At 67.8% G+C, this 452959-nt stretch carries 414 protein-coding genes, 9 tRNA genes and 9 pseudogenes (2 of these 432 only partly in view); 269 read left to right on the top strand and 163 right to left on the bottom strand.

Features of this window, described 5'->3' with window-relative positions; all coding sequences use genetic code 11:
• The 4 genes from ubiG to folE2 all read left to right on the top strand — a co-directional run.
• Window positions 1–538: the 3' portion of a bifunctional 2-polyprenyl-6-hydroxyphenol methylase/3-demethylubiquinol 3-O-methyltransferase UbiG gene (gene ubiG / locus H9L17_RS02360; protein WP_187570779.1), read on the top strand. It extends 188 nt beyond the left edge of the window; only the last 538 of its 726 coding nucleotides appear in the window; its start codon lies beyond the left edge, outside the window; it ends in the stop codon at window positions 536–538.
• The gene (gph, locus tag H9L17_RS02355; protein ID WP_187570778.1) at window positions 535–1203 is read left to right on the top strand and encodes a phosphoglycolate phosphatase; all 669 of its coding nucleotides are present in this window, start codon (window positions 535–537) and stop codon (window positions 1201–1203) included. Before ubiG ends, gph begins: the two co-directional genes overlap by 4 nt.
• 143 nt (window positions 1204–1346) lie before the next feature.
• Window positions 1347–2015 (top strand): isoprenoid biosynthesis enzyme family protein, encoded by a 669-nt coding sequence (locus H9L17_RS02350; RefSeq protein WP_187570777.1) that lies wholly within the window; start codon window positions 1347–1349, stop codon window positions 2013–2015.
• A 101-nt stretch (window positions 2016–2116) separates the two neighbouring features.
• A complete protein-coding gene (gene folE2 / locus H9L17_RS02345; RefSeq protein WP_187570776.1) occupies window positions 2117–3040 on the top strand; it encodes a GTP cyclohydrolase FolE2 in 924 nt (307 codons plus the stop codon).
• A 1-nt stretch (window position 3041) separates the two neighbouring features.
• On the opposite strand, the gene H9L17_RS02340 is transcribed toward folE2, so the two are convergent.
• Genes H9L17_RS02340 through yidD form a run of 3 tightly spaced genes read right to left on the bottom strand, consistent with a single transcriptional unit; the run spans window position 3042 to window position 5181 of the window.
• Complete coding sequence (locus H9L17_RS02340; protein WP_187570775.1) at window positions 3042–3608, bottom strand: hypothetical protein; 567 nt, start codon at window positions 3606–3608, stop codon at window positions 3042–3044.
• Window positions 3608–4954 carry a dihydroorotase gene (locus H9L17_RS02335; protein ID WP_187570774.1) on the bottom strand — a complete coding sequence of 449 codons (1347 nt, stop codon included), beginning with the start codon at window positions 4952–4954 and terminating at the stop codon, window positions 3608–3610. The genes H9L17_RS02340 and H9L17_RS02335 overlap by 1 nt, the downstream gene beginning before the upstream one ends.
• Complete coding sequence (gene yidD / locus H9L17_RS02330; RefSeq protein ID WP_187570773.1) at window positions 4951–5181, bottom strand: membrane protein insertion efficiency factor YidD; 231 nt, start codon at window positions 5179–5181, stop codon at window positions 4951–4953. Before yidD ends, H9L17_RS02335 begins: the two co-directional genes overlap by 4 nt.
• A gap of 122 nt (window positions 5182–5303) precedes the next feature.
• On the opposite strand from yidD, the gene dksA reads away from it, so the two are divergent.
• Complete coding sequence (gene dksA / locus H9L17_RS02325; protein ID WP_187570772.1) at window positions 5304–6326, top strand: RNA polymerase-binding protein DksA; 1023 nt, start codon at window positions 5304–5306, stop codon at window positions 6324–6326.
• Window positions 6327–6461: 135 nt separating this feature from the next.
• On the opposite strand, the gene H9L17_RS02320 is transcribed toward dksA, so the two are convergent.
• Window positions 6462–8615 carry a M3 family metallopeptidase gene (locus H9L17_RS02320; protein WP_425507436.1) on the bottom strand — a complete coding sequence of 718 codons (2154 nt, stop codon included), beginning with the start codon at window positions 8613–8615 and terminating at the stop codon, window positions 6462–6464.
• Between the two features lie 170 nt (window positions 8616–8785).
• On the opposite strand from H9L17_RS02320, the gene H9L17_RS02315 reads away from it, so the two are divergent.
• Both H9L17_RS02315 and H9L17_RS02310 read left to right on the top strand, forming a co-directional pair.
• Window positions 8786–9271 carry a glutathione peroxidase gene (locus H9L17_RS02315; RefSeq protein WP_187570770.1) on the top strand — a complete coding sequence of 162 codons (486 nt, stop codon included), beginning with the start codon at window positions 8786–8788 and terminating at the stop codon, window positions 9269–9271.
• Complete coding sequence (locus H9L17_RS02310) at window positions 9268–9672, top strand: hypothetical protein (RefSeq protein ID WP_187570769.1); 405 nt, start codon at window positions 9268–9270, stop codon at window positions 9670–9672. Before H9L17_RS02315 ends, H9L17_RS02310 begins: the two co-directional genes overlap by 4 nt.
• A 92-nt stretch (window positions 9673–9764) precedes the next feature.
• On the opposite strand, the gene H9L17_RS02305 is transcribed toward H9L17_RS02310, so the two are convergent.
• Complete coding sequence (locus tag H9L17_RS02305; protein ID WP_187570768.1) at window positions 9765–10574, bottom strand: ferredoxin--NADP reductase; 810 nt, start codon at window positions 10572–10574, stop codon at window positions 9765–9767.
• A 109-nt stretch (window positions 10575–10683) separates the two neighbouring features.
• Here H9L17_RS02305 and H9L17_RS02300 point away from each other — a divergent pair, with 109 nt between their 5' ends.
• A complete protein-coding gene (locus H9L17_RS02300) occupies window positions 10684–11226 on the top strand; it encodes a DUF488 domain-containing protein (RefSeq protein ID WP_187570767.1) in 543 nt (180 codons plus the stop codon).
• A 19-nt stretch (window positions 11227–11245) separates the two neighbouring features.
• Here the strand turns inward: H9L17_RS02300 and H9L17_RS02295 are convergent, their stop codons facing one another.
• Together H9L17_RS02295 and H9L17_RS02290 are read right to left on the bottom strand one after the other, a co-directional pair.
• A complete protein-coding gene (locus tag H9L17_RS02295) occupies window positions 11246–12415 on the bottom strand; it encodes a PQQ-dependent sugar dehydrogenase (RefSeq protein WP_187570766.1) in 1170 nt (389 codons plus the stop codon).
• Between the two features lie 115 nt (window positions 12416–12530).
• Window positions 12531–14384, bottom strand: coding sequence for an ABC transporter ATP-binding protein (locus tag H9L17_RS02290; protein WP_187570765.1), 1854 nt, complete (start codon window positions 14382–14384; stop codon window positions 12531–12533).
• Window positions 14385–14454: 70 nt separating this feature from the next.
• On the opposite strand from H9L17_RS02290, the gene H9L17_RS02285 reads away from it, so the two are divergent.
• The gene (locus tag H9L17_RS02285; protein WP_187570764.1) at window positions 14455–15975 is read left to right on the top strand and encodes a fumarate hydratase; all 1521 of its coding nucleotides are present in this window, start codon (window positions 14455–14457) and stop codon (window positions 15973–15975) included.
• The gene (locus H9L17_RS02280; RefSeq protein ID WP_187570763.1) at window positions 15972–16367 is read left to right on the top strand and encodes a hypothetical protein; all 396 of its coding nucleotides are present in this window, start codon (window positions 15972–15974) and stop codon (window positions 16365–16367) included. The genes H9L17_RS02285 and H9L17_RS02280 overlap by 4 nt, the downstream gene beginning before the upstream one ends.
• 29 nt (window positions 16368–16396) lie before the next feature.
• Here the strand turns inward: H9L17_RS02280 and phaR are convergent, their stop codons facing one another.
• Window positions 16397–16891 carry a polyhydroxyalkanoate synthesis repressor PhaR gene (gene phaR, locus H9L17_RS02275; protein ID WP_187570762.1) on the bottom strand — a complete coding sequence of 165 codons (495 nt, stop codon included), beginning with the start codon at window positions 16889–16891 and terminating at the stop codon, window positions 16397–16399.
• 218 nt (window positions 16892–17109) lie between these two features.
• Between phaR and H9L17_RS02270 the strand changes: the two genes are divergently transcribed.
• Window positions 17110–17916: a tRNA threonylcarbamoyladenosine dehydratase gene (locus H9L17_RS02270; RefSeq protein WP_187570761.1), complete on the top strand. Its 807-nt coding sequence runs from the start codon at window positions 17110–17112 to the stop codon at window positions 17914–17916.
• A 144-nt stretch (window positions 17917–18060) separates the two neighbouring features.
• Here the strand turns inward: H9L17_RS02270 and H9L17_RS02265 are convergent, their stop codons facing one another.
• On the bottom strand, window positions 18061–18819 hold the full coding sequence (locus H9L17_RS02265) for a TatD family hydrolase (RefSeq protein ID WP_187571821.1): 759 nt from the start codon (window positions 18817–18819) through the stop codon (window positions 18061–18063).
• Window positions 18820–18826: 7 nt separating this feature from the next.
• Window positions 18827–19051, bottom strand: coding sequence for a DUF6116 family protein (locus H9L17_RS02260; protein ID WP_187570760.1), 225 nt, complete (start codon window positions 19049–19051; stop codon window positions 18827–18829).
• 155 nt (window positions 19052–19206) lie between these two features.
• On the opposite strand from H9L17_RS02260, the gene H9L17_RS02255 reads away from it, so the two are divergent.
• From H9L17_RS02255 to H9L17_RS02235, 5 genes are all read left to right on the top strand, one after another.
• Window positions 19207–20022 (top strand): glycine zipper 2TM domain-containing protein, encoded by an 816-nt coding sequence (locus H9L17_RS02255; RefSeq protein ID WP_187570759.1) that lies wholly within the window; start codon window positions 19207–19209, stop codon window positions 20020–20022.
• Window positions 20023–20235: 213 nt separating this feature from the next.
• Window positions 20236–21399 carry an acyl-CoA dehydrogenase family protein gene (locus H9L17_RS02250; protein WP_187570758.1) on the top strand — a complete coding sequence of 388 codons (1164 nt, stop codon included), beginning with the start codon at window positions 20236–20238 and terminating at the stop codon, window positions 21397–21399.
• Window positions 21400–21544: 145 nt separating this feature from the next.
• Window positions 21545–22099: a GNAT family N-acetyltransferase gene (locus H9L17_RS02245; RefSeq protein WP_223158074.1), complete on the top strand. Its 555-nt coding sequence runs from the start codon at window positions 21545–21547 to the stop codon at window positions 22097–22099.
• The gene (locus H9L17_RS02240) at window positions 22096–22737 is read left to right on the top strand and encodes a glutathione S-transferase family protein (protein WP_187570756.1); all 642 of its coding nucleotides are present in this window, start codon (window positions 22096–22098) and stop codon (window positions 22735–22737) included. Before H9L17_RS02245 ends, H9L17_RS02240 begins: the two co-directional genes overlap by 4 nt.
• Window positions 22738–22850: 113 nt before the next feature.
• Window positions 22851–25118, top strand: a complete 2268-nt coding sequence (locus H9L17_RS02235) for a thiamine pyrophosphate-dependent enzyme (RefSeq protein ID WP_187570755.1) — start codon at window positions 22851–22853, stop codon at window positions 25116–25118.
• Window positions 25119–25173: 55 nt separating this feature from the next.
• Here the strand turns inward: H9L17_RS02235 and H9L17_RS02230 are convergent, their stop codons facing one another.
• The 4 genes from H9L17_RS02230 to ygfZ all read right to left on the bottom strand — a co-directional run bounded on the left by H9L17_RS02230 (window position 25174) and on the right by ygfZ (window position 32822).
• Window positions 25174–26832 (bottom strand): acetolactate synthase large subunit, encoded by a 1659-nt coding sequence (locus tag H9L17_RS02230; protein WP_187570754.1) that lies wholly within the window; start codon window positions 26830–26832, stop codon window positions 25174–25176.
• Window positions 26833–26842: 10 nt separating this feature from the next.
• Window positions 26843–28450 carry an FAD-dependent oxidoreductase gene (locus tag H9L17_RS02225; protein ID WP_187570753.1) on the bottom strand — a complete coding sequence of 536 codons (1608 nt, stop codon included), beginning with the start codon at window positions 28448–28450 and terminating at the stop codon, window positions 26843–26845.
• Between the two features lie 72 nt (window positions 28451–28522).
• Window positions 28523–31855, bottom strand: a complete 3333-nt coding sequence (locus H9L17_RS02220; protein ID WP_187570752.1) for an EAL domain-containing protein — start codon at window positions 31853–31855, stop codon at window positions 28523–28525.
• Window positions 31856–31967: 112 nt separating this feature from the next.
• The gene (gene ygfZ, locus H9L17_RS02215; protein ID WP_187570751.1) at window positions 31968–32822 is read right to left on the bottom strand and encodes a CAF17-like 4Fe-4S cluster assembly/insertion protein YgfZ; all 855 of its coding nucleotides are present in this window, start codon (window positions 32820–32822) and stop codon (window positions 31968–31970) included.
• A gap of 108 nt (window positions 32823–32930) precedes the next feature.
• Here ygfZ and H9L17_RS16260 point away from each other — a divergent pair, with 108 nt between their 5' ends.
• The 25 genes from H9L17_RS16260 to cysN all read left to right on the top strand — a co-directional run bounded on the left by H9L17_RS16260 (window position 32931) and on the right by cysN (window position 55062).
• Window positions 32931–33041, top strand: coding sequence for a DUF1674 domain-containing protein (locus H9L17_RS16260; RefSeq protein WP_246455143.1), 111 nt, complete (start codon window positions 32931–32933; stop codon window positions 33039–33041).
• Window positions 33042–33089: 48 nt separating this feature from the next.
• Window positions 33090–33500, top strand: a complete 411-nt coding sequence (gene sdhC / locus H9L17_RS02205; RefSeq protein ID WP_187570750.1) for a succinate dehydrogenase, cytochrome b556 subunit — start codon at window positions 33090–33092, stop codon at window positions 33498–33500.
• Window positions 33497–33880, top strand: a complete 384-nt coding sequence (gene sdhD / locus H9L17_RS02200; RefSeq protein WP_187570749.1) for a succinate dehydrogenase, hydrophobic membrane anchor protein — start codon at window positions 33497–33499, stop codon at window positions 33878–33880. Before sdhC ends, sdhD begins: the two co-directional genes overlap by 4 nt.
• Before the next feature lie 6 nt (window positions 33881–33886).
• Window positions 33887–35674 (top strand): succinate dehydrogenase flavoprotein subunit, encoded by a 1788-nt coding sequence (sdhA, locus tag H9L17_RS02195; protein WP_187570748.1) that lies wholly within the window; start codon window positions 33887–33889, stop codon window positions 35672–35674.
• Window positions 35675–35691: 17 nt separating this feature from the next.
• Window positions 35692–36474, top strand: coding sequence for a succinate dehydrogenase iron-sulfur subunit (locus tag H9L17_RS02190; RefSeq protein WP_187570747.1), 783 nt, complete (start codon window positions 35692–35694; stop codon window positions 36472–36474).
• A 156-nt stretch (window positions 36475–36630) separates the two neighbouring features.
• The gene (locus tag H9L17_RS02185) at window positions 36631–36879 is read left to right on the top strand and encodes an FAD assembly factor SdhE (protein ID WP_223158099.1); all 249 of its coding nucleotides are present in this window, start codon (window positions 36631–36633) and stop codon (window positions 36877–36879) included.
• Window positions 36830–37282 (top strand): hypothetical protein, encoded by a 453-nt coding sequence (locus tag H9L17_RS02180; RefSeq protein WP_187570745.1) that lies wholly within the window; start codon window positions 36830–36832, stop codon window positions 37280–37282. Before H9L17_RS02185 ends, H9L17_RS02180 begins: the two co-directional genes overlap by 50 nt.
• A 23-nt stretch (window positions 37283–37305) precedes the next feature.
• Window positions 37306–38550 carry a lipoprotein-releasing ABC transporter permease subunit gene (locus H9L17_RS02175; RefSeq protein WP_187570744.1) on the top strand — a complete coding sequence of 415 codons (1245 nt, stop codon included), beginning with the start codon at window positions 37306–37308 and terminating at the stop codon, window positions 38548–38550.
• Window positions 38543–39235: a lipoprotein-releasing ABC transporter ATP-binding protein LolD gene (gene lolD / locus H9L17_RS02170; RefSeq protein ID WP_187570743.1), complete on the top strand. Its 693-nt coding sequence runs from the start codon at window positions 38543–38545 to the stop codon at window positions 39233–39235. The genes H9L17_RS02175 and lolD overlap by 8 nt, the downstream gene beginning before the upstream one ends.
• Window positions 39236–39238: 3 nt before the next feature.
• Window positions 39239–39427: a hypothetical protein gene (locus H9L17_RS02165; protein ID WP_187570742.1), complete on the top strand. Its 189-nt coding sequence runs from the start codon at window positions 39239–39241 to the stop codon at window positions 39425–39427.
• 203 nt (window positions 39428–39630) lie between these two features.
• Window positions 39631–42054 (top strand): DNA internalization-related competence protein ComEC/Rec2, encoded by a 2424-nt coding sequence (locus H9L17_RS02160; protein WP_246455142.1) that lies wholly within the window; start codon window positions 39631–39633, stop codon window positions 42052–42054.
• A gap of 18 nt (window positions 42055–42072) precedes the next feature.
• Window positions 42073–42702, top strand: coding sequence for a MotA/TolQ/ExbB proton channel family protein (locus tag H9L17_RS02155; RefSeq protein ID WP_187570741.1), 630 nt, complete (start codon window positions 42073–42075; stop codon window positions 42700–42702).
• Between the two features lie 12 nt (window positions 42703–42714).
• The gene (locus tag H9L17_RS02150) at window positions 42715–43152 is read left to right on the top strand and encodes an ExbD/TolR family protein (protein ID WP_187570740.1); all 438 of its coding nucleotides are present in this window, start codon (window positions 42715–42717) and stop codon (window positions 43150–43152) included.
• Window positions 43149–44903, top strand: coding sequence for a lipid A export permease/ATP-binding protein MsbA (gene msbA, locus H9L17_RS02145; RefSeq protein ID WP_187570739.1), 1755 nt, complete (start codon window positions 43149–43151; stop codon window positions 44901–44903). Before H9L17_RS02150 ends, msbA begins: the two co-directional genes overlap by 4 nt.
• Entirely contained in the window at window positions 44900–45919 is a 1020-nt protein-coding gene (gene lpxK / locus H9L17_RS02140) for a tetraacyldisaccharide 4'-kinase (protein ID WP_187570738.1), read from the top strand. The genes msbA and lpxK overlap by 4 nt, the downstream gene beginning before the upstream one ends.
• A gap of 319 nt (window positions 45920–46238) precedes the next feature.
• Entirely contained in the window at window positions 46239–47024 is a 786-nt protein-coding gene (kdsB, locus tag H9L17_RS02135; RefSeq protein WP_187570737.1) for a 3-deoxy-manno-octulosonate cytidylyltransferase, read from the top strand.
• The gene (locus tag H9L17_RS02130) at window positions 47017–47496 is read left to right on the top strand and encodes a low molecular weight protein-tyrosine-phosphatase (RefSeq protein WP_187570736.1); all 480 of its coding nucleotides are present in this window, start codon (window positions 47017–47019) and stop codon (window positions 47494–47496) included. The genes kdsB and H9L17_RS02130 overlap by 8 nt, the downstream gene beginning before the upstream one ends.
• A 4-nt stretch (window positions 47497–47500) precedes the next feature.
• The gene (uvrC, locus tag H9L17_RS02125; RefSeq protein WP_187570735.1) at window positions 47501–49369 is read left to right on the top strand and encodes an excinuclease ABC subunit UvrC; all 1869 of its coding nucleotides are present in this window, start codon (window positions 47501–47503) and stop codon (window positions 49367–49369) included.
• A gap of 9 nt (window positions 49370–49378) precedes the next feature.
• Complete coding sequence (gene pgsA / locus H9L17_RS02120) at window positions 49379–49951, top strand: CDP-diacylglycerol--glycerol-3-phosphate 3-phosphatidyltransferase (RefSeq protein WP_187570734.1); 573 nt, start codon at window positions 49379–49381, stop codon at window positions 49949–49951.
• Between the two features lie 47 nt (window positions 49952–49998).
• Window positions 49999–50074, top strand: a tRNA-Gly gene (locus tag H9L17_RS02115).
• Window positions 50075–50200: 126 nt separating this feature from the next.
• Window positions 50201–50274 (top strand) — tRNA-Cys (locus H9L17_RS02110).
• Window positions 50275–50492: 218 nt separating this feature from the next.
• Window positions 50493–50579, top strand: a tRNA-Leu gene (locus H9L17_RS02105).
• A 14-nt stretch (window positions 50580–50593) separates the two neighbouring features.
• The gene (locus H9L17_RS02100; RefSeq protein ID WP_187570733.1) at window positions 50594–52219 is read left to right on the top strand and encodes an FMN-binding glutamate synthase family protein; all 1626 of its coding nucleotides are present in this window, start codon (window positions 50594–50596) and stop codon (window positions 52217–52219) included.
• Between the two features lie 36 nt (window positions 52220–52255).
• The gene (gene cysD / locus H9L17_RS02095) at window positions 52256–53161 is read left to right on the top strand and encodes a sulfate adenylyltransferase subunit CysD (protein ID WP_187570732.1); all 906 of its coding nucleotides are present in this window, start codon (window positions 52256–52258) and stop codon (window positions 53159–53161) included.
• Window positions 53161–55062 carry a sulfate adenylyltransferase subunit CysN gene (gene cysN, locus H9L17_RS02090; protein WP_187570731.1) on the top strand — a complete coding sequence of 634 codons (1902 nt, stop codon included), beginning with the start codon at window positions 53161–53163 and terminating at the stop codon, window positions 55060–55062. Before cysD ends, cysN begins: the two co-directional genes overlap by 1 nt.
• Before the next feature lie 57 nt (window positions 55063–55119).
• Here the strand turns inward: cysN and H9L17_RS02085 are convergent.
• Window positions 55120–55194, bottom strand: a tRNA-Val gene (locus H9L17_RS02085).
• Window positions 55195–55369: 175 nt separating this feature from the next.
• Here H9L17_RS02085 and H9L17_RS02080 point away from each other — a divergent pair.
• From H9L17_RS02080 to H9L17_RS01995, 18 genes are all read left to right on the top strand, one after another.
• On the top strand, window positions 55370–56086 hold the full coding sequence (locus H9L17_RS02080; RefSeq protein WP_187570730.1) for a polysaccharide biosynthesis/export family protein: 717 nt from the start codon (window positions 55370–55372) through the stop codon (window positions 56084–56086).
• 21 nt (window positions 56087–56107) lie between these two features.
• Window positions 56108–58408, top strand: coding sequence for a GumC family protein (locus H9L17_RS02075; protein WP_187570729.1), 2301 nt, complete (start codon window positions 56108–56110; stop codon window positions 58406–58408).
• Between the two features lie 3 nt (window positions 58409–58411).
• Window positions 58412–59734 carry a J domain-containing protein gene (locus H9L17_RS02070; protein ID WP_187570728.1) on the top strand — a complete coding sequence of 441 codons (1323 nt, stop codon included), beginning with the start codon at window positions 58412–58414 and terminating at the stop codon, window positions 59732–59734.
• Entirely contained in the window at window positions 59731–60951 is a 1221-nt protein-coding gene (locus tag H9L17_RS02065) for a tetratricopeptide repeat protein (protein ID WP_187570727.1), read from the top strand. Before H9L17_RS02070 ends, H9L17_RS02065 begins: the two co-directional genes overlap by 4 nt.
• 106 nt (window positions 60952–61057) lie before the next feature.
• A complete protein-coding gene (locus tag H9L17_RS02060) occupies window positions 61058–61474 on the top strand; it encodes a hypothetical protein (protein ID WP_187570726.1) in 417 nt (138 codons plus the stop codon).
• Between the two features lie 109 nt (window positions 61475–61583).
• Window positions 61584–62933 (top strand): O-antigen ligase family protein, encoded by a 1350-nt coding sequence (locus H9L17_RS02055; RefSeq protein WP_187570725.1) that lies wholly within the window; start codon window positions 61584–61586, stop codon window positions 62931–62933.
• A gap of 90 nt (window positions 62934–63023) precedes the next feature.
• Window positions 63024–63419 carry a MarR family EPS-associated transcriptional regulator gene (locus H9L17_RS02050; RefSeq protein ID WP_187570724.1) on the top strand — a complete coding sequence of 132 codons (396 nt, stop codon included), beginning with the start codon at window positions 63024–63026 and terminating at the stop codon, window positions 63417–63419.
• Window positions 63416–64693 (top strand): Vi polysaccharide biosynthesis UDP-N-acetylglucosamine C-6 dehydrogenase TviB, encoded by a 1278-nt coding sequence (gene tviB / locus H9L17_RS02045; protein ID WP_187570723.1) that lies wholly within the window; start codon window positions 63416–63418, stop codon window positions 64691–64693. The genes H9L17_RS02050 and tviB overlap by 4 nt, the downstream gene beginning before the upstream one ends.
• A 67-nt stretch (window positions 64694–64760) precedes the next feature.
• A complete protein-coding gene (wecB, locus tag H9L17_RS02040; RefSeq protein ID WP_343044053.1) occupies window positions 64761–65843 on the top strand; it encodes a non-hydrolyzing UDP-N-acetylglucosamine 2-epimerase in 1083 nt (360 codons plus the stop codon).
• Window positions 65844–65846: 3 nt separating this feature from the next.
• Complete coding sequence (locus tag H9L17_RS02035; RefSeq protein ID WP_187570722.1) at window positions 65847–67094, top strand: lipopolysaccharide biosynthesis protein; 1248 nt, start codon at window positions 65847–65849, stop codon at window positions 67092–67094.
• A complete protein-coding gene (locus H9L17_RS02030; RefSeq protein WP_187570721.1) occupies window positions 67091–68245 on the top strand; it encodes an O-antigen polymerase in 1155 nt (384 codons plus the stop codon). The genes H9L17_RS02035 and H9L17_RS02030 overlap by 4 nt, the downstream gene beginning before the upstream one ends.
• Window positions 68185–69483: a glycosyltransferase gene (locus H9L17_RS02025; RefSeq protein ID WP_187570720.1), complete on the top strand. Its 1299-nt coding sequence runs from the start codon at window positions 68185–68187 to the stop codon at window positions 69481–69483. The genes H9L17_RS02030 and H9L17_RS02025 overlap by 61 nt, the downstream gene beginning before the upstream one ends.
• Window positions 69480–70562: a glycosyltransferase family 4 protein gene (locus H9L17_RS02020; RefSeq protein ID WP_187570719.1), complete on the top strand. Its 1083-nt coding sequence runs from the start codon at window positions 69480–69482 to the stop codon at window positions 70560–70562. Before H9L17_RS02025 ends, H9L17_RS02020 begins: the two co-directional genes overlap by 4 nt.
• Entirely contained in the window at window positions 70562–70888 is a 327-nt protein-coding gene (locus tag H9L17_RS02015; RefSeq protein ID WP_187570718.1) for a hypothetical protein, read from the top strand. The genes H9L17_RS02020 and H9L17_RS02015 overlap by 1 nt, the downstream gene beginning before the upstream one ends.
• The gene (locus H9L17_RS02010; protein WP_187570717.1) at window positions 70885–71319 is read left to right on the top strand and encodes a hypothetical protein; all 435 of its coding nucleotides are present in this window, start codon (window positions 70885–70887) and stop codon (window positions 71317–71319) included. The genes H9L17_RS02015 and H9L17_RS02010 overlap by 4 nt, the downstream gene beginning before the upstream one ends.
• 5 nt (window positions 71320–71324) lie before the next feature.
• The gene (locus H9L17_RS02005; protein ID WP_187570716.1) at window positions 71325–72455 is read left to right on the top strand and encodes a glycosyltransferase family 4 protein; all 1131 of its coding nucleotides are present in this window, start codon (window positions 71325–71327) and stop codon (window positions 72453–72455) included.
• A 36-nt stretch (window positions 72456–72491) separates the two neighbouring features.
• Entirely contained in the window at window positions 72492–73502 is a 1011-nt protein-coding gene (locus tag H9L17_RS02000; protein WP_187570715.1) for an NAD-dependent epimerase, read from the top strand.
• A 137-nt stretch (window positions 73503–73639) separates the two neighbouring features.
• A complete protein-coding gene (locus H9L17_RS01995) occupies window positions 73640–74755 on the top strand; it encodes an MraY family glycosyltransferase (protein WP_187570714.1) in 1116 nt (371 codons plus the stop codon).
• 27 nt (window positions 74756–74782) lie between these two features.
• On the opposite strand, the gene H9L17_RS01990 is transcribed toward H9L17_RS01995, so the two are convergent.
• Window positions 74783–76027, bottom strand: a complete 1245-nt coding sequence (locus H9L17_RS01990; protein WP_425507377.1) for a TIGR03862 family flavoprotein — start codon at window positions 76025–76027, stop codon at window positions 74783–74785.
• Window positions 76028–76106: 79 nt separating this feature from the next.
• Between H9L17_RS01990 and H9L17_RS01985 the strand changes: the two genes are divergently transcribed.
• Complete coding sequence (locus H9L17_RS01985; protein WP_187570712.1) at window positions 76107–76871, top strand: sulfurtransferase; 765 nt, start codon at window positions 76107–76109, stop codon at window positions 76869–76871.
• A complete protein-coding gene (locus H9L17_RS01980; protein WP_187570711.1) occupies window positions 76868–77020 on the top strand; it encodes a hypothetical protein in 153 nt (50 codons plus the stop codon). Before H9L17_RS01985 ends, H9L17_RS01980 begins: the two co-directional genes overlap by 4 nt.
• Before the next feature lie 7 nt (window positions 77021–77027).
• Here H9L17_RS01980 and H9L17_RS01975 read toward each other — a convergent pair whose 3' ends face one another.
• The 3 genes from H9L17_RS01975 to H9L17_RS01965 all read right to left on the bottom strand — a co-directional run bounded on the left by H9L17_RS01975 (window position 77028) and on the right by H9L17_RS01965 (window position 80992).
• Complete coding sequence (locus tag H9L17_RS01975) at window positions 77028–78167, bottom strand: BaiN/RdsA family NAD(P)/FAD-dependent oxidoreductase (RefSeq protein ID WP_246455248.1); 1140 nt, start codon at window positions 78165–78167, stop codon at window positions 77028–77030.
• Between the two features lie 47 nt (window positions 78168–78214).
• Entirely contained in the window at window positions 78215–78970 is a 756-nt protein-coding gene (locus tag H9L17_RS01970; RefSeq protein ID WP_187570709.1) for a type 1 glutamine amidotransferase, read from the bottom strand.
• Window positions 78971–79171: 201 nt separating this feature from the next.
• A complete protein-coding gene (locus H9L17_RS01965; RefSeq protein WP_187570708.1) occupies window positions 79172–80992 on the bottom strand; it encodes a DEAD/DEAH box helicase in 1821 nt (606 codons plus the stop codon).
• 305 nt (window positions 80993–81297) lie between these two features.
• Between H9L17_RS01965 and H9L17_RS01960 the strand changes: the two genes are divergently transcribed.
• The 22 genes from H9L17_RS01960 to pnp all read left to right on the top strand — a co-directional run bounded on the left by H9L17_RS01960 (window position 81298) and on the right by pnp (window position 105332).
• A complete protein-coding gene (locus H9L17_RS01960; RefSeq protein WP_187570707.1) occupies window positions 81298–81654 on the top strand; it encodes an NADH-quinone oxidoreductase subunit A in 357 nt (118 codons plus the stop codon).
• Window positions 81651–82241, top strand: coding sequence for a NuoB/complex I 20 kDa subunit family protein (locus H9L17_RS01955; protein ID WP_187570706.1), 591 nt, complete (start codon window positions 81651–81653; stop codon window positions 82239–82241). The genes H9L17_RS01960 and H9L17_RS01955 overlap by 4 nt, the downstream gene beginning before the upstream one ends.
• A complete protein-coding gene (locus H9L17_RS01950) occupies window positions 82238–83002 on the top strand; it encodes an NADH-quinone oxidoreductase subunit C (RefSeq protein WP_187570705.1) in 765 nt (254 codons plus the stop codon). The genes H9L17_RS01955 and H9L17_RS01950 overlap by 4 nt, the downstream gene beginning before the upstream one ends.
• On the top strand, window positions 82999–84309 hold the full coding sequence (locus tag H9L17_RS01945; protein ID WP_187570704.1) for an NADH-quinone oxidoreductase subunit D: 1311 nt from the start codon (window positions 82999–83001) through the stop codon (window positions 84307–84309). Before H9L17_RS01950 ends, H9L17_RS01945 begins: the two co-directional genes overlap by 4 nt.
• Window positions 84306–84833, top strand: coding sequence for an NADH-quinone oxidoreductase subunit NuoE (gene nuoE / locus H9L17_RS01940; protein WP_187570703.1), 528 nt, complete (start codon window positions 84306–84308; stop codon window positions 84831–84833). Before H9L17_RS01945 ends, nuoE begins: the two co-directional genes overlap by 4 nt.
• Window positions 84833–86200 (top strand): NADH-quinone oxidoreductase subunit NuoF, encoded by a 1368-nt coding sequence (gene nuoF / locus H9L17_RS01935; RefSeq protein ID WP_187570702.1) that lies wholly within the window; start codon window positions 84833–84835, stop codon window positions 86198–86200. The genes nuoE and nuoF overlap by 1 nt, the downstream gene beginning before the upstream one ends.
• Window positions 86197–88431 (top strand): NADH-quinone oxidoreductase subunit NuoG, encoded by a 2235-nt coding sequence (nuoG, locus tag H9L17_RS01930; protein ID WP_187570701.1) that lies wholly within the window; start codon window positions 86197–86199, stop codon window positions 88429–88431. Before nuoF ends, nuoG begins: the two co-directional genes overlap by 4 nt.
• 17 nt (window positions 88432–88448) lie before the next feature.
• Complete coding sequence (nuoH, locus tag H9L17_RS01925) at window positions 88449–89561, top strand: NADH-quinone oxidoreductase subunit NuoH (RefSeq protein WP_425507435.1); 1113 nt, start codon at window positions 88449–88451, stop codon at window positions 89559–89561.
• Window positions 89558–90049 carry an NADH-quinone oxidoreductase subunit NuoI gene (nuoI, locus tag H9L17_RS01920; RefSeq protein WP_187570700.1) on the top strand — a complete coding sequence of 164 codons (492 nt, stop codon included), beginning with the start codon at window positions 89558–89560 and terminating at the stop codon, window positions 90047–90049. Before nuoH ends, nuoI begins: the two co-directional genes overlap by 4 nt.
• 13 nt (window positions 90050–90062) lie before the next feature.
• Window positions 90063–90704: an NADH-quinone oxidoreductase subunit J gene (locus tag H9L17_RS01915; protein WP_187570699.1), complete on the top strand. Its 642-nt coding sequence runs from the start codon at window positions 90063–90065 to the stop codon at window positions 90702–90704.
• Complete coding sequence (gene nuoK / locus H9L17_RS01910) at window positions 90701–91024, top strand: NADH-quinone oxidoreductase subunit NuoK (RefSeq protein ID WP_187570698.1); 324 nt, start codon at window positions 90701–90703, stop codon at window positions 91022–91024. Before H9L17_RS01915 ends, nuoK begins: the two co-directional genes overlap by 4 nt.
• Window positions 91025–91028: 4 nt before the next feature.
• On the top strand, window positions 91029–93119 hold the full coding sequence (gene nuoL, locus H9L17_RS01905; protein WP_187570697.1) for an NADH-quinone oxidoreductase subunit L: 2091 nt from the start codon (window positions 91029–91031) through the stop codon (window positions 93117–93119).
• 34 nt (window positions 93120–93153) lie between these two features.
• On the top strand, window positions 93154–94665 hold the full coding sequence (locus H9L17_RS01900) for an NADH-quinone oxidoreductase subunit M (RefSeq protein ID WP_187570696.1): 1512 nt from the start codon (window positions 93154–93156) through the stop codon (window positions 94663–94665).
• 4 nt (window positions 94666–94669) lie between these two features.
• Window positions 94670–96133, top strand: coding sequence for an NADH-quinone oxidoreductase subunit NuoN (gene nuoN / locus H9L17_RS01895; protein ID WP_187570695.1), 1464 nt, complete (start codon window positions 94670–94672; stop codon window positions 96131–96133).
• 71 nt (window positions 96134–96204) lie between these two features.
• Window positions 96205–96281: transfer RNA gene (locus tag H9L17_RS01890), tRNA-Met, on the top strand.
• 150 nt (window positions 96282–96431) lie between these two features.
• Window positions 96432–97049, top strand: a complete 618-nt coding sequence (gene rimP, locus H9L17_RS01885; RefSeq protein WP_187570694.1) for a ribosome maturation factor RimP — start codon at window positions 96432–96434, stop codon at window positions 97047–97049.
• Window positions 97050–97055: 6 nt separating this feature from the next.
• Window positions 97056–98543 (top strand): transcription termination factor NusA, encoded by a 1488-nt coding sequence (gene nusA / locus H9L17_RS01880; protein WP_187570693.1) that lies wholly within the window; start codon window positions 97056–97058, stop codon window positions 98541–98543.
• A 116-nt stretch (window positions 98544–98659) separates the two neighbouring features.
• The gene (gene infB / locus H9L17_RS01875) at window positions 98660–101269 is read left to right on the top strand and encodes a translation initiation factor IF-2 (protein ID WP_187570692.1); all 2610 of its coding nucleotides are present in this window, start codon (window positions 98660–98662) and stop codon (window positions 101267–101269) included.
• A gap of 15 nt (window positions 101270–101284) precedes the next feature.
• Entirely contained in the window at window positions 101285–101647 is a 363-nt protein-coding gene (rbfA, locus tag H9L17_RS01870; protein ID WP_187570691.1) for a 30S ribosome-binding factor RbfA, read from the top strand.
• Window positions 101631–102623: a tRNA pseudouridine(55) synthase TruB gene (gene truB, locus H9L17_RS01865; protein WP_187570690.1), complete on the top strand. Its 993-nt coding sequence runs from the start codon at window positions 101631–101633 to the stop codon at window positions 102621–102623. Before rbfA ends, truB begins: the two co-directional genes overlap by 17 nt.
• A gap of 155 nt (window positions 102624–102778) precedes the next feature.
• Complete coding sequence (gene rpsO, locus H9L17_RS01860; protein WP_187570689.1) at window positions 102779–103039, top strand: 30S ribosomal protein S15; 261 nt, start codon at window positions 102779–102781, stop codon at window positions 103037–103039.
• A 187-nt stretch (window positions 103040–103226) separates the two neighbouring features.
• Window positions 103227–105332: a polyribonucleotide nucleotidyltransferase gene (pnp, locus tag H9L17_RS01855; RefSeq protein ID WP_187570688.1), complete on the top strand. Its 2106-nt coding sequence runs from the start codon at window positions 103227–103229 to the stop codon at window positions 105330–105332.
• A gap of 368 nt (window positions 105333–105700) precedes the next feature.
• Here pnp and H9L17_RS01850 read toward each other — a convergent pair whose 3' ends face one another.
• From H9L17_RS01850 to H9L17_RS01775, 16 genes are all read right to left on the bottom strand, one after another.
• The gene (locus H9L17_RS01850) at window positions 105701–107278 is read right to left on the bottom strand and encodes a PepSY-associated TM helix domain-containing protein (protein ID WP_187570687.1); all 1578 of its coding nucleotides are present in this window, start codon (window positions 107276–107278) and stop codon (window positions 105701–105703) included.
• 11 nt (window positions 107279–107289) lie between these two features.
• Window positions 107290–107592 (bottom strand): hypothetical protein, encoded by a 303-nt coding sequence (locus H9L17_RS01845; RefSeq protein ID WP_187570686.1) that lies wholly within the window; start codon window positions 107590–107592, stop codon window positions 107290–107292.
• A complete protein-coding gene (locus H9L17_RS01840) occupies window positions 107589–107876 on the bottom strand; it encodes a hypothetical protein (RefSeq protein WP_187570685.1) in 288 nt (95 codons plus the stop codon). Before H9L17_RS01840 ends, H9L17_RS01845 begins: the two co-directional genes overlap by 4 nt.
• Before the next feature lie 79 nt (window positions 107877–107955).
• A complete protein-coding gene (locus tag H9L17_RS01835) occupies window positions 107956–110094 on the bottom strand; it encodes a TonB-dependent siderophore receptor (protein WP_187570684.1) in 2139 nt (712 codons plus the stop codon).
• A 1-nt stretch (window position 110095) separates the two neighbouring features.
• Window positions 110096–112618 carry an enterochelin esterase gene (gene fes / locus H9L17_RS01830; protein ID WP_187570683.1) on the bottom strand — a complete coding sequence of 841 codons (2523 nt, stop codon included), beginning with the start codon at window positions 112616–112618 and terminating at the stop codon, window positions 110096–110098.
• On the bottom strand, window positions 112615–114843 hold the full coding sequence (locus H9L17_RS01825) for a TonB-dependent siderophore receptor (RefSeq protein WP_187570682.1): 2229 nt from the start codon (window positions 114841–114843) through the stop codon (window positions 112615–112617). Before H9L17_RS01825 ends, fes begins: the two co-directional genes overlap by 4 nt.
• Before the next feature lie 267 nt (window positions 114844–115110).
• A complete protein-coding gene (locus H9L17_RS01820) occupies window positions 115111–115656 on the bottom strand; it encodes a 3-hydroxyanthranilate 3,4-dioxygenase (RefSeq protein WP_187570681.1) in 546 nt (181 codons plus the stop codon).
• 1 nt (window position 115657) lies between these two features.
• On the bottom strand, window positions 115658–116278 hold the full coding sequence (locus H9L17_RS01815; RefSeq protein ID WP_187570680.1) for a hypothetical protein: 621 nt from the start codon (window positions 116276–116278) through the stop codon (window positions 115658–115660).
• Window positions 116275–116706 carry a RidA family protein gene (locus H9L17_RS01810; protein WP_187570679.1) on the bottom strand — a complete coding sequence of 144 codons (432 nt, stop codon included), beginning with the start codon at window positions 116704–116706 and terminating at the stop codon, window positions 116275–116277. The genes H9L17_RS01815 and H9L17_RS01810 overlap by 4 nt, the downstream gene beginning before the upstream one ends.
• The gene (can, locus tag H9L17_RS01805; RefSeq protein WP_187570678.1) at window positions 116703–117368 is read right to left on the bottom strand and encodes a carbonate dehydratase; all 666 of its coding nucleotides are present in this window, start codon (window positions 117366–117368) and stop codon (window positions 116703–116705) included. The genes H9L17_RS01810 and can overlap by 4 nt, the downstream gene beginning before the upstream one ends.
• Window positions 117365–118660 carry a hypothetical protein gene (locus H9L17_RS01800; protein ID WP_187570677.1) on the bottom strand — a complete coding sequence of 432 codons (1296 nt, stop codon included), beginning with the start codon at window positions 118658–118660 and terminating at the stop codon, window positions 117365–117367. Before H9L17_RS01800 ends, can begins: the two co-directional genes overlap by 4 nt.
• Window positions 118660–120084 (bottom strand): aldehyde dehydrogenase, encoded by a 1425-nt coding sequence (locus tag H9L17_RS01795; RefSeq protein ID WP_187570676.1) that lies wholly within the window; start codon window positions 120082–120084, stop codon window positions 118660–118662. Before H9L17_RS01795 ends, H9L17_RS01800 begins: the two co-directional genes overlap by 1 nt.
• An 18-nt stretch (window positions 120085–120102) precedes the next feature.
• Window positions 120103–120918: an endonuclease VIII gene (nei, locus tag H9L17_RS01790; protein ID WP_187570675.1), complete on the bottom strand. Its 816-nt coding sequence runs from the start codon at window positions 120916–120918 to the stop codon at window positions 120103–120105.
• A 2-nt stretch (window positions 120919–120920) separates the two neighbouring features.
• Window positions 120921–121706 (bottom strand): SDR family oxidoreductase, encoded by a 786-nt coding sequence (locus tag H9L17_RS01785; RefSeq protein WP_187570674.1) that lies wholly within the window; start codon window positions 121704–121706, stop codon window positions 120921–120923.
• 37 nt (window positions 121707–121743) lie between these two features.
• Window positions 121744–122295, bottom strand: a complete 552-nt coding sequence (locus H9L17_RS01780; RefSeq protein ID WP_187570673.1) for a phosphatase PAP2 family protein — start codon at window positions 122293–122295, stop codon at window positions 121744–121746.
• A complete protein-coding gene (locus H9L17_RS01775; protein ID WP_187570672.1) occupies window positions 122273–123421 on the bottom strand; it encodes a glycosyltransferase family 4 protein in 1149 nt (382 codons plus the stop codon). The genes H9L17_RS01780 and H9L17_RS01775 overlap by 23 nt, the downstream gene beginning before the upstream one ends.
• Before the next feature lie 145 nt (window positions 123422–123566).
• On the opposite strand from H9L17_RS01775, the gene H9L17_RS01770 reads away from it, so the two are divergent.
• Window positions 123567–124961, top strand: coding sequence for an FAD/NAD(P)-binding protein (locus H9L17_RS01770; protein WP_187570671.1), 1395 nt, complete (start codon window positions 123567–123569; stop codon window positions 124959–124961).
• Between the two features lie 33 nt (window positions 124962–124994).
• On the opposite strand, the gene H9L17_RS01765 is transcribed toward H9L17_RS01770, so the two are convergent.
• Window positions 124995–125597, bottom strand: coding sequence for a cysteine dioxygenase family protein (locus H9L17_RS01765; protein WP_187570670.1), 603 nt, complete (start codon window positions 125595–125597; stop codon window positions 124995–124997).
• 118 nt (window positions 125598–125715) lie between these two features.
• On the opposite strand from H9L17_RS01765, the gene metX reads away from it, so the two are divergent.
• The gene (metX, locus tag H9L17_RS01760) at window positions 125716–126867 is read left to right on the top strand and encodes a homoserine O-acetyltransferase MetX (protein ID WP_187570669.1); all 1152 of its coding nucleotides are present in this window, start codon (window positions 125716–125718) and stop codon (window positions 126865–126867) included.
• Window positions 126868–126897: 30 nt separating this feature from the next.
• Window positions 126898–126984 (top strand) — tRNA-Leu (locus H9L17_RS01755).
• A 69-nt stretch (window positions 126985–127053) separates the two neighbouring features.
• Here H9L17_RS01755 and H9L17_RS01750 read toward each other — a convergent pair.
• From H9L17_RS01750 to H9L17_RS16250, 11 genes and pseudogenes are all read right to left on the bottom strand, one after another.
• The gene (locus tag H9L17_RS01750; protein WP_187570668.1) at window positions 127054–128058 is read right to left on the bottom strand and encodes a tetratricopeptide repeat protein; all 1005 of its coding nucleotides are present in this window, start codon (window positions 128056–128058) and stop codon (window positions 127054–127056) included.
• Window positions 128058–128498: a cytochrome c-type biogenesis protein gene (locus H9L17_RS01745; protein WP_425507434.1), complete on the bottom strand. Its 441-nt coding sequence runs from the start codon at window positions 128496–128498 to the stop codon at window positions 128058–128060. The genes H9L17_RS01750 and H9L17_RS01745 overlap by 1 nt, the downstream gene beginning before the upstream one ends.
• A gap of 194 nt (window positions 128499–128692) precedes the next feature.
• Window positions 128693–129238, bottom strand: a complete 546-nt coding sequence (locus tag H9L17_RS01740) for a DsbE family thiol:disulfide interchange protein (RefSeq protein ID WP_187570666.1) — start codon at window positions 129236–129238, stop codon at window positions 128693–128695.
• A complete protein-coding gene (locus tag H9L17_RS01735) occupies window positions 129235–131154 on the bottom strand; it encodes a heme lyase CcmF/NrfE family subunit (RefSeq protein ID WP_187570665.1) in 1920 nt (639 codons plus the stop codon). Before H9L17_RS01735 ends, H9L17_RS01740 begins: the two co-directional genes overlap by 4 nt.
• A 135-nt stretch (window positions 131155–131289) precedes the next feature.
• Window positions 131290–131769 (bottom strand): cytochrome c maturation protein CcmE, encoded by a 480-nt coding sequence (gene ccmE / locus H9L17_RS01730; protein WP_187570664.1) that lies wholly within the window; start codon window positions 131767–131769, stop codon window positions 131290–131292.
• Between the two features lie 10 nt (window positions 131770–131779).
• A complete protein-coding gene (locus H9L17_RS01725; RefSeq protein ID WP_187570663.1) occupies window positions 131780–131956 on the bottom strand; it encodes a heme exporter protein CcmD in 177 nt (58 codons plus the stop codon).
• Window positions 131953–132732, bottom strand: coding sequence for a heme ABC transporter permease (locus H9L17_RS01720; RefSeq protein WP_187570662.1), 780 nt, complete (start codon window positions 132730–132732; stop codon window positions 131953–131955). Before H9L17_RS01720 ends, H9L17_RS01725 begins: the two co-directional genes overlap by 4 nt.
• Window positions 132733–132856: 124 nt before the next feature.
• Window positions 132857–133432, bottom strand: a complete 576-nt coding sequence (gene azu / locus H9L17_RS01715; RefSeq protein ID WP_187570661.1) for an azurin — start codon at window positions 133430–133432, stop codon at window positions 132857–132859.
• Window positions 133433–133525: 93 nt separating this feature from the next.
• A complete protein-coding gene (gene ccmB, locus H9L17_RS01710; protein ID WP_187570660.1) occupies window positions 133526–134197 on the bottom strand; it encodes a heme exporter protein CcmB in 672 nt (223 codons plus the stop codon).
• The gene (locus H9L17_RS16255; RefSeq protein ID WP_425507374.1) at window positions 134194–134544 is read right to left on the bottom strand and encodes an ATP-binding cassette domain-containing protein; all 351 of its coding nucleotides are present in this window, start codon (window positions 134542–134544) and stop codon (window positions 134194–134196) included. The genes ccmB and H9L17_RS16255 overlap by 4 nt, the downstream gene beginning before the upstream one ends.
• Before the next feature lie 86 nt (window positions 134545–134630).
• Window positions 134631–134732, bottom strand: a pseudogene (locus tag H9L17_RS16250) (ATP-binding cassette domain-containing protein); the annotation flags it as partial.
• Window positions 134733–134931: 199 nt separating this feature from the next.
• Between H9L17_RS16250 and H9L17_RS01700 the strand changes: the two are divergent.
• The 8 genes from H9L17_RS01700 to H9L17_RS01665 all read left to right on the top strand — a co-directional run bounded on the left by H9L17_RS01700 (window position 134932) and on the right by H9L17_RS01665 (window position 142839).
• Window positions 134932–136080, top strand: a complete 1149-nt coding sequence (locus H9L17_RS01700; protein WP_187571817.1) for a pyridoxal phosphate-dependent aminotransferase — start codon at window positions 134932–134934, stop codon at window positions 136078–136080.
• Window positions 136081–136102: 22 nt separating this feature from the next.
• The gene (gene msrA / locus H9L17_RS01695; protein WP_187570659.1) at window positions 136103–137440 is read left to right on the top strand and encodes a peptide-methionine (S)-S-oxide reductase MsrA; all 1338 of its coding nucleotides are present in this window, start codon (window positions 136103–136105) and stop codon (window positions 137438–137440) included.
• A 22-nt stretch (window positions 137441–137462) separates the two neighbouring features.
• Entirely contained in the window at window positions 137463–138278 is an 816-nt protein-coding gene (locus H9L17_RS01690) for an amidohydrolase (RefSeq protein ID WP_187570658.1), read from the top strand.
• 8 nt (window positions 138279–138286) lie between these two features.
• Entirely contained in the window at window positions 138287–138619 is a 333-nt protein-coding gene (gene lplB / locus H9L17_RS01685; protein WP_246455141.1) for a lipoate-protein ligase small subunit, read from the top strand.
• Complete coding sequence (locus tag H9L17_RS01680) at window positions 138616–139392, top strand: lipoate--protein ligase family protein (protein ID WP_187570657.1); 777 nt, start codon at window positions 138616–138618, stop codon at window positions 139390–139392. The genes lplB and H9L17_RS01680 overlap by 4 nt, the downstream gene beginning before the upstream one ends.
• Window positions 139393–139483: 91 nt before the next feature.
• On the top strand, window positions 139484–139984 hold the full coding sequence (gene tpx / locus H9L17_RS01675) for a thiol peroxidase (RefSeq protein WP_187570656.1): 501 nt from the start codon (window positions 139484–139486) through the stop codon (window positions 139982–139984).
• A gap of 98 nt (window positions 139985–140082) precedes the next feature.
• Window positions 140083–140493, top strand: coding sequence for a DUF2946 family protein (locus H9L17_RS01670; RefSeq protein ID WP_187570655.1), 411 nt, complete (start codon window positions 140083–140085; stop codon window positions 140491–140493).
• Between the two features lie 48 nt (window positions 140494–140541).
• Window positions 140542–142839, top strand: coding sequence for a TonB-dependent receptor (locus tag H9L17_RS01665; RefSeq protein WP_223158072.1), 2298 nt, complete (start codon window positions 140542–140544; stop codon window positions 142837–142839).
• A gap of 6 nt (window positions 142840–142845) precedes the next feature.
• Here the strand turns inward: H9L17_RS01665 and H9L17_RS01660 are convergent, their stop codons facing one another.
• The 4 genes from H9L17_RS01660 to H9L17_RS01645 all read right to left on the bottom strand — a co-directional run bounded on the left by H9L17_RS01660 (window position 142846) and on the right by H9L17_RS01645 (window position 145264).
• Window positions 142846–143397, bottom strand: coding sequence for an NADPH-dependent FMN reductase (locus H9L17_RS01660; protein ID WP_187570654.1), 552 nt, complete (start codon window positions 143395–143397; stop codon window positions 142846–142848).
• 26 nt (window positions 143398–143423) lie between these two features.
• On the bottom strand, window positions 143424–143828 hold the full coding sequence (locus H9L17_RS01655; protein ID WP_187570653.1) for an OsmC family protein: 405 nt from the start codon (window positions 143826–143828) through the stop codon (window positions 143424–143426).
• Window positions 143829–143854: 26 nt separating this feature from the next.
• Entirely contained in the window at window positions 143855–144736 is an 882-nt protein-coding gene (locus tag H9L17_RS01650; RefSeq protein ID WP_246455140.1) for a pirin family protein, read from the bottom strand.
• Window positions 144737–144877: 141 nt separating this feature from the next.
• Window positions 144878–145264 (bottom strand): hypothetical protein, encoded by a 387-nt coding sequence (locus tag H9L17_RS01645; protein ID WP_187570652.1) that lies wholly within the window; start codon window positions 145262–145264, stop codon window positions 144878–144880.
• A 73-nt stretch (window positions 145265–145337) separates the two neighbouring features.
• On the opposite strand from H9L17_RS01645, the gene H9L17_RS01640 reads away from it, so the two are divergent.
• Window positions 145338–146177 carry a TraB/GumN family protein gene (locus tag H9L17_RS01640; RefSeq protein ID WP_187570651.1) on the top strand — a complete coding sequence of 280 codons (840 nt, stop codon included), beginning with the start codon at window positions 145338–145340 and terminating at the stop codon, window positions 146175–146177.
• A 103-nt stretch (window positions 146178–146280) separates the two neighbouring features.
• On the opposite strand, the gene H9L17_RS01635 is transcribed toward H9L17_RS01640, so the two are convergent.
• The 3 genes and pseudogenes from H9L17_RS01635 to H9L17_RS01625 form a co-directional block, all read right to left on the bottom strand.
• Window positions 146281–147864: a pseudouridine synthase gene (locus tag H9L17_RS01635; RefSeq protein WP_187570650.1), complete on the bottom strand. Its 1584-nt coding sequence runs from the start codon at window positions 147862–147864 to the stop codon at window positions 146281–146283.
• Window positions 147857–148690 (bottom strand): annotated as a pseudogene (scpB, locus tag H9L17_RS01630) (SMC-Scp complex subunit ScpB); the annotation flags it as partial. The pseudogene scpB and the gene H9L17_RS01635, both read right to left, overlap by 8 nt.
• Before the next feature lie 94 nt (window positions 148691–148784).
• Window positions 148785–149732: a segregation and condensation protein A gene (locus H9L17_RS01625; RefSeq protein WP_187570649.1), complete on the bottom strand. Its 948-nt coding sequence runs from the start codon at window positions 149730–149732 to the stop codon at window positions 148785–148787.
• Between the two features lie 291 nt (window positions 149733–150023).
• On the opposite strand from H9L17_RS01625, the gene H9L17_RS01620 reads away from it, so the two are divergent.
• From H9L17_RS01620 to pbpC, 12 genes are all read left to right on the top strand, one after another.
• Entirely contained in the window at window positions 150024–150323 is a 300-nt protein-coding gene (locus H9L17_RS01620) for a YciI family protein (RefSeq protein WP_187570648.1), read from the top strand.
• A gap of 32 nt (window positions 150324–150355) precedes the next feature.
• Window positions 150356–150631 carry a BolA family protein gene (locus tag H9L17_RS01615; RefSeq protein ID WP_187571812.1) on the top strand — a complete coding sequence of 92 codons (276 nt, stop codon included), beginning with the start codon at window positions 150356–150358 and terminating at the stop codon, window positions 150629–150631.
• Window positions 150632–150761: 130 nt separating this feature from the next.
• Window positions 150762–154265 carry a chromosome segregation protein SMC gene (gene smc / locus H9L17_RS01610; protein ID WP_187570647.1) on the top strand — a complete coding sequence of 1168 codons (3504 nt, stop codon included), beginning with the start codon at window positions 150762–150764 and terminating at the stop codon, window positions 154263–154265.
• 22 nt (window positions 154266–154287) lie between these two features.
• The gene (zipA, locus tag H9L17_RS01605) at window positions 154288–155004 is read left to right on the top strand and encodes a cell division protein ZipA (protein WP_187570646.1); all 717 of its coding nucleotides are present in this window, start codon (window positions 154288–154290) and stop codon (window positions 155002–155004) included.
• A gap of 46 nt (window positions 155005–155050) precedes the next feature.
• Complete coding sequence (gene ligA, locus H9L17_RS01600; RefSeq protein WP_187570645.1) at window positions 155051–157387, top strand: NAD-dependent DNA ligase LigA; 2337 nt, start codon at window positions 155051–155053, stop codon at window positions 157385–157387.
• Between the two features lie 196 nt (window positions 157388–157583).
• Window positions 157584–158555 (top strand): EF-P lysine aminoacylase EpmA, encoded by a 972-nt coding sequence (gene epmA / locus H9L17_RS01595; RefSeq protein WP_187570644.1) that lies wholly within the window; start codon window positions 157584–157586, stop codon window positions 158553–158555.
• Between the two features lie 132 nt (window positions 158556–158687).
• Window positions 158688–159395, top strand: a complete 708-nt coding sequence (locus H9L17_RS01590; RefSeq protein WP_187570643.1) for a DUF3011 domain-containing protein — start codon at window positions 158688–158690, stop codon at window positions 159393–159395.
• A gap of 92 nt (window positions 159396–159487) precedes the next feature.
• On the top strand, window positions 159488–160549 hold the full coding sequence (gene mtnA / locus H9L17_RS01585; protein WP_187570642.1) for an S-methyl-5-thioribose-1-phosphate isomerase: 1062 nt from the start codon (window positions 159488–159490) through the stop codon (window positions 160547–160549).
• 314 nt (window positions 160550–160863) lie between these two features.
• A complete protein-coding gene (gene gyrA / locus H9L17_RS01580; RefSeq protein ID WP_187570641.1) occupies window positions 160864–163434 on the top strand; it encodes a DNA gyrase subunit A in 2571 nt (856 codons plus the stop codon).
• 82 nt (window positions 163435–163516) lie between these two features.
• A complete protein-coding gene (locus H9L17_RS01575; protein ID WP_187570640.1) occupies window positions 163517–164623 on the top strand; it encodes an HDOD domain-containing protein in 1107 nt (368 codons plus the stop codon).
• A gap of 81 nt (window positions 164624–164704) precedes the next feature.
• Window positions 164705–169648, top strand: a complete 4944-nt coding sequence (locus tag H9L17_RS01570) for an alpha-2-macroglobulin family protein (RefSeq protein WP_187570639.1) — start codon at window positions 164705–164707, stop codon at window positions 169646–169648.
• Between the two features lie 67 nt (window positions 169649–169715).
• The gene (gene pbpC / locus H9L17_RS01565; RefSeq protein ID WP_187570638.1) at window positions 169716–172133 is read left to right on the top strand and encodes a penicillin-binding protein 1C; all 2418 of its coding nucleotides are present in this window, start codon (window positions 169716–169718) and stop codon (window positions 172131–172133) included.
• Window positions 172134–172244: 111 nt separating this feature from the next.
• On the opposite strand, the gene H9L17_RS01560 is transcribed toward pbpC, so the two are convergent.
• On the bottom strand, window positions 172245–172727 hold the full coding sequence (locus H9L17_RS01560) for a peroxiredoxin (protein WP_187570637.1): 483 nt from the start codon (window positions 172725–172727) through the stop codon (window positions 172245–172247).
• Between the two features lie 101 nt (window positions 172728–172828).
• Between H9L17_RS01560 and H9L17_RS01555 the strand changes: the two genes are divergently transcribed.
• Window positions 172829–173740, top strand: coding sequence for a DnaJ C-terminal domain-containing protein (locus H9L17_RS01555; protein WP_187570636.1), 912 nt, complete (start codon window positions 172829–172831; stop codon window positions 173738–173740).
• A gap of 195 nt (window positions 173741–173935) precedes the next feature.
• On the opposite strand, the gene pilH is transcribed toward H9L17_RS01555, so the two are convergent.
• The 10 genes from pilH to purB form a co-directional block, all read right to left on the bottom strand.
• On the bottom strand, window positions 173936–174316 hold the full coding sequence (pilH, locus tag H9L17_RS01550; protein WP_187570635.1) for a twitching motility response regulator PilH: 381 nt from the start codon (window positions 174314–174316) through the stop codon (window positions 173936–173938).
• A gap of 57 nt (window positions 174317–174373) precedes the next feature.
• Entirely contained in the window at window positions 174374–175393 is a 1020-nt protein-coding gene (locus H9L17_RS01545; protein ID WP_187570634.1) for a YhdH/YhfP family quinone oxidoreductase, read from the bottom strand.
• The gene (locus tag H9L17_RS01540) at window positions 175390–176001 is read right to left on the bottom strand and encodes an LOG family protein (RefSeq protein WP_187570633.1); all 612 of its coding nucleotides are present in this window, start codon (window positions 175999–176001) and stop codon (window positions 175390–175392) included. Before H9L17_RS01540 ends, H9L17_RS01545 begins: the two co-directional genes overlap by 4 nt.
• 196 nt (window positions 176002–176197) lie before the next feature.
• Window positions 176198–177628 carry a dihydrolipoyl dehydrogenase gene (gene lpdA / locus H9L17_RS01535; protein ID WP_187570632.1) on the bottom strand — a complete coding sequence of 477 codons (1431 nt, stop codon included), beginning with the start codon at window positions 177626–177628 and terminating at the stop codon, window positions 176198–176200.
• Between the two features lie 93 nt (window positions 177629–177721).
• Entirely contained in the window at window positions 177722–178921 is a 1200-nt protein-coding gene (sucB, locus tag H9L17_RS01530; protein ID WP_187570631.1) for a dihydrolipoyllysine-residue succinyltransferase, read from the bottom strand.
• 33 nt (window positions 178922–178954) lie between these two features.
• Complete coding sequence (locus H9L17_RS01525; RefSeq protein WP_187570630.1) at window positions 178955–181792, bottom strand: 2-oxoglutarate dehydrogenase E1 component; 2838 nt, start codon at window positions 181790–181792, stop codon at window positions 178955–178957.
• A gap of 164 nt (window positions 181793–181956) precedes the next feature.
• Window positions 181957–182457 carry a DUF7931 domain-containing protein gene (locus H9L17_RS01520; protein WP_187570629.1) on the bottom strand — a complete coding sequence of 167 codons (501 nt, stop codon included), beginning with the start codon at window positions 182455–182457 and terminating at the stop codon, window positions 181957–181959.
• On the bottom strand, window positions 182454–183641 hold the full coding sequence (locus tag H9L17_RS01515) for a cupin domain-containing protein (RefSeq protein ID WP_187570628.1): 1188 nt from the start codon (window positions 183639–183641) through the stop codon (window positions 182454–182456). Before H9L17_RS01515 ends, H9L17_RS01520 begins: the two co-directional genes overlap by 4 nt.
• On the bottom strand, window positions 183638–184525 hold the full coding sequence (bla, locus tag H9L17_RS01510) for a subclass B3 metallo-beta-lactamase (protein ID WP_187570627.1): 888 nt from the start codon (window positions 184523–184525) through the stop codon (window positions 183638–183640). The genes H9L17_RS01515 and bla overlap by 4 nt, the downstream gene beginning before the upstream one ends.
• Window positions 184526–184528: 3 nt before the next feature.
• On the bottom strand, window positions 184529–185893 hold the full coding sequence (purB, locus tag H9L17_RS01505; protein WP_187571811.1) for an adenylosuccinate lyase: 1365 nt from the start codon (window positions 185891–185893) through the stop codon (window positions 184529–184531).
• Window positions 185894–186064: 171 nt separating this feature from the next.
• Between purB and H9L17_RS01500 the strand changes: the two genes are divergently transcribed.
• A complete protein-coding gene (locus tag H9L17_RS01500) occupies window positions 186065–187456 on the top strand; it encodes a class II fumarate hydratase (protein WP_187570626.1) in 1392 nt (463 codons plus the stop codon).
• Window positions 187457–187561: 105 nt separating this feature from the next.
• Here the strand turns inward: H9L17_RS01500 and H9L17_RS01495 are convergent, their stop codons facing one another.
• Entirely contained in the window at window positions 187562–188206 is a 645-nt protein-coding gene (locus H9L17_RS01495; RefSeq protein WP_187570625.1) for an energy transducer TonB, read from the bottom strand.
• An 89-nt stretch (window positions 188207–188295) separates the two neighbouring features.
• On the opposite strand from H9L17_RS01495, the gene serS reads away from it, so the two are divergent.
• The gene (serS, locus tag H9L17_RS01490) at window positions 188296–189576 is read left to right on the top strand and encodes a serine--tRNA ligase (RefSeq protein WP_187570624.1); all 1281 of its coding nucleotides are present in this window, start codon (window positions 188296–188298) and stop codon (window positions 189574–189576) included.
• 90 nt (window positions 189577–189666) lie between these two features.
• On the opposite strand, the gene H9L17_RS01485 is transcribed toward serS, so the two are convergent.
• Window positions 189667–190251 (bottom strand): FMN-dependent NADH-azoreductase, encoded by a 585-nt coding sequence (locus tag H9L17_RS01485; RefSeq protein ID WP_187570623.1) that lies wholly within the window; start codon window positions 190249–190251, stop codon window positions 189667–189669.
• Between the two features lie 116 nt (window positions 190252–190367).
• Between H9L17_RS01485 and H9L17_RS01480 the strand changes: the two genes are divergently transcribed.
• The gene (locus tag H9L17_RS01480) at window positions 190368–191339 is read left to right on the top strand and encodes a LysR family transcriptional regulator (RefSeq protein WP_187570622.1); all 972 of its coding nucleotides are present in this window, start codon (window positions 190368–190370) and stop codon (window positions 191337–191339) included.
• Here the strand turns inward: H9L17_RS01480 and H9L17_RS01475 are convergent.
• Both H9L17_RS01475 and H9L17_RS01470 read right to left on the bottom strand, forming a co-directional pair.
• Window positions 191340–191429, bottom strand: a tRNA-Ser gene (locus tag H9L17_RS01475).
• Between the two features lie 180 nt (window positions 191430–191609).
• Entirely contained in the window at window positions 191610–191882 is a 273-nt protein-coding gene (locus tag H9L17_RS01470) for a metal/formaldehyde-sensitive transcriptional repressor (protein ID WP_187570621.1), read from the bottom strand.
• A 50-nt stretch (window positions 191883–191932) separates the two neighbouring features.
• Here H9L17_RS01470 and dmeF point away from each other — a divergent pair, with 50 nt between their 5' ends.
• Window positions 191933–192901, top strand: a complete 969-nt coding sequence (dmeF, locus tag H9L17_RS01465; RefSeq protein ID WP_187570620.1) for a CDF family Co(II)/Ni(II) efflux transporter DmeF — start codon at window positions 191933–191935, stop codon at window positions 192899–192901.
• 49 nt (window positions 192902–192950) lie between these two features.
• On the opposite strand, the gene H9L17_RS01460 is transcribed toward dmeF, so the two are convergent.
• A complete protein-coding gene (locus H9L17_RS01460) occupies window positions 192951–193130 on the bottom strand; it encodes a helix-turn-helix domain-containing protein (protein WP_187570619.1) in 180 nt (59 codons plus the stop codon).
• A gap of 157 nt (window positions 193131–193287) precedes the next feature.
• Between H9L17_RS01460 and H9L17_RS01455 the strand changes: the two genes are divergently transcribed.
• The 3 genes from H9L17_RS01455 (at window position 193288) to H9L17_RS01445 (ending at window position 194492) form a co-directional block, all read left to right on the top strand.
• Complete coding sequence (locus H9L17_RS01455) at window positions 193288–193506, top strand: hypothetical protein (protein ID WP_187570618.1); 219 nt, start codon at window positions 193288–193290, stop codon at window positions 193504–193506.
• Window positions 193507–193818: 312 nt separating this feature from the next.
• A complete protein-coding gene (locus H9L17_RS01450; RefSeq protein ID WP_187571810.1) occupies window positions 193819–193923 on the top strand; it encodes an excalibur calcium-binding domain-containing protein in 105 nt (34 codons plus the stop codon).
• An 80-nt stretch (window positions 193924–194003) separates the two neighbouring features.
• A complete protein-coding gene (locus H9L17_RS01445; RefSeq protein ID WP_187570617.1) occupies window positions 194004–194492 on the top strand; it encodes an NUDIX hydrolase in 489 nt (162 codons plus the stop codon).
• Between the two features lie 16 nt (window positions 194493–194508).
• On the opposite strand, the gene H9L17_RS01440 is transcribed toward H9L17_RS01445, so the two are convergent.
• On the bottom strand, window positions 194509–195405 hold the full coding sequence (locus H9L17_RS01440) for a LysR family transcriptional regulator (protein ID WP_187570616.1): 897 nt from the start codon (window positions 195403–195405) through the stop codon (window positions 194509–194511).
• Between the two features lie 142 nt (window positions 195406–195547).
• Between H9L17_RS01440 and H9L17_RS01435 the strand changes: the two genes are divergently transcribed.
• The gene (locus tag H9L17_RS01435) at window positions 195548–195958 is read left to right on the top strand and encodes a (R)-mandelonitrile lyase (protein WP_187570615.1); all 411 of its coding nucleotides are present in this window, start codon (window positions 195548–195550) and stop codon (window positions 195956–195958) included.
• Window positions 195959–196014: 56 nt separating this feature from the next.
• Window positions 196015–197061, top strand: coding sequence for an NAD(P)-dependent alcohol dehydrogenase (locus tag H9L17_RS01430; protein ID WP_187570614.1), 1047 nt, complete (start codon window positions 196015–196017; stop codon window positions 197059–197061).
• Window positions 197062–197341: 280 nt separating this feature from the next.
• On the opposite strand, the gene H9L17_RS01425 is transcribed toward H9L17_RS01430, so the two are convergent.
• Together H9L17_RS01425 and H9L17_RS01420 are read right to left on the bottom strand one after the other, a co-directional pair.
• Window positions 197342–198007: a response regulator transcription factor gene (locus H9L17_RS01425; protein WP_187570613.1), complete on the bottom strand. Its 666-nt coding sequence runs from the start codon at window positions 198005–198007 to the stop codon at window positions 197342–197344.
• A 143-nt stretch (window positions 198008–198150) separates the two neighbouring features.
• Window positions 198151–198975, bottom strand: a complete 825-nt coding sequence (locus tag H9L17_RS01420) for a 3-hydroxybutyrate dehydrogenase (protein WP_187570612.1) — start codon at window positions 198973–198975, stop codon at window positions 198151–198153.
• Between the two features lie 108 nt (window positions 198976–199083).
• Between H9L17_RS01420 and H9L17_RS01415 the strand changes: the two genes are divergently transcribed.
• The 5 genes from H9L17_RS01415 (at window position 199084) to H9L17_RS01395 (ending at window position 204226) form a co-directional block, all read left to right on the top strand.
• The gene (locus tag H9L17_RS01415) at window positions 199084–200871 is read left to right on the top strand and encodes a 3-hydroxybutyrate oligomer hydrolase family protein (RefSeq protein ID WP_187570611.1); all 1788 of its coding nucleotides are present in this window, start codon (window positions 199084–199086) and stop codon (window positions 200869–200871) included.
• 44 nt (window positions 200872–200915) lie between these two features.
• Complete coding sequence (locus H9L17_RS01410; protein ID WP_246455139.1) at window positions 200916–201533, top strand: CDP-alcohol phosphatidyltransferase family protein; 618 nt, start codon at window positions 200916–200918, stop codon at window positions 201531–201533.
• A gap of 160 nt (window positions 201534–201693) precedes the next feature.
• Window positions 201694–202707, top strand: coding sequence for a poly(R)-hydroxyalkanoic acid synthase subunit PhaE (locus tag H9L17_RS01405; RefSeq protein WP_246455245.1), 1014 nt, complete (start codon window positions 201694–201696; stop codon window positions 202705–202707).
• Entirely contained in the window at window positions 202704–203774 is a 1071-nt protein-coding gene (locus H9L17_RS01400; RefSeq protein ID WP_187570609.1) for a class III poly(R)-hydroxyalkanoic acid synthase subunit PhaC, read from the top strand. The genes H9L17_RS01405 and H9L17_RS01400 overlap by 4 nt, the downstream gene beginning before the upstream one ends.
• On the top strand, window positions 203750–204226 hold the full coding sequence (locus H9L17_RS01395) for a hypothetical protein (RefSeq protein ID WP_246455138.1): 477 nt from the start codon (window positions 203750–203752) through the stop codon (window positions 204224–204226). Before H9L17_RS01400 ends, H9L17_RS01395 begins: the two co-directional genes overlap by 25 nt.
• Before the next feature lie 339 nt (window positions 204227–204565).
• Here H9L17_RS01395 and H9L17_RS01390 read toward each other — a convergent pair whose 3' ends face one another.
• The 3 genes from H9L17_RS01390 to H9L17_RS01380 form a co-directional block, all read right to left on the bottom strand.
• Window positions 204566–204826 (bottom strand): DUF6522 family protein, encoded by a 261-nt coding sequence (locus tag H9L17_RS01390; RefSeq protein ID WP_187570608.1) that lies wholly within the window; start codon window positions 204824–204826, stop codon window positions 204566–204568.
• 121 nt (window positions 204827–204947) lie between these two features.
• Complete coding sequence (locus H9L17_RS01385; RefSeq protein ID WP_187570607.1) at window positions 204948–205382, bottom strand: c-type cytochrome; 435 nt, start codon at window positions 205380–205382, stop codon at window positions 204948–204950.
• Window positions 205383–205390: 8 nt separating this feature from the next.
• Window positions 205391–205774, bottom strand: a complete 384-nt coding sequence (locus H9L17_RS01380; RefSeq protein WP_187571807.1) for a c-type cytochrome — start codon at window positions 205772–205774, stop codon at window positions 205391–205393.
• 241 nt (window positions 205775–206015) lie between these two features.
• On the opposite strand from H9L17_RS01380, the gene H9L17_RS01375 reads away from it, so the two are divergent.
• From H9L17_RS01375 to H9L17_RS01350, 6 genes are all read left to right on the top strand, one after another.
• Entirely contained in the window at window positions 206016–207161 is a 1146-nt protein-coding gene (locus H9L17_RS01375) for an efflux RND transporter periplasmic adaptor subunit (RefSeq protein ID WP_187570606.1), read from the top strand.
• Window positions 207158–210655 carry an efflux RND transporter permease subunit gene (locus tag H9L17_RS01370; RefSeq protein WP_187570605.1) on the top strand — a complete coding sequence of 1166 codons (3498 nt, stop codon included), beginning with the start codon at window positions 207158–207160 and terminating at the stop codon, window positions 210653–210655. The genes H9L17_RS01375 and H9L17_RS01370 overlap by 4 nt, the downstream gene beginning before the upstream one ends.
• A gap of 4 nt (window positions 210656–210659) precedes the next feature.
• A complete protein-coding gene (locus H9L17_RS01365) occupies window positions 210660–213731 on the top strand; it encodes an efflux RND transporter permease subunit (RefSeq protein ID WP_187570604.1) in 3072 nt (1023 codons plus the stop codon).
• Complete coding sequence (locus H9L17_RS01360; protein ID WP_246455136.1) at window positions 213728–214417, top strand: DUF4386 domain-containing protein; 690 nt, start codon at window positions 213728–213730, stop codon at window positions 214415–214417. The genes H9L17_RS01365 and H9L17_RS01360 overlap by 4 nt, the downstream gene beginning before the upstream one ends.
• A gap of 14 nt (window positions 214418–214431) precedes the next feature.
• Window positions 214432–214866, top strand: a complete 435-nt coding sequence (locus tag H9L17_RS01355) for a DUF6326 family protein (protein WP_187570603.1) — start codon at window positions 214432–214434, stop codon at window positions 214864–214866.
• Between the two features lie 122 nt (window positions 214867–214988).
• Entirely contained in the window at window positions 214989–217694 is a 2706-nt protein-coding gene (locus H9L17_RS01350; protein ID WP_187570602.1) for a bifunctional acetate--CoA ligase family protein/GNAT family N-acetyltransferase, read from the top strand.
• 7 nt (window positions 217695–217701) lie between these two features.
• Here H9L17_RS01350 and H9L17_RS01345 read toward each other — a convergent pair whose 3' ends face one another.
• From H9L17_RS01345 to ykgO, 5 genes are all read right to left on the bottom strand, one after another.
• On the bottom strand, window positions 217702–218931 hold the full coding sequence (locus H9L17_RS01345) for a TraB/GumN family protein (RefSeq protein WP_187570601.1): 1230 nt from the start codon (window positions 218929–218931) through the stop codon (window positions 217702–217704).
• Window positions 218924–219808: a carbon-nitrogen hydrolase gene (locus tag H9L17_RS01340; RefSeq protein ID WP_187570600.1), complete on the bottom strand. Its 885-nt coding sequence runs from the start codon at window positions 219806–219808 to the stop codon at window positions 218924–218926. The genes H9L17_RS01345 and H9L17_RS01340 overlap by 8 nt, the downstream gene beginning before the upstream one ends.
• A gap of 133 nt (window positions 219809–219941) precedes the next feature.
• Window positions 219942–220973: an agmatine deiminase family protein gene (locus H9L17_RS01335; RefSeq protein ID WP_187570599.1), complete on the bottom strand. Its 1032-nt coding sequence runs from the start codon at window positions 220971–220973 to the stop codon at window positions 219942–219944.
• 55 nt (window positions 220974–221028) lie between these two features.
• On the bottom strand, window positions 221029–221385 hold the full coding sequence (locus tag H9L17_RS01330; protein WP_187570598.1) for a hypothetical protein: 357 nt from the start codon (window positions 221383–221385) through the stop codon (window positions 221029–221031).
• 185 nt (window positions 221386–221570) lie between these two features.
• Window positions 221571–221696: a type B 50S ribosomal protein L36 gene (gene ykgO, locus H9L17_RS01325; RefSeq protein ID WP_010342887.1), complete on the bottom strand. Its 126-nt coding sequence runs from the start codon at window positions 221694–221696 to the stop codon at window positions 221571–221573.
• Between the two features lie 148 nt (window positions 221697–221844).
• On the opposite strand from ykgO, the gene cmk reads away from it, so the two are divergent.
• The 8 genes from cmk to galU all read left to right on the top strand — a co-directional run bounded on the left by cmk (window position 221845) and on the right by galU (window position 230107).
• Window positions 221845–222528, top strand: coding sequence for a (d)CMP kinase (gene cmk, locus H9L17_RS01320; RefSeq protein ID WP_187570597.1), 684 nt, complete (start codon window positions 221845–221847; stop codon window positions 222526–222528).
• Window positions 222529–222695: 167 nt separating this feature from the next.
• A complete protein-coding gene (gene rpsA / locus H9L17_RS01315) occupies window positions 222696–224393 on the top strand; it encodes a 30S ribosomal protein S1 (protein ID WP_187570596.1) in 1698 nt (565 codons plus the stop codon).
• Window positions 224394–224471: 78 nt separating this feature from the next.
• Window positions 224472–224774, top strand: a complete 303-nt coding sequence (locus tag H9L17_RS01310) for an integration host factor subunit beta (RefSeq protein WP_187570595.1) — start codon at window positions 224472–224474, stop codon at window positions 224772–224774.
• A gap of 70 nt (window positions 224775–224844) precedes the next feature.
• Window positions 224845–225111, top strand: a complete 267-nt coding sequence (locus tag H9L17_RS01305) for a lipopolysaccharide assembly protein LapA domain-containing protein (RefSeq protein ID WP_187570594.1) — start codon at window positions 224845–224847, stop codon at window positions 225109–225111.
• 2 nt (window positions 225112–225113) lie between these two features.
• Complete coding sequence (lapB, locus tag H9L17_RS01300) at window positions 225114–226292, top strand: lipopolysaccharide assembly protein LapB (protein ID WP_187570593.1); 1179 nt, start codon at window positions 225114–225116, stop codon at window positions 226290–226292.
• Window positions 226293–226383: 91 nt separating this feature from the next.
• Complete coding sequence (locus tag H9L17_RS01295; RefSeq protein WP_187570592.1) at window positions 226384–227277, top strand: MraY family glycosyltransferase; 894 nt, start codon at window positions 226384–226386, stop codon at window positions 227275–227277.
• Window positions 227274–229175, top strand: a complete 1902-nt coding sequence (locus H9L17_RS01290) for a polysaccharide biosynthesis protein (protein WP_187570591.1) — start codon at window positions 227274–227276, stop codon at window positions 229173–229175. The genes H9L17_RS01295 and H9L17_RS01290 overlap by 4 nt, the downstream gene beginning before the upstream one ends.
• Window positions 229176–229195: 20 nt before the next feature.
• Window positions 229196–230107 carry a UTP--glucose-1-phosphate uridylyltransferase GalU gene (galU, locus tag H9L17_RS01285; protein WP_187570590.1) on the top strand — a complete coding sequence of 304 codons (912 nt, stop codon included), beginning with the start codon at window positions 229196–229198 and terminating at the stop codon, window positions 230105–230107.
• A gap of 67 nt (window positions 230108–230174) precedes the next feature.
• Here the strand turns inward: galU and H9L17_RS01280 are convergent, their stop codons facing one another.
• From H9L17_RS01280 to H9L17_RS01270, 3 genes are all read right to left on the bottom strand, one after another.
• Window positions 230175–231377 carry an acetyl-CoA C-acyltransferase gene (locus tag H9L17_RS01280; protein ID WP_187570589.1) on the bottom strand — a complete coding sequence of 401 codons (1203 nt, stop codon included), beginning with the start codon at window positions 231375–231377 and terminating at the stop codon, window positions 230175–230177.
• Between the two features lie 74 nt (window positions 231378–231451).
• Window positions 231452–233821 carry a 3-hydroxyacyl-CoA dehydrogenase/enoyl-CoA hydratase family protein gene (locus tag H9L17_RS01275; protein WP_187570588.1) on the bottom strand — a complete coding sequence of 790 codons (2370 nt, stop codon included), beginning with the start codon at window positions 233819–233821 and terminating at the stop codon, window positions 231452–231454.
• A 21-nt stretch (window positions 233822–233842) separates the two neighbouring features.
• Window positions 233843–234469 carry a TetR/AcrR family transcriptional regulator gene (locus H9L17_RS01270; RefSeq protein WP_187570587.1) on the bottom strand — a complete coding sequence of 209 codons (627 nt, stop codon included), beginning with the start codon at window positions 234467–234469 and terminating at the stop codon, window positions 233843–233845.
• Between the two features lie 223 nt (window positions 234470–234692).
• On the opposite strand from H9L17_RS01270, the gene ndk reads away from it, so the two are divergent.
• The 12 genes from ndk to tadA all read left to right on the top strand — a co-directional run bounded on the left by ndk (window position 234693) and on the right by tadA (window position 247255).
• The gene (ndk, locus tag H9L17_RS01265; protein ID WP_187570586.1) at window positions 234693–235118 is read left to right on the top strand and encodes a nucleoside-diphosphate kinase; all 426 of its coding nucleotides are present in this window, start codon (window positions 234693–234695) and stop codon (window positions 235116–235118) included.
• Window positions 235119–235133: 15 nt separating this feature from the next.
• Window positions 235134–236390, top strand: a complete 1257-nt coding sequence (rlmN, locus tag H9L17_RS01260) for a dual-specificity RNA methyltransferase RlmN (RefSeq protein ID WP_187570585.1) — start codon at window positions 235134–235136, stop codon at window positions 236388–236390.
• Entirely contained in the window at window positions 236380–237198 is an 819-nt protein-coding gene (locus H9L17_RS01255) for a tetratricopeptide repeat protein (RefSeq protein ID WP_246455135.1), read from the top strand. Before rlmN ends, H9L17_RS01255 begins: the two co-directional genes overlap by 11 nt.
• Window positions 237195–238010: a helix-turn-helix domain-containing protein gene (locus tag H9L17_RS01250; protein WP_187570584.1), complete on the top strand. Its 816-nt coding sequence runs from the start codon at window positions 237195–237197 to the stop codon at window positions 238008–238010. The genes H9L17_RS01255 and H9L17_RS01250 overlap by 4 nt, the downstream gene beginning before the upstream one ends.
• A gap of 78 nt (window positions 238011–238088) precedes the next feature.
• Window positions 238089–238736, top strand: coding sequence for a YfgM family protein (locus H9L17_RS01245; RefSeq protein WP_187570583.1), 648 nt, complete (start codon window positions 238089–238091; stop codon window positions 238734–238736).
• Window positions 238736–239911: an outer membrane protein assembly factor BamB gene (gene bamB, locus H9L17_RS01240; protein WP_187570582.1), complete on the top strand. Its 1176-nt coding sequence runs from the start codon at window positions 238736–238738 to the stop codon at window positions 239909–239911. Before H9L17_RS01245 ends, bamB begins: the two co-directional genes overlap by 1 nt.
• A gap of 126 nt (window positions 239912–240037) precedes the next feature.
• A complete protein-coding gene (gene der / locus H9L17_RS01235; protein WP_187570581.1) occupies window positions 240038–241438 on the top strand; it encodes a ribosome biogenesis GTPase Der in 1401 nt (466 codons plus the stop codon).
• A gap of 103 nt (window positions 241439–241541) precedes the next feature.
• Entirely contained in the window at window positions 241542–242585 is a 1044-nt protein-coding gene (locus H9L17_RS01230) for a DUF2272 domain-containing protein (protein WP_187570580.1), read from the top strand.
• A gap of 55 nt (window positions 242586–242640) precedes the next feature.
• Entirely contained in the window at window positions 242641–243510 is an 870-nt protein-coding gene (gene folD / locus H9L17_RS01225) for a bifunctional methylenetetrahydrofolate dehydrogenase/methenyltetrahydrofolate cyclohydrolase FolD (protein ID WP_187570579.1), read from the top strand.
• Window positions 243511–243707: 197 nt separating this feature from the next.
• Window positions 243708–245168: an IMP dehydrogenase gene (guaB, locus tag H9L17_RS01220; protein ID WP_187570578.1), complete on the top strand. Its 1461-nt coding sequence runs from the start codon at window positions 243708–243710 to the stop codon at window positions 245166–245168.
• A gap of 66 nt (window positions 245169–245234) precedes the next feature.
• Window positions 245235–246794, top strand: a complete 1560-nt coding sequence (guaA, locus tag H9L17_RS01215) for a glutamine-hydrolyzing GMP synthase (RefSeq protein ID WP_187570577.1) — start codon at window positions 245235–245237, stop codon at window positions 246792–246794.
• Window positions 246791–247255, top strand: a complete 465-nt coding sequence (tadA, locus tag H9L17_RS01210; RefSeq protein WP_187570576.1) for a tRNA adenosine(34) deaminase TadA — start codon at window positions 246791–246793, stop codon at window positions 247253–247255. Before guaA ends, tadA begins: the two co-directional genes overlap by 4 nt.
• 9 nt (window positions 247256–247264) lie before the next feature.
• Here the strand turns inward: tadA and H9L17_RS01205 are convergent, their stop codons facing one another.
• Complete coding sequence (locus H9L17_RS01205) at window positions 247265–247741, bottom strand: DUF2721 domain-containing protein (protein WP_187570575.1); 477 nt, start codon at window positions 247739–247741, stop codon at window positions 247265–247267.
• 58 nt (window positions 247742–247799) lie between these two features.
• Between H9L17_RS01205 and orn the strand changes: the two genes are divergently transcribed.
• Both orn and H9L17_RS01195 read left to right on the top strand, forming a co-directional pair.
• Complete coding sequence (gene orn, locus H9L17_RS01200) at window positions 247800–248369, top strand: oligoribonuclease (RefSeq protein ID WP_187571804.1); 570 nt, start codon at window positions 247800–247802, stop codon at window positions 248367–248369.
• Window positions 248370–248437: 68 nt separating this feature from the next.
• Entirely contained in the window at window positions 248438–251407 is a 2970-nt protein-coding gene (locus H9L17_RS01195) for a ligand-binding sensor domain-containing diguanylate cyclase (RefSeq protein ID WP_187570574.1), read from the top strand.
• Between the two features lie 6 nt (window positions 251408–251413).
• On the opposite strand, the gene H9L17_RS01190 is transcribed toward H9L17_RS01195, so the two are convergent.
• Both H9L17_RS01190 and ppsA read right to left on the bottom strand, forming a co-directional pair.
• A complete protein-coding gene (locus H9L17_RS01190) occupies window positions 251414–252325 on the bottom strand; it encodes a mechanosensitive ion channel family protein (RefSeq protein ID WP_187570573.1) in 912 nt (303 codons plus the stop codon).
• Between the two features lie 101 nt (window positions 252326–252426).
• Window positions 252427–254796 (bottom strand): phosphoenolpyruvate synthase, encoded by a 2370-nt coding sequence (gene ppsA, locus H9L17_RS01185; protein ID WP_187570572.1) that lies wholly within the window; start codon window positions 254794–254796, stop codon window positions 252427–252429.
• Window positions 254797–254874: 78 nt separating this feature from the next.
• Between ppsA and ppsR the strand changes: the two genes are divergently transcribed.
• The 4 genes from ppsR to H9L17_RS01165 all read left to right on the top strand — a co-directional run bounded on the left by ppsR (window position 254875) and on the right by H9L17_RS01165 (window position 256496).
• Complete coding sequence (gene ppsR / locus H9L17_RS01180) at window positions 254875–255696, top strand: posphoenolpyruvate synthetase regulatory kinase/phosphorylase PpsR (RefSeq protein WP_187570571.1); 822 nt, start codon at window positions 254875–254877, stop codon at window positions 255694–255696.
• An 83-nt stretch (window positions 255697–255779) separates the two neighbouring features.
• Window positions 255780–256265 carry a DUF1249 domain-containing protein gene (locus tag H9L17_RS01175; RefSeq protein ID WP_187570570.1) on the top strand — a complete coding sequence of 162 codons (486 nt, stop codon included), beginning with the start codon at window positions 255780–255782 and terminating at the stop codon, window positions 256263–256265.
• A 56-nt stretch (window positions 256266–256321) separates the two neighbouring features.
• A tRNA-Ala gene (locus H9L17_RS01170) sits at window positions 256322–256397 on the top strand.
• A 23-nt stretch (window positions 256398–256420) separates the two neighbouring features.
• Window positions 256421–256496: transfer RNA gene (locus tag H9L17_RS01165), tRNA-Glu, on the top strand.
• 125 nt (window positions 256497–256621) lie between these two features.
• On the opposite strand, the gene smpB is transcribed toward H9L17_RS01165, so the two are convergent.
• A complete protein-coding gene (gene smpB, locus H9L17_RS01160; RefSeq protein WP_187570569.1) occupies window positions 256622–257116 on the bottom strand; it encodes an SsrA-binding protein SmpB in 495 nt (164 codons plus the stop codon).
• Window positions 257117–257175: 59 nt separating this feature from the next.
• Here smpB and H9L17_RS01155 point away from each other — a divergent pair, with 59 nt between their 5' ends.
• On the top strand, window positions 257176–257607 hold the full coding sequence (locus H9L17_RS01155; RefSeq protein WP_187570568.1) for a type II toxin-antitoxin system RatA family toxin: 432 nt from the start codon (window positions 257176–257178) through the stop codon (window positions 257605–257607).
• Window positions 257607–257876, top strand: coding sequence for an RnfH family protein (locus H9L17_RS01150; RefSeq protein WP_187570567.1), 270 nt, complete (start codon window positions 257607–257609; stop codon window positions 257874–257876). Before H9L17_RS01155 ends, H9L17_RS01150 begins: the two co-directional genes overlap by 1 nt.
• Before the next feature lie 18 nt (window positions 257877–257894).
• Here H9L17_RS01150 and H9L17_RS01145 read toward each other — a convergent pair whose 3' ends face one another.
• Entirely contained in the window at window positions 257895–258290 is a 396-nt protein-coding gene (locus tag H9L17_RS01145; protein WP_187570566.1) for an outer membrane protein assembly factor BamE, read from the bottom strand.
• Window positions 258291–258434: 144 nt separating this feature from the next.
• Between H9L17_RS01145 and fur the strand changes: the two genes are divergently transcribed.
• Complete coding sequence (gene fur / locus H9L17_RS01135) at window positions 258435–258833, top strand: ferric iron uptake transcriptional regulator (RefSeq protein ID WP_187570565.1); 399 nt, start codon at window positions 258435–258437, stop codon at window positions 258831–258833.
• Between the two features lie 34 nt (window positions 258834–258867).
• Here fur and H9L17_RS15995 read toward each other — a convergent pair whose 3' ends face one another.
• The 10 genes from H9L17_RS15995 to H9L17_RS01085 all read right to left on the bottom strand — a co-directional run bounded on the left by H9L17_RS15995 (window position 258868) and on the right by H9L17_RS01085 (window position 272498).
• Window positions 258868–262758, bottom strand: a complete 3891-nt coding sequence (locus H9L17_RS15995) for a DUF4175 domain-containing protein (protein WP_246455134.1) — start codon at window positions 262756–262758, stop codon at window positions 258868–258870.
• A complete protein-coding gene (locus tag H9L17_RS01125) occupies window positions 262755–263900 on the bottom strand; it encodes a BatA domain-containing protein (RefSeq protein WP_187570564.1) in 1146 nt (381 codons plus the stop codon). Before H9L17_RS01125 ends, H9L17_RS15995 begins: the two co-directional genes overlap by 4 nt.
• The gene (locus H9L17_RS01120; protein WP_187571802.1) at window positions 263897–264784 is read right to left on the bottom strand and encodes a DUF58 domain-containing protein; all 888 of its coding nucleotides are present in this window, start codon (window positions 264782–264784) and stop codon (window positions 263897–263899) included. Before H9L17_RS01120 ends, H9L17_RS01125 begins: the two co-directional genes overlap by 4 nt.
• Window positions 264785–264792: 8 nt before the next feature.
• Window positions 264793–265794: an AAA family ATPase gene (locus H9L17_RS01115; protein ID WP_187570563.1), complete on the bottom strand. Its 1002-nt coding sequence runs from the start codon at window positions 265792–265794 to the stop codon at window positions 264793–264795.
• Between the two features lie 13 nt (window positions 265795–265807).
• A complete protein-coding gene (locus H9L17_RS01110) occupies window positions 265808–266452 on the bottom strand; it encodes a DUF4159 domain-containing protein (protein ID WP_187571801.1) in 645 nt (214 codons plus the stop codon).
• A gap of 60 nt (window positions 266453–266512) precedes the next feature.
• Window positions 266513–267847 (bottom strand): TldD/PmbA family protein, encoded by a 1335-nt coding sequence (locus H9L17_RS01105; protein ID WP_187570562.1) that lies wholly within the window; start codon window positions 267845–267847, stop codon window positions 266513–266515.
• 24 nt (window positions 267848–267871) lie between these two features.
• Window positions 267872–269506, bottom strand: a complete 1635-nt coding sequence (locus tag H9L17_RS01100) for a TldD/PmbA family protein (RefSeq protein WP_187570561.1) — start codon at window positions 269504–269506, stop codon at window positions 267872–267874.
• Between the two features lie 193 nt (window positions 269507–269699).
• Entirely contained in the window at window positions 269700–270548 is an 849-nt protein-coding gene (locus H9L17_RS01095) for a copper resistance protein B (RefSeq protein ID WP_246455133.1), read from the bottom strand.
• Window positions 270548–272290 (bottom strand): copper resistance system multicopper oxidase, encoded by a 1743-nt coding sequence (locus tag H9L17_RS01090; RefSeq protein WP_187570559.1) that lies wholly within the window; start codon window positions 272288–272290, stop codon window positions 270548–270550. The genes H9L17_RS01095 and H9L17_RS01090 overlap by 1 nt, the downstream gene beginning before the upstream one ends.
• A gap of 1 nt (window position 272291) precedes the next feature.
• Entirely contained in the window at window positions 272292–272498 is a 207-nt protein-coding gene (locus tag H9L17_RS01085; RefSeq protein ID WP_223158071.1) for a cation transporter, read from the bottom strand.
• Between the two features lie 230 nt (window positions 272499–272728).
• Between H9L17_RS01085 and H9L17_RS01080 the strand changes: the two genes are divergently transcribed.
• From H9L17_RS01080 to H9L17_RS01070, 3 genes are all read left to right on the top strand, one after another.
• Window positions 272729–274918 (top strand): heavy metal translocating P-type ATPase, encoded by a 2190-nt coding sequence (locus H9L17_RS01080; protein WP_281401909.1) that lies wholly within the window; start codon window positions 272729–272731, stop codon window positions 274916–274918.
• A 16-nt stretch (window positions 274919–274934) separates the two neighbouring features.
• Entirely contained in the window at window positions 274935–275390 is a 456-nt protein-coding gene (gene cueR, locus H9L17_RS01075; RefSeq protein WP_187570556.1) for a Cu(I)-responsive transcriptional regulator, read from the top strand.
• Window positions 275391–275492: 102 nt separating this feature from the next.
• Window positions 275493–275903 carry a hypothetical protein gene (locus H9L17_RS01070; protein ID WP_187570555.1) on the top strand — a complete coding sequence of 137 codons (411 nt, stop codon included), beginning with the start codon at window positions 275493–275495 and terminating at the stop codon, window positions 275901–275903.
• A gap of 943 nt (window positions 275904–276846) precedes the next feature.
• On the opposite strand, the gene H9L17_RS01065 is transcribed toward H9L17_RS01070, so the two are convergent.
• Genes H9L17_RS01065 through H9L17_RS01055 form a run of 3 tightly spaced genes read right to left on the bottom strand, consistent with a single transcriptional unit; the run spans window position 276847 to window position 278504 of the window.
• Window positions 276847–277611 carry an SseB family protein gene (locus tag H9L17_RS01065; RefSeq protein WP_187570554.1) on the bottom strand — a complete coding sequence of 255 codons (765 nt, stop codon included), beginning with the start codon at window positions 277609–277611 and terminating at the stop codon, window positions 276847–276849.
• The gene (locus tag H9L17_RS01060; RefSeq protein ID WP_187570553.1) at window positions 277511–278137 is read right to left on the bottom strand and encodes a hypothetical protein; all 627 of its coding nucleotides are present in this window, start codon (window positions 278135–278137) and stop codon (window positions 277511–277513) included. Before H9L17_RS01060 ends, H9L17_RS01065 begins: the two co-directional genes overlap by 101 nt.
• 25 nt (window positions 278138–278162) lie before the next feature.
• Window positions 278163–278504 carry a hypothetical protein gene (locus tag H9L17_RS01055; protein ID WP_187570552.1) on the bottom strand — a complete coding sequence of 114 codons (342 nt, stop codon included), beginning with the start codon at window positions 278502–278504 and terminating at the stop codon, window positions 278163–278165.
• A gap of 92 nt (window positions 278505–278596) precedes the next feature.
• Here H9L17_RS01055 and H9L17_RS01050 point away from each other — a divergent pair, with 92 nt between their 5' ends.
• Window positions 278597–278821 carry a helix-turn-helix domain-containing protein gene (locus tag H9L17_RS01050; RefSeq protein ID WP_187570551.1) on the top strand — a complete coding sequence of 75 codons (225 nt, stop codon included), beginning with the start codon at window positions 278597–278599 and terminating at the stop codon, window positions 278819–278821.
• 2 nt (window positions 278822–278823) lie between these two features.
• Here H9L17_RS01050 and H9L17_RS01045 read toward each other — a convergent pair whose 3' ends face one another.
• A complete protein-coding gene (locus tag H9L17_RS01045) occupies window positions 278824–279774 on the bottom strand; it encodes a DNA-binding protein (RefSeq protein WP_187570550.1) in 951 nt (316 codons plus the stop codon).
• A 105-nt stretch (window positions 279775–279879) separates the two neighbouring features.
• Between H9L17_RS01045 and H9L17_RS01040 the strand changes: the two genes are divergently transcribed.
• From H9L17_RS01040 to H9L17_RS16245, 9 genes are all read left to right on the top strand, one after another.
• On the top strand, window positions 279880–280968 hold the full coding sequence (locus H9L17_RS01040) for a site-specific integrase (protein ID WP_187570549.1): 1089 nt from the start codon (window positions 279880–279882) through the stop codon (window positions 280966–280968).
• A gap of 324 nt (window positions 280969–281292) precedes the next feature.
• A complete protein-coding gene (locus tag H9L17_RS01035) occupies window positions 281293–282381 on the top strand; it encodes an AAA family ATPase (protein WP_246455132.1) in 1089 nt (362 codons plus the stop codon).
• Window positions 282378–284597, top strand: coding sequence for a S8 family peptidase (locus H9L17_RS01030; RefSeq protein WP_187570548.1), 2220 nt, complete (start codon window positions 282378–282380; stop codon window positions 284595–284597). The genes H9L17_RS01035 and H9L17_RS01030 overlap by 4 nt, the downstream gene beginning before the upstream one ends.
• 51 nt (window positions 284598–284648) lie before the next feature.
• The gene (locus H9L17_RS01025) at window positions 284649–285434 is read left to right on the top strand and encodes an RNA polymerase sigma factor (protein ID WP_187570547.1); all 786 of its coding nucleotides are present in this window, start codon (window positions 284649–284651) and stop codon (window positions 285432–285434) included.
• Window positions 285431–286021: a hypothetical protein gene (locus H9L17_RS01020; protein WP_187570546.1), complete on the top strand. Its 591-nt coding sequence runs from the start codon at window positions 285431–285433 to the stop codon at window positions 286019–286021. The genes H9L17_RS01025 and H9L17_RS01020 overlap by 4 nt, the downstream gene beginning before the upstream one ends.
• Before the next feature lie 3 nt (window positions 286022–286024).
• Window positions 286025–289468, top strand: coding sequence for a UvrD-helicase domain-containing protein (locus tag H9L17_RS01015; protein WP_187570545.1), 3444 nt, complete (start codon window positions 286025–286027; stop codon window positions 289466–289468).
• Window positions 289469–289541: 73 nt separating this feature from the next.
• On the top strand, window positions 289542–290471 hold the full coding sequence (locus tag H9L17_RS01010; RefSeq protein ID WP_187570544.1) for a multiubiquitin domain-containing protein: 930 nt from the start codon (window positions 289542–289544) through the stop codon (window positions 290469–290471).
• Entirely contained in the window at window positions 290471–291874 is a 1404-nt protein-coding gene (locus tag H9L17_RS01005; protein WP_187570543.1) for a ThiF family adenylyltransferase, read from the top strand. The genes H9L17_RS01010 and H9L17_RS01005 overlap by 1 nt, the downstream gene beginning before the upstream one ends.
• Window positions 291875–291883: 9 nt before the next feature.
• Window positions 291884–292213 (top strand): ubiquitination-like system serine protease family protein, encoded by a 330-nt coding sequence (locus H9L17_RS16245; RefSeq protein ID WP_425507373.1) that lies wholly within the window; start codon window positions 291884–291886, stop codon window positions 292211–292213.
• A 133-nt stretch (window positions 292214–292346) separates the two neighbouring features.
• Here H9L17_RS16245 and H9L17_RS01000 read toward each other — a convergent pair whose 3' ends face one another.
• Both H9L17_RS01000 and H9L17_RS00995 read right to left on the bottom strand, forming a co-directional pair.
• Window positions 292347–293333: an RES family NAD+ phosphorylase gene (locus H9L17_RS01000; protein ID WP_187570542.1), complete on the bottom strand. Its 987-nt coding sequence runs from the start codon at window positions 293331–293333 to the stop codon at window positions 292347–292349.
• A gap of 419 nt (window positions 293334–293752) precedes the next feature.
• Entirely contained in the window at window positions 293753–294235 is a 483-nt protein-coding gene (locus tag H9L17_RS00995; protein ID WP_187570541.1) for a hypothetical protein, read from the bottom strand.
• A gap of 774 nt (window positions 294236–295009) precedes the next feature.
• On the opposite strand from H9L17_RS00995, the gene H9L17_RS00990 reads away from it, so the two are divergent.
• On the top strand, window positions 295010–295204 hold the full coding sequence (locus H9L17_RS00990; protein WP_187570540.1) for a hypothetical protein: 195 nt from the start codon (window positions 295010–295012) through the stop codon (window positions 295202–295204).
• Between the two features lie 91 nt (window positions 295205–295295).
• Entirely contained in the window at window positions 295296–295697 is a 402-nt protein-coding gene (locus H9L17_RS00985; RefSeq protein WP_246455131.1) for a copper-binding protein, read from the top strand.
• Between the two features lie 276 nt (window positions 295698–295973).
• Here the strand turns inward: H9L17_RS00985 and H9L17_RS15990 are convergent, their stop codons facing one another.
• Genes H9L17_RS15990 through H9L17_RS00975 form a run of 3 tightly spaced genes read right to left on the bottom strand, consistent with a single transcriptional unit; the run spans window position 295974 to window position 296842 of the window.
• A complete protein-coding gene (locus H9L17_RS15990; protein ID WP_484600456.1) occupies window positions 295974–296129 on the bottom strand; it encodes a GDCCVxC domain-containing (seleno)protein in 156 nt (51 codons plus the stop codon).
• A 58-nt stretch (window positions 296130–296187) separates the two neighbouring features.
• The gene (locus H9L17_RS00980; protein ID WP_114958864.1) at window positions 296188–296475 is read right to left on the bottom strand and encodes a heavy-metal-associated domain-containing protein; all 288 of its coding nucleotides are present in this window, start codon (window positions 296473–296475) and stop codon (window positions 296188–296190) included.
• Window positions 296476–296485: 10 nt separating this feature from the next.
• A complete protein-coding gene (locus H9L17_RS00975) occupies window positions 296486–296842 on the bottom strand; it encodes a mercuric transporter MerT family protein (protein ID WP_114958863.1) in 357 nt (118 codons plus the stop codon).
• A 41-nt stretch (window positions 296843–296883) separates the two neighbouring features.
• Here H9L17_RS00975 and H9L17_RS00970 point away from each other — a divergent pair, with 41 nt between their 5' ends.
• Window positions 296884–297285 carry a MerR family transcriptional regulator gene (locus tag H9L17_RS00970; protein ID WP_187570539.1) on the top strand — a complete coding sequence of 134 codons (402 nt, stop codon included), beginning with the start codon at window positions 296884–296886 and terminating at the stop codon, window positions 297283–297285.
• Between the two features lie 74 nt (window positions 297286–297359).
• On the opposite strand, the gene lpdA (H9L17_RS00965) is transcribed toward H9L17_RS00970, so the two are convergent.
• The 10 genes from lpdA (H9L17_RS00965) to H9L17_RS00920 form a co-directional block, all read right to left on the bottom strand.
• Window positions 297360–298763 carry a dihydrolipoyl dehydrogenase gene (gene lpdA, locus H9L17_RS00965; protein ID WP_187570538.1) on the bottom strand — a complete coding sequence of 468 codons (1404 nt, stop codon included), beginning with the start codon at window positions 298761–298763 and terminating at the stop codon, window positions 297360–297362.
• 53 nt (window positions 298764–298816) lie between these two features.
• Window positions 298817–299287, bottom strand: coding sequence for a signal peptidase II (gene lspA, locus H9L17_RS00960; RefSeq protein ID WP_187570537.1), 471 nt, complete (start codon window positions 299285–299287; stop codon window positions 298817–298819).
• Window positions 299288–299318: 31 nt separating this feature from the next.
• Window positions 299319–300503, bottom strand: a complete 1185-nt coding sequence (locus H9L17_RS00955; RefSeq protein WP_246455130.1) for a sodium/calcium exchanger protein — start codon at window positions 300501–300503, stop codon at window positions 299319–299321.
• 85 nt (window positions 300504–300588) lie between these two features.
• Complete coding sequence (locus H9L17_RS00950; protein WP_114958858.1) at window positions 300589–300909, bottom strand: P-II family nitrogen regulator; 321 nt, start codon at window positions 300907–300909, stop codon at window positions 300589–300591.
• Window positions 300909–304034, bottom strand: a complete 3126-nt coding sequence (locus H9L17_RS00945; RefSeq protein ID WP_187570536.1) for an efflux RND transporter permease subunit — start codon at window positions 304032–304034, stop codon at window positions 300909–300911. Before H9L17_RS00945 ends, H9L17_RS00950 begins: the two co-directional genes overlap by 1 nt.
• Window positions 304035–304074: 40 nt before the next feature.
• Window positions 304075–305220, bottom strand: a complete 1146-nt coding sequence (locus H9L17_RS00940; protein WP_165394505.1) for an efflux RND transporter periplasmic adaptor subunit — start codon at window positions 305218–305220, stop codon at window positions 304075–304077.
• Window positions 305221–305231: 11 nt separating this feature from the next.
• The gene (locus tag H9L17_RS00935; RefSeq protein ID WP_130522598.1) at window positions 305232–306512 is read right to left on the bottom strand and encodes a TolC family protein; all 1281 of its coding nucleotides are present in this window, start codon (window positions 306510–306512) and stop codon (window positions 305232–305234) included.
• Between the two features lie 64 nt (window positions 306513–306576).
• Window positions 306577–307005, bottom strand: a complete 429-nt coding sequence (locus tag H9L17_RS00930; protein WP_187570535.1) for a hypothetical protein — start codon at window positions 307003–307005, stop codon at window positions 306577–306579.
• A 68-nt stretch (window positions 307006–307073) separates the two neighbouring features.
• On the bottom strand, window positions 307074–309380 hold the full coding sequence (locus H9L17_RS00925) for a heavy metal translocating P-type ATPase (RefSeq protein ID WP_187570534.1): 2307 nt from the start codon (window positions 309378–309380) through the stop codon (window positions 307074–307076).
• Window positions 309381–309448: 68 nt separating this feature from the next.
• On the bottom strand, window positions 309449–311419 hold the full coding sequence (locus H9L17_RS00920) for a cytochrome c/FTR1 family iron permease (protein ID WP_239515107.1): 1971 nt from the start codon (window positions 311417–311419) through the stop codon (window positions 309449–309451).
• A gap of 187 nt (window positions 311420–311606) precedes the next feature.
• Between H9L17_RS00920 and H9L17_RS00915 the strand changes: the two genes are divergently transcribed.
• Window positions 311607–312047: a MerR family transcriptional regulator gene (locus H9L17_RS00915; protein ID WP_114958852.1), complete on the top strand. Its 441-nt coding sequence runs from the start codon at window positions 311607–311609 to the stop codon at window positions 312045–312047.
• Between the two features lie 37 nt (window positions 312048–312084).
• Window positions 312085–312171, top strand: a pseudogene (locus H9L17_RS16240) (hypothetical protein); the annotation flags it as partial.
• 408 nt (window positions 312172–312579) lie between these two features.
• Here the strand turns inward: H9L17_RS16240 and H9L17_RS00905 are convergent.
• The 11 genes from H9L17_RS00905 to H9L17_RS00855 all read right to left on the bottom strand — a co-directional run bounded on the left by H9L17_RS00905 (window position 312580) and on the right by H9L17_RS00855 (window position 322437).
• Entirely contained in the window at window positions 312580–312948 is a 369-nt protein-coding gene (locus tag H9L17_RS00905) for a hypothetical protein (RefSeq protein ID WP_132982816.1), read from the bottom strand.
• A gap of 10 nt (window positions 312949–312958) precedes the next feature.
• Window positions 312959–313513 (bottom strand): DUF305 domain-containing protein, encoded by a 555-nt coding sequence (locus H9L17_RS00900; RefSeq protein WP_187570533.1) that lies wholly within the window; start codon window positions 313511–313513, stop codon window positions 312959–312961.
• Between the two features lie 54 nt (window positions 313514–313567).
• The gene (locus H9L17_RS00895; RefSeq protein WP_114958848.1) at window positions 313568–313846 is read right to left on the bottom strand and encodes an EF-hand domain-containing protein; all 279 of its coding nucleotides are present in this window, start codon (window positions 313844–313846) and stop codon (window positions 313568–313570) included.
• 27 nt (window positions 313847–313873) lie between these two features.
• Window positions 313874–316489 (bottom strand): heavy metal translocating P-type ATPase, encoded by a 2616-nt coding sequence (locus H9L17_RS00890; RefSeq protein ID WP_187570532.1) that lies wholly within the window; start codon window positions 316487–316489, stop codon window positions 313874–313876.
• Entirely contained in the window at window positions 316486–316884 is a 399-nt protein-coding gene (locus H9L17_RS00885; RefSeq protein WP_114958846.1) for a heavy metal-responsive transcriptional regulator, read from the bottom strand. The genes H9L17_RS00890 and H9L17_RS00885 overlap by 4 nt, the downstream gene beginning before the upstream one ends.
• A 92-nt stretch (window positions 316885–316976) precedes the next feature.
• A complete protein-coding gene (locus tag H9L17_RS00880) occupies window positions 316977–317486 on the bottom strand; it encodes a DUF411 domain-containing protein (RefSeq protein ID WP_114959248.1) in 510 nt (169 codons plus the stop codon).
• 17 nt (window positions 317487–317503) lie between these two features.
• Window positions 317504–317986 (bottom strand): YybH family protein, encoded by a 483-nt coding sequence (locus H9L17_RS00875; protein WP_187570531.1) that lies wholly within the window; start codon window positions 317984–317986, stop codon window positions 317504–317506.
• Between the two features lie 17 nt (window positions 317987–318003).
• Window positions 318004–318888, bottom strand: a complete 885-nt coding sequence (locus H9L17_RS00870) for a c-type cytochrome (protein ID WP_114959247.1) — start codon at window positions 318886–318888, stop codon at window positions 318004–318006.
• Window positions 318889–318903: 15 nt separating this feature from the next.
• Window positions 318904–320010: a copper resistance protein B gene (locus tag H9L17_RS00865; protein ID WP_187570530.1), complete on the bottom strand. Its 1107-nt coding sequence runs from the start codon at window positions 320008–320010 to the stop codon at window positions 318904–318906.
• A complete protein-coding gene (locus H9L17_RS00860; protein ID WP_187570529.1) occupies window positions 320007–321896 on the bottom strand; it encodes a copper resistance system multicopper oxidase in 1890 nt (629 codons plus the stop codon). Before H9L17_RS00860 ends, H9L17_RS00865 begins: the two co-directional genes overlap by 4 nt.
• A 112-nt stretch (window positions 321897–322008) precedes the next feature.
• Window positions 322009–322437: a CopL family metal-binding regulatory protein gene (locus H9L17_RS00855; protein ID WP_114958842.1), complete on the bottom strand. Its 429-nt coding sequence runs from the start codon at window positions 322435–322437 to the stop codon at window positions 322009–322011.
• A 307-nt stretch (window positions 322438–322744) separates the two neighbouring features.
• On the opposite strand from H9L17_RS00855, the gene H9L17_RS00850 reads away from it, so the two are divergent.
• The 19 genes from H9L17_RS00850 (at window position 322745) to H9L17_RS00770 (ending at window position 345753) form a co-directional block, all read left to right on the top strand.
• Complete coding sequence (locus tag H9L17_RS00850; RefSeq protein WP_240311022.1) at window positions 322745–323371, top strand: CopD family protein; 627 nt, start codon at window positions 322745–322747, stop codon at window positions 323369–323371.
• Window positions 323372–323501: 130 nt separating this feature from the next.
• Entirely contained in the window at window positions 323502–323921 is a 420-nt protein-coding gene (locus H9L17_RS00845; RefSeq protein ID WP_187570528.1) for a hypothetical protein, read from the top strand.
• Window positions 323922–324046: 125 nt separating this feature from the next.
• Window positions 324047–325369, top strand: a complete 1323-nt coding sequence (locus H9L17_RS00840) for a TolC family protein (RefSeq protein ID WP_246455128.1) — start codon at window positions 324047–324049, stop codon at window positions 325367–325369.
• Entirely contained in the window at window positions 325366–326859 is a 1494-nt protein-coding gene (locus tag H9L17_RS00835) for an efflux RND transporter periplasmic adaptor subunit (RefSeq protein WP_187570527.1), read from the top strand. Before H9L17_RS00840 ends, H9L17_RS00835 begins: the two co-directional genes overlap by 4 nt.
• A gap of 1 nt (window position 326860) precedes the next feature.
• Window positions 326861–330010 (top strand): efflux RND transporter permease subunit, encoded by a 3150-nt coding sequence (locus H9L17_RS00830; RefSeq protein ID WP_187570526.1) that lies wholly within the window; start codon window positions 326861–326863, stop codon window positions 330008–330010.
• A 172-nt stretch (window positions 330011–330182) separates the two neighbouring features.
• Window positions 330183–330695: a MerR family transcriptional regulator gene (locus tag H9L17_RS00825; RefSeq protein ID WP_223158069.1), complete on the top strand. Its 513-nt coding sequence runs from the start codon at window positions 330183–330185 to the stop codon at window positions 330693–330695.
• The gene (locus H9L17_RS16115) at window positions 330692–331006 is read left to right on the top strand and encodes a DUF2933 domain-containing protein (RefSeq protein WP_065427866.1); all 315 of its coding nucleotides are present in this window, start codon (window positions 330692–330694) and stop codon (window positions 331004–331006) included. Before H9L17_RS00825 ends, H9L17_RS16115 begins: the two co-directional genes overlap by 4 nt.
• A gap of 1 nt (window position 331007) precedes the next feature.
• On the top strand, window positions 331008–331673 hold the full coding sequence (locus tag H9L17_RS00815; RefSeq protein WP_028839372.1) for a methyltransferase family protein: 666 nt from the start codon (window positions 331008–331010) through the stop codon (window positions 331671–331673).
• Window positions 331670–334060 carry a heavy metal translocating P-type ATPase gene (locus H9L17_RS00810; protein ID WP_246455127.1) on the top strand — a complete coding sequence of 797 codons (2391 nt, stop codon included), beginning with the start codon at window positions 331670–331672 and terminating at the stop codon, window positions 334058–334060. Before H9L17_RS00815 ends, H9L17_RS00810 begins: the two co-directional genes overlap by 4 nt.
• On the top strand, window positions 334057–334470 hold the full coding sequence (locus tag H9L17_RS00805; protein ID WP_141480898.1) for a hypothetical protein: 414 nt from the start codon (window positions 334057–334059) through the stop codon (window positions 334468–334470). Before H9L17_RS00810 ends, H9L17_RS00805 begins: the two co-directional genes overlap by 4 nt.
• A gap of 80 nt (window positions 334471–334550) precedes the next feature.
• On the top strand, window positions 334551–335936 hold the full coding sequence (locus H9L17_RS00800) for an MBL fold metallo-hydrolase RNA specificity domain-containing protein (protein ID WP_187570525.1): 1386 nt from the start codon (window positions 334551–334553) through the stop codon (window positions 335934–335936).
• A complete protein-coding gene (locus tag H9L17_RS00795) occupies window positions 335933–337450 on the top strand; it encodes a thymidine phosphorylase family protein (RefSeq protein ID WP_187570524.1) in 1518 nt (505 codons plus the stop codon). Before H9L17_RS00800 ends, H9L17_RS00795 begins: the two co-directional genes overlap by 4 nt.
• Window positions 337447–338361 carry a ribose-phosphate diphosphokinase gene (locus H9L17_RS00790; protein WP_187570523.1) on the top strand — a complete coding sequence of 305 codons (915 nt, stop codon included), beginning with the start codon at window positions 337447–337449 and terminating at the stop codon, window positions 338359–338361. The genes H9L17_RS00795 and H9L17_RS00790 overlap by 4 nt, the downstream gene beginning before the upstream one ends.
• A complete protein-coding gene (locus H9L17_RS16235) occupies window positions 338358–339008 on the top strand; it encodes a hypothetical protein (RefSeq protein ID WP_246455126.1) in 651 nt (216 codons plus the stop codon). Before H9L17_RS00790 ends, H9L17_RS16235 begins: the two co-directional genes overlap by 4 nt.
• Window positions 339008–339529 (top strand): hypothetical protein, encoded by a 522-nt coding sequence (locus tag H9L17_RS16230; protein WP_246455125.1) that lies wholly within the window; start codon window positions 339008–339010, stop codon window positions 339527–339529. Before H9L17_RS16235 ends, H9L17_RS16230 begins: the two co-directional genes overlap by 1 nt.
• A complete protein-coding gene (locus tag H9L17_RS16225) occupies window positions 339526–340821 on the top strand; it encodes a hypothetical protein (protein ID WP_246455124.1) in 1296 nt (431 codons plus the stop codon). The genes H9L17_RS16230 and H9L17_RS16225 overlap by 4 nt, the downstream gene beginning before the upstream one ends.
• 25 nt (window positions 340822–340846) lie before the next feature.
• Window positions 340847–342439: an ABC1 kinase family protein gene (locus H9L17_RS00780; protein ID WP_187570522.1), complete on the top strand. Its 1593-nt coding sequence runs from the start codon at window positions 340847–340849 to the stop codon at window positions 342437–342439.
• A gap of 115 nt (window positions 342440–342554) precedes the next feature.
• The gene (locus H9L17_RS00775; protein WP_246455123.1) at window positions 342555–344630 is read left to right on the top strand and encodes a heavy metal translocating P-type ATPase; all 2076 of its coding nucleotides are present in this window, start codon (window positions 342555–342557) and stop codon (window positions 344628–344630) included.
• A 19-nt stretch (window positions 344631–344649) separates the two neighbouring features.
• On the top strand, window positions 344650–345753 hold the full coding sequence (locus H9L17_RS00770; protein WP_187570521.1) for an acetate kinase: 1104 nt from the start codon (window positions 344650–344652) through the stop codon (window positions 345751–345753).
• Between the two features lie 35 nt (window positions 345754–345788).
• Here H9L17_RS00770 and H9L17_RS00765 read toward each other — a convergent pair whose 3' ends face one another.
• Both H9L17_RS00765 and H9L17_RS00760 read right to left on the bottom strand, forming a co-directional pair.
• Window positions 345789–346919, bottom strand: a complete 1131-nt coding sequence (locus H9L17_RS00765) for a hypothetical protein (protein WP_246455122.1) — start codon at window positions 346917–346919, stop codon at window positions 345789–345791.
• 426 nt (window positions 346920–347345) lie between these two features.
• A complete protein-coding gene (locus H9L17_RS00760) occupies window positions 347346–348251 on the bottom strand; it encodes a LysR family transcriptional regulator (protein ID WP_187570520.1) in 906 nt (301 codons plus the stop codon).
• Window positions 348252–348404: 153 nt separating this feature from the next.
• On the opposite strand from H9L17_RS00760, the gene H9L17_RS00755 reads away from it, so the two are divergent.
• The 5 genes from H9L17_RS00755 (at window position 348405) to H9L17_RS00735 (ending at window position 351351) form a co-directional block, all read left to right on the top strand.
• Window positions 348405–348812 carry a ketosteroid isomerase-related protein gene (locus tag H9L17_RS00755; protein ID WP_187570519.1) on the top strand — a complete coding sequence of 136 codons (408 nt, stop codon included), beginning with the start codon at window positions 348405–348407 and terminating at the stop codon, window positions 348810–348812.
• Between the two features lies 1 nt (window position 348813).
• Window positions 348814–349422: a GNAT family N-acetyltransferase gene (locus H9L17_RS00750; protein WP_187570518.1), complete on the top strand. Its 609-nt coding sequence runs from the start codon at window positions 348814–348816 to the stop codon at window positions 349420–349422.
• Complete coding sequence (locus H9L17_RS00745; protein WP_187570517.1) at window positions 349419–350294, top strand: carbon-nitrogen hydrolase family protein; 876 nt, start codon at window positions 349419–349421, stop codon at window positions 350292–350294. Before H9L17_RS00750 ends, H9L17_RS00745 begins: the two co-directional genes overlap by 4 nt.
• A gap of 255 nt (window positions 350295–350549) precedes the next feature.
• Window positions 350550–351116: a GlcG/HbpS family heme-binding protein gene (locus H9L17_RS00740; protein ID WP_223158068.1), complete on the top strand. Its 567-nt coding sequence runs from the start codon at window positions 350550–350552 to the stop codon at window positions 351114–351116.
• A 58-nt stretch (window positions 351117–351174) separates the two neighbouring features.
• Window positions 351175–351351, top strand: a complete 177-nt coding sequence (locus H9L17_RS00735) for a hypothetical protein (protein WP_246455121.1) — start codon at window positions 351175–351177, stop codon at window positions 351349–351351.
• 75 nt (window positions 351352–351426) lie between these two features.
• Here the strand turns inward: H9L17_RS00735 and H9L17_RS00730 are convergent.
• The 4 genes and pseudogenes from H9L17_RS00730 to H9L17_RS16215 all read right to left on the bottom strand — a co-directional run.
• Window positions 351427–351591, bottom strand: a pseudogene (locus H9L17_RS00730) (IS21 family transposase); the annotation flags it as partial.
• Between the two features lie 72 nt (window positions 351592–351663).
• The gene (locus H9L17_RS00725) at window positions 351664–352728 is read right to left on the bottom strand and encodes an alkene reductase (RefSeq protein WP_187570516.1); all 1065 of its coding nucleotides are present in this window, start codon (window positions 352726–352728) and stop codon (window positions 351664–351666) included.
• A gap of 228 nt (window positions 352729–352956) precedes the next feature.
• Window positions 352957–353265 carry a helix-turn-helix domain-containing protein gene (locus tag H9L17_RS16220; protein WP_202935623.1) on the bottom strand — a complete coding sequence of 103 codons (309 nt, stop codon included), beginning with the start codon at window positions 353263–353265 and terminating at the stop codon, window positions 352957–352959.
• A 123-nt stretch (window positions 353266–353388) separates the two neighbouring features.
• A pseudogene (locus tag H9L17_RS16215) lies at window positions 353389–353835 on the bottom strand (type 1 glutamine amidotransferase family protein); the annotation flags it as partial.
• Window positions 353836–354036: 201 nt separating this feature from the next.
• On the opposite strand from H9L17_RS16215, the gene H9L17_RS00715 reads away from it, so the two are divergent.
• Both H9L17_RS00715 and H9L17_RS00710 read left to right on the top strand, forming a co-directional pair.
• A complete protein-coding gene (locus H9L17_RS00715; RefSeq protein ID WP_007182542.1) occupies window positions 354037–354339 on the top strand; it encodes a putative quinol monooxygenase in 303 nt (100 codons plus the stop codon).
• Window positions 354340–354719: 380 nt separating this feature from the next.
• Window positions 354720–355343 (top strand): tyrosine-type recombinase/integrase, encoded by a 624-nt coding sequence (locus H9L17_RS00710; RefSeq protein WP_187570514.1) that lies wholly within the window; start codon window positions 354720–354722, stop codon window positions 355341–355343.
• A gap of 142 nt (window positions 355344–355485) precedes the next feature.
• Here the strand turns inward: H9L17_RS00710 and H9L17_RS00705 are convergent, their stop codons facing one another.
• Both H9L17_RS00705 and H9L17_RS00700 read right to left on the bottom strand, forming a co-directional pair.
• Window positions 355486–356844, bottom strand: coding sequence for a hypothetical protein (locus H9L17_RS00705; RefSeq protein WP_187570513.1), 1359 nt, complete (start codon window positions 356842–356844; stop codon window positions 355486–355488).
• A 389-nt stretch (window positions 356845–357233) separates the two neighbouring features.
• Window positions 357234–358364: a dsDNA nuclease domain-containing protein gene (locus H9L17_RS00700; RefSeq protein ID WP_187570512.1), complete on the bottom strand. Its 1131-nt coding sequence runs from the start codon at window positions 358362–358364 to the stop codon at window positions 357234–357236.
• Window positions 358365–358581: 217 nt separating this feature from the next.
• Here H9L17_RS00700 and H9L17_RS00695 point away from each other — a divergent pair, with 217 nt between their 5' ends.
• The 4 genes from H9L17_RS00695 to H9L17_RS00680 all read left to right on the top strand — a co-directional run bounded on the left by H9L17_RS00695 (window position 358582) and on the right by H9L17_RS00680 (window position 361515).
• A complete protein-coding gene (locus H9L17_RS00695) occupies window positions 358582–359043 on the top strand; it encodes a nucleoside deaminase (RefSeq protein ID WP_187570511.1) in 462 nt (153 codons plus the stop codon).
• 315 nt (window positions 359044–359358) lie between these two features.
• A complete protein-coding gene (locus H9L17_RS00690; protein WP_187570510.1) occupies window positions 359359–359835 on the top strand; it encodes a LexA family protein in 477 nt (158 codons plus the stop codon).
• Window positions 359832–360230 (top strand): hypothetical protein, encoded by a 399-nt coding sequence (locus H9L17_RS00685; RefSeq protein WP_187570509.1) that lies wholly within the window; start codon window positions 359832–359834, stop codon window positions 360228–360230. The genes H9L17_RS00690 and H9L17_RS00685 overlap by 4 nt, the downstream gene beginning before the upstream one ends.
• Before the next feature lie 22 nt (window positions 360231–360252).
• A complete protein-coding gene (locus tag H9L17_RS00680) occupies window positions 360253–361515 on the top strand; it encodes a Y-family DNA polymerase (protein ID WP_187570508.1) in 1263 nt (420 codons plus the stop codon).
• A 92-nt stretch (window positions 361516–361607) separates the two neighbouring features.
• Here H9L17_RS00680 and H9L17_RS00675 read toward each other — a convergent pair whose 3' ends face one another.
• The 5 genes from H9L17_RS00675 to H9L17_RS00655 all read right to left on the bottom strand — a co-directional run bounded on the left by H9L17_RS00675 (window position 361608) and on the right by H9L17_RS00655 (window position 365723).
• Window positions 361608–362180 carry an antitoxin Xre/MbcA/ParS toxin-binding domain-containing protein gene (locus H9L17_RS00675; protein WP_187570507.1) on the bottom strand — a complete coding sequence of 191 codons (573 nt, stop codon included), beginning with the start codon at window positions 362178–362180 and terminating at the stop codon, window positions 361608–361610.
• 232 nt (window positions 362181–362412) lie between these two features.
• Window positions 362413–362667, bottom strand: coding sequence for a hypothetical protein (locus tag H9L17_RS00670; protein ID WP_187570506.1), 255 nt, complete (start codon window positions 362665–362667; stop codon window positions 362413–362415).
• On the bottom strand, window positions 362664–363638 hold the full coding sequence (locus H9L17_RS00665; RefSeq protein ID WP_187570505.1) for an SOS response-associated peptidase family protein: 975 nt from the start codon (window positions 363636–363638) through the stop codon (window positions 362664–362666). Before H9L17_RS00665 ends, H9L17_RS00670 begins: the two co-directional genes overlap by 4 nt.
• Window positions 363639–363645: 7 nt before the next feature.
• Window positions 363646–363831 carry a hypothetical protein gene (locus tag H9L17_RS00660; RefSeq protein ID WP_187570504.1) on the bottom strand — a complete coding sequence of 62 codons (186 nt, stop codon included), beginning with the start codon at window positions 363829–363831 and terminating at the stop codon, window positions 363646–363648.
• Window positions 363832–364502: 671 nt separating this feature from the next.
• On the bottom strand, window positions 364503–365723 hold the full coding sequence (locus H9L17_RS00655) for a hypothetical protein (RefSeq protein ID WP_187570503.1): 1221 nt from the start codon (window positions 365721–365723) through the stop codon (window positions 364503–364505).
• A gap of 660 nt (window positions 365724–366383) precedes the next feature.
• Between H9L17_RS00655 and H9L17_RS00650 the strand changes: the two genes are divergently transcribed.
• The 7 genes from H9L17_RS00650 to H9L17_RS00620 all read left to right on the top strand — a co-directional run bounded on the left by H9L17_RS00650 (window position 366384) and on the right by H9L17_RS00620 (window position 375113).
• On the top strand, window positions 366384–366569 hold the full coding sequence (locus H9L17_RS00650; protein ID WP_138349917.1) for a hypothetical protein: 186 nt from the start codon (window positions 366384–366386) through the stop codon (window positions 366567–366569).
• A gap of 141 nt (window positions 366570–366710) precedes the next feature.
• The gene (locus tag H9L17_RS00645) at window positions 366711–367433 is read left to right on the top strand and encodes a hypothetical protein (protein ID WP_187570502.1); all 723 of its coding nucleotides are present in this window, start codon (window positions 366711–366713) and stop codon (window positions 367431–367433) included.
• Window positions 367426–369285 carry a hypothetical protein gene (locus tag H9L17_RS00640; RefSeq protein WP_187570501.1) on the top strand — a complete coding sequence of 620 codons (1860 nt, stop codon included), beginning with the start codon at window positions 367426–367428 and terminating at the stop codon, window positions 369283–369285. The genes H9L17_RS00645 and H9L17_RS00640 overlap by 8 nt, the downstream gene beginning before the upstream one ends.
• 51 nt (window positions 369286–369336) lie before the next feature.
• Window positions 369337–370338 carry an ATP-binding protein gene (locus H9L17_RS00635; protein ID WP_187570500.1) on the top strand — a complete coding sequence of 334 codons (1002 nt, stop codon included), beginning with the start codon at window positions 369337–369339 and terminating at the stop codon, window positions 370336–370338.
• Window positions 370338–371849: a hypothetical protein gene (locus H9L17_RS00630; RefSeq protein WP_187570499.1), complete on the top strand. Its 1512-nt coding sequence runs from the start codon at window positions 370338–370340 to the stop codon at window positions 371847–371849. Before H9L17_RS00635 ends, H9L17_RS00630 begins: the two co-directional genes overlap by 1 nt.
• A gap of 259 nt (window positions 371850–372108) precedes the next feature.
• Window positions 372109–373359 carry an HD-GYP domain-containing protein gene (locus H9L17_RS00625; protein ID WP_187570498.1) on the top strand — a complete coding sequence of 417 codons (1251 nt, stop codon included), beginning with the start codon at window positions 372109–372111 and terminating at the stop codon, window positions 373357–373359.
• Complete coding sequence (locus H9L17_RS00620) at window positions 373356–375113, top strand: EAL domain-containing protein (RefSeq protein WP_187570497.1); 1758 nt, start codon at window positions 373356–373358, stop codon at window positions 375111–375113. The genes H9L17_RS00625 and H9L17_RS00620 overlap by 4 nt, the downstream gene beginning before the upstream one ends.
• Here the strand turns inward: H9L17_RS00620 and H9L17_RS00615 are convergent.
• From H9L17_RS00615 to H9L17_RS15965, 5 genes are all read right to left on the bottom strand, one after another.
• Complete coding sequence (locus H9L17_RS00615) at window positions 375110–376339, bottom strand: ATP-binding protein (RefSeq protein WP_187570496.1); 1230 nt, start codon at window positions 376337–376339, stop codon at window positions 375110–375112. The genes H9L17_RS00620 and H9L17_RS00615 overlap by 4 nt on opposite strands.
• The gene (locus tag H9L17_RS00610; RefSeq protein ID WP_187570495.1) at window positions 376336–376674 is read right to left on the bottom strand and encodes a flagellar protein FlgN; all 339 of its coding nucleotides are present in this window, start codon (window positions 376672–376674) and stop codon (window positions 376336–376338) included. The genes H9L17_RS00615 and H9L17_RS00610 overlap by 4 nt, the downstream gene beginning before the upstream one ends.
• The gene (flgM, locus tag H9L17_RS00605) at window positions 376671–376976 is read right to left on the bottom strand and encodes a flagellar biosynthesis anti-sigma factor FlgM (protein ID WP_187570494.1); all 306 of its coding nucleotides are present in this window, start codon (window positions 376974–376976) and stop codon (window positions 376671–376673) included. Before flgM ends, H9L17_RS00610 begins: the two co-directional genes overlap by 4 nt.
• Before the next feature lie 83 nt (window positions 376977–377059).
• Complete coding sequence (locus H9L17_RS16210; RefSeq protein WP_425507433.1) at window positions 377060–377140, bottom strand: hypothetical protein; 81 nt, start codon at window positions 377138–377140, stop codon at window positions 377060–377062.
• Complete coding sequence (locus H9L17_RS15965; protein ID WP_246455120.1) at window positions 377137–377574, bottom strand: hypothetical protein; 438 nt, start codon at window positions 377572–377574, stop codon at window positions 377137–377139. Before H9L17_RS15965 ends, H9L17_RS16210 begins: the two co-directional genes overlap by 4 nt.
• Before the next feature lie 97 nt (window positions 377575–377671).
• On the opposite strand from H9L17_RS15965, the gene H9L17_RS00595 reads away from it, so the two are divergent.
• The 15 genes and pseudogenes from H9L17_RS00595 to H9L17_RS00530 all read left to right on the top strand — a co-directional run bounded on the left by H9L17_RS00595 (window position 377672) and on the right by H9L17_RS00530 (window position 389827).
• The gene (locus H9L17_RS00595; protein WP_187570493.1) at window positions 377672–378586 is read left to right on the top strand and encodes a chemotaxis protein; all 915 of its coding nucleotides are present in this window, start codon (window positions 377672–377674) and stop codon (window positions 378584–378586) included.
• 199 nt (window positions 378587–378785) lie between these two features.
• Window positions 378786–378851 (top strand): annotated as a pseudogene (gene flgB / locus H9L17_RS16205) (flagellar basal body rod protein FlgB); the annotation flags it as partial.
• Window positions 378846–379148, top strand: coding sequence for a flagellar basal body rod protein FlgB (flgB, locus tag H9L17_RS00590; protein ID WP_425507432.1), 303 nt, complete (start codon window positions 378846–378848; stop codon window positions 379146–379148). The pseudogene flgB (H9L17_RS16205) and the gene flgB (H9L17_RS00590), both read left to right, overlap by 6 nt.
• Before the next feature lie 23 nt (window positions 379149–379171).
• Window positions 379172–379579 carry a flagellar basal body rod protein FlgC gene (gene flgC / locus H9L17_RS00585; RefSeq protein WP_187570491.1) on the top strand — a complete coding sequence of 136 codons (408 nt, stop codon included), beginning with the start codon at window positions 379172–379174 and terminating at the stop codon, window positions 379577–379579.
• A 2-nt stretch (window positions 379580–379581) separates the two neighbouring features.
• Window positions 379582–380256: a flagellar hook assembly protein FlgD gene (locus H9L17_RS00580; RefSeq protein ID WP_187570490.1), complete on the top strand. Its 675-nt coding sequence runs from the start codon at window positions 379582–379584 to the stop codon at window positions 380254–380256.
• A 34-nt stretch (window positions 380257–380290) separates the two neighbouring features.
• Complete coding sequence (gene flgE / locus H9L17_RS00575; RefSeq protein WP_187570489.1) at window positions 380291–381505, top strand: flagellar hook protein FlgE; 1215 nt, start codon at window positions 380291–380293, stop codon at window positions 381503–381505.
• 45 nt (window positions 381506–381550) lie between these two features.
• Complete coding sequence (locus H9L17_RS00570; RefSeq protein ID WP_187570488.1) at window positions 381551–382297, top strand: flagellar basal body rod protein FlgF; 747 nt, start codon at window positions 381551–381553, stop codon at window positions 382295–382297.
• A gap of 58 nt (window positions 382298–382355) precedes the next feature.
• Window positions 382356–383141, top strand: coding sequence for a flagellar basal-body rod protein FlgG (gene flgG, locus H9L17_RS00565; RefSeq protein WP_187570487.1), 786 nt, complete (start codon window positions 382356–382358; stop codon window positions 383139–383141).
• Window positions 383142–383149: 8 nt separating this feature from the next.
• On the top strand, window positions 383150–383869 hold the full coding sequence (locus tag H9L17_RS00560) for a flagellar basal body L-ring protein FlgH (protein ID WP_187570486.1): 720 nt from the start codon (window positions 383150–383152) through the stop codon (window positions 383867–383869).
• 11 nt (window positions 383870–383880) lie between these two features.
• Window positions 383881–384978, top strand: coding sequence for a flagellar basal body P-ring protein FlgI (locus tag H9L17_RS00555; RefSeq protein ID WP_187570485.1), 1098 nt, complete (start codon window positions 383881–383883; stop codon window positions 384976–384978).
• A 34-nt stretch (window positions 384979–385012) separates the two neighbouring features.
• Window positions 385013–385987, top strand: a complete 975-nt coding sequence (gene flgJ / locus H9L17_RS00550) for a flagellar assembly peptidoglycan hydrolase FlgJ (RefSeq protein WP_187570484.1) — start codon at window positions 385013–385015, stop codon at window positions 385985–385987.
• Between the two features lie 3 nt (window positions 385988–385990).
• The gene (gene flgK, locus H9L17_RS00545; RefSeq protein ID WP_187570483.1) at window positions 385991–387877 is read left to right on the top strand and encodes a flagellar hook-associated protein FlgK; all 1887 of its coding nucleotides are present in this window, start codon (window positions 385991–385993) and stop codon (window positions 387875–387877) included.
• A 10-nt stretch (window positions 387878–387887) separates the two neighbouring features.
• Window positions 387888–389096 (top strand): flagellar hook-associated protein FlgL, encoded by a 1209-nt coding sequence (gene flgL, locus H9L17_RS00540; protein WP_187570482.1) that lies wholly within the window; start codon window positions 387888–387890, stop codon window positions 389094–389096.
• Window positions 389097–389328: 232 nt separating this feature from the next.
• On the top strand, window positions 389329–389607 hold the full coding sequence (locus tag H9L17_RS00535) for a BrnT family toxin (RefSeq protein ID WP_187570481.1): 279 nt from the start codon (window positions 389329–389331) through the stop codon (window positions 389605–389607).
• A gap of 10 nt (window positions 389608–389617) precedes the next feature.
• Window positions 389618–389827: a BrnA antitoxin family protein gene (locus tag H9L17_RS00530; RefSeq protein WP_187570480.1), complete on the top strand. Its 210-nt coding sequence runs from the start codon at window positions 389618–389620 to the stop codon at window positions 389825–389827.
• A 55-nt stretch (window positions 389828–389882) separates the two neighbouring features.
• On the opposite strand, the gene H9L17_RS00525 is transcribed toward H9L17_RS00530, so the two are convergent.
• The gene (locus H9L17_RS00525) at window positions 389883–391238 is read right to left on the bottom strand and encodes a glycosyltransferase family 2 protein (RefSeq protein WP_187570479.1); all 1356 of its coding nucleotides are present in this window, start codon (window positions 391236–391238) and stop codon (window positions 389883–389885) included.
• 20 nt (window positions 391239–391258) lie between these two features.
• Window positions 391259–394468 carry a glycosyltransferase gene (locus H9L17_RS00520; RefSeq protein WP_187570478.1) on the bottom strand — a complete coding sequence of 1070 codons (3210 nt, stop codon included), beginning with the start codon at window positions 394466–394468 and terminating at the stop codon, window positions 391259–391261.
• Between the two features lie 324 nt (window positions 394469–394792).
• On the opposite strand from H9L17_RS00520, the gene H9L17_RS00515 reads away from it, so the two are divergent.
• Entirely contained in the window at window positions 394793–396238 is a 1446-nt protein-coding gene (locus H9L17_RS00515; RefSeq protein WP_187570477.1) for a TDP-N-acetylfucosamine:lipid II N-acetylfucosaminyltransferase family protein, read from the top strand.
• Window positions 396239–396288: 50 nt separating this feature from the next.
• On the opposite strand, the gene H9L17_RS00510 is transcribed toward H9L17_RS00515, so the two are convergent.
• From H9L17_RS00510 to H9L17_RS00495, 4 genes are read right to left on the bottom strand one after another with little or no spacing between them, the layout of a single operon-like run.
• Window positions 396289–396939, bottom strand: coding sequence for an acetyltransferase (locus H9L17_RS00510; RefSeq protein ID WP_187570476.1), 651 nt, complete (start codon window positions 396937–396939; stop codon window positions 396289–396291).
• 15 nt (window positions 396940–396954) lie between these two features.
• Window positions 396955–398091 carry a DegT/DnrJ/EryC1/StrS family aminotransferase gene (locus tag H9L17_RS00505; protein ID WP_187570475.1) on the bottom strand — a complete coding sequence of 379 codons (1137 nt, stop codon included), beginning with the start codon at window positions 398089–398091 and terminating at the stop codon, window positions 396955–396957.
• A gap of 28 nt (window positions 398092–398119) precedes the next feature.
• Window positions 398120–399463, bottom strand: coding sequence for a bifunctional cytidylyltransferase/SDR family oxidoreductase (locus H9L17_RS00500; RefSeq protein WP_187570474.1), 1344 nt, complete (start codon window positions 399461–399463; stop codon window positions 398120–398122).
• The gene (locus H9L17_RS00495; protein WP_187570473.1) at window positions 399460–401094 is read right to left on the bottom strand and encodes a hypothetical protein; all 1635 of its coding nucleotides are present in this window, start codon (window positions 401092–401094) and stop codon (window positions 399460–399462) included. The genes H9L17_RS00500 and H9L17_RS00495 overlap by 4 nt, the downstream gene beginning before the upstream one ends.
• A gap of 370 nt (window positions 401095–401464) precedes the next feature.
• Between H9L17_RS00495 and H9L17_RS00490 the strand changes: the two genes are divergently transcribed.
• The 38 genes and pseudogenes from H9L17_RS00490 to H9L17_RS00305 form a co-directional block, all read left to right on the top strand.
• Window positions 401465–402349 (top strand): flagellin N-terminal helical domain-containing protein, encoded by an 885-nt coding sequence (locus H9L17_RS00490; RefSeq protein ID WP_187570472.1) that lies wholly within the window; start codon window positions 401465–401467, stop codon window positions 402347–402349.
• A gap of 253 nt (window positions 402350–402602) precedes the next feature.
• Complete coding sequence (locus H9L17_RS15960) at window positions 402603–402812, top strand: flagellar protein FlaG (protein ID WP_246455119.1); 210 nt, start codon at window positions 402603–402605, stop codon at window positions 402810–402812.
• Window positions 402813–402936: 124 nt separating this feature from the next.
• On the top strand, window positions 402937–404271 hold the full coding sequence (gene fliD, locus H9L17_RS00480; RefSeq protein ID WP_187570470.1) for a flagellar filament capping protein FliD: 1335 nt from the start codon (window positions 402937–402939) through the stop codon (window positions 404269–404271).
• A gap of 27 nt (window positions 404272–404298) precedes the next feature.
• On the top strand, window positions 404299–404691 hold the full coding sequence (gene fliS, locus H9L17_RS00475) for a flagellar export chaperone FliS (protein ID WP_187570469.1): 393 nt from the start codon (window positions 404299–404301) through the stop codon (window positions 404689–404691).
• Window positions 404658–404999, top strand: a complete 342-nt coding sequence (locus H9L17_RS00470; protein ID WP_187570468.1) for a hypothetical protein — start codon at window positions 404658–404660, stop codon at window positions 404997–404999. Before fliS ends, H9L17_RS00470 begins: the two co-directional genes overlap by 34 nt.
• Window positions 404996–405562, top strand: coding sequence for a PilZ domain-containing protein (locus H9L17_RS00465; protein WP_187570467.1), 567 nt, complete (start codon window positions 404996–404998; stop codon window positions 405560–405562). Before H9L17_RS00470 ends, H9L17_RS00465 begins: the two co-directional genes overlap by 4 nt.
• Window positions 405563–405772: 210 nt before the next feature.
• Window positions 405773–407236 carry an RNA polymerase factor sigma-54 gene (gene rpoN / locus H9L17_RS00460; protein WP_187570466.1) on the top strand — a complete coding sequence of 488 codons (1464 nt, stop codon included), beginning with the start codon at window positions 405773–405775 and terminating at the stop codon, window positions 407234–407236.
• Complete coding sequence (locus tag H9L17_RS00455; RefSeq protein WP_187570465.1) at window positions 407236–407634, top strand: response regulator; 399 nt, start codon at window positions 407236–407238, stop codon at window positions 407632–407634. Before rpoN ends, H9L17_RS00455 begins: the two co-directional genes overlap by 1 nt.
• Window positions 407631–409097: a sigma-54 dependent transcriptional regulator gene (locus tag H9L17_RS00450; RefSeq protein WP_187570464.1), complete on the top strand. Its 1467-nt coding sequence runs from the start codon at window positions 407631–407633 to the stop codon at window positions 409095–409097. Before H9L17_RS00455 ends, H9L17_RS00450 begins: the two co-directional genes overlap by 4 nt.
• Before the next feature lie 203 nt (window positions 409098–409300).
• Window positions 409301–409657, top strand: coding sequence for a flagellar hook-basal body complex protein FliE (gene fliE, locus H9L17_RS00445; protein ID WP_187570463.1), 357 nt, complete (start codon window positions 409301–409303; stop codon window positions 409655–409657).
• Between the two features lie 56 nt (window positions 409658–409713).
• Window positions 409714–411390, top strand: a complete 1677-nt coding sequence (fliF, locus tag H9L17_RS00440) for a flagellar basal-body MS-ring/collar protein FliF (RefSeq protein WP_187570462.1) — start codon at window positions 409714–409716, stop codon at window positions 411388–411390.
• Entirely contained in the window at window positions 411383–412384 is a 1002-nt protein-coding gene (fliG, locus tag H9L17_RS00435; RefSeq protein WP_187570461.1) for a flagellar motor switch protein FliG, read from the top strand. Before fliF ends, fliG begins: the two co-directional genes overlap by 8 nt.
• Entirely contained in the window at window positions 412381–412968 is a 588-nt protein-coding gene (locus H9L17_RS00430; RefSeq protein ID WP_187570460.1) for a FliH/SctL family protein, read from the top strand. The genes fliG and H9L17_RS00430 overlap by 4 nt, the downstream gene beginning before the upstream one ends.
• A 118-nt stretch (window positions 412969–413086) precedes the next feature.
• A complete protein-coding gene (gene fliI, locus H9L17_RS00425; RefSeq protein WP_187570459.1) occupies window positions 413087–414469 on the top strand; it encodes a flagellar protein export ATPase FliI in 1383 nt (460 codons plus the stop codon).
• Window positions 414466–414915 carry a flagellar export protein FliJ gene (gene fliJ, locus H9L17_RS00420; protein WP_187570458.1) on the top strand — a complete coding sequence of 150 codons (450 nt, stop codon included), beginning with the start codon at window positions 414466–414468 and terminating at the stop codon, window positions 414913–414915. The genes fliI and fliJ overlap by 4 nt, the downstream gene beginning before the upstream one ends.
• On the top strand, window positions 414912–416114 hold the full coding sequence (locus H9L17_RS00415; RefSeq protein WP_187570457.1) for a flagellar hook-length control protein FliK: 1203 nt from the start codon (window positions 414912–414914) through the stop codon (window positions 416112–416114). Before fliJ ends, H9L17_RS00415 begins: the two co-directional genes overlap by 4 nt.
• A gap of 134 nt (window positions 416115–416248) precedes the next feature.
• Window positions 416249–416758: a flagellar basal body-associated FliL family protein gene (locus H9L17_RS00410; protein WP_187570456.1), complete on the top strand. Its 510-nt coding sequence runs from the start codon at window positions 416249–416251 to the stop codon at window positions 416756–416758.
• Between the two features lie 13 nt (window positions 416759–416771).
• A complete protein-coding gene (gene fliM, locus H9L17_RS00405; protein WP_187570455.1) occupies window positions 416772–417767 on the top strand; it encodes a flagellar motor switch protein FliM in 996 nt (331 codons plus the stop codon).
• Between the two features lie 73 nt (window positions 417768–417840).
• Window positions 417841–418104, top strand: a pseudogene (gene fliN, locus H9L17_RS00400) (flagellar motor switch protein FliN); the annotation flags it as partial.
• 219 nt (window positions 418105–418323) lie between these two features.
• Window positions 418324–418710, top strand: a complete 387-nt coding sequence (gene fliO / locus H9L17_RS00395; protein ID WP_187571791.1) for a flagellar biosynthetic protein FliO — start codon at window positions 418324–418326, stop codon at window positions 418708–418710.
• Window positions 418707–419507, top strand: coding sequence for a flagellar type III secretion system pore protein FliP (gene fliP / locus H9L17_RS00390; protein ID WP_187570454.1), 801 nt, complete (start codon window positions 418707–418709; stop codon window positions 419505–419507). Before fliO ends, fliP begins: the two co-directional genes overlap by 4 nt.
• 13 nt (window positions 419508–419520) lie before the next feature.
• Window positions 419521–419790, top strand: coding sequence for a flagellar biosynthetic protein FliQ (locus H9L17_RS00385; protein ID WP_187570453.1), 270 nt, complete (start codon window positions 419521–419523; stop codon window positions 419788–419790).
• Window positions 419791–419802: 12 nt separating this feature from the next.
• Window positions 419803–420591: a flagellar biosynthetic protein FliR gene (gene fliR, locus H9L17_RS00380; RefSeq protein ID WP_187570452.1), complete on the top strand. Its 789-nt coding sequence runs from the start codon at window positions 419803–419805 to the stop codon at window positions 420589–420591.
• 4 nt (window positions 420592–420595) lie between these two features.
• A complete protein-coding gene (flhB, locus tag H9L17_RS00375) occupies window positions 420596–421738 on the top strand; it encodes a flagellar biosynthesis protein FlhB (RefSeq protein WP_187570451.1) in 1143 nt (380 codons plus the stop codon).
• 47 nt (window positions 421739–421785) lie between these two features.
• Window positions 421786–423822 (top strand): flagellar biosynthesis protein FlhA, encoded by a 2037-nt coding sequence (gene flhA / locus H9L17_RS00370; protein ID WP_187571790.1) that lies wholly within the window; start codon window positions 421786–421788, stop codon window positions 423820–423822.
• Window positions 423823–423890: 68 nt separating this feature from the next.
• Entirely contained in the window at window positions 423891–425444 is a 1554-nt protein-coding gene (gene flhF / locus H9L17_RS00365; protein ID WP_187570450.1) for a flagellar biosynthesis GTPase FlhF, read from the top strand.
• The gene (locus H9L17_RS00360) at window positions 425431–426291 is read left to right on the top strand and encodes a P-loop NTPase (RefSeq protein WP_187570449.1); all 861 of its coding nucleotides are present in this window, start codon (window positions 425431–425433) and stop codon (window positions 426289–426291) included. The genes flhF and H9L17_RS00360 overlap by 14 nt, the downstream gene beginning before the upstream one ends.
• Window positions 426288–427040, top strand: coding sequence for an RNA polymerase sigma factor FliA (locus tag H9L17_RS00355; RefSeq protein ID WP_187570448.1), 753 nt, complete (start codon window positions 426288–426290; stop codon window positions 427038–427040). Before H9L17_RS00360 ends, H9L17_RS00355 begins: the two co-directional genes overlap by 4 nt.
• Window positions 427041–427137: 97 nt before the next feature.
• Complete coding sequence (cheY, locus tag H9L17_RS00350) at window positions 427138–427530, top strand: chemotaxis response regulator CheY (protein WP_187570447.1); 393 nt, start codon at window positions 427138–427140, stop codon at window positions 427528–427530.
• A complete protein-coding gene (locus tag H9L17_RS00345) occupies window positions 427527–428147 on the top strand; it encodes a protein phosphatase CheZ (protein ID WP_187570446.1) in 621 nt (206 codons plus the stop codon). Before cheY ends, H9L17_RS00345 begins: the two co-directional genes overlap by 4 nt.
• A gap of 2 nt (window positions 428148–428149) precedes the next feature.
• On the top strand, window positions 428150–429925 hold the full coding sequence (locus H9L17_RS00340; protein WP_187570445.1) for a chemotaxis protein CheA: 1776 nt from the start codon (window positions 428150–428152) through the stop codon (window positions 429923–429925).
• A gap of 9 nt (window positions 429926–429934) precedes the next feature.
• Complete coding sequence (locus H9L17_RS00335) at window positions 429935–430675, top strand: flagellar motor protein (protein ID WP_187570444.1); 741 nt, start codon at window positions 429935–429937, stop codon at window positions 430673–430675.
• 12 nt (window positions 430676–430687) lie between these two features.
• Window positions 430688–431617 (top strand): flagellar motor protein MotD, encoded by a 930-nt coding sequence (motD, locus tag H9L17_RS00330; RefSeq protein ID WP_187570443.1) that lies wholly within the window; start codon window positions 430688–430690, stop codon window positions 431615–431617.
• Window positions 431617–432381 (top strand): ParA family protein, encoded by a 765-nt coding sequence (locus tag H9L17_RS00325; protein WP_187570442.1) that lies wholly within the window; start codon window positions 431617–431619, stop codon window positions 432379–432381. The genes motD and H9L17_RS00325 overlap by 1 nt, the downstream gene beginning before the upstream one ends.
• Window positions 432378–433298 (top strand): chemotaxis protein CheW, encoded by a 921-nt coding sequence (locus H9L17_RS16110; protein WP_187570441.1) that lies wholly within the window; start codon window positions 432378–432380, stop codon window positions 433296–433298. Before H9L17_RS00325 ends, H9L17_RS16110 begins: the two co-directional genes overlap by 4 nt.
• Window positions 433299–433408: 110 nt before the next feature.
• Window positions 433409–433693 carry an STAS domain-containing protein gene (locus tag H9L17_RS00315; RefSeq protein ID WP_187570440.1) on the top strand — a complete coding sequence of 95 codons (285 nt, stop codon included), beginning with the start codon at window positions 433409–433411 and terminating at the stop codon, window positions 433691–433693.
• Window positions 433690–434055, top strand: coding sequence for a response regulator (locus H9L17_RS00310; protein WP_187570439.1), 366 nt, complete (start codon window positions 433690–433692; stop codon window positions 434053–434055). Before H9L17_RS00315 ends, H9L17_RS00310 begins: the two co-directional genes overlap by 4 nt.
• A gap of 32 nt (window positions 434056–434087) precedes the next feature.
• Window positions 434088–436091, top strand: a pseudogene (locus H9L17_RS00305) (chemotaxis protein CheW); the annotation flags it as partial.
• A 118-nt stretch (window positions 436092–436209) separates the two neighbouring features.
• On the opposite strand, the gene H9L17_RS00300 reads toward H9L17_RS00305, so the two are convergent.
• The 5 genes from H9L17_RS00300 to H9L17_RS00280 all read right to left on the bottom strand — a co-directional run bounded on the left by H9L17_RS00300 (window position 436210) and on the right by H9L17_RS00280 (window position 440784).
• Window positions 436210–436530, bottom strand: a complete 321-nt coding sequence (locus tag H9L17_RS00300; RefSeq protein WP_187570437.1) for a DUF3817 domain-containing protein — start codon at window positions 436528–436530, stop codon at window positions 436210–436212.
• Window positions 436531–436620: 90 nt separating this feature from the next.
• The gene (gene acnB, locus H9L17_RS00295) at window positions 436621–439212 is read right to left on the bottom strand and encodes a bifunctional aconitate hydratase 2/2-methylisocitrate dehydratase (protein WP_187570436.1); all 2592 of its coding nucleotides are present in this window, start codon (window positions 439210–439212) and stop codon (window positions 436621–436623) included.
• Between the two features lie 38 nt (window positions 439213–439250).
• Entirely contained in the window at window positions 439251–439649 is a 399-nt protein-coding gene (locus H9L17_RS00290; protein WP_187570435.1) for a type II toxin-antitoxin system VapC family toxin, read from the bottom strand.
• The gene (locus H9L17_RS00285) at window positions 439646–439849 is read right to left on the bottom strand and encodes an AbrB/MazE/SpoVT family DNA-binding domain-containing protein (protein ID WP_187570434.1); all 204 of its coding nucleotides are present in this window, start codon (window positions 439847–439849) and stop codon (window positions 439646–439648) included. Before H9L17_RS00285 ends, H9L17_RS00290 begins: the two co-directional genes overlap by 4 nt.
• 92 nt (window positions 439850–439941) lie before the next feature.
• A complete protein-coding gene (locus H9L17_RS00280; RefSeq protein WP_187570433.1) occupies window positions 439942–440784 on the bottom strand; it encodes a GGDEF domain-containing protein in 843 nt (280 codons plus the stop codon).
• A 112-nt stretch (window positions 440785–440896) separates the two neighbouring features.
• Between H9L17_RS00280 and acnA the strand changes: the two genes are divergently transcribed.
• A complete protein-coding gene (acnA, locus tag H9L17_RS00275; RefSeq protein ID WP_187570432.1) occupies window positions 440897–443644 on the top strand; it encodes an aconitate hydratase AcnA in 2748 nt (915 codons plus the stop codon).
• A 239-nt stretch (window positions 443645–443883) separates the two neighbouring features.
• Here acnA and H9L17_RS00270 read toward each other — a convergent pair whose 3' ends face one another.
• Window positions 443884–444336 (bottom strand): nuclear transport factor 2 family protein, encoded by a 453-nt coding sequence (locus tag H9L17_RS00270; protein WP_187570431.1) that lies wholly within the window; start codon window positions 444334–444336, stop codon window positions 443884–443886.
• A gap of 120 nt (window positions 444337–444456) precedes the next feature.
• On the opposite strand from H9L17_RS00270, the gene H9L17_RS00265 reads away from it, so the two are divergent.
• Both H9L17_RS00265 and H9L17_RS00260 read left to right on the top strand, forming a co-directional pair.
• Entirely contained in the window at window positions 444457–446133 is a 1677-nt protein-coding gene (locus H9L17_RS00265; RefSeq protein WP_187570430.1) for a long-chain fatty acid--CoA ligase, read from the top strand.
• Window positions 446134–446298: 165 nt separating this feature from the next.
• Window positions 446299–447195 carry a crotonase/enoyl-CoA hydratase family protein gene (locus H9L17_RS00260; RefSeq protein WP_187570429.1) on the top strand — a complete coding sequence of 299 codons (897 nt, stop codon included), beginning with the start codon at window positions 446299–446301 and terminating at the stop codon, window positions 447193–447195.
• 12 nt (window positions 447196–447207) lie between these two features.
• Here H9L17_RS00260 and H9L17_RS00255 read toward each other — a convergent pair whose 3' ends face one another.
• From H9L17_RS00255 to prfB, 4 genes and pseudogenes are all read right to left on the bottom strand, one after another.
• Window positions 447208–449388 carry an ATP-binding protein gene (locus H9L17_RS00255; RefSeq protein ID WP_187570428.1) on the bottom strand — a complete coding sequence of 727 codons (2181 nt, stop codon included), beginning with the start codon at window positions 449386–449388 and terminating at the stop codon, window positions 447208–447210.
• A gap of 2 nt (window positions 449389–449390) precedes the next feature.
• Window positions 449391–450455 (bottom strand): annotated as a pseudogene (locus H9L17_RS00250) (HD domain-containing phosphohydrolase); the annotation flags it as partial.
• 113 nt (window positions 450456–450568) lie between these two features.
• A complete protein-coding gene (gene lysS / locus H9L17_RS00245; protein WP_187570426.1) occupies window positions 450569–452074 on the bottom strand; it encodes a lysine--tRNA ligase in 1506 nt (501 codons plus the stop codon).
• 114 nt (window positions 452075–452188) lie between these two features.
• Window positions 452189–452959, bottom strand: a protein-coding gene (gene prfB / locus H9L17_RS00240) for a peptide chain release factor 2 (RefSeq protein WP_187570425.1); it runs 358 nt beyond the window's last position. Within the gene, window positions 452189–452959 belong to an annotated coding region that runs on past the window's edge; the region does not span the whole gene.

Below are 452959 nucleotides of genomic sequence, written 5' to 3'. Positions count from 1 at the left end.
CCTGCTCAGCGAGGCGCTGGCGAAGTCGGGCGCGCAGGTGACCGCCATCGACCTCGCGCCGAACCTGCTGAAGGTGGCGCGCCTGCACGGCCTCGAGCTCTCCCAGCAACAGCCCGGCATCAAGGTCGAATACCGGCAGATGCCGGTGGAAGCGCTGGCCGGGGAAGCGCCGGCCTCGTTCGATGCCGTCACCTGCATGGAGATGCTGGAGCACGTCCCCGATCCGGCCTCCATCGTCCGTGCCTGCGCGACGCTGCTGAAGCCCGGCGGACGCCTGTTCCTCTCGACGCTGAACCGCACCCCGGCGGCGTTCGCGCTGGCGATCGTCGGCGCGGAATACGTCGCCCGCCTGTTGCCCAAGGGCACCCACCAGTACCGCGACTTCATCAAGCCGTCGGAACTGGCGCGCCTGCTGCGCGACGCCGGGCTGGAGCTGGAGGACGTCAGCGGGCTGATGTACCAACCGTGGCGCAACCGCGCGCGGATCGTGCGCCGCACCGACGTGAACTATCTGGCCTGCGCGCGCAAGCCGGAATGAGCGCGCCGACGTTTCCGAAGCTGATGCTGTTCGACCTCGACGGCACCCTGCTCGACAGCGCGCCGGACATGGCCGCCACCGTCAATCGGATGCGCGCCGCGCGTGGGCAGGGCGTGATGCCGCTGGCCGAGCTGCGCCCGCACGTATCGAAAGGCTCGCGGGCGATGAGCGCGGCGGCGTTTCCCGAACTGGGCGGCGACGTCCCGCCGGAGCTGATCCGCGAGTTCCTCGACACCTACGAACAGGAGCTGGGCAGGCACAGCGTCCTGTTCGACGGCGTGGCCGAACTGCTGGATGCCATCGAGGCCGCCGGCAGCCGCTGGGGCATCGTCACCAACAAGCCGGAATATCTGGCGAAGCAGATCGTGCCCGCGCTCGGCTGGGATGCGCGCTGCGCCGTCCTGATCGGCGGCGACACCCTGCCGCAGCGCAAGCCGCATCCGCTGCCGCTGCTGCACGCGGCGCAGGCGCTGGAGACCGCCATCGCCGACTGCGTCTACGTGGGCGACGACCAGCGCGACATCGACGCCGCCCGCGCCGCCGGCATGCGTTCGGTGGTGGCGTTGTGGGGCTATCGCCCGGACGGCGACGATCCGGCCGGGTGGGGCGGCGATGCGATGGCGGAGACGGCGCGCGCGCTGCTCGATGGAATCGCGATGCCCTGAGCGGCGCAAGCTTCGCTCCGATCCCGTACGCATCGCGCCGGCTTTCGTTGCATGGGGCATCGAACGCGCCTCGCTCCGGCGCGCGCGGCGCTGCCGAATGGATGCCCGACAGCCCGCAGCCACCCTCCGCCTACAATTTCCCCATGACCGACAGCGCTTCCCTCGACAGTTTTCTCGCCAAATGGCAGGCGCAGTGGCCGGAATGGGCCGTGGCCGAGGTGTTCCTGCCGGCGGCGCAGCGCCAGCGCGCGCGCGCCTGGCTGGCCCTGCGCGGCGAGCTGGCCGAGGCCGCCTGGGGCGGCGAAGACCCGACGCCCGGCGCGGCCAAGCTGGGCTGGTGGGAGGAGGAACTGGCCGGCTGGTCGCGCGGCGCGCGCCGGCATCCGCTGGGGCTGGCCTTGCAGAAGCAGCCTGCCGACTGGCGGATGCTGGCCGACGCCATCCCGGCGCTGCGCGCCAGCCGCCATCCCGAGGGCGATCGCGCGGCGGCGCTGCGCGGGCTGGAACCGTTCGCCGCTGCGGTGTCGGCGGTCTCGGCGGAATTGTTCGATGCGGCGCCCGCGTCCGCGCTGGCGATGGCCGACGCGCTGCTGGCCGAGTGGGTGCTGCGCCTGCCGGAGCGCGGGATACCGGCCGCCGGAACCGACGTATCCAGCCTGCTGGCGCTGCCCCCGCTGCGAGACGGCGCGCGCCCGGAGCGCCTCCATGCAGCGCTGGTGCACGGCCGCCTGCGCCGCCTGTCCCGTGGCCGTTCGGGGCCGATGCCGCCGCCGGCGGTTCTGTTCGCCGCCTGGCGCGCCGCCCGCGGTTGAGGCTCGCGCGCCAAGGCGCCGCGCCGGCCGGAAATGAACCGGCCCGGCAATGCACCGGACTGTTGCGCGGGCGCGCGCGCCGGTGCCGGTACAATGTCGCAATGCACAAGAGCTTCTCCCCGGCCGCGCTGCCCGATGTCGCCTTCGACGCGGTCGCGCTGGCGCGCCCGCTGGACTGGGTGGGCATGGACGGCATGGCGCTGCCGATCCGCCTCGCCGGCGACGCCGGCCAGCCGCTGCTGACGCCCGCCAGCGTCGACGTGGCGGTGGATCTGGGCGACGCCGCCGCGCGCGGCATCCACATGTCGCGCCTGTACCTGCAACTGCAGCAGGGCCTGGCCAACGAGACGCTGGGCGCGCCGTCGCTGCGCCGGCTGCTGGACGCCTGCATCGCCTCGCAGAACGGGCTGGCGACGCGCGCGCGGCTGCGCCTGCGCTACGAACACCTGCTGCTGCGCAAGGCGCTGCTCAGCGACAACGCCGGCTGGAAGCGCTATCCGGTCGAGGTGGAGGCCGAACTGGCCGACGGCCACCTGCGGCTGACGCTGGCGTTCTCGGTCGAATACTCCAGCACCTGTCCGGCCTCCGCCGCGCTGTCGCGCCAGGCCAACGCGCAGCGCTTCGCCGGCGACTTCGGCGACGCCGCGAGCGTGCCGACCGCGAGCGTGCGCGACTGGCTGGAAAGCGGTCGCGGCCTGGCCGCCACCCCGCACGCGCAGCGCAGCCGCGCCGAGATCCGCGTGGAACTGCGCCCGGCGTTCGACGAATTGCCGCTGGCCTCGCTGGCGGACGCGCTGGAAACCGCGCTGGGCACGCCCGTGCAGACGGCGGTGAAGCGCGAGGACGAGCAGGCGTTCGCGCTCGCCAACGCCGCCAACCTGATGTTCTGCGAGGATGCCGCGCGCCGGGTGGCGTCGGTGCTCGCCGCCGACGCGCGCGTCGCCGCTTGGAGCGCGCGGGTGGCCCACTTCGAGAGCCTGCACCCGCACGACGCCGTGGCCAGCGTCAGCGGCAGGAACGCCTGACTCAATCGCCCTTGCGCGCCTGTTCGGGCGGGCCGATCTTCAATCCGGCCAGGCAAGGCATGGTCAGGTTCGTCGCGAAGGCATCCGCTTCCGCACCGGCAATCCGGCCGCTTGCCTTGTAGTACCAGACGACGCCATCGGGCGTCGGGCCGTGCTGGACGAGCGATGCCGGGACCGTTCCGGGCAGGGGGCGCAGACCTGCCTGCTCGAGCATCCGGTCGAATCGCACGCATGTTGCCGTGGGAAGGATGGCGAGGAAGCCGTCGACGGCGTATGTGCCGTATTCGACTGAGGAGATGCCCGTGCGCTCCGCCAACTCCGCGACCGGCGTGAATACCAGCGTCTTGGGATACGTCAGCGGTTTGAGAGTCGGGGCCTGATCGTAGAGTTCCAGCAAGGTGCGCAGCCGGTTCGGGCCCGCCAGCTTCGAGACGCTGCCGAGGAAGCGCGCAACTTCATCGCGGGGTTGCGCGGCATCGGCAAGCGCCTTGTCTTCGGCCGCGATTGCCTGGCCGGCGCCGCCGCTTGCCGCCGCGAGCCAGAACAGCAGCAATGCCGCGCGGCGCATCAGCGGTCGAACGTCAGCCGCTGTCCCTGCGGCGCGCCGACCAGCTTCTCGCCGTCCCAGGCCAGCACGCCGTTGACCCAGGTGGAGGCGATCCGCGAGCGGAAGGTCATGCCCTCGAACGGCGACCAGCCGCATTTGCTCAGCACGTCGGAGCGTTGCACGGTGAACGGCGTGTCCTCCACCAGCACCAGATCGGCGGCGTAGCCTTCGCGCAGGAAGCCGCGCCGTTCGACGTCGAACAGCTGCGCCGGCGCATGGGCGAACTTCTGCACCACCTGCGCGGTGGTCAGCAGGCCATCGTGCACCTTCTCCAGCGCCAGGTTCAACGCATACTGCACCAGCGGCAGGCCGCTGGGCGCGTCGATGTACGGCTTGTTCTTCTCTTCCAGCGTGTGCGGCGCGTGGTCGGTGGCGAGCACGTCCAGCACGTCGTCGGCCAGCGCGCGGATGATGGCGTCGCGGTCGCTCACGTCCTTGATCGCCGGGTTGCACTTGATGAAGTTGCCGAGGCGCGCGTAGTCGGGGCGGGCGAAGTGCAGGAAGTGCACGCAGGTCTCGGCGGTGATCTGCTTGCGGCTGCCGTCGGCGCGGATCAGCGGGCCCTTCTCGAACAGCGCCAGTTCGTCGGCGGTGCTGATGTGCAGCACGTGCAGGCGGGTGCCGTGGCGGCGCGCCAGCTCCAGCGCGAGGCGGGTGGACTTGATGCAGGCCTCGCGCGAGCGGATGTCCGGGTGGCATTCCACCGGGATGTCGTCGCCGTACTTCGCCCGGTATTCGGCGAGGGTGGCGTCGATCATCGGGGTGTCTTCGCAGTGGGTGATGATCGGCACCGGCGTGTCGCGGAAGATCGCGTCCAGCGTGGCCGGGTCGTCCACCAGCATGTTGCCGGTGGATGCGCCCATGAACACCTTGATGCCGGGCGCGGCCTTCGGATCGAGCGCGCGGATCGCTTCCAGGTTGTCGTTGCTGGCGCCATGGTAGAAGCCGTAGTTGCCCCAGGCGCGGCCGGCGGCGCGACGGTACTTGTCCTCCAGCGCCGCGCTGTCCAGCGTCGGCGGCCGGGTGTTCGGCATGTCCATGAAGCTGGTCAGGCCGCCGGCCACAGCCGCCGCGGATTCGGTGGCGATGTCGGCCTTGTATTCCATGCCCGGTTCGCGGAAATGCACCTGGTCGTCGATCATGCCGGGCAGCAGGCGGCGGCCGTTGGCGTCGATGACGGTTTCGCCGGGCTTCGCGGCGAGGCCGTCGCCGATCAATTCGATGCGGCCATCGGCGAAGCGCAGGTCGCCGTCGAATTCGCGGCCTTCGTTGACCAGCCGGGCGTTGACGATCAGGGTGGAAGTCATGGGGAGTCCTGTGCGGGCGGCACGGGGTCGTGCCCGCCGGGGTGGAGGGGATGGCAGCGGCCGATGCGGCGGACCGCCAGCCAGCTGCCCTTGAGCGCGCCGAAGCGGCCGATGGCTTCCATCGCGTATTCCGAGCACGTCGGGACGAACCGGCAGCGCGTCCCCAGCAGGGGGCTGATCCAGCGCTTGTAGCCGCGCAGCAGCGCGATGAGGAGTCTGTCGATCACGGACCGATCACGGGGCAGGGAGGCGGCGAGCCGGGCAAGTCCTGCGCGGTTGCCGCCTTGCGCGTAGCAGGGTATAACAGCGCGCCTTCCCGCCTCAAGGGAAAACGAAGGAATACCTGGACGTGGCAGCGAAGAAACCCGCCAAGAAGGCCGCCAAGCCGGCCAAGAAGGTCGCCCCGGCGAAGAAGCCGGCTCCCGCCAAGAAGGCCGCCAAGCCCGCGGCCAAGAAGCCGGTCGCGGCGAAAAAGGCCGTTCCGGCGAAGAAGGCCGCCGTCGTGAAGAAGGCGGCGGTGGCGAAGAAGGTCGTCGCCAAGAAGGCGGCCAAGCCGGCGCCGAAGAAGCCCGCGCCCAAGCCGGCCGCCAAGCCGGCGGCGAAGAAATCCGCGCCGGTCGCAAAACCGGCCGCGAAGCCCGTGGCCAAGGCCGCGACCGCGACGAAGAAGCCCGCGCCCGCGAAGCAGCCGGCCAAGCAGCCGGCGGTCGTGGCGAAGGCCAAGGACACGACGAAGAAGACCGTCCCCGCGCCGGAGCCGCAGAAGGCGGCCAAGGTCGCGCCGGCGGCCCCCAAGAAAGACGCACAGAAGCCCGTGGCCCCGCCGGCAGCGAAGCCGGCGCCGGTCGCGGTCAAGAAAGAAGGGAAGGTGATGGTAGCGGTGAAGAAGAAGTCCGAAGGCCAGTCCGCGCCGAAGGGCAAGCACAAGGTCGTGCCGTATCAGGTGGACGAAGCCACCGGTCGCCCGATCCTGCCGGCCGGCTACAAGCCGTCGGCGGACGAGGAATACATGAATCCGCTGCAGCTGGAATATTTCCGCCAGCGGCTGCTGCAATGGCGCGCGGACCTGGTCGAAGAGTCCAAGCAGACCATCGAGAACCTGAAGGAAGAAGTGCGCGACATCGGCGACGAGGCCGAGCGCGCCACCCGCGAGACCGAGAACTCGCTGGAACTGCGCACCCGCGACCGCTACCGCAAGCTGATCGGCAAGATCGACAGCACGCTCAAGCGCGTGGACAGCGGCGAGTACGGTTTTTGCGTCGACACCGGCGAGGAGATCGGCCTGGACCGCATGGAGGCCCGCCTGACCGCGGAGCGCACCATCGACGCGCAGGAACGCTGGGAGCATTCGCAGAAGTTGATGGGCGACTGAACTCCCGCGGCTTCGCCTCGAAACGGAAAGCCCCGCTCAGGCGGGGCTTTTTCGTGGACGCGGATCGGTGCGCGCGCAGGCCGAAACGAACAGCGCCCCCGAAGGGGCGCCGTCGAAACCGCGATGCGGCGGGGCTTACTTGCTGTCCAGCCCGCGCTGCTCCAGCAGCGGCTCGATCTTCGCTTCGTAACCGGCGAAGTTGGGGAACAGCTTGCCGGGCTCGATCTCGCCGCCCGGCGCCAGCACCTTGGCGCGCAGGTGGTCGCCGTTCTCCAGGCTCAGGCCGCCGTGCTCGCGGATGTACTTCGAGGTGTTCGCCGCCAGCACTTCCGACCAGATGTAGGCGTAGTAGCCGGCCGCGTAGCCGCCCATGATGTGGCTGAAGTAGGGCGTGCGGTAGCGCGGCGGCACCGGCGCGTAGTCGAAGCCGTCGGCCTTCAGCGCGTCGGCCTCGAACGCCATCACGCCGGAGGCGGCGGGGATCCTGTCCATCGGCAGCTGGTGCAGGCGCTGGTCGAGCATCGCCGCTTCCAGGTATTCGGTGGTGGCGAAGCCCTGGTTGAACTTCGACGCCGCGATCACCTTGTCCAGCAGCGCCTGCGGCATCGCCTCGCCGGTCTGGTAGTGCCTGGCGTAGTGCGCCAGCACTTCCGGCCAGTCGGCCCACATCTCGTTGACCTGCGACGGGTATTCGACGAAGTCGCGCGGCACGTTCATCGAGAAGTACGGGTAGCGCACGTCCTGGAAGAAGCCGTGCAGCGCGTGGCCGAACTCGTGGAACGCGGTGGTGACCTCGTCCCAGGTCAGCAGCGTGGGCTTGCCGGCGGACGGCTTGGGGATGTTGAGGTGGTTGGCGACGACCGGCTTCTCGCCGGTCAGCGCGGCCTGCGCCACGTAGGTGTTCATCCACGCGCCGCCGCGCTTGGAGGCGCGCGCGTACGGGTCCCAGATGAAGATGGCGAGGCGCTTGCCGTCCTTGTCGAACACGTCGTAGGTCCACGTGTCCGGGTGGTACTTCGGCAGGTCGGTGCGCTCCTTGAAGCTGATCCCGTACAGCTTGTTGGCGGCATAGAACACGCCGTTCTCCAGCACGTTCTTCATCTCGAAGTACGGCTTGAGCTGGCTCTCGTCGAAGCTGTACTTCGCGGCGCGCACCTTCTCGCTGTAGTACGACCAGTCCCACGGCTGCAACTGGAACGACGGCTGGCCCTTGGCCTGCTGGTCGGCGTCGATCATCGCCTGCAGGTCGGCGCCCTCGCGGCGGGCGTTGGCCACCGCCTTGGGCGCCAGCTGGCGCAGCATGGCGTTGACGTTGTCCTGGTTGGCGGCGGTCTCGTCGGCCAGCACGTAGTTGGCGTAGGTGTCGTAGCCCAGCAGCGCGGCGCGTTCGGCGCGCAGCTTGAGCACCTGCGAGATGATGGCGGTGTTGTCGAACTTGTTGCCGCGGCTGCCGCGCGCCACCGACGCCTCGTGGATGCGCTCGCGCAGGGCGCGGTCCTCCAGCTGCGTTTCGGCCGGCTGGCCGGTGGTGTTGAGCAGGGCGATCACGTACTTGCCCTCCAGCTTGCGGGCCTTGGCGGCTTCGGCCGCGGCGGCGATCTGCTCGTCGCTGAAGCCCTTGAGCGCGGCGGCGTTGTCCACCACCACGGCGGAGTCGTTCACCTCGGCCAGCACGTTCTGGTCGAACTGGGTGCCGAGCTTGGACAGCTCGGTGTTGATCGCGCGCACGCGCGCCTTCTGCGCGTCGGTCAGCGCGGCGCCGGCGCGGACGAAGTCCTGGTAGCGCTTCTCCAGCAGGCGGCGGTCCACCGGATCCAGGCCGAGGGTGTCGCGGGCGTCGTACAGCGCCTTGATCCGCGCGAACAGCTTCGGATTCAGCGCGATGGCGTCGCTGTGGGCGGAGAACTTCGGCGCGTAGTCGGTTTCGAGCTTCTCGCGGGCGTCGTTCTTGTCGGTGCCGACCAGGTTGAAGAACACGCTGGTGGCGCGGCTCAGCACCTGGCCGCTCTTTTCCATCGCCACGATGGTGTTCTGGAAGGTCGGCTGCGCCGGATCGTTGGCGATCGCGTCGATTTCCTTCAGCTGCTGGGCCATGCCGGCGTCGAAAGCGGGACCGAAGTCGCTGTCCTTGATCCTGTCGAACTGCGGGTAGTTCAGGTCCAGCGTGCTGGGTGCGGCGAACGGGCCGCTGTAGGCGGTAGTCATCGAAGCCTCCTGCTTCTTCTGCGCGGCTTGGGCGGCGTTGCCGCCCAGGCTGGCGGCGATGGCGAGCGCAAGCGCGCAGGCGATGGGTCGGTTCATGCGGGTCTCGGTGGTCCGGAAGGCAGCGGCAAGGGTAGCGCATGGGCGGCGGAGGGGGATGTGCAGGAGGCCATGGCCGGCCCGCTGGTCGATCCGCGCTTGTTTTCGCGTTGTTTGCGGATAGGCTGGAATGCGTTCCCGAGGAGCAGCGGCTTCCCATGTCCGACACCGCATACGAATTCGAGGCCGCCGGCCTGGACGGCACGCCGCAGCCGCTGTCGCAATGGCGCGGCAAGGCGCTGCTGATCGTCAACGTGGCCAGCAAGTGCGGCTTCACCCCGCAGTACGCCGGGCTGGAGCAGCTCTGGCGCGATTACGGCGACCGCGGGTTGGTGGTGCTGGGCTTCCCCTGTGACCAGTTCGGCCATCAGGAGCCGGGCGACGCGGACGAGATCCGCAATTTCTGCTCGCTGACCTACGACGTGACCTTCCCGATGTTCGCCAAGGTCGAGGTGAACGGGGCCGGCGCGCATCCGCTGTGGAAATGGCTCAAGTCCGAGAAGGGCGGCCTGCTGGGCATCGACGCGATCAAGTGGAACTTCACCAAGTTCCTGGTCGGCCGCGACGGCCGGGTGATCAGGCGCTATGCGCCCACCGACAAGCCGGAATCGCTGGCGCGCGACATCGAGAAGGCCCTGGCATGACCGCCGAGGTGCTGTCGGGCGACGGCTACCGGCTGGAGTTCGACTTCCGGCCGCCGCTGCTGACGGTGCACCTGCGGGGCGAGGCCGAGACCACCCTGGAAACCACCCGCGAATACTGGCTGCGCATTTCGGAGCGGGCGAACGCCTATGGCGCCGAGCAATTGCTGGTGCTGGATGCGCTTCCCGGCGAGGTGATGAGCGACGAGGATCTCGTGCGCTTCTTTGACAGCGTGGGCACCCTCGGGCTGGAGCATGTGCGGATCGCCTACGTCGAGGGCCGCACGGATCAAGTATCTCGGATCGAATACGTCGAGCTGCTGGCGCTGGAGCGGGGCTACCGAATCCGCATGTTCACCAACGAGAGCGACGCGCGGCTGTGGCTGAGCTACGGCGGCGGCTAGGCTGACGCGGCGGCGGCCGTCACTTCTCCACGAGCGCGCTCGAACACGACACGCCGGCGGCGCCGATGCGTAGGCGTGCGGGTGGCGGTTTCTTATTTTTCGACGAACGCGCGTTCGAACACGTATTCGCCGGCGGTGCCGATGCGCGGCGAGGCGGTGAAGCCGCGCGCGTCGAGGATGGCGCGGAAATCGGCCAGCATCTGCGGGCTGCCGCAGATCATCGCGCGATCGAAGGCCGGGTCCAGCGCCTCGATGCCCAGCGCGCCGGCGATGCGGCCCTGGTCGAGGTGGTCGGTGATGCGGCCGCGGTGATCGCGGCCGTTGTGCTCGAACGCCTCGCGCGAAACCGTCGGGTAGTACAGCAGGCGGTCGCGGATCATCTCGCCCAGCAGTTCGTGGTTGGGCAGCTCGCGCTCGATGTAGTCGCGGTAGGCCAGGTCCTCCGCGCCGCGCACGCCGTGGCAGAGGATCACGCGCTCGAAGCGCTCCCAGGTTTCCGGGTCCTTGATCACCGACAGCCACGGCGCCAGCCCGGTGCCAGTGGACAGCAGGTACAGGTTGCGGCCGGCGTGCAGGTCCGAGATCAGCAGGGTGCCGGTGGGCTTGCGGCCGATCAGGATGGTGTCGCCGGGCCGGATGTGCTGCAGGCGCGAGGTCAGCGGGCCCTCGGCCACCTTGATGCTGAAGAACTCCAGCTGCTCCTCCCAGTTCGCGCTGGCGATGGAATAGGCGCGCATCAGCGGCTTGCGGCTGCCGTCGGGCTGCTCGACCTCCAGCCCGATCATCACGAACTGGCCGTTGTCGAAACGGAAGCCGTCGTCGCGGGTGGTGGTGAAGCTGAAGTAGGCGTCCGTCCAGTGGCGGACGTCGAGCACCGTTTCGGTGCCGAAGGGCGAGGCCATGCGTGTGGGGGCTGTTCCGTGTAGCCGCCTATTTTACGCGGCGGCGCAGCATGGCGTTTGATCCGGAGCAAAACCGGGGCGTTGATGCGGCTTGCGGCATCATGCGCGGATGGACGCCACCGGCACGCTCTGGACCATCGGCCACTCCACCCGGCCATGGGCGGAATTCGTGGCGATGCTGGACGGGGCCGGCATCCAGGTGCTGGCCGACGTGCGCCGCTTCGCCGGTTCGCGCCGCAACCCGCAGTTCTCGCGCGACGCGATGCCGCAGGCGCTGGCCGAGGCCGGCATCCGCTACTGGCCGCTGCCGGCGCTGGGCGGACGCCGCAAGCCACTGCCGGACTCGCCCAACACGGCATGGCGGGTCGAGGCGTTCCGCGCCTATGCCGACTACCTGGCCGATCCCGAGTACGTCGCCGCGCGCGAGGCGCTGATGGCGACCGCGCGGGTCGAGCGCACCTGCGTGATGTGCGCGGAGGCGCTGTGGTGGCGCTGCCATCGTCGCCTGATTGCCGACGATTTCACCGCGCGCGGCTGGACGGTGCTGCACCTGATGGCGGCGGGCAAGGCCGAGCAGCACGCCCTCAACCCGGATGCGCTGATGGTGGACGGCGTGCTGCGCTATCCAGGGCCGCAGGGCACGCTGCTGTAAGGCAGGCCTGCGGCGGCGGTCACTTCGCGGCGGCGGGCGGCACCAGCCGCAGCAGCTTGCCGTCGCGCTCGTCGGTCAGCACGTAGACCTTGCCGTCCTTGCCGACGCGCACGTCGCGGATGCGGCTGCCCAGATCGGTGAGCAGGCGTTCCTCGGACACGATCCGCTCGCCGTCCAGCGTCAGCCGGATCAGGCTCTGGCCGGCCAGCGCGCCCAGCAGCAGGCTGTCGTTCCAGGCGCTGTCCGGGTGGCCCACCAGGAAGGCCATGCCGGACAGCGCCGGCGACTTCGGCCAGACGTGGTACGGGCGCTCCATGCCCGGCGCCTCGCGGCCGTGGGTTTCCGGGTAGGGGCGGTTGGTCAAATAGTCCATGCCGTCGCTGATGACCGGCCAGCCGTAGTTTTTCCCGGCTTCGGGCCGGTTGATCTCGTCGCCGCCGCGCGGGCCATGCTCGCTCTGCCACAGCCGGCCGGTGCGGGGATCGACCGCCAGCCCCTGCATGTTGCGGTGGCCGTAGCTCCAGATCGCGCGGCGAACGCCCGCGCCGTCGGCGAACGGGTTGTCGGCGGGCAGGGTGCCGTCGAGATTCAACCGCACCAGCTTGCCCTGCAACACCTCCAGGTCCTGCGCCAGTTCCTTCTGGTTGCGCTCGCCCTGGCTGATGAAAACGTGGCCTTTGCCGTCGAAGGCGATGCGCGAGCCGAAGTGGTTCGGCCCCTTCAGCTTGGGCGTCTGCCGATAGACCACGCGCAGGTCGGACAGCCCCGCGTCGCCCAGCGTGGAGGTGGCCGCCGCGGTGCCGGCGGTGCCGTCCTCGCCCGGCTCGGCGTAGCTCAGCCAGATGCGCTTGTTGCCGGCGAAGCCGGGATCGAGCGCCACGTCCAGCAGCCCGCCCTGGCCTTCGGCGAATACCGCCGGCACTCCGGCAAGCGGTGGGGAAACCTGGCCGTCGGCGGAAATCCGCCGCAGCCGGCCGGGGCGTTCGGTGACGAGAAAGCCGCCGTCCGGCAGCAGCGCCACCGCCCACGGATGGTCCAGCCCGGTGGCGACGGTTTCGATGCGCAATTCGCCGGCCTTCGAGGCTTCCGTCTGCGGCGCGGCCGTTCCCGCGGCGGGCGCGGGGCGGGCGCAGGCGTTCAGCGCCAGCGGGAATGCGAGGCAAAAGAGAATTCGGGGAATGTGACGCATGGTGGTCGCTCCTTCATGGCGTCATTCCCGCGAAGGCGGGAATCCAGCCGTTGCTCTTGTCGTTGAAAAATCAAACGCCGGATTCCCGCCTTCGCGAGAATGACGGTAGGAGGGCTCAACGGTAGCCGGCCGCCTGCAACTCGAACAGCTCCGCGTAGCGTCCGCCCTGCGCCATCAATTGCTCGTGAGTGCCGCTGGCTTCCACCTTGCCGTCGGCCAGCACCAGGATGCGGTCGGCCATGCGCACGCTGCTGAAGCGGTGGCTGATCAGCACGGCGGTCTTGCCCTCGGACAGTTCCTTGAAGCGCTCGAACACCTCGAACTCGCTGCGCGCGTCCAGCGCGGCGGTAGGCTCGTCGAGGATCATCACCTGCGCGTCGCGCATGTAGGCGCGGGCGATCGCGATTTTCTGCCACTGGCCGCCGGACAGGTCCACGCCGTCCTTGAAGCGCTTGCCGATCACCTGGTCGAACCCCTTCGGCAAGGATGCGACCACCTCGTCCGCCATGCCCTTGCGCGCGGCGCGTTCGATCCGCGCGCGGTCGTCCATCGCGTCGATCTGGCCGACGCCGATGTTCTCCGCCGCGGTCAGGTGGTAGCGCACGAAGTCCTGGAAGATCACGCCGATGCTGGCGCGCAGGTCGTCGAGGTCGTAATCGCGCAGGTCGCGTCCGTCCAGCAGGATGCGGCCCTCGTCCGGGTCGTACAGCCGCGCCAGCAGCTTCACCAGCGTGGTCTTGCCGGCCCCGTTTTCGCCGACCAGCGCCAGCACTTCGCCCGCGTGCAGTTCGAACGACAGCCCGCGCAGCGCCCAGCGCTCGCTGCCTTCATAGCGGAAGCCGACGTTCTCGAACACGAAGCCGCGACGGATCGGCGCGGGCACCGGCACGGCGTCGGGTTTGCTGGCGATTTCCGGCTCGATCTCGAAGAACGAATACAGGTCGTCCAGATACAGCGCCTGTCCGGCGACCTGCGAGAAGCCGCTCAACAGGCTTTCCAGCAGCTGGCGCAGGCGGCGGAAGCTGCCGGCGAGGAAGGTCAGGTCGCCGATGGAGAAATCGCCGCGCACCGTGCGCCAGGCGATGTAGGCGTAGGCGACGTAATAGCCCAGCGTGCCGAGCGCGGCCAGCAGCGTGCCCCAGAATGCTCGCTTGCCGGCCAGCTTCCTGTTGGCCTCGAAGAACTTCCGCGACAGCGTGCGAAAGCGCTCGATGAAAAAGCGGTTGAGGTTGAAGATCTTGACCTCTTTCGCCGTCTCCACGCTGGCGCCCATCTGCCGCAGGTATTCCAGCTGGCGGCGCTCCGGCGTCCACTGGAAGTTGAGCGAATAGTTCAGCGCATTGAAGTGCGCCTCGCCGACGAAGGCCGGCACCAGCGCGATCGCCAGTAGCGCCATCAGCCACGGCGCATAAGCCAGCAGGCCGACCGCGAAACTGACCACCGTGATCGCGTCCTGCGCCTGCCCGAATAGCTGGCTGAGCAGGTTCATCCGCCCCACCGTCTGCCGGCGCGCGCGCTCCAGCTTGTCCTGCAGGTCGGCGTCCTCGAAGTCTTCGAGGTCGAGCAGCGCCGCGTGTTCCATCAGCCGGATGCTGGTGGCGTTGGTGAACAGCTCCGACAGCACCGCATCGACGTAGCCGGTCAGCCGGCCGAGCAGGTCGGAGCCGATCGCCAGAGCGAACTCGGCGCCGAGCAGCAGGAGCAGGTGGTCGAGCTGGCCGGCATGCCATGCGGCGGGCAGTTCGTGTGCCACGCCCAGGCCGATCAGCCGGATCGCCTCGTCGATGATGAGCTTGCCGACGTACAGCGTGGCGATGGGCAGGAAGGCGCGCACCAGCCGCAGGCCGATGGTGGCTGTGGTCAGTGCCTTGCTGGTGTTCCAGATCTCGCGCAGGAACGGCGGGATGTTGCGCATGGCGTCGAAGCGCTGGCGCAGGTCGAGCCGGGGTTGCGGAAGGGGTGGCGGCATCGTGCGTTCGGTCGATGGGGGCGGCTGGCCTTAAAATACCCCCAGCCTCTCCCGCCAGAACACCGAATCCGTGACCGCCATCAAGCAGGAAGATCTGATCCAGTCCGTCGCCGACGCGTTGCAGTACATCAGCTACTACCACCCGGTCGATTACATCAAGAGCCTCGCCGCCGCCTGGGAGCGCGAGGAATCGCCCGCCGCGAAGGACGCGATGGCGCAGATCCTGATCAATTCGCGGATGTGCGCGGAAGGGCATCGCCCGATCTGTCAGGACACCGGCATCGTCACCGTCTTCCTCGACGTCGGCATGGACGTGCGCTGGGAAGGCTTCACCGGTTCGCTGGAAGACGCCGTCAACGAAGGCGTGCGCCGCGCCTACAACGACCCGGACAACAAGCTGCGCGCCAGCGTGCTGGCCGATCCCGCCGGCAAGCGCATCAACACCAGGGACAACACGCCCTGCGTCGTCAACGTCAAGATCGTGCCGGGCGACAGGCTCGACGTGATCGTGGCGGCCAAGGGCGGCGGCTCGGAGGCGAAGTCCAAGTTCGCGATGCTCAACCCGTCCGACTCCATCGTCGATTGGGTGCTCAAGACCGTGCCGACGATGGGCGCGGGCTGGTGCCCGCCGGGCATGCTCGGCATCGGCATCGGTGGCACCGCCGAGAAGGCGATGCTGCTGGCGAAGGAGTCGCTGATGGAGGAGATCGACATCCAGGATCTCATTGCGCGCGGCCCGCAAAACCGCGTCGAGGAACTGCGCATCGAACTGTTCGAGAAGGTCAATGCGCTGGGCATCGGCGCGCAGGGGCTGGGCGGCCTGACCACCGTGCTGGACGTGAAGATCAAGGACTTCCCGACCCACGCCGCCAACCTGCCGGTGGCGATGATTCCGAACTGCGCGGCGACCCGCCACGCGCATTTCACCCTCGACGGCAGCGGCCCGGTGGCGCTGGAGCCGCCGTCGCTGGACGACTGGCCCAGGCTCACCTACAGCCCGCAGAACGCGCGCCGGGTGAACCTGGACACGATCACGAAGGACGAGGTCGCCACCTTCAAGCCGGGCGAAGTGCTGCTGCTCAACGGCAGGATGCTGACCGGCCGCGACGCCGCCCACAAGCGCATCGTGGACATGCTCAACAAGGGCGAGCCGCTGCCGGTCGATCTGGCCGGCCGCTTCATCTACTACGTCGGTCCGGTCGATCCGGTGCGCGACGAAGTCGTCGGCCCCGCCGGCCCGACCACCGCCACCCGCATGGACAAGTTCACCGAGCAGGTGCTGGCGCAGACCGGCCTGCTGGGCATGATCGGCAAGGCCGAACGCGGCCCGGCGGCGCTGGAGGCGATCAGGAAGCACCAGTCGGTGTACATGATGGCGGTCGGCGGCTCGGCCTACCTGGTGTCGAAGGCGATCCGCGCGGCGAAGGTCGTCGGCTTCGCCGACCTCGGCATGGAGGCGATCTACGAGTTCGAGGTCAAGGACATGCCGGTGACGGTGGCGGTGGACAGCACCGGCACCTCGGTGCACCAGACCGGCCCGCGCGAATGGCAGGCGAAGATCGGCAAGATTCCGCTGGCGGTGCTGGCTTGAGCAGCGCCGTCGTCGTCGACGGGCCCGGCTTCAAGGTTCGCTACACGAACGAACAGGGCTACCTGCGCGCGCACGTGTTCGACGGCCGAGACTCGCAGGCGGTGTCGATTGCGATGTGGCGGATGCTGGGCGACGAGTGCCGCGCGCGCGGCGCCGATCGCCTGCTGGTGCTGGAGGAATTGCTGGAAACCGTGGACACCGGCGAAATCGGGCCGATCATCGACGCGATGGAGCAAGCGGGATTGGGCCTGGTGCGGACCGCCTTCGTCGAATTGCTGGACGACATCGAGGGCAGCGAATACGGCGAGATCCTGTGCCGCGAGCGCGGCATCGTCATTCGCACGTTCTCCGGCGAGACGCAGGCCCGCCGCTGGTTGCTCTACGGGGATTGAAGCAGGGAATCGAGGCGGGCGGCGAGGAGTCAGCGCGGCTTGCGCGCGCCCTTGTCCTTGTCCTGCGGCGCCGCGGTGGCGCTGCCGAGGCCGTTGCCCAGGTTCTGCTGGAAGTCCTTCCACAGCGCCATGTTGCGCTCGGTGAGCTGGTTCAGCATCGCCCACGGTGTCTGCCCGAGCAGGCCGCCCATCTGCGAGCGGAATTGCTGCTGCTGTTCCAGGAACAGCTGCATCGAGCGTTCCAGGTAGTTGCCCATGAAGCCCTGCAGCGAGTCGCCGTAGAAGCGGATCAGCTGGCTCAGCAGCTGGGTGGACAGCATCGGCTGCCCGTCCTGCTCGTGCTCGGTGATGATCTGCAGCAGCACCTGCCGGGTCAGGTCCTCGCCGGTCTTGGCGTCGCGCACCTCGAAGGATTCTCCGTCGACGATCAGCTGGCGCACGTCCTCGATGGTGATGTAGCTGGAGATTTCGGTGTCGTAGAGGCGGCGGTTCGGATACTTCTTGATGACGCGGATCGCGGACATTGAGCAGGGACTCTAAGCGGCGCTGCCGGCAGCATGGCGCAGCGCAGCACGGGTTGCAACTCCCGCGCTGCGCGCGGGAGTTGCCGAAATCCGCTGCGCAAATTCCGGATTCCATTCGATCTTCCACACCCCATCCGCGCCTGCGGCGCGCATCGCCTCCTGACTCAGGGGGCTTGGTTTTCGCAATGGCTGCGTGCCGGCCCGATTAAACTTGCGCGATGGAAACGGCATTGAAAGAACGCTTCGGCGGCATCGACCGCCTGTACGGCAGCGGCGCACTGGCGCGGCTGTCGGCCTGCCACGTCACCGTGGTCGGGATCGGCGGCGTCGGCTCGTGGGCGGTGGAGGCGCTGGCCCGCAGCGGCATCGGCAAGTTGACCCTGATCGACGCCGACGACCTGTGCGTCTCCAACACCAACCGCCAGCTGCCGGCGCTCGAAGGCCAGTACGGCCGCGCCAAGATCGAGGCGATGGCGGAGCGCTGCCGGGCGATCAACCCGCACATCGTCCTCGACCTGAAGCCGCAGTTCCTGACGCCGTCCAACCTGGACGAACTGCTGGGAACGCCGGTGGATCTGGTGCTGGACGCCTGCGACAGTTTCCGCAGCAAGGTCGAGATGATCGCCTACTGCCGCCGCCGCAAGCAGCCCATCATCGCGGTCGGCTCGGCCGGCGGGCGCAGCGACGTCACCCAGATCCGCGTGCGCGATCTCTCGCGCACCGAGCACGACGCGATGCTCTCGCTGATCCGCAAGAAGCTGCGCGGCGAGTTCAATTTCCCGAAGAACCACGACCGCTACTTCGGCGTGCCGGCGGTGTATTCGCTGGAGAACGTGCGCTACCCGCAGGCCGACGGCAGCGTCTGCGGCGTGCGCCCGCAACTGGGCAAGGACGAAGCGCTGAAGCTGGACTGCGGCGCGGGGCTCGGCGCGGCGACGCACGTGACCGGCGCGTTCGCGTTCGCGGCGGTGGGGAAGGCGATGGAGATGCTGTTGAAGGCGAAAGCGCCTCCTGCTTCGGGGTGAGCGGGGGTTCCGGGCCGCGTAGCTGCGAGCCCGCGAATACCAGCCGGTTGGCCGGGGTGCGGGTTCGGGGCAGCCAGCAGATTGCATGCGCCCGAACCCTCATCCGCCCCTTCGGGGCACCTTCTCCCGAGCGGAGAAGGAAGATCAGGAGAGGCCGAACAGGCGCTCCGCATTCGCCGTGGTCGCGGCCGCCAGTGCTTCGCGCGAAACGCCGCGCAGCTCCGCCACAGCATCCAGCACCTCGACCAGATGCGCCGGCTCGTTGCGCTCGCCGCGATGCGCCGCGTCGGGCTGGTCGGGCGAATCGGTTTCCAGCAGCAGCTGCGCCAGCGGCATCGCCGCCACGGTCTGGCGCAGGCGGTTCGCGCGCTCGTACGTCACCGGTCCGCCGATCCCGAGCAGGAAGCCGAGCTTGTGCAGCTGCGCGGCCTGCTCGGCGCTGCCGGAAAAGCTGTGGACCACGCCGCGCAGGCCGTCGACCTTGCGGATCGAGGCGATCACCGCGTCCACCGCGCGCCGCGCGTGCACGATCACCGGCAGGTCGAACTCGCGCGCCAGCCGCAGCTGGCCGTCGAAATACGCCTGCTGCGCCTCGACGTCCAGGCCTTCGACGAAGAAATCCAGCCCGCATTCGCCCACCGCGACCGGGCGCTCGCGCTCGAGCCAGTCGCGCAGTTCGCGCAGGTGCTCCGGTCGATGCTCGGCCAGGTACATTGGGTGCAGCCCGTAGGCGGCGAACAGGCCGGGGAATTGCGCGCAGACGGCTTTCAGCTTCGGCCAGCCGGCGGCATCGACGGCCGGCACGATCTGCACGCCGACGCCCGCCGCCAGCGCGCGCGCATGGACGGCGTCGCGGTCGGCGTCGAATTCCGGCGCGTCGAAATGGCTGTGGCTGTCGATCAGGCGCACGTCAGCGCCGGACTTCGCCTTCGATGGGCGGCTTGGCGGCGTCTGGCTTCTTCTTCCAGCGTGCCAGCAGCAGCGTGCCCAGGCCGAGCAGGATTTCGTCCGCGAACGGAATGAAGTCGGGGATCAGCAGGTCGAGGAAGAACAGCACGGCGGACAGCAGGAACAGGCGCGGGAAGCTGAGCTTGCCGAGCCAGCGGAGCAGCGGTGCGATCAGGGGATTGGCCATGCCGGAAAACTAGCATGCACGCGGCATGAACATCGCGTTCGCCAAACTGAACAAACCTGTTTGCAGGCCGGGCGTGCTTGGTGGCCATTCATCTTTGTCGTGCTGGAATCGGTGCCGAACAGGGGATCTCCAACCACTCACGCGGGAGCAGAACGATGAAGAACAACACGCTTGCCATTGCGCTTGCCGCGCTGCTGGTCGGTGGCGTCGCCACCGCCGGCTACATGAACAGCCGCAGCCACGACAAGGCGGCGGCGCCTTCGCCCATCGCCGCCCAGCAGGCCCTCGCGGCCGACGGCAGCGAGCCGCTGCCCGCCGACAACGCCATCCCGGCCTCGGGCAAGGTGGAATACGCCGACGTCCTGGACGTGAAGGCGATCACCGAGCGCGAACCGCTGTACGCCACCGTGATCGGCACCGAGCCGGTGCGCGAATCCAGCACGACCTCCTCACCGCACGAAGTCTGCGAAGACGTGGTGGTGCAGGAGCGCCTGCCCGAGCGCGACGGCAACGTCGGCGGCACCGTGGCCGGCGCGGTCATCGGCGGTTTGGTCGGCAACCAGATCGGCAAAGGCAACGGCCGCAAGCTCGCCACCGTGGGCGGCGCCGTGGCCGGCGGCATGATCGGCAACAAGGTCGACAAGAACCACGTCGGCGGCAAGGTGGTTGAGCGCACCGAGCGCCAGTGCCATACCGTCAGCAACACCTCCACCAGCTCGCGCACCGTGGCCTGGAACGTGACCTACCGCAACCCGGACGGCACCACCGGCAGCATGCGCACCGAGAAGAAGCCGGGCAGCCGCATCGCGCTGGGCGACGGCAGCAAGACCGTCGGTTACGACGTGACCTACCAGCTGGACGGCGAACAGCACACCGTGCGCATGGACCAGAAGCCGGGCACGCGCCTGCCGGTCATTGACGGCCAGGTGGTGACCCAGACCGCGTCGGTCGGGGCCAACGCGGTGCGCTGAACGCCGCCGATTCCCGACACGATCCGAAGCGGCGGGGCCGGAGCGATCCGGCCCCGTTCGCGTTTGCGGGGGCGGCATCCGGCCGGGCCGGCGAAACGCAAGGCTTTCGCGCAAAGGCCGGCGTTCCGCATGCGGATTCTTGGCGAAACGCACGTACCGATTGCGCGGCATGCACGATTACAATGGCGGTTCGTCCATTTCGACCGTGAAAACATGGCCCTGCACCCGTACGATCTCTACGACGTCCGCTCCCTGCTGAGCGAGGAAGAACGCGCGGTGCAGGACACCGTGGCGCGCTTCACCGACGAGCGCGTCATCCCGATCATCGGCGATGCCTTCGACGCGGGCCGCTTCCCGAAGGAACTGGTGCCGGAGATCGCGGAACTGGGCCTGCTCGGTTCGTCGCTGCCGGAGAAGTACGGCTGCGCCGGCCTCAACGGCGTCAGCTACGGCCTGATCTGCCAGGAGCTGGAGCGCGGCGATTCCGGCATCCGCAGCTTCGTGTCGGTGCAGAGCTCGCTGTGCATGTACCCGATCTACGCCTACGGCAGCGAGGAGCAGCGCATGCGCTGGCTGCCGGACATGGCCGCGGGCAAGGTGATCGGCTGCTTCGGCCTGACCGAGCCGCACGGCGGTTCCGACCCGGCCAACATGAAGACCCGCGCGGTGCGCGACGGCGGCGACTGGGTGATCAACGGCTCCAAGATGTGGATCACCAACGGCAACCTGGCCGACATCGCCATCGTCTGGGCGCAGACCGACGAGGGCATCCAGGGCTTCGTGCTGGAGAAGGGCATGCCCGGCTTCACCGCGCAGGAGATCAAGCACAAGATGTCGCTGCGCGCCTCCGTCACCAGCGCGCTGTTCTTCGACAACGTGCGCGTGCCGGATTCCAGCCGCCTGCCGAACGTGAAGGGCCTGAAGGGCCCGCTGGGCTGCCTGACGCAGGCGCGCTACGGCATCACCTGGGGCCCGATCGGCGCCGCCATCGCCTGCCTCGACGAGGCGCTGAACTATTCCAAGGAACGCATCCTGTTCGACCGCCCGGTGGCGGCGACCCAGAGCGCGCAGATCAAGCTGGCCGAGATGGCCCGCCGCATCACCCTGGCGCAACTGCTGGTGCTGCAGCTCGGCCGCCTGAAGGATGCCGGCACCATGCAGCCGCAGCAGGTCTCGCTGGCGAAGTGGAACAACTGCCGCATGGCGATCGACATCGCGCGCGAATGCCGCGACCTGCTCGGCGGCGCCGGCATCACCACCGAGCACGCCGCGATCCGCCACGCGCTGAACCTGGAATCGGTCATCACCTACGAAGGCACGGAAACCGTGCACCAGTTGGTGATCGGGCGCGAGTTGACCGGCATCAACGCGTTCTGATTCCGCGCTTCCCTTCTCCCGCTGGGAGAAGGTGCCCGAAGGGCGGATGAGGGTACGGCGGCTCGGGATGCTCGAAGCCCGCGCTTCGCGGAATTCCTCACCTCGACCACTCTCCCGCTGGGAGAGTGGTTTCAGGAGCAAGGCTTTGAAGATCGACGACATCCGCATCGAAACCGACCGCCTGATCCTGCGCCCGCCGCGCCTCGAGGATTTCGACGGCTTCGCGGAAATGCAGGGCGACGCGGATGCTGCGCGCTTCATCGGCGGGCATGTCGGCCGCGCGGAAGCGTGGCGGCGGTTCCTGTGGCAGCCGGGCGCGTGGCTGGTGCAGGGCTTCGGCATGTTCGCCGTGGTCGAGAAGGCCAGCGGCGAGTGGCTGGGACAGATTGGGCCGTGGAAGCCGGAAGGCTGGCCGGGCAACGAGATCGGCTACGCCTTCCATCCGCGCGCCTGGGGCAAGGGCTACGCGACCGAAGCCGGCACCGCCGCCGTCGACTGGGCCTTCGCCCATCTCGGCTGGGACGACATCATCCACTGCATCGACCCGGGCAACGTCGCCTCGCAGAACGTGGCGAAGCGGCTCGGCTCGACGCTGAAAGGTCCGGGCAAGCTGCCGCCGCCGTTCCAGGACGTGCCGATCGAGGTCTGGGGCCAGACCCGCTCGCAGTGGCTCGCACGCCGAGAAGGGAGCGCCGCATGATCACGGTTTACGGCTTCTCGCCCTCGGGCAACTGCCACAAGGTGCGGCTGCTGCTGGAACAGCTTGGCCGCTCCTATGCCTGGATCGAAACCGACAGCGCGCACGGCGCGACGCGGACGCCGGGGTATTTGGCGAAGAATCCAAACGGCAAGGTGCCGATGATCGAGCGCGACGACGGCGGCGTCCTTGTCGAGTCGAACGCGATCCTGTGCTGGCTGGCGGAGGGCACCCCCTTCCTGCCGGCCGATCCGTGGCGGAAGGCGCAGGCGCTGAGCTGGATGTTCTTCGAGCAGTACAGCCACGAGCCGTACATCGCGGTGGCGCGCTTCGTCTGCGGCTGGACGCTGGCGGATTCGCCGCGTCGCGCCGAATTGCCGAAGCTGCGCGAGCGTGGCCACGCCGCGCTGGCGGTGATGGAACGGCACCTCGCGTCGCAGCCCTGGTTCACCGGCGATGAATACGGCGTCGCCGACATCGCGCTGTACGCCTACACCTGCGTCGCGCCGCACGGCGGCATCGCGCTGGACGCGTATCCGGCCGTTCGCGGCTGGTTGGCCCGCGTCGAGGCCACGCCCGGTTTCGTGCCGCTGCCCGCGCCCGATGCCGCGGCGCAGGCGCTGATCGACCAATCCACATGACCACGCCTCTGTCGTCCTGAGCGCAGCGAAGGACCTGCTTCTCACTCTCCATGGAAAGCAGGCCCTTCGGCTTCGCCTCGGGACGACACTGGCCCCATCACAGAGCAGACACCATGTTCGCCACCGTTCCCAATCCCATCCCGGCCCGCATGAAGGGCCTGAACCGCGCCGAGATCTGCGACGTCAATTTCCAGGAGTTCGTGCGCGGCTGGAACGGCCAGGCGCAGCCGAGGCCCGCCCCGGATGAAGCCATCCTCGATGGCAGCGCGCTGGACGCGCGCGGTTTCCGCGAGCTGTTCGAATCGCAGCTCATCAGCCGCCACCTCGACCTGATGGCACGCGTGCTGCGCGTGCAGAACAAGGTCTTCTACACCATCGGCAGCAGCGGCCACGAAGGCAATGCGATGGTCGCGCGCGCCGCGCGGCATACCGATCCGGCCTTCCTGCACTACCGCAGCGGCGGCTTCATGGCCGAACGCTTCCGCAAGCTGCCCGGCATGGATCCGATCATGGATTCGGCGCTGTCGTTCGCGGCCAGCGCGGAAGACCCGGCCTCCGGCGGTCGCCACAAGGTTTGGGGCAGCAAGCCGCTGTGGGTGCTGCCGCAGACCTCGACCATCGCTTCGCACCTGCCGAAGGCGCTGGGCACGGCGGTCGCCATCGAGGCCGCGCGCCGGATCGGGCATCAGTTGCCGATCCCGGACGATTCCATCGCGATCTGCTCGTTCGGCGACGCCAGCGCCAACCACGCCACCGCGCAGACCGCGTTCAACGCGGCCAGCTGGACGGCCTACCAGAAGCTGCCGGCGCCGGTGCTGTACGTGTGCGAGGACAACGGCATCGGCATCTCGGTGAAGACGCCGGGCGGCTGGATCGCCGAGAGCTTCCGCAGCCGGCCCGACCTCGACTACTTCTTCGCCGACGGCCTCGACCTCGCCGCCGGCTACGGCGACGTGCTGCGCGCGGTGGAGCACTGCCGCCGCACCCGCCGGCCGACCTTCCTGCATCTGCGCACCCAGCGCATCATGGGCCACGCCGGCACCGACTTCGAGATCGAGTGGCGCAGCATCGATGAGCTGTGCGCGGTGGAAGCGGGCGATCCTCTGCTGCGCAGCGCCGCGATCGCGCTGGAATCCGGGCTGATGTCGAAGGACGAGATCCTCGCCCTGTACGAAGACACGCGGAAGAAGTGCTTCGCCGCCGCCGAGGATGCCGACCGTCGCCCGCGCATCGAGACGCTGGAGCACGTGATGGCGCCGCTGGCGCCGTACACGCCGGACAAGGTCGCGGCCGAAGCCGCGCGCGCGCCGTCGCTGGAGGCCCGCGTCAAGGCGTTCGGCAGCGAGGACAAGCTGCCGGAATCGCTGCCGCCGCGCCACCTCGCCATCCAGATCAACAACGCGCTGCACGACCTGTTCGCCAAGTATCCGGAGACGCTGTTGTTCGGCGAGGACGTGGCGCAGAAGGGCGGCGTCTACACGGTGACCAAGGGCCTGCACAAGGCGTTCGGCAACCGCCGCGTGTTCAACACGCTGCTGGACGAAACCATGATCCTGGGCATGGCGCAGGGCTTCGCCAACGTCGGCATGCTGCCGATCCCGGAGATCCAGTACCTGGCCTACCTGCACAACGCCATCGACCAGATCCGCGGCGAGGCGGCGTCGCTGCAGTTCTTCAGCAATGGCCAGTACGCCAACCCGATGGTGGTGCGCATCGCCGGTCTCGGCTACCAGCGCGGCTTCGGCGGCCACTTCCACAACGACAACTCGGTGACCGCGCTGCGCGACATCCCGGGCATCGTGGTCGGTTGCCCCTCGCGCGGCGACGACGCGGCGATGATGCTGCGCACGCTGGCAGCGCTGGCGAAGGTGGACGGGCGGGTGACGGTGTTCCTCGAACCCATCGCGCTGTACATGACCAAGGACCTGTTTGATGCCGGCGACGGCGGCTGGCTGACCGAATATCCCGCTCCAGACCGGGCCATGACGCTGGGCGAGGAGCGCGTCTACAGCCCGGACGCCACCGACTGCGTGATCTTCAGCTACGGCAACGGCATGCCGATGAGCCTGCGCGCGGCGCGCGCCATCGAGGCGAAGCACGGCTGGAAGGTGCGCGTGGTCGACCTGCGCTGGCTGGTGCCGCTGAACCACGCGGCCATCGCGAAGCATGCGGGTGAGTGCGACCGCATCCTCGTGGTCGACGAAGGCCGCTTCAGCGCCGGCATCGGCGAAGGCGTGATCACCGCAATCACCGAGGCGGGTTTCGGCGGCAAGCCGATCCGCCGCGTGGTCGGCGCGGATACCTACACGCCGCTGGCCGGCGCGGCGTTCCTGGTGATTCCGAAGGACGAGGACATCGTGGCAGCGGCGGCGCTTTTGTAAGCGCTACTGGTTCGCTACGTCATTCCCGCTTTCGAGGGAATGACGGTGACTGTCGCTATGGCGCGATCTTGCGTTTCAACGCCCGCGCCACCGGCAGCGGAAGATTGGGCAGCGAGCGCAGCAGCCACGGCAGCACACGGCGCTTGGCGCCGCCCAGCGATTCCGGCACCACCGCTTCGATCAGGTGTGGGCCCGGCTGTGTCAGCGCGTATTCCAGCGCCTTGCAGAAGTCCTCGGCGGTGTCGGCGCGCGCGGCGTGCACGCCCATGCCCTGCGCCAGTCGCGCGAAGTCCAGCACCGGGCCGTGCAGGTCGAGCTGCGACTTGGCCTTGCTGCCCACCGCGGCATCCGCGCCGACGCGTTCCAGTTCCACGTTGAGCACCGAGTAGGAGGCGTTGTTGAAGACGATGACGGTAACGTCGAGGTGTTCGCGCGCCATCGTCCACAGCGCCTGGATCGTGTACATCGCGCTGCCGTCGCCGACCAGCGCCAGCACCGGGCGATCCGGGCAGGCGATGGCCGCGCCTACCGCGTTTGGCAGCCCCTGACCGATCGCGCCTCCGGTCAGGGTGAGCAGGTCGTGGCGCGGGCAGCCGGCGGTCATGGTGCCCAGCAGCAGGCCCGAGGTGATCGCCTCGTCGACGACGATGGCGCGTTCCGGCAGCAGGTGGCCGACCGCCTTGCAGACCTTGGCGGCGGTCAGCCGTCCGCGCGGGCGCGGCGGGCGCGCGGCCGGTTGCAGCGCGGGCGTTGCCTGCGTCGCGCCCAGCGCGGCGGCGAGCTTTTCGAGGCTGGCGGCGGCATCCTGTGCCGGCGTCGCCAGCGTATGCACGGCGCAGCCATCCGGCACCAGGTCGCTGGCCTTGCCGGGATAGGCGAAGAACGACACCGGCGGCTTGGCATCGACCAGAATCAGATGTTCGATGCCGGTCAGTTGCAATGTCGCCAGCTCGGCCAGATAGGCGATGCGTTCCACCGCAGGCAAGCCGGCGCCGCGTTCCAGGCGCGTGGGGAACACCTCGCAGTGCAGCTTCACGCCATGTTGCGCGGCGATGCGCGCGGCGGTCAGCAGCGCCGGTTCGCGCAGCGCCTGCCCGCCGAGCAGCAGCGCGGTCTTGCCGCCGCCGCGGATCGTGCCGGCAATCGCGGCGATGGTGGCGTCGTCGGCCGGCAGCGGCGCGGGCGGCGGCGGAGGCGGGCAGGGCGTGCCGCCTTCGCCCCAGGACACGTCGGCGGGCAGGATCAGCGTCGCCACCTGTCCCGGCAGGCCGCGCGCGGCTTGGATCGCGTCCACCGCGTCGCCGCACAGCGCGGCGGTGCTTTTCGATGTGCGCACGAAGCCGGGCGAGACGTTGCGCGCTACAGTCTCGATGTCGGATTGCAATTGCGCGTCGAACGGCACGTGGTGGGTCGCGTGGTCGCCGACGATGTTGACCACCGGCACCTTGCCCTTGCGCGCGTTGTGCAGGTTGGCCAGCCCGTTGCCGAGGCCGCAGCCGAGGTGGAGCAGGGCGGCGGCGGGCTTGCCGGCCATCCGCGCGTAGCCGTCGGCGGCGCCGGTGGCCACGCCCTCGAACAGCGCCAGCACGGCGCGCATGCGCGGCTCGGAATCGAGCGCGGCGACGAAGTGCATCTCGCTGGTGCCGGGGTTGGAGAAGCAGACCTCGATGCCGGCGTCGGCCAGGGTCTTCATCAGGGCTTGCGCGCCGTTCATGCGGTGTCCTTCAGTGTCCGGAAGCGATCGCGCGGGCCGCCGCGCGCGCGGTGAGGATGCAGCCGGGCAGGAAGGTGCCCTCCAGCGAGCGCTTGCCGTTGGCACCGCCGCCGCCGAAGCCGGCCGCCTCGCCCACGCAGTACAGGCCGGGGATCGGCGCATCGGCCGCGTCCAGCACGCGGCTGTGCAGGTCGGTGCGCAGGCCGCCCAGGCTCTTGCGGGTGATCAGCTGCATGTGGACGGCGATGAACGGGCCCGCGCCGGGCTTTTGCAACGGCGCCGGCTTGCAGGTGCGCAGGCGATCCGGGCCCCACTGCCGTGCGTGCAGGATGCGGCGCACCTGCATGTCGGCGTCGGGGTTCGCGCCGGGGGCGAAGTTCGCGTCGAAGGCGTCGGCGGTGGCCTGCAGCGTTGCCGGGTCGATGTCGTGCGAGCAGGTCAGGGCGTTCATTTTTTCCGCCAGCCCGGCCAGGGTGTCGTCGACCAGGAAGTGCGGGCTCTCGCGCTGCATCTGCCGTACCAGCCGGTGGTTGCCCAGCAGCGTTTCCTTGAGGAAGCGCAGGAACTGTTTATTGCGGATGCGCGGGTTGTGCTCCGCGCCGGAGATCGCGAACTCCTTGGCGGCGATGCGCCAGTTGAGCAGATGCCAGGTCCACGGCTTCTCCTGCTCGGCCACGCGCCGGCACAGCCAGTGCGTATCGAAGCCGGTCACCAGCGGCTCGGGACCGATGCGCCGGCCCGCATGGTCCAGCCACAGCGCCGACTTGCACGGGATCGCCGACAGCCCGTGGCCTTCGAAATGCGGGAACGGATGCGGAAAGCCGGCGGCGTAGTTCCACATCTCGCCGGCGCGGACGAGCTGCGCGCCCAACCCTTCGGCGGCGTGGTGCATGCGGCCGTCGGCGTAGGGATGCGCGCCGTTGAGCATCGTGGCGGGCAACGGGCGATCCGGCGGCCAGTTGCGGCGCGTCTCGGCGTGGCCGCCGTTGATGCCGCCGGTCGCCAGCACCACTGCGGGCGCGTCGATGTGCAGTTCCTCGCCGGTGGCTTCGTCCACCGCCAGCGCGCCGGCCATGCGGCCGTCGCGCGTTTCCAGCGCGGTCGCGCGGTGGCGATGCAGCAGGACGAGCTTTCCGTTCGCACCGGCCTCATGCAGCGCGGCGATCATCCGCCGCGCCAGCTCGCGCGACGTGCCCCAGACGATGTGGTAGCGCGGCATCGAATTGCCGTCGCCGTCGCGCCCGCGCTCGACCCAGTTCACCGCCGGCATGAAGGTGATCCCGTGGGCCAGCAGCCAGTCGTGCACGTCGGCGCGCGAGCGCTCGACGTAGTGGCGCGCCCACGCCACGGCATGCGCGTCCTGCGGGTCGAGTTCGCCGAAGCGCATCCAGTCGGCGAACGCGCGCTCGGGCGAATCGGTGATCTTTCTGCGCGCCTGCAACGGCGTGCCGACCAGCGCCATGCCGCCGAACGCCCACAGCGCCAGCCCGCCGAAGCGTTCCGGCGTGTCGCGGTCCACCAGCGCCACGCGCTTGCCGGCGCGCAGGGCTTCCAGCGCCGCCACGATCCCGGCGAGGCCGCCGCCGATGACCAGTACGTCCGTCCGCAATGCCGCCATGCCCGTCCTCCCGTGCGGCCATCATGGCGCAGCGGTCGGAAGCGGGACAGGGGCCGGCGCGGCCAATTCGGATCAGGCGGAGGCGGCGCGGGCCTGCAGCATCGCCTCGAACTCCGCCAGCGGCAGCGGGCGCGCGATCAGGTAGCCCTGGAACGCGTCGCAGCCGTGCTTGCGGAGGAAGTCTTGCTGTTCGGCGGTTTCCACGCCCTCGGCGATGACTTCCAGGTTCAGGCCGCGGCCCATGCCGATGATGGTCTGGGCGACGGTGGCGTCGTTGCCGTCCTCGGGCAGGCGGCTGACGAAGGAGCGGTCGATCTTGAGCTGGTCCAGCGGCAGCCGCGACAGGTAGGACAGCGAGGAATAGCCGGTGCCGAAATCGTCCAGCGAGATGCGGATGCCGAGGCTGCGCAGTTCGTCCAGCTTGGCGGTGATCTCGCCGATGTCGCCGAGGATCGCGGTTTCGGTGATTTCCAGCTTGAGCCGGGCCGGGTCGGCGCCGCTGCGCTCCAGCGCGCGGCGCACGTCGCCGATGAAGCCGGGCTGCGCGAACTGCTTGGCGCTGACGTTGATCGCCAGCGCCAGCTCGCGGGTCAGCGGCTGCTCCGCCCAGCGCGCCAGCCGGTGGCAGGCGCGCTGCAGCACCCAGTCGCCCAGCGGCAGGATCAGGCCGTTTTCCTCGGCGAAGGCGATGAACGCGTCCGGCGGCACCCGCTCGCCGTTGGGGCGGGTCCAGCGCAGCAGCGCCTCGGCGCCCACCGCGCGGTCCTGGCGGTCGATCTGCAACTGCAGGTGCAGGTCCAGTTCGCCGGTGTCGCCGGTGATGGCGTTGAGCAGGTCGCCGGTCAGCGCCTCCTGCTGTTCCAGCGCGGCCAGCATGGCGGGCTCGAAGCGGCGGACCTGGTCGCGGCCGGCGGCCTTGGCCGCGTACATCGCCAGCTCGGCTTCCTTGAGCACGGATTCGGAGGCGCCCTGGCCCGGATGCAGCTCGGTCCAGCCGATGCTGACGGTGACGTTGATCGGCGCGGCGTTGCCCAGCCAGAACGGCTCGTGCAGCGCTTGCCGCACGCGCTCGGCGAAATGCGGCGCGTATTCCGCGCAGGGCACCGGCTCCTCGTTCTGGCAGGTCAGCAGCAGGGCGAAGGTGCCGCCGCTGAAGCGGCTGAGGATGTCGTGCTCGCCCAGCAGCGAGCGCAGCCGCTGGGCGAGGAAGGCCAGCAGGCGGTCGCCGGTGGCGTGGCTGCGCAGCTCGTTGATGCGCTTGAAGTGGTCGAGGTCGATCAGCAGCAGCGCGCCCGAGGTCAGCGCGTCGTCGCCCAGCAGGTGCTGCAGGCGGTCGTTGAGGAAGTTGCGGTTGGGCAGGTCGGTCAGCGGGTCGAACAGCGCCATGTGCTCGGCGCGGGCGTGGGCCTCGCGCTCGCCGGTCAGGTCGGCCATCGCGCAGACGTAGTGGCGGATGCTGCCGCCCTCGTCCTGCACCGCCGAGACCTCCAGCCGCACCACCCGCAGCTGGCCCTGCTTGGTGGTGATCCACTGTTCGCCCAGCCAGAAGCCTTCGTTGCGGATCTGGGTCCACATGCGCTGGTAGAAGCTGCGCTCGTGGCGCTGCGATTCCAGCATCGACGGCCGTTCCCCGATCACCTCGGCGGCGCCGTAGCCGGTCAGCGTGGTGAACGCGGCGTTGACGCGCTGGATCACCCCTTCGTTGTCCAGCACCACCAGCGCGTCCTGGGTCTGGAAGGCTGCCGCCGCGAGCCGCAGCTCGCTTTCCGACTGCTTGCGTTCGCTGATGTCCTGCGCGTAGGCGATGACGTACTGCGCGTTGCCCTCGGCGTCGTGGGTGCCCGAGCAGTCCAGCAGCACCGGGAAGCGGCGGCCGTCGCGGGTCACCTGCTCGGTCTCGATCATGTAGTGGGCGAGGTGGCTGGTGTCGCGGCGCGAGCGGGTGCGCTCGTCGGCGATGTCCGGCGGGTAGAGGATGTTGGCGGGTTGCCCGGCCAGTTCCTCCGGTGTGTAGCCGCGTTCGCGCGCGAACGTGGGATTGGCCATCACGATGGTCTGGGTGGGCACGTCGAAGATCGCCACGCCGAACGCCGCGTGCTGGAAGGCATGCGCCCACAGCCGCAGCTGCGCCTCGGTCTGCAGGCGGTCGGTGATGTCGCGGGCGGTGCCCAGCAGGCCGTAGACCTCGCCGTCGGGATGGCGCAGCGGGACGTTGATGACTTCCAGCTGGTGCGTCCCGCCCTCGATCGCGACGGGCAGCAGGTAGGTCTGCTGCTCGCCCCGCTGCACCGCCTGTCCGTCCATGCGGCGGATCAGGGCGACCTGGTCCGGCGCGAACAGTTCCTCGTCGGTGCGGCCGATGATGTCGCGGTGCTGCAGGTGCAGGATGCCGAACACGCGCTCGTTGCATTCGCGGTAGACGCCGGCGCGGTCCTTCACCCACATGGCGTCCGGGCTGGCGTCGAACAGCGCGCGCAGCTTGTCCTGCTGGGCCTGGATCTCGCGCGTGCGCGAGCGCACGTTGCGGCCCAGCGTCCAGATCCACAGCGCCATCAGCGCGACCACGCCCAGCGCCACCGCCACGCCGATGCCGGTGAGGCGCATCCAGTCGGACAGGATGGACGGGTGCTCCAGCCAGCGCTTGCGCAGCGCGGCGCGCTCCTCCGGTTTGATCAATGCCATGCCGCGCTCGATCGCCTTGAACGTGGCGTCGTCGCCCTTGCGCACCGCCCAGTGCGACTGCTCGGTGAACAGCACGAATGCCTGGTGGAAGCGGTCCAGCGCGGAGTTGCGGTACAGGTTGTAGTCCGCCGGGTACTGGTCCATGCAGAAGATCAGCAGGTCGCCGCGCAGCGCGGCCCGCATGATCCCGTCGTAGTTGTCGAAGATCTGCAGGTTGGCGATGCCTTCCTCGTTCAACCGCTCGGCGCAGGCGTCGCCGCGCTGCACGCCGACCGGGAACCCGCGCAGGGTGCCGACGTCGACGATGCCGTTGAGGCGGCGGCTCACGTAGATGCCGACCGGCAGGTCCACGTAGGGCTTGGAGAACTCGAACTGCGCCGCGCGCGACGGCGTGCGGTAGAGCATGTCGATCACGTCCGCGCGGCCGCCGCGCATGTTCTGCATGGCGGCGCCCCAGTCGGTCAGGACCAGGTCGACCTGGATGCCGGTGCGCTGCTCGAACAGCCGCCAGATGTCGGCCTCGTAGCCCTGCGGCTTGCCGTCGCCGTCGAGGAAGAAGAACGGGGGATAGTTGTAGTTGCTGACCACCCGGATGCGCGCGGGCGCGTCGGTGGCGGGGGCGGGCGCGGACAGGACGGTCGGAGGCAGTGCGAACAGAAGCGCCAACACCAGCAGCATGCGCCGCCAGGTGCCGCACGAGCGAACACGCGCACCATCCCTCATGCGTCCCTCCCTGCGCATGTCCAAGAAAACGCGACTCTTCAGGCGATAACGGCCAGCCCGCGGCGTTGTTTATACCGCATGCCGGCGACGGCTGCGGCCGAGCCCCGCGCGGTCAGCGCGCCAGGCCGTTCGCCAGCGGCCGCTCGTGCAGGGCGGCGCCGTCCGCGAGCCGCACCGGCGCGCCCCGTTCTACCGGCAGCACGGCCAGCGCCAGCGGCGCGGCGCTGGCGACGATGCTGCCGACGGCGCGCGTGTCCTCGAACACCTCGGCGCCGGCCGCGGGCGCAGCGTCGGTCTCGAACAGCGCCAGTCCGCGCTTGGCCTGCCCGAGGAAGTGGGTGCGGGCGACGATTTCCTGCCCCGGATAGCAACCTTTTTTCACGCTGAAGGCGCGCAGGCGTTCCAGCGAGAGCTGCTGCGGCGTCCACTGGCCGGCCTGCGAGGCGGGCAGGCGCGGCAGGCCGTGGGCGAGATCGGCGGCGTCCCAGCGGGCGAGGGCGGTGGCGTCGTCGTCCGCCGGCGCCGCATCGATTCGCAGCCGGCGCGGGCCGCCGTCGCCGGACATGTCCAGTTCGACGGCATCGCCGATCCGCGCCCATGCCGGGCCCCGCGCCTGCGCGGGGGCGTCGAAGCCGCCATTGGCGTGCAGATCACCGCGCACCTCGATCTTCAGCTTGCTGCGGAACACGTAGCGGCGCAGCGCGTCGGCCAGTTCCGCGGCGTCCGCGTCCGGCAGCAGCAGCCACAGCGTTTCCGCGTCGATCCGCAGCAGCGCGAACAGCGCGAGCACGCGCCCCTTCGGCGTCAGCCAGCCGTTCCACTGCCACTGGCCGTCGCCCAGCGCGGCCACGTCGTTCATGAATTGCGCCTGCGCAAATGCCGCCGCATCGCGCCCGATGATGGCCAGCACCTCATGGCTTGGCAGGCGGAACTCGCGGGCTGGTGCGGCTTGTGGCTTGTCGTGCATCGGGGTGCGGACGTAAACTGATCGGGTTGTGAATGCGTCGATGATAGGTCAAACCCGTCCCGCCCCGAGTCCGCGCCGTCGCCGGCCGAACCCGGGGAGCCCGCGTCGTTGCCGGTTCCAGCCGCGCCGACCGCAGCCGAAGAACACGGCGGTCGTGGCGGTCTGGACCCCACCCGCTACGGGGACTGGGAAAAGAACGGCCGCTGCATCGACTTCTGATCCATAGCCACGCGGCGCGAGCCGCCCAGCCCGGAGAACGCACCGCTCATGGCTGCTTCCGATCCGCGCGGACGCGAACGTCCGCTGTCGCCGCACCTGCAGGTCTATCGCTGGCAGGTGCAGATGGCCACCTCGATCCTGCACCGCGCCACCGGCATGATCCTTTCCGTCGGCGCGCTGGCGCTGGTCTGCGGCCTGATGGCCCTGGCCGGCGGCGCCGAACGCTGGGCCGCCTTCGCCGCCTGCCTCGGCTCGCCGCTGGGCAAGCTGGCGATGCTGGGCTTCAGCTGGGCGCTGGCCTACCACCTGATCAACGGCGTCCGCCACCTGCTGCAGGACGGCGGGCTGGGGTTCTCGATCCCGGATTTCGTGCGCAACAGCTGGATTTCCATCATCGGCAGCGTGGTGCTGACCGCGCTGGGCTGGGGCATCGTGCTGTCGCACTGGGGGCAGGCATGAACGACTACCGCACTCCGCTCAAGCGCTCGCTGGGCCTCGGTTCGGCGAAGGACGGCACCCATCACTTCGCCTGGCAGCGGATCACTGCCATCTCCACCGGGCTGTCCGCGCTGTGGCTGCTCGGCATGGTGCTGACCATGCGCAGCGCCGACTACGCCTACGTGCACGCGCTGGTCGCCGATCCGGTCAACGCCTGCGTGCTGGTCGCCTTCCTGCTCGGCATGTTCTGGCACGCCAAGCTCGGCCTGCAGGTGATCGTCGAGGATTACGTGCACACCCCGCTGGCGGCCACCGTGGCCCAACTGGCCATCATTTTCGTCTGCGCCCTGGCGGCCATCGCCAGCGTGCTCGCGGTGCTGCGCATCGCGCTCGGGAGCTGATTCGCGATGTCCGCCTACAAGATCCAGGAACACAAGTTCGACATGATCGTGGTCGGGGCCGGCGGCGCCGGCCTGCGCGCCACCTTCGGCCTGGCCCAGAAGGGCCTGCAGACCGCCTGCATCACCAAGGTCTTCCCGACCCGCAGCCACACCGTGGCGGCGCAGGGCGGCATCTCCGCCGCGCTGGGCAACATGGGGCCGGACGACTGGCGCTTCCACTTCTACGACACCATCAAGGGCTCGGACTGGCTGGGCGACCAGGACGCCATCGAGTACATGTGCCGCGAGGCCATTCCGGCGATCATCGAGCTGGAGCACCAGGGCGTGCCGTTCAGCCGCACCGAGGAGGGCAAGATCTACCAGCGCCCGTTCGGCGGCATGACCACCGACTACGGCAAGGGCACCGCGCAGCGCACCTGCGCCGCCGCCGACCGCACCGGCCACGCGATCCTGCACACCCTGTACCAGCAGGCGCTGGCGCACGACGCGCGCTTCTTCATCGAATACTTCGCCCTCGACCTGATCATGGACGAGGAGGGCGTGTGCCGCGGCGTGCTGGCGCTGGACATGTCCGAGGGCACGCTGCACCTGTTCCGCGCCCAGGGCGTGGTGCTGGCCACCGGCGGCTACGGCCGCGCGTATTTCAGCGCGACTTCCGCCCACACCTGCACCGGCGACGGCGGCGGCATGGCGCTGCGCGCCGGGTTGGGCCTGCAGGACATGGAGTTCGTGCAGTTCCACCCGACCGGCATCTACGGCGCCGGCTGCCTGATCACCGAGGGCGTGCGCGGCGAAGGCGGCATCCTGCGCAATAGCAACGGCGAGCGCTTCATGGAGCGCTACGCGCCGAACGCGAAGGACCTGGCCTCGCGCGACGTGGTGTCGCGCTCGATGACCATCGAGATCCGCGAAGGCCGCGGCGTGGGCGAGCACAAGGACCACATCTTCCTCGACCTCACCCACCTCGATCCGAAGGACATCCACGAGAAGCTGCCGGGCATCTCCGAGAGCGCGCGCATCTTCGCCGGCGTCGACGTGGAGAAGCAGCCGATCCCGGTGATCCCGACCGTGCACTACAACATGGGCGGCATCCCCACCAACTACCACGGCGAAGTGGTGCAACTGGCGGGCGGCAATCCCGACGCGGTGGTGCCGGGCCTGTACGCCATCGGCGAGGCCGCCTGCGTGTCGGTGCACGGCGCGAACCGCCTGGGCTCCAACTCGCTGCTCGACCTGGTGGTGTTCGGCCGCGCGGTCGCCAACCGCTGCGCCGAGACGATCACGCCGGGCGCGCCGCACAAGCCGCTCGCGGGCGACGCCTGCGACAAGGCGCTGGCCAACCTCGACAAGCTGCGCAACGCCCACGGCGGCACCCCGACCGCGGTGATCCGCAACAACATGCAGCGCGCGATGCAGAAGGACGCGGCGGTGTTCCGCACCGGCGAGTCGCTGGCCGAGGGCGTCAAGGCGATCGGCGAGATCCACGCCAGCTTCGCCGACGTGAAGGTCTCCGACCGCTCGCTGGTCTGGAACTCGGACCTGGTCGAGACGCTGGAGCTGCAGAACCTGCTGGGCCAGGCGCTGGTCACCATCGTTTCCGCCGAGAACCGCAAGGAATCGCGCGGCGCGCACGCCCGCGAGGACTTCCCGGAGCGCGACGACGAGCACTGGCAGAAGCACACCATCTGCTGGGCCGACGAGGCGGGCAACACCCGCATCGACTACCGTCCGGTGCACATGTACACCCTCGACGACGACGTCGAGGTCGTGCCGCCGAAGAAGCGCGTCTACTGAGCCGGGAGACCTGAGCAATGGCCGAATTCACCCTCCCGAAGAACTCCAAGATCCAGAAGGGCAAGCACTTCCCGGCGCACGGCGCCAAGCAGGCGCGCACCTTCAAGGTCTACCGCTGGAGCCCGGACGACGGTCTGAACCCGCGCACCGACACCTACGAGGTGGACATGGCCGCGTGCGGGCCGATGGTCCTGGACGCGCTGATCAAGATCAAGAACGAGATCGACCCGACGCTGACCTTCCGCCGCTCCTGCCGCGAAGGCATCTGCGGCTCGTGCGCGATGAACATCGACGGCACCAACACGCTGGCCTGCATCTGCGCGATCGACAGCGTGAAGGGCGGCGAGGTCAACATCTACCCGCTGCCGCACATGCCGGTGGTGAAGGACCTGGTGCCGGATCTGACCCACTTCTACGCCCAGCACGCCAGCATCCGCCCGTGGCTGCGCACGCAGACGCCGGCCCCGCCGGATCGCGAGCGCCTGCAGTCGAAGGACGACCGCGCCAAGCTCGACGGCCTGTACGAGTGCATCCTGTGTGCCTGCTGCTCGACCAGCTGCCCCAGCTACTGGTGGAACGGCGAACGCTACCTCGGCCCGGCGATCCTGCTGCAGGCCTACCGCTGGATCGTGGACAGCCGCGATGAGGACACCGGCGCGCGGCTGGACGACCTCGAGGATCCGTTCAAGCTGTACCGCTGCCACACCATCATGAACTGCGCCCGGACCTGCCCGAAGGGCCTGAATCCGGCCAAGGCCATCGCCGAGATCAAGAAGCTGATGCTGGCGCGCAAGATGTGAGGTTCCTTCCTTCTCCCCCGGGAGAAGGTGCCCCGCAGGGGCGGATGAGGGTACGGGCGCAGGCGCGCGTATCCCGACTCCACGGGAGTTTTGCCCCATCCCTTCGTCCCGTCCCTCTCCCGTCGGGAGAGGGGCTTGAGTCCCCGGCACATGCAGATCGACGACGAAACCGAACTGCGGAAATTGCGCTGGCGCTGCCGGCGCGGCATGCGCGAGCTCGACCAGTTGCTGGAGCGCTGGCTCGATCGCCAATGGCGGCAAAGTCCGACCGCCGAGCGCGCCGTTTTCCTGCGGCTGCTGGACAGCGAAGACGACAGACTCTGGCGCTGGTTCCTCGGCCACGAGACTCCGGACGATGTCGAAATCGCGACGCTCATCGAACGCATCCGCGCCCTTCCTGCTTGACTGGCGGCCCTCGCGCCGGCTGACCGCCGCGCTGTGCGCGCTGGCGCTGCTGGCTCCGCTGTCCCTGTTCGCTTCCGACCTGCCGCCCGCGCTGGCGTGGCCGTGTGCGCTGCTGGCCGCCGGCTGCGGCGCCGTGGAGGCGCGACGCTATGCCGCGCAGCCGTCACGTACCTTGTGCATTCCGGCCGGCGCGGGCGAAGCGCGCTGCGACGGCGCGCGCATGGACGCGCTGTGCGTCCGCTGGCGCGGCCCGCTGGCCTTCCTGCACTGGTGCGGTTCCGATGGCCGCCTCCGCCGTCTCGTGTTCTGGCCGGACACGCTGGACGCGGCGGGGCGACGTGAACTGCGGCTGGCGATGCAGCGCCGCGAGGCTGCCGCCGGCGCGGCATCGGTGGCAGGATAGGCGGTCACTCGAAAGGGCTTTCGATGTTCAAACCCGTCCCCGTCGCCATCGGCCTGCGCTACCTGCGCGCGAAACGCCGCAACGGCTTCATCTCCTTCATCTCGCTGGCTTCGATCCTCGGCATCGCGCTGGGCGTCACCGCGCTGATCACCACGCTGGCGGTGATGAGCGGCTTCCAGAAGGAAATCCGCGACCGCATGCTGGGAATGGCCGCGCACGCCACCGTCAGCGGCTACGGCGAGCCGCTGCAGGACTGGCGGCATGCCGTGCAGGTGGCGACGGGCGATGCGCGCGTGATCGGCGCCGCGCCCTACATCGAGAAGGAGGCGCTGATCTCCGGCGCCAACAACCAGCCGGCGATGCTGCGCGCGGTGATCCCGGCGGAGGAGGGCAAGGTCTCGGTGCTGCCGGAGAAGATGGTGCAGGGCAAGCTGGCCGAGCTGACGCCCGGCAGCTTCAACATCGTGCTGGGCCGGGAATTGGCGATGTGGCTGGGCGTGGGCGTGGGCGACGACGTCATCGTCACCCTCGCCGAGTTCCGCAGCACGCCGGTCGGCGGCGTGCAGACCATGAAGCGCTTCAAGGTCAGCGGCGTCTTCGAGGCCGGCTACAACGAATTCGACAAGGGCCTGGCGGTGGTCAACCTCGAGGATCTGCAGCGGGTGCTGCGGATGGGCGAGGGCGTCACCGGCGTGCGCCTGAAGCTGCGCGACATGGACCGCGCCTTCGAGGTCGCCCGCGACCTCGCGATGAAGCTGAAAGGCCCCTACCGGGTCAGCGACTGGACGCAGGACAACGCCAACCTGTTCCGCGCGCTGAAGATGGAGAAGACGGTGATGGCGATCCTGCTGTCGCTGATCGTGGCGATGGGCGCGTTCAACCTGGTGTCCTCGCAGGTGATGCTGGTCACCGACAAGCAGGCCGACATCGCCATCCTGCGCACGCTGGGCCTGACGCCCGGGCAGGTGATGCGCACCTTCATGGTGCAGGGCGGCCTGATCGGCATCATCGGCACGGTGGCCGGGGTGATCGGCGGCGTCGCGCTGACGTTCAACCTCAACAATCTCCTGCAGGCCATCGAAAAGGTGTTCGGCATACAACTGCTGCCCGAGGACGTGTACTACATCACCGGGCTGCCCACCGACATGCAGGCCGGCGACGTGGTCGCCATCGTCTGCGCCGCGCTGGTCATGGCGTTCCTCGCCACCCTGTACCCGGCCTGGCGCGCGGCGCGCACGGCCCCGGCGGAGGCGCTGCGCTATGAGTGAGGTGATCCGCGCCGACAAGCTCGGCAAGACCTATGCCGAAGGCACGCTGCACACGCCGGTGTTCGACGGGCTGGACTTCACCGCGCATGCGGGCGAGACGGTCGCCATCCTCGGCGCGTCCGGCGCCGGCAAGAGCACCCTGCTGCACCTGCTGGGCGGGCTGGACATACCCAGCGCCGGCGAGGTGTACGTGGCCGGGCAGAAGATGAGCGCGTTGTCCGACGCCGCGCGCGGTCGCCTGCGCAACGCGTCGCTGGGCTTCGTCTACCAGTTCCACCACCTGCTGCCGGAGTTCACCGCGCTGGAGAACGCGATGATGCCGGTGCTGCTGGCCGGCCGTTCCACCGATGAGGCGCGCCAGCGCGCGCAGGCGCTGCTGGAATCGGTGGGCCTGGGGCATCGCCTCCAGCACAAGCCGGGCGAGCTGTCGGGCGGCGAGCGCCAGCGCGCGGCGGTGGCGCGCGCGCTGGTCAACAATCCCGCCTGCGTGCTCGGCGACGAGCCCACCGGCAACCTCGACGAGAAGACCGCAGCCACCGTGTTCGCGCAGATGCTGGAACTCAACCGCGCGCAGGGCACCAGCCTGGTGCTGGTGACCCACGACCGCCGACTGGCGCGCAGGCTGGATCGCGTGCTGGAGCTGCGCGAGGGCAGGCTGCACGCGCTGGCCGCAGCGGAGGTCTGACGGATGCCGCTGTTCAAGCTGCTCGGCGTGCTGGTGATCGCCTATGCCGCGTATGGCGCATGGCGCGGCGAGGTGTTCGCCAAGTCCGGGCCGTGGGGGAAGACCATCGCGCGCGAGGATTCGCCGCGCTATTTCTGGGCGGTGATCGCGATCTACGGCCTGCTAGGGCTGGCGCTGCTGACGGTGTTCTGAGCGCTGTCAGCGGAGCAGTCTCCGTTCTGCAGGCGCTATCCCTCGCATCTTTTGTAGAGCCGAGCTTGCTCGGCTGCTCTTGGCGCTTCCGGCCCGCTCATCGTGAATCGCAACCTCGACCGGACCAATCAGGGTAAAACCCTGACCCCGCAACGCTGCCTGCGCCGACGCCCAGCGCGCGCTCGATGTTCGACGCTGCCGACATGGCGGTCTCTCTCCCGTTTCCTCGCATGCGCCCGGCAGTGGTGGCATCCCGCCGCAGCGTCCTGCCGCCGATTCCCTTCTTCGGCCCCGCATGCGCCGCGGCGCTGCTGGCCGGCGTCACCGCCTGCCTGCTGCTGCCCGCATTGCCGCCGCGCTGGCTGCTGGCGTTGCTGCTTGCGGGATCGCTGCCGCTGCTCGGCATCGCCGCGCTGCGTCCCGCGGGGATGCTGCTGGCCGGACTGGCCTTCGCCGGCCTGCACGCCGGTCATGCGTTGGACGCGCAGCTGCCGCAGGCGTCGCAGGGGCAGGCGCTGGCCGTGCGGGGCCGGATCGTCGAACTGCCGGTGCACGAGGCGCGCCGCACCCGTTTCCGCTTCGAGGTCGATGACGACGCGACGCAGCCAACGGCGCTGCGTGGCAAGACTTTGCAACTGGCCTGGTACGAGGACGATCCGCAGCCGCGCCTGCGCCTGCGGGCCGGCAGCCGCTGGGCGTTCCCGGTGCGCCTGCGTGCGCCGCGCGGGCTGCGCAATCCGGGTGGCGGCGACGCGGAGAAATACGCGTTGGCATCGCGCATCGCCGCCACCGGCTTCGTGCTGGAGCCCGCGCTGGCGAAGCGGCTGGCCGCGCCGGCCGGCATCGACGCCTGGCGCGAAGCGACGAGCGCGCGGATCGCCGCAGCCGTGCCCGCGCCGTCCTCGCGCTACGTGCGCGCGCTGGCGCTGGGCGACACCCGTGCGCTGGACGATGCCGATTGGGCGCGGTTGCGCGCCGCCGGGCTGACCCATCTGGTCGCGATTTCCGGCTTCCACGTCGGGCTGGTGGCCGGCTTCTGCGCCGCGCTCGCGGCGGCGCTGTGGTGGCTGTGGCCGCCGCTGTGCCATTGGCTGCCGCGCCCGTTCGCCGCCGGTGCGGGCGCGGTGCTCGGCGCGTTCGGCTACGCGCTGCTGACCGGCATGGCGGTGCCGACCCTGCGCACCGCGGTGATGATCGCCGCGCTGGTGGCGGCGCGCTGGCTGCGGCGACGGATGCGCCTGGCCGACACGCTGGCGCTGGGCTGCATCGTGCTGCTCCTGCTCGATCCGCTGGCGGTGCTGGGCGCGGGCTTCTGGTTGAGCTTCGCCGGCGTGGCCTGGCTGCTATGGTGCCTGCCGGAAGGCGGTGGAAACGGAGCGAAAGCCGTGCTGCGCGGGTTCCTCGCCGCGCAGGCCGTCGCCAGCCTCGGCCTGCTGCCGCTGACCGTGCTGCTGTTCGGGCAGGCCTCGTTCGTCGGGCCCATCGCCAATCTGGCGGCGGTGCCGTGGTGGAGCCTGGTGGTGGTGCCATTGGGCCTGCTCGGCGTGCTGGCCGAGACCCTGCACGCTGGTTTCGGGCAGCCGTTCTGGCAGGCGGCGGCCTGGTGCTTCGACCTGCTCTGGCCGGTGCTGGCGCGCATCGCCGACAGTCCGATGGCGATGGCCTGGCTGCCGGAGTCGCGCTGGTACGCGCTGCCGCTGGCGCTGCTGTCGGCGCTGTGGCTGCTGCTGCCGCGCGGCCTGCCGGGGCGCTGGCTGGCGCTGCTGTTGTGGCTGCCGCTGCTGCATCCGCCGCGCGAACTGCCGGCGCAGGGCGAAGCGGAACTGACCGTGATCGACGTGGGGCAGGGCCTCTCGGTGCTGGTGCGCACCGCGCATCACAGTCTGCTGTACGACATGGGGCCGGCGCTGCCGGACGGCTTCGATGCCGGCGAACGCGCGGTGGTGCCGGCGCTGCATGCGCTTGGCGTCGCGCGGCTGGACATGGCGGTGATCAGCCACGGCGACAACGACCACGCTGGCGGCCGGCAGGCGGTGGCGGCGGCGTTCCCGCTGCCGCGCGTGCTGGCGCCGCGCGGCAGCCCGGCGGCCGGCAACGCGTTCTGCCGGACCGGGCTGCACTGGACATGGGACGGCGTACATTTCCGCGTCCTGCATCCTGCGGACGGGTTCCCCTACTTGGGCAACGAAGCTGCCTGCGTGCTGCGCATCGAAACCGCCCGCGGCAGCGCGCTGCTCACAGGCGACGTCGGCCATTACGTGGAACGCAAGCTGCTGCGCGAGGACGCCGCGCATCTGCGCAGCGACGTGGTGGTCGTGCCGCACCACGGCAGCGACGGTTCTTCCGATCCGGCCTTCGTCGCCGCGACCGGGGCGAAGCTGGCGCTGGTGTCGTCCGGCGCCGACAACCGCTTCCGGCATCCGCGTCCGCCGGTGGTGCGGCGCTGGTGTGAGGCCGGCGCGGAAGTGCTGGACACGTCGCGCTCCGGCGCGATCCGGGTCTGGATCGGGCGCGACGGCCTGCGCCTGCGCGAGCAACGCGCCTTCCATGCGCGGCTGTGGGATACCGTGCGCAGGCGCGGCCAGACGGCTGGGCTATGCTACGCGCCGGAGTTTTGGCGGCCATGAGGGCCGGAGGATCGACCCGTGCTGGAACTGATCAAGGCCGGTGGCTGGCCGATGATCCCGCTGCTGCTGCTGACCGTGGCCGCGTTCGCAATAGTGATCGAACGCTTCTGGAGCCTGCGCCGCGAGCGCGTGCTGCCGCCCGGCCTGGGCGAGGAAGTGCGCGCCTGGGTGGCGCGCGGCAAGCCGCTGGAACCCGCGCACATCGAATCGCTGCGCGCCACTTCGCCGCTGGGCGCGCTGCTGGCGGCCGAACTCGACGTGCGCCACCGCGGCCGCGAAGTCATTCGCGAGCGCGTCGAGGACGTGGGCCGCCACCTCGTCCACCGCATGGAGCGCTTCCTCAACGCGCTGGGCACCATTGCTGCCGCCGGTCCGCTGCTGGGCCTGTTCGGCACCGTGGTCGGCATGATCCAGATGTTCCTCGGCATCCTCGACCACGGCATCGGCGACGCCAGCCAACTGGCCGGCGGCATCGGCAAGGCGCTGGTCTGTACCGCCACCGGCATGATCGTGGCGATCCCGGCGCTGGCCTTCCACCGCTACTTCCGCGGCCGCATCGCCAGCTACATCGTGGACATGGAACACGAGGCGATGCGCCTGCAGGACGTGCTGGACGAAGCCGCCGCCGGCCGCGGCCGGCAGGACTGAGGGCGGCCACGCATGCGGATCGCCGACCGCCGCGACGACGACATCCCCGAGATCAACCTGGTGCCGCTGATCGACGTGGTGCTGTGCCTGCTGATCTTCTTCGTCGTCACCACCACCTTCGACGCCCGCTCGGTGCTGAAGCTCGAACTGCCGCGCGCCGACGGCCAGCCCGCCGAGACGAAGGCGCAGCCGCTGGGCATCCTGATCAACGCGGACGGGCGCTATTTCGTCGGCGATCGCGAGGTGTTGCGCACCGACGTGGAATCGCTGAAGCAGGCGCTGCGCGAGGTGGCCGGCGACGATCGCCAGCGCACGGTGCTGATCCGTGCCGACGCGCGCACGCCTTGGCAGGCGGTGGTGACGGCCTACGACGCGCTGGCCCAGCTCGGCTTCCGCAAGGTCGCCAATGCCACCGCGCCGCAGCCGGCCGGGCAGGACAAGGACGCATGAGCGACGGCGCCGCTTCGCCCTGGGCGCTCTATCGCCGCCTGCTGGGTCTGACCGGCCCGTATCGCGGCGTGCTGCTGCTGGCACTGGTCGGCCTGCTGCTGGAAGGCGCGGCGGCCGGTGCGTTCGGCCTGCTGACCAAGCCGATGGTCGATGAGACCTTCGTCGCCAAGAACCCGGAATTCGGCCTGCTGCTGCCGCTGGCCATCGTCGGCATCTTCGTGGTACGCGGCATCGCCGGTTACATCACCGACCTGTACATGGCCAAGGCCGCGCGCGGCGTCGCCCGCGACATGCGCGTAAACGCGATGGACAAGTACCTGCGCCTGCCGGGCCTGCGCCTCGACGCCGAGCCGGTGCCGTCGATGCTGGTGCGGCTGGGTTCGGACAGCGACCAGGTGGCGCAGGCGGTGGTGGACTCCGCCAAGATCATGCTGCAGCAGTCGTTGCAGGTGATCGCGATGCTGGCGGTGATGCTGTACGCCAGTTGGCGGGTGACGCTGGCGGTGCTGCTGTTGGGGCCGGCCATCGCCTGGATGATGGACAAGGTCGGCCGGCGCTACCGGCGCTTCGGCCACCGCGTGCAGGAAACCTCGGCGCAGATGATGCTGGCCGCCGACCAGGCGCTGTCCAACCAGCAGGAAGTGAAGGTCTACGGCGCGCGGGCGGCGGAGCTGGAGCGCTACACCGCGCTGGCCAACCACAACCTGAAGCTGAGCCTGAAGGTCGAGGCCACCCGCAGCATTGCGTCCGCGGTGGTGCAGTTGACCGGCGCCATCGGGCTGGCCCTGCTGCTGTTCTTCGCCGGCCGCGAGGCGCTGGAAGGGCGGCTGACCGCGGGCGGCTTCGTGCAGCTGATGATGTCGATGCTGGCGATCATCCCGGCGCTGCGCCAGCTCACCAACGTGCAGGGCGCGCTCCAGCGCGGCATCGCCTCGGCCGAACGCCTGTTCCACGTGCTGGACGCGGACGACGAGATCGATGCCGGCACCCGCCCGCTGGCGCGCGCGCGCGGGCTGATCGAGTTCCGCGACGTACGCCTGTCCTATCCGGACCAGCCGCGCCCGGCGCTGGCGGGGATCAGCTTCACCGCGCGGCCCGGCACGGTGACGGCGATCGTCGGCCGCTCCGGCAGCGGCAAGTCCACGCTGGTGAAGCTGATTCCGCGCTTCTACGAGCCGGACAGCGGCAAAATCCTGCTCGACGGCCATCCGCTGGACGACTACCCGCTGGCCGACCTGCGCCGGCAGCTGGCGATGGTGGGCCAGCAGGTGATGCTGTTCGACGGCACGGTCGCCGCGAACGTGGCCTACGGCGAGCTGCGCGATGCCCATCCCGACGGCGTCGCGCGCGCGCTGCGCGACGCGAACGCGATGGAGTTCGTGGCGCAACTGCCCGAAGGCGCGCAGGCGCAGATCGGGGTCAAGGGCGGCAAGCTGTCCGGCGGCCAGCGCCAGCGCCTCGCCATCGCCCGCGCGATGCTCAAGGACGCGCCGATCCTGATCCTCGACGAAGCCACCGCCGCGCTCGACAACGCCTCGGAGCGGCTGGTGCAGGACGCGCTGGCGCAGCTGATCCCGGACCGCACCACGCTGGTCATCGCGCACCGCCTGTCCACCGTCGAGCACGCCGACCAGATCCTGGTGCTGGACGATGGCCGGCTGGTGGAGCGGGGCACGCACGCGGAGCTGCTGGCGCGCGGCGGCGTGTACGCGCAGCTGCACGCCGCGCAGTTCCGGGAGCAGGGCGCTTGAGCGGTACGCGGTTGCCGCAGACGCCCGCATGGTGGTTCGACGGCAGCGCGCCACCGCTGTGGGCGCGCGCGGTTTCGACGTTGTACGGCGCGGCGGTCGCGCTGCGCCGCTGGGCTTACCGGCGCGGACTGCTGCGCCGCCACCATCCCGGCGTTCCGGTGATCGTGGTGGGCAACCTGGTGGCCGGCGGCAGCGGCAAGACGCCGCTGACGGTCGCCGTGGTCGAACGGCTGCGCGCGGCCGGCTGGACGCCCGGCGTCGCCAGCCGCGGCTACGGGCGCGCGGACGCTTCGACGCCGCGCTGGGTGGAGCCGGGCATGGACGCCGCGTCCGCGGGCGACGAACCCCTGCTGATCGCGCGCGCCACCGGCGCGAAAGTGCGGGTCGACCGCGACCGCGTCGTGGCTGCGCGCGCGCTGGCCGCGGCCGGCTGCGACATCGTGGTCTGCGACGATGGCCTGCAGCATTACCGGCTGATGCGCGACGTCGAAATCGAAGTGCAGGACGTGCGCCGCCGCTACGGCAACAGCCTGCTGCTGCCCGCCGGGCCGCTGCGCGAACCGCTGGAGCGCGCGGCGGACTGCGCCCTGCGCGTGGTCAACCTGGGCGTGGCCGACGCCGCGACCAGCGATGCCGCGCAGATGACGGGCGAATGGCCGATGCGGCTCGGCATCGGCGACGTGCGGCCGCTGCTGGGCGGGCGCGGCCTTCCGCTGGCGGCGTTCGCCGGCCAGCGCGTGCATGCGGTCGCCGGGATCGGCGAGCCGGAGCGCTTCTTCGCGATGCTGCGCGGAGCCGGCATCGCGGTGGTGCCGCACGCCTTTCCCGATCACCACCTCTACACGCCGGCCGATTTCGAGTTCGGCAGCAGGCTGCCGATCCTGATGACCGAGAAGGACGCGGTGAAGTGCGCCGCCTTCGCCGATGCGCAGACGTTCATGGTGCCGGTGGAGGCGGTGTTGCCGGACGCGTTCTGGGACGCGCTGCTGGAGCGCTTGCCCGCACGCGACACTTGATAGCGTCGATGCCTTTGTCTCGGAGTGTGGCGCCGGCTGGAGAGCATCGATCTGGTGGGGATGTCCTTTGCCACTCAGGCAACGCTGAGCAAGAACCGTCATTCCCGTGAAAGCGGGAATCCATGGACGTAAACCCCTGAAAAGCAATGTCCTTGAATTGGACAGACATTCGTCTGTCAGGAGCCGCCCGCTTTCGCGGGCATCTTTCACAGCCGAATGGCTGTGTATGACGAGCAAGAACGACTTGTTCGGTGCTGCCCAGGCTTCGCATCCGGCCGCGCATGCTCCAGCCGGATCGGCGACAAGCGATAATGCGCCCATGACTCCTTCCGACTTCATCGTCGCCATCCCCGCGCGCTACGCCGCCTCGCGCCTGCCGGGCAAGCCGCTGCGCCAGATCGGCGGCGAGTCCATGGTGCTGCACGTCGCCCGCCGCGCGCTCGCCGCCGGCGCGCGCGAGGTGTGGGTGGCGACCGACGACGTCCGCATCGCCGACGCCCTGCAAGGCAGCGGCGTGCAGGTCGCGATGACCGCGGCCGACCATCAGTCCGGCACAGATCGCCTGGCCGAATGCGCGCGCATCGCCGACTGGGCCGATGACGCCATCGTGGTGAACCTGCAGGGCGACGAACCGTTCGCGCCGGCGGACGGCATCGCCTGCGTGGCGCGCACGGTGGCCGACAGCGGCGCCGGCATCGCCACGCTGGCCGCGCCGATCGACGACATCGAGATGCTGCTCGACCCGAACGCGGTCAAGGTGGTGCGCGCCGGCAATGGCGACGCGCTGTATTTCAGCCGCGCGCCGGTGCCGTGGCCGCGCGACGCCTTCGCACGCGACCGCAGCGTCATGCCGGAAGGGCAGTGGCTGCGGCACATCGGCATCTACGGCTATCGCGTCTCCGCGCTGCGCGCGTTCGCGGCGCTGCCGCCGGGCCGGCTGGAGCGGGTGGAATCGCTGGAACAGCTGCGTGCGCTGGAAGCGGGCTGGCGGATCGCGGTGGCGCTGGCGCCTTCGCCGTTCCCGCCGGGCGTCGATACGCCGGAGGACCTGGCCCGCGCGGAACGCATCTTCATGCAGCAACAGTCAGGGAACGACCATGGCTAGACCGACCGGCATCCTGATGGTGTGCCTGGGCAACATCTGCCGCTCGCCCACCGCCGAAGGCGTGCTGCGCGCGCGGCTGGAGCAGGCCGGGCTGGGCGAACGCGCGCGCGTGGATTCGGCCGCCACCGGCAGCTCGCACATCGGCCATGCGCCGGACGAACGCGCCATCGCCTGCGCCGCGAAGCACGGCATCGACATCTCCGCGCTGCGCGCGCGCCGGCTGGTGGCGGAGGACTTCGACGAGTTCGACACCATCCTGTGCGCCGACCGCACCATCCTGCACGATGCGCGCATGCGCAAGCCGCGCACCTCGCACGCGCAGGTGGAGCTGCTGCTGGAATGGAGCGGCGTCGGCAAGAAGGACGTGCCCGACCCGTACTACGGCAGCACGCGCGATTTCGAGCAGGCCTTCAAGCTGGTCGACGCCGCAGCGCAGGGCATCGTCGAGTGGGTGCGACAGGGCCGGTTCTGACCGGATGGCCAGACGCAGCGCGCCCACCCCGGAGTTCGACGGCCGCGCCTTCGCCGCCGCGTTGCCGCTGGCGCCCGGCGTCTACCGGATGCTGGACGCCGACGGCGGCCTGCTCTACGTCGGCAAGGCGCGCGCGCTGCGCAACCGCGTCGGCAGCTATTTCAACGCCACCCCGAAGCCGGCCCGCATCATGGCGATGCTGGCGCAGGTGGCGCGCATCGAAACCACCGTCACCCGCAGCGAAGCCGACGCGCTGCTGCTGGAAAACCAGCTGATCAAGTCGCTGCAGCCGCGCTACAACGTGATGCTGCGCGACGACAAGAGCTATCCCTTCGTGCTGCTGACGAAGGAGCAATGGCCGCGGCTGGCCTTCCACCGCGGCCCGCGCGCCATCCCCGGTCGCTACTTCGGGCCGTATCCCAGCGCCGCCTCGGTGCGCGAAACGCTCAACCTGATGCACAAGCTGTTCCGCCTGCGCAGCTGCGAGGACAGCGTGTTCCGCAACCGCAGCCGACCCTGCCTGCAATACCAGATCGGCCGCTGCAGCGCGCCCTGCGTGGGGCTGGTGGACGAGCGCGACTACGCCGATGCGGTGCGCCGCGCCAGCCTGTTCCTGGAAGGGCGCAGCGAGGAACTGGGCAACGAGCTGACGGCGGCGATGCAGGCCGCCAGCGACGCGCTGGAGTTCGAGCAGGCTGGGCGCCTGCGCGATCTGATCGCCACCATCCGCAAGCTGCAGGCGCGGCAATACGTGGACGGCCGCAACGCCGACCTCGACGTGCTGGCGGTGGCGATGCAGGGCGCCGCCGCCTGTGTGCTGCTGCTGGCGTTCCGCGACGGCCGCAACCTCGGTACCCGCGCGTTCTTCCCGAAGACCAACGGCGAGGACAGCGCGGCGGAGGTGCTGGCCGCGTTCGTCTCGCAGTACTACGCCGAACAGCCGCCGCCGGCCGAGATCGTGCTGGATGGCGACATTCCCGAGCGCGAGCTGATCGAACTCGCGCTGTCCGAACACGCCGGCCGCAAGGTCGAACTGCGCACCAGCGTGCGCGGCGAACGCGCCGCCCATCTCGACTTGGTGCGGCGCAACGCGCAGCTCACGCTGGCCACCGAACTCGCCAGCAGCAGCGCGCAACTGGCGCGCGCGGAGGCATTGCAGGAACTGCTGGGCCTGCCGGAATTGCCGGCGCGGATCGAATGCTTCGACATCAGCCACACGATGGGCGAGGCGACGGTGGCCTCGTGCGTGGTGTTCGACGCGCAGGGGCCGGTGCGCAAGCAGTACCGGCGCTACAACATCGCCGGCATCGAACCCGGCGACGACTACGCGGCGATGCACCAAGCGTTGCAGCGTCGCTTCCGTCCCGTCGCCGAGGGCGAGCCGGACGCGATATTGCCCGACGTGCTGCTGATCGACGGCGGCGCGGGGCAGGTGGCGCAGGCGCGCGACGTGCTGACCGACGCCGGCATCACCGGCGTCGCACTGGTTGGCGTGGCGAAAGGCCCGGAGCGCAAACCCGGTGCGGAAACCCTGCTGCTGCCCGACGGTCGCGAGGTGCAGCCGGGTGCGGCGTCGCCCGCGCTGCAGCTGGTGCAGCAGGTGCGCGACGAAGCCCATCGCTTCGCCATCACCGGCCACCGCGGCAAGCGCCAGAAGGCGCGCAGCACCAGCCGGCTGGAGGATATCGCCGGCATCGGGCCGCGCCGCCGCGCCGCGCTGCTCAAGCATTTCGGCGGATTGCAGGGGCTGCGCGCGGCGGCGGTGGACGAGATCGCCAAGGTCGAGGGCGTCAACCGCGCGCTGGCCCAGCGCCTGTGGGACAGCTTGCACGGATTGGCGCAGGACGCCGCCGGCGGCGAGCCCGGCAAGTAGAATGCGCGCATGACCCTGACCGTTCCCACCTGGCTGACGCTGGCGCGGATCGCCCTGATCCCGGTGCTGGTGGCGGTGTACTACCTCGACCACCGCTGGTCGAACCTGGCCGCCACCGTGGTGTTCGTGGCGGCGTCGGTGACCGACTGGCTGGACGGCTGGATCGCCCGGCGCTACCGCCAGTTCTCGAAGTTCGGCGCCTTCCTCGACCCGGTGGCGGACAAGCTGATGGTGTCCACCGCGCTGGTCATCACCGTGCAGCACCACCACACCGTGTGGATGGCGCTGTGGGCCAGCGTCATCATCGGTCGCGAGATCGCGGTGTCGGCGCTGCGCGAGTGGATGGCGGAGCTGGGCCAGCGCGCCAAGGTGGCGGTGGCGATGGTGGGCAAGATCAAGACCACGGTGCAGATGGTCGCGCTGGGCTTCCTGCTGTACCGCGAGCCGCTGCTCGGCATCCCGGTGTTCGTGATCGGCGAATGGCTGCTGGCCGCCGCCGCGATGCTGACCCTGTGGTCGGGCTTCGAGTACGTGCGCGCGGCCTGGCCGGCGCTGCGCGCGGACGACGAAAAAAGTTTGTGAGCCCCTGTTGACGGGCTGAAAAAAGCCCGTAGAATGGCGGGCTCAACGCGGGAATAGCTCAGTTGGTAGAGCACGACCTTGCCAAGGTCGGGGTCGCGAGTTCGAGTCTCGTTTCCCGCTCCAGATTCACGAAGCCCCGTTCGCGGGGCTTCGTTTTTTCCGGACCACGTTCCGGTGCGTTTTTCGATTCGTCGCATGTCGCGTGAGTTCGCGCGATGTGGAAGAATCCGGAACGCGAAACAGTCATCCGGCCGGGTGGCAGAGTGGTTATGCAGCGGACTGCAAATCCGCGTACGCCGGTTCAATTCCGACCTCGGCCTCCAATCGAAAAGCCCCGCTCGCGCGGGGCTTTTTTCTTGCGCAATGCAGGATCCTGCGAGTGGTCGTGGCGCGCAGGCGCGTCGGGGACAATCGGCGGCATGGATGTCGCCGATTAGCCTACATGGACGTACTTGCGACGTGTCCCCGACGCGCCTGCCCATCGCGGCCGCCTCCGCGAAGTTACGCGCCATGATGCCTTCGCGTTAAGCTTCCCGCGCAAGCCTGGGTGGCGAAACCGGTAGACGCATCGGACTTAAAATCCGCCGGCCGCAAGGCCATGAGGGTTCGAGTCCCTCCCCAGGCACCACACCAGGAGAGGCCGTGTCCCGCTATTCCGCCTACGTCGCCAGCCTCGTCCTGACGGTCCTCGCGCTGGCGCTGGCGACGCGGTATCCGCACTGGTGGTGGGGCGTCGCGGTGTTCGGCGGGCTGGCGCTGCTAGGCACGATCGATCTGCTGCAGCGCAGGAGCACGCTGCGCCGCAACTATCCGCTGCTGGCGCATTTCCGCTACGGGCTGGAAACCATCGGCCCGGAAATGCGGCAGTACTTCATCCAGTCCGACACCGCCGAGGTGCCGTTCTCGCGCGAGCAGCGCGCACTGATCTACCAGCGCGCCAAGCACGTGGACGACGTGCGCCCGTTCGGCACCCAGCAGGACGTGTACGGCATCGACTACGAGTGGATCAACCATTCGCTGGCGCCGGCGGAGATCGCCGGCCACGACTTCCGCATCGCGATCGGCGCCGACACCGCGCAGCCGTATTCGGCCAGCGTGTTCAACATCTCGGCGATGAGCTTCGGCGCGCTGTCGGCGGCGGCGATCCGCGCGCTCAACGCGGGCGCGAAGCGCGGCGGCTTCTACCACGACACCGGCGAGGGCTCGATCTCGCCCTACCACCGCGAGGCCGGCGGCGACCTGGTGTGGGAGCTGGGCTCCGGCTATTTCGGCTGCCGCAACGACGACGGCAGCTTCAGCGAGGAGCGCTTCACCGTGCAGGCGCGCGACCCGCAGGTGAAGATGGTCGAGGTGAAGCTGTCGCAAGGCGCCAAGCCCGGCCACGGCGGCGTGCTGCCGGCGGCCAAGCTCAGCGCCGAGATCGCGGTCACGCGCGGCGTGCCGATGGGCGTGGACTGCGTGTCGCCGTCGCGGCATTCGGCGTTCTCCACGCCGCTGGGCCTGCTGCAGTTCGTGGCGCGGCTGCGCGTGCTGTCGGGCGGCAAGCCGACCGGCTTCAAGCTCGCCATCGGCCACCCTTGGGAATGGTTCGGCATCGCCAAGGCGATGCAGGAAAGCGGCGTCCTGCCCGACTTCATCGTGGTCGACGGTGCGGAGGGCGGCACCGGCGCGGCGCCGGCGGAGTTCGTCGACCACGTCGGCGTGCCGATGCACGAAGGCCTGATGCTGGTGCACAACACGCTGGTCGGATTGGGCTTGCGCGACCGCATCCGGATCGGCGCGGCCGGCAAGATCGTCAGCGCCTTCGACATCGCCCGCACGCTGGCGACCGGCGCGGACTGGTGCAACGCCGGGCGCGGCTTCATGTTCGCGCTGGGCTGCATCCAGTCGCTGAGCTGCCACACCAACCGCTGCCCGACCGGCATCGCCACTCAGGATCCGGCGCGCTGGAAGCACCTGGACGTGGCCGACAAGGCCGTGCGCGTGGCGGCGTTCCACGACAACACCCTGCGCGCGCTGCGCGACCTGCTGTGCGCGGCGGGCCTGGAGCATCCGGACCAGTTGGGGCCGGAGCACATCCTGCGCCGTGTTTCGCCCACCGAAGTGCGTTCGCTGGCCGCGCTGTACCGCTACCTGGAGCCGGGCGAGCTGCTGACGGCGCGCCTGCCCGAGCACGCGGTGTTCCGCGAGTTCTGGCACCAAGCCCGCAGCGATGCCTTCATGCCGCCTGCGCATGTCGCGCGGCTCCGGAGCGGCAAGTCCACCTGATAGGCTGTGCGGCATCGTTTCCGCAGCATCGCAACCTTGAACGCAGCGCTCTCCCATCTCGACCGGCTCGAAGCCGAAAGCATCCACATCCTGCGCGAAGTCGCGGCCGAGTTCCGCAACCCGGTGCTGCTGTATTCCGTCGGCAAGGACAGCTCGGTGCTGCTGCACCTGCTGCTGAAGGCGTTTCATCCCGCGCGCCCGCCGATCCCGCTGCTGCACGTCGATACCGGCTGGAAGTTCCGCGAGATGATCGCCTTCCGCGACCGCCGCGCCGCCGAAACCGGCGTCGAACTGCGTGTGCACACCAATCCCGACGGCGTGGCGCAGGGCATCGGCCCGATCACCCACGGCGCCACCGTGCACACCGACGTGATGAAGACGCAGGGCCTGAAGCAGGCGCTGGACAAGTTCGCCTTCGACGCCGCCATCGGCGGCGCGCGCCGCGACGAAGAGAAGTCGCGCGCCAAGGAGCGCATCTTCAGCTTCCGCAACGCCCAGCACCGCTGGGATCCGAAGAACCAGCGCCCCGAACTGTGGAACCTCTACAACGCCCGCATCCACAAGGGCGAATCGGTGCGCGCGTTCCCGTTGTCGAACTGGACCGAGCTGGACATCTGGCTCTACATCTACCGCGAGAAGATTCCGGTGCCGTCGCTGTACTTCGCCGCCGAGCGACCGGTGGTGGAACGCGACGGCGCGCTGATCATGGTCGACGACGAACGCCTGCCGCTGCGCGACGGCGAAACGCTGGCGATCAAGCGCGTGCGTTTCCGCACGCTGGGCTGCTATCCACTGACCGGCGCGATCGAATCCGAGGCCGATACGCTGGAGAAGATCATCGCCGAGATGCTGGTGGCGACCACGTCCGAACGGCAGGGCCGGGTCATCGACCACGACCCGTCCGCCTCGATGGAAAAGAAGAAGCAGGAGGGCTACTTCTGATGCGCACGGACGATGCGAACGTGCAGGTCGCCGCCTACCTGCAGCAGCACGAGACCAAGGGCCTCCTGCGCTTCATCACCTGCGGCAGCGTGGACGACGGCAAGAGCACGCTGATTGGCCGCCTGCTGCACGACACCCGGTTGTTGCTGGACGACCAGGTCAGCGCGCTGGAAGCCGACAGCCGCCGCCACGGCACCCAGAACGGCGAGATCGATTTCGCCCTGCTGGTCGATGGCCTGGCCGCCGAGCGCGAGCAGGGCATCACGATCGACGTGGCCTACCGCTTCTTCGGCACCGAACAGCGCAAGTTCATCGTCGCCGACTGCCCCGGCCACGAGCAGTACACCCGCAACATGGCCACCGGCGCATCGACCGCCGACGTGGCGGTGGTGCTGGTGGACGCGCGCAAGGGCTTGCTGACGCAGACCCGCCGGCACAGCTACATCGTGCAACTGCTCGGCATCCGCCGCGTGCTGCTGGCGGTGAACAAGATGGACCTGGTCGGGTTCGACCAAGGCGTGTTCGATGCGATCGTCGGCGATTACCGTGAACTGGCGGCGCAGCTCGGCATCGAGCACGTGGACTGCATCCCGCTGTCGGCGCTGCGCGGCGACAACATGATTGAGCGCTCGGCGAACACGCCGTGGTACGGTGGGCCGTCGCTGCTGGAGTATCTGGAGACCGTGCCGGTCGAGCGCGCCGACGGCGCTGCCGCGTTCCGCATGCCGGTGCAATGGGTGTGCCGCCCGAACCAGGATTTCCGCGGTTTCGCCGGTACCGTGGCGGCGGGGCGGATCACGTCGGGCGACGAGGTCGTGGTGCTGCCGTCCGGGCGGCGTTCGCGGGTGGCGCGCATCGTCGCCGCCGACGGTGATCTGCCGGTGGCGGCGGAAGGGCAGGCGGTGACGCTGACCCTCGCCGACGAGATCGACGCCAGCCGCGGCGACGTGATCGCCAGCGTCGCCAATCCGCCCGAAGTGTCCGACCAGTTCGCCGCGCACCTGCTGTGGATGGGCGACGAGCGCCTGCTGCCGGGCCGGCCGTATCTGCTGAAGATCGGCAGCCGCACCGTCGGCGCGTCGGTCACCGAGATCAAGCACAAGGTCGACGTCAACACGCAGGAGCAGCTGGCCGCCAAGCACCTCGAGCTGAACGAGGTCGGCTTCTGCAACCTGCACCTCGACCAGCCGATCCCGTTCGCCGCCTACGCCGACAACCGCACGCTCGGCGGCTTCATCCTGATCGATCGCCAGAGCAACGCCACCGTCGCCGCCGGCACGCTGGACTTCGCCCTGCGCCGCGCCGGCAACATCCACTGGCAGCACCTCGACGTGGACAAGGCGGCGCGCGCCCGCATCAAGCACCAGCAGCCGCGCTGCCTGTGGTTCACCGGCCTGTCCGGCGCGGGCAAGTCCACCATCGCCAACCTGGTGGACAGGAAGCTGATGGCGATGGGCCGGCATGCTTACGTGCTGGACGGCGACAACGTCCGCCACGGCCTCAACAAGGATCTCGGCTTCACCGACGAGGATCGCGTCGAGAACATCCGCCGCGTCGCCGAAGTGGCGAAGCTGATGACCGACGCCGGGCTGATCGTGCTGGTGAGCTTCATCAGCCCGTTCCGCGCCGAGCGAGAGATGGCGCGTTCGCTGTTCGAGCCCGGCGAGTTCCTGGAAGTGTTCGTCGACACCGCGCTGGCGGAAGCGGAGCGCCGCGACATCAAGGGCCTGTACGCCAAGGCCCGCCGCGGCGAACTGCGCAACTTCACCGGCATCGACTCGCCCTACGAGGCGCCGTCCGCGCCGGAGCTGCTCCTGCGCACCGCCGATGCCGACCCGGTGGCGCTGGCCGACGCGGTGATCGCGGCGTTGGGTCTGGACGTGCACGACTTCGGGCTGTGATGCGTCCGCAATCGGGAAACGAAAAAGCCGGCCATTGGCCGGCTTTTTCGTTCGATCTGGTGGGCGGTGCAGGGTTCGAACCTGCGACCCTTGCCGTGTGAAGGCAATGCTCTACCGCTGAGCTAACCGCCCGATGAAGCCGCGCATTGTACATGAACGCGCCGGATAGGCAACCGTCCGTGGACGGCCGCCGCAATCGGGACGGGCACCACCTTGAGGCCGCGTTCACGGACGGGGAGGTATTCAGGTTGCGCGTGCCGGCCCGCGCCGCATAATGCCCGTTCCCTCGAGGATGGAAGCTATTCGCATGCGCAACTGGACGCGTTTCCTTTGGATCGCCTTGCTGGCGATGCTGCTTGCGGGCTGTGCCGGCAGCGGCGGAACGCGCCGCAGCTCCGGCGACGCCTTGGTCGGCGCCGCCCTGCCGCCGCCCGACACCACCTCCGCGTCCGGCGCATACGAAGGCGCCAGCGACTACCGCATCGGTGCGCAAGACCTGCTGCAGATCAGCGTGTTCGGGGTGCAGGATCTGGACAAGGAAGTGCGCGTCAATTCCAACGGCCAGATCTCGCTGCCGCTGATCGGCGGGGTGATGGCCGGCGGCAAGACCATCCCGGAACTGGAAACCGAGCTGGGCAAGAAATACGCCGACGGCTTCCTGCAGAACCCGCAGGTCAGCGTGTTCGTGAAGGAATACACCAGCCAGCGCATCACCCTGGAAGGCGCGGTGAAGAAGCCGGGTATCTATCCGATCACCGGCAAGACCAGCCTCTTGCAGGCCATCGCGCTGGCCGAAGGCGTGGATGACAAGGTTGCCGACCTCGGCGGCATCGTGCTGATGCGGCAGGTTGGCGGCAAGCGCAAGGCGGCCGTGTACGACCTGCGCCTGGTACGCAAGGGCATGGTCGAAGACCCGCAGGTCTACGGCGACGACATCGTCGTGGTCGAGCAGTCGGGCAGCAAGTCGGCGCTCCGCCGTTTCATTGAAACCATGCCGGCCATTGGCGTGTTCCGCTGGTTCTGACGCATCAAGGACGATTCACGCATGACCGAAGATCATCTGCCCGTTGGCCCCGCGGACGAGAACCGCCACCTGCCTACCCGCACCGACGGCGCTGCCGCGCACGGTCTCGGCCTGCATCGCGGCGGCACCGCGCTGGCGCTGGACATGCAGGAGGAGCGTCGCGACGACGACGAGATCGACCTGCTCGCCTACTGGCGCATCCTGGTCAAGCGCCGCCGCCTGATCGCCAGCGTTCTGGCCGGGGTGGTGGCGCTTGCGCTGCTGGTCACCCTGACGGCGACGCCGATCTATCGCGCCACCACCGTGCTGCAGTTGGAGAAGGACGGCATCCAGGTCGTGCAGGTGGACGGCATCCAGCCGGGCGACGATCGCGGCGGCTGGGATCCGGCCTTCCTGCAGACCCAGTACGAACTGCTCAAGAGCCGCTCGCTGGCTGAACGGGTGGCGAACGAGCTGAACCTGGACCAGGCCGCGCTGGACCGGCTCAACGATTCGGGCTGGCTGGGCCGCATGCTGGCGCTGTTGAAGCCGCAGTCGAAGCAGGATGCGAAAGCGATGGACGCCGCTGCGAACGCCAACGCGGTGGAAGAACTGCGCAGCGCCGCCACGATGATCGGCAACAGCCTGAGCATCGAACCGGTGCGCAACTCGCGGCTGGTGAAGCTCAATTTCGACAGTCCTTCGGCGCAGTTCTCGGCCAAGGTAGCCAACGCCATCGCCGAGGGCTACATCGCGTCCGGCCTTGAGCGTCGCTTCGGCGCGTCCTCGTACGCCAAGACCTACCTGGAAGACCAGCTCAAGCTGACCAAGGCCAAGCTGGAGGACTCCGAACGCAAGCTGGTCCAGTTTGCGCAGCAGGAGAACCTGGTCAACACCGGCGAGAACGGCCAGTCGCTGGCGGTGCAGAACCTGACCCAGCTCAACGCCGCACTGGCGGCGGCGCAGGACCAGCGCATCCGCGCGCAGGCGCGCTGGCGTCAGGCGTCGTCGGGCGCGATGCCGGCCGACATGATCGGCAATTCCAACATCCGCGTGCTGCAGCAGCAGAAGGGCCAGTTGCTGTCGCAATACCAGCTCAAGCTGCAGACCTTCAAGCCGGACTATCCGGAGATGCAGCAGCTCAAGAGCCAGATCGACGAGCTGGACCGCCAGGTCGCCAAGGAGATCTCGGGTGTGCGTGCCTCGGTCAAGGCGGAGTTCGACGCCGCCAGCGCGCAGGAACACATGCTGATGGGGCAGATCGCGGCGCTGCGCACGCAGGCGCTGGACGTCGACGGCCGCAGCATCCAGTACAACATCCTCAAGCGCGAAGTCGATACCAATCGCCAGCTCTACGACGGCCTGCTGCAGCGCTACAAGGAAGTCGGTGTGGCCGGCGACGTGCGCAGCAACAATATCTCGATCATCGATCGCGCCGAAGTGCCGCGCTGGCGATTCAAGCCGAACCTGCTGCTGAACCTCGCCATCGGCCTGCTGCTGGGCGCGATGCTGGGCGTGCTGGCGGCGTTCCTGCTGGAGTTCCTGGACGACACCATCAAGACCCCGGACGACGTCGAGCACAAGCTCAAGCTGCCGGTGCTGGGAATCATTCCGAAGCTGGGACCGAAGGAGAACCTGGCCGAGGTCGCCGCCGACCTGCAGTCCTCGTTCTCGGAGGCCTACCGCTCGGTGCGCACCGCGCTGCAGTTCGCCACCGACCACGGCGTGCCCAAGACGCTGCTGGTCACCAGCAGCGGCCCGGGCGAGGGCAAGTCGACCACCGCGCTGGCGCTGGCGCGCAACTTGACCCAGCTGGGCAAGCGCGTGCTGCTGGTCGACGCCGACCTGCGCAAGCCGTCGCTGCACAAGACTTTGGGGCTGCGTGCGGAATCCGGCCTCAGCCACTTGCTGGCGGGCGGCTGCTCGTTCAGCGCGGCCGTGCAGCAGACCGACGACGAGCGCCTGCACGTGATCCTGGCCGGCCCGCTGCCTCCGAATCCGGCGGAGCTGCTGTCCGGTTCCAAGCTGGTGTCCCTGCTCACCATCGGCACCGAGCGCTACGACCACGTCATCATCGACGGCCCGCCGGTGCTGGGTCTGGCCGACGCGCCGATCCTCTCGAACGCGATCGACGGCACCCTGCTGGTGGTCAACAGCGCCAAGACAAAAATCGGCGCCGCGCAGGCGGCGTTGAAGCGCCTGCTCGCAGCGCGCGCGCGCATCGTGGGCTGCCTGCTGACCAAGTACGACGCCCGCGCCGCCGGCTATGGCTACGGATATGGTTACGGCGGCGCGTATTCGTACTACACCTATGGCGACAAGCCGCGCTTGACCAAGAGCTGAGCCATGGGCGGCGCGATGGGGAGCGCGCTGGAGTGGGCCCTGGCGCTGCTGCAAGCGCCGGGCGAGCGGCATGTGCTGCGGCAGAAGCCGCTGCCGCAGGGCATGGAACTGCTCCTGGGCATTGCCGCCGGTGCGATGCCCGAAGCCTTGGCGGAAGCGTCGCGCCGGCTCGGGGAGCCGGAAAGCCGGCTGCGCGAAGCCGCCCGGTTCTATGCGCGCGAAGTGCTGTTCCATTCGCAGGCCGACGCCTACCGGGTGCTCGGCGTCGAGGCCGGCGCCAGCGGCGAACAGATCAAGACCCACCATCGCCTGCTGCAGCTGTGGTTGCATCCGGATCGGTCGCACAGCGAAGACGACGCGGTATTCGCCACGCGGGTGAATGCCGCCTGGAACCGCCTGCGCACACCCGATCGCCGCCAGGTCTATGACGAGGCGCTAAGGCAGCAGCGTCCGCCGGAAATTTTCGACAGCAATGGCGCCCTGCGCAGCGTGCGCGCGTGGATTCCGGAAGACGCCGCGGCCGCCGCGGCGCCGTCGCGCTGGCGTCGCCGTCTGCCGGTGCTGTTGCTGCTGGGTCTCTGCGGCGTGCTGGCGCTGCTGGCGCTGCGCGACATGGGGCATCCATCGGTGCAGTGGGAAGACGCTTCGCGTCCCGTTGCCGCGGTCGATGCGGAAGATCCGGAGCCGGATGTCCTGTCGTTGCCGGCGAAAGCGCCTGTGCCCGCAGCGGATGCCGTGCGTCCTGCAGCCCTCGGTTCCGCACCGGTGCGCATGGCTGCCCTTGGCGTGGTCGAGCCGCCGGCGTTGCCCGCGGATCTGGCTGAATCGCGATTGCCCGCCGGTATGCCTTCGAGCGTGACGGCTTCGCGTCCAGTCGAGGTAAGCAGGCCTGCGGCCACGATGGCCGCGCACAGGACATCGGCAGGAACCGAAGCACTTTGCGGCGTTGGCACCTGCATCAGTGAACCACCCGCGGAGGAGCCTTCTCCGCTGCCTGCATCGCCCAGCTTCGCCCGCATCCAGTCGGTCCGCCAGGCCGGCGACCAACTGTTGCGCTACATGCGCACGCCCACCATGGCCGCGCCGCCTATCTGGAGCAGTCCGGCCGTCGAGGCCAGCGCGGATCTCCTGCGCCGGCAGTTGCACGGTGCGGGGCGGGTGCGACTGGATGACGCGCAATGGCGGGTCGGCGGCGAGGAGGCGGTGCTGACCACGGGGCTTATCATGCGCGGCGACAACGCCGGCACCGGCCGGCTCATCGCCAGCCTGCAGTGGCGCGACGGCTACTGGCTGGTCACCGGATTGAGCATGGAACGCACGCAATGACCTCATGCTTTCGCGGTTCGCTGATCGCCATTCTGGCTGTACCGCTCCTGTTCGCCGGCTGGCGCGTGATCGGCCAGATGCAGGCGGAGCGTTACGCGCAAACCGAACCGGAGCGCGCCCTGCGCTGGCGTCCGAACGACCCGCGCGCGCTGCTGGCGCTGGCCGAGCGACAGCTGGCGCAAGGCGATGCCCCGGCTGCGCAGGTCACCGCCCGCCGTTTGCTGGCGCACGAACCCTTGCAGGGCGAGGCGTTCCGCATCCTGGCCGCCGCCAGCGACAAGCAGGGCGATCGCGCGCAGGCGTTCCGCCTCTACCGGATCGCCGCGCGCCGCGCGCCGCGAGACGTTCCCACCCGCGCCTGGCTCGCCCAGCGCTATCTGGAGCAGGGCGACTACGCGCAGGCGTTGGAGCAGATCGACAACCTGCTGCGGATGTCGCCGCAGAAAATCCGCGCCGTGACCCCGGTCCTGGTGCAGCTGGCGCAGGACCCGGCGTTCGCCGAGGCGCTGGCGGGAACGCTGCAGAGCGAGCCGCCGTGGCGGAACCGCGTGCTGGCCGCACTGCGGGATCCCAAGTCCGGCAACCCGCTGGCGGCCGGGCAGGTGATGCAGGCGCTGCAGGCCAACGACGGTCTGAGCAAAGACGAATACATGCGCTGGCTGGACAGCCTGATGGCGCAGGGACGCTGGGGCGAAGCCTATGCCCGTTGGGCGGGTAGGGCGGCCAAGCCGGACGGGCGGCTGCCGTTGCTCTACAACGGCGATTTCGCGCAGATGCCTTCCGACACGGGGTTCGACTGGCGCCGGCGGCGCGTGCCGGGAGTGCTGCTGCAATTCGAACCAGCGGCCGGCAGCGGTGGGCAGATCGCCTATCTGCAGTTCATCGGGCGGCGGATTCCGAGCGCGGGACTCGAGCAGGCGCTGATGCTGTCCCCCGGACGCTACCGATTGACGATGCGCGTTCGCGCGCAGGCGCTGCGCAGCGAAATGGGACTGCAATGGCAGGTGATCTGCGTCGGCCCGGCCCGCGTTGCGGGACGCAGCGATCCGATCGAAGGCAATTTCGGCTGGCGCGAGACCGCGATGGACTTCGTCATTCCGCCGACGGGCTGTCCGGGGCAGTGGCTGCGGTTGGTCAATCCGGTGCCCTCAGGAGCCGGACAGCTGGTAGTGGGCCAGTTGTGGCTGACGGCATTCACGCTGGCGCCACAAACCTGAACGCAAGTCCCGCAAAATCAGCTAGATAGCACTTGCGGTTGGATAGTAGCACTGCTAGTCTCACCCCACGCGTACCCCACGCAAAAGCACACCAAGGACGATTGCCATGACCAAGTTCGCTGCTGTTCTTCTTGCCGCCTCTGTGGCATTCGCTGCGCCCGCTTTCGCGCAGGACCAGAACGTCACTCTGCAGATCGATTCCGGTTCGGTCATGGCCAGCGCCGGCGGCGACTATGCCTCCGCCAGCAACGGCCAAGCGCTGGCCTCGGGCCAGAAGATCATGGTCAACGAAGGCTCTTCGGCCACGCTGGTCTACGGCAACGGCTGCAAGATGCAGCTGAGCCAGCCGGGCGTCTACACCGTTCCGAGCCAGTGCAACGCGGTCGCTTCTAATGGCAGCGGCGGCACCAACGGCACCAACGCCGCCATCATCGTCGGCGCCGCCGCGGTGGTCGGTGCGTTGATCAGCAACGAAGAGAATAGCCCTGTCGGCCCGCTGAGCACCGGCATCCGTCACTTCTGATTGTCGGGCGCGCTTTGCGCGTCGCGTTCGAGAAAAGCAGGGCAGGTCTTGGACCTGCCCTGTTTCGTTTCTGCCGCCAGTCAAGCGCCGCCAGACGATGACATTGACGATGTTCGAAACCGCCCGCCGCCTGCTGCTGCCTGCCCTGTCCGTCCTGTTGATCGCCTGCTGGCTCGGCGGCGGCGTGACCGCGGACGACACCTCCGTCGATGAATGGCTGCAGCTGCTAGCGCTGCCGGTCTTGCTGCTGGCGGCGATGGTGCTTGCCGATGGGGGTGTGCCGCGCCCCGTGCGCTGGGGCATCGCCCTCGTTTCCCTGATCGCATTGGTGCCCGTGCTGCAGCTGTTGCCATTGCCGGCAGGCATATGGGCGGTACCCGAGGCGCGCCAAGCGTTAGTTGCCGATCTGGTGCAGATCGGCGCCGATGTCGCGCCGCATTGGAGTTTGGCGCCTTCCGCCACAGAACATGCCCTGTGGGCGCTGCTCCCGGCCCTGGCGACATTCCTTGCGGCTGCCGCATTGCCGAACCAGCAGCGGCGCCGGCTGCTGCAAGCGCTGGTTCTGCTGGTGCTGTGCAACGTCCTGTTCGCCTTTTTCCAGGCGGGTTTGCCGCGCGACAGCAGCCTGCGCCTGTACCAGGATTTCAACGCCGGTTTCGGTGGCCTGCTCGCCAACACCAATCACCAGGCAACGGCCTGCATCATCGGCATGGCGCTGGCCGTGGGGCTGGCCGCGGAGGCCCGCCTGCGCGCCCGTCGCGGCGAAACCCATTCGCATCGGCGCTGGTGGTATCTCGCCTTGGCGGCGATGTTCCTGTTGATGGTGCCGCTCTCCACCTCCCGTGCCGGCATGGCGATCGCGTTGCCCGTGCTGGCCTTGGCGCTGGTGCTGACCGGCACGCTGCGCCTCGGGATGATCGGGCGCAGCAAGCGCGCCACTGCAGTGGCACTGGGGCTTGCGGTGTTGGCAATCGTCGGCGTGCGCGCCGCGATGGGCTGGATGGCAGTGGACCAGGCGGAAGAGCTGCGCCATATCATGGCCACCACCACCGCGGCGGCCGGCCAGGCGGAAGCCCCGCTGGGCGGCGGCGTGGGCAGCTTCGTGCAGATCTTCGCGCAGGCCGCGCCCGCGCAACTGCGGATGGCCAGCTACGTCAACCACGCCCACAACGAATATGCGCAATGGTGGCTGGAGGCCGGCTGGCTGGGCATGGTGGTATTGGCGCTGGCCTTGGCGTTGCTGGCGACCGCCGGCTGGCGCATCGTGCGCAGCGAGGGGCGCAGCGCCGTTTTGGCCGCTGCCTGCCTTGCGTCGATCTGTGCGGTGCTGGCGCATTCCTGGGCAGACTATCCGCTGCGCACGATCACCCTGATGGCGACCACCGGTGCATTGGGCGGCTTGATGCTGGCGAGCCTGGCCGATGCGCGCGAGCGCAAGGCATGCAGCCGCCGCAGCTGATTGGCAATCCACGAGGCGTCGTGGCTTGCCACGGCGGCCGATGCGCAGTAAGTTGTGATCCACTGTTCAACGGATGAACGCAGCGCGCCGATGCCCCAGAAGACCGCCGACGAACTCAGCGTGGCCATCCTGCGGCGCCTGGCGGACTCCCCGCAGGCCAGCCAGCGCGAATTGGCGCGCGATACCGGCGTCTCGCTGGGCAAGATCAACTACGCACTGCGCGCCCTGATCGACAAGGGCTGGGTGAAAGCCGGCAACTTCAGCCGCAATCCCAACAAACTCGGCTACGCCTATCTGCTGACGCCCAGCGGGATCGACGCGAAGGTGACCCTGACCCGCAACTTCCTGGCCCGCAAGATGCGCGAGTACGACCGCCTGCGCGCCGAAATCGAATTCCTGCGGCAGGAACTGGATGCGAACCCGAACCTAGGACCACCATCCGCAGCGCAGCAGCCTTCCGGATCGACCAAGAGAACAACGGAATGACGCAACTACAGGACGCCCGCATCGCCATCATCGGATTAGGCTATGTCGGCCTGCCGCTGGCGGTGGAATTCGGCAAGATCTATACCACCGTGGGTTTCGACATCAACGTCGCCCGCATCGCGGAGCTGCGGGAAGGCCGGGACAGCACGCTGGAAGTGGAGCCCGAGCTGCTGGTGCAGGCCGCCCGGCTGTCCTTCACCGACCGGCTGGATGATATCGCCGGCTGCAACCTCTACATCGTCACCGTTCCCACGCCCATCGACACCGCCAAGCGCCCGGACCTGACCCCGCTGGTCAAGGCCAGCGAAGCCATAGGCAGCGTGCTCAAGCCCGGCAACACCGTGGTGTACGAATCCACCGTCTATCCCGGCTGCACCGAGGAAATCTGCATCCCCGTGCTGGAACGCGTCTCCGGCCTGCGGTTCAACGTGGATTTCTTCGCCGGCTATTCTCCGGAGCGCATCAATCCCGGCGACAAGGAACACCGCGTCACTACCATCAAGAAAGTGACGTCCGGCTCCACCCCGGAGACTGCCGAGCTCGTGGATGCCCTGTACGCCAGCATCATCACCGCCGGCACTCACAAGGCGCCCACCATCAAGGTGGCCGAAGCCGCCAAGGTGATCGAAAACACCCAGCGCGACCTCAATATCGCCTTGGTCAACGACCTGGCCATCCTGTTCAACAAACTGGGCATCGACACCTTGGACGTGCTGGAAGCCGCCGGCACCAAGTGGAACTTCCTGCCGTTCCGTCCCGGCTTGGTGGGCGGCCACTGCATCAGTGTGGATCCCTACTACCTGACCCACAAGGCGCAGGAAGTGGGCCATCACCCGCAGGTCATCTTGGCCGGCCGCCGCACCAACGACGGCATGGGCGCCTATGTGGCCGACCAGGTCATCAAGCTGATGGTGCGCAAGGGAATCAACCCGGTAAATGCCTGCATCCTAATTCTGGGTCTGGCCTTCAAGGAAAACTGCCCGGACCTGCGCAATACGCGGGTGGTGGATATCGTTGCTGCCCTGCAGGGCTACAACGCCCGTGTGGACGTGCATGACCCTTGGGTGGATAAGGCCGAAGCGCAGCACGAATATGGCATCACGCCAATTGCAACACCGGAGCAAGGCGACTACGACGCGGTCGTGCTTGCTGTCAGTCACAGCCAATTCTGCGCGCTAGGAGCTGCGGGCGCGCGCGCGTTCGGAAAGCCGAAGTCGGTGCTGTACGACGTCAAATCCGTATTGCCGAAGGAAGCTGTAGATGGCCGGCTGTGAGCCAGGTTCCGCGCGGGAGGTGCTGAGGGCGTTATTTGTCTTTGGAACCCGGCCTGAGGCGATTAAGTTGGCGCCGTTGTATCTGGCGCTCGCGGAGGATCCGAGGTTCGAGGCCAGGCTTTGCGTCACCGGCCAGCATCGCGAGATGCTGGATCAGGTTCTGGCGTTGTTCGGAATGATCCCGGACTACGACTTGAGCGTCATGAGGGATGGCCAAGGGCTCATGGAGCTCGGATCATCGATCCTCGCGGGGATGGAAGGCGTGATCCGCGACTGCGAGCCGGACGTTCTCCTGGTCCATGGGGATACCACGACCACGCTGCTCGGGGCTCTTGCGGGCTATTACGCGCGGATTCCCATCGCGCACGTCGAGGCGGGACTGCGGAGCGGCGATCCGTATTCGCCTTGGCCTGAAGAAGGAAACAGGAGGGCGGTAGGTTCGCTCGCGAAATTCCACTTTGCGCCCACTCCCGGAGCTCGCGACAACCTGCTGCGCGAAGGCATCGGCGGGAGCGACGTCTTCGTCACGGGGAATACCGTTATCGACGCGCTGCTCGAGGTGCGCTCCAGGATCGCTTCGAATGTCGAGATTCAGCGAAATCTCGATGCAAGATTCGCATTCCTGTCGGGCTACGAAAAGCTGGTTCTGGTGACGGGCCATCGTCGCGAGAATTTCGGGCCGGGCTTCGAGGGCATCTGCCGCGGCATCGCCAGGATCGCCGCCGAGTTCCCTCGCGTCGGCGTCGTGTATCCGGTGCATCTCAATCCGAGCGTCAGGAAGCCGGTGATGAGTACCTTGGCCGGCAAGTCGAATATCCATCTCATCGAACCGCTGGACTATGCCGCATTCGTCCGGCTCATGGACAAGTGTGCGCTGGTGCTCACGGATTCCGGCGGGATACAGGAAGAGGCGCCATCGCTCGGCAAGCCGGTACTGGTCATGCGCGACACGACCGAGCGTCCTGAGGCATTGCAGGCAGGGACGGCAAAGCTGGTGGGGACGGACGAGCAGCGCATCGCCGAGGCCGTGGGACTGCTCCTGACCGATGAAAAGGAGTTTTCGCGGATGAGTCATGGTGCAAACCCGTACGGGGACGGGCTCGCCAGCATCCGTATTCGAGACGTGCTCCTGTCGATGCGGAAGCGATAGGTCGTGTCGTTCGCCCTGGCCCTCAAGCGTGCGGTCCTTGCGCGTCGCAGCGGAGGGCTTCAATTGCTCCTGATGTACCTGTCCCAGGCCATCAATGCCGTATTTCCGCTGTTGATCGCGCCATTGGTGGTCCGGAAGGCCGGTGTGCCAGAATTCGGCTCCTACAGCCTCATGCTCGTCGCGTCGCAAGCGGCCTTGTTGGTGTCCGAGTATTCTTTCGACGCCGTCGGGCCTAGATTGCTTGCGGCCAAACCCAGGAATGTCGCGGAATCGGACATCGGCAGGGCGGTGCTGCGAAACAAGCTGGCGTTGTTCCCCTTGGCCCTCTTGGTGTGGATCTCGGGTTGCGTGATGCTTCGCATCGAGATCACGCTCCCGGCTTTTGCGGGAGGCGTACTTGTGTTGCTTGGAACAGCGCTGCAGGCCAACTGGTATCTGGTCGCGACTCATCGCGCGAAATACGTTGCGATTTTCAACCTCTTGGGGCGCCTCGTCGCGCTCACGCTGATCGTGGCTGCGCTGTCCTTGAAGCTTGGCCCGGGCTGGCTGCTGTTCGGGACCGGCGCTGGCATGTTCGCGGCGGGCGCCGTGGTTTCCGTCAAGACGCTCGGCTTCCAGACACGTACATCGCTGATGCCATCCGTGTCGCTGCTCGGCCAGGGTCGAAGCGCGTTCCTCGCGACTGCAGGCGCATCCTTGCAGAATCTCGTGGGCGTAGGGCTGGCCGGAATGCTGGGTGGAGCATCCGGCGCTGGCGCATACGCAGCAACTGACCGGATCGCAAGGAGCGCCAGTGGGTCGCTCAAGCCATTTTTCCTGACGATTTACCCGCGCATGGCCAAGATGCACGTGGACTCTCCAGCCAAGGCCACGAGATTGGCGGCCCTGATGGCGGCGATCTGGCTGATTGCCGCAGCGCCGCTGGTATTGGCAACATATCTATGGGGAGAGAAGCTCCTCCTTTTGCTGTACGGTCAGCCCATCCCGGGAGCGGCGCCTATCCTTACCATCCTTGTAGGCTGGCTGGCCTTCGGCGTGGCCAATAATTTCCTCGGAATCCAGGGCCTGCTGGCGGGAGGCCGGGATCGCCAGTATCTGCATGCGATATGGAGCGGACTCGCTATGACGGCGTTGTTTGCGGGGGCATGCCTGCTTCTGCGGCTCCCGGTAGTCGATGCTGCCCTGGCTGTTCTCGTTGGCGAGGCCGTAGTGTTTGTCGCGCTGGCCTTGAAGTTCTGGAATATGCGATGAGGACGTTCCGAATCACGCCGGCGTGGGTGCTCGTTGCTGCCTGGGCCATTCCCTTCTTCCAGCTTGCCAGCGGAGTGTTCGGTGACAGCCAGCGCGGCCGGATCAGCCTCACGGCGGCTGCGATCTGCACCTTGGCACTGATTGCCACGCTGTTCGGCTGTTTTGTAGGGAAGGGAGTGGACGTCGGCCCTGCGCGCGACCTGCCGGCTCGGGTCCGAAGCCATCAGGTTGCGTTGGTAGCGCTCCTGGGGGTCGGCGTGATTGGGGCGATCCTGGCCGTTCGAGCCTGGTATGGCATGGGCATCGATGTGTTCTCCGGCGCGGGCGACACGTTGTACCAGATGAACGTGAGATATTCGCAAGAAGGCGATTTCATCGGCGGCGCAGCGGGACGGCTATACGCTTCAATTCCGATATTCTTGTTCTTTTGCCTCTATTGCCTGAAGCGCGGCGTTCTGAGCAAGCGTGCGACAGGGTTGCTGGTGATGGTTGCCTTGGTGCTGATGATATCGCCCAGGCGGTCTATGATATTCACGTCGTGCATCGCCGCGGCCTTCCTGCACTTGCAAGGCAAGGACATCAGGGTAGGGCGGGCCATCCAGTTGCTGGCCGGAGTGGTGGTCGTCTTTGCTGCCTACTTCGGTTATACGCAATTCAAGCTTGGGAAAATCTCCGAATTTTCGGTGGCTGCAGTATTCGAGGCCCTCTCGTATTACCTGAATTCGAGTGTGTTTGTGATGAGCGAGCTGCTCCATACGGCCCATTTTGAGGATACCTGGATCTTCTTGAACCTTCCTGCCAGAGCGATCAATTACATTTTTCATTCGAACCTGGCGGTTGATCTCTCGGTGCCTTTCGTCTATGTCCCGGAGCCCGCCAACACGGTTCCGAGTTATTACTATTTCTACAAGTCGTCGGGATACATCGGTGTCGTCGTGATCTCGTTCCTGCAGGGGTTTGTTGCTTCTTATGCCATGCGCAAGTTTGCGGCGAGGCCGACTTTTTTTTGGGCCGTCGTGTCGTCCATGATGCTGACTACCTTGGTCCTCAGTGTGCGCGAAAACGTTCTTTTCTCTTACGATTTCGCTTGGTGGGTGGCCATCGCGGCTGGCATGAGCATCATCCTGACGAAACGGTTCAGATTCAAATGAGGGTTCTATTTCTTTCCGCGGCTGCGCCGCCGTCGGCGGGCTCGCATGCCACGCGCGTTGCGGCATTCGTGGAGGCGCTCCACAAGGACGGCCACGAGACCGTACTTCTGACGTGCAAGTGGCCACGGCCGCTTGAGGAAAGTTCGGCGCTTTTCGCGCGCACGAAGCTGTCGGCCCGGGTCGTGGCGTTGCCCGGAGGCATGCTTCGCGCGGTCGCCGATGGCGCGAGGAACCGCGCGGCCGGTGGCATCGGGAAGGGCATCTATCGTCGATTGCGGAAAATCGCATTGCGCCTGTGCATTCCCGATACTTTCATACTGTGGGTTCCGCGCGCAGTGGCGTGCGGCATTCAATTGGGTCGTCGCAGCGCGTTCGACGTCGTCGTTTCCAGCGGGGCGCCATTCTCCTCGCATGTCGCAGCGTCACTTTTGTCGATGATCCTCCGCATTCCGCTTGCCCTCGACTATGGAGATCCCTGGGTTTACGAGCCCGGGCGGCGACGGACGGGCCTTCGGCTGGTTGTGGAAAGGTGGATCGAGCGAAAGGTGATTGCCCGTGCGCGTGTCATCTACGTGACGACCGATGAGACCAAGAGCCTGTACCAAGAGCGCTTCCGGGTTGATGAGGAGCGAGTAGTTGTTGCTTCCATGGGGTACGACCCCTCCGATTTTTCTGAGATCCCTGCGCATGGTCCGCCGGGGCCGCGGGTTTTTGTGTATGCGGGCAAGGTCAACGACGAATACCGATCCCTGGATGGGTTGGCTGCGTTCATGAGAGGCCTCGAATCCGGAGGGGTTTCCTTCAAGGTCTTGTTTTTCGGATCGGGGCCAAAAGTCGAGCAGGAGCTCGGCGACTATGTGCGTCGCGGGCTTGTCGAATCGCGGGGCAGCCTCGACCATCCTGATTACGTGCGGGAGCTGCGCAGCGCCCATGCCAATATCATCCTTGGGAACAGTAGCGACGTTCAGGTGCCGGGAAAGGTGGCGAACTGCTTGGCTGCCCGTCGCCCGATAGCCTATTTTCCCAACATGGACGATTTGTCGCGTGATCCAACGCTTGCCCTGTTGCGTCGGGGCGTCTTGCGCGGTTTGCACGTTCATGGCGTCGACGACTTCACGCTCGTCGCATGGGCGCGCAAGGACGAATGCACGCTGGACCAGCATGTACTCGACCAGATTTCTTGGCCGGTAGTTGGTGCCAAGTTTGTGGATGGACTGGAAAGGGCTTGCGTTTCATGAGAGTCCTCGCGCTCACCCGTTATGGCCGCCTTGGGGCGAGTAGCAGGCTGCGGACCTTCCAGTACCTGCCCTTGTATCGTGAGGCCGGCATTGACGTGGAAGCCTGCCCGCTTTTTTCGGACCGGTACGTCGAATCGCTCTATCGCGGCCGTGCGTCCGTCCGCGAAGTGGCGCAGGGATATGCGCGACGCTGCGCGTCGCTCATGCGATCGAAGCAGTACGACCTTGTCTGGATCGAGAAGGAAGCCTTGCCGTGGATCCCGTTCGCGATGGAAAGCGCGTTGCTTGGGCGCGACACCAAGATCGTTCTTGATTACGACGATGCGGTATTCCATCGCTATGAGCACCACCCGTCCAGACTCGTGCGGGCTCTGCTGGGCACGAAGCTGGGCAGGTTGATGTCGCGCGCATGCCTGGTCGTCGCGGGCAACGACTACTTGGCCGAGTATTCGTCCCGCTACGCTGCTCGTGTGGCCGTCGTTCCCACCGTGGTCGACCTGGAACGATATGCGCTGGAGTCCCGCCAGCGCGGCGACCGTAAGCCGGTGACCGTCGGATGGATCGGTTCTCCGTCCACGGCGCATTATCTCAGGATGGTGTATGCGCCGCTTCGCGAGATCAAGAAACGGCACGGCATCAGATGCATCGCGGTCGGCGCGCGCCCCGACCAGTTGGCGGGCGGACCCTTCGAGGCCGCTCCCTGGTCGGAAGCGGTAGAGGTTGGCTCGATCCAGGCATTCGACATCGGGATCATGCCGCTGTTGGACACGCCGTGGGAGCGGGGGAAGTGCGCCTACAAGATCGTCCAGTACATGGGGTGCGGGCTTCCCGTGGTCGCGTCGGCGGTCGGAGCGAATGCCTCCGTGGTGCAGGAAGGAACTTCGGGTTTCCTGGCGACGGACTCGGAAAATTGGATGTCCTCGCTGGAGCGACTGATCGTCGATGCGCGGCTTCGTCGCGAATTCGGCGATAACGGCCGCTCGATCGTCGAACGGCGATATTCGCTGCAGGCCCAAGGCGGGCGCATGATCGAGCTTCTTCGAGGCATCGCTAGGACCAAGGAAGTTCAGAGCACCTAATGAATACCATCGCAAGGTTTTTTTCGTGGCAGGTACGGATCTCGCGCTCCATCGACAGGGCCCTGTTTGGGGAAATGGCTGTTGATGGCAATTCCGCGTTCTGTGATTTGCTCCGACATGAGGACTTCCGCGAAGTCGCACTCGCCGAGGTGGGAGGGGGGAAGAGCCCATTTTTCGACGCTGCCGAAGTCGCAGGCCGGGGCTTGTCGGTGACGGGGATCGATCTTGACGCGGATGAGCTTGGGCGCGCTCCGCGTGGCGCATATGCCCGCACGATCATCGGGCCCATCGAGCGGGTCATCGGGGAGGGGACCATGACGTCGTGATTGCCCAGTCGGTGCTTGAGCATGTTTTTGACGGGAAGCTGGCTGCCAAGGGTATCGGAGCGCTCCTCAAGCCGGGCGGCAGCGTGTATACGTTCTGCCCCTGCAAGCGCGCGATGTTTGCCCGCCTCAATCTTTTACTCCCGGAGGCGGTCAAGCGGTGGTTACTTTTCTTCGTTTTCCCAGCGAAGCGGGAGAAGCAGGGATTCCCGGCCTTCTATGATGGGTGCAGTCCCGAGGAAATGATCCGGAACATGACCGACGCGGGTATTGAGCCGGTGGAAGTCCGCTACTTTTTCGTAAGTTCCTACTTCATGTTTGCCGTTCCGGTCTACTTAGTGTGGCGATTGATCACGTTTCCGTTCATGAAGCTTTGGCCGCATAGGTATTGCGAGACCTTCATTTTCATTGGGCGCAAGGCAGCTTGCGGCTAGCGTTCATGAAGGTCGTCCTATTCGCCAACACCGATTGGTATCTTTGGAACTTTCGCCGCTCACTTGCGCTTGCCCTGCGCGATGCCGGTTATGAAGTCGTACTTCTTTCTCCGGACGGCCCTTACGGGGAAAAGATCAGGGCATGCGGCCTGCATTGGCAACCAGCGCCCATGGATCGCCGGAGCTTGAACCCCCTCCGCGAAGCGCTGTTGCTGTGGCACTTGGTGCGCCTGTTCCGGTACGAACGCCCGGATGTGGTGCATGGATTCACGATCAAATGTGTGGTGTACGGATCATTGGCTGCGCGGCTTGCCGGCGTGCCTGCGCGGGTGAACGCCGTGGCCGGCATGGGCTACGTCTTCACCAGCCAGTCGTGGAGGGCGCGCGCCCTGCGGCCGCTGGTGCGCGGGCTGTTGCATTTGGCACTGGGCGGGCGCAACGCGCGCCTCATCCTTCAGAACCCTGATGACGTAGCGCTCTTCCGCAAGGCGCGACTTTTGGATTTGGAGCGGGCCCGCCTGATTCCTGGGTCGGGGGTGGATTGCCGTCGGTTTGCGCAAGGTCCGGTGCGCTCCTCGGTAGATCGTGTGCAGGCGTTGCTGCCAGCACGCCTGCTGTGGGACAAGGGCGTGGCGGAGTATGTGGAGGCGGCGCGCCTGCTGCGGGAACGACAGGTGCCGGTGGACCTGTTGCTTGCCGGGACGCCGGATCCCGGCAATCCGGCGGCGGTGCCGGAATCGGCCGTGCGCGAGTGGGTATCCGAGGGCCTGTTGCAGTGGCTGGGGCACGTGGATGACATGCCGACGTTGTTCCGGTCCGTTCAGATCGTGGCGTTGCCCAGCTACCGCGAAGGCTTGCCAAAAGGGTTAATCGAGGCGGGCGCGAGCGGCTGTGCGCTGGTCACCACCGATGTGCCCGGCTGCCGGGAGGTGGTGACGCATGAGGTGGACGGGCTGCTGGTGCCGGTCAAGGATAGCGGGACGCTGGCTGATGCCATCGAGCGGTTGGTGTGGGATCCGGTGCTTCGCCATAGGCTCGGCGTTGCGGCGCGGGAAAAGGCCGTTGCCCAGTTCGATGAACGCATCGTGTTGGCGCGTACCTTGGATGTCTATGCGGAACTGCTGGGCAGCGCGTGACGCGGCGGGAATTCGGTCCATTTTCGAGGGAATGAAATGAAGGTTCTTGTCACCGGCACCGCCGGGTTCATTGGCTCGCACGTGGCGCAGGTGCTGCTGGCGCGCGGTGACGAGGTGGTCGGCATCGACAACCTCAACGATTACTACGACGTCAGCCTCAAACAGGCGCGGCTGGTGCGGCTGCTGACCCGGCCGGGCTATGTCCACGTCACCGCCGACCTGGCCGACCGGGCCGCGATGGAGCAGGCATTTGCCACGCACCGGCCGCAACGGGTGGTGAACTTGGCCGCGCAGGCGGGGGTACGTTATGCGGCCGAGAACCCGCACGTGTACGTCAGCAGCAATGTCACCGGCTTCCTGCATATGCTGGAGGGTTGTCGGAATCACGACATCGAACATCTAGTGTATGCCTCCACCAGTTCGGTCTATGGCGCGAACCGGGCGATGCCGTTTTCCGAGCACGCCGCCACCGAGCATCCGCTGACCCTGTACGCGGCCACCAAGAAAGCCAACGAGATGATGGCGCACAGCTATGCACATCTGTACGGCATTCCGTGCACGGGCCTGCGCTTTTTCACCGTGTACGGGCCGTGGGGGCGGCCGGACATGGCGCTGTTCCTGTTCACGCAGGCGATTCTGGAAGGCAGGCCGATCCGCGTGTTCAACCATGGTCACCACAAGCGCAGCTTCACCTATGTCGATGACATCGTGGAAGGCGTGGTGCGGACGCTGGATCGCGTGCCGGGCAAGGATCCGGACTGGTCCGGCGAGCGCCCCGATCCGGCGACCAGTGGCGTGGCGCCATATCGCCTGTACAACATCGGCAATGAGCAGCCTGTGGAACTGCTGCGCTACATCGAAGTGCTGGAGGATTGCTTGGGCAGGAAGGCGCAAATGGAGATGCTGCCCCTGCAGCCAGGCGACGTGCCCGATACGGAGGCCGACGTGTCCGACCTTATCGCCAATGTCGGCTATCGCCCGGTCGTCCCGGTGGAGGAAGGCGTGGCGAACTTCGTGCGCTGGTATCGGGACTATTACCGTGTCTGAGTGCGAAGCTCTTGCAGGGGCCGCCACCATGGATGAAGCCCCGGTCCGGGCCCGCGTTCATTCTTGTCAGAGGCAGAGCTGCCATCCTCCGGGTGCAGAACCGTAGAATCCGACCGACTAGGCATTGAGGCGACAGGATGTTGCACAAGTTCCTCGGTTTCGACCCGACGCTGACCTTGCTGACCTTCGTGGTCACCGCGGGCGTGCTGTGGCTGATCCAGCCCGTGGCGTATCGGTTCGGGCTGCTGGACCATCCCGCCGGGCGCAAGGACCACGCGGAGCCGACGCCGGTGACCGGCGGGTTGGCGATCTTCGTGGGTTGCGCGGTCGTCTTCCTGTGGGGGCGGTCGAGCAGTCATGCGCTGCATTCGTTCCTCGCCGCCGCGTCCTTGCTGGTGGCGACGGGGATCTACGACGATCTGTACGACCTGCGCTGGTACTGGCGCATCCTGATCCAGACGGTGGCCTCGTTGCTGATGATCTATTGGGGCGGCGTACGGGTGGAGCAGATCGGGCCGGTGTTCGGGCTGGGCGAGTTCTCGTTGGGGTGGCTGTCGGTGCCGTTCACCGTGTTCGCCACCATCGGCGTCATCAATGCGATGAACATGATCGACGGTGCCGACGGGTTGTGCGGCCTGCTTGGGTTGGCCGCGTTGGTGATGCTCTCGGCGGCTGCGATCTATGCGGGCAACGAGGTGTTGGCCGGACGCCTGTCGGTGTTGTGCGGCGCGCTGGCGGGGTTCCTGATCTGGAACATGCGCCTGCCTTGGCGGCCGCGTGCGAAGGTGTTCCTGGGCAACGCGGGCAGCGCCCTGCTGGGATTGGTGATCGCCTGGGTGAGCTTCCGCCTGACCCAGAACAAGGGGCACCCCGTGAACCCGGTGCTGGCGCTGTGGCTGCTGCCGGTGCCGGTAATGGATTGCCTGGTGCTGATCGTGCGGCGGCTGCAGGAGGGACGCTCGCCGTTCTCGGCGGGACGCGATCACATCCACCACATCATGCAGGATGCCGGCTTCGGGCCGACCCGCGTCGCGCTGTGGCTGACCGGGTTCAGCCTGCTCTGCGGGCTGCTGGTGGGGCAGGCGATGCGCATGGACATCCCCAATCCGTTGTTGCTCGCCGCGTTCGCCGCGCTATGCGGGGGCTGGTATCTGCTGACCAGCAAGCGCGAACGCGCGGTGGCGTTCTTCCGCCGGCTGCGCCATGCGCCTCCTCCGGCGCTGGCCAAGGATGCGGTGCGGGAAATCGATTGAATTCCGCGCGAGCGCGCCCGGTGCCGCTCAGCTGCGTTTGCCGGATAGCCAATCCGCCGCGCCCCGGCCGGCCAGCAGGCCGCTGGCGAAGCAGGCAGTGAGCAGATAGCCGCCGGTCGGGGCTTCCCAGTCCAGCATTTCGCCGGCGCAGAAGACGCCGGGCAGGTCGTGCAGCATCAGTGCGTCGTCCAGCGCCTCCAGCCTGACGCCGCCGGCGCTGGAGATGGTTTCCGCCAGCGGGCGCGGGCGCAGCAGGCGCAGCGGCAAGCGCTTGATCGTCGCGGCGATGGCGGCCATGTCCTGCAACGAGGTCTTGTCCATCGTCTCGAATACCAGGGCGGTCTTCGCGCCGTCCAATCCGGCATGGCGGCGCAGGTGTTCGCCCAGGCTGCGGCTGCCGCGCGGTTTTTGCAGGTCGGCGTGCAGGCGCTGCTGGTCGCGGCCCGGCGCCAGGTCGAGGTGCAGATGCGCTTCGCCGTCGCGGGCGATGGCATCGCGCAGGTTGGCGGCGATGGCGTAGATCAGGCTGCCCTCGATGCCGGTTTCGGTCAGCACGCATTCGCCTTGCAGCGCATGGTCGCGGTCGTGCGCATCGCGCCAGTGCGCGACTACGGGCTTCAGCGGCGCGCCGGCATGCTTGCCGGCGAGATGCGGGCTCCAGCCGATGTCGAAGCCGCAGTTGGCCGGGGCCAGCGGTGCGATGTCGACGCCGCGTTGCGCCAGAGTTTCCGTCCAGGCGCCATCGGAACCGAGCTGCGGCCAGCTGCCGCCGCCCAGCGCCAGCACCACTGCGTCGGCCGCGAAGATGGTCTCGCCTTCGGGCGTGGAAAAGCGCAGCGCACCCGCATCGTCCCAGCCCAGCCAGCGGTGCTGGACGTGGAAGTGCACGCCGGTGTCCTTCAGCCTCCGTACCCAGGCGCGCAGCAGCGGCGCGGCCTTGCGGTCCAGCGGGAACACCCGGCCGGAACTGCCCACGTAGGTGTCGACGCCGAAGCCGCGCGCCCACGCGCGCAGGGCGTCGGCATCGAACGCGTCCAGCCAGCGCCCGACCTCGCCGGCGCGCTCGCGGTAGCGCGCATCGAATGCGGGTCGCGCTTCGGAATGGGTGAGATTGAGCCCGCCCTTGCCGGCGATCAGGAACTTGCGTCCCACCGAGCCCTTCGCCTCGAACAGGTGCACGTCGATACCGGCCGCGCGGGCGATTTCGGCGGCCATCAGGCCGGCGGGGCCGCCGCCGAGTACGGCGAGGCGAGAGGGATGCGTCGTGCTCATCCCGCACATGATTCCACGGCCGCCGCCGTCGGGCGACTAGAATGCGCGGTTCGTGGATGCGTCTCGCCGGATTTTCCCCATGATCCTCAACATCGCCGCCTATCTGTTCGTGCCCATCGAGGATGCCGATGCGCTGGCCCAGCGCCTGCGCGAACGCGCCGAGGCGGACGGCCTGCGCGGCACCATGCTGGTGACGCCGGAAGGGTTGAATCTGTTTCTGGCCGCCAACGAAGCGCCACTGCGTGCTTTCCTGGCATGGCTGCGCGAAGACCCGCGCTTCGCGGCGCTGCATGCGAAGGAAAGTTGGAGCGAGGCGATGCCGTTCGCGCGGCTGAAGGTCAAGCGCAAGGCGGAGATCATCACCTTCCGCCGCGAACAGGCCTCGCCGCTGAAGGCGGGCGAGCGCGCGCCGGTGGTGGCGCCGAAGACGCTGGCGCGCTGGATCGAGCAGGGCCATGACGATGCCGGCAGGCGGCTGGTGCTGCTGGATACGCGCAACCGGCAGGAGATCGCCTACGGCACCTTCGCGGGTGCGCTGACCCTGCCCATCGACCGGTTCACCGACCTACCCGCTGCGCTGGCGCCGCATCGCGAGTCGCTGCGCGACGCCACCGTGGTCAGTTTCTGCACCGGCGGCATCCGCTGCGAGAAGGCGGCACTGTGGCTGCGCGAGGACGGCATGGACAACGTGTTGCAGCTGGACGACGGCATCCTCGGCTATTTCGAGGCGGTCGGCGGCGTGGGCTACGACGGCGGCTGCTTCGTGTTCGACGAACGGGTAGCGCTGGATTCGCGATTGCAGCCAATGGCCGATGGCGCTGCGGCCGGGCAGATCGGCGCATGAGCTGGATCGGAATCCTGCTTCTGGTCGTGGCGATCTATGCCGCGATCAAGGTGGTGGGCGCCTTGCTCAAGATTGCGCTGTGGGTCGCCATCCTCGGGTTCGCGTGGTGGTACTTCGGGCCGATGATCGGCGTTCCGTTTCCGTTCTGAGGCCGGCTCAGCTGCCAAGCGCGGCTCCCGCCGCCTGCCCGCTGGCCCACGCCCACTGGAAGTTGTAGCCGCCCAGCCAGCCGGTGACGTCCACCACTTCGCCGATGAAATACAGGCCGGGGACGCGCTTGGACATCATCGTGCTGGATGACAGTCCATCGGTGTCCACGCCGCCCAATGTAACTTCTGCGGTGCGGTAGCCCTCGGTGCCGCTGGCGACCAGCGGCCAATTGCCCAGCAGTTCGGCGATGGCGCGCAGTTCCGGCGCGTTGTACTGGCGCAGTGGTTTGTTGGCGAGCCAGTGTTCGCACAGGCGCTGGGCGAAGCGCTTGGGCAACACTTCGCCCAGCAGGGTTTTCAGCTCCGCGTCTCGGCGGCGCTGCTGCCAGTCGTGCAGCAGCGCGTCGAGGTCGGTGCCGGGCAGCAGGTCCAGGCGCAGGTCGTCGCCCGGCTGCCAGTAGGAGCTGATCTGCAGGATCGCCGGGCCGCTGATGCCGCGATGGGTCACCAACAGGAAGTTGCGGAAGCTGACGCCGTTGCAGCGCGCTTCCACCGGCAGCGAGACGCCGGCCAGATCGTGCAGGCGCTCGGCATGCTTGCCGGTGAGCGTCAACGGCACGAGGCCGGCGCGGGTGGGCAGCACGTCGTGACCGAACTGCTTCGCAAGCTGGTAGCCGAAGCCGCTTGCGCCCATGCTCGGGATCGACAGTCCGCCGCTGGCGACGACCAGCGACGACGCGGCGAACGCACCCTGCGACGTGCGCAGGCGGAAGCCGCCGTCATCGGTCTGCTGCACGTCCTCGACGCTGCAATGCGTGCGGATTTCGACGCCGGCCGCTTCGCATTCGGCCAGCAGCATCGCCACGATCTGCTTGCTGGACTCGTCGCAGAACAGTTGCCCGAGCTCCTTCTCGTGGTAGGCGATGCCGTGCCGCTCCACCAGCTCGATGAAATGCCACGGCGTGTAGCGCGCCAGCGCCGATTTGCAGAAGTGCGGGTTGGCGGAAAGGTAGTTGGCCGGTGTGGTGCCGGTATTGGTGAAATTGCAGCGCCCGCCGCCGGACATCAGGATCTTCTTGCCGACCTTGTTGGCATGGTCGACGACCAGCACGCGCAGGCCGCGCTGCCCGGCGACGATGGCGCACATCAGTCCGGCCGCGCCGGCGCCGATCACGATGGCGTCGAACCGTTCGCTCACGTCCACTCGCGCGAGGGCAGGATGTGACGGCGCTGCGGGCGGCCGACCAGGTCGAGGAAGTTGTTGAACACGGCGTCGGCCTGCGCCTGCATGCCGGCGATATGGCGCTGGGTGTCGGCGCGGATGCGTGCGTCGTCCTGCGTGCCGGACAACTGCTCCAGTTCGCGCCGGTAGGCGGGATTCGCCAGCCAGCGTTCGATCAGTGGCTGATCCATTTCCAGATGGAACTGGAAGCCGTAGGCGTTGTCGCCCCAGCGGAACGCTTGCTGCTCGCAGGTGTCGCTGCGGGCGAGGTGGGTGGCGGTGGCCGGCACCTCGAAATGGCAACCATGCCACTGGAACACCGGCGCGCTGTCGCCGAGCGGCGACAGCACGGTGTCGGTGCGGCCGGCATCGGTGGCGTGCAGGGGATACCAGCCGATCTCCGGCGTGTGGTGGCGCTTCACCGGCGCGCCCAGCGCATGCGCGAGCAGCTGCGCGCCCAGGCAGATGCCCAGCACCGGGCGGCCCAGCTCCAGCATGCGTCCGATGGCGGCCAGTTCGGTGCGCAGGTGCGGGCGCTGCGCCTGGTCTTCCACGTTCATCGGCCCGCCCAGCACCACCAGCCCCTTGTAGCGCTCCACGTCGGGCTGCGCGTCCGGGTTGCGCTCGAAGTTGACGAAGCGGATGCGGTGGCCGCGCTGGCGGATCAGCGGGTCGAGCGTGCCGAGCGGCTCGGCGGCCACGTGCTGGAAGACGAGGAGGCGGGACATCGGGAAACTATGCCAAAGACCGGCGGAGGGCGGCCAATCGCTGGCAACCATATCGGCATGCCAGTGCTTTTCCTTCTCCCCGCATGGCGGGGAGACAGCCCGCTGGGCGGATGAGGGGCGGGCGGTTCGCGCGAAAAGCGCCCCTCACCCGCCTGCGGCACCCTCTCCCCATCTGCGATGGGGAGAGGGAACCGCATTGGTTCAGCGCGGGCCGCGCGGCTTGAAGCCACCGGGCTTGTGGCCGCCTGGCTTGAACCCGCCCGACTTGCGCGGGCTGTCATTGCCGGGGCGGTCGCCGCGCGGCGGGCCGAAGCTGCGCTTGCGCTTGGGGGCGTCCTGATCTTCATTGGTTGCAAGACGCATGTGCAGCGGTCGGCTGGCCACGCGCACGCCCTGCATGTGCTGCAGCAGTTCCGGCGGCATGCCCTCGGGAAGATCGACCAGGGTGTAGTCGTCGCGGATGTCGATGCGGCCGATGAAGCGGCTTTCCAGATCGGCCTCGTTGGCGATCGCACCGACGATGTTGCCCGGCTGCACGCCGTGCTGGTAGCCGACCTCGATGCGGTAGGTCTTCATGCCGACTTCCGGCGCGCCGTGTTCGCGGGGCGTGCGTTCGCGCGGTTCGCGCTGCGCGCGTTCGGGGCGCTCGCGCTGCGGCTTGTCCTCGCGCGGCTGGAAAGTGCGCTCCGGCACGACGGGCTTGGGCAGCAGCAGCGGCGTCTTGCCCTGCACCAGTCGCGCCAGCGCGGCGGCGATCTCCACCGCCGGCACGTTCTTCTCCTGTTCGTAGCGTTCCACCAAGTCGCGAAACACCGACAGGTCGTCGCCGGCCAGCACGCCGTCGATCTTTTCGAGGAACTTGGCGACGCGGCGCTCGTTCACCGCGTCCACGCTCGGCAGGTTCATCTGCTCGATCTTCTGCCGGGTGGCGCGCTCGATCGCGCCCAGCATGCCGCGCTCGCGCGGGGCCACGAACAGGATCGCCTCGCCGCTGCGCCCGGCGCGGCCGGTGCGGCCGATGCGGTGGACGTAGCTTTCGGTGTCGTAGGGAATGTCGTAGTTCAGCACGTGGCTGATCCGCTCCACGTCCAGCCCGCGCGCGGCCACGTCGGTGGCGACCAGCACGTCGATCTGGCCGTCCTTGAGCTTCTGGATCGTGCGCTCGCGGGTCTTCTGCTCGACGTCGCCGTTGATCGCCGCCGCCGCGAAGCCGCGCGCGGCCAGCTTCTCGGCCAGTTCCTCGGTGCCCATCTTGGTGCGGGCGAAGATGATCATCGCCTCGAACGGCTCGGCCTCCATGATCCGGGTCAGCGCGTCCAGCTTGTTGATCCCGCTGACCATCCAGAAGCGCTGGCGGATGCTGGCGGCGGTGGTGGTCTGCGCCTTGATCGCGATCTCGACCGGATCCTTCAGGTAGGTCTGGGCGATGCGCTTGATCTGCGCCGGCATCGTCGCCGAGAACAGCGCGACCTGGCGCGTCTCCGGGGTCTTCTTCAGCACCGCCTCGACGTCGTCGATGAAGCCCATCCGCAGCATTTCGTCGGCTTCGTCCAGCACCAGCATGCGCAGCTCGGACAGGTCGAGCGTGCCGCGCTCCAGGTGGTCGATGACGCGGCCGGGCGTGCCGACCACGACGTGCACGCCGCGCTTGAGCGCATGCAGCTGCGGGCCGTAGCCCTGGCCGCCGTAGATCGGCAGGATCTGGAAGCCGGGGATGTGGTGGGCGTACTTCTGGAACGCCTCGGCGACCTGGATCGCCAGCTCGCGGGTCGGCGCCAGCACCAGCACCTGCGGCTTGCCGGGCGCCGCGTCCAGCCGCGCCAGCGCGGGCAGGGCGAAGGCGGCGGTCTTGCCGGTGCCGGTCTGGGCCTGGCCCAGCACGTCGCGCCCGGCCAGCAGCGGCGGAATGGTGGCGGCCTGGATCGGCGAGGGCGACTCGTAGCCGACCTCGCGCAGCGCGGCCAGCAGGGTCTCGGGCAGGCCGAGGTCGGAGAACAGGGGAGGCGTGGTATCGGCGCTCATGGTGCCTTTGGGCGGAATCGCCGAAGGAGACAGGACCGCATAGTGTACGCGCCGGCCGTGGAGCAGGCGTTCAAGTCCAGTGCCGATGGTGGGGGCCGATACAGGAATCCGCGATTCGCCCGGGTATTTGCCGCATCGCGATGCGAACGATTCTCGGCAACCCCGCGAATGCGGGAAATGGCGCGCGTTTCGCATGATTTCGACGCCGCAAGGTCTGGCCGCCGTCATGCCGCGGCGGTTAGAATGCGCGGCTACTAGCGAGCGGCCATCGCGGCCGGCAAGCCCACCAACGAGAAGAGGCAAGCGTGCTGGCCGAATACCTGCCCACCCTGCTGTTTTTGATCGTCGCCACCGGGATCGGCATCGCCCTGATCATCGTCGGCAACGTCCTCGGCCCCAAGCGGCCGTCCGGCGAAAAGCTCTCGCCCTACGAATGCGGCTTCGGCGCGTTCGAGAACGCGCGCATGCCGTTCGACGTGCGCTACTACCTGGTCGCGATCCTGTTCATCGTGTTCGACCTGGAAATCGCCTTCGTCTTCCCGTGGGCCGTGGTGTTCCGCGAGCTCGGGGTGTTCGGCCTGATCGAGATGGGCGTGTTCCTCACGCTGCTGGTGATCGGCTTCGTGTACGTGTGGAAGCGCGGCGCGCTGGAGTGGGAATGAGCAATATCGTCCAATCAGTATTGGAAGCCGCCAGCAATCCGCTGCCGGAAGGGCGGCTGGACGACATCCTGCGTCCGGATGGCGACAATCCGCTGCTGCAGAACGGCTTCGTCACCACCAGCCTCGACGCGCTGTGGAACTGGGCGCGCACCGGCTCGATGTGGCCGATGACGTTCGGCCTGGCCTGCTGCGCGGTGGAAATGATGCACGCCGGCGCGGCGCGCCTCGACCTCGACCGCTACGGCGTGGTGTTCCGCCCGTCGCCGCGCCAGTCCGACGTGATGATCGTGGCCGGCACGCTGGTCAACAAGATGGCCCCGGCGCTGCGCAAGGTCTACGACCAGATGCCCGACCCGAAGTGGGTGATCTCGATGGGCAGCTGCGCCAACGGCGGCGGCTACTACCACTATTCGTATTCCGTGGTGCGCGGCTGCGACCGCGTGGTGCCGGTGGACGTGTACGTGCCGGGCTGTCCGCCGACCGCCGAGGCGCTGGTGTACGGCATCCTGCAGTTGCAGAAGAAGATCCGCCGGATGGAGCAGAACCCGTTCTCGCGGACGCCGAAGCCGGAGGGCGCGCGCGCATGAGCACGACGCTGGCCAACGAACTGACCGCCCGCTTCGGCGAGGCCGCCGTGGAGGTAGCGCAGCCGCGCGGCGAAGTGACGCTGGAAGTGCCGGCCGCCGACTGGCTGGCCGCCTGCACCGCGCTGCGCGACGAGTTCGGCTTCGACACCTTCGTCGACCTGTGCGGCGTGGACTACCTGGGCCACGGCGGCGACGAGTGGGACACCGTCGGTGTGTCCAACGAAGGCTTCAGCCGCGGCGTGGAAGGCAGCGGCCCGGGCCGCTTCCAGTGGGGCCAGCAGCCCAGCCACGAAGTCGCCCAGCCCGGCACCGCCGCGCCGGACGCCGACATCCCGGGCCGCCGCTACGCCGCGGTGCTGCACCTGCTGTCGCTCGCCCGCAACCTGCGCCTGCGCGTGCGCTGCTTCGCGCCGGACGAAGGCCTGCCGGTGGTGCCGTCCGTCACCGGCCTGTGGCCGGGCGCCAACTGGTTCGAGCGCGAGGCGTTCGACCTGTTCGGCATCATCTTCGACGGCCACCCCGACCTGCGCCGCATCCTCACCGACTACGGCTTCGTCGGCCATCCGTTCCGCAAGGACTTCCCGCTGATCGGCAACGTCGAAGTGCGCTACGACGAGGAGAAGAAGCGCGTGGTGTACGAACCCGTCACCAGCGTCGAGCCGCGCGTGGGCGTGGCCCGCGTGATCCGCGACGACGCCGGCCTGGCCACCGCGCAGGCCGAACGCAGCAGCCGCATCCTGGAGCGGGAGGCACGCCGATGAACGCCCATGCCACGCCCAGCGGCGAAGCGTTCGCCAGCAACCCGGTGGAAGCGACGCAGGAAATCCGCAACTACACGCTGAACTTCGGCCCGCAGCATCCGGCGGCGCACGGCGTGCTGCGCCTGATCCTGGAAATGGACGGAGAAGTGGTGCGCCGCTGCGATCCGCACATCGGCCTGCTGCATCGCGGAACCGAGAAGCTGGCGGAATCCAAACCGTTCAACCAGTCGATCGGCTACATGGATCGCCTGGACTACGTCTCGATGATGTGCAACGAGCACGCCTACGTGCGCGCCATCGAAACGCTGATGGGGGTCCAGGCGCCGGAACGCGCGCAGTGGATCCGCACGATGTTCGACGAGATTACCCGCATCCTGAACCATCTGATGTGGGTCGGCTCCAACGGCCTCGACCTCGGCGCGATGGCCATCTTTCTGTACGCCTTCCGCGAGCGCGAAGAGCTGATGGACTGCTACGAAGCGGTCAGCGGCGCGCGCATGCACGCGGCCTACTACCGTCCCGGCGGCGTCTACCGCGACCTCCCGGAGAAGATGCCGAAGTACAAGGAATCGCCGTGGCGCAAGGGCGGCAAGCTCAAGCGCTTCAACGAATGGCGCGAAGGCTCGCTGCTGGACTATCTGGAGCACTTCACCCAGGACTTCCCGGCGCGGATGGACGAGTACGAAACGCTGCTCACCGACAACCGCATCTGGAAGCAGCGCACCGTCGGCATCGGCGTCGTCACGCCGGAGCAGGCCAAGGGCTGGGGCATGAGCGGCCCGATGCTGCGCGGTTCCGGCATTGAATGGGACCTGCGCAAGAAGCAGCCCTACGCCAAGTACGCGGAGGTCGATTTCGACATCCCGGTCGGCGTCAACGGCGACTGCTACGACCGCTACCTGGTGCGCATGGCGGAAATGCGCGAGTCCAACCGCATCATCGCCCAGTGCGTGAAGTGGCTGAAGGCCAACCCAGGCTCGGTGATGCTGGACAACTACAAGGTGTCCCCGCCGTCGCGCGCGGACATGAAGCAGAGCATGGAAGCGCTGATCCACCACTTCAAGCTGTTCTCCGAAGGCTACTGCGTGCCCGCCGGGGAAACCTACGCGGCGGTGGAAGCGCCCAAGGGCGAGTTCGGCTGCTACCTGGTGAGCGACGGGGCCAACAAGCCGTTCCGCGTGCACCTGCGTGCGCCGGGCTTCGCCCATCTGTCGTCGATGGACGAGATCACGAAGGGGCACATGCTGTCCGACGTGGTGGCGATGATCGGCACCTATGACATCGTGTTTGGTGAGGTTGACCGATGAGAGCGACCGGCAATTTCGAAGCCTGCCGCAACGTGGATCCGCTGGTAGCGTTGAGCGATGCGACGCGCGCGCACATCGATCACTGGCTGACCAAGTTCCCGCCGGAGCGCAAGCGTTCCGCCGTGCTGCAAGGGCTGTTCGCGGCGCAGGAGCAGAACGGCGGCTGGCTGACCGACGAACTGATCGCGGCGGTGGCGAAGTATCTCGACCTGCCGCCGGTGTGGGCCTACGAGGTCGCCAGCTTCTACTCGATGTTCGAGACCAAGAAGGTGGGCCGCAACAACGTGGCGTTCTGCACCAACATCAGCTGCTGGCTCAACGGTGCGGAAGACCTTGTCGCGCACGCCGAGAAGAAGCTGGGCTGCAAGCTGGGCGAAACCAGCGCCGACGGCCGCATCTACCTCAAGCGCGAGGAAGAATGCGTGGCCGCCTGCTGCGGCGCGCCGGTGGTCGTCATCAACGGGCATTACCACGAGAAGCTCGACGCCGCGCAGGTGGACGAGCTGCTGGACGGGCTGAAGTAATGGGCGGACATTCCCACTATTCGGAAGGCTACGGCCCCGTCGGCCCCGCGCCGAAGGAGCATCAGGCCGTTTACACCACGCTGCATTTCGACAAGCCGTGGTCGTACGAGAACTACCTCAAGACCGGCGGCTATCAGGCGCTGCGCAAGGTGCTGACCGAGAAGATCCCGCCTGCCGATATCATCGAGATGGTGAAGGCGTCGGGTCTGCGTGGTCGCGGCGGCGCGGGCTTCCCGACCGGCTTGAAGTGGAGCTTCATGCCGAAGCACGACGGCGAGAAGTACATCCTGTGCAACTCGGACGAATCCGAGCCGGGTACCTGCAAAGACCGCGACATTCTTCGCTACAACCCGCATGCGGTGCTGGAAGGGCTGGCGATCGCCTGCTACGCCACCAATACCAAGGCGGCCTACAACTACATGCGCGGCGAGTTCCACCACGAGCCGTTCGAGCATATCGAGGAAGCGTTGGCCGAAGCCTACAAGCACGGCTGGCTGGGCAAGGACATCCTCGGCAGCGGCATCGACATCGACATCTACAACGCGCTGGGCGCGGGCGCCTACATCTGCGGCGAGGAAACCGCGCTGATGGAGTCGCTGGAAGGCAAGAAGGGCCAGCCGCGCTACAAGCCGCCGTTCCCGGCCAACTTCGGCCTGTACGGCAAGCCGACCACCATCAACAACACCGAGACCTACGCCTCGGTGCCGGCCATCGTGCGCAACGGGCCGGAATGGTTCATGGCGCTGGGCAAGCCGAACAATGGCGGCTGCAAGATTTTTTCGGTCAGCGGCCACGTCGCCAAGCCGGGCAACCATGAAATCCGCCTCGGCACGCCGTTCTCCGAACTGCTGGAGCTGTGCGGCGGCATCCGTCCCGGCCATCGCATCAAGGCGGTGATCCCTGGCGGTTCGTCGATGCCGGTGCTGCCGGGCGAGACGATGATGCAGCTGACGATGGACTACGACGCCATCCAGAAGGCCGGTTCCGGCCTCGGCTCCGGCGCGGTCGTCGTCATGGACGAAACCACCTGCATGGTGCGCGCCTGCCAGCGCATTGCCCGCTTCTACAAGGCGGAAAGCTGCGGCCAGTGCACGCCCTGCCGCGAAGGCACCGGCTGGATGTACCGCATGCTGACCCGCATCGCCAATTTCGAGGCGACGCTGGACGATTTGCAGATGCTGCGCGCCGCCGCCGGCCAGATCGAAGGCCACACCATTTGCGCCTTCGGCGAAGCCGCCGCGTGGCCGGTGCAGGGCTTCCTGCGCCACTACTGGCACGAGTTCGAATACGCCATCGTGAACAAGCGTTTCTACGTCGATGACGAACGCGCCGGCACGCTGGTTCAACCCGAAAAGGTGGCCGCATGAGTGCGCAGCCGGTCAACCCGAACCTGCCGCCCGACCACGTCACCGTCTTCATCGACGATGTCGAGATGGCGGTGCCGAAAGGTTCGATGATTATCCAAGCGGCGGACAAAGCCGGTATCCCGATCCCGCGCTTCTGCTACCACGAGAAGCTGCCGATTGCCGCCAACTGCCGCATGTGTCTGGTCGATACCGAAGTCGGCGGTCGCGCCGCGCCCAAGCCGTCGCCGGCCTGCGCCACGCCGGTGATGGACGGCCTCAAGGTATTCACGCGCAACGAGAAGGCGCTGAAGGCGCAGCGCAACGTGATGGAGTTCCTGCTGATCAACCACCCGCTGGATTGCCCGGTCTGCGATCAGGGCGGCGAGTGCGAGCTGCAGGATCTGTCGCTGGGCTACGGTCGCTCGGTCAACCGCTTCGTCGAGCGCAAGCGCGTGGTGGCCGACGAGGACATGGGGCCGCTGGTCGCCACCGAGATGACCCGCTGCATCCAGTGCACGCGCTGCATCCGCTTCACCGCGGAGATCGCCGGCACCTACGAACTCGGCGGCATGTACCGCGGCGAGAACCTGCAGATCGGCACCTTCGACGGCAAGCCGCTGACCACCGAACTGTCCGGCAACGTCATCGACGTCTGCCCGGTGGGTGCGCTGACCAACAAGGTGTTCCAGTTCAAGGCGCGCCCGTGGGAGCTGACTGCGCGGCCGTCGATCGGCTACCACGACGCGCTCGGCAGCAACCTGTTCCACCACGTCCGCCGCGGCGACATCCTGCGCAGCGTGCCGCGCGACAACGAGGCGGTGAACGAGTGCTGGCTGTCCGACCGCGACCGCTACGCGCATGAAGGCCTGTCCGCCGACGACCGCGCCGTCGCGCCGCTGATCCGCGACGGCGAAGGCTTCCGCGAAGCCAGCTGGGACGAGGCGCTGGCGAAGGCCGCGCAGATCCTGCGCGACAACGCCGGCGACGCGCTCGGCGTGCTGGCGCATCCGGCCACCTCGAACGAGGAGGGTGCGCTGCTGGCGCGCCTGGCCGAAGGCCTGGGCAGCGGCAACATCGACCACCGCATCGGCCAGCTCGACCTGTCCGACGGCGCGCACGCGCAGGCGTTCGCCATGCCGGTCGCGGAGATCGAACAGGCCGACGCCATCGTCATCGTCGGCTCCAACCTGCGCCACGAAGTGCCACTGCTGCACCAGCGCGTGCGCAAGGCGGCCAAGCGTGGCGCCAAGGTGCACGTGGTGAACTCGGTCGATTTCGACTTCACCTTCGCCATCGCGTCCAGGCACGTCGTCGCGCCGTCGCAACTGGCCGACGCCATCGCCAAGGTCGATCTGGGCGATGCCGCCAACGTCGCGGTGATCGTCGGCGGCGTGGCCGAGAACGGCCCGCATGCCGCCGCCGTCCGCAAGGCCGCCGCCGACTTCGCCGCCGCGAAGAACGCGAAACTGTGCCGCATCCCGCAGGGCGCGAACGCGCTGGGCCTGTCGCGGCACGGCGTGCTGCCGGCCGCGCGCGACGCGCAGGCGATGTTGCGCGAGCCGCGCAAGGCCTACGTGATCTACGGCATCGAGCCGGGCCTCGATTTCGCCGACCAGCGCACCGCGCTGACGGCACTGGGCGCGGCGCAGGTGGTGGCGTTCAGCCAGTTCGCCTGCCAGTCCACCCGCCGCGTGGCCGACGTGATCCTGCCGATCGGCGCGCTGCCGGAAGTCGAGGCCACGCTGACCAACCTCGACGGCATCGCCCAGGCGACCGCCGCCGCCGGCAAGCTGCCGGGCCAGGCGCATTCCGGCTGGCGCGTGCTGCGCGCGCTGGGCGGCGACCTCGCGCTGCCCGGTTTCGAGTTCACCGACCTGGACGGCCTGCGCGCCGGCCTCGCGCCGAAGACGGTGCAGGTGGCGAAGGGCGGGGCGGTTGCGCCGGCGTCGGGTGGCCTCGAAGTCGCCGCCTCGCAGGCGATCTATCGCGTCGATGCGGTGATCCGCCGCTGCGGCGCGCTGCAATCGCATCCGCTCAACGCCGGCCCGCACGCGTCGCTGAATCCCGCCGACGCCGCTGCCGCCGGGATCGGCGAAGGCGCGATGGCGAAGTTCAGCACCGCCACCGGCACCGCCACCTTGCAGGTGCTGCTCGACGCGCGCGTTGCCCAAGGCAGCGTCTGGATCGAAGCAGGCTACGGCGCGACCGCGCCGCTTGTGGCTGCAAGTTCGCTGGAGGTCGCCCGCGCATGAGCATCGCCATCAACGCCATGTTGGGCAATCCCCTGATGCAGTACGCCATCGACCCGCTGCGCGAAGCCCTGCTGTCGCTCGGCACGCTGGGCATGCTGGTCTGGATCGTCTTGAAGATCCTCGCCATCGCCGTGCCGGTCATCGTCGCCGTCGCGTTTTACGTGGTCTGGGAGCGCAAGCTGATCGGCTGGATGCACGTCCGCCACGGGCCGATGTACGTGGGCTGGGGCATCCTCCAAGCCTTCGCCGACGTGTTCAAGCTGCTGTTCAAGGAAGTGGTGCAGCCCAGCGTGGCGCAGCCCGTGCTGTACCGCCTCGCGCCGCTGCTGGTGCTGGTGCCGGCGTTCGCCGCGTGGGCGGTGGTGCCGTTCGACGCGCAGGTGGTGCTGTCCAACGCCAACGCTGGCTTGCTGTACTTGCTGGCGATGACCTCGCTGGGCATCTACGGCGTGATCATCGCCGGCTGGGCCTCGAACTCGAAGTACGCCTTCCTCGGCGCGATGCGCGCCTCGGCGCAGATGATCAGCTACGAGATCGCGATGGGCTTCTCGCTGGTCGGCGTGCTGATTGCCGCCGGCAGCCTGAACCTGACCGACATCGTGATGGCGCAGTCCGGCAAGGGCTTCCTCGGCTGGTTCTTCATTCCGCTGCTGCCGCTGTTCGTGGTGTATTTCGTGTCCGGCGTGGCCGAGACCAACCGCGCGCCGTTCGACGTGGTGGAAGGCGAATCGGAAATCGTCGCCGGCCACATGGTCGAATACTCCGGCTCGCAGTTCGCGCTGTTCTTCCTGGCCGAATACGCCAACATGATCCTGGTCAGCTTCCTGACCGCGATCTTCTTCCTCGGCGGCTGGCTGAGCCCCCTCCAGGGCATCGTCGATTTCGGCAGCGTGCATTGGACGGTGAACTGGATCTGGCAGGGCGGTTGGCCGTGGCTGCTGGCCAAGGTGTTCTTCTTCGCCACCTGCTTCCTGTGGTTCCGCGCCACCTTCCCGCGCTACCGCTATGACCAGATCATGCGGCTGGGCTGGAAGGTGTTCATCCCGATCACCATCGCCTGGATCTTCGTGACCGCGCTGCTGGTGTACTTCGGCGTGATCGGCGGTGGCGCAACCGGAGCGGCGGCATGAGCAAGCTGGTGTCCTACTTCAAGAGCCTGCTGCTGCTGGAACTCGCCAGCGGCATGTGGCTGACCCTGAAATACCTGTTCCGTCCCAAGTACACGCTGATGTACCCGATGGAGAAGACCCCGCAGTCGCCGCGCTTCCGCGGCGTGCACGCGCTGCGCCGCTACGCCAACGGCGAGGAACGCTGCATCGCCTGCAAGCTGTGCGAGGCGGTGTGCCCGGCGCTGGCGATCACCATCGAGGCCGCGCCGCGCGCGGACGACGGCAGCCGCCGCACCACCCGCTACGAGATCGACCTGTTCAAGTGCATCTTCTGCGGCTTCTGCGAGGAGTCCTGCCCCACCGACTCCATCGTCGAGACGCACGTGCACGAATACCACTTCGACAAGCGCGGCCAGAACGTGCTGACCAAGCCGCAGCTGCTTGCGATCGGCGACCGGCTGGAGCCGGAAATCGCCGAGCGCCGCGCCGCCGACGCCCCGTACCGTTGAGGCAAGACCGAGCATGGACTTCGATTTCCCAACCCTTGCCTTCCTCGGCTTCGCGGCGGTTGCCGCGATTGCCGCGCTGGCCGCGATCACCGCGCGCAACCCCGTGTACGCGGTGCTGTGGCTGGTGCTGACCTTCTTCTCGGTGGCCTGCACCTGGATCGTGGGCGGCGTCGAGTTCCTCGGCATCGCGCTGGTGCTGGTCTACGTCGGCGCGGTGATGGTGCTGTTCCTGTTCGTGGTGATGATGCTGGACATGGAAAAGGCCCCGGCGCGCGAGGGCTACGTGCGCTACCTGCCGGTCGGGCTGGTCGTGGCGGCGGTGATGCTGGTGCAGATGCTGGTGCTGATCGGCGTGCGCAGCGCGCTGCAATCGCCGCTGGCCGACAACGCCGCGGTTGCCGCCGGCGTGCCGAACACCACCTGGCTGGCGCATGCGCTGTTCACCGATTTCATGCTGCCCTTCGAAGTGGCGGCGGTGATCCTGACCGTGGCGGTGGTGGCGGCGGTGATGCTGACCCTGCGCCGCCGTCCGGGCGCGCGCCACCAGAACCCGTCCGAGCAGGTGCGCGCGCGCGCGTCCGAGCGCGTGCGGATGGTGAAGATGCAGGCGGAAGTCCCCGCCGCGCCGGCGCAGCCGGAGGAGGGCGCGCAATGAACAACCTCGTGTCCGCCCTGACCTTGGGCCACTACCTCGCGCTGGGCGCGGTGCTGTTCTGCATCAGCGTCGCCGGCCTGTTCCTGAACCGCAAGAACGTGATCATGCTGCTGGTGTCGCTGGAGCTGATGCTGCTCTCGGTGAACATCAACTTCGTCGCCTTCTCGCGCTCGCTGGGCGACGCCGCCGGGCAGGTGTTCGTGTTCTTCATCCTGACCGTGGCCGCCGCCGAGGCTGCCATCGGTCTGGCGATCCTGGTCACCTTGTTCCGCAACCGCCGCACCATTGATGTTGCGGACATCGACAGTTTGAAGGGCTGACCTGATGGATTCGGCAATCCTGATCTCCAAGACCCAGCTCGTGCTGGTGGTGCTGCTGCCGCTGATCGGCAGCATGCTTGCCGGCCTGTTCGGCCGCCAGATCGGCCGCGCCGGCGCGCATACCGCCACCATCCTCGGCGTGGCCGCCAGCTGCGCGCTGTCGATGCACGTGCTGTGGCAGGTGCTGCACGGGGCCGCGCCGTTCAACGAGAACCTCTACACGTGGCTGCAAGTGGGCGACGTGTCGGTGAACGTCGGCTTCCTGGTGGACAAGCTGACCGCGATGATGATGGTGGTCGTCACCTTCGTCTCGCTGCTGGTGCACATCTACACCATCGGCTACATGGCCGAGGACGACGGCTACCAGCGCTTCTTCAGCTACATCTCGCTGTTCACCTTCAGCATGCTGATGCTGGTGATGAGCAACAACTTCATGCAGCTGTTCTTCGGCTGGGAAGCGGTGGGCCTCGTCTCCTACCTGCTGATCGGCTTCTGGTACAAGAAGCCGACGGCGGTGTTCGCCAACCTCAAGGCCTTCCTCGTCAACCGCGTCGGCGACTTCGGCTTCCTGCTGGGCATTTCCGGCGTGCTGCTGTGGATCGGCTCGCTCGATTACGGCACGGCCTTCGCCAATGCCGACGCCATCCGTGGCGCGACCGTGGAAATCCTGCCGGGCCATGCGTGGTCGATCGCCACCGTCATCTGCATCTGCCTGTTCATCGGCGCGATGGGCAAGTCGGCGCAGGTGCCGCTGCACGTCTGGCTGCCGGATTCGATGGAAGGCCCGACCCCCATCTCGGCGCTGATCCACGCGGCGACGATGGTGACCGCCGGCATCTTCATGGTGGCGCGCATGTCGCCGCTGTTCGAGCTGTCGGAGACCGCGCTCAACTTCATCCTGTTCATCGGCGCGACCACCGCGTTCTGGACGGGCCTGATCGGCATGGTGCAGAACGACATCAAGCGCGTGGTCGCCTATTCCACGCTGTCGCAGCTCGGCTACATGACCGTGGCGCTAGGCGTGTCGGCGTACTCGGCAGCGGTCTACCACCTGATGACCCACGCCTTCTTCAAGGCGCTGCTGTTCCTCGGCGCGGGCTCGGTCATCATCGGCATGCACCATGAGCAGGACATGCGCAAGATGGGCGGCCTGCGCAAGTACATGCCGATCACCCACCTCACCATGTGGGTCGGCACGCTGGCGCTGGTCGGCACGCCGTTCTTCAGCGGCTTCTACTCGAAGGACACCATCATCGAGGCCGCCGCGCACCACGCGCACGAAACCGGCGGCTGGATCGCGCAGTACGCCAACTGGGCGGTGCTGCTGGGCGCGTTCGTCACCAGCTTCTACAGCTTCCGCCTGCTGTATCTGACCTTCTTCGGCAAGGAACGCTTCAAGGACGCACACGGCCATGGCCATGACGCGCACCACGATGCGCATCATCACGACGCGCACCATGACGAGCACGGGCACGGCCACCACGGCGCGCACGAGCCGCACGAATCGCCGTGGGTGGTGACGCTGCCGCTGGTACTGCTGGCGATCCCGTCGGTGCTGGTCGGCTTCTTCACCGTCGGCCCGATGCTGTTCGGCACCGACATGCTCGGCCACGCCAGGCAGCTGCCGTTCTTCGAGGGCGCGATCCACGTGTTGCAGCAGAACGACGTGATCGCCGCGCTGGCCGAGGAGTTCCACGGCCCGATCGCCTTCGCGCTGCACGGCTTCACCGCCCCGGCGTTCTGGCTGGCGCTGGCCGGCTTCGCGCTGGCGACGCTGCTGTACCTGATCAAGCCGGAGCTGCGCACGGGCATCGTTCGCGCGCTGGCCGCGCCGATCCGCCTGCTGGATCGCAAGTACTACATGGACGATCTGTGGATCGGCGGCTTCGCCGGCGGCAGCCTGAAGCTGGGCAAGTTCTCCAGCCTGTTCGACAGCAAGGTGATCGACGGGGCCGTGAACGGCAGCGTCCGCCTCGTCGGCGGGCTGGCGGCGGCGCTGCGCAAGGTGCAGACCGGCTACCTCTACCACTATGCGTTCGCAATGATCTTGGGTTTGGTCGCGCTGCTGGCGATGGCCAAGTACTACTGGCAGTAAGCCGGCAACCGACGACTGGATGGAAATCGCAAGCGTGACCCACTGGCCCCTGCTTAGTCTCCTGATCTGGCTGCCGATCCTCGGCGGCGTGTTCTCCCTGCTGGCCGGCAACAAGCGGCCCGAGCTGGCGCGCTGGGTCGCGCTCGGCTTCGTGCTGCTGACGCTGGCGCTGAGCGTGCCGCTGTTCGCCGGTTTCGACATGGGCACCGCGTCGATGCAGTTCGTCGAACAGCGCGCGTGGATCCCGGCCTACGACATCCGGTACCACCTCGGCGTGGACGGCCTGTCGGTGCCGCTGATCGGCCTGACCGCGCTGGTCGGCGTGCTGGTGCTGGTGAGCGCGTGGGGCTCGGTGGAAAAGCGCGTGGCGCAATACTTCGCCTGCCTGATGTTCCTCGAAGGCCTGATGATCGGCGTGTTCTGCGCGCTCGACTCGATGCTGTTCTACGTGTTCTTCGAGGCCATGCTGATCCCGATGTTCGTGGTGATCGGCGTGTGGGGCGGCCCGCGCCGCATCTATGCCTCGCTGAAGTTCTTCCTCTATACCTTCCTCGGCTCGGTGTTCATGCTGATCGGGCTGATCTATCTGTACCTGAAGGGCGGCAGCTGGCAGATCGCCGACATGGCTGCGCTGCCGCTGACGATGCAGGAGCAGACCTGGCTGTTCTTCGCCTTCTTCGCCGCGTTCGCCATCAAAGTGCCGATGTTCCCGGTGCATACGTGGCTGCCCGACGCGCACGTGGAAGCGCCCACCGGCGGCTCGGTGGTGCTGGCCGCGATCATGCTGAAGATCGGCGGCTACGGCTTCCTGCGCTTCACCCTGCCGATCGTGCCGGACGCCGGCCACGAGTTCGCGTGGCTGATGATCGCGTTCAGCCTGATCGCCATCGTCTATGTGGGCCTGGTGGCGCTGGTGCAGGCCGACATGAAGAAGCTGATCGCCTATTCGTCGGTCGCGCACATGGGCTTCGTGATCCTCGGCACCTTCATCGCGTTCTCGCTGGTGCGCGACGGCGGCAACGTCGATGGCGCGCGCCTCGGCCTGCAGGGCGCGATGGTGCAGATGATCTCGCACGGGTTCATCTCCGGCGCGATGTTCGCCAGCGTCGGCGTGCTGTACGACCGCATGCACACCCGCATGATCAAGGACTACGGCGGCGTGGCGAAGGTGATGCCGTGGTTCGCGCTGTTCTGGGTGCTGTTCGCGATGGCCAACTGCGGCCTGCCGGGCACCAGCGGCTTCGTCGGCGAGTTCGTGGTGATCCTCGCCAGCTTCCAGCACAGTCCGCTGGTCGCGCTGGGCGCGGCGCTGACCCTGATCATCGGCGCTGGCTACTCGCTGTGGCTGACCAAGCGGATCATCTGGGGCGACGTGGGCAATGCGCACGTCGCGGAGCTTAAGGACATCAACGCGCGCGAATGGATCGTGCTGGGCGTGTTCGCCGCCTTCACGCTGGCGCTGGGCGTCTATCCCAAGCCGCTGACCGACCTGATGGAGCCGTCCATCGCGCAACTGGCGGGCCAGCTCGCCGCGACGAAACTCTAAGGACATGACGACGATGCAAGCCACTCTCGCCATGCCGGCAGCCGCCGAACTGTTGCCGCTGATCCCCGAACTGGTGCTGGTCGGGGCCGCGTTCGCGCTGCTGATGCTCGACCTGTTCCTGAGGGACGGCCAACGTGCCGTCACCCATGTGCTGTCCGTCGTCAGCCTCCTGCTGGTGGCCGGGCTGATCGCCGCCGGCGTCGGCGTGGGCGAACACACGACCGTGCTCAACGGCATGTTCGTACGCGACACCATGGCCGACGTGCTGAAGATCGGCGCCTGCCTGGTCTCCGCGCTGGCCCTGTTGTTCGTCTGGCCCTATCTGCGCGAGCGCGGGCTGTACAAGGGCGAGGTATCGGTGCTGGTGCTGTTCGCGGTGCTCGGCATGATGCTGCTGATCTCGGCCGGCAGCCTGATCATGGTCTACCTCGGCTTGGAACTGCTGGCGCTGAGTTCCTACGCGCTGGTCGCCATCGACCGCGACAGCAAGCTGGCCTCGGAAGCGGCGATGAAGTATTTCGTGCTGGGCGCGCTGGCCTCGGGCCTGTTGCTGTACGGCATGTCGCTGGTGTACGGCGCGACCGGCAGCCTCGACCTCGCCGCCATCCGCGACGCCGCCCCCGGCGTGGCGCAGCCGATGCTGCTGCTGACCGGCGTGGTGTTCATGATCGCCGGCATCTCCTTCAAGTTCGGTGCCGCGCCGTTCCACATGTGGCTGCCCGACGTGTATCACGGTGCGCCCACGCCGATCACCCTGTTCATCGGCTCCGCGCCCAAGCTGGCGGCGTTCGCGATGGTGGTGCGCCTGCTCGGCTTCGGCGCGTCGCCCTTGGCGGCGGAGTGGCAGCCGATGCTGGCGGTGCTGGCCGCGCTGTCGCTGGTGGTCGGCAACGTGATCGCGCTGATGCAGACCAACCTCAAGCGCATGCTGGCGTATTCGACGATCTCGCACGTCGGCTTCCTGTTCCTCGGCCTCGCCGGCGGCGGCGCGGAGGGCTATGCGGCGTCGATGTTCTACGCGATCAGCTACGCGCTGATGGCGACCGCCGCGTTCGGCGCTATCGTGCTGCTGGCGCGGCGCGGCTTCGAGGCCGACAACATCGAGGACTTCAAGGGCCTGAACGCGCGCGACCCGTGGAGCGCCGGCATGGTGCTGTGCGTGATGGCCTCGCTGGCCGGCATCCCGCCGTTCCTCGGCTTCTGGGCCAAGCTGGCGGTGCTGCGCGCGGCGATCAACGGCGGCATGCTGTGGCTGGCCATCGTCGGCGTGGTGTTCGCGGTAATCGGCGCGTTCTATTACCTGCGCGTCATCAAGGTCATGTACTTCGACGAGCCGGTCGGCGAGCCGGTGCTGCCGCGCGACGACCGCCTGCTGCGCTTGGTGTTCGGCGTGAATGCGCTGGGCCTGCTGGTGCTGGGCGTGTTCTGGAATCCGCTGATGGCGTGGTGCCAGAGCGCGTTCGCCTGAACGCCGTCTGTAAAAAACTGTACGAAATGGCTTGCGCAAAATCGCGCTTGCCCGCATAATCTCGCTTCTGCTGCGGGGTGGAGCAGTCTGGCAGCTCGTCGGGCTCATAACCCGAAGGTCGCAGGTTCAAATCCTGCCCCCGCTACCAAGTTTCAGTGTTGTATTTCGACACTAGGCTCGGGCTCGTGAAAGCATCTCCAGGGCTTTCACAATCCAGCGTCATCGGAAAAGGGCCCAGAGGGCCCTTTTTTCGTTTCCGAGTTCTGGTTCCGACATTTCAGGTTTCAGCAGGCAAGACGTGACAGACAAGGCCGACGACATCGCCGCGCTGCTTTCGCCCACCGTCGCATCAATGGGGCTGGAGCTGCTCGGCATCGAATACCTGCCCGCGCCGGGCGGCGCGACGGTGCGCCTGTACATCGACGTGCCGCAGGCGGACAGCGAGACGCGCAGCGTCGGCATCGAGGACTGCGAGGCGGTCAGCCGCGAGGTGTCCGCGCAGCTCGACGTCGAAGACCCGATCACCGGCAACTACACGCTGGAAGTGTCCTCGCCGGGGCTGGATCGCCCGCTGTTCGGCGCGGCGCAGTTCGCGCGCTTCGTCGGCGAAAGCGCCAAGGTCACGTTGAAGCTGCCGCAGGACGGCCGTCGCCGCTTGCAGGGGAAGATCCTGCGCGTGGACGGCGACACCATCGTGTTCGATGTCGATGGCGCGGAATTCGCGACTTCGGCGTCGAACATCGACAAGGCCAAGCTCGTCCCCGACTGGGTGGCGCTGGGCCTCGCGCCAGCGCAGGACAAATCGGGGCGCGACGCGCGGCCCGGCAAGCAGAAGCAGCCGACGGCCAAGAAGTCTGCGGCGAAAAAGAATCCAACCAACAAGACGGCGGCCGATGGGTCGCTCGATGCGGAGTAAGCGGGCATGAGCAAGGAACTGTTGCTGGTCGTCGATGCGGTCGCGGCCGAGAAGGGCGTGCCGGAGTCGGTGATTCTGGAAGCCATCGAAGCGGCGCTGGCCTCGGCGGCGAAGAAGCGCTACGTCGACCAGGACGTGCTGGTGCGCGTGCAGATCGATCCGAAGGACGGCAGCTACGAGACCTTCCGCCGCTGGGAAGTGGTGGCCGACGACGTGGTGATGGAATCGCCCGACCGCCAGGTGCGCCTGATGGACGCCGTGGACGAAAGCGAGGAAGCGGAAGTCGGCGACTACATCGAAGAACAGATCGAGAACCCCGATTTCGGCCGCATCGCCGCGCAGGCCGCCAAGCAGGTGATCGTGCAGCGCGTGCGCGAGGCCGAGCGTCAGCAGGTGGTCGATGCGTGGAAGGATCGCGTCGGCGAACTCGTCACCGGCGTGGTCAAGCGCGCCGAGCGCGGCAACATCTACGTCGACCTGGGCGGCAACGCCGAGGCGATCATCGCCAAGGACAAGGGCATCCCGCGCGATGTGCTGCGCACCGGCGACCGCGTGCGCGGCTACCTGTTCGACGTGCGCAGCGAGCCGCGCGGCCCGCAGCTGTTCATCAGCCGCGCCGCGCCCGAGTTCATGATGGAACTGTTCAAGCTGGAAGTACCGGAAGTCGGCCAAGGGCTGGTGTCGATCATGGGTTGCGCGCGCGATCCGGGCGACCGCGCCAAGATCGCGGTGCTGGCGCACGACAACCGCACCGATCCGATCGGCGCCTGCATCGGCATGCGCGGCTCGCGCGTGCAGGCGGTGACCAACGAGCTCAACGGCGAGCGCGTGGACATCATCCTGTGGAGCGACAACCCGGCGCAGTTCGTCATCAACGCGATGGCGCCGGCGGAAGTGCAGTCGATCATCGTCGACGAGGACAAGCATTCGATGGATCTGGCGGTGGCCGAGGAAAACCTCGCCAAGGCCATCGGCCGCGGTGGCCAGAACGTGCGCCTCGCCAGCCGTCTGACCGGCTGGCAGCTCAACGTGATGACCGCCGACCAGGTGCAGGCCAAGTCGGAGGCCGAGCAGGCCACGGCGCGCCAGCTGTTCATGGACAAGCTGGAAGTGGACGAGGAAATCGCCGGCATTCTGGTCAGCGAAGGCTTCAGCACGGTCGAGGAAGTCGCCTACGTGCCGGTGGCCGAGCTGCTGGCGGTCGAGGGCTTCGACGAGGACATCGTCGAGGAACTGCGTTCGCGCGCCCGCGACGCGCTGCTCAACGAGGCGCTGGCGGCGGAGGAGAACCTGGAGGAACACCAGCCCGCCGAAGACCTGCTGTCGCTCGACGGCATGGACGAGGCCACCGCCTACGCGCTGGCCGAGCGCGGCGTGCGCACCCGCGAGGAGCTGGCCGAATCCGCCACCGACGAGATCGCCGACATCGAAGGCGTCGGCGAGGAACGCGCGGCGGCGCTGATCATGGAAGCGCGCAAGCACTGGTTCGAATGATCCATGGCACAGCGCGGGCTTCGGCCTGCGCTGCCTGATTGGCCGGCGGGCCGGGACCCGCCCTACAATCCACAGATTCGGTCGCCCGTGCGGCGGCCAATGACACCGGAAACCGAATGTCGCAGCAAACCACCATCCGCAAGCTGGCCGAACTGGTGAACACGCCGGTCGAGAAACTGCTTGAGCAACTTGCCGAAGCCGGCATGAAGTTCAGCGGTCCCGACCAGGTCATCACCAGCGCCGAGAAACTCAAGCTGCACGGCTTCCTGCGCCGCGCGCACGGCAAGGCCGACAAGCCCGCCGACGAGGCCATCGCGCCGGGCAAGATCACCCTCAGCCGCAGCCGCAAGCAGGAAATCACGGTGGGCGGCAGCGGCAAGACCGGCCGTACCGGCGGCAGCACCATCGAAGTGGTGACCCGCAAGAAGATCACCCTCAAGCCGGGCGCGGGCCAGGGCCCGTCGGCGGCGGACATGGACGCCGAGCGCGCCGACGCGCTGCGCAAGCTGGAAGAGTCGCGCGCGCGCAATCTCGCCGAGCAGCAGGCGCTGGCCGAGAAGGATCGCCAGCGCGCCGAGGAGCTGGCGGATATCCGTCGCCGCGAGCAGGAAGACGCCGAGCGCGCCGCCGCCGAGGCCGCGGCCAACGCCGAAGTCGCGCTGGAAGAGGCCGGCAAGACCAAGACGCACGGCCACGGCCATGCGCATCCCAAGCCGAGCGCGCCCGCGCGCGAAGCCGACAAGGGCGGCGCGCACAAGGGCAAGACCGCGCACCGCGGTTCGCACGTGATGCAGACCGGCGTCGAGGACGACGACAGCACCGCGCGCTTCGCCGGCCAGCTGCACCTGTCCGCGTCCGATCGCGCCCGCCGCAGCAGCGCGCCGCGCGGCGGCCGGGGCAAGCCGGCCCGTCGCTCGATGGACCAGTCGCGCACCGGCACCGGCTTCAACAAGCCGGTCGCGCCGATGGTGCGTGAGATCGCCATCGGCGACGCGATCACCGTCGGCGACCTCGCCCAGAAGCTGGCGCTGAAGGGCGGCGAAGTGGTGAAGGCGCTGTTCAAGATGGGCGTGATGGCGACCATCACCCAGACCATCGATCACGACACCGCCGTGCTGGTGACCGAAGAGCTCGGCCACAAGGCTGTGCACGCCGACGCGGGCGATGCCGAGTCCGAGCTGCTGGCGCACGCTGAGGAAGTGCAGGGCGAGAAGACCCAGCGTCCGCCGGTGGTCACCATCATGGGTCACGTCGATCACGGCAAGACCTCGCTGCTGGACTACATCCGCCGCACCAAGGTCGCCACCGGCGAAGCCGGCGGCATCACCCAGCACATCGGCGCGTACCACGTGACCACGCCGAAGGGCACGATCAGCTTCCTCGACACTCCCGGCCACGCCGCGTTCACCCACATGCGCCAGCGCGGCGCGCGGTTGACCGATATCGTGGTGCTGGTGGTCGCGGCCGACGACGGCGTGATGCCGCAGACCGCGGAAGCGATCCAGCACGCCAAGGCGGCCAAGGTGCCGCTGATCGTGGCGATCAACAAGATCGACAAGTCCGACGCCGATCCGTCGCGGGTCAAGAACGACCTGCTGGCGCACGAAGTGGTGGCCGAGGAATTCGGCGGCGACGTGCAGATGGTCGAACTGTCGGCCAAGACCGGTCAGGGCGTGGACAACCTGCTCGACGCGATCTCGCTGCAGGCCGAGATGCTCGACCTGCAGGCCGTGCGCGAAGGGCGCGCGACCGGCGTGGTCATCGAATCCGCGCTGGACAAGGGCCGCGGCCCGGTCGCCACCGTGCTGGTGCAGCAGGGCAACCTGTCCAAGGGCGACTACCTCGTCTGCGGCATCCAGTACGGCCGCGTGCGCGCGCTGTTCGACGAGACCGGCAACCAGGTGCAGTCCGCCGGCCCGTCGATCCCGGTGCAGATCCTCGGCCTGTCCGGCGTGCCGGAGGCGGGCGACGATTTCGTCGTCGTCGCCGACGAGCGCCTGGCCAAGGACGTGGCCCAGCAGCGCGACACCAAGCGCCGCGAGATGCGGCTGGTGGCTTCGGCGGGCAACCGCATGGAAGACATCATGGCGCAGATGGGCGAGGGCGCGTCCCAGCTGGCCCTCAACCTGGTAGTCAAGGCCGATGTGCACGGCACCATGCAGGCACTGCGCGAGGCGCTGACCGGGCTGTCCAACGACCAGATCCGCATCAACGTGATCGGTTCCGGCGTGGGCGGCATCACCGAATCCGACGCGCAGCTGGCGATGACGTCGAAGGCCACCGTGATCGGCTTCAACGTGCGCGCCGACGCGTCCGCGCGCAAGGTGATCGAAGGCAACGGCATCGACCTGCGCTACTTCTCGATCATCTACGACGTGATCGACCAGGTGAAGCAGGTCGCATCCAACGTGCTGGGCAAGGAGATCCGCGAGGAGATCATCGGCATCGCCGAGGTCCGCGACGTGTTCCGCAGCTCCAAGTTCGGCGCGGTCGCCGGCTGCATGGTGGTCGAGGGCGTGGTCAAGAAGTCCAAGCCGATCCGCGTGCTGCGCGACAGCGTGGTCATCTTCGAGGGCGAACTGGAATCGCTGCGCCGCTTCAAGGAGAACGTGGACGAAGTCCGCGTCAACACCGAGTGCGGCATCGGCGTGAAGGCGTACAACGACGTCAAGCCGGGCGACCAGATCGAGTGCTTCGAACGCATCGAGGTGCAGCGCACGCTGTAAGGCGTGCGTCCCGCCATGGCGCAGAAGTCCTTCCACCGCACCGACCGCGTGTCCGCCCAGCTCCGCCGCGAGCTGGGCACGCTGGTGCATGCCGCCGTGCGCGAGCACGGCCTGGCCTCGGCCAGCGTGTCCGACGTCGAGATCACCCGCGACATGGCGCACGCCAAGGTGTTCGTGACCGTGCTGCAGGCCGAACGGGCGGCGGAGACGGTCAAGGCGCTCAAGGCGCTGGCGCCGGAAATCCGCTACCAGCTGGCGCGCGCGGTGAAGCTGCGCCACGTGCCGGAGCTGCATTTCCACTACGACGAGTCGGTGGACCGCGGCGAGCGCATCGACAACCTCCTGCGCGACCTGCGCGCCAGTGACGAAACCGAATAAGCCGACGCGCCGCCCGCGCACCGTGTTCCGCCGGCTGGACGGCATCCTGCTGCTGGACAAGCCGCAGGGGCTGTCGTCCAACCAGGCGCTACAGCGCGTGCGCCACCTGTTCCGCGCCGAGAAGGGCGGCCACACCGGCAGCCTCGATCCGCTGGCGACCGGCCTGCTGCCGGTCTGCTTCGGCGAAGCCACCAAGATCGCCGGCGGCCTGCTGGGCGCACGCAAGGCCTACGAAACCGTGGCCCGGCTCGGCATCGTCACCGACACCGACGACGCCGAGGGCCAGCCGCTGCGCGAGCAGCCGGTGCCGCCGCTGACCATCGACGCCATCGACGCCGCGCTGAAGACGCTGACCGGCCGCATCCGCCAGCGCCCGCCGATCTATTCGGCGCTCAAGCGCGGCGGCGAGCCGCTGTACGCGAAGGCGCGGCGCGGCGAAACCATCGAAGTCGACGAGCGCGAAGTCGACGTTCACGCCTTCGATCTGCTCAACGCCGCCGACCTGCTGGACGGCGGCGAGCCGCTGCTGCGCCTGCACGTGGAATGCGGCTCCGGCACCTACGTGCGCAGCCTGGTGCGCGACCTCGGCGAGCTGCTGGGCTGCGGCGCGCACGTGGCGCAGCTGCGCCGGCTGTGGGTGGACCCCTTCCGCGAGCCGCGGATGTGGACGCTGGCCGCGCTGGAAGACCTGCTGGAGCATGCCGGCGAGCGGGTGCTGGACGCCTGCCTGCTGCCGGTGGAGGCGGGCATGGCCTCGTGGCCGGAGGTCCGGGTGAACGCCGCGCAGGCGCAGCGGCTGGGCCGCGGGCAAGGCCTGCGCGGGCCGTACCAGCCGCGCGGGCGGCAGGTAGCGATCCTGGACGAACACGGCCGCGGGCTGGGCCTGGGCGAGGTCGACGCCGAGGGCGGGCTGCGCCCGGCGCGGCTGTTCCGCTGGGCGGCGACGGGCGCCGGCGGCGAAGACGGCGCCGCTTGACCGCGCGCATTGCCCGTGGCTGGCGGCGCGGGCTATAATCCCGCTGCTCACACGGGCGCATTTTCCTTTTCATCCACTCCATCACGGCGAGCCGTGCGGTGCGGGCGAGGCTTCCGGCCTCCCGTTCCTGCCGGTCACGCGACTACGAGGCAACCATGTCCATCGATACCCAGAAAGTCATCAACGAACACAAGCGCGGCGACAGCGATACCGGCTCCCCGGAAGTGCAGGTCGCCCTGCTGACCGCCCGCATCGAGCAGCTGACCGAGCACTTCAAGACCCACAAGCAGGATCACCACAGCCGTCGTGGCCTGCTGATGATGGTCAACCGCCGCCGCAGCCTGCTCGACTACCTGCACCGCAAGGATGCGGAGCGTTACAAGGCGCTGATCGGCAAACTCGGCCTGCGTCGCTGATCCAAGCCCGCTGCGGCGCAGAAATGCGCCGCAGTTTGTTTTTGCGGCACCCGTAATACGCAATACCGGATACGCAACACCCGACCATCGCGGCATCGCCGCATTCCCGCATCGCACGGCGCGATGCAGCGCAGCAAGCGGGGCTTGCCTGCGTCGATGAACCAAGTCAATCCAAGGATTCCCAACAGTGGCGAAGATCAGCAAGACCTTCCAGTACGGCAACCAGTCCGTCACCCTCGAAACCGGCGAGATCGCGCGCCAGGCTGGCGGCGCGGTGATGGTGTCGTGCGACGGCACCGTGGTGCTGTGCACCGCCGTGGCGGCCAAGACCCAGCGCGAAGGGCAGGACTTCTTCCCGCTGACCGTGGACTATCAGGAAAAGTTCTACGCCGGTGGCCGTATCCCCGGCGGTTTCTTCAAGCGCGAAGGCCGCGCGACGGAGAAGGAAACCCTGACCAGCCGCCTGATCGATCGTCCGCTGCGTCCGCTGTTCCCGGAAGAGTTCAAGAACGAAGTGCAGGTCATCGCGACCGTCATGTCGCTGAACCCGGAAGTGGACGGCGACATCCTCGCGCTGATCGGCTGCTCCGCCGCCGTCGCGCTGACCGGCGCGCCGTTCCAGGGCCCGATCGGCGCGGCCAAGGTCGGCTACAGCAACGGCAACTACATCCTCAACCCGACCGTCAGCCAGCTGAAGGACTCCCAGCTGGAGCTGGTGGTCGCCGGCACCAAGGACGCCGTGCTGATGGTCGAATCCGAAGCCGCCGAGCTGTCGGAAGACGTAATGCTGGGCGCGGTGATGTTCGGCCACCAGCAGATGCAGGTCGCCATCGACACGATCAACGCGCTGGTCGCCGAAGCCGGCAAGCCGAAGTGGGACTGGCAGGCGCCGGCCAAGAACGACGCCCTGATCGGCGCGCTGAAGGCCGCCATCGGCGACAAGCTGGCCGCCGCCTTCCAGGTGCGCGACAAGCTGGAGCGCAAGGACGCCATCTCCGCGCTGAAGAAGGCGGTGCTGGCCGAGATCGCCCCGCAGATCGAAGCCAACGGCTGGAACGCCGCCGAAGCCTCGAAGGAATTCGGCGAGCTGGAATACCAGACCATGCGCGGCTCGGTGCTGTCCACCAAGGTGCGCATCGACGGTCGCGCGCTGGACACGGTGCGCCCGATCACCTCCAAGGTGGGCGTGCTGCCGCGCGTGCACGGCTCCTCGCTGTTCACCCGCGGCGAGACGCAGGCCATCGTGGCCGTCACCCTCGGCACCGCACGCGATGGCCAAGTCATCGACGCCGTGGCCGGCGAGTACAAGGAACACTTCCTGTTCCACTACAACTTCCCCCCCTACTCGGTGGGTGAAGCCGGCCGCATGATGGGCCCGAAGCGCCGCGAAATCGGCCACGGTCGCCTCGCCAAGCGCGGCGTGCTGGCGGTGATGCCGACGATGGAAGCCTTCCCGTACACCATCCGCGTGGTCTCGGAAATCACCGAGTCGAACGGTTCGTCCTCGATGGCCTCGGTCTGCGGTTCCTCGCTGGCGCTGATGGATGCCGGCGTGCCGGTGAAAGCGCCGGTCGCGGGCATCGCGATGGGTCTGGTGAAGGAAGACGACAACTTCGTCGTGCTGTCCGACATTCTGGGCGACGAGGATCACCTCGGCGACATGGACTTCAAGGTGGCCGGCACCAGCAACGGCATCTCGGCGCTGCAGATGGACATCAAGATCCAGGGCATCACCGAGGAAATCATGAAGGTGGCGCTGGCGCAGGCCAAGGCCGGCCGCCTGCACATCCTCGGCGAAATGGCCAATGCGTTGACCGCGCCGCGCGGCGAGCTGTCCGAGTTCGCGCCGCGCCTGCTGACCATCAAGATCCATCCGGACAAGATCCGCGAAGTGATCGGCAAGGGCGGCTCGGTGATCCAGGCGATCACCAAGGAAACCGGCACCCAGATCGACATCCAGGACGACGGCACGATCACCATCGCCTCGGTCAACGCCGCCGCCGGTCAGGCCGCCAAGTCGCGCATCGAGCAGATCACTAGCGACGTCGAGCCGGGCCGCATCTACGAAGGCAAGGTCGCCAAGATCATGGACTTCGGCGCGTTCGTGACCATCGCTCCCGGCAAGGATGGCCTGGTGCACGTCTCGCAGATCTCCAGCGAGCGCGTGGAGAAGGTCTCCGACAAGCTCAAGGAAGGCGATCTGGTCAAGGTCAAGGTGCTGGAAGTGGACAAGCAGGGCCGCATCCGCCTGTCGATCAAGGCCGTCACCGAGGGCGAGGGCGCCGGCGAGTAATTCGTCGCGTTCCCTTGCTGCAACGAAGAAGCGGGCCTTGTGCCCGCTTTTTCGTTGGTGAGCGCAAATGCAGGAGTGCCTTCGGGCGCGATCGCCAGCTTCGTGATCGACGCTTGCGGCACGCAGCTTTCGATCTTCCCTCTCCGGTCACGGGAGTGGATGCCTATTGATCCGGCCCTCAAATAGTCGCGTCCGCCGCCGCTTTGTGTAGAGCCGAGCTCGGCTCAAAGCCAGAGCAGCGCAGCAAGCTGCGCTCTACCGGAAACCATTCGAGGGCCGGATCAATGAGGAAGAGGGCCGCTGTTCGCGGCGGCGCTTGCCCTCATCCGCCTTCGGCACCTTCTCCCGCAAGCGGGAGAAGGAATGCTTCAGCTGGCCGGGATGGCCTTTGCCGCCCACACGCTGTCGTCGTGGCCGTGCCGCATGCGTCGGCGGGTGTGGCGGGCCAGCAGCAGGAACACCGGCACCGCCGCCAGCGCGGTGGCGTCGACCGGCCAGCCGCCGGTGTGGTTCCACGCGCCGCCAAGCCCGTACGCGCCCGCCAGGCTGGACAGCGGAATCAGCAGGGTGAACGCGGCGCCGATCCGCAGCAGCTCCATCGCGCCGCGCGAGGCGCCGCGCACGAACGCCCAGCCGACCGCCGCCGCGAACACCGCGTAGTAAATGCCGGTGTGCCACGCCTTGGGATCGCCGACCAGCGCCGGCAGCCATTTGGTCGCGGCCACGCTGGCGGAGATGCCGGCCACGCAGCCCAGCGACACGCCCACGGTCAGGCAGGCGAGCGCCCATGCCGAGCGTTTCTGCACCGGCGTTTCCGCGCCCCGGCGCTTGCGCCGGCGCGACTCCACCCACAGCAGGTTGCCGCTGTAGAACAGCGCCGCGCCGGCCAGCCCCATCAGCAGGTACAGCCAGCGCACCGGGTTGCCGCCGAAGCTGCCGAAATGGAGCATGAAGAAGGCGTTGACCGCCTCGTCCCACGGTTCCATGTGGCCCGGCAGGTCGTGCGGATCGACTTGCCCGGTGTACGGATCGAGGTGGGTACTGGCATAGGTGCGCGCGCGGGTGCCGTGGCGCAGGTCGAGGCCGGTGACGGTGGCTTCGATGCGGTCGCCCTCGCGCTGGAAGCCGAAGCCCTGCACTTCGAAGCCCGGCAGCTGCACTTCCACCCGGCGCAGCAGTTCGGCGACCGGCAGCGGCACCGCGCCGGGCGGGGTGACGGCGTGTTCCTCCTCCCCCCACTGGATGCCGTTGGGATAGACCACCGCGTCTTGCGCGTCGTAGAACTGGTCGTGGAAGGCGAACACCACGCTGGTCAGCGCGATCACGATGTGGAAGGGCAGGCTGAACAGGCCCAGCGCGTTGTGCACATCCAGCCACAGGCGCTTGATGTTCCTGCCGATGCGCAGCGCGAACACGTCCTTGGCAATCGTCGGCAGCAGCACGATCAGCCCGGACACCAGCGCCACCGCGTAGGCCAGCGCCACCGCGCCCATGATCGGGCGCGCCACCGCATCGGGGAACGGCAGCCCGACCAGCTGGTGCAGCGTGTCCACCAACTGCGCCACCGTGGCCTTGCGGGTCGGTTCCACCTGCAAGCTGCCGTCGGCGGCGAAGCTGGCGCCGTATTCCTTGAACTCGCGGCGGCCCTTGCCGCGTTCCTGCCAATAGACGCGCGCCGGCTGGTCGGCGGTCGGCCGCACCGAGACGAACCAGCGCGCGGCTGCCTTCGGCTGCTGGGCCAGCACCGCGTCCACCAGCGCGTCGGCGCGTTGCAGCGGCGGCGGGGCGGACAGCGCGGACGGCGGCGTCGCCCAGCGCTCCAGGGGCTTTTCGAACATGGTGATCGCGCCGGCATAGAACGCGACGAATAGCATCAGCCCGCTGACGATGCCGATCCAGATGTGCACGTCCTTGTAGACCTTGACGATGTCGCTGCGGATGTTCATGCGGGGGTTCCTCAACTCATCGACAGGCGCACGGCCCACAGCAGCCCGAACGCCGATGCGTTGGCCGCGCCCAGCCACAGCCAGGCGCGCAACGGCGTGCGGAACAGGTAGACGAGGGACAGCACGCCGGCCCACAGCGGCGCGATCAGCCACATGTTGAATTGCACCTTGCCGCCGCCGCCGTCGATGCCGTCCGGGCCCAGCCAGGCGAACAGTCCCGACAGCGCTAGCGCCAGGCCGAAGCCCAGCACCGTGCCGGCCAGCGTCTTGCCGAACCAGTGGCGGCTTTGCAGGCGCACGCGTTCCGTACTCATGCCGTCCTCCCGGCGCGCACGCGGGCGCGCCATGCGCCGAGGAAGGGCAGCAGCGACCAGACCAGCATCGCCAGCACGCTCCAGCCCGCCACCGCCTCCACCGGCGCCAGCACCTGAAGGAACAACAGCAGCGAGAGCAGCAGGCAGGCGATGCCCGGCCACCACGGCCTGCGCGCCGGCCATGGCCCGGCCGCGCGCAGCTGCTGCTGCGGCGAGGCCAGGTAGAGCAGCAGCGCACCGAGCAGGCACAGCAGGGCGGCGCCGACGGCGAGGCCGGCGGTCACGCGCGCGCTCCTTCGGGGCGGCGGGCGCGGACAGCGGGCGGAGCGGGACGGTGCGGATCGGACATGGCCTCGGTTCCGGTCAGTAGCGCCAGCGCACGCTGGCGGTGACGCTGCGCGGCTCGCCCCGGAAGTTGCCCCAGCCGGTCGGGCCGATGGTCTGCCAGTAGGTCTTGTCGAGCAGGTTGTCCACGTTCAGCGACACGTTGAAGTGCTGGTTGATGCGGTAGCCGATGCGCGCATTCCACACCGCGTAGGCCGGCTGCGCCGCGCCGTCGCTGGCGCGGGTTTCGGTCTGCCAGTTGGCGCCGAGGCCGAACGACCACGCCTCCGCCATCGGCGGACGCCAGCTGGCCCAGAGCTTGACCATCTGTTTGGGCGCATACGTGTTGAACGGCTGGCCCTGCAGGTCGGCGTCCTTCGAATAGGTCTGCCTGTTCCAGGTGTAGCCGGCGCTGACATCCACGCCTTCGGCGAGGCGGCCGGCGACGGTGGCCTCGAAGCCCTGGCTTTTCACCTCGCCCTGCGCGAGATAGCAGGTGTCGCCGTTGCAGGCGCCCGGCAGTTGCGAGGCGTCCAGCTGGGCGCGATCCTTCTGGCGGATGTCGAACAGCGCGAACGAGGCGTTCAGCGCGCCGTCGCGCCATTCGCCCTTGAGGCCGCCTTCCAGCGCCACGCCGCGCATCGGCGGCATCTGGCCCTGGGTGGAGCGTTCGCTCTGCGGCTGGAAGATGTCGGCGTAGCTGGCATACAGCGACCAACTGCTGCTGACGTCGAACACCAGCCCGCCGTAGCCACCGAGGTGGCTGTCGCCGTAGTCGGAGCTGACGTAGCGCACCGGGATGAGCTCCAGGCCGTCGTCCTGCCAGCGGCTGTAGCGCGCGCCGAGCAGGGCGGTCAGGCGTTCGCCCGGATGCAGGCGCAGCATCGCGTAGGCGCCGCGCTGGGTGGTGGTGTAGCGGCCGCTCCACCAGGTGTCGGGCAGCGGCTGGGTCGGGCGCGGCGCGGCGTAGGGATCGAAGGCGTGCACGTCGCCGATGGCCCAGCTGTCGGCGAAGTCGTGGCCGTCGGCATCGGTGCGGCTGCGGTTCCAGCCGACGCCGGCGATCAGCTCGTGGCGGCTGCCCCAGGCGGCGAAGCTGCCGAGCACGGCGGCGTCGAGGCTGCGGTTGCCGTAGTCGCGGCCTTGCAGGGTCGGCGTGATCGACCAGCCGGCGCCGGTCTGCGGATCGATCGCGCCCCAGCCGTTGGCGACCAGGAAGCGGCCGTCCTCCTGCGCGTACTGCGCCGAGACGCGCAGGCGCCAGTCCTCGTTCAAGCCCTGGTCGAGTTCGGCGAACAGCTGCCTGTTCTCGGTGACGATGTCCTGCCACGCCGGTTCCAGCGAGGCGCGGCGCGGCAGGTCGAGCGCGCGGCCGTCGCTGTAGCGCGGCAGGCCGCTCCAGACCGGCGTGGTCTTGAGCTTCTCGAAGCTGGCGCCGAGGCTGAGAGTGCCGTTGGCGGAGACGTCGGTTTCGAGGATGCCGTAACCCAGCGTGTAGCGGTAATCGCCGCCGCGCTGGAACAGGTCCTTGTCCTCGTGTTCGACCACCGCGCGGCCGCGCACGCGGCCGTCGTCGGTCAGCGGGCCGCCGATGTCGCCTTGCACCAGCGTGCGATCCCACGAGCCGAGGTTGAAGCCCGCGCTGGCGGCGAACTCGCGGGTCGGCCGCTTGCGCACCAGGTTGATCGCGCCGCCGGGTTCGCCCGCGCCGTTGAGCAGGCCGGCGGCGCCGCGCAGCACTTCGATGCGGTCGTACATCGCCAGCCGCGGCTTGGCGCGGCCCAGCGTGGCCGGCAGGCCGTCAAGCTGGTAGTTGGTGATCTCGAAGCCGCGCGAGATGTACTGGGTATCGACGCTGTCGTACTGGCGCATGGCCACGCCGGGCACGAACAGGATGGCTTCGTCGAGGCTGTCCACGGCGAGGTCTTCCAGCAGCGGGCGGGTCAGCACGCTGACCGACTGCGGCGTTTCGCGCTGGCTGACCGGCAGCTTCAGGCCGACGTTGGTGACCGGCGCGGCATAGCCCTGGATGCGCACGCCCTGCACGACCACGGCGTCGAGTTCCTTGGCTTTCGGCCTGGCGCCGTCGGGGCTGTCCTGCTGCTGGGCGTGGGCGGCGGCGGAGAGGGACAGGGCGATGGCCAGTGCCAGCGTCGCCCGCGTCGTGGAAATGCGCATTTCAGTCGTCCTTGTGGCTGGAAATGGCGCTGGCGGCGGCGGGCGCGGTGTCGGGGAAGGTCGAAGGGGAAAGCAGGGCGGCGATGCCGTCGGCGAGGCCGCCGCGCCAGTGGTACCAGTCGTGGCCGCCGGAGAATTCGCGGTGCGCCACGGCGTAGCCTTTCGCGCGCAGCACGTCGCGCAGGTGGCGGTTGGTTTCGAGGATGCCGCTCTGGCCGTGGCCGGTCTCGAAGCGGCCGGCTTCCAGCCAGAAGCGGATCGGTTGGCGCGACGCTTCGGCATAGCGGCGGGTCAGCCATTCCGGTTCTTCCTGCGGCTGCCCGGACGCGGCGTCGGGCGCCCACCAGAACGAGCCGGACTGGCTGAGCACATTGCCGAAGCGCTGCGGATGCTGGAGCGCCACGCAGGCCGAGGCCAGCCCGCCGTAGCTGGCGCCGGCCAGCACGGTGCGCGCGGCGGGCGGCAGCGCGCCGGCGCGCGCTTCGACGAACGGCAGCAGCTCGTCGGCGAGGAAGTCGCCGAACGCCGGATTGCAGGGCAGTTCGCGCGCCCGCGCCTCGGCGTCGGGATTGGCGACGAACACCGCCAGCACCGGCGGGATCGCGCCTTCCGCGTGCAGATTGTCGAGGATCAGCGGGGTGGGGATCGCGTCCTGGTAGTCGCGGCCGTCGAACACCACCAGCAGCGCGTTGCGCGGATCGCCGGCGCGGTAGCCGGGTGAGCGATACAGGTCGATGGCGCGGGTGTTGCCGAGGCGCGCGCTTGCCAGGCGCAGGCGCTCGATGCGGCCGGCGGGATGGCCGGCCGGCTGCACGGCGCGCTGCGCGGGCGCGTCCGGCAGTTCGAGGATGGATTCGCGGGCGAACTCGTCCGGCGCGTCGGCCGGCCAGAAGCGCGGGTTGAGCGGGTCGCGCCGCAGCGTCGCCAGCACCGCGCGGCGCGCGGCGCGTCCGCCTTCGGGCAGCTGCGGCACGTCCGGTGCGAGCTGGTAGGACATGCGGGTGTCGGCGGGGATCGCGTAGCTGCCGTACCAGACGTCGCTGCCGTCCAGCCGCTGCAATTCCTCCATGTCGCCGGTGGGTGCGGCGAACAGGCGCACGTTGCTGCGCGCGCCGCGCCACACGAAGGTGACCAGCGTCGCGCCGTCCACCTGTTCGATCAGAGGAGCGCCTTCCCTGGCGATCTGCTCCCAGAACGCCTGCGTATCGCCGCCGGCTTGCAGCTGCGCGCGCAGCGCCCGCAGGCGCGGGCTGCGCAATGGCGCTTCGACGGTGCGCTGCTGCGACGCCGGCAGCACGCGTTCGATCCGCAGCCGGTAGCGCGTCGGGCCCTGGTCGGCGCGGGCGCGCAATGCGTAGGTGCCGTCGCGGTCGGCCACGAACAGGAAGTCGTTCGGGCGACCGGCTTCGAGCAGCCGGCGCAACGGCCGGCCCTGCGGATCGTCCAGCCACAGGCTGGGGGCATCGGCCTGCGCCTCCAGCATGCCGGCCACGTAGTCGCCGCGATGCAGGGCGAGACGATGCGCCTGCGTTGCGCCGGTGGTCAGCGTTCCGTTTGCGTCCAGCACCGGCGCGGCAGTGTTGGCGATGTCGTCCAGCAGCGTCAGCAGCGACGCGCCCAGCGTCTGTCCGTGGGCGAGGCCGGGCAGGGAGTGCGCGTCCACGGTCAAGCCGCTGGCGCGCAGGCGTCCGGCAAGGCGCTCGGGCGCATCCGCGGGCACGCTGGCGCGCGCGCGGCGCATGCGGTCGAGCTGGGTTGGATCGCGCTGTGGCGATGCGGGCGTTGTCGTCTTCGTCGGCGCTTGCGGCGACGCATCGGACGTGCCTGTCCACAGCAGCAGGTGCGGACGCGGCACGGGCCAGGCCGGCAAGGTGTCGGTTTCGCGCAGCAGGTGGCCGTCGCCCCACCACAGCGAGGGATCGGCTGCCGCATAGGCATCGAACATCGCCGGCCGCGTCAGCAGCGCGTGCAGCGCCAGCACGCCGCCGTAGGAATGGCCCCACAGCGTGCGCCGCGCGGGATCGAGCTTCGCCAGCGCGGCGACCTTCGGCGCGATCTTCCGTTCGATCAGGTCGAGGAAGGCGTCCGCGCCGCCGTTGCGACGTCCGCCCAGCGGGTCGAGCTGCGCGTCCTCGCCGCCGGGCCGGCGCGGGGTGTAGTCGAACGCGCGGGCGTCGGCGTCGATCCGCAGGTCGTTGTCGTAGGACAGGAACACCAGCACCGGCGGCGATGGCGCTTTCGACCAGCGCGCGAACTGTTCGGCGCGCAGCTCCATCAGCGCGGCGTTGCCGTCCAGCAGCCAGACCGAGGCGAAGCCGTTGGCCGGCGGCGTGGCAACGGGCAGCGCCACCCGGATGCGGTAGTGGCGCTGGCCGTCCGCCGAGTCCAGCCGGAACTGCTCGAAGCGGTAGCCCGGCGCGCCGGTATCGGCCACGGTGGCGCCGATCCGGCGCGACAGGTCCGGCTGCGCCGCGGCCGGCAGGGCCAGCCACAGCGCCAACAGGAGCAGCGCGAGCCGCTTCACCAGCTGAACCGCGCGGTGGCGGTGAGGGTGCGGCCGGTGCCGTAGAAGCACGAGGACTCGCCGCTGCACGTGGACACGAAGGTCTTGTCGGCCAGGTTGCTGACGTTGAGCGACAGCTGCGTGGACACCGCGCCGTGGCGGCCGAGGTCGTAGCGGAGCGCCGCGTCCCACAGCGAGTACGACGGGATCCGGTACAGGTTGGCGGTGTCGCCATAGCTTTCGCCGTTGTAGCGCACGCCGGCGGCGAGGCTCAGGCCCGACAGCGCGCCGGCCTGGAAGGTGTAGTCGGCCCACAGCGCGGTGGTCCAGTCCGGCACCATCGCCAGTTGCTTGCCCTGCACGGCGGCGTTGGCGCGGGTCAGTTCGGAATCCATCCGCGAGGCCGCGCCGATCACGCTGAAGCCGTCCAGCGGCGTCACCCGCGCCTCCAGCTCCACGCCGCGCACCCGGCCTTCGCCCGCCTGCACCTGGCAGCGGCCGTTGCCGGCGGCGCCGCAGTCCATGTGGGTGGCGTCGGGATCGTCGATCAGCATGTTCTGCTGGCGCAGATCGAAGACCGACAGGGTGAGCAGGCCGTCGAAGCCGGCCGGCTGGTACTTCACGCCGCCTTCCCACTGCTTGCCGGTGATCGGGTCGAACGGAGTGCGGTCGTGGCTCTGGTTGGTGTTGCTGCCGGCCGGCTGGAACGATTCGGCGTAGCTCAGGTACGGCGACAGCCCGTTGCCGGCCGCGTACAGCACGCCGGCGTTGCCGGTGAAGGCGCTGTTCTTCACCTTGGTGGGCACCACCGGGCCGTAGACGCCGGTCAGCGCGTTGTAGCTGCGGGTGAAGGTGTCGTCGTCGGTGCGGTCGTAGCGGCCGCCGAGGGTGAAGCGCCAGTTGTCCAGCGCGATCTGGTCCTGCAGATAGGCGCCGGTCTGCTCGTTGACGCCGCCGCTGTAGCCGATGCTATTGGTGACCGGCACGTAGTCGCTGTAGACCGGATTGAAGATGTCGATCGGCAGCGGATCGCGCATCGCGCCGCGCGCGCCCTGCCAGTCGGCTTTCTGCCAGTCCACGCCCAGCAGCACGGTGTGCCTGGCCGCGCCGATGGCGAACTTGCCGGTCAGGCGCGTGTCGACGGTCTTGCCGTCGGAATCGCCTTCGCCCCAGGTGGCGCGGCGCTTCTGGGTGCGGCCGTCGGGATTGAGCTTGCCGTTGGTCACCACCGTGCGGAACAGCGAATCCACGTGGGTGTGGCGCGCGCTCTGGGCCAGCGTCCAGTGCTCGTTGAAGCCGTGCTCGAACAGCCAGCCGGCGGCCCAGACGGTGCGGTCGAAGGTGTTCCAGCCCGGCTCGCCGATGAAGGTGCTGTTCTTCATCCGCCCGTACGCGGTGGGCCGCAGCGTGCCGTCCATCGGCAGGAACTGGTAGGTGGAGCCGCCGTCGTCGCGCTGGTACAGGCCGAGCAGGGTCAGACGGGTGCGCTCGGCGAGCTGCAGGGTGTAGCTAGGGGCGAGAAACCAGTGCTGCTGTTCGGTGTGGTCGATCTGGGTCTGGCCGTCGCGGTACAGGCCGACCAGGCGGAGCAGGTGGCGGCGGTCGTCGCTGCCGGTGCCGAGGTCGAAGGCGGCGCTGTACTGGCCGTTGCCGTCGATGCCCACGCGCGCTACCTGCGCCTGGCCCGGCTCCGGCGTCTTGCTGACCTGGTTGACCATGCCGCCCGGCGCCACCTGACCGTACATCACCGCCGACGGGCCCTTCAGCACTTCGACGCGCTCCAGGTTCCAGCTGTCCACCATCGTGCGGTTCCACTGGCTGCCCTGCGGGGCGCGCATGCCGTCCACGGTGACGTTGTTGCTCCAGCTGCCGGCGTCGTAGCCGCGGACGCGGAAGTCGTCCACGCGGTTGTCGATGCCGCTGCTCTCCAGCGCCACGCCGGCCACGTAGCGCATCGCCTCGTTGAGGTTCTGCACGCCGCGCGCGTCCAGCTCGTCGCGGGCGATCACCGAGACCGACTGCGGCGTCTCGGCCACCGCGGCGTCGGTCTTGGTCGCGCCGGAGGTGTGGCTGGTGGTGCGGTAGGCGTTGACCTGCACCTTGTCCAGATCGACCGGGGTCCGGTCGCTGGCCTGCGGGGCGGAGCTCTGGGCGGCGGCCAGCGCCGGCGCGAGCAGCGCGGCGATCACGGCGAGGGCAAGCGGGGAGCGCCTGCGGACGGGCAGGAAGCGGGAGGTGGCGGACATGGGAGCCTCTGCGGGGGTGTGGGGAAAGCGGGGCGCCAGCGGATGCGGCGGCGCAACATCGCGGTATTAAATGAAACTCATTCGCATTTGTAAAGAAAAGATAACGGCCGCCGAAGGGACGGCAGCCGCGTGGGGAGCCTTTCCGTGAAACCGCTTGGGGCGGGCGCATGGCTGCCCCGGCTTCCGCCTGCTTTCATCCACCCCATAAAACGAAAGCGGGCCGAAGCCCGCTTTCCGTCGATCCGGACTATGGCGTTTCCGGCCGCGCTATTCCGCCGGCTGCTCGTAGCGCCCCGGCCGCGGATTGAGCGTGCCGCACTGCTTGCAGGTGCGCAGGCGGTCGTCGCGGTAGAACTTCTCGAACACGCGGAAGAAATCCCGCTCGATGTCGACGAGGTGGAAGAAATCCGCGTACAGCTTGTGGTTGCAGTTCACGCAGAACCACATCAGCGCGTCGTCCTCGTGCGGCAGGCGCTTGCGCTCGATCACCAGCCCCACCGAGTGCTCCATCCGCTGCGGCGAATGCGGCACGCGCGGCGGCAGGTAGAACACCTCGCCGGCGCGGATCGGGATGTCGCGCGCGGTGCCGCGCTCGCCGTCGAAGTCTTCCTGCACGCGCAGCACCATCTCGCCTTCCAGCTGGAAGAACCACTCGGGGCCTTCCTCGAAGTGGTAGTCGGTGCGCGCGTTCGGCCCGCCGACGATCATCACGATGAAGTCCTCCTGCACGATGCACTTGTTGCCCACCGGCGGCTTCAGCAGGTGGCGGTGTTCCTCGATCCAAGCGTGCAGGTTGAAGGCGGCGGGCAGCATGTCAGGGGGCCTCGCTGGTAGTGGATTCGCGGCGCAGTTCCTCGATGGTCGGCGCGGCGGCGCGGACCGGCAGGCCCATCTCTTTGGCCGCCTCGGCGACGTGGGCGAGTTCTTCGGCCAGCGTGTGCCCGACCATCGCCTTGCGCTCCTCGTCGGTTACCGCATCTTTCGCTACCGGATACAGGTACAGGCCCTTGGCGTCGCCCTTGTACTGGGTGCCGTACCACTGCGGTTGCAGTTGCCGCATCAGCAGCCGGTCCCAGCTCGCGCCGACCAGCCAGCGGTAGTGGGAATCGTCCGGTGCCTGCGCCATCGCGAGGACGGCGAGCGCGTTCGCCAGGCGATAGTCGGCCAGCGAATCGCCGTGCTGGAAGACCATCGCGGCGTGGTAGTGATCGGCGGCGGAACGCACCGCGCCGGCCTCCAGCAGCGCCTGGACGCGCGCCTTGCGCGCCTGGTCGCGTGGGCCGACGGCGTTCCAGTCGATGTCGGCGGCGTCGCGGTCGGCCTGATCCTGCCGGAACAGCTGCGCCAGTTCGGGATTGTCGGCGGGCTTGAGGGGCTCGGCGGCGGAGGCGGTGCCGGCCGCCGCCAGCAGCAGGGCGAACAGGATGGAGTTCATGGGCGGCTCCCGAAAGCGGCGACGCACTTCAGCTCGATGGCGATCGGCGTGGGTAGTGCGGTGATGCCCACGGTGGTGCGGCAGGGCGCGTTGGCGGCATCGGGGAAATGCTCGGCCCAGATCGCGTTGTACGCCTTGAAGTCGCGCGCCATGTCGGTGAGGTAGACGGTGACGTCGACCAGGTCGTCCCAGCGTGCGCCGCTGGCGTCCAGCACCGCGCGCACGTTGGCCAGCACGGCGCGGACCTGCGCCTCGATGTCGTACTTGCGCAGGCGGCCGTCGGCGAAATACTCGTTGCCTGGAATGGAATTGTCGGCCGGATCGCGCGGGCCGATGCCGGACAGGAACAGCAGGTCGCCGACGCGGCGCGCGTGCGGGTAGTGGCCCACGGCTTTCGGCGCATTGCCGGCGTGGATGCCGTCGTTCATGCGCCGATCCCGTGGCGCTCGCGCACGCCGGCGATCGCGCCCGCGTATACGGACGGCAACGCGTCGGGCGTGTCCACGTCCATGCCCAGCTCGCGCACCTTGCCGTCGGCCAGGCTGTAGACCCAGCCGTGCACGGCCAGCAGCTGGCCGCGCGCCCAGGCGTCCTGCACCACGGTGGTCAGGCAGACGTTTTCCGCCTGCTCGATGGCGTTGAGTTCGCACAGGGTGTCGTGGCGCTGTTCGGCGGGAAGCTGCCCGAGCAGCGCGGCGTGCTTTTGCGCCACATCGCCGACGTGGCGGATCCAGTTGTCCACCAGCCCCAGCCGGGTGCCGTGCAGCGCCGCGCCGACGCCGCCGCAGCCGTAGTGGCCGACCACCAGGATGTGCCGCACCTTCAGCACGTCGACTGCGAACTGGATGGTGGACATGCAGTTGAGGTCGGTATGCACCATCACGTTGGCGATGTTGCGGTGGACGAATACCTCGCCCGGCACCAGGTCGATGACCTGGTTCGCCGGCACGCGCGAATCGGAGCAGCCGATCCACAGGTACTTCGGCGCCTGCTGCTTCGACAATCGTTCGAAGAAGGTCGGATCCTCGCGCGTCACGCGCTCGGCCCATTCCTGGTTGTTGCGCAACAGGGTTTCGAGTTCTTTCTTCATGGTGTTTCCGGTGCGGGAGGGCTGTCTGCGGGAACGTCGAGGCTGCGTTCCGCGAGGATGGCGTCGTCGTTGCCGAGCAAGCGCAGGCGATATTGGCCGGGAGCGAGGTAGAGCGGCGTGCCCGCTTCGCCATCGGCAAGCATCACGAACTGGTCGGCGGGAATCGCGTCCTCGCCTTCGCTGGCGTAGCGGGCTTCGGCGAGGCAGGGCAGGTGCTGGATGCAAGGCGTCAGGTCGATGGCGACGGGCTTGCGCCGGCCGCCGAGGGTGAGCCAGTCGGGGCGGATGGCGGCGGCGTCCACGGCGGGCAGGAGCACGCTGGCGTCGTACTGCGCGCGCGCCGCCTCACTCCAGACGCGTTTGTCATCGCGGGCCAACAGCACGCTGGGCACGGTGATCCCGAATGCGTGGGCCAGCCGCTTGGCCGCCTGCCCATCCTCCCAGCGCAGCCCCGTCTGGGTGATGCTCAAAACCGGCAATCCGGTCAGGCGGATGAATTCCCGTGCCATCGGGTCGGCTGCATCCGGTTGGGTGCCGGTGCTCTTTGCGATGTGTCCGTAGCCCGCATGCACCAGCAGCTTGGCATCGGGATGCTGCTTCACCAGATCGGCAAGGGTTTGCGCCATGCCGGTTTCGCGTTGTTGCTGCGACTCTTCCCCGTCTTCGTCGTTCGGCTCGTAGGGCACCAGTACGTATCCAAGCCGCTTGGCTTCGCGGACGAGTTCGGCAAATACGGGTTCGCGGGTGTAATAGCCGGTGTGCCGGGTCGGATAGCCCGCAGGCAGCAGGTTATTGGTCAGTGCGAAGGTTTCGGCGGCGAAGTGGGTGTAACCCTGTTTGCGAAGCTTCGTCAGCAATTCCAGCGTGAGTAGCCGGGTTTGCGGCACATGGTGTGCTTCATTGAGCATGATGACGCGATATTCGTGGGCTTGCGACGCGATCCAATCCACCGCAGGCATCGCCTCGTAGCCGGCGGGATCGGGCAGGTCGGCTGGCGCTTTTTCTTCGCTGTGGTGGGGGTATGTGCGAACGGCATCGTTGGGCCGACCGAGGAAGCTGTAGTGGGTGGCCAGCATTTGGGCCACGAAACTTTGCAGAGATTCGTCGCTCTTTTCTGGCTTCGCTTCCAGCGTGAAGCGGAATTGACTGAAGATGGTTTTTTTCGCATTGAACTGTTTGAAGAACGCATCGCTGGATGACGTGTCTTCATCCTGCACATTCTGCGCATAGACAGGGGCGGCGAGCAGCGCCAGCGCCAGCGCGAGCAGGCAGGCAAACTGTTTTCCATTCATCACAGGCTGATCCCCACGTTCTTGGGTTCAGTGAAGAAGCGCATCGCCTCCAGTCCGCCTTCGCGGCCGAGGCCGGAGTTGCCGGTGCCGCCGAACGGCGTGCGCAGGTCGCGCATCAGCCAGGCGTTGATCCAGACGATGCCCACGCGCAGCTGCGCGGCGAAGCGGTGGGCGCGGGCGAGGTCGCGCGTCCACACGCTGGCGGACAGGCCGTAGTCGGAGGCGTTGGCGAGCGTCAGCGCTTCGTCGTCGTCATCGAACGCTTGCAGCGTGGCGACCGGGCCGAAGATTTCCTCGCGGTTGGTGGCGCAGTCCGGGCCGAGGCCTTCGATCACGGTGGGCGCGATGAACCAGCCGGGGCGATCCAGTGCCTCGCCGCCGCACAGCACGCGGCCGCCTTCGGCGCGCGCGCGGTCGATGGCGACCATCACCTTGTCGAAATGCGCCTGCGAGACCATCGGGCCGAGTCGCACGCCGCTTTCCAGCGGCGCGCCGAGGCGCAATGCGCGAGCGCGCTCCACGAAGGCGTCGCGGAACTCGTCGTAAATCGCGCGTTCGACCAGCACGCGCGAACCGCACAGGCAGATCTGTCCGCTGTTCTGGAACGCGCTGCGCACCAGCGTGTCGAGGTTTGCGCGCCAGTCGCCATCGGCGAACACCAGCGTCGCGTTCTTGCCGCCCAACTCCAGCGACACCTTCTTCAACAGCGGCCCGGCGATGCCGGCGATGCGCCGGCCCACGGCGGTGCTGCCGGTGAACGAGATCGCCTTGACCTGCGGATGCGCGACCAGCGGCTCGCCGACGTTCGGACCGAGGCCGTGGACGATGTTGAGCACGCCCGGCGGCAGACCGACTTCCAGCGCCAGCTCGCCCAGCATCGTCGCGGTGGCGGGCGTGATCTCGGACGGCTTCGCCACCACCGCGTTGCCGGCGGCCAGCGCGGGTGCGATCTTCCAGGTGAACAAGTACAGCGGCAGGTTCCACGGGCTGATGCAGCCGGCCACGCCCAGCGGCAGGCGCAGGGTATAGTTCAGGCCAGCTTCGCCGTGGTGCGATTCGCTGGCGAACTGGGTGGCCGCGTGGGCGAAGAAGCGCAGGTTGGAGACGGCGCGCGGGATTTCGATATCGCGGGCCAGCGCCAGCGGCTTGCCGGCGTCGATGGCTTCGGCGCGGGCGAAGGCGTCGAGCCTCGCTTCCAGCGCGTCCGCCAGCCGCTCCAGATGACGCGCGCGTTCGCTGTTGCGCAGCGCGGCCCAGCCCGGCGCGGCGGCGCTCGCGGAGGCGACGGCCGCTTCGACGGTGGCCGCGTCGCCGTCGGCGACCTGTGCATACGGTTGCGCATTGGCGGGATCGAACACCGGCAGCCAGCGCGCGCTGGTCGTTTCGCCGCAGGCCGCGCCGATCACGTGTCCGAATCGTTGCATCCGGCTAGCTTACCAGCGTCAGCCGGGCTGGCAGCGGGGGCATAGGTACAGCGGACGCGACTGACTGGTGATGCGCGCGATCGGCGTGCCGCAGCGTTCGCACGGCTGGCCCTCGCGCTTGAACACGCGGAAGCGGAAGCGTTCGCCCTCGTGCGCCAGGTAGTCGGCGCGCATGCCCGGCGTGGGCTCGATGCCGCGCGTGGCGTAGCTGTGGCGCGGGATCGCCAGCAGTGCTTTTGCGAGATGCGCGGTTTGCGCCGCGTCCAAATCGCGCGGGCGCTGCGAGGGATGCAGGCTGGCGTCGAACAGCACTTCCGCGCGCAGGTAGTTGCCCATGCCGGCGAGGAAGCCCTGGTCCAGCAGCAGGCCGCCCAGTGCGCGGCCGCGGAATGAGGGCGATTGCAGGCGCGCGGCCACGGCGGCTTCGTCCAGCGCCATGTCCAGCACGTCCGGCCCCAGTCCTTGCAGGAACGGATGCGCTTCGATTTCGTCGCTGCGCCAAAGTTCGATGTCGGAGGCCGAATACAGCAGGATCGCCGCGTGCTCGGTTTCCAGCGCGACGCGCAGGCTGCGGGAGGTGTCCGGGCGCTGGCCCGGTTCCGCGACCTTCCACACGCCATAGAGCTGGTTGTGCGTGTACAGCGTCCAGCCGTTGTCGAATGCGGTCAGCAGCGCCTTGCCGCGCGGCGTGATGGAGAGGATGCGGCTGCCCGGCAGCTCGCGCTCGAACCGCTTCAGCGCGGGAAACGCGAACTGCGCGCGCACCACCGTCTGCCCGGCCACCGCGGCGGCCAGGCGATCGGCGGCGCGACGGATTTCCGGGCCTTCCGGCATCGTCAGATCGACTGCATGCGGCCGCCGTCCACCGCGATGGACTGGCCGTTCACGTAGGCCGCCGCCGGCGTGCAGAGGAAGGCGATCACGCCGCCCGGTTCTTCCGCCTCGGCGAAGCGGCCGACCGGCACCGTCGCCAGCATCGCCTGCGCCACTTCGTCCTGCGTCTTGCCGGAGGCGGCGCTGCGGTCGGCCAGGATCTGCTCCAGCCGGCGCGTGCGGGTATAGCCGGGCAGCACGTTGTTGACGGTGATGCCGTCGGGGCCGAGTTCGCGCGACAGCGTCTTGGCCCAGCTCGCCACCGCGCCGCGGATGGTGTTGGAGACGCCGAGGTTGGGGATCGGCTCGTACACCGAAGTGGAGATCACGTTGACGATGCGGCCCCAGCGCGCCGCGCGCATGCCCGGCAGCAGCGCCTGCACCAGCGTCTGGTTGGCGATCAGGTGGTGGTGGAAGGCGTCGAGGTAGGCGTCGATGGACGCCGCGTGCGCCGGCCCGCCCGGCGGCCCGCCGGTGTTGTTGACCAGGATGTGCACGGGCTGCCGCGCGGCCAGCGCATCGACGGCGGCGCGCAGCGCGGCGGCGTCGGCCATGTCGGCGGCGAGGTGGCCGTGGGCCTGGCCGCGTTCGCGCGGCAGCGTCGCGGCGATGTCGCGCAGCACGTCCGCGCGGCGCGAGAGCAGGGTGACGGTGGCGCCGAGCCGGGCCAGCTCGAATGCGGCGGCGCGGCCGATGCCTTCGGAGGCGCCGCAGACCAGCGCGTGTTTTCCGGCGAGATCGAGGTTCATGCGGGCGATTGTAAAGCCGTCGCCCCATCGCGCCGATTTAAGCCGGGAGGCCGCCGGCATCCGCCAGCCACAGCGACGCGGCCGCCAGCGCGCCGCCGATGCCGGTCGCGGCCAGCACGTCGCTGGGATAGTGCAGGCCCAGCACCACGCGCGAGACCGCGACGCTGGCGGCGAACGGCACCAGCAGCCAGGCCAGCACCGGATAGTGCGCCACCGCCACCACGCTGAAGGCGACCGCGTGCAGGGTGTGGCCGGAGGGAAAGCTGAACTCGTCCAGCGGCGCCACCCAGGCGCGGATGCGCAGATCGTTGGCGAACGGGCGCGGCCGACGCGTCCAGCACTTAAGCGCCTTGTAGAGGATCAGCGCGGCCAGGCCGGTGGTGGCGAGGTGCAGCGAGGCGCGCAGGCCGTCGATGCCGCCCGTCGCCACCAGCAGCGCCATCAGCGCGTACCAGAACAGCCCGTCGCCCAGCCGGCTGACCGTGGCGAAGTAGCGGAACGCGCCGCGGCGGGCACACAGCGCGTTGGCGCGCAGGCACCAGCCGTGTTCGGCCGCGAGCAGTCGATCAGGTGAAGGCGGTTGCGGCATGGCGGTCGTCCCGTGCGGCCAGCGATTGCAGGAGATGGTCGAACGCCTCGGCCACCCGCGCTGGCCGAAGCGCGGCCACCGCGTCGCGGCAGGCGGGGCGCATCCGCGCGCGCAGGGCGTCGTCGGCGCCGATGCGCAGCGTGGCGGCGATGAAGCCGGCGTCGTCGCCATCGGAAATCGCCCCGCCGTGCACGCCGTCGCGCAGCGTCTCGCGGGCGGCGCCGTAGTCGAACGCGACCGTCGGCACGCCGCTGGCGAGCGCTTCCAGCGTCACGTTGCCGAAGGTTTCGCTGCGGCTGGGGAACAGGAACAGGTCACCGCTGGCGAAATGCCGGGCCAGGTCTTCGCCGCGCCGGATGCCGCAGAACACGAAGTCCGGGTTCTCCCGTTGCAGCGCCGCGCGCGCGGGGCCGTCGCCGACCCAGACGAAACGCGCCTCCGGCCGAATGCGCTGCAACTCGCGGAACGCGCGCACCGCCAGCGGCAGGTTCTTCTCCGGGGCGATGCGACCGACGTGGATCACCGCCAGCCCGCGCGCGTCGAGGCCCCAGCGCGCGCGCAGCGCATCGTCGCGAGCGTCGGGATGGAACAGCTGCGTGTCCACCGCGCGCGGCAGCCGGACCACGTTGCGGAAGCGCTGGCCTTCCAGGAACGCCTGCAACTCACGGGTCGGCACCAGCGTGGCCTGCGCGCCGTTGTGGAAATGCCGCATCCAGCGCAGCGCGGTGCCCTGCAGCCACGGCGCGCCGTAGCTGCGCACGTAGTCGTCGAAGCGGGTGTGGAAGCCGGTGGCCGCGGGAATGCCGAGCCGGCGCGCGGCGCGCAGCGCCGACCAGCCGAGCGGACCCTCGGTTGCCACGTAGATCGCGTCCGGGCGCTGCCGCCGCCAGTGGCGTTGCAGCAGACGCGCGGCCGGCAGGCCGAACTTCAGGCCGGGATAGCGGGGCAGGGCGGCGCCGCGCACCAGCAGCGCGTCGGGCGTGGTGGCTTCGTCGTCGCGCTGGCGCGGGCGCACCACGTCGACCGCGTGGCCGCGTTCGCGCAGGCCCTGTTCCAGTCCCTGCACGGTCAGCGCCACGCCGTTGACTTCGGGCGGGTAGGTTTCGGTGACGATGCCGTAGCGCATGGGGTTCCGCGGCGTGGCTGTTGCCGGCAAGCCTGGTCTCGGGCGGTGACCGCGCAGTGTCGGCGGCGTGACGCGCGCATGACGGCGGAGGCCGGCGCGTGGGGCGGCTTCTATACTGCGAGGCCCGAAGCTCGCGATCCTTTCCATGTCCCATGAATCCGGCGACCTGACCGAGGTCGATGTCGCCATCGTCGGCGGCGGTGCGGCCGGCGTGCTGGTGGCGACCCGGCTGCTGGCGGAGCCGGACTCGCGCCTGCGCGTCGCCATCGTCGAACCCGCCGACGAACTGGCGCGCGGCGCGGCCTACGCGACCGCGCAGCCGGAGCATCTGCTCAACGTCATGGCCGGCGGGATGAGCGCGTTCGCGGAAGACCCGGCGCATTTCGTGCGCTTCCTGTCCGGATCCGGCGATGCTGCCGTGTCCGCGACGGCCTTCGCCGCCCGCCGCGACTACGGCCGCTACCTGCGCGAAACGCTGCGCGCGCAGCCGCGCTATCCGTCGCTGCAATGGCTGCGCGAGCGCGTGGTCGATATCGAGCGGCGCGGGCATGGCAATGTGCTGACCTTTTCTTCCGGCCGTACGCTGGCGGCGCGCGCCGTGGTGCTGGCGGTGGGCAACGCGCCGCGCCGCATTCCGGCGTCGCGGCTGCGTGGCGGGGTGCGTCTGGCGGAAGCGTGGGATTACGAGGCGATCAGCGCCATTCCCGCCGACGCGGACGTCTGCATCGTCGGCTCCGGCCTCAGCATGGTGGACGCCGTGCTCGGCCTCGCCCACCGCGGCCATCGGGGCCGCATCCACGTGCTGTCGCGGCACGGCCTGATGCCGCTGGCGCATGCCGCGCCGGGAGCGGGCGAGGGGACGCTGGGCAACCTGCTGTCGCTCGGCCTGCGCGACCGGTTGCGCCTGATCCGCGCGTGGACGCGGGCGGCGACGGCGGCCGGCGAGCCCTGGCAATGGGTGTTCGACCGTCTGCGTCCGCACGGGCAGGCGCTGTGGCGCTCGCTGACGCATGCCGACCAGCAGCGCTTCCTGCGCCACGTGGTGCGCTATTGGGACATCCATCGCCACCGCATCGCGCCGCAGGTCGCGGCGACGCTGGACGGGCTGCGGGCCGGCGGCCGGCTGGACGCGGTGGCGGGCCGGCTGCTGTCGGTCGAAGCGCGGGCGGACGGCGGCGCCGAGGTGTTCTACCGGCCGCGCCACGAGGACGAAGTGCGGACGCTCCGCGCCGACTGGATCGTCAACGCCACCGGCGTCGAAACCCTCATCGACCTGCAGCCCGATACTCTGCTGGGCGCGCTCCGCATGCGCGGCCGGGTGTTGCCCGGACCGCAAGGCATCGGCATCGCCAGCGAGGAGCCGGGACGCGTGCTCGACGCGCGCGGCCTTGCCGATCCGGGGCTGTTCGTGCTGGGCGCGATGCGGATCGGCACGCTGTGGGAAAGCATCGCCATCCCCGAACTGCGCGGACAGGCGCAGGCGATCGCCGAGCATCTGCGCGCGGCCCTCGACGACCGGCCGGCAGCTTCGATTGCTTAACCCGCCGCATCCGTGTGGATGCGGCTGGCCGGCTCAGGCGGCTTCGGTGGTCAGCCGCACGGCTTCGCGCACGAACCATTCGCCGCCCAGCGGGCAGAAGCGCGAGCAGGTGTCCAGCGGCGCCTGGTAGACGTGCAGCGAGATCGCGATCCCGTCCGCGCTGGCGTTGCGGATGGTGTGGTATTCATGCGGCGGGATCAGGCTGCCGGCGCTGCCCGAACCGGCGTGGACGCCGCCGGCGGCGCGGAAGCGGAAGCGTTCGCCGGCCCGCTCCAGCAGCTCGTACTGGGTGATGTCCAGCTCGCCCTGCCAGACGCCTTCCACGCACCACAGGCCGGAATGGTCGTGCAGCGGCGTGCCTTGGCCCGGCCCCCAGGTCATGGCGACCACGCTGTAGCCGTGCGCGGGGCTGCGGTACAGCTCGCGCCGCGCGTAGTGGTCGGCCACCGGCGCCTGCACGCAGTCGGGCAGCGCCACTTCCGGGTCGCGGATCAGCCGCGTCAGGGCGAGGCGCAGCGCGGCGGCGATGGCCTGCGGGCGGCCCAGGCCGACGGCGTCGTCGATCGCGGCGACGAGCCTGTCCCGGCCGGGGAAATCGGCGGGCACGGATTCGGGGCGGCTGTACGCGGTCTCCATCCGGCCCGAGTCTACTGCGCGGGCCGTACGTTCGCGTCATGCCGCCATGCGCAACCGGCATAACCGCTGCGGCCGGGCAGGGAGGATGATGGCCTACCGGTTCCTTCCCCCCGCCGCCATGGCCGAATTCATCCCGCCCGGCACCCGCTGGTTCGATCTGCCCTCGCCGTTTCCGATGAAGCGCGGCGGTGCGCTGCAAGGCGCGCGGCTGGCCTACGAGACCTGGGGCCGGCTGGACGCCGCCGCCTCCAACGCCGTCCTGATCCTCACCGGGATGTCGCCGGACGCGCACGCCGCCTCCGGCGAGGCCGATCCCGCGCCCGGCTGGTGGGAATGGATGATCGGCCCCGGCAAGCCCATCGACACCCGCCGCTGGTTCGTCGTCTGCGTGAACGCGCTGGGCAGCTGCAAGGGCAGCACCGGGCCGGCCTCGGCCGACGCCGCCACCGGCGAACCGTATCGCCTCGCGTTCCCCGAGCTGTCGATCGAGGACGGCGCGGACGCCGCCGCCGCGCTGGTGCGCGGACTCGGCATCCAGCGGCTGGCCTGCGTGGTCGGCAACTCGATGGGCGGGATGAGCGCGCTGTCGCTGCTGGCCCGCTACCCCGGCATCGCCCGCGGCCACGTCAACATCTGCGGCGCGGCGCGCGCGCTGCCGTTCTCCATCGCCATCCGCTCGCTGCAACGCGAGGCGATCCGCCTCGACCCGCGCTGGAACGGCGGCGACTACGACGATGCCGAGCACTACCCGGAAAACGGCATGCGCATGGCGCGCAAGCTGGGCGTCATCACCTACCGCTCCGCGCTGGAGTGGGACGGCCGCTTCGGCCGCGTGCGGCTGGACTCCGAGCGGCGCGACGACGACGAACCGTTCGGCCTGGAGTTCGAGGTGGAAAGCTACCTGGAAGCGCACGCCCGCCGCTTCGTCCACCGCTACGATCCCAACTGCTACCTCTACCTCAGCCGCTCGATGGACTGGTTCGACCTGGGCGAGGCCCACGGCGGCGACATCGCGCGTGGGCTGGCCGCCATCACGGGACTGGAGCGCGCGCTGGTGATCGGGGTGAAGACCGACATCCTGTTCCCGATCCAGCAGCAGGAGGAGATCGCCGCCGGCCTGCGCGACGCCGGCTGCGCGACCCGCTTCCTGCCGATGCCCTCGCCGCAGGGCCACGACGCCTTCCTGGTGGACGAAGAGCGCTTCGGCCCCGCCGTCGCCGCCTTCCTGCGCGCGCTGCCGTGCACGGCAGTGAACGACAAGGTGGCCTGAGCCCGCCGCTCGGCTATACTGCGCGCCCGCGCCGGAATGGCGGAATCGGTAGACGCAGCGGACTCAAAATCCGCCGCCCTTAAAAGCGTGTGGGTTCGAGTCCCACTTCCGGCACCAGATTCATGCAAAAGGCCAGACTCCACGTCTGGCCTTTATTGCTTTGGGTGTCGGCGAAGGCGGGCGGCCTCACTCCGCGCCGATCACCAGCTCCACCGGCTTGCCGACCGGCAGGGTGACGCGCACCGGCTTCGATTCGAGATCGCCGTCCTGCCTGTTCGCCTCGCCGCTGGCGGACAGCCGCGCCACCAGCTCGACCTCCCGCGCCTGCGACAGCTTCAGCGTCGGCATCGGGCTGTCGGCGTCGCCGAGTTCGGCGGTGAAGGGCAGCTCCGAGGCGGCGTGTTTCTGCGCGGCCACCGGCATCGGCGGGCCGCCGGCCTGGCGGGCGATCACGAACACGGTGGCGTCCGGGCGCAGGCGCACGCGGGCGGCCAGCGCGGGGTTCAGCGTCACTTTCACCGACAGCAGGGCCGTCTGCGCGGCGGGCTGTGCGGCTTGTGGCAGCGGCGGCAGGCCGGCCTGCGCGCGCGCGGCGTCGATCTCCTTGCGCAGGCTGGCGGTGGTGGCGGCGTCGATCTGCGCCAGCAGCGGCTCCCAGGTGGCGGCGGCTTCGGCGTTCCGGCCCGACTGGCGCTGGGCCACGCCCAGGAACCAGCGCGCGCGCTGATGGCCGGGATTGGCCTTCAGGGCGGCGTCCAGCCAGGCCAGCGCCTGCGCGTCGAAGACGTGGTTGGCGTCGGCCAGCGCGCGGGACTGCGCGGCTTCGACGAGGATGTCGGCGTTGGCCGGGGCCAGCGCGGCGGCTTTGGCGAAGGCGTCGCGGGCGTTGGTCGCGTCGTCCATGCGCTGATAGGCCTGTCCGAGCAGCATCCAGCCTTCGGCCTGCTGCGGGTCGCGCGCCAGCGCGGCCTTGAGCTGGACGACGGCTTCCTCCAGCGTGCGCGGCGCCTGCCGGACGGCGGGATCCAGCGCCTGCGGCGTGCCGAGCAACTGGTAGAGCAGGCCGGCGGAGAGGAGCGTGACGGCGCCGATGCCCAGCGCCACGCCGCGCGCGTCGCGCCACAGCGGGCGCAGCAGCGCGGCCAGCACGATCAGGCAGAGCAATGCGGCGAAGGCGAGGAAGGCGGCCATCACCACTCCTGCCCGTCGTCGCCGTTCGCCGGGGCGCCCGGGGATTTGCGCCTGCGCACGATGGCGGCGACCACGCCCGCGCCGGCCAGCAGCACCACCGCCGGGCCGATCCACAGCAGCAGGGTGCCGCCTTCGAGCTTCGGCTTGTACAGCACGAATTCGCCGTAGCGCTGCACCAGGTAGTCCTTGATCTGCTCGTCGTTCTTGCCCTGCCGCATCAGGTCGAGCACTTCGCGGCGCAGTTGCAGCGCGATCAGCGCGTTGGAATCGGCCAGCGACTGGTTCTGGCACATCACGCAGCGCAGTTGCAGGGTCAGCGCGTGGAAGCGGGCTTCCTCGGCGGCGCTGTTGAATTGCAGCGGGGCGGCGTCGGCCTGCTGGTTGGCCTGGGCGAAGGCGGGCGATGCGATGAAGGAAAGCAGCAGGCACGCGGAGAGCAGGATGCGTTTGCCGTCATTCCCGCGAAGGCGGGCATCGTTTCGCAGACCTTGTGTCTGCGTATCCAGTGACTTTTCTTCTTCTCGAGGAGCAAATGCAAAGACGCTGGATGGGACAGACGCTCGTCTGTCAGAAGCGGCCCGCCTTCGCGGGAATGACGAGTAGAAGCGCCGCGCGGCGAATGACGAAAGTGCGTTCATCGCTCGGCCTCGATCTTCGTCACGAGCGGCAGCAGTTCCTTCGCGATGATCTCGTCGGTCAGCGGCCCGACGTGCTTCCAGCGCACGATGCCCTTGCCGTCGACCAGGAAGGTTTCCGGCGCGCCGTACACGCCCCAGTCCAGCGCGGTGCGGCCTTCGACGTCGGACAGCACCACCATGAACGGATTGCCGAACTGTTCCAGCCAGCGCAGCGCGTCGGCGGGTTCGTCCTTCCAGTTGTAGCCGACCACGCGCACGCGCTTGGTTTCGGCGAACTTCGTCAGCACCGGGTGCTCGACCCGGCATTCCACGCACCAGCTGCCCCAGACGTTGAGCAGGAACGGCTGGCCGCGCAGGTCGGACAGCTTCACGGTGTAGCCCGGGTCGTGCAGCACCGGCAGCGCGAACTCCGGCGCGGGCTTGCCGAGCAGCGGCGAGGGCAGGGCGTCGCGGTCGGGCTTGCGGCTCATCCACACGCCCGCCGCCAGCAGCACGGCGAGCAGGGCGAAGGCGGCCAGCGGCAGCCAGCGGGAGGGTTTCATGCAGTCTCCTTGCGCGCGCCGCGGAAACGCTTGTCGAAGGCGGTGACGCCCGCGCCCAGCGCCATCAGCAGCGCGCCGGCCCAGATCCAGCGCACGAACGGCTTGACGTGCACGCGCATCGCCCAGGTGTCGTTGCCCAGCGCTTCGCCGATGGCGACGTAGGCGTCGGCGAACACGCCGCGGGCGATGCCGGATTCGGTCATCACCTGGCCGCCTGCGCGGTAGCGGCGCTTCTCGGGATGCAGGGTGGCGGTGTCGCCGCCGCGCAGCACCTGCACGGTGGCGCGGTCGGAGACGTAGTTCGGGCCGGCGGTTTCGACGATGCCGTCGAAGCGGAAGGCGTAGTCGCCCAGCGTCACCGTATCGCCGGCCTTCACCGCCAGCTCGCGCTGCAGGCTCAGTCCTTCGACCAGCAGCGCGCCGACCAGGAACACCGCGATGCCGAGATGGGCCAATGACATGCCCCACATCTCGCGGGTCAGGCGTCCGCTGGCGCGCAGCCGCGACCAGACGAAGCGCAGCGTGCCCGCGCCGACCCAGACCGCGCCGAGGATGCCGGCGGCCGTTTTCCATTGCCCCTGCGGGGCGAGGAAGAACGCCACGACGCCGGCCACCAGCGCCAACGCAGCCCACGGCAGCAGCAGGCGCAGCGGCGAGGACATCTGCTCGCGCTGCCAGCGGGTCAGCGGGCCCAGCGGCACCAGCGCCACCAGCGGCGCCATCAGCAGGGTGAACATGATCGCGAAGTAGGGCGGGCCGACCGAGATCTTGCCCAGCTCCAGCGCGTCGGCCAGCAGCGGGTACAGCGTGCCCAGCAGCACCATCGCGCAGGCGGTGGCCAGCAGCAGGTTGTTGACCAGTAGCAGGGTTTCGCGCGAGCCGGCGGCGAAGGGCTTGGCGTCGCTGTCGGTGTCCGGCGCGCGCAGCGCGTACAGCAGCAGCGAGCCGCCGATGACGATGGCGAGGAAGATCAGCACGAACAGCCCGCGCCCCGGATCGGCGGCGAAGGCGTGCACCGAGGTCAGCACGCCGGAACGCACCAGGAAGGTGCCGAGCAGCGACAGCGAGAACGCGGCGATCGCCAGCAGCAGCGTCCAGCCGCCGAAGCTGCCGCGCTTCTCGGTGACCGCCTGCGAGTGCAGCAGCGCCGCGCCGGCCAGCCACGGCATGAAGCTGGCGTTCTCCACCGGGTCCCAGAACCACCAGCCGCCCCAGCCGAGTTCGTAATAGGCCCACCAGCTGCCCAGCGCGATGCCGAGGGTGAGGAAGGCCCAGGCCACGTTCGTCCACGGCCGCGTCCAGCGCAGCCACTGCGCGTCGATGCGGCGCTCCAGCAGCGCGGCGATGGCGAAGGCGAACGGCACCGCGAAGCCGACGTAGCCGGCGTACAGCATCGGCGGATGCACGATCAGGCCGGGGTCCTGCAGCAGCGGGTTGAGGTCGCGGCCCTCGGTCGCGGCGGGCAGGATGCGGGTGAATGGGTTGCTGGTGAAGATCAGGAAGGCGAGAAAGCCGACCGCCACGATCCCCATCACGCCGAGCACGCGTGCGACTACGGGCATCGGCAGCGCCTTGGAGAAGCGCGCCACCGCCGCCGTCCACAGCGCCAGCACCAGCGCCCACAGCAGCAGCGAGCCTTCGTGCGCGCCCCAGACGGCGGTGTAGCGGTACATCGTCGGCAGCAGCGAGTTGGAGTTCTCGGCGACGTACTGCACCGAGAAGTCGCCGACCACGAAGGCGTGGGTGAGCACGGCGAAGGCCAGCCCGACCAGCAGCAGCTGCATGTAGGCGGCAGGCCGCGCCACCGCCATCAGCGCGGTCAGGCCGCGCTGCGCGCCGAGCAGCGGCAACAGCGCCTGCAGCGCGGCGACCAGCATCGCCAGGATCAGGGCGATCTGGCCGAGTTCAGGAAGCATGGTTAGTGCTCGTCATTCCCGCGAAGGTGGGCCGCTTCTGACAGACGAATTTCTGTCCCATCCATGGACTTTCGCTTCGTGAAGGATGACAACGTCCTTGGATCCCCGCTTTCGCGGGAATGACGGCAGGGGGGATCATGGTGGCGCCTCCGCCGGCGCGTCCTGCACGTTGTGCTTCCTGTGCGCCGCGCCCATCTTGTCCGCCACTTCCTTGGGCATGTAGGTCTCGTCGTGCTTGGCCAGCACGTCCTCGGCCACGAACACGCCGCCCTTCATCCGCCCGGTGGCAACCACCGACTGCTTCTCGCGGAACAGGTCGGGGAGGATGCCGGTATAGACCACCGGCAGGCGCGCGTCGCCGTCGTCGACGTCGAAATGCGCTTCCATCGAGCCCGGTGCGCGCTTGAACGAACCGGCTGCGACCATGCCGCCGAGGCGGAAGCGGGCCTCGCCGTTGCGCACATTGTCGCCGGCGGAACCGCCCAGCACTTCGTGCGGCGTGTAGAGGTAGGCGACGTTGCGCTGCAGCGCCATCGCGACCAGCGCGGTCGCTAGACCGGCGGCGGCCAGCAGGGCGAGGATCAGCAGCAGGCGGCGTTTGCGGGTGGGGTGCATGGCGTCCTGGTCAGTCCCGCGACAGCGGGAGTTCCGGATTCTGGGAGGGCGCGGCCTGCCGGCGCGCGTTGCGCAGCTTCGCCGCGCGCAGGGCGGCGCGGATTTGCAGCTTCGGGACCAGCCAGTCCCACAGCAGCATCAGGGCGAACACCGCGTAGGCGGCAATGACGTAGTCGCGGTAGCTCATGGCGACGCCTCGGCCACGCCGCCTGCCTTGGCAGGCGAACCGGCGACGCGCGCCACCCAGTCCTTGCCGGCTTCGCGGCGCAGGTTGTCGGCGCGGGCGCGTGCCAGCAGCGAGCCGACGAACCACAACTTGGTGCCCATGATCATCCACACCAGCGGCCACAGCATGCTCGGGTCCATGTGCGACTTGCCGAACAGGCTGATGGTCTGGCCCTGGTGCAGCGAGTTCCACCACACCACCGACCAGCGGATCACCGGCAGCAGGGCGACGCCGACGATGGCGAGTAGGCCGGCCGCGCGGGCGGCGTTGCGGCGGTCGTCGATGGCCGCGTACAGGCCCATCACGCCGAGGTAGAGGAACAGCAGGATCAGTTCGGTGGTCAGGCGCGGGTCCCAGTCCCACCAGGTGCCCCACATCGGCTTGCCCCAGATCGAACCGGTGGCCAGCGTGACGAAGGTGAAGGCGGCGCCGGTGGGCGCGCAGGCCATCGCCAGGATTTCGCAGAGCTTGATCCGCCAGATCAGCGCGATGGCGGAATAGAACGCCATCAGCCCGAACACCGCCATGCTCATCCAGGCGGCCGGGACGTGGATGTAGAGGATGCGGAAGCTGTCGCCCTGCTGGTAGTCGGCGGGCACCGCGAACAGCGCGCCGTACGTGCCGACCAGCATCGCCAGCAGGCCCAGCAGCCACGCCCAGGGCGTCCAGCGGGCGGCGAAACGGTCGAAGTACGGGGGCGAGCCGAGTTGGTGGAACCAGCGGATCAGCGGGGACATCGTGGCCTTTGCGGGAGCGGCAGGAAGGCGGCCGCGGGCGATCCCGGCAAGGATACCAGCCCGCACGGACGGCATCGACGCGGCCGCGTCGCGGGGGCGCCCCCGCGACACGGCGCGGTATCGCTTACTGGACCTGGATGCTGCCCTGCATCAGGGCCAGGTGGCCCGGGAAGCTGCAGAAGAACTTGTACGGGCCGCCGTCCTTGATCTTGGCGACGTCGAAGGTCACCGACGCGGATTCGCCGCCGCCGATGATCTTGGTGTGGGCGATCGCGCGGGCGTCGCCTTCCTTGACGTGCTCGGCCGGGTTGGAGGCGCCGTCGGCGGCGATGCCGGCCATGTCGGCTTCCTTCGCGATCACCACGTTGTGGCCCATCACGTTGGCGGCCATGGTGCCGACGTGCTTCAGGTTGATGGTGAACTGGGTGCAGGAGGCCGGCACGGCGATCGAGTCGGCGTTGTACTGCATCGCGTCGTTGGACTCGATGGTGGTGGCGCAGTTCTCGACCGTGGCGGGCTTGGTGCTGGCGGCGGCCGGCGCGGCTTCCGCGGGGGCGGCTTCGGCCGGGGCCTCGGCGGGCGCTTCCGCGGCCGGGGCGGCGTCGGCGGGCGCGGCGGTATCGGCCGGGGCCGACTTGTCACCGCAGGCGGACAGGGCCAGCGCCAGTGCGCTGACCAGCAGGATGTGACGGGACTTCATTTGCGGATGCTCCATGAAGGAAACGTGGGGCTGGCCGCGATGGCCAGGCGCGCCATTGTCTGCCGCGTCTGGTTAAAAAGACATTGATCCAACTCAAGAATGCGCGATGCGCAGCGCGGCGGCAGCGGTGATCGGTGCCAGCGCCAGCGACAGCGCCAGCCCCGCGCCCAGCAGCAGCAGCGCGCCGACCGCGTCCAATCCCTGCGCGTCGGCGGCCACCGCGCCAGCACCGAACACCAGTACCGGCACGTACAGCGGCAGCGCCAGCAGGGCGACCAGGATGCCGGCGCGGCGCATGCCCACGGTCAGCGCGGCCACCACCGCGCCGAGCAGGCTGAGGATGGGCGTGCCCAGCAGCAGCGAGGCCATCAGCACCGGCAGCTGCGCGCGCGGCAGGTGCAGCAGCTCGCCCAGCAGCGGCACCGCCACGATCAGCGGCAGCGCGGTGGTCAGCCAGTGCATCAGGGTGCGCACCAGCACCAGCCACCACAGCGGCACCGGGGCCAGCATCCATTGCTCCAGCGAGCCGTCCTCGGCGTCGCCGCGGAACAGGTTGTCCAGCGCCAGCAATCCGGCCAGCAGCACCGCCAGCCACAGCACCGCCGAGGCCACCGGCGCCAGCGATTTCGCCTCGCCGCCCAGTCCGAGCGCGAACAGCACCACGGTGAGCAATGCGAACAGCGCCGGTTGCAGCGCATCGCCGCGCCGCGTCCACAGCAGTTGCAGGTCGCGGGACACCAGCGCGCGGGCGGCTTGCAGCATCATGCGGCAGCCCTCGCCAGTTCCAGCAGGCGGGTCCGCACCGGCGGCGCCGCGTACGCGCCGTGGGTGGTGATCAGCGCCGCGCCGCCTTCGTGCAGATGCGCCTGCACCATGCGGTTGACCAGGTTGATGCCGTCCAGGTCGAGGTTGGCGTAGGGCTCGTCCAGCAGCCACAGCGGTGCGGGCGAAAGCCATTGGCGGGCCAGCCCGAGGCGTTTCTTCTGTCCGGCCGAGAGCGTGCGCAGCGGCGCATCCTCGTAGCCGCCCAGCCCGACGATGGCCATGGCTTCTTCCGGCGCCTGCGCACCGCGGCGGCCGTGCAGGCCGCAGAGATAGCGCAGGTTCTGCAAGGCCGACAGGTCGGCCTTCAGCCCGGCAGGTGGCCGAGGTAGGCGATGTGGCGGGCGCGCGATTCATGCCGCGCGGGCAGACCGTCGATCTCCACCGCGCCGGCTTCGGCCCGCAGCAACCCGGCCAGCACGCGCAGCAGGGTGGTCTTGCCCGCGCCGTTGCCGCCCTGCACCAGCAGCGCCTCGCCTGCATCGACGACGAAGTCCAGCGGCCCGAACACCGGCGTCTCGTCGCGCGAGAAGGCGAGGCCGCGCGCGGCGAGCAGGGGGCGAGGGGACGCGTGGGCTTCGGACATGGGCCGTCGATTCTACCGGCATGGCCTGCCGTCACGTGCCGCGCCTCCGGGATTCCGTAAACTTCGTGCATCCATCCGCAAAGACATGGCGATGCACCCCGAAACCAAACTGCCGAAGGTCGGCACCACCATCTTCACCGTGATGTCGCAGCTGGCCGCCGAGCACGGTGCGGTCAATCTCGGGCAGGGGTTTCCTGACTTCCCGGTGCCGGCGCGGCTGGTCGATGCGCTGTCGCGGGCGATGCAGGCCGGCCACAACCAGTATTCGCCGATGACCGGCATCCCTGCGCTGCGCCAGGCGATCGCCGACAAGACCGGGCGCTGCTACGGCTGGAAGCCCGACGTCGATGCCGAGATCACCGTCACCAGCGGCGCCACCGAGGCGATCTTCAACGCCATCCACGCGGTGGTGCGCGCGGGCGAGGAGGTGATCGTCCTCGATCCCTGCTACGACTGCTACGAGCCCGCCATCGAACTGGCCGGCGCGACCGCGGTGCACGTGCCGCTCGATCCCGCCACCTTCGCGCCCGACTGGGACGCGGTGCGCGCGGCGATCACGCCGAAGACCCGCCTGCTGATGGTCAACAGCCCGCACAACCCGTCCGGCGCGATGTTCGGCGCCGCCGACATGCAGGCGCTGATCGGCCTGCTGCGCGGCACCGACATCCTGCTGCTCAGCGACGAGGTGTACGAGCACATCGTGTTCGACGGCGCGCGCCACGAATCGGCGCTGCTGTACCCGGAACTGCGCGAGCGCGCCTTCGTGATCTCCAGCTTCGGCAAGACCTACCACTGCACCGGCTGGAAGGTGGGCTACTGCATCGCGCCGCCGGCGCTGTCGGCCGAGTTCCGCAAGGTGCACCAGTACAACGTGTTCTGCACCTTCAACCCGGCGCAGCACGCCTTCGCCGAAATGATCGCGCAGGAGCCGGAACACTACGAAACGCTGGGCGCGTTCTATCAGGAAAAACGCGACAGCTTCCGCGCGCAGCTGCTGAAGACCAAGCTCAAGCCGCTGCCGGTGCCGGGCGGCTATTTCCAGCTGGTGGACTATTCGGCGGTCAGCGATCTGGACGATCTGGCCTTCGCCCGCTGGCTGACCGAGGAGCACGGCGTCACCGGCATCCCGCTGTCGCCGTTCTACGCGAAGCCGCCGGCGGGGCAGCGCCTGCTGCGGCTGTGCTTCGCCAAGAGCGACGAGACGGTGAACCGCGCCATCGAACGCTTGTCCAAGCTGTAACGCCACGACGCCGGAGGCCGCCATGCAGGCCGAAAAAACCATTGCCCTGTTGTTCGCACTGCTGCTGACCGGCGCGGCGGCACTGCTGGGATGGCGGGCGCTGCACGCCCGTCCGATGACGCCGGCAACCGGAGGAACGCCCGTGAACGCGCAACATCTGCAGGACATCTACTTCGGCATGGGCTGTTTCTGGGGCGCGGAAAAGCGCCTGCGCGCGGTGCCGGGCGTGGCCGGGGTCGAGGTGGGCTACGCCGGCGGCGATGCGCCGAAGGCTGGCTACCGCGACGTGCTGGAGCAGGAAGACCAGCTCCGCGCCGGCCGCAACCACGCGCGCAACCACGCGGAAGTGGTGCGGGTGCGCTACGACCCGAAGCGGCTTGACCTGATGACGCTGCTGGCGGCGTTCTGGGAGAACCACGATCCCACCCAGGCGGACGGGCAGGGCAACGACATCGGCAGCAACTACCGCAGCGCGATCTATTACACGACCGACGCGCAGAAGACGCTGGCCGAGCAGAGCCGCGACATCTACCAGCAGAACCTGACCCAGGCCGGCTTCGGCAGGATCACCACCGAGATCCTGCCGGTGCGCAATTACAACCGCGCCGAGGAATCGCATCAGGACTACCTGCTGAAGAATCCGAACGGCTACTGCGGGCTGGGCGGCCTGGGCATCAAGTATGGCCTTGGGGCCGGCGGCACCGCCTATCCCGCGCTGGACGGCGCGACGCTGGCGCGGAGCGCGCAGCTGGTGGTGTACGAGGCCGAGGACTGCCCGTACTGCGAACGCTTCGAGGCCGACGTGCTGAAGACGTGGAAGGCCGACGTGCCGTTCGCGCGCACCCGTTCACAGCAGGCGCCCACCGGCTGGTCGCTGGCGAAGCCGCTGCTGGCGACGCCGACGATCGTCCTGTTCAAGGACGGCAGCGAAGTCTCGCGCTTCACCGGCTATGCGGGCGACGCGAAGAAGTTCTGGCAATGGCTGGGCTTTCACCAGCTGACGCCGGAGCAGCAGCGAATCGCCTTCGACAGCGGCACCGAGCTGCCCGGCACCGGCGCGCATCTGAACGAGGCGCGCCCGGGCACCTACTTCGACCCGATCAGCGGCGCGGCGCTGTTCCGCAGCGACGCCAAGTTCGACAGCGCCTGCGGCTGGCCCAGCTTCTTCGAGCCGATGGAAGGCGCGCTGGAGTTCCTGCAGGACGACAGTCACGGCATGCACCGCATCGAGGTGCGCAGCCGCAGTTCCGGCATCCACCTGGGCCACGTCTTCGACGACGGCCCGCCGCCCACCGGCAAGCGCTATTGCATCAACGGCAACGTGCTGAAGTTCGTGCCGGACCCGCCGGCGAAGACATGACGATTCCGAGGATTCCCTTCCCATGCACGACCTCCGCGTCTCCATCGTCCAGGGCGACACCCGCTGGCACGATCCCGCCGCCAACCGCGACTACTACGCCCGCCTGATCGCGCCGCTGCACGGACTCACCGACCTGGTGGTGCTGCCGGAAACCTTCACCAGCGGGTTCTCCAACGAGGCCATCGGCAGCGCCGAGGGCATGGACGGCCCGACCGTGGCGTGGCTGCGCGAGCAGGCATCGACGCTCGGCGCCGCGGTCGCCGGCAGCGTGCAGCTGCGCACCGGCGACGGGCCGCTTCAAAACAATGTTTACAACCGCATGCTGTTCGCCACGCCGGACGGCGCGCTGGCGCACTACGACAAGCGCCACCTGTTCTCCTTCGCCAAGGAGCACGAGCGCTACGCGCCGGGCGACGGGCGCGTGGTGGTGGAATGGAAGGGCTGGCGCATCCTGCTGCAGGTCTGCTACGACCTGCGCTTCCCGGTGTTCTCGCGCAACCGCTTCGACGCCGCGCGGGTGGGGCAGGCCGACTACGACCTGGCGCTGTACGTCGCCAACTGGCCGTCGGCGCGCGCCTATCCGTGGAAGACGCTGCTGCGCGCCCGCGCCATCGAGAACCTCTGCTACGTGGTCGGCGTCAATCGCGTCGGCAGCGACGGCAACGGCCTTCACTACAGCGGCGACAGCGCGGTGATCGACTTCCTCGGCCACCCGGCCAGCGAGTGCATGGACGAGGAGGTGGTGGTCACCACCACGTTGCAGGCGGCGGAGCTGCTGGCGCACCGGCAGCGCTTCCCGGCGCTGCGGGACGCCGACGGCTTCGCGCTGGAGGCTTGACCGGCATCATGGCGAACGTGAATGGCGTGGAGTGCAATGCGGCGATGCCTGGACACGGCGAATACAAGATGCCCGGCGGCAAGCTGGTCGTGGCCGACGTGGAGATCGCCGGCGACCGGCTGGCGCGGGTCGCGGTGAGTGGCGATTTCTTCCTGGAACCGGACAGCGCGCTCGACGCCATCAACGCCGCGTTGACCGGCCTGCCGCGGCATAGCGATGCGGAGGCGCTGGCGGCCGCGGTGCAGGCCGGCCTGCCGCCGGACACGCTGATGTACGGCATCGCGCCGGAGGCGGTGGCCGTGGCGGTGCGCCGCGCGATCGACGGCGGGGCGGAGGCATGAGCGAGGCCCGCTGGCGCGAGTTCGACTGGCGGCTGATCCACGCCGGCCCGCAGCCGCCGGCGCTGCACATGGCGCTGGACGAGGTCATCACCGACGAAGTGGCGGCCGGCCGCCGTCCGCCGACGCTGCGGGTCTGGGAATGGGCCTCGCCGGCGGTGGTCATCGGCCGCTTCCAGTCGCTGCGCAACGAGGTCGATCCCGAGGGCGCCGCGCGCCACGACATCGAGGTGGTGCGCCGGGTCACCGGCGGCGGCGCGATGTTCATCGAGCCGGGCAACACCATCACCTATTCGCTGTCCGCGCCGGAATCGCTGGTGGCGGGGATGTCGTTCGAGCAGTCCTACGCCTTCATGGACGCCTGGGTGCTGGCGGCGCTGCGCACGCTGGGCATCGAGGCCTGGTACCAGCCGCTGAACGACATCGCCTCGCACGCCGGCAAGATCGCCGGCGCCGCGCAGATGCGCCGCGGCAAGGCGGTGCTGCACCACGTCACCATGGCCTACGACATCGACGCGGCGAAGATGCTGGAGGTGCTGCGGATCGGCCGCGAGAAGCTGTCCGACAAGGCCATCCAGAGCGCCAACAAGCGGGTCGATCCGCTGCGCAGCCAGACCGGGCTGCCGCGCGGCGAGGTCATCGCGCGGATGATCGACACCTTCCGAAGCGCCCACGGGCTTGCCGACGACGCCGCCAGCGCGGACGAACTGGCGCGCGCCGAAGCACTCGCGCGAACGAAATTCGCCACGCCGGCGTGGACGGCGATCGTGCCCTGACCCTCAGCGCTGACGGCGGCGTTACGCGCGCCGCCCTAGCATCGCGTTTGCGACCGATATTCGACCTTCCCCACGAACCAGGAGTCCAGCCATGTCCAGCGTCACCCTGAAAGGCAACCCCGTCCGCGTCGGCGGCAACCAGCCGGCCGTCGGCGACCTCGCGCCCGCGTTCCGGCTGGTCGGCGTCGACCTGTCCGACCGCGGCCTGTCCGACTTCGCCGGCAAGCGCAAGGTGCTGAACATCTTCCCGAGCGTCGACACCGGCGTCTGCGCCGCGTCCGTGCGCCATTTCAACAAGGACGCCACGGGCCTGGAGAACACCGCGGTGCTGTGCATCTCCGCCGACCTGCCGTTCGCGCAGGCGCGCTTCTGCGGCGCCGAGGGCATCGAGAACGTGACCATGCTCTCGACCATGCGTGGCCGCGAGTTCCTGCGCGACTACGGCGTCGCCCTGGAAGACGGCCCGCTGGCCGGCGTCGCCGCGCGCGCGGTGGTCGTGCTGGACGCGCAGGACAAGGTGCTGCACGTGCAGCTGGTGCCGGAAATCACCGAGGAACCGGACTACGCGGCGGCGTTGGCCGCGCTGGGATAAGCCGCTGCATCGCGGCGGGCGGATGCCCGCCGCTTCGCCGTCGCCGACCTGATCGCCATCAAGGCGGCAGTGGACGCGGCGGCTAGAATGGTCGCGAGATGCGCAACCGCCTGTTCCAGTTCCGGATGACCCTGCTCGCGCTGGCGGCGATCCTGCTGCTGGCGCTGCTGCCCACGCTCGGGCGGCTGGCGCAGGCCGGGCAGGGCGCGGCGGCCGGGGCGTGGACGCAGCTCTGCACGATGTCGGGCATGAAGCTGGTCAAGCTGCCGCCGTTCTCGATCGGCCAGCCCGCCGCGCCCGCGCCGGACCACGGCGGCTCGGACTGCGACTACTGCCCGCTGCTGTCGATGCTGACCCTGGCGGTGGCGGTGGCGGCGCTGGTGCTGGCGCTGCTGGGCTTCGCGCCGGTGACGCCGGCGCCGCGGCGCATCCGGCCGCCGCGGATACGCCTGCATCCTTCCGGCCTGGGTTCGCGCGGGCCGCCCGCGCACTCCGAAATCGCGCTCTGACCGTTCGCGGCCAAACGGCCGCGCGTCCGCCGCTTCCGGAGTTCTCCCATGCCGTTCCTTTCCGACGCGATGCCGCGCGCATCGCGCATGGCGTGCGCCATCGCCGCCGTGCTGCTGTCCCTGTTCTGCGCGTCGACCACCGCCGGCGACGCCGATTCCATCCTCACCCTCGACAAGCTGCAGGTGCGCGGCCTGCAGCCCACCTCGCTGCCGCTGCACATCCCGACCACCAGCGAGGGCATCAGCGGCGAGCAGGTGCGCGAGCGCATCAACGCCACCGACGCGCAGGACGCGCTGAAGTATTTCCCCAGCCTGCTGGTGCGCAAGCGCTACATCGGCGACTACGACCATGCGGTGCTGGCCACGCGCGCCTCGGGCACCGGCAACAGCGCTCGCTCGCTGGTGTACGCGGACGGCATCCTGCTGTCCAACCTGCTGGGCAACGGCGCGACCTTCACCCCGCGCTGGGGGCTGGTGTCGCCGAACGAAATCGAGCGCGTGGACGTGCTGTACGGCCCGTTCTCCGCCGCCTATTCCGGCAATTCGGTGGGCGCGGTGGTCGATTACGTGACGCGCATGCCGGAGCGCTTCGAGGCGCACGCCGCCGTGTCCTACACGCACGGCGGCTTCCGCCTGTATCGCGACGAGGCCGACGACACCGCGACCGGCGTGCAGGCGTCGCTCGGCAACCGCTGGGGCGCGCTGTCGGCGTGGCTGTCGCTGAACCGGCTGGACAGCTCGGCGCATCCGATCGCGTTCGCCAACGTGGCGGCGTCGGCGGGCGGCAGCGGTGCGGGCACGCCGGTGACCGGCGCGGTGGCGGAGAAGAACAGCAAGGGCCAGGACTGGTATCTGCTCGGCGCAACCGGCCAGACCGATACCGTGCAGGACCTCGCCAAGCTCAAGCTGGCCTGGGACATCGATGCCGACACGCGTCTGAGCCTGCTGCTGGGCCAGTGGCGCAACGACGCGGCGCGCGGCGTGCAGAGCTATCTGCAGGATGCGGACGGCAACGCGGTCTACAGCGGCCCGGTGCTGATCGACGGCAAGCGCTACGCGATCGCGCCCACCGCGATGGCGCCCCAGCGCGCCGACCAGCGCCATGTGATGCAGGGCCTGTCGCTGCGTCACGCCGGTGCGGGCGCGTGGGACTACGCGCTCGCCTACAGCCGCTACGACTACGCGCGCGACCTGCTGCGCTCGCCGGGCGTGGCCCTGCCGGCGGCGGACGCTGGCGGCGCGGGCCGCATCGCCGATGGAAACGGCACCGGTTGGACGACCGCCAGCGCCTCGGCGAGCTGGCGGGCAACGGAGGACGACACCCTGGAGTTCGGCCTGCAGGACGAGCGCTTCCGCCTGCGCAGCGAAGTCTTCGACACCGACGACTGGCGGGCTGGTGCGCCACGGCAGCGCTCGTCGCTGTTCGCCGGGCGCACGGCATTGCGCGGTGCCTATCTTCAGCACAGCCGCCGCTGGTCGCCGCGCTGGAGCAGTGTGCTCGGCCTGCGCGGCGAACGCTGGTCTGCGCGCGACGGCGCGCTGGGCGATGCCGTCCGCACCTTCGCTTTCCAGCGGCGTGCGGAGGCCGCGCTGTCGCCGAAGGGCGCGGTCGAATACGCGGGCGGCGAGGACTGGTCGCTGAAGGCGTCGATCGGCCGCGCGGTGCGCTATCCGACCGTCAGCGAGCTGTACCAGGGCTCGATCGCCGCCGATGCGGTGGTCAACAACGATCCCGCCCTGAAGCCGGAGCGCAGCGTCACCTCGGAGCTGTCGTGGGTGCGTGGCCTCGACGGCGGCACGCTGCGGGCGACGCTGTTCCACGAGCGCACCCGCGACGCGCTGTACAGCCAGACCAATGCCACCGTCGCGCCGGTGGTGACGAACATCCAGAACGTCGGCGCGATCCGCACCACCGGCGCGGAGCTGGCGCTCAGCATGGCGGGTGTGCTGCGCGAGAACCTCGACCTGGACGCCAGCCTCACCTTCGCCGATTCGGTGATCCGGGAGAACGCCAACTTTCCCGCCAGCGTCGGCAAGCGCCAGCCGCGCGTGCCGCGCTGGCGCGCCAACGTGCTGGCGACCTGGCATGCGGGCGAGCGGTGGGACGTCACCGCCGGCCTGCGCTACAGCGGCGAGCAGTTCAACCAGCTCGACAACAGCGACATCCACAGCCAAGCCTACATGGGCACCAGCCCGTTCCTGGTCGCCGACGCGCGGCTGCGCTACCGCCACGATGCGCACTGGAGCGCGGCGCTGGGCGTGGACAACCTCGGCGGGCGGACGTACTGGAACTTCCACCCGTACAACCAGCGCACCTGGACGCTGGAGGTGCGCTTCGACCGGTGACGCGGATTACTTCGCGGCGAAGGCCGCGAAGCCGAGCAGGAAGCTTGCGAGCTGCTCGCGCGCCTTGTCGTCGGCCAGATCGCCGTCGCCGTCGAACGCCTGTCCGGCGCGCGACACCATCAGCTTCTGGCCGCTCCACAGGCGCACGCCGAGCGTCTTCAGCACCGGCAGCCAGTGCGCCTGCGACAGGATGGTGCCGAAGCCGCCGGGCGAGGCGCCGATCAGCGCGAACGGGCGTTCGCCGAACACCCGCGGGATGTCCGCGGGCGGGCGCGAGCACCAGTCGATGGCGTTCTTGAACACGCCGGGCACGCCGTTGTTGTATTCGGGCGTCGCCAGCAGCACGCCGTCGCTGGCGGCGATCCTGTCCTTCAGGGCGGCGACCGCGGCGGGGATGCCCTCGCTCACCTCGACGTCGCCGTCGTACAGCGGAATGCCGTGCAGGGTGGCGATGTCGAGGTCGATGCCATCGCCCGCCGCTCGCTGCGCGGCGCGCAGCAGGGCGGTGTTGAACGAGCCGGCGCGCAGGCTGCCGGAAATGCCGAGGATGCGGGTCATGCGCGGGCTCCGGTGGATCAAATGGATCAAACGAGGGCGCTGATGATGCGCACGTCGCCGGTGAGGGCCTTGTGGATGGGGCAGGCGTTGGCGATCTGCAGCAGGCGCTCGCGCTGCGCGTCGTCCAGTTCGCCCAGCAGTTCGATCCGGCGCGCGATGTCGGTGCCGGACGCCGGTTTGCCGTCGGGGTTGAAGGCCAGCTCGACCTGCACCCCCGCCAGCGGCCACTGCTTGCGCCGCGCGTACATCGTCAGCGTCACCGCGGTGCAGGCGCCGAGCGCCGACAGCAGCAGGTGCTCCGGCGACGGGCCGGCATCGCTGCCGCCGGCGTCCGGCGGCTCGTCGCCCAGCCAGCGATGGCCGCGCTCGTCCTCCAACTCGACGGTGTAGGGCGTGGCGCCGATGCGCGCGCGGACGGTGGACACGGCCATGCGGGTTCTCCTGCTTCCTTGGTGCGTCAGTGCATCTGGCCGAATTTGCCGCCGTTGAAATCGGCGATGGCCTGGATGATCTCCTGCTGGCTGTTCATCACGAACGGCCCGTAGCCGACCACCGGCTCGTCGATCGGCTCGCCGGCGAGCAGCAGCAGCTTGGCGTCGCCATTGGCCTCGATGACCACGCCGCTGCCTTCGGTGGACAGCGTCGCCACCTGCGCGGCGCGCAGCACGCTGGCGCCGTTGAGCTGCACGGTGCCGTCCAGCACGACGATCAGCGTCGTCCAGCCTTCCGGCTGCGGCAGTTCGACGCGCTTGCCGGCGGCCAGGCGCACGTCCCAGACGTTCATCGGGCTGAAGGTGCGCGCCGGGCCGGCATGGCCGGCGTAGTCGCCCGCGATCGACCGCAGCGTGCCGGCCCCGTCGGGCAAGGCCACCGCCGGGATCTGCGCGTCGAGGATGCCCTGGTAGCCGGCCGGGGCCAGCTTGTCTTTTGCCGGCAGGTTCACCCACAGCTGCGCCATCTCGAACGGCCCGCCCTTGGCGGCATAGGCCGGCGAATGGAACTCCTCGTGCAGGATGCCGCCGGCGGCGGTCATCCACTGCACGTCGCCCTTGCCGATGACGCCGCCGTTGCCGGTGGAGTCGCGGTGCTCGACCTCGCCCTCGTAGACGATGGTGACGGTCTCGAAACCGCGATGCGGATGCTGGCCGACGCCGCGCCGTTCGGTGGTCGGCTCGAAGCGGGTCGGCGCGGCGTAGTCCAGCAGCAGGAACGGGCTGCGCTGGGCGACACCCGGGCCGCTGTAGCCGAACATGCCGTGCACCGGGAAGCCGTTGCCGACCCAATGCCGGCCAGGGGCGCTGGTGACGTCGAGGACGCGCTTCAGGGATGCGGTGTTCATGGTGCTGCTCCAATGCGGGGCCGGCGCTATGCCGGTTTGCCTTGGACGGCATGATCGATTGTTTGTCTATTGCAATCAATCTTCATTAAAACTACTGATCGTTCCATTTTTGTTGGATTAGGCCAGGAAGACCGGCCCGCGCTACTTGGTGAAGCTGATCTCCAGCGCAGCGTGGAACGGCGCCTTCGGCGGCACGAAAAGAGTCTTGTCGCGCACGTAGCGTTGCAGGCAGATCGCCAGCGGCGAGCCGCCCTGCCGCCAGGTCTGCTGGACGCGGCCCTGCGCATCCAGCCGCATCACCACCACGAACGGCGTGACGTCGCCGCGCAGGTCGAAGCGGTTGCATTCCGCCACGCCGGCGTCCAGCAGCGCGGCCTGCGCCGCCAGCATCGTCTCGCGCGTCGCGCCGGCGACGCTGGCCTCGTCGGCGTCGGACAGGCGCTTGGCGTCCGCGTAGTCCACGGGCGCGGCGGGGGGCGGCGTCTGCGGGACGGCGAGCAGGAGCAGGGCGAGCAGGAGGGTGGGCATGTCGGTTGCCGTTGATCGAAGGGTTGTGGAATCGTAAGCGCTTTCGCGTTGGCGCAATGCCAAGGGGCGCTGGATGAAATGTCGCGTTGCCGGCATGGCGAGTATCGGGTTGGCGATGGCGGTTGCGGCGTTGTTCCCGCTGGCCGCGTGCAGCCGGGGAGAGACCGCGCAGGCGGACGCGTTCGATTGCGCGGCGGTTTCCGGTGCGCCGGATGTGCCGCTGCTGCTGTTCGGCGAGATGCACGGGTCGCAGGAATCGCCGGCGTTGATCCGCGGGCTTGCTTGCGACATTTCGGCGACGCAGGAGGTGGCTGTGGGTTTGGAATTGCCGTCGAGCGATCAGCCGCTGTTGGATGCGTTCATGGCAAGCGGCGGAACAGGGAACGACGTGCGTCAGCTCATCGCCAGCGATTTCTGGCAAAAGGGGCGGGACGGGCGATCCAGTGCCGCCATGCTCAAGCTGATCGAGGACGTGCGCGCGCTGAAGCAGGCGGGGCGGCCGGTCGCGCTGTTCGCCTTCGATGACCAGCCTGGTACGGAACTGGAACGGAATGTCGCCATCGCCAATGGCGTGCGCCGCTTCCGCGAAGCGCATCCGGATACGCGGATCATCGCGCTGATGGGCAATATCCACGCGATGCAGGAGTCGATGCGGGCGGGTGAGGAGATGCTGACCCCCAGCGGCAAGCTGCTGGCCGACCTGCATCCGGTCTCGACGCTCGTTTCCCATCCTGCCGGCACCATCTGGGCGTGCATGCCGACATGCGGTATTCATGCCCTGCCGGCATCCAGAGGCGAAACCGCGCCCGGTTTTCACGATGGCGCTGCGCTGGGTGGTTATTCCCACACGTACGGATTGCCGTCCTTCACGGCCTCGCCGCCGGCGGTGGAACAGAAAAAGCCCGCGTCATAGAGGCGCGGGCTTCTTTCATGGTCTGAGCGCGTTCGCTTTCAGGGCTTCGATCCCGGCCATGCGGGATCGAAGCCGACGCTGGCTTCGCAACAGACGGCGAAGCTCAGCGACTGCCGCTGCGCGGGCCGCGATTGCCGCCGCCGGGCCTGCCGCCGGCCGGACGCGGGCCGCGCGGGCCGTTGTTGCCGCCGGGACGATTGCCGCCGGACTTCGGTCCGCGCGGGCGCTGCTGCTGCGCGCCGTAGGGGTTGAAGCCGCCGCCGTGGGCGTGGTCGGACGGGAAGTGCGGGGCGTTGCCCGGGTGGCCGTAGGGCTTGGGCGCGCGCTGCGGACGGGCCTCGCCCGCGCCGCCGCTGAAACCGGAGGCGGAGCCGCCGCCCTGCGTGCGCGGCTTGCCGCCGCCGGGGCGACCGCCGGCCGGCCGGTCGCCGTACGGCTTGGTCCCGAAGGGCTTGTCGCCGAACTTCTTCGGACCGCGCTGGCCGGGGTTGCGGTGGCCGGACGGGCCGGTGTCCACGCCGTCCGGCACGTACCAGGTGCGCATCGCCGCCGGGTTGTCGCCGCGCTGCTCGCCGGGCTTCATGCGCTGGCCGGGCTGGCGTGGGCCCTTGATCTTCATGCGCTTGTCGGCCTGCTTGGCGGCCATTTCGCCGGTGACGGTCAGGCCGCCGGACGGCTTACGGTTGCCGCCGCGGCGGCCGCGGTCCTCGCGGAACTGATCGAAGCGGCGCAGCTCGCGGCCTTCGTCGGCGGTGGTGTGGCCGCCCACGTAGCCGTGGCTGCGGGCGTTGCCGGCGACCACGGTCTTGCCGGCCTTGCGCTGGCCCAGCACCGGCATCAGGGTGAGCGCGGACGGTGCGCCGTCCTCCAGGCCCACCGACTTGCGCAGCGCATCGACCTCGGCCTGCGGCATTTCCTGCGACTGCCCGCGCAGCAGCGGCTGCGGCAGGCGGGCCTGGCCGTAGCGAATGCGCTTCAGGCGGCTGACCTGGCAACCCTGCGATTCCCACAGCCGGCGCACTTCGCGGTTGCGGCCTTCCTTCAGCAGCACGCGGAACCAGTCGTGCGAGTCGGTGCCGCCGATGCGCTCGATCTCGTCGAACTTGGCCGGGCCGTCCTCCAGCGCCACGCCGCGGGCGAGGCGGTCGACGATCTTGTCGGACACCTCTTCCTCGCCTTCCGGCGCGCGCACGCGGCAGACGTATTCGCGTTCGATCTCGTGCGAGGGATGCATCATCGCGTTGGCCAGCTCGCCGTCGGTGGTGAGCAGCAGCAGGCCGGTGGTGTTGATGTCGAGGCGGCCGATCGCGATCCAGCGCGCGCCCTTCAGCGAGGGCAGGGCGTCGAAGATGGTCGGGCGGCCCTCGGGGTCTTCGCGGGTGGTGACTTCGCCTTCCGGCTTGTTGTACATCAGCACGCGCGGCGGATCGGTCAGCGCGCTGGCGACGAAGGTGCGGCCGTCGATCTCGATCTTGTCGCCGCCGGTGATGCTCATGCCGGTCTGCGCGGTCTCGCCGTTGACCTTGATCAGGCCGTCGGCGATGCGCTGCTCCAGCGCGCGGCGCGAGCCCAGGCCGGCCTGCGCCAGCACCTTGTGCAGGCGCTCGCTGATGCGCGGCGCTTCGACGACGGGGGCGGCTTCGCGCTTCAGGCTCAGCGGGCGGCGGGTGTTTTCGTTATTGCTCATCTTTCTGCTCCGACGATGCGCGGCTGTCAGCCGAGGAATTCGCGTCGTCTCCAAGGGGGTCTGTGTTGGTGTCGTGGGTGGGGGCGAGGGCGTCGTCCGGTTCGGCGGCGTCATCGGGTGTTTCGCGTGCTTCGGTGTCGGCGTCCGCGTCGGGCTGCTCCGCGGTGTCGGCGGCGGGGATGGCGTCGGTCTCCGATTGCGCGCCGTCGGATGCCGACGCTGCTTCGTCGGACACCGGCGCCGCGTCCGTCATGCCGGCCGGGATCGCCGGCGCGAACGGCAATTGCGGTTCCAGTTCGCCGATGTCCTTCAGCTCCGACAGCGGCGGCAGTTCGTCGAGCCGCTTCAGGCCGAAGTAGTCGAGGAAAGTCTTGGTGGTGGCCAGCAGTTCGGGCTTGCCGGGCACGTCGCGGTGGCCGACCACGCGGATCCACTCGCGTTCTTCCAGCGCCTTGATGATGCTGCTGTTCACGGTGACGCCGCGGATCTGTTCGATCTCGCCGCGGGTGATCGGCTGGCGGTAGGCGATCAGCGCCAGCGTTTCGAGGGTGGCGCGGGTGTACTTGGTCTGGCGCTCGCTCCACAACCGCGCCACCCACGGGTGCACGTCGGCCTGCACCTGGAAGCGCCAGCCGCTGGCGACTTCCACCAGTTCCACGCCGCGCGGCGCGCAGGCCGCCTGCAGCTCGGCCAGCGCGGCTTCCACGCTGCCGTCGGGAACTGGTTCGTCCAGCGGGAACAGGCCCTTGAGCTGGACCAGGGTGAGCGGCTGGCTGGACGCCAGCAGCGCCGCTTCGACGACGCGGGTGACGAGGGATTGGTCGATCTCGGTCATTTGCGATTGCCGTGTTCTTTGGGCTCGTCATTCCCGCGAAGGCGGGAATGACGATCAAGAGCGTGGGAATGGCGGGCAAGCGCGATCATTCCGTCGCCCCGCCATCGTCATCGAACTCGCTGGAGAGTTCATCCACCGCGGGTGCGCCTTCGCCCCCGGCCAGCGACTTCACGTAGATCGGCGCCAGCGGCGCCTCCTGCACGATGTCCACCAGCTGCTCCTTCGCCAGCGTCAGCAGGCCGAGGAAGGTGACCACCACGCCGAGGCGGCCTTCCTCCACCGTGAACAGCGATTCGAAGCGGTGGAACGCGCCGCCGGTCAGGCGCTCCAGCAGCTCGCCCATGCGCTGGCGGACGCTGAGCGCGTCGCGCTTGATCGCATGCTGGGTGTACAGCTCGGCGCGCTTGAGCACGTCGTGCAGGGCCAGCAGCATCTCGCGCATGTCCACCGGCGGCGGCAGGCGCACGGCGGCGCGGTCGGGGACGTGGGCGGTCGCCACCACGGTGTCGCGGTCCTGCCGGGGCAGGGTGTCCAGGTCCTCGGCGGCCTTCTTGTAGCGTTCGTATTCCTGCAGCCTGCGCACCAGGTCGGCGCGCGGGTCGTCCTCGATGCCTTCTTCGCTGGGCGGACGCGGCAGCAGCATGCGCGACTTGATCTCGGCCAGGATCGCGGCCATCACCAGGTATTCGGCGGCCAGCTCGAAGCGCATCTCGTGCATGGCCTGGATGTAGTCCACGTACTGCCGGGTGATCTCGGCGACGGGGATGTCGAGGATGTCCAGGTTCTGCCGGCGGATCAGGTACAGCAGCAGGTCGAGCGGGCCTTCGAAGGCGTCGAGGATGACCTCCAGCGCGTCCGGCGGAATGTAGAGGTCCTTCGGGATCTCCACCACCGGCTGGCCGAGCACCACCGCCAGCGGCATTTCGTGCTGCTGGGGAGCCGGCTGCTTCGGAGCGGCCTGCTGTTCGGGTCCTGGGCTCGGGTTTTGAGCGGGGGCATCGGCTGCCGGGCCGTTGCTGGGTTCGGATGTCATCGGTCGGCGGCCCCCTCCGGGCCACACCTGTCTTCGCTGGATGGCCGCGTGCGGCCGGGCATGTGGTGCGTGTGGTGCGTCCGCCATGCCGTCAGCGCCGGCCGGAACGGCCGCGTCGATGCGGGTGGCGAAGAAAGGCCGGATCGGCGGGCGCGGTGCGGCGTGGGGAGCCGGAGGTCGCGCGGGGCCGCGGGATCAGGCGGAAAGCGAGATCCAAGGGTACGCACTCGTCCGGCGGCTGTCCACTGGCCGCCACTACAATGGCGCCAACGGTTCATGGAGGCGGCGGGCATGTGGTACGCGATCGAGGGCTATGACGGGCAGGACGTGCTGGCGCAGCGGCAGGCGGCGCGTCCGGAGCATCTGGCGCGGCTGCACGCGCTGCGCGACGAGGGCCGGCTGCTGCTGGCCGGGCCGTGCCCGGCGATCGACGCGCAGGACCCCGGCCCGGCGGGGTTCTCCGGCAGCCTCGTGGTGGCCGAATTCGCCTCGCTGCAGGACGCCCGCGCCTGGGCCGACGCCGACCCGTACTGCGCCGCCGGCGTCTATGCCCGCGTCGACGTGCGGCCGTTCAAGCCGGTGCTGCCGTGAGCGAGGGCTGGAGCGAGGCCGACATCCCGCGCCTGAACCCGGCGCGGGTCGAGCGCATCCGCGACCTGCTGACGCAGGCGCTGTCGCCGGTGTCGCTGGACGTGTCCGACGACAGCCACAGGCACGCCGGCCATGCGGGCGCGCGCGGCGGGCAGGGGCATTTCGGCGTGGACATCGTCAGCGCCGCCTTCGCCGGCAAGCTGCCGCTGGCCCGGCACCGGCTGGTCTACGCCGCGCTGGGCGGGATGATGCAGACCGACATCCATGCGCTGGCGATCCGCGCGCGGACGCCCGACGAGGCCGCCTAGCCCCGCTATACTCATTCGTCGGCATCCGCTTGCCGCAAAGTTTCCTCTAGATAAAACAATAATTTAGGGGATAAAGTTAATCCAATTTTCAAGCGGCGCCATTGCGCGCCGCCGGGGTTCGCCGACGCGCATGCGCCTGTCCACGATCAAGCTGTCCGGCTTCAAGTCCTTCGTCGATCCGACCACGCTGCACCTGCCGACCAACATGACCGGCATCGTCGGCCCGAACGGCTGCGGCAAGTCCAACATCATCGACGCGATCCGCTGGGTGATGGGCGAGAGCGCGGCCAGCCGCCTGCGCGGCGATTCGCTGACCGACGTGATCTTCTCCGGCAGCTCGGCGCGCAAGCCGGTGTCGCAGGCCAGCGTCGAGCTGGTGTTCGACAACAGCGACCACACCATCACCGGCGAATACGCGGCCTTCAACGAAATCTCGGTCAAGCGCATGGTCAGCCGTGACGGCCAGAGCGCCTACTACCTCAACGGCGGCAAGTGCCGCCGCCGCGATATCACCGACCTGTTCCTCGGCACCGGCCTCGGCCCGCGCAGCTACTCGATCATCGAGCAGGGGATGATCTCGCAGGTCATCGAGGCCAAGCCCGAAGAACTGCGCGTCTATCTGGAAGAAGCCGCCGGCATCTCCAAGTACAAGGAGCGCCGCAAGGAAACCGAGACCCGCATCCGTCACACCCGCGAGAACCTCGACCGCCTCGGCGACCTGCGCGAGGAAGTGGACAAACAGCTCCAGCACCTCGCCCGGCAGGCGCGGCAGGCCGAGCAGTACACCGCGATCCAGGCCGAGCGGAAGGTCAAGGACGCCGAATGGAAGGCGCTGGAGTTCCGCGCGCTGGACGGCCGCCTGCAAGGGCTGCGCGAGAAGCTGGCGCGCGAGGAAACCCGCCTGGAACAGCTGATCGCCGAACAGCGCCACGCCGAAAGCGAACTGGAAACCGGCCGCGACCGCCGCGAAGTCGCCAGCGACGCGCTCAACACCGCGCAGGCCGCCGTCTATCAGGTCGGCAGCACGCTGGCGCGGGTCGAACAGCAGATCGCCCACCAGCGCGAACTCTCGGTGCGCCTGCAACGCGCGCGCGACGAAGCGCAGGCGGCGCTGGCCGAACTCGGCAGCCACATCAGCGGCGACCAACAGAAGCTCGACGTGCTGCGCGAGGCGCTGGCCGACGCTGAGCCGAAACTCGAACTGTTGCAGGAAGAAGACCTGCTGCGGCAGGATGCCCTGCGCGAAGCCGAAACCCGGCTGGCCGACTGGCAGCAGCGCTGGGACGCGCACAGCCGCGAGCAGGCCGAAGCCGCGCGCGCCGGCGACGTGGAGCGCACCCGCATCGAACATCTGGATCGGCAGATCCTCGACGCCGACCGCCGCCGCCAGCAATTGCGCGACGAACGCGCCGGCCTCGACCTCGACACGTTGGCCGATACCTTCGAGCAGTTGCAGCTCCAGCACGAGACGCAGAAGGAGTCGCTGGAAACGCTGACCGGCGAGGTCGAGACCCGCAAACAGGCCAGCAGTGACGTGCAGGAGCGCCAGCGCGCCGCGCAGTCCGAACTGGCCGAACTGCGCAAGCAGGCGCAGGCCGCGCGCGGCCGGCTGTCCTCGCTGGAAACCCTGCAAGCCGCCGCGCTGGGGCAGGAAAAGGGTGCGGCGAAGCAGTGGCTGGAAGCGCAAGGCCTGAACGACGCCGCCCGCGTGGGCGAACGGTTGCAGGTCGAAGCCGGCTGGGAAAACGCGGTGGAAGCCGCGCTGGGGCAGTTGATCGAAGCGGTCATCGTCGATGCGCCGGAACAGCTGGTCGATGCGCTGGGCGAACTCGGCGAAGGCCGGCTGGCGCTGGTGGCCGGTGCGAAGGACGACACCACCTACGCGGCCACGTCGCTGGCCTCGAAGGTGCAAGGCCCGCGCGCCATCCGTCGCCTGCTGGCGCGCCTGCACGCCGCCGACACACTGGCCGACGCGCGCGCCCTGCAAGCGACGCTGGGCGAAGGCGATTCCGTCATCACCCGCAGCGGCGAGCGCCTCGGCGATGGCTGGGTGCGCATCGCCCGCTCCGGCGCGGCCAAGCAGGGTGCATTGCTGCGCGAGAAGGAAATCCAGTCGCTGCGCGGCGAGATCGACCAGCACGCTGCGCGCGAGCGCGAACTGGATGCCACGCTGACCCAACTGCGCGACGCCCATCTGGTCGCCGAGCAGCAGCGCGAGGATGCGCAGCGCCAGCTCTACATGGCCCATCGCAACGTCTCCGAACTGGCCGGCCAGTTGCAGAGCCAGCAGGGCCGGCTGGAGAACGCGCGCAACCGCATCGCCCGTATCGACGCCGAGCTGGAGCAGCTGGGCGAGGCGCTGGAAGCGAACAAGGAGCAGGCCGCCGAGGCGCGCATCCGCATCGAGGACGCGCTGGGCCGGATGGGCAACCTGGAGTCCGCGCGGCAGACGCTGGAGAACGAGCGCCGCTACCTCACAGACAAGCGCGAAGCCGCCCGCAACGCCGCCCGCGAGGCGCGCGACGCCGCCCACGCGCTGGCGCTGACGCTGGAATCGCAGCGCGTGCAGGCGGTGGCCTTGGCGCAGGCGCTGGAACGCATGGGCGGCCAGCGCGGCCAGCTGGATTCGCGGCTGGGCGATCTGGCCTCGCAGATGGCCGAGGGCGACGCGCCGGTGCAGGCGCTGGAAGCCGAGCGCCAGGCCGCGCTGGAAGAGCGCGTGCGCGTGGATCGCGAGCTGGCGCAGGCGCGCTCGGTGCTGGAAGGCATCGACGCCGAACTGCGCCAGTACGAACAGGTGCGTCAGCAGCGCGACGCCCAATCGCTGGAACAGCGCGAAGCCATCGGCCAGCGCCGCCTCGACCAGCAGGCGCTGGCGCTGAAGGCCGAGCAGTTCTCCGCCGGCGTGGCCGAGGCCGGCTTCGCGATGGACGACGTGCTCAACGCGCTGCCGGAAAACGCCGATGCCGGCGCTTGGGAGCGCGCAGTCGGCGAGCTGGACGCCAAGCTGCGCCGCCTCGAACCGGTCAACCTCGCCGCCATCGCCGAACACGCCGAGGCCGCGCAGCGCAAGGACTACCTGGACGCGCAGGACACCGATCTCAAGTCCGCGCTGGAAACGCTGGAAGAAGCGATCCGCAAGATCGACCGCGAAACCCGCGGCCGCTTCAAGGACACTTTCGACCGCGTCAACGCCGGCGTGCAGGAACTGTATCCGCGCCTGTTCGGCGGCGGCCACGCCTATCTGGAACTGACCGGCGAGGACCTGCTCGACACCGGCGTCGCGATCATGGCGCGCCCGCCCGGCAAGCGCGTGTCCAACATCTCGCTGCTGTCCGGCGGCGAGAAGGCGATGACCGCGGTGGCGCTGGTGTTCGCGATCTTCCGCCTCAACCCCGCGCCGTTCTGCCTGCTGGACGAGGTGGACGCGCCGCTGGACGAGGCCAACGTCGGCCGCTTCACCGCGATGGTCAGCGAGATGAGCGAAGCGGTACAGTTCCTGTTCGTCACCCACAACAAGGCGACGATGGAAGCCGCGCAGCAGCTCTCGGGCGTGACCATGCGCGAGCCGGGCGTGTCGCGCCTGGTGTCCGTCGACCTCGCCGAGGCCGCGCGCCTGGCTGGCGCCGCATAACCCGCATCAGGAGACTGATTGAATGTCGGACATGACCCTGCTCCGGATCGGCATCGCGGTGGCGATGTCGCTGCTGCTCGGCGCGATCATCTTCTTCGGCCGCAGCCGCAAGGACGGGCAGGGCCGCCGCCTGCCGCGCGAAACCGCGCGCGATGCGGGCGGCCGCACCGAGCCGTCGCTGGGCGAACAACTGGCCGACAGCTGGGGCGAAGGCGCGGCCGAGCAGGAGGAACTGCCGCTGGGCGGCGGCGCGACGCAGAGCGAACTCGGCAAGCGCCCCGGCGACCAGTTCGACCGCATCATCTCGCTGTACGTGGCGGCCAAGGCCGGCAGCAAGCTGCACGGACCCGACATCGTGGTCGCCGCCGAGAAGGCCGGCCTGACCTTCGGCTACATGGACGTGTTCCATCGCCTGGTCGATGGCCGCCCCGACGTCGGCCCGATCTTCAGCGTCGCCAACATCATCAAGCCTGGCAACTTCGACATGGCCCGCATCGCCGAAGTCGAAACCCCGGCCATCGCCTTCTTTCTGACCCTGCCCGCGCCGGTGCCGGCGCTGGACGCCTGGGAGACGATGGAGCCCGCCGCGCAGCGCATGGCCGACCTGCTGGACGGCGTGGTGCTGGACGAGGAGCGCAGCGCGCTCGGCCGCCAGCGCATCCAGCACATCCGCGACGAACTGCGCGCCTATGATCGACAGAACGCCGCGCCGCCGCTAGGCAAGACCACGCGCTGGTGACGCCTGCGTGATTCCGGCATTGCCGGGATCGCGGCAAAATACGGCGATGGACAACGCCGCCCGCATCGCCGATCTCCGCCGCCGCATCGAGGACGCCAACCGGCGCTACCACGAGCTGGACGATCCGGACATCACCGACGCACAGTACGACGCGCTGGTGCGGGAGCTCGAAGTGCTGGAGCGCGAGCATCCGGAACTGGCCGATGCCGCATCGCCGACCCGCAAGGTCGGTGCGGCGCCTTCCGGCCGCTTCGCGCCGGTCGAGCACGCGGTGCCGATGCTGTCGCTGGGCAACGCCTTCAGCGACGAGGAGGTCGGCGATTTCGTGCGCCGCATCCGCGAGCGGCTGGATCGCGACGACCTGGTGTTTTCCGCCGAGCCCAAGCTCGACGGCCTCGCCATCAGCCTGCGCTACGAGGACGGCGCGTTCGTGCAGGGCGCGACCCGCGGCGACGGCGCGACCGGCGAGGACGTGACCGCCAACCTGCGCACGATCGCGGTCATTCCGCACAGGCTCGAAGGCGCGGGTTGGCCGAAGGTGCTGGAGGTGCGCGGCGAGGTCTACATGGCGCGCGCCGATTTCGAGCGCTGGAACGAGCACGCGCGCCTGCACGGCGGCAAGGTGCTGGCGAATCCGCGCAACGGCGCCGCCGGTTCGCTGCGCCAGCTCGATTCCGCGGTCACCGCGCAGCGGCCGTTGAGCTTCTTCGCCTACGGCATCGGCCTGGTCGAGGGCGGCGCGCTGCCCGACACCCATTCGGCCACCTTGGCGCGCCTGCGCGACTGGGGCTTCCCGGTCAGCGACCTGGCGACGGTGGTGCACGGCGTCGACGGCCTGCTGGCGTACTACCGCCGCATCGGCGAGGCGCGCGACGGCCTGCCGTTCGACATCGACGGCGTGGTCTACAAGCTGGACGACGTCGCCGGCCAGCGCGAGATGGGCTTCGTCTCGCGCGCGCCGCGTTGGGCCATCGCGCACAAGTTCCCGGCGCAGGAACAGCCGACGGTGGTGGAATCCATCGAGGTCAACGTCGGCCGCACCGGCGCGGTGACGCCGTGGGCGCTGATGCGGCCGGTGCAGGTGGGCGGCGTCACCGTCACCCGCGCGACGCTGCACAACGCCGACCACGTCGCCCGGCTGGACGTGCGCAACGGCGACACGGTGATCGTGCGCCGCGCCGGCGACGTGATCCCGGAAGTGGTGCAGGTGATGCCGGAGCATCGCCCGTCCGGCACGCAGCCGTGGGCGATGCCGATCCGCTGCCCGGTCTGCGGCGCGGAGGTGGTGCGCGAGGAGGGCGCGGCGGTGTGGCGCTGCTCGGGCGAGCTGAGCTGCCCGGCGCAGCTGGTGCAGGCGGTGTTCCATTTCGCCTCGCGCCGCGCGATGGACATCGACGGTCTCGGCGAGCGCTACATCGAATCGCTGGCCGACTTCGGCTACCTGCGCGACGTGTCCGACCTGTACCGGCTGACGCTGGACGATCTGCTGGAAATGAAGCGCCGCGCCGACGAGCGCGACGGCACCGTTCCTGAAACGGTGAAGGCCGGCAAGATCGCGACCAAATGGGCCGACAACCTGATCGAGGCCATCGACCGCAGCCGCGACACCACGCTGGCGCGCTTCCTCTATGCGCTCGGCATCCAGCACGTCGGCGAGAGCACCGCCAAGGCGCTGGCGCAGTGGTTCGGCGACCTCGACCTGATCCGCCGCCTGCCGTGGCCGCTGTTCAAGCGCGTGCCCGACATCGGCGGCGAGGTGGCGCGCGCGCTCGGCCACTTCCTCGACCAGCCGGGCAACCAGCAGGTGATCGACCGCCTGCTGGAACGCGGCGTGCGCATCGGCGACGCCCACGCGCCCAACCCGAAGCTGGGCGAGGCGCTGGACCTCGCGACGCTGCTGGTCGATCTGGAGATCCCGAAGATCACGCCGGTGCGCGCCGCCCAGCTCGGCTCCGCCTTCGCCGACGCGCAGGTGCTGCTGGACGCGCCAGTGCACAACCTGGTCACCGCCGGCCTGCCGGCCGACACCGCCAATGCATTGGTCGCATGGCTGGAGATCGAGGCCAACGCCGGCCTGCTGCTGCGCGCCGCGCAGGCGCAGGCGGAGCTGCGCGCGCGCCTGCCCGAACGCGGCGCGCAGGCGGCGGGGCCGCTGGAAGGCAAGACCGTGGTGCTGACCGGCACGCTGGCGTCGATGGGACGTGATGAAGCCAAGGAGAAGCTGGAAGCGCTGGGCGCGAAGGCGGCGGGCAGCGTGTCGAAGAAGACCAGCTTCGTGGTGGCGGGCACCGAGGCGGGTTCCAAGCTGGCGAAGGCGGAGGAACTCGGCATCGAGGTCTGGGACGAAGCGAAGCTGCTGGCATTTCTGGCGCAGCACGCATGAATGCCCTTGATTCCGCTTTTGCCCGTCATTCCCGCGAAGGCGGGCAGCGCTTCGCAGCCCTTGTGGCTGCGTATCCAGCTTTTGCTTTTCAGGTAATACATCAAGAACTGGATTGGACAGACGTTCGTCTGTCGGAAGCGGCCCGCTTTCGCGGGAATGACGGGCTAAAGCATTGCCAGAGCGAGTGGGTCAGGCCATGACCGATTGGCAACCGACCGCCAGATTCGACGCGCTCCACCTGCGCGCTCGCTTCAACCGCCTCGTCCGCGAGTTCTTCCACGTCCGCGACGTGCTGGAAGTGGAAACCCCGGCGATGTCGCTGGCCGGCAACACCGAGCCGAACATCGCTTCGTTTTCTTTGGCGTTCTCCGGCCGCACCGACGGCGCGCCGCGCACACGCTGGCTGCGCACCTCGCCGGAGTTCGCGCTCAAGCGCCTGCTGGCGGCGGGCGTCGGCGACTGCTATGAACTCGGGCGGGTGTTCCGCGACGGCGAGGCCGGCGGCCGCCACAATCCCGAGTTCACGATGCTGGAGTGGTACCGCGTCGGCTGGGATCACCTGCGCCTGCTCGACGAAACGGTGGAACTGGTGCGCGCCGCGCTGGCGCTGGTGGGGCGCGATGCCGCGCCGGTCGTGACCACCTTCCGCGACTTGTACTGGCAGCAACTCCAGCTCGACCCGCTCACCGCCGGCATCGACATCCTGCGCAACGCGCTGGGCGACGTGGAAATCGACCCCGACGGCCTCACCCGCGACGACTGGCTCGACCTGCTGATGACGCATCGCCTGCAACCGGCGTTCGCGCACGACCGCCTGCTGGCCGTGCACGACTGGCCGGCCTCGCAGGCGGCGCTGGCGCGCATCCGCGACGACGATCCGCCGGTGGCCGAACGCTTCGAGCTGTATCTCGGGCCGCTGGAACTCGCCAACGGCTACCACGAGCTGTGCGACGCGGCGGAGCAGCGCGCGCGCTTCGAGCGCGACGCCGTGGTGCGCGCGCAGCGCGGCCTGCCGGCGATCCCGATGGATGCCGCGCTGCTTGCGGCGCTGGAGCACGGCATGCCGCCTTGCGCCGGCGTCGCGGTCGGCGTGGATCGCCTGTTGATGGCGTTGACGGGCACGGAGAAGATCGCCGACGTGCTGGCGTTCGACTTCGCCCGCGCCTGATCGCGCAAAACTGAATGCGCGGTATCCGGCAGTGGGCGAAGGTGGGGATTTTCGCCTGCGGTTAATGCGCCGCGCCTAAAGTCGGAACCGAGGATCGCGCCCATGCCGGGCCGAGGAAGGAGGAGCAAGACCATGCGTACCCTGATTGCCGCCGCCGTCGTGCTTGCCGCTTCCGCCGCGGCCCCCGCGTTCGCGCAGAACTATGCCGGCAACGGCTACGGCGGCGATATCGTCCGCTGCGAATCCAACGACGGCCGCACCCGCGAATGCCCCACCGGCGGCGGACGCGTGATGTTGCAGAAGCAGATTTCGCGCGCCCCCTGCGTCGAGGGTCGCACCTGGGGTTCCGGCCGCAACGGCGTCTGGGTGTCGCAGGGCTGCCGCGCCGATTTCCGGGTGGCGGGCAACGGCTGGGGCGGCGGCGGTAACGGCGACATCGTGAGCTGCAATTCCAACGACGGGCGCCTCAACCGCTGCCCGATCAACGGCCGCGGCGGCCGCGTGCAGCTGGTCCGCCAGGTGTCGCGCGCAGCCTGCGTCGAAGGCCGCACCTGGGGTTCCGATCGCGGCAGCATCTGGGTGTCGCAGGGCTGCCGCGGCGAATTCGCGGTCGGTCGCGGCAACGGCGGCGGCTGGAACAACTCCGGCTACGGCGGCAAGGTGTTCCGCTGCGAATCCATCGACGGCCGTACCCGCGAATGCGCCGCCAACACCCGCGCCGGCGTGCAGCTGGTGCGCCAGCTGTCGGACGCGGCCTGCGTGCAGGGCCGCAGCTGGGGCTACGGCCGCAACGGCATCTGGGTGTCGCAGGGCTGCCGCGCGGAGTTCCGCGCCTACTGACGCCGCGCCCGTCGTGCGGTGAAGACGCCGGCGGCGAAGGGCGCCGGCGTCGTTTGCGGTGACGGATCGCGGCGATGACGGATAATGCCCGCATGAAAGACAACGCCATCGACTACGACCGCTACGACCACGTCCGTCCGATCCGCTGGACCGGCGACGCGCTGGAACTGCTGGACCAGCGCGTGCTGCCGTTCACCGTGGTGCACGAGGCCTGCCGCAGCAGCGACGAGGTGGCCGAGGCCATCCGCGCGCTGACCGTGCGCGGCGCGCCGGCCATCGGCATCGCCGCCGCCTGGGGCGTGGTGCTGGCCGGGCACGGCCTGGAAACCGGCGATCCCGCCGAGGCCGCGCGCCAGCTGGAGCCGGCGATGCAGCGCCTGAACGCGGCGCGTCCCACCGCGGTGAACCTGGCCTGGGCGCTGGCGCGCATGCGCGGCGCGCTGGCGAATGCCGGTGCGGACTGGCGCGAGGCGCTGGAGCGCGAGGCGCGCGCCATCGAAAGCGAAGACCTCGCCGCCAACCGGGCGATGGGCCGCGCGGGCGCGGCGCTGATCGACGCCGGCAGCGGCGTTCTGACCCACTGCAACACCGGCTCGCTGGCGACGGCGGGCTTCGGCACCGCGCTGGGCGTGATCCGCGCCGGCGTAGCCGATAACCGCATCGAGCGCGTGTTCGCCACCGAGACGCGGCCGTGGAACCAGGGCGCGCGCCTGACCGTGTGGGAGCTGGGGCAGGACGGCATCGACGCGACCCTGATCGCCGACGCCGCCGCCTCGCACCTGATGAAGACCGGGCAGGTGCAATGGGTGATCGTCGGCGCCGACCGCATCTGCGCGAACGGCGATACCGCCAACAAGATCGGCACCTACCAGCTCGCCATCGCGGCGAAGCATCACGGCGTGAAGTTCATGGTGGTGGCGCCGTCCTCGACCGTGGACATGGGCACCGCCTCGGGCGATGCGATCGAGATCGAGGAGCGCGACGCCGCCGAGCTGCTGGCGTTCCGCGGCAAGCGCGTGGTGGCCGAGGGCGTGCGCGCCTGGAACCCGGTCTTCGACGTCACGCCGCATGCGCTGATCGACGCCATCGTCACCGAGCGGGGCGTGGTGCTGCGGCCCGATGCGGACGCCATGCGGGCGCTGTTCGGGGGTTGATTGCCGTGGGCCTTGCGCGCGCCTGACAAGGGCGCGGCATGCCTGCTTGCGAAGGCATTTTCGACGCGGATCAGCGCGGAAAGACGAGGACAGGTTTCAGGTTTGCTTTGTCGGTGCTGATCCGCGTCGATCCGCGTCGGAGAAAACGCCTGCGGATCGCGTAAATCGTTGTTTCTGCGCGGGTATCGGGGGTGCGTTCGATGCCCCCGGATGCTACAATTCCGTGTTGTCGAACTCCCCGTGGAACAGGCCGGCGGAACCCGCTTCCGCTGGCCGCCCGTGGGCCGGAAACCACGCTACACAACGGACGCACGATGGCCGATCTCGCCAAGGAAATCATCCCCGTCAAACTGGAAGACGAGATGCGTCGCAGCTACCTCGATTACGCCATGAGCGTGATCGTGGGGCGCGCGCTTCCGGACGTGCGGGATGGCCTGAAGCCGGTGCATCGCCGCGTGCTGTTCGCGATGAACGAACTCGGCGCGCACAGCAACAAGCCGTACTACAAGTCGGCGCGCATCGTCGGCGACGTGATCGGCAAATACCATCCGCACGGCGACCAGTCGGTGTACGACACGCTGGTGCGTCTGGCGCAGCCGTTCTCGCTGCGCTACCTGCTCGTCGATGGGCAGGGCAACTTCGGTTCGGTCGATGGCGACAGCGCCGCGGCGATGCGCTACACCGAAGCGCGCATGTCCCGCCTCAGCCACGAGCTGATGGCCGACATCGACAAGGACACCGTCAACTTCCAGCCCAACTACGACGAGAAGGAACAGGAACCCACGGTCATGCCGACCCGGTTCCCGAACCTGCTGGTCAACGGTTCCGCCGGCATCGCGGTCGGCATGGCGACCAACATCCCGCCGCACAACCTCGGCGAAGTGGTGGATGCGCTGCTGGCGCTGATCGACGATCCGCAGATCGACATCGACGGCCTGATGGAATACATCCCCGGCCCGGATTTCCCCACCGCCGGCATCATCAACGGCGTCGGCGGCATCCACGTCGCCTACCGCACCGGCAAGGGCCGCGTGCGCATGCGCGCCAAGGCCGAGGTGGAAGTGGCCGACAACGGCCGCGAGTCGATCATCGTCACCGAGATCCCGTACCAGGTGAACAAGGCGCGGCTGATCGAGAAGATCGCCGAGCTGGTCAAGGAAAAGAAGCTCGAAGGCATCAGCGAGCTGCGCGACGAGTCCGACAAGGACGGCATGCGCATCTACATCGAGGTCAAGCGCGGCGAATCCGCCGAGGTGGTGCTGAACAACCTCTATTCGCAGACCCAGATGGAGTCGGTGTTCGGCATCAACATGGTGGCGCTGGTCGATGGCCGCCCGCAGTTGCTGAACCTCAAGCAGATCCTCGAAGCCTTCGTCCGCCATCGCCGCGAAGTCGTCACCCGCCGCACCATCTTCGAACTGCGCAAGGCGCGCAGCCGCGCCCACATCCTCGAAGGCCTGACCGTCGCGCTGGCCAACATCGACGAGATGATCGAGCTGATCAAGACCTCGGAGAACCCGGGCGTGGCGAAGGAGCGCATGCTCGCCCGCGCGTGGCAGCCGGGACTGGTGGGCTCCCTGCTGGCCGCCGCCGGCGCGGAAGCCTCGCGTCCGGAAGATTTGCCCGCCGGCGTGGGCCTGCTCGAACACGGTTATCAACTGACCGAGACGCAGGCCCAGCAGATCTTGGAAATGCGCCTGCACCGCCTGACCGGGCTGGAGCAGGAGAAGCTGACCGACGAATACCGCCAGCTGCTGGAGGAAATCGCCGGGCTGATCCGCATTCTCGAAAACCCCGACGTGCTGCTGGACGTGATCCGCGACGAGCTGCGCGAGATCAAGGCCGAGTTCAACGACCCGCGCCGCAGCGAGATCCGCGCCTCGGAGGAGGACCTCGACATCCTCGACCTGATCGCGCCGGAAGACGTGGTGGTCACGCTCTCGCACGCCGGCTACGCCAAGCGCCAGCCGGCCACCGCCTACCGCGCGCAGAAGCGCGGCGGCAAGGGCCGCAACGCGGCGGCGACCAAGGACGAGGATTTCATCGACCAGCTCTGGCTGGTCAACACCCACGACACCCTGCTCACCTTCACCAGCCACGGCCGCGTGTTCTGGCTGCCGGTCTATCAGTTGCCGGAGGCCGGCCCGAACGCGCGCGGCCGTCCGATCATCAACTGGATTCCGCTGGAAGCGGGCGAGAAGGTGCAGGCCGTGCAGCCTGTCCGTGAGTATGAAGACGGCAAGTACGTGTTCTTCGCCACCCGCAACGGCACGGTGAAGAAGACTCCGCTGACCGAATACGCCTTCAAGCTGGCGCGAGGCAAGATCGCCATCAACCTGGCGGAAGGCGATGCGCTGGTGAACGCGGAGCTGTCCGACGGCACCCGCGACATCATGCTGTTCGCCAGCAACGGCAAGGCCGTGCGCTTCGCCGGCGACAGCGTGCGCCCGATGGGCCGCACCGCCACCGGCGTGCGCGGCATGAAGCTGGCCGACGGCGAGGAAGTGCGCAGCCTGATCGTGGTCGATGGCGAGGGCGACATCCTCACCGCCAGCGAGCGCGGCTTCGGCAAGCGCACGCCGGTCGAGGAGTTCCCGAAGAAGGGCCGCGGCACGCAGGGCGTGATCGCGCTCAAGACCAACGAGCGCAACGGCGCGCTGGTCGGCGCGATCCAGCTCACCGAGCGCCACGACGTGCTGCTGATCTCCGACGGCGGCACCTTGGTGCGCACCCGCGCGGCGGAAATCGCGCAGGTCGGCCGCAATACGCAGGGCGTGACCCTGATGCGGCTGGCGGCGGACGAGAAGCTGCAGGCCATCGAGCGGCTGGACGCTTCGCTGGACGAAGCCGCCGACGATGCGGGCGACACCGCCGCCGCAGAGTGACGGCGGCGACGCGAGGCGGCTGCTGCCGGCACGCCGCTTCGGGTAGCCTGTCGGCCGGTCTTGCCTGACCGACGGAGCGGGAATGGGCGCATTGGGATGGATGGCGTTCGCAGTCGCGCTGGCCTTGCTGGCCGGCGTCGGCGCGTGGCTGCTGGTCCTCGCGCTCCGGTCTTCCGTCGAATCGGAAGCCGAAGACGGCGACGCATCCGGATCTCCGAATGACGCGGAAGAGGGCGGGGAAGAAGAATCCGCCGCCATCGAAATCCCCGATGGCCGCACGCTGCTGCGCAGCCTGTACGCACTGGCGTTCGAGGACGCCGGGCCGGCGCCGGCGCTGGCCTTCGCGCAGGCCGACGCGCACGAGGCCATCGCCGCGGCCTGCGCCAACCTGCTGGCGCGCACCGAGTTCCAGGCCCGGCACATGCCGCGCCGCCCGCAGCTGCTGCCGAAGCTGATGCGCGCGATCAACGATCCCGACGCGTCGCTGGAGAAGATCGCGAAGGTCATCGGCGAGGATCCGGCGCTGTCGGCCAACCTGCTGCGCGTCGCCAACAGCCCGTTCTACCGGGTGCGAGAGAAGCCGGTCGAAAGCCTGGTGCGCGCCGCCGCCATGCTCGGGCTGGACGGCCTGCGCCCGGTGGTCGCCGCGGCGCTGGTGCAGCCGGTGATGCAGACCGGCGACAACGCGTTCGGCCGCCTGCCGGTGCTGATCTGGGACCACACGCAGCTGGCCGCCGATTTCGCCTCCGGGCTGGTGCGCGGCGGGCGCGGGCAGGAGGACGCGTTCGCCGCACAGATGCTGGGGCTGCTGAACGGGCTGGGCGCGATCATCGTGGCGCAGGTGCTGCGCGACAACTACGCGCTGCATCCGCAGCTGCGGCCCGATCCGCAGGTCGTCGCGCGCGTGCTGGACGAACAGGCGGCGCCGATGGCGCACCGCATCGCCATCGAATGGGAACTGTCGGACCGGATCGGCGTCGCGCTGGACGCGCAGCGGCTGGACGTGGCGCCCGACGATCCGCTGGGCCGCGCGCTGTGCGCCGGGCGCGTCGCCGCGTCGCTGGCGATGCTGCGCAAGCACGGCAAGCTCGGCGACGACGGGGCGCGCGCCATGCTGTCGAACTGGGCGCTGGCGCAGGGCATCGACGACGCCGGCCTGCTGCGGCTCTGGGACCGATTGCCGGCCTGAACGCGACGGTGCATCGGCAGTCCTGAAAGCGGCGCGTTTCGCGTCCTATACTCGAACCGACCTCACCTGGATGGAACCGAGATGATGCGTCCCCGGACTTCACCGCTGCGCGCGCTGTTCGCCCTGTTGCTGTCCGCGACGCTGGCGCTGGGCCTGCCGGCCTGCAAGCGCGATCCGGGCGGGCAATTGCCGGCCGCCGGCGGCGAGGCGATCAAGGCGCAGCGCGAGGCGGTCAAGGGCTTTGCGCTGGTGCGCGCTTTCCCCGACCAGCGCCCGGACGGGTTGGCGGTGGCGGTGGAGTTCTCGCGTCCGCTGGTCGGCACGCAGGACTTCGACAAGCTGCTGGTGATCGACGCCAAGGGCGACGGCCAGAGCGGCTGGGCGCTGTCGGACGACGGCAAGACCCTGCGCTTTCCCTACGTGGAGGCGAACCAGACCTACACGCTGAAGATTTCCGGCGCCCTGAACGCCGCCGACGGCAGCAAGCTGGGCAAGGATCTGGAACTGAAGGTGTTCACCGGCGAGCTCGACCCGGCGGTGGGCTTCGCCTCGCAGGGCAGCGTGATTCCGGCCAAGGAGTCGCGCGGCCTGCCGGTGGTGTCGGTGAACGTCGATGAAGTGGATGTCGAGTTCCTGCGCGTGCGCGACGCCGCGCTGCCGAAGTTCTTCGCCGAATACCAGCACGGCGGCCGCCGCAGCAACTGGGAGCTCGATCCGTCCTGGTACGATCCGGACGACGAAGACAGCCGCTCGCCGATCAACAAGCTGGCGGAGCCGGTGTACGTCAACCGCTTCGTGCTCGGCGGCGAACGCAACGAGCGCGTGCTGACCTACCTGCCGGTGCAGGACATCGCCGAGCTGCAGAAGCCCGGCCTGTACTTCGCGGTGATGAAGAAGACCGGCAGCTTCCGCGGCGAATACGACGTCGCCTTCTTCAGCGTCAGCGACATCGGCCTGCACGTGCGCGCCTACAAGGACAAGCTGTTCGTCCATACCGCCTCGCTGGCCAGCGGCGAGGGCATCGCCAACGTCGAGCTGCGCGTGCTGGACGCGCGCGGCGAGCCGGTGTTCAAGGGCAGCACCGACGGCAACGGCAACGCGCTGCTCAACTACACGCTGGACGCGGCGCACGTGCTCACCGCGGTGCGCGGCAAGGACATGTCGATGCTGCCGTTCAACCAGCCGGCGCTGGACCTGTCCGAGTTCGCCGTGTCCGGGCGCGAGCAGGCGTGGTTCGACGTGTTCGCCTGGTCGGGCCGCGACCTCTATCGCCCCGGCGAGACCGTGCGCGTCTCCGCGCTGCTGCGCGATTTCGACGGCAAGCCGGTGGAAGCCAAGGGCGGCAAGTCGCAGTCCCTGTTCGTGCGGCTGAAGCAGCCGGACGGCAAGACCTTCGTCGAATCGAAGATCGAACCCGGCGCGCAGGGCTATTTCCGCTTCGAGAAAACCATCCCGGTCGAGGCGCCCACCGGCCGCTGGCAGGTGGAGTTCCGCACCGATCCGGCCAGCAAGGACGCGGTGCAGGGCATGAGCCTGCGCATCGAGGAATTCCTGCCCGAGCGGATGAAGCTGGACCTGGACAGCGCGGCGCCGATCCTGCGCCCCGGCCAGCCGTTCGCGCTGCATGCCAAGGGCGCCTACCTGTACGGCGCGCCGGCATCCGGCAACCGCTTCACCGCCAAGCTGGCGGTGAAGGTGGACCAGCATCCGCTGGAGAACCTGAAGGGCTGGTTCTTCGGCGATCCCACCGTGGCGCTGCCGAAGGAAGCCGCCGACGTGGTCGATGCCGAGCTCGACGCCAAGGGCGAACTGCGCCAGGACATCGCGCTGCCCGCGGAGGTGAAGAACGACACGCCGGTACAGGCCATCGTTGCCGGCAGCCTGTACGAAACCGGCGGCCGCAGCGTCAACCGCAGCGTCGCGCGCACGCTGTGGCCGGCCGACGCGCTGGTGGGCGTGCGCCCGATGTTCGACGACGCGGACGGCGCCGACGCCAACGCGAACGCCGGCTTCGAGCTGATGCGTTACGGCAGCGACGGCCAGCCGAAGCCGGCGGCCGGGCTGAAGGTGTCGCTGGTGCGCGAGCATCGCGACTACCACTGGACGCACGACGACGGCAGCGGCTGGAGCTACGACTTCACCCGCCGCTATCAGACCGTGGAGACGCGCAGCGTCGATGCCGGCGCCACCGCCGTGCGTTTCAGCTTCCCGGTGGAGTGGGGCGACTACCGGCTGGAAGTGTTCGACCCGACGACCAAACTGACCATGCGCTATCCGTTCCGCGCCGGCTGGGGCTGGGGCGACGAGAACCGCGGCCTCGATGCGCGCCCCGACAAGGTCAAGCTGGCGCTGGACAAGACCGCCTATCGCGCTGGCGACAAGCTGAAGGTGACGCTGACCCCGCCGCATCCCGGCAAGGGCGTGGTGATGGTGGAAAGCGACCGCATGCTGTTCGTGCAGTCGGTGGACGTGAAGGCGGGCACGGTGGTGGAGATCCCGGTCACCCAGCACTGGGAGCGCCACGACGTCTACGTGACCGCGCTGGTGTTCCGCGGCGGCAGCGCGGCCAGCAAGATCACCCCGGCGCGCGCGGTGGGCGAGGCCTTCGTGCCGATGGACCGCCGCGACCGACGCATCGCCGTCGGCCTGTCGGTGAAGCCGCAGGTGCGCCCGGAGCAGCCGCTGCAGGTGACGGTGAGCGCGCCGCAGCTGGCCGGCAAGACGGCGTACGCCACGGTGTCGGCGGTGGACGTCGGCATCCTCAACATCACCCGCTTCCCGGTGCCGGACGCCAACGCGCAGTTCTTCGCGCAGCGGCGGCTGGGCGTGGACGCCTACGACATCTACGGCCGCGTCATCGAGAGCTTCGACGGCGGCACCGCGAAGCTGCGCTTCGGCGGCGACATGGCGCTGGCCGCGCTGCCGCAGGCGCGCCGGCCGACCGCGCGGGTGCAGACGGTGGATCTGTTCTCCGGGCCGGTGAAGCTGGACGCCAAGGGCATCGCGCGCGTCGCGCTGCCGGTGCCGGACTTCAACGGCACGCTGCGGGTGTCGGCGCTCGTCTATTCGGACACGCAGTACGGCAACAAGGACGCCGAGACGGTGGTGCGCGCGCCGATCGTCGCCGAGGCCAGCATGCCGCGCGCGATGGCGCCCGGCGACCGCGGCATGGTGACGCTGGACATCACCAACTTCACCGGCAAGCCGGGCGAGTTCAAGGTGAAGCTGGACGGCATCGGCCCGGCGTCGATCGGCGACGCCGGCCGCGCGCTGAAGCTGGGCAGCGAGGCCAAGTCCACCCTGAGCTTCCCGCTGACCGCGCAGGAAGGCTACGGCGTGGCGCAGGTGCGCGTGCGCGTGGACGGCAACGGCTTCAAGGTGGACCGCAAGTACGACCTGCCGGTGCGCGCGGCGTGGCCGTCGGTGCTGCGCTCGCGCACGCAGGTGCTGGGCGCGGGCGAGGCGGCGTCGATGGACGCCGGCATCGCCGACGGGCTGATGCCGGGCTCGGTGCGCGCGCGCATGCTGGTCAGCGCGCTGCCGCCGATCCCGTTCGGCGCGGCGCTGAAGGGCGCGCTGGACTATCCGTACGGCTGCGCCGAGCAGACCACCAGCAAGGGCTACGCCGCGCTGGAGCTGGACGCGGACACCGCGCAGCGCTTCGGCGTGGCCGGGCTGGACGCGGCCAAGCGGCGCGCGCGCATGGAAGGCGCGTTCGGGCGGCTGGCCTCGATGCAGGTGGGCAGCGGGCATTTCTCGATGTGGGGCGACGACGGCTACGTCGATCCGCTGCTGACGCCGTACATCGCCGAGTTCCTGCTGGACGCGCGCCAGGCCGGCTTCGTGGTGCCCGACACGGTGCTGCAGAAGGCGTTGCAGCGGCTCAGCGAGGATCTGCTGTCCGGCGGCAACGAGTTCTACGGCCGCGACCATCGCCAGTACCTCAAGTTCGCCTACCAGGCGTATGCCGGCTACGTGCTGGCGCGGGTCAACCGCGCGCCGCTCGGCACCCTGCGCGCGCTGTACGACAACGACCGCAAGCAGGCGCTGAAGGGGCTGCCGCTGGTGCAGCTGGGGCTGGCGCTGTCGATGCAGGGCGACAAGGCGCGCGGCGGCAAGGCCGTCGCCGAGGGCTTCGCCTTCAAGGGCGACCGCCAAGGCTGGCTGGGCGACTACGGCACGCCGTTGCGCGACATGGCGCTGATGATCGCGATGACCCACGAGCGCGGCTACGCGAAGCCCGACTACGATGCGCGCGTCATCGACCTCGGCCGCGAGCTGGACGCGCGCCGCCGCGCCTCGGCGTGGTTCTGGCTGAGCACGCAGGAGCAGATCGCGCTGGCGCGGCTGGGCAAGGCGCTGCTGGCCGACCAGAAGAAGGAGGTGGCCGGCAAGCTGACGGTCGGCGGCGCAGAGGAGGCCATCGCCGCCGCCAGGAGCTTCGCCCGCGACGTCGATTACGCCACTCTCGCCAAGGGCCTGCGCTTCCTGCCGGGCGGCGAGCCGCCGTTCTACGCCAGCCTGGACGTGGCCGGCGTGCCGCGCACCGCGCCCGCGCCGGACGCCAGCGTCATCAAGGTCGAGCGCGCGCTGTACGGCACCGACGGCAAGCCGTGGACGCCGCGCGCGCTGAAGGAAGGCGAGGCGCTGATCGTGCGCGTCTCCATCACCGCCGACCGCGACATGCCGGACGCGCTGCTCACCGACCTGCTGCCGGCCGGGCTGGAGATCGAGAACTTCAACCTCGGCGACGCCAGGCAGTGGGCCGGCGTGGTGGTAGACGGCATCGACATCGGCGAGCGCGGCGACAGCGCCAACGTCCGCCACGAGGAGTTCCGCGACGACCGCTACGTGGCCGCCCTCAAGCTGGAGTCCGGCAGCACCGCCAAGGTGTTCTACCTGGTGCGCGCGGTGACGCCGGGCAGCTACACCGTGCCGCCGCCGCTGGTGGAAGACATGTACCGCCCCGACCTGCGCGGCGTGGGCAAGGCGGTGCCGGAGCGGATCACGGTGGTGCAGCCGTGAGTCATCGGCCCCTCTCCCTTCGGGAGAGGGGTTGGGGTGAGGGTTCGGTCAGGCGATGATTTCCACGATGCTCCGCACCCTCATCCGGCGCTGCGCGCCACCTTCTTCCGGAGGGAGAAGGAACAAGCAGCGCCGGCGCCGGTTGTTGCCGCTCCTGCGCTGGAGTACCGCCGCCACCCTGCTCGCGCTGCTGATCCTCGACGTTGCCTTCCCGCTGCCGTTGCCCAGCCGCCGCGACTCCGCCACCGTCGTGACCGCCCGCGACGGCAGCCCGCTGCGCGCCTTCGCCGACGCGCGCGGCGTGTGGCGCTATCCGGCCACGCCGGAACAGGTATCACCGCTGTACGTACAGGCGCTGCTGGGCTACGAAGACCGCTGGTTCTGGCGGCATCCCGGCATCAACCCGGTAGCGCTTTTGCGCGCGGGCGGGCAGATGCTGGGCAGCCGGCGCATCGTCTCCGGCGGTTCGACGCTGACCATGCAGGTGGCGCGCATCGTCGATCCCGGCCTGCACGGCGCGCGCACGCGCAGCGTCGCCGGCAAGCTGCGGCAATTGCTGCGCGCGCTGCAGCTGGAAGCGCATCTGTCCAAGCGCGACATCCTCACCCTGTACCTGGAGCGCGCGCCTTTCGGCGGCACCATCGAGGGCGTGGAGGCCGCCAGCTGGGCCTATCTCGGCAAGCCGGCATCGAAACTGTCGCATGCCGAGGCCGCGCTGCTGGCGGTGCTGCCGCAGGCGCCCAGCCGGCTGCGCCCGGACCGCTTCCCCGAGGCGGCGCAGGCCGCGCGCGACAAGCTGCTGGCGCGCATGGCCGAACGCGGCGTGTGGACGCGCGCGCAGGTGGACGACGCGCGCATCGAGAACGTGGTTTCGCGCCGCCTGCGCGCGCCGATGGACGCCGCCCTGCTGGCGCAGCGCCTGCACGCCGCGCAGCCGGCGTCGCGGCGGATCGTGTCCACCCTCGACCCGGCCCTGCAGCGCGCGCTGGAGGAACGCGTCGCCGCGTATTTCTCCGACCTGCCGCCGCGTACCTCGGCGGCGCTGCTGGTGATCGACAACGCCACGCTGGAAGCGCGCGCCTATGTCGGCTCGGTGGCGTTCGCCGACAAGGCGCGGCTGGGCCACGTGGACATGGTGCAGGCGTGGCGTTCGCCCGGCTCCACGCTCAAGCCGTTCCTGTACGGGATGGCGCTGGACGACGGGCTGATCCATTCGGAAAGCCTGCTGGTGGACGCGCCGCAGTCGTTCGGCGGCTACCGGCCCTCCAATTTCGACACCGCCTTCAACGGCCCGATCGGCGCGGCCGAGGCGCTGCGGCTGTCGCTCAACGTGCCGGCGGTGGACATGCTGGACCGGGTCGGCTCGGCGCGCTTCGCCGCGCGGCTGGAACATGCGGGCGTCGCGCTGAAGCTGCCGCGCGGGGCCGCGCCCAACCTGTCGATGATCCTCGGCGGCGCGGGCGCGCGGCTGGAGGACCTGGTCGGCGCGTTCGCCGCGCTGCATCGTAGCGGCATCGCCGGGCACGTGCGCTACACGCCGGATGCGCCGAAGGTGGAACGCCGCCTGCTGTCGCCCGGCGCGGCGTGGATCGTGCGCGAAATACTGGCTGCCAATCCGCGCCCGGGCGAGCGCGAGGGCATGTTCGACACCGGCCGCCGCCCGCGCGTGGCCTGGAAGACCGGCACCAGCTACGGCTTCCGCGACGCCTGGGCGATCGGCGGCACGCCGCGCTACAGCTTGGGCGTGTGGGTGGGCCGGCCCGACGGCACGCCGCTGCCCGGCCAGTACGGCGCGGTGACGGCGCTGCCGCTGCTGTTCGAGGTGATCGACAGCCTGCCGCGTTCGCCCGGCGATCCGCTGCGCATTCCGATGCCGGCCAGCGTGGCGGAAACCGACATCTGCTGGCCGCTCGGCACCGCCACTGAGGCTCAGCCGCCGGAGCTGTGCAGGAAGCGCATGCCCGCTTGGACGCTGGACGGTGCGGTGCCGCCGACCTTTGCCGAGCGGCAGGCGCGCCTATGGAGTGCCGGCGTCGAACAATTCGAGGTGGATGCGGCTACCGGAAAGCGCCTGTCCGCGGACTGCAAACTGCCGCACGCCGCGCAGCCGCGCCAGATCGCGCGCTGGCCCGCGCTGGCGATGCCGTGGCTGCCGGCGGCGTGGCGTGCGCAGGCCAGCCTGCCGCCGCTGTCGCCGGACTGCGCCGACGACGGACGCGGCGGCACGGAGGCGCTGCACATCGAAGGCGTCAACGACGGCGCCACGCTGGCGCGCGCGCCTGGACAGGCGAGCGGAGTGCGGCTGTCGCTGCGCGCGCTGGGCGCAACGACACGTGTGCAATGGCTATTGGACGGTCGCTGGATCGGCGAAACCGAAGGCGTGCGCCCGCTGCTGCGCGAATTCGCCGAGCCGGGTCGACACGAACTGACCGCGCTGGCCGACAGCGGCGCGTGGGACAGCCTGCGCTTCGCGATCCTCGAATGACGCGCGGGTTTTCATGACACGGATTGGCTGATAGCGCGGATCCAGCGGATTCGATTTCCGATGCGGCTTGAATCCGGCTATTTCCGCGTCAATCCGCGTCCAAGACGCCTTTCAGTCCGGCAGGTTCGCCAGCACATGCTCCGCCGACGACACCCGGAACTCGCCCGGCGCTTCCACCCACAGGCCGCGCACCACGCCGTCCTCGGCGTACAGCGCGAAGCGCTTGCTGCGCACGCCCATGCCGTAGCCGCTGGCGTCCAGCTCCAGCCCCAGCGCGCGGGTGAAGTCGCCATTGCCGTCGGCCAGCATCCGCATCCCGGCCGGCACGTTCTGGCTCTTGCCCCAGGCCTGCATCACGAAGGCGTCGTTGACGGCCATGCAGGCCACGTCGATGCCCTTCGCGCGGAAGTCGTCGAAATGCTCGACGAAGCCCGGCAGGTGACGTTCCGAACAGGTCGGCGTGAACGCGCCCGGCACCGCGAACAGCACCAGCTTGCGGCCTTCGAACAGGGCGTGGGTGTCGATCCGGTGCACGCCATCGTCGATGTGCTGCAGGACCGCTTCGGGAACGCGTTGGCCGACTTGAATCGACATGACCGGACCTCATTTCGACGAGACCGACAGTCTAAGGCCTGGACCGCAGCCGCGCCGCCCGATGGGATAATCTCGTGCGCGGCCCGCGGCATGGAACCACGATGGAATTCAAGGATTATTACGGCATCCTCGGCGTCGAGCCCAGCGCGGGCGAGGCCGAGATCAAGACCGCCTACCGCCGGCTGGCGCGCAAGTACCACCCGGACGTCAGCAAGGAAAAGGGCGCCGAGGAGAAGTTCAAGGCGGTCAACGAGGCCTACGAGGCGCTGCGCGACCCGCAGAAGCGCCAGGCCTACGACCAGCTGCGCGCGGGCGGCTACCGGCCCGGCGACGAGATCCGGCCGCCGCCGGGCGGCTTCGGTCGCGGGCAGAGCGGGCAGCCGGATTTCGATTTCGACGAGATCTTCGCCGGCGGCGGCGCGGGCGGTGGCTTCTCCGACTTCTTCGAGAACCTGTTCGGCGCGCGCGGACGCGCCAACAGCGGTGGCGGCGCGCGCGCGGGCCAGCCGGCCGGCGACACGCGGGCCAAGCTGGCGGTGCCGCTGGCTGCGGTCTACAACGGCAGCAGCATCCGCATCGGCGTGGCGGGCCGCACGCTGGAGGTGCGGGTGCCGAAGGGCGTGCGCCCCGGCCAGGTGATCCGGCTGGCGAAGCAGGGCAACGGCGGGCGCGACCTGCTGCTGGAAGTGGAGTACGCGGCCGATCCGCAGTTCGAGGTCGATGGCCGCAACGTCATCCACGTGCTGCCGGTGGCGCCGTGGGAAGCCGCGCTGGGCGCCACCCTCAGCGTGCCGACGCTGGGCGGCCCGGTGGACCTGAAGATCCCGGCCGATTCCGAATCCGGTCGCAAGCTGCGGCTGCGCGGGCGCGGCCTGCCCGGCACCGGCAGCGCGCCGGCCGGCGATCAGATCGTGGAGCTGGAAATCCTTGCCCCGAAGGCGCACAACGACGCCCAGCGCAAGGCTTACGCGAAGATGCGCGACGCGTTCGGCGACGACTGGCGGCGCGGGTAAGCGGGCGTCCGCGCGGCCCTGCCGCGCGTCGCGCACGACAGGTGATTGCCGGGAGCGGGAGTTGCGCGGCATCGCCGCGTGCCCGCGACATGGCGCTTGCAGAGCAAGTGGCCGGAACCGGGAAAGTCGCACGGCACGCCGCCGCGCATCGGCAAACGCCGGCCGATCATGCAGGCCGGCTTGCGAAGACTCGCGTTATGCGGCGCTCGGGCCGCTGCCCAGGTACTGGTTGACGACGTCCGCCAGCTCCGATTCGCTGAACGGCTTGGTGATGTAGGCGCGGGCGCCTTGGCGCATGCCCCAGACGCGGTCGGTGTCCTGGTCCTTGGTGGTGACCAGGATGACCGGGATGTGCTTGGTGGTGGCCTCGCGGGTGATCGAGCGCGTGGCCTGGAAGCCGTTGAGGTTCGGCATCACCACGTCCATCAGGATCAGGTCCGGCAGCTCGCGCTTGGCGGCTTCCACGCCGGCGGCGCCGTCCTCGGCGGTGAGCGCGTCGTGCCCCAGTTTCTCGACGATGCGGCGGATGCTCATCAGCTGCGAGGGCGAATCGTCAACGATCAGGATGCGTGCCATGGAGATCCCCGTGTGTATGCGCCGATTGTAGCCGCCGGCCTGCCGCCTGCAAGACGCTCAGGCCGCCGGCGCCACGCGCACCACGGTGCGCCCCAGCGAGCCGCCGGCCAGCATCGCGTCGAACACGCCCGGCAGCTCGTCCAGCGTGGCCTCGCGGGTGCAGATGGCGTCCAGATCGGCGGGTTTCCAGTCCGATGCCAGCCGCTTCCACACCTCGTCGCGGATGTCGCGGGCGGTGCCGGCGGAGGCCACGCCCAGCAGCGAGACGCCGCGGATGATGAAGGGCATCACCGTGGCGTGCAGTTCGGGCGAGGCCGCCAGCCCGCAGCTGGCGACGTTGCCGTAGGGTGCGGTCTGCGCCAGCAACGCGGCGAGCATCGGCCCGCCGACGTTGTCCAGGCCGCCGCCGAAGCGGGCGGTATCCATCGGCCGGGTGGTGGACAGTGCGTCGCGGCCCAGCACGTCGCTGGCGCCCAGCGACTTCAGGTAATCGGCGTGTTCCGGCTTGCCGCTGATCGCGTGCACCTGGTAGCCGGCCTTGCTGTAGATGGCGACGGCCAGCGAGCCGACGCCGCCGGTGGCGCCGGTGACGGCCAGCGGGCCGAGACCGGGCGTCTGCCGGTTGTCGGTCATGCGCAGCAGGCCCAGCGCGGCGGTGAAGCCGGCGGTGCCGAGGATCATCGCTTCGCGCAGGGACAGGCCGGCGGGCAGGGCGACCGTCCACTTCGATTCCAGCCGCGCGTACTCGGCGTAGCCGCCGTCGCGGGTTTCCGATAGGCCGCTGCCGGTGACCAGCACCGCGTCGCCTTCCTTGAACGCTGGATCGGTCGATGCCACGACGTGGCCGGCAATATCTATTCCGCCGATCAGCGGAAAGCGGCGCAGGATTTTGCCCTTGCCGGTGCCGGCCAGCGCGTCCTTGTAGTTGACCGAGGAGTAGGCGGTCTTGACGACGACCTCGCCGGGATTGAGGTCGTCGAGCGAAATCGTTTCGATGCCGGAGCGGTAGCCGCCGCTCCCATCGGGCAGGTTGTCGTTGTGGATGCGGAAAGCGCGGAAGCTTGCCGGAACGCTCATACGTCCTCCGAGGTCAGCTTGAGCTGGCTGCGGCGTTTCTCGTCCAGCCATTTGTCCGCCTGCGCGGGCCGGTAGTCGCGCATCCAGGCGAACAGCGCGTCGATGTCGCCGCCGTGCCACATGTCCTGGCGCTGTTCCGGGTGCAGGAAGCGCTCGCGCACCATCGTGTCCAGCATCGCCATCAGCGGTTGCCAGAAGCCGTTGGCGTCGAGGAAGGCGCAGGGTTTCTTGCCGAGGCCGAGCTGGCGCCAGGTCAGCATCTCGAACATCTCGTCCAGCGTGCCGAAGCCGCCGGGCAGGGCGATGAAGCCGTCGGACAGCTCGAACATCCGCGCCTTGCGGGTGTGCATGGAATCGACGATTTCCAGCCGCGTGACGCCCTTGTGCGCGACCTCCCAATCGACCAGCTGCTGCGGAATCACGCCGACCACTTCGCCGCCGTGTTCCAGCACAGCATCGGCGACGATGCCCATCAGGCCGACGTTGCCGCCGCCGTAGATCAGCGCGATGCCGTCGTTTGCGAGGCGTGCGCCGAGGGCGCGGGCGAGGGTGGCGTAGGTGGGATCGTTGCCGGCGTTGGAGCCGCAATAGACGCAGAGTGTTTTCATCTGCGGATTATCGCGCGCAGAAACGGAAACGGCGCACCAAGGTGCCCCGTGTTTTTCGCGTGGCAGTTCGACAAGGTCGGGACGTGGTGCGGGCATTGCGCGACTCTCGGCGGCATGGATGCCGCCGAGAAGCCTACATGGATGTACTTGCGGCGTGTCGCGGAATGCCCGCGCCGCGGCCCGGCCGCCCGCGGGATCAATTCGCCTTGTGGATCGAGCGCTTGTGCACCGCCATCGCCGCATCGTGCACGGCTTCCGACAGCGACGGATGCGCGTGGCAGATGCGCGCCAGGTCGTCGGCGCTGCCCTTGAACTCCATCGCCAGCACGCCTTCGTGCACCAGCTCGGAGACGTTGGCGCCGACCAGGTGCATGCCGAGGATGGTGTCGGTTTCGGCGTGCGCCAGCACCTTCACGAAGCCCGCTGGCTCGGCCATCGCCACCGCACGGCCCACGGCGGCGAACGGGAAGCTGCCGGCCTTGTACGGGATGCCCTCGGCCTTCAGCTGCTCCTCGGTCTTGCCGACCCAGGCGATTTCCGGCTCGGTGTAGATCACCCACGGGATGGTGTCGAAGTTGACGTGGCCCGGCAGGCCGGCGATCAGTTCGGCCACCGCGATGCCTTCTTCGAAGCCCTTGTGCGCCAGCATCGGGCCGCGCACGCAGTCGCCGACCGCCCACACGCCGTCCACGCCGGTGTGGCAGTGCTCGTCCACCACGACCTGGCCGCGCTCGTTGAGCTGCACGCCGGTGCCGTCAGCCAGAAGGCCCTTGGTGGCTGCGCGGCGGCCCACGGCCACCAGCAGCTTGTCCACCACGATCTCCTGCGCCGCACCCTTGTCGTCGGTATAGGCGACGTGCACGCCGTCCTTCTTCACCTCGGTGCCGCTGACCTTGCAGCCCAGCTTGATGTCCAGGCCCTGCTTCTTGAACTCGCGCGCGGCGACCTTGCCCACTTCCGCGTCGGCGGCGGCGAGGAAGTTCGGCAGGCCTTCGAGGATCGTCACCTGCGAGCCGAGGCGATTCCACACGCTGCCCAGCTCCAGGCCGATCACGCCCGCGCCGATCACGCCCAGGCGCTTCGGCACGTCCTGCAGGTCCAGCGCGCCGACGTTGTCGATGATGTGCTCGCCGAACTTGGCGAACGGCAGCTCGATCGAATCCGAGCCGGCGGCGATGATGACGTTGGCGGCCTTCAGCTCGACCTCGGAGCCGTCGTGCTGCTTCACCTTCACCACGTTGCCCGGCTGCAGCTGGCCGAAGCCGTAGAACGGCGTGACCTTGTTGGCCTTGAACAGCGCCGCGATGCCGCCGGTGAACTGCTTCACGATGCCGTCCTTGCGGGCGACCATCTTCTTCACGTCGATGGCGGGCTTGTCGAAGCTGATGCCGTGCTGGTCGAACAGGTGGCCCATGTTCCAGAACTGGCGGCTGGAATCCAGCAGCGCCTTGGACGGGATGCAGCCCACGCGCAGGCAGGTGCCGCCCAGCGCCGGCTTGCCGTCCTTGCCCAGCGCGGCGTCGATGCAGGCGGTCTTCAGGCCCAGCTGCGCGGCGCGGATCGCGGCGTGGTAGCCGGCGGGGCCGGCGCCGATGACGACGACGTCGAATTGCTGTTGTTCGCTCATTGCTTCATTCCTGAACTTGGTAGCGGGGGCAGGATTCGAACCTGCGATGCCACGAAACGAGACGGGAACCGCTGCCGGTTCCCGTCGTCGGAATCACATCCCGAGCAGCATGCGATGCGGGTTTTCGAGCTGGTTCTTGATGTCGACCAGGAACAGCACCGCGTCCTTGCCGTCGATGATGCGGTGGTCGTAGCTCAGCGCGATGTACATCATCGGCGCGGCGATCACCTGGCCGTTCTCGACGATGGCGCGCTCCTTGATGGCGTGCATGCCGAGGATCGCGCTCTGCGGCGGGTTCACGATCGGCGTGGACATCAGCGAGCCGAAGGTGCCGCCGTTGGTGATGGTGAAGGTGCCGCCCTGCAGGTCGTCCAGGCCGAGCTTGCCGTCGCGCGCCTTCTTGGCGTAGTCGGCGATGCCCTGTTCGATCTCGGCGAAGCCCATGCGCTCGACGTTGCGCAGCACCGGCGTGACCAGACCCTTGTCGGTGGAGACGGCGATGCTGATGTCGGCGTAGCCGTGGTAGATGACGTCGTTGCCGTCGACCGAGGCGTTGATGATCGGATGCTTCTGCAGCGCGTTCGCTGCGGCCTTGGCGAAGAAGCTCATGAAGCCGAGCTTGATGCCGTGCGCCTTCACGAAGTCGTCCTGCAGCTCCTTGCGCATCTCCATGACCTTGGAGAGGTTGACCTCGTTGAACGAGGTCAGCATGGCGATGGAGTTCTTGGACTGCATCAGGCGCTCGGCGATGCGGGCGCGCATGCGGGTCATCGGCACGCGCTCCTCGGGGCGCGCGCCGCCGGCCACGCCGGCGGTCTTGCCGCTGGCGTAGTTGACGATGTCTTCCTTGGTGACCATGCCGCGGCGGCCGGTGCCGGCCACCTCGGCCGGATTCACGCCGCTGGTGGCGGCGGCGAAGCGCGCGCCCGGGGGCAGGTCGCCGCCGGCGGCCGGAGCCGGCGCCGCCTTGGCGGGCGCGGCGGGCGCAGCCGCCGGGGCGGCGGCCTTCGGCGCTTCGGCGGCGGGCGCGGCGGCCGGAGCCGCGGCAGCGACGGCGCCTTCCTCGATCACCGCGATCACCTGCTGGCTGGTGACGGTGTCGCCTTCCTTGAACTTGATCTCCTTCAGCACGCCGTCGACCGGCGAGGGCACTTCCAGCACCACCTTGTCGGTTTCGAGATCGAGCAGGTTTTCGTCGCGCTTCACCGCGTCGCCGGCCTTCTTGTGCCAGGTGGCGATGGTGGCGTCGGAAACGGATTCGGGGAGAACCGGGACTTTGACTTCGATGGCCATGAGGGCGTCCTGTCGGAATGTCTGGAATGTGGGTTAGTCGGCGTCGATGTCGCCGGCGACGGGATTGGTCAGCGCGTCGGCCAGCAGCTTGTTCAGCTCGGCCACGTGCTCGGCCATGTGGCCGGCGGCGGGCGAGGGCGAGCGCAGGCGACCGGCGTAGCTCAGCGACTGCTTCGGCTGCAGGCAGGCGCGCAGGTGGTGCTGGATCTGGTACCACGCGCCCTGGTTCTGCGGCTCTTCCTGGCACCAGATGACTTCGGCGGCGGAGCCGAAGCGCTTGAGCTCGGCGGCCAGCTCGGGACGCGGGAACGGATACAACTGCTCCACGCGCACCAGCGCCACGTCCTTGATCTCCTTCTTCTGCGCCTCTTCCAGCAGGTCGTAATAGACCTTGCCGGCGCAGACCACCACGCGGCGCACTTTCTTCGCGGTGGCGGTGGTGTCGGGGATCAGGCGCTGGAACTCGCCGTTCGCCAGTTCGTCCAGCGTCGAGACGGCCAGCTTGTGGCGCAGCAGCGATTTCGGCGTCATCACCACCAGCGGCTTGCGCGTGCTCTGGCGCATCTGCCGGCGGATCATGTGGAAGTCCTGCGCCGGGGTGGTGGGCGCGCAGACCACCATGTTGTCCAGCGCGCACAGCTGCAGGAAGCGCTCCAGGCGCGCGGAGCTGTGCTCGGGGCCCTGGCCTTCGTAGCCGTGCGGCAGGTACAGCGCCAGGCCGCACAGACGGTCCCACTTGGCTTCGCCGGCGGCGATGAACTGGTCGATCACCACCTGCGCGCCGTTGGCGAAGTCGCCGAACTGGCCTTCCCAGATGTCCAGCGTCATCGGATCGGCGGTGGAATAGCCGTATTCGAACGCCATCACCGCTTCCTCGCTGAGCAGCGAGTCGATGATGGTGACGTCTTCCGGATTCTTCACCAGCTCGCGCAGCGGCAGGTAGTAGTTGTCGGTGTTCTGGTCGTGCAGGATCGCATGGCGGTGGAAGAACGTGCCGCGGCCGCAGTCCTGGCCGACCAGGCGCAGGCGGTAGCCTTCTTCCAGCAGGGTGGCGTAGGCGAGGTTCTCGGCGAAGCCCCAGTCGCCCGCCTGCTCGCCGGCGGCCATCTTGCGGCGGTCGTCGTAGATCTTGGCGACGCGCGGATGCAGCTTGACCGTGTCGGGGATGGCGTTGATCCGCGTCGCCAGGGTATCCAGCGCCTTGCGCGGCACCTTGGTATCGACCGGATCGGACAGCTTGCCGGCGAGGAAGGGCGACCAGTCCACGGCCAGCGCGTCGGGCTCGACCTTGACCACCTCGGTGGTCACTTCGCCCGCGTCCAGCTTGTTGCGGTAGCCGTCGACCAGCGCCTGCGCGTCGGCGGCGGCGACGCTGCCCTCGGCGGCCAGCCTCGAAGCGTACAGCTCGCGGGTGGTCTTCATCGCGCGGATCTTCTTGTACATCACCGGCTGCGTGGCCGCCGGCTCGTCGGCCTCGTTGTGGCCGTGGCGGCGGTAGCAGACCAGGTCGATGACCACGTCCTTGCCGAACGCCTGGCGGAAGTCGAAGGCCAGCTCGGCCACGAACGCCACCGCTTCCGGATCGTCGCCGTTCACGTGCAGCACCGGCGCGCCGACCATCTTGGCGACGTCGGTGCAGTACAGCGTCGAACGCGCGTCCTCGGCGGCGCTAGTGGTGAAGCCGACCTGGTTGTTGACGACGACGTGCACGGTGCCGCCGACGCGGAACCCGCGCGCCTGCGACATCTGGAACAGTTCCATCACCACGCCCTGGCCGGCGAAGGCGGCGTCGCCGTGGATCAGGACCGGCATGACCTGCCGGCGTTCGGTGTCGCCGCGGCGGTGCTGGCGCGAACGGACGCTGCCGGCGACCACCGGGTCGACGATCTCCAGGTGCGAGGGGTTGAACGCCAGCGCCAGGTGGACCGGGCCGCCGGGGGTGGCGATGTCGGCGGAGAAGCCCATGTGGTACTTCACGTCGCCGGTGTGGGCGTGGTCGCCGTCGCGGGTGTGCTCGAACTTGCCTTCGAACTCGTCGAACAGCTTGCGCGGCGGCTTGCCCAGCGTGTTGACCAGCACGTTCAGGCGGCCGCGGTGGGCCATGCCCAGCACCACGTCCTTGACGCCGGCTTCGCCCGCGCGGCGGATGGTGACGTCGAGCAGCGGGATCAGCGCGTCGCCGCCTTCCAGCGAGAAGCGCTTCTGGCCGACGTACTTGGTGTGCAGGTAGCGCTCCAGGCCCTCGGCGGCGGTCAGGCGTTCGAGGATGCGCTGCTTGTCGTCCTTGCTGCGGCCGTAGTTGCCGGCGGCGGCTTCCAGGCGCTCGTACAGCCAGCGACGCTGCTCGGCGTCGGTGATGTGCATGAACTCGGCGCCGATGCTGCCGGCGTAGGTGGCGCGCAGGCGGGCGTAGAGGTCGCGCAGCTTCATGCGCGGCTGGCCGCCGACGCCGCCGGTGCTGAACTCGGTGTCGAGGTCGTTGCCGGAGAGCTTGTGGAAGGCGAGGTCGAGGTCCGGCGGGTTCAGCGGCGGGGTCAGGCCCAGCGGATCGGTGTGCGCGCCGAGGTGGCCGCGCGAGCGGTAGGCGGTGATCAGGCGGCCGACGTGGCGTTCGCGCTCGTCGCCGGCGCCGCTGGCGGCGGTTGCGACCACGCCGCGCGCGGCTTGCCGGCCGGCCTCGGCGATCTGGTCGATGACCGCCGAATGCGGGATGTCGCCGGCTTCGCGGCCTTTCAGCCCGTCGAAATACTGCTTCCACTTGGGTTCGACGCTGTCCGGCGCGACGAGGTACTGCTCGTAGAGGTCTTCGATGTACGCGCCGTTGGCGCCGAGCTGCGAGGTTTGGGCGAACTGCTTGAGGAGACTGTCCACGGCGTGGCAAGCAACCTATCGGTGGGGGTGAAAGGGGCTGCCCGCTCCGGCGCTGGCTTCAGGTCGGGGCGGGACGAAAACTGAATGGGCGCAAGCAAAGAATTGAAATTATAGCCGCAGGGCTCGCCGGGGTGCATGCGACCAAGGTCAAGCTCGCGCCGTTTTCAGATGCCCAGCGCCCGGTATTCAGTCACCGGACGGGAACGCTCCCAGATTTCCTCGAAGCGCTGCTGCAGCTGCTGCGCCCGCGCGCGCGCCTCGAAACTGGCGCTGCCCGCGACCGCGTCGCCCTGCGCGCGGAAGTAATAACCGCCGACATCGTTGGCGACCAGCGCGGCGCGGTTCTCGCGATAGGCCGGGTCGTCCACCTCGCGGAACTGGAACACGCTGGGCAGGCGCTGGGCGAGGTCGAGCAGGCGCAGGCGCGCGGTCTGCGGCGCGGCGGCGTCGTGCAGCAGGACCAGCACCTGCACGTCGCGGCCGGAGGTGGCGAAGCCGCGCAGGGCGTCCAGCACCGCCGGGTGATCGAACAGCCAAGCTTCCAGCTCCAGGCTGCGGATCCACAGCCGGCGGCGCGCGCCGGCCACGATGCGGGCGGTGGCGTCGATGGCGGAGGGATGGTCGAGGATGCGGACCGGGCCCGCGCTGTCGTTGTCCGTGCTCATGCCTCGTCCTCCCGTGCCAGGTGGTAGTGGCCGGCGGCCAGCAGGGCATTCACGGCGTCGCGGCCGGCCGGTTCCAGCGCAGCGTACAGCGCGCCGTCGACGGCGTCGGCGGCGGCCAGGCGGCGGGCGTCTTCGATCGCCATCGGATGGGCGGTGCCACCGGCGTACAGATGCCCGCCACCGTCCGCGCGGCTGAGGCGCCGCCACGCCATGCGCGACCACGGATGGCGCAGCAGCGCCGCGCCCTCGGCCAACGCGCGCTCCATTGCTTCGCGCGACGGCGGATTGTCGTCCGGCGCCGGCAGCACCGCGCTGCGGTAGGTGGTGATGAAGCCGCCGAACCAGTCGCCGAAGCGGTCGGGATCGTCCATCCGCAGCTGGTGCAGGGCGGCTTCCACGCGCTGCATGGTCGCGTCGTCGATTTCGCCGGCGTCGTTCGGCAGCGTCAGGTCTGGATCGGCGTAGCGCAGTTCGTCCGGCGCATCGGCGGCCAGCGTGTCGGCGTAGTCGCCCAGCAGTTCCGCCGCGGCGGGCGCGCGCATGCCGACCGAGAAGGTCAGGCACGCGTTTTCGGCCACGCCGTGGTGCGGCACGCCGGGCGGCAGGTAGAGCATGTCGCCGGGATTCAGCACCCAGTCGTGGGTCGGGTGAAATTCGCGCAGCAGCTTGAGTTCGACGTCGTCGCGGAAGCCGAGCGGCGGGTTGGGCGAAGCGTCGATCTGCCAGCGGCGCTGCCCCTGCGCCTGCAGCAGGAACACGTCGTACTGGTCGACGTGCGCGCCCACCGATCCGCCGGTGGCGGCGAAGCTGATCATCACATCGTCGATCCGCCAGCGCGGCAGGAAATCGAAGCGGGCGAGCAGGGCGCGGATGTCGGCGTCCCACTTGTCCACGTCCTGCACCAGCAGCGTCCAGTCGTGGTCGGGCAGGCCGGGGAAATCGTCCTCCGCGAACGGCCCGTGGCGCACGCGCCAGGCGTCGCTGGGCTTGTCGTGTTCGATCAGCCGCGCCAGCACGCCGTCCTCGCAGGCCAGGCCGGCGAGGTCTTCCGGTTCGACCGGCGAGACGAAGCCGGGGAAGGCGTTGCGGATCAGCAGGGGCTTTTTCTGCCAGTAGTCGCGTAGGAAGTCGGCCGGGGGCATGCCGAGCGGATGCGGACCATAGGTGGCATCGACTTCGATCATGGAGCGGTTCCGTCCTGTTCGGCATGCAGGCGTGCTTCCAGGCCGTCCCGGCCCGTTTGGGCGTATCGACTGCACGCATCGGCATCGACCAGCGGCGCGCGTCCGGCGATGCGCTCGAACAGGTTGCTGCCGTTCGGATGCGGCGTCAGCAGCACGTCGCAGGGCAGGGCGGCGATCGTGTCCAGGCTGTTGCGGAACGCGGCGACGTAGTCGGAGTGATCCGCATAGCGGTATTGCTTGTCGGAAATCGCGCTTACGCTGTCGGCGTAGGCGAACGCCAGGCATCGCGCGCCTTCGCAGCTTCGCCACGTCCACGAGGTGCCGCCGGGCGCATGGCCGGGCGTGGCGTGCGCAGTCAGTGCCAGCGCTCCGAGTTTGACGGTTTCGCCGTCGGCGATGGCGCGGATGTGCGCGACCGGCGGGAAATCCGGCAGCTGCAGGAACTGCGGATCGCCGCGATCGCCATGGCCGCGTTCGAGCGTGGCGATCGCCGGTTCGCGTGCCAGCACGCTCGCGCCGGTGGCGCGCTGCAGGTGCGCGATGCCTCCCGCATGGTCGCCATGCTCGTGCGAATTGAGGATGTATTTCACATCCCCCAATTTGAAACCCAGCACCTCGATGTTCCGGGCGATCAGCGGGCCGGCCTTGCCGGCCGCGCCGTCGAGCAGGACGTGACCCTGCGCGGACGTCACCAGCAGCGAGGTGATGCCGCAGGTGCCGACGTAATAGACGTTGCCGAAGACGTGCGCGGGCGGCGCCGGGTCGTTCCATCCGCTCCTGCCTTCGCAGGCCTGGGCGAGCGTGGACGGCGCCGTTCGCGGTTGCCGGGCGTTGGCGGAGCCGGCCAGCAGCGCGGCGGCGATGACGGCAAGAACGAGCCGCATGGCTCAGACGTCCTTCGCCAGCCTGTCCGCGAGCCCGATGTAGCCGCCGGGCGTCAGCTCGCGCAGCCGCTGCTTCGCATCCTCCGGCAGCTCCAGCGATTCGACGAAGGCGCGCATCGACTCGGCGGTGATGCCGTGGCCGCGCGTCAGCGCCTTGAGCTGTTCGTAGGGGTTCGGCAGGCCGTGGCGGCGCATCACCGTCTGCACGGCTTCGGCCAGCACTTCCCAACTGGCGTCGAGGTCGGCGGCCAGCCGCTCCGGGTTCACGCTCAGCTTGTTCAGGCCGCGCTGCAGGGCGTCGAAACCGATCAGCATGTGGCCGAAGGCGGTGCCGAGCGCACGCAGCACGGTGGAGTCGGTGAGGTCGCGCTGCCAGCGGCTGATCGGCAGCTTGATCGCGAAGTGCTCGAACAGCGCGCTGGCGATGCCGAAGTTGCCTTCCGCGTTCTCGAAGTCGATCGGGTTGACCTTGTGCGGCATGGTGCTGCTGCCCACTTCGCCGGCCTTCACCGCCTGCTTGAAATAGCCCTGCGAGATGTAGCCCCAGACGTCGCGGCACAAATCAATCGCGATGGTGTCGATGCGCTTGCTGGCGTCGCACAGCTCGGCCACGCCGTCGTGCGGTTCGATCTGGGTGGTATAGGGCTGCCAGTCCAGTCCCAGCGATTCGACGAAATGCTTCGAGAACGCCGGCCAGTCGATATCCGGATAGGCGGCGACGTGGGCGTTGTAGTTGCCGACCGCACCGTTGATCTTGCCCGGCATCGGCAACCCGGCCAGCACTTCGCCTTGCCGTTGCAGGCGCGCCACCACGTTCGCCAGCTCCTTGCCGACGGTGGTGGGCGAGGCGGTCTGGCCGTGGGTGCGCGAGAGCATCGGCAGCGCCGCGTGCTCGTGCGCCATCGCGCGCAGCTTCTCGATCAGTGCGTCGAGCTTCGGCAGCAGCACCTCCTGCCGCGCCTGGCTGAGCATCAGCGCGTAGGACAGGTTGTTGATGTCCTCGCTGGTGCAGGCGAAGTGGACGAATTCCAGCGCCGGGCCGAGCTCGGAGTCGTCCTTCAGGCGCTCCTTGATGAGGTATTCGACCGCCTTGACGTCGTGGTTGGTGGTGGCCTCGATGGCCTTGACCCGCGCCGCATCCTCGACCGAGAACCCATCGGCCAACGCGCGCAGGCGCGCGGCAGCGGCGTCGGAGAACGGAGCCAGCTCGGGAATGCCGGGGGCATCCGCCAGCGCCAGCAGCCATTCCACTTCCACCTTCACGCGGGCGCGGATCAGGCCGTATTCCGAGAAGATCGGGCGCAGCGGATCGACCTTGCCGGCGTAGCGGCCGTCGAGCGGGGACAGGGCGGTGAGGGCGTCGGACATGGGCATGGGGCGCTGCGGAGAATCCGCAATTCTAAACCGCGCCGGGGCTATGCTTGCTTTCTGCTCGTCATTCCCGCGAAGGCGGGAATCCAGCTCTTGAATACCTTGCAAGCCAAAAGCTGGATTCCCGCCTTCGCGGGAATGACGGCCCCAACCCAATGGAGTTGTGACATGGCAAAACGCACCGCTTTCCGCATCGAACACGACAGCATGGGCGAGTTGCAGGTGCCCGCCGATGCGCTGTGGGGCGCGCAGACCCAGCGCGCGAAGGACAACTTTCACATCTCCGGGCGGCCGATGCCGGAGGCGTTCGTGCGCTCGCTGGCGCTGGTCAAGGCCGCCGCCGCCGTGGTCAACGGCCACCTCGGCCTGCTGGATCGCGCCCGCGCCGACGCCGTCATGGAGGCCGCCACCGCGGTGGCCGGCGGCGCGCACGCCGACCAGTTCCCGATCGACCGCTATCAGACCGGCTCCGGCACCTCCAGCAACATGAACGCCAACGAGGTGATCGCCCACGTCGCGGCGGCAGCCTCGAAGCTGGCGATCCATCCCAACGACCACGTCAACCTCGGCCAAAGCAGCAACGACACCATTCCCACCAGCATCCGAGTAATGGCGGCGCTGGAAGCCAGGCAAACGCTGCTGCCGGCGCTGGCGCACCTGCGCAAGACGATCGACAAGCGCGCCAAGGCCATCGGCAAGACGGTCAAGACCGGCCGCACGCATCTGATGGACGCGATGCCGCTGACCTTCGCGCAGGAGTTCGGCGCGTGGTCGGCGCAATTGGAATCGGCGCAGGCGCGCATCGAGGACAGCCTGAAGCGCGTGCGCCGGCTGCCCATCGGCGGCACCGCGATCGGCACCGGCATCAATGCGCATCCGAAGTTCGGCAAGGGCGTGGCGAAGGCGCTATCGGCGGCGACCGGCGCGAAGTTCGAGCAGGCCGCCAATACCTTCGAAGGACTGGCCGCGCAGGACGATCTGGTGGAGCTGTCCGGCCAGTTCAGTGCGCTGGCGGTGGCGCTGATGAAGATCGGCAACGACCTGCGCTGGATGAATTCCGGGCCACTGGCGGGCCTCGGCGAGATCGAACTGCCTGCCTTGCAGCCGGGTTCCTCGATCATGCCCGGCAAGGTCAATCCGGTGATCCCCGAGGCGCTGTGCATGGTCTGCGCGCAGGTCATCGGTTTGCACCAGGCGGTGGTGGTGGCGGGGCAGAGCGGCAACTTCCAGCTCAACGTGATGCTGCCGCTGATCGCCTGCAACCTGGACGAGGCCAACGGCCTGCTGGCGAACGCGATGCGCGAACTGGCCGACAAGGCCATCGCCGGGCTGCGCATCCGCAAGGACGTGGTGGCCGATGCGCTGGACCGCAATCCGATCCTGGTCACCGCACTCAATCCGGTGATCGGCTACGAGAAGGCGGCGAAGATCGCCAAGCGCGCCTATGCCGAGAATCGGCCGGTGCTGGAGGTGGCGCTGGAAGACAGCGGCCTGCCGGAGAAACGCCTGCGCGCGCTGCTCGATCCGGCCGATCTGACGACGGGCGGCATCAAGGACTGAGCGCGCCCGGCCATCGGCAAGCTGCGCAATCCGTCATTCCCGCGACGGCGGGAATGACGGGCGAAAACAAGGCGACGCCGGGCGATGATCGCTCGGCGTTTGCGCTCAGTTCCCGCCCAGGTTGAACGTGATCGGCACCACCACCTCGGCGGCGGTCGGCTGGCCGCCGCGCGTGGCCGGCTGGAAGCGCCAGCGGCGTACGGCTTCCAGCGCGGCGCGGTCGAGGTAGCGGTTGCCGCTGCCTTCCGCCAGTTCGAGCCTGTCCACGCTGCCGTCGGCCGCCACCATCACCCGCACCCGGACCGTGCCGCCGGCGCCCATGCGCAGGGCTTCCTGCGGATAGCGCGGCGCGGGCGAATTGAGCGGCTGCGGAATGGCGCGGTCGCTGTCGGTGGGTGCGGGCTGCGACGCCGGAGGCGGCGGTGCGACGGGGCGCACGGGCGCTTCCAGAAGCCTCGGCTGGTCGCCGGTGGGCGCGGCGGCCACGTCGCTGGCGCTGTCCTTGCCGACCACGCGCAGGCCGCTGGCGTTGCCGGCCAGGTCTGGCGGTAGCGGCGCGGGCAGGGCATCGACCTGGCCGGGCGCGGCCGGCGTGCCGTCGGCCTTGTAGAAGTCGTAGTCGTGGCGGGACTTGAGCCAGACCAGCAGGAACAGCAGCAGGCCGACGGCAAAGGCCAGTGCGGCCAGCTTCAGCACGGTGGGCGACAGCAGCGGCGGACGCTGCGGGCGTTGCGGTTCGGGTGCGGACATGTCCGCATTCTTGCACAGCCCGCGCGATGCCCTGCCAGCGGGCGCCCGCTCGGCGATAATGGGCGTTCACCCGTCTCACTGATGGTCCCATGCTCGATCCCGTCCTGCTGCGCAACCAACCCGCCGACCTCGCCGAGCGCCTGCGCGCCAGCCGCGGTTTCGAACTCGACGTCGCCCGGCTGGAAGCGCTGGAGTCCGCGCGCAAGCAGATCCAGGTGCGCACCCAGGAGTTGCAGAACCTGCGCAACACCCGCAGCAAGCAGATCGGCATGCTGAAGGCGAAGGGCGAGGACGTGTCCGCGGTGATGGCGGAAGTGGCCGGCTTCGGCGAGGAACTGAAAGCGTCGGAAGTCGAGCTGGAACGCATCCGCGCCGAGATCGACGCGATCGCCCTCGGCATTCCCAACCTGCCCGACGCCTCGGTGCCGCTGGGCGGCGACGAATCCGGCAACGTCGAGCAGCACCGCTGGGGCAGCCCGCGCGCGTTCGATTTCGAGGTCAAGGACCACGTCGAACTCGGCACGCGCAACGGCTGGCTGGACGGCGAAACCGCGGCCAAGCTGTCGGGCTCGCGCTTCACCGTGCTGCGCGGCCAGCTGGCCCGCCTGCACCGCGCGCTGGCGCAGTTCATGCTCGACCTGCACACCGGCGAACACGGCTACGAGGAAACCAACGTGCCGGTGATCGTCAACGCCGAGTCGATGCGCGGCACCGGCCAGCTGCCGAAGTTCGAGGAAGACCTGTTCTCCACCCAGTTGGGCGAACACAAGCGCTACCTGATCCCGACCAGCGAAGTGCCGTTGACCAACATCGTCCGCGACGAGATCGTGGAGGCGGAAAAGCTGCCGCTGCGCATGACCGCGCATTCGATGTGCTTCCGCTCCGAGGCCGGCAGCGGCGGCCGCGACGTGCGCGGCATGATCCGCCAGCACCAGTTCGAGAAGGTGGAGCTGGTCAGCGTCGCCAAGCCCGAGGAGTCCGACGCCGAGCACCAGCGCATGACCCGCTGCGCCGAGGTCGTGCTGGAGAAGCTCGGCCTGCCGTACCGCCGCATGCTGCTGTGCAGCGGCGACATGGGCTTCGGCGCGACCAAGACCTACGACCTCGAAGTCTGGCTGCCCTCGCAGGACACCTACCGCGAGATTTCCTCCTGCTCCAACTGCGGCGATTTCCAGGCCCGCCGCATGCAGGCGCGCTGGCGCAACCCGGCCACCGGCAAGCCCGAGCCGGTGCATACGCTCAACGGTTCCGGCGTGGCGGTGGGCCGCGCGCTGATCGCGGTAATGGAGAACTACCAGAACGCCGACGGCAGCATCGACGTGCCGGATGCCTTGCAGCCGTACATGGGCGGGGTCGCCCGCATCGGTTGATGCCGAGCTTCATCGTCGCGTAAAAAAACGGGCCCGCGATGCGGGCCCGTCGCGTTCCGGCAGGGGAGGGAGGGAACGCGAAAGGAACCGTCAGGCCGCCAGCGGCAGCGCGTGGTCGATGTGCGCCTGCGCGGCTTCCAGCGCCTGGCTGCGCAGCTCCGGCGAAATGTTCAGTCCTTCCGCGCTGACGAATTCCACGTCGTCGATGCCAAGGAAACCGAGCACCTGGCGCAGATAGGGTTCGACGAAGTTGCGGCCGCTCTCGGCCGGATGCAGGCCGCCATAGGTCGCCGCGACGATCACCTTCCTGCCGCCGGCCAGACCCTGTGGGCCCTCGGCGGTGTAGCGGAAGGTCTTGCCGGCCACCGCGACGCGGTCGATCCACGCCTTGAGCTGGCTGGGAATGCCGAAGTTGTACATGGGCGCGCCCAGCACCACCACGTCGGCGGCCAGGAAGTCCTGCATGGCGCGCGCGGAGCGGGCGGCCTCGGTGGGATCGGACTTGGCCAGGCTGGCGCCGTCGAGGTGCGGAAGCGCATGCTCGCCGGCAAGGTCGCGATGCTTTACCTGGGCGCTCGGCGCATCGCGCAGCAGGCGGGCGACGATGGCGGCGGTCAGGGCGCGGCTGGCCGAGTTCTGGCCGAGCACGCTGGAGTCGAGATGCAGGATGTTCATGGCGGTGTTCCCGTGCGGATGCGGCCAGCGCCGCGTTGGGAACATCATGGGTCGTTGCATTTCAGCAATAAACAAGCTTGAATATCACTGTTCGTTCCATATTCGGAATTATCGCGATGCAGGATCTCAACGACCTCTACTACTTCGCCGCGGTGGTGGACCACGGCGGATTCGCCGCCGCCGAGCGCGCGCTGGGCATTCCCAAGTCGCGCCTAAGCCGGCGCATCAGCGCGCTGGAAACCGAACTGGGCGTGCGCCTGTTGCAGCGCTCGACGCGCCGCTTCGCCGTCACCGACGTCGGCACCAGCGTGCATCGCCACGCGCAGTCGATGCTGGCCGAGGCGCAGGCCGCGCGTGAGGCGGTGGATCGCCTGAGCGCCGAACCGCGCGGCAGCGTGCGGGTCAGCGTGCCGGTGTCGATGGCGCAGCACCAGTTCCCGAAGCTGCTGCCGGAGTTCATGGCGCTGTACCCGAAGGTGCGCGTGCAGTTGATCGTCAGCAATCGCCGGGTCGACGTGATCAACGAAGGCGTCGACGTCGCCATCCGCGTGCGCAGCAAGCTGGACGAGGACGGCAGCCTGGTGATGCGCAGCTTCGGCCAGATCCAGGAACTGCTGGTCGCCAGCCCCGCCTACCTGGACCGCGCCGGCCGCCCGCGGACGCCGGAGGAGCTGGCCGACCACGTGACCCTGAGCGTCAACGAGGACGACGCCCGCCAGCGCTGGGAACTGCACGGCCCGGACGGCGAGGTGCGCCGGATCGAACTGCAGCCGCGCGTGACCGGCTTCGACTTCCCGATGATGCAGGCCATGGCGGAAGGCGGCATCGGCATCACCCTGCTGCCGGAAACCATCTGCGCCGACGCCGTGCGCCGCGGCGACCTGGAAGTGGTGCTGCCGCAGTGGCGGCTGCCGCAGGGCATCGCCCATGCCGTGTTCGCCTCGCGTCGCGGCATGCTACCGGCGGTGCGCGTGTTCATCGACTTCTTGGCGCAGAAGCTGCCGCCGATGCTGGAAGCGGCGCGGCTGGAGTGCAGCGATCCGGAATGCCTGAAGCGCAAGGCGCAGGCGGGGAAGAAGAAGGGGTAGTGGCGGAAGCGGTGAGATTCGAACTCACGGATGGTTTGACCCATCGCCGGTTTTCAAGACCGGTGCCTTAAACCGCTCGGCCACGCTTCCGTAATTGCTGATTGTCATGCGCCGCTTGGCCGGCGCATCCCGCGCCTCGCATCGGCCAGCGGGTACGCCGCCTTTCGCTTCGGCATCCCGCTTGAGCGAGCAAGACCGGCGCCGTGAGCCGTTGAGCTGCGCTCCTGCGGCGGCCATTGTCGCATGCCGAACCGGTTTCGCGGCCGATGCTCAGCGCGCGTAGCCGCGCAGTAGGTCGATGAGCCTACGGGCCTCCGCCTGCCGTTTCGCTTCATCGGATTCACCGGCCACGTGCTCGGCGAGATGGCCGGACATCACTTCCATCATCAGCGCGTGCATCGCGCCCTTGGCGGCGGCGGCCTGCACCAGGATGTCGGTGCATTCCGTTTCCGCGTCGAGCGCTTTTTCCAGCGCGGCCACCTGGCCGGCGATCCGGCGCACGCGCGCAAGCAGCTTCTTCTTGTCCCGAATGACGTGCGCCATGGGGGAAGACCATATACCCTATGGGGGTATTTTTCCAGAGTGTTGACGCCATGAGCCTCGAAGCCCTCGCCGACGCACGGCGCCACACCCATGCGTTCGACCGCGGCAATCCGCTGGCCGAGCGCAACACGCGGCGGGCGATGTGGCTGACGCTGGCGATGATGGTGGTAGAGATCGCCGGCGGCTGGTGGTTCAACTCGATGGCGGTGCTGGCCGACGGCTGGCACATGAGTTCGCACGCGCTGGCGCTGGGCCTGTCGGCGTTCGCCTACGTCTGCGCGCGCCGCTACGCCCACGACCGGCGTTTCGCCTTCGGCACGTGGAAGATCGAGATTCTCGGCGGCTACACCAGTGCCATTCTGCTGCTGGGCGTAGCGGCGCTGATGGCGGTGCAGTCGGTGGAGCGGCTGCTGCATCCGGGTGCGATCCATTACCGGCAGGCGATCGCCATCGCGGTGGTGGGGCTGGCGGTGAACCTGATCTGCGCGTGGTGGTTGCGCGACCACCACGCGCATGATCACCACGACCACGACCACGACCACGACCACGACCACGACCACGACCACGACCACGACCATGGACATGGACATGATCTGAACCTGCGTTCCGCCTACCTGCACGTACTGGCGGACGCTGCGACATCCGTATTGGCCATCGTCGCCCTGCTGGGCGGGATGTATTTCGGCGCCGCCTGGCTGGATCCGGCGATGGGACTGGTGGGTGCGGCGCTGGTGTCGGCCTGGGCCTGGGGGCTGGTGCGCTCCAGCGGACGCATCCTGCTGGATGCGCAGATGGACTTGCCGGTGGTGGCCGAAGTGCGCGAGGCGATCGAGGGCGGCGCCCTCCCGGCGAAGATCAGCGACCTGCACGTCTGGCAGGTGGGGCGGGGCAAGTTCGCCTGCGCGGTGGAAGTGGTGGCCGCGGCCGGTGTGGATGCCGATGCGGTCCGCCGCGCGCTCGGCGTGCACGAGGAATTGGTGCACGTCACGGTGGAGATGGTGCCGGTGGGCGCGTATTAGCGGAACCGCATGCGGTTCACCCACCTTGCATGACGAAATGCTCCTGCGGTCAGTCGCAGGTCAACAATGCGTGGACGGGCACATCCAGCGCCACGGCGATCTTCTCGATGTTGTCGAGCGAAATGTTCCGGCGCAGTCGTTCGACGTGCGCGATGAACGTCCTGTCCAGCCCCGCTTCAAGCGCCAGCGCGTCCTGCGACAGGCCGCGTTCGGCGCGCAGGCGCTTCATGTTGAGCGCCAGCAAGACGCGAGCACTCTGCGGTTGGGGAGGTGTTCTGGACACTCCCAAACTGTCAGGGTGTGTGGTATATGTGTCACCGGTGTTTAAGACACTATTTGGGTCTGCCGCCACGGGGGCAAGAGGCGGCAGGGATTGGAGGAATGCAATGGGGGCGTTGTTCTATCTGGGGCTTGCCGTGTTCGTCATCGGAGGAATCGGAACCCTAATCGCTTCGTTCAAGGTCAGCTTCTTGTGGGGGCTGGCATGCTTCATTCCGCCCGTGTCCCTGATTTTTCTGATCCTGCACTGGGACGTTGCCAAGAATCCGTTTTTCCTGCAGTTGACTGGGTTCGCGCTGATGTTTCTTGGCGCAGGTTTCCAATAGCATGATGGGCGATGCGAGCCAACGCCGATTTGCAGCGCATTGGGCATCGGTTTGGAGGGAATCGTGAAGGTAAAAGATTTGATCTTGCTCGTTGTTCTTGGCGCTGGCGCGCTCTATGCCTATGACAAGATCAAGTCCGCCTCGTCTCTGCAAATCCAGGAATCGGAACAGCCGGCAAGGCGATCTGTTCGGCCTGCTGCGCCAACGTCCGCGCCGGTAGAAGACCGTTCATGGATCAAACCAAGAAGCGAACAGCCTTCTGTGGCAAGCGCATCTTCGTACCAATGCGACGGCAGGACGCATTGTTCCCAAATGCGCTCGTGCGATGAGGCGAAATACTTTATCCAGCATTGCCCCAACACGGAGATGGACGGCGATGGCGACGGCATCCCTTGCGAGCGGCAGTGGTGCAATTAGCTGGCATTGCCCGTTCGTGAGGCGGCAAGGGCACTCGATGGACAGCGGCTAGAATCCGGTTTTCTGCTGTGAAGCCCGTCATGCCCTACACCCCCATCGTCGCCACCCTCGGCTACGTGCTCTCGCCCGACCGCGAGCGCGTGCTGATGATCCATCGCAACGCGCGTCCCGGCGACCATCATCTCGGCAAGTACAACGGCCTCGGCGGCAAGCTCGAGCCGGACGAGGACGTGCTAGCCGGCATGCGCCGCGAGCTCCGCGAGGAAGCCGGCATCGAATGCACGTCGCTGCGGCTGCGCGGGACGATTAGCTGGCCAGGCTTCGGCAAGCACGGCGAGGACTGGCTGGGCTTCGTGTTCGTGGTCGATGCGTTCACCGGCACGCCGCCGGAGCGCAATCCGGAAGGCGCGCTGGAGTGGGTGAAGCGCGATCGCATCCTCGATCTACCGCTGTGGGAGGGCGACCGCCATTTCCTGCCGCTGGTGTTCGACGACGATCCGCGCCCGTTCCACGGGGTGATGCCGTACCGCGACGGGCGGATGCTGTCGTGGAGCTATTCGCGCGCCTGACGCGCGCGCCGCGCGGTCAACGCTGCGGCCAGCGCAGCGCCTTCACCAGCAGCTGGAACGCGGGCGAGGACTGCCGGCGGCTGGGGTAGTACAGGTGGTAGCCGGGGAAGGGTGGGCACCAGTCGCCGAGCACGCGGCGCAGGTGCCTGCTGCGGAGTTCCGGTTTGACGATGTCGTCCGGCAGGCAGGCCAGGCCGAAGCCGTCCAATGCGGCCTGCACGATGTGGCGCGGGGTGTTGAAGGTCAGCCGGCCTTCCACGCGCACGTTGATGGTGCGGCCGTCGCGCTCGAACTCCCAGGCGTACAGGCCGCCTTGGCGCATGAAGCGCAGGTTGATGCAGTCGTGCGCGGTCAGGTCCTGCGGCGTCTTCGGCACGCCGCGTTCGGCGAGATAGGACGGCGCGCCGACCACCGCCATCCGCAGCGGCGGGCCGATCGGCACCGCGATCATGTCGCGCGCCACCTGCTCGCCGAGGCGGACGCCGGCGTCGAAACCCTCGGCGACGATGTCGGTGAGGTTCTGGTCGGCGACCAGTTCGACGCGGATGTCGGGATGGGCGCGCAGCAGTTTGGCGAGCTTCGGCCACAGGATCGCGTCGATCGCCGGTTCGAGGCTGTTGATGCGGATCGTGCCGGCGGGCTTTTCGCGCAGTTCGCTGAGGCCGGATACCGCCGCTTCGATCTCGTCGAAGCCCGGGCCGATGCCGTCGAGCAACCGTTTGCCGGCGTCGGTGGGCGTGACGCTGCGAGTGGTGCGGTTGAGCAGGCGGATGCCGAGCCGGGCTTCCAGTCCGCGCAGGGTATGGCTGAGCGCGGACGGCGAGACGCCCAGCTTCGCCGCGGCGCGGGTGAAGCTGCCCTCCCGCGCCACGGTCAGGAAGGCGAGCAGGTCGCTGTGGTGGTCGCGGGCCATCGCGTCGATTCCGATTGTTGAGCCGGAATCATAAGCGCATGCCGATTGCGCCATCTAATCCGCGCAATGCCGCGGGTGCAGACTGCCGGCCTGTCGCGGTCGGCTCCCGGTCGCGGCCCACGAAGGCAAGCTGGAGCAAGACATGCAGATCATCCGCAACGGCTCGGTGCCCTCCGCCAAGGGGCCGTCCGACTGGTTCACCGGCGACGTCCGCATCGACATGATGTTCAAGCACGGCGGGGGCTCGCCGGTCACCGGCGCGATCGTCACCTTCGAGCCGGGTGCGCGCACCGCCTGGCACACGCATCCGCTCGGGCAGACCCTGATCGTCACCGCCGGCAAGGGCTGGACGCAGTGCGAGGGCGGGCCGGTGGTGGAGATCGGCGCCGGCGACATCGTGTGCTGCCCGTGCCGGCATCGCCACTGGCACGGCGCCACGCCGGACACCGCGATGACCCACATCGCGATCACCGAGGCATTGGACGGGCAGGTGGTCGAGTGGATGGAACACGTCGTCGACGCCGACTACCTGAAAGGCCCCGCCGCGGCCTGATCCTTGCCGCCATCCCGCGGGCGTATCCTGCCCGCATCCGAACGGAGACCGAACCAATGACCACACGCGCCTACGGCGTCAACGCCGCCAACGAATCCTTCCAGTCGATGGACATCGCGCGCCGCGCGCCCGGCCTGCGCGACGTACAGATCGAGATCGCGTACTGCGGCATCTGCCATTCCGACCTGCACACCGCGCGCTCGGAGTGGGCCGGCACGCTGTATCCCTGCGTGCCAGGGCACGAGATCGTCGGCCGCGTCAGCGCGGTCGGCAGCGAGGTGACGGGCTTCAAGGCCGGCGACACCGTCGGCGTCGGCTGCATGGTCGGCAGCTGCCAGCACTGCGCGGCCTGCGAGGAAGGGCTGGAGCAGTACTGCGAGCGCGGCCTGATCGGCACCTACAACGGGCCGACGCCGGACGCGCCGGGCCATACGCTGGGCGGCTATTCGCAGCGGATCGTGGTGGACGAGAAGTTCGTGCTGCACGTGCGCCATCCGCAGGAGCAGCTGGCGGCGGTCGCGCCGCTGCTGTGCGCCGGCATCACCACCTATTCGCCGCTGCGGCACTGGAACGTCGGGCCGGGCAAGAAGGTGGGCATCGTCGGCATCGGCGGGCTGGGCCACATGGGCGTCAAGATCGCGCACGCGATGGGCGCGCACGTGGTCGCCTTCACCACCAGCGAATCCAAGCGGCAGGCGGCGCACGACCTCGGCGCCGACGAAGTGGTGGTGTCGCGCGACCGCGCGCAGATGAAGGTGCAGGCGAACAGCTTCGACTTCATCCTCGACACGGTGGCGGCCAGCCACGACCTGGACGCGTTCTCTTCGCTGCTCAAGCGCGACGGCACGCTGTGCCTGGTCGGCGTGCCGGAGCACGCGCATCCCTCGCCGAACGTCGGCAACCTGATCTTCAAGCGCCGCGCGATCGCCGGCTCGCTGATCGGCGGGATCAAGGAGACGCAGGAGATGCTGGACTTCTGCGCGCAGCACGGCATCGTCGCCGACATCGAGATGATCCGCGCGGACGGGATCGACGCGGCCTACGAGCGCATGCTCAAGAGCGACGTGAAATACCGCTTCGTGATCGACGTCGCGACGATGTGAGCCGTCGCGGCGGTTGTCCACAATCGCTGTGGATGGAAATCGTATAACGGTGTGGATAACCGCAGGAGCGCGAGGCGGGGCAAGGCTGTCAACGGGGGTGGCGAGAAATTCGCCACCCCCTTTTTCGTGTCTTCGCGCGGACGGGCGAAGGCTTGTCCACAGTGGCTGTGGATGGAAATCGTATAAGGATGTGGATAACCGCGGCAGCGCGTTGCGCGGCGCGGCTGTCAAGAGCATTGGCGATTAATTCGCCACATGCCGGGCGGCGCGGAACGGAGGATCAGGCGTCGAGCTGGCGCGCGGGATCGGACAGTTCCAGTTCGCGCAGCACCACGCTGGCCTGGGTGCGGTTGCGCACGCCGAGGCGTTCGAAGATCGCGGTCAGGTGCGCCTTCACCGTGCGTTCCTGCACGTCCAGGCGGTCGGCGATCTGCTTGTTGAGCAGGCCCTCGGCGACCAGCGACAGCACGCGGAACTGCTGCGGCGACAGGCTGGCGAGGCGGGCGGCGAGGTCGGCGTCGCCCGGCGAGCTCTGCGCGCGCGCGACGCTGGCGCGCAGCGCGGCGGGCAGCCAGGTTTCGCAGGCCAGCACGCTGCGGATGGCGTCGCGCAGTTCGTCCAGACCGGCGCTCTTGGGCAGGTAGCCGGCGGCGCCGTGGTCCAGCGCGCGGCGCACCACGCGTGGATCGTCGTTGGCGGACACCACCACTACTGCTACGCCCGGATGCTGCGCGCGTACCGCCGCGAGCCCGGCGAGGCCGTGGTTGCCGGGCATGTGCAGGTCGAGCAGCACCAGATCCACCTGCGGCTGCGCTTCGAGCAGGGCCAGGACGCTTTCCAGCGTGCCGGCTTCGAACAGCTCCACTTCGCCGAGCGCATCGCGCGCCGCCTGCCGCAGCGCGGCGCGGAACAGCGGGTGGTCGTCGGCGATCAGGAGGGAGGGCATGGGGGGGTTACGTCATTTCCAGTACTGTTGCTCGTCATTCCCGCGAAGGCGGGAATCCAGCTCTTGCTTCGTCGCTTTGCGTTCTCCATCAAACAACATCAAGGACTGGATTCCCGCCTTCGCGGGAATGACGTTGGGAAGGATCACTGCGCCGTCCAGCCGCCGTCCACCGGCATCGCCGCGCCGGTGATGTTGTGCGCCTCGCGCCGGCACAGGAACACCGCCAGTGCGCCGATCTCGGTGGGCAGGGTCATGCGCAGGCTGGGCTGCTTCTCGGCCAGCAGCGCGCGCACGCCGTCGTCGCGGCTGCCGCCGTTCATGCGCGCCTCGATCTGCGGTTCGATCAGCGGCGTCTCCACCCAGCCCGGGCAGATGCAGTTGACGGTGATGCCGCCGGAATCGCGGCTGCCCTGTGCGGCGTATTCCAGCGCGGCGACCTTGCTCAGCCCGACGATGCCGAACTTGCTGGCGACGTAGGGCGCCTTGTCCTTCGACGCCACCAGCCCGTGCACCGAGGCCACGTTGACCACGCGCCCGTAGCCGCGCGCCGCCATCGCCGGCATCGCCGCGCGCATGGTGTGGAAGGCGGACGACAGGTTGATGGCGATGATGTCGTTCCACTTCTGTACCGGCATCTCGTGCAGCGGCACCGCGTGCTGGATGCCGGCGTTGTTGACCAGGATGTCCACGCCGCCGTTCGACCACCCGGCGAGGTCGGCCATCATCGTTTCGATGGCGGCGGGATCGCGCAGGTCGGCGCCGAAGTGCTTGGTTGAAGCCGGCCGCGTGCCGCCGCTGCCGGCGGCATCGACTTCGCCGAGCGCGGCGGTGATCTGTTCGGGCGTGCCGAGGCCGTTGATCGCCACCTTCGCGCCGGCGGCGGCCAGCGCCCGGGCGATGGCCAAACCAATCCCGGACGTGCTGCCGGTCACCAGCGCGGTGCGGCCTTGCAGGAATGTATCGCTCATGGTGGAACCTGGAACCGTGGGGAACCCATACGCTAGCAGGAACGCGCTGCGGCCTGCTGGTACGAAAGTACGATGCGACGGGGTCGGGGCACGGGGTAAGGTCGGCCCATGAACACACTCCGTCATTGCGCCCTGATCGCCGCCGCCGCGCTGCTGGCCGGCTGCGCTTCCGCTCCCGCTTCCAAGGACAACGCCGCCATGTTCAGCCCATCGCGCGCCACCGAGCATCGCGACCACGACGACCTGCTGACCGGCGGGCTGGGGCTGGACGGCCTGCGCGCGATGCTGCCGCCGGCGTTCGCCGACGCGGAGCATCCGACGCCGGCCGAACTGCGCCGCCGCGCCCTGTGGAGCAACTGGCGCGGCATCGCCGACCTGGCGCCGGGTGGCGGCTACGGCACGCTGTACGGCAGCGTGGCGAACGTGCCGGGCCGCGAGTTCAGCGCGCTGGCCCACATTCCCGGCGCGAAGCAGCCGCATCGCGTGCTGGTGCAGCTGCCGGACGCGTTCGACGCGAACAAGCGCTGCGTGGTGGTGACCGCGTCGTCCGGTTCGCGCGGCATCTACGGCGCGATCGCGGTGGCCGGCGCGTGGGGCCTGCCGCGCGGCTGCGCGGTGGCCTATACCGACAAGGGCAACGGCACGGATTATTTCGACCTCGACGCCGGGCAGGGCGTCGCCGAGGACGGCACGGTGGCGCCGGCCGACGTGGCGCTCGCGTTCAAGCCGGAGCCCGCGACCGGTTCCGGCATCGCCTACAAGCACGCGCATTCGCAGGACAACCCGGAGGCCGATTGGGGCCGCCACGTGAAGCAGGCGGCGCAGTTCGCGCTGGCGACGCTCGATGCGCAGTTGCCGCAGCAGGCGCCGTTCACCTTCGCCAACACGCGCATCATCGCCGTCGGCATCTCCAACGCCGGCGGCGCGGTGCTGCGCGCGGCGGAAGACGGCGAGCCGTGGCTGGACGCGGTGGTGGCCGGCGAGCCGAACGTGCTGGCGCAAGGCTACGGCGCGCGCAGCCTCTACGACTACACCACCGAGGCCGCGCTGCTGATGCCCTGCGCGCTGCCGCAGCTCGGCATCCCGGCGATGCCGGGACTGGAGGCGAAGTGCGCGGCGCTGGCGGCGCGCGGCCTGCTGTCCGGCGACACCCTCGATGCGCGGCAGAAGGACGCGCTGGCGAAGCTGCACGCCACCGGCTGGACCGATGCCGGCCTGCGCGCGGGCGCGATCAGCGTCGGCTTCGACCTGTGGCGCGCGATCGCCGTGGGCTACGCCTCGGCCTACGGCCGCTATCCCCACGACGCGCATCCCTGCGGCTACCGCTACGCCGCGCTCAATGCGGACTCCAGCCCGCGCGTCGCCACCGCCGCTGAACGCGCGGCGTGGATCGCCGACGGCAGCGGCATTCCGCCCGGCGCCGGCGTGGGCATCGTCGGTCCGCAGCCGCTGGCCGATCTCGGCCTGACCGGCCTGCAATGCCTGCGCGCGCTGTGGACGGGCGAGGGCGCAGACGCGCAGCGGGTGCGCAAGGGCGTGGAGGAAACCCGCGCCGCGCCGCCGCGCGCCGGCCTGCCGGTGGTGGTGATCCACGGCACCGACGACGGCCTGGTGCCGCCGGCCTTCTCCAGCGCGCCCTACGTGGCGATGGCGAAGGCGGCCGGCCGCGATGTGCGCTACTGGCAGGTGCGCAACGCCCAGCATTTCGACGGCTTCCTGGCGCTGCCGCACATGGCCGCCGCCTACCTGCCGCTGTTGCCGTACGTGTATGAGGCGCTGGACCGGGTCGATGCGCACCTGGACGGCAAGGCCGCGCTGCCGGAAGACGCGACCATCGCCACCGTGCCGCGCATGGGCGCGCCGCTGGGGCCGGGGAACCTAGCGCTGCCGCGCTGACGGCGCAGTTGCCGGCTTCACGCCGGCTTTGGCAAGCTGCCGGCATGAAACAGCGCCACTTCTCGATGCTGCGCGAGTTCCACCTCGCGGACTGGTTCACCCTCGGCAACGCCTTCTGCGGCACCGGCGCGATCTTCGCGGCGATGCGTTTCCTGCAGGACGGCGTGGTCCGCGACCTGTTGGTCGGCATGGCGCTGATCCCGCTGGCCTTCGTGTTCGACGCGCTGGACGGGCGCATCGCGCGCTGGCGCAAGGTGGCCTCGACGCTGGGGCGCGAGCTGGATTCGCTGGCCGACGTGATCAGCTTCGGCGTCGCCCCGGCCGCGCTGGGCTACGCCTGCGGGCTGCAGGGCGGCTGGGACTGGCTGATCCTGAGCGGCTTCGTCGGCTGCGGCGTCAGCCGGCTGGCGCGCTACAACGTCACCGCCGAAACACTGTCGGACGGCGGCGACAAGGTGAAGTATTTCGAGGGCACGCCGATCCCGACCAGCGTGGTCATCGTCGGCCTGCTGGCCTTCGCGGCCTGGCGCGGCGACATCGGCGCGTCGCTGTGGCTGGGCGTGGTCAAGCTGGGACCGTGGCAGCTGCACCCGCTGGCGCTGGTCTATGCGCTGTCCGGCGCACTGATGATCAGCAAGACCTTGCGCATTCCCAAGCCCTGAGCGCCGCGCGATGGCGGTGTCGCACCGGCATTGCTAGCATCGGCGGACAGGACGGAGGGAACATGGCGGACGCATCCAACGATTTCGCGGCGCTGGCGCGCCAGTACATGGATCTCTGGGGGATGCGCTGCGCGGCGCGTCGCCGCAGTCCGTGCCCGACATGGGCATGCCGGGCATGCGCGAGACGCTGGACGCATGGATGCGGCAGGTCGGCGCGCAGGCCGGGTTCTCCGCGCCGCTGGAGCACTTCAACCGCCAGAGCAGCGACTGGTACGCGCAGATGCAGCAGGTGGCCGCGCGCTTCGCCGGGCGCGACCACAGCGCGCGCGACGTGGCATCGGCCTGGCGCGACGCGTTCGGCGGCGATCATCCGTTCTCCGGCCTGCTCGACGGCATGCGCGGACCGGGGCTGGAAAGCGTCTCGCAATGGATGGAGGCCGCCGCGCCGTCGTTGCAGGGCCTGCGCGCCGAGGCCGCCGCCGCGCTGCGGATGCCGGCGTTCGGCTTCACCCGCGAGCACCAGGAGCGGTTGCAGGCGCTGGCGCAGGCGCAGCTGCGCTGGCAGGAGGCGCAGCGGGCGTATGCGGCGCTGATGGCGGAAGTGTCGCGCGATGCGATCTCCCGCTTCGAATCGAAGCTGGCCGAGCGCGAGGAGCCGGGGCGACAGATCGGCAGCGTGCGCGCCCTGTTCGACCTGTGGGTGGACGCCGCGGAGGAGGCCTGGGCCGAGGCGGCGCTGTCGCCCGAATACCGCCATGCTTTCGGCGAACTGGTCAATGCGCAGATGCGCCAGCGCGCCGCCGCGCAGGCGATCGGCGAACAGGCCGCCGGCATGTACGGCTGGCCGGCGCGCGGCGAGCTGGACAGCGCGCATCGCAAGATCGCCGAACTGGAGCGCCAGCTGCGGCGGATGCAGCGCCGGGACGACGAGGTTGCGCAGCCGGCGCCTGCCGCCACGCCGCGCCCGGCGGCGGCATCCGCGAAACCGGCCGCGAGGAAAGCGGCGGCGAAGAAGCCGGTAGTCGCGAAAGCCGCGCCCAGGCCGGCCAAGGCCGCGCCTGCGCGCAAGCCGGCCGCACCCGCGAAGAAGGCCGCCGCCGCGAAGTCGGCTGTCAAAAAGACCGTGAAGAAGACCGCCGGCAAGACCGGCTCCGCCGCGAGGAAGCGTCGATGATTGGGCCGCTGAACATCACCTTCGAATCGCTGGCCGAAGACACCGACCGGCTGCGGCGCAAGCTCGTCGCCGGCATGGACACCTTGCGCGGGATGGACGACGTGGAGTTCGGCGTCACCCCGCGCGAGGAAGTCTGGCGCGACGGCAAGGTCGTGCTGTACCGCTTCCGCGGCGAGGCCGCGCCCACCGCGCGCGTGCCGATCCTGATCTCCTACGCGCTGGTCAACCGGCCGTACATGGTGGACCTGCAGGCCGACCGCTCGCTGGTGAAGGGCCTGCTGGCGCGCGGCGAGGACGTGTACGTCATCGACTGGGGCTATCCGGACCGCTCCGACCGCTACCTGACGATGGAGGACTACGTCGAACGCTTCATCGGCGGCGCGCTGGATCACCTGCGCGCGGCGCACGGGCTGGACGCGATCAACCTGCTCGGCATCTGCCAGGGCGGCGCGTTCTCGCTGTGCTACGCCTCGCTGCATCCGGAGAAGGTCAAGAACCTGATCGCGATGGTCACGCCGGTGGACTTCCACACCGCCGACAACATGCTGTCGAACTGGAACCGCGAGATCGACGTGGACCTGCTGGTCGACACGCTCGGCAACGTGCCGGCCGACATGATGAACTTCACCTACCTGATGCTGAAGCCGTGGCGGCTGTTCGCGCAGAAGTACGTGGGCATGGCCGACATCCTCGACGACCGCAAGGCGATGGAGGATTTCCTGCGCATGGAGAAGTGGATCTTCGATTCGCCCGACCAGGCCGGCGAGGCGTTCCGCGAGTTCAGCAAGCAGTTCTTCCAGGAGAACCGCTTCGTCACCGGCGGCGCGAAGGTGGGCGGTCGCGAGGTGCACCTGGGCATGCTGGACATGCCGATCCTCAACATCTACGCCGAGCAGGACCACCTGGTGCCGCCGGACGCCTCGCGCGCGCTGCGCGAATTGTGCGGCAGCGACGACTACACCGAGCTGTCGTTCAAGGGCGGCCACATCGGCATCTACGTGTCCGGCCGCGCGCAGAAGGAAGTGCCGCAGACCATCCACGAATGGCTGGCGAAGCGCGCGCGCTGACGCCGATGCCCATCGCGCTGTTGCGCGCGCTGCAGGTGCTGGGCGCGCTGTGGGCGCTGCCGGTCAGCGTGCTGGGGCTGGCGCTGGGCGCGGCCGGAATGGCGGCGGGCGCGCGGGCGCGTTTCAGCGGGCGGGACCTCGCCCTGGTGTTCCGGCGCTTTCCGTGGGGGCCGGGCGGGGCGCTGACGCTGGGCAACGTGATCCTGCACACCGGCGAGAGCATGGACCGCCGCTGCAACACCTATGCGCATGATGCAGGCCACGCGGTGGAACCGCAGATCGTGCTGGCCGACCACGAGCGCGCGCACGTCTACCAGTACATGGCGCTGGGCGTGCTGTTCCTGCCGCTGTACGCGCTGGGCGGTGGCGTCTCCGCGCGCAATCCGTTCGAACGCGCGGCGGACCGCTACGCGCATACCGGCCGCGGCTGGTGGCCGTGGTCGCGCGCATGAATGCGTGGCGCCGACGAACGGCAGTGCTGAATGCGGATCGCTTAGCCCTTTCCTAACGCATCGGGGACTAGGCTTTCCGCACCGGAGAAAAACTTCGCGGCGCGCAAGACGCCACGGAAAATCGCTCCGGCCCCGACCCGGTCCCCTCCAGGCGCAACGCCCGCGAGACCGGGTTTTTTGTTGTTTTCCTTCTCCCTGCGGGGTGAGGGCGTGCGGCTCACGCGCCATTGGCGCGTGCACGCATGAACGCCCTGCGCTGCGCGCAGGGCCGGGGCGCGTAGCGAGGTGCCCGCAAGGCGGATGAGGGCACGCGGCCGAACCTGTGCCGCCGATGTTCGATCAAGCGCGCTGCTCGACCTCGCCGACCATCCGGCCCCGCCGGTCCACCACCACCCGCGCGCGCCGGCCGTGGTGGTAGAAGCTGGCGCGGTACAGGCCTTCGTCCTCGCCGGTGCCGCGCTCGCACAGCTGGCTGATCTTGCGCTGTTCCAGCAGTCGCAGGAACGCGGCTTCCTCCAGCCCGAGCGCCCGCGCCACCGGTGCGGCGTCGATTTCGATGTCGAGCCTCGGGTTGAGATCGACGGGAATGGACTTGCCCATGCCCGCAGTCTCGCGGCGTGCGCGGCCAGCGGCCATGATCCGGATCAATCGCCGCTCACCGATCGCGGACAAACGAAAGGGGCCAGCGGCCCCTTCCGGATGCAACCTGCGCCGCGGCCGCTCAGTTGGCGTTCTGCAGGTCGTGCAGCTGGCTCGGCACGCTGGCGAAGTAGGCCGCGAGGTCGGCGATCTGCTGGTCGCTCAGGCTCTTGGCCTGCGCCGCCATCACGTCGGCGGTGGCGCCGGCGCGGGTGCCGGCACGGTAGGCCTGCAGCGAATGCGCGATGTAGTCGGCGTACTGGCCGCCCAGCTTCGGGTACATGCCGTCGATCGGCGCGTTGCCGTCGGCGCCGTGGCAGGACGCGCACGCGGCGACGCCGTTGCCGCCCTTGGCGGCGAACTCGCGGCCGGCGTCGGCGTTGCCCGTGGGCAGGCCGGCGGAGGAGGAGACGTGGCCGGCGTCGGCGGCGTGCTCGCCGCCCTCGGACTTGCCGCCGCAGGCGGACAGGGCGAGCGCGCAGGCCAGGGCGAGCAGGGTCATGGAAGTCTTGGTCATGGCGCGGCTCACTTGATGCTGGACAGGTAGGCGGCGATGTCGGCGATGTCCTGCTCGGAGAAGCTCTCCGCCTGGGCCTGCATCGTCGGGTGCTTGCGCTTGCCGGTGCGGTACTCGGCCAGGGCGTTGCGCAGGTAGGTTTCCGACTGCCCGCCGATCTTCGGCACGTGGTAGCTGGGGTAGGCGTTCTTGTAGCCGGTCAGGCCGTGGCAGCCGCGGCAGGTGTAGGTCAGGCCCTTGCCGCGGGTGGCGTCGCCGGCGGTGGGCGCTGCGGGGGCCGCAGCCGTGGTGGTGGCCGCAGGGGCCGCGGCGGGCGCGGGCGAATCCTGGGCGGTGACGGCAGAGGCCACGAGCAGCATGGCCAAGCTTGCGGCAATCGACAGCGGTCGCATCATCGGGCTGTTCCGGGTAGTGGTTCGGATGGATGCCGGGATTCGGGCATCGCTCCGTTCGAGTATAGCGGCGAAAGCACCCGGGTTCATATTCCCGGCTCGCCCGCGGCCTGCAACCGCCGGCGCGGACGGGGTATCGGAATGCATGACCTTCGGCAAGCATGACCTTCGGCGCATGTCGCGCCGGGTTGGATAGGTGACATACTTGACTACAACACCAATCACCAGCGATTCCCTACCCATGCGCTCAACGACTCCGGTCTCCGTCTCCCGCTCCGGCCGCGTGCTTCCGCTCGCCCGGCTCAGCCTCCTGGCCCTCGCCCTGGGGCTGGCCGCCTGCAAGGGTGGCGGCGCCGACGGCAAGGGCCCGGACGGCAAGGACCAGGCCGCCAAGGGGCCGGAAGCCATCCCGGTGGAAGTGGCCAAGGCCTCGACCCGCTCGATCGCCGCCAGCTACGCCGGCACCGCGCCGCTGGAGGCGCGCGCGGAGGCGCAGGTGGTCGCCAAGACCTCCGGCATCGCGCTGCAGGTGTACGCCGACGTCGGCCAGGAGGTGAAGGCAGGCCAGCCGCTGGTGCGAATGGACCGCGACCGCGCGACCCTGCAGGTCGCCCAGGCCGACGCCGACGTGCGCAAGCTGGAAGCCAACTACCAGCGCTCGGCGCAGCTGCTGGAGCAGAAGATGGTCAGCGTCAACGACGTGGACCAGCTCCGCTACAACCTGGAGAACGCCCGCGCGCAGCTGCGCCTGGCCAAGCTGGAGCTGTCCTACGGCACGGTGACCGCGCCGATCTCCGGCGTGGTGGCCTCGCGCAACATCAAGCAGGGCAACCTGGTGCAGATCAACACGCCGATCTTCACCGTGGTCGACACCTCGCGCCTGGAAGCCACGCTCAACGCGCCAGAGCGCGAGATCGAGACGCTGAAGGCCGGGCAGGCCGTGCAGCTCACCGTGGACGCGCTGCCGGGCAAGGTCTTCGACGGCCGCATCGACCGCGTCTCGCCGGTGGTGGATTCCGGCAGCGGCACCTTCCGGGTGATCTGCGCGTTCGACGGCGGCGGCCTGCTGCAGCCGGGCATGTTCGCGCGCATCCGCATCAACTACGACCAGCGCGCCGACGCGCTGGTGATCCCGCGCACCGCGCTGCTGGAAGACGGCGGCACGCCGGCGGTGTTCACGGTGAAGGACGGCAAGGCCGTGCGCTCGGAGCTGAAGCTGGGCTACGTCGACGGCGAATGGGTGGAAGTGCGCGGCGGCCTGCGCGCCGGCGATCCGGTGGTGGTGGCCGGCAAGTCCGCCCTGCGCGAAGGCAGCGCGGTGCAGCTGATCGGCGACAAGGCCGCGCCCGCCGCCGCTGCGTCCGCCCCGAAGGCGGCCGCCAAATGAGTTCGCCCTCGAACCACCAGCCGGACCACGCGCAGGACCCGCACCTCGCGCCGTCGGGCGGCTTCAACCTGGTCGAGTTCGCCACCCGCCGCCGCGTCACCATCGCGATGATGACGCTGACCCTGGTGCTGTTCGGCCTGATCGCGCTGGGCAGCCTCAAGGTCAACCTGCTGCCCGACCTCAGCTATCCCACGCTGACCGTGCGCACCGACTACGAAGGCGCGGCGCCGGCCGAGATCGAGGCCCTGATCTCGCAGCCCGCCGAGGAAGCCCTCGGTGTGGTGAAGGGCCTGCGCAAGCTGAAGTCGGTCTCGCGCACCGGCCAGTCCGACGTGGTGCTGGAGTTCGCCTGGGGCACCGACATGGACCAAGCCAGCCTGGACGTGCGCGACAAGATGGAGTCGCTGCAGTTCCCGCTGGACGCCAAGCCGCCGGTGCTTTTGCGCTTCAATCCGTCCACCCAGCCGATCATGCGCCTGGCGCTGTCGCCGAAGCGGCAGGCGGGCAGCAGCACCGAGGACATCCGCCAGCTGATGGAGCTGCGCCGGTTCGCCGACGACGACCTCAAGCGCAAGCTCGAACCCGTCGACGGCGTGGCTGCGGTGAAGGTCGGCGGCGGCCTGGAGGACGAGGTGCAGGTCGACATCGACCAGCGCAAGCTGGCGCAGTTCGGCCTGTCGCTGGAAAGCGTCATCAACCGGCTGGCGCAGGAGAACGTCAACGTCTCCGGCGGACGGCTGGAGGAAGGCTCGCAGCGCTACCTCGTGCGCACCGTCAACCAGTTCGCCACCGTCGACGAGATGGCGAACATGCTGCTGACCACGCGCACCGCCGCCGCCGGCAACGCCGGCAACGACCAGGCGATGCGGCTCGCCGCCGCCAGCGGCGACGCCAGCGTGATGGCCGCGCTGGCGCAGGACGGCAACACCCAGAGCGGCACCTCGCCATTGCGGCTGAAGGACGTCGCCACCGTGCGCCAGGGCTACAAGGAGCGCGAGGCGATCATCCGCCTGGGCGGCCGCGAGGCGGTGGAGCTGGCGATCTACAAGGAGGGCGACGCCAACACCGTGTCCACGGCCGATGCGCTGGAAGCCCGGCTCAAGACGATTCGCGAGAAGCTGCCGGCCGACATCGAACTGACCACCATTGAAGACCAGTCGAAGTTCATCCGCAACGCCATCCACGACGTGAAGATGGACGGCGTGATCGGCGGCATCCTGTCGATCCTGATCATCTTCCTGTTCCTGCGCGACGGCTGGAGCACCTTCGTCATCTCGCTGTCGCTGCCGGTGTCGATCATCGCCACCTTCTTCTTCATGGGGCAGCTGGGGCTTTCACTCAACGTGATGTCGCTGGGCGGCCTCGCGCTCGCCACCGGCCTGGTGGTGGACGACTCCATCGTGGTGCTGGAGTCCATCGCGAAGGCGCGCGAACGCGGCCTCGGCATCCTCGATGCGGCGATCGCCGGCACCCGCGAAGTCAGCATGGCTGTCGTCGCGTCCACGCTCACTACCATCGCGGTGTTCCTGCCGCTGGTGTTCGTGCAGGGCATTGCCGGCCAGCTGTTCCGCGACCAGGCGCTGACCGTGGCGATCGCCATCGGCGTGTCGCTGGTGGTGGCGATGACGCTGATCCCGATGCTGAGCGCGCTGAAGGGCCGCCCGCCGCTGGGCTTCCCGGAGGAGGCCGCGCATCCGCACTGGCAGCCGAAGAAGACCTGGCAGAAGCCGGCCGCCTACACCGGCCGCGGCGTCGGTGCGATGTTCCGCTACGGCTTCTTCAGCGCCGCGTGGCTCATCGTGCGCGCCTGGCGGGGACTGGCAGCGGTGGTCGGCCCGGTGATGCGCAAGGCCAGCGACCTGGCCATGGCGCCCTACGGCCGCGCCGAACGCGCCTACATGCGCGTGCTGCCGAAGGCGCTGCAGCGGCCGATGCCGGTGCTGCTGGTCGCCGCGCTGGCGTTCGCGCTGACGATGGCGGCGGTGCCGATGCTGGGCACCGACCTGATCCCGCAGTTCGCGCAGGATCGCTTCGACATGACCGCCAAGCTGCCGCCCGGCACGCCGCTGGCGCAGACCGACGCGCTGATCCGCGACGTGCAGGGCGTGCACGCGAAGGACGCCGGCGTGCGCGTGCTGTACGGCGTGTCCGGCACCGGCACGCGGCTGGACGCCAACCCCACCGAGAGCGGCGAGAACATCGGCAAGCTGTCGGTGGTGATGGAGAGCAACGATGCCGAAGCCTCGCTGACCGAATCGCTGCGCAAGACCATGAAGCAGTTCCCCGGCGTGCAGGTGGATTTCAGCCGGCCGGAACTGTTCAGCCTGTCACCGCCGCTGGAAATCGAGGTGGAAGGCGCGGACCTGGAGACCATCCGCAAGGCCGGCAACAAGCTGGCGGGCATGCTGCGCGCGAACGCGCACTACGCCGACGTGAAGTCGACGGTGGAGCAGGGCTTTCCGGAAATCCAGATCCGCTTCGACCAGGACCGCGCCGCCGCGCTCGGCCTGACCACCCGGCAGATCGCCGACATCGTGGTGAACAAGGTCAAGGGCAACGTGGCGACGCGCTACAGCTTCCGCGACCGCAAGATCGACGTGCTGGTACGCGCGCAGGAATCCGACCGCAGTTCGGTCGAGAACCTGCGCCGGCTGATCGTCAATCCGGGCAGCGGCACGCCGGTGGAGCTGGCCTCGGTCGCCGACGTGGTCTCCACCACCGGCCCGAGCGAAATCCACCGCGCCGACCAGCGCCGCGTCGCGATTGTTTCCGCGAACCTGCGCGACATCGACCTCGGCGGCGCGATCCGCGAAGTCGACGACATGGTGGCCAAGGACCCGCTCGGCACCGACATCGACATGCGCATCGGCGGGCAGGGCCAGGAACTGGGCGAGTCGATCCGTTCGCTGCTGTTCGCATTCGGGCTGGCGATCTTCCTGGTCTACCTGGTGATGGCCTCGCAGTTCGAATCGCTGCTGCATCCGTTCGTCATCCTGTTCACCATCCCGCTGGCGCTGGTGGGCGCGGTGGCCGCGCTGCTGCTGACCGGTTCGCCGGCCTCGGTGGTGGTGTTCATCGGCCTGATCCTGCTGGTCGGCCTGGTGGTGAAGAACGCGATCATCCTGATCGACAAGGTCAACCAGCTGCGCGAGGAAGGCGTGGCCAAGCGCACCGCGCTGGTGGAAGGCGCTCGCTCGCGACTGCGCCCGATCATGATGACCACGCTGTGCGCGGTGTTCGGCTTCCTGCCGCTGGCGCTGGCCTTCGGCGAGGGCGCGGAGGTGCGCAGCCCGATGGCGATCACGGTGATCGGCGGCCTGCTGGTGTCGACGCTGCTGACGCTGGTGGTGATCCCGGTCGTCTACGACCTGCTGGACCGCAAGCCGGACGAGTTCTATGCCGAGCGCGGCCGGCGCGCGCGCAGCGTGGCGGAGCAGGCGGCCGCGGTGATCGCGCACGAACACGACCCGCTGGACGGCGGCGCGAAGGCCTGACCGGATGAACATCACCGAACTCTCCATCCGCCGCCCCATCACCACGATCATGCTGTTCGTGTCGATGGTGGCGATCGGCCTGATCGCCTCGTTCCGGCTGCCGCTGGAAGCCGAGCCGGAAGCGACCATCCCGTTTTTCTTCGTGTCGCTGCCGTACGCCGGCTCGACGCCGGAGGAAGTGGAGCGCAACCTGGTGCGGCCGGTCGAGGAGGCGCTGGCGACGATGCCGGGCATCGAGTCGATGAACTCGCGCGCGAACGCCGACGGCGGTTCGATCCAGGTGCGCTTCAGCGACTGGAACCGCGACATCGCCATCGCCGCCTCGGAGGCGCGCGAGCGCATCGACGCGATCCGCGATCAACTGCCGGACGACTTCCGCCGCTACTTCGTGCAGCGCTGGAGCACCTCCGACCGCGAGGCACTGAGCCTGCGCCTGACCAGCCAGATCGACCTGACCGCCCGCGCCGACCTGATCGAACGCAGCATCAAGCAGCGGCTGGAACGCCTGCCGGGCGTGGCGCGCGTGGAAGTGGAGGGCGTGGCCAACCAGGAAGTGCTGGTGGCGCTGGACAAGGACCGCCTGACCGCGCACGGCGTGGCGCTGAACGAGCTGGTGCAGAAGCTGCAGGCGGCGAACTTCGCGGTCTCCGCCGGCGAGATCAACGAGGCCGGCCGCCGCCTGCGCGTGCAGCCACTGGGCGAGTTGCAGCAGCTGCAGCAGCTGCGCGACCTGCGCATCGACAAGAAGGGCACGCGGCTGTCCGACATCGCCGACGTCGACCTGCAGCCGCAGCGCATGAACTACGTGCGGCGGATGGACGGCAAGCCCAGCGTCGGCGTGGACATCTACAAGGAGCGCGCGGCCAACCTGGTCGACCTGTCGCGCCGGGTGCGCGAGGAGATCAAGGAGCTGGAGCAGGATCCGGCGATGCGCGGGGTGAAGATCGAGGTCACCGACGACCAGGGCCAGGCCGTCACCAGCTCGCTGCTGGCGCTGGCGGAGGCCGGCGGCATCGGTCTGCTGCTGTCGGTGATCGTGCTGTACGCCTTCCTGCGCCACTGGCCGTCCACCCTGATGGTGACCACGGCGATCCCGATCTGCTTCACCATGACCCTGGGCTTCATGTACTTCGCCGGCATCACCCTCAACATCATCTCGATGATGGGCCTGCTGCTGGCGGTGGGCATGCTGGTGGACAACGCCGTGGTGGTGGTGGAGAGCATCTATCAGGAGCGCGAGAAGTATCCGGGCAAACCGTGGCTGGCCTCGATCCTCGGCACCCGCCACGTGGCGATCGCGTTGTCCGCCGGCACGCTATGCCACTGCGTGGTGTTCCTGCCGATGATGTTCGGCGAGAAGAACATCATCACCATCTACCTGTCGCAGCTGGCGGTGACGATTTCGGTGTCGCTGCTGGCCTCGTGGCTGGTGGCGATCAGCCTGATCCCGATGCTGTCGGCGCGGATGAAGACGCCGCCGGCGCTGAAGTCGCCGTTCATCTCGCGCCTGCAGGACCGCTACGCGCGCGCGCTGCGCTGGACGTTGCAGCACCGCGGCTGGAGCGTGGCCGGCATCCTCGCCATCTCGCTGGTCAGCGTGTATCCGATGACCCACACCAGCGGCGGCGGCGACGATGGCGATCCCACCGAGATCAACATCTTCTACCAGTGGAAGGGTTCCTATTCCAAGGAGGAGATGGGCAGGGAAGTCGAGCGCGTGGAGCAGTTCGTCAACGCGCACCGCAAGGACTTCAAGATCGACCGCGTGTACAGTCGCTACAGCGAGCAGGGCTGGGCGCAGACCCGCCTGTTCCTGACCATCGACGATGCCGAGCAGAACAAGAAGATCGCCGAGGAAGTGCGCAAGGGCCTGCCGAAATCGGCGCGCGCGAACCTCGGCATCGGCTGGCCGGGCGGCGGCAGCGGCGACGCGCAGGGCATCAGCTTCAGCCTGATCGGCGATTCCACCCAGACTCTGCAGGAGCTGGCCGGCGACATCGTGCCGATCCTGTCGCGCAACCCGATGCTGCGCGACGTGCGCGTGGACACCGGCGACGCCAACACCGAGCTGAAGGTGCAGGTGAATCGCGAGCGCGCGGCGGCCTATGGCTTCAGCGCGAAGCAGGTGGCGGAGTTCGTAGGCATGGCGCTGCGCGGCTCGTCGCTGCGCGACTTCCACCGCGAGGACGTCGAGATCCCGGTCAACGTGCGCTTCGCCGGGTCCGACACCTACAGCGTGGAAGATCTGTCCACCTTCATGGTGCGCGCGCCGAACGGCACCGACGTGCCGCTGCTGGCGATGGTGGACGTCAACACTTCGCCGGCGTCCACCCAGATCCAGCGGCAGAGCCGGCAGACCATGCTGCAGGTGCAGGCGGGGCTGGCCAAGGACGTGTCGATGCAGGATGCGCGCAAGGCCATCGAGGACACGTTGAAGGGCGTGCAGTTCCCGCCGGGCTACAGCTACACCTTCGAGGGCGGCGGCTTCAACATCAACTTCGACGGCATGGACCAGATGAAGCGCGCGATCCTGATCGCGCTGGTGCTGATGCTGGTGATCATGGCGGCGGTGTTCGAGTCGCTGCTGTTCCCGCTGGCGATCATGTCCTGCGTGCTGTTCTCGATCTTCGGCGTGTACTGGCTGTTCTGGATCACCGGCACCGAGATGAACATCATGGCGGTGATCGGCATCCTGGTGCTGATGGGCGTGGTGGTGAACAACGGCATCGTGATGATCGAGCACATCAACAACCTGCGCCGCCGCGGCCTGTCGCGCATCGACGCACTGGTGGAAGGCAGCCGCGAACGCCTGCGCCCGATCATGATGACGATGGGCACCGCGATCCTGGCGATGATCCCGATCGCGCTGTCGACCAAGACCGCCGACGGCATGCCGCCGTACTACCCGATGGCGCGCGCGATCGCCGGCGGGCTGGCGTTCTCCACCGTGGTCAGCCTGCTGTTCCTGCCGACCATCTACGCGCTGCTGGACGACCTGCGTGCGGGCACCTCGCGGCTGATCGCCAGGGCGAAGCTGACGCGCGCGCAGCGTCGCGAAGCGAGGGCCGCCGCATGATGCAGGACATCGCTTCCCGCCTGCGCCGCGACGGGCGCGTCGCCGGCGCGCTGTACCTCGTGGTGGTGCTGGCCGGCATGGTCTGCCTGGCGTACGTGCCGTCGCGGACGGGCGCGACCCTGGCCGAGGCGGCGGCGCACGCGGATCTGTTCCGCGCCGGCATCGCCGCGTTCCTGATGATGCAGATCGCCTTCCTGCTGGTGCCGCTGGCGCTGTACCGGGTGCTGGCCGACGTGGACCGCCGCGCGGCCGTGCTGATGGTGGCGCTGGCAGCGGTCAGCGTGCCGATCGGCCTGGCCGCGGTCACCCATCGCCTGGAGGCGCTGACGCTGTTGCAGGGCGCGGATGCCGGCGAAGCGGCGCAGGCCGCGTTCGCGGTGAGCATCCAGCGCTATGGCTACGGCCTGCGCATCGCCAGCCTGTTCTGGGGATTGTGGCTGCTGCCGTTCGGCTGGTTGGTGCTGCGCTCGGCGCGGCTGCCGCGCTTGCTGGGCCTGCTGCTGGTGCTCGGCGGGATCGGCTACGTGGTGAAGGTGTTCGGCGGTCTCGTGCCGGGCTTTGCGGATTCCGCCTTCGCCCAGTACGCCACGCTGCCTGCCGCCCTCGGCGAGATCGGCAGTTGCCTGTGGCTGCTGGCGTTCGGCGCGCGGCAAGGGCGCATGGCTGCGCCGGTTTCCCGATCGTGAACCAGAGGAATTCCATGCAGGCCCAACCCGTGCGCGCCCTGGCCGATCCGCCGCTTCCGCAGCGCCTGAAGCTGTCGGCGCTGTGGGCCAGCCTGACGTTCTGCTACCTGTACGGCGACTACTTCGGCCTGTACAAGCCGGGCAAGCTCCAGCACATCCTCGACGGCGCCGGCCCGATGGGACCGGCCACGCAGGGATCGCTGCTGTTCGTGGCGCTGCTGCTGGTCGTGCCGGGGCTGATGGCGTTCCTGTCGCTGGCGCTGCCGGCGCGCACGACGCGCTGGTCGAACATCGGGCTGGCGCTGTTCTACGCGGTCTTCGTGGCGCTCACCATGCCGGGCGCCTGGTGGTTCTACCTGGCCTACAGCAGCATCGAGATCGTGCTGTGCGGCGCGATCGTCTGGCTGGCGTGGCGCTGGCCGCAGGCGCCGACAGCCGCCACTCGCTGAAGCGGCGGAAGTCGGCATCGCCGATCCGGCATTGGCGCGGCTGAAATGCGCCGCGAAGTCGCCACGCGTTCCGGCATCGCGCGCTACCCTGTGCGCAGGCTCGATGGCGAAGGCGGTCCTGGATGAGTACCTACGCGCTGGATGCGGTGTTCCGCCCCCGTTCGCTCGCCCTGGTGGGCGCCAGCCCGCGCGAACGCTCGGTGGGTCGCACCATCCTGCGCAACCTGCGCGATGCCGGATTCGCCGGCCCGCTGGGCGTGGTCAATCCGCGCCATCCGCAGATCGAAGGCGTGCCGGCGGTGGCGCGGCTCGCCGATCTGTCGTTCGTGCCCGAACTGGTGGTGGTGTCCTCGCCGGTGGCGACCGTGCCGGCGGTGATCGCCGACGCAGCCGCCGTCGGCGCGCGCGCGGCCATCATCGTCACCGCCGGGCTGGGGCGCGGTCCCGGCTCGCTGCTGGAGCAGGTCGAAACCATCGCCCGCGCGCACGGGCTGCGCATCGTCGGTCCCAACTGCCTCGGCGTGATGTCGCCGCATGCCCGCCTCAACGCTAGCTTCGCCGCGGGCGCGCCGCTGGCGGGCGACCTGGCGCTGGTGTCGCAGTCCGGCGCGATCGCCTCCGGGCTGGTCGAATGGGGCAAGGCGCGCGGCGTCGGCTTCTCGGCGGTGGTGTCCTTGGGCGACGCGGCGGACGTGGACGGCGGCGACCTGCTCGACTGGTTCGCGCAGGACCCGAAGACCCGCGCGATCCTGCTGTACGTCGAATCGATCCGCGACGCGCGCAAGTTCATGTCCGCCGCGCGCGCCGCCGCCCGCGCCAAGCCCGTGGTGGTGGTGAAGTCCGGACGACATGCGCAGGGCGCGAAAGCGGCGGCCACGCATACCGGCGCGCTGGCCGGTTCCGATGCGGTCTACGACGCGGCGTTCCGGCGCGCCGGGCTGCTGCGGGTGATGGCGCTGGATGAACTGTTCGCGGCCGCCGAAACCCTGGGCCACCTGCACAGCGCGCCGGGGCGGCGGCTGGGCATCCTCACCAACGGCGGTGGCCTCGGCGTGCTGGCGGTGGATCGGCTGGTGGACATGGGCGGCAGCCTGGCCGCGCTGGGCGAGGCGACGCTGCAACGGCTGGATGCGCTGCTGCCGCCGGACTGGTCGCGCGGCAACCCGGTGGACGTGATCGGCGATGCCGATGCGGCGCGCTATTCGGCCGCGCTGGACGCGATGCTGGACGATCCCGGCATCGACGCGATCCTGGCGATGCACGTGCCTACCGCACTGTCCTCTTCGATGGAGACCGCGGAGGCGGTGGCGGCGCTGCTGGAGCGCCGGCCGCGCACGCTGGCGGGCAAGCCGGTGCTGGGCGTGTGGGTGGGCGCGGGCGAGGCCGCCACCGGGCGGCTGGACGGTGCCGGCGTGCCCACCTACGCCACCGAGGCCGATGCGGTGCGCGGCTTCACCTATCTGGTGCGTCACCGCGAAGCGCAGCGTGCGCTGATGGAAACGCCGCCGAGCCTGCCGGAGGATTTCGAGGTGGACGCCGCCGCCGCGCGAGCGGTGGTGGACAAGGCGCTGGCCGAAGGCCGGCAATGGCTGGACCCGCTGGAGGTCGCCGCGCTGCTCGACGCCTACGGCATCCCGGCCACGCCGGTCGCGCTGGCCGCCGACCCGGCGCAGGCCGAAGCCGCCGCGCAGCCATTCCTCGCGCAGGGCACGCCGGTGGCGCTGAAGATCCTGTCGCCCGACATCCAGCACAAGTCCGACGTGGACGGCGTGCGCCTGAACCTCGCCAGCGGCCACGCGGTGCGCGAAGCGGCGGCGTCGATCCTGGCGCGCGCGCGCGAACTGCGGCCGGAGGCCGACATCCACGGCGTCACCGTGCATCCGATGGTGATCAAGCCGAAGGCGCGCGAGCTGATCGCCGGCCTGGCCGACGACCCCACCTTCGGGCCGGTGGTGGTGTTCGGGCGCGGCGGCACCGCGGTCGAAGTGATCGACGACAAGGCGCTGGCGCTGCCGCCGCTGGACCTGCGGCTGGCCCACGAGCTGATCGCGCGCACCCGCGTCTCGCGCATCCTCAAGGCCTACCGCGACGTGCCCGCCGCCGACGAGCGCGCGGTGGCGCTGGTGCTGGTGAAGCTGGCCCAGCTCGCGGCCGACATCCCGCAGGTGCGCGAGCTGGACATCAACCCGCTGCTGGCCGACCGCGACGGCGTGGTCGCGGTGGACGCACGCATCGCGATCGCCGCGCATGCGGACGATGCGCAGAGAGGTCCCTGGCATTCGCGGATGGTGATCCGCCCGTATCCCGGCGAATGGGAGCGGATGGTGGACCTCGCGCACGACGAGCGCATGTTCGTGCGCCCGGTGCGGCCGGAGGACGAGGCGCTGTTCCGCGCGTTCTTCGAGCGGATCAGCGACGAGGACCTGCGCCTGCGCTTCTTCTCCACCGTGCGGCATTTCAGCCACGAGTTCATCGCCCGCCTGACCCAGCTCGACTACGCGCGCGCCATCGCGCTTGTCGCGATCGGCACCGACACCGGCCAGCTGCTGGGCGTGGTGCACCTGCTCGCGGACGCCAACTTCGAGAAGGGCGAATACAGCATCCTGGTGCGCTCCGACCTGAAGGGCTACGGCATCGGCTGGCAGCTGATGCGGATGATGGTCGAGTACGCCCGCAGCGTCGGCCTGAAGACCGTGGAGGGGCAGGTGCTGCGCGAGAACGCGACGATGCTGCGGATGTGCCGGCAGCTCGGCTTCGCGGTCACGGTGGACGCGGACGATCCGATGCTGATGGACGTGGCGCTGGACGTGTCCAGCGCGCACATCTGACCCCGGCTCAGTGCATCAGCCGGCCGAGGATGCTCGCGCCGGAGATCCACACGCCGATCATGCTGCCGAGGTTGGTGAGCAGGAACACCAGCACCACCCGGCAGACGCGGTTGCGGTACCAGCCGCCCAGCGTCTGCGCGTCGTCGCGCAGGGCGAGGAAGTCCGGATAGGCCGGCTTGCGCAGGTGCACCTCCACCAGCGCGCTGAACATGCCCGGCGGCAGGCCGGGGCGGAACGGCTTGAGCGGTGCGGCGATGGCGGCTGCCAGGATGCTCAGCACGTGCCCGCGCGCCAGCAGCGCGCCCAGCGCCGCCAGCCCGCCGGTCCAGGCGAACCATTGCAGCAGCAGGTCGCGGCCCAGTTCGCGGCCGCCGTGGAAATAGCCCCAGGCGATGCCGCCGCAGATCAGCAGCATCAGCGTCAGCGTGATCCACGGGATGTTGCGCTTCGATTCGACGTGCGCGAGTTCGGCGGTCAGCGTTTCCGGCGCGCGGGTTTCCTCGGCAAGGTACTTCGCCATGCCCTTGAGGTGGCCGGCGCCGACCACGGCGAGAACGCGCTTGGCGCCGTCGCTGCGCTCGCGCAGCTTCGCCGCCATGTACCGGTCGCGCTCGTCGATCAGGCTGGCGTACAGCGAAGGCGTTTCGCGCGCGAATTCGCCGAAGCTGGATTCCAGCATGTCGCCTTCCTTCAGCCGCTCGATGTCGTCCTCGGAGACGTCCTCGCTGGCGAACAGGCCGCCGGCAACGCTGCCGATCAGCTTCGCCCGATCCCACCAGCTCAGGCCCTGCAGGATGCGGCGGAAGGTGATGCCGACGTCGCGGTCGATCAGCTGCATCGACAGCCCGCGTGCCGTCGCCTCGGTGGCGGCGGCCTTCAGCTCGGCGCCCGGTTCGATGCCGAGCTGTTCGGCCAGCCGGCGCTGGTAGGCGGCCAGCGCGAGGTTGGCGGCGAACGGCGCGACCTTGCGCTCGCGGATCACCTTGACCAGGTCGAGCTGCGCCAGCGCGTCCGGGTTGGTCAGCGCCTTGTGGCGCTGCTCGTCCAACTCCACAGCCACCGCGTCGAAGCGGCCGCTGTCGATGGCGGCGTTGACCGCCTCGATGCTGGCCTTCGACACGTGCGCGGTGCCGAGCAGGGTGTAGTGGACGCCGTCGCGTTCGACTTCGACGACGGGCTGGCCGGCGTAGCCGCCGCCATTCAACGGCGCATCCGCCGGCAGGGTGGGATCAGTCACGGTAGCGCTTCGTCAGGTCGCCGTAGGCGTCGATGCGGCGATCGCGCAGGAACGGCCAGATGCGGCGCACGTGTTCGCTGCGCTGCATGTCCACTTCGGCCAGCAGGAGCGTCGGATCAAGGCAGGCTTCGGCGACGAACTCGCCCTGCGGCCCGAGCACGTGGCTGTTGCCCCAGAACTGGATGCCGGAGGCGCCGAGCGGCGAGGCCTCGTGGCCGACGCGGTTGCACGACAGCACCGGCAGCCCGTTGGCGACCGCGTGGCCGCGATGCGAGAGCACCCAGGCGTCGCGCTGGCGATTCTTCTCGTCCTGCGCATCGTCCGGGTCCCAGCCGATCGCGGTGGGGTACAGCAGCAGCTCCGCGCCGGCCAGCGCCATCAGCCGCGCGGCCTCGGGATACCACTGGTCCCAGCACACCAGCACGCCGAGCCGGCCGACGCTGGTGTCGATGGGGGTGAAGCCGAGGTCGCCGGGGGTGAAGTAGAACTTTTCGTAGAAGCCCGGATCGTCCGGGATGTGCATCTTGCGGTACCTGCCGGCGATGCTGCCGTCGGTTTCGTAGACCACTGCGGTGTTGTGGTACAGGCCGGTGGCGCGCTTCTCGAACAGAGAGCTGACCAGCACGACGTCGTGCCGTTTCGCCAGCGCGCCGAGGCGTTCGGTGGACGGGCCGGGGATGGGTTCGGCCAGATCGAATTCGCAGACCGATTCGTGCTGGCAGAAGTACGGGCCGTTGTGCAGTTCCTGCAACAGGACGAGCCTGGCACCCGACTTTGCGGCCTCGGCCACGCGGGTTTCGATGACGGCGAGATTGGCTTCGGCGTCGCCTTGGTTGCGCTCCTGCACCAACGCGACGGGTAGGGTCTTGGTCTTCATGCCGTGATTGTATGTCGGGTGTGGTGACGGACCGGAAAGCATTTGGACGCAGATCAGAGCGGATGAACGCGGATAAGGCGTTCTTGATTGATCCGCTCTTGAACCCGCATCGATCCGCGTCAAAAAAGGCTTTTCAGACCAGCCCTCGTGGCAATTGCATGGTGATGCAGTGCAGGCTGCCGTTCTGCCAGATCAGCGGACGGCAGGGCACCTGCACGATCTCGCGGTCCGGGAACGCCTGCGCCAGCACCGCGGCGGCGGCATCGTCGGCCGCGTCGCCGTAGGCCGGCATCAGCACCGCGCCGTTGACGATCAGGAAGTTGGCGTAGCTGGCGGCCAGACGGCGACCTTCGTCCACGATGGGCTGGGCCCACGGCAGCGGGAACAGGCGGTAGGGTTTGCCGTCCCTGGTGCGCAGCGCGGCGATCTCGTCGGCCATCGCCTTGAGGTCGGCATGGTGCGAATCCGCCTCGTCGTCGCAGGCCTGGAACACGATGGCGTCATCCGGCGCGAAGCGGGCGAGGGTGTCGATGTGGGCGTCGGTGTCGTCGCCTTCCAGCGCGCCGTGGTCGAGCCACAGCACGCGGTCCTGGCACAGCCAGTCCGACAGCTTCGCGGTCAGTTCCTCGCGGCTGGCGTCGGGATGGCGCTCGTGCAGGCAGTGCCAGGTGGTCAGCAGGGTGCCGGCGCCGTCGGTCTCGATGCCGCCGCCTTCCAGCGCGAAGTCGATGCGCTGGCGCGCGGCATCGCCGAACACGCCCTGCGCGGCCAGCGTTTCCACCAGCAGGTCGTCGCGGCCGGCTTCGAACTTGCCGCCCCAGGCGGTGAAGCGGAAATCGAGCAGGCGGAAGCCGTCGCCGTCGCGCAATGAAATCGGACCGCTGTCGCGCAGCCAGGTGTCGTCGTAGGCGACGACGGCGAAGCGCACGCGCGCCATGTCCACCCGGTTGGCTTGCAGCAGCGCATCGGCGTGGGCCTGCAGGCCGGCGTCGGCCACGCAGATCACGACGCGCTGGAAGCGGGCGATGGCCTGCACCAGCGCGACGTAGGTGGTTTCGACGTCGGCCAGCCGTTCGGCCCAGTCTGTGCCGGCATGCGGCCACGCGATCAGGATCGCCGCCTGGGGTTCCCACTCGGCGGGGAAGCGCACGGAAGAATCGGTCATTCGGTTCTGCTGCGGAGTCCCGCGCCGGCGGGCGCGGGGCGTTGCGGGGAAGGCGTCAGCGCGCGGCGGGCTTGGGGCCGATCTCGTCCGGGTCGGCCTTGTTCACCACCACGTCGATGACCTTGCTGCGCTCGAAATACACGGTGAATGCCGGATACGCCCAGCGGTTGATCGTCGGCCACGCCTGCTTTTGCCCGCCGCGCGGGTCCAGGCGTTCGCTCGGCGCGCCGTAGCGGGCCTCGACCTGCGCCATGGTCATGCCGCGGACGGGGAGATTGGCGGGCTTTTCCTGCACGCGCTCGATCAGCAGGGTGTCGCCTTGGGCGTCGCCGGCGATGGCGAGGCCGGATGCGGCGACGAGGACGGCGGTCAGGCCGATCCGGAACGCGGTATTGCGGGACAGGCGGTTCATGAGGCGCTCCCGTGCGGAAAAGGTGTCCGCGGATTCTATGCCGGAATCGTGAACGCGCCGCGATGCCGGCTCCGGTACGCAAAAGGCCGCCTTGCGGCGGCCTTCGGCGGGTGCGCAATCCGTGCGGCGGCGCTGGCGCGCCGGCTGGATCAGCGCTGACGCGCCTTGGCGCGCGCCATTGTTTCTCAGCGCTGGCGCGCCTTGAAACGCGGGTTCGACTTGCAGATCACGAAGACCTTGCCACGACGGCGAACCACCTTGCAGTCGCGGTGACGGGCCTTCGCCGACTTCAGGGAGGACAGGACCTTCATGATGAAACCTCGGCAAAAACGGAATGGAATGGATGGGTTGAAACGCGCAGCCGCGCATTCTAGCGGGTATTTGGCTGCGGGATCAACGGGTTGGGGCGGAAAGTTCGCGGGCGGGCGGACCGGTCTCCCGATCGGCGATACTGGCGGCATGACCGACGCCTCCGCTCCCGTGCTCACCATCGACGGCCCTTCCGGTTCCGGCAAGGGCACCATCAGCCGCCTCGTCGCCGCCCACCTGGGCTGGCATTACCTCGATTCCGGCGCGCTGTACCGGGCGGTCGGGATCGCCGCCAGCTGGTCGGACATCGACCTGTCCGACGCCTCGGCGCTGGTGCGCTGCACCTTCGATACCGAGATCGGCTTCCGCGACGACGCGGCCGGCGAGCCGCGGGTGATCGTGAACGGCGTCGACGCCACCGATGAACTGCGTACCGAAACCGCCGGCGCGGCGGCCTCGGCCATCGCCGCCATCCCCGAGGTGCGGGCGGCGCTGAAGGACCGCCAGCGCGCGTTCCGGCAGCTGCCGGGGCTGGTGGCCGACGGCCGCGACATGGGCACGGTGATCTTCCCCGACGCCGCCCACAAGGTGTTCCTGACCGCCAGCGCCGAGGAGCGTGCGGAAAGACGCTATAAGCAGTTGAAAGAAAAAGGGGTTTCGGTCACAATCGACGGTCTGCTGCGCGAGATCCTCGCCCGCGACGCCCGCGATGCCAGTCGTGCGGTGGCGCCGCTGCGGCCGGCCGACGACGCCGTCCGCATCGACACCACCGGCCTGCCCATCGACGCGGTGGTCGCGCGGGTGCTGGACGTCGTGTCCCGCCCCACGCCGTAAGCCGGCGCGGTTTTCACGTCGCAGAACCGTTCCGTGGGCACACCCGTGCCCGCGGTTTTCCTTCATCCATCCACACATGGCCGAGCGCGTCCTGCGCGACCGCCAACCAACCCAAGGTGGGCCGCCCCGTTCCTGTGGGCCGCCTGTGTATCCACCTGAGATTTTTCATGAACGCAGCAACCGAATCCTTCGCCGAACTGTTTGAAGCCAGCCAGGCCAATTGGGCCAAGATCAAGCCCGGCGCCATCGTCAAGGGCATCGTGGTCGACGTCCGCAACGACGTCGTGGTCATCAACGCCGGCCTGAAGTCCGAGGGCATCGTCCCGATCGAGCAGTTCCGCAACGACGCCGGCGAGATCGACGTCGGCATCGGCGACGAGGTCAAGGTCGCCCTCGACTCGCTGGAAAACGGCTTTGGCGAAACCGTGCTGTCGCGCGAGAAGGCCAAGCGCGCGATGGTGTGGGACGAACTCGAGGAAGCCCTCGAGAAGAACGAGACCATCGTCGGCCGCATCAGCGGCAAGGTGAAGGGCGGTTTCACCGTCGACATCAAGGACGTCCGCGCGTTCCTGCCGGGCTCGCTGGTCGACGTGCGCCCGGTGCGCGACCCGGTGTACCTGGAAGGCAAGGAGCTGGAGTTCAAGCTCATCAAGCTCGACCGCAAGCGCAACAACGTGGTCGTCTCCCGCCGCGCGGTGGTCGAGACCGAGCATTCGGAAGAGCGCGAGCAGCTGCTCGAGAAGCTGGTCGAGGGCGCCGTGCTGAAGGGCGTGGTCAAGAACCTGACCGACTACGGCGCGTTCGTCGACCTCGGCGGCATCGACGGCCTGCTGCACATCACCGACATGGCGTGGAAGCGCGTGCGCCATCCGTCCGAAGTCGTTGAAGTCGGCCAGGAGCTCGACGTCCGCGTGCTGAAGTACGACCGCGAGCGCAACCGCGTCTCGCTGGGCCTGAAGCAGCTGGGCGAGGATCCGTGGGACAACATCGCCCGCCGCTACCCGGCCAACTGCCGCGTGTTCGGCAAGGTCTCCAACGTCACCGATTACGGCGCGTTCGTCGAGATCGAGCCGGGCGTGGAAGGTCTGGTGCACGTCTCCGAAATGGACTGGACCAACAAGAACGTCAACCCGGCCAAGGTGGTGCAGGTCGGCGACGAGCTGGAAGTCATGGTGCTGGACGTGGACGAGGAGCGTCGCCGCATCTCGCTGGGCATCAAGCAGGTCACCAGCAACCCGTGGGAAACCTTCGCCGCCATCCACAAGAAGGGCGACAAGGTGTCCGGCCAGATCAAGTCGATCACCGACTTCGGCATCTTCATCGGTCTGGACGGCGGCATCGACGGCCTGATCCACCTGTCCGACATCAGCTGGAACTCCACCGGCGAGGAAATCGCCCGCAACTACAAGAAGGGCGACACGCTGGAAGCCGTGGTGCTGGCCGTCGATCCGGAGCGCGAGCGCATTTCGCTGGGCGTCAAGCAGATGGAACAGGACCCGCTGGGCCAGTTCATGGCCGCGCACCCGAAGGGCGGCAAGGTCTCCGGCACCGTCAAGGAAGTGGACGCCAAGGGCGCGACCATCGACCTGGGCGAGGGCGTGGAAGGCTACGTCATGGCCCGCGACATCAGCCACGACCGCGTGGACGACGCCAGCCAGGTGCTGAAGATCGGCCAGGAGATCGAGGCCAAGTTCGTCGGCATGGACCGCAAGGGCCGCAGCCTGCAGCTGTCGATCAAGGACAAGGACGCTGCCGAAACCGCCGAAGCGCTGGCCGAGTACAACAAGGCCAATGCCGATGCCGCCAGCGGCACCACCAAGCTGGGCGCGCTGCTGCGCGAGCAGCTGAACAGCAAGGCCGACTGATCCAGTCGGTGTCCGACGCGCGGCGGCCCGGCTTCGGCCGGGTCGCCGCCGTCGCGTTGGAACCCCGCAACGACAGACATGACCAAGTCCGAACTCATCGAACTGCTGGCGCGCCGCCAGCCGCACCTGAAAGCCGACGACGTCGACATGGCGGTGAAGACGCTGTTGCAGATGATGGGCGGGGCTCTGGCGTCGGGCGAGCGGATCGAGATCCGCGGCTTCGGCAGCTTCTCGTTGCACTACCGTCCGCCGCGCACCGGACGCAACCCCAAGACCGGCGATGCCGTGGCCCTGCCGGGCAAGCATGTGCCGCATTTCAAGCCGGGCAAGGAATTGCGCGAGCGGGTCACCGGCGTGGTGCCGCTGCCGGCGCAGGAATAAGCCTGCCGAAGCGAACGGGCGCATCCGAGTCCGTTAAGCTTGGCGCTTCGCAACCGTTTCCCCTGAGCCCGTGGTTCGACTGATCCGACTTCTGGCCGCCTTCGCCTGCCTGCTGCTGGGGGGGATCGTGGGCGCGCTCAATACCCGGCCCGTCGTGCTGGATCTCGGTTTCGCCGCGCTGCATACCAGCCTCGGGCTGGCCGTGCTGGTGGCGCTGCTAGTGGGCGTGCTGGTCGGCGGCCTGCTGATCGCCGTGAGCGTCGTGGCGCCGCTGCGCCGCCGCCTGCGCCGCGCCGAAGCGGCGATGCGCCCCTCCGGGGCCGTGACAAAGGACTGACTGTGGACTTCCTCAACCAGTGGGTGTGGTTCGTGATCTTCGTGCCGCTGGCGGCGCTGCTGGGCTGGGTGATCGGCCGGCGCGGCGGCGAGCAGCACAGCGGCAACCAGGTCAGCAAGCTGTCGACCACCTATTTCCGCGGCCTGAACTACCTGCTCAACGAGCAGCCGGACAAGGCCATCGAGTTGTTCCTGCACATCGCCGAACTGGACAAGGACACCTTCGAGACGCAGGTGGCGCTGGGCCATCTGTTCCGCCGCCGCGGCGAAGTCGATCGCGCGATCCGGCTGCACCAGGCGCTGGCGCAGCGACCTGACCTGAGCGATACCCAGAAGATCCAGGCGCTGTCCGCGCTGGGCGAGGACTACATGCGCGCCGGCCTGCTGGACCGCGCCGAAACCGTGTTCAACGACCTCGCCCAGCTCGACCAGCGCGCGCCGCAGGCGCTGCGGCACCTGATCGGCATCTACCAGTCCGAGCGCGACTGGGAGAAGGCGATCAGCAATGCCGTCCGCTACGAGGAAGCATCGGGCGAGCCGATGGGCAAGCTGATCGCGCAGTTCGAATGCGAACTGGCGGACCGTCATCGCGCCAACGACGACATCGAGGGTGCGCGCGCGGCGATCGTGCGCGCCTATGCCGCCGATCCCGTCTCGGTGCGGGCCGGCATCGCCGAAGGGCGCATCGAGGCCGAGGCCGGCAACCCGCAGGGCGCGATCCGCGCGCTGGAGCGGGCCGCGCGGCACGACCCCGACTACCTGCCGGTGATCCTGCCGGGCCTGCTGGAAAACTACGCGAAGGTCGGCGAACGCACCGGCGCGCGCGCCTTCCTCAGCGAGATGTGCGAGCATTACCGCGGCATCTCGCCGGTGCTGGCGCTGACCCGCATGATCGAAAACGAGGACGGCGTCAGCGCCGCCCGGCAGTTCCTGGCGCAGCAGCTCAAGGACCGGCCTTCGGTGCGCGGCGAGTCGGCCTTGATCGACCTCAGCCTGGCCGACCGGGCCGATGCCGAAGCCACCCTGCACGACCTCAAGCACATCACCGACCAGCTGCTGGTGCGCAATCCCAGCTACCGCTGCACCCGCTGCGGCTTCGGCGCGCGCAGCCACCACTGGCAGTGCCCGAGCTGCAAGGAGTGGGGCACGGTGAAGCCGCTGCTCAACTATGCGGTGGTCTGAACCGGCGACGCTCTTCGCACTGGCGGCGGCAGGGTTTGCGGTTTCCGCCGCTGCCACCGCCTGGGCGCGTGCGCATGCGCGACGGCGCGGCATGGTCGATGCGCCTGGCGAGCGCCGCAGCCACGCCGTGCCCACGCCGCGCGGCGGCGGTATCGGCATCGCGCTGGTTGCGCTGTGCGTCTGCGCTTGGCTGGGATGGCGCGACGGCCGCCAGTGGTGGTGGATCGGCGCCGGCCTGCTGCTGGTGGCGGGAGCGGGGTGGTGGGACGACCATCGCCCATTGCCTGCCTGGCCGCGCCTGCTCGCGCATATCGCGGCGGGGGCCTGTCTGGCGGCGGGTCTGCATATGCAGGGGGCTGCGATGCCGGCGGTTGTCGCGGCGTTCCTGCTGGTTCCCGTGCTGGTGAACGTGTGGAACTTCATCGACGGCATCGACGGCATGGCCGCGGTCCAGGCGCTGCTGGGCGCGCTGGGGCTGGCCTGCCTCCTGACCGGGCCGGGTCGGATGGCAGCGGTTGCAATGGCCGCCGCCTGTGTCGGCTTCCTGCCCTTCAACCTGCCGAAGGCGCGGATTTTCCTGGGCGACATCGGCAGCGGTGCATTGGGGTATCTGCTGGCGACGCTCATCGCCGTCGGCCTGTCTTCGCGCTCGCCGGGAATCTGGCCGCTGCTGCTCCTGCCCGTCGCGGCCTGCCTCGTCGACAGCGGCCTGACCTTGGTCTGGCGCGCGCTGCGCGGCGAGGCCTGGTGGCGGCCGCACGTTCAGCACCTCTACCAGCGGCTGTCCCGTCGGCTCGGTCACCCGGCAGTCACGATGCTGTATGCAGGATGGACGGCCGTGGCGATCGGGATCATGCTATTGCTCGCGCGGGCCCCCGCCGTGCCGGTCTGGATTGCTACAACGGTGTTTGCAAGTCTGTCGATGGGCGCATGGTTGCGCCTGCATGGTGCACCTGAAGGCAGAAACGAAGGAATCGGCCGATGAGCGCGTGGAAGGACCGTCTCAAGCATCGCCTGCCGCGTATGGCGGTGATCGTGCACGATCTCGCGATGGTCTGGGTCTGTTGGCAGGGCCTGCATTACCTGCGCTACGCACTGCAGCCGACGCCGCAACCGCTGGCGCCATTCTCCAGTACGGTCCTGATCGTGCTGGTCGCGCAAGGGTTGGTGTCCTGGCGCGTGGGGTTGTATCGGGGTCTTTGGCGCTTCGCCAGCGTCCCGGACCTGTTCAATATTTTCAAGGCGAGCCTGTTCGGCTTGCTGGCGGTAGTCGTCGGGCTGTTCTTTTACAGCCGCCTGGACTTGGTGTCGCGTGCCGCGCTGCTGCTATACCCCTTCGTGCTGACCGTGCTGTTGGGGGCGCCGCGCCTGATCTTTCGTGCCTGGAAAGACCATAGCCAGCAACAGGCGCGCGATGGAGCAGAGCGCGTCCTGATTCTTGGTGCAGGCCAGGCTGGCGAGGCGTTGGTGCGCGATCTGCGCCGGCTAGGCAGTTATGATCCGATTGGTTTTCTGGACGATGCTGTTTCCCTCCGTGGTACACGCCTGCAAGGCTTGCCGGTTCTAGGCAAGATTCCGGACGTGGCGCGGGTGGCCCGCGAAACCGGCGCGCAGTTGCTGGTGATCGCGATGCCGTCGGTCGATGCCGTGGTGATGCGCCGAGTCATTGGTTTGTGCGAGGAAAGCGCGGTGCCGTTCCGCACCGTGCCGCGGCTTGCCGACATCCTCGAAGGCCGTTCACTGCCCGGGCAACTGAAGGAAGTGGCGATCGAGGATCTGCTCGGCCGGCAGCCGCGCGCGCCGGACTGGAAGGCGATCCGTGGCTGGCTGGGCGGCCGCTCGGTGCTGGTGACCGGTGCGGGCGGATCGATCGGATCCGAACTGTGTCGGCAATGCGCGCGTCATGGTGCATCCCGCATTGCCTTGGTCGAAATCGACGAGCTGGCTCTGCTCACCATTGAAGCCGAACTGCGCCGGGATTTCCCCGGCATCCTCTGTGTTCCGGTGCTGGGTGACTGTGGCGATCCGGCGGTGATCGCACATGCGCTGAAGCTGGTGGAGCCGGAAGCCGTATTCCATGCCGCCGCCTACAAGCAGGTGCCTCTGCTGCAAGGACAGCTGCGTGAAGCCGTGCGCAACAATGCGCTGGCGACGTACACGGTGGCCAAGGCCAGCCGCGAGGCGGATGTCGGTACCTTCGTGCTGGTCTCCACCGACAAGGCAGTGGACCCGGTAAACGTACTGGGGGCCACCAAGCGGTTCGCGGAAATGGCTTGCCAGGCGTTGGCCGTCGCGCGTACCACCCGCATGGTGACGGTGCGCTTCGGCAACGTGCTGGATTCCGCCGGCAGCGTGGTGCCGCTGTTCCGCGAACAGATCCGCCGCGGCGGGCCGGTCACGGTGACCCATCCCGACGTCACCCGCTACTTCATGACCATCCCGGAAGCCTGCCTGCTGATCCTGCAGGCGGGGTCGATCGGCGTGCAGCAGGCGGTCTACACGCTCGACATGGGCGAGCCAGTGGCGATCCGGGTGCTGGCCGAGCAGATGATCCGCCTGGCCGGAAAACAGCCGGGCAAGGATGTGGTCATCGACTACATCGGGCTGCGCCCCGGCGAGCGCCTGCACGAGACGCTGTTCCACATGGACGAGCGTTACAGCAGCACCATCTATCCCAGTATCCTTCAGGCCATGCCCCGCGCCGTCGCGGCCGAGCGCGTGGATGCATCGGTCGAAGCCATGCGTGCGAGCGTCCAGGCGTATGACTTGGAAACTCTGGAGGCCGCGTTGCGCGAGGCTGTTCCGGAGTTCGCGCCCGCGGAAGAGCGGGCGCGGCCCGCCACCGTCGTGGTCTTCCCGGGACGGCGCGCACGGCAGCATTGATCGCTTCGGCAAGGAAAGACATGCCAGACACAAACAGCGCGCGGCGCATCCGCAAGGCCGTATTCCCGGTCGCGGGCTTGGGAACCCGTTTTCTTCCCGCGACCAAGACGGTGCCCAAGGAAATGCTGCCGATCGTGGACCGGCCGCTGATCCAGTACGCCGTCGACGAGGCCATCGCCGCCGGTTGCGACACTCTGATCTTCGTCACCAACCGCTACAAGCATGCGGTGGCGGATTATTTCGACAAGGCCTACGAGCTGGAGCAGAAGCTGGAGAAATCCGGCAAGCAGGAGCAGCTCTTGCTGGTCCGCAATGTGCTGCCGGACGGCGTGCGCGCGGTGTTCGTCACCCAAGCCGAGGCGTTGGGACTGGGCCATGCGGTGCTGTGCGCCAAGCCTGTGGTGGGCGATGAGCCGTTCGCGGTGCTGCTGCCGGACGACCTGATCTGGAGCCGCGGCGACGGCGCGCTCAAGCAGATGGCCGACCATGCGCAGGCCACCGGCGGCAGCGCGGTGGCGGTGCAGGATGTGCCGCGCGAGCAGACCGGCAGCTACGGCATCGTCGCCACCGAGGCGTTCGACGGGCGCGCGGGCCGCATCCGCCAGATCGTCGAAAAACCGGCACCCGACGCGGCGCCGAGCAATCTTGCCGTGGTCGGGCGCTACGTCCTCACGCCCGCCATCTTCGACCTGCTCGAACGCACGCAGAAGGGCGCGGGCGGCGAGATCCAGCTGACCGACGCGATCGCGGCGCTGCTCGACGCCGAACGCGTGGACGCCTTCCGCTTCCACGGCACCCGCTTCGACTGCGGCACCCACATCGGCCTGATCGAAGCGACGATCCGCTACGCGCTGGACAACGAGAAACTCAGCGACGCGGCGCGCGACCTCATGCAGAACGCGCTGGGCGAGATGGGCGTCTTCGAAACCTGAGCCGTAGGAATCCGCAACGCCATGCGAGAACGGCGCCTTCCGGCGCCGTTTCGCTCGCGGTTGACGCTCAGAGCGCTTCGAACACGCCCGCCGCGCCCATGCCGGTGCCGATGCACATGGTCACCATGCCGTACTTCTGCTGGCGGCGACGCAGACCGTGCACGATCGTCGCGGTGCGGACCGCACCGGTCGCGCCCAGCGGGTGGCCCAGCGCGATCGCGCCGCCCAGCGGGTTGACCTTGGACGGGTCGAGGCCGCAGTCGCCGATCACCGCCAGCGCCTGCGCGGCGAAGGCTTCGTTGAGCTCGATCCAGTCCAGCTGATCCTTCGTCAAACCCGCCTGCTTCAGCGCCTTCGGGATCGCCGCGATCGGGCCGATGCCCATCACATCCGGGCGCACGCCGGCCACGCTGAAGCTGACGAAGCGCGCCAGCGGGGTAAGGCCGTAGTCCTTGATCGCCTGTTCGGAGGCGAGCAACACCGCGCCGGCGCCGTCGCTCATCTGCGAGGAGTTTCCGGCGGTGACGGTGCCGCCGAACTGGCCGTTGCGGAACACCGGGCGCAGCTTGGCTAGGCCTTCCAGCGACGTGTCGACGCGCGGACCTTCGTCGTTTTCCACCAGCAGCTTCTTCAGGCAGATGGTGTTGCCGGCGAGGTCGGGCTGGTGCGAGACCACTTCGTACGGACTGATCTCGTCGCGGAACTCGCCGGCGGCCTGCGCGGCCAGCGCCTTCTGGTGCGAGGCGAGGGCGAAGGCGTCCTGCGCCTCGCGCGACACCTTCCATTCCTCGGCGACTTTCTCGGCGGTGATGCCCATGCCATAGGCGATCGCGACGTGGTCGGGGAACACGCTGGGCGACAGCGCGACCTTGTTGCCCATCATCGGCACCATCGACATCGACTCGGTGCCGCCGGCCAGCATCAGGTCGGCGTTGCCGAGGCGGATCTGGTCGGCGGCCAGCGCCACCGCCTGCAGGCCCGACGAGCAGAAGCGGTTGACGGTCTGCGCGGCGATGGTGTCGGGCAGCCCTGCCAGCAGCACGCCGATGCGCGCCACGTTCATGCCTTGCTCGCCTTCGGGCATGGCGCAGCCGATGATGGCGTCGTCGATGCGGTTCACGTCGATGCCCGGCGCCTGTGCGACCACGGCCTTCAGCACGTGCGCCAGCATGTCGTCGGGACGGGTGTTGCGGAACACGCCCTTGGGCGCCTTGCCCACCGGGGTGCGGGTGGCGGCGACGATGTAGGCGTCCTGGATTTGCTTGCTCATGTCAGTTCTCGATTCATGGAGCGATAAGGGCCTGATTCGTCATCCCCGCGAAAGCGGGAATGACGGCAAGGAAGTCAATTCCGAAGCGGCTTGCCGGTCTTCAGCATGTGCGCGATGCGGGCCTGGGTCTTCTCCTGCTGCGCCAGCTCCACGAAGTGCTTGCGCTCCAGCTTGAGCAGCCACTCTTCGTCCACCAGCGCGCCGCGATCCAGGTTGCCGCCGCAGAGCACGGTGGCGATGCGTTCGGCGATCTCGAAGTCGTACTCGCTGACGAAGCGGCCTTCCAGCATGTTGACCAGCAGCATCTTGAAGGTGGCGATGCCGACGTCGCCGGCCACGGCGATCCGTCGTGCCGGCAGCGGCGGGCGATAGCCGGCCTCGGCCAGCCCGCGCGCCTCGGCCTTGGCGATGTGCAGCAATTCGAAGGCGTTGAAGGCGATCCTGTCGGTGCCGCGCAGCAAGCCCAGTTCCTTGGCGTTGAGCGCCGAGTTGGACACCTTGGCCATCGCCACGGTCTCGAAGGTCTTCTTCAGCTCGGCGAACACGTCGCCGCCCGGACCGGCGGCAGCGGAGGCGCGCACCGCCAGTTCCTTCAGGCCGCCGCCCGCGGGCAGCAGGCCGACGCCGGCTTCGACCAGTCCGATGTAGCTCTCCAGGTGCGCCACGGTCTTCGCGCTGTGCATCTGGAACTCGCAGCCGCCGCCCAGCGCCAGCCCGCGCACCGCCGCGACCACCGGCACCAGCGAATACTTGATGCGCTGGCTGGTGGCCTGGAAATTGGCGACCATCGCTTCGAACAGGTCGAGCTTCTCGGCCTGCAGCGCGCCCAGCGCGCCGGCCAGGTCGGCGCCTGCCGAGAACGGTTCCCGGTGCTGCCAGATCACCAAGCCGGCGAAATCGCGCTCGGCGCGGCCAACGGCTTCCTGCAGGCCGTCCAGCACCGCGTCGGAGACGGTGTTCATCTTGGTCTTGAAGCCGACCACGGCGATGCCGTCGCCGTCGTGCCACATGCGCAGGCCGTCGTTCTCGAACACGGTTTCGCCCTGCGCGAACTTCTCGCCAAGCACCGGATCGGGGAAGCGCTGGCGCTTGTAGACGGGCAGGGACGAGCGCGGCAGCAGCGCGTTCTTCGCCGGGCTGTAGCTGCCCTCTGCGGCATGCACGCCGTCGCGTTCCGGCACCCACGCCGGCAACGCCGCGCCGGCCATGCTCTTGCCGGCGGCGATGTCCTCGGCGATCCATTGCGCCACCTGCTTCCAGCCGGCGGCCTGCCAGCTTTCGAACGGGCCCTGCGTCCAGCCGTAGCCCCAGCGGATCGCCAGATCCACGTCGCGGGCGGTATCGGCGATGTCGGCCAGATGGAAGGCGCTGTAGTGGAACAGGTCGCGGAAGCAGGCCCACAGGAACTGTGCCTGCGGGTGCTGGCTCTCGCGCAGCTTGGCGAACTTCTCCGCCGGGTTCTTCAGCTTGAGGATTTCGACCACCTCCGGCGCAGCGGCGCGGTCGGCGGCGCGGTAATCCTGCTTTTCCAGATCAAGGACGACGATGTCCTTGCCGACCTTGCGGAAGATGCCGGCGCCGGTCTTCTGTCCCAGCGCGCCCTTGGCGATCAGCGCCTGCAGCCAGTCCGGCGACTGGAAGTAGGCGTGCCACGGGTCGTCCGGCAGGGTGTCGGCCATGGTCTTGATGACGTGCGCCATCGTGTCCAGGCCGACCACGTCGGAGGTGCGGTAGGTGGCCGACTTCGGTCGGCCCAGCAGCGGCCCGGTCAGCGCATCGACCTCGTCGAAGCCCAGTCCGAACTGGCGGGTGTGGTGGATCACCGACAGGATCGAGAACACGCCGATGCGGTTCCCGATGAAGTTCGGCGTGTCCTTGGCGTGCACCACGCCCTTGCCGAGGGCGGTGGTCAGGAAGGTTTCCAGCCCTTCCAGCACGGTCGCGTCGGTGGTCCTGGCCGGGATCAGCTCGGCCAGGTGCATGTAGCGCGGCGGGTTGAAGAAGTGCACGCCGCAGAAGCGATGGCGCAGTTCCTCGGGCAGCACTTCCGCCAGCGTGTTGATGCCGAGGCCGGAGGTGTTGGACGCCAGCACCGCGTGGGCGGGCACGAACGGAGCGATCTTCTTGTAGAGATCCTGCTTCCAGTCCATTCGCTCGGCGATGGCCTCGATGATGAGGTCGCAATCCTTGAGCTGGTCGAGTCCCGTCTCGTAGTTGGCGGGCGTGATCGCCTCGGCCAGCGCCTTGCCGGCCAGCGGCGCGGGCGAGAGCTTGCCGAGGTTGGCGATGGCCTTGAGCACGATGCCGTCGGCTGGGCCGTCCTTCGCGGGCAGGTCGAACAGCACGGTATCGACACCGGCATTGGTCAGGTGCGCGGCGATCTGCGCGCCCATCACGCCCGCGCCCAGCACGGCGGCGCGGCGTACAAGCAGTTTATGAGACATGGTTCGTATCTCCTTGAAAAATCAGGTGGCGTCGGCCTTGAAGCCGGCGGCGGCGAAACGGATCAGCGCCTTGGCGGCGCGCTGGCGATGGGTGGCTTCGGAAACGCCGTGCGGGCGCTTGATGAGCCCGAAATCGGCCATCGCATAGGTCAGCGCGCCGGACAGGAAGTCCAGCCGCCGATAGAGGTCTTCCTTGCCCAGCCCCGGCACGCAGGCGTCGATGGCCTTGGCGAATTCGCGCAGCACGTGGCCGTACTGGTCGGACAGGAACTTGCGCAGGCTGTCGTTGCTTTCGGCGTAGGCGCGGGCGATCACGCGGATGAACGCGCCGCCGCCGTGGCGATCCTGCGCCATCGCCAGCGCCGGCTCCACGAACGCGGCGAGGATCGGCTCCAGCTCGCCGGGCGTGGTTTCCGTCGCCTTGCGCAGCGCCGCCAGCCGCTGCGCACTCATCTCGTCCATGCGCCGGCGGAACACCTCGTTGACGAGGTTTTCCTTGCTGCCGAAGTGGTAGTTGACCGCCGCGATGTTGACGTCGGCGCGGCTGGTGACCTGGCGCAGCGAGGTCGAGGCGAAGCCCTGCTGGGCGAACAGGTCCTCCGCTGCGTGCAGGATCCGGTCCTTGGTCGAGAAATGCTGCTGGGCCATGCGGTCGCCGCCGGAATCAAACGCTTGTTTGAGCCTACGCCGTACGCATGCGTACGTCAATTGCCGACGGCGCCGGCGAAGCCCGGTTTCAGGTGCGGACCGACGGGGAAATCGGTTAGAATCGTCCGCAGCCATATCGGCCAAACCCGCGTCAGTACGCGGGTTTTTCTGTTATCCTCGGGCGATCCGGCAAGGACGCCCGCCACTTCCGGAGAGTATTCCCATGGCGCTGGAGCGCACCATTTCGATCATCAAGCCCGATGCCGTCGCCAAGAACGTCATCGGCGAGATCTATTCCCGCTTCGAGAAGGCCGGCCTGAAGGTCGTCGCCGCGAAGATGAAGCACCTGTCCAAGGCCGAGGCCGAGGGCTTCTACGCCGTGCACCGCGAGCGCCCGTTCTTCAACGCGCTGGTCGAGTTCATGATCTCCGGCCCGGTGATGGTGCAGGTGCTGGAAGGCGAGGGCGCGGTGCTGAAGAACCGCGAGCTGATGGGCGCCACCAATCCGAAGGAAGCCGCCGCCGGCACCATCCGCGCCGACTTCGCCGACAGCATCGACGCCAACGCGGTGCACGGTTCGGATTCGCTGGAGAACGCGGCGATCGAGATCGCCTACTTCTTCCCGGCCACCGACGTCTACGCGCGCTGAGTTCGAGTTGAAGCGATGAACGACACGCGCCACCCGGCCATCGACATCGCCCTGCTGGGCGAGGACGGGATCGCGCCTGCCTCCGCGCCGACCAGCGTCGGCGCGGAAGGCAGCACCGTGGCGGCGGCTGCGGCCGATGCCAGGACCAACATCTTCGACTTCGACCGCGCCCGCCTGGAGCGCTTCTTCGAGGAAGAACTGGGCGAAAAGAAGTTCCGCGCCCACCAGGTGATGAAGTGGATCCATCACCGCTACGCCACCGAATTCGCGGACATGACCGACCTCGGCAAGGCGCTGCGCGCCAAGCTGGAGGAGCGTGCGGTAGTGCGCGCGCCGCAGGTCGTGTTCGACAAGGCCTCCGCCGACGGCACCCACAAGTGGCTGCTCGGCATGGACGCGAAGAACGCCATCGAGACCGTCTACATCCCCGACAAGGGCCGCGGCACGCTGTGCGTGTCCTCGCAGGTGGGCTGCGCGCTCAACTGCGGGTTCTGCTCCACCGCGACGCAAGGCTTCAACCGCAATCTTTCCACCGCCGAAATCATCGGGCAGGTGTGGGTGGCCGCGCGCCACCTCGGCAACGTGCCGCACCAGCAGCGCCGCCTTACCAACGTGGTGATGATGGGCATGGGCGAGCCGCTGGCGAACTTCGACAACGTCGTGCGCGCGATGAGCATCATGCGCGACGACCTCGGCTACGGCCTCGCCAACAAGCGGGTGACGCTGTCCACCGCCGGCATGGTACCGATGATCGATCGCCTGGCCGTGGAGAGCGACGTGTCGCTGGCGGTGTCGCTGCACGCGCCGTTCGACGAGCTGCGCACCCGGCTGATGCCGATCAACAAGAAATACCCGCTGGCCGAATTGCTGGATGCCTGCGTGCGCTACGCGCTGCGCAAGAAAGGCGAGTCCGTCACTTTCGAATACACCCTGATCCAGGGCGTGAACGACCAGCCCGAGCATGCGCGCGCGCTGATCGGCCTGCTGCGCGATTTCGACCGTCGCGTGCAGATGAAGGGCGCGGCCAAGATCAACCTGATTCCGTTCAACCCGTTCCCGGGCACCCGCTTCCAGCGCCCGGACGATGTCGCCATCCGCACCTTCCAGAAGCTGCTGAACAACGCCGGCATGATCGCGCCGGTGCGGCGCACCCGCGGCGACGACATCGACGCCGCCTGCGGCCAGCTCAAGGGGCAGGTGATGGATCGCACCCGGCGTTCCGCCGAGCACCGCAAGCGGCTGCGCGCCGCGGGAGTCGTCGATGTGGCGTGAGCTGCGGGTGTCGGTGGTCGTGGCCTGCGCGGTGCTGGTGGCCGGATGCGGGGTGATGAATCGCCTGACCTTCATCCGTCCGAGCACCGGTAAAGGCGAATTCACCAAGGTGGCGCCGACCTACGACGTCAGCGGCGGCAAGAAAAAGGGGCAGGACCCCGGCGATGCGGCGATGCTGCTGGCCTCGGCCACCATGCTCTACCAGCGCGGCGATCTCGCCGGGGCCGAGGGGCTTGCCCGCAAGGCGTTGAAGGCGCAGCCGGGCTCGGGCGACGCCAACACCCTGCTGGGCCTGGTCGCCAGCGCGCGCAGCGACGAAGCCGCGGCCGGGAAGTTCTACCAGGCGGCGTCCGCCGCCGCGCCGGGCAACGGCATCTACGCCAACAACTACGGCGGCTGGCTGTGCGCGAACGGGCGCGCGGGGGAGTCGTTGGACTGGTTCGACCGCGCGCTGGCCGATCCCGCCTATCCCACGCCGGCCGCGGCGCTGGCCAACGCCGGCGAATGTGCGGTCAAGGCCGGGCAGCCCGCGCGCGCCGAAACCAGCTGGCGCGGCGCGCTCGCGCTGGACGCGAACAACCTGGCCGCGCTGGCGGGCATGGCGGCGCTGGAATTCGGCAACGGCCGCTACCTGGAAGCGCGCGCCTTCGTCGAACGCTGGCTGGCGCTCGCGCCCGACGACGCGGCGGGATTGAGCCTCGCCGCACAAACCGAACAGAAAATAGGCGACAACGTGGCCGCATCGCGTTATCGTTCCCGTTTGCAGGCGATTTCCTCCGGTTCCACCGCGGCACCGCGCACGCAATGACTCCGACTTCCCATCCAGACTCGACCCACGAGGCGCTCGCCGGCTGCGGCGCGCGTCTGCGCTCCGCGCGCGAAGCTGCCGGCCTGAGCATCGACGACGTGGCGTCCCGCTTGCACATGCCGGCGCGGGTGGTGCAATCGCTGGAAGCGGAAGACTGGTCGCGGCTGGGCGCGCCGGTGTTCGTGCGCGGACAGGTGCGCAGCTATTCGCGTCTGCTCGGGCTGACCACCGCGCCGATCATGGACGCGCTGACCGTGGGGCAAGTGGAGCCGGCCAGGCTGGTCAGCCGCACCCACATCCCGAAGGCGCAGTGGTGGGCGGAGCAGATCGGGCGCCGCCTGGTCTACATCGTCCTGACCCTGTCGCTGGTGATCCCGGTCTGGGTGGCGACCCGCCAGCACCTTGCCGGCACCGCCGAGGGCGTGGCCGCGCTGGACGCGCCGGTCGATCCGTCCTCTGCCACGGCCACGGCCGAAGACGGCAAGACCCCGCGCACGGTGGTCGCCTCGATGGCGCCCGTTCCGGCGGTGCAGCCGCCCGCCGCGCCGGCGGCCGAGATCGTGCTGCGCACCAAGGGCCAGACCTGGCTGGAAGTGACCGCGACCGACGGCAGCATGCTCGACAAGACCCTCCTGTCCGCCGGCGTCGAGCGTCGGTATGCCGCGGCGCAGGTGCGGCGCATGACCATCGGCAACGCCTCGGCGGTGGAGCTGGAAGACCGCGGCCGCGCGATCGACCCGGTGGCGCATGCGCGCGCGAACGTCGCCCGCTTTGAGGTATCCTCCGACGGCTCGCTTGTCGCGGCGGACTGAAAGACAACGTCGCGCGGGCTTCCCCCGATAACCGCAAGAAGATCAACGCCCCGTCTCGGATGGCGGGCGAGAGGCAGCATGGCGATTGACGAACTGCTCAACGAGCACGAACAGAGCGAACAGGTACGCAACTGGCTGCGCAACAATGCGCTTGGACTGATCGGCGGCGTCGGGCTCGGCCTGGCGGTGATCGCCGGCTGGCAGTGGTGGCAGGGCCAGCGCCTGCAGAGCGGCATGCAGGCGAACGCGAGCTACGCGCAGGCCAGCGAGGCGTTCGAAGCCGGCAAGATCCCGCAGGACAAGGGCCAGGCGGTGATCGCCGGCCTCGACAAGGGCAATCCCACCCTGGGCACGCTGGCGGCGCTGCAGCTGGCCAAGGCGCAGGTCGATGCCGGCAAGCGCGACGACGCCATCGCCACCCTGCGCAAGCAGGACAACGCGAATGCGGCGGATCTGCGCCCGGTGGTGCGGGAACGCCTCGCGCGCCTGCTGATCGACGCCGGCAAGGCCAAGGACGCGCTGCCGCTGCTCGACGACGAGCGCGACGCGGCGATGCTGGACGCGCGCGGCGACGCGCAGTTCGCGCTGGGCGACAGGGCCAAGGCGCAGGAGGCCTACCGCAAGGCGCTGGCGCTGGTCGACGTGGGCAATCCGCAGCATCGCCTGATCACCATGAAACTGATCGAAGCGGGCGGCACGCCGCCGCATGCCGGGAGCAACGGTTGATGGACAAGCGACGTTTCCTGCGGGTGTTCGCCGCCGCCGCCGTGGCGGTGGCCATGCTGTCCGGCTGCAGTTCGATCAAGAACATGTTCGGCGGCCGCAACAAGGACAAGTCCGGCGAGCCGGCCAAGCTGGTCGATTTCGCGCCGACCGTCACCGTCAAGCGGCTGTGGACGGCGTCGGTGGGCAAGGGCGAGAAGCATCTCGGCATCGGCCAGCATCCGGTCGTCGAGGACGGCCGCGTCTATGCGGCGGCGGTCGACGGCGGCGTGTCCGCGTTCGACCTGAACAACGGCGGCCAGCTCTGGCACTACGCCTCCGAGCTGCAGCTGAGCGGCGGCCCCGGCGCCGGTTCCGGGCTGGTGGTGGTGGGTGGCCTGGAAGGCGAGGTGATCGCGCTGGACGCGGCCGACGGCCACGAGAAGTGGACCGCCAAGGTCAACAACGAAGTCCTGGCCGCGCCGGTGATCGGCGGCGGCACGGTGTTCGTGCATTCCAACGACGGCCGGGTCACCGCGTTCGACGCCGAAACCGGCGCGCGCCGCTGGTTCTACAGCGTCGACGTGCCGGCGCTGACCGTGCGCGGCACCGGCGGCATGACCCTCGGCCCGGGCATCCTGTTCGTCGGTGGCGACAACGGCACCCTGACCGCGCTGAACGTCAACGACGGCAATGTGCTGTGGACCACGCCGGTGGCCGAAGCCGACGGCCGCAGCGAGCTGGAGCGCATGGCCGACGTCGACGGCGAGCCGGTGCTGCAGGGCACCACCCTGTTCGCCAGCAGCTACAAGAACCACACCGTCGCCATCGACGGCCCCAGCGGCCAGGTGATGTGGGACAGCGAGCACGGCGGCGCGCGCGGCGTGGGCGTCAGCAATTCGGCGGTGGTCGTGACCGACAAGACCGGCAACGTCATTGGCCTGGATCGCAACAGCGGCGGCAGCCTGTGGCAGCAGGCCAGTCTGCTCAACCGCAACGTGTCCGCGCCGGCGGTGCAGGGCGACTACGCGGTGGTCGGCGATTTCGACGGCGTGGTCCACTGGCTGCGCCTGAACGACGGCGCCTTCGCCGCCCGCAGCAAGCTGGGCGAGGCGATCACCGGCACGCCGGTGGTGTCCGATGACATCGCGGTCGTGCAGACCAGCGACGGCAAGCTGGCGGCGTTCGCGCTGCAGTGACGCGCCCGGCCAGCCTCTCCGGCTGGCACCTTCGCGCGGCCCCGGCTACCCTGCCGGGGCCGCTGTTGTTTCGTAGTGCATGAAAAACGGATGCCGTGCGCGTCCGCAGCCAAAGGTCCGATTCCGATGCTTCCCCTCGTAGCCCTGGTCGGGCGCCCCAATGTCGGCAAGTCCACGCTGTTCAACGCGTTGACGCGCACCCGCGACGCGCTGGTCCACGACGAACCGGGCGTGACCCGCGACCGCAACTACGGCGTCTGCCGGCTGGTCGAAGGCCGCCCGTTCGTGCTGGTCGATACCGGCGGCATCGCCGGCGAGGACGAGGGCCTGGCCGGCGCGACCGCGCGGCAGTCGCGCGCCGCCGCCGAGGAAGCCGACCTGATCCTGTTCATCGTCGACGGCCGCGAAGGCGCATCGGCGCTGGACGACGACATCCTGCGCTGGTTGCGCAAGCTGTCCAAGCCGACGCTGCTGATCGTCAACAAGTCCGACGGCATCGACGTGCGCGCGGCGCTGGCGGAGTTCGCCCGCTACGGCTTCAGCGAAGCGCTGGCGATCTCGTCCGCGCACCGCACCGGCATCGACGAGCTGCTGGCGAAGGCCGTCAAGCTGCTGCCCGAGGAAGGCGCGGCGGAAACCCTGGACGACGATCCGGAGCGCATCCGCATTGCCTTCGTCGGCCGCCCGAACGTGGGCAAGTCCACGCTGGTCAACCGCATCCTCGGCGAGGAGCGGATGATCGCGTCGGAAGTGCCGGGCACCACCCGGGATTCGATCGCCGTCGATCTGGAACGCGACGGCCGCAAGTACCGCCTGATCGACACCGCCGGCCTGCGCCGCCGCTCCAAGGTGGAGGAGGCGGTCGAGAAGTTCTCGGTGGTGAAGACGTTGCAGGCGCTGGAACAGTGCCAGGTCGCGGTGCTGATGCTGGACGCAAGCGAGGGCGTGACCGACCAGGACGCCACCGTGCTGGGCGCGGCGCTGGACGCGGGCCGCGCGCTGGTCGTTGCGATCAACAAATGGGACGGCCGCACCGACTACGAGCGCCAGCAGGCCGAGGCGCTGGCCGAGCGCAAGCTGAGCTTCGTCAGTTGGGCCGAGCGCGTGCGCATCTCCGCGCTGCACGGCTCGGGCCTGCGCGAACTGTTCAAGGCGATCCACCGCGCGCACGGTTCGGCCACCCGCGAGTTCAGCACCGCGGACGTGACCCGCGCCATGGAAGCGGCGTACGAGGCCAATCCGCCGCCGGTGGTGCGCGGCCACGTCGCCAAGCTGCGCTTCGCCCATCCGGGCGGCGAGAGCCCGCCCACCTTCGTCGTCCACGGCAGCCGCCTGAAGACGCTGAGCGCCACCTACCAGCGCTATCTGGAGAACTTCTTCCGCAAGCGCTTCAAGCTGGTCGGCACGCCGATCCGCTTCGTGTTCAGGGAAGGCGCCAATCCGTACGAAGGCAAGAAGAACGAACTGAGCGAGCGCCAGGTGGCGAAGAAGCGCCGGCTGATGCGGCACGTGAAGCGCGGCGGCTGATGTCGGCCGCCCGGGCCGAGCCGCGATGTCCGGTCTGCACGCGGAATCGCGCTTGTCCGGGGTAATGTGATCACGCGGCGCGGGGCGCCGGAGGAATTGCCTGATGTCGATCTACGCATGGATGCGCCGTTTGCTGCTCGCCTGCCTGCTGCTGGCCGCCGGCAACGCGTTCGCCGCCGACCAGTGTCCCGCGCTGTCGCAGCGCCAGTCCGATCCGCAGGTCGCCACCCGCATCGCGGCGATCGCCTGCGACGAGCACCTGCGCTGGAACCGGCCGTTCATCGACACCGAAGGCCGGCTGGCCAGCCTTACCGCCTACGAGGCGGAAGGCAGCGGGCTCAAGGACGGCGGCTCGCCCTGGCGGCGGGTGGCGTTCTACTGGCAGGCCAGCGGGCTGCTGTCGCCGATGGGCTTCAAGCCCGGCGCCAGCGACTGCGGCTACGCCGCACTGAATCTCTCGTATCCCGGTCTGGGCTGCCGCGGTTTCGTGGTCGACAACCCGTGGTCGGCCGCATTCGTGAGCTGGGTGATGCAACGCGCCGGCGTGCCCGGCTTCCGCAGCTCGGCCAGCCATTTCGACTACGTGCGCGCGGCGCGCAAGGACGCCGCCGGCAGCCCGTACCGCTTGGTCGAACCGATGTCGGCGAAGCTGGAAACCGGTGACATGCTCTGCTACGTGCGCACCACCCGCGTGTACGGCTACGACGGGCTGGCGAAGACCATCGACGGCATCAGCGGGGGCCTGCCGATGCACTGCGACATGATCGTCGCGGTCGACGACGGCAAGGCCTACGCCATCGGCGGCAACGTGCAGCAGGCGGTGACCATGCGCGTCCTCAACCTCAACGCGCAGGGCCAGCTGTGGGGCATGCCGCAGCGCACCGAAGGCGATGTGGAGTGCTCGCCGCAGACGCAGGCCGCCTGCAACTTCAACCGCCAGGATTGGGCGGCGGTGCTCAAGCTCAAGCCGCAGGACGAACTCGCGAAGATCGGCCCGGTGGAACCGCCGAGCTTCCTGCCCAGCGCGCCGGTGGCACCCACCTGCTGCGTGAACTGCGTGCTCGGTTCCGGCATCCCGCGCTGTCCCGCGGCCGGGCAGGCCGTGCAGCAGGCGCAACCGGACGCGCCATTGCAGGGTTCGGAATAGGCCGGGCCTGCGCGCTGGGCGATAATGCGCGTCCGCCCGCCACGCACCTTGCCGCATGACCGCCCGAATCCTTGACGGAAAACGCATCGCCGACGAACTGCTGTCCGACCTGAAGGCGCAGGTCGATGCGCGCCTGGCCGCCGGCAAATCGCGGCCGGGGCTGGCGGTGGTGCTGGTGGGCAGCGACCCGGCCAGCCAAAGCTACGTGCGCAACAAGCGCCGCGCCGCCGACAAGGTCGGCATCCACGCCTTCGATCACGACCTGCCCGCCGGCACCACCGAAGCCGAACTGCTGGCGCTGATTGATCGGCTCAACGCCGACCCGCAGGTGCACGGCATCCTGATCCAGCTGCCGCTGCCCGGCATCCGCGACGCCAGCGCGCTGATCGAGCGCATCCATCCCGACAAGGACGTGGACGGCTTCCACCCGCAGAACGTCGGCCACCTGGCGCTGCGCCAGTTCGGCCTGCGCCCGTGCACCCCGCGCGGCATCACCACGCTGCTGGCCTGGACGGACAAGCCGGTGCGCGGGCAAAGCGCCACCATCGTCGGCGTTTCCAACCACGTCGGCCGGCCGATGGGGCAGGAGCTGCTGATCGCCGGCTGCACCGTCACCAGTTGCCACAAGTTCACTCCGCAGGACGTGCTGAAACGCCACGTGGGCGAGGCCGACATCCTGGTGGTGGCGGTCGGCAGGCCGGGCCTGATTCCGGGCGAATGGGTCAAGCCGGGCGCGGTGGTGATCGACGTCGGTATCAACCGCTTGGACGACGGGCGGCTGGTCGGCGACGTGGGCTATGAAGAGGCGGCCAAGCGGGCCAGCTGGATCACGCCTGTGCCGGGTGGAGTAGGGCCGATGACTGTCGCCACGCTGATGCAGAACACGCTGGAAGCGGCGGAATTGGCGGACAAAGCGGCAGCCTGAAACACGGGCAAGCAGAAAAGCCGGTGGGATCTTCCAAGGGCCGGCCTCGCAAGTCGCTCCCCGTTACTCGCTTGGTTGCGAGGCCGGCCCCTGGACGATCCAGGCACACCCCGAGTTCGCCTCCCGCCGCATCCTTCCGAAGCCTGCGCAAAAAGCGCTACAATGGCGCGCTTCCCCACTTCCACATGGGTCTGCCGATGCTCCGCATCCTGGCTGAAGCACTGACGTACGACGACGTTTCCCTCGTCCCCGCGCATTCCACCGTCCTGCCGAAGGACGTCTCGCTGGAAACGCGCCTCACCCGTGACCTGCGCATCCGCCTGCCGATCGCCTCGGCGGCGATGGATACCGTCAGCGAAGCACGCCTCGCGGTGGCGATGGCGCAGCTCGGTGGCATCTCGATCATCCACAAGAACATGACCGCGCAGGCGCAGGCCGCGCAGGTGGCGTGGGTGAAGAACTTCGAGGCCGGCGTGATCCGCGAGCCGTTCACCGTCGGCCCGGACACCACCATCGGCGAAGTCCTGCGCCTGACCCGCGCGCGCAACATTTCCGGCGTGCCGGTGGTGGACGAGTCCGGCCATCTGGTCGGCATCGTCACCGGCCGCGACATGCGCTTCGAGAAGAAGCTGGACGATCCGGTCCGCCACGTGATGACCAAGAAGGAAAAACTGGTCACGGTGAAGGAAGGCGCCAGCGACGACGAGGTGCTGGGCCTGTTGCACAAGCACCGCATCGAGAAGGTGCTGGTGGTCAACGACGAGTTCGCGCTGCGCGGCCTCATCACCGTCAAGGACATCCAGAAGAAATCCGACAACCCGAACGCGGCCTACGACGCGCACGAGCGCCTGCTGGTCGGCGCCGCGGTCGGCGTGGCCGGCGACACCGAGCAGCGCGTGGAAGCGCTGGTGGCCGCCGGTGTGGACGTGATCGTGGTCGATACCGCGCACGGCCATTCGCAGGGCGTGATCGAGCGCGTGGCGTGGGTGAAGAAGCGCTTCCCGCAGGTGCAGGTGGTCGGCGGCAACATCGTCACCGGCGATGCCGCGCTGGCGCTGATGGACGCGGGCGCGGACGCGGTGAAGGTGGGTGTCGGCCCGGGATCGATCTGTACCACGCGCATCGTCGCTGGCGTCGGTGTGCCGCAGATCACCGCCATCGACATGGTGGCGTCGGCCTTGCAGGATCGCATCCCGCTGATCGCCGACGGCGGCATCCGCTACTCCGGCGACATCGGCAAGGCGCTGGTGGCGGGCGCGTCCAGCGTGATGATCGGCGGCCTGTTCGCCGGCACCGAGGAAAGCCCGGGCGAGATCGAACTGTTCCAGGGCCGCAGCTACAAGAGCTATCGCGGCATGGGCAGCCTCGGCGCGATGGAGAAGGGCAGCAAGGATCGATATTTCCAGGATGCCGCCGACGCCGACAAGCTGGTGCCGGAAGGCATCGAGGGGCGCGTCCCTGTGCGCGGGCCGCTGTCCGGCGTGGTGCACCAGCTGGTAGGCGGCCTGCGCGCGACGATGGGCTATGTCGGCTGCGCCAGCATCGAGGAGATGCGCACGCAGCCGTCCTTCGTGCAGGTGACCGGCGCAGGCCAGCGCGAGAGTCACGTCCACGACGTGCAGATCACCAAGGAACCGCCGAACTACCGCGCCGGTTGATCCATCCACGCAAAGGGAGCCGCAAGACTCCCTTTGTTGTATCCAACATCGAAAGCCAGTCAGCGCATGACCAACATCCACTCCGACAAGATCCTGATCCTTGATTTCGGCGCGCAGTACACCCAACTGATCGCCCGTCGCATCCGCGAGATCGGCGTGTACTGCGAAATCTGGGCGTGGGACCACGATCCCGCCGAGATCGCCGCGTTCGGCGCGAAGGGCATCATCCTGTCGGGCGGCCCGGAATCGACCACGGAAGCGGGCTGCCCGGCCGCGCCGCAGCAGGTGTTCGACGCAGACGTGCCGCTGCTCGGCATCTGCTACGGCATGCAGACGCTGGCGAAACAGCTGGGCGGGGATACCGAGGCGGGCAACCAGCGCGAGTTCGGCCACGCCGCGCTGGAGATCGTCGGCGACGACGCGCTGCTGTCGCAGGTGGCGACCACCGCCGAACTGCGCAACGTGTGGATGAGCCACGGCGACCACGTGTCGCAGGCGCCGGCCGGCTTCACCGTCACCGCCCGCACCGACCGCCTCGGCATCGCCGCCTTCGCCAACGACGCGAAGAAGATCTACGGCGTGCAGTTCCATCCGGAAGTGACCCACACCGCTGCCGGTGAGGCTCTGCTGCGCCGGTTCGTGGTCGATATCTGCGGCTGCAAGACCCTGTGGACGGCGGCCAACATCATCGACGACCAGATCGCCCGCGTGCGCGAGCAGGTCGGTTCCGACGAAGTGATCCTCGGCCTGTCCGGCGGCGTCGATTCCTCGGTGGTGGCCGCGCTGCTGCACAAGGCCATCGGCGAGCAGCTCACCTGCGTGTTCGTGGATACCGGCCTGCTGCGCTGGCAGGAAGGCGATCAGGTGATGGCGATGTTCGCCCAGCATATGGGCGTCAAGGTGGTGCGCGTCAACGCCGCGGAGCGCTACTTCGAGAAGCTCGAGGGCGTGTCCGATCCGGAAGCCAAGCGCAAGATCATCGGCAACCTGTTCGTGGAAATCTTCGACGAGGAATCGTCGAAGCTGAAGGACGCCAAGTGGCTGGCGCAGGGCACCATCTATCCGGACGTGATCGAATCCGCCGGCAGCAAGACCGGCAAGGCGCACGTCATCAAGAGCCATCACAACGTCGGCGGCCTGCCCGAGCACATGAAGCTGGGCCTGGTGGAACCGCTGCGCGAGCTGTTCAAGGACGAGGTGCGCCGGCTCGGCGTCGAACTCGGCCTGCCGCGCGAGATGGTCTACCGCCATCCGTTCCCCGGCCCGGGCCTGGGCGTGCGCATCCTCGGCGAAGTGAAGCCGGAGTACGCCGAACTGCTGGCAAAGGCCGACGCCATCTACATCGACGAACTGCGCAAGGCCGGCCTGTACGACAAGACCTCGCAGGCGTTCGCGGTGTTCCTGCCGGTGAAGTCGGTCGGCGTGGTCGGCGACGCGCGCGCCTACGAATGGGTGATCGCGCTGCGTGCTGTCGAAACCATCGATTTCATGACCGCGCACTGGGCGCACCTGCCGTACGACTTCCTCGGCACGGTGAGCAACCGCATCATCAACGAACTGCGCGGCGTCTCGCGCGTGGTCTACGACATCTCCGGCAAGCCGCCGGCGACGATCGAGTGGGAATGAGCGACGCCGACGAGCGCTGGATGCGGCAGGCCCTCGCGCTCGCCGAGCGCGCGCAGCGCGAGGACGACGAAATCCCGGTCGGTGCCCTGGTGGTCGATGCCGAAGGCAACCTCGTCGGCGAGGGTTGGAACCGCAACATCGTCGAATGCGATCCGAGCGCGCACGCCGAGATCGTGGCGATGCGGCGCGCGGGCGCGGCCTTCGGCAACCATCGCCTGGTCGGCTGCACGCTGTACGTCACGCTGGAGCCTTGCGCGATGTGCGCGATGGCGATCGTGCATGCGCGCGTCGCGCGGGTGGTGTTCGGCGCGTTCGATCCCAAGACCGGCGCGGCCGGCAGCGTGTTCGACCTGCTGGCCGATCCGCGCCACAACCATCGCGTCGAAGTGACCGGCGGCGTGCTGGCCGACGTGGCCGGGCCGATGCTGACCGCGTGGTTCCGCGCCAAGCGCGGCAAATGACCTGCGCCGTCAGTGCGCGTCTTGCGGACGCCGCTTCGCCATGCTCTGATCCAGCTCCATATCGAAACTCTTCACCGCCAGGCTGACCTCGCGCCACATCGCGAAGCTGGCGGCCAGCAGGAACAGCACGCCGACCACAGCCATCGCGGTCGGAAGCGCGCCGAGGCGCGAGTCCAGCAGCGCGTCCGCGGCCAGCGCCAGGCTGGTGCCGACGAAGCTGGCCAGCGCACCGTACAGCAGGCGGCAGGCGCGCAGCACGAGGTGCGCACGGCGGCGGTGGCGCAGGATCTGGTCGTCGCGCTCGCTGCGGTCCGGCGCATCGTGTTCCCAGGCGACGATCAGGGCGCGCAGCCGATCCACCACGCGCGCCAGCCGGGTGTTGGCCGACATCAGCAGCGAGGCCGTGGCGGTCAGGAAGAACGCGGGGGCCAGCATCGCGGTCAGGATGGCGTGGTGGCCGAGGGCGAGGGCGGTGTTCTGGAGCATGCGGCGTCCCGATGGCGAGCCGGTATGATGCCCATACTCCACCATGCGCGCGAGCCCGATGCCCGACGATTCGCCCAACCAGCGCCTGATCTGGATCGACCTGGAAATGACCGGGCTCGATACCGACCGCGACGGCATCCTGGAAATCGCCACCGTGGTCACCGACAGCCAGCTCAACGTGCTCGCCGAGGGGCCGGAGCTGGCGATCGCCCACTCGCTTGAAACGCTGGAGGCGATGGACGACTGGAACCGCAACCAGCACGGCAAGTCCGGGCTGTGGCGGCGCGTGCTGGAGGAGGGCGTGCCGCTGGGCGAGGCCGAGGCGCGCACGCTGGCCTTCCTGCAGGAGTGGGTGCCGGCGAACGCCTCGCCGATGTGCGGCAATTCGATCTGCCAGGACCGCCGCTTCCTGCATCGGCTGATGCCGTCGCTGGAGCGTCATTTCCACTACCGCAACCTGGACGTCAGCACGCTCAAGGAGCTGGCGCGCCGCTGGGCGCCGCAGGTTCTGGACGGCGTGCAGAAGCATTCCGCGCACACCGCGTTGAGCGACGTTCACGATTCCATCGCCGAATTGCGCCACTATCGCCGCCACATGGGCGCGCTGGCCGGACCGGCAGTGGACTGAGGCACGACAGGGACAGGGGGCGGGGCCGGATGCAGGGGGCGTCTGCGCGATACGGCTGGCTTGCGGCGATGCTCGGCGTATTGGCCGCGCTGTGCCTGTGGCCGTGCGCCGCGCTTGCCCTCGATGCGCCGCAGCCGGCGGCGACCGAAAAGCCGATCACCGCGTTCTACCGCGAAACCTGGACCACCCGGCAGGGCCTGCCGCACAACCAGGTCAACGCCATCGCCCAGACCCCGGATGGCTACCTCTGGCTCGGCACCTGGGAAGGCTTGGTGCGCTACAACGGGCTGGAGTTCCAGCTGTTCGACCGCAGCAACACGCCGGCGATGAAGGATAACGGCGTGCGCTCGGTGCGCGCGTCGGACGGCGGCGCGGTCGTCGTCGGCACGTCCCGCGGCGGCGTGACGGTGAAGCAGGGCGACGACTGGAGGACGTGGCGGGTCGCCGACGGCCTGGCCCAGGACGAAATCATGGACGCCCTGCTGGATCGGCAGGGACGGCTGTGGGCGGCCACCGAAAGCCTGGGCATCACCTGCCTCGACCACGGCAAGGCCATCCAGTTCAACGTCGGCAACGGGCGGTTGCCCAGCAACGTGGCGTTCGCCCTGCTGGAAGCCCGCGACGGCAGCATCTGGGCGGCCACCGCAGGCGGCCTCGTCCACATCGTCGACGGGCAGGCGCGTCTCGTGCCGCGAAGCGCCGGCCTGCCGGACGCGCCGGTGTTCCGGGTGGTGGAAACCGCGAAGGGCGAGCTGCTGGTCGGCACCGAGCGCGGCGCCTATCGCCGCATCGGCAAATCGGAGCGCTTCGAACTGGTGTCGCCGCTGCTGCCGAACGACGGCGTTCCCAGCCTCGCCGAAGACGCGGCCGGCCACCTGTGGGTGGGCACGGTCAACAACGGGTTGTTCCGGTTGGCGGGATCGGCGGTGGAGCATTTCACCAGCGGCCGCGAGCTACCCAACAACCGCGTCGCCTCCCTGCTGGTGGACCGCGAGGGCAGCATCTGGGCCGGGACCAATGCCGGCCTGATGCGCCTGAGCGATGCGCCGTTCACCACCTGGAACAGCGACCAGGGCATGACCGACGACTACGTGCGCGCGCTGGCCGAAGCGCCGGGCGGCGGCATGTGGATCGGCACCGGGCGCGGCCTGAACCTGTGGCGCGACAACGCGATCGTGGCCCGCTACACCAAGGCGGACGGGATGCCGGGCGATTCCGTCCTCAGCCTGCTGCAGGCCCGCGACGGCAGCCTGCTGATCGGCAGCTACACCGACGGCGTGCTGCGCATGCGCGACGGCCGCATCGTCGCCCGTTACGACAGCGCGCGCGGCATGCCGGGCAGCAACCAGGTGCGCGCGCTGGCCGAGGACGCGAACGGCAACGTCTGGATCGGTACCACCCGCGGGCTGGTGCGGATGCGCGACGGGCAGTTCCAGCTGTTCGGGATGGCGCAGGGCCTGCAGCGGGACTTCATCATTTCCCTGCACCTGGCGCGCGACGGCACGCTGTGGGTCGGCACCTCGAACGGCGCGGTGCGGATCGTCGGCGAGACGGTGCATCCGCTCGACATGCGGGCGATGAACGGCGCACAGGACGTGTTCGGGTTCCTCGAGGACGCCGACGGCACCATGTGGATGGCCACCGACCGCGGCCTGCTGCGCTACCGCGACGGCCGGCTGCAGGGGCTCGGGCTGGCGAGCGGGCTGCCGTTCGACACCCTGTTCGCGGTCGTCGACGACCGCCTCGGCAACCTGTGGCTGACCTCCAACCGCGGCGTCCTGCGGCTTCCGCGCAAGGAAGCCGAGGCGGTGCTGGCCGGCCGCCGCGCGCCGCTGCGCTTCGACCACTTCGGCGAAGCGGACGGGCTGGTGAGTTCGCAGTGCAACGGCGGTTCCGGGCCGGTCGCGCTGCGCGATGCGCGCGGCAACATCTGGGTCGCGACCGCGCGCGGCGCGGCGACGATCGCGCCCGGCACGCTGGGCAAGTACCGGCACGAGCTGCCGCATGCGGTGCTGGAGCAGGTGCTGGCGGACGACCGGCCGGTGTCGCTGGCCGGCGTGCTGCGGCTGCCGGCCGGAACCCGCAAGCTGGAATTCCGCTACGCGGCGCCGAGCTTCCTGGCGTCGCGCTTCCTGCGCTATCGGCATCGCCTGGAAGGCCTGGAAACCGGCTGGGTGGAGCAGGGCAACCGGCGGGTCGTGCAGTACACCAACCTCGGTCCCGGCGCCTACCGCTTCGACGTCAACGTGTCCGCGCCCGGGTTGGGGCGCGGCTGGAGCCCGGGCATCACCTCGGTCCAGGTGGAGATCGCGCCGCAGCCCTGGCAGCGGCGCGGCTTCATCGTCGCCGCGGCGCTGCTGGCGGCCCTGCTGGTCTACGGGCTTTTCCTCTGGCGCGTCAGCCACCTGCGCCAGCGTGCGGAGCGGTTGGAAGGCATGGTCGAGCAGCGCACCCGCGACCTGCGCGAGCACGCCGAGCGGCTGCGCGAATCCGACCAGGAAAAGACGCTGCTGCTGGACCGGCTGCGCAAGCAGTCGGAAGCCTTCGAGCGGATGGCGCTGGAGGACGCGCTGACCGGCGTCGGCAACCGCCGCAGCCTGGACGTGGAACTGGAGGCGGCGTTCGGCCGGGCCGTGCGCAGCCGGCGGTCGCTGTGCTTCGCGCTGTTCGACGTGGACGAGTTCAAGCAGATCAACGACCGCTACTCCCACGCCGCCGGCGACCGCGCGCTGGTGGCGGTGGCGCATGCGCTGCGCGACGCGCTGGACGGCGCGGGCATGCTGGCGCGCTGGGGCGGCGAGGAGTTCGCCGTGCTGTTCGAGCGGGTGTCGCTGGAGCGCGCCCGCGACATCTGCGAGGCGATGCGCCAGCGCGTGCAGGCCATCGACTGCAGCGAATACGCGCCGGGCTGGACGCTGTCGGTCAGCGGCGGCGTGGCGGAGCGGGGCGACGCGTCGCGCTACGAAGCCCTGGTGGCCCGCGCCGACCTGCTCCTGTACGAGGCCAAGCGCAGCGGGCGCAACCGCATCGTCGGGTAAGCCGACTCAGCGCGGCTTCGCGTCGCCTTGGCCGCCCGGTGCGTGCATCTGCCCGCGAAAGACGTGCAGGTCGCTGCGCGGGTAGGGAATGTCGATGCCGTTCTCGCGGAAGCGGTCGCGGATCGCCTCGATGATGCGGCTGCGCGCCTCGCCGTAATCCGCGTTGGCGGCGAAGGCGAACAGGTCGAGGTCGATGCTGCTGGCGCCCAGGTTCGCCACCTGCACCAGCGGCGCGGGATCGTCGAGGACCAGCGGTTCGTCGCGGGCGATGCCGAGCAGGGTGGCGCGCGCGCGCTGCAGGTCGTCGCCGTAGCCCACGCCCACGCGCACCTCGATCCGCCGGTGCGGCCATGAGGAATAGTTGACGATCGGCGCGGTGGTGATGGAGCTGTTGGGCAGGATGATGAGCCGGTTGTCGGAGGCGCGCAGGCGGGTCTGGAACACCCTGATTTCCAGCGCCGTGCCTTCCTGCCCGGCCAGCACCACGTGGTCGCCGGCGCGGAACGGGCGCAGCACAATGAGCATTACTCCGGACGCGATGTTGGACAGCGAATCCTTGATCGCCAGGCCCACCGCGAGGCCGGCGGCGCCGAGCACGGCGAACATCGAGGTGGTGGGAATCCCGATCGCGGTCAGCGCGGTCATGATGACCAGCACCAGCATCACCGCGTAGGCGATGTTGCGCAGGAACCCGCCCAGCGTGGCGTCGACGCCGGCGCGGCCCATCACCCGGTCGAGGCCGGCGGAGAGCCGCCGCGCCAGCCAGCGGCCGATCACGAAGATCAGCACCGCCGCCAGCAATTTCAGCCCCCAGTCCTGCAGCAGGTGCAGCCATTCGCCGCTGCGCAGGTCGCTGGCGATGCGGGCGGCTTCGGCGCGGGCTTCGGCGGACGGCGTGGCGGTGGCGGGTTGCAGCATGGGAACTCCTGAAAAGCCGCACGCCCCGAACGGGGCGTGCAGTGGGGCCGGACCGCGATGGTAGCGATCCGGATGTAAAGCCGCCGCATGCGCGGCCGCGGTCAGCCCTTGGACTTCGCCAGCGCCAGCCAGGTATCGACCACGGTGTCCGGATTCAGCGACACCGACTCGATGCCCTGTTCCATCAGCCACTGCGCGAGATCCGGATGATCGCTCGGCCCCTGGCCGCAGATGCCGACGTACTTGCCCTTGGCGCGAGCGGACTGGATCGCCATCGACAGCATCTTCTTGACCGCAGGGTTCCGCTCGTCGAACAGGCCGGCGACGATGGCGCTGTCGCGGTCCAGCCCCAGCGTGAGCTGGGTCATGTCGTTGGAGCCGATCGAGAAGCCGTCGAAGATGTCGAGGAACTCGTCGGCCAGCAGCGCGTTCGACGGCACTTCGCACATCATGATGATCTTCAGCCCGTTCTCGCCCTGTACGAGGCCGTTCCCGCGCAACACTTCGATGACCTTGCGGCCTTCCTCCAGCGTGCGCACGAACGGGATCATCACCCAGATGTTGTCCAGGCCCATCTCCTCGCGCACCTTCTTGACCGCCTGGCATTCCAGCGCGAAGGCGTCCTTGAAGCTCGGGTCGATGTAGCGGGAGGCGCCGCGGAACCCGATCATCGGGTTTTCCTCGTGCGGTTCGTAGCGGCTGCCGCCGACCAGGTTGGCGTACTCGTTCGACTTGAAGTCGGACAGGCGCACGATCACCGGCTTCGGGAACACCGAGGCGGCGATGGTGGCGATGCCTTCCTTCAGGCGCTCGACGTAGAACTCCACCGGCGATGCGTAGCCTTTGATCCGCGCGTCGATCTTCGCCTTGGTGGCCGCATCCTGCGAGGCGTACTCCAGCAGCGCCTTCGGGTGCACGCCGATGTGGCTGGCGATGATCATTTCCAGGCGGGCCAGGCCGATGCCCGCGTTCGGCAGCATGCCGAAGTCGAAGGCGCGGTCCGGGTTCGCCACGTTCATCATGATCTTCAGCGGCGCCGGCGGCATGTTGCCGAGGTCGGTGGTGGTGCGTTCGAAGGGCAGGCTGCCGGCGTAGATGTAGCCGGTGTCGCCCTCGGCGCAGCTGATCGTGACCGGGTCGCCGTCCTTGATCGTGTCCAGCGCGTTGCCGGTGCCGACCACGGCGGGCACGCCCAGTTCGCGGGCGATGATTGCCGCGTGACAGGTGCGGCCGCCGCGGTTGGTGACGATGGCGGCGGAACGCTTCATCACCGGCTCCCAGTCGGGATCGGTCATGTCGGCGACCAGCACGTCGCCGGGCTGTACGCGCTCCATGTCGGCCAGCGAGCGCACCACGCGCGCCGTGCCGCCGCCGATCTTGCTGCCGATGGCGCGGCCCTCGGACAGGACCTCGCCGCGCTGCTGCAGCGCGTAGCGCTCGATCTGGGTGGCGTGCGCGCGCGACTTCACCGTCTCGGGACGCGCCTGCAGGATGTAGAGCTTGCCGGTGTTGCCGTCCTTGCCCCATTCCACATCCATCGGGCGGCCGTAGTGCCGCTCGATCACCAGCGCCTGCTTCGCCAGTTCCTGCACGTCGGCGTCGGTGATCGAGAACTTGCCGCGCAGCTCGGCCGGCGTTTCCTCGGTGCGCACGCGTTCGCCCGGCACGCTGGAATACACCATCCGCAGCTGCTTGCTGCCCAGCGAGCGGCGCAGGATCGCCGGCTTGCCGGCGGTCAGCGTGGGCTTGTAGACGTAGAACTCGTCCGGGTTCACCGCGCCCTGCACGACCATCTCGCCGAGGCCGTAGCTGGCGGTGACGAACACCACGTCGCGGAAACCGGATTCGGTGTCGAGGGTGAACAGCACGCCGGAGGCGCCGACGTCGGAGCGCACCATCAGCTGGATGCCGGCGGACAGGAACACGTCCTCGTGGGCGAAGCCGTGATGCACGCGGTAGGCGATCGCGCGGTCGTTGTAGAGGCTGGCGAAGACTTCCTTGACCTTGCGCACCACGTCGTCGGCGCCGGTCACGTTGAGGAAGGTTTCCTGCTGGCCGGCGAAGGACGCGTCGGGCAGGTCTTCGGCGGTGGCGGAAGAACGCACGGCCACGGCGATGTCGGCCGCGCCGCTGTCCGCGCACAGCTTCGCGTAGGCGCTGCGGATGTCGGCGTCCAGCTCCGGCTGCAGCGGCGCGTCGATCACCCAGCCGCGGATTTCCGCGCCGGCGCGGGTGAGCGCGGGCACGTCCTCGACGTCGACGGTCGCCAGCTTGTCGTAGATGCGCTGGTGCAGGTCGTTGTGGGCGATGAACGCCTTGAACGCGTCGGCGGTGGTGGCGAAGCCGCCGGGCACCGACACGCCCAGGCCGGACAGTTCGCCGATCATCTCGCCGAGCGAGGAATTCTTGCCGCCCACCTGGGCGAGATCGGACAGGCGCAGGTCGTTCAGCCAGAGGACGTTGCTGGTCAAGGCAGGCTCCGTGGGGGCAGGGCAGCGGGAAGTCCGCTATTTTACAACTCTCGCCCCGCACGCTGAAAACGATTGCACATGGATGCCGTCCGCCCCGTGTTCTACGTCTCCGATGGCACCGGCATCACCGCCGAAACCATCGGCCACAGCCTGCTGACCCAGTTCAGCGGGCTGCGCTTCTCGACCGACCGCCTGCCGTTCGTGGATTCGGCCGACAAGGCGCGCGACGCCGCCCGCCGCATCCGCAGCGCCGGCGAGGCCGTCGGCCTGCGCCCGGTGGTGGTGAACTCCTGCGTCGATCCCGAACTGAACCGCCTGCTGGCGGAAAGCGGCGCGCTGATGCTGGACATCTTCGCGCCGTTCATCGCGCCGCTGGAGGAAGAACTGGGGCAGGTGCGCAACGCGCACATCGGCCGCGCCCACGGCATCGTCGATTTCGACATCTACCACCGGCGCATCAACGCGATGAACTACGCGCTGGCGCACGACGACGGGGTCAAGCCCGACTATTCGGAGGCCGACCTGATCCTGGTCGCGGTGTCACGCGCCGGCAAGACGCCGACCTGCGTGTACCTGGCCCTGCACCACGGCGTGCGCGCCGCCAACTATCCGCTGACGCCGGAAGACCTGGAAAGCGAGCGGCTGCCGGCGATCCTGCGCCAGTACCGCAGCAAGCTGTTCGGCCTGACCATCGACCCGGTGCGCCTGCACCAGATCCGCCAGGAGCGCCGCCCGGATTCGCGCTACGCGCAGCTCGACACCTGCCGCCGCGAGGTGGCGCAGGCGGAGGCGATGCTGCGCAGGGAAGGGGTGGAAATGCTGAGCACCACCCACGCGTCGATCGAGGAAATCGCCAGCCGGGTGATGGAGCATCTCGGCATCAACCGCGAGATGTACTGAACGCGGGAACCTTTCCAGATTGGGCCCGCGGCGCGACGCCGTCAATCCTGCCGCGCGCGCGATGCCGCGTGTAGGATCGGCCCATGAGCCTCGCACTTGCACATCGCCAACGCCTTCCCTCGCTCAGCCGCTTCGGCTGGCTGATGGGGCTGTACGCGGAGAACCACGCGCGCCTGCAACGGCTGTTCGAAGCGGACGATCTCGGCTGCGGCGATTACGTGTCGTCGATCGGCGACGGGCTGGACGTGCGCATCGAGGTGATCGAACAGCACGCCTACACGGCCGAACTGCGCATGAGCTACGGGCTGGTCGATCCGCAGACCGGCATGGCCGATCCGTCCGCCAGCCTGCGCCTGTACCGCGACGCGCGGCAGGTCGAGGCCACGCATTGCTACGCGGGACGACGCTGGCAGGACGTGATCGGCATGTATCCGCCGCCGCAGCGCATCCTCGACCATCGCCTGCGCATGAACACCTTCCTCGGCAAGTGGTTGCAGTACCTGGCCGAGCGCGGGCACGGCGTGGCGACGCTGCGCGCGGCGGATGAAGACGTGCTAAAAATTGGTTGAAAAAACGCTTGACGGTTTCCGATTTCACCCCCAGAATGCGCGTCTTTCCAGCCCGTGGGGCCATAGCTCAGCTGGGAGAGCGCCTGCATGGCATGCAGGAGGTCGGCGGTTCGATCCCGCCTGGCTCCACCATTTTTCAACGCGTTTCCGGTTCTGTCCCCATCGTCTAGAGGCCTAGGACATTACCCTTTCACGGTAGCGACCGGGGTTCGAATCCCCGTGGGGACGCCACCTTCGGAATCGGTAACGACGTCGCAACACAGCGCAAGCGGTCGCCCCAGTGGCGGCCGTTTTCGTTTGTGCGTTTCCTTACCGGCGGACGACTGCACGAATGCGCGCGCCATGCGGCGCGCGGTTCATGCGTCCTTGTTGTGCCGTCGCAGCAGGCGCTGCTTCTCGCGGTTCCAGTCGCGCTCCTTGCTGGCCTCGCGCTTGTCGTGGCTCTGCTTGCCCTTCGCCAACGCCAGCTCGGCCTTGACCTTGTTGCCCTTCCAGTACAGCGCGGTCGGGACCAGCGTGTAGCCGTCGCGCTGGATGCGGCCCATCAGCACGTCGATTTCGTGCCGGTGCAGCAGCAGCTTGCGGGTGCGGCGATCGTTGGCGACGACGTGCGTGGATGCCTGGATCAGCGGGGTGATCTGCGCGCCGATCAGGAACAGTTCGCCCTGCAGCACCACCGCGTAGGCGTCGCCGATGTTGGCGCGGCCGGCGCGGATCGCCTTCAGCTCCCAGCCTTGCAGGGCGAGGCCGGCCTCGAACTTCTGCTCGAAGCTGTATTCGTGGCGCGCGCGCTTGTTGAGGGCGATGGTGCCGCCGCCGTTTGGCTTATCCTTGCCGTTCTTCTTGCTCATCCCGTCATTCTCGCCGATCCGGACGCATCGCGGTGCGTCCGCGTCGCACGGACCTATCGATGCCCGTCATTCTGCGCAGCGCCCTCGTCGAACATTCCGCCGGCCGGATGTTCGCACTGGTCAACGACGTCGCCGCCTATCCGCGCCGCTTCGACTGGTGCCGGCAGGCGCAGGTGCTGGAGGAAAGCGAGGGCCGCCTGCTGGCGCGGCTGGACTTGGGCGTGGGCGGCTTCCACACTTGGTTCACCACCGAGAACCTGCTCGCGCCGCCGCACCACATCGACATGGAACTGCGCGACGGCCCGTTCCGCCACCTGCACGGGCGCTGGGCGTTCCACGCGCTGGACGAGAGCGCGTGCAAGGTGTCGCTGCGGCTGGATTTCGAGCCGCAGAACCGCCTGCTGGGCCCGGCCTTGCAGCTGGGCATGCAGGGCCTGGCCGACCGCATGGTGGACGACTTCGTGCGCGAGGCGGACAAGGGGAACGGCTGATGCGCGTGCAGCTGGTGCGCGCGTGGCCGAACCGCTGCGAGTCGGTCGATGTCGAGGTGGACGAGCGCGCCTGCGTCGGCGATGCGCTCGATGCGGCCGGCTGGCGGCTGGAGGCGGAGTTCGTCGCGCTGGCGGTGTTCGGTATCGCCGCGTCGGCGGAAACGATGCTGCATCCGGGCGACCGCATCGAACTGCTGCGGCCGCTGCAATGCGATCCGATGCAGGCGCGCAGGCTGCGCGCGGAGAAGACGGGCAAGCGCCGCCGCTGAGGCGGCGCGAGGCGCGGCTCAGCGGCCGCGCTTCTTGTCCTTGTCCTTGGCCAGGTTCGGGCCGAAGTAGCGGATCGCGTTCTTCGCCAGGTCGGAATCCTGCTCGGGGAAGTATTCGCCTTCCCAGCGGGCCAGCTGGCCGTTCTCGAACCACAGCGTCATCGTCTTGACCACCGGCGCGCCGGTGCGGCCGATGCGCTGGCTGGCGACGTAGTCCCAGCGGTCGTGGTGGAAGGGATCGCGGATCGACGGCGTGCCCAGCAGCACCATCACCTGCTGCCGATCCATGCCCGCCTGCAACTGGTCCACGGCGGTCTTTTCGAGCATGTTGCCCTGGAAGATCGGTTGCCGGTACAGCAGGCCGCAGCCGCTCACCAGCAAAGTCGCGAGGAGGATGGGAAGCAGCTTGCGCATCGGCGAGGCGGGGCAGTGGCGGAAGTGCCGATGATACACTCCCGACACGCTGCATCGACCGGCCCGCGCCACCCGCGCGCATCGCCCGTCGGCGCCGTTCACGCGCTGTTGCGCGGCCCTGGATTCGCTCAAGGAGGAATGTCGATGTCGCCGGATCTACGCAAGGTCGGCCTGAAGGTCACCCACCCGCGGCTGCGCATCCTCGAACTGCTGGAGCACGCCAAGCCGCGGCACATGACCGCGGAAGACATCTACAAGCAGCTGCTGGCCGAGGGCGAGGAAATCGGCCTGGCCACGATCTACCGCGTGCTGACGCAGTTCGAGTCGGCCGGGCTGGTGCTCAAGCACAACTTCGAGGGCGGCACCGCCGTCTACGAGCTGGACCGCGGCGAGCACCACGACCACATGGTCGACGTGGAATCCGGCAAGGTGGTCGAGTTCCACAGCGACGAGATCGAGGATCTGCAGCAGAAGATCGCCGCCGAGCACGGCTACATCATCGAGGACCACGCGCTGGTGCTGTACGTGCGCAAGAAGCGCTGAGCCGTCATCGCTTCCGGCGTTTGGCGTCGGTTGTTCAACGAGAGGACGCGGCCGGCGCCGGTCGCCGGCGCTCCAGCCACCACGACAGCACGGCCAGCAGCAGCCATGCCGCAAGCCACGGCCATGGCGATCCGCGCTGCAACTGCGCGGTTCCGCTTGCGCTCATGGGCACCGCCTGGGCTGCCAAGGCGCGGGTGGCATCGAAGCGGCGCTGCGCTTGCCAGGCGAGGCCGGCATCAGCCGGAAGCACGGCGAATGCAACGCGATCCTTGTCCGGTTGCAGCAGATGCCATCCGTCCTGCTTCGGCCAGAACGCGGCGCAGCGGCGGGTGCCGGTGGCGGGATCCACGGCGAGCGGGATGACGGCGCCATCCGGCGCACGGATGGACGCCTGCTCCGGAAGCCCGCACAGCACGGCCCGTTGGCCTGCCCAGACGGGCCAGGGCAGTGCTGGAGCCGATGGCGCATCCGGTGTTCTGGTGACGGCGGCAAGCATGCGGCTCCACAGCTGACCGTGGGCGTCGCCGTGGCCGGCAAGCGGCAGGCGGAAAGTGTCGGCGAGCGTGGTCACGGCGATGCGGCCGCGTCCCACTGGACGCCACCAGGCGAGCGGCTGGCGCCTCGCATCCAATAGCAGCGGCAGCGCATCGGCGGACACGACGCGCAGCATGCGGTGGGTGAGAGCAGGCAAGGGGACATCGCGTCCTGCGAAGGCAGGCGCCAACTGCGCGGGTTCCGCGTGGGCGTCGCCTTCCAGCGCGTAGCCCCAGTCGCGCAGGCGGGCGCGGATTCCGCCGGACAGCGGACCGTCGATCCGCAGCAGAAGTCCCAATCCATTGCGCACGGCCGCAGCGAGAGCGCGAGCCTCGCCGTCGGTCAGGGCTTGCAGGCTGCGAGTGTCCAGCAGCACCGCATCGAAGCGGAGCAGGGTATCGGCATCCAGCGCCAACGCCGCGTCGCCCTGCACCAGCCCGGCGCCGACGCTGACCCGTGTGTGCAACTGCATGCCCGCGTCCACGGCCCAACGGCGCAGGTATTTCAGTTCCGGGTCGGGTGCACCGGCCAGTATCAGTAGACGCGGCGGCGGGGGGGCGACGACCTGCAGCGGTAACGGAAGGTTTTCGCGCACGCGTCCGCCCGCACCCCGCAGGCGCAACTGGAACGTCGCCGATCCTGCGGCGCGTGCTTCGCCCTGCAGGACGAAACGCCCGTCGCCCGCAATCGCGGCATGTGCGGTGCGTTGCCCGGCCGGGTCCAGCAGTTCGACGTCGGCATGTGGGGGGCCGCGATGCGTCCCCGCACGCTGAAGGCATTGCCGGCCGCCACCGATGCCGGTGCCTCCAGCGCGACGATGCCGGTGGCGGGCGGTTTGCCGTCGAAGTCCAGCGGATACCCCGCCGCGGCGTCCCGGTCGCGGGCTTCGAGGCCCGCACCGAGGATGCGCAGGCGCGCGATGCCCGGATGCCGGCGCAGTGCGGTGGCCAGGTCGGGCGCCGCCTCCGCGTCGTGCGCGGCGGGCGCTTCGGGCAGGGCGATGCGTAGCCCGTCGGCGGCATTGGACGCGACGCGTGCGCCGGCGGTGAGCACGGTCATGGTGCCGGCGAGGACGGGGCGCTGTGGCGGGAACAGTCCGAGGTAGAGCAGCGTCGCCAATGCCGGTTGGGCGAGCAGCAACAGGCACAGGCGCAGGGTGGGCGAGGGCAGCGAGCGGTCGCGGCGCGCATGCCGATGCAGCAGCCGCGCGCAGGCCAGCACGGCGGCCACCGCCAGAACCATTCCCGTCAGCAGCGATGGAGAAAAGGCGTTCATCGCCGCCCCCGTCGTCCAGCGCATCGAGATAGCGGCGCCCCAATGTGTCGTCGGGCAGGCGCCTTGGCACCATGGCGGGCGGCTGCGCCAGCAACGGCCAGAGCAGGGCGCGCAGCTCGCTGCGGCAGTTGCCGCAGCCGGGCTCGCGCTGTACGGCGTCGACGGCGATCTGCAGGGCCAGGGGATCTGCGGCGCGTCCAGGGTGTTCGCGCAGCCAGGCCTGCAGGGCCGAGAAATCGATGGCGGCGCCGGCGGCAGGCCGCTCGCCCAGCGTGCGCCATAGCACGGCGATGCCGGCGTCCTCCACGCTTGCCGGACGCAGCGCATCCGGACGGGGTGCCAGCCCCTCCCGCTTGCCGCCGAGCCGGCGGCTCTCGTCGATCGGCGGCAGTTCCGTGCCCACGCGCGCAAGGTAGATGCGGCTGGCCTGCTGCACCTGCTTGATGAAGCCCAGCGCCTTGTAGGCGTAAGGCAGCGCGCGATCCGGATGGCCCTGGCGCAGCTGCAGTTCGGATTGCCACATCTGGTCCAGCGCCTGCTTCAGCGTGGTCCGGGTTTCCGGATCGAGCAGGGTGGCGGCTTCGGCGTGGTCGTGGGTATGGCCGTAGGCTTCCAGCACGTCGGTGTCCTGGCCCATGGCCGGGGACGCGGACGCCTCCGCATGCCCATGGTCTGCGTGTCCGGATGCGTCGTCGTCATCGTCATCGCCGGTGGCGTCGGATACCGGCAGCTTCGGTTCGCCTTCCGCCTCCTCGCCGAGGAACTGGCCGTAGCGCAGGCGCAGGATGCGCTGGTCGACGCCGATGGCGTCGGAGTCGTGCAGGAAGCGCTCGGCATCCAGCACGCGGCGTTTCTTCTGCAGCGCTTCGGCATCGATGATGATCTGCCTCTGGCTGCGGAAATAGGCCGGCAGCACACGCTTGACGATGCCTTCGATACCGGTGCTTTCGCTGCCCGGCTGCGCCTGCAGGCGCAGGATCAGGCTGGGACTGCGCACGGATTGCGGCTGCGGGCTGCGGTTGTCGGCGGCGGTCAGCTGCACGATCAGGTCGTCGCCCTGCGTCAGCCCCAACTGGGCGAGATCGATGCGGTGCGAAAAGCGGCGCAGCGTGGCGGAGCCTTGCCCGTGAAGGTCGAGGCTTTGCTCGTGGAAGGTGATGTTCTCGCCGCTGCCCTGGGCGAGGGTGATGCGCAGCGTGGCCTTGCCGGCGACGCCATAGTCGTCGGCTGCCTCGAAAGCGAGTTCCCAGGCGCGCTGTTCCGGAGACGCCAGCGTCAGGCTTTGCGTGGGGGCCAGCACGCGGAGCTGCGGGGGACGGTCGGCGAACGCATCGAGCCGATGGGGTTTGCCGGCATTCTGCGCTTGGCCGTCGATCTCGATGCGGTACAGCGCGGAGGCGTCCAATTGCAGTTCGGCTTTCCAGTTCTCGCCGTCGCGCTGGAGCGGCAGCCTGCGTCCGTCGAAGAACGCCAGTTCCACCTTCGCGGGGCGTCCCGATAACCGCAGCGACCAGTGCAGCCGGGAGCCTTGCGGCGCCTTGACCGACAGCATGGATTCGCTGCGCCGGGGCAGGCGGGTGTAGGCGGGCGGATGGATGTCGAGGCGCGCGGCCAGCAGCCGGATCGGCGCGCTGGTTTGGTTGCCGATCGATGCGGCATGCGGGGCAGTTGTCCGCAGCGGCGATGCGGGCCACAGGCAGGCGGCGACCAACACAAACAGCGCAAGCGACAGGGACACGGCGAGTCCCCGCCACGGCCAAGCGGTGCGGAGGTCGGCAGGCTTCGCGGCCAGCCGCTGCTGCAGGCGTTGGCGTTGAAGCCGCTGGAGCGGCGTGGCAGCGGCGACCAGCAGGTCGGCACTGTCCTCCATGTCGGAACGCGCGTTGAGGGCGTGCACCAGCCAGCGCGCGTCGAGCCGCCGCCACTGCAGGAAAGCGGTGCCGGCGAGGAAAGCCATGCCCGCGAGGACGGCGATGCCGGCCAGGCCGCGACCGCCGATGCGGTCCGTGACGACGGCCATGGCCGCCAGCCACGGCAACGCTAATGCGGCAAGCACGGCGAGGCGGCGCAGTCGCGCTGCCCGCCATCCACGATGCGGCAGGGCGTCGTTGTTCATGCCGGGACTGCGCGCCGTGCGCGCGTGGCGAGCCAGCGCTCGATCGCGAACAGGAGGGCGGCCAGCAGCGCCAGCCAGGGTTGCAGTTCGCGCGGAGGCTGGGGATGGGAACGGGCGCCCGCGATCGGCGCATAGGCACGCGCGTCGGCGTAGGTGGGGGCTTGCCGCGCGGGTTGCAGCAATTCCTGCAGGCGTCGGGGGAAGCGCGATTCCAGCAGCAGCGGCATATCGCTCGGCTGCACCGGCCGGAGGAAGCGCAGCAGCCGGCCACGGCCGAGCGCGCCGCCTTCCGCCAGCGGCGTGCCGGTTTCCTCCGATGGGAGCGGGACGGTTTTAAGTGAGCCTGGCAGGAGGGCGTCGCTTGAGGCCAGCACGGTGCCGCCGCGCTCGATCCAATCCAGCAGCGTTGCCGGCAGCGAGCCGCTCGCCAAGCGAATGATGGTGGCGTCGGTCGCCGGCAGCGGTTCGTCTTCCGCGAGCGATCGCGCTTCGGACCGCCATGCGCGCGCAGCTGCCTGGAAATAGCGCAGCGAGGGCGCATGCGCGGGATCCGCCTGCAGGTAAAGGCGTGGTGCATGTGTCTCCGGCGCAGCAGGCGGAGGCGGCGTTTCCGCGACGATGCGCCAGTCCACGTTCCGCGACAGCCGTGGCAGCTGCGCGTCCGCGCCTTCGAACTGCGCCGTGGCCAGCACGATCAGCGGCACGTCCTGCGCAAGCGACGCATCGATCTCCCGCAAGAGGCTGGCGATGGGCTGCGGTGCGATCGGCCGGGATGCAGTCAGGTCGGGCAGGCCCGCCGCCAGCCAGTGCCTGCGCGCGTCGGCAGGCAGCGGCTGGGCGGCAATCGCGGCGGCGTCCACGCCGGGCATGATCGCGACGAATGGACGGCGGTCGGGCGCGCCGTACAGCACCGGACGCGCCAGCCAAAGCGCCAGCAGGGCGAGCAGCAGCAAGCGCACCAGCAGCAGCGGCCACTCCTCGAAGCGCAGCCGCCGGCGCGGTCGCGGAGTCGCGCGCAACCAGCGCAGGGCGGCGAAATCGGTGGTGCGCGATTCGCCGCGTCGCGCCAGGTGCAACAGCAGCGGCAACAGCAGCGCGCCCAGCGCCGCCAACGCCATCGGCAGCAACAGGCCCAGGCTCACGTCCGCTCTCCAGGGGAAAACAGCGCCCGCAACGGCTGGTCGAGCGGTTCGTCCAGGACATGGCGGGCGTGCGCGATGCCGGCCGCGTCCAGGCGTGCATTCAGTACGCGTTGCGCGTCGGCGAAGCGTTGCAGGTAGTCGGCGCGCATCGCCCGGCCGTCGCCGGGCAGGGTGTCGCCGGTTTCGGGGTCGCGGAACAGGTGGCTGCCGTCGAACGGGAAATCGCGTTCCTCCACCGTCAGCACCTGGACGAACAATACTTCGCGCCCAGCGGCCGCCAGCCGCTCGGCCAGCGCGACCACGCCTTCGTCGAAACCGTCGCTGAGCAGGACAACCAGGTCGTGCGCCGCGATGCGTTCCCATGCCGGATCCAGGCGCTCGCCCTCGGGAAAGCGGCCGTATGCGTCCAGCGCCTGCAATGCCAGCCAGAGCCGGTCGCGGCCGCGCGCGCCGTGGGTGGCCGGCAGCAGCTGCACGCCGTCCTCGCGCAGTCCGACCAGGCCGAAGCGGTCGCCCTGCCGCAGCGCCAGTTCGGCGACGCAGGCGGCGATGCCCTTGGCCGCGTCCAGTCGCGTCCGATCCGGTGCGGCGCGGTCGGCCTGGTTCATCGAGGCGGAAGCATCGACCAGCAACCAGACGGTCAGCGGGCTTTCGCGTTCGGCCTCGCGGACGAAGAAGCGGTCGGAGCGCGCGTACAGCTTCCAGTCGATCTGCCGCGGCTCGTCGCCCGGCTCGTACGCGCGGTACTGCGAGAACTCCAGGCCGGCGCCGCGGCTGCGGCTGCGATGGGCGCCGATGCCGTTGCCGCCCATCGCGCGGCGCGCTTCCAGCCGCAGGCCTCGCAGGCGGCTGCGGACGTCCGGCGGGATCAGCGCATGCGCCATGCGGCGGCTCAAGCGGCGGGATAGGGCACGGCGTGCAGCAGCGCGGCGATCACGTCGTCCGCGCGCTGCTGTTCGGCTTCGGCGACGAACGACAGCAGCAGGCGATGGCGCATCACCGGCGCCGCCAGCGCGGCCACGTCCTCGCGGGTGGCGGCGAGCCGGCCGTGCAGCAGCGCGCGCGCCTTGGCCGCCAGCACCAGCGACTGGCCGGCGCGCGGCCCGGCGCCCCAGCGCACGTAGCGGCGCACCGCGTCCGGCGCGCCGGCGTCGTTCGGGCGGCTGGCGCGCACCAGCCGGGTGATCCAGGTGAGCAGGTCGGGGCCCACGTGGACGTCGCGGACTAGGGTTTGCAGGGCCAGGATGTCGTCGCCCGTCATCACTTCCGGCACGGTGCCGGCGTGGCTGCCGGTGGTCTGGAGCAGGATGGCGCGCTCCTCGGCCTCGTCGGGATAGTCCACCTTCACGTGCAGCAGGAAGCGGTCGAGCTGCGCCTCCGGCAGCGGATAGGTGCCGGCCTGTTCCAGCGGATTCTGCGTGGCCAGCACGAAGAACGGCGCGGGCAGGGCATGGGTGACGCCGGCGTAGCTGACGGTGCGTTCGCCCATCGCCTCCAGCAGCGCCGCTTGGGTCTTGGGCGGCGTGCGGTTGAGTTCGTCGGCCAGCAGCAGGTTGGTGAACACCGGTCCCTGCTGGAAGCGGAAGGCGCGCCGGCCGGTGCCGTGGTCTTCCTCCAGCAGTTCGGTGCCGAGGATGTCGCTGGGCATCAGGTCGGGCGTGAACTGCACGCGCCGGAACCGCAGCGCCAGCGCCTGTCCCAGTGAGCGCACCAGCAAGGTCTTGCCCAGGCCCGGCACGCCTTCCAGCAGGCAGTGGCCAGCGGCGAGCAGGCCGATCAGCAGCTGTTCGACCACCGCCTCCTGGCCGACGATGGCCTGCCCGATGGCCGCGCGCAACTGCGCCAGCTTGTAGATCTGCTGCTGGAGTGTGGCTTCGTTCGTGTTGGCGTTCATGGCGGTGTCGAGGTCAGGAGAGCAGGGCGTACATCACGATGTTGACGGCGAAGCGGGTGTTGTCCTCGGCGAGGAAACGCTTGTTGCGCCAGTCGTAGTCCCATTCGCAGCCGTAGTCCTTGTTGCTGTAGAGCAGGCCGAGGCGGCCGCCGAACTCGATGCCCTGCAGGTAGTCGTGCACCAGGTCGTCGCCCCAGCCGTTGAGTTCGAACCCCGTGGCCGGCGGGCCATCCGGGAACTTGAAGAAGCTCGAATACAGCGGATGCGACTTCGGCAGTTTCCTGAGCGCCGCCTTGCCGAAGATCGACGCCATCTGCGCCTCGAAGGACTTGGCGAACAGCCCGTCGATGTCGTGGTTGCAGTCGTCCACGAACACGAAGCCGCCGTTGCGCAGGTAGCGTTCGAAGTTGCGCCGTTCGTCCGGATTGAACTCCACCAGCTTGTGCCCGGCCAGGTAGCAGAACGGCGCCTGCAGCATCTTCGGGTCCGACAGCGCGACCACGTGTTCCTTCGGGTCCACCCGCAGGCTGGTGTAGTCGATCAGCGAGGTAATGAGGTTGGACGGCATTCGCGCGTCCACGTCCCAGTCGCCGGAGTCGTACTTCAGGCGGGTGAACCAGAAGTCGTAGCCGGAAGCGCGCGCCGGCGGCAGGAGCATGGCCGCCGACGCGCCCAGCAGCAGGCGCAGGGAGTCGCGGCGGTTCACCCGCCGCCGCCCTCAGACCGCATCCGACAGCGAGGTGAAGGTGAAATCGCGCAGCCGCATCGGCGGGATCATCATCACGTAGCTGGATTCGTCGCCGGCCACGCGCACCGGCTTGCCCAGCTCGTCGATGTTGTTGAGCATGATCACCGGCGACTCGTTGAAGCGGAAGTTCTTCACCGGGTGCTTGATCTCGCCGTTCTCGATGTAGAAGGTGCCGTCGCGGGTCAGGCCGGTGAGCAGCACGGTCTGCGGATCGACCATGCGGATGTACCAGGTGCGGGTGACCAGGATGCCCTTCTGCGTGCCGCGCACCAGCTCCGCGGTGGACTTGTCGCCGCCGGCCATCAGCAGGTTGCCCGGCGAACCGACGGCGCGCTTGCCCTGCTTCTGCGCCCAGTAGCGCGAATAGTCGAGGTTGGCGATTTTTCCGTTCTCGATGATGGCCATGCGCTCGCGCGGCAGGCCGTCGCCGTCCCAGGGCATCACCGGCGCTTCCGGATTCCACGGGTCGGCGTGGATGTTCACGCGCGGGTCGTAGACCAGTTCGCCGAGCTTGTTGCCGCCGCCCTTCTTCGACAGGAAGCTGCGGCCCTCGTCGGCGCTGCGCGCGTCGAAGAAGTTCATCATGAAGCTGATCAGCCCGGCGGCGGCGGCCGGCTCCAGGATCACGGTGTACTTGCCGGGTTCGAGCGCCTTGGCATCGACGGAGGCGGCGGCCTTGCGGATGGCGGTGCGGATGTCCTGTCCGGTGTCGAAGTCGGCCGCATCCTTCAGGTTGCGGCCCACCCAGCCCGAGCCGCGGCCGTCGGCGGTGCGCACGGTGCAGGTGTAGTCGAAGCCGGTGCCGCGCTGGTAGCCGAAGTTGCCGTTGCTGTTGGCGAAGGCGGTGAAGTTCTGGCCGTCCTCGAGGAAGCCCGCGGCGACCAGGCCGTCCTGCTTGCACGGGCCGATCGACTCGGCGGCCACCTTGGCGCGGAACTCCGGGGTGATGGCGGCGGTGGATTCGCTGAAGGTGGGGCTGGGCTTGTAGGTCTGCTTCTGCACCGCGGGCATGAACTCCGGGTTCTCCGGCGCCAGCCGCGCCAGGTCCTCGGCGCGCCGCACGACCCGTTCAAGCGAGGCATCGTCGAACGCATTGACCGTCGCCACGCCCACGCGCTTGCCGAAGGCCACCTGCACGGCCAGCTGGGTGTCCTCCACGACGCCGGCGGTGGACACGTTGTTGAGCGCGAAGCGCACGTTGCCGTTGATGCCGCCGGACAGCGTGGCGGTGCATTCGTCCGCCTTCGACAGCGCGATGACCTTGTCCAGGATGGCCCTGGCTTCCTGTTCCGTGTAGATGCTCATTGCTCGGAAGCTCCTTGACGGCGGTCAGCCCAGGCTGCGCGCGGTGTTGATGACGTTGATGCCGTTGAAGCGGGCGGTGGACGAGCCGTGCGACACCGTCGAGACCTGTCCCGGCTGGCCCTTGCCGTCGAAGAACGACCCGCCCATGCGGTAGTCGCGCTCGTCGGCCACGGCCACGCACGCGTTCCAGAACTCCGGCGTGCGGATCTGGTAGGCCACGTCCTCCAGCATGCGGGTGATCTTGCCGTTCTTGATTTCGTAGAACAGCTGGCCGCCGAACTGCGCGTTGTAGCGCTGCTGGTCGATGGAGAACGAGCCGTCGCCGATGATGTAGATGCCGTTCTCCACTTCCTTGATGAGCTCGGCGGGCGTCAGCGGCGTCTTGCCCGCTTCCAGCGACACGTTGGCCATGCGCTGGAACTGCACGCTGCTCCACGAATCGGCGTAGCAGCAGCCGTCGGATTCCGTCTTGCCGAGGATATGGGCCTGGTCGCGGATCGCCTGGTAGTCCACCAGCTTGCCGTCGCGGATCAGGTCCCACTTCTTGCACTTCACGCCTTCGTCATCAAAGCCTACCGCGCCCAGGCTGCCGAACTGGGTCTTGTCGGCGACGATGTTCACCTTGTCGCTGCCGTACTGGAAATGCGCCTCGCGCTTGTCCAGCGTGGCGAAGCTGGTGCCGGCGTAGTTGGCCTCGAAGCCCAGCACGCGGTCCAACTCCAGCGGGTGGCCCACCGATTCGTGGATGGTCAGCCAGGTGTGCGAAGGGTCCAGCACCAGGTCGTACTTGCCCGGCTTGACCGACGGCGCCTTCAGCTTCTCGCGCGCCTGCTTGGCGGCGGCGATGGCGTCTTCCTTCATGTCGTAGGACAGGCCGTAGTTGACCACGCCGTTCGGCGAGACGAACTTGCCGCTGGCCGCGCCGTCCAGGTATTCGTAGCCCAGCCCCATCGGCGCGGACAGGCCCTCGCGGGTGCGGAACTTGCCGCTGGCCTTGTCGATGGCGGTGACCGTCATCGGCGCCCAGATGCGGTGCACGTCCTGGTCGATGTAGGAACCGTCGGTGCTGGCGAAGTATTTCTGCTCGTTGACCAGGAACAGCATGGAATTGACGAAGTCGGCGCCGGCCGCCATCGCCGCGGCATTGACGCCCAGCAGCAGGTCGACCTTGTCCTTGACCGGGACTTCCATGGCGTTCTTGCGGATCGGCGTTTTCCAGGTCACTTCGCCCAGCGCCGGCGTCGCGGCCAGCCGCACCGGCTCGGTCTGGATCTTCGCATTCGCGCGGGCGACGGCGGCGGCCTGCTGCGCGGCCTTGACCACGCCGGCCCGGGTCAGGTCGTTGGTGGCGGCGAAGCCCCAGGCGCCGCCCGCGATCACGCGGATGCCGACGCCGGTGGATTCCGTGTTCACCACGTTCTGCACCTTGTCCTCGCGGGTGATCACGAACTGGCGCAGGTAGCGCCCGATGCGCACGTCGCAGTAGCTGGCGCCGGCGGCCCGCGCGGCGTTCAGGGCGTCGTCGGCCAGCCGCTTTTTCAGCGCCGGGTCGATCCCTTCCAGCAGTTGGCCGGCGGCGATGGCCTTGCCGAAGATCGACGGCAACAACAGGCCGCCAGCGGAAAGCCCGGACAGGGCGAGGAATTCACGTCTTTGCAAGGCGGCTCTCCGGCAGGCAAGGGGCGGGATGCGCAACGGCGACGGATAGCGGCGAAGAAACGAAGCGCTGCCCGGCTGCCGCGATTCTTGCGGCACCGGAACGGGGGATGCAACTGACTTTCGGCATGGTCTGCGCAGACCATCGACCGATGCGGGGCGCGGCGGGATGCGTCGCTACAGGCGGCGCCCGCGCTCAGAACCAGAAGCGCAGTCCCGCCACCCAGCCGCGGTCGCGTGCGGCTTCGCCCGCATTGCGGGCATGCTCGGCGGTGCGTCCGTGCCTGTTCGACCATTCGTAGCCGACATAAGGCGCGAACTCGCGGCGAACCTCGTAGCGCAGGCGCAGTCCCGCCGAGGTTTCCGACAGGCCCGCGCCGATCCCGCGCGCGTCGTCGTCGCGGCCGTTGAGGACGGCCTCGATGCGCGGTTGCAGGATCAACCGGTTGGTCAGCAACAGCTCGTACTCGACTTCCGCCTGCAGCATGCTGCGCCCGCCGCTGCCCAGGTAGGCGGTGGCCTGCACTTCGAACTTGTAGGGCGCGAGTCCCTGGACGCCCACGGCCAGCCAATCGCGCGCCGGGCCATCGCCGTCGTCGTGGCGCACGCCGGCCAGCACGTCCCACCAGGCGTCCAGCGGCTTGCCCCACAGCGCTTCGAGGCTGGATTCGGTTTTGCCATGCGCGCGTTCGCCTTCGCTGCGCAGCCACAGGCGGCCGCGGTCGTGGCCGATCCATGCCTTGCCTTCCCAGGCCAGCGCATCGTCCTGCGTCCGTTCGAAACGGTCGGCCTGCACCATCCACATCAGCGGGTCGCCGTGGTCGTGTGCGACGTGCAGGAAGGGGAAGGCGGCGGCGCGGTCGGCGTCGGTGAGGGCAGGGGGGCGATAGGCGGATGCCGTCGCCGCTTGCGCACGATGCGCCGCGTGCGGATCGGCTTCCTGCGCTGCGGTAGGCGGCGCTTCCGGTGCGTGATGGTGCGAATGGTCCTGCGCGGCGGCCGCGCCCGCCCACAGCAGCATCGGGGCAAGAACGAGCGCGCGCATCATTCCTCCACCCGCACTTCGCGCATCATCCCGCCTTCCATGTGCAGCAGCATGTGGCAGTGGAAGGCCCAGCGGCCCAGCGCGTCGGCGGTGACGCGGACGCTGCGCTTCGTCCCCGGCGGAACGGCGACCGTGTGCTTGCGCACCAGGAAGCGTCCGTGTTCGTCCTCCACGTCGCTCCACATCCCGTGCAGATGGATGGGATGCTCCATCATGGTGTCGTTGACCAGCGTGATCCGCACGCGCTCGCCGTACTTCAGCCGGATCGGCGCGGCGTCGGCGAAGCGGATGCCGTCGAAGCCCCAGGTGAAGCGTTCCATGTTGCCGGTCAGGTGCAGTTCGATGATGCGTGACGGTTCGCGGTCGTCGTCCGGCGCGTGCAGGCTGCGCAGGTCGGTGTAGCGCAGCACGCGGCGGCCGTTGTCGCGCAGGCCGATGCCGGGGTCGTCCAGCCTTGGCGCGGGCGACATCGTCTGCATGTCCACGTCGGGGTTGCGGGTTTCGCTGGCCGGGTGCGCCTGCATGCCGCCGGCATCGTGCCCGCCGTGATCCATGTTCATCCCCGTCATGCCCATCGCCGCGCCGCAGGTGATTTCGCCCGCCGCTGGCGCAGGGTGGCCGTGGCCCATGTCGTCCATCGTCAGCAGCGGGCGCTTGTCCGGCGCCGGGATCGCCGCTTGCGTGCCGATGCGCGGCGCCAGGGTGATGCGGGTGTAGCCGCTGCGGTCCATCGCCTGCGCGAACACGGTATAGGCCGCGTCGTCGCGCGGCTGCACGATCACGTCAAAGGTTTCCGCCGGCGCGATGCGGAACTCCTCGACGTCCACGGGTTGGATGGATTGGCCGTCGGCGGCCACCACGGTCAGCGTCAGGCCGGGAATGCGCACGTCGAAGAAGGTCATCGCCGCGCCGTTGATGAAGCGCAGGCGCACGCGCTCGCCGGGTGCGAACAGCGCCGTCCAGTTCTGCGCGGCGGTGTGGCCGTTGGCGAGGAAGGTGTAGGTGTGGCTGTTGACGTCGGCGAGGTCGGTCGGGCTCATCCGCATCGCGCCCCAGGCATTGCGGTCGTCCAGCGTGGCGCGCAGGCCGCGCTCGCGCGCATCGCGCAGGAAGTCGCCGACGGTGCGCTTGTGCAGGTTGTCGTAGTCGCTGCGCTTCTTCATCCGCGCGAACAGGCGGGCGGGGTCGAGGTCGGTCCAGTCGGACAGCAGCACCACGTAGTCGCGCTCGCAGGCCAGCGGGTCGGGCTCGCGCGGGTCGATGATGATCGGGCCGAGCAGGCCGGCCTGTTCCTGCAGGCTGGAATGACTGTGGTACCAGTAGGTGCCGCTCTGCTTCACCTGGAACCGGTACAGGTAGTCGCCGCCGGGGGCGATGCCGTCGAAGCTCATGCCCGGCACGCCGTCCATGTTGGCCGGCAGCAGCAGGCCGTGCCAGTGGATGGAGCTGGTTTCGTCCAGCGTGTTGCGGACGCGGATGCCGACGGTGTCGCCTTCGCGCCAGCGCAGGATCGGGCCGGGCAGGCTGCCGTTGACGGTGAACGCGGGGACGGTCCTGCCGGTGATGTTCACCGGCGTGCGGCCGATGGTCAGGTCGAAGGCGTCGCCGCGCAGCACCGTCGGCTGGTCCGGCGCGGTCAGCGCCCACAGCGGGCGCTGCCACAGGCCCAGTCCGAGCGTCGCGCCGCCCATCGCCATGCCGCGCAGCAGGCGGCGGCGGTCGCTGTCGTGCGGTGCGCCCATGTCAGCCTTCGGCGGAGGTCAGGGTGGCCGGATAGTCTTCGTCCGCCAGCGCGGCGATGGCCGCTTCGGCGTCGAAACCGCCGCTGGCGCGGACTTCGCCCTTCGCCAGATCGACCTGCACGGCGGCCTCGGGATCGAGCGCGCGCAGCGCGCGGGTGACGGCGTTGACGCAGTGCTGGCAGCTCATGTTCTCGACGTTCAGCAGCACGGTGTGGATTCCTGATGGATGGGATGCGGCCAGTGTCCAACTTTCTATCGTGGGAAGGTCAAGGCCGGAGAAAAGCATCTTTGACGCGGATCGGAGCGGATGGACGCTGATTGGATTCATCCGCGCTCATCCGCTTTGGTCCGCATCCGGACAGCTTTTCCGTGACCGTTTGACCTTCCTATCTTGGGAAGGATGAGAATGGCCCCAGATCGTTCCACATGGAGGCACCCATGCAATCCGATACCACGCTGCGGCTGGACATCAGCGGCATGACCTGCGCCTCCTGCGCGGGCCGGGTGGAGAAGGCGCTGCGCAAGGTCGAGGGCGTGCGCGAGGCCAGCGTCAACCTCGCCACCGAAACCGCGTCGGTGACGGCGCTAGGCGTGTCGCCGGACGCGCTGGTGCAGGCGGTGGAGCGCGCGGGCTACGGCGCGCGTCCGCACGCCGAGACGGTCGAGCCGGCAAAGGCGGACGGCATGCCGCGCGAAACCCTGCACCTGCTGCTGGCCGTCCTGCTGTCGCTGCCGCTGGCCGCGCCGATGCTGCTGATGCCGTTCGGCGTGCACTGGGCGCTTCCGGGCTGGGCGCAATGGCTGCTGGCGACGCCGGTGCAGTTCTGGCTGGGCGCGCGCTTCTACCGCGCCGGCTTCGCCGCGCTGCGCGCGCGCAGCGGCAACATGGACCAGCTGGTCGCGCTGGGCACCAGCGCCGCCTACGGGTTGAGCGTGTACCACCTGCTCGCGCCGGCGAGGCACCACGCCGCGCCGCTGTATTTCGAATCCTCGGCGGTCGTCGTCACCCTGATCCTGCTCGGCAAATGGCTGGAAGCGCGCGCCCGGCGCCAAGCCAGCGATGCCATCCGCGCCTTGCAGGCGCTGCGGCCGGCGACCGCGCGGGTGCTGCGCGATGGCGTCGAAACCGAGGTGCCGATCACCGAGGTCGCCGTCGGCGACGACGTGATCGTGCTGCCCGGCGAGCGCATCCCCGTCGACGGGCAGGTGCTGGACGGCCGCAGCCACAGCGACGAATCCCTGCTCAGCGGCGAATCGCTGCCGGTGCCGAAAGCCCCCGGCGACCGCGTCACCGGCGGCGCGGTGAACGGCGAAGGCCGCCTGCGCATCCGCACCGTCGCGGTCGGCGCGGAAACCGCGCTGGCGCGCATCGTCCGGCTGGTGGAGGACGCGCAGGCGAAGAAGGCGCCGATCCAGCGCATCGTCGATCAGGTCAGCGCGGTGTTCGTGCCGACGGTCATCGTGATCGCGCTCATTACGCTGCTGGGCTGGGGCATCGCCCGCGGCGACTGGACGCAGGCCTTGCTCAACGCGGTGGCGGTGCTGGTCATCGCCTGTCCTTGCGCGCTCGGCCTGGCGACGCCGGCGGCGGTGATGGCCGGCACCGGCGTGGCCGCACGCGCCGGCATCCTGGTCAAGGACGTGGAGGCGCTGGAAACCACCCGCCAATTGCGCACCGTCGCCTTCGACAAGACCGGCACGCTGACCGTCGGCAAGCCGACGTTGATGCGGCTGCATGCGCTAGACGGCGACGACGCGGCGCTGCTGGCGCTGGCCGCTGGCTTGCAGCAGGGCAGCGAGCACCCGCTGGCGAAGGCGGTGCTGGACGCGGCGCGCGAACGCGGCATCGCCGCGGCCGAAGTCGCCGATATCGCCGCGGTCGCCGGGCGCGGCGTGCAGGGCAGGCGAGGGCATTCACAACTGGCGCTGGGCCATGCGCGCTGGATGGGTGAACTCGGCATCGACCTGTCGCCCGCGCAGGCGTTGGCGGAGGAAGCGTCGAGCGCTGGACAGACGCAGTCCTGGCTGGCGGAAAAGGCGGGCGAGGGTTGGCGCCTGCTCGGCTTGCTGGCGTTCGGCGATGCGCCGCGCCCGCAGTCCGCGCAGGCCGTCGCCGCGCTGCATGCGCTGGGCATCCGTCCGCTGATGCTCTCCGGCGACAACCGCGCCGCCGCCCGCGCCGTGGCCGGGCAGGTGGGGCTTGCGCAAGACGAAGTGCGCGCCGAGCTGCTGCCGGACGACAAGGTGCGGGCGATCCGCGAACTGGCGGAGCAGGGGCCGGTCGGCATGGTCGGCGACGGCCTCAACGACGCGCCCGCACTGGCCGCGGCCACCGTCGGCTTCGCCATGGGCAGCGGCACCGACGTGGCGATGCACGCCGCCGGTGTCACCCTGATGCGCCCCGATCCGCGGCTGGTCGCCGACGCCATCGACATCTCGCGCCGCACCGTGCGCAAGATCCACCAGAACCTGTTCTGGGCCTTCGTCTACAACGTCGTCGGCATCCCGCTGGCGGCGCTTGGCATGCTCGACCCGATGCTGGCCGGCGCGGCGATGGCGCTGTCCAGCGTCAGCGTGGTCACCAACGCCTTGCTGCTGCGGCGCTGGACACCGCAGGCGCGCGACTGATTCCGAGGAGAACGCCATGGCATCCAGATCCATCCGTCCCGAACTGGCCGACGCGCTGGAGCAGGGTCTGCACAACATCGGCCAGGCGGCCGAGCTGAGCGGCGTATCGGCCAAGATGATCCGCCACTACGAGAGCATCGGCCTGATCGCGCCGCCCGCCCGCACCTTCGCCAACTACCGCCTCTACGGCGACGCCGACCTGCACCGCCTGCGCTTCATCCGCCGAGCCCGCACCCTGGGCTTCTCGATGGAGCGCATCCGCACGCTGCTGGCGCTGTGGGACGACCCGCATCGCGCCAGCGCCGAGGTCAAGCAACTGGCGCGCACCCACGCCGCCGAACTGGGCGAGAAGATCCGCGAGCTGCAGGCGATGCAGCGCACGCTGGAAACGCTGGCGCGCAAATGCCATGGCGACGGACGGCCGACGTGTCCGATCCTCGACGATCTGGCGGCTGGTCCCGGCAGCCGCTGAGGGTCACACGGGGCATTTCCCGACATGCAACCGGCCATACCTCCGGCTGTCGGCCAGTGCGACGAGCGGCAGACTGCGGCGGTCGTCCCACGGAGAACGCCCATGCGCTGCTTGCTGTTTGCAATCGGCATCCTGCTGGTGGCCATCGTGCCGTCGACCCGAGCGGAAAGCCTGTATCGCTGTGTCGGAAGGAGCGGCGCGGTGAGCTACCAGTCGCAGGCGTGTTCGGAAACGCAGCGTCTTGATCGCATCGTGGAATACCGTGCCGATCCGATTCCGTCGCGCGATTCAAGGCAACCGCGCTTCGAAACGAGGCGGCAGCCGTCGAGGTTGGCGATACGAAATCCGCGCCAGCGCGTGGCCCATGGCAGCGTCGCCGTCACATCCAACTCAAGGTGCCGCGCCAGCAAGGCGAAACGCGAGGCCGATTTGCGACGGCTTGGCTTGTCGCGAACCTACGAACAATTGAGCCGCCTGGATGCGCCGGTCAGGGAAGCTTGCCGGGGATTCTGAAAGTCCGGCCGGCCGCTGTTGGCTTGGTAAAGCCGCGGGCATCAAGTGCTGCGCCTTCGGGTCGATAACGGAAAGGTGCATGCCATCGAATGTCATCGAAGACGGTATCGGCAGCGTAGCCATCGGAGAACATCGCCCATGACGGTCAGAAAGCTCCTACCTGCTTTGACATAATATGCGTTATGCGAAATAAAAGACAGCGAAGCCCAGCACCATGCACGCCTTTACGCCATCCGATTGATTGCCTCCGAGGAAACGCCCCGGCGCCAGCCGACAAACGCCCATTTACCGACCCACAATCGCCCGCGTTTCGTACCGCCTCCAAGAAAACGCCCGGACGAAGGAACAACCGCCGACAACACGCCCATCGTTCTCCGGCGACTGGCGGATCGCAACCGCTGAATTGGCGGCCTCGCACCTCGCTAGATCCTGGCATGCACGGCCGGCTGCTCGTGCCGGCTAACAACATGCCTCTGGTTTCTTCAACGCTACGAGAAGATGACCTGATGTCGACCACGGTCGCTCAGCCGGCTCCTCGAGCTTGGTCAGCAACAGCACGCGTGGCCCCAAGGCAATTGGCCAACACCGCTCCAAGGACGCCATCAGAACTTCGACGGCCACGGCCTTGTGCTGGCCACCGCACAGTTCAGTGCTCCGCGCCGGCGCTCTTCGTGTACACCCTACGCAGTCTGAGCTGTACACAGAAACCTTGGCGCAATATCGGGTGTACGCCTAATCTAGCTGAAGGCATCCAAAACTAGCCAACACCCGCGCCTTCTCCCTCAAACGGCGTGCTCTTTTGTCCTCACCCGCAAACGTACGCATACATCAATCCGCATCCACTAACGACAGCATGCTCAGCGCAGAGTTGATTGAATAGGCCTTGCACTCCAGATGTGCCAAGCCTATCCAGATGGCGACGTCAACAACGCTTATCACATCATCAGTTCAATTGCGGCCCATAGAAGCGCTCGACACCACGTTGGAGCAGGTATTCGGGCCTACCCTTTTGTGGGTTGAAGGTAGCCATATCCATGTAAATGCCTGCTTCTGCGCACAGTGTTTGGATAGCCGTAGTGCTCGCACGAACCGCCCGCTCCGCGTGTTCCGGGCCTACGCCGATGGCCACGAGGAATCTACTGGCTCCCTCAAGCGGCTCCAGCTCAAGAAGATACGCGGCCCGCACGAAAGGCATGTCCATGTACACCGCCATCAGCGTCGGCATGAGCCACGTGGGCGGATTCGCTTCTTCCAAAGATACAAGTGGCGCACTGTCGTCCTGGTCCAAGATCTCTACGCGCGCGACCGAGCCATCTTTAAGAAGCGCAAGGACCTCTTCGGGGTAGAGCACGCACCCGCCATCGTTTGGATTGAGCATGAAGGTAGCGCCTGGCGATCCTTGCAACAGATCGCGCCCTGTCATCTGGACTATCCGGATCGTCGGACCCGATGCAAACAATGCCTTGGAGCGAGAGGTAAAGAACGGGACGGCATAGAACCCGTCCGGATGCCTGAACTGGATCAACCGTGTACGCGGATAGTCGTCTGAGATTGGCGCGTGCGCGTAGACCCTTGCATCAAGGAGATGGCGAAAGAACAGCACCTCGTCATCGTGGCTTAGCCGCGCCAACTCTAGACGCCTTTCCAGATCCTGCTCTGCAGGTGATGACATCGAGAATGCACGATTTTTTGGGCTTTTCTTGATCATCTCGCATCTCCGCTACGTCGATGGAGGAGCGCCATATGGCCGGCGTGATATCCACTGCCGCTTGGTACAAGGGACGGCGATAGCTTTCGAACAAGAACCTCATTCGAGATTCATCGTGCCCCATGAAGAGCCACAGGAACTTTTCATCGAACTGGAACTTAGACCGGAAGGGATAAGTTGGATCCTCGTGCCGGTCATCACCGAATGCATCGAAACCGCGCAAGATCAGAAGGGTCGGCATCGTTGGATGTGGACTGCTGCTCTTGATCGCGTCCCAATCATCTAGCTGGGATGTCAGGGAGTTCAGGCGCCCGGCCGGATCGGGCTCCAGGTCGATGACTTCGACAGGAATCTGTCGCGTCTGTGCTGCGCGGGTGACAGCCCCAAGCACCGCCTGTTCCGCTTCCCTTGACGGGCACACCAACCGTAACGGCACCCTGAAACTTGGCGCAAGCTCATTCGTGACCTGGGCAGCGACTCGCTCAGCGGTTTGTTCGAACATACATTCCTGTCGTTCTTTGTCCATGCCTGCGCTACCGCACTTGAGCTAGCTACTTGGGTGCCCTCTTGTCTTTGGAGAGTTGGCGGTGCTTCTCCAAAAATTCGTGCATTGAGCCGCGGAACCGAAGCGCCTCTGGTGGAATGGGCACGTCCAGCTGTTTCGATAGCACCATTGCGTATGAAACCTGGGCGGGAGTGGGTTCCTTGATATCCCAGTCCATTGCGTCAGGGAGCAGGGTCTCCAGCTGCCGGGTCAGACGCTGGCAGAACGCATCGCGCGCGGTCCGGTCGTTCAGCCGCTCCCATTGCCGCGCGAGGGCATCTTCGAGGTGGGTGGGGAGATAGAGCTCCACGGACAGATCCAGACCGGGAGAGACCAGAAAGAGCGACATTGGGGCGTTCTTGAAGAGCCGGAATGATCCTTAAATATAGACTATCTTTAAGGGCGTAGTCTCACAAGTAGCGCACCCCTACCGTCGCCCCCATGGGCGATGAAGCGTTACAACAGAAGCTGGGAGGCGCGATACGCGCCCGTCGAGCGCAGCTAGGGTTGAGTCAAGAGCAGTTCGCCGACCAGATCGGCATGCACAGGGCGTACTACTCCAAAGTCGAGCGCGGCGAACAGAACCTGACATTGGCGACCCTCGGGCGTGTTCTTGACGGTCTTGGAGCGCGCTTCTCTCAGCTGTTCAAAGAGGCTGGACTCTAGCTCTAGCCGGCTTTAGGAGGCGTGGGCTGTTTGCCAGATGAAAGACGGGAACGCTTGGCGGCACGTTGAGGCTTCGGCTTGGGGTTCGCGTGCTCAAGAGCTTGATGTAGCGCAGAGGGCAGGTCCTGGAACCGCGCCAGTTGTGCATCGAGAGCTTCCGCTCGTGCACGGTGAGCTGCGGCATCACGACGAGCGTCCGCTGCTTCAGTCCGGGCGGCCTCGATTTCCTTGAGCTGAGATTTACGCGCCGCATCGTGCTCGCAGGTCACTGACGCCAATCGTTGTTTCAGCTCCAGTACCTCCTGCCGGCCACGATCCACCTCAGCATGGGCCCGATCCTCAACAGCGCGGACATGTCGAATGAGGTCGTCTCGCTCTGAAGCTGCTTGATCCTGCTGTGTCTGCAGGCGTGCCTCTGCAACCTGGCGCTGGGTTTCGGCTTCCGTCACGCGAGCATGAGCAGCCTCGCACTGACGAGCAAGTTCCTCATTCTGCCCCTGCAGCTGATGAACAAGGCGCTCCAGCTCCACCGCTCGAGCCTGGGCGATTTCCCGCAGTTGGGCAGCATCCGTGGCCTGTTGGCGCAGGAGGGCTGCTTCGTCACGGAACTCCTCTTTAGCGGTGTTCAACGCGGCTTGTTCGGCCTGCAGGGCCTCACTTCTTTGAGAAATGGCGTCCTCTGCATTGGCGCGGGCATGTTCCATCGCAAGGGACCACCACTCTCCTGCCAGAAAGGCCACCGCATCTGGGGCTTGCGGCAACGCACGATGCGGTTGTTGCTTCTGCAACCGCTCACCCAACTGCTTCCACCAGGTATCCAGCCACCGTGTGACGGTGTTGGGCGAACCGGTCCCCAAGTGCGCGCGGATGCGCTCGACGGTCGGGCGTTCTCCGGCGGCGACGATCTCGTCTGCAGCCGTGTGGACGTCGGTTTCGGTGATGCCCTTGGCCATGGCTTGTGCCTCCTACGCGGCCGCCCTACTCTGCTGATTCCGTACTAGCGATAAGTGATGATTATCGTGGCTATAACGAACAATTCGTAGTAAATACTACATACTATGAAACAGATTTCCACAATCTCCACCCTCGCCCAGACCGTCTCCGGCATGGCACTGCCTGCCCAACTCGCGCAGCAGGCGGCAGACGCGGTGCGCGAACTCCTCGCCGAAGCAGCGGCCGAGAACACCACCCGCAGCTACGCCAGCGCCTTGCGCTACTGGGCCGGGTGGCACATGGCCCGCTACGGCACCGAATTGACGCTACCGGTGCCGGAGGCTGCTGTGCTGCAGTTCGTGGTCGACCACGTGGTTCGCCGCAATGCCGACGGCGAGTTGGCCTGGGAGCTGCCGCCGGCCATCGACCAGGCGCTCGTGGCTGCGGGCCTCAAGGCCAAGCCCGGGCCGTGGACACTGAGCACGATACGACACCGGGTTGCGGTTCTGTCCACGGCGCACCGACTCAAGCAGCAACCCAATCCCTGCGAACAGCCGGCGATCCGCACCGTGCTCAGTCGCGCGGCACGGGCGGCGGTCAAGCGCGGCGAGCGCCCGCGCAAAAAGACCGCGATCACACTGGCTGAGCTGGAGGCCATGCTGGCCACGTGTGACGACAGCCTGGAGGGGCTACGCGACCGTGCCCTGCTCTGCTTCGGGTTTGCCAGCGGTGGGCGTAGGCGCAGCGAGATCGCCGCCGCCGACATGCGGGATCTACGCAGGATCGGCGACAAGGGCTATATCTATCGACTTGAGCACAGCAAGACGCAGCAGGCCGGTGTGACGGCGAATTCGACTCCTGACAAGCCCGTTCTCGATCGAGCTGCCCTCGCGCTGGAGGATTGGTTGGAAGCGTCTGGCATCACCGAGGGCGCAATCTTCCGGCGGCTGTGGAAGCAGTGCATGGGCCCTGCCCTCTCCCCTGCCGCGGTCGGCGAGATCGTGCAGCGGCGGGCACGTCTTGCGGGATTGGAGGGGGATTTTGGGGGGCATAGCCTGCGCTCTGGGTTTGTGACCGAGGCCAGCCGCCAGGGTGTGTCACTGCCGGCGATCATGCAGCTGACCGAGCACCGGGCGGTGTCGAGCGTGATCGGCTACTTCCAAGCTGGTGGTGTAGCCGATAACCCAGCAGCCCGCTTGTTGGAAGACTCCTAGTCGAAGGCTGCGTCGACCGAGCTTTGCTCCACTTCTAAGGAGAAGCTACCCACTGTGCGTGTCTCGCTCCACCTCCTAGGGGCCCCATCGTGATGGGGCAGAAGGTCCGAGCTCCATTGAGCCATCTTCAGTCTCGCCTTCCCAGCATCTCGCTTGGCTACTTCCCAATCATGTGGAAACGTGACAGAATTCATTTCGCCCATTTATAGATTCTATCTAATTCTTTTAAATCAGTGAGTTATATTCATTTTGGACGAACGTACAAGCATTGGAAATGATTTAGCCCAGCTGGTTCGGCTAGCACTCGCCGAGCAGTCCGAGGACGTGCGCCTGTTCGTGGCAAGACTCGTCCGTAAGTACCGAAACTCCCACCCGGAGCTGGCCGAGCAACTGGATCTCTACTTGCGCACAAAAGTTCCTCGAACCAGTGCTCCTATGCGCAAGACTAAGTCGCCGACAGAACCCGCGCATGTGCTGCCGGTGGATGACGAGTCGCGGCTATCGCTACTGAAGGTTTTCAAGGATCCCCCTACCCGCGAGCAGCCCTTACTGTCGGTCGATCTCGAAGAGACGCTTGGTCAACTGATCCAGGAGCGACGCCAAATGGACCGATTGGCGTCGATGGGGCTGAGCCCGACACGTTCCGCCATCTTTGTTGGACCACCCGGAGTCGGCAAGACGCTGACTGCGCGCTGGGTCGCTTCCCAGCTTGGATTGCCGCTATACGTCCTGGACCTGACTGCGGTCATGAGCAGCTTGCTCGGCCGTAGCGGCAGCAATCTTCGGGCCGCCCTCGATTTCGCAAAACGTAGTCCGTGCGTACTGCTGCTGGATGAGATCGACGCCATCGCCAAGCGCCGCAGCGACGATACCGATATCGGCGAACTCAAACGCCTCGTCACCGTTATCCTGCAGGAAGTCGATGAGTGGCCGGCGAGCGGGCTGTTGCTGGCTGCGACCAACCACCCGGAGCTCATCGACCCTGCGCTGTGGCGCCGCTTCGACCTCGTGGTCACGTTCAAAGCGCCGGAAAGGACGGCCGTCAAAGCGGCCATTAAGCGCTTCCTCGGTCCGGATTACTCGCTGTTCGGTCGTTGGATCGACATCCTGACCTTTTCATTCAGCGGCGAGTCTTTCAGCGACATCGAGCGGGAACTTCAGCGCTTTCGCCGTGCGGTCGCGCTGGGCACGGCCTCCGATGCCGATTTGATCGAGGAATTCATCAAGTCGCGCGCCGTCGTTCTGGACCGGCAAGCCCGCATCGACCTAGCCGTGCTGCTGGCGAAGAAAACACGCCTGTCACAGCACGCCGTCTCCGACATCACTGGCGTCAGCCGCGACACCATCCGCAAGTACACGAATGATCAGCAGCTTGCAGCAGCGGGACTCTCGAAGAGGAAATCCGACGCATGAGCCAAACCAACTTCCTGATCGGTCGCGGCGAACTGCTAACCCATGACATCAAGGCACCCAAGCGCAAGCCGGGCAAGGCCGAGGTCTACTCCTTGCAGGAGGCGAATCGACGGCTCGCGCCACAGTTCTCCGAAACCGTGTCGGCATTGGACGCCTTGCCGGCCGAGGCCTGCCCCGGCGACTTCGGTGTCGCCCGGTTGACGATGAATCCCAGCTACATCGCACGATCTTTCTTCCCGGCGGCGATGCTGCGTGCCGTCGGCCTGGAATCGGTCGGCAGCCGGACGGTCAAGATTACCCCTGAAGGCTGGACCAAGAAGGGTACGCCCCAGGAGTGCACGACCACCGAACTCTTCGTTGCCGGAAAGCGCCAGGCATTCAGGCACCTCCAGGGTTGGACACGCTCGCTCGTGGACGAAACCGACGAAGCGCTGGATCTGGCGCACATCGAGCGGTTTGCCGCGTTCCTGCCCGAGGAGCGCATCGTGAACTATGGCAGCAACAAGGACCGTTTCTTCGAAGTCGGCATCCACCTGCTCCCCGACGAGGACCGTCTTTTCGTCCAGCAGGCTTTTGTTCGCTACGCCAAGCGCGTGGGCGTCAAGGTCCACGATACCCTGGGCTTCACGGCCGGAGGCCTCTGGTTCGTCCCCGTCGAGGGCAAATCCGGGGACATGGAGCGGCTCGCCGAGTTCGTGTTTATCCGCGTCATCCGACCCGTGCCGAAGCTCCGCGGCATGCGCCCCGTGCATCGTGCCGGAGGCGTCGCCGTGGGCTGCAGTCTACCCAGCGAACAGCCGCTGTCGTCGGAGCCCAAGGTCGCCATTCTCGACGGCGGCCTGCCCAAACAGCATGCCCTCTCCCCATGGCTTCGTTCATACCGTGTTCTCGACGAGGGCGCGGACGACGATCCGGAAGGTTTGGAACATGGCTTGGCCGTGACTTCGGCATTCCTGTTCGGTCCGATCGAGCCGAACGGCGCTGCTGCCCGCCCGTTCGCCTACGTCGATCATCTGCGGGTGCTCGACAGGGACTCGGGCGCGGAAGATCCGCTAGAGCTGTACCGGACGCTGGGCTTCGTGGAACAAGTCCTGTTGTCGCGCCAGTACCAGTTCGTGAACCTCAGCCTCGGCCCTGACTTGCCCGTCGAGGATACTGACGTCCATGCTTGGACGTCGGTCATCGACGACCTGCTGAGCGACGGCGACACGCTGATGTCCGTCGCGATTGGAAACAACGGCGAAAGGGACCGCCCTTCGGGCAATGCCCGCGTCCAGGTGCCTTCGGACTGCGTCAATGCACTGGCCGTCGGCGCTTCGAACGACACCGCAGCAAAATGGGCCCGCGCGCCCTACAGTGCCATTGGTCCCGGCCGCAGTCCCGGTGTCGTCAAGCCAGACTTGATGGCCTTCGGCGGTGCCGCGGCGAAGTACTTCCATGTGTTGGCATCCGGCAAGAAGCCCACGCTCGTGCCGCAACTCGGTACCAGCTTCGCTTCGCCCTACCTCTTGCGCAGCGCCGTGGGTATTCGCGCCATTCTCGGCTCGGAGTTGACGCCGTTGGCGATCAAGGCGCTCCTGGTCCATGCCGCCGACCCTCTAAAGCATGACAAGCTGGAAGTGGGCTGGGGCAAGGTGCCCGAGAACCTGATGGACGTTATCACCTGCCCAGAAGGGGTCGCGCGCGTGGTCTACCAGGGGGAGCTGAAGCCCGGAAAATACCTGCGCGCGCCGCTGCCGCTCCCCGCTGGCGGCCTAAAGGGCAACATCCGCCTGAAAGCGACCTTTTGCTACGCCTCGCCAACCGATCCGCAGGACGCCGCTGCCTATACCCGCGCGGGCTTGGAAACCGTGTTTCGCCCCAACGAGGACCGGGTCAAGGATGGCAAGGCGAATGCGGATACGAAGGGTTTCTTCGACATGAAGAACTACGTCACTGAGGAAGAGCGGCGCTCCGACATGGGCAAGTGGGAGACGGTGCTGCATGGCGCGAAGAACATGCGTGGAAGCAGCCTCAAGAACCCGGTGTTCGACATCCACTACAACGCCAGGGAAGCAGGCGGCCGGGCGATGAATCCCGAGAAGATCCGCTACGCACTGATCATCACGGTCGAGGCGCCGAAGCATGCCGATCTGTATAACGAGATTCTGCGCGCCTACGCGAGAACACTGGTGCCGATTCAGCCGCAGGTGTCCTTGCCCATTCGCATTCGCTAGGGCAGCAGGCAATCACTACCAGTTCTAGAAGCCTACAGGGGGAGTCAAGGCATGCCGGAGCCGCTGAAAGGAAGAACCGCGGAAGGAGCGGCCTACGAGCGCTTGCCCGCGGTCGAAGCTTGGATCGAGCGACTGGAGGCGATGACTTCAGAGCTGCGTCTCGAGCTTCTTTCTGCGCATTCCAGAAAGCACGCCAACTACGTGCCGTCCGAAGTACTCGTTTACTTTCTGCGGCGTGCCTGGGAGAACGGAGCAAATGCGGACTTTGAGGAGACCTTTCGCATTCTCATGGGGCGGGTGAATCAATCGCTGCGCTCCGCCATCCCCAATTCACAGATTGCCGACGCGCAGGGCATCCGGGAGGAGATTCTGGGGCGCTACGCCGAATTGATCGCCGAGGATTGCAAGAACAGGGGCTCAGCACTGGATTTCTACGAGATGCGATTCGACCTCGGCCTCATGCGATTCCGGATCTCCGCGCTTCGCCAGGTTGGCCCTGCCGCAGACGACATGGTGCCCTTGGGAACGCACGGCGAGGACGGAGAGGAAATTTCGGCGGAAGTCGAGGCGGCCGCCGCTGAATTCCTGGGCGGAAGCCCCTCGAAGCTCGACGACCCCGCTTTCCGGTTGGTGCTGGCCGCTGCGATTGACGGGTTGCCAGAAGACCAGAAACGGGTCATTGGACTGCTCTTGAAAGGCTTCCAGATCGACTCAAAGGACAAGAATGCCATGACCATTGCGCGCATCCTCAAGTGCAACGAAAGGACGGTTCGCAACCGCCGCGACCGCGCCTTCGAGACACTCAAGCCCATCCTGGAAGCGGAGTTCTCGTCGTGAACACCAGGAAATCCGCCCCCGGCGAGGAAGAAGTCATCCTGGCCTTTGCCGGCGAACCCAAGCACGACCGGGAGACGTTGGAACGCTACCTGCGTGAGCATTCGGAGCATGCGGAAGCGATTGTCGACTGCTCGATCGAGCTTATGGCGAGCGTCACACGCCACGATGAAGCCCCTCCCGGCCGGGATGCCTCGGTAGACATGGCCTGGCAGCGATTCCAGGCAGCCATCGGCGACTCTGGGGACGCCGCGGTCGCGAACCCGTTCGCCCAGCTCAACCCAACGGCTTTCAAGACACTGGCCAAGAACCTCGACGTCAGCAACTTGCTGCTGATCCGCCTGCGCGATCGCGCGATCGAGGCGGCGACGATACCCCGGCGATTCGTCCTTAAACTTGCGACCGAACTGGGCGCGACCTCAGAGGCCGTCGTCGCGTACTTGCGCAGTCCGCCGGCAATGGTCTCCGGCCACAGCTTCCGGTCATCCGTGAAGCCGGCCGTCACCCCGCAGATGTCGTTCGAGAAGGCGGTCGAGACCTCCCAACTCACGCAAGCCCAGCAGGACGCGCTCAGGTCGCTGCAGGACTAGGCCATGGACGCGACCGAGGCCGCCCGCCGGGAAGCAGAGCGCATCCATGGGATGGCGGTCGAGGCAGGCGGCGACCCCTGGAGCCCATTGATTTTCGTCAAACAGGAAGCGGCTCGTCGCGACCTGGATGTGTATGCACTATCCCCCGGTGATTCGCAGTTGAAAGGTGGACGCGCCGCCTTCGACAGCCAGGCCGGAATCATCCTGTACGAAGACACCGGCTCCGACTTCGATCGTGCCTTTCTCGTTGCCCATGAACTCGGGCATGTAGTTCTGGAAGGTGGAGTACACGACGCGGTTGCCGAGCAGGTCGAGCCCGACCGCTCGGTCGAGGATGCCCCGGTCGGCATCGAGCGGGTGCTTGACTATGGTGCGCGCGAGCGGCGCGAGATCAGGATGGATCTGTTCGCACGCGAACTCCTGCTGCCACGCTCCACGGCCCGGCGTCTCCACGTGATCGACGGACTTTCGTCGGAGGACATTGCGACACGCCTGGGAGCTCCGCCAGCGGTGGTCCAGCAACAACTGCTGGATGCTCTGCTGCTGCCTCCCCAGGAGGCTGCGAAGGATTCGACGGCCGCTCCGGTAGCGGCATTGGCGCCGGATCAGACCCAGATGGCGGCTGCAGCCCACCGGGACAGCCCCTACCAACTGCAGGCGGGTCCAGGAACCGGAAAGACGCGCACATTGGTCCGGCGCATCGAGAGCCTCCTCTCCGACGGCGTCGATCCCACCTCCATTCTGGTCCTCACCTTCTCCAACAAGGCGGCCAACGAGCTCAGCGAGCGGCTGGCAGCCAGCAACCCAATTGCGACGGCAGCGATGTGGATCGGCACGTTCCATGCCTTCGGTCTGGATGTCATCCGCCGCTTCCACGACAAGCTCGGATTGCCCCCCGATCCCCGCCTCATTGATCGGTCGGAAGCGATCGAACTGCTTGAGGACGAACTGCCTCGGCTGCCCCTTCGCCACTACCGCAACCTGTGGGACCCGACGCTCGACCTCAGCGACATGCTGCATGCGATCTCACGCGCCAAGGACGAGGTGCTTGATGCGGCGGCCTATCGGGCGCTCGCACAAACCATGGCCGACAGGGCCGGGAGCGATGCCGCCGCAGCCGTGCGCGCCGAGAAATGCTTGGAGGTCGCCCTGCTCTTCGAATCCTACGAGCGGACGATGGCGGCCGGACATCTGGTCGACTTCGGGGATTTGGTGGCGCGGCCGGTCAGGCTGGTCGAATCCGATGGAGAAGCGAGAGAGGCGCTTAAGGCCCGGCACCGCCACGTGCTCGTCGACGAGTATCAGGACGTCAACCGCGCTTCTGTGCGCCTCCTGAAAGCCATCGCGGGAGATGGCCGCAATCTTTGGGTCGTTGGCGACGCCCGCCAGTCGATCTACCGGTTCCGCGGCTCGTCGGCGACCAACATGGCACGGTTCGCCAACGATTTCCCCGGTGCGGTGGTCCGCCAACTGGGCATCAACTACCGGTCCGTGCAGGAGGTCGTGGATGTTTTCACAGCCTTCTCCAGGGCGATGGCGGCGTCATCCGGCGCGATTCCGCTGCAGCTGACGGCCAACCGGGACGCAATGAACGCCTCACCCGAGTGGCGAGTGGTCGGGTCGACGGAAGACGAGATTTCGGCGGTCGCTGCCGCCATCCAGGAGTTGCACGAGTCGGGGACGCCGTATTCGCGGCAGGCATTGCTGTGCGCATCCAACGCGCGCCTGAGTGAAATTGCTGAAGGACTGGAAGCACGCGGCATTCCCGTCCTGCATCTGGGCAGCATCTTCGAGCGACCGGAGATCAAGGATCTGCTTGCCCTGCTCTCGATGCTGACCGATCCTCACGCCGTCGGGCTGGTGCGTGCGGCGACGATGCCCGCTTACGAGATGCCGCTGCAGGATGCGATGCGCATCATCGAGCGGCTCAGGGAAAGCCGTGCCGAGACCCTCGACTGGCTGCTATTCGAAACACAGGTACCGGACCTTTCAGCGGAAGGCCGCAGCGCACTGGCGCGACTGGCCGCGTTGTTCGCGGGCTTGAGCCCCAAGGCCAACCCCTGGGCGATCCTGGCCACCTGGGTTATCGATGGGCTCGGCCTCGCAAAGGCACTGCACCTGGCCGGCGACTCGCAGAGCCGCATGAAGGGGCTGGCATTGTGGCAGTTCCTCAACTTCTGCCGGCGCCAGCCGGGCGGCGCCGGCATCCCGAGCGTGCGCCTCCTTGACCGGATCCGCCGCCTCGTCCTGCTGACCGAGGATCGCGGCCTGCGGCAATTGCCAAGCGTCGCAGAAGGCATCGATGCCGTGCGGCTGATGACCATCCATGCCAGCAAGGGCCTTGAATTCGATGTCGTGCACATTCCCGGCATGGTGACGTCGGGCCTGCCGCGCAACAACATGGCACCACGATGCGTACCGCCGGACGGCCTGATTCACGGCTCCGATGGCATGACCGGACTGGAAGCTGCCAAGGCAGGGCATGATGAAGAAGAGGAATGCCTGTTTTTCGTCGCGCTCTCGCGCGCCCGGGATCGGCTGTTCCTCTATGCCTCGTCGGTCCAGTCGGACGGTAAGAAGCGAAATCCGTCGAAGTTCATGCCGGCGATCGAGCATCTGCTGGCTCGCCCCGCCCAGCCACCGCTAAGCGATGCGCCGCCGTGTCCCGGATCATCCATCCGGATCGATTGGGAGGAAAAGCCGGTCTGGACCGACAGCCAGATCAACCTGTTCGAGCGTTGTCCACGCAGGTTCCTGTACACGCACGTGCTCAAGCTTGGTGGCCGTCGCACCGAAACTGCCTTCATGAAGATGCACAACGTGGTCAGCGACGTGTTCGACTGGCTGAAGACCACTCACGCGACGACGAGTCCGAGCGAGACCGAACTGTTCACGCGTTTCGACGAAGCCTGGCAGGCCAAGGGCGCCACGGACCATGGATATGCGGAAGACTATCGCCGCATCGGCCGCCGCCTTGTCGATGTCCTTGTTGAAAGCCGCAGCAGTGGCGTGCGCGCCGCGGTCACGCCGATCTCGTTGGGTTGGGCGGAAGGCGAGATCGTAGTTGTTCCCGATAGCGTGTCGCATGGAGACCAGGGACACGTCCGAGTGGGCCGGGTCAAGACCGGCAAGCCCAGATCCAATGCCTTTGATGACATCGAGTACACGATCTTGCATCTTGCGGCAGTGCAGACCTACGGCATGCAGGCGCAAGTGGAGGTCACCTACCTGACCAGCGAGACGACGGAGCCGATGACGCTCACGGCCCGCAAGCTCGAAACCCGCCGGAACAAGCTCCAGGACATCGTGCGGGGCGCTCGGCTGGGCGAGTTCGAGGCAAAGGCCGAGGCGCGCTCCTGCCCACGCTGTCCCCACTTTTTCGTTTGCGGCGAGCTGCCGGCCGGCGCCCTTTCCATTGGGAACGGGGATTCGCCTTTCCGGTTCTGATATCCGCTGCGATTGACCTAGTGAAGGCCAGAAATCTGCGATTGCCGCAGATGGCCTTGAAAGGCCAATCAACATGCAGACTGATATCTCAGGCGGCGACGACCGCATCCCCCTTGAAGACGTTGGTGCCGCGATCCGCGAAGGCCGGGGGCTTCGCCCGGCCCTTCTCTACAGGATCGTGGTGCTCGATGAGGAGCTCAACGAGCGGCATCTGGACCTGAACGACCCGGTCCCTACCGGCCGCCAGATCCTCCAGACCGCCGCCGCCCGCTCCGCCGACGACTACAGCATCTACGCGATTCTTCCATCCGGCGAGTTCGAGGACTTGCGGCTGGATGAAACCTACGACCTCCGGGGCCGGGGTGCCGAACGGTTCGTCATCTTCCAGACCGACCGCGCCTTCAAGTTCACGATCGACGATCGCCAGCTGGAATGGGGCAAGCCGATCATCAGCGGCCGGGTGCTGAAGGCCTTGGCGGGCGTCCCCACCGACACCTACGACGTCTACCTCGAAGTCAGGGGTGGTGGTCAGGACGTCCTGATCCGCGACACCGACTTGATCGACCTCGGCAAGGCGGGCATCGAGCGCTTCATCACCCTCATTCGCGACACCACCGAGGGTCTCGTGGCGCTGCCGGAATCCGACCAGCGCTACTTGGACAGCCACGGCATTGCCGCCGAGGTGGTCGGAGATGGGCCGCACGTGGGCGTGGTGTTGAAGCAGGTGTCCCTGCCCACGGGAAAGTTCGACTATCCCTCCGCGGACGTACTGGTGATCCTGCCGCCCGGCTATCCCGATGTCGCCCCGGACATGTTCTTCTGCGACCCCTGGCTGCGCTTGGTTCCGGCAGGTCGCTACCCGAACTGTGCCGACCAGCCGCACGTCTTCCTAGGCCGTAGGTGGCAGCGCTGGTCCCGCCACAACTCGAGCTGGCGACCGGGGATCGACGGTCTGCACACGATGATCAAGCGCATCGAACACGCCTTGGAGGAGGCCAAGTAATGTCGCCTGCGCTCGACATCGTCCTGCTCGAATCCCATGAAGCGGCGCTTCGCTCGCTGCTTCACCGGGAAGACGGCTCCGAGGCCGCGGCCTATGTCCTGTTCGGCATCGCCACGATCGACGCGGATCCGTGGTCGGGCCAGCCGCGCACCCGGCTTATCTCCCACGAGATCGTGCCGATTGCCGCGGACGAGATGGTCTCGTCGTCGTCCGTTCACGTCACCTGGTCGACGAAGGGTTTCATGCGGTTGTTGGGCCTGGCGCAGCAGCGCGGGCTGGTGCCCGGATTGGTGCACACGCACCCCGGTGCCGACGCTTTCTTTTCCGATCAGGACGATCGGAACGAGGCAGAACTTGTACGGACCACCTTCAACAAGGGCCTCCCCGGGCTTGCCAGCCTGGTTTTCGGGCAGGATGGAGCCATCGCAGGACGACTGTGGTTCTCGGCGAAAAAGGCGGTCGAAGCGTCTTCGATCTCCGTCATCGGCAGCAGGATCAGGATCGGCCGTTCGCTGTCGGGTATAGACGAGACGGAGTTCCTCGCTCGACAGGCCACCCTGTTCGGAAAAGGCTTCAATCCGATGGTCCGGGCAGTGCGCATCGGGGTAGTCGGTTGCGGCGGTACCGGCAGCGCGGTGGCGTCCCTGCTCGCCCGGCTCGGAATCGGCTTTCTGGCGTTGATCGACAACGACACGATCGATACCACCAACCTCAACCGCGTGCACGGATCGCACGCCGCTGACGTGTCGGCCGGCATGGCCAAGGTGGATATCCTCGTGCGGGAGATCGAGGCGGCCGGGCTGGGCACGCACGTGATTGCGAGGAAGGCCTGGGTGGGTGATCCGGCACTGCGTGACTTGCTGCGCTCCTGCGACGTGATTTTCGGCTGCACGGACGATCATCAGGGTCGGCTCATGCTGAATCGGCTCGCCCACTACTACGGCATCCCGCTGATCGACGTGGGGTTGCGCATGCGTTCCGCCCGCAGCGATGCCGACTACGACATGACCGGGCGCGTGTCGATCATTCGGCCTGGCGTCCCTTGCCTGATGTGCCTGGGGGTCGTGAATCCGCAGCTCGCGGCGGAAGAAGGACTGCGCCGCAACGATCCGGCCGAGTATGAGCGCCGCAAGGCGGAAGCCTATGTGGCTGGCGGTGGCGATCCGGCACCCGCGGTGGTGACATTCACGACCAGCATCGCCTGCATGGCGGTGGATGAGCTGATTCAAGGCTTGACGGGGTTCCGTGGCGGCGGCGGGATGAGCCACAACCGAATCCGGCGATTCGACCGCATGGAAGACCGAGCGATGACGTGCAGCCCGATACCGTCGTGCCCCGTATGCGGCAGCAAGGCAATATGGGGGCATGGCGATGTGGTGCCGTTCCTCGGAGTGATCGGATAGCCCGATGAGATGCTACCTATCACTGGTGTTGCGCCGTCTGGGATGGCTTCGATTCGACTGCCTCATGTCCACGGTGGATCGCCATCCCGGCAAGACCATGATCCCCCGGGACAGCTATGGCTGGTCGTCGACGGAGGGGTGAAGAAGTGGGCTTGTTTGAGCTGCCCGGGTGGATGCGGTGTCCAGATATCGCTTTCCCTCAATCCTGATCGTCGCCCGCGCTGGTCTGTCGAGTCCGATTTCTGGGGACGTCCGACGGTCTCGCCTTCGATCCATCAGCAGAAGCAATGCCGGTGCCATTTCTGGATCAGGAAGGGACTGATCGAATGGTGCCTCTAGCAGATATCTGGGATTGTCATGCCGAGGGTTGCAGCCCTTACCGCTTCTGATAGGAACCGCAGCTTGCTGGGTGCCTGCTCTAGGCCAGAAGCGAACTAGTCCCTCGGCCGGAGGCCCACCATGAAGGCGTGCGTCAATTGGCTTCTCGGGTCAACTTCCTCAATGGCCTGCTGACGTACGCCAAGCTAGAAACGTGAAGCGACCGCGCGCTATCGACAACGTATTCAAATCCGGCTGCGTCGAAGAATGCATAGTTGATTCCCGTGCCAACTGAGCTGCGAAATGAGACACCGTCAAATCCCAACTGTCGAATCACGTCCGAGAGCAGTTGAGAGAGAACGTAGTTTTGACGCTCTTCAGGTGGAATGGGAACACTGAACAATCTATCGATGGACAAAAGTAGCCAGTAGTCATTTAGTCGTTCATCTGAGGAAGAAAACTCCGCTATCGAAACCTGACTGAAATCAGCAATCATGAGAGTACGCGAAGATCGAAATTCCCCGACGGACACCACATGCCCAGGATGCGGGCGGACTTCGCTCAAGGCAGTTTCCAGATTGCTCGCTGCATATAGGAATGACACGCCTGCGCGATTCATTCGCCCTGAAGCTGAAACCGAAGGCGGGGCTGCTCCAAGTGCGACGCCCTCATAAGGTAGGTAGAACCAAGCGTCGTTAGGTCTTTCAAAAATTCTATAGTTCCGTTCAGCAAATCCTATCCTAGCTCGATGAACCACGGTGCCGGCCGGCATTTTCCTCCTCAGAAAATGCAAATGAGGCTCTAAAAGTAGTTTTGCCTCTGGCTCGATCAAGTAAGAGTTCTCCCTGCGTGTTCGAGCTAGCAAACTGTTAAAACGCTCCTCGTGGCTATCAACAAGAGCTTCCAGTGGCATGTTAGGGTGGCCGTCGTAGTAACCAGCGTGAAGCGAGATCGGCACGGTTTCCGTTTCATATCCTTCTTCAATGGCTGGAAGAACTGCATCTTCAATATCAATGGGATCCCAACTCGCATTGAAGTTCAGAATGGGGTTTTCGCCCTGAAAAATAGCCGACAAACCATCTCCGCCCCAGTGAGGATTGTAAGTCCACTCATTGAAGTGCTTCCTGATCAAGGCGCGCATCGTGGCAACCAGGCGCTGATCTTCAGAGTCAAGCGCGGCAATTCCTTCCGACTTGCATACGCTACATCGTGCAACGATTGAGCCCACCGCCTCAATCAATGAAACTAGATCCGGGTCTCTCGAACACTGCGTGCACACTGTTGCCATGCGTTAGTTTTCCATGAGAAACGTCAATTGGTATGGATCGATATACCGAGAAGTGCCGCCACGACTCAGGTGGCGTCTCCATCTCCTCTCCCAGCATGACAAAGCGTTTCTCGCTTTGCACCTACCTCTCATCTTCTGATGCCTGATTGTTGCCGCCGGCCACGATCTCAAGCCCATTTTTGACGAGAGCACTCCCTGCTCTACCCTCGATAAATCCACCTAATCAGACGCATGAACACACGACACCCTAACATTTGCGGCTAGTTGCTGGCTCAAAACCTGACTTCAATCTCGGCCGTAAAGACGGACTCATAGCCCTTATAGGGTAACGGCTGAGCCATGAGTACTGCTGCTTCAAGCCTCGCACGCTCCTCGGTCGGAAGGTCACAGTCATCCGTTGTGGCGGTAGTCACTGCCCCTCCTGCCGACTGGGTGAATTGAAGGGTGCATTTTCCATGAACCGACGACTGCCCAAGTTGTTGCCATTTGCGCTGGATAGCGGCGCGTATCGCAGCCTTATATTGGCCTTTCAGATCCTCATTTGCTCCCGCTTCTTGCGCCGGCTCATTCCCTATAGATTTAGAAGTCAAATGCTCATTCTTCTGTACCAGAGAATTTTCAATGGCGCTGCTTGATTGCGCGGACAGCGACCGCAATTTTGGCGCCTCGACGGCTTTCGATACGGGAGATTTTAATGGAGGGGGAAAGGAAAAAGCGCGTGCGGCCTTTGGGAGAGTAATGAATGTCACTTCCATTGCGCCCTGTCGCCCATCCCCACCGCCAACTACCCGTGCCGCTGGTGTGTTTCCCAGACGAACTAGCAGCAGCCCATGGCCCAGCAGTACCACCAAGCCGGCACAAACGCGTTCTCCCAGTGGTGCAGATCGGAGTGAGGTTCTGCAAGTCATGCGGACATTGTAATTGAGTAGGAACAATGACGAGCCCACCGAGTCCACTACGAGCGCGGCGTCTCGCGCATCGCCGCGGAGACGCTCTCGCAGGCCGCGCAAGCGCTGAATGCCAGCGTGGAGAACCTACTCGGTACGCAAAACAAGCTCGGCACCAACAAGTGCGGGCCGCAACCGAAGATTGCGCAGCAGCTTGAGCGCATCCAAGCGCTGCCCGCTCCCGAGCAACATATGCTTTAGCGGCCTGACCTGTGCAGAAAGCGCTAGGTCATTACAACGCTCCATTGTGAAGGTGTTGGATGCCGTGCTAGCGACGCATCAGTAACGGCAACAACAACCCCGCAAACAACAAGGCCCGGAGCAATCCGGGCCTTGTGCGCAATGGGCGATCAAGCGGTGAATCTGACACCGTTTCTTATGCTGGCCTTGCAAGCGAGAAGCGCAAGCTAGTGAGCCTAGAACCACCCCACTACACAAGGCATGGCAATCATGCGGGCATCCTATCGTTTTTATTCCGTTCATTTGGCAGCGGTTCCTTAAGAAACGGACGCGCCAACCACGCACCCGCCGCAACGAGCGCCCCACGCAAAGGCTTGCCAGATTTTGCGAGACACCGTCCCCATGCTCGACCCGCCTCCCATGACCCTTTTAAGAACGCGCGGCGAGTTCCCGCCCACGTTCCGCGAGCGCCCGGTGGGCACGGCGCGAATCGCCACCGATGTGTCTGGACGTTGTGTAGCGGCCGCGCTCGTAGAGGGCAAGGCGCGCCGCTTCGATGAGGTGCATCCGGCGTCGGCCGACCGTAAGCCGCATTGAAGCTGCACCACCGGAACCAACGACGGCAGTCCGATTGCGCTGCCGTCGCTCCCATCTGCAATCGAATCACTCAACTACCCAGGAGATCCGTATGAAATTGACCTCATTTATTCCCGCGATGACTGTGCTGTTACTGGCGGCCTGCTCCCAGGCGCCTAGCGGTGGTGATGCCACACCGGGCGCCGACAACACGCCGATGCCGGCTGCTGAGCACGCGCCAATGGCCGACCAGTCGAAACCGGCTACTGCCGACATGGCGCAATCGGCCAAGACGGCATCGGCTACGGGTACTGTCGAAGCCGTCGATGCGGCTGCCGGCAAGATCACCATCGCCCACGGCCCGGTGGACGCGCTGGGTTGGCCGGCGATGACGATGGGCTTCAAGGCCACACCTGAACAGATCACCTCGGTGCAGGCGGGTCAGAAGGTACATTTCGAGTTCCAGGCCCAGGGCATGGAAGCGACGATCACCCAGATCATGCCAGCGCAGTAAGCTGAATCCCAGCGGCGCATGGTGGCTATGTATCGCCATGCGCCGCACTGGCCGTTGCCGTTGTGTTGGCTAGTCGCGCGTTTTGAAATTGCGCCCGAACGGGCCTTACGTCGTGCCCGTCGTGCGTCGCGAGAATTCCCGCACCTCCCTGGATGACATCAGGGCGCCGATGACGATCTCGGCGCAATTCACATCACACCTCGCGCTAGACAACATCGATGTGGGCGATTTTCCGGAACCGTACGAAAACGAACTGATCTTGGCTGCGTAGCGTGGTTAACCCGTGCTGTCACAGCAGGAACTGTTTTGCTGGATGGGCGGACACGGCACGGTGCCGTACGAGCAAAAAACACAACAGTCGCCCGGCTTGGGTTTCAGTAGCTCGCCGCAGCCCACGCACTCGTACAAGAACTGGCACGCCGTCGTCGGCATGGTTTCGACAGCCTGATGTCCACACTGCGGGCACGTCAGCGTGCTCTGCAACTGCAACTCAGCCACCCTTTGCCCTCACGCTGGCAGGAAAGCCGGCGTCCGTAATGGCACGCGTTACGACAGGCAAGCTTGTTCGCTCCGCGTCGAACGTCACGACCACTGTTCCCGCCTGGGTATTCACCTGCCTGCCCGTCACGCCCGGCACTTGGTCCAAGGCCTTCTCGATGGTGATGCTGCAAGCGGGACAGGTCATGTTCTTGACGTTGAGTACGACCTGCTTGGGTGTCGCCGCGATCGCCACGCCGACCCACGCCATCATCACCAAGCCCAATATGGATTTGCGCATCGATCAACTCCTACAGAAACCAGCCTACGTAATAGGGGAACAGCAGCAACAAGCCGATCAGCACCGTGGCGATCCACAGCCAACGCCTGCGGCGATACAGAACCCGAGGATCCACGCATTCTCCGTCGGTACGGCAGCGTGACGCCGGCCCATAGAGGGCCCAGAAAGCCAGACCCAAGCACCCCAGCGTGGCGGCACTGAACCAAGGTCGCCAGGCATCCAGCGCGGTGAGGTTGGCAATCCATGCGCCGCTGATGCCCAGCAGCACCAAAACCAGAGGCACCACGCAGCACACGGATGCCGCGAAGGCGGCAAGACTCGCCGCAATGATGGCTGGAAGGGAGGATCTGGCAGGGAGTCTGGCCATGGGCGCATACTACGGTCCGTACCTTGGTACGGAGTCAAGTCATGGCCGCGAGCCCCCTCACTATCAGCAAACTGGCGGCTTCCGCCGGGGTGCACGTCGAAACCGTGCGCTACTACCAGCGCCGCCGACTGTTGCCGGAACCCCAGCGACCCCAAGGCGGTTTTCGCCACTATGGCTCGGCTGATGTCGCCCGCCTGCAGTTCATCCGGCGCGCCCAGGCGATGGGTTTTACCCTGGATGAAATTGCCGGGCTGTTGGAGATCAAAGGCAAGCGCGCTTGCGAACAAACGCGTCAACTGACCGCGCTCAAGCTGGTCGATGTTCGCCAACGACTCGATGCATTACACCGGTTGGAAGTCGATCTGATGAGCCTCATCGCCGAATGCAATCAGGCGCCGGGCGGCGGTTCATGTCCGACACTCGAACTTCTCGATCGATCGTGATTTGGCGAATTCCCCCCGCACTGGTACCGCGGCGCCAAGCGACGAAACAGCGCCGCGCAGTCGATCCCGGATAGTCAACGTGCGCTGTGGATCGCCCACTTGCCCACATCCATTGCAGCTTCCTTGAGTGCTTCCGGCAAGGTCGGGTGGGCATGACATGTACGCGCGAGGTCATCGGCAGCGCCGTGAAACTCCATGGCAACGACCGCCTCGTGGATCAGCGATCCGGCTTCGGGTCCCAAGATATGCACGCCCAAAATGCGGTCCGTCTCGGCATCGGCCAGTACCTTTGCCAATCCTTCGGTCTGGGCCTTGGCCCGGGCGCGACTGTTGGCGTTGAACGGAAAACGCCCCACTTTGTAATTCACGCCAGCATCCTTCAGCGCTTCCTCGCTCAACCCGACCGATGCCGCCTCGGGCGCCGTGTAGACAATGGCGGGAATCGCGCCGTAGTTGACATGGCCAGGCAAACCGGCGAGTTGTTCGGCCAGGGCGATGCCTTCCTCGGTGGCCTTGTGCGCCAGCATCGGGCCGCCGATCACGTCCCCGATCGCGTAGATGCCTTCCACATTCGTGCGCCACTGCGCATCTACCGTGATGAACCCTTTGCGGTCGCGTGCGACGCCGATGGCATCCAGGCCCAGCCCGTCGATGTATGGGCGCCGGCCGACGGATACCAGCACGCGATCGGCGCGTAGCTCCTCGCCAGCGCCTCCGTTTGAAGGTTCGACGGACAGAACCACGGCATCTCCGTCGATGCGTGCGGACGCCACCTTCTGGGAAAGCCGGAATTCAAAGCCCTGCTGTTGCAGCACCTTGTGCAACGCCCGCGCGAGTTCGGCATCCATGCCGGGTGTGATCCGGTCCAGATACTCAATCACGGTCACCTTGGAACCCAGCCGTTGCCAGACCGAGCCCAATTCCAGGCCGACATAGCCGGCGCCGATCACGACCAGGTGCTCGGGTACCTGCGCGAACGACAATGCGCCGGTGGAGGAGACGATCCGGTCTTCGTCGATCGGGACATTCGGCAAGGTGGCGCCCGCCGACCCCGTCGCAATCACGATCGCCTTGGCCTGGAGCGTCTGACTGGCGCCATCGGCGGCAGTCACGCTGACCTGGCCGGGGCCAGGAATCGATCCGGTTCCAAGCAGTCGCGTGATTTTGTGCTTGCGGAACAGGTAGTCGATGCCGTCGCCCAAGCCGGAGACCACCTTGTCCTTGTGATCCAGCAAATTCGCGAGATTCAATCGCAGGCCATCGAACTCGACGCCATGCGTGGCGAATTCGGTTTTGGCCGCCATGAAGCGTTCGGACGATTCCAGCAAGGCCTTCGAGGGAATGCAGCCGATGTTGAGGCAGGTACCACCCATGCGGGTGCGGGTTTCGACGCAGGCCACCTTCATCCCCAACTGCGCGGCACGTATGGCGGCCGGGTAGCCGCCCGGCCCGCCACCGATGATGACCAGATCGAACATCACATTTGCGTCCACTATTCGTTCTCCGTGAATGAGCCACGCGGCAAGCCGTTCTAGCCGCGCCGAAAGATGCCTTGCAACACCAGAATTGCGGCACCGGTGACGATGGCGACATCGGCCAGATTGAATGCGGGCCAGTACCAGTCGCGCCAATGCCACTGGATGAAATCCACCACATGCCCGCGCATGATGCGATCCACCGCATTGCCCAAGGCGCCTCCGATAAGCAAGGCGTAGGCAAGCGCCGGGGGCCATGCATGACGTGGCAGCTTGGTGAGCCAACGCGTCAACAGCGCGGCGATCGCCAGCGCAAGGAACGTCAGGACATGGCGTTGCCAGCCGCCGGCCGAGCTGAGGAAGCTGAAGGCAGCACCGGTGTTATAGGAGCGGTACCAGTTCCACCAGGAGTCGAACACGGGCACCGCCGTGTGCTCCGGCAATGCGGTCAGCACCCAGTATTTGGTGAGGTGATCGACGGCCAATACGGCGGCGGACACACCGAGCCACGGCAGCGCGCTTGGCATTCGCGGCACGCCACCCTGCGCGGTGCGTCTCTCACGCATCATTGCGCTCACGGGTCTGCCACGCCGCTCGCAGCAGCGCGGGAAGGCGCCGGGCGTCACGCGCCAGGAGCATGCCCGCCAGTGCCAGATAGAGCCAGGCGATGGCCGTCAGCACGAAGATTTCCTGCTCGGGGTTGGATTGATAGAAGAATGCCAGCATCAGCTGCCCGACGAACAGCACCGCCAACGCCACGGCGCCAACCAGGCTCAGCCGCATGCGCAGCAGCAATGCCAGTGCGAACATCGATTGCGCGGCGGTCAGGAAGAATTCCTCGTGCTGGCGTGCGTCCAATGGCAGCGAGGTCAACTCACCGGCACCAATGCTCATGGCAATCGGCAGCATGCCCACCAGCAGGGTCCATTGATTGATCTTGTCGCTGATCATCGTGGTCAGACCGGCGCGGGCGCGGCCATCCAGCACGAACAGGATCGCGATGGTGACCGCCGGCGCTTCGCTGGCCAGCGGTGCCAGCCACTGGATCAACAGGAACTCGTCCATCCCCAGGCGTCGACCCGAAGCCACCAGCGATTCGGCGAAGGGTTCGGCCGCCAGCAGGATCACGCCTGCGGCCGCCACACTCATCACTGCCATCACCGTCCAGCGCTTGCCGGGCGACAACTGCGCGATCACCGCGCCCGGGCCCGGCTCTTCGTCTTCTTCCTCTTCTTCGTTCTCGGCCTTTGATGTGCGCCACAGGTACAGGCAGAACAAGGCACCCAGCACGACGAAATCGAACAGGCCGATGCGGTTCTTGAGGATGATGACGAAGGCATACGCGCTCGCCAACGCAAGGAAGACGATTTCGACCGAATTTTCGACCTGCAACGCAATCCCGCGTTGCCGCGAGCGCCACCAGTGCAACCCCACCAGCAGCGGCCAGGCAAGCCCGATCAACAGGCGATTGGCACCGGTCATGTTGGCGGCGGCGTAGGCCATATACCCGGACGCCGGATCTTGGCCGGCGCGGTAGGCGTAGTAGAAGTCCACCGCGTATTCGGGCAGCACCGTGATAAGTGCGACCACCGCCAGCACGAAGCCGGTGGCGATGTACTTCTCGGCAGCCTCCGCGCCCCACGACAGCAGGAAGCCGGCGGCCAGAATCGCCATGCCGAACAGCACCATGTCGCCCAGGGCGCCGACGCTGCTCCCGGTCACACGCAGGTACAGCGCGGGCACGACGGCCAGCGCTGCCAACCCCACTGGAACCACGAATTCTCGGACTGCGCTGTGTGTTCGCATGACGTGCCAGCTCCCTTGGGTCCTACGCGGTGCCGTCGATGGGGAATGCTTGCTCCACCGGGCTGACATAGACCCAGCCCGCGTCCGGTCGCCCCGTCCGCCCGACACGGCGGAAGATTTCCACAGCCCGGGCCACGTCTTCATCCTCGCAGAACAGCTCCATCTGCACCTCGTTGATCACCTGGTCGCCGAACTCGACCGAATACTCCTGCTCGCGTGCACTGAGTGCACGCAGCAGGCCCTTCACGTCGAACAGGCTCAGGCGCTGGAAGCCGGCGGCTTCCAGCGCGTGGATCAGGTCGGAGACCCGGTTGCGGTGCACGAACGCCTTGATCTGTTTCATCACACGGTCTCCTGCGGGTTGGATCCGGCCCCCTTGCGTTCGGCGCGGGTTTCAAGCCATTCGTACAGCACGGGCAACAGCACGAGCGTCAACAGCGTCGAACTGATCAGGCCACCCACCACCACCGTCGCCAACGGACGTTGCGTTTCCGCGCCGACACCGCTGGACAGCAGCATCGGCACCAGACCGAGGATCGCCACGCTCGCGGTCATCAGCACCGGTCGCAGACGCAGAGCCGTGCCCTGCACCACCGCTTCGCGCACCGACAGGCCTTTCTCACGCAGCTCGTTGAGGAAGCTCACCAGCACGATGCCGTTGAGCATCGCCACGCCGAATACCGCGATGAAGCCGATCGCTGAGGGCACCGACAGGTACTGGCCGGTGACAAACAAGGCCAACAATCCGCCAATGGTGGCGAACGGCACGTTGGCCAGAATCAGCGCCGCGTACTTGACCGAGTTGAAGGCGGTATAGAGCAACACGAAGATGAAAAAGATCGTGACTGGCACGATCAGCGCCAACTTGGCCAGCGCACGCTGCTGGTTCTCGAACGCCCCACCCCACTCGATCCAGTAGCCCGGCGGCAGCTTCACCTGCTGCTTAATCGCCGTCTCAGCGTCCTGGACGAAGCTATCGACGTCGCGGCCTCGGACGTCCATCTGGATCACCGCATAGCGTTGCAGTTGCTCGCGACGGACGAACGAGTAACCTTCGGCCACGTTGATGTCGGCTACCTCCGACAGCGGCACCAAGGCGCCGGTTGCCGTGCGGAGCGGGATGCGACGCAATGACTCGACCGAATCGCGTGTCGCGTCATCCAGCCGCACTGCGATATCGAAGCGTTTCACGCCATCGAGCAGTACGCTCACCGGTTCGCCGCCCAGGCCATTGCGGACGATGGTGAGCACCTCCTCAGCGTTCATGCCATGGCGGGCCAGTTCGTCGCGCTTGACCGCGATGCGAATCTGCGGCTTGCCGATGTTGGCTTCCAAAGCAAGGTCGGCCACGCCCGGCACCTTGTCCAGCACGCGCTTGATGCGGCCGCTCAGCTTGTCGAGTTCGCCCAGGTCTTCACCGTAAAGCTTCAGCGCCAAGGTGGCGCGCACGCCGGAGATCAGTTCCTCCACGCGCATCTGGATCGGTTGGGTGTAGCCGGGCACCACGTTCGGCACGACCTTCTCCAGCGTCTCCTGCATCGCCGCTTCGAGCTGCTTGATGTCGCGGCCCGACTTCCACTCTTCCTCGGGTTTGAGCGCGGTGTAGATCTCCATGTAATTGACATCGGCGGTCTCGCCCTTCTCGGCACGGCCGATCATCGCCAGCGTGGTCTCGACCTCCGGGAATTGCTTGAAGGCCGCGGCGATGGTGTTGCTGGTCTTGATCGATTCGTTGAGCGAGGTCGACGGGATGCCCGTCACGCGCCACATGATCGAGCCTTCCTGCAGTTGCGGCATGAACTCCTTACCCAGGAAAGGGAACAGCGCCAGGCTCGCGACCAAGGCGACAAGCGCGCTGATCACGACCACTTTCTTGCGGCCCAGCGCCTTCGCCAACAGCGGCTGATAACCACGCTTGATCCTGGCCACCAACCACGTATCGCGCTCGGGCTTGGGCTTGAGAATCATCGACGCCAAGACCGGGATCAGCGTCAGGCTCAGGATCAGCGAACCGGCCATCGCGAAGGCGATGTTGAATGCCATCGGCTTGAACATCTTGCCTTCGAGGCCTTCCAGCGCGAACAGCGGCAGGAACACCACGATGATGATGCCGATCGCGAACGTGATTGGATTGGCCACTTCCTTAGCCGCGGCCAACACCGCAGAAGTCTTGTCGACCTTCTCTCCGTGTTCCAACCGCTCCGCCATGATCCGGAAGGCGTTCTCCACCATTACCACCGCGCCGTCGACCATCATGCCGATGCCGATCGCCAGGCCCGCGAGCGACATCAGATTGGCGGACAAGCCGACCTGCCCCATGCCGATGAAGGCAATCAGCATGGCCAGCGGCAGTGTGACGATCACGACCAGCGCTGAGCGGACCTCGCCCAGGAACAGGAACAGGATGATCGCGACCAGCAGCGAGCCTTCCACCAGCGCCCGCACCGCGGTTTCGACCGCCTTGTTGACGAGGTCAGTGCGCTCGTACATCGGCTTGAGCACCATGGTCTTCGGCAGTGCATCGCGCACCACGTCAAGCTTGCCCTTGACCGCCTCGACCACGTCCTTGGCGTTCTCGCCGATGCGGGCCAGCGCCTGGCCCATCACGACTTCCTGGCCGTCGCGGGTCACCGCACCGAAGCGCGGCGCGGGGGCTTCGACCACGGTTGCCACGTCACGCAGATACACCGGCACACCGTCCTCCGACTTGAGCATGATCGCGCCGATGTCCTCGGTCGACTTCAGCAAACCCAGACCGCGCACCAGGAACTGCTCGCGGCCCACGTCCATCACGTTACCGCCGACCTGGCCGTTGTTGGCGGGGAGCGCGTTGATGACATCGCCGAAGCCCAGCCCGCGGGCGTAGAGGCGTTGCGGATCGATCTGCACCTGGTACTGGCGTTCGCCACCGCCCCAGGAACTAACGTCGTCCACGCCCGGTGCCGTGCGCAGGATCAGCCGCACGGTCCATTCCTGCCATGTGCGCAGGTCCATATCGGTGACCTGGTCCTTACTGACGCCGGGCGCGCGTTCGACGGTGTACCAGTACACCTGCCCCAGGCCCGACGTGTTCGGGCCCATGCTCGGCTTGCCATAGCCTTCAGGCAGACGATCGCCGATTTCCTGCAGGCGTTCGTTGACCAGTTGTCGCGCGAAGTAGATGTCCATGTCGTCCTTGAAATAGACCGACACGTACGACAACCCGAACAGGCTGACCGAGCGGATTTCCTGCACCTTCGGCAGGCCGGCCAACGCAGACTCCACCGGCGTGGTGAGCAACTGCTCGACGTCCTCGGCGGCCAGGCCCGGGGACTCGGTGTAGATGTTGACCTGGACCGGCGTCACGTCGGGGAAGGCATCGATCGGCACGTTGCGAACGGCGCTGATGCCGAGGAAGGCGACGACCGCGAACACGATCAGGACCAGGAACTTGTAGCGCAGGGAGAGTTCGACCAGGCGATTCAGCATGGCGCACCTCCCGCAAAGGCGGGATTGGCGTCAGAGATCATCACTCTTCTCCTAACTGCGACTTGAGCATCTGCGCTTTGACGGCAAAGGCGCCTTCGACCACGACGGCGTCGCCGGGCTTGAGGCCTTCGCGGATGACGGTCCGATCGCCGATCGCTTCACCGGTACGCACCGGCGTCGGTTCCAACGCACCGGTCGCGTTGCGACGGAACACGACCGTGTCGCCTTCCAACTGCACCACCGCGTCGGTTGGCACCGACACCATAGTCACGGCGGCGTTGCCATCCTTGGCGACGTCGCTGGCCTCGAAGAACACATCGACGTAATCGCCGCTGTGCAGGCGGTCGTCCCGGTTCGGAACCTCGATCCGCACCACCGCATTGCGGGTCGTGTCCGACGTGCGATGCGCGGGATGCTGAACGGTACCCTTCAGGCGCTCGCCGTTGAACACCACCGTCGCTTCCGTGCCGGGTGTGATGCGCGGAACGATCCCCGATGGCAGCTTGGCGTCGACCCAAACCACCGATTCATCGACCAGGCGGAACAGCGTCTTGCCCGGTTCAATTTTCTCGCCGACGACCACGGCATCCTCGGTGATTCGCCCGGCATGCGGCGCGGTCAAGGTGAACTGGCCGTTGCTGCGCCCGGCCGCCGTGCCCGGCAAGCCATACGCCTGTGCCGTTGCGCGAGCGCGATCGAGCGCGACCTGTGCCTCGTTGATGCGGCGCCCGGACACGGCCTCACGACCGAGTGCAGAGACGCGGCGCCATTCCTGTTCGGCGATGCGCAACTCTGCCTGGGCATTGGCGACTTCGACGCTGGACAGCGTCACCAGCGGTGCGCCGGCGCGCACTTCGTCGCCGAGCTTGGCATGGCGACGCACGACCAGGGCTTCGACACTGGGCGTGATCAGCGCCGTGCCGTAGGCATTGTCGAGCACTTCACCGGGCGCACGCAGCTGTTCGCTCATCGAAGCGGGCTGCAACGCCTGCACGACGATGCCGGCAGCTTTCATCGCTGCGGCATCGAGCTTGACGGGCGCGATGCCGGCTTCGCTTTCGGTGGGCGCTTCAGCGCCTTCGGCTTCGGTCGGGGCCGACTCGGTCGAGGGGGACCTCGAACATGCGGCCATGGCAAGCAGTAACGCCGCGGCCAGCAACGGCGACATCAGACGGAACGGGGTCATCGAAAGTTCTCTCATGGGGTGCCCTCCAGGCCGGCCCAGCGTTCAAGCTGTCCGGTGGCGGCGAGGTAATCGGCGTAGCTGCGCCACAGGCGCGCTTCGAGTTCGGCGCCGGCGAGTTGCGTGTCGAGGGTCTGCTTGAGTTGCAGCAGGTAGTCAGCGGTGGACAGCTCGCCCTCGCGCCACAAGCGCTCAAGGAGAGTGGCGCGACGCTCCACATCCGTGCCGCGGCTCGCCTGCCAGCGCGACCAGGCCGATTGCGCTGCGGCGTAGCTGTCGATCGCACGGCGACGATCGGCATCGAGTTCGACGCGCACGCGCTCGGCCTCGGCGATCGCGACATCGGCATCGGCCTGAGCTGCCACTACCTCGGCGCGATAGGAATTGCGCACGAACAGCGGAATGCTGAGCGACACGCCGACCACGTTGTCCTGCACATTGCCGTAGTCGATGCGTCCGCCGCGCACGCCCACGGTGGGATCGGCCACCCGATTGCGGCGGGCAACGGTCACTTCGCGTTCGGCAGCCAGCGCAGCGGCTTGTGCGGCTTGCCAGTCGGGCAACTGTTCGATGCCGGTATGGGAGGGCATCGGCGGCGGCAATGCGTCGCTGGGCAGCGTCAGGCTCGCCAGGAGTTCCGGCGAGCCGCCGACCGCGCGGAAACGCGCTTCGGCCTCCGCCTGTTCGGCGACGAGTTGCGACTGCTGGGCTTGCGCTTCATCGCGGGCCAGCAGTGCCAAATCGCGCTCCAACCCGGAAATGTCGGCTGCAGCAAACTGCTTTTGTGCCAACTCGCCAAAGCGCGTGACCAACGCCAATCGACGTTCACCGGTGCGCACACGTTGCTGCGCCGTCTGTAGCTCAGCCCAACTGGCGAACCACTGCTTGGCGAAATCGCGGCGACGCAGCTTGGCTTCAGCGGTGGCTAGATCGACCCGCGCGGAGGCCGCGTCGCGACGCGCACGACGCTTGCCGCTCAGATCGAGCGTGAGGTTGAGGCCAGCGGTTGTGGTGCGATCCGGGCCTTCATCGTCGCCGGCCAACTCGACTTCGGGGTTGTAGAGCGGTCGTCCGGCCGCATCGTACCGGGCACGGGCTGCGGCCAGTTGCGCTTCGGTGGCGCGATAACTCGGATGGTGTTGCCAGGCGGCCTGCAGCGCCTCGCGAAGTGCGACTGGGGCCTGTGTATCGGGGGTTTGGGCGGCCATGGCCAAGCCCGACAGCAAACTCGCTGCCAGAACCAGGACGGCCAGCCGCGCGACGCGACGTCGTCGCGGCGAACGAACAAGGTGCATTGGAAGATCCTCTGAGTCGACGGTGTCCTCTGGCGCTCCGCGCCAAAGGGGCAAAACACCTGACTCAGGCGATCGGCGGCCTCAGTTCCAAGGGTTGCGACGCGCTGGGCGGCAACCCGGACGTACGCATAGGCAGCGCCTGCGGCACGAGCACAACCACGATCTGCGTATCCGGCACCATGGCGGCAGCATGATGGCAACCGCAGTGACTGCAAGCGGCATGCCCGAGCTTGAGCTTCGTGGAATCGTCATTACCGCTATCCAGCGGCGATGCCTTCACCGCCACGGCATGGCTGCCATCCGTGCCGAAGCCCATGTCCGCGAAATCGTGCTTCGCGCAGGCGACCGCCGCGCCGATCTTCAGAGCGAAGATCATCAGCACCAGTACCGCCAGCCGCGTGGAAGCGCGCAGGCGGGCCAGCAGCAGGCAGGAAGATGTCACCGGGTTCACCCTACCAGCATAGCCGGTGCCCCGGACGTTATGAAATCTCATCGGGCGAGTTCCCGGGAGCTGGTCATGCCGTTCCTCGCGAGTGGACACATGCGGCGACTGTGTCCAAGTCACTTCCTCAGCAGGCGCATGCCGTTGCCCACCACCAACAGGCTGGCCCCCATGTCGGCGAACACCGCCGCCCACATCGTGGCTTGGCCTGCAAAGGTCAGCACTAGAAAAACCGCCTTGATCCCCAGGGCCAAGGTGATGTTCTGCATCAGCACGTGAGCGGTGGCGCGCGAGAGCCGGATGAAGGCCGGAATCTTGCGCAGGTCGTCGTCCATCAGGGCGACGTCAGCGGTTTCGATCGCGGTGTCGGATCCGGCCGCGCCCATCGCGAAGCCGATATCGGCCCGCGCCAAGGCCGGGGCGTCGTTGATGCCGTCGCCCACCATGCCGCTGGTGCCCTGCGCGGTGAGTGCTTCGACCTCGCGCAGCTTGTCTTCGGGCAACAGGTTGCCCTGGGCGCGGTCGATGCCGACCTCCCCGGCGATGGCCTGTGCCGTGTGCGGGTTATCCCCGGTCAGCATCAGGGTCTTGACCCCGAGCGCGTGCAAGTCGGCGATCGCCTGCCGGCTGCTGTCCTTGACCGTGTCGGCCACGGCGAAGATCGCCTGCACGCCATCGCTTGCCAGCAGCGCCACGACGCTCTTGCCTTGTGCTTCCAAGCTGCTGAAATGCGCTTCCAACGCTGCCGAGCTGGCACCCAGGTCCTGCACGAGCCGATGGTTGCCCAAGTGGTAATGCGCACCTGCCACCTGGCCGCGTACACCGCGGCCCGGCAAGGCGGCGAAGTCCTCGACTTCACGCACGGTCACCGCATCGTCCTGTCCCGCCACGGCAATGGCCTTGGAGACGGGATGGTCGGAGCGAGCGGCCAAGCTGACCGCGATCGCGCGAGCCAGGCCTGGGTCCGCCTCGCCCCATGCGGCGAAATCGGTCTGCTTGGGTTTGCCGTGGGTGATCGTCCCGGTCTTGTCGAGCGCCAGCCATCGCAGCTTGCGACCATTCTCCAGGTACACGCCGCCCTTGATCAGGATGCCGTGCCGTGCCGCCGCGGCCAGTCCGCTGACGATGCTCACCGGGGTGGAGATCACCAGTGCGCAAGGACAGGCGATTACCAGCAGCACCAATGCCCGGTAGGTCCATTCCAGCCACGCCGTCCCCATCAGCAGGGGTGGCACCACCGCGACGCCGATGGCGACGGCGAACACCAGCGGGGTGTACCAGCGCGCAAACTGGTCGACGAAGCGCTGGGTGGGCGCACGATTGCCCTGCGCCGCCTCCACCGCGTGGATGATGCGCGCGAGGGTGGAATCATTGGCCGTGGCCGTGACCCGATATTCGAGCGAACCGGCTTCGTTGATGGTGCCGGCGAACACCGGATCGCCCTCGGCCTTTTCGACAGGAAGGCTCTCGCCGGTGATCGGCGCCTGGTTAATCGTGGAGCGGCCCAGGACCACCACGCCGTCCAGCGCGATGCGCTCGCCCGGCTTGACCCGCACCCGGCTATCGAGCGCGACCGTCTTGGCATCCGCCTCGACCCATCGGTTGCCATCCTGCAGCACCGTGGCCCGCTCGGGCGCCAGGTCCATCAAGCCCCGGATCGCATTGCGCGCACGGTCCAGCGATTTGGCCTCGATCACCTCGGCCAGCGCGAACAGCACCATCACCATGGCCGCTTCCGGCCAATGGCCGATCAGCATCGCGCCGGTGACCGCGATCGACATCAGGGCGTTCATGTTGAGATTGCGGTTCTTCAGCGCAATCCAGCCCTTCTTGTAGGTGGACAGGCCGCCGGTACCGATCGCCACCAGCGCCAGTGCAATGACCAGCCACGCAGGGGCCCCGAGCCACGACACGACCTCGGCGAGCAGTGCCGCCGCACCGGAAACGATCAACGGCCACCAGGCTGTCCGGGTCCGCACCGGTGCAGTCAACTCTGCGCCGCCGGCCGTGGCGACCGCTTCGGCCTCGAAGCCCAGCGACTTCAAGGCGGCCAGCACATCCGGCAAGACGCCGGTCGCGTGGCGGACGGTCAGGGTGCGTTGCACGAGATTGAAGGCCAGCGCGTCCACCCCCGGCATGCCACTCAACTTGCCGCGGATCAGGCCTTCCTCGGTGGGGCAATCCATCTTCGCGATATGCAGCGCCGTTTCGACGGCAGACACAGCCGTATCCAAAGGCACCGCCTGCATGCCGATCGCCGCCAGCGCGTCTTCCACAGGGGCCAGCGCAGGCAACTGGTGAAGCACTGTCAGCGTGCGCTGCACCAGGTTGAACTGCAGGTCCGTCACGCCCGGCACTTGGCCGAGCTTGTTCCGGATCAGCGCCTCCTCGGTGGGGCAGTCCATGTTCTCGATGCGATAACGCATAGCCTGGGGTGAAGGCGCAGGAAGTTGCGCCGTGATCACCGAGCCATCACAGCTGTTGCAAGACGTGCTCATTGCGCGCGGTCTCCCTTGACGGCTTGCGCGGGCACACGCGAGTTGCGCGCATTGAAATAAAAACCACCGATCGCAATCACCGCCACGGCCAACTGCGCCAGCAGGGATTGCCAGGAGGGGTACACGCCCAGCCAATCGATGCGCGGCGCGGCGACCAGCGCCTGACCGACCCAGCCGGCTTCCTGCAGCGCCGCGATGCCCTTGCCGACCAGCACGACGGCGAGCACGGCAATCAGGATCGAACTGATCGAGAAGAACTGGCCAATCGGCAGGCGCTTGCTCATGCGCAGCATCCAGTACGCCACCCCGGCCAACACGACGCTGCCGGCGACCAGCCCACCCAGAATCGCGGTGCTGTTTTCCTGGTTCCACATCGCGATGAAGAACAGGATCGTCTCGAACACTTCGCGGTAGACCGCGACAAAGGCCAGCAGGAACAGGAAGACCGCCGAGCGCCGGGTCAGCGCGGCCGAGACCTTGGCATGCAGGTACTGCTGCCAGCGCCCGGCCAGGCTCTTCTGGTGCATCCAGATGCCCACGCTGAGCAGCACCACCGCGGCGAACAACGCCGACACGCCTTCGGTGACCTCACGGTTGGCGCCGCTCACATCGACCAGATGGGTCGCGATCGCCCAGGTCGCCACACCCGCCAGCAACGCCCCGACCCAACCGGCGTGTACCGCCGGCAGGACCTCGCGGCGTTCGGCCTTGCGCAGGAAGGCGATCATGCCGATCACGATCAACAACGCCTCGATCCCTTCGCGGAGCAGGATGGTGAAGCTGCCCAGGAACGCCGTGGTGCGATCGGTGTGCGCATCCTGCAAGACCGCCTCGGCGCGATCGAACAGCGCGCTCACCTGCGTCGCCTGCGCTGTCGCATCGGAGGCAGGAACGCGGCGGCCGATGGCATCGCGATAGCGCGCCATGGTGGTTTCGAGCTCACGCATCAGCGCGTTGTCCCGCGCGGCGAGTGTGGGCTCGACCGGTTCGACGCCATCCAGGTACGCCGACAAAGCCGCCGTCTTCGCCTGCCCGGCATCGCCCGCCTGATAGGCGCGGAGGCTCTCGGCCATCCGTTGCCGAGCCAGTGCGAGCGATTGGACTGCTGCCACGCCCGAGGCTGCGGTCTGGACGGCCTGCGGCTGCCCGCGCAGGTAAGCGATGATGGCCCGCGCCTGTGTGTCCTGGCTGCCGGCGCCGATCAGATCCGCCTCGCTGGTGCGGGTCAGCGCTTCCAGCGTGGGAATGCGCTGGTGCCAGGCCGGCGCGTCGCGCCACAGCGCTTCGCCCTCGGCCCGCATCTGCGGCGAATGCGACAAGCTGCCGACGTAGAACGCCAGCGCCCAGCGATCGGCTTCCGGCAGGGACGAGAAGCCGGTCATGGCCGTTCCCTGGATCCCTTGGGAAATCGCTTCGTACAAGGCGAAGGGACTGCGCTGGGCGGCGCGGGTGGCATCGGTGAAGGCAATGGGCGGCGGATCCAGGCTCGCCGCAGCCGGCCCATCGCCGTGGCCGGCCGGACCATGGCAGGCAGTGCATTGCGCGGCGTAGAGCTGTGCCCCCCGGGCCGGATCGGGCGGCGTCGCCGGCACGGCACCGACCGGATAGTTGGCCAGCAGGCCGTCGGCCAGCCGATGCGCCAGATCGGCGACGTGCCTGGCGTCGGCCTTGGACTCGACAGCGGTCACCAGCTGATCGGCTTGGGCGATCAGGCCGGCCTGGCCGGGCGTCGACGGCAGCGCGGCCAATTGGGTTCGCACCGCCCCCGCAAATTCGCGCATCTCCGCGTACTCGGCCTCGGACGCGACACTGCCGGATTTCACGGCCGCGCCATAGTCGACGGCCACGTAGTCCAGCAGTTGCCAGGTCTGGCGCGGGTTGACCGCGGACGGCGCGGCGGCGAAGGCCGGGAAGGACAGCCAAGCCAAAAACGCGATCAGCAGGCAACGACAGAGGGAGTTGGTCACGGGGAGCGCCTAGGTGAAGGGCAATAAACGGGAATGGGAACCAGTTGCAACAGCGAGCGTACACCCCGTACCTGCTACGGAGTCAAGGGCAGGACTCCACGACATGACAGCCCCTCCCTCTGTGTGCCATAGCCCCGTAGGCCTCACAGGGTAAAGTCCGTAGCAGCTATAGGGTCAAGAGGCGTCGATGAAGATCAGCGAAGCGGCCGAATCCAGCGGCTGCCATCTGGAAACCATTCGCTACTACGAGCGCGTGGGGCTGATGCCCAAACCGCGCCGAACCGCCAGCGGTTACCGCGAGTACCGCGATGACGAAGTGGATCGGCTGCGTTTCATCACCCGCAGCCGCGACCTCGGCTTCAGCCTGGATGAGATCCGCAGCCTGCTACGGCTGGAAAGCGACCGCACGCTCTCCTGCGGCGAGATCGATGCGATTGCCCGCGAGCATCTGACAGATATCCGCAGCAAGCTCCGCGAGCTCAATCGCATTGCCCGGGAATTGGACCGCACGATCAATGCGTGCTCCGGAGGCGCACGGGGCCAGTGCTCGATTCTGGCCACCTTGCGGGAACCGATGCCTGCCTCGCGGGTCAAGACGACAGACGTGCGTCGGAAGCGGTCGGCATGAAGCGTCTGGCGATGCGATGCCTTGATGGGAACTGCCCGTGAGCCTGCGTATCGCGTTGGTCCAGGCGGACTTTCCCGTCGGGGACATCGACGGCAACGCAGGGCGCATTGCCGAGCGGATCGCCGAGGCGCGCGATCGCTATCACGCCGACCTGGTGCTGTTTCCGGAACTCAGCCGTACCGGACCAGTCACATCAATCGCTTTGGGGACTACACACTCGACTTGAGCCGGGAGATCGCGCCGCTCGATTATTCGAGCCGGATCCTAGCGAACTAGGTCGGAAGTGGGGACCTGCCGGCTTATGATTTTGGCGACTTTTTGGAGGCTAATAGGCCACTTCGTGGCCTCAGCAAAGCACTAGGCTCAGAAGCAAAAGCACCGCAACATCAAGAGCTTAAAAGGCGAACGGCTGCTTTTTACATGAATCCCTGCCGGCCCTCAACGTCGTGGGAATGTCATTGGCATATCTCCGTGAATGCCGCACGCAGCGGCATGCGGACGAAAAGCGTCCGGAATGGCACAAAACGGAGTGTTAAGCGATCGGTGGTCGCAGAAGCGTATCGAGCGATCGCGAGAGATACGTCGGAGTGTTTCCGGTCGCGTGGGTGGCATGCGGCGGAACCGATGCCACGACATCCGGCAGCGCATGCAGATAGGCGGTGCCAAAGCAGGCGGTCAGATCGCAAGAGGCAGGCTTGCAGCAATCGCAAGGCATCTCGTGCGTGTCGAGCGACGGGGCCATCTCATCACCACATGGCATGTCCGCCATGGCCGCGGCCATTTGCGCTGCCGCGATCTGCTGGAGCGCCTCGTTTGCCGCCTGCGCTGGCTCGACCAGTGTCGAGGCGATCAGGGTGATGATCACCAACCAGTGCACCAAGCGGGACACGCGTCGCGGCATGGAAAGGATTCTAGTCCCGGGTGGCAGGTTGCGGCTGACCGCGCGTCGGATCCAGCAGGGATTTCATCTGCTCGATCTCGGCCTGCTGCCCTTCGATGATGTTCCGGCAGAGCGCCTGGATATCTTGGCTTGAAATCCTGGCTTCCTCGCACATCAGGATTGCGCCTGCATGGTGCGGGATCATGGATTTAAGGAACTGCCGGTCATCGACGCCGGCCTGTGCGCGAATCCCAAACCAACTACCGACCAGAACGAGGCCAGCCAAAGCAAAGATCACCGCGTTCTTTCGCTTGTCCTGGTACATGGCGCCCATCAGCGCCAACTCCAGGATCGCCATGGGTGCGGTCATCAGGGCCGCCATGTAGAACTGGTTGATATTCGGCACGACATTCGCGAAGCGATCAACCATGGCGTACATGAGCGCGTACATACAAGCGAATGACAGCACCAGCATGAGCGCGAATCGCCCGTAGTGCCCGTCGCTGGTCTGGTGGCCGGTGTGGCTGACGTGACCGCCCTTCGTCCGGGCGTCGTGAGTCGTCTGGTGCTTGGAGTGCGCTTGCATGATTGAACCTCCTTGAATGGCGGCGCGACGAACCGCGCCGCCGAAATTCGCGCGTCAGTGGCCGGTGTACTCGGCCTCCGACAACACACCGTCCTTGTTGGTGTCCATCATGGCGAAGTGCGCGGCCATGGGATGTTTGGCCGGCATCTCTGCCTTCGACAGCTTGCCGTCCTGGTTCTTGTCGAGCGCACGAAACTCCTTTTGGGCCGGGGTGATTTCTGCAGTCGGCGCCGCGTGACCCGCATGGCTTCCATGCGCTTGCGGTTCCGCCGCGACGGCTACCGCGGACAGGGACAGGAGGCCGACAGCGGCCAGCGAAACGAATTTGTTCATGAACCTACTCCAGGTGGGGGGAAAGTCTTAGTGAGAAGACGCGCCGTGTGCGGACAGCGCGGGTGCTGCGTGCGTTGCGCCCAGGGGAACACGCGCCAGGCGCAGCGCATTGGTGACGACCGAAACAGAACTCAGGCTCATGGCCAGCGCCGCGATCATCGGGCTGAGTAGCAGACCGAACACCGGATACAACACACCGGCGGCGATCGGCACGCCGATGGCGTTGTAGAGGAAGGCGAAGGCGAGGTTCTGCTTCATGTTGGCGACCGTTGCATCCGAAATCGCCCGCGCCTCCAGGATCCGGCTCAGATCGCCTTTGACCAAGGTGACCTGAGCGCTGGACATCGCGACGTCAGTGCCGGTGCCCATGGCGATGCCGACATCCGCGGCCGCGAGAGCCGGCGCATCGTTCACACCATCGCCGGCCATGGCGACACGTCGCCCTTGCGCCTTGAGTTGCTGTACCAGCGCGGCCTTGTCCTGCGGACGCACCTCGCCTCGCACGTCCTCGATGCCGAGTTTGCGACCCACCGCCTCGGCGGTCGATTGCGCATCGCCCGAAGCCATCACCAGATGCAGGCCTGCCGCACGCAATGCGTTCAAAGCCGGCAAGGTCGTGGCCTTGATCGGATCTGCCACGGACACCGCGCCCGCCAACCGCCCATTCACGGCGAGGAACATCACGCTGGCGCCCTCGCCCCTCGCCGATTCGGCACGAGCAAGCAGCGGCGCGACATCGGCGCCCACCTCGGCCATGAGCGCCTTGTTACCGAGGGCAAGCTTCTGCCCTGCGATCTGCCCGCGCACGCCTTTGCCGGTAACCGAATCGAAGTCATCGGTCGTCGACAGCGGTAGGTTCCGGCGCTTGGCTTCGGTCAGGATCGCATTCGCCAGCGGGTGTTCGCTGCCCTGCTCCAGGCTTGCCGCCAAGCCCAGCACGGTGTCGTCCTCGAACCCGTCGGCGGCCATGACCGCGCGAAACGCCGGGCGACCTTCGGTCAGGGTGCCGGTCTTGTCGACGATCAAGGTATCGATCTTGCGCAACTGCTCGATCGCCTCGGCGTCGCGGAACAATACGCCGGCACGCGCCGCGCGGCCGGTGGCGACCATGATCGACATCGGCGTGGCCAATCCCAGCGCACACGGACAAGCAATGATCAGCACCGAGACCGCATTGAGGACGGCGTATGTCCACGACGGCTCCGGCCCGAACAGGCCCCAGCCGAAGAACGTGAGTACGGCAATCGCCAACACCGCGAGCACGAACCAGAACGCGACCTTGTCGGCCATGCGCTGCATCGGTGCACGCGAGCGCTGCGCCTGGGCGACGAGCTGCACGATCTGCGACAGCACGGTCTCCGAACCGATCCTGTCGGCGCGGATGACGAGGCTCCCGGTGCCATTGATCGTGGCGCCGATCACGCGGCTGCCTGCGGTCTTTTCAACCGGAATCGATTCGCCGGTCAGCATCGATTCGTCGACGCTGGAGCGCCCTTCGAGCACTTCGCCGTCGACCGGCACTTTTTCGCCGGGGCGCACGCGCAGTTTGTAGCCGATGTGGACATGTTCGAGCGGGATGTCGTCTTCGCTGCCATCGTCGTTGATGCGACGGGCCGTCTTCGGCGCGAGCCCCAGCAAAGCCTTGATCGCCGCCGAAGTCTTCGAGCGGGCACGCAACTCCAGCAACTGCCCCAACAGAGTCAATGACACGATGACCGCGGCGGCCTCGAAATAGACGCCGACCCGGCCATGCTCACGGAACGAATCCGGGAATAGATCCGGTGCCACAGTGGCCACCACGCTATAGCCGAAGGCTGATGCAACGCCAATCCCGATCAGCGTGAACATGTTCGGGCTGCGGTTGCGGATCGATTGCACGCAACGCTCGAAGAACGGCCAGCCGGCCCAGAGCACGACCGGCGTGCTCAACGCGAGTTCCAGCCAGGTGCGGGCACCCATGCTCAGGAACGTCAGCCGGTCGCCCAACATCGCCAGCAGGAAGACCACGACGGTCAGCGGCAACGTCCACCAGAAGCGATGCGAGAAGTCGCGCAGTTCCGGGTTGTCCTCGTCCTCCAGGCTGGGCATTTCCGGCTCCAGCGCCATGCCGCAGATCGGGCACGTCCCCGGTCCTTCCTGGCGGATTTCCGGGTGCATGGGACAGGTGTAGATCGTGCCCGCCGGCGCGGCGGGCGCCGTCTCGGCCTTGGGCGTGAGATAGCGCGGCGGGTCGGAAACGAATTTCGCTTGGCAGCGTGCCGAACAGAAGTGGTAGTCGGTGCCGGCGTGGCTGGCGTGATGCGGCGTGGTGTCGGGATCGACCTGCATGCCACAGACCGGGTCGATCACGGCGCTATCGGATGTCGGTACCTTGGTCGCACAGCAACTGCCCTTCCCTTCCCCTTTGGCCGAGGTCGTCGTGTAACGCTCGGGGTCGGTCACGAATTTTTCCCTGCAGCGTGCCGAGCAGAAGTGGTAGTCGGTGCCGGCATGACTGACGTGATGCGATGTCGTGTTGGGATCAACCTGCATGCCGCAGACCGGATCGATCACGGTGTTGTCGGATGCTGGTGCCGGCTTCTTGTTCGCACAGCAACTGCCCTGCCCATGCGCGTCGTGATCGGAATGCGTGTGCGTGTTCATGCGGCGTCCTCGTTGAGTGCGTGCAGGATCGGGCAAGCGCCCAATGCCCCATGCCCGGGACATGCCTTGATCAGCGTCCGCAATCCGTCGCGAATCCTCGTGAGTTCCGCCAGCTTGGCCTCGACGCCCGCCAGCTTCTGCTCGGCGGCTGCCTTGAGGCTGCCCATGTCGTTCTCGCGATGGCTGGAGAGTGCGAGCAGTTCGCGAATCTCTTCCAAGGTGAAACCCAGTGCCTTCGCGCGACGCACGAAACGCAGGCGCAAGACATCGGCGCTCTGGTACCGACGGTAGCCGGACGGTTGACGTTCCGGCTCCGGCAGCAGTCCTTGCCGTTCGTAGTAGCGCACGGTGTCGATGGGGACACCGGTGCGTTGGGCGAGTTCACCGATCTTCATTGAGGGACCTCTTGCGTCTGGAATGCCGCCAGTCTCCACCCTTGAGTAAAGTCCAGAGTCAAGCCCTGCTGCATGCGGCCATCCATGTACGTTCAGTGCGCTGCAAAGGCCGCTGTCGTGCCGTCCCGACGCACCAGTTCGACGGTGTACGGCTCCGAATGCCCGTCCGGCATCTCCATACCGGGCGATCCCATTGGCATGCCGGGCAGCACCAGTCCCTTAGCGTCGGGTTTTTCGGCCAACAGGCGCTTCACGTCCGCGGCCGGCACGTGGCCTTCAATGAAATAGCCTCCCACCTCGGCGGTATGGCAAGACCCCTTGCCATACGGCACGCCCACGCGTTCCTTCACCGGATTGACGTTGTCCTCGTCGCGTACCTCGACCTGGAATCCGGCTTGGCGCATGTGGTCCACCCACAGGCCGCAGCAGCCGCAACTCGGGCTCTTGTGAACGACAACGAGCGGCAGCGCTTGCGTTGGTGCGGGCACTGGTGCCACTTCGGCTGTGACCTCGGCAGCGCGTTCTGGTGCTGGCGCCTGTTTGGCGCAGGCGCCCAGCGATACGACAGCGCCCAGCACCAACACGGCCGTTGCAGCATGCATCGACATGGTCTTCCTCCTCATCGCTTCGCCCGCGAGGACCAATGGATATGGACAATGCGCCAGCCGTCCTTACCGCGCTTGAGCACCATGGTTTCGGTGCTCAGCGTGGTCACCGGCTTGCCGTCCTTGCTGGTGTGCAGTTCACTTTCGGTGCCAATCCACGCCAACTCGCCCGCCACTTTGGCCGTGCGTTGCTTCAACTGCACATGCGCGCCTTTCAGGAACTCGGCGTCGTGCGTTGCATGCCCGCCCATGTATTCGGCTTTCGAGTGCTCGGCACCGCCGCTTTCTAGGATCAGTACATCGTCGGCCAACCAGGTGCCAGCACGCTTCAGATCACCGGCCTGCAATGCGCTTGAGAAGGCATCCACGGCCACAACCGCAGGCTTCGCCTCGGCGGCGATGGCAGGTACGTTGGTCTTCGCATGCTGCGCAGGGTCATGTGCTTGCGATGCAAATGGAAGCACCAGCAAGGCGAGGAAAACAATTCGATGGATCATGGGATTCGCGGCTCCGTTCAGTGTTGGTGATCGTGGCCATCGCTGGCCGGTTCTGTTTCGGGCATGTCCATGCCGGCATGCGGGTCGGCGGTGGTCGGCTTCGCAGTGGCAGGCGTGGCCGTGGGTTTTGCGTCGTGGACGTGCTTCTTGCCGTCGGCATGGATGTGCACTTCACCGGACGGTGCCTTCGTGTCCTTCGGCGCATCGACGTGCGGCGGTGTGCCCGAAGGGTGCGAGTGCGGCTTGGGCGCATCCATCTGCATGCCCGCCATCGCGTTGTGCTCCTCTCCTTCGGTGTGCGCGTGCGCGTCGCCCTCGTCGTGATGGTCCTCGCCGCCCTCGGCATGCGCGTGGCCCTCGGACTCACCGCCACCGTGCGAATGACCACCGCTGCTGGCGACGAGCGCCTGATATTGCTCGGGTGTGAGCTTGGGCAGTGCCTGCAGGAACGCCGCCATGTTCCAGATGTATTCGTCGTCCATGCTCTTGCCCCAGGCCGGCATGCCTGAGGCCTTGATGCCGTGCTTAATCACCCAGAACGCAGTGTCGGCGTCGACCGTTTCCTTACTCAGATTCGGCGGTGCCGGATACAGGCCCATGCTCAGTTCGGTGTCTTGCATGCCCGGGCCGAGGTGGCAGCCGGTGCACATGGCGTTGTAGTTGCCAGCCCCCTGACGGATGCGCGCCGGGTCGTCGAGATCGGCGGGCACTTGCAACTTGTTCGCCCGTACCTCGATGGAGCGTTCGCGCAGGGCTTGCAGCGTCGAGTACACGGGTCGGGTGTGGGTGTCGTCCGCGCCGATGTTGTAAATACCGGACCAGACAAAACCGGCTGCCGCCGCGAGGGCGACGCCGGACAGGATGCTCAGTGTGAGCAGGGACTTTCGGGTAACGAACGGCATGATGGTCTCCCCCAATCAGAACCAGATCCGGATCCCCGCCACGAAGCGGGTGTCGTTGACGCCTTCGTCCGCCGCGCGACGAAAATCTGCAGTGCGACCGAAGGCGCGTTCATGAACCACGCCGATGTACGGCGCGAATTGCCGGGTGAACTCATAGCGCAGGCGTAAACCGGCCTCGGCGGTGCTCAGACCGGAACCGATGCCGCGGCGTTCGTCGTTCTTGCCGTAGAAACTGACTTCAACCAGCGGCTGCAGGATCAACCGGTTGGTCAGCAGCGTTTCGTATTCGGCCTCCAGGCGCGCAGCGGTCTGGCCGGATTGGCCGAGATACGCGGTCGCTTCCACCTCGAACTTGTACGGCGCCAGGCCCTGCACGCCGATCGCAACGAAGTCCTGCGATGCGCCCGGTTTGAAGTCGTGGCGCACGCCGGCGACCACATCCCACCAGCGGGCGAATGCACGGCCGTACAGCACTTCGAGATCCGCGCCTTCGGTGTGCCCCCCTACTCGCTCGCCCTCGCTGCGCAGCCAGAGCTTGTTGAGATCGGTGCCGACCCAGGCTTGGCCTTCCCATGCCATGCCGGTGCCATCGTCGGTATCGAAGCCTTCGAGGCGGTTGAACAGCACATAGTGCTGCACGCCGTTGTCGTGCACAGGATGATCATTCGGTGGCGGGATGGCCGCTGCACGAACTTCATCCGTGAGTACCGGAATCGGCGTGATGGGTTGGTCGGCGGGACGCGGCATGGCATGCCCCATCGCGGCATGATCCATTGGCACCGGTTGGGCGGCGTCATGTCCCATGGCGCTGTGGTCCACGGCAGCCGGTTGCTGTGCCGGCATCGCGTGGCCCATGGCCGCGTGATCCATCGGTGCGGCGGGTACCGCTGCCTTCGTCTTCGGCGTGGCGGCGGGTTTGGCCTTCGGCTTTGGTTTTACCTTCGGTACGGCTTTCGGTTTGACCTGGTGCTGCGTGTGATCCTGCATCGCCGGCATTTGGTGCTGGGAATGATCCTGCGCAGCAGGCATCGGCATCTGGTATTGCGAGTGATCCTGTGCAGCGGCATTCAAGGCCAGCAGCAGGCCAGCAGCGAGTGCTGCGAGCGTCATGATCGTCTTCATTCGTCGACCCTCACGGTGCGCATCATTCCCGCTTCCATGTGGTAGAGCAGATGGCAGTGATAGGCCCAGCTGCCGAGCGCGTCGGCCCGCACGCGGTAACTGCGTCTGCTGCCGGGCGGCATGTCGATGGTGTGCTTGCGTACGAGGAAGTTGCCTTGATCGTCCTCGAGGTCGCTCCACATGCCATGCAGGTGGATCGGGTGCGTCATCATCGTGTCGTTCACCAGCACGATGCGCATGCGTTCGCCGTAGTTGAGTCGCAGCGGTTCGACGTCCGAGAACTTCTGCCCATTGAAGCTCCAGGCGAAGCGTTCCATGTGACCGGTGAGGTGCAGTTCGATGTCGCGGCCAGGATCGCGCCCGTCTGGATCGTCGAAGGCACTCTTGAGCATCGAATAGCTCAAGACCTTGCGTCCGTTGTCGCGCAGGCCGATGCCCGGATCATCAAGCCGTGAACTGACCACCATGGCCTGGTTGTCGACCAGCGGATTGCGCGTTTCGCTGGCCGGGTGCGTGACCGTCCTCCCGGAATCCATGCCGGCCATCGAGCCATCTTTCATGGTCGCCATGTCGTGACCTGCATGCGGATCGGCTTCGGCCGGCTTCGACGTCTGCGCCATCGCGCCATGATCCATGCCGGCCATGCCCATGTTGGCGCCACAGCTCATTTCCATGCCCTTGCCGCCGGACATGTCCATGCCACCCATGCTTCCGTGATCCATGCCCATGTCCTGCATGGTCAGCAGCGGACGAGGATCGACCGGCGGAATCGGCGCACGAAGCCCTTCGCGCACGGCCAGCGTGCCGGCGACGAAACCGGTGCGGCCCATGTCCTGCGCGAAAATCGTGAAGGCATCCTGCCCCGACGGCTCGACGATCACGTCGAAGGTTTCGGCAGTGGCGATGCGGAACTCGTCGATGGTGACTGGATGCACGTACTGACCATCGGCGGCCACCACGGTCATCTTCAGGCCGGGTATCCGCACGTCGAAATGCGTCATCGCCGAACCGTTGATGAAGCGCAAGCGGATCTTCTCGCCGGAGCGGAACACGCCGGTCCAGTTGCTCAGCGAGGTCTCGCCATTCATCAGGTAGGTGTAGGTGTTCGCATTGACGTCCGACAGATCGGTCGGCGACATGCGCATCTGTCCCCACATCTTGCGGTCGTCGATCGTGGTCGCAAGACCATTTCGCTCAGCATCACGCAGAAAATCCCCGACCGTGCGCATGTAGTAGTTGTCGTACATCGACATCTTCTTCAGCCGCGCGAACAGCCGTGTGGGGTCCATGTCGGTCCAGTCGGACAGCATCACCACGTAGTCGCGGTCGTAGGCGAACGGTTCAGGTTCGATGGGATCGATGATGAGCGGGCCGTAGAGCCCGGCCTGTTCCTGGAATCCCGAATGGCTGTGGTACCAGTACGTACCGCCCTGATTCACCTTAAACCGATAGTGGTAGGCCTCGCCCCGGTGGATGCCGTCAAAGCTCAGCCCAGGCACACCGTCCATGTTGGCCGGCAGCAGGATGCCGTGCCAATGGATCGAGGTTTCATGGCCAAAGATCGAGCCTTCCGGCAGCGCATTGGAGACACGCAGGTTGACCGTCGTACCCTCGCGCCAGCGCAGCAGCGGTGCTGGAATCGAGCCATTGACGGTGACTGCTGGACGCGTGCGCCCGGTGAAATTCATCGGCGTCTCGCCGATGGTCAGGTCGAACTCGGTACCCGACAGGACATTCGGATTACCGGGGCCTTTGAGCGCCCAACTGAGTTTGGGCCAGAGACCCAGGCTGGCCACAGCACCACCCGCGGCCAACCCCTGCACGAATCGCCGCCGCGACGGTTTGAACAACCCGTCGGCATTGCGGCCGAAAGCATCGGAAGACATGTGAACTCCATCAAAGTGTCATAGGCCAGCACAAGCGCTGGACCACTGCCTGCAAAGCACGTCGAACGGCGACGCGCGCAAGCGAACCGGCGCCCGGGGCGCCAAAGGACACTTAGCCGATGGGAGGTCGGATCAGATGGGGCAACGGTGGTGTTGCATGGCCCAAGGCCATCGATCGCACGCTACCGACATGCAGCAGGGCGGTGCCCTGGAAGGCCATCACCGGCACCATGGCGGCCGCCTGATGCACGCATGCACAGGTACAGGTGCTCGACTTGCAGCAATCGGGTGACTGGCCGGGTTGCTTGTCCTTGGTAGCCGTTGCCGCATCGGCCGCATCCTGCGAATGCGCGGGCTGCCCGTCGTGGTGGCATGGCATCTCGGACTCGGCACTCGCCATAGGCGCGACCGGAGTACTTGCGGCTTCATGCCCATCCGCGTGCATCTGCATCATCTGCACAGACGCCATGGCCGAGGCTGCCCCGTTGAATACCAAGGCAACGCACAGCAACAGACGCAACAGGATGGCGCGGGTGGACATGGCCTTACTTTAACTCGCGAGCGTGCTCAGGGGTAAAGGAATCATGAATAGAACGAGCCTATCTCTGGACTATGGTAAAGGGTTCAACACCCACGGCCCAATGAAGTTACTTGCCGGGAAGACGACCCCGCTTCGACTTGGAAAGTTCCACACCCTCGACCTGTTTGAGAAGGTCCTTCTTCTGGCGGAGGGACAACTCATTCCAACGTAGTAACAGCGCGGCCAATAAATCGTCTTCGGTGTAGAGGAACGCGGGAGGAATCCCCAGCACCTCCGCCAACCGCTTCGCGGTCTTGAGTTGGGGCTCGTGTTTGCCTCGCTCGTCGTGCTCGGATGGCAGCGCCGCCGCGGAAAGGTGGAGTCCGCCTTTCCGCGGCTGGCAATGCTGGCGGGCGGCGCACTTGCTACGCTGGCATGGAACGGCCACGCCGCCGCCGGTGAAGGCGCGTCCGGTGCGCTGCGGCTTGCTGCGGGCCTGGTCCACCTGCTCGCGGCAGGCGGCTGGGTTGCCGCGGTACTGGTGTTCCTGGGCCTGCTCCTGCGCAGGGAGGCGGTCTCCGGCAGTAGGCGCCTTCGAGCGACGCATGATCTTCTGCACGGATTCTCGACGCTCGGCACGATCTTCGTTGCTGCGCTCATCGTGTCTGGCATCGCGCACTACGGTGATCTCACCGCATGGTCGTTGTCGACACTGCTCCAGAGCACGTACGGGAACCTTCTGCTGGTGAAGCTTGCCCTGTTCGGAGGAATGCTGGGCCTGGGTGCATTGCACCGCTGGACGCTGGTGCCGCGTCTGGGACGCGCCCTGGCCAGCGGCGATCCTGTGCAGGAAGTGCGGGCCCTGCGGCAGAGTGTCGCGGCTGAGGCCACACTGGCCATCCTGATCTTGATCGTCGTTTCGGTGCTGGGAACGCTCAGCCCCGCGGCTGCCTGAGCGCGATGGCGCATAGTCTTGATGGTTCCTCCCCGCCGAGCATCGGCACGAACTCCCCCGCCGTCTCTGTTCCTGACCAGAAATTGATCTGGATCAGTTGCACCGGATCAGAAAAGAGTAAACTCAGATCATGATCCGCCTTCGCCATCGGAACTGGTTTCAGCGCACTGCCCTCCTCGCGATGGTGGCGTTGCTCTGGTCCCAGTTCGCACTGGCCGGTCATGGCGGCTGTCTGGATCTCAGGGCCACAACCGCCGCAGTCGCGGCCGACGCGGACACCCGCCACGACCACGGCCACGATTGTGGTGAAGAGCTTCCCTCGGCTGATGAAGCACTGTGTGCCGCGCACTGCAGCGAAGGGGATCTCTCGGCCGACAGCGGGCGCATCCCGCCGGTTCCACCGCTGCTGGTCGGGGTGTGGTTCTCCTGGTTCGCGGCCGCCGAAGTCGCAGACGGTGGCCCCGGGGTCACGTCCACATGGGTCGATTCGCCACCCACGCCTGCCTGGCACCGACCCACCGCGCATCCCGCGGCCCTCCTGCTGATCTGATGCCCGAATGCTGACTGCGCCGCACGCCTGTGCGGTGCAGTGCTGTGCGTTCGTGCCGTGCGCGTCACGGCATGTGTTCCTGCCCCGGCCGAGCGACTGCGTCGCGTCGGCCCAAGGACACTGATATGGCATCTCCGTTCTACCTGTGGCAGGCCAGCCGCCTGCACTGCCACCCGCTGTCCTGCCAGCGGCCACCGCGGCGGCGCGTGCTCGCCTGCGTGCTCGCCGGCGCCTTGTGGGCGCTGGCGCTGCCGGTGACCGCAACCGAGCCCATCCCGGGACACAGTCTCGAGTCGATCCGGACCTGGGTGCTCGAACACAACCCCGAGCTTCGGGCCATGGGCTTGGAAACCCAGGCCGCTGAAGCGCGGATACTGCCGGCGGGCGCCCTGCCCGATCCGATGGCCTCGATGGGCTTTCGCGGGCTCGATCCGGACAGACCCTGGCGCACCGTCGGTGCCGAGCGTGAGATCAACTACGCGGTGCGCCAGCGCTTTCCGCTCTGGGGCAAGCGCGATCTGGCGCGGACTGCGGCCAGCCAGGACGCGGTCGCGATCGGACTTGATCGAGTCACTGCGACGCGCGGGCTGCTGTCCGACGCCGAGGCGGCCTACGCTCGCTATTGGCATGCCGATCAAGCGATAGACGTGCTCGATCGCCGCATCGCCCTGCTCCGCCAGATCGAAGAGATCGCGGGCGTGCGCTACGCCCTTGGCCGCGCGGCACAGCAGGATGCCATCCGCGCCCAAGTCGAGCAGACCACCCTGCAGCGCGAGCGGATCGAACGCCTCGCCGCCAAGCAAGAGGCGGCCGCCACCTTGAACGCGGTGCTGGGGCGCCGTTCCGATGCGCCGCTGGCGGCTCCCGACGAGGCGCCGCACCTTGCCGTCCGCAGCGCTTCGCTTGCCGAGGCTCTGGACGCCGCCGACACGCACCCCGCGGTCCGTTCGCAGCAGGCCCGCGCCGAGGCCGCGCGCACGAATGTGGTGCTGCAGCGTCGCAACCGCTTTCCCGACATCACCGTCGGCGTGGGTGCGATGCAGCTGGGCAACGGCATCCAGAGTACCGAGCTGATGCTCGAGGTGGAGATCCCGTTCCAGCAGCGCGCCCGCCGCGAGCGCGAGCGCGAATCGCGCCTGCTCGAGGAAGCCGCGCTGGCCCGCAGGGACGCCACGCTGCGGGCCGTCGAGGAGCGAGGCGCTTCCGCCTGGTCGCAGTGGACCAGCGCCCGCGAACGCCGGCAACTGATCCAGAACACGCTGCTGCCGCAGGCCGACGCCACCTGGCAGTCGGCGCTGGCGAGCTACCAGGTCGGCGAAGTCGACTTCGGGACGCTGCTGGAAGCACTCAATGAATGGCAGGGCGCCGACCTCGCACGGGTCGATGCATTGCGTGACGAACTGTTGGGCGCCGCCGCCGTGCGCGCCATCGAAGGAGATATCCGATGACCCGTGTCCAGACCCTGTCGCTCGCCATCGGCGTCGCACTCGCCGCCCTCACCACAGGCTGGATGGCCGGCCGCGCGACCAACGATTCGCCGACCGCAGCTACATCCGCCGAGGCGCCTGCCGCGGAGCGCAAGGTGCTTTATTACCGAAATCCCATGGGGCTCCCCGACACCTCGCCGGTGCCGAAGAAGGATCCGATGGGCATGGACTACGTTCCGGTCTATGCCGACGACGCGCCGCCGGCGGCGCAGGGCACGGTGGTGCTGCCGCCGGACAAGGTGCAGGCGCTGGGCGTGCGCACGGAAGCGGTTACGCGCGGGGCACTGTCCGCCACCGTGCGCACCAGCGGCACGGTCGAGGTCGACGAGACCCGACAGTACGTCATTGCCCCGCGCTTCGAAGGCTGGGTGGAGCGGCTGTACGCGAACCAGACCGGCATGCGAGTCCGCGCCGGGCAGCCGCTGCTATCCGTCTACAGCCCGCAGTTGGCTGCGGCGCAGCAGGAATACAGGCTCGCTGACGAGACCGCCCGCAGGCTGGCCGGATCCGATCCCGCCAGCGCGGCATCGATGACCCGCCTACGCGATGCCGCCCGTACCCGCCTTCGCAACTGGGAAATCAGCAATGCGCAGATGGGCAAGAAGGCCCTGGTTCTCACCGCGCCGGCAAATGCGGTGGTGATCGAAAAACCGGTGGTCCAGGGCGCCCGGTTCGAGGCGGGCGAGACCATCCTGCGCCTGGCCGACCTGTCGATGGTGTGGGTGGTCGCCAAGGTGCCGGCGGCGCAGGCCGCGGGCATAGCAATCGGCCAGCCCGCCCGCTTTGAAACCGTAGCCCTGCCAGGCCAGGTGGCCAAGGGCAAGGTCACCTTCGTGCAGCCCGTCATCGATGCAATGACGCGCACCGTGGACGTGCGCATCGCATTGCCCAATCCCAACGGCGACCTGCGGCCCGGGCTCTACGGGACTGTGCTGCTCGAGGCGCCGGGGACCGGCCCGGTGCTCACCGTTCCGCGTTCGGCCGTGCTGGACAGCGGCACGCGCCAGATGGTGCTGGTTGAGACCGGCGCGGGCCGTTTTGCACCGCGCGACGTCACCCTGGGTCGCCGTGGCGGCGATCGCATCGAAGTGCTCGACGGGATCGCCGAAGGCGAACAGGTCGTGGTCTCCGCCAACTTCCTGATCGACGCCGAAAGCAACCTGCAGTCGGCACTCCAGGGGCTTGAGGGTCATGCAGGACACGGCGCGCCTTCGGGCACCACTGAGGATCCACACGCCGGGCACGGTGAGGACGCCGTCGATCCGCACGCAGGTCATGTTGACGAGGTCGCTGATCCCCACGCGGGCCATGCCATACCGGCGACATCGGGAGATCCACCGGCTGCCGCCAGCGATCCTGGCGCGTCCGACGGCCATGACAGCCATGGCGACCATGGAACGATGAACGACCACGGCACACCTGCTCCCGCCACCAGCCACGAGGGGCACTGACATGCTTGGCCGTCTCGTTGAATGGTCGGTGCGCAACGTCTTCCTGGTGCTGCTGATGACGCTGGCGATCGTTGCCGGCGGCATCTACGCGCTGATGAAGACCCCGCTGGACGCGCAACCGGACCTGTCGGATGTCCAGGTGATCGTGTTTACCGAGTACCCGGGGCAAGCGCCCCAGGTGGTCGAGGACCAGGTGACCTACCCACTGACCAGCGCCCTGCTCACAGTGCCCAAGTCGAAGGACGTCCGCGGCTTCTCATTCTTCGGCGCGTCCTTCATCTACGTCATATTCGAGGAAGGGACGGATCTGTACTGGGCGCGCTCGCGCGTGCTCGAGAATCTGAACGTTGCGTCGAAGAACCTCCCGGCCGGCGTGGCACCCGCACTGGGCCCCGACGCCACGGGCGTGGGCTGGGTCTACCAGTACGTGCTCAAAAGCGACCGCCACTCACTGGACGAACTGCGCGCCATGCAGGACTGGTACCTGCGCTTCCAGCTCAACACCGCGCCCGGCGTGGCCGAGATCGCCAGCGTCGGCGGCTTCGTGCGCCAGTATTCGATCACCGTCGATCCGGTCCGGCTGCGCGAGTTCGACATTCCGATCTCGCGGGTGTCGGAGGTGATCGCTGCAAGCAACCGCGACGTTGGCGGCCGCGTGATCGAGATGGCCGAGACCGAGTACATGGTGCGGGGCCGTGGCTACCTGCGAGGCATCGAGGACATCGAGAACCTGGTTCTGCGCGCGGAGAGTGGAGCGCCGGTGCTCATCGGCGATGTCGCGCGGGTGGAACTCGTGCCCGACGAGCGCCGTGGCATCGCCGACCTCGACGGCGAAGGCGATGTGGTGGCCGGCATCGCTATCGCCCGCTACGGCGAGAACGCGCTGGCCGTGATCGGAGGCCTCAAGGACAAGATCACCCAGCTTGCAAGCGGTCTTCCCGAAGGGGTCAGCATCCAGGCGGTCTACGACCGCTCCGATCTGATCAAGCGCGCCATCAAAACCCTGCGCATGACACTGATCGAGGAGAGCCTGATCGTCGCGCTGGTGTGCCTGGTGTTCCTGTTCCATGCGCGCAGCGCGCTGGTCGCGATCGTCATGCTGCCCGTCGGCGTGCTGATCGCGGTCATCGCGATGCGTGCGCTCGGCATGAATTCCAACATCATGAGCCTGGGCGGCATCGCGATCTCGATCGGCGTGATGGTCGACGCGGCGATCGTGATGATCGAGAACGCGCACAAGCACATCGAACGCGACGATGGCTCCCGCAGCCGTATCCAGCTGATCATCGACGCCTGCCGCGAGGTCGGGCCGGCGCTGTTCTTCAGCCTGTTGATCATCACCGTCTCGTTCCTGCCGGTGTTCGCGCTCGAGGCGCAGGAAGGACGTCTATTCAAGCCACTGGCGTTCACCAAGACGTTCGCGATGGCCGGTGGCGCGCTGCTATCTGTGACACTAGTCCCGGTGCTGATGCTCCTGTTCGTTCGAGGCAAGATCGTTCCCGAGCACAAGAACCCGGTGAACCGGTTCCTGATCGCAGCCTACCGGCCCGCGATCGACATCGTGCTGCGGCACCGCGTGGCGACGATCCTCCTCGCGCTCGTCGCGCTGTTTGCCAGCCTGTGGCCGGCATCGCGCGTGGGAAGTGAGTTCATGCCGACCCTCAACGAGGGCACGCTCCTATACATGCCTGCTTCGTTGCCTGGCATGTCGGTGACCAAGGCCTCTGAGCTGTTGCAGCAGCAGGACCGGATCATCAAGAGCTTCCCGGAGGTGGAGTCGGTCTTCGGCAAGGCCGGTCGTGCCCTGACCGCGACCGACCCGGCGCCGCTGGAGATGTTCGAGACGGTCATCAACCTCAAGCCCGAGGACCAGTGGCGCGACGGCATGACCACCGACAAGCTCATCGCCGAGTTGGACGCGGCGCTGAAGTTCCCCGGCGTCGCCAACTCCTGGACCATGCCGATCAAGGCACGCACCGACATGCTGGCCACCGGCATCCGCACGCCGGTGGGGATCAAGGTGTTCGGCAACGACCTGGAGCAGTTGGACGCCTTGGCGACCGAGATCGAAGGGGTCGTGCGCGGCGTGCCAGGAACGACCAGCGCCTTCGCTGAACGTCTGACCGGGGCGTACTATCTGGATGTCGTCCCGGACCTCGGCAGCCTGGCCCAGTACGGCGTTAGCCTGGGTGAGGTGCAGGACCTGGTGGCGGCCGCGCTGGGCGGCGAGATGGTCTCCACCATCCTCCAGGGACGCGAGCGCTTCAGCGCGATCGTGCGCTATCCGCGCGAACTGCGCGACGATCCGCACCGGATCGGCACCCAGGTGCTGGTCCCGGTGCCCGGCGGCGCCCAGGTGCCATTGGGTGAGCTGGCGCAGATCGAAGTTAAGAAGGGGGCGCCGAGCATCCGCACTGAGAACGCGATGCTGGCCGCCTACATCTACGTCGATACGCGCGAAAGCGACTTGGGCCGCTACGTGAAGGCGGCGCAGGATGCGGTCGCCGAGCGGGTGCAGTTCCCGCCGGGCTACTACGTCTCCTGGAGCGGGCAGTACGAGTACATGCAGCGTGCCGCCGAGAAGATGCGCGTCGTCATCCCGGTGACCCTGGCGCTGATTTTCCTGCTGCTGTACCTCAACTTCCGCCGCGTCACCGAGTCGCTGATCGTGATGCTGTCGGTGCCTTTCGCGCTCGTCGGCGGCATCTGGCTGATGTGGATGCTCGACTACAACGTCAGCGTCGCGGTGATCGTGGGCTTCATCGCGCTGGCTGGCGTCGCCGCGGAAACCGGCGTGATTATGTTGATCTACCTCGACCACGCGCTCGAGGCGCGTGCCGCGCAGCGGCAGGCCGAAGGCCGCCCGCTGGATGCACGGGACCTGCGCGAAGCGATCATTGAAGGCGCGGTCGACCGCGTGCGCCCGAAGATGATGACCGTGGTCGCGATCATGGCCGGCTTGCTGCCGATCATGTGGAGCAGCGGCACCGGCTCCGAGGTCATGCGCCGCATCGCCGCACCGATGGTGGGCGGGATGGTCTCGTCGACCATCCTGACGTTGGCGGTGATTCCGGCGCTGTACTCGCTGATCAAGCAGCGGCAACTGGCCAGGAAGCCGCACCCCTCCTCCGCACTACCCAAGGAGAAGTAGTGATGGGGCCGTTCAACGCAGGCAGGGACCGACGGTTCATGCAACTGTGGCCGCGAACATCCGTCCGTCTACGGCCAATTCGCGCGTTACTGGCTTCGCCCACCGCAAGGCCGGTTGACCTGTGTGCGAGACACAGGTCTAGCCTGATCAACACCTCGCCGGGAGCAAGCCGATGACGACCAAGGAAGAAGTGACGCTGCCGCTGATGACGGTCCGCCAGCTGGCACGGCAGGGCGATGTCACGGTGCATGTGGTGCGCAACTACCTGCGGCGCGGTCTGTTGCAAGCGGCCACGCATACCGAGGGCGGCTACCAGTTGTTCTCCACCTCGGAGCTCCTTCGCCTGCACTTCATTCGCACGGCGCAACACCTTGGCTTCACGCTGGGGGAAATCGAGGAAATCATCCACCACAGCCTGCTGCGGCACAGCCCTTGCCCACTGGTGAGGGACATCATCCGACGCAGGCTCGACGACACCCGTCACCAGCTGGACACGCTGCTCGCCATGCACGGACGGATGGAGCATGCCGTGCGCGCCTGGGCTTCGCTGCCGGACTCCATTCCAACTGGCAACGAAGTCTGCGCATTGATCGAATCTGTTGCCGCTGCTGAAGGCGGCGGGTTCGTCAAGTCCACCCCGCGGCGACTTCTTGGACGCCGCCCCACAGAGGAGAATTTGCCATGACAGCCTCCAGTCCTGCCCCCTCAGGCTCCCGACGCTGGGTCTTCTGGATCTTCCTGGCGCTGGCCGTGTTCTATCTCGCCGTCGAGCACCGCGCCCACCTTGGGGGGACTCTTCGCTGGTTGCCCCTGGCCATCCTGCTGCTATGTCCCTTGATGCATGTGTTCATGCACAAGGGGCATGGCGGTCATGGAGGTTCCGGAAGTCATGGGCGCGACGGCAATGCCGACGACACACCCCATGGCCAGCATGAGAGCCGTAGCAAGCGGGCACTGAACGACGAAACGTCCGACACCTCGAACGGAGGGCACTGACATGCAGGCACCCGACTCCGGCTACGGCCTTTGGCTGCTGGCCGCCATCAACACCGCGTTCTTCATCTTCTTCGCCTGGAGCTTCTACAAGCCCTTGACCCGCTGGGACTGGCGGGGGTTCGGGATGTTCTCCGCCTTCGTCGTGGCCCTGTTCGCGGAAATGTATGGCTTCCCGCTGACGTTGTACGTCCTGGGCGGGTGGCTCAGTGCCAATTATCCGCAAGTGAACTGGCTCAGCCATGACGCGGGCCATCTGCTGGAGATGTGGTTCGGCTGGCGCGCCAATCCGCATTTTGGTCCATTCCACATGGCGAGCTTCGTCCTGATCGGCGGTGGCTTCTGGCTGCTGTCGGCCGCCTGGCCAGTGTTGTATCGGGCGCAGCGTGAGGGCCGGATGGCCCGAGACGGCGTGTATGCGCGCATGCGCCACCCGCAGTACGTCGCTTTCGTGTTGGTGCTGACCGGTTTCCTGCTGCAGTGGCCCACGCTGCTCACGCTCGCCAGCTATCCGGTGCTCGTGTGGGCCTATGCCCGCCTGGCGCGCCGTGAGGAAAAGGACTGCCTGGGCCGCTTCGGCGACGAGTACGTCCGCTACATGCAGCAGGTGCCGGCCTTCATTCCGCGACGCAGGCGCGGCCCCGCCCCATCCCAGGGAGAAGTCCGATGACACACGTCCACGAACCGCCAGTGCGCACGCGCACCTGGCCCATCGGCGACATGGTGAGTGCCGGCTGCGCGCGCACGCTGGAGAGGGCCGTAGCCGCGTTGCCCGGAGTCAACGCCACCATCGCGAATTTCGCCACCGCGACCCTGCAGGTGTCCTACGACCCGGCCCGCCTGTCGTCGGGCGCGGTCGCCACCGCGATCCGCGACTGCGGCTTCCAATGCGACGCCTCGATGCCCGCTGCCGGCCCGGGCGCAGGCGCGCACGCCCACGCTGCGCATGCCCGGCACGGACCGGGTACCACCGCGGAGCACCCTGCCGACGCCCACGCCGGCCACGGCGATGACGCCAAGGATGCCGGGGGTCACGACGCCCATGCGGGCATGAACCACGGCAGCGATCTGCACGCCGCGGCGCGCGACATGGGCCGCCGCTTCCTGGTCGCTCTCGCCTTCGCGATCCCGGTATTCGTGTGGTCGCCCATGGGCGGCCTGATGGAGCCGCCGCCGGTGCCGTTTGGACTGCGCGAGAACGTCTGGTTGTTCCTGCTGGCGACCGGCGCCGTGCTGTATCCGGGCTGGCCGTTCTTCAGTGCGGCGATTCGTTCGCTGCGCCGCGGCGTGCTGGACATGGCGGTGCTGGTGCTGCTGAGCGTGGGCACCGGCTACGGGTTCAGCATCGCGTCGACGTTCTTCTTCGACGGACCGAACTTCTACGAGGCCTCGGCGGTCCTGCTGACCTTCGTCCTGCTCGGCCACTGGCTCGAGATGCGGGCACGCGCCGGCGCTTCGGACGCGATGAAGGCGTTGTTGAAGCTGTCCCCGCCCCGCGCGGTGGTGCGCCGTGACGGACAGGAGCTCGACATCCCGACCGCCGAAGTCCTGGTCGGCGATATGGTCGTGGTGCGGCCGGGGGCGAAGATCCCCGTCGACGGCACCGTCGCTGAAGGCAGCTCCCAGGTCGACGAATCCATGCTGACCGGCGAGTCGATGCCCGTGCGCAAAGACCCAGGGGCCTCCGTTGTCGGCGGATCGATCAACAAGAGCGGTGCATTTGCCTACACCGCCACCAAGATCGGCAGCGATACCGCGCTGGCGCAGATCATCAAGCTGGTCCAGACCGCACAGAACTCCAAGGCGCCTGCGCAACTGCTCGCCGACCGCGCTTCGCAGTGGCTGGTGCTGGCCGCGATCGTGATCGGGCTGCTGACCTTCGCGGTCTGGTTCTGGTGGCTGGGACAGCCGCTCATGTTCGCGCTCACGCTGACGATCACCGTCTTCGTCATTGCCTGTCCCGACGCACTGGGTTTGGCCACCCCGATGGCGATCATGATCGGCACGGGCCTGGGCGCTCGACACGGCATTCTGTTCAAACACGCCGAAGCCATCGAGAAGAGCGCCCGGCTGGACGTTGTGATCTTTGACAAGACTGGAACCCTGACGGTCGGTGCACCGGAGGTGGTCGACATGGCGGTCGCACCGGGCTGGACGCAGGAGCGGCTACTGGCCACGGCCGCTGCGGTCGAGGCGCATTCGGAGCACCCGCTGGCGCAAGCGATCCTCAAGCGCGCCGGTCCGGCAGCCGAACGCGCTACGGCCTTCACCAACATCGACGGCCAGGGCGCCACCGGGGTGGTTGACGGGGTGCAGGTCCTGCTGGGCAATCGCATCCTGATGGTCGAACACGGAATCGATCTATCCGTGCTGGAAGCGGAGGCCGCGCGCCTCACCGGCGCGGGTCGCACCGTGATCTATGCAGGGGTAGGCGGCGAGCTTGCGGGCTTCTTCGCCATCGCTGATGCGATCCGCGAGACCTCGCGCGCCGCCATCGACGAACTGCATCGTCGCAACATCAAAGTGGCGATGATCACCGGCGACAATCGCCCCACCGCCGAACGCGTAGCTCAGGATCTGGGGATCGACATCGTGCTGGCAGACGTGTTGCCTGGCGGCAAGTCCGACGAGGTCATCAAGCTGCAGTCGCAGGGCCTCAAGGTCGGCATGGTGGGCGACGGCATCAACGACGCACCGGCGCTGACGCAGGCCGACGTCGGCTTCGCGATCGGCGCCGGCACGGACGTCGCCATCGAGAGCGCCGACATCGTGCTCATGCACAGCGACCCCTACGACGTCGTGCGCGCGACCTCCATCGCCCGGGCCACCCTGCGCAAGATGCACCAGAACCTCGGCTGGGCCGTGGGTTACAACGTGCTGGCCTTCCCGCTCGCGGCCGGCGTGTTCTATCCGTTCGTGCTGTCGCCGGAAATCGCCGCCCTGTCGATGTCGGGAAGTTCGGTGATCGTGGCCCTCAATGCCTTGCTTCTCAAACGCCTTCCACTGGCGGACGTTGCCGCCTCCCCTCGCATCCAGTCCAAGGAGTCCACGCCATGAATCCCGCGACGCACCTTGCCCACCCAAGGGCCCGAGGCACGTATCCCCGCCGCTGGCATGCCGCGCTGGCCTTGGCTGCTCTGTTCGCCTTCGCACTGCCGGGTGTCGCCTCGGCGAGTGAAGGTGGGTTCCGTCACAACGTACTGATGCGCGGCCAAGTGTTGGAGAAGCAGGACGAAACGCTCGTCGTCTGCGTCGGACAGGCCGACGGCGCTCAGGTCGGGCAGGTGCTGGATGTGATCCGGCACAAGCGCCGCATCCGGCATTCGCGGACCGGCGGTCCACGCTACCGCCGTGAAAACGTCGGCCAAGTGCGGATCGTTGAACTGTTCGACGGTCACTACGCGGATGCCGAAGTGATCTCCGGCAGCCCCAAGGTCAACGACACGGTGGAGCTCGTTCGCCCCTGACCAGGCGCGTCGCACGGGGATGCGCATCGGCCCTTCCAACGCCTCCCGCAATCGCTTCCTTCCGAGACAGGAGTCACGTCATGACAGCGTCTTCCAACCCCACCCTGCATTTCCTCGGCGCCGCGGGCACAGTCACCGGCTCGCGCTACCTGGTCGAGGCCAACGGCCAGCGCGTGCTGGTCGACTGCGGCCTGTTCCAGGGCTACAAACAGCTGCGCGAGCGCAACTGGGCACCGTTTCCCGTCGACGCGGCATCAATCGATGCGGTGATCCTGACCCACGCCCACTTGGACCATTCGGGCTACCTGCCCGCACTCGTCAAGCAGGGGTTCCGCGGCCGGATCCACTGCACCCACGGCAGCGTGGCGCTGTGCGGACTGCTGCTTCCCGACAGCGGGCACCTGCTGGAAGAAGAGGCGAAGTACGCCGCGCGCAAGGGCTACTCGAAGCACAAGGAGCCGCGACCGCTCTATACGGAAGATGACGCCCGTCGCAGCCTGAAGCAGCTGCAGGGACATGACCATGAACGCGACATCGAGGTCGCGCCCGGCTTCACGGTGCGCTTCCACCCCGCAGGTCACATCCTGGGCGCCGCCCACGTCAGCCTGGATGTCCAGGGCCAGCGCCTGCACTTCAGCGGCGACTTGGGACGGCAGCAGGAATCGCTGATGAATCCGCCGACGCCCCTGCCCGCCTGCGACGTACTGGTCTGCGAGTCCACTTACGGCAATCGCGAACACGTCCCGATCGACCAGGAAGCGGAATTGGCCCCGATCATCCGCCGTGTTGCCGCGCGCGGGGGCGTTATCGTCATCCCCGCCTTTGCTGTCGGACGCGCCCAGGCGCTCATGCTGCATATCGCCCGGCTGCGTGAGCGCAAGGAGATCCCTCGCGTGCCGGTGTACCTCAACAGCCCGATGGCGATCAACGCGACCCGGCACTACCACGCCCACCATTCCGAGCACCACGTGTCCGAAGAGGACTGCCAGCGGATGTTCGACGTGGCCACCTTCGTCAACACGGTGGAAGAGTCGAAGGCGCTCAACCGCCAGCGCGGACCGATGATCATCATCTCCGCCAGCGGGATGGCGACCGGGGGGCGCGTGTTGCACCACATCGAGGCGTTCGGTCCGGATGACCGAAACGCGATCCTGCTCGCGGGCTACCAGGCCGGCGGAACACGCGGTGCCGCGCTGGCGGCAGGAAAGCGAACCTTGCGCATGTTTGGCCGCGAGGTCCCCATTCGCGCCGAGGTAGTGCAGCTGGAAGGCTTTTCTGGCCACGCCGACGCCGGGGAACTGCTGGACTGGATGCGCACCGCGCCGTCCGCGCCGCGCGTCGTCTACCTCACCCACGGCGAGCCCGATGCAGCCGACACGTTGCGCGGGCGCGTGCAGCGCGAGCTGGGCTGGCGCGCACGCGTTCCGGAGCACCTGGAGCGCGTTGGGCTGGAGGATGCGCGATGAGCGAGCTGGCCGCTGCTCACACCCTGCTGCGCGTCACCCGTGCCGGCATCGACACCTACCAGCAGCCGGTGGTGTACATGCACCGCGACTGTGAAGTCTGCCGCTCGGAAGGCTTTGCCGCGATGACTCGCGTGAGGCTAGACGTGGGTTCGCGCACGCTGGTGGCGACGCTGAACGTGGTCGTGGACGATCGGCTCGGCCTGGACGAGGTGGCGCTCTCGGAGACCGCGTGGACGCTGCTCGATCCCATGCCCGATGTCCTTGCCCGGGTCCGGCACACGGAACCCGCGGCGTCGGCAGGCGCGCTCCGCGCCAAGGTGTTCGGGGCACGGCTGGACGACGCGCAGTACCTCGCCCTGGTGCAGGACGTGATGGAAAGCAGGCTGTCGGACCTGGAGCTTGCCGCCTTCGTCACGGCCAGCGCGGGCGACCGCCTCGACAACGTCGAGACGACCGCGCTGACGCGGGCCATGATCGCGGTTGGCCAGCGCCTGGACTGGGGCGATGGGCCGGTGCTGGACAAGCACTGCGTCGGCGGCCTGCCGGGCAATCGCACCACCCCGATCGTGGTGGCCATCGTGGCCGCGCTGGGCTACCGCATCCCGAAGACGTCCTCGCGCGCCATCACATCGCCCGCGGGCACCGCCGACACCATGGAAGTGATGGCGCCGGTGGCGCTCGACCTGGCGGCGATGCGGCGGGTGGTGGAGCGCGAGGGCGGCTGCATCGTCTGGGGCGGCAACGTGCGCCTGAGCCCGGCCGACGACATCCTGATCCGGGTCCAGCGCCCGCTGGACTTCGATAGCGACGGACAACTGGTAGCCAGCGTGCTGTCGAAGAAGATCGCGGCGGGCTCCACCCACGTGCTGATCGACATGCCGGTGGGTCCGACCGCCAAGGTGCGCAGTGAGGCTGCGGCGGACAGCCTCGGCTCGCGGCTTGCACACACCGCCAGCGCGCTTGGATTGCAGCTGGCCATCCATCGCTCCGACGGCACCCAGCCGGTGGGTCGGGGCATCGGCCCGGCGCTCGAGGCGCACGATGTGCTCAAGGTGCTGCGCAACGCCACCGACGCACCGGCCGACCTGCGCGAACGCGCGCTTGCGCTGTCGGCGGCGCTGCTGGACATGGCACCGGGCAGCAGCGCCGGCACCGGACTGGAGCGCGCGCGCAGCGTGCTGGATTCCGGGAGGGCGCTGGCCAAGTTCCTGGCGATCTGCGAAGCCCAGGGAGGCTTCCGCGAACCGGCGCGGGCGCCATTCACCGCCGACGTTCCGGCATCCGCGTCGGGCCGCATCACGGAAATCGACAACCGCAGGCTGGCCAAGCTGGCCAAGTTGGCCGGCGCACCCACATCCCCCACCGCCGGCTTGGAAACGAGTCTGCGCGTCGGCGATGCGGTCGAGCGCGGACAGCCTCTGCTGACCCTGCATGCGGAGTCTCCGGGCGAGCTGGCCTATGCGCTGGAGCACGCCGCCACCTTGCAACCCTTCGTCCTTGGAGAGGTTCCATGACCCGTGTGCTGATGCCTTTCCCGGCCGATGCAGCATTGGCCAGCACCATGAACCAGGCTATGCAGGCGCGCATTGCACCTGTGGCTTGGCGGCACTTTCCCGATGGCGAGTCGCTGGTGACCCTGGAGGACTCGCTGGCTGGCGCGGATGTGGCCATCCTGGCCAGCCTGCGCCACGCCGATGCTTTGGCCCTCCCGTTGCGTTTCGCCGCCCGAACGGCGCGCGAGTTCGGGGCGCGCTCGGTCGGCCTGATCGCGCCCTACCTCGGGTACATGCGCCAGGACAAGCGTTTCCATGGTGGTGAAGCGGTCAGCACGCCGCTGTTTGCCCAGTTCCTGGAGGAGACGTTCGACTGGCTTGTGACCGTCGACCCGCACCTGCACCGCGTCGAGCGCCTGCAGTCGCTCTACCGGATTCCGACGGCCCACGTGTCGGCGACGCCGGCCGTGGCCCGCTGGATCGCGGAAACCGTCCCCGATGCGGTGCTGATCGGACCCGACAGCGAGAGCGAGCAATGGGTCGCCGACATCGCCGCCCGCTCCGGCATGCCCTACCAGGTCCTCGCCAAGGAACGCCACGGCGACTACGACGTGCGCGTGAGCCTGCCTGACCCGGCGGCCGTGGCCGGCCGGACCCAGGTGCTGATCGACGACATCGTGTCGTCCGGCCATACGATCCTGGAGACCCTCGCGCACCTGCGCCAGCTGTCGCTGCCGCCACCGCTGCTGGTCGCCATCCATCCGGTGTTTGCCGGCGATGCCTATGCCCGCCTGCAGGAGGCGGGCCTGGCTCGTATCGTCAGCACCGACACCATTTCCCACCCGTCGAACGCAATTGCGCTCGGCGCGGACCTTGCCGCTGCGGCCTCGACACTGATGGCTGCTTCGACCAATTCCCCGGAGGACCCATGAACCTGCATCTGAACTGCTGCACCGCCGACCAGCTGTCAGCCGCCGAGCGCCAGCGGATCCTTGAACTGGCCGATGCCCACCGGCAGGCTGATCGCGCGTTCGCACATTGGGCAGCCGGCTACGGCGTGATCCGGCATGACCCGCTCACCCAGCTGCGGGTCCGCCAGATGGTGGACGAACTGGTGGCCCTGGGCCGCACGCCCAATACCGGCACTGCTTGGCAGCGGCTCGCCGCGGCCGATCGCGTCGCCAGTGCCGGCATGTGGCTGGTGGCGCACATGACCTACAGCCAGCGGGTCCGTACCGACGGCACGGTCCTTGAGGCCGACGATTTCAAGCTCACGCCTGAAGGCCACACCGGCGGGTCCCTCAACATGGTGCCCGCCTACGCTGGCTACCTCCTGATGGACGCCCTGGATGGTGTCACCCGCGCTTGGATGATGGGCCAAGGGCACTGCGTGGCCGCGATCGACGCGCTGAACGTGTTGGTTGGCAACATGACCGACAGGCACGCCGAACGCTATGACCGCTCCGACGCCGGACTGAGCCGGTTCGTCGGCGACTTCTACGCCTACACGCTCAATCCGGACGGGACGCCGGCGTCGCCGCTGGGCTCCCACGTCAATGCGCATACCGCCGGGGCGTGATGGAAGGTGGCTATCTCGGCTTTGCCGAGCTTCAGTACGTGCATGCGCCGCTCAAGGACGAACGCCTGGTGGCGTTCCTCAGCGACGGTGCGTTCGAAGAACAGCGCGGCAGCGATTGGGCGCCGCGCTGGTGGCGTGCCGAAGACAGCGGGCTGGTCAGCCCGATCATCATCCTCAACGGGCGGCGTATCGAACAGCGCAGCCAGATCACCCAGCAAGGCGGCGAGCGCTGGTTGGACCGGCACCTGCGCTTGAACGGCTTTGATCCGATCGCGCTGGACGGGCGCGATCCGGCCAGCATCGCGTGGGGCATCCACGTGATGGAATCGCGCCTGCAAGCGGGCGCCGCCGTCCCCGATACCGACGTGCGGCTGCCCTATGGCATCGCCGAAACCGTGAAGGGCTTCGGCTTCCCGGCGCCGGGACCAACGCCTCGCACAATCTTCCCCTGCCCGGAAATCCGGCGGTGGATGCAGAGGCGCGCACGCTCTTCAATGAGGGCGCTGCAGCTCTGTTCGTGACCTTCCCCGAACTCGAGGAGGCCGTCGCCGCACTCAACAGCCACGATGACCAGCAGCGGGTGCGCGAACGCGACCATGCGCTGGCCGATCGCCAGATGGAACCACCCCGCGTGCCGGCGATCGCCGACCGCGGTGCCGGCGGCGAGAGCTCGCCGATGACCGCGCTGGACGAGCAGTTCGTCGCGATCGCCGAAGCGAACCCGGGCCTGCGCGTGCGCGTGGGCAATCCCGACGAGCTGCGCAGCAACAAGCTCGACCGCACCCTGGACGCGATGAAGCACCGGGTGCACGAGCCCGAGCCCGGCATTGCCGAATCGACGACCGGCGCGGTCATCACCGCGCTCAACGAGGAGGCCGTGGTCTGCGCCGCGCTCGGCAACAAGGGCGGCCTGAACCTGGTGGTCACCTACGAGGCGTTCGCGCCGAAGATGCTCGGCGCCGTGCGCCAGGAACTGATCTTTGCCCGCCATCAGAAGCAGGCCGGACGCCCGCCCGGCTGGCTGGGCGTGCCGCTGGTGCTGACTTCGCACACGTGGGAAAACTCGAAGAACGAGCAGTCGCACCAGGATCCGACCATGGCCGAGGCGCTCATGGGCGAGATGGCCGACATCTCGCGCGTGGTGTTTCCGCCCGATGCCAACGGCGCCGCCGCAGCCCTCACCCACGCCTACGCGCAACGCGGCACGGTCACCACCCTGGTCGTCCCCAAGCGCCCGGTGCCCCATGAGCTGACGTCACAGCAGGCCCAGGCGCTGGCCGAGACCGGGGCAACGTGCCTGGCCGGAGATCCGGCGTCGGCGGCGGTCCTGCTGGTCGCCACCGGTGCCTACCAATTGCAGGAAGTTCGTCGCGCCCACGCGCGCCTCGTCGAAGGTGGTGTCGCGGCGGCGATCGTCTATCTCGGCGAGCCCGGCCGGTTCCGCACGCCGCGCGATCCGGAGGAGGCGCGGTACGTGCACTCCGACAGCGCGGTCCAGGCGCTGTTCCCGGTGGGCCGACCGCGCGTATTCGTCACCCACACCCGCCCCGAACCCTTCCTCGGCGCCCTGCGCCGACTCGACACCGGCCCGGCCACCACTGCGGCGCTGGGCTTCGTCAACCGCGGCGGCACGCTGGACGTGCCCGGCCTGCTGTTCGCCAACCGCAGCACCTGGGCGCACGTGGTCGATGCGGCTGCGGGCGTCCTCGGCGAGTCCCGTGGCAGTCTGTTGTCGGAAGCGGAGTTGGCGGCAGTGGATGGTCGCGGCGATCCGGCCACCGTCCTGCGCCCGGAAACGGGACAGGCCTCGTGAGCGTGCCGGTCAGGACCTCGCGCTGATGGCCGGCACGGTGCGCCGCGGAGGTCAGATCGCCTGGGCCGGACTGAAGCTCGGAGTCGCCGTGCTGCGCCTGCGCCGGCGCGCACCCGAACGGCTTCCCGCGTACGTCAGCGCCACCTTGGTCGGGCTGGGCACCACCTTCGTCAAGCTGGGCCAGGGCTTGAGCCTGCGTTGGGACCTACTGCCGGTGCCCTATCGGGAGGCGCTGTCGCGACTGCACAGCGATGTGCCGGCGTTTCCTGCGGAGCAGGCGAGGCGCAGCGTCGAGCAGGCGTTCGGCGCACCGGTCGACGCGCTCTTCGCCAGCTTCGATGACAGGGCGCTGGCCGCGGCTTCAGTCGCCCAGATCCACCCGGCGCGCATGCATGACGGACGCGACGTGGTCGTCAAGATCACCCGCCCCGGCATCCATGCCCAGGTGCAGGCCGACCTGCGGCTGCTGCGGCGCACGGTGCGCGTGGCCCAGTGGCTGTGGCCGCCGCTCACGCGGCACCGCCCGCTCGAGCTCGTCGACGAACTGGGTGCCTTCCTGCGCGACGAGATCGACATGCGCCACGAAGCACAGAACATGCGTCGCATGGCCAGGGTGCTTGACGCCCTGCCCGGCATCACCCAGCCACACGTCGTCGAACCTTACGCCGCCCGAGACGTGATGGTCCAGGATCGAAGCCACGGCACCCGCCTCGAGGCCGCCTACGGAACAGCGGCCGCTCCCGCGCTGGCGAGGGAGCTGCTGGATGCCTACGTGCATCAGCTGTTCGGCGCCGGCGTATTCCATGCAGATCCCCATCCAGGGAATCTGTTCTTCTTCGACGACGGTCGCCTGTGCCTGCATGATTTCGGCTCGATCGGCGTGCTCGACCCGGCTTCCCGGCTCGCGCTGGGCGGCATGGTCGAGGCCATCGCGGCCGACGATGCCGAGGGCGTGCTGGATGCGGCAATCGCCCTGGGCTTCTTCCCGCCGCAGGTCGAACGGCGCTCGCACGTGCGCGAGATCCACCTGATCCTGGCCGAGATGGCCAGCCGTCCGCTGGCGGAGTGGTCCATCGCCGAGGCGATCTGGCGCGTGGCGCGGATTGGGCAGGGCGCGGGCTTTCGGCTTCCTTCCCACCTGCTGGCGCTGATTCGCACGCTGTTTCTGGTCGAGAACACGCTGCGCGCCCTGGATCCGGATCTGGACCTGATGGGGTCGCTGTCGGCGCAGGCATCCGACATCGCCGACATCGCCGATGCCAGTCGCCCCGGCGGCAACAGGCCGCTTGCCATGCGGCTGGCCCGCACCGCCCGCCAGCTGCCACAGATCGCCACCGACCTGTTGCGACAGGCACAGCTGAGCGACGGACGGCCCGCGCTCTCGGTGCACCACCACGGTCTGGCGCCCACGCACGAGGCGCTCGCGCGCACCGGCAACCGGCTGGCATTGGCCCTGGTCACCCTGGGCTTGTACGTCAGCGGCGCCCTGCTGAGCCTGCATTCCGACGGCCCGCAAGTGTTCGGTCACCTGCCTGTCATGGCGGTGCTGGCCTTCACTGCAGCGGGCCTGCTATCCCTGCGGCTGGTAATGGCCATCGCCAGATCGGGGCACCTGTGATCAGCCGGAGCAACGAACATCGGGAATGGCCGATTTCCCGACAGTCTGTTACAGAACCCCTGATCTATCTCCCCGCTGACGCCCAGTGCATCAGTGCATCCAGGAAGGCAGACCCATGACGCAACACAACCACCATCATCAAGATCACCAGGCACATAGCGAACAATCGCTTGTTTCCCGCAAGCGTGGCGATGGCGACGCCCATGCCGGGCACGATAAGCATGCCGGCCACAGCGCGGCGGGCTTCCGCGACAAGTTCTGGCTCACGCTGCTGCTGACCATCCCCACGTTGATCTGGAGCGGGATGATCCAGCATTGGTTCGACTACACCGCACCGCAGTTCCCGGGCGCGGCGTACATCCCCGCGATGTTCGGCACGGTCGTGTACTTCTACGGCGGCTCGCCGTTCCTCCGCGGCGGATACCAGGAACTGCGCAGTCGTTTGCCGGGGATGATGACGCTGATCTCGCTTGCGATCACCGTCGCCTTTGTTTACAGCGCCGTGGTCACGCTCGGCCTTGTCGAGGGACTGGATCTGTGGTGGGAGCTGGCGACGCTGGTGGCGATCATGTTGCTCGGCCACTGGATCGAGATGCGTTCGATCAACCAGGCACAGGGCGCGCTCAAGGAGCTCGCGAAGCTGCTGCCTGACATGGCGGTGCGGTTGGATGAGGCCGGTACCACGAAGGAAATCCCCGTCGCGGAACTGAGGCGCGGCGACCTGCTGCTCATCCGGCCCGGCGCCAGCATTCCTGCCGACGGCGTAGTGAAGGAAGGGACCAGCGCCGTCAACGAAGCGATGATCACCGGCGAGTCCAAGCCGATGGACAAGTCGGCGGGCGACCGGGTGATCGCCGGCACCGTCAACGGACAGGGCTCGCTGCGTGTCGAAGTGACGGGGACCGGCGACGAGACGGCACTCGCGGGCATCATGCGGCTCGTCGAACAGGCCCAGACGTCGCGCTCGCGCGCCCAGGCCCTGGCGGATCGCGCGGCGTTCTACCTCACGATCATCGCCATCGTCTCCGCCGCCATCACCGCTATCGTCTGGCCACTCCTGGGCCGACCGTGGGGCTTCACGATCGAGCGCGTAGTGACGGTTCTCGTGATCGCCTGCCCCCATGCGCTGGGTCTGGCCATCCCGCTGGTGACCGCCATCTCGACCACGATCGGCGCACGCAACGGCCTGCTCGTGCGCGATCGACGCGGCCTCGAAGAGGCCCGCCTGCTGAACACGGTCGTGTTTGACAAGACAGGTACGCTCACCCTCGGTTCGCATCGCGTGGTGAAGACCACCGCCGCTGATGGATTCCCCGACGACGAGGTGCTTCGCGTGGCCGCGTCCGTCCAGCGGGATGCCGAACATCCGATCGCGCAGGCACTGATGACCAGCGCCAAGGAACATGGCATCGAAGTCCCGCTTTCGCAGGACTTCGAGTCCATGCCAGGTCGCGGCGTACGCGCACTCGTCGAGGGGCGCCGGCTTCATGTCGGTGGGCCAGCGCTACTGAAAATGCTCGCCGCCGAACTGCCGGAGACGTTGCGGCGGGCCGCCGAATCAGCGGCAGCCGACGGCCAGTCGGCAACCTACCTGGTGGAGGGCAACCAGGTGCTCGCCGTGTTCGCCATCGCCGATGCCATCCGCCCGGAGTCTTTCGATGCGGTCAAGCGGCTGCACGATAACGGACTGGAGGTGGTGCTGCTGACGGGTGATTCCACGGCGGTCGGCAATGCGGTCGCGAAGGAACTCGCCATCGACGCCGTCTTCGCCGAAGTCCTGCCCGAGGACAAGGTGGCGAAAATCGAGGAGCTGCAGGCCCAGGGCAAGCGCGTTGCAATGGTGGGCGACGGCGTCAACGACGCGCCGGCGCTGCTCACGGCCGATGTCGGCATCGCCATCGGCACAGGGACGGACGTCGCCGTCGAGGCCGGTGACGTCGTCCTCGTGCGCAGCGACCCGCGCGACGTGCCGGCGATCATTGCATTGAGCAAGGCAACCTACCGCAAGATGATCCAGAACTTGTGGTGGGCCGCCGGCTACAACATCGTCGCCATCCCTCTGGCCGCAGGGGTTCTCGCCGCATGGGGGATCCTGCTGCAACCTGCGCTCGGGGCGGTGCTCATGTCGCTAAGCACGATAGTTGTCGCCATCAATGCGCAGCTGTTGCGCCGGGCGGTACGGTCCCGATGAACATGACCTGGCGACAACTATGACCACGCGCCGGCTTCTGGCACTCAACGTTGGCTCGTCCACCCTCAAGGGCGCGTCCTACCTGTTGAACGCTGAGGTGCCGGGCGCACAGCCTCGCGTCGTCGAGCGCTCCCGGGTCGAGATTTCAGTCGGCCCGGATGCGCAAGAGCGCCTTGCCACCCTGCTCGAAACCTTGTCGGAAACGGCGGCCGGCCCTGAGGTGGTGGTCCACCGGATCGTGCACGGCGGTGACCTTCACGAGTCCCGTGAGCTCGACGAAGCTGTGCTCGCGAAACTGGATGCATTGGTGCCGTTCGCGCCCTTGCACCAGCCGCTCGCACTCGCCTTCGCGCGCGCCGCGCGGCTGCGATGGCTGCAAGCCCGCCAGGGCGTGGCCTTCGACACCGACTTTCACGCCTCACTCGCCCCCTGGAGCCGGCGTCTACCCATCCCCGAAGCATGGGATGCGCTGGGTATCCGCCGCTACGGTTTCCATGGGCTTGCCTTTGCCTCCGCGCTGCGGATCGTCGCCAGCCACGACGCCGGAATCCTGCAGAGCCGCGCCGTCTTCGCGCATCTGGGCGGTGGCTGCAGCGTCTGCGCCGTCGAAGATGGTAGGAGCCGCGACACCACCATGGCGCTCACTCCGCTGGGTGGAATCCCGAGCCCTACCCGCTCCGGGGATCTCGATCCCGGTGCGTTGCTTTATCTGCTCCGGCACGAAGGTCTGGATGCGCAGACGCTTGAAGAGGGTCTGTCCCGCGCTGCCGGCCTTGCCGGCATTGCCGGGCATGGCGACATGCGCATGCTGCTCGCCGACCCCGACCCCCAGGCGCAGCTTGCCGTGGAGCTGTTCGCAGTCCGGATTGCGCAGGCCATTGCGGCCATGGCCACGGCAATCGGGGGCGTTGACCATGTGGTCTTTTCCGGCGGCATCGGCCATCGCGCGCCCGGCCTGCGTGCTCGCATCGTCGCGCGCCTGGGCTGGCTTGGTCTGGCGCTGGCGTCTCGCGACAACGATGCAGGAGCCATACGGATCGATGGCGGGAGTGGGCCGGCGATCTGGAACGTCGCGATCGATGAGGAACGCGAGCTGGCTGAATCGGCACTGGCCTGGCTGTAGTCCACGGCATATCTCCAGGGCGGCTCCAGTCAGGATTACTCGTCGATTAGGGGCGTCGTGAGCACCGCTGCGAATCCACCACCCGGGGTGCGCATGTTCGTGGTTTGGCCCTGATAAAGCCGGGCCGCGAACAACAGCACACCCGCCTCGGACGCGAAGCAGCGCACATCCGCCTTGAGGGACTGGCCCCCATGCACGATCCGCATGCTCGGTGGCGCGAAGGTTTGTGCGATGTAGGTCGCCGACGCCATCGACTCCCACGTTCGCTTGGTGAGCTTGTCACCTCGATAGCTGCCGCGACTGCCGAACCCTGCCGCAGGCTTGAAAAAGTAACTGTTGCGGGCTGCCCATAGCGCATCTCGGTTCCCAGGCACGACTTCAAACGTGGGCGGAATTACTTGGGCCAGCAGAGTCGTCGAATCTGCATCAACCCCAAATCCTTCGAGCAGAGCTGGATCTCCGAGCACGGTAAGGTTGCGCTTGTCCGCGAAAAGCGCGTGCGCACGCGGATGCGGGGTGAGTGCGACGCTCCCCGCTAGGTAAGCCTGCCGAAGGTCTGCATGCGAGGCTTCTTCAAGGGCGAAATCAGTCAGCCGGTTGTAGACCAGGTCGATCCGACCGTTGGCATCTGCAAGCCCGCCTGGCCCAAAGCGGAGTTCTTCCGGCGCGCGTATCACGCAGTCCACGCCATGCTCCCGGAATGCGGCAGCGTACAGTTCGAACTCAGGGTAAAGGAACTGCTCCCATGGGACGCTGTCCACGATGGCCAAGCGCGCAGGCGCGCGGCCGGACTGCTGCCGCGCATCGTCCAGCCACGCGGCGATGGCCGCGTCGCCGGCCTTCGCCGCCGTTGTCCAGGTGGTCCACGCAGCCGGCGCGCAGGTCTGCACAGCATCGAGCAGCACTGCATTGAGAAGCAGCCCGCCGGGATTGGTGTTGACCTCGATCAACCGCGCACCGTCGACGGTCAGGTGGAAGTCTAGGCCTAGGACGCCACCCGCCGACCCCGGATCATGGCTGCCGATGTTCGGAGCCCATTGCAGGACGTGTTGGCGGTATTGCGGATTGCTCGCAACGTCGAAGAGCGCCGCCGCCACGCGCCCCATAGCCTCCAACGCCGCACGGTCGACGAACAGCGCGTAGGGGGAAAACAGGTGCGCGTGCACGGATGGATCAGTCGTAAACTCCGGAAAGTCGGACCTGATCGACTCGTGCAACCTCAAGACGTCGACCACCTCGCATGCGCACCGCTGATTGAGCGATGCATCCATCGAGGTGGCACAGTTGATATCGCACCCTGACTGACCAATCACTACCGGGCTCCTTGGATCTACGCCTCGACGCGGCCTAATTGCTGCGCCGCTGCGTCAGGGTACCCAAGCAGTCTGGTATCCGCTCTCGGAACAAGCGCCGCTTCAGGAAGGCTACAGACGTAGGGCGTCTCCGGGTCGGCAAGCTGGCCTGCCTACCCCCGATAACGGGCCCTTATCCGCCGCCCTGCCCTCCCCGGGCAACGTCCGCATGCGGTCAGAAGCGGACATTCTGTCTGTTGTCTCCGCACCAACTCATTCCTTGGGCGCTTTGATTGTGTGTTAGCGCAAAACAGGTAGCGATCCAACCGCGGCGCGCAACTCATCAAACACCACCCGAACCCTGCCTGATACGGGCCCGCGCTGAGGCCGGTAGACGTACAACCCCCATGCAGGAGGTCCCTCCTGCTCCAGTACCTGCACGAGCTTTCCGCTGGCGATGTAAGGAGCCGCCATGTAGTCGGCCAGTTGAGCGAAGGCAATCCCGGCCAACGCCGCCCCCATTTCCATATCGGCGTTATCTGCGATGAAGGCCGGCGAAGTGGGCGTCCACTGGTGTCCCGCCTTGAAGTGCCAAGGCCAAGGGCGGCCGGTATTGATATCCACGGCAGCTGTAACCGGCAACCTTGCTAGCGATTCGATCCCTTCAGGTACGCCCACTTTCTTGATCAGGCGCGGAGCCGCAACGATCGGAAGCCGCATGTCGGCCGCCTTTCGCGCAACGAAGCGGCTGTCACGCATGAATCCGACCCTGATCCCGACGTCGATTCCTTCGTCAACGGGGTTGCTGACGCGATCGGATAGGCGCACGTCCAGCGTGATGCCGGGATGGCGCGCGGCAACGCGCTCCAATGCGGGTAGAACTGCCCTGGTGCCGAGGCTGTGTGGCGCGGTGATCCGAACCGTGCCCGACAGGGAAGCCTGCTGATCCGCACCAGGTATCCGCCACAGGTCTTCGAAGCGCTCCAGGGCAGGACGCACCTGTTCCAGCAAGCCCTCGCCAAAAGCCGTGATGCGCACCTGCCGTGTGGTTCGATGGAACAACATCTCGCCGTAGTGCTGCTCCAGTCGCTGAATGGCACGCGTGACGCCTTGTGGAGACGTTCCGAGCCGGACCGCCGCGTCACGAAAACTGCTGCTCTCTGCCGTCACTCGGAAGATACGTAGCAGCTCGAATTCCTTGTTCACAGTGCGTCTGCTCGGCCGGTTGCGATGCTCGACTTTATTCCATATCGAGGAATTATGAAATCGCAATAATTCCATATACATAGCCTGATCCGTCTCCCAAACTTGCCCTCATTCCGGGATGCCCCGGATCCTCCCACTGCACACGGAGCCCGAATGAACACTTCGAATCTGATTGCCGCCTACTACGACGCCTTCAATCGCGGCGACCGCGAGGCCATGTTGTCGATGCTGACCGATGACGTCGCCCACGACCTGAACCAAGGGGCGCGCGAAACCGGCCGCGATGCGTTCCGCGCTTTCCTGCAACGCATGGATCGCTGCTACGGCGAGCAGTTGCGCGACATCGTGGTGATGGTCAGCGCCGACGGCCTGCGCGCGGGCGCCGAATACGTGGTGCACGGCGAATACAAGGTGACCGACGAGGGGCTGCCGGAAGCCGAAGGCCAGCGCTACGTGCTGCCGGGCGGCGCGTTCTTCGACGTCCGTGACGGCAAAATCGCGCGCGTCACCAACTACTACAACCTGGACGACTGGATCGCCCAGGTTGGCGGGAACCGCTGACATGGCGGGTGACATTCGCGTGCTGGTCCGCCGCGGCGCCGACATGGTCGAGTGGTTCGACGACGTGGCGCGCCTGCGCGCCGAGGTCTTCCGCGCTTTTCCCTACCTCTACGAGGGCGACGCCGAGTACGAGAAGCATTACCTCGCCACCTATGCCCGCTCGGCAGGCAGCGTGCTGGTGCTCGTGCTCGCCGGCGACACGGTGGTGGGGGCATCCACCGGATTGCCGCTAGGCGAAGCCGAACCGGCCTTCCAGGCGCCGTTCCTCGACCGAGGCATCCCGGTGGAGGAGGTGTTCTACTGCGGTGAATCCGTCCTGCTCCCGGCGTTCCGCGGACAGGGCCTTGGGCATCGCTTCTTCGATGAGCGTGAGGCGCATGCCCGTTCGCTGGGTGGCATCCGCTGGACCTCGTTCGCATCGGTGAATCGGGCAAGCGATGATCCACGGCGGCCGGCCGATTATCGCGGCAACGACGTGTTCTGGACCCGCCGTGGGTACACGCGGCAGCCGGACATGCAGGTAAGCCTGCCGTGGAAACAACTCGGCGAAGCGCAAGAATCCGAGCAGACGCTGACGATGTGGCTGCGTCCGCTGGAGGCCGGGCAATGAAGATCGCCGTCGCCAAGTACGCGGTTGGCAACCCCGCCGACTTCGAGGCCTTTGCCGCACGCCAGCGCCAGATCCTGAGAGAAGCATGCGGTGCCGGCGTCGAACTGGCCGTGCTGCCCGAATACCTGTCGCTCGAACTGGCGTCAACGTTCGCGCCCGAAATCAGCCGCGACTTGAACGCTTCGCTCGCCGCGCTGCAAACGCTGCAATCCGAGTGGCTGGCGCTGTACGCCGACCTGTCGCGCGAGCTGCGCCTGGTCATCCAGGCCGGCACGTTCCTGACCGAAGTCGCCCCGGGACGCTATCGCAACCGCGCGTGGTGGTTCGCCCCGGACGGCACGCGCGGCTATCAGGACAAGCTGCAGTTGACCGGATTCGAACGGGACGCTGGCGTCATCGAGGGCGGCGACGAACTCAAAGTCTTCGACTTGGCGGGCGTGCGCGCCGGCATCGCCATCTGCTACGACAGCGAATTCCCCTTGCCCGTGCGCGCCCAACGCGAAGCCGGCGCCCGTCTGCTGTTGGTGCCGAGCTGCACGGATACGCAGGCGGGCGCGACCCGGGTGCGCGTCGGCTGCATGGCGCGCGCACTGGAGAACCGGATATTCGTCGCGCAGGCGGTAACCACCGGGACCGCCGACTGGAGTCCGGCTCTGGATACGAATACCGGCGAGGCCACGATCTACGCGCCGATGGACCACGGCTTTCCCGATGACGGCATCCTCGCGACGACCCGCGGCGGGCAAACGTGGGCGATCGCCGATCTCGACATCGACGCGCTCGAACGCCACCGCGCGCAGGCCCAGGTGGCCGTCGACCTCGATTGGGATGGCCAGAAGGCGCCGGCATTCCGGCAGGCCCGGCATTCGTGACCGGCAATTCCTTTCACCCCGCACACCACCCCGAACCCGAAGCGGAAAGCCCGCCGTCAGGTTCACTCCAACCCGAGGCATGACCATGACAAAACTCCCGGTACCCGCCCTACTGTGCTCTTCGCTGTTACTGCCCCTCGCCGCCCATGCCGGCGATGGATGCGACGGCCTGCCGAACTGGCAGCAGCTCAAGCAGGCCCTCGCCAATGCCCGCAAGGACGCCAACGGAAGCTTCAACCTCGACAGGTGGGCACCGTGGTGGCGACCGACGGCACGGTCTGCGCAGTGGCGCATACCGGTGCCAAGGTCGGCGACCAGTGGCTCGGCAGCCGGGTGATTTCCGAGCAGAAGGCGAACACCGCGAACGCCTTCAGCCTGCCGGGCCTCGCCCTGTCCACCGCCAACCTCTATTCGCCCACGCAGCCGGGCGGCAGCCTGTTCGGCCTGCAGTTTTCCAACCCGGTCGATACGCAGGTAGCCTACGCCGGCAGTACCGCGGACTTCGGCACGGCGAAGGATCCGCTGGTGGGCGCGCGGATCGGCGGCGTGAACGTGTTCGGCGGCGGCCTTGCGCTTTACGACGCGAAGGGAGCGCGGGTGGGCGCGCTCGGCGTCAGCGGCGATTCCTCTTGCGCCGACCACAACATCGCGTGGAAGGCCCGCCACCCGCTCGCGCTGGACTACGTGCCGGCCGGCGTCAGTCCCGCGAAGGACGACAACATCGTCTATCTCGACAAGGCCGAGCAGGCCAATGGCTTCAAACACCCGATGTGTGGCGGAACCGAGGACAAGGTGACCCTGCCCCCGGTGCGAAAGCGGTAAGTTGAGCCACAACGGGCGTGCACGCCCCGCCCTCGTGCAACGACCGGGAAGCCGCCGCATGGCCACCATTGGAAGCACGCCAGAGGCCACCATTGTGTACGGCATGCCGGCCTACGCCGACCGGGCCGCGGCCGTGGACGAAGTGCATGCGCGCCCGCATCCGCTGCTCCAGCCCCCGCGCGGCCTACTGCAATTCGCCTTCAGCAACCAGCGCGAGCTGTCCAATGTCGCATGACTGCCTTGCTTGACCAGATCCTCCTAGGCCCCCGCCATGCCATACAGGCGCAGATCTTTGAGCTCTTTGTCCAACTCACGCATGATCGGCCTCCTGCACGACAATGTCTGTGCGCAGGCTGTCGTAGCGCGCCGTGTCGGCCAGGGGGGCCTGGCTCACCTGCAGGATGGTCGCAACTGTCTCGGGCAGGGGCTGTGCCTGCAAGCGTGCCGGCACGTTGATGACGTGTTCGCAGCTCACAGCTTCGCAAGATCGAAGGGTAGAGCCTTGGGTATAAAGTGGCTCGATTCTTCGGTCTTCTGGGGCGGTGATTTACGCGACCTGCAGTGTCGGATAGTCTGTATAGCCCTTGGCGCCACCTGCGTAGAACGTGTTGGAGTCAGGCGCGTTCAGCGGTGCCTTGGCCCTGATGCGTGCGGGCAGGTCCGGGTTAGCCAGGAAGGCGGTGCCAAAGGCCACAGCGTCAAGCTTACCTTCGGCAATAGCTGCCTCTGCCTCATCAGCGCTGTAACCCATATTGCCCACCAACACACCCTTGTACTTTTCACGCGCTACGGGCATGACATCGGCCTTCTGCACGCCGAAGAAATCGGCGCGCATCACGTGCAGGTAGGCTAGCTTGAAGGCATTGAGCCTATCGGCCACGAAGCCGATGAGGGCCAGCGGGTCGCTGTCTTTCATGCTGTTGTAGCTGTTGAGTGGCGACAGGCGCAGACCCACACGCTCGGAACCGATCGCCTGGGTCACGGCAGTGAGTACCTCGAACAGCAAACGTGCACGGTTTTCCAGCGATCCGCCGTAAGCATCGGTACGCTGGTTGGGCGTATCGCGCAGAAACTGGTCGATCAGGTAGCCGTTGGCGCCGTGCACTTCCACACCATCAAAGCCGGCGGCAATGGCGTTGCGTGCGCCTTGGGCAAACGCAGCCACGATGCCGGGAATCTCTTCGACGGTCAGGGGGCGGGGCACCGCGTGCAGCACCTTGCCTTGGGGCGTGTGAATCTCACCCTCAATAGCGGTGGCGCTGCTGGAGACAATGGGGGCGCCATCGGCAGCGCCAGGGTAGGCTGCGCGGCCAGCGTGCCAGATCTGCATGAAGATGCGTCCGCCCTTGGCGTGCACCGCGTCGGTCACCTGCCTCCAGGCTGCAATCTGCGCGTCGTTGTAGATGCCAGGCTCATTGACGAAGGCCGATGTACCGGGCGCCACCATGGTGCATTCGGAAATCAGCAGGCCGCCGGTGGCTCGCTGGCTGTAGTACTCGGCCATCAGCGCGTTGGGCATGTGGCCAGCGTCGGCACGGGTGCGGGTCAGCGGTGCCAGAAGGATGCGGTTGGGCAGGGTGAGAGAACCTACTTGAAGTGGATTGAATAGCATGTGGATGAAAACCCAGATTAGTGAACAGAAAACAGTGGTAAAGCTAACAGTTTTCCCAATACTCAGAACTTTGAAAGGTCTCTGAACTTTGAAAGGTCACTGAAGACTGCTTTGGCACGGCTGGTGATTTTGCACCCAACGCACGATGTAGTAGACGCAAGTGGGTAGGCCTTTGCTTCCGACAGTTTCGCGGCGGTCTCCAGCCGTACATGCACCAAACGCCTTTGGTCATCCACCGCGTCGCAACTCCCTGACACCCCGGCCAAGCTTGCGGCGCAACAGGGCCCGCAGGGTCACCCCATCCGAGTACCCGACCTGTGCGGCGACCTGGTCGACGCTGGCGTTCCCGGTGCGCAAGAGATGGACGGCATGCTCCACGCGCAGGTCCTGGAAATACGACAGCGGTGTCTTTCCCAAAACGCTTTGCAGCCGCCGCGCCAAGGTGCGCTCGCTTGTGCCCGCGGCACTGGCCGCCTCGGCCAGCGAGAAACCCTGCGCGAGCCGACGTCTGGCCCAGCACTCGAAGCGCTCCACCATCGGGTCGGCATGCGCAAGGTGGTCGGGAATCACGAACTCGGCTTGCGAACTGCGTGTCTCGACCAGCAGATAGCGTGCCACCAGGGCCGCCAGCGCCGGACTGCGCCCTCGGATGATGCGCAAGGCCAAGTCGACGTGCGCCAAAGCGGCACCCGCGGTGGTGAAGCGTGTCGAGTTCACGATCATGCGTGACTCGTCCAGAGTGACGTTCGGATAGCGCTGCCGAAACATCGGCCCCAGCCACCATGACGTCGTCGCACGATGCCCATCAAGCAGGCCACTCTCTGCAAGCAAGAAACTACCGGAGCAAGCGGCACCAAGGTGCGCGCCAGCGGTGCACCACTGCTGTAGCGCCGCGACCGCGTCGGGCACATCGGGGCGTGTGAGTCGAGCCGAGAGCGTGTCAGGCATCTTGTCGCCAAACGCCGGCACGAGCACGACGTCTGGTTCGGGCACACCATGCGCAGTGACCACGGGGACCGTCAAGCCTTGCGCAGTTCGGATGCGACGCCGCACGCCCACCAGCGTGAGCTCTATGTGCGCGGGAGCCTGTGGCAGCGAGCCCGCCATCGCATTGGCTAAGCCCACTGTGTCAGTGAACGCCGCAAGCCCCAGATCAAACACGCCATCACAAACAAGGAGGTGGAGTTTCATGGCAGCAATGATATCAATGTTGTCATTATTGCCAATAGAGATGTCTGTCATGAAGACTCAGACTGCAGTCTCGTCGATCCCTTTACCCACTTTTCCATTTACCCAAAGGAATACAGCATGACCAAGCTCGCCCTGTTTGTTCGCCTCGAAGCTAAACCCGGCCAGGAAGCTGCGCTTGCCGACTTCCTGGCCAGCGCACTGCCGCTCGCCAACGCCGAGTCCGGCACCACGGCCTGGTTCGCATTGAAGTTTGGCCCTTCGACGTTTGGTGTGTTCGATGCCTTTGCCGATGAGGCAGGTCGCCAGGCGCATCTGAACGGCCAGATCGCCGCGGCCTTGATGGCAAACGCAGCGACCTTGCTCAGTTCTCCGCCCAATATCGAGAAGGTCGAACTTCTTGCAGCCAAACTGCCTGCATGACAACTCGGCCTTGACCCAATCAGCTCACGCTGCAGGATGGGGGTCACACAGCCCTACGTGCGACCCCTCATTCGTGTGATGACGAATGAGTTTCTCAATAGCCTCGGGTGGGACTTTCGTATGGTAGCTGTGCGCACGATACGCCTGGGAGTTCTTCCCAGCGCGGAGGCCCTCCTGTCTTGACCGCAGTTCCTTGGCCCCGGTGTAGCGTAAGCCTGAATCGCCCCGGGATTCCCGGAGGCTCGTTGGCGTGAGTCACGTCTCCGTGGGCGTCCCGACAGAATTGCAGAGGGCCACGACACATCGTCCGCTTTGGGTCGCATCACGCCTTGCTTCTGGGTGTAGGAGAAGCCTGACCAACCCTTCATCAGGAGTTGGGCATGGCAATTCTTCACACATCTCAGCACCACGAGCCCTGGAACAAGGGCAAGCTGATCGGGCAGAAGGCACCGCTCAAGCTGAAAGACATCTGGGCTATTCGCATTCGCCTTCAGCTCGGCCACAAGGTCCGTGACCTCGCCCTCTTCAACCTTGCGATCGATTCCAAGCTACGCGCCTGCGACTTGGTGAAGCTGCGGGTATCGGATGTTTCCCATAGCGGTCAAATGGCATCCCGCGCCATCGTGATGCAGCAGAAGACCGGCCGACCCGTCCAGTTCGAGATCACCCAATCGACTCGCGAGGCCGTGCAGGCTTGGATCACCCACGCTGAGCTCAAGCAGTCGGATTTTCTATTTAGAAGCCGTATTTCGGACTCGCCCCACCTGTCGACGAGGCAGTACGCCCGCATCGTCCATCGCTGGGTAGAAGATGCTGGCCTCGAGTCGGGTTCCTACGGCACGCACACGATGCGCAGGACCAAAGCTTCGTTGATCTACCGCCGGACGCGAAACCTCAGGGCGGTTCAGCTATTGCTTGGGCATACGAAGCTAGAGAGCACCGTGCGTTACCTAGGTATAGAGGTCGATGACGCCCTGGAGATCGCCGAGCAGACGGATGTCTGAAGCCATAAGGCTCGCTCCTCGACCGTAGAGGGTCGGGGAGCGGCCAAGAGCGGACGAAGGAGTTCCACTGACACGCCAATCCGGCAGGTACTCTCGTCCAAATTCCGACTTCAGCGCCAAGACGTAATATGCATGAGGAAAATCATTTAGGCCATCTCGATGACGACGCGCCGTCCAAAATGCCATACATCGCGGACAGCATTGGCTCTATCGAACTCGCCACTTCAGGAAAATCGTCCTCTCGAAGCAACTTGTAAGGATCCGTAAGCTCAATCGTCTGCGCGAATTTGTTATCCGTCTCCATTTCGGTACTGACAATGACTTGTGCGCCAGCGGGCAAGTCATTGGCGAGAAACTGAAGTACTTTGGGCAAATTGATGTCGTCTTGCCCCTGCTGATTTGGCGAGTCAATCACTAGAGGAACGGCGAATGAGCCGTGCTTGCCCAAGCACACTGTCCAGATGGCGGCGTAATACGCCAAGATTGAACGGGGCCCACTGCTTCCCGACAAGTCGGGCCTACTAGCGAGACGAAGGCGGCTCGTGTCTAGTGCATGGAGGTTTAGCTTTACCAGCGCCGCCGCATAGGCGGCTCGGAACTCAGCCAAGATTTCCTTTGAACGGGCTGCACTGGTCAGCTCTTTTAGGGTGCGCTCCATGTCCTGCAACCTACCCAGCTTCGAATCAATTTCACCCTTGAGCTTGGCGCTCTCGTCATCGAACGAACGAATAGCGTTCTCGGCGCCAATGCTGTTGACGACATCACTGAACGCCAGTTCCCCTCGCCTCGTGGCAAGAATTTCGGCTACCCGGTTGTAGCTCGATTTGAGCTCGGACAATTGAGCGCGGGTCTGCGCCGTTTGCTCCCGTAGCTTGGTGGCGCTTATGCGTAATTGCGCGACAAGCTCCCGCAGTACGCGGGCGTCTTCGGCGTAGTCCAGCAGCTCAAGGAAAGATTCCTTGTGCTCGGCGTTACAGGTTGGGCAAACCAGAACCTCTCTCGGCTCCTGCCGCAGGTACGTGGAATCTTTGGAGTAGGTCTCCAAGGCGGCGTTTGCTGCCTTGACTTGGTTCTCAATACCTTCCAGAGCTTCCTGCTCGCGAACAAGCTTCTCCCGAACCTTTTCTTGTTCGGCGTTCAGCTTGGAAACTTCCTTAGTGAGTTCCCCCACTTCTGCTTGGAAGTTGTCGGGATTCACTTTCGGCATTCGTTGGGGAGCGCTTTCTTGGAAGCGAGCTTTCGTGCGCTCCAAAGCGCGCCTTTCGCGTTCAAGTTCATCGACGGCTCGCTGCAACAGAGCTCGCTCCGCGCTTAACGAGTAGTACGCAGGCGGCTTGATGCCCGAGAAATATTCGAGAATCGGTCCCACAGGAGCGCGGAACTGCTTTAGGCCAACGAAAGTGTCCCATGTCGATTGCCAACTACCATCCTGATTGATGTAGAACGGAAGAAAGAAGCAATTGGCATCCGCCGACACCGTCGCTGCGTTCTTGTCGGTCAAGACGAGGTTGAACCCTAGGGTTTGCGTGAGGGCACGAGTCCACTCTCCGTGGCTATTTGCAACCGTCAACAGCTCGCCATCGGCTGAAAACAATGCCCTATGGCCCTGCTGATGAAGAGCACTGTACCTAACCCCGCCGACAGAAAAGTCGACTACGGATACCGTGCTCTCGTCCCATTCCGTCAGACCACCTTGCGGCCTTGCCCCAAGGTCCGGAAGAGAGCCTTAATCAGGCTCGACTTTCCCGTGTGATTTCGCCCGACTACGAGTGTGCTCGTCGGGTGGAAGTGAATGTTCCGCGCTCTTCCGTCGCGGTGCGACATGAGCCTGATACTTTCGAATTGGAAGCTTTTCATAGGCTTTAGTTCGAAGACTCCTGATGAGCTTCTTTAGGTCTGGGCCGCGCATTTTGTTATTGCTCTCAATGCAAAATGGGCAAGAATTTCCGCCTTACGAAAGTCGGAATGATTCGGCGTAAGCGCCTCATAGGCCTCGTCAAAGAAGGGAAGCAGCTTCGCCGATGGCTCCACTTTCGACAGGTAGGCGTCGCAATCGTGCGCAAGCGCGGTCTCAGCCGACGAGACGGTGCCCATTACTTGGCGTTGATAGATGGAGGCAGCGGCCACCTGCATCCTCGTCAGCTCAAGGAAGTCCATTCCTTCGTTCGACAGTTGCGCCACCCACGCAGTTAGCAGCTCGATGACATCTGGAATCTTTTCAAGCTCACCAAGTGCGGCGGAGAACTCCGCAAGTGAATAGCCGTGCCGAGCTTTGACTTCGTCGAAGTCCGCGCATGGCTCAGTCCTCGCCCCTAGTGGCGCTATCTTCGTCAGCAGCGATTCGACCAGCGACTGAGCCTGACCCGCATGGCGTGGACTGCGCTTCGCAAGAAAGCCATGAGCAATACCTACAACATGCGGACCAGGGGAGTTCACCGGCAGGTCAGTGCGCTCGAAAAATATCTTTGATAGGTCCGGCCCGGAACCGCCGCCAGCATGCAACGTGACTAGACCACTGGTAAGCAATTCTCGCTGCGCGTCCGCCAGCACTGACAAGGGAACCGATGCATGAACCGCGGCATTCTGTCCATTGGCGAGGGGTACGTCGCAGCCCGCATTGGATAGAAACCGACCAGAGCTCGCGATAGTAGTGATGGCACTTACCGTTTCGTACAGCTTTCCGATTGGGCTGCCCTTAACTCCGTCAAGTGGCTTTGCCTTGGCGGAAGGAGCATGCAGCCCGGTGAGCTCGCCCCAGCCCCACTCTTTGCGGTCCTTCTTCTTGACTTGATAGACCGCAATCGCCGTTGGTGACGTTGTCGAATCAAGGACCGCTATGTCTTGAATGGCTTCGAACAGCACCAAGAAGTCCGTCTGACCGGCTTCGGCCAGTTCGAACATTCGCATGAGGCCCCAATGGCGTTGGAACTCAATTCCCTTCTGGTTATGGCTTCCGCCAACCTCGGCATACTCCGAGGAGGTGGCAACGTGCACGAGCTCCTTCAGCGCTTCTCCTGCCATTATTAGACAGCCCCCTTTGCCCCTGCGGTCCAGTTTCGACTAGCAAGCCGCGTCGTGCAAGGCAGGGATTTCGTTTTGGACCTTAGGCTTAAGGTCCCACTGATGTCAGGACAATTAGCTAGGCCTCATCTTTAGGCGCTCAATGAGTCCGCTTCGGGTCGTCAGAGGTCACTGGCAAACTTCTCTTCCCGTCAATGACCAAGCATGGAGGCAGCTGTTGAACACCACTACCCACTTCCTTGCGGAAGCAATCCAGCTAGCCAACGACAACGTGCGAGGTGGTGGACGGCCCTTCGGCGCCGTTGTGGTTCGTGACGGACTCGTCATCTCTCGGGGCGTGAATGAGATCCTGGCCACGAACGACCCGACATCGCATGCCGAGCTGAACGCCCTTCGAGCCGCCAGCCGGGCGCTCGGGACACCCAACCTTGCCGGTTGCGAGGTCTATGCCAGCGGCCAGCCCTGCCCCATGTGCATGGCAGCAATGCGGATGGCCGGGATCACGCGGGTGCGTTACGCCTACTCCAATGAGGACGCAGAGCCCTTCGGGCTCTCCACCGCCGCGATCTACACCGACCTGGCCAAGCCGTTCGCGGACCAGTCCATGGACATCCAGCACGCGCCGATCAGCCTTGAGCCGGATATCTACAGGGCGTGGAAAGACGCCCAACAAGGCTGAGCGCTTCCCACGCCTAGAACCAGACTTTTCTGACCCGTCGGATGGATATTGGCTGATGCCCTCACTCCGGGCCACAGGCGAAACTGTACTCGTTGGCAACGCACGGGACCGGCCACCGGCTAGGACATCCACCCGTCGCGCGCCCCGCCAGGGATGACGGGGCCGCCGACCGCGCCTAGACCAGCGGTTCCGCCTCAGGAAGCTCTTGAGCTGTAGGGCGGAAGTGCCCGCCGGAAGAACATTAGTAGTATTACTACTAACCAACTATCATGGCCCGTCTCAAACGGTGAGCCCACCGTCTCCGAGACTGCCGCCATGCTCGATCTCCCGCCCGCCCTCCTGCCGCCTGGCGTCATCGGACCTGCCGATGCTGACGCGCCAGAGCTTGCGCTGCCTTTGCTGTCGAACCGGGTGACCTGCGGCTTCCCGTCGCCGGCCGAGGACTTCTATGGCGAGAACGACGCGCTGGACCTCAACCGGCACTGCATCCTCAATCCCGTCTCGACCTTCTTCATGCGGGCCGACACCGGGGTCTCGATGATCAACTTCGGCATCTACCCCGACGACACGCTGATCGTGGATCGCAGCATCACACCGCGACACGGCCACATCGTGATCGCCATCTGGGACAGTGGCTTCACCTGCAAGCAGCTGCAACGGCGCGGCAGGCGGTTCGAGCTGCATTCCGGGCATCCGGACTATCCCCCGATCCTGGTTCCCCCCGACATGGAGCTGGAGATCTGGGGCGTGGTGACTTGGAACTTCCGTCAACTCCTGGGGCGCAGGCGATGAGCGACATCCCGCAGAGCTGGAAGCACAAGCTGAAGCCGATGGAAGGCCCCCGCTGGCCGCTGCGGTGCCGCCACGTGTTTGCCATCGAAGATGTCCTGCGGCTGCAGGCAGGCCTGTGGCCGCGCGACATGGACGACCGCTGGGCGATCTGGCTGGACGGCGATGTGCTGCGGTGCTGGCGTTCCTGGACTGGCACCTGCATCTACGAGGCCCGCCTGACCCCACACGCTGACGGTTCGGCTACCGCCCTGATGCTGGACGTGCTGGATGAGCCGGAGACCTATGCGCGAGCCACTACCGAGGAGGCCGAATTGCAGCGCTTCGAGGGCGTCTTGAGCCTGATCCGCCAGCTGCGCAGCGAGGCGGAATCGATCGTCCACCTGCCCGTGGACTGAAGGGTCTGGCGGAGCGACGTGCATGTTTGGCCTGGTCGACGGCAACAACTTCTATGCCTCCTGCGAGCGGGCGTTCAAGCCCGAGCTGCAGGGCGAGCCTGTCTGCGTGCTGTCCAACAACGACGGCTGCGTGATCGCGCGTAGCCAGGAGTGCAAAGACCTCGGGATTGGGATGGGCCAGCCAATCCATGAGGTGTCGCCAGCGTTGCGTCGGCGGCTGCGGATCTTCTCGGCCAACTTCGCCCTCTACGGCGACCTGTCGGGCCGAGTAGTGTCGATCCTGCGCGACCAGTTCGCCCGGGTGGCGGTCTACTCCATCGACGAGTCCTTCGTGGACTTCCAAGGCATCCCGGCAGAGCAGCGCGAGCAAGTCGCCGCCGGGGTGCGGGCCCGGATCCGGCAGTGGGTGGGCATTCCCTGCTGCGTGGGAATCGGGCCAACCAAGACACTGGCGAAGCTGGCCAACAAGCTCGCCAAGAAGACGCCCCACGGCGTCGTGACAGTGCTGCCCGGTGATGCGGTGCTGGAGAAGTTTCCCGCAGAGGATGTCTGGGGCGTCGGCCGCCGTCTCACGGCGCGGCTGGGTGCCGAGGGCATCCTGACCGCGGCAGACCTGAGCCGCGCCGATCCCGAAACACTGCGGGCGCGCTACGGCGTCGTACTGGCCCGCACCCAGCGCGAGCTGCAGGGCATCGCCTGCGCGAATCTGGAAGAGAGCGAGCCGGACCGGAAGCAGATCGTGGTCAGCCGCTCGTTTGGCAGTGAGGTCGTTGCGCTGGACGACCTGCAGCAGGCCGTGGCGACCTTCTCCCAGCGGGCCTGCGAGAAGCTACGCGCTCGCTCCCTGCATGCCAACGGCGTCTGGGTCTGGTGCAACACCAACCCCTTCAAGCCGGATGCGCCGCAATACCACCCATCCGGCGCCATGCCGCTGATCACCCCGACGTCCGACACCCGCGAGGTGCTGCGCCTTGCGCAGCACCTCGTGCGGGCGATGTATCGGGAGGGCTATCGCTACAAGAAGGCAGGCGTCGGCCTGCTGGATCTGACTCACGGCGACCACCAACAAGGGGATCTCTTCGCACTGGCCGATCCGCGCTCGAAGAGCCTGATGGAGGTCATGGATCGAGCCAATGCCCGCTTCGGGAGAGGGGCGCTGGGGTTGGCGTCGAGTGCGTGGCGCCCGCGCAAGGGGGCGCTGGAGAGACCATTGTGGGGGATGAACCAGACGGCGTTATCAGGACGGTATACGACGAGCTGGCATGAGCTGGCGATCGCCAGATGACCATGGATACCGGACCGTACTTTAGCTGGAGGACCGGCTAGCCTCATCTACACACCAATGTCTCCGATGGCTCACCAAGCCGCCCTGCGCGACTAACCTAGTTGCTCATCCAGATATTTTCGCAAAGCGGCCAATCCATCGACGCCCTCTTCCGCTACAAAGTTGATCGCGGATCGCCCGGCAAATAGCGGCGCACTGTTTGGGCGGATCATCCAACTGTCAGCCTGGTGTTCATTGGGGAAGATGGTGTGCAGGGCCTTATAGATGCCAAGAAAGTAGCTGATGCGGACGAGTACATCACGAGGCATCTCTGCAAAGTCGCCGTCTAGCAATGAATCTAGAGCCTGTTGATCTTGGCAGCCCAACAGGAAGCACTGTTGGGCGTGGGATATTTGCCACTTTTCGGCTATGCGGAAAAACGTCCGGAGGCCGGGGCCCAACAGCCCTTGCTCGGTCATAGAACGGCTGCCACTGCACGGTTGCGAAGGGAAGTCAGGGTGCACGTCTGGAATGCGTTTAGCAACCTGCAAAATGGCAGCGCCGCCCGTGGGGCGGCGCTGATGGTGACGCATTGTTGTGCGAGCTGTTACTCCCGCTGCCCCCTTCACGGCGCGCTCCGTGATGACAGAGTGCGTGATCCGATCTGATTCCTTGCCGGGTGCCATTGCTTCACCACGAAGAGATGGTGCGCCGTTGGAGCACGCGATGCGATAGGAATGTTGCGCACGAACGCGTAGGAGTTTTCCTAAGGACCGTAGATCAACGCGTCGAACCGACATCAGGTGTCTCTTGGCGTCGCTATACGGTGTGAAATTGTGGAGGTGTTACGCATCGCAAGCCTACCCACGATAAGCATCCCTAATCTCCTGCGCCAAACGTCAGCGTTCAGGTGTCGGCTCAATCGAGTTGATCAGTTGAGCTTCCAGCGCATGGCTGACACTGATCCAGCGGCACCATCCAACCACGCTCATCCGCCTCAGCGAGTAGCTCCGTGTAGGCCTCTCTCAGTTCAGGGGCGACGTCGGCAGCCCACACATGCTCACATAGGTCGCCCGCGATGTTGGCCCAGCCCACCCAAAAAACGGCATGGGGCACTGAACGGTCGGTTTGGGTGAGGTAGTTCGACAATTCACGAAGGCGCGGATCGGTCATGCAGCCTCCCTGACCAGCTCATAGAAGGGATGTCGCTTGTCGTCCAAGATTGCAAGCAGGTCTTCGTCTGACCGGCCCTGGGGTGTCAGCCACGCAATAGCATTCTCAGGCTTGATGTTGATGACCGTGCGGTCATGCCCCTGCGCGGCGACTTCCGGTTCAGGCTCATCGGTAATGGCGGCGAACGACCACAAGTCAGGCTCTGTACCAGTGGGATCTACCCAGTGGGAGTACAGACACGCGATGAACATTGTGCCGCCGGACCTTGGCTGGAAGTGGATTTCCTTTGACCCACCGTGACCGTCGTCCACGTTCTCGTAGAACGTCTCGGCGAGCATGAGCGCATGAGTGTGTCCAAATTGGCGACGCCAGAACTTCTGAAGATTGTCCCGTCGCGCGTTGTACTTGCCGGAAACCTGGCCCGTTTTCGTGTAGTCGGTCGTGGAATCCATGCCTTGGGGACGGCACAGGTATCGCATTGGCCGGACGATGGGCTTCCCGTCCTCGACTAGGAGAACCGGGGCGTACCACAAGGGGAAGATTCGGTCGTCATGCGTCGGGTGGTGGCTTGTGCGTTTGGCATCGGCAATCCAACGCTCCATCTGCTTGATCTTGTTGGATGCGATTCGCTTGTCATTGGCTGCGGCTTTCGTTGGCTTGGTCGCCAGCTTCGCTTCCGCCGCTTGCAGGCGTGCCTTTTGTTTTTCCAACTCCACCTCGCTTTCAGCCAACTTGCGTCCATTCCAAGTACCGATCAGATCCTGGATCCTTCGCTCCACCTCGGTCTTGGGTAGAAGGAAGTTGAGATCCATTCCTTTGGGGATTTTGGTGCCATCGGAAAGCTTGTTTCGGACCCGATAACGATCGTCCCGGCGAAGGTACAACTCCCAGAATGCCCTGATGTCGATGTCTGCGCCAAACCGTTTCACATACTGGTCGTACAGAGTCCAAGCTTCAGCGGAGTAGCACATGTCGTTCTCAATGAGCCGGGTTCGGATGAATGCGTTGAGCGAGCGCCAGCAGCTCGTCTTCCGTTGCTTTCGGATTCGCCTCACCCTTTACCACGAGGCGTGGCCCCGACATTGCCCACATGTAGATGTCCCATCCGAAGACGAGGGTGGCAAGTCGAGCCCCCCACCAAGCGGCAATATCGGATGCTTTCATGACTGCTACCACCTGGGTTAAGCCGCGGCGCGGCGTCGGCTTGGACGTCTTGTTAGGCCCCAGCCTACTGCGACAACCGCACAGCTTCAAACGACGGCCGGCGGAAGACGAGGGTTTGAAACTCTTGGACCTGCACAGGTTGGCCGGCAGGTGACCCATACAGTTCAAAGGAACCCTGCGCGACGACCATGCTATTAGTGGCCAGCCGAACTCTTACGGGAGTTGACCCTGTCGAGTGTCGGCCCCGCACCAGGGGTGCGGCCAGGGCTCCGATATGGGTCCTAACGACCCGCACGGATGGATCCCATGCGATGGCAACGAGGAGGAGATGCCCGACCGTGCCTGCAATGCCAGTAGCAACACTCCAAGGGCGGTGGATCTGCATGCTGGGGCCTAACACCTGATTTAAGCCGCGCCGCGAAGCGGCGTCGGCTTGGACGAATTGTTAGGGGGCACGCTAATTGCTGTAACCACGGCGGAATGGGAAACACCTCGGGCTCCGGAAGCAAGAACGTTACCTCCGGCATCAGCGGGAAAACGACCTTTCGGCCAGAAGCGAGCCCGTAAAGGCGATCAGTGGTCTGTGCCTATTGCTCCAAGAGGTCAATCTTGGCCCCGTGGCGATCCTGGGAGCAGAAACAGCGCATCAGATCGAACACCCGACTAGGCAGTTAGCGCTCTCGCTTAAGTCTCCGAGGAGGGTCGAGGAGGTCGCCGATCATTCGAGGTAGCCCACCACCAACGCGGAATTGCCGAATGTGAGTCAGCATGTCTACTGCGTTTTCGTCGTGCGAATTGAGAAGATCAAGCATGAACTTATCAATCATCCGAGCTCGGATCTGTTCCACCCCGGTCAGGTTCCCCATAGGCGATGACGCTATGTCGTCGGTCTCTTGGTGCTTGGCTGTCGAGGCTCGCAGCGCATCCAGGAGTTCAGTCCGCAACACACTGTAGTGGTCTTCAAACGCCGCGAGGAAGCTGGAGAGTGAATTGTCGACGCGAACGATGGGCGACTCTGGCTGGGCTGGGTGTCGGAGCCTGTCGGTGGACATGAAGCCATCTTTGCCCCATTCCGGATCGTAGTCTTTGGCGCGTTTTCGCACCCAAAATCCGAAGTGCTGCGGTTTGATGGGTTCGTCAGTCCGCCTAACTATTCGCCGTTCAACTAGCGCCACAAGGCTCGTGCGGGCTTCCTCCCCCATCCGCCATCTTCGGACAAAAGCACCAATGGCGCGGCGGATCGCATCAAGGTAAACATCCGCCTCCCTGAACGAAAGAGCGTCCTTGGCCAGACAGAACGCACACGAAAGCAGCGCGATGGCGTCGAGTGATCCGATCTGCGCCACGTCCAGCGCTGCTCGTTTTGTATGCCCGAGATTCCTGTGCTCATGAATCGCTTTCGGGAGGCCAGCCCGTCGAGCCAGGATGCGTTCGGTGGGAGTCAATCGAAGCAACCCTAGGCGCTCCATCAAGGCCAACTGAAGCGGGCGCACGAGGGCGCCGGGGATCTCCTGCTTTCCGGCGAGCGTCCAGAAAGGCGACTCATAGAGTTCTTTCGCGAGCTGGAAAACCGCATCGGCGTGAACAACGTCGATGAGACGTTGTCCATTGAGGCCACGAATGACCCCCGGGTTGCTCCCTGAATAGTAGATGCGATGGAAGAGCCGTCGCCGGCCGCGGCTGTCTGTGGTCAGGTCTTCGGTCGGGTAGTGGCGGTCGATCTCCGGCAGCCAGTAGGCATCGAGGTCATCCCAGGACCGTGCCCCAGCCATCAATTCGTAGACCACGCAGGCCCAAAGGCGAGATCGCACGCGGACGGCGATGTCGTCGGCCCGGTTTGCGCGCACCTGCTTCTCAGCTGAATCCTGATCACTATGGTCTTGGAGTGTCATATGAGCCGAAATGACATGTCAGTGACACTCCAGTTAGCCTGCCACTATCGGCCACCACGTGTCACTAGGCGCCACAAGCCATGCGAAGTCGGACGCATCTCACACAACCGCCCGACGTGGCCAGGTCCATGGTCGACATCCACGGGGAATTGGTCGGGGGAACGTCTCTTCAACACTGCCTGGGCTTCCGCAGCGCGAGGTCGTTTCAGCGGGCTCTGCAGGCTGGGAACCTGCCGGTGGACACCTTTTTGCTACCCGGAAGGCGCGGAAGGTTCGCGCGGACGAGGGACGTGGCGCTGTGGTTGGCCACACTCGGCCGGGAGTCGGGTTAACCGTGAGCGATTTGGTGTCTGGCTCTAGGGCAGAACAACTCCCCACTCTCTAACCGATGCCATGACCTCGGAGCGAGCACCGCCGATGGGCGTGCGCACCGAATCTGATGCTACGAACTGGAACAACAGAAACTAAAGAAACTAACCAGGAGGAACTACGCGCCGACCAACGCCCGACTCACTAATTGCCGAACTTTCCAATCCCGGAAAAAGAAACGGGACCCCTGCCAGGGTCCCGCGATGCCATAGGGCGCTCACCCGCAGCATCGTTCTTTTCCTGGGCATTGTCAACTGCTACCTCTGGCAGCCTAATGAAGGACATCCCCAGATGAAAAACAACCGCAAAGAGGCCAACAGCATGCCGTTGGTCGCCGTGACCTCCGCCCTTGACGAGGCCGTCGACAGGCACAACGAGCGGCTCCGTCCCGTCCACTACCAGACCCACTTGAAGGTACCGGGCGGACCGGCATACCGCTGCCACCTGTACATCAGTCCGTTGTCCGCATGGTTCTGAGCTACCGGTTCGAGCCCGAACCCGTGCACTGAGCGCCGAGGCGCCGTTCGCGAGCGCGAGCTGTGCCTTTTCTCACTGCCACTCGACCGGGAAATCCCCGGTCCCTTGCCGTGCGCCTTAGCGGCGCGCGAAGGAGCTGTCATGACTGCTGGAACCACCGCGACCGCGGGCGCTTCGTCCGTGGCATCGCATGCCATTGATCCGAACCTGTCCTACACCCCTCGCAAGCTGACCCGTGGCGAACGTAATCGTCGCGAAGTATTCGTCTTCTTTTCGCCACGCAACCAGCGAGTCGTCACGATCGCCGACGCGGTCAACGCCGCAGTGGCACTCAAGCTCGAATTCGATCCCGCCATCCAGAAATACGTCGAGCGTCCGCGGCGCATCCAATTCACCGCCAAACGACAGATTGATGTGTCGTTCTGGACACGCGACACGTCGGGCGAGGAGCGCTTCTTCTTGGTGGTTCCCGAAGCAGGCGCCGTTGGCAGCACGACGGGCACCGTCTCCGTTCGGGATCGAAACGAACTCGACGACGCCGCCCAGCGCAATGGCATCCGGCTGCACTATGTCACTGAGCTGGAATTGCTTTCCGCACGGGCTTGGCTTGCGACGGGCTTCGAACTGTTGCCGTTGGTGTGGGAATACGGCCGGCTGGCGACGCGCTCGCTTATTCGGAACCAGGTCCGAGCTCGCCTCGCCAACAGCGAACGTGTCTCACTGTCGAACCTCATCAAGACACTCGATTTCACGCCTGCAAGCGTGCGTGCAGTCGTGGCCGGCATGATCCATCACGGCGAGTTGCGGTTGGTGGACTACTTGCCGGGCGCTGCCGACGCCGTCTTGGAGATAGCCCGTGCGTAGCCTCTACACGTGCTACCCCAGTGAGGAGCTTGCTGCCTGGTACAAACCGAAGGAATCGGATCTCACCGAATCGATCCGGTCGCGCTTCAAGGAAGCGTGCGCTGCCTTGACGGCGGTCCTGACAGGTGACATGGGCATTACCCGTGCGGCTGACGCGCACGGGTTGTGCCATAAACGCCTGCGCGCCATGGTGAAGCGCGCCCCGCAACTGGCGCACGACGGGCAACCGTACGGGTTCAGGGTGTGCGTGCCATGGGGCACCTATCAGCGCGGCGAACAGAAAGGCGATGCGGAAATGCCGCGGCTGGCCGGTCCGCATGCGATGAGTCAGCTCCTCTCGGCGCGCCCCGAAATTGCGATCTGGATCGACGAATTCGGGCAGCCCTTGCCACCGGGGCGACCGCCGAAGGCCTTCGATCGGTTGCACGCGAAGATCGTGGCCGAGCTCAAACGCTTGGACTTGCGGGATTTCTATCCCCTGAATCAAGCGGATCAGGGGCGTCGTGCCCTGCTCCGCTTTATCCGCCAGCGCCGCATCGATCACTCCGATGTCGGCAATCTCGACACCGCCGATGCCCCGCCCTCCACCTTGTCGGGAATTTTCCGGGGAAGCCCGTTCGCCCGTACGGAAATCGACGGACATCGCATCGATATCGAGGCCGTCCTCGGCGTGGCATTGCCCAATGGCGGTTCGGTCAAGCGTCAGATCACTTCGATGTGGCTGCTGGTGGAGATCGAGGTTGAATCCCGCGTCATCGTCGGTTGGGTCCTGCGCGTCGGCAGGGCGTACAACAACCTCGATCTCGGCTCCTGCATCACGAATTCCCTGCAGCCGTGGAAACGCCGGGAACTGACGATCCCTGGCTTGGAGTACGCACCGGGCGCCGGCCTCCCCTCAGGCTCACTGGGCGCACACTCGTCATGGCGTTCGCGCTTGCTGGCCCTGGACAACGCGAAGGCGCATTCGGCCTTGGACTTTGAGCAGGCGTTCTGCCGCGCCCGCGGCGGCATGTTGTTTTATGGGCGTGCACACGAGCCACGTTCCCGCCCGATCGTTGAGCAGTTCTTCTCGCGCCTGGAGCGCGGCGCACTCCGCGATGTGCCGGGAGGTTTCGAGCCCGCCAAGCGCCTGGGCGAGAACAAGATCCGTATCAGCAATTTCGCGCCGAACGACTATCCGATCCAGTTGCATGCGTTCGAAGAATTGCTGGACGTCATCATCGCGAACTACAACGCAACGCCCCACCCCGCGCTGGGCGACCTGAGTCCGCTGCAGTTCCTGCAGATGCAAGGGCCGAAGGCCTTCGCTTTCATGCCTGACACGGCCGAGGAAGATGCCAGCGACATGGGGAGCGTGCTGGTGCCGCTAACGGTTCACGGCAATCGCAACGAAGGCGTCATGCCACACGTCAATTACATGTACGTGCGCTATCGCAGTCCGGATTTGGACCATAAGTGGGAACTGGTCGGTAAAAAGGTGCTAGCCCGCGTCCGTCGCCACGACCTTCGATCGTTCGTGCTGATGCGCACCGCCACCACGCCCCTGTGCGCCGTCCGGGCGGCCGCGCCCTGGAACCGCACAGCGCACGATGAGACCACACGGGCCATGGTCATGAAGTGGTCGAAGTTGAGGGCAGGCTTCTCCATCACCGGCGCGGATTGCGCAATCGCAGCATACGTCGCATTCCTGCGTGCACAGGCGCCAACCTCCCAGCAGGCAGTGGATCAACTTGCTCGCATGGAGCAGGTCCACAACGGCACGCCACCTAGCTCACGTCCGCCGACGATCAATGCCCCCATGAAGATCCCTCCGGGTGGCTGGATCAGCCTCGACGACGAAAACGACTTCTGAAGCTCCGGTTTTCCACCTTCCCGCATGGTGCGCAAGCGCCCAAAAGACCTCATGGACAACAACGAACATCCCATTTTCATCCCCAACAGCTACCAGATCTATACTAAGCCGACCGAATACCTCGCCAATTTCATCCTCTCCAATATCAGTCAAGGTCATCACGGTTGCTCGGTGTACGGCGGTGGCGGGCTCGGCAAGACGACTGCGCAGCAGTACCTGACCGGCAATGCGTCGCGCTGGCTGGTGAACAACAAGACGAAACAGCAGATCGGCGTCGCGGCGCGCATGGTGATGCCCAGCGGCATTCGTCGCTCAGACCGTGCGTTCTGGACCGCTATGAACCGGCGCCTGAAGCTCGTCAACGCCATCCGCATGGATCCCGGCCTGGGCCTCGAACGCTTGGTGAATTTCATTCGCACCCGTTGTGGCCAAGCGCGGCAACGCCGCATGGTGCTCTTCATCGACAACGCCCAGCGCATCACCGAGGCCGAGTACCAGTACCTCGAGGATCTGGATGGTTTGGTGCTCGACGAGAACCTCAGTCTGTTCCTCGTCCTGGTTCGCCAGAGTGATGCCGAGGGTGTCGATGTCGGCGACGACTGGCTGGAACGCCCGTCCCATACCGTGCGCCGCTGGTTCATGGACACTGCTCCGTTCCGGCCGCTGATGGGGATTGCGGAAATCACCCATGCCTTGGGGCGTTACGACCGTTCGGTCGCCTGGCCGACGCCGGACATGCCGTTCTCGCGCTACTTCGCCAAGAACGCGTTCGACCGCGGCTGGTGCCTGTCGAAGGATGCGCCGGTGATCTTCGAGGGCGTCCGATCGCTGCGCACGGAGTACAAGCTGCCCGAAACTGACGCGTGGCCGATGGCAACGTTTACCTTGGTCGTGCACTCGCTCCTCGCCGACATTGCCCACGAGAAATCGGACTTCAACGGTTTCACGCCTGAGCAGGTCAGGCACGTCCTCCTGGCCAGCGGCTATCTCCGCCTGGAGTTCGTCCGCGCCAAGATGCGCATGCCCGACATGCGCCATGACGAGGCCTCGTAATGGCCTGGCGTGACGTCATTCAAGGAGGGCCGGCATTGCCGGCTCTCCTTGGCGCTGATCTCGAACCCTATCCCTATATTTCCGGCTACGGGCTGCTTCGGAGGATGACGCAATTGGGCCGGCTGATGGGCGGTGAGCTGACGGCACTAGGGATTCGCAACCGAGTGACATCCGACGCACTGACCGCGACCCAAAGGCCTGGCGCCCCCAAATCGGGGCTGCTTCACGCACTTGGGTTGCGAGCGACGCGCGTCGGTGACTATTGGTCACCAGAAGTGTGGAGCCCGTTACGCACGGGGGGTGTATTAGAACGCCACAACCTCCCACTGCGCGATTGCCCTCTCTGCGCGGCCCATGGCTACCACTGTGCGCTTTTCCAGTTGCCTTTCATCGATCGCTGTCCATGGCATGCCGCCAAGCTGCACGCAGGCTGTCCTCAGTGTGGTCGAACCTGCTGGGCACGCTTTCACCCGGATCTTCGTCTTGGTCGGTGCGAGTGCGGGTACGACGCATTCGAGGTCAGGACGGCTTCGATCAACATGTGGCATTTCCCGGCGGCGGAAGTCGACGCATGGGCCAGCCGATTTCTGCACTGGGCCGCCGAAGAGCGGAAGTCCCGCCTGCTCGTAGTCCCCGCGCCGCATACCGACTGGATGCCTGGATACGCTGCACTGGCCCGCCAATCGCTTGACCTCGAGGGCATGCTCACAACCGCCAAGCCCACGGCCGAGCTGGAAGAGTTTTCCGATGCTGGGGAGGAACCACCCGAAGGCGAGTTCTGGAGCTGGAGCCTTCTGGGGGGCGAGCGTCCACTGACGTTCGTGCCGCTCCCCGCCTCGATGCACGCCAAGCTCGCTCAGGCAACCCTAGATGCCGTGGCAGCGTTTCCTGCCGATACTCCCACCCCACACGAGCTCGCCACCTTGAATGGTCTGGAGGAAGGACAGACCCTCCAACAGAACCTCGTCAACCGCCCCGAATACCTGATCGCTCCGCATGGGTTGTCCAGCGACCAGAACACTTGGCTCAACCTCTCTGCAGTCGACCCAACGGCAGCCAGTTTCTGCGGCGAGTTGCTGGACAGGGTGATCTCAGGTCTGGATGTGCGCGACGATGGATGTAGCCGATCCCTTCAGGCTGCCCGATCCCATGCGTTGGATGGGGTCTCGGGGCGACGCCACGTGACTAGAGCGCTGGAAGCCATCCTTGCCCGGGCGTATTCCCAAGGTTTGGAGAATGTACTCAGGTCTATGATGACCGGCGGGAAGGCGCCTGCGCGACAACGCTGGGTCTTGCCCACCGCAGAGATCGTAATCGGGAACGAGGTGGTTCGTTCGGTCAGGGTATGCTGGACGCCAACACGTCCACCCCCTTCCAGGCGTACAGTCGATATCCCGACGTCCATTTCACCCGCGCCAAAGCACAAGACTGGATCCAAGCCGTCGGCAACGCAGCTGCGGACCCGGAACCGACTGGCGCGCCGAGCTCGCAAAGTACGACAGAAGAAATAGCGGGCAGATCGTCGGCAGTTCGAGGAAATTATGGGCGGTTACTGGTAGTTCTGTGAGTTCCGGGCGTGTTGTTGGCAAGAAAATCTCCGACGAAACGCCCAGCTAGTTCGCGCTTCTCTTTTGATATCAGCCAGTTAGCTTCAGGGCGAATGCTCCGCGTCAATCACCGATTGCCTATGAGCTGCCAGCACGCCTGCCCAAGCCATCCTCACTCGCATAGACTGCATCCGCTCAACTTCTTCTTCCTAACTGGCCAGTAATGTCCTCGATCCGATGCATCCCGGCAGCGCGCCTGCAAGTCGGCATGTATCTGTACAAGATCGGCGGCTCTTGGCTGCAGCATCCGTTCCTCCGCAACAGCTTCCTGCTGACGGATGAGGATGACGTCCGGCGCATTCTCGACGCCGGCATCGAAAGCGTCTGGATCGACGAGTCCAAGGGTGCGCCGCTGCCGGACGGGAATCCGGCCGGCGAACCCAATGACACGTCGTTCAGCGGCGCAGCCGTCGAGCTGCCCGATGCTGCCGTGGACGCCGATCCCCTCCCCGGTCGCCGCGCCGTGCCGGTCGCTGCCGGAACCGTGGCGCTCGCCGCCGAACTCGAGCGGGCGCGCAACATCTGCCTGATCGGCAAGCAGCAGATCCAGGAGATGTTCGGCGAGCTGCGGCTGGGGAATACGGTGTGCCAGCAGACGGTGGTGCCGCTGGTCGAGGAGATCGCGGCGTCGGTGTGGCGCAATCCGGTGGCGCTGCTCAGCGTGGCGCGGCTGAAAAGCCACGACGACTACAGCTACCTGCATTCGGTCGCGGTGTCGGCGCTGATGCTGGCGCTGGCGCGGCAACTGGGGCTGGACGAGGAGCAGACCCGGCTGGCCGGGATCGGCGGATTGATGCACGACCTCGGCAAGGCGTTCATGCCGCTGGAGGTGCTCAACAAGCCGGGCAAGCTGACCGACGAGGAATTCGCGATCATGAAGACGCACTCGGCGGCCGGCGCGCAGGCGCTGCGCGAAGGCGGCGCAGAGCCGGGTGTGGTGGACATCGCCCTGTCCCACCACGAACGGATGGACGGCCGCGGCTATCCGCACGCGCTGAAGGAGCCGGAGATCTCGCTTCTGGCGCGCATGGGCGCAGTCTGCGACGTCTACGACGCGGTGACGTCGATCCGGCCGTACAAGCGCCCCTGGGATCCCGCCGTGGCGATGCGCGAAATGGCGCGCTGGGACGGGCATTTCGACAAGCGGGTCTTCAACGCCTTCGTCAAATCGGTGGGCATCTATCCGCTGGGCGCGTTGGTGCGGCTGGCGTCCGGGCACCTGGCTGTGGTCGTGGAGCCGGGTGCGGACTCACTGCTCAAGCCGAAGGTGCGCGTGTTCTATTCGCTGCGTTCGCGGGAAAAGATCCTGGTGCGGACGCTGGACCTCGCCGATCCGGGCTGCACGGACAGCATCGTCGGGCCGGAGAATCCGGAGCAATGGGGGTTCGCCAACCTCGAGGCGCTCTGGCTTTGAACATCGCGACGGCCGAAGACCAGACGATCGGCGGCGTCCCACCGGCGGACATCTACCGACTCGGCGCCAGCGGGCCGAGTCTGAACTCGGTGATCGCCGCGGTGGACGGCGCGCACCGCAAGCTGGCCCTGCTCCATATCGACGTCGACGGCATCGGCACGATCAACGCGACGCTGGGCGAGAACATCGTCGAGCAGGCGCTGCGGGTGGTGGCGCGCCGGCTGGTGCAGGCGGTGCCCGACGATGCCTGGCTGTGGCGGCTGGGCAGCGAGGAGTTCGTCGCGGCGGTCGCCTACCGCGAGGGCGAGCCGGACGGCGAGGCTCTTGCAGAGCGGCTGCGCGAGGCGTTCGACGCGCCGGTGCAGGTGCCGCCGTTCGTGCTCGACGTGACCCTGTCGATCGGCATCGCGGTCCATCCCGAGCATGCGCACGATGCCGCCAGCCTGCTGGTCGCCGCCGAGCAGGCGATGCGCCGCGCCAAGCGCAGCGGGCCTGGCGGCCAAGCCGTGCACGTGCCGGACGCGCCGCTGGACGCGGTGGCCGACGCCGGCCGCGAGCACCAGGGCCACCGGTTCGTGGACGCCATCGCGCAGAGCGAATTCCGCCTCTACTACCAGCCGGTGGTGAGCGCGCAGGACGGCAGCATCGTCGCCTGCAGCTCGCTGCTGCGCTGGCACAACACCCAGGAAGGCGTGCTGCGCGCCAACCGCATCCTGCCCGCCGTGGAGCGCGCCGGGCTGGCCGGCGCGGTGGGCCTGTGGACGATCGAAACCGCGATCCGGCAGGTGCATCGCTGGCGCGACATGGGCATCGACTACCTCAACGCGTCGGTGCCGCTGGAAGGCGCGCTGCTGACCCGCAAGGAATGCCCGGACCTGGTCGGCGAGCTGCTGCACCGGCACGACGTGTCCGGCAGCGCGATCGAGTTCGAGGTGTCGGAAGCGGTGCTGTCGCTGGACGCGCCGCACGTGGCCGAGAGCCTCGCCGGCCTGCGCGCGCTGGGGTCGGTGCTGACCCTGGCCGACTTCGGCATGCGCGGCCTGAGCCTGGCGGCGCTGGCGCAGCATCCGCTGGACCGGCTGAAGATCGACCGCAGCTTCCTGCGCAACATCACCAGCCAGCCGCGCAGCGCGGCGCTGGTGCGCGGGATCATCGCGATGGGCCACAAGCTGGGCATGACCCTGGTGGCCAAGGGCGTGGAAACCGACGCCGAGCTGGGCTTCCTGCGCCGCCATCACTGCGACTTCTTCCAGGGCTACCTGTTCAGCCCGCCCCTGCCCGGCACCGACATCGACGAACTGCTGCGCCGCCGCTTCCTGCTGCCGCACGTATTCCAGGACAGCGCGGCGATGCAGCCGTCCCGCACGCTGCTCCTGCTGGACGACGAGGAGAACGTGCTGCGCTCGCTGGTGCGCCTGCTGCGCCGTGACGGCTACCGCCTGCTGACCGCCGGCAGCGTGAGCGAGGCGTTCGACCTGCTGGCGCGCAACGACGTGCAGGTGGTGCTGTCCGACCAGCGCATGCCGGACATGAGCGGCACCGAGTTCCTGGCGCGCGTGCGCGACCTCTACCCGGACACCGTGCGGCTGGCGCTGTCCGGCTACACCGACCTCGAAACGATCAGCCAGGCGATCAACCAGGACGCGGCCTACCGCTTCCTGATCAAGCCCTGGGACGATGCCGACCTGCGCGAGCACGTGCGCGCGGCGTTCCGGCTGGTCGAGCAGCGCCGCAGCCACAGCGACCGGCCCTAGCCGGCGCGGTCGGCGCCCTCTTCCTGCCCGTCGCGCGGCTGCCGAATCGGCAGCACCACGCGGAAGGTGCTGCCCTGCCCCACCCGGCTGGACACGTCGATGCGGCCGTGGTGCTTGGCCACGATGCCGTAGGAGATCGCCAGCCCGAGGCCGGTGCCGCGGCCGATCGGCTTGGTGGTGAAGAACGGATCGAACAGGTGCGACATCGCTTCCGGCGGAATGCCGCAGCCGCTGTCGGTGATGCTGATCCATGCCTCGCTGTCGTCGCAGCCGCTGGCCAGCACGATGGTGCCGCGCTGCTCGATGGCCTGGCCAGCGTTGAGCAGCAGGTTGAGGAAGACCTGGTTGATCTCCGAGGCCAGGCACTCCACCGGCGGCAGCGCGGTGTAGTGCTTTTCCAGCCGGACCTTGTACTTGAGGTCGTTCCAGACGATGTTGAGGGTGGAGTCCAGCCCCTGCAGCAGGTCGGCCGGCTGCATCTGGCGGTCGCGGCCCACTCGCGAGAACCCCTTGAGGTCCTGCACGATCTTGGTGACCCGCTCGATGCCCTCGCGCGACTCGTTCAGCAGGCTGGGCAGGTCGCCGACGATGTAGTCGATGTCCAGCCGCTGGCGCGCCTGCAGCAGCTCGTCGCGGTGCGCGGCCGGGTCGTCCGAGAACAGCGCTTCGTGGTACTTCTCGACCAGCGCGATCAGCGCGGTGCCGTAGTCCTGCAGCGTGCCGAGGTTGGAGCCGACGTAGCCGATCGGGTTGTTGATCTCGTGGGCGACGCCCGCCGCCAGCTGGCCGATGGAGGCCATTTTCTCCGACTGCAGCAGCTGTTCCTGCGTGCTGGCCAGGCGGTCGACGGTGCGCTGCAGCTCCTCGTACTGCCGCTTGCGCTCGCCGCGCTCGCTGATGTCGAGCACCACCATGATGCAGTGCGGGCTGTCCGGCGCGTGGCCGCAGTGGATCTCCAGCGCCAGCGGCGGCATGTGCTCCGGCCGGACCACGCCCTGCCAGTGCCCCTGCCGGACTGCGGTGGCCCAGTCCGTGTCGGACACCATGCCCACCAGGGTTTCCGGGCCGCTGCCCGGGGCGAGCTTCTCCGCCAGCGCGCGAGCGGCCGGATTGGCGTCGTGCACGAGCCGATCGCCGTCGAGGAACAGGACGGGGAAGTTGATCGCGCTGGCGGCCCAGACCGCGTCGCCGCTCCAGAGCGAGGGCGGCGCGATGTCGTCTGTCATCCGCTACCCAGCCATCGCGACTGCGCCCGTGCGTTGGCGTAGCCGGAGCCGTCGTAGACGCCGCTGGCCTCGGTGCGGCCGATGTGGCGCAGCGTCCACGCCACCTCGCGGCGGCGGCGGGCCAGCAGCACCGCGTTGGCGCGGTTGAGTTCGTGCAGTTCGCCGACGCGGGCCATGTCGGCGCTGCCGGCAACGCGTTCGGCGGCGGACAGCGCTTCGAGCTTGGCCTGGGTGGAGCGCAGCAGCGCGTCCACGTCGTGTTCCAGCAGGGCGCGGCGCTCGGCCTGCAGGGCCGATTCCAGCGCGTCAAGCGGATGCTCGGCCAGCAGGCTCATTGCAGCAGTTCGCGTTCCAGTGCCAGCAGGCGGTTGGCGATGTCCTGCGGGTTGATCTGGTAGCTGCCGGAGTCGATGGCGTTGCGGATTTCCTTGATCCGCGCCATGTCCAGCTTGGACGGCGTGGCTAGGTCGCGGGCCATGGCCTTCAGGCCGACGGCTTCGCCGGTCAGGCGCAGGCTGTCCACGGGGGGCGTTGCGGTCGCGGCTTCGCGCGGGCTGCCGGCGCGGGCCTGGGATTCGCTGACGACGGACGCCTCCACGGGCTTCGCCGGCAGGCCGCCTTCGATTTTCGTGGTCATGGCTGGGGGACTCCGGTCAGGGGGATTTCGTACGTTCTATCGGCCGGCCAACGCCGGACTTTAGGGGAAAACCGGGAAAAACTTCAATTGACCACCTCGACCGTGCCGTCGGTGGCCAGCCGGCCGCGGATGATCCGGTGCGAACTGTCGTTCTCGACGTTCAGGATGCCGCCGGCGCGGGCCTGTCCCAGCGCCCTGCCCCCATCCGGACCTCGGTGCCGCCGATGCCGGAGCGCAGCACGACCGGGTCGCCCCGCTTCACCATAACGGCCGATTCCGGGGATTCCTCAGCGGCCGGCCGCGCGGGAGCGGCCGCGACCGTCGCCCGGCGCACCGGCACGTACAGCCGCCAGCCCGGCGTGTCCGGGCAGCGCACCTCGGCCACCGCCGGGCCGCTGGCGGTCGCGGCCAGCGGTTGGCCGCACGGCGCGAGGCGCAGCCCCGGCGCGACCATGGCCTGGGCGTTGGCATCGGCCTGCAGCGCGGCCAGGGCGGCGTCGCGGATCGGCTGCAGCGGCTGCGTCGCCTGCTGCGCCCGTACGCCGGTGCAGGCGGCGAGCATCGCGAGGAAAATCAGGCTGTTGTGCGGAAAACCCATCGTGCTTCTTCAATTCGCCGGAACGGTGGCGTCCGCCCGCTTGCAGCAAGAAGCGTGCCGGGCTCAAGCTCGCGCGATCCGGGCCGACAATGGCGTCATGCACCGCAACCAACTGCTCGACCGCATCGACCAACGCATCCGCCTGGCCGGCCACAACCGGCTGGCCCTGCTGCTGTTCCGGCTGGGAGGGCGTCAGATTTTTGGCGTGAACGTGTTCAAGGTGCAGGAAGTCCTGCCGCGCCCGACCCTGTTCACCATGCCGCAGCTGCCGGGCGGCTTCCTCGGCGCGGCCGACATCCGCGGCCGCAGCGTGCCGGTGCTGGACCTGGCCAGCGCCATCGGCCAGCCCAGCGACGGCCAGGCCAACTACCTGGTGGTGACCGAGTTCAACCGCACCGTGCAGGGCTTCTTGGTGTCGGCGGTGGACCGCATCGTCAACATTGCGGTCGAGGACGTGCAGCCGCCGCCGGAGCTGGGCAGCGACCCGCACTACCTGACCGGCGTGACCCGCTACCACGACGAGCTGATCCAGCTGGTGGACGTGGAAAGCGTGCTGGCCGAGGCCCTGCCGCCGCCGGCCACGGCCGTCGAGATCGTCCCGGTGGCCGTCGCCGGCAGCCGCGAGGTGCTGGTGGTGGACGACTCGCGGGTGGCCCGCAACCAGATCCGCAACGTGCTCGACCAGCTCGGCCTGACCTGCACCCAGCTCTCCGACGGGCGGCAGGCGCTGGACCATCTCAAGCAGCTGGTGGCCAGCGGGCAGGATCCGGTGGCGCGCTACGCGATGGTGATCTCCGACATCGAGATGCCCTCGATGGACGGCTACACGCTCACGTCGGAAATCCGTCGCGACCCGGCCCTGAGCGGGCTCTACGTGCTGCTGCACACCTCGCTGTCGGGCGTGTTCAACCATGCGATGGTGGAGCGCGTGGGGGCGGACGACTTCGTGCCGAAGTACTCCCAGCAGGAGTTGGCCGACCGGATCCGGGGCAGGCTTTCCAAACTGGCTTAAGAAAGTCATCTATCAACTTGATTTTGATGGAAATCAAGTTCCTTAGGTCGGGCTGATCCCGCCATCTCTCCGGCGCGGGATTTCCCGCCCAGGCCCGCCGCTTGGCGACTGCCCTTGCGGGCGCCAACAGGGTGGCCCGACGGTAATTGGCACGTCGATTGCATCGCGACATGCGAACACACCCCCGACGGAGGGGCGCATGAGCGATTTCCTTGGCATCCACGGCACCGCACTGGTCCTGCGCGAGCAGCGCCTGCAGGTGCTCGCCTCCAATCTGGCCAACGCCGACACCCCCGGCTTCCAGGCGCAGGACCTGGATTTCGCCAGCGCGCTGCAGGCGGCGCTGTCCCCCGCCGCCGGCGAAGGGACCAATGCGCTGGAGGCCGCCGCGTCGCAAGCCCGCTACGCCCGTCCCGGCGTGCAGCCGAGCATGGACGGCAACACCGTCGATACCCAGCGCGAGCAGGCCACCTACGCCCAGGCGGCGCTGGAATACCGCGCCTCGATGGCCTTCGTCGAATCCAAGGTGAGAACCATGCTCACCGCGATTACCGGTCAGTGACGCCGGTCAGTGAGGACGTCTGAATGAGCAATCTCCCGATCTTCGACGTGGCCGGTTCGGCGATGCAGGCGCAGTCGGTGCGCCTGAGCACCGTCGCCAGCAACCTCGCCAACGCCAACACCGTCGCCGGCACCGCCGAGGGCGCCTACCGCGCCAAGCAGCCGGTGTTTTCCGCCGAGCCCGTGCAGGGCGACCCGACGCTGGCCGGCGTGCAGGTGCTGGAGGTGCGCGAAAGCGACGCCGCGCCGGTCCGCCGCTACGACCCGGGCAATCCGCTGGCCGACCCGCAGGGCTACGTCTACGCGCCCGACGTCGATCCGGTGGCGCAGATGGTGGACATGATCTCCGCCTCGCGCAGCTACCAGGCCAACGTCGAGGTCTTCAACAGCGCCAAGGAACTGGCCGTCGCCACCCTGAGCATGGGCCGCTGAGCATGAGCACCGTCAATTCCGCCACCAATACCGACAGCGCGTACGCGCAGTACGCGTTCCCCACCACCAATGCCAGCCAGTCGGACGGCATGGGCCAGGCCGATTTCCTGCGCCTGATGACCGAGCAGATGAAGAACCAGGACCCGCTCAACCCGCTGAAGGGCAACGAGTTCCTGGGCCAGCTGGCGCAGTTCTCCACCGTGCAGGGCATTGAGAACATGCAGCAGGCCATGTCCGCCATGGCCAGCGTGATGGAGAACGACCAGTCGCTGCGCGCCGCCAATCTGGTCGGCCGCGACGCGCTGGTGGAAGTGGACAAGGTGCAGCTGCAGGCCGGCGCCGGCGTCAGCGGCGAGATCGTCGCCACCCAGGCCGGGCCGATCCACGTCGAAGTGGTCGATGCCGCCGGCCAGGTGGTGCGCCGCGTGGACATGCAGGCCGCCGGCAGCGGGCCGGTGCAGTTCAGCTGGGACGGCAAGGACGCGAACGGCGATCCGACCAAGGCCGGTACCTACACCTTCCGCGCCACCAGCGGCAGCGGCGAGGACAGCGAGGCGCTCGCGGTGCGCCTCGCCGCGCACATCGACAGCGTTTCGATCGAACCGACAGGGCTGGTGCTGAACCTCGCCGGCCTCGGCAGCATGCCGCTTTCCTCCGTCCGCCGCATCGGCAGCTGACCGCCGCCGCACCCCCTTTTCCCAGGAGCGCACCATGAGCTTTCGCATCTCCGTCAGCGGCATGAACGCCGCCAGCCAGGACCTCAACATCACCTCCAACAACATCGCCAACGTCAACACGACCGGCTTCAAGCAGTCGCGCGCGGAGTTCGGCGACCTGTTCGCGGTGTCGGCCTACGGCCTGTCCAACGTCGCCACCGGCGCGGGCGTCCGTTTGCAGGCGGTGGCCCAGCAGTTCGGCCAGGGCAACATCGACTTCACCGGCCGCTCGCTGGACCTGGCGATCTCCGGGCAAGGCTTCTTCACCCTCTCCAACAACGGCGCGACGGTCTATTCGCGCGCCGGCAACTTCGGCGCGGACCGCGACGGCTACGTGACCAACCCGGCCGGCCACCGCCTGCAGGTGTTCCTGCCGAACACCGCTGGCGGCTTCGACACCGGCCGCATGAGCGACCTGCAGCTGCCCACCGGCGACGCGCCGCCGGCCGCCACCAGCAGCGTCACGGTGGAGACCAACCTGCCGGCCGACGCCGCGCAGCCGGCCATCGCCTTCGATCCGCTGGACCCGAACAGCTACAACGAGACCACCTCGGTGACGGTGTACGACTCGCTGGGCGCCTCGCACAGCCAGTCGATGTACTTCGTGAAGACCGCCAACCCGAACGAGTGGGAGATGCACACCTTCGTCGACGGTAATGCGGTCGGCGGCCCGCAGCTGCTGCAGTATTCGAGCTCCGGCGCGCTGACCTCGCCCTCGCCCGGCCAGGTCACCCTGCCCGCCACGCCCACCACGAATGGGTCGGCGCCGCTCAGCATCACCATGGATCTGGGCCGTTCCACCCAGTACGGCGAGGACTTCAGCGTGCTGGGCGTGACCCAGAACGGCCATTCCACCGGCCGCCTGACCGGCATCGAGACCTCGCCCGAGGGCGTGATTTCCGCGCGCTACACCAACGGCGTGGTGCAGCCGCTGGGCCAGGTGGCGATGACCAACTTCGTCAATCCGCAGGGCCTGCAGTCGATCGGCGACAACGTCTGGGCGGAAACCTACAACTCGGGCGAGCCGCGCCGCGGCCAGGCCGGCACCGCCGACTTCGGCGCGGTCCAGGGCGGCGGGCTGGAAGCCTCCAACGTCGACCTGACCGAGCAGTTGGTCAACATGATCACCGCGCAGCGCAACTACCAGGCCAACGCGCAGATGATCCAGACCCAGGACCAGATCACCCAGACGGTGATCAACATCCGCTGATGAGCCGCCCCGCCCCCGCCCGCGCGGGGGCGACCGGAGCACGCCATGACCGACCGAGCCCTCTACATCGCGATGACCGGCGCCAGCGCCATGCTGCGCGGCCAGGCCACCGTGGCCAACAACCTGGCGAACGCCGACAGCGTCGGCTTCCAGGCCACGCTGGACGCGACCGTCGCCGCGCCGGTGGCGGGGCCCGGCCTGCCCTCGCGCGTCGCCACCGAGGCGCGCACGCTGGGCGTGGACGCGCGGATGGGCGCGATCCACCAGACCGGCAACCCGCTGGACGTGGCGATGCACCAGGAGCGCTGGCTGGCGGTGCAGGACGCCGCGGGCGGCACCGCCTACACCCGCGCCGGCGACCTCGCCATCAACGCCAACGGCCTGCTCACCACCTCGCGTGGGCAGCTGGTGCTGGGCGCGGACGGCGCGCCGCTGTCGATCCCGCCCAACCAGAGTCTGGACATAGGCGCCGACGGCACGATCTCCATCGTCCCGCAGGGCCAGCCGCCCTCCACGCTCACCGAGGCCGGCCGGCTGCAGGTGATCGCGGCGAAGACCACCGACCTGGAACGCGGCGACGACGGCCTGATGCGCCCGCGCACCGGCTTCGTCCCGCAGCCCGCCACCGGTGCCTCGCTGACCTCCGGCACGCTGGAGGACAGCAACGTGAAGGCGGCGGACGCGCTGGTGTCGATGATCGAACTGTCGCGCAAGTTCGAGATGCAGGTACAGCTCTTGCAGCGTGCCGACGAGAACGCGCGTGCGAGCAGCTCGCTGGTGTCGTCGCGCTGATGTTTCCCGATCCGTCCGGATCGCCCCGTTGAACCGTTGAATCGAAAGGAACGCCGCCATGACCCAGTCCCTGTGGATCGCCAAGACCGGCCTCGACGCCCAGCAGACCAAGATGGCGGTGATTTCCAACAATCTCGCCAACACCAACACCACCGGCTTCAAGCGCGACCGCGCCAGCTTCGAGGATCTGCTGTACCAGACCATCCGCCAGCCCGGCGGCGCGACCTCCGAGCAGACCCAGCTGCCCACCGGCCTGCAGGTCGGCACCGGCGTGCGGGTGGCGGCCACCGCCAAGCAGTTCGCGCAGGGCAACCTCAACCAGACCGGCAACGCGCTGGACGTGGCGGTCAACGGCCGCGGCTTCTTCGAGGTGCTGATGCCGGACGGCAGCTCCGCCTACACCCGCGACGGCAGCTTCCAGATCAATGCGCAGGGCGAAGTGGTCACCAACGAGGGTTACCCGGTGCAGCCGGGCCTGCAGGTGCCGGAGGGCGCGCAGAGCGTGACCATCGGCGCCGACGGCACGGTCAGCGTGCAGATCGCCGGGCAGACGGCGCCGGTGCAGATCGGCGCGCTGACCCTGGCCGATTTCGTCAATCCGGCCGGCTTGCAGTCGCTCGGCGAAAACCTCTACGCCGAAACCGGCGCCAGCGGCCCGGCCCAGACCGGCGGCCCCGGCACCGGCGGCATGGGCCGGCTGATCCAGGGCTCGCTGGAAGCCTCCAACGTCAACGTGGTGGAGGAGCTGGTGTCGATGATCGAGACCCAGCGCGCCTACGAAACCAACGCCAAGGCGATCTCCACCACCGACCAGATGCTGGGCTTCCTCAACAACAACGTGTGAGCACCGCGATGAACCGCGTCGTTTCCTTTGCCCGCGCCGCCGCGCTCGCCGCCGCCGTCCTCGGCCTGGCGTCGTGCGCCAGCGTCAACCGCCTGCAGGGCGACGTGCGCCCGTTCGACGCGCCCATCGCAGCGTACGCGGCGGAGCCCGCGCCGCTGCCGACGCGGAACGGCCCCAGCCCCGGCGACGGCGGCGGCTCCATCTACGCCTCGCGTTCCGGCAAGGGCATGCGCCTGTTCCAGGACAACAAGGCCGGCGACGTGGGCGACCTGCTCACCATCGTGCTGGTCGAAAGCACCACCGCCACCACCCAGGCCAATACCGCGGTCACCAAGAAGAGCGGGCTGGACTTCGCCGCGCCCAGCATCGGTGGCGCCGTCGTGCCGGGCCTGTCGGCGTCGGTGGACGGCGCGCGCGATTTCGCCGGCACCGGCAACAGCGCGCAGAGCAACAAACTGGCCGGCCAGCTGACCGTGCGGGTGATCCAGGACCTCGGCAACGGCAACCTGCTGGTGCGCGGCGACAAGCAGCTGCGCCTGAACCAGGGCGACGAGCTGGTGCAGGTTCAAGGGATCGTGCGGCGGGCCGATATCGGAACCGACAACCGGATCACCTCCGACCGCGTGGCCGACGCGCGCATCGTCTACGGCGGCCGCGGCACCATCGCCCGCTCCAACGCGATGGGCTGGCTGGGCCGCTTCTTCAATTCCGCGTTGTTCCCGTACTGAGGCCGGCGACGATGAAACGTATTGCAACCGCGCTTGCCGCCCTGCTCTGCACGCTGGCCTTGTCCCCGGCGCAGGCCGAGCGCGTCAAGGATCTGGCGCAGGTGGCCGGCGTGCGCGGCAACCCGCTGATCGGCTACGGCCTGGTGGTCGGCCTGGACGGCAGCGGCGACCGCACCAGCCAGACACCGTTCACCGTGCAGAGCCTGAAGACCATGCTCGACCAGCTGGGCGTGGCGATCCCGCCCGGCGTGAACCCGCAGCTCAAGAACGTGGCGGCGGTCGCCGTGCACGCCGAGCTGCCGCCGTTCGCCAAGCCCGGCCAGCCGATCGACGTCACCGTGTCCTCGATCGGCAACGCCGGCTCGCTGCGCGGCGGCAGCCTGCTGATGACCCAGCTCAAGGGCGCCGACGGCGAGGTCTATGCCATCGCCCAGGGCAACCTGGTGGTCAGCGGCTTCGGCGCCTCCGGGCGCGACGGTTCGCGGATCTCGGTCAACGCGCCGAACGGCGGGCGGATTCCCTCCGGCGCCATCGTCGAGCGCTCCGTTCCCGCCGCCGCCAATGCCGGCAACGTCACCCTCAACCTGCACGAGGCCGACTTCACCACCGCCGCGCGGATCGTCTCGGCGGTGGACCGCGCCTTCGGCCCCGGCCGCGCCCGCGCGCTGGATGGCGTGACCATCGAGATCACCCCGCCGCCGGGCGACCGCATCGGCTTCCTCGCCGCGCTGGAGGCGCTGGACGTGGACCCGGGCACCGCCGCGGCCAAGGTCATCGTCAACGCCCGCTCCGGCACCGTGGTGATGGGCGGCCAGGTCAGCGTGCTGCCGGCGGCGGTGGCGCACGGCTCACTCACCGTCACCATCAGCGAATCCACCCAGGTCAGCCAGCCGGGCGCGTTCGGCCGCGGCGACACCGTGGTCGCGCCGCAGTCCAGCGTCAGCGCCAACGCCGAGGGCAGCCACATGGTGCTGTTCCGCGGCGGCACCTCGCTGGAGGAGATCGTGCGCGCGGTGAACGCGGTGGGTGCGGCGCCGGGCGACATTGTCGCCATCCTCGAAGCACTCAAGCAGGCTGGCGCTCTGCGCGCCGAACTGGAAGTGATCTGATGCCGACGGCACGCCGTTTGCATCCCCGCTAGACATGCGCCTGCCCGCCGCCACCGCCCTGCCCCTGCAACGCACCGAAGCGACGCCGCGCGCGCGGGTGGAGGAAGCGGCGCGCGGGCTGGAAAGCCAGTTCGCGCAGATGCTGATCAAGAGCATGCGCAGCGCCTCGCCGGGCGATCCGTTCGGCGGCGACAGCACCTATCGCGACATGTACGACCAGGCGCTGGCGAAGGAACTCACCAAGGGCCGCGGGCTGGGCCTGCAACCGATGATCGTTCGCCAGCTGGACGGCCGCGCGAACGCCTCGGCGCAGGCGCCCGCCGGCCCGCTGCCGCTGCGCGCGTCCGGCGGTTCGATGGCGCTGCCGGCGGCGGACACGCCCTCCGGCCTGCCGCTGCCGGCCGGCCTGCGCGGCGATTCCCTGACCCTCGCCCCGGCCAGCAGCGGCAGGTCGATGCAGGCGATGGCGATGCCGCGTCCGCCGATGCTGGCGACCCAGACCTGCGACGAGAACGCGCCGCTGGATTGCAGCAGCCCGGAAGCCTTCGCCCGCTCGGTCTGGCCGCACGCGCAGAAGGCGGCGGCGGAGCTGGGCGTGCCGGCCAAGGCGCTGGTGGCGCAGGCCGCGCTGGAAACCGGCTGGGGCCGGCGCCTGGCCGGACGCGACGGCACCGCCACCTCGCACAACCTGTTCGGCATCAAGGCCGGCGGCGGCTGGCGCGGCGGCAAGGTCGAATCGGCCACCCACGAATATGTCGACGGCCAGCGGGTGAGCGCGCGCGCCGCCTTCCGCAGCTACGGAAGTCCCGCCGACAGCTTCGCCGACTACACCAGGCTGTTGCAGAACCCGCGCTACGCGCAGGCGCGCGGCACCGGCGGCGACGTCCATCATTTCGCCAAGGCGTTGCAACGCGCCGGCTACGCGACCGACCCGGCCTACGCGGCCAAGATCGTGGCCATCGCCGACGGCGCCACCCTGCGCCGCGCGCTGGCCGGGCTGGAGGGATAAACGATGACGACCAACGTGCTCGGCACCGGCACCTCCGCTCTGATCGCCTTCCAGCGCGCGCTGGCGACCGTCGGCCACAACGTCGCCAACGCGGCCACGCCCGGCTACAGCCGCCAGCGCGTGGAGTTCGAGGCGCGCCCCGGCCAGACCTCCCTGCTCAACATCGGCCAGGGCGTCGATGTCGACAACCTGCGCCGCCTCGCCGACGGCCTGGTCTACGCGCGCCAGCTCGACAGCTCCAGCGAGATGGGCAGGCTGACCCAGATGTCCGGCCTGGCGTCGCGGGTGGACGGGCTGATCACCGGCGCCGATACCGGCCTGGGCAGCGCCTGGTCCGGCTTCTTCAACGCCGCCCAGGGCTTGGTGGCGAATCCGACCTCGAGCGCCGCCCGCGACCAGCTGCTGACCACCGGCAAGCAGCTGACCACCCGCTGGAACATGCTGGACAACCAGCTGAGCCAGATCGGCAGCGACGTCGAATCCAGCCTCAAGGACCGCGTCGATTCCGCCAACCGGCTGGCCGGGGAAATCGCCAACCTCAACCGCGACATCGTCTCCGCCGGCGCCAACGTCTCGCCCGACCTGCTCGACCAGCGCGACCTGCGCGTCGGCCAGCTGGCCGCGCTGGTCGGCGCGGAAACGGTGATGCAGGACAACGGCGCGATGAACGTCTTCACCACCGGCGGCCAGCCGATGGTGCTGGGCAACAAGGCGATGCAGCTCGCCACCGTCGCCGACCCGTACCAGGCCAACCGTTCGCAGCTGGCCGTGAAGACGGAAGCCGGCACGGTGCCGCTGCCGGCCGGCGCGCTGTCCGGCGAGATCGGCGGCTTGCTGGAATTCCGCAGCAGCGTGCTCGATCCGGCGCGCGCCGAGCTCGGCCGCTTGGCCACCGCCTTCGCCGAAACGTTCAACGCCGTGCAGCGCGGCGGCGTCGACTATGCCGGCAACCCCGGCAGCGATTTCTTCACCCTGCCGCCGCCGCAGCTCAACGCGCATGCCGGCAACAACCCCGCCAGCACCGCCAGCTTCTCCGCCGGCATCGGCGATGTCGGCGCGCTGACCGGCAACAACGTGGTGCTGCGCTTCGACGGCACCAACTGGGGCGCCACCCGCGCCGACACCGGCCAGCCGGTGACGATGACCGGCACCGGCGTCGCCGGCGATCCGTTCGTGGTCGACGGCGTGGAACTGGTGCTGTCCGGCACGGCCTCCGCCGGCGACCGCTTCCTGCTGCAGCCCACCGCCGCCGCCAGCGGCGGCATCACCCTGGCGCTGGACGATGGCGACGGGATCGCCGCCGCCTCGCCGATGACGGTCGGGCTGGATACCGGCAACACCGGCAACATCACCGGCGGCAACGCGCAGATCACCGATCCGGCGCTGTTCGCCGGCTTCACCGGCGCCAACATCGCCTTCCTCGACGCCACCACCTACAGCGTCGACGGCGGCCCGCCGATGACCTACACGCCGGGCGCCACCATCAGCGGCAGCGGCTGGTCGCTGACGATCAACGGCACGCCCGCCGCCGGCGACGAAATCAATCTGGGCCGCACCGGGCCGCGCTCGTCCGACAACGGCAACGCGCGCCTGCTGGCCGTGGTGGACGCCAAGGACGTACTGAACGGCGGCACCACCGACGTGACCGCGGCGATGTCGCAGCTCGCCGGCCGGGTGGGCGGCGACGCCCGCCACGCCAAGCTCAACCTGGAAGCGCAGCAGGCGATCGACGACCAGGTCACCGCCGAGCGCGAATCCATCTCCGGCGTCAACCTGGACGAGGAAGCGGCCGACATGATGCGCTTCCAGCAGGCCTACCAGGCCGCCGCCCAGGTGATCGCCACCGCCGACACCATGTTCCAGACCCTGCTCTCCGCCGTCCGCCGCTGAGGCCGCCTCCATGTCGATGCGCATTTCCACCGCCCAGATGCACTTCAATTCGCTGAACGCGATGCGCACCCGGCAGAGCGAGATCAGCAAGCTGCAGCAGCAAATCAGCACCGGCGTGAAGCTCACCCGCGGCGAGGACGACCCGGTCGGCATGTCCAGCGCTCTGCGGTTGGAGCACACCCTCGCCAGCCTCGACCAGTTCGAAAGCAACAGCACCGTGCTGAGCAACCGCCTGCGCAGCCAGGAGTCGGCCCTGTCCGACGCCGGCGACGTGCTGCAGCGCGCGCGCGACCTGACCATCCAGGCCAGCAACGGCATCCTCAGCGACAGCGACCTGCATTCCATCGCGGTGGAAATGCGCGGTCTGCGTTCCAGCCTGCTGCAGATCGCCAATCGCGACGACGGCACCGGCCGCAGCCTGTTCGCGGGTAACCGCGACGGCGTGGCGCCGTTCACCGACAGCAACGGCAACGTGATCTACCTCGGCGACGACGGCCAGAACGACGTGGACGTGGCGCCGTCGGTGGCGGTCGCCGACACAGATCCGGGCAGCGCGGTGTTCCTGCGCGTCGCCACCGGCGACGGCATCAGTCGCGCCTTCGCGGGCGCCGGCAACACCGGCAGCGGCGTGCTGGGCTCCGCGCAGGTCACCAACCAGGCGCTGTGGAACGGCGGCACCCTGCAACTGAGCTTCCCCACGCCGGACAGCTACGAAGTGCTGGACGGCAGCGGCAATCCGCTGAGCCCGCCGGTGGCCGGCGCATGGACGCCGGGCCAGGCGATCACCGCGCAGGGCGTGCAGTTCAACGTCACCGGCGCGCCGGCCGCGGGCGACAGCTTCACGCTGGAAAAGGCGCCGAACCAGGACATCTTCGCCACCCTGCAGAACCTGATCGACGCGCTGGACTCGCCCGGCAGCACCGACGCCGACGTGGCCCGCCGCACCAATGCGCTGCGCGCCGGCCAGAAGGACCTGGTGTCCGCTCAGGACCACCTGCTGGACATCCGCTCCGCCACCGGCATCCGCCGCAACGACCTCGACGGCGCCGACGCCTCGCGCAGTGCCGACGGCATCACCCTGTCGGAAGCGCTGTCCAACCTGCGCGATACCGACCCGGTGGAAGCCATCAGCCAACTGCAACTCAGCCAGGCCGCGCTGGATGCGGCTCAGCAGCTGATGGCGCGCATACAGCGGAGTTCGTTGTTCGATCTGCTTTGAGCATCGCCGTTCTGCTTATACCGGGGAATGCGTGCTGGACGACTGCTTCACAAGGAACGACAAGAGGGCGAGGACGTGAATGGGGACCTTGCTTAGTCCAATGTTTGGGACCAGGGTTCCCGCATGAGGATTATTTCGAAGCCGCATCTTGAGGTCTTCTGAGGAAGCACCCCCCGGCAACGCCTGCAGCCGGCTGGTTGCGATCAAACTACATCGTAGTTATGATCGTCACATGAGCGAACTTCACTTCGAGTGGGATCCGGCCAAAGCCGCCGCGAACCTCAAGAAGCATGGCATCGACTTCGCCGAGGCGAGGTCAGTCTTCGCTGACGAACAAGCAAAAATCATCCCTGACCCGGACCATTCGGAAGATGAGGATCGGTTCATCCTCCTCGGCCTCAACCTCCACTTACGATTGCTGGTGGTCTGTCACTGTTACCGCGAACAGAACAACTCCATCCGTATCATCTCCGCCAGAAAGGCAACAAAACCAGAATCTCGTCAGTACTGACAGGTGCAACATGCGCAAGGAATACGATTTCTCCAAAGCCAAGAAGAACCCTTACGCTTCTCAACTTAAGAAGCAAATCACCATTCGCCTGGACGGTGACGCTATCGACTACTTCAAGTCGATTTCAGAGAAGGTTGGCATCCCCTACCAGAGCTTGATCAATCTGTATCTGCGTGACTGCGCGGCAGAACATCGCACACTCAACCTTTCATGGAAGTAGGCGCTAACAATTCATTCGAGCCGATGCCCCTTCGGTGCGTAGCTTAATTCAGACGCTATCCAACCTTGACGCCGCGCTCCGTCAGCGCATCGACCATGCGCTGCATGTCCTCCGGGTGCCGTTGCAGATAAGCACTCAGGAACGTGTCCACCACCTTGGGCACCATGTACTTCTGGAGTGCGGCGGCTGCGGTCGAGGTGGGCCTCGCTGCGGCGAGTGCCTTGACCACCTTCAGCCACGGCTCGACGTGCTTATCCCAGTCGTTCATGTCCGCGGCCCTGACGGACAGGGAGCCGGGGCGATGCCACCACAGGTAAGACGATTCGTGGCCCGGCGAAACCGGCGCCAAGGCGCTGGGTGCGACGTTCACGTAGTCAAGGGTGAATACGAAGTCTTCCCCCGTCATCACATCCTCGTTGAATCGCGCCAGTAGGGCACGCTTGCGAAGCCATGCTTTCCCCCACACGTGTACGCCCGAGTGCCTGAGATCCTGCCATGGCGAGATATGTCCGAGCAGGGGAAGAATGCTGCGATTGCACCAATTGTCGTTTTGCGGATGTTGCCAGTCGTTCGTGACGAAGCCGACCGGAACGATGGGCACCACGTCAGGCGCGGCGTTACGCAGCAGCGCCTCCAGCATGGTGCGCCCAGCCCGGTCGTCGTCGTCCATGAAGACGACGTACTCGCCCTGCGCCGCATCCAGCCCGAGGTTGCGGGCGTGGGCGGCCCCGGCCTTCTCGGTGACGATCACTTTCAGCGGGAAGCCGGGATGGCGGGCAAGCCACGACTCGATCAGCTCCGGGGTTTGGGTGCGCGGCCCGTTGACCACCACGATCACCTCGTACCTGCTCCACGGCAGCGACTGCTCCGCAAGCGAATCGAGACCGTCGAGAATCCAGTCGTCCCCCTTGTAGCTGGGGACGATCACGGAGAGCGGCAGGCCGCTGCCCGGGCCTTGCTCGATATATGCACGCAGCAAAGCGGCATTGGCAGCGAACCGTTCGCCCTTGCGCTCTTTCGCCGCCAAGTCGATCAGCTCCAGGGCTTTGAAAGGCTGGCCCGCAACGGTGACAAACAGTGCGAAACACAAGACAGCCGAATCGTCGAACTTGGCCGGAACAATATTTCCATCAGGGAAAAACGCCGCCGCGAGCATGGCGACCGCCATTTTGGCAAGCGGAGGTGAGCAATCCGCAAGCATGGGAATCACGCTCGCCAGCTCTCCCCGTTCGCAGCCATCCAACAGCACTGCGATCACGTCGGCCAGCACGGCTTGCGCTGGCTCATTCGCTTCGATGTCTTGCACTTGCGCCAGCACAGCCAACGCGCGCGGTGTGGCGGCGATGCCTTCTTGCGTCAGCCATGTTCTGGCTTGTTCCAGTTCGGCAAGTCCGGGAGGCAATGGCTGCATGATTGAAGATGGCTCCTTGGCTAGGCGTTCGCCAGCCATCGATAGACAAGTTGGCTCTGCACGTAGGCATCGACGTCGAATGGCTCGTCGTGGGCGCCCGCCACGGCGCGTGCAGTCAACGCCTGGGTGTCGACACCCGCTACGAACAGATTCACGATGTCGTTGAACAGCAAATTTCGCTTCTTGCGGTCGGAGATCGCGACGGACAGGCTCTGGTCGATCCCGACGATATAGGGAAACAGTATGCTGGCCTTGATCCGGCCGGTGCGGATCGCCGCGCCGATGACATTGTCGATCGGTTGCTGGTAGCCACCATGCGCCGCCTCGGCGAGGATCGCGCCGATTTTCGCCTGCGCGCCCTTGCGGACCACATACGCCATCATCCCGAAGTCATATAGGCCTCTCGCATCGTTCAGGCCGAACTGTGAAAAAGCTGGTGTATGGATGTCGCCGAGCTGTCTCTTGGCCCGGATCAGTCGTTGCACACGGCTTACCTGCAGAAAGTTCACGCTCATGTTGAGAAAAACCATGTCCCACGTATCGTTGGCCATCAGTCGCTGCGCGATCTGGAAATAGCGCTGAAACTGCGCCGGGAACCAGACGTCATCCTCGAACACCAGCAGATGCCGTTCGGGATCCGCTGTCTCGATGACCCGCTGATGCGACAGGAAGCACCCCAATTCGTTCGGCGAGATCGCGCTGGGTCGGCTGTCGCCTTCCATTGCGGGGAATCGTTTCACTACGCCATTGAGTCCTAATCGTTCAAGCGTGCTTTCCAACGCGTTCTTTCGATCGGCCGAGCGGTCCAGGTTGATGAAGAAGCCCCTGAAATCGCTCATATCCTCCATTTTCAAATCCGCCACGTACGCCCGCAGCAAAGCGGCATCGGCGGAGAACCGTTCGCCCTTGCGCTCTTTCGCCGTCAAGTCGATTAGTTCCATCGCCTCGAAAGGCTTGCCTGCGACGGCAACGAACAGCGAGAAACACAGAACAGCCGAATCGTCGAACTCGGTTGGGATGATTTTGCCGTCCGGGAAAAACGCTGCCGTGAGCAGGGTCAGCGCCATTTTCGCAAGTGCAGGCGGGCAGTTCGCGAACACGGAGATCACGCTCGCGAACTCTCCCCGTTCGCACCCGTCTAACAGCACCGCGATCACGTCGACCAGCATGGCCTGTGTCGATTCGTTCGCTTCGATGACAGGCACTTGCGCCAGTACCGCCAGCACGCGCGGCGTGGCGACGAGGCCTTCCTGCGTCAGCCACGCTCTGGCTTTCTCCAGTTCAGGAGGTTCGGAGGTCGTTGGGCGGACTTCTTTGGGCGGGACCGGGCGGGAGGCTTCCTGCGGTAGGTCACGCAAGCAGGGCAGCGGCGATTTGTTCAATACTTGTTTGGCGTTATGCTTCTGCAATGCGGAAGTGAATTTGCCTGCTTGCGGCGGGTTATCAGGATCGCTGTTGTGATGCGAGTGCGGGTTGCTGGTGGTGTAACGGTAGGTGCTCTCGGGAATGTAGTGATAGCGCCGGGTTTGATCGAGGATGGGATAGGCAATCGCCCAATCGCAGGCCGACATGAACCAGGCGCCGCTCTCATCCTTGAAATAGTTCTCGCCGACATTGGCCAGCAACTCGGCACGAAAAGTGAAGAGGTGGCTGCTCTTCCAGCCTTGATGGCGCGGCGAGCGGCGCGGGTCGAGCGGGCCGCAGTGGCCGACCTTGTTCTGGTCGGTGACGTAGTTGGTCCAGACAACATCCGTGCCGAGCGCGTACTGCTCCGCAACGCGCGCGAGGATGTCGGGGACGATCAGGTGGTCATCGCCATCGAGGATTGCAACGAAGGTGGCGTCCGACGCAAGGGCGCGCAGATGCACATGGGCGTTGCGCGCCTTCCCCCAATGGCTGTCATTGCGGATGAAGCTGTGTCGCCCTGGGAACAGCTCTTCCAGCAATCCGGAGGCGATGTTGCCGGTGGCATCGTCCGAGGCATCGTCAATGAACAGTACATGCAGGTTGTCGTGGGTCTGACTGGCGAGGCTGCGCAGGCTGTCGCTTACATAGCGTTCACAGTTTCTGGCCGTCATGTAGATCAGGGCGCGGGGAGTTGTTGCGGGTTTTGCTGACTCGTACTCGCCGGCGTCTTGCCGGATGCGCCGGATCGCGAAGCTCTGTGATTCAAGCGGCTCGGCGGTCAGATAAACGAGCTCCCAGTTCTCTTTGACGCAGAATTCATGCACCGCCTCGATCACGCCGTAGCGGTAGCCGTTGGCCCAGTTGCCCATGCAGTAATCGTGGCCGGCGATCAAGCCGCCATCCTTGATCTTGGAGGCGAAGCGGCGCAGTTCCCGAGCGGTCGTCTCGTAAGAATGGTCGGTGTCGATGTAGATCCAGTCGAAGCTGGCGTCGGCAAAGTCGTCTGCGGCATCCACCGACATCTTGCGATGCACCTGTACGCGGCCATCGGCGATCTCTGTGCCGAAGCGCTGCTTGACGCTGTCGAACAGGCCGCCGTGGTAGCGCTCGGATCCCCACAGATCGACCAGGTGCAAGCGCGTCGGTTGGGTCAGTTCAAGGATCCGGGCACTGAAGTCGCCACGATCCACGCCGAGTTCGGCCACGGTGCCGCCGCGTGGCAGCTTGGTCAACAGCTGACCACGGTCGAGCAGCAACGCGCAGTTGCGCATGTGCTTTTCGGCCAAGTGAACCTTGGGTTGTTTGTTGACCGCCGCCTCACGCCGTCGGGCCTCATGCTGCCGAACCTGGAGCACTATGGCGTTGCGTTCCGCTTCAGATACGCGCTCTCTTTGTGAGAGCGGCAGGCCCCCGCCCGGCCCTTTCTCGATATGCGCGCGCAGCAAAGCGGCATTGGCGGCGAACCGTTCGCCCTTGCGCTCTTTCACCGTCAAGCCGATCAGATCCAATGCATCGGCAGGCTGGCCTGCGACGGCAACGAACAGCGAAAAACACAGAATCGCCGAATCGTCGAACTCGGCGGGAACGATTTTCCCATCCGGGAAGAACGCCGCCGTGAGCAGGGCCAGCGCCATTTTCGCAAGTGCGGGCGGGCAATCCGCGAACACGGAGATCACGCCGGCCAACTCTCCCCGTTCGCACCCGTCCAGCAGCACCGCGACGACGTCGGCCAACACGGCTTGCGCGGGCTCGTTCGATTCAATGTCGGGCACTTGCGCCAGCACCGCCAGCACGCGCGGCGTGGCAACGATTCCTTCCTGCATCAGCCAAGCTCTGGCTTGCTCCAATTCACCCGGTCCGGAGGGGGGAACATGTTGCATGGAAAGATGGCTCCTTGGTTGGTTATGCCTTTTCGTGCCGCTTTAGACAGGTCTGCGAACAGGCTGGTGTGCGGCCGTTTGGGAGCATAAGACGCGCCGCCAATGCGAGCCAATGATGCCCCCGAAACGCTATGCAACTGCCGTGCCGAATGGAACGCTTTGCCATCCACGCAGCACGCGAGCGAAGCTCTTGGGCTACCGACTTGCTTCATCTCCCCCGCCCCATCATTCTGCCCTCTAGCCGTTTCCCCGGATCGCCGCACACCCATGAACACGCGCTACAACGCTGCCGATCACGAGCGCGCCCGCGAATTGGCCGCCACCATCCGCGAAGCGGTCGAGTACCTGGCGCGAGGTGCGGACCTGCCCGACCTGCGCCGTCTGATCGGCGAGGCGCTGGATGCAGTGAATACGTGCCTTCCCGAGCAGCCCACATTGCATGGCGCAGCCGACAGCTTGCGCGGGCTGTTGGGCGGGCCGCTGCCCGGCGGCTCGGCGCTGGCCGCACTGCAACGCTACGAGCAGGCCCTGGCGGTCGCGCTCGCAACGACAGTCGTCACCGTTCCATCCGAGCCCGCCCCCACACTTCCTGTCTCCAAACTGCTGCACTTGGTGGTGGATGACAAGTTCATCGACATGGCCATTCGCGATTTCGAACAGGCGGATCCTGGGCGTCATGAATGGGTGGTGCTGAACGGGCGTCAGCCCTTCAAGTACATCAAGGATGCACGAGTGCGTTGCGTCGATATGGATGGTTTCGCACAGATCGCGGCCCATGCTGCCGGTGTGGTCTGTCACACCATGGAGCGGCGCCACCTTGCCGCGCTGGCGGTGGTGCCCAACCACTGCTGTGTCACATGGATCGGCTGGGGTTACGACTACTATGGTCTGATCCGCGACGCCTTTCCCGATGGATTGTTGATGCCGCTCACCACGAGGCTCGCCGAGCAACTGGCGACGCGCGGGTTGGTCTCTGCAACGCAGGACTTCGCGCATCCTTACCCGCGTGCAACCATGGAGGAGCAAGCTGCGCTCGCTCGTGTCGATATCTTCAGCCCGGTTTTGCCCTCCGAATTCGACATCGTGCGGCGCTGTGTTCCCGGCTTTCGTGCCCGCTACTTGCGCTGGAACTATGGCAATGCCGAGAACGACCTCAGCTTGCCCGGCGCGACGCTGGATCAGCACGCGCCCAATATCCTCGTGGGCAATAGTGCGACGGCGACCAATAACCACCTCGAATTGTTCGATTATTTGCACGATCACGTGGATCTTGCCGGTCGGCAACTCATCGTGCCGCTGAGCTATGGGGACGGCGCATATCGTGCAGCCATCCTGCAAGATGGTCGGGACAAGTTCGGCGATCGGTTCGTGCCATTGGTGGACTTCATGCCGCGCGAGCGCTATATCGCGCTACTCAGATCTTGCGGTCACGTGATGATGAATCATGTGCGCCAGCAAGCATTTGGCAACCTCATCATCAGTGGGCTGCTGGGTGCGAAACTGCATGTCAACCCAAGCAGCCCGCTGCATCCATGGCTGCACGAGCAGGGTGTTCCGGTCGAGGCGATTGGCGGCGGTGACTTGACGCCGCTATCGGCCACGGCGCGTCGCGCACAGGCCGATGTGTTCATGGGCATGATCGGGCGCGAGTTGCAACTTGCGCGTACGAAGGCGCTGATTGGGGCGGCGACGGGAGCGCGACACAGCGCATAGGCGCTATGCGAACCGAGGTCAGGCCGTCGCAGACTTGAATCGCGCAGGGTTCAGCGACGCGTGATGGCTCGCGCGGGACTGCCGACTACGGTCGTGTGCGGTTCGACGTCGTGGATTACGACCGCACCCATGCCAACAATTGCGCCTTCGCCGATGGTCAATGGTCGGCCACCAGGCACTCCAGGACGGAGCATTGCCCCGGTGCCGATGTAAGCATGGTTCCCGATATGCACGTTGCCGTTGCAACTCACGCGCGGCGCGAATGTCACGTAGTCGCCGATAACGCAATCGTGCGCAACGTACGAATAGATGTTTGCGTGGAAGTGACAGCCGATGCTTGCATTCGAGGTAATCGTCGTGTGCGCGCACAGGATCGCGCCGTGGCCGATCCGGTTGTCGTCATAGATCGTTGCATTGTGTGCGCTCAACGACAGGGCGTGTGCGCCACGCTGCGTGCAGCGCTTCTCTATCGCTTCCCGTGCATGCGAGTCCGCGATTGCGACAGCGAAGCAACGTTCGGAAGCCTGCGCCGCGAAGAAATCGTCTTCGGAAAGCAGCGGGAAGCCGTTGACCTTGGCGTCGTGAGGCTGGGTCTCGACGAATACGATCCGCCAACCCGAACCGAGCTGAGATCGCGCCAGAGGCATAACTTCTCGACCAAAGCCACCCGCACCATACAGCCCGAACAAGCGGTCACTCATGCGCTGCCCCTCATTTTACAACGTGCTCGACGGCGTACTCTGGACGATGGAGGCGATGTGTTCGATGTCCACATCCGTCAGCGACGGAAAGATCGGCAGGCATAGCACCTGGCTGGCCGTAGTATGGGAAACAGGCAGATTCGCCGCGCTGGCTGATGGCAGGCCTCGATACATCGGAAAATCGGAAATCAGCGGGTAGAAGTAGCGCCGCGCGAACACGTTGCGCACCTTCAGTGCCTGATAAACATCGTCGCGCGAGGCCCCAAAGCCCGGTTCGATCAAAATCGGAAAATATGAGTGGTTCCGCTGTGCGTTGGCCGGTATGTCCAGCATGCGCAGTCCTGGCACGTCCGTAAATAGCTGGCGGTAGGTTGACTCGACCTCGCTGCGGCGTGTAATCGCATGATCCACATGCTTGAGCTGCAGCAGTCCGAGTGCCGCGTTGACCTCGCTCATCTTGCCGTTGATGCCGGTCGCGACCACAGTGGTCTCGTTGACGAAACCGAAGTTCTTCAGGTGGTCGATGCGTTGCTTGGTGCGTGCATCCGGCGAAATGATCGCGCCACCCTCAAGGGTATTGAATACCTTGGTCGCGTGGAAGCTCAACACCGATAGATCACCGTGGTTGAGAACGCTGCGCATCACGTCGCCTTCCTGGCGCTGGACGCCAAAGGCATGCGCGGCGTCGTAAATCACCTTCAGATCATAGTCGTCGGCAATGCGACGAATCGCATCGACATCGCATGGTGTGCCGTAGCAGTGAACCGGCATGATCGCCGTCGTCTGCGGTGTGATCGCGGCCTCGATGCGGAGTGGGTCCAGATTCAGTGTCACTGGGTCGATATCCACGAATACCGGCTTTATGCCGTTCCACATCAACGAATGTGCGGTGGCGACAAACGAATAAGGAGTCGTGATTACCTCGCCAGTGACGCGCAGTGCTTGCAATGCGGTGACCAGCGCCAATGTTGCGTTCGTGAATAGCGAGATATACGGCACTCCAAGGTATTCGCACAGTGCCGCTTCCAGCTTCTGGTGGAACGGGCCATTGTTCGTCAATACCCGTGTTTCCCAGATCTCCTGCAAATAAGGAAGAAAATCTTCCAGCGGCGGGAGTTCGGGCCGAGTGACGAAGATGGGAGACTCGCTCATAAGACGATCATTCCGTTATGCGGCTGCTTCAGACACGGGCAATCACTCCCGTTTCGGTCGAACTCATCAGTTTGGCCGCCACCAGCGCCACTTCGTAGGGGCTCAGCAGCGTGCGGGTATCCTCGCCGGCGAAGTTGCTGCGGCGCATTGCGGTGTCGGTGCGGCCGGGCACGATGCAGTTCACCCGGATGCCGTCGTCCATCCACTCGTCGGCCAGCGCCTGGGTCATGTTGACGATGCCGGCCTTGCAGGCGGAATACGCGGAGTATTCGGCGCGCCCGCGGGTGAACGACGACGAAGAGAAGTTCAGCAGCATGCCCTTCGACGCCTTCAGCGCCGCGTGGCTGCACTGCGCCACGTTGAGCGCGCCCAGCAGGTTGACCGACACCTGCTGCGCCACGTCGAGCGGGGACTGGGTGGAAAGCGGCCCCTTGACCAGCACGCCGGCGGCGTTGACCACGTGGTCGATCCCGCCCCACTCCCGCTGCGCTTCCGCGATGGCGGCCGCCACCTGCGCGTGGTCGGCGATGTCGCAGCCGTTGCCGCGCGACAGGCTGCGCACGGTGCCGCCGGCCTCTTCCACGATCTGCGCGATGGCCTTGCCGATGCCCATGCTGCCGCCGAACACCAGTACGCGCCGGCCCTGCATGTCAACGCCGCCCAGGTTGGGCGCGAGCCGCTGCTGGCGGATGCGGAACAGTTCGTCGGCCAGGATCAGGTCCACCGCGTCGGTGATCTTGATGTTCTCGGTGCTGCCCTGGACGATGCGGACCGGGCTCAGCGGATTGCAGGCCAGGTAGATGCCGCAGTCGTCGGTGAACTCGCCCAGCCGTTCCGCGCCAAGCTCCTCGTAACAGCCCAGCAGCGCCTGGAAGCGGAAGCCTTGCGGCGTCTGCCCACGGAACAGGTGGTCGCGCTTGGGGATGCTCTGGATCAGCCCGTCGCGCTCGACGATGATCGTGTCGGCGGTCTTGATCGCCACGTCCACGGCATCGACGTGGCCCAGCGCTTCATCGACGTCGTGCAGGATCTGGTGGTCCAGGAACGGACGCGCGGCGTCGTGCAGGACGACGTTGTCCGGCGCCGAGGCCTTCAGGTGGCGCAGCGCCGCCCAGGCGGATTCCTGCCGCGATGCGCCGCCGACGATCACTTCCGCCGCGGTGTTCCTGAGTAGCTCGCGCACGAACGCCAATGAATCGGCCGGTACCGTCACCACGATCCGCGCGCCGGGCGCGAAGCCGGCGATGCAGGCGTAGCTGTGCTCCAGCACGGTCTTGCCGGCCACGCGGATGAACTGCTTGGGCACGTGCGCGCCCAGCCGGCTGCCGCTGCCGCCGGCCAGCAGCACGTAGGCCGTGGTCCTGCCGGTCATGCCGCGGCCTCCGCCTGCTCCGGCCCGCTGGCAACGGGAGACTGCGGGAAGTCCATGCCCAGTCGGCGCAGGCCCTCCACCAGGTCGGGCTTCATTCCGCAGGGTTCGCCCTGCACCCGCTCAAGCAGCGTCAGTGCGCGCAGAAGCTTGTCCGGCTTGCCTCTCTGGATGGCCATGAGGCAGTTCTGGCGTCCGACGAGTTGGTATACCAGCCCGCCCACGTCCATCGTGGACGGCGATTCGAGGTGCGAGAGGTACCCCGGGTCCGGGGTGCGCCAGCCTGCGCCGAAGTTCTCGGTCAGGTTGCGATCCACATCGTCCGGGACGTAGACCTTGATGCCAAGGAAATCCACCTGCTCGAGGCCGAACGGCGTGAACGCGAACTTCTGCAAATAGCCGAATTGGCTCTGCACGCCGGTGACCAGCTTGTCGCCTTCGGGGTGATACAGAAAGACGTCGATGGTGATGCCGGTGGGAAGGTGCAGCACCACCAGCGCGTACGTCTGCGCGCCGACCATGGTGCGGGTGTTCAGGGCGAACTGGTCGCTCTCGGCAAGCGCCATGACGATGTCGAACTGGCTTTCCCAGTTCATGACGCCGACGTCGATGTCCTTGTCGTGGGCCAGCAGCCGGCCTTCGCGCGCGTAGCCCAGCAAGGTGCCGGAGACGAGGAAAGCCTTGTGGCCGCTGCGGTCAAGCAGGCGTTGCAACGCCACCAGCGCCTCGCCCGCGCTCTCCGGATTGAAGCTGGATGCCTGTTCCTTGAGCCTGTCGTTCTTTTCGTACCAGATCCTGATTTCGTCCGCGTGCTTGGGCTGCGTCGCGGCGGCGCGCAGCAAGCGGTCGATCCATTCGATGCTGCGCGGCAGGTCGCCCAGATGGCAGTACGCCTCGGAGATCAGGATCATCTTGAGCAATTGATGGTCGGGATCGGAGATGAACTCCGCGGCAGCGATGGCCTGCGCGTTCGCGCCTCCGAGCCGGAAATAATTCGCGGCCTTCAACGCCAGCATGGTGCGGGTGTACATCAATCCGCGGTCCGGGAGCCGCTTGCAGATGCGCAGCAGGCTGCGCGCGAGCGGCAGCATGTCGATCCTGGTGTTCAGCATGGAGTCCCGCTCCATGAGCATGCCCGCCAGTTCCAGCCAATCGTCGACGGAGGTGGCCTGCGCCAGCAGGTGCGACGTCATGCATTCCAGCAGTTCGTAATGCCCTTGGTCGACCGCCAGTTCGAAGGCGTCGCGCCAGTCATGCAGTTTCCCCTTGCACTGGCGCAGCGTGGCCAGATCCGGCTTCCTCCCGGAAATGGCGTTCTGCGCCACCCAACGAGCCGGCAGCCGCTTGGGCAGCGCCAGGAATCCCTCGGTAGGCGCCTTTCTGCCCAGCGTGCGGTACACCTCCATCCACATGGCTCGCTGGCCCGGCGCCGGCAGGTTCTCGATGCCCAGCGTGGCCAGGTAGATCACGGTGGGCGCCAGGTTCATTGCGCGTGCGGCCATCAAGGCTTCGTCGCTCAGCAGATCCTGGCTGGAGTGCTCCGCCAGTACGGTTTCCAGTTCCTCGTAGCGTTGCTCGCGGAGCAGGCGATCAATCCGGGGCAAGCGTTCCCAGTCGATGGTCTTGACCCGCATGTGGTTCCCCTTGTCCGAAGTGGATGCATCCGGGCGCGCAGCCTGCCCGCCGCGGCCAGTATGGCTTCGCGATTATCAAGCAAGACGCATGCCGTTCGGGATGCGCCACCGCGCCCGGCCGGGCGCCGGACGGATCCGGCATCCGGGCGGTGGCCGCGCCCGTTCGGGAAACTTTAGGGCATTCACAGGAATTTTTTTATTTCTGCGGCAAGGGTCGCAAAACCGCAACTTCGCCTCCAAGCCGGCTCAAGGCGGTTGGTGCAACGCCGTTACCGAGTCCAGCAGAGGACGGGGCCACCAGAACGGCATCTTCTGCGGTAACCCCGGCAAAAAATCCTCCCCGCCGGACACTACTTCAGGAGCAAGCACCATGGCTAATAGCGTCAATACCAATCTGATGTCGCTGAACACCCAGCGCAACCTGTACGCCAGCAATCTCGGCCTGTCCACCTCGATCCAGCGCCTGTCCTCGGGCCTGCGCGTCAACAGCGCCAAGGACGACGCCGCCGGCCTCGCCATCGCCGAGCGCATGAACGCGCAGATCCGCGGTTCCAACGTCGCCATCCGCAACGCCAACGACGGCATCTCGCTGGCGCAGACCGCCGAAGGCGCGCTGGGCAAGATCGGCGACTCGCTGCAGCGCATGCGCGAGCTGGCCGTCCAGTCCGCCAACGCCACCAACAGCTCGGACGACCGCACCAATCTGCAGGCCGAGTTCAAGCAGTTGCAGGACGAAATCGGCCGCGTGGTCAACGGCACCACCTTCAACAGCACCAAGCTGTTCACCGGTTCCTCCGCGTTCGACTTCCAGGTCGGCGCCGGCACCACCTCGAACGACACCGTCAGCATCGCCCGCAGCAAGCTGTCCGGCGGCACCGCCGGCACCAGCGGCAGCCTGAGCAGCGCGACCGGCACCGACGCCGTGATCGCGACGATCACCGGTTCCGCCTCCGCCATCACCGGCAGCACCGCAGTCGCCGCCAAGGCCGCGATCAAGGACATCGACGTGGCGCTGGACAAGCTGAACGCCGAGCGCGCCACCTACGGTGCGGCCCAGAACCGCTTCGAGTCGGTGATCAGCACGCTGCAGATCTCGGTCGAGAACATCTCCGCCGCCCGCAGCCGCATCATGGACACGGACTTCGCCGCGGAAACGGCCAACCTGACCCGCACGCAGATCCTGACCCAGGCAGGCACCGCGATGCTGGCCCAGGCCAACCAGGCGCCGCAGAACGTGCTCAGCCTGTTGCGTTGATCCTCTGGTTTTCCCCGTCGGGGCGGCCGGTTCGCCGGCCTCCCCGAACGGCTTCAAATTGATGAGCCGTCATGTCCAACATCACGCCCATCAGTGCTTCGCCCAGCGGCGCACTTCCCGCCTCGACGCATGGCGCCGAGGCTTCGCCGCGTCCGGTTTCCGGCGGTCCTTCCGCACCATCCGGCACCTCCCCGCCCGGGATGCGCAGGCAGAACCGCCACCGCCGCCCCAGAAAAGCACCACGCCTAGCGAATTGCAGAAGCAGATCGAGGCGACGCTGGCCGAATCCCGCGTGCAGACCAACCTGAAGTTCCGCGTGGACGAGGATCTGCGCCGCGTGGTGGTGTCGGTGGTCGATTCCGACACCGGCGAAACCATCCTCCAGATTCCCGACGAGGCCGCACTGGCGGTGGCGCGCAGGCTGGCGGATACCGGCACCGGCCTGCTTGACCAGAAAGCCTGAACGGCGCATGGTCCCAAGGCCGCGGCGCGCTCAAGATCGGACGGCGCGCGCCGTTACAGGCATAGCACGAACATTGCATGCGGTTCAGGAATTGACGGGGCGTCGGTAGCTCCGAGGAGGCAAGATGGCCACGCTTACCAGTGCCGGTATCGGCTCCGGGCTCAATGTCGAGAGCATCGTCTCCGGATTGGTCGCGGCAGACCGCAAGCCTGCGGACGATCGCCTGAATGCGCTGGAATCCACCACCAAGGCGCAGATTTCCGCGTTCGGCTCCATCACCTCGGCGATGTCGAGCCTGAGCACCGCGCTGGACAAGTTCAAGGCCGATGGCGGCCTGCCGGGCCGCAAGGCCACGGTCGGCACCGATGCCGGCTTCACCGCCAGCGCTACCTCCAAGGCCACGGTGGGCAACTATTCGGTCACCGTGGAAGCGCTCGCCACCGCCCACAAGCTGCAATCGGCGGCGGTCGCCAGCGCCACCCAGGTGGGCGACGGCACGCTGACTTTCCAGGTCGGCGGCGGCACGGCGTTCAACGTCGTCATCGAGTCCGGCAAGGGCACCCTGGCCAACATCCGCGACGCCATCAACAAGCAGGCCGCCGGCAAGGGCGTGACCGCCACCATCGTGCACGGCGACGACGGCGACGTGCTGACCCTGACCTCCGACAAGACCGGCAGCGCCGGCGCGCTGAGCATCGGCGCCAGCGGCGGCAACGGCGGGCTGTCGGTGCTTGCGACCAGCGGCGGCACCCTGACCCAGCTGTCGGCCGCGCAGGACGCGGTGGTCACCGTGGACGGCATCACCCGCACCTCTTCGTCCAACCACCTCACCGACCTGATCGACGGCGTCACCCTGGACCTGACCAAGGCCAAGCCGGGCACGGGCTTCAGCCTGGACGTGGGCGCCGATCCCGCGTCGCTGAAGGACACGCTGCAGGGCTTCATCACCGCCTACAACGCCGCCATGAACGCGATGCGCAAGCAGAGCGCCGCCGGCGGCGAAAACGCGACGGCCGGCGCGCTGAGCGGCGACGCCACCCCGCGCGCGATCATGGCCTCGATGCGCAACGCGATCAGCAACAGCTATGCCGATTTCGCCAAGCTCGGCCTGAAGACCGCGGTGGACGGGACGCTGAGTCTGGACGGCAGCAAGTTCGACAGCGCCATCGCCACCAACCCCAGCGCGGTCAAGAATTTGCTGGGAGACGACGCCGAGTTCGGCAAGAACATGCGCGGCCTGCTCCAGAACTACATCGGCGACGACGGCATGCTGTCCAACCGCAGCAAGAGCCTGGCCGACCGGCAGAAGTCGATCACCCAGCAGCGCACCGACCTCGACGCCCGCATGGAGCGGCTGGAAAAAGCCTATCGCGCCCGCTTCACCGCCCTCGACACGATGATGGCGCAACTGCAGGGCACTTCCAGCTACATCTCACAGCACCTCGGCACCTCTTCCTAAAGTCCCCCAATCCCACCGACAACCGCCATGAACGCACGCGCTTCTGCCCAGCACTACCGCCAGACCGCCGTCAGCAGCGCGGTGCTGGATGCCAGTCCCCATCGCCTGGTGGCGCTGATGCTGGCCGGCGTGCGCGAGCGCCTGAAGCTGGCGCAGGCCTGCATGGACGTCGGCGACGTGGCGCGCAAGGGACAGGCCATCAGCGAAGCCAGCATGATCATCGGCCAGCTGGACGGTTCGCTCGACCACAAGGCGGGCGGCGACATCGCCGCCGGGCTGGCGTCGCTGTACGACTATTCGCAGCGTCGACTGTTCGAGGGCAACCTGCACAACGACGCGGGGAAGCTGAAGGAAGTCGACCGTCTGTTCGCCGACATCGAGGAAGCGTGGCTGGCGATCGATCCGGAGCGGAGCAAGTGACCGACTACGCCGCCGACGCCCCGCCGCCGCTGCCCGTCGAGGCGCTGCGCAAAGCCTTGGGTCAGACCGATCTGGACGCGGCGCTGGCCCTGCTCGAAGCGCACGACCGCGCGGTCCGCCAGGCGCTGCCGGCGCACGAGGCCTCCCTGCTCGATCCCCGCCAGGTCCAGGCCTGGCGCGGCCTGGCCGAACGCCAGCAGGAGCTGCTGGGCGAACTCGGGGTGCTGCGCGACCAGGTCGCCGACCAGTTGCAGCAGCTCCAGCGCCACCAGCGGGGCGCCAGCGCCTATCTGCAGGCGATGGGATGAACCGCGACGCCGCCGACGCAGTGCTGTTCGGCGAATCCCTGTCTTGCGAGGAAACGCAGCGCGCGGCCTTCGTCGCGCAGCCGGTGGACGACGTGCTGGCGGAAGCGGCCTGCGTGCGCGCCGAAGCCTGCCTGCGCGCGATCGCCACCATCGAGGACACCGGCGGCGAGGAAGACGACGCGCCGCTGTCGCCCGCGCTGCGCCGGATCGAGGCCCGGCTGGAGCTGATGATGACCCTGCTCGGTGCCAAGCTCCGGCAGGATCGCACCGATCCGCTGACGCCGCTACGTTGGTCGGCGCTGGGCGCGCGCATGCCCGTGGCCGCGCCGCATGCCGAGGGCAGCACCGGCCTGTTCCGCATCCAGGCGACCTCGTGGCTGCCGGAACCGCTGGAGCTGCCCGCCACCGTCATCGCCAGCGAGCCGGGATCGGGCGGCAGGGCCGAGCTGTGGCTGCGCTTCGGCCCGCTGACCGAGGCCGCCACGTCGGCGCTGGAGCGCCATCTGTTCCGCCAGCACCGGCGGGCGATCGCCAACCGCCGCGCCCGCGCCGAGGGTGCCTGAGCGCGTCGGGAAAGCGCATTCAGAACCTGCCGTCCGCCCCGCGGTTGGCGTCGAGCGCTGTTCCGGCAGGTGACGGTTTTCCGACTCCGTCGCCCCGAAACCCTGCCATTGCATCGAGTTCACCCTTACACTGCCCTCGAGGCGCAGTTGCGCGGGGGTGGTTCCACCACGCCGGATGACCAGCGAGGGCAGTATCCGCAGGGGGCAGAAATGAAGGCGAGCTTGCAGGCCAAGATGGGGCAGTCGATGACGCTGACCCCGCAGCTGCTGCAATCCATTCGCCTGCTGCAGGTCACTTCGCTGCAGCTCGAACAGGAACTGCAGCAGGTCCTGGAGCGCAATCCCCTGCTGGAGCAGGAGACCGAGGAAGACGAATCCGCCCCACCCAGCGACGCCGACACCGCCGCGCAGGAAACGGCCGCCTGGGACGAACTGCCGGAGCCCATGTTCCTGTCCGGCGGCGGCCACGCCGGCGATGCCGAAGACGACGCCACCGCCCGCATCGCCGCCGGCGAATCCAGCGACCCGCGCCAGCGCCTGTTGCAGCAGCTGCAACTGCGCTGCGACGCCCGCGAGCTGGCGATGGCCGCGTACTGGCTGGATCGCTGCGACGACCGCGGCTATCTGGAGGAGGAACCGCAGGCGCTGGCCCGGCAGGGCGCGGCGCAGTTGGCGGACGCCCTCCCTGACGCCACCTGCGAGACCCTGCTGGACGCGCGCCAGCGCCTGCTGCTGGACGGCGAATGGCCGGGCATGGCCGCCGCCGACCCCGGCGAATGCCTGCTGGCCCAGCTGCGCGCCCTGCCCGCCGGCGATGCGCGCGCCCTGGCGCTGCGGATCGTCGGCGAGCACCTGGACCTGCTGGCCAGCCACGACCACGCCGCGCTGGCGGCCCGGCTGAAATCTTCACCGGACGCCGTGGCCGCCGCGGTGGCGCTGATCCTGTCGCTACAGCCGCATCCGGTGGAACAGCCGCCGGAGCCGGAAACCGCCGCCATCGTGCCCGACGTCATCACCTGGCGCGCCGCCGACGGCTGGCAGGTGCGGCTGAGCGCCCGCAGCGCGCCCCGGCTGCGCCTGTGCGCCTACGCCGAGCAGGCGTCCGGTCACGAGGGCATGCGCGGCCTGCTGGAGGAAGCGCGCTGGCTGCTGCGCAGCCTCGGCATCCGCAACGAGACGCTGCTCAAGACCGCGCGGGTGCTGGTGACGCGCCAGCAGGCCTTTCTGGAGCGCGGCGAGGAGGCCATCGCCCCGCTCACGCTCAAGGAAGTGGCCGAGGAGATCGGCGTCCACGAATCCACCGTGTCGCGCATCACCACCGGCAAGTACATCCAGACCCCGCGCGGCACGCTGGAGCTCAAGCGCCTGTTCGCGGTGCGGCTGGAGGGCGCGGAGGTGTCCGGGACGGCGATCAAGGCGATGGTGCGGCGGTTGATCGAGGACGAGCCGGCGCACGCGCCGCTGGGCGACGAGGTGATCGCTGCCATGCTGGCGCGGCAGGGGATCCGCGTGGCGCGGCGCACGGTGGCGAAGTATCGTGAGCAACTGTCCATCGCGCCCGCCCGGCTGCGCCGGCGCGAGCGCAACCCGCGCACGCGGGGGGCAAGCCGGACGCGCAGGTGCGGATGGGCTGAGCGCGTGGCACAGGGACGGACGAAACAGGGGCGGACGTGATGTACAAGACGATCAAGGTGCTGCTCGTGGACGACCACGAGGGCTTCATCAATGCGGTGCTGCGCCACATGCGCAAGCATCCGTGGATCGAGATCGCCGGCACCGCCGCCAACGGCATCGAGGCGGTGGCCCGGTCCGAGTCGCTGCGCCCGGACGTGGTGCTGATGGACCTGGCGATGCCGGAAATGGGCGGCCTGCAGGCGACCCGCCTGATAAAAGCGCAGGATGCGCCGCCATTTGTCGCCATCGTCAGCCATTTCGACGACAACGAGCATCGCGAGCACGCCCAGCGGGCCGGCAGCGACGCCTTCGTCAGCAAGCTCAACTACATGCAGGAAGTGCTGCCGCTGCTGGAGCGACTGGCCGCGACGGGCGGCGACGACGAGGACGGTGCATGAGCGAATCGCGCATCCTGGTGGTCGACGCCGACGACGCCCGCACCGAGCGGCTGGCGACGCTGCTCGACTTCATGGATTTCACCCCGCGCATCGTCGCCGACGCCGCCGACATCAACCTGGACAAGGCGCGCGCCACCGACTGGGTGGCGGTGATCGCCGGCGACGTGGGCGACCCCGCCGCTTGGGACGCGTTCGCCGACTGGTTGTCCCGCCAGCCGCTGCATCCACCGGTGATCGCCCTGCCCGCGCCCGCCGGCGATGCCGGCTGGCGCGGCCGGCTGCACCCGGAAATGGTGTGGCCGCTGGACTATCCGATCCGCCGCAACCAGCTGCAGGACGTGCTGCGCCGGGCCAGCATCAAGCGCATGGACGACGACGAGCGGCGCGAGATCCCGCAGGTCGGGCCGACCGGCCGTAGCTCGGCAGTGCAGCGGCTGAACCGGATGATCGACCAGGTGGCGCGCTTCGACACCACCGTGCTGATCCTCGGCGAATCCGGCACCGGCAAGGAGGTCGCGGCGCGTGCCATCCACGCGCGCTCGCCACGCAAGGACAAGCCCTTCGTCGCGATCAACTGCGGCGCGATCCCGCCCGATCTGCTGGAAAGCGAGCTGTTCGGCCACGAAAAGGGCGCGTTCACCGGCGCGCTGACTCAGCGCAAGGGCCGCTTCGAGATGGCCGAGGGCGGCACCCTGCTGCTGGACGAGATCGGCGACATGCCGATGGCGATGCAGGTCAAATTGCTGCGGGTGCTGCAGGAGCGCGTGTTCGAGCGCGTCGGCGGCGGCGCGCCGATCACCTGCGACGTGCGGGTGGTGGCGGCGACCCACCGCAATCTGGAAGCGCACATCGCCGACGGCAGGTTCCGCGAGGACTTGTTCTACCGCCTCAACGTCTTCCCCATCGAAATGCCGGCGCTGCGCGAGCGCGGCGACGATCTGCCGGACCTGGTGGCGGCAATCACCCGCCAGCTCGCAGACGCCGGCCGCGGCCGGGTGAGCCTCTCCGAGGACGTGATCGCGGCGCTCCAGCACTACGGCTGGCCGGGCAACGTCCGCGAGCTGAGCAACCTGCTGGAGCGGCTGGCGGTGCTGAGCCCGGACGGCCGGGTCGGCATCGCCGACCTGCCGGCGCGCTACCGGGCGGCCATCCCCGAGGACATGCTGCGGCATGCCGCGCCGCCGCGCGAGGATCAGCTGCCGCCGATGCAGCCGGCCGCGCTGCCGCCCGACCCGAGCGCGCTGTCGCCGCTGGTGTCGCTGCCCGCCGGCGGGCTGGACCTGCGCCAGCACATCGCCGAGATCGAGAACGAGCTGATCCGCCAGGCCCTGCAGCAGAGCGGCGGCGTGGTCGCCCATGCCGCGCCCCTGCTGGGACTGCGCCGCACCACCCTGCTGGAAAAACTGCGCAAGTACGGCATCGGCCGCGGCAGCGCGTCGGACGACGGCGCCGGCGAATCCTGAACGGGCGCGGGCCTCCCCGCCTGACAGCTTCACCTCCCGCGACCCGGAGCGACGGGTTCCCGGCGCTTCCTGCAACGCGACTTCAAGGGTCGAAGCGCGCTTCGGCCAAACCTCAAGCCTGACGCCATTCCGGGCGCCATCCGGCGGGGTCATGGCACATGTCTTGCATCGTGGGCGGCAGGCTTTCCTTTCCCACCGCCCGGATGACCGACGCCATCAGCTCGATCCTCTCCCAGATCCGCGCCCACGAAGCGCGGACGCTCGGGCCGCTGGGCAACCCGGCCGCGGCGGGCGATGCCCGCCCGTCCGGCGCCATCGACGTCGGCGCGCCCGCCCGCTCCAGCTTCCAGCAGACTCTGAGCAACGCCATCGACGGGGTGAGCCAGGCGCAGAACGAGGCCGGCGCGCTGCAGCAGGCGTTCGAGATGGGCGATCCGCGCGCCGACCTGGCGCGGGTGATGGTGGCCATGCAGCAGTCCCAGGTCGCCTTCAAAGCCGCCGTGGAAGTGCGCAACCGCCTCGTCCAGGCCTACCAGGACGTGATGAACATGCCGGTCTGACGGCCGCCCGCCGTTGCTGACCATCGAATGCAGAACCCGGAACCACGCCCCCGACCATGAGCGCCATCGCCCTCCCGAAAACCACCGAAAGCCTGAAGAACCTCGGCCGCCTGCAGGACATCCCGGTGGTCCGCCAGCTGCTGACGCTGGGCACGGTGGCCGCCGCCATCGCGCTGGGCCTGTGGCTGTTCTTCTGGACCCAGAAGCCCGCCTACGTGCCGCTGCCGGACCTGGACGCCAAGACCGCCAGCGAGGCCCGCGACGTGCTGCGTACCGCGCAGGTGCCGTTCAAGATCGATCCGGGCACCGGCATGCTGTCGGTGCCGGAGGACCGCATGGGCGAGGCGCGGATGGCGCTGGCCTCCGGCGGGATCGGCGCGTCCGCCGACCGCGGCTTCGCCACGATGGAAGGCGACCAGGGCTTCGGCACCAGCCAGTTCGTCGAGAACGCGCGCTACCAGCACGCGCTGGAAACCGAGCTGGCCCGCACCATCACCAACCTGCGCCCGGTCCGCGAGGCGCGCGTGCACCTGGCGATGCCCAAGCCGTCCGCCTTCACCCGCCAGAAGGAGCCGGCCAGCGCCTCGGTGGTGCTGCAATTGCAGAGCGGCGCTACGCTGGAACAGGGCCAGGTGGACGCCATCGTGCACCTGGTGTCCTCGTCCATCCCCGGCCTGCCGGCCGGCAACGTGACCGTGGTCGACCAGTTCGGCCGCCTGCTCTCCAACGCCGATCCCGACAGCGACGCCGCCGTCAGCGCCAAGCAGTTCGAGCAGCAGCGCCGCCAGGAAAGCGTGTTCGTGCGCCGCATCCAGGAGCTGCTGGAGCCGATGACCGGCCCCGGCCGCGTGCGCGCCGAGGTCAGCGTGGACATGGACTTCAACCAGACCGAGGAAGCGCGCGAGAAGTACGGCCCCGATCCGGCCATCGTGCGCAGCGAGCAGGTGTCGGAAACCGGCAACCTCGCCGCCGCCGCGCCGCCGCAGGGCGTGCCGGGCAGCGCCAGCAACACGCCGGCCGCCGCGGCGAACGCCGCCAACCCGGCCAACCCGGCCAACGCGCAGCAGCAACCGAACGCGCAGGCCGACGCCAACCGCACCGCCGCGGCCGGCAACGGCTCGCGCAGCGCGGTGCGCAACTACGAGATCGACCGCACCCTGACCCATACCCGCCAGGCGCCGGGCCGCGTGCGCCGGGTGACCGCCGCGGTGCTGGTGGACAACCTGCCCGGCGCGCCGGCCGCGAACGGCAAGCCCGCGGCCGAGCGCGCCCTGAACGCGCAGGAGATCCAGCGCATCCAGTCGCTGGTGCAGCAGGCGATCGGCTTCGACGCGCAGCGCGGCGACGTGGTCACCGTGGTCAATTCCCCGTTCGCGCGGCAGCCGGAAGCCAAGTCCGACCCGCTGCCGATCTGGGAGAATCCGCGCGCCCGCGACCTGCTGCGCACCCTGCTTGGCGGCCTGGCGGTGCTGGCGGTAGTGTGGTTCGTGCTGCGCCCGGCCTTCCGCGCCCTGACCACGCCGAAGGTGGCGATCAAGCACGAAACGCAGGAAATCGAGGTGACGCACATGCAGGACCAGGAGGAACGCGTGCTGACGCCGGCGCTGACCCAGGAGCGTTCGCTGGCGCGCGCCAATTTCGAGGAAAAGGTGCAGGTGGCGCGCGACGCCGTGAACGTCGATTCCAAGCGCGTCGCCGCCGTGGTGCGCGATCTGGTGAACGCCGATGACTGAACAGTACGCCCTCTCCGGCGTGCAGCGCGCGGCCGTGGTGCTGCTGTCGCTGGGCGAACAGCAGGCGGCCGAAGTGCTCAAGCACATGGGCGCCAAGGAAGTGCAGAAGCTGGGCGTGGCGATGACCTCGGTCGGCGGCGTGTCGCGGCAGGAAGTCGAGAAGGTGATCGACGAGTTCGTCAACACGCTCGAACAGCCGAACATCGGCAGCGGCGCCGACGAATACGTGCGCAGCGTGCTGGTGCAGGCGCTGGGCGAGGAACGCGCCAGCAGCCTGATCGACCGCATCCTGCTGGGCCGCAACACCACCGGCCTGGACACGCTGAAGTGGATGGAGCCGCGCGCCATCGCCGACTTGGTGCGCAACGAGCATCCGCAGATCATCGCCATCGTGCTCTCGCACCTGGACGGCGACCAGGCCGCCGAGGCGCTGAAGTTCCTGCCCGAGCGCACCCGCGCCGACGTGCTGATCCGCATCGCCACCCTGGACGGCATCCCGCCGCACGCGCTCAACGAGCTCAACGACGTGATGGCCAAGCAGTTCGCCGGCAACCAGAACCTGAAGTCCTCGACCATCGGCGGCATCCGGGTCGCGGCCAACATCCTCAACTTCATGGACGGCGGCCAGGACGAAGTGATCCTCGGCGCCATCTCCCAGATCGACGAACCGCTGACCGGCCGCATCCGCGACCTGATGTTCGTGTTCGACAACCTGGCCGAGATCGACGACCGCGCGATGCAGACCGTGCTGCGCGAAGTGCCCGCCGACAAGCTGGCGCTGGCGCTGCGCGGCGCCGACGCCAAGGTGCGCGAGAAGATCACCTCCAACATGTCGCAGCGCGCTGCCGAAATGCTGGTCGAAGACATGGAGGCGCGCGGGCCGGTGCGGCTGGCCGAGGTCGAGGCCGCGCAGAAGGAAATCCTCACCATCGTGCGCAAGATGGCCGATGACGGGACCATCCAGCTGGCGGTCAAGGCCGAGGTCTTCGTATGAGCGACGCAGTGCGCTGGGCTGCCCCGGAACTGGCGCCGCCGCCCCCGCCGCCTCCGCCGCAGCCCGAGCGGCACATGCCCAGCGTCGAGGAAGTGCAGGCCATCGAGGAAGCCGCGTACGCGGAGGGCTATGCGCGCGGACACGCCGAGGGCGCCGCCGCCGGGCAGGCCGAAATCCGCCGCATCGCCGCGCAGATGGAAGGCATCCTGGACGCGTTCACCCGCCCGCTGGCGCGGCTGGACGCGGAAGTCGGCGACGCGCTCGGCGACCTGGCCGTGCGCATCGCCGGCGCCCTGCTCGGCCGCAGCTACGCCGCCGAGCCCGAACTGCTGGAAACGCTGGTGCGCGAAGCGCTGGAAATCGCCGGCAGCGACCACCGGCAGGTGGAACTGCGCCTGCATCCGGACGACCTCGCGATGCTCACCCCGCAGCTGCTGACGCTGGAAGGCGTGCGCATGAGCGGCGACGCCACCTTGGCGCGCGGCGACCTGCGCCTGCACGCGGACAGCGTGCGCATCGACGGCAGCCTGTCGGCGCGCCTCAACGCCGCATTGCAGAAGATCGCGGCCGGGGGCGACAGGTGAGCGGGCGAACGTCCCCCTTGCGCTTTGCCGGAAAAAGGCGCTGGATAGGCGCAGGGAACCGTGACGGGCGTCGCGGTTCGGCAGGGGTCACGGCATCCAGCCTTGCGGGAGGAAGCCGATGAGCAACATCGCCGCCGCGCAATGGGACGAGGCTCGCAGCCTGCGGCTGGCGATGCGCCTGCGCGACATGGACGCCTCGCGCATCGACGCGCTGGGCATGGTCCGCGAAGGCGTGCTGCGCCGCGCGGTCGGTCTGACTCTGGAAGCCACTGGTTGCAGCGCCCCGCTGGGCGCGCGGTGCAGCGTGGAAAGCACCGGAGGACGCTGGGTGGACGCTGAGGTGGTCGGCTTCGCCGGCGACCGCACCTTCCTGATGCCCACCTCCGACCTGTCCGGCCTGCTGCCGAACGCGCGCGTCCTCACCGGATCGAGCCGCGGCGAAGTGGCGGTGGGCGAAGGCCTGCTGGGCCGCGTCATCGACAGCGACGGGGTGCCGCTGGACGGCCGCCCGCCGCTGCGCGCGGAGGATTTCGTCGGCCTGGCCGGCGTGCAGATCAACCCGCTGATGCGCGAGCCGATCACCCGTTCGCTGGACGTCGGCGTGCGCGCGATCAACGCGCTGCTGCCGATCGGGCGCGGCCAGCGCATCGGCCTGTTCGCCGGCTCCGGCGTCGGCAAATCGACGCTGCTCGGCATGATGACCCGCTATACCGCCGCCGACGTCATTGTGGTGGGCCTGATCGGCGAGCGTGGCCGCGAAGTGCGCGATTTCGTCGAAAGCACGTTGGGCGCGGAGGGCCTGCGCCGTTCGGTGGTGGTCGCCGCCCCGGCCGACCGGCCGCCGCTGGCGCGCCTGCACGGCGCGCTGCGCGCCACTGCCATCGCCGAGTGGTTCCGGGACCAGGGCTTGCATGTGCTGCTGCTCATGGATTCGCTCACCCGCTTCGCCCATGCCCAGCGCGAAATCGGCCTGTCGGTCGGCGAGCCGCCGACCACGCGCGGCTATCCGCCGTCGGTGTTCGCGCGCCTGCCGGCGCTGGTGGAGCGCGCCGGCAACGGCGCCGACGGGCGCGGCTCGATCACCGCCTTCTACACCGTGCTGACCGAGGGCGACGACCAGCAGGAACCCATCGCCGACGCCGCCCGCGCCATCCTCGACGGCCATATCGTGCTGACCCGCCGGATCGCCGACGCCGGCCTGTATCCGGCCATCGACGTGGAAGTCTCAGTCAGCCGCGTCATGCAGGACATCACCGATCCGGCGTGGCGCGCGCGCATCCGCCGGCTCAAGCAATTGATGGCCGCCTACAACGCCCAGCGCGACCTGATCGCCATCGGCGCCTACCAGCGCGGCAACGATCCGCTGGTGGACGACGCGCTGGCGCTGTGGCCGCAGATCCTGCAGTTCCTCGGCCAGGACGTGGCCGAATCGGCCACCGTCGAAGAAAGCCGCAATGCCCTCGCCCGTCTGCTCGACGGCGAACCGGAGATCGCCCCATGACCCGATCGCAACGCCTCGATCCCCTGCTGCGCGTCACCCAGCAACGCCAGGACGCGGTCGCCAAGCAATTGGCCGAGCGCGACAAGGCGCTGGCCGAGCAGCAGCAGCGCTTCGACATGCTCAAGGAATACGCCGACGCCTACCGCGTCGCGCCCGCCAGCGGCGGCACGCTGGCGCCGGCAATGCTGGCGAACCACGTCGCCTTCCGCGCCAAGCTCGACACCGCCTTGGAACAGCAGGCGCAGGTGGTCGATTCCTCGCGCCAGAACTGCGAGGTGGAACGCGCCCGGCTGATGCTGGCCAGCCGCGACAACAAGGTGCTGGAGCAACTGGCCGCCAGCTACCGCGCCGAGGAATCGCGCGTGGCCGACCGCCGCGAGCAGCGCGAGCTGGACGACCTGGGCGCGCGCCGCGTGCGCAGCGCGCAGGAAGGGAGCGAGCCATGATGGGCAATCCGGGCAGCCTGCCGCTGCCGACCGCGCCGGCTGCCGGTCCGGCGGCGGCCACCGGCGTTGCAGCGGCGACGGCGGCGCGTCCGGCCCAGGCCGGCCTGGCGACGGAAGCGGGCGCGCCGGCGGACACAGAGGTCGATGCCGGCCTGCTGTTCGATCTGCTGCTGGGTGCGCCGGCGGACGCGGCGAAAACCGTGGCGTCGGTGCTGGCCGGCGCGGGCGGCGGCAAGGCCAAGTCGGTGACGGCGGCAGGCGAAGCCGTCGCGGATGCCGTCGATCCGCTGGCGGTGGTGCTGGCGCAGATGCCGCAGCTACAGACGGCGCCGCAGCCGCAGGCCGCGGCCTCTGCCGCGAATGCGGCTGCACCTGTCGTTTCCGCCGAAGGAGCGCCCTCGGCCCTGCCCTTGCAGCAGGCGATGGCCGCCGCTGCCGCGGCGCAGCCCGCGCCCGCCGTCGGCGTCGAAAACGCGCAGCCGGCCGCACCCGCCGCAGCGGCGTCCGGTCTTCCCCTTGCCGCCACCGAATCCGATCGCGATGCCGCGCCGGTCGCGCGGTTCGTCCTGCCGCAGGCGGACGCCGCCAAGCCGGCCGCGCCGACTCTCGCGCCGGCGTTCGCCCTTGCCGCCGACGATGGCGCGCAGGCGCTGCCGCGCGGCGCGAGCGACGCGGCCGTCTCCCCTGTCTTCGCGCCGCTGCAGGCGGTGCAGGCCGCATCGGCGCCGCAGCCTGCGACCGCCGCGCCCGTCGCCGCGCAGCCGCCGATCCTGCAACAGCCGGCCGATCCCGCCGCCGGCTACGACGACCGCTTCGGCAGCCACGTTGCCCTGCTCGCCGGGCAGCGCATCGGCCAGGCCGAAATCCGGGTCGTGCCCGAGCACCTCGGCGCGATCGACATCCGCCTGCACCTGGACGGCAGCGACGTGCGCGCCGAGTTCCACAGCGCGCAGCCCGAAGTCCGGCAGGCGCTGGAGGCCAGCCTGCCGCGCCTGCGCGAAATGCTCGGGCAGCACGGCCTGCAGCTGTCCCACGCCGGCGTCGGCCAGGGCCAGACCCAGAAGGACCAGGGGCAGCAGGGCGACGGCGCTTCGCACCGCAGCGGCGACGGCCTGGCCGCGTCGTCGGCCTCGGAACCGGGCAGCCCGCTGCCGCCGGATTTCCGTCGCGCCCGCGGATTGCTCGACGTCTACGCCTGATCGTCAATAGCGCGCCTGCCGGTGCGCGGCCCCGGTAGGCGCCCCGCCGACGGCGCATCGACGCGGCCCGCCATTGCAATCCGGCACGCGATTTGCAATATGGCCCAGAGCCCCGTTCAAGGATGGATCGCCCCGTGCCAGCAGCACCCGCCAAACCCGCCCCGCCCGCCAACGCCGGCGCCGCCGGGACGCCGCCGCCGCCGAAGAAGAAATCCAGGAAGCTGCTGCTGATCGTCGCGGCGCTGCTGGTCGTGCTGGCCGGCGGCGGTGGCGCGGCCTACTGGTTCCTCAAGCCGTCCAAGCCGGTCGGCGCCAAGCCGCTGGCGCCGCCGCAGTACATCGCGCTCGACCCCGCCTTCGTGGTCAACCTGGCCGACACCGACGGCGTGCGCTACCTGCAGGCCGACGTGCAGCTGCAGACGCGCGACCCCGACACCGCCGCGGCGATCGCCCTGCATTCGCCGATCATCCGCAACCGCCTGCTGTTGCTGTTCGGGCAGCAGACCTCGCAGCAGCTGAACGGCCGCAACGGCAAGGAACGCCTGCAGGGGCAGGCGCTGGCCGAGGTGAAGAACATCCTCAAGGCCCAGCACGCCGCCAACCAGGTGGACGCGTTGCTGTTCACCAGCATCGTGATCCAGTAAGCGGGGAGAGACGATGACCACCGACCTGCTCAGCCAGGACGAGATCGACGCCCTCCTCCACGGCGTCGATTCGGGCGCGGTGGACACCGAGCCGCCGCCCGCGCCGGGCGAGGCGCGCACCTACGACTTCGCCACCCAGGAACGGATCATCCGCGGCCGCCTGCCGACCCTGGAGATGATCAACGAGCGCTTCGCGCGCACCTGGCGGATCGGCCTGTTCAACCTGCTGCGGCGCTCGGCCGACCTGTCGGTGCGCGGCATCGACATGATCCGCTTCGGCGAATACATCCATTCGCTGCAGGTGCCGACCAACCTCAACCTGGTGAAGATGAAGCCGCTGCGCGGCACCGGCATCGTGATGTTCGAGCCGCGGCTGATCTTCACCGTGGTCGACAACTTCTTCGGCGGCAGCGGCAAGTACCACACCCGCATCGAGGGCCGCGAGTTCACGCCCACCGAGATGCGGGTGATCCAACTGCTGCTGAAGCAGACCTTCTCCGACTTCGCCGAGGCGTGGGCGCCGGTGATGAACGTGGAGTTCGAGTACATGAACTCCGAGGTCAACCCGCATTTCGCCAACATCATCAGCCCGCGCGAATACATCGTGGTGTGCCGCTTCCACGTCGAGCTGGAAGGCGGCGGCGGCGAGCTGCACCTGGCCCTGCCCTGGTCGATGCTGGAGCCGATCCGCGAGCAGCTCGACGCCGGCGTGCAGAGCGACCGCGTCGAGAAGGACGAGAACTGGACCAACGCCCTGCATGCGCAGCTGCAGGACGTCGAGGTCGAGCTGAGCAGCATGCTCGCGACCCGCCAGATCAGCCTGCGCGAACTGAGCAGGCTGAAGGTCGGCGACGTGATCCCGATCGACCTCAAGCCCGAGATCCCGGTGCACGTGGAGCACCTGCCGCTGTTCACCGGCGAATTCGGCATCCACAACGGCAAGAACGCGGTGAAGATCACCGAAGTGCACGCCACCCGTCCGCCCCAGAACCCGTTGCCAATGCCATGAACCCTACCGACGAAGCCAGCCAACTCGCCGCCTTCGAGGCGCTCACCGCCAACGCCCCCCGGCGACCGGGAACACCGACCTCAACCTGGACGTGATCCTGGATGTGCCGGTGACGCTGTCGCTGGTCGTCGGACACGCGCGCATCCCGATCCGCAACCTACTGCAGCTCAACCAGGGCTCGGTGGTGGAACTGGAGCGCGCCGCCGGCGAACCGCTCGACGTCTACGTCAACGACACCCTGATCGCACAGGGCGAAGTGGTGGTGGTCAACGACCGCTTCGGCGTGCGCCTGACCGACGTGGTCAGCCCGAGCGAACGCATCAAGCGCCTGCGCTGACCGATGGACGTCGTTCCTTCCACCAGCGCCGCGCCGGCGCAGGACGCGCCGCGAGCGGCGGCTGCCCCGCAGCCGGCTGCGCAGGCATCCGGGCAGGTCGCCGCTGATTCCCCGGCGACGCAGCAGCCCGCGATTCCGCCGGCCACGACCGAATCGCCCGTGCAGAGCGCGCCTGCGCCAGCCGAAGCGCAGGCCGCTGCGCCGCGCGCCATCGCCGGGATGCCGGCGCGCCCGGCCAAGACCACCGCGCTGACCATGCAGCCGGGACACGCCGCGCCGCCGAGTGCGGTCGGCACCCTCGGCGGCACCCTGTTCGCATTGGCGCTGGTGCTGGGCCTGATCTTCGGCCTGGCCTGGCTGGCGCGGCGCATGCCGGGCGTGGCCGGCATGCGCGGCAACGGGTTGCGGGTCGTGGCCTCGACCGCACTGAGCGCGCGCGAGCGGCTGGTGGTGGTCGAAGTCGGCGGGCAACAGCTCCTGCTGGGCACCGGCGCGTCCGGCACCCGCCTGCTGCACACGTTGGAGACGCCGCTGCCGGTCGAGGCGCCGGCGCAGCCCGTACCGTTCGCGCAGCTGCTGGCGCAGCACTTCGGGAAGAAGGCATGAACCGGCCCGCACTGCGACGGATCGCGACGCGGCTGCTGCCGCTGCTGGGCGTCCTCGCCCTCTGTTTCCTTGCCGGCGACGCATTCGCCCAGGCCGCTCCGGCCGCCGCGCCCGCGGCGGCGCCCAGCCTGCCGGCGGTGAACGTCGGCCAGATCGGTGGCCAGCCGGTCAGCATGCCGATGCAGGTGTTGCTGCTGATGACCAGCATCACCCTGCTGCCGGCGCTGCTGCTGGGGGTGACCGCGTTCACCCGCATCATCATCGTGCTCAGCCTGCTGCGGCAGGCGCTGGGCACCGGCCAGACGCCGTCCAACCAGGTGCTGCTGGCGCTGGCGCTGTTCCTCACCGCGATGGTGATGCAGCCGGTGTTCGACCAGTCGTGGACCGCCGGCATCGCGCCCTACCTGGACCACCAGATGGATTTCCGCGCCGCCTGGACCGCCGCGTCCGAGCCGTTCCGCGCGTTCATGCTGGCGCAGGTGCGCGAGAACGACCTGATGACCTTCGCCGGCATGTCCAACACCGGCCCCTACGCGACGCCGCAGGACGTGCCGTTCGGCGTGCTGGCCGCGTCCTTCCTCACCAGCGAGCTGAAGACCGCGTTCGAGATCGCGTTCCTGATCTACATCCCGTTCGTCATCATCGATCTGGTGGTGGCCAGCGTGCTGATGTCGATGGGCATGATGATGCTGTCGCCGATGTTGATCTCGGCGCCGTTCAAGATCCTGCTGTTCGTGCTGGTGGACGGTTGGGTGCTGGTGGTCGGCTCGATCGCCGGCAGCTTCAACCCGGCATGACGGGCGTGCGCGCATGACTCCCGAACTCGCCCTCGCCCAGATCGCCGCCGGCATGCAGCTGGCGCTGCTGCTGGGCGCGCCGCTGCTGCTGGCGGTGCTGGCGACCGGCGTGGTGGTCGGCATCCTGCAGGCCGCCACCTCGATCAACGAGCCCACCGTGGCCTTCGTCTGCAAGGTCGCGGCGCTGGTGGCGACGCTGACCCTGACCGGCAACTTCCTGCTGGGCAAGCTGGTCTCGTTCACCGCCGAGTTGTTCCAGCAGATCCCGCACCTGATCGGCTGACGCCGCCGCGCGATGGATACCGTCACCCTCGTCACCGCCCAGGGCGTGAACCTGTTCGCGATGCTGGCGACGGTGCTGTGGCACGCCATCCGCATCGGCGCCGCGCTGCAGGTGCTGCCGACCATCGGCGGCCGGGGCTTCCCGATGCGGGCGCGGCTGATCCTGGTCTTGGCGCTGTCGGCCACCCTGTCCACCGTGCTGCCGGCGCCGCCGCCCGCCGCGGTGGACGCGGCGACCGCGCTGAACGTGATCCGCGAATTCGCGATCGGCATCACCATCGGGCTGGTGCTGAAGCTCGCCTTCGAGGCGGCGACCCTGGCCGGCCAGTTCGTCTCGCAGGGCATGGCGCTGTCGTTCGCCACCATGACCGACCCCGCCAACCAGACCTCGGTGCCGGTGCTGTCGGTGTGGTTCTACCTGGTGTTCGGGCTGCTGTTCTTCACCTTGGACGCGCATCTGGCGCTGATCCAGCTGCTGCTGGACAGCTACCGGGCGCAGCCGATCGGCACGCCGTTCGCCGACTTTTCGGCGTTCCTCGAGGTGGTGCCGGGCTTCTTCCCGACCGTGCTGCGCGTCGCCGTGCTGATGTCGCTGCCGGTGACCGTGGCGCTATTGGCGGTCAACATGGTGGTGGGCGTGCTGTCGCGCGCCGCGCCGCAGTTCAACCCGATCCAGATCGGCATGCCCATCGCGCTGCTGATCGGCCTGGCCCTGCTGACGGTGCTGGCACATGAATTGCTTGATCCGGTCAAGGCGCTGTTTGGGCAGGCATTCGAGGCCGCCCGCGCCGTGACGGGTTGAGACGATGAGCGAAGCCGCGGACCGCGAAGACCGCACAGAAGCCCCAAGTGCCAAACGCCTGCGCCAGGCCCGCGAGCGCGGCGACGTGCCGCGTTCGCGCGAGCTGGCCGGCGTGGCGGTGCTGGGCACGTCGGTGATCACGCTGCTGGTGCTGGGGCCGGGCGTGGCGCGCGGCGCAATGGGCTGGATGCGCGACGCGCTGGCCTTCGATTCCGGCCTGGTCGGCCACCAGGACCGGCTGGCGACGCACGCGGCGGCCATGCTGGCCGGACTGGCGGTGCCGCTGCTGCCGCTGGTGGCGATCGCGCTCGGCGCCTGCTTCATTTCGCCGGCGGTGATGGGCGGCTTCCATTTCAGCACCGAGGCGCTGCAGCCGAACTTCAACCGGCTCAACCCGATGTCCGGCTTCGAGCGGATGTACGGCCGCGAAGGCCGGGTGGAACTGCTGCGCTCGGTGCTGCGCATCCTGCTGGTCGGCGCGGTCGGCTTCTGGGTGGTGCGCCGCGCGATGGTGACGATGCCGCTGCTGCAGAACATGCCGCTGGAAGGCGCCGTCGCCGACGGCCTGGGCTTCATGCTGCACGCGCTGGCGGCGATGGTTGGTGCGATGGCGCTGCTGGCCGCGGTCGACGTGCCCTACCAGCGCTGGTCGCACAACGAAAAATTGAAGATGACCAAGCAGGAAGTCCGCGAGGAGTTCAAGGAGAACGAGGGCAACCCGGAGGTCAAGGGAAAGATCCGCCAGCTGGCCCGGCAGATGGCGCAGCGGCGGATGATGGAGGCGGTGCCGGACGCCGACGTGATCGTGGTCAACCCCACCCACTACGCGGTGGCGCTGAAGTACGAAGCCGGGCGCATGCGCGCGCCGAAGGTGGTGGCGCTGGGCATCGACGAGATCGCCCTGAAGATCCGCGAGATCGCCAAGGCGCACCGGGTCGCCACGGTCGAGGCGCCGCCGCTGGCACGCGCCTTGTATCGGCATTCCGCGCTCGACCAGGAAATCCCCGTGCAGCTCTACGCCGCCGTCGCCCAGGTGCTCTCCTACGTGTTCCAGCTGCGTCGCTGGCATCCGTCGCACGGCCCGATGCCGTCGCTGGCGACGGTGGCCGTCGATCCGGCCCTCGATGACGGGAAGTCGCCGCGATGAGCGCGACCTCCGACAAGGGCGGGCGCGGCGGCTCGCTGACCGCGGTGATGCATTCGCTGCGCAGCGGCGCGGCGGCGCCGGTGGTGGTGCTGGCGATGCTGTCGATGGTGGTGGTGCCGCTGCCGCCGTTCCTGCTCGACATCCTGTTCACCGTCAACATCGCGCTGTCGCTGATGGTGCTGCTGGCGGTGGTCTACGTGCTGCGGCCGCTGGAGTTCTCGGTGTTCCCCAGCGTGCTGCTGATGGTCACCCTGCTGCGGCTGTCGCTGAACGTCGCCTCCACCCGCGTGGTGCTGCTGCACGGCCACCAGGGCGGCGCGGCGGCCGGCCACGTGATCGAATCGTTCGGCAACTTCGTGGTCGGCGGCAGCTATGCGGTCGGCATCGTGGTGTTCGCCATCCTCACCATCGTCAACTTCGTGGTGGTGACCAAGGGCTCCGGGCGCATCTCCGAAGTGTCGGCGCGCTTCATCCTCGACGCCCTGCCCGGCAAGCAGATGGCGATCGACGCCGACCTCAACGCCGGCCTGCTGACCCGCGAGGAAGCCAAGCTGCGCCGCGAGGAAGTGCGCAACGAGGCCGACTTCTACGGCTCGATGGACGGCGCCAGCAAGTTCGTGCGCGGCGACGCCGTCGCCGGCCTGCTGATCCTCGCCATCAACCTGGTGGGCGGCGTGCTGATCGGCGTGCTCCAGCACGACCTCAGCTTCGGCGAGGCGATGCAGACCTACACCCTGCTGGCGATCGGCGACGGCCTGGTCGCGCAGATCCCGGCGCTGCTGGTGTCCACCGCCGTCGCGATGCTGGTCACCCGCGCCACCCGCGAACAGGAAATGGGCGCGGCGGTCAGCACCCAGGTGTTCGGCCAGCGCCGCGCGCTGGCGGTGGCGGCGGCGCTGATGGGGCTGATCGGCATCGTGCCGGGCATGCCCAACCTGCCGTTCCTGCTGTTCGCCGGCATCCTCGGCTACGCCGCCTGGCGGCTGAAGAAGCACGAGGAGGCCGAAGCCATGCCGGTCGCGCAGGAGGCCGCCGCGACCGGTTCGACCGCGGTGGCGGAGCTGAGCTGGGACGAGGTGGCGCCGGTCGAGCCGCTGGGGCTGGAGGTCGGCTACAAGCTGATCGCGCTGGTGGACAAGGCGCAGGGCGGCGAATTGTTGACGCGGCTGAAGGGCGTGCGCCGCAAGCTGACCCAGGACCTCGGCTTCCTGATCCCGGCCGTGCACGTGCGCGACAACCTGGAGCTGACCGCCGGCCAGTACCGCATCCTCGTCCACGGCGTGCCGGTCGCCAGCGGCGAGCTGCATCCGGACCGCATGCTGGCGCTGGACCCGGGCAAGGTGTTCGGCCCGCTGGAAGGCATTCCCGGCAAGGATCCGGCGTTCGGCCTGGACGCCACCTGGATCCTGCCCTCGCAGCGCGCCCACGCCGAATCGCTGGGCTATACCGTGGTCGATGCCGGCACCGTGATCGCCACCCACCTCTCCCACGTGGTGCGCGAGCGCGCCGCCGAACTGCTGGGCCACGACGAGGTGCAGCAGCTGCTGGCCAGCGTCGGCAAGGCGTCGCCCAAGCTCGTCGAAGACCTGACGCCCAAGCTGCTGCCGATGTCGGTGATCGTGCGCGTGCTTCAGTCGCTGCTGGCGGAAAAGGTGCCGCTGCGGCAGATCCGGCGGATCGTCGAGGCGCTGCTGGAGCACGGCATCCATACCCAGGATCCGAGCGTGCTGACCGCGGCGGTGCGCACCTCGCTGGGGCCGTTCATCGTGCAGGAACTCAACGGCATGGCGCCTGAGCTGCCGGTGTTCACCCTGGCCCCGCAAATGGAACGCATCTTGCAGGATTCGGTCAGCGGCCAGGGCGCCGCGCTGGAACCCGGACTCGCCGAGCGGTTGCACCAGAACCTCAGCGAGTGCGTGGCCCGGCAGGAACAGCGCGGCGAGCCCGCGATCCTGCTGGTGCCCGGCGGGATCCGCGCGGCGATCTCGCGGCTGGTGCGCCACAGCGTGCCGCAGCTTTCGGTCCTGGCCTACGGCGAGGTGCCTGAAGACAAGCGGTTGCGGTTGCTCGGCGCGATTGGCTGATCCTGGCCCCCGAAGAGATTGGATTGCGGACCACGAACATGAGAATCAAGCGTTTCACAGCCCCCGACATGCGCACCGCGCTGCGCATGGTCCGCGACGAACAAGGCCCGGACGCCGTGATCCTGTCCAGCCGCCAGGCCGCCGAAGGCGGCGTGGAAGTGGTGGCCGCCACCGATTACGACGAGGCGCTGGTGCAGCAGACCCTGCGCACGATGAGCGCCCCGGCTGCGGAAGCGCCGCCGCCCGCAGCGACACCGACGCCTGCGCCGGCCCGCGAACGCGCCGTGTTCAAGATCGACGGCGTGCCGGTGGCGCCGCTGCCGCAGACGGCCGCACAGCCGTCCCCGCAGTCTTCCCCGCAAGAGCGCCAGCCCAGCCGGCTGGAACAGATGATGGCCGCGTTCAAGCCCGCGCCGCGCGGGCCGGAGCCGATGCCGTCGGCGCAACCGCAGCCGGTGGCCGTCGCGGCGCCGCTTCCGCCGCGCGTCGAACCGCGTGCCGTGATCGATGACGAAATGCAGCCGGCGGATTTCGCCGCCGCCCTGCGCCGCGCGTCGGTTCCGGCCCCGCCGCCGGCCCCGGTCGTGGCGGAAGCGATCGCGCTGGTTCCCGCCCGTTTCGAGCCGGCCGCCGTGGAGCCGGCGCCCGCGCTGCCGGAACCAGCGCCGGAAGAAAGAGTGCAGGACGGCGCGCCCGCCCTGCGCGTGGTCGCCACCGACCCGGCCGTCGCTACCCTGCGCGCCGAACTGGCGGCGATGCGCAAGGTGATCGAGCGCGAGCTGGGCCAGTTCGCGGTCGAGCGCCTGCGCGGCTCGCCCGCCCGCGCGGCGGCGCTCGACGCGCTGGCCGCGTTCGGCTGCGACGACGCGCTGGCCCAGCGCCTCGCCCAGCGCCTCGACCCCACCCTGCCCGCCGACGCCATCCTCGCGCCGCTGCGCGCGGAACTGGCCGCGGAGCTGCCGGTCCTGCGCAACGAACTGCTGGAAGACGGCGGCGTGGTCGCCCTGCTCGGGCCGACCGGCGCCGGCAAGACCACCACCATCGCCAAGCTGGCCGCCCGCTTCGCCGCGCGCCACCGCGCCCGCGACGTCGCCCTGATCAGCGCCGACAACGAACGCGCCGGCGCCCGCGAACAGCTGCACGTGCTCGGCCGGCGGCTGGGCGTCACCGTCTGCGACGCCGACGGCCCTGAAGCGCTGACCCACGCGCTGGAGCAGCTGGAGGACTACCCGCTGGTGCTGATCGACACCGCCGGTCACGGCCTGCGCGACCGCGCCCTGCTCCGGCAGATCCTGTGGGTGCGCTCCGCCAGCAACGTGCGCAGCCTGCTGGTGCTGCCGGCCAACGCGCATCCGGCCGACCTGTCCGAACTGCTGCGCCGCTACCGCCCGGCGGCGCCCGAAGGCGTGGTGCTGACCAAGCTCGACGAAAGCACCTGCCCGGGAGCAGCGCTCTCGGTGCTGGTGCAGCATAATCTGCCGGTGGCCTACACCGCCGCCGGCCAGTGCGTCCCCGACGACATCGAGCTGGCCGACGCCCGGTACCTGGCCGGCATGATCGACATCCCGCGCCGCGGCGCGACCAGCATTCCTAGCGACGAAGGCCACCATGCATTCGCCTGATTCCGCTTCCAACGCGAACGCCACCCCCTCCGTGCCGCGCGTGATCGCCGTCACCGGCGGCAAGGGCGGCGTCGGCAAGACCACCACCTCCATCAACCTGGCGATGGCGCTGGTGCACGCCGGCCAGCGCACCCTGCTGCTGGACACCGACCTTGGCCTCGCCAACGTCGACGTGATGCTGGGGCTGTCGCCGCAGTACACCCTGGCCGACGTGTTCGCCGGCCGCTGCGAGCTGCGCGACACCGTGGTCGAAGGCCCGCGCGGCCTGCTGGTGGTGCCGGCGGCCTCGGGCAAGCGCCACATGACCGAGCTGCTGCCGCAGCAGCACGTCGGCCTGGTCAACGCGTTCTCGCACCTCGACATCCCGCTGGACGTGATGATCGTGGACACGCCGGCCGGCATCAGCGACGGCGTGCTGACCTTCTGCCAGGCCGCGCAGGACGTGATCCTGGTGGTCTGCGACGAGCCGGCCTCGGTCACCGACGCCTACGCCCTGATCAAGGTGCTGAGCCGCGACCGCGGCGTGAACCGGGTGCAGGTGCTGGCCAACCAGGTGCCCAACGTCAACGAAGGACGGGTGGTGTTCGACAAGCTCGAACGCGTCACCTCGCGCTTCCTCGACGTCACCCTGTCCTACCTCGGCGCCATCCCGCGCGACGAATGGTTGCGGCTGGCCGTGCAGCGCCAGGAATCGGTGGTCGAAGCCTTCCCCACCGCCCCGGCCTCGCTGGCATTCCGTGATATCGTCCGCAAAATCGGACAGTGGCAGGCGCCGCAGGGGCCGCGCGGCCACGTCGAGTTCTTCACCGAACGTCTGATTGCCGCCCAGGGGAGTGCCTGTGCATGATCAACGCGGGGGCCGCCCAGTACCGCGCACAGCAGACCGGTGACGCCGCCGCCATCGTGGGACGGCACGCCGAACTGGTGCGCCGGATCGCCCACCACCTGGCCGCGCGCCTGCCGTCCAGCGTGGAGATCGACGACCTGATCCAGGCCGGCATGATCGGCCTGATCGAGGCCGCGCGTAACTTCCAGTCCGACCAGGGCGCCACCTTCGAGACCTACGCCTCGATCCGCATCCGCGGCGCGATGATCGACGCGATCCGCGCCGGCGACTGGGTGCCGCGCTCGGTGCACCGCCGCTACCGCGACGTGGTCGCCGCCACCCGCAGCATCGAGCAGCGCGAGGGCCGCACCGCCACCTCGCAGGAGATCGCCGGCGCGCTCGGCATGAGCGTCGACGACTACCACCACATCCTGCAGGACGCCGCCCGCGGCCAGCTGCTGAGCCTGGACGAATACGCCGAGGAACACGACGGCGAACCGCGGCTCGACCAGCACGACAGCTTCACCCCCGCCCGCCGCTTCGAGCAGGGCGCGTTCCGTGCCGCCCTCGGCGATGCCATCGACAACCTGCCCGAGCGCGAGCAGCTGGTGCTGTCGCTGTACTACGAGCAGGAAATGAATCTGCGCGAGATCGGCGCGGTCCTCAACGTCAGCGAGTCGCGGGTCTGCCAGATCCACGGCCAGGCCATGCTCCGGCTGCGCTCGCGGCTGACCGACTGGCGCAGCGAGATCGACGCGGAAGTCGCCTGAGCGACGCGTGCCGGTGCTGCATCGGCGCCCCGGATGCGGCAACATCAAGTTTTCCGCTCCACAACCGATACCGACACCGTTACCTACAGGATCCACTATGGACAAGGGCATCCGCATCCTCATCGTTGACGATTTCTCGACCATGCGCCGCATCGTCAAGAACCTGCTCAGCGATCTGGGCTTCACCAACTTCGCGGAAGCGGACGACGGCTCGACCGCGCTGGTCGAGCTGCAGAAGGCCAAGTTCGACCTGGTCGTCACCGACTGGAACATGCCCGGCATGCCCGGCATCGACCTGCTCAAGGCGATCCGCGCCGACGCCGCGCTGGCCAAGATTCCCGTGCTGATGGTCACCGCCGAGGCCAAGCGCGAGCAGATCATCGAAGCCGCGCAGGCCGGCGTGAACGGCTACATCATCAAGCCGTTCACCGCCGCCACCCTGGAAGACAAGCTGGTCAAGATCTTCGAACGCATGGAGAAAGCCGCATGAGCATGCCCACGCGTCCGCCCTCCATGCCCGCCGGCGACGCCCAGATCGTCGAGCGCCTGCACGCGGCGATGTCCGCGCTGGAACAGGGCGACAACGCGGCCTGGAAGCACCATCTGGATTCCCTGCTCGAATGGCGCCGCCAGCCGGTGGTGGAAAGCCTGGTCAAGCTCGCGCGCGAACTGGACGACCTGGAGCGCACGATCGACGCGCGCATCCCCGGCGCCGGCACCGCGTCCGCCAACGGCGGCCTGCCGGACGCGTGCAGCCGGCTCGAACACGTGGTCAAGATGACCGAAGAGGCCAGCATGCGCACGCTCGACCTCGCCGACGAATGCCGCACCCTGCTGGGCACCATCGGCGCCGAGCACGAGGCCACCGTCGACGCGATCCGCTCGCGGCTGTCGGCGATGGTGGAAGCGCAGAGCTTCCAGGACCTCACCGGCCAGATCATCCAGCGGGTGATCCAGCTGATCCGCTCCCTGCAATCCGGCCTTGGCGACATCCAGGCGCTGCACGGCGAAGACGGCAAGGGCCACGGCCCCGCCGTCAACGGCGTCGATCCTCCCGCAGCCACCCAGGACGAAGCCAACGACCTGCTCGCCAACCTCGGACTCTGAGCATGTCGGCGGACGGCTACGACGCCCGCGCGGACTTCCTGATCGAGGCGCGGGAGATCCTCGACCGCCTCGGCGAGCAGGTGGTGGCGCTGGAACAGGATCCGGGCGACCGCCCGACGCTCGACGCCGTGTTCCGCGGCTTCCACACCATCAAGGGCGGCGCGGGCTTCCTCGACCTGCCGCCGATGGTGGCGCTCTGCCACGCCTTCGAGGACCGCATCGACGCCGCCCGCAGCGGCACCCGCGAGCTGGACGCGGCCGCGTTCGACGGCGCCCAGCGCGCGGTGGACCTGCTGCTGGACATGCTGGACGCGCTGGGCCGCGGCGAAGACCTCGGCGAGGTCGATGCCGCCCTGCTGCGCCAGGTGCGCGGCGGGGACGCCCCGGCCGCCGCGCCGGCGCCGGCCGCGTTGGACCTGCCGGACAACCTCGACGACCTCGACTTCGACGCCCTGCTCGACAGCCTGCACGGCGAAGGCGCCATCCCCGGCGCGGCGCCCGCGCCCGCCCCGGTTGCCGCGCCGCCTCCGCCCAGGCCCGCAGCGCCCGCAAAACCGGCCGCCGCCGAAAAACCGGCGCCCGCCGCGACGGAAACCGAACAGACCGTGCGCGTCGACGTGCGCCGCCTGGACGCGCTGGTCAACCTGGTCGGCGAACTGGTGCTGGCGCGCAACCGCCTGAAGACCCTGCGGCCGGGCGTGCACGACGAGAACCTCGACCGCGCGGTGACCGCGCTCGACACCGTGACCGCGCGCCTGCAGGGCGCGGTGATGTCGGCGCGCATGCAGCCGGTCAGCCGCGTGTTCACCCGCTTCCCCAAGCTGGCGCGCGACGTCGCCCGGCAGTTGAAGAAGCAGGTCGAGCTGGTGGTCGAGGGCGGGGAAACCGAACTCGACCGCAACCTGGTCGAAGCCCTGGCCGATCCGCTGGTGCACTTGGTACGCAACGCCATCGACCACGGCATCGAGATGCCGGACGCCCGCCGCGCCGCCGGCAAGCCGGAACAGGGCACCGTGCGCCTGACCGCGCAGCAGGAAGGCGACCACGTCGCCATCGAGGTCAGCGACGACGGCGGCGGCATCGACCCCGAGGCGATCCGCCGCAGCGCGATCCGCAAGGGCCTGATCGACACCGAGGCCGCCGCCCGGCTGGGCGAGGACGAATGCCTGTCGCTGCTGTTCCTGCCCGGCTTCTCCACCCGCACCGAAGTCTCCGACCTGTCCGGCCGCGGCGTCGGCATGGACGTGGTGCAGTCCAAGATCCGCGAGCTGTCCGGCCAGGTGCAGATCCAGTCCGACCTCGGCAAAGGCTCGCGCTTCATCATCCGCGTGCCGCTCACCCTGGCGATCCTGCCGACCCTGCTGGTGGAGCTGGACGACGACGTCTACGCGCTGCCGCTGGTGCGCGTCATCGAGGTGGTCACCCACGACGACAGCGAAGTGCTGTGGATGGACGGCCAGAAGATTCTCGACCTGCGCGAGCGCCCGCTGCCGGTGCTGTCGCTGCGCGAATGGCTGGGCCTGGGCGACGGCCGCACGACCGAAGCCACTCGCGGCGTGGTGCTGCAGGCCGGCGAGCAGCGCTTCTGCCTGCTGGTCGACCGCGTGGTCGGCCGCGAGGAAGTGGTGATCAAGGCGCTGCCGCGCAGCCTGCGCGGATTGCCCGGCTATGCCGGCGCCAGCTTGGTCGGCGACGGCCGCATGGCGCTGATCCTGGACGTCGACGCATTGCTCGAATCCGCGCAGCGCGGCTCAAGCGCCAACGCGCGCAGCCGTTAGCGTGGGCATATGGATATCCTCAGTGTCATCGGCGCGATCCTCGGCCTGGTCGCCCTGCTCGGCGGCAGCATGCTCAAGGGCGCCGGCCTGTCCGGGCTGTGGTCGCCGGCCGCGTTCGTCATCGTCATCCTCGGCACCTGCGCTTCGATCCTGCTGCAGACGCCGATGCACACCTTCAGCCGCGCGATTCGGATCGTCGGCTGGGTGTTCTTCCCGCCGCCGCAGGACCCGCACGCGCTGATCGCGCGGATGGTCGACTGGAGCACCACCTCGCGCAAGCAGGGCCTGCTGGCGCTGGAGCCGCTGGTGGACCAGGAGAGCGACCCGTTCCTGCGCCGCGGCCTGCAGATGGTGGTGGACGGCGTGGAGCCGGACACCATGCGGCAGATGCTGGAGATCGAGGCGCAGGCGCAGCACCACCGCGACACCTCCGCGGCCAAGGTGTTCGAGGGCATGGGCATCTACGCGCCCACCCTCGGCATCATCGGCGCGGTACTGGGCCTGATGGCGGTGATGAAGAACCTGACCGATCCCAGCAAGCTGGGCCACGGCATCGCCGCCGCGTTCACCGCGACCATCTACGGCATCGCCTCGGCCAACCTGCTGTTCCTGCCGATGGCCTCCAAGCTCAAGGGCGTGGTGCATCGCCAGCAGGTCGAGCGGGAAATGCTGATCGAGGGCCTGATCGCGATCGCCGAGGGCGAGAACCCGCGCAACATCGAATCGCGCCTCAACGGCTTCCTGCACTGAGGGCGCGCGCACATGGCCCGCCGCCCCCGCCACCAGCACGAAGAACACCTCAACCACGAAGCGTGGGCGATCCCCTACGGCGACCTGCTCACCCTGCTGCTCGCCTTCTTCGTGGTGATGTACGCGATCTCCTCGCTCAACGAAGGCAAGTACCGGGTAGTCGCCGATGCGCTGTCGGCCGCGTTCGGCGGCGCGCCGCGCTCGATCAAGCCGATCCAGGTCGGCCAAGTACAACTGCGCGGCGGCGACTTCGACCATCCTTCGGTGATCGACACCGGCGCCCGCCGCGGCCCGGCCCAGCCCAGCCGCATCGAAGTGCCGATGCCGATCAACCGGCGGGAACAGCAGAACCAGAAAGCCGGCGCGGGCGACGAGGAAGCCGGCCAGGACCAATTGCACGCGCTCGGCGACCGCATCGAGCAGGCCCTGTCCGGCCTGGTGGAAAGCGGACTGGTGCGGGTGCGCCGCGGCAGGAATTTCCTGGAAGTGGAAATCCAGAGCGACCTGCTGTTCGCCAGCGGCGTCGCCGCCCCCAGCGCCACCGCGCTGGGCACGATCCGCCAGCTCGCCACCGTCCTGCGCGACGTGCCCAACGCCGTGCGCGTGGAGGGCTATACCGACAACCAGCCGATCCGCACCGCACAGTTCCGCTCCAACTGGGACCTGTCGGCGGCGCGCGCCACCAACGTGGTCTACGAACTGATCGATTCCGGCATCGCGCCCGCGCGGCTGGCGTCGATGGGCTACGGCGAATACCAGCCGATCGCCGACAACGCCACCGAGGCGGGCCGCAGCGCCAACCGGCGGGTCGAGCTGGTGATCCTGTCCAGCGCCCGCGGCGTGGACAGCGTGATGGACGGATTGGACATGCGCGGGGCGAAGGCCGCCGCGGACGCATCGGCAGCGGCCGGCGCGGCGACACCGACGATGGGAGCACCGTGATGCGGGTTTGGGCGATCGCCAACCAGAAAGGCGGCGTGGGCAAGACCACCTCCACCCTGTGCCTGGGGCGCAGCCTGGCCGACGCCGGCAAGCGCGTGCTGCTGGTCGACCTGGACCCGCACGGCTCGCTGACCCGCGCCTTCGGCGTGCCGACCGAGCCGCCGCCCATCGGCACCCACGAACTGTTCAACGACCAGGGCATCGCCGACGTCGCCCGGCCGTCCGGCTATCCCGGCATCGACCTGATCGCCGCCCAGCCGGCGATGGCGACGCTGGAACGGCGCAGCGCCACCCAGCCGGGCCTGGGCCTGGCGCTGGGCCGCGCCCTGCAGGCCAGCCCGGACAGCCACGACTACGCCCTGCTCGATTGCCCGCCGACGCTGGGCCTGCTGCTGGTCAACGCGCTGGCCGCCTGCGACCGCCTGATCGTGCCCACCCAGACCGACCCGCTGGCCCTGCACGGCCTGGCCGGCATGCTGCACACCGCGGCGATGGTGGAGCGCTCGCGCTCGCGCCCGCTACTGCGGCAGATCCTGCCGACCCTGTTCGACCGCCGCACCCGCACCGGCCAGCACACCTTGGAGCAGCTGCAGTCGCATCCCGGCGCCGCCGCCTGCCCCTACCCGATCCCGGTGGACACCCGCCTGCGCGACGCCGACGCGCTGGGCAGCCGCGAACACATCTACGGTCGCGGCCTGATCGCCTACGAACACGCGATGCAATGGCTGCTCGACACCGCTCCCGCCGAACAGGAGGCCGCATGAGCCCGCAGGGAACCACCCTGGCCGCGAAGCCGGAGAGCGACGTGATCGTCGACGCCTACGTCGACGCGCTACTGGGCATGCCGACGGCTGCCTCGCCGCAGGCGGACGCGACCGCCGCCGCGCACGCACCGGAGCCGGCCGCCGGTACCGAACCGGCGGGCGCTGCCGAACCCGTCGTCCTTGAAGCCGTCGAGCCCGAGCCCGCGCCGCAGGCCACGGACGAGGCGGCGCCCGAACTGGACGGCGATCGCGACGCATGCGAACCGGACAATGCCCCGGAGCCGGAGCCGGCCGTGGCCGTCGACCCGGCGCTGGTGCTGGAGCTGCTTGCCGAGTTCGAGAGGGAAACCCAGCCGGCCGTGGCCCCGGAGACGGCTCCGGCGACGCTGCCGGTTTCCGAGCCAGCCGTGGCGCAGGTCCGTCCGCCCGCCGCCGAGTCCCGCGACGTACCCGCTCCGTTCCGTCCGGTCGAGGTGGCGGCGGGCGCGGACGCCCCCGCCGCCCCGGTCGGTCAGCGCTGGCTGCGCGTCTCGATCGGCGACGACCGCTACGCGGTGGAGCTGCTGCGGGTGCAGGAAGTGGTCCGGCTGGCGCCGGTGATCGCGGTGCGCGGCGCGGTGCCCTCGCTGCTCGGGGTGATGAATCTGCGCGGGCGGGTGGTGCCGGTGCACGACCTGGGCCTCTGGCTGCGCCGGGCCGCGGTGCGGACGGACGAGCGCTCGCGCATCGTGGTGCTCGAGTACAAGGACGAGCTGGTCGGCCTGCTGGTGACCGCGGTGACCGACGTCGTCACCCTCGATGCTCCGCAGATCGAACCGCCCACGCCGGGCCTGCGCGACCGCATCGGCATGGGCATCGCGCGCACCCCGGGCGCGCCGCCGACGGTGCTGCTGGACGCGCGCGTGGTGTTCGACTGAGCGCGAAGCGTGCAAACTGTGCGCCGGCGCGCAGTTCGCGCCGGCCGCCTCAAGTCGAACGCGAACACGCCGTTAAACGGTCTGGGATCAAGCCTTTTTTCGAGACGCCAATGCCATTGTCACTGCAAGCCGACCTCGGCATCGAACAGGTCGCCGACCTGCAAGCGGCGCTGCAATCGCATTTCGACGACGAGGTGCTGGAGCTGTCCGGCGCCGACGTGTCGCGCGTGCACACCGCCGGGCTGCAGCTGCTGCACGCCTTCATGCGGGACCGCGCCGCGCGCGGCCGCGTCACCACCATTACCCTTCCCTCTCCCACCCTGGTTGAAGCCGCGCGCCAGCTCGCGCTCGCGGCCAGCCTGGGCGTCGATACCGTCCCCGGAGACACCGAGTGAGCGCAAACCTTCTGATCGTTGACGATTCCACCTCCATGCGCCAGATGGTCGCCTTCGCCCTGTCCGGCGGCGGTTACAACGTCAAGGAAGCCGAGGACGGCCTCGCCGCGCTGGAAGTGGCCAAGACCCAGAAGTTCGACGCGGTGATCACCGACGTCAACATGCCGCGCATGGACGGCATCGAGCTGATCCGCCAGCTGCGCGCCCTGCCCAGCTACAAGTTCACCCCGCTGCTGATGCTCACCACCGAGTCCGGCGCCGACAAGAAGAGCGAAGGCAAGGCCGCCGGCGCCACCGGCTGGCTGGTCAAGCCGTTCGACCCCGAGCAGCTGCTCGCCACCGTTCGCAAGGTTCTCGGCTAAGCCGCGCTTCCGGCACATCTTTCGGAACATCCATGGACATCACCCGCTTCCACGCCACCTTCTTCGAAGAAAGCCGCGAAAACATCGCCGCCATGGAAGCCGGGCTGCTGGACATGGAATCCGGCGGCGGAGGCGGCGACACCATCCACGTAGTGTTCCGCGCCGCGCACTCGATCAAGGGCGGCAGCGCCACCTTCGGCTTCACCGCCATCGCCGAGCTGACCCACCTGCTGGAAACCCTGCTGGACGAAGCGCGCGGCGGCAAACGCACGCTCGGCGGTGAGGACATCAGCGCCCTGCTGGGCTCGGTCGATGCGCTGCGCATGCTGCTGGCCGCCACCGAACACGGCGACGCCATCGACCAGCCGATGCTGACCCGCGTGCGCACCGAACTGGAGCGCCTGCTGTCCGGCGAAGCCGCCGCTCCGGCGGCCGCCGCCGTCGCCAGCGCGCCGGCCAGCGCCGATCCCACCGGCTGGTCGATCAGCTTCGAGCCCGAGCGCTCGCTGTTCCTCAGCGGCAACGATCCGCTGCGGATGCTGCGCGAGCTGGGTCAGCTCGGCGAACTGAAGGTCGCCTGCCGCGACGACGCGCTGCCGCCGTTCGCCGAACTCGATCCGTTCGAAGCCTGGCTGGCCTGGGACCTGCAGTTGGTCGGCAACGTCAAGCGCGCGGCGATCGAGGACACGTTCGCCTGGGTCGAGGACCAGTGCAAGCTCAGCATCGAGCCGCTGGCCGTCGCCGCGGCCCCTGCCGCGCCCGCGGCGCCCGAGCCCGCTCCAGTCGTCGCGGCCGTCAAGCAGGAAGCCGCAGCGACCAAGCCCGCGGCCGGCGATGCCGCCGGCGGCGGCGCCCGCCACGATCAGGTGGAAACCACCATCCGCGTGGCCGTGGACAAGGTCGACGCGCTGATCAACCTGGTCGGCGAGCTGGTCATCACCCAGGCCATGCTGGCGCAGCGCTCGGCCGAGCTCGATCCGGGCCTGCACGAGCAACTGCTGGCCGGCCTCGGCCAGCTCGACCGCAACACCCGCGACCTGCAGGAAGCGGTGATGTCGGTGCGCATGCTGCCGGTGGATTTCGCCTTCAGCCGCTTCCCGCGGATGGTGCGCGACATCGCCTCGCGGCTGGGCAAGAAGGTCAACCTGAAGACCTCCGGCGAAGGCACCGAACTGGACAAGGGCGTGATCGAGAAGATCGTCGATCCGCTGGTACACCTGGTGCGCAACTCCATCGACCACGGCCTGGAAACCACCGAGCAGCGCATCGCCGCCGGCAAGCCCGAGGCCGGCACGGTCACCCTGTCCGCCGCGCACCAGGGCGGACACATCATCATCGAGGTCGGCGACGACGGCCGCGGGCTGGACCGCGAGCGCATCCTGCGCAAGGCGCAGGAACGCGGCATCCCGGTGCCGGAGAACCCCACCGACGCGCAGGTCTGGGACCTGGTGTTCGCGCCGGGCTTCTCCACCGCCGAAGTGCTCACCGACCTGTCCGGGCGCGGCGTCGGCATGGACGTGGTGCGCAAGAACATCAACGCGCTCGGCGGCCAGGTGGAAATCCGCAGCCGCGCCGGCGAAGGCACCACCGTCTCGATCCGCCTGCCGCTGACCATGGCCATCCTCGACGGCATGACCGTCGCCGTGGGCGGCGAAGTCTTCATCCTGCCGCTGAACGTGGTGGTGGAGTCGCTGCAGCCGGCGGCCGACCACATCAAGACCGTGGCCGGCGACTCGCGCCTGCTGCGCGTGCGCGAGGACTACGTGCCCCTGCTCGACCTCGCCACCCAGTACGGCCTGCCGGCGGCCCGCGCCGAAGCGCAGCCGATCGCGGTGGTGGTGGAAAGCCAGGGCCAGCGGCTGGCGCTGGAAGTGGACGAACTGCTGGGCCAGCAGCAGGTGGTGGTCAAGAACCTGGAGCGCAACTACCGCCGCATCGCCGGCGTGGCGGGTGCGACCATCCTCGGCGACGGCCGTGTGGCCCTGATCGTGGATGTGGGCAGCCTGTCCACCAAGACGCATGCCGTACCCGCGGCGATCACCGAAGAATATCTCCAGGGCGAGATGGCGAAGGTCATCGAACTGTCCAAGCGCGTGCGCAAGGTCGCCTGACCCGCGCGCGCAGCGCCTCGCGGCAGCCGTGCCGCAGGCGGCGTCAGCGGTCGGACAGCAGTCCGCGCTGGCGGAACCAGCGTTCCACCGGCCAGGTCAGCAGCGGCGGCACCGCCGCCAGCAGCGCGACCAGCAATGCCCACAGCGGCCAGCGCAGGCGCATCCCCGCCAGCACCGCGACCACGACGTAGCCGAGGAAGGCCAGCCCGTGCAGGCGGCCGAACAGCCAGACGCCCAGGTCGGTGGTCTGGCTGACGTACTTCAGGTACATCCCCACCAGCAGCCCGGTCCAGGTCAGCGCCTCGATCAGCGCGGCGGTGGCGAACAGTTTTCCGGATGCGCCCGGCGGCGGCTTCGTGGTCATCGCCAACTCCGTTGTTGCAATCGTTGAATCACTGGTTAGCGAAACGCCCGGCGGCGCCGGGCGTTCGCGTCAGCTTCGCGGCGGTGCCGCTCAGGCCGCGACGGTATCCGCCACGTCCTTGTACTCCTCGATCCGGTCGAAGTTCATGTAGCGGTAGATCGCGGCGCCGTTGGCGTTGACGACGCCGATGTCGGCCAGGTATTCCTCGCGGGTCGGGATGCGGCCCAGGCGCGCGCAGATCGCCGACAGTTCCGCCGAACCCAGGTACACGTTGGTGTTGCGGCCCAGGCGGTTCGGGAAGTTGCGGGTCGAGGTGGACATCGCGGTGCTGCCCTCGCGGATCTGCGCCTGGTTGCCCATGCACAGCGAGCAGCCCGGCATCTCCATGCGCGCGCCGGCGGTGCCGAAGGTGCCGTAGTGGCCTTCGTTGGTCAGCTCGGCGGCGTCCATCTTGGTCGGCGGCGCGATCCACAGGCGGGTCGGGATGTCGCGCTTGCCTTCCAGCAGCTTGGCGGCGGCGCGGAAGTGGCCGATGTTGGTCATGCACGAGCCGATGAACACTTCGTCGATCTTGGCGCCGGCCACGTCGGACAGGGTCTTGGCGTCGTCCGGGTCGTTCGGGCAGCAGACGATGGGCTCGACGATTTCGTCCATGTCGATTTCGATCACCGCCGCGTATTCGGCGTCGGCATCCGGCTCCAGCAGCTGCGGGTCGGCCAGCCACGCTTCCATCTTGGCGATGCGGCGGGCCAGCGTGCGGGCGTCGGCGTAGCCTTCCGCGATCATCCACTTCAGCAGGGTGATGTTGCTGTTGAGGTATTCGATGATCGGGGCTTTGTCGAGGCGCACGGTGCAGCCGGCGGCGGAGCGTTCGGCGGAGGCGTCGGCCAGCTCGAACGCCTGCTCGATCTTGAGCTCCGGCAGGCCTTCGATTTCGAGGATGCGGCCGGAGAAGATGTTCTTCTTGCCCTTCTTCTCGACAGTCAGCAGGCCGGCCTTGATCGCGTACAGCGGGATCGCGTGGACGAGGTCGCGCAGTGTGACGCCCGGCTGCAGCTTGCCCTTGAAGCGCACCAGCACCGATTCGGGCATGTCCAGCGGCATCACGCCGGTGGCAGCGGCGAAGGCGACGAGGCCCGAACCCGCCGGGAAGGAAATGCCGATCGGGAAGCGCGTGTGCGAGTCGCCGCCGGTGCCGACGGTGTCGGGCAGCAGCATGCGGTTGAGCCAGCTGTGGATGATGCCGTCGCCCGGACGCAGCGAGACGCCGCCGCGGGTGGAGATGAACTCCGGCAGCGTGTGGTGCGTCTTCACGTCCACCGGCTTGGGATAGGCGGCGGTGTGGCAGAACGACTGCATCACCAGATCGGCGCTGAAACCGAGGCAGGCCAGGTCCTTCAGCTCGTCGCGGGTCATCGGGCCGGTGGTGTCCTGCGAGCCCACCGAGGTCATCTTCGGCTCGCAGTAGGTGCCCGGGCGCATGCCCTTGCCTTCCGGCAGGCCGCAGGCGCGGCCGACCAGCTTCTGCGCCAGGGTGAAGCCCTTGCCGGTATCCGGCGGCGTCACCGGCAGGCGGAACAGGTCGGTGACGGGTAGGCCCAGCGCCTCGCGCGCCTTGCCGGTCAGGCCGCGGCCGATGATCAGCGGGATGCGGCCGCCGGCGCGCACTTCGTCGAACAGCACTTCGGACTTCAGCTCGAACTCGGCGATCACTTCGCCGTTCTTCAGTGCCTTGCCTTCGTACGGGCGCAGCTCGACGACATCGCCGTGCTCCATCCTGTTCACGTCCAGCTCGATCGGCAGCGCGCCCGCGTCTTCCATCGTGTTGTAGAAGATCGGCGCGATCTTGCCGCCCAGGCACACGCCGCCGGCGCGCTTGTTGGGGATGTACGGAATGTCGTCGCCGGTCCACCACAGCACGCTGTTGGTGGCGGACTTGCGCGAGGAGCCGGTGCCGACCACGTCGCCGACGTAGGCGACCAGGTGGCCCTTCTCCTTGAGCTTCTCGATCTCGCCGATCGGGCCGCGCTTGCCGTCTTCCTCCGGCACGAACGGCGCGTCCGGGCGCTTGTTCTTCAGCATCGCCAGCGCGTGCATCGGAATGTCCGGGCGGGTGGTCGCGTCCGGCGCGGGCGAGAGGTCGTCGGTATTGGTTTCGCCCGGCACCTTGAACACGGTGACGGTCAGCGAGGCCGGCACTTCCGGCTTGCTGGTGAACCACTCGGCGTTCGCCCAGCTCTGCAGCACGGCCTGCGCGTTGGCGTTGCCGGCCTTGGCCTTTTCTTCCACGTCGTGGAAGGCGTCGAACACCAGCAGGGTATGCTTGAGCGCATCGGCGGCGGCGACGCCGACTTCGGCGTCGTCCAGCAATTGCACCAGCGGCGCCACGTTGTAGCCGCCCAGCATGGTGCCCAGCAGTTCGGTGGCGCGGGCGCGGGAGATCAGCGTGCTGGATTCGCTGCCGAAAGCGATGGCGGCCAAGTACGACGCCTTGACCTTGGCGGCGTCGTCCACGCCGGCCGGCACGCGGTTGACCAGCAAGTCGAGCAGGAAGGCGTCCTCGCTGGCGGGCGGATTCTTGAGCAGTTCGATCAGCTCGGCGGTCTGCTGCGCGGTCAGCGGCAGCGGCGGGATGCCGAGGGCGGCGCGTTCGGCGGCGTGGTGGCGGTAGGCTTCCAGCATGGGGATTTCCTTGGCGTGTGCAACGTGTGGAGAGGGCCTCAGTCCTTGGGGACGATCAGCTTCAGGCCCTTGAAGTAATCGCGGTGGAACTCGGCGTCGAAGGTGATCAGCGCGTCGCATTGCAGCAGGGCGTGCGCGCCGGTCAGGAAGTCGGAGATCGGGCGCGGCTCGCCGGTGCGCTGGCGCTGGCGGCGCTGCATCTCGCCGGCGCGCAGCGCGGACTTGGCCTCGACGGGGCTGTAGTGCACGCCCATCTCCTCCAGCGCGGCCAGCGCATCGGCGCCGTTGCGCAGGGCGGCGGAGAGGTTCGCCAGGGCGGCGTCGCTGACCACCACCCGGCCGGCGCCCAGCGCCTGCCGCAGCGTGGCCTCCACCGCGTCGGCGTGCGCGCCGTCGGCCAGCAGTTCGACCAGCACCGGGGCGTCGATGGCGATCACGCGGCCTTGCCCTTGCCGGGCGGCGCGTCCAGCGCGAACTTGCCGCGCACCCGCGAGATGGCGTCGTCGACGTGCTTGGACAGGACGATGCGGCCGCCGTCCAGCTCCACTTTCAGCACGCTGCCCTTGGTCAGGCCCAGCGCGTCGCGCACTGCCTTCGGCAGGGTGATCTGGCCGCGTTCTGCGACGGTGGCTTCCATGGCGACTCCCGGCGGAGAGGTAGGCCGGAATTATACATACTTTTTCATGCATACCGAAACGGCCATGGGCCGGCGCGGCTGCCGCGATGCCTTCAACCGAGGCTGGTGCGCGCGCCTCCCGCGTGCTTCGCCAGGTACAGCGCCCGGTCGGCGCGCTGGCGCAGCTGGGCCGGCGCCTGGTCTTCCTCGCCGAGCTGCACCAGCCCGGCGCTGACGCTGACGTAGTTCGGCCCGACCTCGGCCGAATGCCAGCTGCGGCAGCTGGCGAACGCGGCGTGCAGGCGCTGGCCGAAGCGCTTGCCGCCTTCGATGTCGGTATCGGTGAGGATCACCGCGAAGCCGTCGCCGCCCAGCCGCGCCGGCAGGTCCGAGGTGCGGCAGACCGAGCGCAGCAGCCGCGCGGCCTCGACCAGCACCTCGTCGCCCACCGCGTGCGACCAGTTGTTGTTGATGTCGCGGAAGTGGTCGAGGTCCAGCAGCATCAGGCACAGCGCCTGCCCGTGCCGCTTGGCGCGGGAGAAATGGTGGGCGAAGCCTTCGTCGAAGGCGCGGCCGTTGGGCAGCCCGGTCAGCGCGTCCTCGTGCGCCTGCCGCGCGAACTCCACCGTCTGCCGCTGCAACTGGCCGGCCAGTTCGTCCCTGTCCTGCCGCACGGCCTGCAACTGTTCGTCCTGCCGCTGCCGGTCGGCGCCGCATTCTTCGAGCCGCTGCGCCAGGCCGCCGCGTTCGCGCCGCGCGCGCAGTCCCCGGACGAGCCAACCGAACCCGACGCCGACCAGCAGCGCGAGCAGCAGGCCCAGCCAGCCGCCGGATGCGCCGCCTCCGGTGGCGGCCTGTGCCGGGAACACGCCCGCCGGCACCGTCGTCCAGGCGGCGATGCGCAGGGCCTGGTGCCCGCCGGTTTTCCGTCGCTTCGCTTTGATCGGCCTCGTCACGGAACGTCGCCCCCTTTCAATCCGGCTTAACATCGACATCGCAAGATGGCGTTGTCATCGCCTGTCCCAAGTGTTTGCGCCGGCATCGCCATCGCCACCCCGGAGCCCGTCCATGAGCAACAGCTTCGCTACCCGCGCCAGTCTCCACGTTAACGGCAGAGACTACGCTTTCCACAGCCTGCCGACACTGGGCGAACGCTTCGACATCGGCCACCTGCCCTGGTCGATGAAGATCCTGCTGGAGAACCTGCTCCGCCACGAGGACGGCGTGAGCGTGCTGCCGGCGCACATCGAGGCGGTGGCGAAGTGGGACCCGAACGCGCAGCCGGACACCGAGATCGCCTTCATGCCGGCGCGGGTGATCCTGCAGGACTTCACCGGCGTGCCCTGCGTGGTCGATCTGGCGGCGATGCGTGACGCGGTGGTCAAGCTGGGCGGCCGGCCGGAGCAGATCAATCCGCAGATCCCGTCGGAGCTGGTCATCGACCATTCCGTGCAGGTGGACGCCTTCGCCCGTCCGGACGCGCTGGACATCAACGGCCGCATCGAGTTCGAGCGCAACGCCGAGCGCTACGGCTTCCTGCGCTGGGGCCAGAAGGCGTTCGCCGACTTCAAGGTGGTGCCGCCGAACACCGGCATCGTCCACCAGGTGAACCTGGAGTACCTGGCGCGGGTGGTGATGGAGCGTCAGATCGATGGCGAAGCCTGGGCCTTCCCCGACACCCTGTTCGGCACCGACAGCCACACCACTATGGTCAACGGCATCGGCGTGCTGGGCTGGGGCGTGGGCGGCATCGAGGCCGAGGCGGCGATGCTGGGCCAGCCCTCGTCGATGCTGATTCCTCAGGTGGTGGGCTTCCGCCTCACCGGCCGCCTGCCCGAAGGCGCCACCGCCACCGACCTGGTGCTGACCGTGACCCAGATGCTGCGCCAGCACGGCGTAGTCGGGAAGTTCGTGGAGTTCTACGGCGACGGCCTGCAGCACCTGCCGCTGGCCGACCGCGCCACCATCGGCAACATGTCGCCGGAATACGGCGCTACCTGCGCGATCTTCCCGATCGACGCCGAATCGCTGGCCTATCTGCGCCTGTCCGGCCGCAGCGAAGCGCAAATCGCGCTGGTCGAGGCCTACGCGAAGGCGCAGGGGCTGTGGCACACGCCGGACAGCCCGCACGCGCAGTACAGCTCCACCCTGGAGCTGGACATGGGCACGGTGCAGCCGTCGCTGGCCGGCCCCAAGCGTCCGCAGGACCGCGTGCTGCTGGGCGACATGCAGGCCAACAGCCGCGCCGCCATCGCCCAGCTCACCGCCGCGCGCGACAAGCGCAGCAGCGAAGTGGCGGACTTCATCGCCGAAGGCGGCGGCGCGGCGGTCGGCAACGAGACCTACGCCAAGGGCCAGGCCGACATCGAGATCGACGGCGAATGCGTGCGGCTCAAGGACGGCGCGGTGGTGATCGCCGCCATCACCTCCTGCACCAACACTTCCAACCCGGCGGTGATGGTGGCTGCCGGCTTATTGGCGCGCAACGCCGCCGCGCGCGGGCTGACCCGCAAGCCGTGGGTGAAGACCTCGCTGGCGCCGGGCTCGCGCGTCGTGACCGACTACCTGCACAAGGCCGGCCTGCTGGCGGAGCTGGAGAAGATCGGCTTCTACACGGTGGGCTACGGCTGCACCACCTGCATCGGCAACTCCGGGCCGCTGCCGCCGGAAGTCAGCGCGGGCATCGCCTCCGGCGACCTGTGCGTGGCGTCGGTGCTGTCCGGCAACCGCAACTTCGAGGGCCGCATCCACGCCGAAGTGAAGATGAACTACCTCGCCAGCCCGCCGCTGGTGGTGGCCTACGCCTTGGCCGGCAGTACCGGCGTCGACCTGACCTCGGAACCGCTCGGAACGGATCGGGCCGGCACGCCGGTGTACCTGAAGGACCTGTGGCCCAGCGCGAAGGAAGTCGCCGACACCATCGCCGCCACCCTCGGCCCGGACATGTTCAAGGCCAACTACGCCGACGTGTTCAAGGGCGACGCCCGCTGGAATGGCATCGCCTCGCCCGACGGCGAGCTGTACGCGTGGAGCGACGCATCCACCTACATCAAGAACCCTCCCTACTTCGAGGGCATGACGATGATGCCCGGCCACATCGCCGACATCGCAGGCGCGCGCGTGCTGGGCTATTTCGGCGACTCCATCACCACCGACCACATCTCGCCCGCCGGCAGCATCAAGAAGGATTCGCCCGCCGGCCGCTACCTGATGGCGCGCGGCGTGCAGCCGATCGACTTCAACAGCTACGGCAGCCGGCGCGGCAACGACGACGTGATGGTGCGCGGCACCTTCGCCAACATCCGCATCAAGAATCGCTTCTTCGGCGGCGAGGAAGGCGGCAACACGCTGTACTTCGGCGCGCAGCCGCCGGAAAAGTTGGCGATCTTCGACGCGGCGATGAAATACAAGGAAGACGGCACGCCGCTGCTGGTGATCGCCGGCAAGGAATACGGCACCGGCTCCAGCCGCGACTGGGCGGCCAAGGGCACGCTGCTGCTGGGCGTGAAGGCGGTGATCGCGGAGAGCTTCGAGCGCATCCACCGTTCCAACCTCGTCGGCATGGGCGTGCTGCCGCTGCAGTTCAGGAACGGCGACAGCGCCGTGCTCCTAGGTCTGGACGGCACCGAGACCTATGCCGTCGGCGGGCTGGAGGATGGCGTGTCGAAGACCGCCACCGTCACCGCCACCCGCGCCGACGGCACGGTCACGATGTTCGAGGTGGACGTGCTGCTGCTGACGCCCAAGGAAGTGGAGTACGCGCGCCACGGCGGGCTGTTGCAGTACGTGCTGCGGCAGTTGGCGGCGCGGTCTTGAGGTGGCGCAGCGCGGGCAGTTTCATCCCTGATCCGCGGCTTTGAGCAGCGAGGCTTGCTTCGCTGCTTCTGCATCGATCCTGCTCCGTCATTCCCGCGAAAGCGGGAATCCAGGGACTTTCGCGATATGGCTTTCAATGTCCATGGATTGGACGAGCATCCGTTTGTCAGAAGCGGCCCGCTTTCGCGGGAATGACGATCAAAAGCGGCCTGCGGATCGGCAATCGCGCCGGCAATGCGCTACATGCGCTGCTTCCAACCCGCATTGAGCAGCTTCCATTCCCCGTCGACGCGCCGCCAGCCGGTTTCCAAGCGATACACCTGCCCGCTGTCCGGCAGCACCCCGCCGCTGCCGCCGGTCGCCAGCACGTCGAAGCGCGCGATCGCGGCATCGTCGCCACGCAGTTCCACCTCGACCGGGCCGAGCTTCGCGCCCACGTCGCGGTAGCGCAGGAACACGCCGGCGGCCAGTTGCTTCGTCGCGCGTCGATCCATGCCGTCGTTGCCGACGAAATCCTCCGCCATCAGGTCTTCCACCGCGCCGGCATCGCGCGCGTCGATGGCCTGCTGCAACGCCTGCAACTGCGCGCGCACCGCCTGCTCGGGCGCGGCGCCTCCGCAGCCCGACAGCACGCCCGCCAAGGCCAGCGCTGCGCCGACCAGGAACCGCTGGAACCGGCGGATTTGCTGCATTGCGGCATTCTCCGTGATCGACTGCATCGCCTTGTCAGTATCTGGAGGCTATGCTCAAATCCAAGGCAATTCCATACGCCGCCGCATTCTTGCGCCGGCCCATTCGCAGGGGAGCAGTGCATGAGTGTCGAACGTCCTTGGCTGGCCCACTACCCCGCCGGCGTGCCTGCCGAAATCGACATCAACGAATTCGCGTCGATCAACGACGTGTTCGAAACCGCGCTGCAGAAGTACCGCGACAAGACCGCCTTCATCAACATGGGCAAGTCGATCAGCTACGCCGAGCTGGATCGCCTCAGCCGCGATTTCGCCGGCTACCTGCTGGGCGAGCTGAAGCTGAAGAAGGGCGATCGCGTCGCGATCATGATGCCCAACTGCCTGCAATACCCGATCGCGATCTTCGGCGTGCTGCGCGCCGGCCTGACCGTGGTCAACACCAATCCGATGTACACCGCGCGCGAGCTCAAGCACCAGCTCGCCGACTCCGGCGCCAGCGTGCTGCTGGTGATGGACAACTTCGGCAACGTCGCCGAGGAAGTGCTGGCGCAGATGCCGGGCGTGCGCGCGGTCACCACCGGCCTGGGCGACATGCTCGGCTTCCCCAAGGGCGCGATCGTCAACTTCGTGCTCAAGCACGTGAAGAAGATGGTGCCCGACTACGCCATCCCGAACGCCATCCGCTTCCGCGACGCGCTCACGCTGGGCCGCATGCACCAGCTGCCGGCGATCCGCAACGCGCCCGACGACCTCGCCTTCCTGCAATACACCGGCGGCACTACCGGCGTGTCCAAGGGCGCGATGCTGACCCACCGCAACATGGTCGCCAACATGCAGCAGGCCGCGGCCTGGGTGGGCACCAACGTCAAGCTGGGCGAAGAGAAGATCGTCACCGCGCTGCCGCTGTACCACATCTTCGCGCTGACCGCGAACTGCCTGGTGTTCATGAAGTTCGGCGCGCAGAACCTGCTGATCACCAACCCGCGCGACATGCCCGGCTTCGTGAAGGAACTGAAGGGCTCTAGCTTCACCGCGATCACCGGCGTCAACACGCTGTTCAACGGCCTGCTCAACACGCCCGGCTTCGATCAGGTGGATTTCTCCCGCCTGCACCTGACCCTCGGCGGCGGCATGGCGGTGCAGCGCGCGGTGGCCGACAAGTGGAAGCAGGTCACCGGCGTCACCCTGGCCGAAGCCTACGGCCTGACCGAAACCTCGCCGGCGGTGTGCATCAATCCGCTGGACCTGCGCGCCTACAACGGCTCGATCGGCCTGCCGGTGCCGTCCACCGATGTCTGCGTGAAGAGCGACGATGGCGCCATCCTACCGGTCGGCGAGATCGGCGAACTGTGCGTGCAGGGTCCGCAGGTGATGAAGGGCTACTGGCAGCGCCCGGAGGAAACCGCCAAGGTGATCGATGCCGACGGCTGGCTGCACACCGGCGACATGGCGAAGATGGACGAGGCCGGCTACTTCTACATCGTCGACCGCAAGAAGGACATGATCCTGGTGTCCGGCTTCAACGTGTATCCGAACGAAGTCGAGGACGTGATCGCGATGATGCCGGGGGTGCTGGAAGTCGCCGCCATCGGCGTACCGGACGACAAGTCCGGCGAGGCGGTCAAGGTGTTCATCGTCAAGAAGGATCCGTCGCTGACCGCCGAGCAGGTCAAGGCGTTCTGCCACGACAACCTGACCGGCTACAAGCGGCCGAAGTCGGTCGAGTTCCGCACCGAGCTGCCGAAGAGCAACGTCGGCAAGATCCTGCGCAAGGAGCTGCGCACGCCGGCCCGGACCTGATCCGTCCGGCCGGTTCCGCCGCCCAAGGCCCCGCGCTCGCCGCCGGGGCCTTTTTTCTTGCACTCGCGGCCATTTGGGCGCATAGAGGGCCCGGGCCCTTCTCCCCTCTTCTCCTGCGTGCCCGTCGGTCGTGGCCCGGGCCGGCGACACCCGTCTGGAGCGACCATGGCCACCGCGACTCTCGAAAAGCTCGTCTCCGTTCCCCGCTATTCCACCCTGCGCGTCGCCGAGAGCGCGGACGCCAGCGTGCACTGGTGCCACATGCACGCCGATCTGGCCGCCGCGCCCGGACGCGCCTGCTTCAAGCCGGCGCTGGTCGCCGACATCCTCCAGTACCAGGGCCAGCTCGCCGACCGGCTGCGACGGGAGCGCAGCCTCGGCGACGCGACCTTGCGCCACGTCGTGCTCGCCTCCGACTGCGACGCCTTCAACCTCGGCGGCGACCTCGAATACTTCTGCGACGCGATCCGCCGCCAGGACCGCCCCGCACTGCTGCACTACGCGCGCCAGTGCGTGCGCGGCGTGCACGCCTTCCACGCCGGGCTCGACGCCGGCGCGCACAGCATCGCGCTGGTGCAGGGCGACGCGCTCGGCGGCGGCTTCGAGGCCGCGCTCAGCTGCCACACCATCGTCGCCGAGGAAGGCGTGGGCATGGGCCTGCCGGAAGTGCTGTTCGACCTGTTCCCGGGCATGGGCGCCTACTCCTTCCTGTGCAAGCGCATTCCGCCGCACAAGGCCGAGCAGCTGATGCTGAGCGGCGACGTGCTGTCCAGCGAAGAGCTGCACAAGATGGGTCTGGTGGACGTGCTGGCGCCGCGCGGCCAGGGCGTACAGGCGGTCGAGGACGTGATCCGCGGCAACCGCCGGATCCCGCACGCGCGCAGCGCCATGCACAAGGTGCGGGCGATGGCCCAGCCGGTGACGCTGGAGGAAATGATGGCGATCACCGAAGTCTGGGTGGACACCGCGCTGCAGCTCGGCGAGAAGTCGATGCGCACGATGGAACGGCTGGTGCGCGCGCAGTACCGCCGGCATGGCGAGCACGCCGCGGCGCAGGCCTGACCGCGGCCGCCGCTACTGGCTGTCTTCGCGCGCGGGACGCCAGCTCCCGCGCGCTTCCAGCGCCTGTTCGCCGCTGCGCAGTCGCTGCGCGAGGGTATCGCAGTGGCGCTGCCAGTCCCTGGCGATCTCGAACGAAGTCATCTGCATCAGCACGCCGCCGAGGCGTGCGCACTGCACCAGGCCGAGGTTGGCGGCGATGCCCTTGAGCGCGTGCGCCTGTTCGCGCAGCGCTTCCCAGTCGCCTTCCGAACCCGCCTGCCGCATCCGCGCCACCGCCACGCGCGCGTCAGTCACGCACTGGCCGACGAACTCGGCCTCGAACGCCTTGTCCATGCCGAGCAGCGCGAATTCGTCCAGCACCGACGGGTCCAGCACCTGCTCGGTGGACGCGTGCACGTGCTGACGCGGCGGCTCCGGCACCGCCGCGGCGCCCTCGCCCGACACGATCCCGGCGATGGTGTCCAGCAGCCGCGAGACGGAGAACGGCTTGGTGACGAACGCGCGTGCGCCTGCGTCCATGCAGGCCTGCACCGAATCGCGGGTGGCGTCGGCGCTGACGATCAGCACCGGCGTCCGCGAGCGCGCGCCCGCCTCCATCACCCGCAGCTGGCGCAACAGGTCGATGCCGCTCAGGGTCGGCATGTGCAGGTCCACCAGCGCCAGCTCGAAATCGCCGCCGGCCAGCGCGTCCAGCGCCGCTTCGCCGTCGTCGACCGTCATCACCCGGTGCCCGGCCTTCTGCAGCAGCCCTTGCAGGAGCATGCGGTTGGCCGCGTGGTCGTCGGCAACCAGCACACGCACCGAGCGCACCCGCGCGCGATGGCGCAGGAACGGATCGCCGAAGGAAATGATGTTGGCCGGCGCTTCCGGCGCATCCGCCACGGCGGACGATGGCGCGCCGAAACCGTCTTCCGCGGCGACCGCGACCGCCTCCGCCGCCAGTTCGAACGGCAGCTCGACCCAGAACCGGCTGCCGATGTTCTCGTTGCTCTCGAAGCCGATCGACCCGCCCATCGCCTCGGTCAGGCCCTTGGCGATGGTGGTGCCCAGCCCGCTGCCGCGATGCCGGCGCGACAGGCTGTTGTCGGCCTGCTCGAACGCTTCGAACAGCCGCGCGCGCGCCGACGCGGGGATGCCGATGCCGGTGTCCGAGACGGTGAAGCGCAGCCGCACGCGGCCGGGGCCGGGCTCGCCGGACTTCGCCACCGTCATCCGCACCTCGCCCGAGGCGGTGAACTTGATGGCGTTGCTGAGCAGGTTCACCAGCACCTGCTGCAGGTGCGCCGGATCGCCGTTGAGCCGGATCGGCACGTCCGGCTGCACGATGACCACGTAGTCCAGCCGCTTGGAGCGCGCCTCCGGGCGCAGCATCAGGTTGATCTGCTCCAGCAGCGCGTTGAGATCGAACGCCTCCTGCTTGAGCCGCAGCTTGCCGGCCTCGATCACCGAGATGTCCAGCACGTCCTCGACCAGCGCCAGCAGCGAGCGCGCGGCGGCCTGGATGGTTTCCAGGTAGCCGCGCTGCTCGGCGTCGAGCCGGGTGCTGGCCAGCAATTCCGACATGCCGGACAGCCCGTTCAGCGGCGTGCGGAACTCGTGGCTCATGTTGGCCAGGAAGCTGCTCTTGGCGAGGTTGGCGCGACGCGCCTCCTCGGCCGCCGCGGTCAGCGCCCGCAGCAGCGACGCGAAGTACAGCGGCACCGCCACCAGCCCGATCAGCAGCCCCCAGGACAGGTAGGGATTGGCCAGCCAGTAGCCGGTGGACAGCATCATCGACCCGAACGACACCGCCGCCAGCGCGGTGGCGGCGAACAGGTAGCGCGGGCCGTAGCGCATGCCGTTGCCGATCGTCACCCACAGGTACACGGCGTACAGCGGCGCCGCCGATTCGCCCTGCAAATGCATGACCCCGCCCATCGCCGCGTAATCGGCCAGCATGCCCAGCCAGCGGCGCGGGTGCGACGGCGCCGGCGACAGCACGATCGCGGCCAGCAGGCCCAGCGACAGCACCAGCTCGCCGATCAGGATCAGCCAGGTCGCAAACAGCGCCGGGGTGCCGCCGCCGCTGCCGACCTCCCAGCCCAGGTAGGCGGAGAAGATCGAGGTGATGGCGATGCGCACGAACACCTGCGCGTGCTCGCTGTCCGCACGTCCGTGCAGCCGCGAGCGCACCAGGGCCAGCATCGCGCCCATGCTCAGCGCCAGTCCTGCCGCACCGCCACGTGCGAGTAGCGGTCGCAGATGCCGTACAGGCCCGGCAGGTTGGCCATCAGCGCGCGCACGCAGGCGGGGTCCAGCATCTTGCCGCTCTGCGAGCCGATGTATTCGAGCGCGCGCTCCATGCTCCACGCCTCCTTGTACGGGCGTGGCGACAGCAGCGCGTCGAACACGTCGGCCACGGTCACCACCCGCGCCTCGATCGGGATCGCCTCGCCCGCCAATCCGTCCGGATAGCCGTTGCCGTTCCAGTGCTCGTGGTGGCGCAGCGCGATCTGCGCGCCGGCCTGGATGAAGCGGTTCTGGCTGTCCTGCAGCAGCTGGTAGCCGATGCGCGGATGCTCGCGCATGCGATCGCGTTCGCGTTCGTCCAGCGGGCCCGGCTTCATCAGCACTGCGTCGGGGATCGCGATCTTGCCGATGTCGTGCAGCGGCGCGGCCAGTTCGATGGTGCGCGCCTGTTCTTCCGGCAGGCCCAGTCCCTCGGCGATCAGCCCGGCCACGTGGGCCATGCGTTCGAGGAAGGCGCTGGTGCCGCTGTCGCGCAGTTCGATGGCGCGCGCCAGCCGCGACAGCGTTTCGCGCTCGCGCTCCTCGACCTCGTGCATGCTGGCCAGCAGGCGCTGCTCCAGCGACAGCGCGCGCTGCTTGACCGACTCCGACTGCTGGCGCAGCTGCAGCAGGTTGCGGCAGCGGGCGCGCAGTTCCAGCGGCCGGATCGGCTTGACCATGAAGTCGATCACCCCGGCTTCCAGCGCCGCCTGCCGCAGCGGCTCGTCGCCGACCACGGTGATCAGGACGATGGGGACGTCGCGGTTGCGCAGCGGCTTGCGGAAGGTCTTGGCCAGCTCCAGCCCGTCCATGCCGGGCATGCGGTAGTCCAGCAGGAGCAGGTCGGGACGGTTGCGGCTGCACCACTCCAGCGCCGCCTCGGGCTCCTCGAAATCGTGGGCCACGATCTGCGGGCCGATGTTCTCCACGATGCCGCGAACGTAGGTGCGGATCGAGGGCTGGTCATCGACGATCACGACATCCATGGCGACGCCCCCTTATGCGGCCGTGACGCGGGAACATGCGATGCCCGCATCCTCCCCGTAATACGCCGCATTGGCAAGCGCCCGGCCATGCCGGGCGCGCCTCCGGTGCAGCCCGGCCCTTACCCGCCGGGCCGCATGTACGGGAACAGCAGCACATCGCGGATCGAGCTGCTGCCGGTCAGCAGCATCACGAAGCGGTCGATGCCGACGCCGAGCCCGCCGGTCGGGGCCAGGCCGACTTCCAGCGCGCGGATGTAGTCGGCGTCGAAATGCATGGCTTCGTCGTCGCCCGCGTCCTTCGCCTCGACCTGGGCGCGGAAGCGCGCGGCCTGGTCTTCCGGGTCGTTCAACTCGGAGAAGCCGTTCGCCAGTTCCTTGCCGCCGACGAACAGTTCGAAGCGGTCGGTGATGCCCGGCTCGCTGTCGGATTCGCGCGCCAGCGGGCTGACTTCCACCGGGTAGTGGGTGATGAAGGTCGGCTGGATCAGACCGGTTTCCACGGTCTTCTCGAAGATTTCCAGCAGCAGCTTGCCCCAGCCGTAGCCCGGCTTCACGTGCACGCCAAGGCGCGCGCAGTGCGCAGCCAAAGCTTCGCGGTTGCGGCAGTCCGCTACGGAGATGTCCGGATTCAGTTCGCGTACCGCCTCTTCCAGCTTCCAGCGGCGGAACGCGGGGCCAAGGTCGATGCTGTTGCCGTCCCATTCGAACACGGTGGTGCCCATCGCATCAAAGGCGACGTCGCGCATCATCCCTTCGGTCAGGTCCATCACTTCGGTGTACGTGGCGTAGGCCTCGTACAGCTCCAGCATGGTGAACTCGGGGTTGTGGCGGGTGGACACGCCCTCGTTGCGGAAGTTGCGGTTGATCTCGTAGACGCGCTCCAGGCCGCCGACGACGAGGCGCTTGAGGTACAGCTCCGGCGCGACGCGCAGGAACAGGTCGATGTCCAGCGCGTTGTGGTGCGTCGTGAACGGGCGCGCGGTGGCGCCGCCGGCGATGTAATGCATCATCGGCGTCTCCACTTCGAGGAAGCGGCGCGCGTCCAGCCAGCGGCGGATGCCGGCGACGATGCGCGAACGGGCGATGAAGACGTCGCGCGCTTCCGGCGTGACGATCAAGTCGACGTAGCGCTGGCGGTAGCGCTGTTCGACGTCGCTCAGGCCGTGGAACTTGTCCGGCAGCGGCCGCAGCGACTTCACCAGCAGGCGCAGCGACTCCACCTTCACCGACAGCTCGCCGGTCTTGGTGCGCATCAGCCCGCCCTCGGCGGCCACGATGTCGCCGATGTCCCAGCCCTTGAAGGCGTCGTAGGTGTCGCCCAGCGTGTTGGCTTGCAGGAACAGCTGGATGCGGCCGCTCATGTCCTGCACGGTGGCGAACGCGGCCTTGCCCATGACGCGCTTGGCGAGGATGCGGCCGGCAACGGCGACGCGACGGCCACCGGCCTCCAGCGCTTCGCCCGTCCACTTTTCGGCGTCGGCGTACTCGGCCTGCAGGTCGCCGGCGAACTCGGCGCGCTTGAAGTCGTTGGGGAAGGCGACGCCCTGCCCGCGCAGCACGGCCAGTTTGGCGCGGCGCTCGGCGATCAGGTGGTTTTCGTCGGCAATGGGGGCGGTGTCGGTCATTTTTTGCTCGTCATTCCCGCGAAGGCGGGAATCCAGTGTCTTGTTGCGGGAAGGATCAACGTCGCTGGATTCCCGCCTTCGCGGGAATGACAGCAAGAGCGCGTCAACGCGGCATTACGCCGCGTCGCTCCGTTTCGCCCCGGCCTCCAGCCCGGACTTCAGGCTGGCTTCCACGAACTCGTCCAGATCGCCGTCCAGCACCTTCTGGGTATCGCTGCGCTCGATGCCGGTGCGCAGGTCCTTGATGCGGCTCTGGTCCAGCACGTAGTTGCGGATCTGGCTGCCCCAGCCGATGTCGGCCTTGGTGGCTTCCAGCGCGTCCTTCTCGGCGTTGCGTTTCTGCACTTCCAGCTCGTACAGCTTCGCCTTCAGCATCTTCATCGCGCGATCGCGGTTGGCGTGCTGGCTGCGCTCGGTCTGGCAGGCGACGACCGTATTGGTCGGCACGTGGGTGATGCGCACCGCCGACTCGGTCTTGTTGACGTGCTGGCCGCCCGCGCCGGAGGAGCGGTACACGTCGGTCTTCAGGTCGGCCGGGTTGATCTCGATGTCGATGTCGTCGTCGACTTCCGGCGCGACGAACACCGAGGTGAAGCTGGTGTGGCGGCGGTTGTCGGAATCGAACGGCGACTTGCGCACCAGCCGGTGCACGCCGATCTCGGTCTTCAGCCAGCCGTAGGCGTATTCGCCCTCGACGCGGAAGGTGGCGGACTTGATGCCGGCCACGTCGCCGCCGCTGGCTTCCATCAGTTCGGCCTTCCAGCCGCGCGACTCGGCCCAGCGCAGGTACATGCGCAGCAGCATTTCGGCCCAGTCCTGCGCCTCGGTGCCGCCGGCGCCGGCCTGGATGTCCACGAACGCGTTCGCCGAATCCATCTTGCCGGA

This window comes from Thermomonas brevis, from assembly GCF_014395425.1.
GTDB classification, from domain to species: Bacteria; Pseudomonadota; Gammaproteobacteria; order Xanthomonadales; family Xanthomonadaceae; genus Thermomonas; species Thermomonas brevis.
This window is presented reverse-complemented; position numbering and strand designations above follow the sequence as displayed.

Bases quoted from the DNA above. Each gene is read 5' to 3' on its own strand.
- H9L17_RS00930 (WP_187570535.1), bottom strand. From the start codon at position 307,005: ATGAGATTTCATAACGTCCGGGGCACCGGCTATGCTGGTAGGGTGAAC.
- H9L17_RS01195 (WP_187570574.1), top strand. From the start codon at position 248,438: ATGCTCGGCGTATTGGCCGCGCTGTGCCTGTGGCCGTGCGCCGCGCTT.
- H9L17_RS02065 (WP_187570727.1), top strand. From the start codon at position 59,731: ATGACCTCATGCTTTCGCGGTTCGCTGATCGCCATTCTGGCTGTACCG.
- purB (WP_187571811.1), bottom strand. From the start codon at position 185,893: ATGTCCGACGCCCTCACCGCCCTGTCCCCGCTCGACGGCCGCTACGCC.
- H9L17_RS01270 (WP_187570587.1), bottom strand. From the start codon at position 234,469: ATGGCCCAGCAGCATTTCTCGACCAAGGACCGGATCCTGCACGCAGCG.
- H9L17_RS00900 (WP_187570533.1), bottom strand. From the start codon at position 313,513: ATGCAAGCGCACTCCAAGCACCAGACGACTCACGACGCCCGGACGAAG.
- H9L17_RS01640 (WP_187570651.1), top strand. From the start codon at position 145,338: ATGAAATGTCGCGTTGCCGGCATGGCGAGTATCGGGTTGGCGATGGCG.
- H9L17_RS00510 (WP_187570476.1), bottom strand. From the start codon at position 396,939: ATGAGTGACCGCTTGTTCGGGCTGTATGGTGCGGGTGGCTTTGGTCGA.
- nuoN (WP_187570695.1), top strand. From the start codon at position 94,670: ATGACGACGATGCAAGCCACTCTCGCCATGCCGGCAGCCGCCGAACTG.
- H9L17_RS00560 (WP_187570486.1), top strand. From the start codon at position 383,150: ATGAACCGCGTCGTTTCCTTTGCCCGCGCCGCCGCGCTCGCCGCCGCC.
- mtnA (WP_187570642.1), top strand. From the start codon at position 159,488: ATGAAAGACAACGCCATCGACTACGACCGCTACGACCACGTCCGTCCG.
- H9L17_RS01590 (WP_187570643.1), top strand. From the start codon at position 158,688: ATGCGTACCCTGATTGCCGCCGCCGTCGTGCTTGCCGCTTCCGCCGCG.
- H9L17_RS00915 (WP_114958852.1), top strand. From the start codon at position 311,607: ATGAAGATCAGCGAAGCGGCCGAATCCAGCGGCTGCCATCTGGAAACC.
- cmk (WP_187570597.1), top strand. From the start codon at position 221,845: ATGACCGACGCCTCCGCTCCCGTGCTCACCATCGACGGCCCTTCCGGT.
- H9L17_RS01025 (WP_187570547.1), top strand. From the start codon at position 284,649: ATGCCGGAGCCGCTGAAAGGAAGAACCGCGGAAGGAGCGGCCTACGAG.
- sdhD (WP_187570749.1), top strand. From the start codon at position 33,497: ATGAACGACTACCGCACTCCGCTCAAGCGCTCGCTGGGCCTCGGTTCG.
- H9L17_RS01665 (WP_223158072.1), top strand. From the start codon at position 140,542: ATGCCGTTCCTTTCCGACGCGATGCCGCGCGCATCGCGCATGGCGTGC.
- H9L17_RS02160 (WP_246455142.1), top strand. From the start codon at position 39,631: ATGGCGGTCTCTCTCCCGTTTCCTCGCATGCGCCCGGCAGTGGTGGCA.
- H9L17_RS00500 (WP_187570474.1), bottom strand. From the start codon at position 399,463: ATGACCGGCAGGACCACGGCCTACGTGCTGCTGGCCGGCGGCAGCGGC.
- acnB (WP_187570436.1), bottom strand. From the start codon at position 439,212: ATGCTGGAAGCCTACCGCCACCACGCCGCCGAACGCGCCGCCCTCGGC.
- H9L17_RS01950 (WP_187570705.1), top strand. From the start codon at position 82,238: ATGAGCACGACGCTGGCCAACGAACTGACCGCCCGCTTCGGCGAGGCC.
- H9L17_RS02310 (WP_187570769.1), top strand. From the start codon at position 9,268: ATGACCGCCGAGGTGCTGTCGGGCGACGGCTACCGGCTGGAGTTCGAC.
- H9L17_RS01155 (WP_187570568.1), top strand. From the start codon at position 257,176: ATGCCCGTCATTCTGCGCAGCGCCCTCGTCGAACATTCCGCCGGCCGG.
- H9L17_RS01495 (WP_187570625.1), bottom strand. From the start codon at position 188,206: ATGTCCGCACCCGAACCGCAACGCCCGCAGCGTCCGCCGCTGCTGTCG.
- H9L17_RS01340 (WP_187570600.1), bottom strand. From the start codon at position 219,808: ATGAAGACCAAGACCCTACCCGTCGCGTTGGTGCAGGAGCGCAACCAA.
- H9L17_RS01655 (WP_187570653.1), bottom strand. From the start codon at position 143,828: ATGGCCGTGTCCACCGTCCGCGCGCGCATCGGCGCCACGCCCTACACC.
- H9L17_RS01420 (WP_187570612.1), bottom strand. From the start codon at position 198,975: ATGAGCGATACATTCCTGCAAGGCCGCACCGCGCTGGTGACCGGCAGC.
- nuoE (WP_187570703.1), top strand. From the start codon at position 84,306: ATGAGAGCGACCGGCAATTTCGAAGCCTGCCGCAACGTGGATCCGCTG.
- H9L17_RS00685 (WP_187570509.1), top strand. From the start codon at position 359,832: ATGAGCGACATCCCGCAGAGCTGGAAGCACAAGCTGAAGCCGATGGAA.
- H9L17_RS01515 (WP_187570628.1), bottom strand. From the start codon at position 183,641: ATGATCGAAGTCGATGCCACCTATGGTCCGCATCCGCTCGGCATGCCC.
- rpoN (WP_187570466.1), top strand. From the start codon at position 405,773: ATGAAGGCGAGCTTGCAGGCCAAGATGGGGCAGTCGATGACGCTGACC.
- H9L17_RS00805 (WP_141480898.1), top strand. From the start codon at position 334,057: ATGAATCCCGCGACGCACCTTGCCCACCCAAGGGCCCGAGGCACGTAT.
- H9L17_RS02190 (WP_187570747.1), top strand. From the start codon at position 35,692: ATGGCCGAATTCACCCTCCCGAAGAACTCCAAGATCCAGAAGGGCAAG.
- H9L17_RS02305 (WP_187570768.1), bottom strand. From the start codon at position 10,574: ATGGCCTCGCCCTTCGGCACCGAAACGGTGCTCGACGTCCGCCACTGG.
- flgJ (WP_187570484.1), top strand. From the start codon at position 385,013: ATGCGCCTGCCCGCCGCCACCGCCCTGCCCCTGCAACGCACCGAAGCG.
- H9L17_RS00265 (WP_187570430.1), top strand. From the start codon at position 444,457: ATGAGTGTCGAACGTCCTTGGCTGGCCCACTACCCCGCCGGCGTGCCT.
- H9L17_RS00285 (WP_187570434.1), bottom strand. From the start codon at position 439,849: ATGGAAGCCACCGTCGCAGAACGCGGCCAGATCACCCTGCCGAAGGCA.
- fliR (WP_187570452.1), top strand. From the start codon at position 419,803: ATGGATACCGTCACCCTCGTCACCGCCCAGGGCGTGAACCTGTTCGCG.
- H9L17_RS00860 (WP_187570529.1), bottom strand. From the start codon at position 321,896: ATGTCTTCCGATGCTTTCGGCCGCAATGCCGACGGGTTGTTCAAACCG.
- H9L17_RS00885 (WP_114958846.1), bottom strand. From the start codon at position 316,884: ATGAAGATCGGTGAACTCGCCCAACGCACCGGTGTCCCCATCGACACC.
- folD (WP_187570579.1), top strand. From the start codon at position 242,641: ATGACCGCCCGAATCCTTGACGGAAAACGCATCGCCGACGAACTGCTG.
- H9L17_RS01835 (WP_187570684.1), bottom strand. From the start codon at position 110,094: ATGCGCATTTCCACGACGCGGGCGACGCTGGCACTGGCCATCGCCCTG.
- flgL (WP_187570482.1), top strand. From the start codon at position 387,888: ATGTCGATGCGCATTTCCACCGCCCAGATGCACTTCAATTCGCTGAAC.
- H9L17_RS00335 (WP_187570444.1), top strand. From the start codon at position 429,935: ATGGATATCCTCAGTGTCATCGGCGCGATCCTCGGCCTGGTCGCCCTG.
- H9L17_RS00940 (WP_165394505.1), bottom strand. From the start codon at position 305,220: ATGACCCCGTTCCGTCTGATGTCGCCGTTGCTGGCCGCGGCGTTACTG.
- H9L17_RS00675 (WP_187570507.1), bottom strand. From the start codon at position 362,180: ATGGCACCCGGCAAGGAATCAGATCGGATCACGCACTCTGTCATCACG.
- nei (WP_187570675.1), bottom strand. From the start codon at position 120,918: ATGCCGGAAGGCCCGGAAATCCGTCGCGCCGCCGATCGCCTGGCCGCC.
- H9L17_RS00770 (WP_187570521.1), top strand. From the start codon at position 344,650: ATGACCACGCGCCGGCTTCTGGCACTCAACGTTGGCTCGTCCACCCTC.
- H9L17_RS01545 (WP_187570634.1), bottom strand. From the start codon at position 175,393: ATGAGCGTTCCGGCAAGCTTCCGCGCTTTCCGCATCCACAACGACAAC.
- infB (WP_187570692.1), top strand. From the start codon at position 98,660: ATGTCGCAGCAAACCACCATCCGCAAGCTGGCCGAACTGGTGAACACG.
- H9L17_RS01735 (WP_187570665.1), bottom strand. From the start codon at position 131,154: ATGCTTCCTGAACTCGGCCAGATCGCCCTGATCCTGGCGATGCTGGTC.
- H9L17_RS00630 (WP_187570499.1), top strand. From the start codon at position 370,338: ATGGCCTGGCGTGACGTCATTCAAGGAGGGCCGGCATTGCCGGCTCTC.
- H9L17_RS00950 (WP_114958858.1), bottom strand. From the start codon at position 300,909: ATGAAACAGATCAAGGCGTTCGTGCACCGCAACCGGGTCTCCGACCTG.
- H9L17_RS01555 (WP_187570636.1), top strand. From the start codon at position 172,829: ATGGAATTCAAGGATTATTACGGCATCCTCGGCGTCGAGCCCAGCGCG.
- H9L17_RS01405 (WP_246455245.1), top strand. From the start codon at position 201,694: ATGGGCATGCCGGGCATGCGCGAGACGCTGGACGCATGGATGCGGCAG.
- flgK (WP_187570483.1), top strand. From the start codon at position 385,991: ATGACGACCAACGTGCTCGGCACCGGCACCTCCGCTCTGATCGCCTTC.
- ccmE (WP_187570664.1), bottom strand. From the start codon at position 131,769: ATGCACCCCACCCGCAAACGCCGCCTGCTGCTGATCCTCGCCCTGCTG.
- H9L17_RS02050 (WP_187570724.1), top strand. From the start codon at position 63,024: ATGCCCCAGAAGACCGCCGACGAACTCAGCGTGGCCATCCTGCGGCGC.
- H9L17_RS00735 (WP_246455121.1), top strand. From the start codon at position 351,175: ATGGCCACCATTGGAAGCACGCCAGAGGCCACCATTGTGTACGGCATG.
- H9L17_RS01060 (WP_187570553.1), bottom strand. From the start codon at position 278,137: ATGGACAAAGAACGACAGGAATGTATGTTCGAACAAACCGCTGAGCGA.
- H9L17_RS00985 (WP_246455131.1), top strand. From the start codon at position 295,296: ATGAAATTGACCTCATTTATTCCCGCGATGACTGTGCTGTTACTGGCG.
- H9L17_RS01995 (WP_187570714.1), top strand. From the start codon at position 73,640: ATGTTGCACAAGTTCCTCGGTTTCGACCCGACGCTGACCTTGCTGACC.
- H9L17_RS00360 (WP_187570449.1), top strand. From the start codon at position 425,431: ATGCATTCGCCTGATTCCGCTTCCAACGCGAACGCCACCCCCTCCGTG.
- H9L17_RS00645 (WP_187570502.1), top strand. From the start codon at position 366,711: ATGACTGCTGGAACCACCGCGACCGCGGGCGCTTCGTCCGTGGCATCG.
- H9L17_RS01110 (WP_187571801.1), bottom strand. From the start codon at position 266,452: ATGCTCCTGCCGCCGGCGCGCGCTTCCGGCTACGACTTCTGGTTCACC.
- H9L17_RS01645 (WP_187570652.1), bottom strand. From the start codon at position 145,264: ATGCCCACCCTCCTGCTCGCCCTGCTCCTGCTCGCCGTCCCGCAGACG.
- ccmB (WP_187570660.1), bottom strand. From the start codon at position 134,197: ATGATGCTGCAAGCCGCCCGCGCGCTGGTGTCCCGCGACCTGCAACTG.
- lplB (WP_246455141.1), top strand. From the start codon at position 138,287: ATGGCGAACGTGAATGGCGTGGAGTGCAATGCGGCGATGCCTGGACAC.
- ligA (WP_187570645.1), top strand. From the start codon at position 155,051: ATGGACAACGCCGCCCGCATCGCCGATCTCCGCCGCCGCATCGAGGAC.
- lpdA (WP_187570538.1), bottom strand. From the start codon at position 298,763: ATGTTCGATCTGGTCATCATCGGTGGCGGGCCGGGCGGCTACCCGGCC.
- ndk (WP_187570586.1), top strand. From the start codon at position 234,693: ATGGCGCTGGAGCGCACCATTTCGATCATCAAGCCCGATGCCGTCGCC.
- tpx (WP_187570656.1), top strand. From the start codon at position 139,484: ATGTCCAGCGTCACCCTGAAAGGCAACCCCGTCCGCGTCGGCGGCAAC.
- H9L17_RS01670 (WP_187570655.1), top strand. From the start codon at position 140,083: ATGCGCAACCGCCTGTTCCAGTTCCGGATGACCCTGCTCGCGCTGGCG.
- ygfZ (WP_187570751.1), bottom strand. From the start codon at position 32,822: ATGCACGACAAGCCACAAGCCGCACCAGCCCGCGAGTTCCGCCTGCCA.
- H9L17_RS01365 (WP_187570604.1), top strand. From the start codon at position 210,660: ATGAACATCACCGAACTCTCCATCCGCCGCCCCATCACCACGATCATG.
- H9L17_RS01445 (WP_187570617.1), top strand. From the start codon at position 194,004: ATGCCCTACACCCCCATCGTCGCCACCCTCGGCTACGTGCTCTCGCCC.
- H9L17_RS00980 (WP_114958864.1), bottom strand. From the start codon at position 296,475: ATGCGCAAATCCATATTGGGCTTGGTGATGATGGCGTGGGTCGGCGTG.
- H9L17_RS00655 (WP_187570503.1), bottom strand. From the start codon at position 365,723: ATGACACTCCAAGACCATAGTGATCAGGATTCAGCTGAGAAGCAGGTG.
- H9L17_RS00880 (WP_114959248.1), bottom strand. From the start codon at position 317,486: ATGCATGCTGCAACGGCCGTGTTGGTGCTGGGCGCTGTCGTATCGCTG.
- H9L17_RS00595 (WP_187570493.1), top strand. From the start codon at position 377,672: ATGCACCGCAACCAACTGCTCGACCGCATCGACCAACGCATCCGCCTG.
- fliP (WP_187570454.1), top strand. From the start codon at position 418,707: ATGAACCGGCCCGCACTGCGACGGATCGCGACGCGGCTGCTGCCGCTG.
- H9L17_RS00715 (WP_007182542.1), top strand. From the start codon at position 354,037: ATGACCAAGCTCGCCCTGTTTGTTCGCCTCGAAGCTAAACCCGGCCAG.
- H9L17_RS16235 (WP_246455126.1), top strand. From the start codon at position 338,358: ATGAACCTGCATCTGAACTGCTGCACCGCCGACCAGCTGTCAGCCGCC.
- H9L17_RS01430 (WP_187570614.1), top strand. From the start codon at position 196,015: ATGACCACACGCGCCTACGGCGTCAACGCCGCCAACGAATCCTTCCAG.
- H9L17_RS02030 (WP_187570721.1), top strand. From the start codon at position 67,091: ATGAGGACGTTCCGAATCACGCCGGCGTGGGTGCTCGTTGCTGCCTGG.
- lolD (WP_187570743.1), top strand. From the start codon at position 38,543: ATGAGTGAGGTGATCCGCGCCGACAAGCTCGGCAAGACCTATGCCGAA.
- H9L17_RS01330 (WP_187570598.1), bottom strand. From the start codon at position 221,385: ATGAACCGCCTGTCCCGCAATACCGCGTTCCGGATCGGCCTGACCGCC.
- azu (WP_187570661.1), bottom strand. From the start codon at position 133,432: ATGAAGTCCCGTCACATCCTGCTGGTCAGCGCACTGGCGCTGGCCCTG.
- H9L17_RS00680 (WP_187570508.1), top strand. From the start codon at position 360,253: ATGTTTGGCCTGGTCGACGGCAACAACTTCTATGCCTCCTGCGAGCGG.
- H9L17_RS01435 (WP_187570615.1), top strand. From the start codon at position 195,548: ATGCAGATCATCCGCAACGGCTCGGTGCCCTCCGCCAAGGGGCCGTCC.
- H9L17_RS15965 (WP_246455120.1), bottom strand. From the start codon at position 377,574: ATGGGTTTTCCGCACAACAGCCTGATTTTCCTCGCGATGCTCGCCGCC.
- ppsR (WP_187570571.1), top strand. From the start codon at position 254,875: ATGGATGCCGTCCGCCCCGTGTTCTACGTCTCCGATGGCACCGGCATC.
- H9L17_RS01030 (WP_187570548.1), top strand. From the start codon at position 282,378: ATGAGCCAAACCAACTTCCTGATCGGTCGCGGCGAACTGCTAACCCAT.
- folE2 (WP_187570776.1), top strand. From the start codon at position 2,117: ATGCACAAGAGCTTCTCCCCGGCCGCGCTGCCCGATGTCGCCTTCGAC.
- H9L17_RS01005 (WP_187570543.1), top strand. From the start codon at position 290,471: ATGTCGCCTGCGCTCGACATCGTCCTGCTCGAATCCCATGAAGCGGCG.
- H9L17_RS00975 (WP_114958863.1), bottom strand. From the start codon at position 296,842: ATGGCCAGACTCCCTGCCAGATCCTCCCTTCCAGCCATCATTGCGGCG.
- H9L17_RS02150 (WP_187570740.1), top strand. From the start codon at position 42,715: ATGCGGATCGCCGACCGCCGCGACGACGACATCCCCGAGATCAACCTG.
- H9L17_RS01370 (WP_187570605.1), top strand. From the start codon at position 207,158: ATGAGTTCGCCCTCGAACCACCAGCCGGACCACGCGCAGGACCCGCAC.
- H9L17_RS00745 (WP_187570517.1), top strand. From the start codon at position 349,419: ATGAAGATCGCCGTCGCCAAGTACGCGGTTGGCAACCCCGCCGACTTC.
- H9L17_RS01775 (WP_187570672.1), bottom strand. From the start codon at position 123,421: ATGCGCTACGGCATCGTCACCGAAACCTACCCGCCCGAAGTCAACGGC.
- H9L17_RS01480 (WP_187570622.1), top strand. From the start codon at position 190,368: ATGCAGGATCTCAACGACCTCTACTACTTCGCCGCGGTGGTGGACCAC.
- H9L17_RS00520 (WP_187570478.1), bottom strand. From the start codon at position 394,468: ATGCAGGAAGGAATCGTTGCCACGCCGCGCGTGCTGGCGGTGCTGGCG.
- H9L17_RS00905 (WP_132982816.1), bottom strand. From the start codon at position 312,948: ATGCCGCGACGCGTGTCCCGCTTGGTGCACTGGTTGGTGATCATCACC.
- H9L17_RS01720 (WP_187570662.1), bottom strand. From the start codon at position 132,732: ATGTCCCCGCTGATCCGCTGGTTCCACCAACTCGGCTCGCCCCCGTAC.
- msrA (WP_187570659.1), top strand. From the start codon at position 136,103: ATGCAGGCCGAAAAAACCATTGCCCTGTTGTTCGCACTGCTGCTGACC.
- H9L17_RS01970 (WP_187570709.1), bottom strand. From the start codon at position 78,970: ATGTCCCGCCTCCTCGTCTTCCAGCACGTGGCCGCCGAGCCGCTCGGC.
- kdsB (WP_187570737.1), top strand. From the start codon at position 46,239: ATGACTCCTTCCGACTTCATCGTCGCCATCCCCGCGCGCTACGCCGCC.
- H9L17_RS01570 (WP_187570639.1), top strand. From the start codon at position 164,705: ATGATGCGTCCCCGGACTTCACCGCTGCGCGCGCTGTTCGCCCTGTTG.
- H9L17_RS00870 (WP_114959247.1), bottom strand. From the start codon at position 318,888: ATGCCGTTCGTTACCCGAAAGTCCCTGCTCACACTGAGCATCCTGTCC.
- H9L17_RS00270 (WP_187570431.1), bottom strand. From the start codon at position 444,336: ATGCAGCAAATCCGCCGGTTCCAGCGGTTCCTGGTCGGCGCAGCGCTG.
- H9L17_RS02240 (WP_187570756.1), top strand. From the start codon at position 22,096: ATGATCACGGTTTACGGCTTCTCGCCCTCGGGCAACTGCCACAAGGTG.
- H9L17_RS16110 (WP_187570441.1), top strand. From the start codon at position 432,378: ATGAGCCCGCAGGGAACCACCCTGGCCGCGAAGCCGGAGAGCGACGTG.
- H9L17_RS01440 (WP_187570616.1), bottom strand. From the start codon at position 195,405: ATGGCCCGCGACCACCACAGCGACCTGCTCGCCTTCCTGACCGTGGCG.
- H9L17_RS01800 (WP_187570677.1), bottom strand. From the start codon at position 118,660: ATGAATGGAAAACAGTTTGCCTGCCTGCTCGCGCTGGCGCTGGCGCTG.
- H9L17_RS01450 (WP_187571810.1), top strand. From the start codon at position 193,819: ATGCGCTCGTGCGATGAGGCGAAATACTTTATCCAGCATTGCCCCAAC.
- H9L17_RS00465 (WP_187570467.1), top strand. From the start codon at position 404,996: ATGAACCGCGACGCCGCCGACGCAGTGCTGTTCGGCGAATCCCTGTCT.
- H9L17_RS01415 (WP_187570611.1), top strand. From the start codon at position 199,084: ATGAACACACTCCGTCATTGCGCCCTGATCGCCGCCGCCGCGCTGCTG.
- H9L17_RS00840 (WP_246455128.1), top strand. From the start codon at position 324,047: ATGGCATCTCCGTTCTACCTGTGGCAGGCCAGCCGCCTGCACTGCCAC.
- H9L17_RS00455 (WP_187570465.1), top strand. From the start codon at position 407,236: ATGTACAAGACGATCAAGGTGCTGCTCGTGGACGACCACGAGGGCTTC.
- H9L17_RS01145 (WP_187570566.1), bottom strand. From the start codon at position 258,290: ATGCGCAAGCTGCTTCCCATCCTCCTCGCGACTTTGCTGGTGAGCGGC.
- H9L17_RS01205 (WP_187570575.1), bottom strand. From the start codon at position 247,741: ATGCTCCAGAACACCGCCCTCGCCCTCGGCCACCACGCCATCCTGACC.
- rpsO (WP_187570689.1), top strand. From the start codon at position 102,779: ATGTCCATCGATACCCAGAAAGTCATCAACGAACACAAGCGCGGCGAC.
- pilH (WP_187570635.1), bottom strand. From the start codon at position 174,316: ATGGCACGCATCCTGATCGTTGACGATTCGCCCTCGCAGCTGATGAGC.
- H9L17_RS00580 (WP_187570490.1), top strand. From the start codon at position 379,582: ATGAGCACCGTCAATTCCGCCACCAATACCGACAGCGCGTACGCGCAG.
- H9L17_RS01690 (WP_187570658.1), top strand. From the start codon at position 137,463: ATGCACGACCTCCGCGTCTCCATCGTCCAGGGCGACACCCGCTGGCAC.
- fliG (WP_187570461.1), top strand. From the start codon at position 411,383: ATGACTGAACAGTACGCCCTCTCCGGCGTGCAGCGCGCGGCCGTGGTG.
- H9L17_RS01045 (WP_187570550.1), bottom strand. From the start codon at position 279,774: ATGGCCAAGGGCATCACCGAAACCGACGTCCACACGGCTGCAGACGAG.
- nuoH (WP_425507435.1), top strand. From the start codon at position 88,449: ATGTTGGGCAATCCCCTGATGCAGTACGCCATCGACCCGCTGCGCGAA.
- fliJ (WP_187570458.1), top strand. From the start codon at position 414,466: ATGACCCGATCGCAACGCCTCGATCCCCTGCTGCGCGTCACCCAGCAA.
- serS (WP_187570624.1), top strand. From the start codon at position 188,296: ATGCTCGATCCCGTCCTGCTGCGCAACCAACCCGCCGACCTCGCCGAG.
- can (WP_187570678.1), bottom strand. From the start codon at position 117,368: ATGAAGAAAGAACTCGAAACCCTGTTGCGCAACAACCAGGAATGGGCC.
- H9L17_RS02350 (WP_187570777.1), top strand. From the start codon at position 1,347: ATGACCGACAGCGCTTCCCTCGACAGTTTTCTCGCCAAATGGCAGGCG.
- tviB (WP_187570723.1), top strand. From the start codon at position 63,416: ATGACGCAACTACAGGACGCCCGCATCGCCATCATCGGATTAGGCTAT.
- H9L17_RS01350 (WP_187570602.1), top strand. From the start codon at position 214,989: ATGAGTACCTACGCGCTGGATGCGGTGTTCCGCCCCCGTTCGCTCGCC.
- H9L17_RS02335 (WP_187570774.1), bottom strand. From the start codon at position 4,954: ATGACTTCCACCCTGATCGTCAACGCCCGGCTGGTCAACGAAGGCCGC.
- H9L17_RS01520 (WP_187570629.1), bottom strand. From the start codon at position 182,457: ATGAGCACGGACAACGACAGCGCGGGCCCGGTCCGCATCCTCGACCAT.
- pbpC (WP_187570638.1), top strand. From the start codon at position 169,716: ATGCTCCGCACCCTCATCCGGCGCTGCGCGCCACCTTCTTCCGGAGGG.
- msbA (WP_187570739.1), top strand. From the start codon at position 43,149: ATGAGCGACGGCGCCGCTTCGCCCTGGGCGCTCTATCGCCGCCTGCTG.
- H9L17_RS00495 (WP_187570473.1), bottom strand. From the start codon at position 401,094: ATGCGGGTCAAGACCATCGACTGGGAACGCTTGCCCCGGATTGATCGC.
- smpB (WP_187570569.1), bottom strand. From the start codon at position 257,116: ATGAGCAAGAAGAACGGCAAGGATAAGCCAAACGGCGGCGGCACCATC.
- H9L17_RS01065 (WP_187570554.1), bottom strand. From the start codon at position 277,611: ATGATCAAGAAAAGCCCAAAAAATCGTGCATTCTCGATGTCATCACCT.
- H9L17_RS00515 (WP_187570477.1), top strand. From the start codon at position 394,793: ATGAACACGCGCTACAACGCTGCCGATCACGAGCGCGCCCGCGAATTG.
- H9L17_RS01560 (WP_187570637.1), bottom strand. From the start codon at position 172,727: ATGTCGATTCAAGTCGGCCAACGCGTTCCCGAAGCGGTCCTGCAGCAC.
- H9L17_RS01105 (WP_187570562.1), bottom strand. From the start codon at position 267,847: ATGAGCATCTACACGGAACAGGAAGCCAGGGCCATCCTGGACAAGGTC.
- H9L17_RS00430 (WP_187570460.1), top strand. From the start codon at position 412,381: ATGAGCGACGCAGTGCGCTGGGCTGCCCCGGAACTGGCGCCGCCGCCC.
- H9L17_RS01190 (WP_187570573.1), bottom strand. From the start codon at position 252,325: ATGCTGCAACCCGCCACCGCCACGCCGTCCGCCGAAGCCCGCGCCGAA.
- H9L17_RS00255 (WP_187570428.1), bottom strand. From the start codon at position 449,388: ATGGGCGCGATGCTGGCCCTGGTGCGCTCGCGGCTGCACGGACGTGCG.
- nuoG (WP_187570701.1), top strand. From the start codon at position 86,197: ATGAGTGCGCAGCCGGTCAACCCGAACCTGCCGCCCGACCACGTCACC.
- H9L17_RS01040 (WP_187570549.1), top strand. From the start codon at position 279,880: ATGAAACAGATTTCCACAATCTCCACCCTCGCCCAGACCGTCTCCGGC.
- H9L17_RS01050 (WP_187570551.1), top strand. From the start codon at position 278,597: ATGGGCGATGAAGCGTTACAACAGAAGCTGGGAGGCGCGATACGCGCC.
- H9L17_RS01000 (WP_187570542.1), bottom strand. From the start codon at position 293,333: ATGCGCGCCTTGATCAGGAAGCACTTCAATGAGTGGACTTACAATCCT.
- fliM (WP_187570455.1), top strand. From the start codon at position 416,772: ATGACCACCGACCTGCTCAGCCAGGACGAGATCGACGCCCTCCTCCAC.
- H9L17_RS00815 (WP_028839372.1), top strand. From the start codon at position 331,008: ATGCAGGCACCCGACTCCGGCTACGGCCTTTGGCTGCTGGCCGCCATC.
- H9L17_RS01280 (WP_187570589.1), bottom strand. From the start codon at position 231,377: ATGAGCAAGCAAATCCAGGACGCCTACATCGTCGCCGCCACCCGCACC.
- H9L17_RS16115 (WP_065427866.1), top strand. From the start codon at position 330,692: ATGACAGCCTCCAGTCCTGCCCCCTCAGGCTCCCGACGCTGGGTCTTC.
- H9L17_RS02020 (WP_187570719.1), top strand. From the start codon at position 69,480: ATGAGAGTCCTCGCGCTCACCCGTTATGGCCGCCTTGGGGCGAGTAGC.
- H9L17_RS02000 (WP_187570715.1), top strand. From the start codon at position 72,492: ATGAAGGTTCTTGTCACCGGCACCGCCGGGTTCATTGGCTCGCACGTG.
- H9L17_RS01725 (WP_187570663.1), bottom strand. From the start codon at position 131,956: ATGAGCTACCGCGACTACGTCATTGCCGCCTACGCGGTGTTCGCCCTG.
- H9L17_RS01255 (WP_246455135.1), top strand. From the start codon at position 236,380: ATGTGGCGTGAGCTGCGGGTGTCGGTGGTCGTGGCCTGCGCGGTGCTG.
- H9L17_RS01090 (WP_187570559.1), bottom strand. From the start codon at position 272,290: ATGGGCGCACCGCACGACAGCGACCGCCGCCGCCTGCTGCGCGGCATG.
- phaR (WP_187570762.1), bottom strand. From the start codon at position 16,891: ATGTCCGCGATCCGCGTCATCAAGAAGTATCCGAACCGCCGCCTCTAC.
- H9L17_RS00835 (WP_187570527.1), top strand. From the start codon at position 325,366: ATGACCCGTGTCCAGACCCTGTCGCTCGCCATCGGCGTCGCACTCGCC.
- H9L17_RS16230 (WP_246455125.1), top strand. From the start codon at position 339,008: ATGGAAGGTGGCTATCTCGGCTTTGCCGAGCTTCAGTACGTGCATGCG.
- H9L17_RS02250 (WP_187570758.1), top strand. From the start codon at position 20,236: ATGGCCCTGCACCCGTACGATCTCTACGACGTCCGCTCCCTGCTGAGC.
- H9L17_RS02225 (WP_187570753.1), bottom strand. From the start codon at position 28,450: ATGGCGGCATTGCGGACGGACGTACTGGTCATCGGCGGCGGCCTCGCC.
- H9L17_RS00670 (WP_187570506.1), bottom strand. From the start codon at position 362,667: ATGACCGATCCGCGCCTTCGTGAATTGTCGAACTACCTCACCCAAACC.
- H9L17_RS00260 (WP_187570429.1), top strand. From the start codon at position 446,299: ATGGCCACCGCGACTCTCGAAAAGCTCGTCTCCGTTCCCCGCTATTCC.
- H9L17_RS02015 (WP_187570718.1), top strand. From the start codon at position 70,562: ATGAATACCATCGCAAGGTTTTTTTCGTGGCAGGTACGGATCTCGCGC.
- H9L17_RS01010 (WP_187570544.1), top strand. From the start codon at position 289,542: ATGCAGACTGATATCTCAGGCGGCGACGACCGCATCCCCCTTGAAGAC.
- H9L17_RS01385 (WP_187570607.1), bottom strand. From the start codon at position 205,382: ATGACCAAGACTTCCATGACCCTGCTCGCCCTGGCCTGCGCGCTCGCC.
- fliE (WP_187570463.1), top strand. From the start codon at position 409,301: ATGACCGACGCCATCAGCTCGATCCTCTCCCAGATCCGCGCCCACGAA.
- flhA (WP_187571790.1), top strand. From the start codon at position 421,786: ATGCATTCGCTGCGCAGCGGCGCGGCGGCGCCGGTGGTGGTGCTGGCG.
- H9L17_RS00995 (WP_187570541.1), bottom strand. From the start codon at position 294,235: ATGGAAGTGACATTCATTACTCTCCCAAAGGCCGCACGCGCTTTTTCC.
- H9L17_RS00935 (WP_130522598.1), bottom strand. From the start codon at position 306,512: ATGCACCTTGTTCGTTCGCCGCGACGACGTCGCGTCGCGCGGCTGGCC.
- H9L17_RS01680 (WP_187570657.1), top strand. From the start codon at position 138,616: ATGAGCGAGGCCCGCTGGCGCGAGTTCGACTGGCGGCTGATCCACGCC.
- H9L17_RS01295 (WP_187570592.1), top strand. From the start codon at position 226,384: ATGGTCGATGCGCCTGGCGAGCGCCGCAGCCACGCCGTGCCCACGCCG.
- H9L17_RS16220 (WP_202935623.1), bottom strand. From the start codon at position 353,265: ATGGTGGAGCGCTTCGAGTGCTGGGCCAGACGTCGGCTCGCGCAGGGT.
- gph (WP_187570778.1), top strand. From the start codon at position 535: ATGAGCGCGCCGACGTTTCCGAAGCTGATGCTGTTCGACCTCGACGGC.
- H9L17_RS02080 (WP_187570730.1), top strand. From the start codon at position 55,370: ATGCGCAACTGGACGCGTTTCCTTTGGATCGCCTTGCTGGCGATGCTG.
- H9L17_RS15990 (WP_484600456.1), bottom strand. From the start codon at position 296,129: ATGCCGACGACGGCGTGCCAGTTCTTGTACGAGTGCGTGGGCTGCGGC.
- H9L17_RS01540 (WP_187570633.1), bottom strand. From the start codon at position 176,001: ATGAAAACACTCTGCGTCTATTGCGGCTCCAACGCCGGCAACGATCCC.
- H9L17_RS00855 (WP_114958842.1), bottom strand. From the start codon at position 322,437: ATGTCCACCCGCGCCATCCTGTTGCGTCTGTTGCTGTGCGTTGCCTTG.
- H9L17_RS00700 (WP_187570512.1), bottom strand. From the start codon at position 358,364: ATGGCAGGAGAAGCGCTGAAGGAGCTCGTGCACGTTGCCACCTCCTCG.
- H9L17_RS01625 (WP_187570649.1), bottom strand. From the start codon at position 149,732: ATGACATCCGAACCCAGCAACGGCCCGGCAGCCGATGCCCCCGCTCAA.
- nuoF (WP_187570702.1), top strand. From the start codon at position 84,833: ATGGGCGGACATTCCCACTATTCGGAAGGCTACGGCCCCGTCGGCCCC.
- H9L17_RS02220 (WP_187570752.1), bottom strand. From the start codon at position 31,855: ATGAGGGATGGTGCGCGTGTTCGCTCGTGCGGCACCTGGCGGCGCATG.
- H9L17_RS00325 (WP_187570442.1), top strand. From the start codon at position 431,617: ATGCGGGTTTGGGCGATCGCCAACCAGAAAGGCGGCGTGGGCAAGACC.
- H9L17_RS01980 (WP_187570711.1), top strand. From the start codon at position 76,868: ATGAGCTGGATCGGAATCCTGCTTCTGGTCGTGGCGATCTATGCCGCG.
- H9L17_RS01095 (WP_246455133.1), bottom strand. From the start codon at position 270,548: ATGCGCGCGCTCGTTCTTGCCCCGATGCTGCTGTGGGCGGGCGCGGCC.
- H9L17_RS02230 (WP_187570754.1), bottom strand. From the start codon at position 26,832: ATGAACGGCGCGCAAGCCCTGATGAAGACCCTGGCCGACGCCGGCATC.
- tadA (WP_187570576.1), top strand. From the start codon at position 246,791: ATGAGCGACGCCGACGAGCGCTGGATGCGGCAGGCCCTCGCGCTCGCC.
- H9L17_RS00690 (WP_187570510.1), top strand. From the start codon at position 359,359: ATGCTCGATCTCCCGCCCGCCCTCCTGCCGCCTGGCGTCATCGGACCT.
- H9L17_RS00355 (WP_187570448.1), top strand. From the start codon at position 426,288: ATGATCAACGCGGGGGCCGCCCAGTACCGCGCACAGCAGACCGGTGAC.
- H9L17_RS00845 (WP_187570528.1), top strand. From the start codon at position 323,502: ATGATCCGCCTTCGCCATCGGAACTGGTTTCAGCGCACTGCCCTCCTC.
- H9L17_RS02315 (WP_187570770.1), top strand. From the start codon at position 8,786: ATGTCCGACACCGCATACGAATTCGAGGCCGCCGGCCTGGACGGCACG.
- rbfA (WP_187570691.1), top strand. From the start codon at position 101,285: ATGGCGCAGAAGTCCTTCCACCGCACCGACCGCGTGTCCGCCCAGCTC.
- H9L17_RS00315 (WP_187570440.1), top strand. From the start codon at position 433,409: ATGCCATTGTCACTGCAAGCCGACCTCGGCATCGAACAGGTCGCCGAC.
- H9L17_RS00660 (WP_187570504.1), bottom strand. From the start codon at position 363,831: ATGAAAGCATCCGATATTGCCGCTTGGTGGGGGGCTCGACTTGCCACC.
- H9L17_RS01115 (WP_187570563.1), bottom strand. From the start codon at position 265,794: ATGAACGCCAACACGAACGAAGCCACACTCCAGCAGCAGATCTACAAG.
- H9L17_RS01965 (WP_187570708.1), bottom strand. From the start codon at position 80,992: ATGAGCGCCGATACCACGCCTCCCCTGTTCTCCGACCTCGGCCTGCCC.
- H9L17_RS01740 (WP_187570666.1), bottom strand. From the start codon at position 129,238: ATGAAACCCTCCCGCTGGCTGCCGCTGGCCGCCTTCGCCCTGCTCGCC.
- H9L17_RS00970 (WP_187570539.1), top strand. From the start codon at position 296,884: ATGGCCGCGAGCCCCCTCACTATCAGCAAACTGGCGGCTTCCGCCGGG.
- H9L17_RS01635 (WP_187570650.1), bottom strand. From the start codon at position 147,864: ATGAGCAATAACGAAAACACCCGCCGCCCGCTGAGCCTGAAGCGCGAA.
- flgG (WP_187570487.1), top strand. From the start codon at position 382,356: ATGACCCAGTCCCTGTGGATCGCCAAGACCGGCCTCGACGCCCAGCAG.
- H9L17_RS01500 (WP_187570626.1), top strand. From the start codon at position 186,065: ATGGCAAAACGCACCGCTTTCCGCATCGAACACGACAGCATGGGCGAG.
- H9L17_RS01310 (WP_187570595.1), top strand. From the start codon at position 224,472: ATGACCAAGTCCGAACTCATCGAACTGCTGGCGCGCCGCCAGCCGCAC.
- H9L17_RS01355 (WP_187570603.1), top strand. From the start codon at position 214,432: ATGCAGGCCCAACCCGTGCGCGCCCTGGCCGATCCGCCGCTTCCGCAG.
- H9L17_RS00490 (WP_187570472.1), top strand. From the start codon at position 401,465: ATGGCTAATAGCGTCAATACCAATCTGATGTCGCTGAACACCCAGCGC.
- H9L17_RS02005 (WP_187570716.1), top strand. From the start codon at position 71,325: ATGAAGGTCGTCCTATTCGCCAACACCGATTGGTATCTTTGGAACTTT.
- lpdA (WP_187570632.1), bottom strand. From the start codon at position 177,628: ATGAGCGAACAACAGCAATTCGACGTCGTCGTCATCGGCGCCGGCCCC.
- H9L17_RS00875 (WP_187570531.1), bottom strand. From the start codon at position 317,986: ATGATCCATCGAATTGTTTTCCTCGCCTTGCTGGTGCTTCCATTTGCA.
- galU (WP_187570590.1), top strand. From the start codon at position 229,196: ATGCCAGACACAAACAGCGCGCGGCGCATCCGCAAGGCCGTATTCCCG.
- H9L17_RS01620 (WP_187570648.1), top strand. From the start codon at position 150,024: ATGTGGTACGCGATCGAGGGCTATGACGGGCAGGACGTGCTGGCGCAG.
- H9L17_RS01955 (WP_187570706.1), top strand. From the start codon at position 81,651: ATGAGCAATATCGTCCAATCAGTATTGGAAGCCGCCAGCAATCCGCTG.
- H9L17_RS00345 (WP_187570446.1), top strand. From the start codon at position 427,527: ATGAGCATGCCCACGCGTCCGCCCTCCATGCCCGCCGGCGACGCCCAG.
- H9L17_RS00635 (WP_187570500.1), top strand. From the start codon at position 369,337: ATGGACAACAACGAACATCCCATTTTCATCCCCAACAGCTACCAGATC.
- H9L17_RS02130 (WP_187570736.1), top strand. From the start codon at position 47,017: ATGGCTAGACCGACCGGCATCCTGATGGTGTGCCTGGGCAACATCTGC.
- fliO (WP_187571791.1), top strand. From the start codon at position 418,324: ATGCCGGCGCGCCCGGCCAAGACCACCGCGCTGACCATGCAGCCGGGA.
- H9L17_RS01825 (WP_187570682.1), bottom strand. From the start codon at position 114,843: ATGTCCGCCACCTCCCGCTTCCTGCCCGTCCGCAGGCGCTCCCCGCTT.
- H9L17_RS01395 (WP_246455138.1), top strand. From the start codon at position 203,750: ATGGCTGGCGAAGCGCGCGCGCTGACGCCGATGCCCATCGCGCTGTTG.
- H9L17_RS01650 (WP_246455140.1), bottom strand. From the start codon at position 144,736: ATGAACACCGCATCCCTGAAGCGCGTCCTCGACGTCACCAGCGCCCCT.
- H9L17_RS01120 (WP_187571802.1), bottom strand. From the start codon at position 264,784: ATGGCGCATGCGCTGATCCCGCCGGACGTCCGCAGCCGCCTGCGAGGC.
- H9L17_RS00825 (WP_223158069.1), top strand. From the start codon at position 330,183: ATGACGACCAAGGAAGAAGTGACGCTGCCGCTGATGACGGTCCGCCAG.
- H9L17_RS02260 (WP_187570760.1), bottom strand. From the start codon at position 19,051: ATGGCCAATCCCCTGATCGCACCGCTGCTCCGCTGGCTCGGCAAGCTC.
- H9L17_RS01080 (WP_281401909.1), top strand. From the start codon at position 272,729: ATGCAATCCGATACCACGCTGCGGCTGGACATCAGCGGCATGACCTGC.
- H9L17_RS01975 (WP_246455248.1), bottom strand. From the start codon at position 78,167: ATGTGCGCCATCGTCGCCGGGCAGCGCGGCCTGCGCGTGCTGGTCGTC.
- pgsA (WP_187570734.1), top strand. From the start codon at position 49,379: ATGACCCTGACCGTTCCCACCTGGCTGACGCTGGCGCGGATCGCCCTG.
- H9L17_RS00780 (WP_187570522.1), top strand. From the start codon at position 340,847: ATGGCCGGCACGGTGCGCCGCGGAGGTCAGATCGCCTGGGCCGGACTG.
- H9L17_RS01460 (WP_187570619.1), bottom strand. From the start codon at position 193,130: ATGAAGCGCCTGCGCGCCGAACGCGGCCTGTCGCAGGACGCGCTGGCG.
- ykgO (WP_010342887.1), bottom strand. From the start codon at position 221,696: ATGAAGGTCCTGTCCTCCCTGAAGTCGGCGAAGGCCCGTCACCGCGAC.
- H9L17_RS01150 (WP_187570567.1), top strand. From the start codon at position 257,607: ATGCGCGTGCAGCTGGTGCGCGCGTGGCCGAACCGCTGCGAGTCGGTC.
- bla (WP_187570627.1), bottom strand. From the start codon at position 184,525: ATGCGGCTCGTTCTTGCCGTCATCGCCGCCGCGCTGCTGGCCGGCTCC.
- H9L17_RS01660 (WP_187570654.1), bottom strand. From the start codon at position 143,397: ATGACCCGCATCCTCGGCATTTCCGGCAGCCTGCGCGCCGGCTCGTTC.
- H9L17_RS01810 (WP_187570679.1), bottom strand. From the start codon at position 116,706: ATGAACGACGGCATCCACGCCGGCAATGCGCCGAAAGCCGTGGGCCAC.
- H9L17_RS01915 (WP_187570699.1), top strand. From the start codon at position 90,063: ATGGACTTCGATTTCCCAACCCTTGCCTTCCTCGGCTTCGCGGCGGTT.
- smc (WP_187570647.1), top strand. From the start codon at position 150,762: ATGCGCCTGTCCACGATCAAGCTGTCCGGCTTCAAGTCCTTCGTCGAT.
- flgE (WP_187570489.1), top strand. From the start codon at position 380,291: ATGAGCTTTCGCATCTCCGTCAGCGGCATGAACGCCGCCAGCCAGGAC.
- nuoL (WP_187570697.1), top strand. From the start codon at position 91,029: ATGGATTCGGCAATCCTGATCTCCAAGACCCAGCTCGTGCTGGTGGTG.
- rpsA (WP_187570596.1), top strand. From the start codon at position 222,696: ATGAACGCAGCAACCGAATCCTTCGCCGAACTGTTTGAAGCCAGCCAG.
- cheY (WP_187570447.1), top strand. From the start codon at position 427,138: ATGGACAAGGGCATCCGCATCCTCATCGTTGACGATTTCTCGACCATG.
- H9L17_RS00525 (WP_187570479.1), bottom strand. From the start codon at position 391,238: ATGCAGCCATTGCCTCCCGGACTTGCCGAACTGGAACAAGCCAGAACA.
- cueR (WP_187570556.1), top strand. From the start codon at position 274,935: ATGGCATCCAGATCCATCCGTCCCGAACTGGCCGACGCGCTGGAGCAG.
- H9L17_RS00415 (WP_187570457.1), top strand. From the start codon at position 414,912: ATGATGGGCAATCCGGGCAGCCTGCCGCTGCCGACCGCGCCGGCTGCC.
- H9L17_RS00665 (WP_187570505.1), bottom strand. From the start codon at position 363,638: ATGTGCTACTCCGCTGAAGCTTGGACTCTGTACGACCAGTATGTGAAA.
- H9L17_RS02255 (WP_187570759.1), top strand. From the start codon at position 19,207: ATGAAGAACAACACGCTTGCCATTGCGCTTGCCGCGCTGCTGGTCGGT.
- epmA (WP_187570644.1), top strand. From the start codon at position 157,584: ATGACCGATTGGCAACCGACCGCCAGATTCGACGCGCTCCACCTGCGC.
- H9L17_RS00755 (WP_187570519.1), top strand. From the start codon at position 348,405: ATGAACACTTCGAATCTGATTGCCGCCTACTACGACGCCTTCAATCGC.
- H9L17_RS16245 (WP_425507373.1), top strand. From the start codon at position 291,884: ATGCTACCTATCACTGGTGTTGCGCCGTCTGGGATGGCTTCGATTCGA.
- sucB (WP_187570631.1), bottom strand. From the start codon at position 178,921: ATGGCCATCGAAGTCAAAGTCCCGGTTCTCCCCGAATCCGTTTCCGAC.
- H9L17_RS01360 (WP_246455136.1), top strand. From the start codon at position 213,728: ATGATGCAGGACATCGCTTCCCGCCTGCGCCGCGACGGGCGCGTCGCC.
- H9L17_RS01815 (WP_187570680.1), bottom strand. From the start codon at position 116,278: ATGAACTCCATCCTGTTCGCCCTGCTGCTGGCGGCGGCCGGCACCGCC.
- H9L17_RS00830 (WP_187570526.1), top strand. From the start codon at position 326,861: ATGCTTGGCCGTCTCGTTGAATGGTCGGTGCGCAACGTCTTCCTGGTG.
- H9L17_RS01750 (WP_187570668.1), bottom strand. From the start codon at position 128,058: ATGGCCGCCTTCCTCGCCTTCGCCGCATTGCTCTGCCTGATCGTGCTG.
- flhF (WP_187570450.1), top strand. From the start codon at position 423,891: ATGCGCACCGCGCTGCGCATGGTCCGCGACGAACAAGGCCCGGACGCC.
- guaA (WP_187570577.1), top strand. From the start codon at position 245,235: ATGACCAACATCCACTCCGACAAGATCCTGATCCTTGATTTCGGCGCG.
- nuoK (WP_187570698.1), top strand. From the start codon at position 90,701: ATGAACAACCTCGTGTCCGCCCTGACCTTGGGCCACTACCTCGCGCTG.
- H9L17_RS01400 (WP_187570609.1), top strand. From the start codon at position 202,704: ATGATTGGGCCGCTGAACATCACCTTCGAATCGCTGGCCGAAGACACC.
- H9L17_RS00710 (WP_187570514.1), top strand. From the start codon at position 354,720: ATGGCAATTCTTCACACATCTCAGCACCACGAGCCCTGGAACAAGGGC.
- fliF (WP_187570462.1), top strand. From the start codon at position 409,714: ATGAGCGCCATCGCCCTCCCGAAAACCACCGAAAGCCTGAAGAACCTC.
- H9L17_RS00505 (WP_187570475.1), bottom strand. From the start codon at position 398,091: ATGAGCGAGTCTCCCATCTTCGTCACTCGGCCCGAACTCCCGCCGCTG.
- sdhC (WP_187570750.1), top strand. From the start codon at position 33,090: ATGGCTGCTTCCGATCCGCGCGGACGCGAACGTCCGCTGTCGCCGCAC.
- H9L17_RS01070 (WP_187570555.1), top strand. From the start codon at position 275,493: ATGCGCTGCTTGCTGTTTGCAATCGGCATCCTGCTGGTGGCCATCGTG.
- H9L17_RS01175 (WP_187570570.1), top strand. From the start codon at position 255,780: ATGAGCCTCGCACTTGCACATCGCCAACGCCTTCCCTCGCTCAGCCGC.
- uvrC (WP_187570735.1), top strand. From the start codon at position 47,501: ATGGCCAGACGCAGCGCGCCCACCCCGGAGTTCGACGGCCGCGCCTTC.
- H9L17_RS00625 (WP_187570498.1), top strand. From the start codon at position 372,109: ATGTCCTCGATCCGATGCATCCCGGCAGCGCGCCTGCAAGTCGGCATG.
- H9L17_RS01455 (WP_187570618.1), top strand. From the start codon at position 193,288: ATGGGGGCGTTGTTCTATCTGGGGCTTGCCGTGTTCGTCATCGGAGGA.
- H9L17_RS01470 (WP_187570621.1), bottom strand. From the start codon at position 191,882: ATGGCGCACGTCATTCGGGACAAGAAGAAGCTGCTTGCGCGCGTGCGC.
- rlmN (WP_187570585.1), top strand. From the start codon at position 235,134: ATGAACGACACGCGCCACCCGGCCATCGACATCGCCCTGCTGGGCGAG.
- H9L17_RS00895 (WP_114958848.1), bottom strand. From the start codon at position 313,846: ATGAACAAATTCGTTTCGCTGGCCGCTGTCGGCCTCCTGTCCCTGTCC.
- H9L17_RS02070 (WP_187570728.1), top strand. From the start codon at position 58,412: ATGGGCGGCGCGATGGGGAGCGCGCTGGAGTGGGCCCTGGCGCTGCTG.
- guaB (WP_187570578.1), top strand. From the start codon at position 243,708: ATGCTCCGCATCCTGGCTGAAGCACTGACGTACGACGACGTTTCCCTC.
- flgM (WP_187570494.1), bottom strand. From the start codon at position 376,976: ATGACCACGAAAATCGAAGGCGGCCTGCCGGCGAAGCCCGTGGAGGCG.
- H9L17_RS01990 (WP_425507377.1), bottom strand. From the start codon at position 76,027: ATGAGCACGACGCATCCCTCTCGCCTCGCCGTACTCGGCGGCGGCCCC.
- H9L17_RS01485 (WP_187570623.1), bottom strand. From the start codon at position 190,251: ATGAACATCCTGCATCTCGACTCCAGCGTGCTCGGCCAGAACTCGGCC.
- H9L17_RS01945 (WP_187570704.1), top strand. From the start codon at position 82,999: ATGAACGCCCATGCCACGCCCAGCGGCGAAGCGTTCGCCAGCAACCCG.
- flgC (WP_187570491.1), top strand. From the start codon at position 379,172: ATGAGCAATCTCCCGATCTTCGACGTGGCCGGTTCGGCGATGCAGGCG.
- H9L17_RS01770 (WP_187570671.1), top strand. From the start codon at position 123,567: ATGTCCCATGAATCCGGCGACCTGACCGAGGTCGATGTCGCCATCGTC.
- sdhA (WP_187570748.1), top strand. From the start codon at position 33,887: ATGTCCGCCTACAAGATCCAGGAACACAAGTTCGACATGATCGTGGTC.
- H9L17_RS15995 (WP_246455134.1), bottom strand. From the start codon at position 262,758: ATGAACAACGACGCCCTGCCGCATCGTGGATGGCGGGCAGCGCGACTG.
- H9L17_RS01850 (WP_187570687.1), bottom strand. From the start codon at position 107,278: ATGAACATCCGCAGCGACATCGTCAAGGTCTACAAGGACGTGCACATC.
- H9L17_RS00725 (WP_187570516.1), bottom strand. From the start codon at position 352,728: ATGCTATTCAATCCACTTCAAGTAGGTTCTCTCACCCTGCCCAACCGC.
- H9L17_RS00340 (WP_187570445.1), top strand. From the start codon at position 428,150: ATGTCGGCGGACGGCTACGACGCCCGCGCGGACTTCCTGATCGAGGCG.
- nuoI (WP_187570700.1), top strand. From the start codon at position 89,558: ATGAGCAAGCTGGTGTCCTACTTCAAGAGCCTGCTGCTGCTGGAACTC.
- H9L17_RS00865 (WP_187570530.1), bottom strand. From the start codon at position 320,010: ATGAAGACGATCATGACGCTCGCAGCACTCGCTGCTGGCCTGCTGCTG.
- H9L17_RS00450 (WP_187570464.1), top strand. From the start codon at position 407,631: ATGAGCGAATCGCGCATCCTGGTGGTCGACGCCGACGACGCCCGCACC.
- H9L17_RS01375 (WP_187570606.1), top strand. From the start codon at position 206,016: ATGCGCTCAACGACTCCGGTCTCCGTCTCCCGCTCCGGCCGCGTGCTT.
- H9L17_RS01390 (WP_187570608.1), bottom strand. From the start codon at position 204,826: ATGGGCAAGTCCATTCCCGTCGATCTCAACCCGAGGCTCGACATCGAA.
- H9L17_RS01845 (WP_187570686.1), bottom strand. From the start codon at position 107,592: ATGAGTACGGAACGCGTGCGCCTGCAAAGCCGCCACTGGTTCGGCAAG.
- H9L17_RS00945 (WP_187570536.1), bottom strand. From the start codon at position 304,034: ATGCTGAATCGCCTGGTCGAACTCTCCCTGCGCTACAAGTTCCTGGTC.
- fur (WP_187570565.1), top strand. From the start codon at position 258,435: ATGTCGCCGGATCTACGCAAGGTCGGCCTGAAGGTCACCCACCCGCGG.
- H9L17_RS00790 (WP_187570523.1), top strand. From the start codon at position 337,447: ATGACCCGTGTGCTGATGCCTTTCCCGGCCGATGCAGCATTGGCCAGC.
- H9L17_RS01015 (WP_187570545.1), top strand. From the start codon at position 286,025: ATGGACGCGACCGAGGCCGCCCGCCGGGAAGCAGAGCGCATCCATGGG.
- H9L17_RS00650 (WP_138349917.1), top strand. From the start codon at position 366,384: ATGAAAAACAACCGCAAAGAGGCCAACAGCATGCCGTTGGTCGCCGTG.
- H9L17_RS01700 (WP_187571817.1), top strand. From the start codon at position 134,932: ATGCACCCCGAAACCAAACTGCCGAAGGTCGGCACCACCATCTTCACC.
- lspA (WP_187570537.1), bottom strand. From the start codon at position 299,287: ATGCCAAGCGCGCTGCCGTGGCTCGGTGTGTCCGCCGCCGTATTGGCC.
- H9L17_RS02290 (WP_187570765.1), bottom strand. From the start codon at position 14,384: ATGCCGCCACCCCTTCCGCAACCCCGGCTCGACCTGCGCCAGCGCTTC.
- H9L17_RS00610 (WP_187570495.1), bottom strand. From the start codon at position 376,674: ATGAGCCTGCTGGCCGAGCATCCGCTTGACGCGCTGGAATCGGCCCTG.
- H9L17_RS01290 (WP_187570591.1), top strand. From the start codon at position 227,274: ATGAGCGCGTGGAAGGACCGTCTCAAGCATCGCCTGCCGCGTATGGCG.
- H9L17_RS02300 (WP_187570767.1), top strand. From the start codon at position 10,684: ATGGACGCCACCGGCACGCTCTGGACCATCGGCCACTCCACCCGGCCA.
- H9L17_RS01575 (WP_187570640.1), top strand. From the start codon at position 163,517: ATGGGCGCATTGGGATGGATGGCGTTCGCAGTCGCGCTGGCCTTGCTG.
- H9L17_RS01230 (WP_187570580.1), top strand. From the start codon at position 241,542: ATGTCGATCTACGCATGGATGCGCCGTTTGCTGCTCGCCTGCCTGCTG.
- fliD (WP_187570470.1), top strand. From the start codon at position 402,937: ATGGCCACGCTTACCAGTGCCGGTATCGGCTCCGGGCTCAATGTCGAG.
- H9L17_RS01380 (WP_187571807.1), bottom strand. From the start codon at position 205,774: ATGCGACCGCTGTCGATTGCCGCAAGCTTGGCCATGCTGCTCGTGGCC.
- H9L17_RS02060 (WP_187570726.1), top strand. From the start codon at position 61,058: ATGACCAAGTTCGCTGCTGTTCTTCTTGCCGCCTCTGTGGCATTCGCT.
- H9L17_RS00800 (WP_187570525.1), top strand. From the start codon at position 334,551: ATGACAGCGTCTTCCAACCCCACCCTGCATTTCCTCGGCGCCGCGGGC.
- zipA (WP_187570646.1), top strand. From the start codon at position 154,288: ATGTCGGACATGACCCTGCTCCGGATCGGCATCGCGGTGGCGATGTCG.
- H9L17_RS01765 (WP_187570670.1), bottom strand. From the start codon at position 125,597: ATGGAGACCGCGTACAGCCGCCCCGAATCCGTGCCCGCCGATTTCCCC.
- H9L17_RS02180 (WP_187570745.1), top strand. From the start codon at position 36,830: ATGTCGAAATCGCGACGCTCATCGAACGCATCCGCGCCCTTCCTGCTT.
- H9L17_RS00795 (WP_187570524.1), top strand. From the start codon at position 335,933: ATGAGCGAGCTGGCCGCTGCTCACACCCTGCTGCGCGTCACCCGTGCC.
- H9L17_RS00750 (WP_187570518.1), top strand. From the start codon at position 348,814: ATGGCGGGTGACATTCGCGTGCTGGTCCGCCGCGGCGCCGACATGGTC.
- H9L17_RS01985 (WP_187570712.1), top strand. From the start codon at position 76,107: ATGATCCTCAACATCGCCGCCTATCTGTTCGTGCCCATCGAGGATGCC.
- gyrA (WP_187570641.1), top strand. From the start codon at position 160,864: ATGGCCGATCTCGCCAAGGAAATCATCCCCGTCAAACTGGAAGACGAG.
- H9L17_RS00810 (WP_246455127.1), top strand. From the start codon at position 331,670: ATGACACACGTCCACGAACCGCCAGTGCGCACGCGCACCTGGCCCATC.
- H9L17_RS01055 (WP_187570552.1), bottom strand. From the start codon at position 278,504: ATGTCGCTCTTTCTGGTCTCTCCCGGTCTGGATCTGTCCGTGGAGCTC.
- dmeF (WP_187570620.1), top strand. From the start codon at position 191,933: ATGAGCCTCGAAGCCCTCGCCGACGCACGGCGCCACACCCATGCGTTC.
- H9L17_RS01820 (WP_187570681.1), bottom strand. From the start codon at position 115,656: ATGCTGCCCGCCGCCTTCAACCTGCACGCTTGGATCGAGGAACACCGC.
- H9L17_RS02175 (WP_187570744.1), top strand. From the start codon at position 37,306: ATGTTCAAACCCGTCCCCGTCGCCATCGGCCTGCGCTACCTGCGCGCG.
- H9L17_RS02295 (WP_187570766.1), bottom strand. From the start codon at position 12,415: ATGCGTCACATTCCCCGAATTCTCTTTTGCCTCGCATTCCCGCTGGCG.
- nusA (WP_187570693.1), top strand. From the start codon at position 97,056: ATGAGCAAGGAACTGTTGCTGGTCGTCGATGCGGTCGCGGCCGAGAAG.
- H9L17_RS00530 (WP_187570480.1), top strand. From the start codon at position 389,618: ATGCGCAAGGAATACGATTTCTCCAAAGCCAAGAAGAACCCTTACGCT.
- H9L17_RS02165 (WP_187570742.1), top strand. From the start codon at position 39,239: ATGCCGCTGTTCAAGCTGCTCGGCGTGCTGGTGATCGCCTATGCCGCG.
- H9L17_RS02055 (WP_187570725.1), top strand. From the start codon at position 61,584: ATGTTCGAAACCGCCCGCCGCCTGCTGCTGCCTGCCCTGTCCGTCCTG.
- acnA (WP_187570432.1), top strand. From the start codon at position 440,897: ATGAGCAACAGCTTCGCTACCCGCGCCAGTCTCCACGTTAACGGCAGA.
- H9L17_RS00990 (WP_187570540.1), top strand. From the start codon at position 295,010: ATGCTCGACCCGCCTCCCATGACCCTTTTAAGAACGCGCGGCGAGTTC.
- motD (WP_187570443.1), top strand. From the start codon at position 430,688: ATGGCCCGCCGCCCCCGCCACCAGCACGAAGAACACCTCAACCACGAA.
- H9L17_RS01275 (WP_187570588.1), bottom strand. From the start codon at position 233,821: ATGTCTCATAAACTGCTTGTACGCCGCGCCGCCGTGCTGGGCGCGGGC.
- metX (WP_187570669.1), top strand. From the start codon at position 125,716: ATGGCCGAATTCATCCCGCCCGGCACCCGCTGGTTCGATCTGCCCTCG.
- H9L17_RS01335 (WP_187570599.1), bottom strand. From the start codon at position 220,973: ATGACCGATTCTTCCGTGCGCTTCCCCGCCGAGTGGGAACCCCAGGCG.
- fliI (WP_187570459.1), top strand. From the start codon at position 413,087: ATGAGCAACATCGCCGCCGCGCAATGGGACGAGGCTCGCAGCCTGCGG.
- H9L17_RS00555 (WP_187570485.1), top strand. From the start codon at position 383,881: ATGAAACGTATTGCAACCGCGCTTGCCGCCCTGCTCTGCACGCTGGCC.
- H9L17_RS01250 (WP_187570584.1), top strand. From the start codon at position 237,195: ATGACTCCGACTTCCCATCCAGACTCGACCCACGAGGCGCTCGCCGGC.
- H9L17_RS01410 (WP_246455139.1), top strand. From the start codon at position 200,916: ATGAAACAGCGCCACTTCTCGATGCTGCGCGAGTTCCACCTCGCGGAC.
- H9L17_RS00615 (WP_187570496.1), bottom strand. From the start codon at position 376,339: ATGACAGACGACATCGCGCCGCCCTCGCTCTGGAGCGGCGACGCGGTC.
- H9L17_RS02340 (WP_187570775.1), bottom strand. From the start codon at position 3,608: ATGCGCCGCGCGGCATTGCTGCTGTTCTGGCTCGCGGCGGCAAGCGGC.
- H9L17_RS00385 (WP_187570453.1), top strand. From the start codon at position 419,521: ATGACTCCCGAACTCGCCCTCGCCCAGATCGCCGCCGGCATGCAGCTG.
- H9L17_RS01795 (WP_187570676.1), bottom strand. From the start codon at position 120,084: ATGCAACGATTCGGACACGTGATCGGCGCGGCCTGCGGCGAAACGACC.
- H9L17_RS00890 (WP_187570532.1), bottom strand. From the start codon at position 316,489: ATGAACACGCACACGCATTCCGATCACGACGCGCATGGGCAGGGCAGT.
- H9L17_RS01780 (WP_187570673.1), bottom strand. From the start codon at position 122,295: ATGCCGCAACCGCCTTCACCTGATCGACTGCTCGCGGCCGAACACGGC.
- der (WP_187570581.1), top strand. From the start codon at position 240,038: ATGCTTCCCCTCGTAGCCCTGGTCGGGCGCCCCAATGTCGGCAAGTCC.
- H9L17_RS02075 (WP_187570729.1), top strand. From the start codon at position 56,108: ATGACCGAAGATCATCTGCCCGTTGGCCCCGCGGACGAGAACCGCCAC.
- H9L17_RS00535 (WP_187570481.1), top strand. From the start codon at position 389,329: ATGAGCGAACTTCACTTCGAGTGGGATCCGGCCAAAGCCGCCGCGAAC.
- bamB (WP_187570582.1), top strand. From the start codon at position 238,736: ATGGACAAGCGACGTTTCCTGCGGGTGTTCGCCGCCGCCGCCGTGGCG.
- cysN (WP_187570731.1), top strand. From the start codon at position 53,161: ATGCGCACGGACGATGCGAACGTGCAGGTCGCCGCCTACCTGCAGCAG.
- fliS (WP_187570469.1), top strand. From the start codon at position 404,299: ATGAACGCACGCGCTTCTGCCCAGCACTACCGCCAGACCGCCGTCAGC.
- orn (WP_187571804.1), top strand. From the start codon at position 247,800: ATGCCCGACGATTCGCCCAACCAGCGCCTGATCTGGATCGACCTGGAA.
- lysS (WP_187570426.1), bottom strand. From the start codon at position 452,074: ATGACCGACACCGCCCCCATTGCCGACGAAAACCACCTGATCGCCGAG.
- H9L17_RS00925 (WP_187570534.1), bottom strand. From the start codon at position 309,380: ATGCGTTATCGCATCGAGAACATGGACTGCCCCACCGAGGAGGCGCTG.
- H9L17_RS02235 (WP_187570755.1), top strand. From the start codon at position 22,851: ATGTTCGCCACCGTTCCCAATCCCATCCCGGCCCGCATGAAGGGCCTG.
- flhB (WP_187570451.1), top strand. From the start codon at position 420,596: ATGAGCGAAGCCGCGGACCGCGAAGACCGCACAGAAGCCCCAAGTGCC.
- H9L17_RS01425 (WP_187570613.1), bottom strand. From the start codon at position 198,007: ATGCCCTCCCTCCTGATCGCCGACGACCACCCGCTGTTCCGCGCCGCG.
- H9L17_RS00570 (WP_187570488.1), top strand. From the start codon at position 381,551: ATGACCGACCGAGCCCTCTACATCGCGATGACCGGCGCCAGCGCCATG.
- H9L17_RS00300 (WP_187570437.1), bottom strand. From the start codon at position 436,530: ATGACCACGAAGCCGCCGCCGGGCGCATCCGGAAAACTGTTCGCCACC.
- H9L17_RS00775 (WP_246455123.1), top strand. From the start codon at position 342,555: ATGACGCAACACAACCACCATCATCAAGATCACCAGGCACATAGCGAA.
- H9L17_RS01785 (WP_187570674.1), bottom strand. From the start codon at position 121,706: ATGAACCTCGATCTCGCCGGAAAACACGCGCTGGTCTGCGGCGCCTCC.
- H9L17_RS02270 (WP_187570761.1), top strand. From the start codon at position 17,110: ATGGAAACGGCATTGAAAGAACGCTTCGGCGGCATCGACCGCCTGTAC.
- H9L17_RS01245 (WP_187570583.1), top strand. From the start codon at position 238,089: ATGGCGATTGACGAACTGCTCAACGAGCACGAACAGAGCGAACAGGTA.